The sequence below is a fragment of the Pseudomonas saponiphila genome (assembly GCF_900105185.1).
GTDB classification, from domain to species: domain Bacteria; phylum Pseudomonadota; class Gammaproteobacteria; order Pseudomonadales; family Pseudomonadaceae; genus Aquipseudomonas; species Aquipseudomonas saponiphila.
Genome location: NZ_FNTJ01000002.1, coordinates 908533 through 1369905 on the forward strand (window position 1 = coordinate 908533; position 461373 = coordinate 1369905).

The 461373-nt window shown below is 62.9% G+C and carries 386 protein-coding genes, 7 tRNA genes, 3 rRNA genes, 1 other RNA gene, 13 pseudogenes and 1 riboswitch (2 of these 411 cut by a window edge); of the genes and pseudogenes, 206 read left to right on the forward strand and 204 right to left on the reverse strand.

Annotated elements, in window-relative coordinates; genetic code table 11:
- Positions 1-1359 carry the 3' portion of a bifunctional D-glycero-beta-D-manno-heptose-7-phosphate kinase/D-glycero-beta-D-manno-heptose 1-phosphate adenylyltransferase HldE gene (hldE, locus tag BLV47_RS26025; RefSeq protein WP_092319025.1) on the forward strand. The gene continues 75 nt to the left of window position 1, outside the view, so 1359 of the gene's 1434 nt are visible here — the last part of the coding sequence; its start codon lies beyond the left edge, outside the window; it ends in the stop codon at positions 1357-1359.
- Between the two features lie 48 nt (positions 1360-1407).
- Here hldE and BLV47_RS26030 read toward each other — a convergent pair.
- The 7 genes and pseudogenes from BLV47_RS26030 to BLV47_RS26060 all read right to left on the reverse strand — a co-directional run.
- Positions 1408-1605 (reverse strand): annotated as a pseudogene (locus BLV47_RS26030) (metal ABC transporter ATPase); the annotation flags it as partial.
- 82 nt (positions 1606-1687) lie between these two features.
- Positions 1688-2437, reverse strand: a complete 750-nt coding sequence (gene istB / locus BLV47_RS26035) for an IS21-like element IS1474 family helper ATPase IstB (RefSeq protein ID WP_062838242.1) — start codon at positions 2435-2437, stop codon at positions 1688-1690.
- Positions 2325-4010: an IS21 family transposase gene (istA, locus tag BLV47_RS26040; protein ID WP_062838241.1), complete on the reverse strand. Its 1686-nt coding sequence runs from the start codon at positions 4008-4010 to the stop codon at positions 2325-2327. The genes istB (BLV47_RS26035) and istA (BLV47_RS26040) overlap by 113 nt, the downstream gene beginning before the upstream one ends.
- 215 nt (positions 4011-4225) lie before the next feature.
- A pseudogene (locus BLV47_RS26045) lies at positions 4226-5026 on the reverse strand (metal ABC transporter ATPase); the annotation flags it as partial.
- Positions 5027-5067: 41 nt separating this feature from the next.
- Positions 5068-5880, reverse strand: a complete 813-nt coding sequence (locus tag BLV47_RS26050; protein ID WP_092319027.1) for an aldo/keto reductase — start codon at positions 5878-5880, stop codon at positions 5068-5070.
- Positions 5877-7052 carry an NAD(P)/FAD-dependent oxidoreductase gene (locus tag BLV47_RS26055; RefSeq protein WP_092319029.1) on the reverse strand — a complete coding sequence of 392 codons (1176 nt, stop codon included), beginning with the start codon at positions 7050-7052 and terminating at the stop codon, positions 5877-5879. Before BLV47_RS26055 ends, BLV47_RS26050 begins: the two co-directional genes overlap by 4 nt.
- Positions 7053-7162: 110 nt before the next feature.
- Positions 7163-7495, reverse strand: a complete 333-nt coding sequence (locus BLV47_RS26060; protein ID WP_011058907.1) for a DMT family transporter — start codon at positions 7493-7495, stop codon at positions 7163-7165.
- A 110-nt stretch (positions 7496-7605) separates the two neighbouring features.
- On the opposite strand from BLV47_RS26060, the gene BLV47_RS26065 reads away from it, so the two are divergent.
- Both BLV47_RS26065 and waaA read left to right on the forward strand, forming a co-directional pair.
- Positions 7606-8490, forward strand: a complete 885-nt coding sequence (locus BLV47_RS26065; protein WP_162492853.1) for a LysR family transcriptional regulator — start codon at positions 7606-7608, stop codon at positions 8488-8490.
- A gap of 22 nt (positions 8491-8512) precedes the next feature.
- Positions 8513-9793, forward strand: a complete 1281-nt coding sequence (gene waaA / locus BLV47_RS26070) for a lipid IV(A) 3-deoxy-D-manno-octulosonic acid transferase (RefSeq protein WP_092319031.1) — start codon at positions 8513-8515, stop codon at positions 9791-9793.
- Between the two features lie 117 nt (positions 9794-9910).
- Here waaA and BLV47_RS26075 read toward each other — a convergent pair whose 3' ends face one another.
- On the reverse strand, positions 9911-11341 hold the full coding sequence (locus BLV47_RS26075) for a TolC family outer membrane protein (protein WP_092319033.1): 1431 nt from the start codon (positions 11339-11341) through the stop codon (positions 9911-9913).
- 196 nt (positions 11342-11537) lie between these two features.
- A riboswitch (TPP riboswitch) is annotated at positions 11538-11642 on the forward strand.
- Between the two features lie 164 nt (positions 11643-11806).
- Between BLV47_RS26075 and thiC the strand changes: the two genes are divergently transcribed.
- Complete coding sequence (gene thiC, locus BLV47_RS26080; RefSeq protein ID WP_092319035.1) at positions 11807-13696, forward strand: phosphomethylpyrimidine synthase ThiC; 1890 nt, start codon at positions 11807-11809, stop codon at positions 13694-13696.
- Positions 13697-13811: 115 nt separating this feature from the next.
- Positions 13812-15098, forward strand: coding sequence for a putative hydroxymethylpyrimidine transporter CytX (gene cytX, locus BLV47_RS26085; protein ID WP_092319037.1), 1287 nt, complete (start codon positions 13812-13814; stop codon positions 15096-15098).
- Here cytX and BLV47_RS26090 read toward each other — a convergent pair.
- Positions 15070-15813 carry an RsiV family protein gene (locus tag BLV47_RS26090; RefSeq protein ID WP_092319039.1) on the reverse strand — a complete coding sequence of 248 codons (744 nt, stop codon included), beginning with the start codon at positions 15811-15813 and terminating at the stop codon, positions 15070-15072. The two genes, cytX and BLV47_RS26090, sit on opposite strands and share 29 nt — an antisense overlap.
- Before the next feature lie 224 nt (positions 15814-16037).
- On the opposite strand from BLV47_RS26090, the gene BLV47_RS26095 reads away from it, so the two are divergent.
- The 9 genes from BLV47_RS26095 (at position 16038) to BLV47_RS26135 (ending at position 25291) form a co-directional block, all read left to right on the forward strand.
- Entirely contained in the window at positions 16038-16655 is a 618-nt protein-coding gene (locus BLV47_RS26095) for an NUDIX domain-containing protein (protein WP_092319041.1), read from the forward strand.
- Entirely contained in the window at positions 16646-17098 is a 453-nt protein-coding gene (locus BLV47_RS26100; protein ID WP_016964915.1) for a DUF1249 domain-containing protein, read from the forward strand. The genes BLV47_RS26095 and BLV47_RS26100 overlap by 10 nt, the downstream gene beginning before the upstream one ends.
- Before the next feature lie 99 nt (positions 17099-17197).
- Positions 17198-18013, forward strand: coding sequence for a 3',5'-cyclic-AMP phosphodiesterase (cpdA, locus tag BLV47_RS26105; protein WP_092319043.1), 816 nt, complete (start codon positions 17198-17200; stop codon positions 18011-18013).
- Between the two features lie 67 nt (positions 18014-18080).
- Positions 18081-18689 carry a YqiA/YcfP family alpha/beta fold hydrolase gene (locus BLV47_RS26110; protein ID WP_092319045.1) on the forward strand — a complete coding sequence of 203 codons (609 nt, stop codon included), beginning with the start codon at positions 18081-18083 and terminating at the stop codon, positions 18687-18689.
- A gap of 42 nt (positions 18690-18731) precedes the next feature.
- Positions 18732-20636, forward strand: coding sequence for a DNA topoisomerase IV subunit B (gene parE, locus BLV47_RS26115; protein ID WP_092319047.1), 1905 nt, complete (start codon positions 18732-18734; stop codon positions 20634-20636).
- Positions 20636-21619, forward strand: coding sequence for an esterase-like activity of phytase family protein (locus tag BLV47_RS26120; protein ID WP_092319049.1), 984 nt, complete (start codon positions 20636-20638; stop codon positions 21617-21619). Before parE ends, BLV47_RS26120 begins: the two co-directional genes overlap by 1 nt.
- Entirely contained in the window at positions 21616-22137 is a 522-nt protein-coding gene (locus BLV47_RS26125; RefSeq protein ID WP_092319051.1) for a retropepsin-like aspartic protease family protein, read from the forward strand. The genes BLV47_RS26120 and BLV47_RS26125 overlap by 4 nt, the downstream gene beginning before the upstream one ends.
- 7 nt (positions 22138-22144) lie before the next feature.
- Positions 22145-24403 (forward strand): DNA topoisomerase IV subunit A, encoded by a 2259-nt coding sequence (parC, locus tag BLV47_RS26130; RefSeq protein WP_092319053.1) that lies wholly within the window; start codon positions 22145-22147, stop codon positions 24401-24403.
- Between the two features lie 177 nt (positions 24404-24580).
- Positions 24581-25291 (forward strand): PqiC family protein, encoded by a 711-nt coding sequence (locus BLV47_RS26135; RefSeq protein ID WP_092319055.1) that lies wholly within the window; start codon positions 24581-24583, stop codon positions 25289-25291.
- A 219-nt stretch (positions 25292-25510) separates the two neighbouring features.
- Here the strand turns inward: BLV47_RS26135 and BLV47_RS26140 are convergent, their stop codons facing one another.
- Entirely contained in the window at positions 25511-27037 is a 1527-nt protein-coding gene (locus tag BLV47_RS26140) for an AhpA/YtjB family protein (RefSeq protein ID WP_092319057.1), read from the reverse strand.
- 133 nt (positions 27038-27170) lie between these two features.
- Here BLV47_RS26140 and serB point away from each other — a divergent pair, with 133 nt between their 5' ends.
- Positions 27171-28385, forward strand: coding sequence for a phosphoserine phosphatase SerB (serB, locus tag BLV47_RS26145; protein ID WP_092319059.1), 1215 nt, complete (start codon positions 27171-27173; stop codon positions 28383-28385).
- A gap of 71 nt (positions 28386-28456) precedes the next feature.
- Here serB and asd read toward each other — a convergent pair whose 3' ends face one another.
- The 3 genes from asd to BLV47_RS26160 are packed head-to-tail and all read right to left on the reverse strand — an operon-like array spanning position 28457 to position 31733.
- Positions 28457-29317 carry an archaetidylserine decarboxylase gene (asd, locus tag BLV47_RS26150; protein WP_092319061.1) on the reverse strand — a complete coding sequence of 287 codons (861 nt, stop codon included), beginning with the start codon at positions 29315-29317 and terminating at the stop codon, positions 28457-28459.
- 18 nt (positions 29318-29335) lie between these two features.
- Positions 29336-30151: a thiosulfate sulfurtransferase gene (gene rhdA, locus BLV47_RS26155; RefSeq protein WP_092319063.1), complete on the reverse strand. Its 816-nt coding sequence runs from the start codon at positions 30149-30151 to the stop codon at positions 29336-29338.
- Positions 30152-30194: 43 nt separating this feature from the next.
- Positions 30195-31733 (reverse strand): HDOD domain-containing protein, encoded by a 1539-nt coding sequence (locus BLV47_RS26160; RefSeq protein ID WP_092319065.1) that lies wholly within the window; start codon positions 31731-31733, stop codon positions 30195-30197.
- A gap of 166 nt (positions 31734-31899) precedes the next feature.
- On the opposite strand from BLV47_RS26160, the gene motA reads away from it, so the two are divergent.
- Both motA and motB read left to right on the forward strand, forming a co-directional pair.
- Positions 31900-32751, forward strand: a complete 852-nt coding sequence (gene motA, locus BLV47_RS26165) for a flagellar motor stator protein MotA (RefSeq protein WP_092319067.1) — start codon at positions 31900-31902, stop codon at positions 32749-32751.
- A gap of 3 nt (positions 32752-32754) precedes the next feature.
- Complete coding sequence (motB, locus tag BLV47_RS26170; protein WP_092319069.1) at positions 32755-33852, forward strand: flagellar motor protein MotB; 1098 nt, start codon at positions 32755-32757, stop codon at positions 33850-33852.
- A 52-nt stretch (positions 33853-33904) separates the two neighbouring features.
- Here motB and rsgA read toward each other — a convergent pair whose 3' ends face one another.
- Entirely contained in the window at positions 33905-34936 is a 1032-nt protein-coding gene (gene rsgA / locus BLV47_RS26175; protein ID WP_016965247.1) for a small ribosomal subunit biogenesis GTPase RsgA, read from the reverse strand.
- Between the two features lie 108 nt (positions 34937-35044).
- Here rsgA and orn point away from each other — a divergent pair, with 108 nt between their 5' ends.
- Together orn and BLV47_RS26185 are read left to right on the forward strand one after the other, a co-directional pair.
- Positions 35045-35587 carry an oligoribonuclease gene (gene orn, locus BLV47_RS26180; protein ID WP_092319071.1) on the forward strand — a complete coding sequence of 181 codons (543 nt, stop codon included), beginning with the start codon at positions 35045-35047 and terminating at the stop codon, positions 35585-35587.
- Between the two features lie 117 nt (positions 35588-35704).
- A complete protein-coding gene (locus tag BLV47_RS26185; RefSeq protein WP_177431252.1) occupies positions 35705-36319 on the forward strand; it encodes a trimeric intracellular cation channel family protein in 615 nt (204 codons plus the stop codon).
- On the opposite strand, the gene queG is transcribed toward BLV47_RS26185, so the two are convergent.
- Positions 36301-37380, reverse strand: coding sequence for a tRNA epoxyqueuosine(34) reductase QueG (queG, locus tag BLV47_RS26190; RefSeq protein ID WP_092319075.1), 1080 nt, complete (start codon positions 37378-37380; stop codon positions 36301-36303). The genes BLV47_RS26185 and queG overlap by 19 nt on opposite strands.
- 63 nt (positions 37381-37443) lie before the next feature.
- Between queG and BLV47_RS26195 the strand changes: the two genes are divergently transcribed.
- From BLV47_RS26195 to BLV47_RS26250, 12 genes are all read left to right on the forward strand, one after another.
- Positions 37444-38304 carry an NAD(P)H-hydrate dehydratase gene (locus tag BLV47_RS26195; protein WP_092319077.1) on the forward strand — a complete coding sequence of 287 codons (861 nt, stop codon included), beginning with the start codon at positions 37444-37446 and terminating at the stop codon, positions 38302-38304.
- On the forward strand, positions 38292-38762 hold the full coding sequence (gene tsaE / locus BLV47_RS26200; protein ID WP_092320570.1) for a tRNA (adenosine(37)-N6)-threonylcarbamoyltransferase complex ATPase subunit type 1 TsaE: 471 nt from the start codon (positions 38292-38294) through the stop codon (positions 38760-38762). Before BLV47_RS26195 ends, tsaE begins: the two co-directional genes overlap by 13 nt.
- A 3-nt stretch (positions 38763-38765) precedes the next feature.
- Positions 38766-40193, forward strand: coding sequence for an N-acetylmuramoyl-L-alanine amidase (locus tag BLV47_RS26205; protein WP_208605313.1), 1428 nt, complete (start codon positions 38766-38768; stop codon positions 40191-40193).
- Positions 40190-42100, forward strand: coding sequence for a DNA mismatch repair endonuclease MutL (gene mutL / locus BLV47_RS26210; protein ID WP_092319081.1), 1911 nt, complete (start codon positions 40190-40192; stop codon positions 42098-42100). The genes BLV47_RS26205 and mutL overlap by 4 nt, the downstream gene beginning before the upstream one ends.
- Entirely contained in the window at positions 42100-43071 is a 972-nt protein-coding gene (miaA, locus tag BLV47_RS26215) for a tRNA (adenosine(37)-N6)-dimethylallyltransferase MiaA (RefSeq protein WP_092319083.1), read from the forward strand. The genes mutL and miaA overlap by 1 nt, the downstream gene beginning before the upstream one ends.
- A 92-nt stretch (positions 43072-43163) precedes the next feature.
- On the forward strand, positions 43164-43424 hold the full coding sequence (gene hfq, locus BLV47_RS26220; protein ID WP_007921378.1) for an RNA chaperone Hfq: 261 nt from the start codon (positions 43164-43166) through the stop codon (positions 43422-43424).
- A 12-nt stretch (positions 43425-43436) separates the two neighbouring features.
- Positions 43437-44738, forward strand: coding sequence for a ribosome rescue GTPase HflX (hflX, locus tag BLV47_RS26225; protein ID WP_060842327.1), 1302 nt, complete (start codon positions 43437-43439; stop codon positions 44736-44738).
- Positions 44739-44834: 96 nt separating this feature from the next.
- Positions 44835-46013 (forward strand): FtsH protease activity modulator HflK, encoded by a 1179-nt coding sequence (hflK, locus tag BLV47_RS26230; protein ID WP_047283685.1) that lies wholly within the window; start codon positions 44835-44837, stop codon positions 46011-46013.
- Entirely contained in the window at positions 46013-46882 is an 870-nt protein-coding gene (hflC, locus tag BLV47_RS26235) for a protease modulator HflC (protein WP_016965257.1), read from the forward strand. The genes hflK and hflC overlap by 1 nt, the downstream gene beginning before the upstream one ends.
- 292 nt (positions 46883-47174) lie before the next feature.
- Positions 47175-48362: an ATP phosphoribosyltransferase regulatory subunit gene (locus BLV47_RS26240; RefSeq protein ID WP_092319086.1), complete on the forward strand. Its 1188-nt coding sequence runs from the start codon at positions 47175-47177 to the stop codon at positions 48360-48362.
- Positions 48363-48416: 54 nt separating this feature from the next.
- On the forward strand, positions 48417-49709 hold the full coding sequence (locus BLV47_RS26245; protein WP_047283686.1) for an adenylosuccinate synthase: 1293 nt from the start codon (positions 48417-48419) through the stop codon (positions 49707-49709).
- 139 nt (positions 49710-49848) lie between these two features.
- Positions 49849-51783: a methyl-accepting chemotaxis protein gene (locus tag BLV47_RS26250; RefSeq protein ID WP_092319088.1), complete on the forward strand. Its 1935-nt coding sequence runs from the start codon at positions 49849-49851 to the stop codon at positions 51781-51783.
- Positions 51784-51847: 64 nt separating this feature from the next.
- On the opposite strand, the gene BLV47_RS26255 is transcribed toward BLV47_RS26250, so the two are convergent.
- From BLV47_RS26255 to BLV47_RS26280, 7 genes and pseudogenes are all read right to left on the reverse strand, one after another.
- Positions 51848-53413, reverse strand: coding sequence for an ABC transporter permease (locus BLV47_RS26255; protein WP_092319090.1), 1566 nt, complete (start codon positions 53411-53413; stop codon positions 51848-51850).
- A pseudogene (locus tag BLV47_RS35735) lies at positions 53413-53574 on the reverse strand (iron ABC transporter substrate-binding protein); the annotation flags it as partial. The gene BLV47_RS26255 and the pseudogene BLV47_RS35735, both read right to left, overlap by 1 nt.
- 90 nt (positions 53575-53664) lie before the next feature.
- Positions 53665-54414 (reverse strand): IS21-like element IS1474 family helper ATPase IstB, encoded by a 750-nt coding sequence (istB, locus tag BLV47_RS26260; RefSeq protein WP_062838242.1) that lies wholly within the window; start codon positions 54412-54414, stop codon positions 53665-53667.
- Positions 54302-55987: an IS21 family transposase gene (istA, locus tag BLV47_RS26265; RefSeq protein ID WP_062838241.1), complete on the reverse strand. Its 1686-nt coding sequence runs from the start codon at positions 55985-55987 to the stop codon at positions 54302-54304. The genes istB (BLV47_RS26260) and istA (BLV47_RS26265) overlap by 113 nt, the downstream gene beginning before the upstream one ends.
- 225 nt (positions 55988-56212) lie before the next feature.
- Positions 56213-57085 (reverse strand): annotated as a pseudogene (locus BLV47_RS26270) (extracellular solute-binding protein); the annotation flags it as partial.
- A 186-nt stretch (positions 57086-57271) separates the two neighbouring features.
- Positions 57272-57358, reverse strand: a tRNA-Leu gene (locus BLV47_RS26275).
- A gap of 165 nt (positions 57359-57523) precedes the next feature.
- A tRNA-Leu gene (locus tag BLV47_RS26280) sits at positions 57524-57610 on the reverse strand.
- A gap of 226 nt (positions 57611-57836) precedes the next feature.
- Between BLV47_RS26280 and rnr the strand changes: the two genes are divergently transcribed.
- The 13 genes from rnr to BLV47_RS26345 all read left to right on the forward strand — a co-directional run bounded on the left by rnr (position 57837) and on the right by BLV47_RS26345 (position 76010).
- Complete coding sequence (gene rnr / locus BLV47_RS26285) at positions 57837-60464, forward strand: ribonuclease R (protein ID WP_092319092.1); 2628 nt, start codon at positions 57837-57839, stop codon at positions 60462-60464.
- Positions 60461-61222, forward strand: a complete 762-nt coding sequence (gene rlmB, locus BLV47_RS26290) for a 23S rRNA (guanosine(2251)-2'-O)-methyltransferase RlmB (protein WP_092319094.1) — start codon at positions 60461-60463, stop codon at positions 61220-61222. Before rnr ends, rlmB begins: the two co-directional genes overlap by 4 nt.
- Before the next feature lie 249 nt (positions 61223-61471).
- Positions 61472-61897 (forward strand): 30S ribosomal protein S6, encoded by a 426-nt coding sequence (rpsF, locus tag BLV47_RS26295; protein WP_011058949.1) that lies wholly within the window; start codon positions 61472-61474, stop codon positions 61895-61897.
- Positions 61898-61925: 28 nt separating this feature from the next.
- Positions 61926-62156: a 30S ribosomal protein S18 gene (gene rpsR, locus BLV47_RS26300; RefSeq protein ID WP_002551829.1), complete on the forward strand. Its 231-nt coding sequence runs from the start codon at positions 61926-61928 to the stop codon at positions 62154-62156.
- A 36-nt stretch (positions 62157-62192) separates the two neighbouring features.
- A complete protein-coding gene (locus tag BLV47_RS26305; protein WP_092319096.1) occupies positions 62193-63089 on the forward strand; it encodes a hypothetical protein in 897 nt (298 codons plus the stop codon).
- A 21-nt stretch (positions 63090-63110) separates the two neighbouring features.
- The gene (rplI, locus tag BLV47_RS26310; RefSeq protein WP_007921484.1) at positions 63111-63557 is read left to right on the forward strand and encodes a 50S ribosomal protein L9; all 447 of its coding nucleotides are present in this window, start codon (positions 63111-63113) and stop codon (positions 63555-63557) included.
- A gap of 123 nt (positions 63558-63680) precedes the next feature.
- A complete protein-coding gene (gene dnaB, locus BLV47_RS26315) occupies positions 63681-65078 on the forward strand; it encodes a replicative DNA helicase (protein WP_007921486.1) in 1398 nt (465 codons plus the stop codon).
- A 153-nt stretch (positions 65079-65231) separates the two neighbouring features.
- The gene (locus BLV47_RS26320) at positions 65232-67529 is read left to right on the forward strand and encodes a YgiQ family radical SAM protein (RefSeq protein ID WP_060837271.1); all 2298 of its coding nucleotides are present in this window, start codon (positions 65232-65234) and stop codon (positions 67527-67529) included.
- Positions 67530-67699: 170 nt separating this feature from the next.
- Positions 67700-68641: an Ssp4 family T6SS effector gene (gene ssp4, locus BLV47_RS26325; protein ID WP_092319098.1), complete on the forward strand. Its 942-nt coding sequence runs from the start codon at positions 67700-67702 to the stop codon at positions 68639-68641.
- The gene (locus BLV47_RS26330) at positions 68638-69099 is read left to right on the forward strand and encodes a hypothetical protein (RefSeq protein WP_092319100.1); all 462 of its coding nucleotides are present in this window, start codon (positions 68638-68640) and stop codon (positions 69097-69099) included. Before ssp4 ends, BLV47_RS26330 begins: the two co-directional genes overlap by 4 nt.
- 171 nt (positions 69100-69270) lie before the next feature.
- A complete protein-coding gene (locus tag BLV47_RS26335; protein ID WP_092319102.1) occupies positions 69271-72546 on the forward strand; it encodes a transglutaminase family protein in 3276 nt (1091 codons plus the stop codon).
- Positions 72547-72633: 87 nt separating this feature from the next.
- Complete coding sequence (locus tag BLV47_RS26340; RefSeq protein WP_092319104.1) at positions 72634-75120, forward strand: circularly permuted type 2 ATP-grasp protein; 2487 nt, start codon at positions 72634-72636, stop codon at positions 75118-75120.
- Positions 75120-76010: a transglutaminase family protein gene (locus BLV47_RS26345; protein WP_092319106.1), complete on the forward strand. Its 891-nt coding sequence runs from the start codon at positions 75120-75122 to the stop codon at positions 76008-76010. The genes BLV47_RS26340 and BLV47_RS26345 overlap by 1 nt, the downstream gene beginning before the upstream one ends.
- Before the next feature lie 97 nt (positions 76011-76107).
- Here the strand turns inward: BLV47_RS26345 and BLV47_RS35740 are convergent, their stop codons facing one another.
- Both BLV47_RS35740 and BLV47_RS26350 read right to left on the reverse strand, forming a co-directional pair.
- Complete coding sequence (locus BLV47_RS35740; protein ID WP_143038314.1) at positions 76108-76371, reverse strand: hypothetical protein; 264 nt, start codon at positions 76369-76371, stop codon at positions 76108-76110.
- On the reverse strand, positions 76347-76934 hold the full coding sequence (locus BLV47_RS26350; RefSeq protein ID WP_092319107.1) for an LOG family protein: 588 nt from the start codon (positions 76932-76934) through the stop codon (positions 76347-76349). Before BLV47_RS26350 ends, BLV47_RS35740 begins: the two co-directional genes overlap by 25 nt.
- 351 nt (positions 76935-77285) lie before the next feature.
- Between BLV47_RS26350 and azu the strand changes: the two genes are divergently transcribed.
- Positions 77286-77732, forward strand: a complete 447-nt coding sequence (gene azu / locus BLV47_RS26355; protein WP_047301366.1) for an azurin — start codon at positions 77286-77288, stop codon at positions 77730-77732.
- Positions 77733-77859: 127 nt separating this feature from the next.
- On the opposite strand, the gene nadE is transcribed toward azu, so the two are convergent.
- From nadE to BLV47_RS26370, 3 genes are all read right to left on the reverse strand, one after another.
- Entirely contained in the window at positions 77860-78687 is an 828-nt protein-coding gene (gene nadE / locus BLV47_RS26360; protein WP_092319109.1) for an ammonia-dependent NAD(+) synthetase, read from the reverse strand.
- A 3-nt stretch (positions 78688-78690) separates the two neighbouring features.
- Positions 78691-79905 (reverse strand): nicotinate phosphoribosyltransferase, encoded by a 1215-nt coding sequence (gene pncB, locus BLV47_RS26365; protein WP_092319111.1) that lies wholly within the window; start codon positions 79903-79905, stop codon positions 78691-78693.
- A gap of 202 nt (positions 79906-80107) precedes the next feature.
- Complete coding sequence (locus BLV47_RS26370) at positions 80108-81010, reverse strand: LysR family transcriptional regulator (protein WP_092319113.1); 903 nt, start codon at positions 81008-81010, stop codon at positions 80108-80110.
- Between the two features lie 171 nt (positions 81011-81181).
- Between BLV47_RS26370 and amaB the strand changes: the two genes are divergently transcribed.
- The 9 genes from amaB (at position 81182) to BLV47_RS26420 (ending at position 92307) form a co-directional block, all read left to right on the forward strand.
- Positions 81182-82672: an L-piperidine-6-carboxylate dehydrogenase gene (amaB, locus tag BLV47_RS26375; RefSeq protein ID WP_092319115.1), complete on the forward strand. Its 1491-nt coding sequence runs from the start codon at positions 81182-81184 to the stop codon at positions 82670-82672.
- Positions 82673-82785: 113 nt separating this feature from the next.
- Positions 82786-84069 (forward strand): L-pipecolate oxidase, encoded by a 1284-nt coding sequence (gene amaA / locus BLV47_RS26380; RefSeq protein WP_092319117.1) that lies wholly within the window; start codon positions 82786-82788, stop codon positions 84067-84069.
- A 364-nt stretch (positions 84070-84433) separates the two neighbouring features.
- Positions 84434-85570: a branched-chain amino acid ABC transporter substrate-binding protein gene (locus tag BLV47_RS26385; protein ID WP_092319119.1), complete on the forward strand. Its 1137-nt coding sequence runs from the start codon at positions 84434-84436 to the stop codon at positions 85568-85570.
- 161 nt (positions 85571-85731) lie between these two features.
- On the forward strand, positions 85732-86646 hold the full coding sequence (locus tag BLV47_RS26390) for an ABC transporter permease subunit (protein ID WP_092319121.1): 915 nt from the start codon (positions 85732-85734) through the stop codon (positions 86644-86646).
- 2 nt (positions 86647-86648) lie between these two features.
- Positions 86649-87944, forward strand: coding sequence for a high-affinity branched-chain amino acid ABC transporter permease LivM (gene livM / locus BLV47_RS26395; RefSeq protein ID WP_092319123.1), 1296 nt, complete (start codon positions 86649-86651; stop codon positions 87942-87944).
- On the forward strand, positions 87941-88813 hold the full coding sequence (locus tag BLV47_RS26400; protein WP_016967872.1) for an ATP-binding cassette domain-containing protein: 873 nt from the start codon (positions 87941-87943) through the stop codon (positions 88811-88813). The genes livM and BLV47_RS26400 overlap by 4 nt, the downstream gene beginning before the upstream one ends.
- Positions 88810-89526 carry an ABC transporter ATP-binding protein gene (locus tag BLV47_RS26405; protein ID WP_092319125.1) on the forward strand — a complete coding sequence of 239 codons (717 nt, stop codon included), beginning with the start codon at positions 88810-88812 and terminating at the stop codon, positions 89524-89526. Before BLV47_RS26400 ends, BLV47_RS26405 begins: the two co-directional genes overlap by 4 nt.
- A gap of 877 nt (positions 89527-90403) precedes the next feature.
- The gene (locus BLV47_RS26415) at positions 90404-91165 is read left to right on the forward strand and encodes an SDR family oxidoreductase (RefSeq protein ID WP_092319127.1); all 762 of its coding nucleotides are present in this window, start codon (positions 90404-90406) and stop codon (positions 91163-91165) included.
- A gap of 236 nt (positions 91166-91401) precedes the next feature.
- Entirely contained in the window at positions 91402-92307 is a 906-nt protein-coding gene (locus BLV47_RS26420) for a cation diffusion facilitator family transporter (RefSeq protein ID WP_092319129.1), read from the forward strand.
- A gap of 49 nt (positions 92308-92356) precedes the next feature.
- Here the strand turns inward: BLV47_RS26420 and BLV47_RS26425 are convergent, their stop codons facing one another.
- The 7 genes from BLV47_RS26425 to BLV47_RS26455 form a co-directional block, all read right to left on the reverse strand.
- The gene (locus tag BLV47_RS26425) at positions 92357-93496 is read right to left on the reverse strand and encodes an AGE family epimerase/isomerase (protein ID WP_092319131.1); all 1140 of its coding nucleotides are present in this window, start codon (positions 93494-93496) and stop codon (positions 92357-92359) included.
- 400 nt (positions 93497-93896) lie between these two features.
- A complete protein-coding gene (locus tag BLV47_RS26430) occupies positions 93897-94469 on the reverse strand; it encodes a HupE/UreJ family protein (RefSeq protein ID WP_092319133.1) in 573 nt (190 codons plus the stop codon).
- 36 nt (positions 94470-94505) lie between these two features.
- Positions 94506-95120, reverse strand: a complete 615-nt coding sequence (ureG, locus tag BLV47_RS26435) for an urease accessory protein UreG (protein WP_092319135.1) — start codon at positions 95118-95120, stop codon at positions 94506-94508.
- A 9-nt stretch (positions 95121-95129) separates the two neighbouring features.
- Entirely contained in the window at positions 95130-95804 is a 675-nt protein-coding gene (locus BLV47_RS26440) for an urease accessory protein UreF (RefSeq protein WP_092319137.1), read from the reverse strand.
- Positions 95801-96301, reverse strand: a complete 501-nt coding sequence (gene ureE / locus BLV47_RS26445; RefSeq protein WP_092319139.1) for an urease accessory protein UreE — start codon at positions 96299-96301, stop codon at positions 95801-95803. Before ureE ends, BLV47_RS26440 begins: the two co-directional genes overlap by 4 nt.
- Positions 96302-96583: 282 nt before the next feature.
- Entirely contained in the window at positions 96584-97216 is a 633-nt protein-coding gene (locus BLV47_RS26450) for a TetR family transcriptional regulator (RefSeq protein ID WP_016967858.1), read from the reverse strand.
- A 169-nt stretch (positions 97217-97385) separates the two neighbouring features.
- Complete coding sequence (locus tag BLV47_RS26455) at positions 97386-97853, reverse strand: hypothetical protein (RefSeq protein ID WP_092319141.1); 468 nt, start codon at positions 97851-97853, stop codon at positions 97386-97388.
- Positions 97854-98237: 384 nt separating this feature from the next.
- Between BLV47_RS26455 and BLV47_RS26460 the strand changes: the two genes are divergently transcribed.
- Complete coding sequence (locus BLV47_RS26460) at positions 98238-100313, forward strand: AsmA family protein (protein ID WP_092319143.1); 2076 nt, start codon at positions 98238-98240, stop codon at positions 100311-100313.
- A gap of 66 nt (positions 100314-100379) precedes the next feature.
- Here the strand turns inward: BLV47_RS26460 and BLV47_RS26465 are convergent, their stop codons facing one another.
- Positions 100380-100910, reverse strand: coding sequence for a ferritin-like domain-containing protein (locus tag BLV47_RS26465; RefSeq protein WP_092319145.1), 531 nt, complete (start codon positions 100908-100910; stop codon positions 100380-100382).
- Positions 100911-101022: 112 nt separating this feature from the next.
- Positions 101023-101976 carry a LysR substrate-binding domain-containing protein gene (locus BLV47_RS26470; protein WP_167365713.1) on the reverse strand — a complete coding sequence of 318 codons (954 nt, stop codon included), beginning with the start codon at positions 101974-101976 and terminating at the stop codon, positions 101023-101025.
- Positions 101977-102101: 125 nt separating this feature from the next.
- Here BLV47_RS26470 and BLV47_RS26475 point away from each other — a divergent pair, with 125 nt between their 5' ends.
- The 3 genes from BLV47_RS26475 (at position 102102) to BLV47_RS26485 (ending at position 104065) form a co-directional block, all read left to right on the forward strand.
- Positions 102102-102740 carry an FMN-dependent NADH-azoreductase gene (locus BLV47_RS26475; RefSeq protein ID WP_092319149.1) on the forward strand — a complete coding sequence of 213 codons (639 nt, stop codon included), beginning with the start codon at positions 102102-102104 and terminating at the stop codon, positions 102738-102740.
- Positions 102741-102749: 9 nt separating this feature from the next.
- Positions 102750-103055, forward strand: a complete 306-nt coding sequence (locus BLV47_RS26480; RefSeq protein ID WP_092319151.1) for a DMT family transporter — start codon at positions 102750-102752, stop codon at positions 103053-103055.
- A gap of 119 nt (positions 103056-103174) precedes the next feature.
- Positions 103175-104065: an esterase/lipase family protein gene (locus tag BLV47_RS26485; RefSeq protein WP_092319153.1), complete on the forward strand. Its 891-nt coding sequence runs from the start codon at positions 103175-103177 to the stop codon at positions 104063-104065.
- A gap of 3 nt (positions 104066-104068) precedes the next feature.
- On the opposite strand, the gene BLV47_RS26490 is transcribed toward BLV47_RS26485, so the two are convergent.
- Positions 104069-104974, reverse strand: coding sequence for a DMT family transporter (locus tag BLV47_RS26490; RefSeq protein WP_092319155.1), 906 nt, complete (start codon positions 104972-104974; stop codon positions 104069-104071).
- Positions 104975-105070: 96 nt separating this feature from the next.
- On the opposite strand from BLV47_RS26490, the gene BLV47_RS26495 reads away from it, so the two are divergent.
- The 5 genes from BLV47_RS26495 to BLV47_RS26515 all read left to right on the forward strand — a co-directional run bounded on the left by BLV47_RS26495 (position 105071) and on the right by BLV47_RS26515 (position 108919).
- On the forward strand, positions 105071-105859 hold the full coding sequence (locus BLV47_RS26495; protein ID WP_092319157.1) for an AraC family transcriptional regulator: 789 nt from the start codon (positions 105071-105073) through the stop codon (positions 105857-105859).
- 71 nt (positions 105860-105930) lie between these two features.
- Positions 105931-106230: a PsiF family protein gene (locus BLV47_RS26500; RefSeq protein WP_092319159.1), complete on the forward strand. Its 300-nt coding sequence runs from the start codon at positions 105931-105933 to the stop codon at positions 106228-106230.
- Positions 106231-106428: 198 nt separating this feature from the next.
- A complete protein-coding gene (locus tag BLV47_RS26505) occupies positions 106429-106899 on the forward strand; it encodes a hypothetical protein (protein WP_092319161.1) in 471 nt (156 codons plus the stop codon).
- A gap of 2 nt (positions 106900-106901) precedes the next feature.
- Positions 106902-107783 (forward strand): hypothetical protein, encoded by an 882-nt coding sequence (locus BLV47_RS26510; protein ID WP_092319163.1) that lies wholly within the window; start codon positions 106902-106904, stop codon positions 107781-107783.
- A 125-nt stretch (positions 107784-107908) separates the two neighbouring features.
- Complete coding sequence (locus tag BLV47_RS26515; protein WP_092319165.1) at positions 107909-108919, forward strand: AI-2E family transporter; 1011 nt, start codon at positions 107909-107911, stop codon at positions 108917-108919.
- Positions 108920-109012: 93 nt separating this feature from the next.
- Here the strand turns inward: BLV47_RS26515 and BLV47_RS26520 are convergent, their stop codons facing one another.
- The gene (locus tag BLV47_RS26520) at positions 109013-110278 is read right to left on the reverse strand and encodes an Hsp70 family protein (RefSeq protein ID WP_092319166.1); all 1266 of its coding nucleotides are present in this window, start codon (positions 110276-110278) and stop codon (positions 109013-109015) included.
- 298 nt (positions 110279-110576) lie between these two features.
- Here BLV47_RS26520 and BLV47_RS26525 point away from each other — a divergent pair, with 298 nt between their 5' ends.
- Together BLV47_RS26525 and BLV47_RS26530 are read left to right on the forward strand one after the other, a co-directional pair.
- Complete coding sequence (locus BLV47_RS26525; protein ID WP_060841868.1) at positions 110577-111515, forward strand: DnaJ C-terminal domain-containing protein; 939 nt, start codon at positions 110577-110579, stop codon at positions 111513-111515.
- 20 nt (positions 111516-111535) lie between these two features.
- The gene (locus BLV47_RS26530; RefSeq protein ID WP_173655925.1) at positions 111536-111841 is read left to right on the forward strand and encodes a chaperone modulator CbpM; all 306 of its coding nucleotides are present in this window, start codon (positions 111536-111538) and stop codon (positions 111839-111841) included.
- A 394-nt stretch (positions 111842-112235) separates the two neighbouring features.
- Here the strand turns inward: BLV47_RS26530 and BLV47_RS26535 are convergent, their stop codons facing one another.
- The 27 genes from BLV47_RS26535 to cbiE all read right to left on the reverse strand — a co-directional run bounded on the left by BLV47_RS26535 (position 112236) and on the right by cbiE (position 138740).
- Entirely contained in the window at positions 112236-113369 is a 1134-nt protein-coding gene (locus BLV47_RS26535) for a sensor histidine kinase (RefSeq protein WP_092319168.1), read from the reverse strand.
- A gap of 98 nt (positions 113370-113467) precedes the next feature.
- On the reverse strand, positions 113468-115168 hold the full coding sequence (gene ureC / locus BLV47_RS26540) for an urease subunit alpha (protein WP_092319170.1): 1701 nt from the start codon (positions 115166-115168) through the stop codon (positions 113468-113470).
- Between the two features lie 108 nt (positions 115169-115276).
- Entirely contained in the window at positions 115277-115582 is a 306-nt protein-coding gene (locus BLV47_RS26545; RefSeq protein WP_092319172.1) for an urease subunit beta, read from the reverse strand.
- Positions 115579-116112 (reverse strand): GNAT family N-acetyltransferase, encoded by a 534-nt coding sequence (locus tag BLV47_RS26550; protein ID WP_092319174.1) that lies wholly within the window; start codon positions 116110-116112, stop codon positions 115579-115581. The genes BLV47_RS26545 and BLV47_RS26550 overlap by 4 nt, the downstream gene beginning before the upstream one ends.
- Before the next feature lie 7 nt (positions 116113-116119).
- On the reverse strand, positions 116120-116653 hold the full coding sequence (locus BLV47_RS26555; protein WP_092319176.1) for a GNAT family N-acetyltransferase: 534 nt from the start codon (positions 116651-116653) through the stop codon (positions 116120-116122).
- Positions 116654-116662: 9 nt separating this feature from the next.
- On the reverse strand, positions 116663-116965 hold the full coding sequence (locus BLV47_RS26560; RefSeq protein ID WP_060837311.1) for an urease subunit gamma: 303 nt from the start codon (positions 116963-116965) through the stop codon (positions 116663-116665).
- Between the two features lie 43 nt (positions 116966-117008).
- Positions 117009-117848 (reverse strand): urease accessory protein UreD, encoded by an 840-nt coding sequence (locus tag BLV47_RS26565; protein ID WP_092319178.1) that lies wholly within the window; start codon positions 117846-117848, stop codon positions 117009-117011.
- A 30-nt stretch (positions 117849-117878) separates the two neighbouring features.
- Positions 117879-118577, reverse strand: coding sequence for an urea ABC transporter ATP-binding subunit UrtE (gene urtE, locus BLV47_RS26570; protein ID WP_092319180.1), 699 nt, complete (start codon positions 118575-118577; stop codon positions 117879-117881).
- 125 nt (positions 118578-118702) lie between these two features.
- On the reverse strand, positions 118703-119563 hold the full coding sequence (urtD, locus tag BLV47_RS26575; RefSeq protein WP_092319182.1) for an urea ABC transporter ATP-binding protein UrtD: 861 nt from the start codon (positions 119561-119563) through the stop codon (positions 118703-118705).
- A complete protein-coding gene (gene urtC / locus BLV47_RS26580) occupies positions 119560-120639 on the reverse strand; it encodes an urea ABC transporter permease subunit UrtC (RefSeq protein ID WP_092319184.1) in 1080 nt (359 codons plus the stop codon). The genes urtD and urtC overlap by 4 nt, the downstream gene beginning before the upstream one ends.
- Positions 120639-122141 (reverse strand): urea ABC transporter permease subunit UrtB, encoded by a 1503-nt coding sequence (gene urtB, locus BLV47_RS26585; protein WP_092319186.1) that lies wholly within the window; start codon positions 122139-122141, stop codon positions 120639-120641. The genes urtC and urtB overlap by 1 nt, the downstream gene beginning before the upstream one ends.
- 147 nt (positions 122142-122288) lie before the next feature.
- Complete coding sequence (gene urtA / locus BLV47_RS26590) at positions 122289-123554, reverse strand: urea ABC transporter substrate-binding protein (protein WP_092319188.1); 1266 nt, start codon at positions 123552-123554, stop codon at positions 122289-122291.
- 227 nt (positions 123555-123781) lie between these two features.
- The gene (locus tag BLV47_RS26595; RefSeq protein WP_092319190.1) at positions 123782-124081 is read right to left on the reverse strand and encodes a 7(1) septoil knot domain-containing protein; all 300 of its coding nucleotides are present in this window, start codon (positions 124079-124081) and stop codon (positions 123782-123784) included.
- A gap of 475 nt (positions 124082-124556) precedes the next feature.
- Positions 124557-125567 carry a FecCD family ABC transporter permease gene (locus tag BLV47_RS26600; RefSeq protein ID WP_092319192.1) on the reverse strand — a complete coding sequence of 337 codons (1011 nt, stop codon included), beginning with the start codon at positions 125565-125567 and terminating at the stop codon, positions 124557-124559.
- Positions 125564-126523 carry an ABC transporter substrate-binding protein gene (locus tag BLV47_RS26605; protein WP_092319194.1) on the reverse strand — a complete coding sequence of 320 codons (960 nt, stop codon included), beginning with the start codon at positions 126521-126523 and terminating at the stop codon, positions 125564-125566. The genes BLV47_RS26600 and BLV47_RS26605 overlap by 4 nt, the downstream gene beginning before the upstream one ends.
- A complete protein-coding gene (locus tag BLV47_RS26610; protein WP_092319196.1) occupies positions 126520-127308 on the reverse strand; it encodes an ABC transporter ATP-binding protein in 789 nt (262 codons plus the stop codon). Before BLV47_RS26610 ends, BLV47_RS26605 begins: the two co-directional genes overlap by 4 nt.
- A gap of 29 nt (positions 127309-127337) precedes the next feature.
- On the reverse strand, positions 127338-129473 hold the full coding sequence (locus BLV47_RS26615; protein WP_092319198.1) for a TonB-dependent receptor: 2136 nt from the start codon (positions 129471-129473) through the stop codon (positions 127338-127340).
- A gap of 153 nt (positions 129474-129626) precedes the next feature.
- Positions 129627-131009 carry a PepSY-associated TM helix domain-containing protein gene (locus BLV47_RS26620; RefSeq protein ID WP_092320571.1) on the reverse strand — a complete coding sequence of 461 codons (1383 nt, stop codon included), beginning with the start codon at positions 131007-131009 and terminating at the stop codon, positions 129627-129629.
- 99 nt (positions 131010-131108) lie between these two features.
- The gene (locus tag BLV47_RS26625) at positions 131109-133241 is read right to left on the reverse strand and encodes a TonB-dependent copper receptor (RefSeq protein WP_092319200.1); all 2133 of its coding nucleotides are present in this window, start codon (positions 133239-133241) and stop codon (positions 131109-131111) included.
- An 88-nt stretch (positions 133242-133329) separates the two neighbouring features.
- Entirely contained in the window at positions 133330-133776 is a 447-nt protein-coding gene (locus BLV47_RS26630) for a DUF2946 domain-containing protein (RefSeq protein WP_092319202.1), read from the reverse strand.
- 21 nt (positions 133777-133797) lie between these two features.
- The gene (locus BLV47_RS26635) at positions 133798-134292 is read right to left on the reverse strand and encodes a copper chaperone PCu(A)C (protein ID WP_092319204.1); all 495 of its coding nucleotides are present in this window, start codon (positions 134290-134292) and stop codon (positions 133798-133800) included.
- A gap of 49 nt (positions 134293-134341) precedes the next feature.
- Positions 134342-134740, reverse strand: a complete 399-nt coding sequence (locus BLV47_RS26640; RefSeq protein WP_092319206.1) for a DUF2946 domain-containing protein — start codon at positions 134738-134740, stop codon at positions 134342-134344.
- A 99-nt stretch (positions 134741-134839) separates the two neighbouring features.
- Positions 134840-135130: an addiction module antidote protein gene (locus tag BLV47_RS26645; RefSeq protein WP_092319208.1), complete on the reverse strand. Its 291-nt coding sequence runs from the start codon at positions 135128-135130 to the stop codon at positions 134840-134842.
- A 3-nt stretch (positions 135131-135133) separates the two neighbouring features.
- Complete coding sequence (locus BLV47_RS26650) at positions 135134-135436, reverse strand: type II toxin-antitoxin system RelE/ParE family toxin (protein ID WP_092319210.1); 303 nt, start codon at positions 135434-135436, stop codon at positions 135134-135136.
- Positions 135437-135609: 173 nt separating this feature from the next.
- Positions 135610-136338, reverse strand: coding sequence for a cobalt-precorrin-6A reductase (locus BLV47_RS26655; protein ID WP_092319212.1), 729 nt, complete (start codon positions 136336-136338; stop codon positions 135610-135612).
- Complete coding sequence (locus BLV47_RS26660; RefSeq protein ID WP_092319214.1) at positions 136335-137432, reverse strand: cobalt-precorrin-5B (C(1))-methyltransferase; 1098 nt, start codon at positions 137430-137432, stop codon at positions 136335-136337. Before BLV47_RS26660 ends, BLV47_RS26655 begins: the two co-directional genes overlap by 4 nt.
- A gap of 93 nt (positions 137433-137525) precedes the next feature.
- Positions 137526-138740 carry a precorrin-6y C5,15-methyltransferase (decarboxylating) subunit CbiE gene (gene cbiE, locus BLV47_RS26665; RefSeq protein WP_092319216.1) on the reverse strand — a complete coding sequence of 405 codons (1215 nt, stop codon included), beginning with the start codon at positions 138738-138740 and terminating at the stop codon, positions 137526-137528.
- 132 nt (positions 138741-138872) lie between these two features.
- Here cbiE and cobG point away from each other — a divergent pair, with 132 nt between their 5' ends.
- Genes cobG through cobJ form a run of 4 tightly spaced genes read left to right on the forward strand, consistent with a single transcriptional unit; the run spans position 138873 to position 143257 of the window.
- Positions 138873-140186, forward strand: a complete 1314-nt coding sequence (gene cobG / locus BLV47_RS26670; protein ID WP_092319218.1) for a precorrin-3B synthase — start codon at positions 138873-138875, stop codon at positions 140184-140186.
- Positions 140179-140805, forward strand: a complete 627-nt coding sequence (locus BLV47_RS26675; protein ID WP_092319220.1) for a precorrin-8X methylmutase — start codon at positions 140179-140181, stop codon at positions 140803-140805. The genes cobG and BLV47_RS26675 overlap by 8 nt, the downstream gene beginning before the upstream one ends.
- Positions 140805-141536: a precorrin-2 C(20)-methyltransferase gene (locus tag BLV47_RS26680; RefSeq protein WP_092320572.1), complete on the forward strand. Its 732-nt coding sequence runs from the start codon at positions 140805-140807 to the stop codon at positions 141534-141536. Before BLV47_RS26675 ends, BLV47_RS26680 begins: the two co-directional genes overlap by 1 nt.
- Entirely contained in the window at positions 141536-143257 is a 1722-nt protein-coding gene (cobJ, locus tag BLV47_RS26685) for a precorrin-3B C(17)-methyltransferase (protein ID WP_092319222.1), read from the forward strand. The genes BLV47_RS26680 and cobJ overlap by 1 nt, the downstream gene beginning before the upstream one ends.
- Before the next feature lie 73 nt (positions 143258-143330).
- Here cobJ and BLV47_RS26690 read toward each other — a convergent pair whose 3' ends face one another.
- The 16 genes from BLV47_RS26690 to gcbA form a co-directional block, all read right to left on the reverse strand.
- Positions 143331-143759 carry an SMI1/KNR4 family protein gene (locus tag BLV47_RS26690; protein ID WP_244168956.1) on the reverse strand — a complete coding sequence of 143 codons (429 nt, stop codon included), beginning with the start codon at positions 143757-143759 and terminating at the stop codon, positions 143331-143333.
- An 11-nt stretch (positions 143760-143770) separates the two neighbouring features.
- Positions 143771-144316 (reverse strand): CPCC family cysteine-rich protein, encoded by a 546-nt coding sequence (locus BLV47_RS26695; RefSeq protein ID WP_092319224.1) that lies wholly within the window; start codon positions 144314-144316, stop codon positions 143771-143773.
- Between the two features lie 23 nt (positions 144317-144339).
- On the reverse strand, positions 144340-144792 hold the full coding sequence (locus BLV47_RS26700) for a hypothetical protein (protein WP_092319226.1): 453 nt from the start codon (positions 144790-144792) through the stop codon (positions 144340-144342).
- Between the two features lie 33 nt (positions 144793-144825).
- Positions 144826-145422 carry a MarC family protein gene (locus tag BLV47_RS26705; RefSeq protein ID WP_092319228.1) on the reverse strand — a complete coding sequence of 199 codons (597 nt, stop codon included), beginning with the start codon at positions 145420-145422 and terminating at the stop codon, positions 144826-144828.
- A 63-nt stretch (positions 145423-145485) separates the two neighbouring features.
- Positions 145486-148272 carry a hybrid sensor histidine kinase/response regulator gene (locus tag BLV47_RS26710; RefSeq protein WP_092319230.1) on the reverse strand — a complete coding sequence of 929 codons (2787 nt, stop codon included), beginning with the start codon at positions 148270-148272 and terminating at the stop codon, positions 145486-145488.
- A 99-nt stretch (positions 148273-148371) separates the two neighbouring features.
- Positions 148372-149661 carry a phosphoribosylamine--glycine ligase gene (gene purD, locus BLV47_RS26715; RefSeq protein WP_092319232.1) on the reverse strand — a complete coding sequence of 430 codons (1290 nt, stop codon included), beginning with the start codon at positions 149659-149661 and terminating at the stop codon, positions 148372-148374.
- A 169-nt stretch (positions 149662-149830) separates the two neighbouring features.
- On the reverse strand, positions 149831-151438 hold the full coding sequence (purH, locus tag BLV47_RS26720) for a bifunctional phosphoribosylaminoimidazolecarboxamide formyltransferase/IMP cyclohydrolase (RefSeq protein WP_092319234.1): 1608 nt from the start codon (positions 151436-151438) through the stop codon (positions 149831-149833).
- A gap of 81 nt (positions 151439-151519) precedes the next feature.
- Entirely contained in the window at positions 151520-151840 is a 321-nt protein-coding gene (gene fis / locus BLV47_RS26725) for a DNA-binding transcriptional regulator Fis (RefSeq protein WP_003186237.1), read from the reverse strand.
- Complete coding sequence (gene dusB, locus BLV47_RS26730) at positions 151837-152850, reverse strand: tRNA dihydrouridine synthase DusB (protein WP_092319236.1); 1014 nt, start codon at positions 152848-152850, stop codon at positions 151837-151839. Before dusB ends, fis begins: the two co-directional genes overlap by 4 nt.
- A gap of 196 nt (positions 152851-153046) precedes the next feature.
- Positions 153047-154351, reverse strand: a complete 1305-nt coding sequence (locus tag BLV47_RS26735; protein WP_092319238.1) for a DUF3426 domain-containing protein — start codon at positions 154349-154351, stop codon at positions 153047-153049.
- Positions 154352-154381: 30 nt separating this feature from the next.
- Positions 154382-155260: a 50S ribosomal protein L11 methyltransferase gene (gene prmA / locus BLV47_RS26740; protein WP_092319240.1), complete on the reverse strand. Its 879-nt coding sequence runs from the start codon at positions 155258-155260 to the stop codon at positions 154382-154384.
- Between the two features lie 247 nt (positions 155261-155507).
- Positions 155508-156869 (reverse strand): acetyl-CoA carboxylase biotin carboxylase subunit, encoded by a 1362-nt coding sequence (accC, locus tag BLV47_RS26745; RefSeq protein ID WP_060837343.1) that lies wholly within the window; start codon positions 156867-156869, stop codon positions 155508-155510.
- Between the two features lie 17 nt (positions 156870-156886).
- Positions 156887-157348, reverse strand: a complete 462-nt coding sequence (accB, locus tag BLV47_RS26750; protein WP_060837344.1) for an acetyl-CoA carboxylase biotin carboxyl carrier protein — start codon at positions 157346-157348, stop codon at positions 156887-156889.
- A 48-nt stretch (positions 157349-157396) separates the two neighbouring features.
- On the reverse strand, positions 157397-157849 hold the full coding sequence (gene aroQ / locus BLV47_RS26755) for a type II 3-dehydroquinate dehydratase (RefSeq protein WP_092319242.1): 453 nt from the start codon (positions 157847-157849) through the stop codon (positions 157397-157399).
- A 312-nt stretch (positions 157850-158161) separates the two neighbouring features.
- The gene (locus tag BLV47_RS26760) at positions 158162-160123 is read right to left on the reverse strand and encodes a methyl-accepting chemotaxis protein (protein WP_092319244.1); all 1962 of its coding nucleotides are present in this window, start codon (positions 160121-160123) and stop codon (positions 158162-158164) included.
- A gap of 53 nt (positions 160124-160176) precedes the next feature.
- Complete coding sequence (gcbA, locus tag BLV47_RS26765; RefSeq protein WP_092319246.1) at positions 160177-161847, reverse strand: diguanylate cyclase GcbA; 1671 nt, start codon at positions 161845-161847, stop codon at positions 160177-160179.
- 288 nt (positions 161848-162135) lie between these two features.
- On the opposite strand from gcbA, the gene BLV47_RS26770 reads away from it, so the two are divergent.
- From BLV47_RS26770 to BLV47_RS26790, 5 genes are all read left to right on the forward strand, one after another.
- Entirely contained in the window at positions 162136-163203 is a 1068-nt protein-coding gene (locus tag BLV47_RS26770; RefSeq protein WP_092319248.1) for a DUF2333 family protein, read from the forward strand.
- Between the two features lie 3 nt (positions 163204-163206).
- Positions 163207-163743 (forward strand): NUDIX hydrolase, encoded by a 537-nt coding sequence (locus tag BLV47_RS26775; protein ID WP_092319250.1) that lies wholly within the window; start codon positions 163207-163209, stop codon positions 163741-163743.
- Positions 163744-163941: 198 nt separating this feature from the next.
- Positions 163942-164313 (forward strand): translation initiation factor Sui1, encoded by a 372-nt coding sequence (locus tag BLV47_RS26780; protein WP_015634001.1) that lies wholly within the window; start codon positions 163942-163944, stop codon positions 164311-164313.
- Positions 164314-164536: 223 nt separating this feature from the next.
- Positions 164537-166450, forward strand: a complete 1914-nt coding sequence (gene speA / locus BLV47_RS26785) for an arginine decarboxylase (RefSeq protein ID WP_092319252.1) — start codon at positions 164537-164539, stop codon at positions 166448-166450.
- Positions 166451-166567: 117 nt separating this feature from the next.
- Entirely contained in the window at positions 166568-167437 is an 870-nt protein-coding gene (locus BLV47_RS26790) for an alpha/beta hydrolase (protein ID WP_092319254.1), read from the forward strand.
- Here BLV47_RS26790 and BLV47_RS26795 read toward each other — a convergent pair.
- Entirely contained in the window at positions 167431-168777 is a 1347-nt protein-coding gene (locus tag BLV47_RS26795; protein ID WP_092319256.1) for an MATE family efflux transporter, read from the reverse strand. The genes BLV47_RS26790 and BLV47_RS26795 overlap by 7 nt on opposite strands.
- Before the next feature lie 67 nt (positions 168778-168844).
- A complete protein-coding gene (locus BLV47_RS26800; protein WP_092319258.1) occupies positions 168845-169138 on the reverse strand; it encodes a hypothetical protein in 294 nt (97 codons plus the stop codon).
- Between the two features lie 184 nt (positions 169139-169322).
- On the opposite strand from BLV47_RS26800, the gene BLV47_RS26805 reads away from it, so the two are divergent.
- The 5 genes from BLV47_RS26805 (at position 169323) to BLV47_RS26825 (ending at position 173773) form a co-directional block, all read left to right on the forward strand.
- Positions 169323-169628 (forward strand): MazG-like family protein, encoded by a 306-nt coding sequence (locus tag BLV47_RS26805; RefSeq protein WP_016967051.1) that lies wholly within the window; start codon positions 169323-169325, stop codon positions 169626-169628.
- A complete protein-coding gene (locus BLV47_RS26810) occupies positions 169625-170374 on the forward strand; it encodes a methyltransferase (RefSeq protein WP_092319260.1) in 750 nt (249 codons plus the stop codon). Before BLV47_RS26805 ends, BLV47_RS26810 begins: the two co-directional genes overlap by 4 nt.
- A gap of 11 nt (positions 170375-170385) precedes the next feature.
- Positions 170386-170994: a DUF4136 domain-containing protein gene (locus tag BLV47_RS26815; protein ID WP_092319262.1), complete on the forward strand. Its 609-nt coding sequence runs from the start codon at positions 170386-170388 to the stop codon at positions 170992-170994.
- Positions 170995-171030: 36 nt separating this feature from the next.
- Complete coding sequence (locus tag BLV47_RS26820) at positions 171031-171588, forward strand: DUF4136 domain-containing protein (RefSeq protein WP_092319264.1); 558 nt, start codon at positions 171031-171033, stop codon at positions 171586-171588.
- A 166-nt stretch (positions 171589-171754) separates the two neighbouring features.
- Positions 171755-173773 carry a pilus assembly protein TadG-related protein gene (locus tag BLV47_RS26825; RefSeq protein ID WP_092319266.1) on the forward strand — a complete coding sequence of 673 codons (2019 nt, stop codon included), beginning with the start codon at positions 171755-171757 and terminating at the stop codon, positions 173771-173773.
- On the opposite strand, the gene BLV47_RS26830 is transcribed toward BLV47_RS26825, so the two are convergent.
- Together BLV47_RS26830 and BLV47_RS26835 are read right to left on the reverse strand one after the other, a co-directional pair.
- Positions 173758-176523, reverse strand: a complete 2766-nt coding sequence (locus BLV47_RS26830; RefSeq protein WP_092319268.1) for a PAS domain-containing sensor histidine kinase — start codon at positions 176521-176523, stop codon at positions 173758-173760. The two genes, BLV47_RS26825 and BLV47_RS26830, sit on opposite strands and share 16 nt — an antisense overlap.
- Complete coding sequence (locus tag BLV47_RS26835; RefSeq protein ID WP_092319272.1) at positions 176520-176969, reverse strand: TadE/TadG family type IV pilus assembly protein; 450 nt, start codon at positions 176967-176969, stop codon at positions 176520-176522. Before BLV47_RS26835 ends, BLV47_RS26830 begins: the two co-directional genes overlap by 4 nt.
- Positions 176970-177042: 73 nt before the next feature.
- On the opposite strand from BLV47_RS26835, the gene BLV47_RS26840 reads away from it, so the two are divergent.
- Together BLV47_RS26840 and BLV47_RS26845 are read left to right on the forward strand one after the other, a co-directional pair.
- Entirely contained in the window at positions 177043-177513 is a 471-nt protein-coding gene (locus tag BLV47_RS26840) for an A24 family peptidase (protein WP_092319274.1), read from the forward strand.
- Positions 177514-177638: 125 nt separating this feature from the next.
- Positions 177639-178430, forward strand: a complete 792-nt coding sequence (locus tag BLV47_RS26845; RefSeq protein ID WP_092319276.1) for a response regulator transcription factor — start codon at positions 177639-177641, stop codon at positions 178428-178430.
- 58 nt (positions 178431-178488) lie between these two features.
- Here the strand turns inward: BLV47_RS26845 and BLV47_RS26850 are convergent, their stop codons facing one another.
- Genes BLV47_RS26850 through cpaB form a run of 5 tightly spaced genes read right to left on the reverse strand, consistent with a single transcriptional unit; the run spans position 178489 to position 183709 of the window.
- The gene (locus tag BLV47_RS26850; RefSeq protein ID WP_092319278.1) at positions 178489-179373 is read right to left on the reverse strand and encodes a type II secretion system F family protein; all 885 of its coding nucleotides are present in this window, start codon (positions 179371-179373) and stop codon (positions 178489-178491) included.
- A gap of 1 nt (position 179374) precedes the next feature.
- A complete protein-coding gene (locus BLV47_RS26855) occupies positions 179375-180256 on the reverse strand; it encodes a type II secretion system F family protein (RefSeq protein WP_092319280.1) in 882 nt (293 codons plus the stop codon).
- A gap of 16 nt (positions 180257-180272) precedes the next feature.
- Entirely contained in the window at positions 180273-181547 is a 1275-nt protein-coding gene (locus BLV47_RS26860) for a TadA family conjugal transfer-associated ATPase (RefSeq protein WP_092319282.1), read from the reverse strand.
- Positions 181544-182731: a CpaE/TadZ family protein gene (locus BLV47_RS26865; RefSeq protein ID WP_092319284.1), complete on the reverse strand. Its 1188-nt coding sequence runs from the start codon at positions 182729-182731 to the stop codon at positions 181544-181546. The genes BLV47_RS26860 and BLV47_RS26865 overlap by 4 nt, the downstream gene beginning before the upstream one ends.
- 39 nt (positions 182732-182770) lie before the next feature.
- Positions 182771-183709: a Flp pilus assembly protein CpaB gene (cpaB, locus tag BLV47_RS26870; RefSeq protein WP_092319286.1), complete on the reverse strand. Its 939-nt coding sequence runs from the start codon at positions 183707-183709 to the stop codon at positions 182771-182773.
- Between the two features lie 330 nt (positions 183710-184039).
- On the opposite strand from cpaB, the gene BLV47_RS26875 reads away from it, so the two are divergent.
- From BLV47_RS26875 to BLV47_RS26885, 3 genes are read left to right on the forward strand one after another with little or no spacing between them, the layout of a single operon-like run.
- Positions 184040-184246 (forward strand): Flp family type IVb pilin, encoded by a 207-nt coding sequence (locus BLV47_RS26875; RefSeq protein ID WP_092319288.1) that lies wholly within the window; start codon positions 184040-184042, stop codon positions 184244-184246.
- Between the two features lie 57 nt (positions 184247-184303).
- Positions 184304-184510 (forward strand): Flp family type IVb pilin, encoded by a 207-nt coding sequence (locus tag BLV47_RS26880; protein ID WP_047301497.1) that lies wholly within the window; start codon positions 184304-184306, stop codon positions 184508-184510.
- Positions 184511-184567: 57 nt separating this feature from the next.
- A complete protein-coding gene (locus BLV47_RS26885; RefSeq protein WP_092319290.1) occupies positions 184568-184981 on the forward strand; it encodes a response regulator in 414 nt (137 codons plus the stop codon).
- A gap of 160 nt (positions 184982-185141) precedes the next feature.
- Here BLV47_RS26885 and BLV47_RS26890 read toward each other — a convergent pair whose 3' ends face one another.
- Together BLV47_RS26890 and BLV47_RS26895 are read right to left on the reverse strand one after the other, a co-directional pair.
- Positions 185142-186818, reverse strand: coding sequence for a ShlB/FhaC/HecB family hemolysin secretion/activation protein (locus BLV47_RS26890; RefSeq protein WP_092319292.1), 1677 nt, complete (start codon positions 186816-186818; stop codon positions 185142-185144).
- 190 nt (positions 186819-187008) lie between these two features.
- A complete protein-coding gene (locus BLV47_RS26895; protein ID WP_092319294.1) occupies positions 187009-188580 on the reverse strand; it encodes a beta strand repeat-containing protein in 1572 nt (523 codons plus the stop codon).
- Positions 188581-188994: 414 nt separating this feature from the next.
- Between BLV47_RS26895 and BLV47_RS26900 the strand changes: the two genes are divergently transcribed.
- Positions 188995-189444 carry a DMT family transporter gene (locus BLV47_RS26900; protein ID WP_092319296.1) on the forward strand — a complete coding sequence of 150 codons (450 nt, stop codon included), beginning with the start codon at positions 188995-188997 and terminating at the stop codon, positions 189442-189444.
- Positions 189445-189451: 7 nt separating this feature from the next.
- On the opposite strand, the gene BLV47_RS26905 is transcribed toward BLV47_RS26900, so the two are convergent.
- Both BLV47_RS26905 and BLV47_RS26910 read right to left on the reverse strand, forming a co-directional pair.
- The gene (locus BLV47_RS26905) at positions 189452-190306 is read right to left on the reverse strand and encodes a MaoC family dehydratase (RefSeq protein WP_092319298.1); all 855 of its coding nucleotides are present in this window, start codon (positions 190304-190306) and stop codon (positions 189452-189454) included.
- A 2-nt stretch (positions 190307-190308) separates the two neighbouring features.
- Positions 190309-191661, reverse strand: coding sequence for a 3-oxoacyl-ACP reductase (locus tag BLV47_RS26910; RefSeq protein ID WP_092319300.1), 1353 nt, complete (start codon positions 191659-191661; stop codon positions 190309-190311).
- 133 nt (positions 191662-191794) lie between these two features.
- Between BLV47_RS26910 and BLV47_RS26915 the strand changes: the two genes are divergently transcribed.
- The gene (locus tag BLV47_RS26915) at positions 191795-193072 is read left to right on the forward strand and encodes an acetyl-CoA C-acetyltransferase (protein ID WP_092319302.1); all 1278 of its coding nucleotides are present in this window, start codon (positions 191795-191797) and stop codon (positions 193070-193072) included.
- Between the two features lie 75 nt (positions 193073-193147).
- Here BLV47_RS26915 and BLV47_RS37185 read toward each other — a convergent pair whose 3' ends face one another.
- Both BLV47_RS37185 and BLV47_RS37190 read right to left on the reverse strand, forming a co-directional pair.
- Positions 193148-193915, reverse strand: a complete 768-nt coding sequence (locus BLV47_RS37185) for a methyl-accepting chemotaxis protein (protein WP_425272210.1) — start codon at positions 193913-193915, stop codon at positions 193148-193150.
- Positions 193916-194005: 90 nt separating this feature from the next.
- Positions 194006-195094, reverse strand: a pseudogene (locus BLV47_RS37190) (cache domain-containing protein); the annotation flags it as partial.
- A 432-nt stretch (positions 195095-195526) separates the two neighbouring features.
- On the opposite strand from BLV47_RS37190, the gene BLV47_RS26925 reads away from it, so the two are divergent.
- Complete coding sequence (locus BLV47_RS26925) at positions 195527-196423, forward strand: PA4780 family RIO1-like protein kinase (protein ID WP_092319306.1); 897 nt, start codon at positions 195527-195529, stop codon at positions 196421-196423.
- Between the two features lie 78 nt (positions 196424-196501).
- Here the strand turns inward: BLV47_RS26925 and cueR are convergent, their stop codons facing one another.
- The 3 genes from cueR to BLV47_RS26940 all read right to left on the reverse strand — a co-directional run bounded on the left by cueR (position 196502) and on the right by BLV47_RS26940 (position 199835).
- The gene (cueR, locus tag BLV47_RS26930; protein WP_092319308.1) at positions 196502-196906 is read right to left on the reverse strand and encodes a Cu(I)-responsive transcriptional regulator; all 405 of its coding nucleotides are present in this window, start codon (positions 196904-196906) and stop codon (positions 196502-196504) included.
- Positions 196903-199299, reverse strand: a complete 2397-nt coding sequence (locus tag BLV47_RS26935) for a heavy metal translocating P-type ATPase (protein ID WP_092319310.1) — start codon at positions 199297-199299, stop codon at positions 196903-196905. The genes cueR and BLV47_RS26935 overlap by 4 nt, the downstream gene beginning before the upstream one ends.
- Positions 199300-199451: 152 nt before the next feature.
- Positions 199452-199835 carry a hypothetical protein gene (locus tag BLV47_RS26940; protein WP_016966707.1) on the reverse strand — a complete coding sequence of 128 codons (384 nt, stop codon included), beginning with the start codon at positions 199833-199835 and terminating at the stop codon, positions 199452-199454.
- A 145-nt stretch (positions 199836-199980) separates the two neighbouring features.
- Here BLV47_RS26940 and BLV47_RS26945 point away from each other — a divergent pair, with 145 nt between their 5' ends.
- Entirely contained in the window at positions 199981-200178 is a 198-nt protein-coding gene (locus tag BLV47_RS26945; protein WP_060837380.1) for a heavy-metal-associated domain-containing protein, read from the forward strand.
- A gap of 92 nt (positions 200179-200270) precedes the next feature.
- Positions 200271-201467: a multidrug effflux MFS transporter gene (locus BLV47_RS26950; RefSeq protein WP_092320573.1), complete on the forward strand. Its 1197-nt coding sequence runs from the start codon at positions 200271-200273 to the stop codon at positions 201465-201467.
- A 1-nt stretch (position 201468) separates the two neighbouring features.
- Here the strand turns inward: BLV47_RS26950 and BLV47_RS36270 are convergent, their stop codons facing one another.
- The 3 genes from BLV47_RS36270 to BLV47_RS26960 all read right to left on the reverse strand — a co-directional run bounded on the left by BLV47_RS36270 (position 201469) and on the right by BLV47_RS26960 (position 203127).
- Positions 201469-201645 carry a hypothetical protein gene (locus tag BLV47_RS36270; RefSeq protein WP_164990742.1) on the reverse strand — a complete coding sequence of 59 codons (177 nt, stop codon included), beginning with the start codon at positions 201643-201645 and terminating at the stop codon, positions 201469-201471.
- A gap of 144 nt (positions 201646-201789) precedes the next feature.
- Positions 201790-202803: a zinc-binding alcohol dehydrogenase family protein gene (locus BLV47_RS26955; RefSeq protein WP_092319312.1), complete on the reverse strand. Its 1014-nt coding sequence runs from the start codon at positions 202801-202803 to the stop codon at positions 201790-201792.
- A 30-nt stretch (positions 202804-202833) separates the two neighbouring features.
- Positions 202834-203127 carry a putative quinol monooxygenase gene (locus BLV47_RS26960; RefSeq protein ID WP_092319314.1) on the reverse strand — a complete coding sequence of 98 codons (294 nt, stop codon included), beginning with the start codon at positions 203125-203127 and terminating at the stop codon, positions 202834-202836.
- A 117-nt stretch (positions 203128-203244) separates the two neighbouring features.
- On the opposite strand from BLV47_RS26960, the gene BLV47_RS26965 reads away from it, so the two are divergent.
- Positions 203245-204153: a LysR family transcriptional regulator gene (locus BLV47_RS26965; protein ID WP_092319316.1), complete on the forward strand. Its 909-nt coding sequence runs from the start codon at positions 203245-203247 to the stop codon at positions 204151-204153.
- A 122-nt stretch (positions 204154-204275) separates the two neighbouring features.
- Positions 204276-205652 carry an MFS transporter gene (locus BLV47_RS26970; RefSeq protein WP_092319318.1) on the forward strand — a complete coding sequence of 459 codons (1377 nt, stop codon included), beginning with the start codon at positions 204276-204278 and terminating at the stop codon, positions 205650-205652.
- A 61-nt stretch (positions 205653-205713) separates the two neighbouring features.
- On the opposite strand, the gene BLV47_RS26975 is transcribed toward BLV47_RS26970, so the two are convergent.
- The 3 genes from BLV47_RS26975 to BLV47_RS26985 form a co-directional block, all read right to left on the reverse strand.
- On the reverse strand, positions 205714-206667 hold the full coding sequence (locus BLV47_RS26975) for an adenosine deaminase (RefSeq protein ID WP_092319320.1): 954 nt from the start codon (positions 206665-206667) through the stop codon (positions 205714-205716).
- A 178-nt stretch (positions 206668-206845) separates the two neighbouring features.
- Positions 206846-207811, reverse strand: a complete 966-nt coding sequence (locus tag BLV47_RS26980; protein ID WP_092319322.1) for a 2-oxoglutarate and iron-dependent oxygenase domain-containing protein — start codon at positions 207809-207811, stop codon at positions 206846-206848.
- Between the two features lie 66 nt (positions 207812-207877).
- Positions 207878-208960, reverse strand: a complete 1083-nt coding sequence (locus tag BLV47_RS26985) for a BMP family ABC transporter substrate-binding protein (RefSeq protein WP_092319324.1) — start codon at positions 208958-208960, stop codon at positions 207878-207880.
- 326 nt (positions 208961-209286) lie between these two features.
- Here BLV47_RS26985 and BLV47_RS26995 point away from each other — a divergent pair, with 326 nt between their 5' ends.
- A complete protein-coding gene (locus tag BLV47_RS26995; protein ID WP_092319328.1) occupies positions 209287-210375 on the forward strand; it encodes a calcium:cation antiporter in 1089 nt (362 codons plus the stop codon).
- A gap of 57 nt (positions 210376-210432) precedes the next feature.
- Here the strand turns inward: BLV47_RS26995 and BLV47_RS27000 are convergent, their stop codons facing one another.
- A complete protein-coding gene (locus BLV47_RS27000; protein ID WP_092319330.1) occupies positions 210433-211791 on the reverse strand; it encodes an 8-oxoguanine deaminase in 1359 nt (452 codons plus the stop codon).
- Between the two features lie 188 nt (positions 211792-211979).
- Positions 211980-212663, reverse strand: coding sequence for an SDR family oxidoreductase (locus tag BLV47_RS27005; RefSeq protein ID WP_092319332.1), 684 nt, complete (start codon positions 212661-212663; stop codon positions 211980-211982).
- Positions 212664-212992: 329 nt separating this feature from the next.
- Here BLV47_RS27005 and BLV47_RS27010 point away from each other — a divergent pair, with 329 nt between their 5' ends.
- Positions 212993-213430, forward strand: a complete 438-nt coding sequence (locus tag BLV47_RS27010; RefSeq protein ID WP_092319334.1) for a hypothetical protein — start codon at positions 212993-212995, stop codon at positions 213428-213430.
- Here BLV47_RS27010 and BLV47_RS27015 read toward each other — a convergent pair.
- The 7 genes from BLV47_RS27015 to BLV47_RS27045 all read right to left on the reverse strand — a co-directional run bounded on the left by BLV47_RS27015 (position 213427) and on the right by BLV47_RS27045 (position 221356).
- Complete coding sequence (locus BLV47_RS27015; protein WP_092319336.1) at positions 213427-214353, reverse strand: ABC transporter permease; 927 nt, start codon at positions 214351-214353, stop codon at positions 213427-213429. The two genes, BLV47_RS27010 and BLV47_RS27015, sit on opposite strands and share 4 nt — an antisense overlap.
- On the reverse strand, positions 214353-215459 hold the full coding sequence (locus BLV47_RS27020; RefSeq protein WP_092319338.1) for an ABC transporter permease: 1107 nt from the start codon (positions 215457-215459) through the stop codon (positions 214353-214355). Before BLV47_RS27020 ends, BLV47_RS27015 begins: the two co-directional genes overlap by 1 nt.
- Positions 215460-215470: 11 nt before the next feature.
- Positions 215471-217036, reverse strand: a complete 1566-nt coding sequence (locus BLV47_RS27025; protein ID WP_092319340.1) for an ABC transporter ATP-binding protein — start codon at positions 217034-217036, stop codon at positions 215471-215473.
- 531 nt (positions 217037-217567) lie between these two features.
- Positions 217568-218149: an IMPACT family protein gene (locus tag BLV47_RS27030; protein WP_092319342.1), complete on the reverse strand. Its 582-nt coding sequence runs from the start codon at positions 218147-218149 to the stop codon at positions 217568-217570.
- A gap of 5 nt (positions 218150-218154) precedes the next feature.
- Positions 218155-218823, reverse strand: coding sequence for a TetR/AcrR family transcriptional regulator (locus tag BLV47_RS27035; RefSeq protein WP_092319344.1), 669 nt, complete (start codon positions 218821-218823; stop codon positions 218155-218157).
- Between the two features lie 87 nt (positions 218824-218910).
- Complete coding sequence (locus tag BLV47_RS27040) at positions 218911-220305, reverse strand: nucleobase:cation symporter-2 family protein (protein WP_092319346.1); 1395 nt, start codon at positions 220303-220305, stop codon at positions 218911-218913.
- A gap of 130 nt (positions 220306-220435) precedes the next feature.
- Positions 220436-221356 (reverse strand): LysR family transcriptional regulator, encoded by a 921-nt coding sequence (locus tag BLV47_RS27045; protein WP_092319348.1) that lies wholly within the window; start codon positions 221354-221356, stop codon positions 220436-220438.
- 124 nt (positions 221357-221480) lie between these two features.
- Between BLV47_RS27045 and aptA the strand changes: the two genes are divergently transcribed.
- The 13 genes from aptA (at position 221481) to yfiB (ending at position 242094) form a co-directional block, all read left to right on the forward strand.
- Positions 221481-222830 carry an omega-aminotransferase AptA gene (aptA, locus tag BLV47_RS27050; protein ID WP_060837398.1) on the forward strand — a complete coding sequence of 450 codons (1350 nt, stop codon included), beginning with the start codon at positions 221481-221483 and terminating at the stop codon, positions 222828-222830.
- A gap of 74 nt (positions 222831-222904) precedes the next feature.
- Positions 222905-224398: a CoA-acylating methylmalonate-semialdehyde dehydrogenase gene (locus tag BLV47_RS27055; protein ID WP_092319350.1), complete on the forward strand. Its 1494-nt coding sequence runs from the start codon at positions 222905-222907 to the stop codon at positions 224396-224398.
- A 625-nt stretch (positions 224399-225023) separates the two neighbouring features.
- A 16S ribosomal RNA gene (locus BLV47_RS27065) occupies positions 225024-226562 on the forward strand.
- Positions 226563-226685: 123 nt separating this feature from the next.
- Positions 226686-226762: transfer RNA gene (locus BLV47_RS27070), tRNA-Ile, on the forward strand.
- A gap of 10 nt (positions 226763-226772) precedes the next feature.
- Positions 226773-226848 (forward strand) — tRNA-Ala (locus BLV47_RS27075).
- Positions 226849-227079: 231 nt separating this feature from the next.
- Positions 227080-229971: ribosomal RNA gene (locus BLV47_RS27080) — 23S ribosomal RNA — on the forward strand.
- 153 nt (positions 229972-230124) lie between these two features.
- A 5S ribosomal RNA gene (rrf, locus tag BLV47_RS27085) occupies positions 230125-230240 on the forward strand.
- The 16S, 23S and 5S rRNA genes sit together here with 2 tRNA genes alongside, the layout of an rRNA operon.
- A 165-nt stretch (positions 230241-230405) precedes the next feature.
- Complete coding sequence (gene recC, locus BLV47_RS27090; RefSeq protein ID WP_092319352.1) at positions 230406-233858, forward strand: exodeoxyribonuclease V subunit gamma; 3453 nt, start codon at positions 230406-230408, stop codon at positions 233856-233858.
- Positions 233855-237544, forward strand: a complete 3690-nt coding sequence (recB, locus tag BLV47_RS27095; RefSeq protein ID WP_092319354.1) for an exodeoxyribonuclease V subunit beta — start codon at positions 233855-233857, stop codon at positions 237542-237544. The genes recC and recB overlap by 4 nt, the downstream gene beginning before the upstream one ends.
- Entirely contained in the window at positions 237541-239622 is a 2082-nt protein-coding gene (gene recD / locus BLV47_RS27100) for an exodeoxyribonuclease V subunit alpha (RefSeq protein WP_092319356.1), read from the forward strand. Before recB ends, recD begins: the two co-directional genes overlap by 4 nt.
- A gap of 116 nt (positions 239623-239738) precedes the next feature.
- On the forward strand, positions 239739-240320 hold the full coding sequence (gene yfiR / locus BLV47_RS27105) for a regulatory sequestration protein YfiR (protein ID WP_167365731.1): 582 nt from the start codon (positions 239739-239741) through the stop codon (positions 240318-240320).
- Positions 240317-241585, forward strand: coding sequence for a diguanylate cyclase DgcN/YfiN (gene dgcN, locus BLV47_RS27110; protein ID WP_092319360.1), 1269 nt, complete (start codon positions 240317-240319; stop codon positions 241583-241585). Before yfiR ends, dgcN begins: the two co-directional genes overlap by 4 nt.
- A 14-nt stretch (positions 241586-241599) precedes the next feature.
- Positions 241600-242094 (forward strand): outer membrane lipoprotein YfiB, encoded by a 495-nt coding sequence (yfiB, locus tag BLV47_RS27115; protein ID WP_060841871.1) that lies wholly within the window; start codon positions 241600-241602, stop codon positions 242092-242094.
- Positions 242095-242160: 66 nt separating this feature from the next.
- Here yfiB and BLV47_RS27120 read toward each other — a convergent pair whose 3' ends face one another.
- Positions 242161-243111: a LysR family transcriptional regulator gene (locus tag BLV47_RS27120; RefSeq protein WP_092319362.1), complete on the reverse strand. Its 951-nt coding sequence runs from the start codon at positions 243109-243111 to the stop codon at positions 242161-242163.
- 148 nt (positions 243112-243259) lie between these two features.
- Between BLV47_RS27120 and BLV47_RS27125 the strand changes: the two genes are divergently transcribed.
- Both BLV47_RS27125 and mmsB read left to right on the forward strand, forming a co-directional pair.
- Positions 243260-244786, forward strand: coding sequence for a CoA-acylating methylmalonate-semialdehyde dehydrogenase (locus tag BLV47_RS27125; protein WP_092319364.1), 1527 nt, complete (start codon positions 243260-243262; stop codon positions 244784-244786).
- A 10-nt stretch (positions 244787-244796) separates the two neighbouring features.
- Positions 244797-245684, forward strand: coding sequence for a 3-hydroxyisobutyrate dehydrogenase (gene mmsB / locus BLV47_RS27130; RefSeq protein ID WP_092319366.1), 888 nt, complete (start codon positions 244797-244799; stop codon positions 245682-245684).
- Between the two features lie 100 nt (positions 245685-245784).
- Here the strand turns inward: mmsB and BLV47_RS27135 are convergent, their stop codons facing one another.
- The 3 genes from BLV47_RS27135 to BLV47_RS27145 all read right to left on the reverse strand — a co-directional run bounded on the left by BLV47_RS27135 (position 245785) and on the right by BLV47_RS27145 (position 247254).
- A complete protein-coding gene (locus BLV47_RS27135; protein WP_092319368.1) occupies positions 245785-246303 on the reverse strand; it encodes an RES family NAD+ phosphorylase in 519 nt (172 codons plus the stop codon).
- Positions 246300-246785, reverse strand: a complete 486-nt coding sequence (gene parS, locus BLV47_RS27140) for a type II RES/Xre toxin-antitoxin system antitoxin (RefSeq protein WP_092319370.1) — start codon at positions 246783-246785, stop codon at positions 246300-246302. Before parS ends, BLV47_RS27135 begins: the two co-directional genes overlap by 4 nt.
- Positions 246786-246909: 124 nt before the next feature.
- On the reverse strand, positions 246910-247254 hold the full coding sequence (locus BLV47_RS27145; RefSeq protein ID WP_060837409.1) for a cupin domain-containing protein: 345 nt from the start codon (positions 247252-247254) through the stop codon (positions 246910-246912).
- Positions 247255-247516: 262 nt separating this feature from the next.
- Here BLV47_RS27145 and kynB point away from each other — a divergent pair, with 262 nt between their 5' ends.
- From kynB to pdxR, 3 genes are all read left to right on the forward strand, one after another.
- The gene (gene kynB, locus BLV47_RS27150) at positions 247517-248158 is read left to right on the forward strand and encodes an arylformamidase (RefSeq protein WP_092319372.1); all 642 of its coding nucleotides are present in this window, start codon (positions 247517-247519) and stop codon (positions 248156-248158) included.
- Positions 248159-248264: 106 nt separating this feature from the next.
- The gene (gene kynA, locus BLV47_RS27155; protein ID WP_016965441.1) at positions 248265-249116 is read left to right on the forward strand and encodes a tryptophan 2,3-dioxygenase; all 852 of its coding nucleotides are present in this window, start codon (positions 248265-248267) and stop codon (positions 249114-249116) included.
- Positions 249117-249432: 316 nt separating this feature from the next.
- The gene (gene pdxR / locus BLV47_RS27160) at positions 249433-250932 is read left to right on the forward strand and encodes a MocR-like pyridoxine biosynthesis transcription factor PdxR (RefSeq protein ID WP_092319373.1); all 1500 of its coding nucleotides are present in this window, start codon (positions 249433-249435) and stop codon (positions 250930-250932) included.
- 1 nt (position 250933) lies between these two features.
- On the opposite strand, the gene BLV47_RS27165 is transcribed toward pdxR, so the two are convergent.
- The 5 genes from BLV47_RS27165 to antA all read right to left on the reverse strand — a co-directional run bounded on the left by BLV47_RS27165 (position 250934) and on the right by antA (position 256738).
- Positions 250934-252154 (reverse strand): benzoate/H(+) symporter BenE family transporter, encoded by a 1221-nt coding sequence (locus BLV47_RS27165; protein WP_092319375.1) that lies wholly within the window; start codon positions 252152-252154, stop codon positions 250934-250936.
- Positions 252155-252336: 182 nt separating this feature from the next.
- Positions 252337-253737: an amino acid permease gene (locus tag BLV47_RS27170; RefSeq protein WP_016964421.1), complete on the reverse strand. Its 1401-nt coding sequence runs from the start codon at positions 253735-253737 to the stop codon at positions 252337-252339.
- Between the two features lie 78 nt (positions 253738-253815).
- Positions 253816-254838, reverse strand: coding sequence for an anthranilate 1,2-dioxygenase electron transfer component AntC (gene antC, locus BLV47_RS27175; protein ID WP_092319377.1), 1023 nt, complete (start codon positions 254836-254838; stop codon positions 253816-253818).
- 17 nt (positions 254839-254855) lie between these two features.
- Positions 254856-255347: an anthranilate 1,2-dioxygenase small subunit gene (gene antB, locus BLV47_RS27180; protein WP_092319379.1), complete on the reverse strand. Its 492-nt coding sequence runs from the start codon at positions 255345-255347 to the stop codon at positions 254856-254858.
- Between the two features lie 2 nt (positions 255348-255349).
- Positions 255350-256738, reverse strand: coding sequence for an anthranilate 1,2-dioxygenase large subunit (gene antA, locus BLV47_RS27185; RefSeq protein WP_092319381.1), 1389 nt, complete (start codon positions 256736-256738; stop codon positions 255350-255352).
- A 338-nt stretch (positions 256739-257076) separates the two neighbouring features.
- On the opposite strand from antA, the gene BLV47_RS27190 reads away from it, so the two are divergent.
- Positions 257077-258090 carry an AraC family transcriptional regulator gene (locus tag BLV47_RS27190; protein ID WP_092319383.1) on the forward strand — a complete coding sequence of 338 codons (1014 nt, stop codon included), beginning with the start codon at positions 257077-257079 and terminating at the stop codon, positions 258088-258090.
- Positions 258091-258096: 6 nt separating this feature from the next.
- On the opposite strand, the gene BLV47_RS27195 is transcribed toward BLV47_RS27190, so the two are convergent.
- Positions 258097-258570 (reverse strand): Lrp/AsnC family transcriptional regulator, encoded by a 474-nt coding sequence (locus tag BLV47_RS27195; RefSeq protein WP_092320574.1) that lies wholly within the window; start codon positions 258568-258570, stop codon positions 258097-258099.
- A 187-nt stretch (positions 258571-258757) separates the two neighbouring features.
- Between BLV47_RS27195 and kynU the strand changes: the two genes are divergently transcribed.
- Both kynU and BLV47_RS27205 read left to right on the forward strand, forming a co-directional pair.
- Positions 258758-260008, forward strand: coding sequence for a kynureninase (gene kynU, locus BLV47_RS27200; protein ID WP_092319385.1), 1251 nt, complete (start codon positions 258758-258760; stop codon positions 260006-260008).
- Positions 260009-260118: 110 nt separating this feature from the next.
- Positions 260119-261547, forward strand: a pseudogene (locus BLV47_RS27205) (amino acid permease).
- Here the strand turns inward: BLV47_RS27205 and BLV47_RS27210 are convergent.
- From BLV47_RS27210 to BLV47_RS27220, 3 genes are all read right to left on the reverse strand, one after another.
- Complete coding sequence (locus BLV47_RS27210; protein ID WP_092319389.1) at positions 261544-261915, reverse strand: MerR family transcriptional regulator; 372 nt, start codon at positions 261913-261915, stop codon at positions 261544-261546. The pseudogene BLV47_RS27205 and the gene BLV47_RS27210 sit on opposite strands and share 4 nt — an antisense overlap.
- 64 nt (positions 261916-261979) lie before the next feature.
- Positions 261980-262555: an NAD(P)H-dependent oxidoreductase gene (locus BLV47_RS27215; protein WP_092319391.1), complete on the reverse strand. Its 576-nt coding sequence runs from the start codon at positions 262553-262555 to the stop codon at positions 261980-261982.
- A gap of 57 nt (positions 262556-262612) precedes the next feature.
- Positions 262613-263494, reverse strand: a complete 882-nt coding sequence (locus BLV47_RS27220) for a LysR family transcriptional regulator (RefSeq protein WP_092319393.1) — start codon at positions 263492-263494, stop codon at positions 262613-262615.
- Positions 263495-263709: 215 nt separating this feature from the next.
- Between BLV47_RS27220 and BLV47_RS27225 the strand changes: the two genes are divergently transcribed.
- On the forward strand, positions 263710-264474 hold the full coding sequence (locus BLV47_RS27225) for a sulfite exporter TauE/SafE family protein (protein ID WP_092319395.1): 765 nt from the start codon (positions 263710-263712) through the stop codon (positions 264472-264474).
- Here the strand turns inward: BLV47_RS27225 and BLV47_RS27230 are convergent.
- Positions 264471-264806 (reverse strand): putative quinol monooxygenase, encoded by a 336-nt coding sequence (locus BLV47_RS27230; protein WP_092319397.1) that lies wholly within the window; start codon positions 264804-264806, stop codon positions 264471-264473. The two genes, BLV47_RS27225 and BLV47_RS27230, sit on opposite strands and share 4 nt — an antisense overlap.
- Before the next feature lie 187 nt (positions 264807-264993).
- On the opposite strand from BLV47_RS27230, the gene mdaB reads away from it, so the two are divergent.
- From mdaB to BLV47_RS27270, 8 genes and pseudogenes are all read left to right on the forward strand, one after another.
- A complete protein-coding gene (gene mdaB, locus BLV47_RS27235; RefSeq protein WP_092319399.1) occupies positions 264994-265584 on the forward strand; it encodes an NADPH:quinone oxidoreductase MdaB in 591 nt (196 codons plus the stop codon).
- A gap of 68 nt (positions 265585-265652) precedes the next feature.
- Positions 265653-266564, forward strand: a complete 912-nt coding sequence (locus BLV47_RS27240; protein WP_092319401.1) for a LysR family transcriptional regulator — start codon at positions 265653-265655, stop codon at positions 266562-266564.
- A gap of 340 nt (positions 266565-266904) precedes the next feature.
- Positions 266905-268572, forward strand: a complete 1668-nt coding sequence (ggt, locus tag BLV47_RS27245) for a gamma-glutamyltransferase (RefSeq protein ID WP_092319403.1) — start codon at positions 266905-266907, stop codon at positions 268570-268572.
- A 178-nt stretch (positions 268573-268750) separates the two neighbouring features.
- Positions 268751-268948, forward strand: a pseudogene (locus BLV47_RS27250) (SulP family inorganic anion transporter); the annotation flags it as partial.
- 215 nt (positions 268949-269163) lie between these two features.
- Positions 269164-270513 (forward strand): GntT/GntP/DsdX family permease, encoded by a 1350-nt coding sequence (locus BLV47_RS27255; RefSeq protein ID WP_092319405.1) that lies wholly within the window; start codon positions 269164-269166, stop codon positions 270511-270513.
- Positions 270514-271374, forward strand: coding sequence for a MurR/RpiR family transcriptional regulator (locus BLV47_RS27260; RefSeq protein ID WP_092319407.1), 861 nt, complete (start codon positions 270514-270516; stop codon positions 271372-271374).
- Between the two features lies 1 nt (position 271375).
- Positions 271376-272842 carry an N-acyl-D-amino-acid deacylase family protein gene (locus BLV47_RS27265; protein ID WP_092319409.1) on the forward strand — a complete coding sequence of 489 codons (1467 nt, stop codon included), beginning with the start codon at positions 271376-271378 and terminating at the stop codon, positions 272840-272842.
- A 116-nt stretch (positions 272843-272958) separates the two neighbouring features.
- Positions 272959-273327 carry a glyoxalase superfamily protein gene (locus tag BLV47_RS27270; RefSeq protein ID WP_092319411.1) on the forward strand — a complete coding sequence of 123 codons (369 nt, stop codon included), beginning with the start codon at positions 272959-272961 and terminating at the stop codon, positions 273325-273327.
- A 6-nt stretch (positions 273328-273333) separates the two neighbouring features.
- Here the strand turns inward: BLV47_RS27270 and gliR are convergent, their stop codons facing one another.
- On the reverse strand, positions 273334-274362 hold the full coding sequence (gene gliR, locus BLV47_RS27275; protein ID WP_092319413.1) for an AraC family transcriptional regulator GliR: 1029 nt from the start codon (positions 274360-274362) through the stop codon (positions 273334-273336).
- Between the two features lie 555 nt (positions 274363-274917).
- Here gliR and BLV47_RS27280 point away from each other — a divergent pair.
- A complete protein-coding gene (locus BLV47_RS27280) occupies positions 274918-275310 on the forward strand; it encodes a DUF3077 domain-containing protein (RefSeq protein ID WP_092319415.1) in 393 nt (130 codons plus the stop codon).
- 86 nt (positions 275311-275396) lie between these two features.
- On the opposite strand, the gene BLV47_RS37195 is transcribed toward BLV47_RS27280, so the two are convergent.
- The 3 genes and pseudogenes from BLV47_RS37195 to BLV47_RS35770 form a co-directional block, all read right to left on the reverse strand.
- A complete protein-coding gene (locus tag BLV47_RS37195; protein ID WP_371920251.1) occupies positions 275397-276260 on the reverse strand; it encodes a methyl-accepting chemotaxis protein in 864 nt (287 codons plus the stop codon).
- Positions 276255-277316, reverse strand: a pseudogene (locus BLV47_RS37200) (methyl-accepting chemotaxis protein); the annotation flags it as partial. The gene BLV47_RS37195 and the pseudogene BLV47_RS37200, both read right to left, overlap by 6 nt.
- Complete coding sequence (locus BLV47_RS35770; protein WP_143038316.1) at positions 277313-277498, reverse strand: hypothetical protein; 186 nt, start codon at positions 277496-277498, stop codon at positions 277313-277315. The gene BLV47_RS35770 and the pseudogene BLV47_RS37200, both read right to left, overlap by 4 nt.
- Positions 277499-277675: 177 nt before the next feature.
- Here BLV47_RS35770 and pmrG point away from each other — a divergent pair, with 177 nt between their 5' ends.
- Positions 277676-278353: a lipopolysaccharide core heptose(II)-phosphate phosphatase PmrG gene (gene pmrG, locus BLV47_RS27290; protein WP_092319419.1), complete on the forward strand. Its 678-nt coding sequence runs from the start codon at positions 277676-277678 to the stop codon at positions 278351-278353.
- A gap of 46 nt (positions 278354-278399) precedes the next feature.
- Here the strand turns inward: pmrG and BLV47_RS27295 are convergent, their stop codons facing one another.
- The 5 genes from BLV47_RS27295 to istA (BLV47_RS27315) all read right to left on the reverse strand — a co-directional run bounded on the left by BLV47_RS27295 (position 278400) and on the right by istA (BLV47_RS27315) (position 282567).
- Entirely contained in the window at positions 278400-278972 is a 573-nt protein-coding gene (locus BLV47_RS27295) for a DUF2589 domain-containing protein (protein ID WP_092319421.1), read from the reverse strand.
- Between the two features lie 80 nt (positions 278973-279052).
- Complete coding sequence (locus BLV47_RS27300) at positions 279053-279712, reverse strand: DUF2589 domain-containing protein (protein WP_092319423.1); 660 nt, start codon at positions 279710-279712, stop codon at positions 279053-279055.
- 82 nt (positions 279713-279794) lie between these two features.
- A complete protein-coding gene (locus tag BLV47_RS36600; RefSeq protein ID WP_092320575.1) occupies positions 279795-280148 on the reverse strand; it encodes a transcriptional regulator in 354 nt (117 codons plus the stop codon).
- A gap of 96 nt (positions 280149-280244) precedes the next feature.
- The gene (istB, locus tag BLV47_RS27310) at positions 280245-280994 is read right to left on the reverse strand and encodes an IS21-like element IS1474 family helper ATPase IstB (protein ID WP_062838242.1); all 750 of its coding nucleotides are present in this window, start codon (positions 280992-280994) and stop codon (positions 280245-280247) included.
- A complete protein-coding gene (istA, locus tag BLV47_RS27315) occupies positions 280882-282567 on the reverse strand; it encodes an IS21 family transposase (RefSeq protein ID WP_062838241.1) in 1686 nt (561 codons plus the stop codon). Before istA (BLV47_RS27315) ends, istB (BLV47_RS27310) begins: the two co-directional genes overlap by 113 nt.
- 426 nt (positions 282568-282993) lie before the next feature.
- Between istA (BLV47_RS27315) and BLV47_RS27320 the strand changes: the two genes are divergently transcribed.
- Complete coding sequence (locus tag BLV47_RS27320; protein WP_092319425.1) at positions 282994-283551, forward strand: pesticin C-terminus-like muramidase; 558 nt, start codon at positions 282994-282996, stop codon at positions 283549-283551.
- Positions 283552-283593: 42 nt separating this feature from the next.
- On the opposite strand, the gene BLV47_RS27325 is transcribed toward BLV47_RS27320, so the two are convergent.
- The gene (locus tag BLV47_RS27325; RefSeq protein ID WP_092319427.1) at positions 283594-284052 is read right to left on the reverse strand and encodes a hypothetical protein; all 459 of its coding nucleotides are present in this window, start codon (positions 284050-284052) and stop codon (positions 283594-283596) included.
- A gap of 85 nt (positions 284053-284137) precedes the next feature.
- Entirely contained in the window at positions 284138-284686 is a 549-nt protein-coding gene (locus BLV47_RS36605) for a hypothetical protein (protein WP_244168957.1), read from the reverse strand.
- A 183-nt stretch (positions 284687-284869) separates the two neighbouring features.
- Between BLV47_RS36605 and BLV47_RS27335 the strand changes: the two genes are divergently transcribed.
- Entirely contained in the window at positions 284870-285205 is a 336-nt protein-coding gene (locus BLV47_RS27335; RefSeq protein ID WP_016965014.1) for a hypothetical protein, read from the forward strand.
- 55 nt (positions 285206-285260) lie between these two features.
- Here BLV47_RS27335 and BLV47_RS27340 read toward each other — a convergent pair whose 3' ends face one another.
- Both BLV47_RS27340 and BLV47_RS27345 read right to left on the reverse strand, forming a co-directional pair.
- Entirely contained in the window at positions 285261-286727 is a 1467-nt protein-coding gene (locus tag BLV47_RS27340; protein WP_092319429.1) for an ArnT family glycosyltransferase, read from the reverse strand.
- A 237-nt stretch (positions 286728-286964) separates the two neighbouring features.
- Entirely contained in the window at positions 286965-287318 is a 354-nt protein-coding gene (locus BLV47_RS27345; RefSeq protein ID WP_092319431.1) for a winged helix-turn-helix transcriptional regulator, read from the reverse strand.
- A 106-nt stretch (positions 287319-287424) separates the two neighbouring features.
- Between BLV47_RS27345 and BLV47_RS27350 the strand changes: the two genes are divergently transcribed.
- Positions 287425-288459, forward strand: coding sequence for a zinc-binding alcohol dehydrogenase family protein (locus tag BLV47_RS27350; RefSeq protein WP_092319433.1), 1035 nt, complete (start codon positions 287425-287427; stop codon positions 288457-288459).
- 115 nt (positions 288460-288574) lie between these two features.
- On the opposite strand, the gene BLV47_RS27355 is transcribed toward BLV47_RS27350, so the two are convergent.
- Together BLV47_RS27355 and BLV47_RS27360 are read right to left on the reverse strand one after the other, a co-directional pair.
- Positions 288575-289063: a hypothetical protein gene (locus BLV47_RS27355; protein ID WP_208605317.1), complete on the reverse strand. Its 489-nt coding sequence runs from the start codon at positions 289061-289063 to the stop codon at positions 288575-288577.
- Positions 289064-289151: 88 nt separating this feature from the next.
- A complete protein-coding gene (locus BLV47_RS27360) occupies positions 289152-289622 on the reverse strand; it encodes a hypothetical protein (RefSeq protein WP_092320577.1) in 471 nt (156 codons plus the stop codon).
- Between the two features lie 366 nt (positions 289623-289988).
- On the opposite strand from BLV47_RS27360, the gene BLV47_RS27365 reads away from it, so the two are divergent.
- Positions 289989-290306 (forward strand): hypothetical protein, encoded by a 318-nt coding sequence (locus tag BLV47_RS27365; protein WP_016965022.1) that lies wholly within the window; start codon positions 289989-289991, stop codon positions 290304-290306.
- A 26-nt stretch (positions 290307-290332) separates the two neighbouring features.
- Here BLV47_RS27365 and BLV47_RS27370 read toward each other — a convergent pair whose 3' ends face one another.
- Positions 290333-291115 carry an AraC family transcriptional regulator gene (locus BLV47_RS27370; protein ID WP_092319437.1) on the reverse strand — a complete coding sequence of 261 codons (783 nt, stop codon included), beginning with the start codon at positions 291113-291115 and terminating at the stop codon, positions 290333-290335.
- A gap of 115 nt (positions 291116-291230) precedes the next feature.
- On the opposite strand from BLV47_RS27370, the gene BLV47_RS27375 reads away from it, so the two are divergent.
- The 3 genes from BLV47_RS27375 (at position 291231) to BLV47_RS27385 (ending at position 294523) form a co-directional block, all read left to right on the forward strand.
- The gene (locus BLV47_RS27375) at positions 291231-292115 is read left to right on the forward strand and encodes an EamA family transporter (protein WP_092319439.1); all 885 of its coding nucleotides are present in this window, start codon (positions 291231-291233) and stop codon (positions 292113-292115) included.
- A gap of 236 nt (positions 292116-292351) precedes the next feature.
- Positions 292352-293992: an ArnT family glycosyltransferase gene (locus BLV47_RS27380; protein WP_092319441.1), complete on the forward strand. Its 1641-nt coding sequence runs from the start codon at positions 292352-292354 to the stop codon at positions 293990-293992.
- A 69-nt stretch (positions 293993-294061) separates the two neighbouring features.
- Positions 294062-294523 carry a GNAT family N-acetyltransferase gene (locus BLV47_RS27385; RefSeq protein ID WP_092319443.1) on the forward strand — a complete coding sequence of 154 codons (462 nt, stop codon included), beginning with the start codon at positions 294062-294064 and terminating at the stop codon, positions 294521-294523.
- Between the two features lie 218 nt (positions 294524-294741).
- On the opposite strand, the gene BLV47_RS27390 is transcribed toward BLV47_RS27385, so the two are convergent.
- Entirely contained in the window at positions 294742-296727 is a 1986-nt protein-coding gene (locus BLV47_RS27390) for a sensor histidine kinase (protein ID WP_092319445.1), read from the reverse strand.
- Between the two features lie 179 nt (positions 296728-296906).
- Between BLV47_RS27390 and BLV47_RS27395 the strand changes: the two genes are divergently transcribed.
- Positions 296907-297593, forward strand: a complete 687-nt coding sequence (locus BLV47_RS27395) for a response regulator transcription factor (protein WP_167365714.1) — start codon at positions 296907-296909, stop codon at positions 297591-297593.
- A gap of 6 nt (positions 297594-297599) precedes the next feature.
- Here BLV47_RS27395 and BLV47_RS27400 read toward each other — a convergent pair whose 3' ends face one another.
- From BLV47_RS27400 to BLV47_RS27415, 4 genes are all read right to left on the reverse strand, one after another.
- Positions 297600-298283, reverse strand: coding sequence for a response regulator transcription factor (locus BLV47_RS27400; protein ID WP_092319449.1), 684 nt, complete (start codon positions 298281-298283; stop codon positions 297600-297602).
- Between the two features lie 180 nt (positions 298284-298463).
- The gene (locus tag BLV47_RS27405) at positions 298464-300134 is read right to left on the reverse strand and encodes a ShlB/FhaC/HecB family hemolysin secretion/activation protein (protein ID WP_167365715.1); all 1671 of its coding nucleotides are present in this window, start codon (positions 300132-300134) and stop codon (positions 298464-298466) included.
- On the reverse strand, positions 300121-314208 hold the full coding sequence (locus tag BLV47_RS27410; protein ID WP_167365716.1) for a leukotoxin LktA family filamentous adhesin: 14088 nt from the start codon (positions 314206-314208) through the stop codon (positions 300121-300123). The genes BLV47_RS27405 and BLV47_RS27410 overlap by 14 nt, the downstream gene beginning before the upstream one ends.
- A gap of 291 nt (positions 314209-314499) precedes the next feature.
- Entirely contained in the window at positions 314500-314886 is a 387-nt protein-coding gene (locus BLV47_RS27415) for a DUF6124 family protein (RefSeq protein ID WP_092319454.1), read from the reverse strand.
- Between the two features lie 391 nt (positions 314887-315277).
- Between BLV47_RS27415 and BLV47_RS27420 the strand changes: the two are divergent.
- From BLV47_RS27420 to BLV47_RS27435, 4 genes and pseudogenes are all read left to right on the forward strand, one after another.
- Positions 315278-316275, forward strand: a pseudogene (locus BLV47_RS27420) (Fic family protein).
- Between the two features lie 9 nt (positions 316276-316284).
- Entirely contained in the window at positions 316285-319395 is a 3111-nt protein-coding gene (locus BLV47_RS27425; RefSeq protein ID WP_092319456.1) for a type I restriction endonuclease subunit R, read from the forward strand.
- On the forward strand, positions 319389-321023 hold the full coding sequence (locus BLV47_RS27430) for an HsdM family class I SAM-dependent methyltransferase (protein ID WP_092319458.1): 1635 nt from the start codon (positions 319389-319391) through the stop codon (positions 321021-321023). Before BLV47_RS27425 ends, BLV47_RS27430 begins: the two co-directional genes overlap by 7 nt.
- Entirely contained in the window at positions 321016-322290 is a 1275-nt protein-coding gene (locus BLV47_RS27435; protein WP_092319460.1) for a restriction endonuclease subunit S, read from the forward strand. Before BLV47_RS27430 ends, BLV47_RS27435 begins: the two co-directional genes overlap by 8 nt.
- Positions 322291-322439: 149 nt before the next feature.
- Here the strand turns inward: BLV47_RS27435 and BLV47_RS27440 are convergent, their stop codons facing one another.
- The 13 genes from BLV47_RS27440 to BLV47_RS27510 all read right to left on the reverse strand — a co-directional run bounded on the left by BLV47_RS27440 (position 322440) and on the right by BLV47_RS27510 (position 338338).
- Positions 322440-323375, reverse strand: coding sequence for a restriction endonuclease (locus BLV47_RS27440; RefSeq protein WP_092319462.1), 936 nt, complete (start codon positions 323373-323375; stop codon positions 322440-322442).
- 106 nt (positions 323376-323481) lie between these two features.
- Positions 323482-323748 carry a hypothetical protein gene (locus BLV47_RS27445; RefSeq protein ID WP_092319464.1) on the reverse strand — a complete coding sequence of 89 codons (267 nt, stop codon included), beginning with the start codon at positions 323746-323748 and terminating at the stop codon, positions 323482-323484.
- Positions 323745-324740 carry an integrase domain-containing protein gene (locus BLV47_RS27450; protein WP_425272193.1) on the reverse strand — a complete coding sequence of 332 codons (996 nt, stop codon included), beginning with the start codon at positions 324738-324740 and terminating at the stop codon, positions 323745-323747. Before BLV47_RS27450 ends, BLV47_RS27445 begins: the two co-directional genes overlap by 4 nt.
- Positions 324737-325486 (reverse strand): IS21-like element IS1474 family helper ATPase IstB, encoded by a 750-nt coding sequence (istB, locus tag BLV47_RS27455; protein WP_062838242.1) that lies wholly within the window; start codon positions 325484-325486, stop codon positions 324737-324739. The genes BLV47_RS27450 and istB (BLV47_RS27455) overlap by 4 nt, the downstream gene beginning before the upstream one ends.
- The gene (istA, locus tag BLV47_RS27460; RefSeq protein ID WP_062838241.1) at positions 325374-327059 is read right to left on the reverse strand and encodes an IS21 family transposase; all 1686 of its coding nucleotides are present in this window, start codon (positions 327057-327059) and stop codon (positions 325374-325376) included. Before istA (BLV47_RS27460) ends, istB (BLV47_RS27455) begins: the two co-directional genes overlap by 113 nt.
- Before the next feature lie 1264 nt (positions 327060-328323).
- A complete protein-coding gene (locus BLV47_RS27475) occupies positions 328324-329580 on the reverse strand; it encodes an integrase domain-containing protein (protein WP_092319466.1) in 1257 nt (418 codons plus the stop codon).
- Positions 329581-329768: 188 nt separating this feature from the next.
- Positions 329769-330162, reverse strand: a transfer-messenger RNA (tmRNA) gene (ssrA, locus tag BLV47_RS27480).
- 88 nt (positions 330163-330250) lie between these two features.
- Positions 330251-330538 carry a hypothetical protein gene (locus BLV47_RS27485; RefSeq protein ID WP_016967212.1) on the reverse strand — a complete coding sequence of 96 codons (288 nt, stop codon included), beginning with the start codon at positions 330536-330538 and terminating at the stop codon, positions 330251-330253.
- Between the two features lie 210 nt (positions 330539-330748).
- Entirely contained in the window at positions 330749-333559 is a 2811-nt protein-coding gene (locus BLV47_RS27490) for an FAD-binding and (Fe-S)-binding domain-containing protein (protein WP_092319468.1), read from the reverse strand.
- Entirely contained in the window at positions 333556-334227 is a 672-nt protein-coding gene (locus tag BLV47_RS27495) for a LutC/YkgG family protein (protein ID WP_092319470.1), read from the reverse strand. The genes BLV47_RS27490 and BLV47_RS27495 overlap by 4 nt, the downstream gene beginning before the upstream one ends.
- Positions 334227-335681: a LutB/LldF family L-lactate oxidation iron-sulfur protein gene (locus BLV47_RS27500; RefSeq protein ID WP_092319472.1), complete on the reverse strand. Its 1455-nt coding sequence runs from the start codon at positions 335679-335681 to the stop codon at positions 334227-334229. Before BLV47_RS27500 ends, BLV47_RS27495 begins: the two co-directional genes overlap by 1 nt.
- Positions 335678-336502 (reverse strand): (Fe-S)-binding protein, encoded by an 825-nt coding sequence (locus BLV47_RS27505; protein WP_092319474.1) that lies wholly within the window; start codon positions 336500-336502, stop codon positions 335678-335680. Before BLV47_RS27505 ends, BLV47_RS27500 begins: the two co-directional genes overlap by 4 nt.
- A gap of 141 nt (positions 336503-336643) precedes the next feature.
- Positions 336644-338338 carry a lactate permease LctP family transporter gene (locus BLV47_RS27510; RefSeq protein WP_092319475.1) on the reverse strand — a complete coding sequence of 565 codons (1695 nt, stop codon included), beginning with the start codon at positions 338336-338338 and terminating at the stop codon, positions 336644-336646.
- Between the two features lie 261 nt (positions 338339-338599).
- Between BLV47_RS27510 and BLV47_RS27515 the strand changes: the two genes are divergently transcribed.
- On the forward strand, positions 338600-339367 hold the full coding sequence (locus tag BLV47_RS27515; RefSeq protein ID WP_092319477.1) for a GntR family transcriptional regulator: 768 nt from the start codon (positions 338600-338602) through the stop codon (positions 339365-339367).
- An 81-nt stretch (positions 339368-339448) separates the two neighbouring features.
- Here BLV47_RS27515 and smpB read toward each other — a convergent pair whose 3' ends face one another.
- Positions 339449-339931, reverse strand: coding sequence for an SsrA-binding protein SmpB (gene smpB, locus BLV47_RS27520; protein ID WP_022642145.1), 483 nt, complete (start codon positions 339929-339931; stop codon positions 339449-339451).
- 117 nt (positions 339932-340048) lie between these two features.
- Here smpB and BLV47_RS27525 point away from each other — a divergent pair, with 117 nt between their 5' ends.
- From BLV47_RS27525 to BLV47_RS27535, 3 genes are read left to right on the forward strand one after another with little or no spacing between them, the layout of a single operon-like run.
- On the forward strand, positions 340049-341452 hold the full coding sequence (locus tag BLV47_RS27525; protein WP_092319478.1) for a sodium-dependent transporter: 1404 nt from the start codon (positions 340049-340051) through the stop codon (positions 341450-341452).
- Between the two features lie 7 nt (positions 341453-341459).
- Positions 341460-341894, forward strand: a complete 435-nt coding sequence (locus tag BLV47_RS27530) for a type II toxin-antitoxin system RatA family toxin (RefSeq protein ID WP_092319480.1) — start codon at positions 341460-341462, stop codon at positions 341892-341894.
- The gene (locus tag BLV47_RS27535) at positions 341887-342201 is read left to right on the forward strand and encodes an RnfH family protein (protein WP_092319482.1); all 315 of its coding nucleotides are present in this window, start codon (positions 341887-341889) and stop codon (positions 342199-342201) included. The genes BLV47_RS27530 and BLV47_RS27535 overlap by 8 nt, the downstream gene beginning before the upstream one ends.
- A gap of 54 nt (positions 342202-342255) precedes the next feature.
- On the opposite strand, the gene BLV47_RS27540 is transcribed toward BLV47_RS27535, so the two are convergent.
- Complete coding sequence (locus tag BLV47_RS27540; protein ID WP_060837477.1) at positions 342256-342783, reverse strand: outer membrane protein assembly factor BamE; 528 nt, start codon at positions 342781-342783, stop codon at positions 342256-342258.
- Between the two features lie 98 nt (positions 342784-342881).
- On the opposite strand from BLV47_RS27540, the gene fur reads away from it, so the two are divergent.
- On the forward strand, positions 342882-343286 hold the full coding sequence (fur, locus tag BLV47_RS27545) for a ferric iron uptake transcriptional regulator (RefSeq protein WP_011059185.1): 405 nt from the start codon (positions 342882-342884) through the stop codon (positions 343284-343286).
- A 94-nt stretch (positions 343287-343380) separates the two neighbouring features.
- On the opposite strand, the gene recN is transcribed toward fur, so the two are convergent.
- On the reverse strand, positions 343381-345054 hold the full coding sequence (gene recN, locus BLV47_RS27550; RefSeq protein WP_092319484.1) for a DNA repair protein RecN: 1674 nt from the start codon (positions 345052-345054) through the stop codon (positions 343381-343383).
- A gap of 250 nt (positions 345055-345304) precedes the next feature.
- On the opposite strand from recN, the gene grpE reads away from it, so the two are divergent.
- From grpE to BLV47_RS27590, 8 genes are all read left to right on the forward strand, one after another.
- A complete protein-coding gene (grpE, locus tag BLV47_RS27555) occupies positions 345305-345871 on the forward strand; it encodes a nucleotide exchange factor GrpE (protein ID WP_092319486.1) in 567 nt (188 codons plus the stop codon).
- A 102-nt stretch (positions 345872-345973) separates the two neighbouring features.
- Positions 345974-347890 (forward strand): molecular chaperone DnaK, encoded by a 1917-nt coding sequence (gene dnaK, locus BLV47_RS27560; RefSeq protein ID WP_092319488.1) that lies wholly within the window; start codon positions 345974-345976, stop codon positions 347888-347890.
- Positions 347891-348212: 322 nt separating this feature from the next.
- Complete coding sequence (gene dnaJ, locus BLV47_RS27565) at positions 348213-349337, forward strand: molecular chaperone DnaJ (RefSeq protein WP_016967224.1); 1125 nt, start codon at positions 348213-348215, stop codon at positions 349335-349337.
- Positions 349338-349347: 10 nt separating this feature from the next.
- Positions 349348-350154, forward strand: a complete 807-nt coding sequence (gene dapB, locus BLV47_RS27570) for a 4-hydroxy-tetrahydrodipicolinate reductase (RefSeq protein WP_092319490.1) — start codon at positions 349348-349350, stop codon at positions 350152-350154.
- A gap of 256 nt (positions 350155-350410) precedes the next feature.
- Positions 350411-351547: a glutamine-hydrolyzing carbamoyl-phosphate synthase small subunit gene (gene carA, locus BLV47_RS27575; protein ID WP_047301683.1), complete on the forward strand. Its 1137-nt coding sequence runs from the start codon at positions 350411-350413 to the stop codon at positions 351545-351547.
- A 130-nt stretch (positions 351548-351677) separates the two neighbouring features.
- Complete coding sequence (gene carB / locus BLV47_RS27580; RefSeq protein WP_092319492.1) at positions 351678-354899, forward strand: carbamoyl-phosphate synthase large subunit; 3222 nt, start codon at positions 351678-351680, stop codon at positions 354897-354899.
- Entirely contained in the window at positions 354896-355372 is a 477-nt protein-coding gene (gene greA / locus BLV47_RS27585; RefSeq protein WP_060837484.1) for a transcription elongation factor GreA, read from the forward strand. Before carB ends, greA begins: the two co-directional genes overlap by 4 nt.
- Positions 355373-355400: 28 nt before the next feature.
- A complete protein-coding gene (locus BLV47_RS27590; RefSeq protein ID WP_092319494.1) occupies positions 355401-355805 on the forward strand; it encodes an MFS transporter in 405 nt (134 codons plus the stop codon).
- Between the two features lie 12 nt (positions 355806-355817).
- Here the strand turns inward: BLV47_RS27590 and BLV47_RS27595 are convergent, their stop codons facing one another.
- Positions 355818-356126: a YhbY family RNA-binding protein gene (locus tag BLV47_RS27595; RefSeq protein WP_007920867.1), complete on the reverse strand. Its 309-nt coding sequence runs from the start codon at positions 356124-356126 to the stop codon at positions 355818-355820.
- 105 nt (positions 356127-356231) lie between these two features.
- Here BLV47_RS27595 and rlmE point away from each other — a divergent pair, with 105 nt between their 5' ends.
- The 19 genes from rlmE (at position 356232) to BLV47_RS27685 (ending at position 374147) form a co-directional block, all read left to right on the forward strand.
- On the forward strand, positions 356232-356861 hold the full coding sequence (rlmE, locus tag BLV47_RS27600; protein ID WP_016967229.1) for a 23S rRNA (uridine(2552)-2'-O)-methyltransferase RlmE: 630 nt from the start codon (positions 356232-356234) through the stop codon (positions 356859-356861).
- A 201-nt stretch (positions 356862-357062) separates the two neighbouring features.
- On the forward strand, positions 357063-358967 hold the full coding sequence (gene ftsH, locus BLV47_RS27605) for an ATP-dependent zinc metalloprotease FtsH (RefSeq protein WP_092319496.1): 1905 nt from the start codon (positions 357063-357065) through the stop codon (positions 358965-358967).
- Positions 358968-358975: 8 nt separating this feature from the next.
- Complete coding sequence (gene folP / locus BLV47_RS27610) at positions 358976-359827, forward strand: dihydropteroate synthase (protein ID WP_092319498.1); 852 nt, start codon at positions 358976-358978, stop codon at positions 359825-359827.
- A gap of 16 nt (positions 359828-359843) precedes the next feature.
- Positions 359844-361181, forward strand: coding sequence for a phosphoglucosamine mutase (gene glmM, locus BLV47_RS27615; RefSeq protein ID WP_092319500.1), 1338 nt, complete (start codon positions 359844-359846; stop codon positions 361179-361181).
- A gap of 66 nt (positions 361182-361247) precedes the next feature.
- Positions 361248-362003, forward strand: a complete 756-nt coding sequence (tpiA, locus tag BLV47_RS27620; RefSeq protein WP_011059200.1) for a triose-phosphate isomerase — start codon at positions 361248-361250, stop codon at positions 362001-362003.
- A gap of 4 nt (positions 362004-362007) precedes the next feature.
- Positions 362008-362391, forward strand: a complete 384-nt coding sequence (secG, locus tag BLV47_RS27625) for a preprotein translocase subunit SecG (RefSeq protein ID WP_092319502.1) — start codon at positions 362008-362010, stop codon at positions 362389-362391.
- 29 nt (positions 362392-362420) lie between these two features.
- A tRNA-Leu gene (locus BLV47_RS27630) sits at positions 362421-362506 on the forward strand.
- A gap of 96 nt (positions 362507-362602) precedes the next feature.
- A tRNA-Met gene (locus BLV47_RS27635) sits at positions 362603-362679 on the forward strand.
- Between the two features lie 130 nt (positions 362680-362809).
- The gene (gene rimP / locus BLV47_RS27640) at positions 362810-363268 is read left to right on the forward strand and encodes a ribosome maturation factor RimP (protein WP_041120545.1); all 459 of its coding nucleotides are present in this window, start codon (positions 362810-362812) and stop codon (positions 363266-363268) included.
- A gap of 47 nt (positions 363269-363315) precedes the next feature.
- Entirely contained in the window at positions 363316-364797 is a 1482-nt protein-coding gene (gene nusA / locus BLV47_RS27645; RefSeq protein ID WP_011059201.1) for a transcription termination factor NusA, read from the forward strand.
- Positions 364798-364824: 27 nt separating this feature from the next.
- Positions 364825-367341: a translation initiation factor IF-2 gene (infB, locus tag BLV47_RS27650; RefSeq protein ID WP_060837489.1), complete on the forward strand. Its 2517-nt coding sequence runs from the start codon at positions 364825-364827 to the stop codon at positions 367339-367341.
- Positions 367342-367500: 159 nt separating this feature from the next.
- Positions 367501-367902 (forward strand): 30S ribosome-binding factor RbfA, encoded by a 402-nt coding sequence (gene rbfA / locus BLV47_RS27655; RefSeq protein WP_011059203.1) that lies wholly within the window; start codon positions 367501-367503, stop codon positions 367900-367902.
- 3 nt (positions 367903-367905) lie between these two features.
- Positions 367906-368823: a tRNA pseudouridine(55) synthase TruB gene (gene truB / locus BLV47_RS27660; protein ID WP_016967779.1), complete on the forward strand. Its 918-nt coding sequence runs from the start codon at positions 367906-367908 to the stop codon at positions 368821-368823.
- A 115-nt stretch (positions 368824-368938) separates the two neighbouring features.
- Positions 368939-369208 (forward strand): 30S ribosomal protein S15, encoded by a 270-nt coding sequence (gene rpsO, locus BLV47_RS27665; protein WP_011059205.1) that lies wholly within the window; start codon positions 368939-368941, stop codon positions 369206-369208.
- Between the two features lie 197 nt (positions 369209-369405).
- Positions 369406-371511, forward strand: coding sequence for a polyribonucleotide nucleotidyltransferase (gene pnp, locus BLV47_RS27670; protein WP_016967781.1), 2106 nt, complete (start codon positions 369406-369408; stop codon positions 371509-371511).
- 118 nt (positions 371512-371629) lie between these two features.
- Positions 371630-371705, forward strand: a tRNA-Thr gene (locus tag BLV47_RS27675).
- 166 nt (positions 371706-371871) lie between these two features.
- Positions 371872-373077, forward strand: a complete 1206-nt coding sequence (locus tag BLV47_RS27680) for a tyrosine-type recombinase/integrase (RefSeq protein WP_092319504.1) — start codon at positions 371872-371874, stop codon at positions 373075-373077.
- Positions 373070-373819, forward strand: coding sequence for a hypothetical protein (locus BLV47_RS35775; protein WP_143038317.1), 750 nt, complete (start codon positions 373070-373072; stop codon positions 373817-373819). Before BLV47_RS27680 ends, BLV47_RS35775 begins: the two co-directional genes overlap by 8 nt.
- 118 nt (positions 373820-373937) lie before the next feature.
- Positions 373938-374147 (forward strand): helix-turn-helix transcriptional regulator, encoded by a 210-nt coding sequence (locus BLV47_RS27685; RefSeq protein WP_092319506.1) that lies wholly within the window; start codon positions 373938-373940, stop codon positions 374145-374147.
- Between the two features lie 332 nt (positions 374148-374479).
- On the opposite strand, the gene istB (BLV47_RS27690) is transcribed toward BLV47_RS27685, so the two are convergent.
- Positions 374480-375229, reverse strand: coding sequence for an IS21-like element IS1474 family helper ATPase IstB (gene istB / locus BLV47_RS27690; protein WP_062838242.1), 750 nt, complete (start codon positions 375227-375229; stop codon positions 374480-374482).
- Positions 375117-376802 carry an IS21 family transposase gene (gene istA, locus BLV47_RS27695; RefSeq protein WP_062838241.1) on the reverse strand — a complete coding sequence of 562 codons (1686 nt, stop codon included), beginning with the start codon at positions 376800-376802 and terminating at the stop codon, positions 375117-375119. The genes istB (BLV47_RS27690) and istA (BLV47_RS27695) overlap by 113 nt, the downstream gene beginning before the upstream one ends.
- Positions 376803-377035: 233 nt before the next feature.
- On the opposite strand from istA (BLV47_RS27695), the gene trfA reads away from it, so the two are divergent.
- Positions 377036-377680 carry a plasmid replication initiator TrfA gene (trfA, locus tag BLV47_RS27700; RefSeq protein WP_092319508.1) on the forward strand — a complete coding sequence of 215 codons (645 nt, stop codon included), beginning with the start codon at positions 377036-377038 and terminating at the stop codon, positions 377678-377680.
- 266 nt (positions 377681-377946) lie between these two features.
- Positions 377947-378456: a hypothetical protein gene (locus BLV47_RS27705; RefSeq protein WP_092319510.1), complete on the forward strand. Its 510-nt coding sequence runs from the start codon at positions 377947-377949 to the stop codon at positions 378454-378456.
- Here BLV47_RS27705 and BLV47_RS27710 read toward each other — a convergent pair.
- The 3 genes from BLV47_RS27710 to BLV47_RS27720 are packed head-to-tail and all read right to left on the reverse strand — an operon-like array spanning position 378451 to position 380085.
- Positions 378451-378888, reverse strand: a complete 438-nt coding sequence (locus BLV47_RS27710) for a hypothetical protein (protein ID WP_143038318.1) — start codon at positions 378886-378888, stop codon at positions 378451-378453. The two genes, BLV47_RS27705 and BLV47_RS27710, sit on opposite strands and share 6 nt — an antisense overlap.
- Before the next feature lie 35 nt (positions 378889-378923).
- Positions 378924-379850: a site-specific integrase gene (locus tag BLV47_RS27715; protein WP_167365717.1), complete on the reverse strand. Its 927-nt coding sequence runs from the start codon at positions 379848-379850 to the stop codon at positions 378924-378926.
- Positions 379843-380085, reverse strand: coding sequence for a hypothetical protein (locus BLV47_RS27720; protein WP_092319514.1), 243 nt, complete (start codon positions 380083-380085; stop codon positions 379843-379845). Before BLV47_RS27720 ends, BLV47_RS27715 begins: the two co-directional genes overlap by 8 nt.
- 859 nt (positions 380086-380944) lie before the next feature.
- Here BLV47_RS27720 and istA (BLV47_RS27725) point away from each other — a divergent pair.
- From istA (BLV47_RS27725) to BLV47_RS27755, 6 genes are all read left to right on the forward strand, one after another.
- Positions 380945-382630 (forward strand): IS21 family transposase, encoded by a 1686-nt coding sequence (gene istA, locus BLV47_RS27725; RefSeq protein WP_062838241.1) that lies wholly within the window; start codon positions 380945-380947, stop codon positions 382628-382630.
- The gene (gene istB / locus BLV47_RS27730) at positions 382518-383267 is read left to right on the forward strand and encodes an IS21-like element IS1474 family helper ATPase IstB (protein ID WP_062838242.1); all 750 of its coding nucleotides are present in this window, start codon (positions 382518-382520) and stop codon (positions 383265-383267) included. Before istA (BLV47_RS27725) ends, istB (BLV47_RS27730) begins: the two co-directional genes overlap by 113 nt.
- Before the next feature lie 96 nt (positions 383268-383363).
- Positions 383364-383687, forward strand: coding sequence for a hypothetical protein (locus BLV47_RS27735; RefSeq protein WP_143038319.1), 324 nt, complete (start codon positions 383364-383366; stop codon positions 383685-383687).
- Complete coding sequence (locus tag BLV47_RS27740; RefSeq protein WP_092319518.1) at positions 383687-385546, forward strand: hypothetical protein; 1860 nt, start codon at positions 383687-383689, stop codon at positions 385544-385546. Before BLV47_RS27735 ends, BLV47_RS27740 begins: the two co-directional genes overlap by 1 nt.
- A 639-nt stretch (positions 385547-386185) precedes the next feature.
- On the forward strand, positions 386186-386407 hold the full coding sequence (locus BLV47_RS27750; protein ID WP_092319522.1) for a hypothetical protein: 222 nt from the start codon (positions 386186-386188) through the stop codon (positions 386405-386407).
- Positions 386408-386445: 38 nt separating this feature from the next.
- Entirely contained in the window at positions 386446-386967 is a 522-nt protein-coding gene (locus BLV47_RS27755; RefSeq protein ID WP_244168959.1) for a hypothetical protein, read from the forward strand.
- A 159-nt stretch (positions 386968-387126) separates the two neighbouring features.
- Here BLV47_RS27755 and BLV47_RS27760 read toward each other — a convergent pair whose 3' ends face one another.
- Entirely contained in the window at positions 387127-391230 is a 4104-nt protein-coding gene (locus BLV47_RS27760) for a HigA family addiction module antitoxin (protein WP_092319526.1), read from the reverse strand.
- A gap of 482 nt (positions 391231-391712) precedes the next feature.
- Here BLV47_RS27760 and BLV47_RS27765 point away from each other — a divergent pair, with 482 nt between their 5' ends.
- Complete coding sequence (locus BLV47_RS27765) at positions 391713-392033, forward strand: hypothetical protein (protein WP_208605318.1); 321 nt, start codon at positions 391713-391715, stop codon at positions 392031-392033.
- 145 nt (positions 392034-392178) lie between these two features.
- On the opposite strand, the gene BLV47_RS27770 is transcribed toward BLV47_RS27765, so the two are convergent.
- Positions 392179-393483 (reverse strand): IS1380-like element ISPa33 family transposase, encoded by a 1305-nt coding sequence (locus BLV47_RS27770; protein ID WP_010793081.1) that lies wholly within the window; start codon positions 393481-393483, stop codon positions 392179-392181.
- A gap of 184 nt (positions 393484-393667) precedes the next feature.
- Between BLV47_RS27770 and BLV47_RS36790 the strand changes: the two genes are divergently transcribed.
- Positions 393668-393799, forward strand: coding sequence for a hypothetical protein (locus tag BLV47_RS36790; protein ID WP_279626605.1), 132 nt, complete (start codon positions 393668-393670; stop codon positions 393797-393799).
- Positions 393800-394050: 251 nt separating this feature from the next.
- A complete protein-coding gene (locus BLV47_RS27775) occupies positions 394051-394365 on the forward strand; it encodes a DUF6388 family protein (RefSeq protein ID WP_047301698.1) in 315 nt (104 codons plus the stop codon).
- 40 nt (positions 394366-394405) lie between these two features.
- Here BLV47_RS27775 and nadC read toward each other — a convergent pair whose 3' ends face one another.
- Entirely contained in the window at positions 394406-395254 is an 849-nt protein-coding gene (nadC, locus tag BLV47_RS27780; protein WP_092319528.1) for a carboxylating nicotinate-nucleotide diphosphorylase, read from the reverse strand.
- A gap of 363 nt (positions 395255-395617) precedes the next feature.
- Here nadC and BLV47_RS27785 point away from each other — a divergent pair, with 363 nt between their 5' ends.
- The 6 genes and pseudogenes from BLV47_RS27785 (at position 395618) to BLV47_RS27805 (ending at position 402049) form a co-directional block, all read left to right on the forward strand.
- A complete protein-coding gene (locus BLV47_RS27785) occupies positions 395618-397840 on the forward strand; it encodes a DUF1631 domain-containing protein (RefSeq protein WP_092319530.1) in 2223 nt (740 codons plus the stop codon).
- Positions 397841-397903: 63 nt separating this feature from the next.
- A complete protein-coding gene (gene ampD, locus BLV47_RS27790) occupies positions 397904-398464 on the forward strand; it encodes a 1,6-anhydro-N-acetylmuramyl-L-alanine amidase AmpD (protein WP_092319532.1) in 561 nt (186 codons plus the stop codon).
- Positions 398461-399297 carry a regulatory signaling modulator protein AmpE gene (gene ampE, locus BLV47_RS27795; protein WP_092319534.1) on the forward strand — a complete coding sequence of 279 codons (837 nt, stop codon included), beginning with the start codon at positions 398461-398463 and terminating at the stop codon, positions 399295-399297. Before ampD ends, ampE begins: the two co-directional genes overlap by 4 nt.
- Before the next feature lie 1124 nt (positions 399298-400421).
- Positions 400422-400625 (forward strand): annotated as a pseudogene (locus BLV47_RS37205) (HAMP domain-containing protein); the annotation flags it as partial.
- Between the two features lie 342 nt (positions 400626-400967).
- Positions 400968-401483, forward strand: a pseudogene (locus BLV47_RS37210) (methyl-accepting chemotaxis protein); the annotation flags it as partial.
- Between the two features lie 194 nt (positions 401484-401677).
- Positions 401678-402049, forward strand: coding sequence for a hypothetical protein (locus tag BLV47_RS27805; protein WP_092320580.1), 372 nt, complete (start codon positions 401678-401680; stop codon positions 402047-402049).
- Here BLV47_RS27805 and BLV47_RS27810 read toward each other — a convergent pair.
- Both BLV47_RS27810 and cra read right to left on the reverse strand, forming a co-directional pair.
- Positions 402035-402826, reverse strand: a complete 792-nt coding sequence (locus BLV47_RS27810) for a TatD family hydrolase (protein WP_092319538.1) — start codon at positions 402824-402826, stop codon at positions 402035-402037. The two genes, BLV47_RS27805 and BLV47_RS27810, sit on opposite strands and share 15 nt — an antisense overlap.
- Before the next feature lie 3 nt (positions 402827-402829).
- On the reverse strand, positions 402830-403825 hold the full coding sequence (cra, locus tag BLV47_RS27815; protein ID WP_092319540.1) for a catabolite repressor/activator: 996 nt from the start codon (positions 403823-403825) through the stop codon (positions 402830-402832).
- Positions 403826-404127: 302 nt separating this feature from the next.
- Between cra and ptsP the strand changes: the two genes are divergently transcribed.
- The 5 genes from ptsP to BLV47_RS27840 all read left to right on the forward strand — a co-directional run bounded on the left by ptsP (position 404128) and on the right by BLV47_RS27840 (position 412729).
- Positions 404128-406989 carry a phosphoenolpyruvate--protein phosphotransferase gene (gene ptsP, locus BLV47_RS27820; protein ID WP_092319542.1) on the forward strand — a complete coding sequence of 954 codons (2862 nt, stop codon included), beginning with the start codon at positions 404128-404130 and terminating at the stop codon, positions 406987-406989.
- Positions 406989-407930: a 1-phosphofructokinase gene (gene pfkB / locus BLV47_RS27825; protein WP_092319544.1), complete on the forward strand. Its 942-nt coding sequence runs from the start codon at positions 406989-406991 to the stop codon at positions 407928-407930. The genes ptsP and pfkB overlap by 1 nt, the downstream gene beginning before the upstream one ends.
- An 11-nt stretch (positions 407931-407941) precedes the next feature.
- The gene (locus tag BLV47_RS27830) at positions 407942-409684 is read left to right on the forward strand and encodes a PTS fructose-like transporter subunit IIB (RefSeq protein WP_092319546.1); all 1743 of its coding nucleotides are present in this window, start codon (positions 407942-407944) and stop codon (positions 409682-409684) included.
- Between the two features lie 903 nt (positions 409685-410587).
- A complete protein-coding gene (locus tag BLV47_RS27835; protein ID WP_092319548.1) occupies positions 410588-410968 on the forward strand; it encodes a DUF6124 family protein in 381 nt (126 codons plus the stop codon).
- Positions 410969-411187: 219 nt separating this feature from the next.
- On the forward strand, positions 411188-412729 hold the full coding sequence (locus tag BLV47_RS27840; RefSeq protein ID WP_092319550.1) for an alkaline phosphatase D family protein: 1542 nt from the start codon (positions 411188-411190) through the stop codon (positions 412727-412729).
- A gap of 379 nt (positions 412730-413108) precedes the next feature.
- Here BLV47_RS27840 and BLV47_RS27845 read toward each other — a convergent pair whose 3' ends face one another.
- Positions 413109-415640, reverse strand: a complete 2532-nt coding sequence (locus BLV47_RS27845) for a PepSY domain-containing protein (protein ID WP_092319552.1) — start codon at positions 415638-415640, stop codon at positions 413109-413111.
- Between the two features lie 156 nt (positions 415641-415796).
- Positions 415797-418091 (reverse strand): TonB-dependent receptor, encoded by a 2295-nt coding sequence (locus BLV47_RS27850; protein WP_092319554.1) that lies wholly within the window; start codon positions 418089-418091, stop codon positions 415797-415799.
- Positions 418092-418299: 208 nt separating this feature from the next.
- Between BLV47_RS27850 and BLV47_RS27855 the strand changes: the two genes are divergently transcribed.
- Together BLV47_RS27855 and BLV47_RS27860 are read left to right on the forward strand one after the other, a co-directional pair.
- Positions 418300-418980, forward strand: a complete 681-nt coding sequence (locus tag BLV47_RS27855) for a Fe2+-dependent dioxygenase (protein WP_016967196.1) — start codon at positions 418300-418302, stop codon at positions 418978-418980.
- 3 nt (positions 418981-418983) lie between these two features.
- A complete protein-coding gene (locus BLV47_RS27860; protein WP_092319556.1) occupies positions 418984-419742 on the forward strand; it encodes a tetratricopeptide repeat protein in 759 nt (252 codons plus the stop codon).
- A 168-nt stretch (positions 419743-419910) separates the two neighbouring features.
- On the opposite strand, the gene BLV47_RS27865 is transcribed toward BLV47_RS27860, so the two are convergent.
- A complete protein-coding gene (locus BLV47_RS27865) occupies positions 419911-421074 on the reverse strand; it encodes a type III PLP-dependent enzyme (protein WP_092319559.1) in 1164 nt (387 codons plus the stop codon).
- Positions 421075-421214: 140 nt separating this feature from the next.
- On the opposite strand from BLV47_RS27865, the gene BLV47_RS36275 reads away from it, so the two are divergent.
- Entirely contained in the window at positions 421215-421358 is a 144-nt protein-coding gene (locus BLV47_RS36275) for a hypothetical protein (RefSeq protein WP_167365718.1), read from the forward strand.
- A gap of 348 nt (positions 421359-421706) precedes the next feature.
- On the opposite strand, the gene BLV47_RS27870 is transcribed toward BLV47_RS36275, so the two are convergent.
- The 7 genes and pseudogenes from BLV47_RS27870 to BLV47_RS27900 all read right to left on the reverse strand — a co-directional run bounded on the left by BLV47_RS27870 (position 421707) and on the right by BLV47_RS27900 (position 427814).
- A complete protein-coding gene (locus BLV47_RS27870; protein WP_092319561.1) occupies positions 421707-422864 on the reverse strand; it encodes an osmoprotectant ABC transporter ATP-binding protein OsmV in 1158 nt (385 codons plus the stop codon).
- Positions 422861-423286, reverse strand: a pseudogene (locus BLV47_RS27875) (ABC transporter permease); the annotation flags it as partial. The gene BLV47_RS27870 and the pseudogene BLV47_RS27875, both read right to left, overlap by 4 nt.
- Positions 423287-423382: 96 nt before the next feature.
- Positions 423383-424132: an IS21-like element IS1474 family helper ATPase IstB gene (gene istB / locus BLV47_RS27880; RefSeq protein WP_062838242.1), complete on the reverse strand. Its 750-nt coding sequence runs from the start codon at positions 424130-424132 to the stop codon at positions 423383-423385.
- Positions 424020-425705 carry an IS21 family transposase gene (gene istA / locus BLV47_RS27885; RefSeq protein WP_062838241.1) on the reverse strand — a complete coding sequence of 562 codons (1686 nt, stop codon included), beginning with the start codon at positions 425703-425705 and terminating at the stop codon, positions 424020-424022. The genes istB (BLV47_RS27880) and istA (BLV47_RS27885) overlap by 113 nt, the downstream gene beginning before the upstream one ends.
- Positions 425706-425921: 216 nt before the next feature.
- Positions 425922-426161, reverse strand: a pseudogene (locus BLV47_RS27890) (choline ABC transporter permease); the annotation flags it as partial.
- A 15-nt stretch (positions 426162-426176) separates the two neighbouring features.
- A complete protein-coding gene (locus BLV47_RS27895) occupies positions 426177-427073 on the reverse strand; it encodes a glycine betaine ABC transporter substrate-binding protein (RefSeq protein ID WP_092319563.1) in 897 nt (298 codons plus the stop codon).
- A 24-nt stretch (positions 427074-427097) separates the two neighbouring features.
- Positions 427098-427814, reverse strand: a complete 717-nt coding sequence (locus BLV47_RS27900; protein WP_092319565.1) for an ABC transporter permease — start codon at positions 427812-427814, stop codon at positions 427098-427100.
- A gap of 349 nt (positions 427815-428163) precedes the next feature.
- On the opposite strand from BLV47_RS27900, the gene BLV47_RS27905 reads away from it, so the two are divergent.
- Both BLV47_RS27905 and BLV47_RS27910 read left to right on the forward strand, forming a co-directional pair.
- On the forward strand, positions 428164-429747 hold the full coding sequence (locus BLV47_RS27905) for a peptide chain release factor 3 (RefSeq protein ID WP_092319567.1): 1584 nt from the start codon (positions 428164-428166) through the stop codon (positions 429745-429747).
- A 342-nt stretch (positions 429748-430089) separates the two neighbouring features.
- Positions 430090-430332: a hypothetical protein gene (locus tag BLV47_RS27910; protein WP_177431202.1), complete on the forward strand. Its 243-nt coding sequence runs from the start codon at positions 430090-430092 to the stop codon at positions 430330-430332.
- A 104-nt stretch (positions 430333-430436) separates the two neighbouring features.
- On the opposite strand, the gene BLV47_RS27915 is transcribed toward BLV47_RS27910, so the two are convergent.
- The 10 genes from BLV47_RS27915 to BLV47_RS27965 form a co-directional block, all read right to left on the reverse strand.
- Positions 430437-431408 (reverse strand): peptide ABC transporter ATP-binding protein, encoded by a 972-nt coding sequence (locus tag BLV47_RS27915; RefSeq protein WP_092319571.1) that lies wholly within the window; start codon positions 431406-431408, stop codon positions 430437-430439.
- A complete protein-coding gene (locus BLV47_RS27920) occupies positions 431408-432376 on the reverse strand; it encodes an ABC transporter ATP-binding protein (RefSeq protein ID WP_092319573.1) in 969 nt (322 codons plus the stop codon). The genes BLV47_RS27915 and BLV47_RS27920 overlap by 1 nt, the downstream gene beginning before the upstream one ends.
- Before the next feature lie 10 nt (positions 432377-432386).
- A complete protein-coding gene (locus tag BLV47_RS27925) occupies positions 432387-433298 on the reverse strand; it encodes an ABC transporter permease subunit (protein ID WP_016968408.1) in 912 nt (303 codons plus the stop codon).
- Positions 433299-433309: 11 nt separating this feature from the next.
- Positions 433310-434320, reverse strand: coding sequence for an ABC transporter permease subunit (locus tag BLV47_RS27930; protein WP_092319575.1), 1011 nt, complete (start codon positions 434318-434320; stop codon positions 433310-433312).
- Between the two features lie 73 nt (positions 434321-434393).
- Positions 434394-435989 (reverse strand): ABC transporter substrate-binding protein, encoded by a 1596-nt coding sequence (locus BLV47_RS27935; RefSeq protein WP_092319577.1) that lies wholly within the window; start codon positions 435987-435989, stop codon positions 434394-434396.
- Positions 435990-436066: 77 nt separating this feature from the next.
- Positions 436067-437473, reverse strand: a complete 1407-nt coding sequence (locus BLV47_RS27940) for an OprD family porin (protein WP_092319579.1) — start codon at positions 437471-437473, stop codon at positions 436067-436069.
- Between the two features lie 166 nt (positions 437474-437639).
- Positions 437640-439241, reverse strand: coding sequence for an ABC transporter substrate-binding protein (locus BLV47_RS27945; RefSeq protein ID WP_092319581.1), 1602 nt, complete (start codon positions 439239-439241; stop codon positions 437640-437642).
- A 308-nt stretch (positions 439242-439549) separates the two neighbouring features.
- Complete coding sequence (locus BLV47_RS27950; RefSeq protein ID WP_092319583.1) at positions 439550-441175, reverse strand: ABC transporter substrate-binding protein; 1626 nt, start codon at positions 441173-441175, stop codon at positions 439550-439552.
- 814 nt (positions 441176-441989) lie between these two features.
- Positions 441990-442553 carry a helix-turn-helix domain-containing protein gene (locus tag BLV47_RS27960; protein ID WP_092319587.1) on the reverse strand — a complete coding sequence of 188 codons (564 nt, stop codon included), beginning with the start codon at positions 442551-442553 and terminating at the stop codon, positions 441990-441992.
- Positions 442554-442746: 193 nt separating this feature from the next.
- Entirely contained in the window at positions 442747-443463 is a 717-nt protein-coding gene (locus BLV47_RS27965) for an SIMPL domain-containing protein (RefSeq protein ID WP_092319589.1), read from the reverse strand.
- 230 nt (positions 443464-443693) lie between these two features.
- On the opposite strand from BLV47_RS27965, the gene BLV47_RS27970 reads away from it, so the two are divergent.
- The 3 genes from BLV47_RS27970 (at position 443694) to BLV47_RS27980 (ending at position 447335) form a co-directional block, all read left to right on the forward strand.
- Positions 443694-444956, forward strand: a complete 1263-nt coding sequence (locus BLV47_RS27970) for an ATP-binding protein (RefSeq protein ID WP_092319591.1) — start codon at positions 443694-443696, stop codon at positions 444954-444956.
- Positions 444949-445509 (forward strand): response regulator transcription factor, encoded by a 561-nt coding sequence (locus tag BLV47_RS27975; RefSeq protein ID WP_016968400.1) that lies wholly within the window; start codon positions 444949-444951, stop codon positions 445507-445509. Before BLV47_RS27970 ends, BLV47_RS27975 begins: the two co-directional genes overlap by 8 nt.
- Before the next feature lie 98 nt (positions 445510-445607).
- Positions 445608-447335: an ABC transporter ATP-binding protein/permease gene (locus tag BLV47_RS27980; RefSeq protein WP_092319592.1), complete on the forward strand. Its 1728-nt coding sequence runs from the start codon at positions 445608-445610 to the stop codon at positions 447333-447335.
- A gap of 145 nt (positions 447336-447480) precedes the next feature.
- Here the strand turns inward: BLV47_RS27980 and BLV47_RS27985 are convergent, their stop codons facing one another.
- Positions 447481-447672 (reverse strand): hypothetical protein, encoded by a 192-nt coding sequence (locus BLV47_RS27985; protein ID WP_092319594.1) that lies wholly within the window; start codon positions 447670-447672, stop codon positions 447481-447483.
- 13 nt (positions 447673-447685) lie between these two features.
- Entirely contained in the window at positions 447686-449326 is a 1641-nt protein-coding gene (locus tag BLV47_RS27990; RefSeq protein WP_092319596.1) for a phospholipase, read from the reverse strand.
- A gap of 164 nt (positions 449327-449490) precedes the next feature.
- Here BLV47_RS27990 and BLV47_RS27995 point away from each other — a divergent pair, with 164 nt between their 5' ends.
- On the forward strand, positions 449491-450432 hold the full coding sequence (locus BLV47_RS27995) for an AEC family transporter (RefSeq protein ID WP_092319598.1): 942 nt from the start codon (positions 449491-449493) through the stop codon (positions 450430-450432).
- Between the two features lie 68 nt (positions 450433-450500).
- Here BLV47_RS27995 and BLV47_RS28000 read toward each other — a convergent pair whose 3' ends face one another.
- The 6 genes from BLV47_RS28000 to gatC all read right to left on the reverse strand — a co-directional run bounded on the left by BLV47_RS28000 (position 450501) and on the right by gatC (position 455762).
- Positions 450501-450881, reverse strand: coding sequence for a carboxymuconolactone decarboxylase family protein (locus BLV47_RS28000; protein WP_092319600.1), 381 nt, complete (start codon positions 450879-450881; stop codon positions 450501-450503).
- Positions 450878-451939 carry a calcium/sodium antiporter gene (locus BLV47_RS28005; RefSeq protein ID WP_092319602.1) on the reverse strand — a complete coding sequence of 354 codons (1062 nt, stop codon included), beginning with the start codon at positions 451937-451939 and terminating at the stop codon, positions 450878-450880. The genes BLV47_RS28000 and BLV47_RS28005 overlap by 4 nt, the downstream gene beginning before the upstream one ends.
- 50 nt (positions 451940-451989) lie before the next feature.
- The gene (locus BLV47_RS28010; protein ID WP_092319604.1) at positions 451990-452364 is read right to left on the reverse strand and encodes a septal ring lytic transglycosylase RlpA family protein; all 375 of its coding nucleotides are present in this window, start codon (positions 452362-452364) and stop codon (positions 451990-451992) included.
- Between the two features lie 186 nt (positions 452365-452550).
- The gene (gene gatB / locus BLV47_RS28015) at positions 452551-453996 is read right to left on the reverse strand and encodes an Asp-tRNA(Asn)/Glu-tRNA(Gln) amidotransferase subunit GatB (RefSeq protein ID WP_092319606.1); all 1446 of its coding nucleotides are present in this window, start codon (positions 453994-453996) and stop codon (positions 452551-452553) included.
- 10 nt (positions 453997-454006) lie between these two features.
- Positions 454007-455458, reverse strand: a complete 1452-nt coding sequence (gatA, locus tag BLV47_RS28020; protein ID WP_092319608.1) for an Asp-tRNA(Asn)/Glu-tRNA(Gln) amidotransferase subunit GatA — start codon at positions 455456-455458, stop codon at positions 454007-454009.
- Between the two features lie 16 nt (positions 455459-455474).
- Positions 455475-455762, reverse strand: a complete 288-nt coding sequence (gatC, locus tag BLV47_RS28025; protein ID WP_092319610.1) for an Asp-tRNA(Asn)/Glu-tRNA(Gln) amidotransferase subunit GatC — start codon at positions 455760-455762, stop codon at positions 455475-455477.
- 211 nt (positions 455763-455973) lie between these two features.
- Between gatC and mreB the strand changes: the two genes are divergently transcribed.
- The 6 genes from mreB to BLV47_RS28055 form a co-directional block, all read left to right on the forward strand.
- The gene (gene mreB / locus BLV47_RS28030; RefSeq protein ID WP_002555108.1) at positions 455974-457011 is read left to right on the forward strand and encodes a rod shape-determining protein MreB; all 1038 of its coding nucleotides are present in this window, start codon (positions 455974-455976) and stop codon (positions 457009-457011) included.
- Between the two features lie 142 nt (positions 457012-457153).
- Positions 457154-458227 (forward strand): rod shape-determining protein MreC, encoded by a 1074-nt coding sequence (mreC, locus tag BLV47_RS28035; RefSeq protein ID WP_092319612.1) that lies wholly within the window; start codon positions 457154-457156, stop codon positions 458225-458227.
- Positions 458227-458718, forward strand: a complete 492-nt coding sequence (gene mreD / locus BLV47_RS28040; RefSeq protein WP_016963426.1) for a rod shape-determining protein MreD — start codon at positions 458227-458229, stop codon at positions 458716-458718. Before mreC ends, mreD begins: the two co-directional genes overlap by 1 nt.
- Positions 458719-458761: 43 nt before the next feature.
- On the forward strand, positions 458762-459367 hold the full coding sequence (locus tag BLV47_RS28045; protein WP_092319614.1) for a Maf family protein: 606 nt from the start codon (positions 458762-458764) through the stop codon (positions 459365-459367).
- Positions 459368-459423: 56 nt separating this feature from the next.
- Positions 459424-460881 (forward strand): ribonuclease G, encoded by a 1458-nt coding sequence (gene rng / locus BLV47_RS28050; RefSeq protein ID WP_060837539.1) that lies wholly within the window; start codon positions 459424-459426, stop codon positions 460879-460881.
- Between the two features lie 75 nt (positions 460882-460956).
- On the forward strand, positions 460957-461373 hold the beginning of the coding sequence (locus tag BLV47_RS28055; RefSeq protein ID WP_092319616.1) for a YhdP family protein. 3387 nt of this gene lie beyond the right edge of the window; the window shows 417 of its 3804 coding nt (coding positions 1-417); its start codon is at positions 460957-460959; its stop codon lies off the right edge, out of view.

A 461373-nucleotide genomic window follows, 5' to 3' on the forward strand; every position in this document is an offset into this window, starting at 1 on the left:
CATGGTGGTACCTCACGGATTTCCCCTGAGGCACCGGTGCCGGTGGTCAAGGTCGAGCAAATCGAGGACCGCCCGGGTGGTGCCGCTAACGTTGCCCTGAACATCGCCGCTCTCGGCGCTCCGGCATCCCTGGTGGGGGTGACCGGTGACGATGAGGCTGCCGACAGTCTGGTCAACAGCTTGAAAGGCGCGGGTGTACGGGCGCTGTTTCAGCGTATCGCTCATCAGCCGACCATCGTCAAGCTGCGGGTCATGAGCCGTCACCAGCAGTTGCTGCGTATCGATTTCGAAGAACCCTTCGCCACTGATGCCCTGGCCCTGGCGGCCGAGGTCGACGCCCTGCTCGACGGGATCAAGGTGCTGGTGCTGTCCGACTACGGCAAGGGCGCTCTGCGCAACCATCAGGTGCTGATCGCGGCGGCGCGGGCGCGGGGCATTCCGGTGCTGGCCGATCCCAAGGGCAAGGATTTTTCCATCTACCGTGGCGCCAGCCTGATCACGCCGAATCTCAGCGAGTTCGAAACCATCGTCGGCGGCTGCGCCGATGAGCACGAACTGGTGAGCAAGGGCGCCAAGCTGATGCACGACCTGGAGCTGGGAGCGCTGCTGGTGACCCGTGGCGAGCACGGCATGACCCTGTTGCGCCCGGAGCATCCGCCCCTGCATCTGCCGGCCCGTGCCCGTGAAGTGTTCGATGTCACCGGTGCCGGGGATACGGTGATCTCTACCCTGGCCGCTGCCATTGCTGCCGGTGAGGAACTGCCCCATGCCGTGGGCCTGGCCAATTTGGCGGCGGGCATCGTCGTCGGCAAGCTGGGGACAGCTGCTATCAGCGCACCGGAATTGCGTCGGGCGATCCAGCGCGAGGAAGGTTCCGAGCGTGGGGTCCTGAGCCTCGACCAACTGCTGCTGGCAATTGATGACGCCCGGGCGCACAACGAGAAGATTGTGTTCACCAACGGCTGCTTCGACATTCTCCACGCCGGCCACGTGACCTACCTGGAACAGGCTCGGGCCCAGGGTGACCGGCTGATCGTGGCGATCAACGACGATGCCTCGGTCAGCCGCCTCAAGGGGCCTGGACGTCCGATCAACAGTGTCGACCGGCGCATGGCGGTGCTGGCGGGATTGGGCGCCGTGGACTGGGTGATCAGTTTCCCTGAAGGCACTCCGGAAAACCTGTTGACCCAGGTACGGCCGGATGTGCTGGTCAAGGGCGGGGACTATGGCATCGATCAGGTAGTGGGCGCTGATATCGTCACCGCTTATGGCGGCACGGTGAAGGTGCTGGGGCTGGTCGAGAACAGCTCGACCACCGCCATCGTCGAGAAGATCCGCAAGACCGACAAGGCCGAGTAACGGCCGCAGTGAAAAAAAGGCGCCTACTCCAGGCGCCTTTTTTTTGCCTCAGCCCTGGCGTCCGGCTTTGGCCGGAACCATCTTGCGCAGGATCTGCCGGGCCTTGCCGGTCAGGCGCGAGAGTTTCGAGTCCTTCGCAGGTTCACTCAGGCCTCGTTGCCTGAGCCAGTCCTTCCAGCGAATCCGCTCGTCGCGCACCACCCAGCCTTCCTGCTGGGCGAAGCTTTCTGCCAGGTGCGGATTTCGGTGAACGTGACCGAGCGTTTCGCTAATACGTGACCGGTGCTTCCACCCCGGTTGCGCGGGTTCTGGATTGTAATCGCATCGGTCACGATGCGGCTTGTTCCTCGGCTTTTTTTCGGCGCAGCGACTCGCCTTTCATCGTCAGTCGGTAGGCGTTGTGCACCAGGCGGTCGAGGATGGCATCGGCCAGGGTCGGGTCGTTGATCCAGCCGTGCCAGTGCTCGATGGGCAGTTGGCTCGTCAGGATGGTGGAGCGGCTGCCAGCGCGGTCGTCGATCACCTCCAGCAGGTCATGCCGGGCTCCTTCCTCCAGCGGGGCTAGCGCCCAGTCGTCCAGCACCAGGACGTCGACCTTTGCCAGCTGTTGCAGGGTACGGCCGAAGCTGCCGTCGCCATGAGCGATGCGCAGTTGTTCCAGCAGGCGCGGGGTGCGCAGGTACAGGGTGCTATAGCCCTGGCGGCAGGCCTGGTTGCCCAGGGCGCAGGCCAGCCAGGTTTTGCCGGCACCGGTCGGGCCGGTCAGCAGCAGGTTGTGCTGCTGGCGGATCCAGTCGCCACTGGCCAGGGTGGCGATCAGACGCTCGTCCAGGGCGCGTCCGGTGCGGCGGTCGAGATCTTCCAGGCAGGCGTTGGCGTACTTGAGCTTGGCCTTCTTGCGCAGCCGTACCAGGCGCTGGTTGTCACGCCAGGCCAGTTCGCGGTCGAGCAGTAGGCCGAGGCGTTCATCGAAGCTCAGGCTGTGGCTGGCCGGCAGCGTCCATTGCTCTTCCAGGGCGCGGGCCATGCCGTCCAGGCGTAGCTGGTGCAGTTGATTCAGGGTGTGTTGCGGCATCATCGAACAGCTCCTGTTGCGGGGGTTGGTAGTAGTCGGCGCCACGGACGTTCTCGTGGTCGCCGGGTAAGGTCGTTTCGGCGGCACGCTGGGGCAGCGGCTGTTGATCCAGGCCTTGCTGGAGCAGGTTGCGCACGCTGCGCCCGGTGAAGGCGCGCAGGTGTACGGCACGTTCGGCAGCGGCTTCCAGGCGTGCATTGCCATAGCGCCGGGCCAGCGAGAGCAGGCCGAGGCAGGCGCGGTAGCCCATCTCCGGGTGCGGCTTGTGGGTCAGTTGGTGATCGATCAGTTGGCGCGTGTAGGGGCCGATCCGCGCGCCCCAGTCGAGCAGGCGTTGTGGCGTCCATTCGCGATGCGCCTGGTGCGCCGCGGGCATGTGCTCGCGCTGGGTACTGTAAGCGCCGCGTCGCCCCAGCAGCAGGTGGCTGGCCACCCGCCGGTTGCCATGCAGCACTTCCAGGGTGTGTGCCGTCAGTCGCACGTCCACGTTCTGCCGGGCCAGGGCGGAGGGCACGCTGTAGAAGCTGCCATTGACCTCGATGTGGTAGTCGATGCTGACCTTGCAGCGCTTGAAGGTGGCGACCTCGTAGGGATGCACCGGCAGCGCTCGCAAGGCCGGGCGATCCAGGCGCTCGAACCAGTCGCGCCGGCAGCCATCGAGCCGCTTGAACGGGCGCCGATTCAGATCCTCCAGCAGCTCGGCGATGGCCTGGTTAAGCGCATGCAGGCTGAAGAACTGCCGATGGCGCAGCCGCGCCATGATCCAGCGCTCGACCACCTGCACCGCCACCTCGGCCTTGGCCTTGTCCTGAGGCTTGCGTGGCCGTGCCGGCAGGATCACCGTCTGGTAATGACGCGCGCACTCCAGCGTGGCCCGGTTCAGGCCCGGCTCGTAGCGATCCGGCTGGGCGACCAGGGCGCGCGGATTGTCCGGCACAACCATTTCCGGCACGCCGCCAAAGTAGGTCAGAGCCTGGCCCAGCGAGGTCAGCCAGTCCACCTGGGTTTCGCCTGGCGTCGCGCAGGCATAGGTGTAATTCGAGGCGCCCAGGGCGGCGACGAAGATGTGCGCCCGGCGCACTTCGCCGGTGGCCGGGTCGACCACCGGCAGCGTCGGCCCGGCATAGTCGATGAATAGCTTCTCGCCCGCACGGTGCAGCTGACGCATCGAACGTTTGAGCGTCTGGGCGTAGCGCCGGTAGTGCTCGACGAACTGGGTGTAGCGGTAGGTCGGCTGGCCCGCATGCGCGGCGAGATATTCCTCCCACAGCAGCTGCAAGGTCACGCCCTTGCGTCGCAACTCGCGGTGGATGCTCAGCACATCGGGCAGCACTCGCTCACCGCGCGGCTTGTTCGTCGACGTCGGTGCAAACAAGGCGGCCGCCAGCGCGGCCTCGTCCATGGCCACCAGCGCCGGCCAGTCCAGCCCGGCCACCCGCGCCGCCGCGATGTACTTGCTAACCACGCCCTTGGACAGCTGCAAGGCACGGGCAATCTTCTCGTGGGACAAGCCGGCCTCAAACTTGAGGCGCAGACATTCTTTGATGTTTCGCATGGCTACTCGCGGCGCCGCCATCTTCCTCTCCCGAAATCGGTCGAGGATGGCGGCGCATCAGGTCATGCGCAACGAAGGGGAAGGCTTTCGCTAAGTCGTGACCGGCGATTTCGGTAAGCCGTGACCACCTGTTTCGGAACAGGCGGAAAATCGGTCACGTTGCTACCGAAATGAGCGGTCACGCGTTAGCGAAATGACCGGTCACGATCAACCGAAACGGCCGGTCACGGTGCTCCGAAATCCGCAGCCAGGTACAGGCCACGGGTGCTCGCCGGGTGCAACTGGTCCTTTTTCAGGGTGTAGAGCTCGGCGCAAGGTTCGCCATTCTCCAGGGGCATCAGGTACAGGTCCGGGCGCTTGCGGTCCAGGCGGGCCACCAGTTGATCGCCCTCCAGGCGTTCGTCGACGTGGAACAGGCTCAGGGACTTGGCTTCCCTGGGCACCTCCAGGCGCAGGTCGTAGATCAACTGCAGCGATGCCGTGGGCAGGTGCACATAGGCCTGGGGACGCTCGAGCAATTGCAGGTTGGCGCAACGCACCGGGCGCGCCGCGCCGGACAGCGGCGTCAGGCGAAAGGGCAGGGCTTCGCGGTAGTGCAGGGCGCCAGCATAGGGGGCGGGCAGCCAGGTGTCGTTGAAGCGTCCGCCGAGCCAGCCTTCGGGGGTTTCCAGCAGGCACTCCTCGGCGATTTCCTGGATGGCGGTCAGCAGCGGCAGGTTCAGTTCATGGGCCGGCACGTAGCCGGAGATCAGCTTGAGCACCACGTCGCCGCGATCCTGGCGGCGTTGGCGCACCAGTACCCAGTAATCGCGGTTCTGCCAATGCAGGGTCAGGCGCACCGAGACCCCGAGGTTGGCCAGTTCCAGAGCGAAACGCTGGGTATCGGCCACGGTCACCGGGCGTCGGCGCTGCAGGGTCTGGGCGAAGTTCAGCGGCATGCCGACGCTCTGGTAGCACAGGCCTTCGGGAGTCGCCTCGACGAACAGGGGCAGGGTCTTGAAATTGCTGGGGTTCTTTCTAATCAGCGGTCGCGACATCTCGGCTCCTTCTTGCGTCGGGGTCGGCCGCGTCGGCGGCATCAGTTCTGGCCCAGAACCTGTGCCACGGTCGCCACGTTATGGGCCAGGTGCAGCGGATTGATGGTCCCGACAATAGCACTGGCGACACCGGGCCGGTCAAACAGCAACTCGAAGCTGGCCCGCACCGGATCGGTGCCCGGGCTCAGGCACACGTGGCCGCTGGCCAGGGCCTTTTTCACCAGGATGCCCTTGTGTTGGGCGGCGGCATAATCAATGACCGCCCGCTCCGCCTGTTCGTTCAGATTGTAGGTAACCATGGCGCAATCGCCTTGCTCCAATGCCTTCAAGCCGCCGTCGACGGTCTTGCCGGAGAAGCCGAAGCCGCGGATCTTGCCCTCCTGCTTGAGCTGGGCCAGGGTCTGGTACACCTCGCACTGCTCGAGGATCACCAGGTCGTTGCCGTCGGAATGCACCAGCACCAGGTCGATGAAGTCGGTTTCCAGGCGTTGCAGGCTGCGTTCCACGGACAGACGCGTGTGGGCGGCGCTGAAGTCGTGGCGGGACACACCGTCGGCAAACTCCTCGCCGACCTTGCTGACGATCACCCATTCCTGGCGCTGGCCCCGCAGCAGCGGGCCCAGGCGTTCTTCGCTGCGGCCGTAGGCTGGAGCGGTGTCGATCAGGTTGATGCCCAGGTCGCGGGTCAGCTTGAGCAGCATGCGCGCTTCCTGGTCGTCGGGGATCTGGAAGCCGTTGGGGTATTTCACGCCCTGGTCACGGCCCAGCTTGACCGTGCCCAGGCCCAGGGGCGAAACCATCAGCCCGGTGCTGCCGAAGGGGCGATGCAGGTCGTGCAGGGTTGGCTGGCTCATGGCAGCAGTTGCTCCCAGGCGGTTTGCGCCAGGGGCGGCTTGGGCAGGTCGGGGAGCGCCTGGCTGGGGCTAGGGCGAATGCCATCGCGTTCCAGGGCCTTCAGGACCCGGTCGGCGAAGTCCGGCGCCAGGGCCAGTTTGGTCGGCCAGCCCACCAGCAGGCGGTCTTGTCCGGCGAGGAAGGCGTTGTCCGGGCGGGTCAGGCCTGATTGTGCCGGTTCCGCCCGCTCCACTCGCAAGGTGGCCCATTGCGCCTGGCTCAGGTCGACCCAAGGCAGCAACTGTGCCAGTTCCTTTTGCGCCGCGGCGATCTGCGCTGCCGGTTCCCGGGCCACACCTTCGGCTTCGGCGAGATCGCCCCCCAGGTACCAGACCCACTGGCCATCGGCGGCCGGATGAGTGGTGACGGTGATCCGCGGCTTGGGGCCGCCGCCCAGGCAATGGGCGTACAGCGGTTTCAGGCTTGGCCCCTTCACCAGCACCATGTGCAGCGGGCGTCGCTGCATGGCCGGCTGGCTCAGGCCGAGAGCCTGGAGCAGCTCGGCATTGCCGGCACCGGCACTGAGGACGATGCGCTGCGCGCGAATCTCTCGTTCGTCGATCCGCAGGCCCACCAGCTGACCACTCTCCAGCAGTGGCTCGATCTTCTGCCCGGCCAGCAGGCTATCGCCGCCCAGCTCCGCCAGGCGCTGGATGACGCTGGGCACATCCACCACCAGTTCGGCCAGCCGATAGACCTTGCCCTTGAAGCGCTTGTCCTGCAGGGCTGGAGGCAATTGCTCGCCCTTGACCTGATCGACCCGGCCGCGCACGGCCTTGCTGGCAAAGAAGCTGGTGAGGTTGCCGGCCAGGGTGCCGGGGGACCAGAGATAGTGGGATTCGGACAGCAGGCGCACGCCGGACAGGTCCAGCTCGCCGCTGCCGGCCAGGGCTTCGCGCCAGCGCCGGGGCATGTCGGCGATGGCTTCCGAGGCGCCGGTGAGGGCGCCGTGCAGGGCGTACTTGGCGCCGCCGTGAATGATCCCCTGGGACTTCACGCTCTGTCCGCCACCGAGGCTGGCGCTTTCCACCAGCACAGTGGAAAAGCCCTGGCGCCGCAGGCGGGCGTTGAGCCAGAGACCGGCGACGCCTGCGCCGACAATCAGCACATCGGTGGAAATAGCGGATGGCATGCAGCGACCTCGGTAAACAAAACGAAGGCGCAAGTTTCAAGCCTCAAGCCTCAAGCTGCAAGCATGGCACTCACTCTTGCCGCTTGAAGCTTGTCGCTTGAGGCTGCTTTTTAATGCCCGGCGGTTTTCGAGAACAACTGGATCACCACCACGCCGAGGACGATCAACGCCATGCCCAGCATCGCCGGGATATCCAGTTTCTGGCCGTACAGGAACAGCGCGGCAATGCTGACCATGACGATGCCCATGCCGGCCCATACCGCATAGGCCACGCCCACCGGGACGGTGCGTACCACCAGGGTCAGCATCCAGAAGGCCACGCCGTAACCGACGATGATCAGCGCCAGGGGCAGCGGTGTGCTCAGGCCCTTGACCGCTTTCATTGAAACAGTGGCAATCACTTCCGCGCAGATGGCGATGGCCAGGTAGTAGTAAGCGTTCATGGGAGGGTTCCTCGTGTCTGGGGCTGCTTTCTGAGGTCGGCATTCTAGAGGCTGCTCAGATGGGGTAAAGTCATTACCTATCTGCTATGAAGATAGGTTGCGCTATGAACATGCAATGGAACCTGGAGCAATTGCGACTGTTCGTTAGTGTCGCCGAGCTGCGTTCGTTTTCCGCGGTGGCCCGCCAGCAACGCAAGGCGCAATCGGCCATCAGCAGCGCCATCGCTCTGCTGGAGGAGGATTTGGGGGTCAGCCTGTTCGAGCGCAGCAGCGGGCGCCAGCCCAAGCTCAGCGAGGCCGGCAGCGCCTTGTTGCAGGAGGCGCGGGAGATTCTGCGTCAATGCGATCGTCTCAACGGTCGGGCGCTGGCCCTGATGCGGGGCCAGGAGGCGCGGTTGCGCCTGGCCCAGGACGAGGCGATGCCCTACCAGCCGGTGCTCGACAGCCTGGAAGCCCTGGCCGAGCGCTTTCCCAGTCTGGAGGTGCAGCTGGCCAGCGGCGCCCAAGGCGATGTGGCGCGCAAGCTGGTGGAGCGCCGGGCCGACCTGGGCTTGCTGTTCCACCATGAACAGATGCCCGAAACCCTGGAGCGTCAGGCCCTGGGCAGTGTTGAAATGGTCACTGTGTGTGCCGTGGGGCATCCCCTGGCCCATGAAAAGCGGGTCAATCGCCAGCTCCTGGCCCGGCACCGGCAGTTGCTGATCGCCCCGCAACTCAGTGGTTATCCCGGTGGTGAGCAAGTCAGCCCCCAGGTCTGGCGGGCGGACAGTTTCTATGTGATGGCCGAATGGCTGATGCGTGGCCTTGGCTGGGCCTGGTTGCCGCGGCATGTGGTGCAGTACCCGACCTATCAGCATCAGATGGTGGAACTGGTCAGCGAATGGACACCGCCGGCGCTGGTGGTGGAGCTGGCCTGGCGCCGCGACGAGCCCCTGGGGCCGGCAGCGCGATGGCTGGCGGAACGTTTTGCCGTGCACCTGAAGGCGATCGGCTAAAAAACCGATAAACTCCGCCGCCATGAATAGAACTCTCTATACCGCACTGTTTTACCTGGGGCTGCCATTGGTAGCGATTCGCCTGTGGCTGCGTTCGCGCAAGGCCCCGGCTTATGCCAAGCGCATTGGCGAGCGCTTCTCTCTGGGCTTGCCGGTCATGCAGACCGGCGGTATCTGGGTGCATGCGGTGTCCGTGGGCGAGAGTATTGCCGCCGCGCCAATGATCCGGGCCCTGTTGGCCCGTCATCCGCAACTGCCGATTACCGTGACCTGCATGACCCCCACCGGCTCTGAGCGCATTCAAGCGCTGTTCGCCCATGAGCCGCGCATCCAGCATTGCTATCTGCCTTACGATCTGCCTTGCGCTGCTGCGCGCTTTCTCGATCGGGTGCAGCCCAAGCTGGCGGTGATCATGGAAACCGAACTGTGGCCCAACCACATCGACCAGTGCGCTCGGCGCGGGATTCCGGTGGCCCTGGCCAATGCCCGATTGTCCGCGCGTTCGGCCAAGGGCTATGGGCGCTTTGCCGGGCTGACGGCGCCGATGCTGGCGCAGATGAGCCTGTTCGCGGTGCAGACCGAGGCCGAGGCCCAGCGTTTCCGGGAGCTGGGCGCGCGTCCCGAGACGGTGGAAGTGACAGGCTCGATCAAGTTCGACCTGAGCATTGATCCGCAATTGCTGGTGCGCGCCGCTGAGCTGCGCCAGCAGTGGCAGGCCATGGACCGCCCGGTATGGATCGCCGCCAGTACCCACGAGGGTGAAGACGCCGTGGTGCTCGACGCCCATCGGCAACTGCTGGCCAGTTACCCGAATGCCTTGCTGATTCTGGTGCCACGGCACCCGGAGCGCTTCAACTCGGTGTACGAGCTGTGTCGGCAACAGGGGTTCACGACCATTCGCCGCTCTGCCGGGGAGCCGGTGGACGCTACCACCTCGGTGTTGCTGGGGGACACCATGGGCGAGTTGCTGTTCCTCTATGCCCTGGCCGACAGCGCCTTTGTCGGTGGCAGCCTGGTGGCCAATGGCGGGCATAACCTGCTGGAGCCGGCGGCGCTGGCCAAGCCGGTCATCAGCGGGCCGCACCTGTTCAACTTCCTGGAAATCGCCGCGATGCTGCGCGAGGCCGGGGCCCTGCAGGAGGTGGATGACGCCGAGGGGCTGGCGGTGGCGGTGCAGCGCCTGTTCGAGTTGCCCCGGGATGCTCAGAAGATGGCCGAAGCCGGGCTCAAGGTGCTCAAGGCCAATCAGGGCGCCTTGCAGCGGCTGCTGGATGGTCTTGATCGCCTCTTGAACAGGCCTTGATGGTCTTCCTGCAGCGCCTGCCGCAGGCTGCGCAGCGGCGGCAAAGGGCCCTTGCCACAGCCGTCTCAGCATGAAAAAGGCCACCCGCAAAGGTGGCCTTTTTCATGGCTTCAGGCTTCAGGGGCGAGCCTTGAGCTGCTCCTGTGCGGCCTTGGCCAGGTCCGGCGGGAGGAAGTCGCGGTCCGGGTTGTAGTCGGCCTTGAGGTAGCGCGACAGGTCCTGCAGGTCTCCCGGGTTGAGGGTGCCGGCGGCCTGTTTCAGGCGCAGGTTGTCGAGGATGTAGTCGTAGCGGCTGTTGTTGTAGTTGCGCACCGAGGTGTAGAGCTGGCGCTGGGCGTCGAGCACGTCGACGATATTGCGGGTGCCCACCTGGTAGCCGATTTCCGTGGCTTCCACCGCGCTCTGGTTGGAGATGATCGACTGGCGTCGGGCCTGGACCTGTTCGACATCGGTGTTCACCGCGCGATGCAGGTTGCGGGTGTTCTCCACCACCTGGCGACGTAGGGATTCACGCTGCTGCTCGCTCTGGCTCAGGCGTGAGTAGGACTCGCGGACCTGGGAACTGGTCAGGCCGCCGCTGTAGATCGGGATGTTCAGTTGCAGGCCGATGGAACGCTGCTCGACATCGCTGCCGTAGCGCGTCAACGGGTTGGGGTTGCTGAAACCCAGGGCGTCGTTGTCGCCTTTCTTGTATTGCGCCACGGCGTCCAGGGTCGGCGCGTGCCCGGCCTTGCGCTGCTTGAGGGTTTCCTCGGCGGCGCTGACCGCGTAGTTGCTGGCCAGCAGGTTGAGGTTCTGCTTGGCGGCAGTCTCGACCCAGGCCTTGGCGTCGTTGGGTGTCGGGGCCAGTACCGGCAGGGTGTGGACGATGCCCTGGATCGAGTTGTACTCGCGGTTGGTCAGGGTGATCAGGGCTTCAAAGGCGTCTTCCACCTGGCGCTGGGCAAGGATCCGGTTGGCCCGGGCGGTGTCATAGCTGGCCTGGGATTGCAGCACGTCGGTCTTGTCCGACAGGCCCACGTCGAAGCGCTCGTTGGACTGGTCCAGTTGACGCTTGAAGGCGGCTTCCTCGGCCTTGGTCGAGGCCAGGTTGTCCTGGGCGCGCAGCACCGCGAAGTAGTTTTCCGCGCTTTGCAGGATCAGGTTCTGTTCGGTGGCCGAGAGCTGCAGCGAGGCCTGCTCGTTGATGTCCTTGGCGGCCTGCAACTGGAACCAGCGGTCGGCGCGGAACAGCGGCTGGGCCAGGGTCGCCTGGTAGACGTTGCCGCTGCGGGTCGAGGCCATGGAGGGCTCATCGAACTTGGTGCGGGTGTTATTGATGTCCGCCCCCGCCGAGAGGTTCGGCAGCAGGCCGGCGCGGGCCTGGGGCACCACTTCTTTCTGGGCGCCGTACTGGGCGCGGGCAGCCGCCAGATCGGCGTTGTTGTCCACCGCTTCCTGGTAGACGCTGACCAGGTCGGTCTTGGTGGTCAAAGGCGCTTCTGCTGCCCAGGCCATTCCATTGGACGCACAAGACACGGCAACAGCCAGTGAGAGTTTGCGCAGCATTCGGCGATCCCTAGAGTTGATATTACGGAGATAATCCAGGCGCCAAGGCTAAGGCGCGGTCCATGGAGCGTCAAGATTCGACATAGAGTAGGGAGTGTAGAGCTGCTGACCTACCGCAACAATCCTGCAATTACGCCATTCATCCTGCTTATTGCACCGGTGTTGGCGTTCTGTCCCGGCTTTGTCTAGACTGGCGCGGTTCTTGTCGGGGTGCCTTGCTATGAGGCTGAGATCGGATAATCCGGATCCCGTTGAACCTGATCAGGTTAGCGCCTGCGTAGGGAACAAGATTTCTCGTCACCCGGCGAGTCCTCTTGTGCTTCGTCCGGGATGTTGTTCGACAATCGAACACCCCCTCGAGTACCAAGCACTGCACTCACTAGTTGCCTAGGCAGGGTGCGTCCGTCCGTTACAGGTTCGCTCCGACAACAATCCACTGCCTGGATGCTGTCTGGAGAGCCCGTGATGACTACAACATTAAAAAACGCTAGCAACCTCAGTGAGTCGGCCCAAGTCGACCAACAGTCGGTTCAGCCCTTTACCCGCTCGCAAAAAATCTATGTCCAGGGTTCGCGCCCGGATATCCGCGTGCCCATGCGTGAAATCACCCTGGACGTGACCCCCACCGATTTCGGTGGCGAGATCAACGCCCCGGTGACCGTGTATGACACCTCCGGCCCCTACACCGACCCGAATGTGGTGATCGATGTGCGCAAGGGCCTGGGCGATGTGCGTTCGGCGTGGATCGAAGACCGTGGCGACACTGAGCGCCTACCCGGCCTGAGTTCCAATTTCGGCCAGCAGCGCCTGGCGGACCCGGAACTGACCAAGCTGCGTTTTGCCCACGTCAACAACCCGCGCCGGGCCAAGGCCGGGGCCAACGTCAGCCAGATGCACTACGCCCGTAAAGGCATCATCACCGCCGAGATGGAATACGTCGCCATCCGCGAAAACATGAAGCTGCAGGAAGCCCGCGCCGCCGGCCTGCTGCAGCAGCAACATACTGGCCACAGCTTCGGCGCCAGCATCCCCAAGGAAATCACCCCCGAGTTCGTCCGCGAGGAAATCGCCCGCGGTCGGGCGATCATTCCGGCCAACATCAACCACGTCGAACTGGAGCCGATGATCATCGGCCGCAACTTCCTGGTGAAGATCAACGGCAACATCGGCAACAGCGCCCTAGGTTCCTCCATCGAAGAAGAAGTGGCGAAACTGACCTGGGGCATCCGCTGGGGCTCGGACACGGTGATGGACCTGTCCACCGGCAAGCACATCCATGAAACCCGCGAGTGGATCATCCGCAACTCGCCGGTGCCGATTGGCACCGTACCGATCTACCAGGCCCTGGAAAAGGTCAACGGCGTGGCCGAGGACCTGACCTGGGAGCTGTTCCGCGACACCCTGATCGAGCAGGCCGAGCAGGGCGTGGACTACTTCACCATCCACGCCGGGGTGCTGCTGCGCTATGTGCCGCTGACCGCCAAGCGGGTGACCGGTATCGTGTCACGGGGCGGTTCGATCATGGCCAAGTGGTGCCTGGCGCACCACAAGGAAAACTTCCTCTACACCCACTTCGACGAAATCTGCGAAATCATGAAGGCCTACGACGTCAGCTTCTCCCTGGGAGATGGCCTGCGTCCGGGGTCGATTGCCGACGCCAACGACGAAGCCCAGTTCGGTGAACTGGAAACCCTTGGCGAACTGACCAAGATTGCCTGGAAGCACGACGTGCAGTGCATGATCGAAGGCCCGGGCCACGTGCCGATGCAGTTGATCAAGGAGAACATGGACAAGCAGCTGGAGTGCTGCGACGAGGCGCCGTTCTACACCCTGGGCCCACTGACCACCGACATCGCTCCCGGCTACGACCACATCACCAGCGGCATCGGCGCGGCGATGATCGGCTGGTTCGGTTGCGCCATGCTCTGCTACGTCACGCCCAAGGAGCACCTGGGCCTGCCGAACAAGGATGACGTGAAGACCGGGATCATCACCTACAAGATCGCCGCCCACGCCGCCGACCTGGCCAAAGGTCACCCCGGCGCGCAGATCCGCGACAACGCCCTGTCCAAGGCGCGTTTCGAGTTCCGCTGGGAAGACCAGTTCAACCTCGGCCTGGACCCGGACACTGCCCGTTCGTACCACGATGAAACCCTGCCCAAGGACTCGGCCAAGGTGGCGCATTTCTGCTCCATGTGCGGGCCGAAATTCTGCTCGATGAAAATCACCCAGGAAGTTCGCGAGTACGCGGCCAACCAGCGCATCGACGCGGTGGACGTGGACGTCGCCAAGGGCCTGGCGGAGCAGGCCGAGCGCTTCAAGCAGGAAGGCAGCCAGTTGTACAAGAAAGTCTGACCCCCCCCTCTGTAGGAGCGGGCTTGCCCGCGAACCAGGCGCCACGCTCTCAACGAGGTGGCGCTTTCGCCGGCAAGCCCGCTCCTACAGACCTTATTCCTTCGAGATAACAACCTTGAGCAGTCCAAGTACCTACTCTCCCAATCTTGCGGTGCCGGCCGACAAGCGCGTGTTTGGCGCCCGCGATCTGTTTTCCCTGTGGTTCTCCCTCGGCATCGGTTTGATGGTGCTGCAGACCGGTGCGCTGTTGGCGCCGGGCCTGGGGCTGGCTCATGCGTTGCTGGCGATCTTTCTTGGCACCGCGGTGGGCGTTCTGTTGCTGGCGGCGGTGGGGGTGATCGGCAGCGACACCGGCCTGTCTTCGATGGCTGCGCTCAAGCTCAGCCTGGGCCACCGTGGCGCCAGTCTGCCGGCGTTGCTCAACCTGCTGCAGTTGGTGGGCTGGGGCTCGTTCGAGATCATCGTCATGCGCGATGCCGCCAGCCTCCTGGGCACCCGGGCCTTCAGTGAAGGCAGCCTGCTGGCCAACCCGTTGCTCTGGACCCTGTTTTTCGGTGCCCTGGCGACCTTGCTGGCGGTCAGCGGCCCCTTGACCTTTGTCCGCCGGATCCTGCGCAAGTGGGGCATCTGGCTGTTGCTCGCGGCGTGCCTGTGGCTGACCTGGAACCTGTTTGCCCGGGCCGACCTGGCGGCGCTCCGGGCTCAGGCCGGGGATGGTTCGATGCCGTTTGCCGCAGGCTTCGACATCGCCATTGCCATGCCCCTGTCCTGGCTGCCACTGATCGCCGACTACTCGCGTTTCGGCAAGCGCGCCAAGAGCGTGTTCGGCGGCACGGCCCTGGGCTTTTTCATTGGCAATTTCTGGTTGATGAGCCTGGGCGTCGCCTACACCCTGGCGTTCGCTCCCAGTGGTGAAGTCAATGCCTTGCTGCTGGCGCTGGCCGGGGCCGGGCTGGGGATTCCGCTGCTGCTGATCCTGCTGGACGAGTCGGAGAACGCCTTTGCCGACATTCATTCGGCGGCGGTTTCCAGTGGCATTCTGCTGCGCCTCAAGGTCGAGCACCTGGCCCTGGCCATCGGCGTGCTCTGCACCCTGATCGCCTGCCTGGCGCCGCTGGCCCAGTACCAGAACTTCCTGTTGTTGATCGGCTCGGTGTTCGCGCCCCTGTTTGGCGTGGTGCTGGTGGATCACTTCATCCTGCGTCGACGCTGCGGGCATGATTCGCTGTCAGCCTGGCGCTGGACCGCGCTGCTGGCCTGGCTGGGCGGGGTGAGCACCTATCACCTGCTGGCCAACCTGTATCCGGATGTCGGAGCTACCCTGCCGTCGCTGCTGCTGGCAGGGCTGTTGCAGTGGCTACTGGGCCGGGCGTTCAGTGCCCGGGAAACAGCTCGGGCTTGAGCACGCCCTTGAGGCGGTCATAAGGAATCTGCAGCTCGACTTGGCCCAGGGCCGAAGGCGCGATCGTGGTGAGGTTGTACTTGAGCGTCACGGCGTTGCGGGTCAGTGCCACATTCGGGGTTTTCTGGAAGGGCCAGGTTTTCACGAATTCGGCTTCGCGATCCAGGTGGGTGCTGATCAGCCAGTTGTTGTGGGCGACCCGTGCGGCCTTCCAGAACATCTCTTCCTGGCCAGGCAGCAGCATGTCCGCCAGGTTCAGCGCCCGGTGCTGCTGGCGCGAATAGTTGACGAAGCCACGGCCTGCAGTGCCGTTGGCGGCGCCGGTGTCCAGATAGCTGGCCAGCTCGATGATCACCAGGCCGTCATGCTGCTCGCGTACCTTGGATTGCAGGTACATGCCGTGGCGGTCCGGCGCGCTGCGCAGGAACTGCTCGCGGTAGGCTTCCAGGCTGGGCGGCAGTGCTGCGTCGGGGCTGGTGCTGGTCATTTGCAGCAGGCGTTTTTCGACGATGGCATCCAGCTGCGGCTCGGCGGGAAAGTGCACGGTGTCGAGGTTGACCAGCGGGCAGTCGGCACCGCTGCAGCCGGGCTTGAGTTGCTCGGACTTCTCGCGCTTGGTTTCCAGCGGGGTGTTGTAGCTTGGCTGAAACAGGCTTTGGCAGGCGCCCAGGGTCAGGGCGATACAGGCCACGGAGGCGATTTTGACAAGCGACATGGGCGTCCTTCATAAACCAGGGGGAGGCAAAAGTTACCGGCTTCGACTGTCTGCGAGGCAGTCGGTTCGCCACTAAGCTCAATACAGGCAATTAGATTAGGTTTAGCCCCTCGCCGTCTATCCCGCTGAGGCTAAAGGGGCTGCATCGGCAGCGGCGGGCGCGTTAGGATGGCGCGAAGTCGAGGGGGATCCTCGGGACGAACAGGCTGTACACGAGGATTGCTATGACTGACTTTGCCAACTCCACGCCGAGTGCCGTCGAGATCATCCGGCGCGAGAACTGCTTCCAGGGTTTCTACCGGCTCGACCGCCTGCAACTGCGTCATGAGTTGTTCGCCGGTGGCATGGGGCGGGAAATCAATCGTGAGGTTCTGCTGCGTCACGATGCGGTGTGCGTACTGCCGTACGATCCGCAGCGCGATGAGGTGGTGCTGATCGAACAGTTCCGCATCGGCGCCATGGGCAAGGCCGCCACGCCCTGGCTGGTGGAACTGGTGGCCGGGTTGATCGATAAGGACGAACAGCCGGAAGAAGTGGCGCTTCGTGAGGCCCAGGAGGAAGCTGGCCTGGATATCTCGGCGCTGTGGCCGATGATCGAGTATTTTCCATCGCCAGGGGGCAGCACCGAATTCGTTCATCTGTTCCTGGGGCGATGCGACAGCAGTGCTGCCGGCGGCTTGCACGGGCTGGAGGAAGAGGCGGAAGACATCCGGGTTTCGGTGATGGCTTATGAAGATGCGCAGCAGGCCATGCGCGATGGGCGCATATGCAATGCCGCCAGCATCATTGCCTTGCAGTGGCTGGCGCTCAATCGCGCTGAAGTGAGGGGGTTATGGTCGTAAACAAGGTGCGCGACCGCTATCGGGTGGATCTCGCGGGGCTGCAAGCTTCCTGCGAGGCCAACTACGCCCGACTGATGCGCCTGCTGCCTGACATGCGCAACCAGCCTGTGGCGCGGCGCATCGCCGTGACCCAGGGCGAGCAGATGCTCGGCGTACTGGCCCTGGAAGTGGTGCTGGCCTGCCCTTACACCACCACCTTGCAGGTGCGCCAGGAGCACAGCCTGCCCTGGCTGCCAGTGCCGCAACTGGAGGTGCAGGTGTATCACGACGCGCGCATGGCGGAAGTCATCAGTGCCGAGCATGCCCGGCGCTTTCGCAGCATCTATCCCTATCCGAATGCCTTCATGCACCAGCCGGACGAGAAGGCCCAGTTGAATGTATTTCTGGGTGAGTGGCTGAGCCATTGCCTGGCCTGTGGGCATGAGTTCGAAGCGGTGCGCTAGATGTGAACTGGGTCCGCTTCCCGAGTTTCCTCTTTTTCGCTTCCCCCAGCATAATTGCCGTCTTCATCATGCTGTGTGCCCTTGCACCGGGAGAACGCCGTGCCAAGCGTATCCGCACTGACTGCCGACGACTCGGTGCTGCTGGTGCAACTGTCCGATAGCCACCTGTTTGCCGACACCAACGGTGCGTTGCTGGGCATGAACACCGCCGACAGCCTACAACGGGTCATCGACCTGGTGCTGGCGCAGCAGCCGCGGATCGACCTGATGCTGGCCACCGGCGATCTGTCCCAGGACGGCACGCTGGAGTCCTATCAGCGCTTTCGTCAGTTGACCCGGCAGATTCCGGCACCAGGCCGCTGGTTGCCCGGTAATCATGACGAGCCGCAGGTCATGCAACTGGCGACGCGGGACAGCGATCTACTGGAGCCGGTCATCGATATCGGCAACTGGCGCATCACCCTGCTGGATTCGTCGGTGCCCGGTTCGGTGCCGGGCTATTTGCAGGACGACCAGTTGCAATTGCTGGCCCGCGCCCTGGGCGAGGCGCCTGAACGTCATCACCTGATTTGCCTGCACCACCATCCGGTGTCCATCGATTGCGCCTGGATGGAGCCCATCGGCCTGCGCAATGCAGAGGCGCTGTTCGCCGTGCTCGACCGCTTCCCCCAGGTTCGCGCCTTGCTCTGGGGGCATGTGCATCAGGAGATCGACCGCCTGCGTGGCGACGTGCGGCTGTTGGCCTCACCCTCCACCTGCATCCAGTTCGAACCCGGTAGCGACGATTTCAAGGTCGAAGAGCAGGTGCCCGGCTATCGCTGGCTGCGCCTGCTGCCCGATGGACGGCTGGAAACCGGTGTACAACGGGTCCACGGCTACGCATTTCGCATCGATTACGGCAGCAACGGCTACTGAAGCGGCTTCGTTAGCTGCCGTCATCCCTGTAAACTGCGGCTTTTGCCCAGGTGCACAGGGAGTTCGCATGTCCGGTTCGATCCTTTATATCCACGGCTTCAACAGTGCTCCCGCGTCGACCAAGGCCTCCCAGTTGCGGCGTGTCATGGAGCAGTTGGGGCTGGGCGATCACTTGCGCGTACCGGCCCTGCATCACCATCCACGCCAGGCCATTGGCCAGCTGGAACAGGCGATTGCCGAACTCGGTCGTCCATTGCTGGTCGGCAGCTCGCTCGGCGGCTACTATGCGACTCACCTTGCCGAGCGCTATGGCCTGAAAGCCCTGCTGATCAACCCTGCTGTCAGCCCGCACCGGATGTTCGACGGTTATCTGGGCACGCAGAAGAACCTATACACCGACGAAACCTGGGAACTGACCCACGACCACGTGGCGGCGCTGGCGGCGCTGGAAGTCGCGCCACCCCAGGACCCGCAGCGTTATCAGGTGTGGTTGCAGACCGGGGACGAGACGCTGGACTATCGCAGCGCCGAGCGTTACTACCGCGCCTGCGCCTTGCGCATCCAGGCCGGTGGCGATCATAGTTTCCAAGGTTTTACCGGACAATTGCCGGCGATATTGAATTTTGCCGGCATCACTGCCGATCAGTACCAGGCGATTGACTTCACCGCACTGTGAAGCCTCGCCCCATATTCATTGAACGACTAACGACGAGAACCCATGGCCACTCCCAGCGCTAGCTCTTATAACGCAGACGCCATCGAAGTCCTCTCGGGACTCGACCCGGTGCGCAAACGCCCGGGCATGTACACCGACACCACGCGGCCCAACCACCTGGCCCAGGAAGTCATCGACAACAGCGTCGACGAAGCCCTGGCCGGCCATGCGAAGTCGATACAGGTCATCCTGCACGCCGATCACTCCCTGGAAGTCTCCGACGACGGCCGCGGCATGCCCGTGGACATTCACCCGGAAGAGGGCGTCTCCGGGATCGAGCTGATCCTCACCAAGCTCCACGCCGGTGGCAAGTTCTCCAACAAGAACTACCAGTTCTCCGGCGGCCTGCACGGTGTGGGTATTTCCGTGGTCAACGCCCTGTCGAACCAGGTGCGGGTGCGGGTCAAGCGCGACGGCAACGAATACCAGATGACCTTCGCCGACGGCTACAAGGCCAGCGAGCTGGAAGTGGTCGGCACCGTCGGCAAGCGCAACACCGGCACCAGCGTGTACTTTGCCCCGGACCCGAAGTACTTCGATTCGCCGAAATTCTCCGTCAGCCGCCTCAAGCACGTGCTCAAGGCCAAGGCTGTGCTGTGCCCGGGGCTGCTGGTGAGCTTCGAGGACAAGTCCAGCGGCGAGAAGGTCGAGTGGCATTACGAAGATGGCCTGCGTTCCTACCTGGTGGACGCGGTCAGTGAATTCGAACGCCTGCCCAACGAGCCGTTCTGCGGCAGCCTGGCAGGCAACAAGGAAGCGGTGGACTGGGCCCTGCTGTGGCTGCCCGAAGGCGGCGACAGCGTTCAGGAAAGCTACGTCAACCTGATCCCCACGGCCCAGGGCGGTACCCACGTCAACGGCCTGCGCCAAGGCCTGCTGGATGCTATGCGCGAGTTCTGCGAATTCCGCAACCTGCTGCCCCGCGGCCTGAAGCTGGCTCCTGAAGACGTCTGGGAGCGCATTGCCTTCGTCCTGTCGATGAAGATGCAGGACGCGCAGTTTTCCGGCCAGACCAAGGAGCGGCTGTCGTCCCGCGAGGCGGCGGCATTCGTGTCCGGTGTGGTCAAGGACGCCTTCAGCCTGTGGCTCAACGCCAACCCCGAGCTGGGCATGCAACTGGCGGAACTGGCCATCAGCAACGCTGGCCGCCGCCTGAAGGCCAGCAAGAAGGTCGAGCGCAAGCGCATTACCCAGGGCCCGGCACTGCCCGGCAAGCTGGCTGACTGCGCCGGCCAGGACCCGATGCGTTCCGAACTGTTCCTGGTGGAAGGTGATTCCGCCGGCGGTTCGGCCAAGCAGGCGCGGGACAAGGAATTCCAGGCGATCCTGCCGTTGCGTGGCAAGATCCTCAACACCTGGGAAGTGGACGGCAGCGAAGTGCTGGCCAGCCAGGAAGTGCACAACATCGCCGTGGCCATCGGAGTCGATCCGGGCGCCGAGGACATGAGCCAACTGCGCTACGGCAAGATCTGCATCCTTGCCGACGCCGACTCCGACGGTCTGCACATCGCTACGTTGCTGTGTGCCCTGTTCGTCCAGCATTTCCGTCCGCTGGTGGATGCCGGCCACGTCTATGTAGCCATGCCGCCGCTGTATCGCATCGACCTGGGCAAGGAGATTTTCTACGCCCTGGACGAGGCCGAGCGCGACGGCATTCTCGATCGCCTGGTGGCCGAGAAGAAGCGTGGCAAGCCTCAGGTCACCCGATTCAAGGGGCTGGGTGAAATGAACCCGCCGCAACTGCGTGAAACCACCATGGACCCGAACACCCGGCGCCTGGTGCAGTTGACCCTGGACGACGTTGAAGCCACCGCAGAAGTCATGGACATGCTGCTGGCGAAGAAACGCGCCGGTGATCGCAAGTCCTGGCTGGAGTCCAAGGGCAACCTGGCCGAGGTGCAGGCCTGATGCACAGAGGCTTTGCCCTGGCCCTAGCGCTATTGGCAACCTCGGTGGCGGCCGCGCCTGCGCCCGAACTGACCTTGCTGTCCGAGCATCCTGTGGAAGGCATGCGCGGTGGCAATCTGTCCGGGCTGGCGCTGTGCGGCCAGGAGTTGTGGACGGTTTCCGACCGCGACGACGATCAGATCTACAAGCTCGATACCCGCGACAGCGTCTGGCAGGCCGAGGCCCTCAAGCTGGAAGTGCCGGCGGTGCCGGACACTGACTTGCCCTGGGGCTTGAAGTCGCGGACCTGGGCCGCGTCTTTCGTGCGTGGCGGCGACCTGGATTTCGAAGGCATCTCCTGCGACGCCGCGGGCAACAAATATGTGGTCAGCGAAGCCCATGCCACGGTGCTCAAAGTACCGGCGCAGGGTGCTCCGGCCTGGTTGAAAATTTCGCCGATCATGGTCCGAGAAGCTCGGGCCAGCGGCATGCTCCTGCATTTCAACGCCTTGTTCGAAGGCCTGGCGGTGAACCCCGCCGGGGACCGGATCTGGCTGGCGGCAGAGCGTGAGCGGCGCGGGCTTTTGTTGATCAAGCGCGGGCAGACCACCTGGGACTGTGATGGCGGTTGCGTGCTGCTCAGCGAAGCCGGCTCGGAAATGCAGCCACCGCAGGTGCCCAACGCCAAGGCGGTGTCCCGGGACTTTGCCGACCTGTCGCTGTTCGACGGCAAGCTGTTCACACTGGAGCGCAATGCCTACCAGATCTGCCGTCGGGATGCGCAGAGCGCCAAGGTCGAGCTGTGCTGGTCCTTTGCTGCCGAGGCGCTGCTGGAACACCGGCGTTATCCACAGCCTTACGGTTTGGCGGAGGCTCTGGTGGTGGACGCCAAGGGTGCCTGGATCGGGCTGGACAACAACAACGGCGCTCGCGCCGATGGCGAGTCCCGTCCCATCGTCTGGCGCTTTGCCGCCCCTGAAGGCGGCTGGAGTGCCAAGCCATGAGTCAGCAACCGGGCAAGAGCGCCGGGCGGGTGATGCTGATCATGGCCTGGGCCGCGGCGCTGTTCCTGGCCACGCGGTTCTTCGCCGACTGGGAAGCGCGTCAGGAGAACCCCAACACTGTCGTCAGCTCGCAACAACATGAGGGTTACATCGAAGTGACGCTGGTCGGTAACGGCCAGGGGCATTTCGTCGCCAGCGGCCATATCAATGGGCAGCCGGTGCAATTCATGCTCGATACCGGGGCCACCGAAGTCTCGATTCCTTCCGGGCTGGCCGAGCGCCTGGGCCTGGAGCACGGGGTGCCGGTGACCCTGAGTACCGCCAACGGGCGCAGCACAGGCTATCGGACCCGCATCGAGCGTCTGCAACTGGGGGATATCGTCCTTCAGGACGTCCGGGCCCTGGTGGCCCCGGGGCTCGACGGCGACCAGGTTTTACTGGGCATGAGCGCTTTGAAGAAACTTGAATTTACTCAGCGCGGCGGCACCATGCTGCTGCGCCAGACCACGAACCAATGAGGCCCGCATGAGCGACTCCCTTGATCTCAGCCTGGATGGCGTAGAACGCCGGTCACTGGCTGACTTCACCGAAAGTGCCTACCTCAACTACTCCATGTACGTGATCATGGACCGTGCTCTGCCGCACATCGGCGACGGCCTGAAACCGGTACAGCGGCGTATCGTCTACGCCATGAGTGAGCTGGGGCTGGATGCCGATTCCAAGCACAAGAAATCCGCGCGTACCGTGGGCGACGTGCTCGGCAAGTTCCACCCGCACGGCGACTCCGCCTGCTACGAAGCCATGGTGCTGATGGCCCAGCCGTTCAGCTACCGCTACACGCTGGTGGACGGTCAGGGCAACTGGGGCGCACCGGACGATCCCAAGTCCTTCGCGGCCATGCGTTACACCGAGGCGCGCCTGTCGCGCTATTCCGAAGTGCTGCTCAGCGAGCTGGGCCAGGGCACTGCGGATTGGGGACCGAACTTCGACGGCACCCTGCAGGAGCCGCTGGTATTGCCGGCGCGTTTGCCGAATATCCTGCTCAACGGCACCACCGGTATCGCCGTGGGCATGGCCACCGATGTGCCGCCGCACAACCTGCGGGAAGTGGCTTCGGCCTGCGTGCGCCTGCTGGATGAGCCCAAGGCCACGGTGGAACAGCTCTGCGAGCATATCCAGGGTCCGGACTACCCCACCGAAGCGGAGATCATCACGCCGCGCGCCGATCTGCTGAAGATCTACGAAAGCGGCCGCGGCTCGGTGCGCATGCGCGCCGTGTATCGGATCGAGGATGGCGACATCATTGTCACCGCGCTGCCGCATCAGGTGTCCGGGGCCAAGGTGCTGGAGCAGATCGCCGCGCAGATGCAGGCCAAGAAGCTGCCCATGGTGGCGGACCTGCGAGACGAGTCGGATCATGAGAACCCCTGCCGCATCGTGATCATCCCGCGCTCCAACCGGGTCGATCCCGATGAGCTGATGCAGCACCTGTTCGCCACCACCGAGCTGGAATCGACCTACCGGGTCAACATCAACATCATCGGTCTGGACGGCAAGCCACAGTTGAAGAACCTGCGGGCGCTGCTGGTGGAGTGGCTGGAGTTCCGGGTGGCCACCGTGCGTCGTCGCCTGCAGTTCCGCCTGGACAAGGTCGAACGTCGCCTGCACCTGTTGGACGGCTTGCTGATCGCCTACCTCAACCTGGATGAAGTGATCCACATCATCCGCACCGAGGAGCATCCACGGGCCAAGCTGATCGAGCGTTTTGCCCTCAGCGAAATCCAGGCCGACTACATCCTCGACACCCGTCTGCGGCAACTGGCGCGTCTGGAAGAGATGAAGCTGCGGGCCGAGCAGGACGAGTTGCTCAAGGAGCAGGCCAAGCTGCAAGCCCTGCTCAACAGCGAAACCAAGCTGAAGAAGCTGGTGCGCACCGAATTGCTGCAAGACGCGGAAACCTACGGCGACGATCGTCGTTCGCCGATCGTCGCTCGCGCGGAAGCCAAGGCCCTCTCGGAAAACGAGCTGATGCCCACCGAGCCGGTGACCATCGTTCTGTCGGAAAAAGGCTGGGTCCGTTGCGCCAAGGGGCATGATATTGACGCCACGGGTCTGTCTTACAAGGCCGGTGACGGCTACAAGACCGCCGCTGCCGGGCGCTCCAACCAGTTTGCGGTGTTTATCGATTCCACCGGCCGCAGTTACTCGGTGGCGGCCCACACGCTGCCATCGGCCCGTGGCCAGGGCGAGCCGCTGACCGGTCGCCTGACGCCGCCGCCAGGTGCGACCTTCGAATGCGTGCTGCTGCCGGATGACGAGGCTCTGTATGTGATTGCATCCGACGCGGGCTACGGTTTCGTGGTCAAGGGCGAGGATCTGCAGGCCAAGAACAAGGCGGGCAAGGCGCTGCTGAGTCTGCCGAACAACGCCAAGGTTCTGGCGCCGCGGCCAGTGGCCGATCGCGAGCAGAACTGGCTGGCCTCGGTGACCACCGAGGGGCGTCTGCTCGTGTTCAAGATCAGCGACCTGCCGCAGTTGGGCAAAGGCAAGGGCAACAAGATCATCGGCATTCCCGGTGAGCGGGTGGCCAGCCGTGAAGAGTACGTCACCGATATCGCGGTGTTGCCGGATGGCGCGACCCTGGTGTTGCAGGCGGGCAAGCGCACCTTGTCGCTGAAGGCCGACGACCTTGAGCACTACAAGGGCGAGCGCGGGCGCCGGGGCAACAAACTGCCGCGCGGATTCCAGCGGGTCGACGCGTTGTTGGTAGAGCCTCTCAGTTGAGTGTCGGCCAGAGCGTTTGATCCTGGATTTAAGCAGTGGATCGATGCTGGAACACTGGAGTCAAGGCGCATATTCACGGATGATATGCGCTTTCAAACGCCGGCCTTGCCGGCGTTATTCAATTTTTTTGAGTATTTACACTGTGGCCAGCCTTGTGGCAGCCACCTGGATGGGATGATGACTGCTCTGCGCCTTCCTCTTGTTTTTCTGCTCGCGGGCGTTCTTGGCCTGGCGGGTTGCAGCGTGCACCAGCCGGTGTCGCTGTATCAGCTGGACAGCGGAAGTCCAGCCCAGCCGGCCAGTGCCGGCATGTCGGTATTGTTGGGACCGGTGCTGATCGCCGATTACCTGCAACGCGAAACCCTCCTGCAACGCCAGGACGATGGCAGCCTGCAAGCCTCCACCGATGGTCGTTGGGCGGGCAGCCTGTCTTCGGACATCGACCAGCTGCTGTTGCGCCAGGTGGCCGGCCATCTGGACAGCCAGCGCGTAGTGCTGGCGCCGGCGACCAGCGGCTTCACCCCGGATGTACAGGTTCTGCTGTCGATCACTCGCCTGGATTCGGGCAAGTCGCAGCCGGCGGTGCTGGATGCGCAGTGGCGTCTGATCGATCGGCGCGGTCAGGTGCGGGATAACCGCATCGTGCACCTGCAGGAGCAGCATGCGGGCACCACCGCTTCCCAGGTCCAGGCTCAGGGCGTGTTGTTGCAGCGTCTGGCCGAGCAACTGTCGGTCGCCCTCAAGCCCCTGGCCAACCAGCCGGCCGTGGCGGAAGTGCCGCGCAAGGCGCCGCCGGCACCGGTGGCCAAGCCGGTGGAGCAGGGGAAACAGCCGAAGATTCCGATGGCCACGCCGATCCGCACGGATATGGAAGTGTTCCGGTTCTGACGTAAGTGGCTGCAAGACAAGGCCCGCCCATTGGCGGGCCTTGTCGTTTCTGCAGTGGGGTGGCGAGGCCTGGTGGCATTTTTCGCTGGCAAGCCAGCTCCTACCGGGTTTGCGGGGCTGTTGTAGGAGCTGGCTTGCCAGCGAAGGGCTCCACGTTGCCCGCCCGCCGAACACAAAAAAGCCCGCACTTGGCGGGCTTTTTTGTGTTCGGGGGCTGCCTTACAGCCTGGCCCGCGTCTCATGCATGCGCGCCAGTTGCCGCTCCAGCATGGAGGGGTAGGGCTCCATCAGGCGTTCAACGCAGCAGGCGCCTTCCGGGCTGGCGATAGGACGGATGCGTGCGCGCTGACGGATCAAGGCGTCGTCATTGACCTGGCGTTCCACCAGCAGCAGGTTGCGGCTGTGCTGGGACAGTGCCAAGGCATCCTGGGCGCTTTCGGTCAGCAGCAGGTCGATCTGGCTCAGGCCAAACAGGTCTTCGCCCAGCGTCAGGCCTAGTTGCAATTGCAGGGTGATGCCGCTGTCCGCCACCTCGATCTGCAGGGCATGGCCCAGGGCGCGCAGCAGTTCGCCGCAGCAGATGGCGTTGGTCAGGTAGTCGTCGCCGCTGTCTTCGCTGTGGAACAGCATCAGCGTGCTGCCGTCATTCAGGGTGTGCAGCTCGCTCTGGTAGAGCGAGGCGGCCTGATCCAGGCAGTCACGATAGCGCTCCAGCAATTCCATCAGGCGTGCCCGTGGCAGGCGTCGCAGTTGTTCCTGGGCTCCCAGTTGCACCGCGAGTACCGCGCTGTGCTGAGGCTGGGCGGGCGTTTGCGGTTGCAGCGCCGGTTTGGGCGCGGGTGTCGACGAGTGATCACGCAACTCGGCGAACGGATCTTCCTCGTCCAGTTCGTCCTCCTCGGCGCTGACCAAGTGCCGTGGAGCAGGCTTCAGGCCGGCTACGGGCGCGCTTTGATCAAAGCTCGGATCGCGCAGGTTGCGCACTTCGAACCCGGGCTCGGGGGCCTCGTCGGCCTCGTCTTCCAGCTCAGGTTGAGGCTCTGGCTCGGGCTTTTCCGGCACCAGGCGGGCGTGCAGCTGGCGCGCCAGATCGCCGATCTCGTCCTGGCGCTGAGTGGCCGGTGTGTGTTCATCCAAGTCCCGCAGCCAAACACGCAGTTGCAGCAACGGGGTGGAGATATGGCGACCCAGGCGCAGGCTCAGGGCCAGCGCCAGGGCCAGCAGGATGGCGCTGAGGATGCCCATGCTCTGCAGGCTGATGGTCATTGGCTGCTGGAACTGCGCCATGTCCAGGCTGATCCGCAGGTTGCCGGCGGTCACGTCCTGAAAGGTGATCTTGGTCTGGTACACGCCCTCGGTTTCGCCCAGCAGGCTGCTCTTGGGGCGCTGTCCGGCCTCGGCGAGGATGCGGTTGTCGACGCTGTAGATCGCCGCGTGGGCCACCAGCGGGTTCTTGGTCAGGTTGTTGAGCAGGACGTTGAGGCTGAGGATGTCGTTGGACACCAGCAGCTCGGTGGCCGAGGTGGCGGTCTGGGTGGTCAGGCTCTGACCCAGGGCATCGGCCTGTTCGTGCATGGCTTGCTTGAACTGCAGGCCCATCACGCCGGCATAGATCACCAGGGCCAGGGCGACCAGGATCACGTTATGGCTGGCAATGCGCAATGCAATCGGCACACGACGATGGCGCAGTGCACGGAAGATCAGCAGGAAGAAGTTGTCGGTTTTGACTGGCGTGGGCCGGTTCACTGAGCTCGGCTCTTTTGTCCGTGAATTTGACGCGCAGTATAGCGACAGGCCCTAGACCGGCAAAGCGCTGGCTGTGCCCGATGGTCACCGAAAGTGGGTAGAATGCGCTTTTTTTCCACCTCGGGGGTGCGCCTTGCGCGAAATTGTCCTGATCAACATCACCGGCGAAGATCGTCCCGGTCTGACTGCGGCCATTACCGGCGTTCTGGCCCAGGGCGGTGTGAACATTCTCGACATCGGTCAGGCGGTGATCCACGACACCTTGTCGTTCGGCATCCTGGTTGAAATCCCGAGCAACGAACAGAGCTCCTCGGTGCTCAAGGACATTCTGTTCACCGCCTACAAGCTCGACCAGCAGGTGCGTTTCACGCCGGTGTCCGAAGACGATTACCAGCAGTGGGTCGACGGCCAGGGCAAGCAACGCCATATCGTCACCCTGCTGACCCGCAAGGTCACCGCCGAGCAGTTGCAGCGGGTGAGCTCAATCACTGCCAAGTACGGTCTGAACATCGATCATATCGATCGCCTGTCCGGGCGCATGCCCCTGGATATGCCGGCGGATCAGGGCAAGGGCTGCATCGAGTTCTCGGTGCGTGGCGAGGCCGCTGACCCACAAGCGCTGCGGGCCGAGTTCCTCAGCGTGTCTCAGGAGCTGAACGTCGACATCGCCTTCCAGGAAGATTCGCTGTTCCGCCGCAACCGCCGCCTGGCGGTGTTCGACATGGACTCGACGTTGATCGAAGCCGAGGTCATCGACGAGTTGGCCAAGGCGGCAGGCGTAGGTGATCGGGTGGCGGAAATCACTGAGCGGGCCATGGCCGGTGAGCTGGATTTTCGTGCCAGCTTCAAGGAACGCCTGGCCTTGCTCAAGGGGCTGGATGTCAGCGTGCTGGATTCCATCGGTGCCTCATTGCGCCTGACCGAAGGCGCCGAAACCCTGTTTGCCGAACTCAAGCGTCTGGGCTACAAGACCGCCATTCTTTCCGGCGGCTTCACCTACTTCGCCAAGCAGTTGCAGGCCAAGCTGGGCATCGACTACGTGTTCGCCAACGAGCTGGAAGTGGTGGACGGCAAGGTGACCGGCGTGGCGGTGGAGCCGATTGTCGACGCTCAGCGCAAGGCTGATCTGCTGCGCGAGCTGGCGCACAAGGAAGGCCTGCGCCTGGAGCAGACCATCGCTGTCGGTGATGGCGCCAACGACCTGCCGATGCTGGGTATTGCCGGCCTGGGCGTGGCATTCCGTGCCAAGCCGCTGGTCAAGCAGTCGGCCAAGCAGGCGATCTCCACCCTGGGCCTGGATGGGGTGCTGTATCTGCTGGGCTTCCGCGATCGCGACGGTCAGCTCTGAGCGGTGTGGAAAAGCCCCGTGCATAAAAAACGCCGCTGATCAGCGGCGTTTTTCTTTCCGGTATCTTCGCCTCAGGCCTTGGGCAGGCCCAGGCCCTGGCCCATCCGCACTGGCGAACCGGCGGCCAGTTCTTCTGCCCACTGCACCTGGTCCGGGCCAAACAGCACGATGGCCGTGGAGCCCAGCTTGAAGCGCCCCATTTCGGCGCCTTTTTCCAGATGGATCGGCGCCCGGGCAGCTTCGTCATAGCGCACGGTCTTGAGTTCGCGCTTGGGTGGCGTTACCAGGCCGGCCCAGACGGTTTCGATCGAAGCCACGATCATGGCACCCACCAGTACCAGCGCCATCGGCCCGCGTTCGGTGTCGAAAATGCACACTACGCGCTCGTTGCGGGCGAACAATTCAGGCACGTTCTCGGCAGTGGTCTGGTTCACCGAGAAGATCCGGCCCGGAACATAGACCATTTCTCGCAGGGTGCCGGCCAGCGGCATGTGCACCCGGTGATAGTCCTTGGGCGACAGGTAGATAGTGGCAAAGTCGCCGCCCATGAACGGCTGGGCCAGGGCCGGATCGCCCCCCAGCAGTTCCAGCACGCTGTAGCTGTGGCCCTTGGCCTGGAATACCCGGCCATGTTCGATCGGGCCCAATTGGCTGACAGCGCCGTCGGCAGGGCTGAGCACTGCGCCCGGCGTCGGGTCCAGCGGTCGTGCGCCATCTTTCAGGGCGCGGGTGAAGAAGGCGTTGAAGTGTTCGTAGGCGGTCACGTCCTCGACCTGGGCCTCGGACATGTTCACTTGATACTGCTTGGCGAACCAGCGGGTGAAGGCATTCTTGAACCAGCGCACGCGGCACTCGGCAATGCAGCCGGCCAGGCGCGACAGCAGGTGGTGAGGCAGCAGGTACTGGCTGAGGATGAACAAGCGCTTTTTCATTGGGTGTCCTTAAAAACCTTAAATCTCTACGGGCGTATCGGGATGATTGCCCCATTCGCCCCAGGAGCCGGCGTAGCCCTTGACCCGTGGGTAGCCCAGCGCCTTGGCCACCAGGTAGGTGAAGCCGGAGCGGTGGTGGGTCTGGCAGTGGGTGATGATTTCTTTGTCTTTGCTGATGCCCAGGTCCATGAGGATCTGCGGCATGTCGCGGCGGATGCGCAGGTGGCGTGCCTGATCCATGCCGGCGGTCCACTCGAAGTTCACCGCGCCGGGGATATGTCCGCCCTTGGCAGCCAGGACCTTCTCGCCGGAGTACTCCAGCGGGCCACGAGCGTCCCAGATTGCCAGGTCGGCGGCGCCAAGGCGGCTTTGCAGGTATTCGCGGGTGGCGGTGGGTTCGTCATGCAGGGTCAGCGGCACCGGAGCGCCTGCCGCAGGTGGCACTTCGGTGCTCACGGGCAGGCTTTCTGCCAGCCAGGCCGGCAGGCCGCCATCCAGGTAGTGGTAGCGGCCGTGGCCGATCACGTCCAGAAGCCAGATGAAGCGCCCGGCCCAGCCGCCGCCTTCGTCGTCATAGACCACGTAGACCGCGTCCGGGTTGTGCCCGAGTTCGCCGAACAGCGCTTCAAGGGCGTGCTGCGGCGGTAGCAGTCCGGGGGCGGGGGGCTGGCCGAGCTGAGTGCGCTTGGGGTCGACGAAGCGCGCCCCGGGGATATGCCCGGTGGCATAGCGGGCGGCGCTGGTCAGGTCGACCAGGATCAGTTGGCGGGCGTCGAGGCGGGCGAGCAAGTCGCTCGGCTCGATGACCAGCGGCAAGCCAGAGAAGTCAGACATGTGAGGTCCCCAGGGCACAAAGGGTGGGATTGTAGCGCAAGCGTCATTGGCTGCGGTTGGTAAAGCTGTGCAAGGCTTTTTCGATGCACTGCGCGGTCTTGCCGAATGCCTGGACACTGATTTCCGAGAACGGCACGCCGCCCTGGTCGGCGATCACCAGCATCAGTACCCGACCATTGCAGGACAGCGAACGCAGCAGCAGGTGGTCGCCACGGAACAACTGGCGCAATTGTCCCGGCAGGTGGGAGGAGTACTGTGCATTGTTGGCCGGTGTCAGGCGCACCTGGGCGGATTTTTCCAGCAAGCGCTGCAGCAGCGAACTCTGTTTGGTCTGCAGAGTCAGCCCCACAGCCTCCTTGGGCAAGCCATATAACTGTTGTACTCGCAGATGACTCAGGCTGCGGTCGACCATCAGCAGCAGTACCCGACGCATGCCGCATGCCACCAGCGCGTCTCTGGCAAAGCTGGTGAGATGCACGGCATTGGTAAAGGGGCTTTGTTCGAGCAGCAGCTCGCTGCAGGCCTTGCGCCACTTGGCCAGTTCTTCGGCGGTGGGTGCCGGCGCCGGCTGTTCACCGCTATGCAGGCGGCGCGCGTCCCATGGCCAAAGCAGTGCCTGGGCCGGATGCCAGAGGTCGGGCTGGCTGTCATGGCGGGCGCTGGTCGCGGCCTGCTGGTGCAGCTGTTGCTGGACCTGGGCGATCGGCATCTGCAGGTAGAGCCCGGTGAGGTTCTGCCAGCGTCGACCGTGGGGGTTGTTCCAGGAGTGTTGTGCCGCCAGGGCCAGGCCGTTGGCCAGCAATACGCAGTTGGCCGGCTGGTTCAGCCAGCGCTGCAGGTCCGGATCGGCGTCCAGGCGTTGCTGCTGGCGCAGGGGATGTTCGTTGTCACGGGCGATCAGCATGGCCTTGGCCAGTTGACGTCGCTCCCGGGTCAGCAGGCGGTAACCCTGCTGCACCCAGATCGGCAAGTGCCAGACCTGCACCAGCGCCTGGCACAGTTCCATCAGGCGCACGCCGAACAGCTGCATCTCCACCTTGCGTGCCGATTCATGCTTATAGATGACCCGCAGCTCCCACTCTTCCATGAGCTTGGGATAGACCAGCGCCATGGCCCACAGCGGCGACAGGAACAGCAGGCTACCCCAGTGAATGTCCTGCCACAGCCGCGCCAGGCGCCCGGCAAAAAAGCCGTTGGCTTGCTGAGTGGCGTGCTGGCTGATCAGTTGCAGTTGCCGCAGCTCCTTGGGGATCTTTTCCTCGGGCAGGGTCGGCAGTTGTTCCAGCAGTTCTTCGGTGCGCTTGAGCCCCAGGCGGTTGACCGCGACCTCCAGGTTTTCCGCCGCTTCGCTCATGCTGCCATGGGAATGCCGGTTGGCTTCGCGGATCACGCTCAAGGCCAGCGCCGGACTGTTCTGCATCAGGTCGGCGATATCCCGCAGTGAACTGCGGTTGTTGGCGATGGCTTTGCACACGCGATCATGGTTGGCTTGCGGCACCGGTAGACGCACGCCATTGAGCAGCTTTACCCAGGCGTCGAGAGAGGTGGGCGGGGAATGTGGGACGCTGGTTTCATTAGACATGGTTGGGCGCAATCATCGTCTGCTTTGAACACGCCCAGAGCGGGCCAAACTGGCTTTTCGCCTTAACTGGCTATAGTCTGGCGCAGTTTTGCCGATAAGTAGAAGAAGAGTTTTAAGAACTTCCGAATATGACCTTGAACCCGACTCAATAAGTACTCTCCTACCTATGGCTAAAATTATCGGCATCATCGTCGTATTCGCGAGCGTGCTCGGCGGATACGTGCTCTCTCACGGCAAAATCGCTGCTCTGATCCAGCCCTTCGAGGTCATGATCATCGGTGGCGCCGCCTTCGGTGCATTCCTGCAGGCCAACCCGGGCTACATGACGATGCACGTCGTGAAAAAATCCCTGGGCATGTTCAGCTCGCGTTTTACTCACACTTTCTATCTGGAAGTGCTGGGACTGATCTACGAGATCCTCAACAAGAGTCGTCGCGAAGGCATGATGGCGATCGAGGGTGATATCGAAGATGCCGCGGCCAGTCCGATCTTCGCCAAGTATCCGGCAGTGCTGAAGGATGAACGCATGACGGCGTTCATCTGTGACTACCTGCGCATCATGTCCTCCGGCAACATGGCGCCCCACGAGCTTGAGGGCTTGTTCGACATGGAGCTGTTCAGTCTCAAGGAAGACCTCGAGCATCCATCCCACGCGGTGACCGGGATCGCCGATGCCATGCCGGGCTTCGGTATCGTCGCGGCGGTACTGGGTATCGTGGTGACCATGGCGTCCCTGGGCGATGGCGACCAGAAGTCTATCGGCCTGCACGTAGGTGCGGCGCTGGTGGGTACCTTCTTCGGTATTCTGGCGGCCTATGGTTTCTTCGGCCCTCTGGCGACTTCGCTGTCCCACGACGCCAAGGAAGAACTCAATGTCTACGAAGCCATCAAGGCGTCCCTGGTAGCTTCCGCTTCCGGCGTTCCGCCTTCGCTGGCGGTGGAATTCGGGCGCAAGGTCCTGTATCCGGCCCATCGTCCTAGCTTCGCCGAGCTGGAACAAGCGGTTCGCGGTCGCTAAGTCATGGAAAATAATCAGCCGATTATCATCAAGCGCGTCAAGCGCTTTGCTGGCGGGCATCACGGGGGCGCCTGGAAAATCGCCTTCGCCGACTTCGCCACGGCGATGATGGCGTTCTTCCTGGTGTTGTGGCTGCTGTCCACCGCGACCCCGGAACAGAAGATCGCCATCGCCGGTTACTTCAAGGACCCGATCGGCTTCTCGGAAAGCGGCACGCCGTACATCATCGACCTGGGCGGCTCTCCGCAGCTGGCGCCGGAAAACACCCTCAACCCCGAGGTCAAGTCCCAGCCGCAGCCGGACAAGGTCACGGTGGATGCCGAGCAAGTGGAAGGCATGGCCGAGCAGGTGGAGCGCGAGCGTCTCGAGCTGTTGCTGCAAGAGCTGCAGAACAAGGTCGAAGAGAATCCCCAGTTGCAGAAGTTCAAGGACCAGATTCTTTTCGAGATCACTCCGGACGGCTTGCGGATCCAGATCATGGACGCCGAGAACCGGCCGATGTTCGACTCTGGCAGCGCGCGCCTGAAGCCGTATTTCGAGGACATCCTGCTGGCCATGGCCGACACCATCAAGGCGGTGCCGAACAAGATCAGCATCAGCGGTCACACCGATGCCACGCCTTATGCCGGCAGTGGCGAGTTCGGCAACTGGGAACTGTCCGCCAACCGTGCCAACGCTGCGCGTCGGGCATTGGTGGCCGGTGGTTATCCTGATCCGCAAGTGGCTCGGGTGGTGGGTTTTGCCTCTTCGGCGCTGTTCGATCGCAAGAACCCGCTCAATCCGGTCAACCGGCGGATCGACATTGTGGTACTGACCAAGAAGGCCCAGCGTGCCATCGAGGGTGAACAGGTCGATCCCCAGGCGCCAACGCCGACTCAAGGCAGCGGGGCTCCCGGAGAAGTACCGGCCGACCCCCACGCCTTGCCGCCGGGCAGCGAACCGCTGCCGGCTCACGAGGTGCGCCAGCGTCTGAATATCTTTGAGGACGGAGTGCTGAAGATGGATGAGCAGGGGGCTGCGGGTCAGGCCCCCGCTGGCAAGCCGGCGGCGCCGGCACCTCAGCCAGCGGCACCCCCGGCTTCATCGGGAAGCGCCAAGTAAGTAACGAAAAGGCCGCGATCTTCGCGGCCTTTTCGTGTCTGGAGCAGAGGGTTCAGTAGCTGCTGTCGGGCAGGCTGGCGAGAATCGAGCGGTAGCTGTTCATCCGTTGTTGCTGGATGCGCCCGTCTTCCAGGGCTTTGAGCAAGGCGCAGCCCGGTTCGCGATCATGCTTGCAATCGCGGAAGCGGCAGGTGCCCAGCAGGTCGTTGAACTCGATGAAGCCGGCCTCGACGTCGGCGCGGCTGACATGCCCCAGGCCAAATTCGCGGATACCGGGGGAGTCGATCAGTTCGCCGCCGCCGGGGAAGTGGAACAGGCGCGCGGTGGTGGTGGTATGGGTGCCCTGTCCGGAAAACTCCGACAGCGGCCCGACCCGGGTTTCGACTTCCGGCAGCAGGCTGTTGACCAGGGAGGACTTGCCCACCCCTGACTGGCCTACGAATACACTGATGCGGCCGTCCAGCAAGGCCTGCAGTTGCTCCATGCCGTCGCCGTGGTGCGCCGAAACTTCCAGCAGCGGGTAGCCCAACTGGCGATAGACCGCCAGCAAGGCATTGAGTGCCGGGGCGTTCTGCTCGTCGATCAGGTCGGCCTTGTTCAGGAGCAGCAACGGGCGGATGCCGGCGTGCTCGGCGGCCACCAGGTAGCGATCGATGAGGTTGGCGTGGGGTTCGGGCATGGGCGCGAACACGATCACGATCATGTCGACGTTGGCGGCTACCGGTTTGAGCTGGCCGCGGCTGTCCGGGCGGCACAGCTCGGTGCTGCGCGGCAGTTGCGCGACGATCACGCCGATCCCTTGATTGCCGGCGCGCCAGACTACCTGGTCACCGGTTACCAATGCCGGCAGGTTGGCCCGCAGATAGCAGCGGAACACCTGGCCGGCCAGCTCGCCTTCGCGCGCCTCGACCTCAACCTGTACGCCGAAGTGGGCGATGACCAGGCCGGTCTGTTCCGGGCCCAGGTCGCCACCTTCGAGCGCCTCAACGGCAGAGGACTCGCGTTTGGCGGCGCGGGCAGCGCGCTCACCCTGAATCTTTTCGATGCGCCAGTTTTGGCGACGATTGAGCTGGCGTTTGGCCATTGGTGTTCCGTGTCGATAATTACGGCGGTTGGGTAAAGCGGCGGCGAGTTTAGCACGCCGGGCGGGTCCTCTAGGCTAAACTGCGCAACTACGCCGAGGAGCCCTCCCATGCAAAACCCGCAGAACCTGATTTGGATCGATCTGGAAATGACCGGTCTGAACCCCGACACCGACGTCATCATCGAAATGGCGACCATTGTCACCGACAGCAACCTCAACACCTTGGCTGAAGGGCCAGTCATTGCCATTCACCAGAGCGACGAGATTCTCGCCGGCATGGATGAATGGAACACCCGCCAGCACGGTGGTTCCGGCCTGACCCAACGCGTGCGCGAAAGCCGCATCAGCATGGCCGAAGCCGAGGCCCAGACCATCGCCTTCCTCGAACAGTGGGTGCCCAAGGGCAAGTCGCCGATCTGTGGCAACAGCATCTGCCAGGATCGACGCTTTCTGTATCGCCACATGAAAACCCTGGAAAGCTATTTCCACTACCGCAACCTGGATGTCTCGACCCTGAAAGAGCTGGCCGCGCGCTGGGCTCCGGACGTGCGCGACAGCTTCAAGAAAGGCAGCACCCACCTGGCCCTGGACGACATCCGCGAGTCCATCGCCGAGCTTCAGCACTACCGCAAGCACTTCATCAAGTTCTGAGCGGCAGGAGTCGGCTTGCCGGCAAACGGGCGCGCGATGCCATGCGACGCCCGCCCCCGCCCTCTTTTGGTGCTCGCTTCAACTGAGTAGACTGCGCGCCTTCTTGTAAGGACCGCCATCATGCTGTTGATGCTTTATCTGATCGCCATTACCGCCGAAGCCATGACCGGTGCCCTGTCTGCCGGCCGCCGTGGCATGGACTGGTTCGGCGTAGTGCTGATCGCTTGTGTCACCGCGCTGGGTGGTGGTTCGGTGCGCGACGTGTTGCTCGGCCATTACCCGCTGACCTGGGTCAAGCACCCGGAGTACCTGGTGCTGACCTCGGTGGCGGCCTTGGTGACGATCTTTATCGCGCCCTTGATGCGTCACCTGCGTTCGCTGTTCCTGGTGCTCGACGCCGTGGGCCTGGTGGCCTTTACCCTGATCGGCTGCATGACCGCCCTGGAAATGGGCCACGGCATGCTGGTAGCCGCGGTCAGTGGGGTGATCACCGGGGTCTTTGGCGGCATCCTCCGGGATATCTTCTGCAATGACATTCCGCTGATTTTCCGCCGTGAGTTGTATGCCAGCGTGTCTTTCGCCGCGGCCTGGTGCTACATGCTGTGCATCTATCTGCAGTTGCCCAGCGAGCAGTCGATCCTGATCACCCTGTTCGGCGGCTTTCTATTGCGTCTGCTGGCGATCCGCTTTCACTGGGAGATGCCCAAGTTCGTCTACAACGACGAACACTGACGGTTGGCGTGCTGCGCCAGGGCCCACTGCACGTGTTCACGCACCAGCTCCGAGGGGTAGTCCTGGCGGGCCTTGAGGGCTTCCAGCACGGGAATGCTCGACGGCGCGTTGCCCAGGCCCACGGCCAGGTTGCGTAGCCAGCGCTCGTAACCGGCGCGGCGCAGGGGCGAGCCCTCGGTGCTGCTGAGGAACTTGTCCTCGTCCCACATGAACAGCTCCGCCAGTTCGGCATTGTCCAGGTTATGCCGGGGCTTGAAGTCGCTCTCTGCCGAGGGCCGGGCGAAGCGGTTCCAGGGACAGACGATCTGGCAATCGTCACAGCCGAAGACCCGGTTGCCGATCAGTGGGCGCAGCTCTTCGGGGATGGCGTTTTTCAGTTCGATGGTCAGGTAGGAAATGCAGCGTCGCGCATCCAGCACGTAGGGGCCGACGAATGCGTTGGTCGGGCAGATGTCCAGGCAGGCGGTGCAACGCCCGCAGTGTTCGCTGGCGTGGGGCTCGTCCACCGGTAGCGGCAGGTCGACGAACAGTTCGCTGAGGAAGAAGTAGCTGCCGGCCTTGCGATTGAGCACCAGGGTGTTCTTGCCGATCCAGCCGAGCCCGGCCTGTTCGGCGATGGCTTTTTCCAGGACCGGCGCGCTGTCGACGAAGGCGCGATAGCCGAATGGACCTATGGCTTGCTGGATGCGCTCGGCCAACTGCTGCACGCGCTTGCGGATCAGCTTGTGGTAGTCGCGGCCCAGGGCGTAGCGCGAAACATAGGCCTTGGAGGGCTGGGCCAGGCGCTGGGCCATCTGGGTGTCGCCGGGCAGGTAGTCCATGCGCAGCGAAACCACGCGCAGTGTGCCGGGCACCAGTTGCTCGGGATGGGAGCGCTTGCTGCCATGGGCGCCCATGTAATCCATCTCGCCGTGGTAGCCGGCGGCGAGCCAGCGCTCCAGGTGCTGCTCATGCTCAGCCAGGTCCAGGCCGCTGATGCCGACTTGCTGAAAGCCCAGTTCGCGGCCCCAGTCCTTGATCGATTGGGCGAGAGCGGGAAGATCCTGGGTAATAGCGGGCATGAGGCGAGAGAAACCGGGGCTGAGGTGCGTATAATTCTGCCAGACATCGGAGCCCTGAGACGCATGCCGCAGACAAAACACCCATTTCCTGAGGTTCAATTGCTGACTGGCGGTCATTTGCCGTGCTTGAAGGGCCGGCCTGTGGATGCCCATAAGGGTCAGTTCGGCCATCTGTTGCTGATCGGCGGCGATCGCGGCTTTGCCGGCGCCGCGCTGTTGAGCGCGGAAAGTGCCTTGCGCAGTGGCGCGGGAATGGTTTCCCTGGCGACCCGCAGCGAACACGTGGCGGCTGCACTGGCGCGGCTGCCGGAAGTCATGACCCAAGGCACTGATTCGGCCAACCAACTGATGGGGCTGCTGGCCAAGGCGTCGGTGTTGGTGATTGGCCCAGGCTTGGGGCAGGGGGCGTGGGGACGCAGTCTGTTATCCGCAGCGGCCAATGCACCCTTGCCGCAAGTCTGGGATGCCGATGCGCTGAACCTGTTGGCGCAGGGCAAGCTGCACCTGCCCACTGGCAGTGTGATCACGCCCCATCCTGGAGAGGCGGCCCGTCTGCTGGGCCTGACCTGCGCGGCGGTTCAGGCCGATCGGCCGGCGGCGGCCCGGGCCTTGAGTGCAAAATATGCGGCGGTTGCGGTGCTCAAGGGCGCCGGCAGCCTGATCGCCAGTCCCGATGGGCAACTGGCGCGCTGTGATGCCGGGCACCCGGCAATGGCGACTGCGGGGCTGGGGGATGTGCTCGCGGGGCTGATTGGTGCGTTGCTGGCGCAGGGGTTGCCGGCGTTCGATGCGGCTTGCCTGGGTGTCTGGCTGCATGCCTGCGCCGGTGAGCGACAAGGCAAATTGGGCCGCGGGCTGGCGGCCAGTGATCTTATTCCAGCCATTCGTCAGTTGTTGGAGGAGCAATCACCGTGTCTGAGTTAACCCTTTATCTGGCCGACGAGCAGGCCATGGTGGAATTTGGTGCACGCATTGCTCACGTCACCCAGGGGGTAGGGGTGATTTTTCTCGAGGGCGACCTGGGGGCGGGTAAAACCACCTTGTCCCGAGGGATCATCCGCGGGCTGGGGCATGCAGGGGCGGTGAAGAGCCCGACCTTCACCCTGGTGGAGCCCTACGAGATAGGCGCGGTGAGGGCCTTTCACTTCGATCTGTATCGTTTGGTGGACCCGGAGGAGCTGGAGTTTCTGGGCATTCGCGACTACTTCGAAGGCGATGCGCTGTGCCTCTTGGAGTGGCCCCAGAAGGGTGCAGGCTTTTTGCCAAAGCCTGACCTGACCATTACCATTACCCCGCATAACAATGGGCGTTCTGTGCATCTGTTGTCTCAAGGCTCGCGAGGCGAGTCCTGGTGTGCCGCTTTGGCGTTGGAATTCAAATAATTGATGGGGTTAGGTATGCGCATTCGCGCGTTGGTTGCTGTCGTAGGACTGTTGCTTACGGCATTGGCCGTCGATGCTGTGGCCGCGACACAGGTTCGCAGCGTCCGCTTGTGGCGGGCCCCGGACAACACGCGACTGGTTTTCGACCTGTCCGGTCCGGTTCAGCACAGCGTCTTTACCCTGACGGCCCCGGATCGTCTGGTAATTGATATCAATGGTGCGACCCTCGGCGGCCCGCTGAACGTCGCCACGGCCAACACTCCTATTACTGCCATGCGTTCGGCGCAGCGCACCCCCAGCGATTTGCGGGTGGTCATCGACCTGAAAAAGGCCGTCACGCCGAAAAGCTTCACCCTGGCGCCCAACGCGCAGTACGGCAATCGCCTGGTAGTCGACCTGTTCGACAACCCATCCGACGCGGCGGCGCCTGCGGCTCCGCCACCGACAGTGACGACTGTTCCCGCCGTGCCTGTCACGCCTGCCGAGCCGGCAATCAAGCTGCCTCCGGCGCCAGCTGGCAAGCGCGACATCATTGTGGTGATCGATGCCGGCCACGGCGGTGAAGACCCGGGTGCGTCCGGCTCTCGTGGCCAGCACGAGAAGGATGTGGTGCTGGCCATCGCCCGCGAGTTGCAGCGTCAGATCAATGGCCTCAAGGGTTTCCGCGCCGAGCTGACCCGGACTGGCGACTATTTCATCCCGTTGCGTGGTCGTACCGAGATCGCGCGGAAGAAGGGCGCTGACCTGTTCGTCTCGATTCATGCTGACGCCGCGCCTTCGGCTGCTGCCTTTGGTGCTTCTGTGTTCGCTTTGTCCGAACGCGGCGCCACTTCGGAAACCGCCCGCTGGCTGGCGGACAGTGAAAACCGTTCCGACCTGATCGGCGGGGCTGGCAACGTCAGCCTCGATGACAAGGACCGCATGCTGGCCGGGGTGCTGCTCGACCTGTCGATGACCGCGTCGCTGACTTCGAGTCTGAATGTCGGGCAGAAAGTCCTGAACAACATTGGCCGGGTTACGCCGTTGCACAAGCAGCGGGTGGAGCAGGCGGGGTTCATGGTGCTCAAGTCACCGGATATTCCATCGATCCTGGTGGAAACCGGCTTTATCTCCAACTCCAACGAAGCTTCGAAGCTGGCCACCGCCAGCCATCAGCAGGCCTTGGCACGCTCCATCAGCAGCGGCGTGCGGCAGTTCTTCCAGCAGAATCCGCCACCGGGCACTTACATTGCCTGGCTGCGGGACTCCGGCAAGATCGCCCAGGGGCCTCGTGATCACCGGGTCAGCCCGGGAGAAACCCTGGCCATGATCGCCGTGCGCTATCAGGTGTCGGCGGCCACCCTGCGCAGTGCCAACAATCTGAAAAGCGATGAGTTGAAAGTGGGGCAGGTCTTGACCATCCCCGGTACAGAATTGGCGGCCAAGGAATGAATGATTCGGTAATCAGCGGCGCGCGAATCGAGCTGCTCAGCCCGCGGCTGGCCAACCAGATTGCTGCAGGCGAGGTTGTCGAGCGTCCTGCCTCGGTGATCAAGGAACTCTTGGAAAACAGCCTGGACTCCGGTGCCAAGCGTATCGATGTGGATGTCGAGCAGGCTGGGGTCAAGCTGTTGCGGGTCCGCGACGACGGTAGCGGCATCTCTTCCGACGATTTGCCGTTGGCTCTGGCGCGGCACGCCACCAGCAAGATCCGCGACCTGGAAGACCTGGAGCGGGTGATGAGCCTGGGGTTCCGGGGTGAGGCCCTGGCCTCCATCAGTTCCGTGGCGCGCCTGACCCTGACGTCGCGGACCCGGGATGCCGAGCAGGCGTGGCAAGTGGAAACCGAAGGCCGGGACATGGCGCCGCGAGTTCAGCCGGCGGCCCATCCGGTGGGTACTTCGGTGGAAGTGCGCGACCTGTTCTTCAATACACCGGCCCGGCGCAAGTTCCTCAAGGCCGAAAAAACCGAGTTCGATCACCTGCAGGAAGTGATCAAGCGTCTGGCCCTGGCGCGCTTCGATGTGGCTTTCCACTTGCGCCACAACGGTAAGAGCATCCTCAGCCTGCACGAAGCCAAGGACGACGCGGCCCGCGCCCGGCGTGTGGCGGCGGTTTGCGGTTCGGGCTTCCTGGAGCAGGCGCTGCCCATCGAGGTTGAACGCAATGGCCTGCATCTATGGGGCTGGGTAGGGTTGCCGACGTTCTCCCGCAGTCAGGCGGACTTGCAGTATTTCTACGTCAACGGTCGTGCGGTGCGCGACAAACTGGTGGCCCACGCGGTGCGCCAAGCCTACCGCGATGTGCTGTTCAACGGCCGGCATCCGACGTTTGTGCTGTTTTTCGAGGTCGATCCGTCGGTGGTCGATGTCAACGTGCACCCGACCAAGCACGAAGTGCGCTTTCGTGATGGGCGCATGGTGCATGACTTCCTCTACGGCACTTTGCACCGGGCCCTTGGCGATGTACGCCCTGAAGATCAGTTGGCGGCACCGGCAGCGGTGGCCGGTATCGTCCGGCCGACAGGCCTTGAGGCCGGTGAGTTCGGGCCTCAGGGCGAAATGCGTCTGGCCGCGAACCTCGCTCTGGAGCCGCAGCAATCCCAGCCCGGCCTCAGCGCGCCGGGCACGGGGGCCGGCAGCGGCTATCAGTATCAGTACACCCCGCGTCCCCAGCCGGTATTGCCGGCGGCGGAAGCCCAGGGCGTCTATCGCGAATTCTTTGCCCCGCTGCCCGGTACGTCGGCCACCACCCTGCCGGAAGGGCAGGAGGACATTCCGCCTCTGGGCTACGCCCTGGCCCAGCTCAAGGGCATCTATATTCTTGCGGAGAATGCACTGGGCCTGGTGTTGGTGGATATGCACGCCGCCCATGAGCGGATCATGTACGAGCGCTTGAAAGTGGCCATGGCCAGCGAAGGCCTGAGTGGCCAGCCGCTGTTGGTGCCGGAGTCGATTGCTGTCAGCCAGCGTGAAGCCGATTGCGCGGAAGAACATGCCGCCTGGTTCCAGCGACTGGGCTTCGAGCTGCAGCGTCTGGGGCCTGAGTCCCTGGCCATTCGGCAGATCCCGGCATTGTTGAAGCAGGCGGAAGCCAATCGCCTGGTGCACGACGTGCTGGCGGACCTGATGGAATACGGCACCAGCGACCGGATCCAGGCCCATCTCAATGAGCTGCTCGGCACCATGGCCTGCCATGGCGCGATCCGTGCCAATCGGCGTCTGGCCGTGGCGGAGATGAACGGCTTGCTGCGGGATATGGAAAATACCGAGCGCAGTGGTCAGTGCAATCATGGTCGACCGACCTGGACTCAATTGGGTCTGGACGATTTGGACAAACTCTTTCTGCGCGGCCGTTGATGACTCAGCTTCCTCCAGCGATTTTCCTCATGGGCCCGACCGCTGCGGGCAAGACCGACTTGGCCATCGAGCTGAGCAAGGTGCTGCCTTGCGAGTTGATCAGTGTCGACTCGGCGCTGGTCTATCGCGGCATGGACATCGGCACCGCCAAGCCTTCCAGGGAATTGCTGGCGCAATATCCCCATCGTCTGATCGACATTCTCGATCCCGCAGAAAGCTATTCAGCGGCGGACTTTCGTACCGATGCCCTGGCGGCGATGGCCGATATCACCGCGCGGGGCAAGATTCCGCTGCTGGTGGGTGGCACCATGCTGTACTACAAGGCGCTGCTGGAAGGCCTGGCGGACATGCCGCCGGCGGACTTGCAGGTACGTGCCGAGCTTGAAGAAGAGGCCCAGCGCCTGGGGTGGCAGGCATTGCATGATCAGTTGGCTGCGGTGGATCCGGAGTCGGCCGCGAGGATCCATCCGAATGATCCCCAGCGTCTGACTCGGGCACTGGAAGTCTATCGGGTCAGTGGGCTGACGATGACCGCTCATCGTCAGCGTCAATTGGCGCAAAGTACTGAAGCAGGCGCATCGGGAGGCGGTCAATTGCCCTATACTGTCGCCAATCTGGCCATCGCTCCGGCGAATCGTCAGGTACTGCACCAGCGTATTGCACAAAGATTCACACAAATGTTGGAACAGGGATTCATTGATGAGGTCGTAGCTCTGCGCTCCAGAAGTGACCTGCACGCCGGGTTACCGTCTATACGTGCTGTGGGCTACCGCCAAGTCTGGGATTACCTGGATGGCAAACTGACGTCAGCCGAAATGCAGGAGCGGGGCATCATTGCCACGCGCCAATTGGCGAAGCGGCAGTTCACCTGGTTACGCAGTTGGGCTGACCTGCAATGGTTGGACAGTCTGGATTGCGACAATCTGCCACGCGCCTTGAAATACTTAGGGACGATCTCCATATTGAGCTGAGTCCTTGCAATTGCCGTCTATCCTTGGGGGTGTGACGGTTTTAGCTATCTGTTTTCCGATTTTTATTATTGATCCTTAAAGGAGTGCGGCACATGTCAAAAGGGCATTCGCTACAAGACCCTTACTTGAATACATTGCGTAAAGAGAAAGTTGGGGTATCCATCTATCTGGTTAACGGAATCAAACTGCAAGGCACGATCGAGTCCTTTGACCAGTTCGTCATCCTGCTGAAAAACACCGTCAGCCAAATGGTTTACAAGCACGCTATCTCTACAGTGGTTCCGGTTCGCCCAATTCGTCTGCCTAGCGCATCCGAATCCGAACAGGGTGACGCTGAGCCAGGTAACGCCTGATAGGAGTCTCCTTTGTTCTTTGAGCGCCACGGTGGTGGTGAACGGGCCATTCTCGTTCACTTGGATGGTCAGGACCCTGAGGCGCGCGAAGATCCGCAGGAGTTTCAGGAGCTGGCATTATCGGCCGGCGCCGAGACCGTCGCGTTTGTTAGCGTGCCGCGTCATCGGCCAACCGCCAAATACCTGGTTGGCAGCGGCAAGGTCGAGGAATTGCGCGACCTGGTCAAAGCCGAACAGGTAGACCTGGTGATTTTCAATCACATCCTCACGCCCAGTCAGGAACGTAACCTCGAACGTGTATTCGAGTGTCGCGTGATTGACCGCACGGGTCTGATTCTCGATATCTTCGCTCAGCGTGCGCGCACCCACGAAGGCAAGCTTCAGGTTGAACTGGCCCAGCTTGAGCACATGAGCACGCGGCTGGTCCGTGGCTGGACTCACCTTGAACGGCAGAAGGGCGGTATCGGTCTGCGCGGTCCGGGTGAAACCCAGTTGGAAACCGACCGGCGCCTGCTGCGAGTGCGTCTGCGGCAGATCAAGGCGCGCCTGGAAAAGGTTCGCAGTCAACGTGAACAGGCCCGCCGTGGCCGCAAGCGTGCCGACATTCCTTCGGTGTCGCTGGTGGGCTATACCAACGCTGGCAAGTCTACGTTGTTCAATGCTGTCACCGCCTCCGATGTGTTCGCCGCCGACCAGCTGTTCGCTACCCTCGATCCGACGTTGCGCCGCCTGGAGCTGGATGATCTGGGGCCGATTGTATTGGCCGATACCGTGGGATTCATTCGTCACCTGCCGCATAAGCTGGTGGAGGCATTTCGAGCTACCCTCGAAGAGTCCAGCAACTCCGACCTGCTGCTGCATGTGATCGACGCGCATGAGCCCGAGCGTACTGCCCAGATCGAGCAGGTGATGGTGGTGCTGGGCGAGATCGGGGCTCAAGACTTGCCGATCCTGGAGGTCTATAACAAACTCGATTTGCTCGAGGGTGTGGAGCCGCAGATCCAGCGCGATCCGGACGGCAAGCCGCAGCGAGTCTGGTTGTCGGCCCGTGACGGCCAGGGGCTGGATCTGCTCAAGCAGGCCATCGCGGAACTGCTGGGTGAAGATTTGTTCGTGGGCACCTTGCGCTTGCCTCAACGTTTTGCTCGACTGCGAGCACAGTTTTTCCAGTTGAACGCTGTGCAGAAAGAAGATCACGACGACGAGGGTGTCAGTTTGCTGGCCGTTCGCCTGCCGCGGGCCGAGTTGAACCGGCTGGTCAGTCGCGAAGGTTTGCAGCCGTCGGAATTCATCGAGCAACACACTTTGCAATAAAAGCCTGGGCAAGCGGTTGTGCCGCTGTAGCAGGCATTCTGTAGCATTGGTCGGCGCGCCGTGGGTGCGTCTTTGCTTTATCAGATGGAGAGCGCTATGGCTTGGAATGAGCCGGGTGGCAACTCGAATAATCAGGACCCTTGGGGTGGTAAGCGCCGCAATAATGGCGATCGCAAGGGGCCACCAGATCTCGACGAGGCCTTCCGTAAGCTGCAGGAAAGCCTGAATGGGTTGTTCGGTGGTGGTAAGAAACGTGGTGATGACGGCGGTAGCTCCGGCAAGGGCGGTGGTTTCGGCTTGCTGGGTATTGGTCTTGTCGTGCTGGCGGCCGTGTGGCTGTACAGCGCGGTTTATGTAGTCGATGAGCAGGAGCAGGCCGTGGTGCTGCGCTTCGGCAAATACTACGAAACCGTCGGCCCGGGTCTGAACATCTACTTCCCGCCGATCGATCGCAAGTACATGGAAAACGTCACGCGCGAGCGTGCCTATACCAAGCAGGGGCAGATGCTCACCGAGGACGAGAACATCGTCGAAGTGCCGCTGACCGTGCAGTACAAGATCAGCAATCTGCAGGACTTCGTGCTGAACGTAGATCAGCCGGAAATCAGCCTGCAGCATGCAACCGACAGCGCCCTGCGCCATGTGGTGGGTTCGACCGCCATGGACCAGGTGCTGACGGAAGGCCGTGAATTGATGGCCAGCGAGATCAAGGAGCGTCTGCAACGTTTCCTCGACAACTACCGCACCGGTATCACCGTGACTCAGGTGAACGTACAGAGCGCAGCTGCACCGCGTGAAGTGCAGGAAGCCTTCGACGACGTGATCCGTGCCCGTGAAGATGAACAGCGCTCGCGCAACCAGGCTGAAACCTATGCCAACGGCGTAGTGCCGGAGGCTCGTGGTCAGGCTCAGCGCATTCTCGAGGATGCCAACGGTTATCGCGATGAAGTGGTTTCTCGGGCCAAGGGTGAGGCCGATCGCTTCACCAAGCTGGTTGCCGAATACCGCAAGGCTCCTGAAGTCACACGTCAGCGCCTGTACCTGGACACCATGCAGGAAGTCTTCAGCAACACCAGCAAGGTGTTGGTGACCGGCAGCAAGGGTGGGCAGAACAACCTGCTCTACCTGCCGCTGGACAAGATGATCGACAGTGGTCGTAGCGGCGCTGCTCCGGTAACGGGCTCGGCTTCTGCGGCCAGCAATGAAGCGAACGCGCGCGCTGCGGCTGATCATATGCAGCAACAGCAGCAGACGCGTTCTAGGGAGAGTCGCTGATGAGCAATAAATCGCTGATCGCCCTGATCGTGGGTGTTGTCGTGGCGGTGGTTGCCTGGAACAGCTTCTACATCGTCGCTCAGACCGAGCGTGCGGTGTTGCTGCAGTTCGGTCGTGTGGTCCAGGCCGATGTCCAGCCTGGCCTGCATGTGAAAGTGCCCTATGTGAACCAGGTGCGTAAGTTCGACGCGCGCCTGATGACCCTGGATGCACCGACGCAGCGCTTCCTGACTCTGGAAAAGAAAGCCGTGATGGTGGATGCCTACGCCAAGTGGCGGGTCAAGGATGCCGAGCGCTTCTACACCGCCACATCCGGCCTCAAGCAGATCGCCGACGAGCGTCTTTCTCGTCGTCTGGAATCGGGCCTGCGTGACCAGTTTGGTAAGCGCACCCTGCATGAAGTGGTTTCCGGCGAGCGTGACGCGCTGATGGCGGATATCACCGCTTCGCTGAACAAGATGGCCGAGAAGGAACTGGGTATCGAGGTGGTCGATGTCCGGGTCAAGGCGATCGATCTGCCGAAGGAAGTGAACCGCAGCGTGTTCGAGCGCATGAGCACCGAGCGTGAGCGTGAGGCTCGCGAGCACCGGGCCAAGGGTAACGAGCTGGCGGAAGGCATTCGTGCCGACGCTGATCGTCAGCGGCGTGTGTTGCTGGCTGAAGCCTATCGCGAGTCTGAAGAGGTGCGCGGTGATGGCGATGCCCAGGCGGCGGCGATCTATGCCAAGGCCTACGGTCAGGATCAGGAGTTCTACGCGTTCTATCGTAGCCTGCGTGCCTACCGCGAAAGCTTCGCGAACAAATCCGACGTCATGGTCCTGGACCCAAGCAGCGACTTTTTCCACTATCTGGAAAAGTCCAAGCCTTGATCAGGCCCTGATCCGGGAACACCCCGCCGGGCGGCTAAAATGCCTCGCGGGGTGATCCTTTGGGAAAACGGGTGTATGATGCGGCAGCCGGGAAATTCCCGGCTTTTTTGCGTCTGCATCTTTGATTGGCCGTGGTTCGTTCAAGAGCCCGGTAAGATTTTTCGAGGAAAATGGTCCTTACAGCTGATTTCTGGCTGCCTGTCCGGCTGAGCTCGCGTCGGATGCGACTGTTTTCTGCTTCACTCTAAGGCTGGCCCCAGGCTTGCCGCCCGGACCATAGGGGAATGGCGTAATGGCAACGGTAGACCGCTGGCTGCTGCCAGATGGCATCGAAGAAGTATTGCCGCCGGAAGCGGCGCGCATTGAAGTAGCGCGTCGTCAGGTGTTGGATCTGTTTCAGAGCTGGGGTTACGAGTTCGTCGTTACTCCCCATATCGAATACCTGGAATCCCTGTTGACGGGCGCTGGCCAGGACCTGGATCTGCGCACCTTCAAGGTCATCGACCCACAATCGGGTCGGCAGATGGGGTTCCGTGCCGACATCACGCCACAGGTGGCGCGTATCGATGCTCACACTCTGCGCCGCGAAGGGCCGAGCCGCCTGTGCTACGCCGGCAGCGTGCTGCATGCGCAGCCCCGAGCCTTGTCGTCCTCGCGCAGCCCGATCCAACTGGGCGCCGAGTTGTACGGCGATGCCAGCCCAAGTAGCGACGTCGAGGTCATCAGCCTGATGCTGGCCATGCTGCAACTGGCCGATGTGCCTGATGTGCACATGGATCTGGGGCATGTAGGTATCTACCGTGGCCTGGCTCAGGCTGCCGGTCTGTCCGGTGCCGTAGAGCAGCAATTGTTCGATGCCCTGCAGCGCAAGGCGATTGATGAAGTCATCAGTCTGACCCAGGGCCTGCCGGCCGATCTGGCCGATATGCTGCGTTCCCTGGTGGACCTGTGCGGCAGTCGCGAAGTACTGGGTGATGCACGCCGTCGCCTGGCTGGTGCACCGACTTCGGTGCTGTTGGCGCTGGATGAATTGCTGACCATCGCCGAGCGCCTGTCCGTGCGATTCCCGGACTTGCCGCTGTATTTCGACCTGGGCGAGTTGCGCGGCTACCACTACCACACCGGCGTGGTGTTCGCGGTGTTCGTGCCGGGCGTGGGTCAATCCATTGCCCAGGGCGGTCGTTACGATGACATCGGCGCGGACTTCGGACGTGCCCGTCCGGCGACCGGTTTCTCCACCGATTTGAAGACCCTGGTGACCCTGGGGCGTGCTGAAGTCGAGCTACCGTCTGGCGGTATCTGGATGCCTGACAGCACTGACGCGGCACTCTGGCAGACCGTCTGCCAGTTGCGCAGTGAGGGTCAGCGTGTGGTTCAGGCCTTGCCTGGACAACCTTTGGCCGCCGCCCGTGAAGCGGACTGCGACCGGCAATTGATTCAGCAGAATGGGCTTTGGCAAGTATTGCCGCTGGCTTCTTGAGTTTTCCTGCCGGCGGCTGCCGGCACCAAGTTTGCGCGAATGAGGACAAGTGTTATGGGTAAGAATGTCGTAGTCCTGGGCACCCAGTGGGGTGATGAGGGCAAAGGCAAGATCGTTGATCTGCTGACCGAACATGCCGCCGCCGTAGTGCGCTACCAAGGTGGCCACAACGCTGGCCACACCCTGGTGATCGACGGTGAGAAGACCGTGCTGCACCTGATTCCGTCCGGCGTGCTGCGCGAAGGCGTGCAGTGCCTGATCGGCAACGGCGTGGTGGTAGCACCGGACGCCTTGATGCGTGAAATCGTCAAGCTGGAAGAGAAAGGTGTGCCGGTGCGCGAGCGCCTGCGCATCAGTCCTTCCTGCCCGCTGATCCTGTCCTACCACGTGGCCCTGGACCAGGCTCGCGAGAAGGCTCGTGGCGAGCAGAAGATCGGCACCACCGGTCGCGGCATCGGCCCGGCTTACGAAGACAAGGTTGCCCGTCGCGGGCTGCGCATCGGTGATCTGTTCCACCGCGAGCGTTTCGCCGCCAAGCTGGGCGAGTTGCTGGACTATCACAACTTCGTCCTGGTGAATTACTACAAAGAGCCGGCCATCGACTTCCAGAAGACGCTGGATGAATGCATGGAATACGCCGAGCTGCTCAAGCCGATGATGCTCGACGTTACCGCCGAGTTGCACCAGCTGCGCCGCGCTGGCAAGGACATCATGTTCGAAGGTGCCCAGGGCTCGCTGCTGGACATCGACCACGGTACCTACCCGTACGTCACCAGCTCCAACACCACCGCCGGCGGCATCGCCACCGGTTCGGGCGTGGGCCCGATGTACCTGGACTACATTCTGGGCATCACCAAGGCCTACACCACTCGCGTGGGTTCCGGTCCTTTCCCGACTGAACTTTTCGATGACGTCGGCGCTTTCCTGGCCAAGCGTGGCCACGAGTTCGGCGCTACTACCGGTCGTGCTCGTCGTTGCGGCTGGTTCGACGCCGTGATCCTGCGTCGCGCCATCGACGTCAACAGCATCTCGGGCCTGTGCCTGACCAAGCTGGACGTGCTGGACGGCCTGGAAACCATCAACATTTGTGTCGGCTACAAGAACCAGGATGGTGCAGTCATCGACGCGCCGACCGACGCCGACAGCTACATCGGCCTGGAGCCGGTGTACGAGCAGATGCCGGGCTGGAGCGAATCGACCCTGGGTGCCAAGACCCTGGAAGAGCTGCCTGCCGCCGCCCAGGCCTACATCAAGCGCATCGAAGAGTTGGTCGGCGCGCCGATCGACATTATTTCGACAGGTCCGGACCGCAACGAAACCATCGTTCTGCGCCATCCGTTCGCTTGATAAGTCGTTGATGTGAAAACCAAAGGGCCCTTGATTGGGCCCTTTGTCGTTTCTGCACGCCGCGCGGCACGACCCTTGCTGTGAAATCCACTTCTAGAGTGCCATCAGAATAATGGCGTCAAAAGTAGAGGGATTTCCTGTGTCGGCCGTTCTCTCACTGTTACAAAGCCGTTTACTGCGGCCTGTGTTCGTTACTCTCGGTATCGCCCTTTTGGTGCAGGTAGTGCTCGCTGTTGCCCTGACTCGGAGCACGGTGACTGCCCTGGAGGCCGATCTTGCTTCACGTTTGGGTGTCGATAGCCAGAAGTTGTCTGGCGAACTCGAGCAGGCAGGCAAGGAAGTCACTTCCAGCCTGGAAAGCCTGTCCAGCAATACCCGTCAGCGTCTGACCGCCGGCCTGTCTTCCCGGCTCAAGGAAGAGCAGGTGCAACTGCGTGCGGCCCTGGAAAAGGACCTGAAGGACTCCGCCAATGACATGGCTCAGTTGCTGGCTTCCGTGGCACCGCGTGCCATGTGGGACAGCGATGTGCCGACTTTGTCCGAGTTCGCACGACGTGCTCAGCGTAATCCCAACGTGTTGTTCGTGGTTTATGACGATGCGGCGGGTGAACACCTGACGCGTTACCTGAATCGCGAGAATCCGATCAACAAGGCCCTGCTGGAGAAGGGCAAGGGTGATCGGGCCTTGGACAAGGTGCTGGACGCGGCCAAGAACGATCCTTCGGTCTACTACCTGGAGGCGTCGATCAACCCCAATGGGGTCGAGATCGGCAAGGTTCTGATGGGGGTGTCCACGGCTTCTGTGGAAGCGGATATTGCCGCCCTGGATCAGCGTTTTGGGGCGTTGATTGCCAACAGCGACCAGTTGGTTGGCGACAGTCTCAAAGGCGCCTCTGCCGACAGTTCGGCGGCCATGCGTTCACGCTTGCAGTCGGCCCAGGCCACTGCCGCGCAGATGCAGGCCAATACCGCCAGCACGGTGCAAGAGGCGGCGGCGACGCTGCGCTGGCAGATTGGTGTGGGCCTGGCGCTGGTGGGGCTGGCTCTGCTGCTGTTGCTGGCGGTGGTGCTGGGGCGGCGCGTGGTGAACAAGTTGCATCTGTTGATTTCCGCCCTCGATGACCTGGCAGCAGGTGAGGGGGACCTGACCAAGCGTGTGCCGCTCAACAGCAATGATGAGATCGGTGACATGGCCTCGGCGGTGAATCGCTTTGTGGATAAGTTGCAGCCCATCGTGCGTGAGGCGGGGGATGTGGCGCAGCGTACTGGTGTGGAGATCGGCGCCATGAGCCTGCGCAATGCCGGGGCGGATGCGGCGGCCGAAGCGCAGCGCGACGAGGTGGCGGAAAGCCTGCGGGCGCTGTCGCAGATGGCTGATGAAGCCCAGGCGGAAAGCCAGGCGATGCAGGCGGCGCTGCAGCAGGTGGTGGAGATTCGTCAGGCCACTGACGAGAACACCCGTACCTCGGAGCAGGTCGGTAACCTCATCGAGGCCTTGGCCGGGCAGGTGGATACCGGGGCCAAGGTGATCGAGCGCCTGGCTCAGCAGAGCGAGCAGATCGAGGTGGTGCTGACGGTGATTCATGGCATTGCCGAACAGACCAACCTGCTGGCGCTGAATGCGGCGATCGAAGCGGCCCGCGCCGGTGAAACCGGGCGCGGGTTTGCCGTAGTGGCGGATGAGGTGCGAGCCCTGGCCAGCAAGACCCAGAGTTCCACTGGCGACATCCAGGCTCATATCGGTGCCTTGCAACAGGGTGCGCGGGAGGCGGTGGCGGCCATTGGTCAGGCTGGTCGTCAGGCCAGCGAGGGTTTGCTGGTGCTGCGTGACAGTGTCCGCCTGCAGCAGACGGTGCAGTCTTCGGTCGAGCAGGTGCATGCTGCCATTGGCTTGGCCACCCAGGCCGCGGCTCATCAGGCTCAGGGCGCGCAGGCGGTGCGCGGGCGAGTGGAAACCATCCATGCCCAGGCCGAGCGGGCGGCCCAGGCGGTGGTGGAAACCACGGCCAGTGGCAAGGTACTGGACAGCCTGGCGGCGCAGCTCAAGGCCAGTCTCGGGCAGTTCCGCGCCTGATGTTTTGCTGGCCGGCCGGCTCCTACAGCGTTTCGTAGGAGTCGGCTTGCTAGCGAAACCCTTCTCAGCGACTCAAATACATCCGCGTCGTCAACAGATAGACCGGCAGCCCTGACACCAGAATCAACAGCGCCGCATAGGGTGCCGCCGCCGCAAATTCCACATTCGCCGTATGCGCCCAGACTTCCGTGGCCAGCGTGTTCAAGCCTGTCGGGCTGAGCAGGAGGGTTGCGGTCAGCTCCTTCATTGCATCCAGAAACACCAGGGCGAACGCCGCACCCAGTGCAGGAAAGATGATCGGCAGGGTCACCCGGCAGAAGGCGCTGAACGACGAAGCGCCCAGGGTTCTGGCGGCCTCTTCCAACTGCGGTGCTGCCTTGTTCAGTGCTGTGCGGATCGGCGCCTGGGCCAGGGGCAGGAACAGCAAGGCATAGGCGATCAGCAGCAGCGCCGAGGTTTGATACAGCGCCGGCACATAGTGCAAGGCGAAATACACCAGGGTCAGGGCGATCACCAGTCCTGGCAGGGCGTGCAGCAGGTAGGGCAGGCGTTCGGCCCAGAGCGCCAGCGGTCCCTTGAAGCGCACCACCAGCAGGCCTACTGGCACTGCCAGCATCAGGCACAGACCGGCACCACCCAGCGACAGTGCCAGGGAGGACAGCAGCGCCTCGCTGATGGCGGCAACCGGAAAAGCGGCCGATGAACCCACCGCCAGCCAGTAGGCGAGCATGCCCAGGGGGATGCCGCTGCCGATCACGGTCAGCAGCAGGCAGTAGATTTGTCCCCCGGCGGACCAGCGCCCCAGTCGCACTTGTTCGGCATGTCGTGCTGCGCCCTGGCCGGTGCGCACATGGCGACCCTTGCCGCGGGCCCGCAGTTCCAGGCCCAGCAGAATCAGGCACAGCGCCAGCAGCGCGGCTGAAAGCATGGCGGCGTTGGCGTTGCTGAATTCCAGCTCGAATTGCTGATAGATCGCTGTGGTGAAGGTTTGCAGGCCAATGATCGACAGGGCGCCGAATTCCACCAGCATGTGCAGGGCGATCAGCAGCGATCCGGCCAGCAGTGAGGGCCAGAGCAGGGGCAGGGTGATCTTGCGGAATACACCCCAGCGATTTTGTCCCAGGGTTCGTGCCGATTCCTCAAGGGCCGGGTCGAGATTGCGCAGGGTGGCTGCCACCGGCAGGAACACCAGTGGGTACTTGGACAGTGTCATCACCAGAATCGCGCCGCCCAGTCCTTCGAATCCGGAGCTCAGGGACACCCAGGTAAAGCTGCTGACAAAAGCCGGTACGGCGAAGGGCAGGCACAGCACTACGCCCCAGATTCGTCGCCCCGGCAGGTCACTGCGCTCAAGCAACCACGCCAGGGATAGGCCGATCGCGGCGCAGGCGGCTGTCACTCCGAGCATCAGCAGTAGGGTGTTGCTCAGCAGGCGCAATACGTAGGGGCGCCATAGCAGGTGCAAGGCTTCCGTCCAGCCGGCCTGCCAGGCCTTGAGCCCGACATAGAGCAGCGGTAGCAGGCTCAGGCAGACCAGCAGCAGGACGGGCAGTAGCAACCAGATCGAGGGCCGCTTGCGCCTCGGTACGTAAGGCGCAGGTGAGGCGAGGGAAGACGGCGATGGGTTCATCAATTCAGGCCGACGTCGCGTTCCAGGTCCAGGGCTTGCTCGGCGTTGCCCAGGTCGGCCGGGGTCACCTTGGGTGCCTGCAATTCGCTGAAGGGCTTGAGGCCGCGATCCGATTCCATGCCTTTATGCAGTGGGTATTCGGCGGTGGTCTGGGTGATTGCGGATTTCGGTGAACGTGACCGAGCGTTTCGCTAATACGTGACCGGTGCTTCCACCCCGGTTGCGCGGGTTCTGGATTGTAATCGCATCGGTCACGATGCGGCTTGTTCCTCGGCTTTTTTTCGGCGCAGCGACTCGCCTTTCATCGTCAGTCGGTAGGCGTTGTGCACCAGGCGGTCGAGGATGGCATCGGCCAGGGTCGGGTCGTTGATCCAGCCGTGCCAGTGCTCGATGGGCAGTTGGCTCGTCAGGATGGTGGAGCGGCTGCCAGCGCGGTCGTCGATCACCTCCAGCAGGTCATGCCGGGCTCCTTCCTCCAGCGGGGCTAGCGCCCAGTCGTCCAGCACCAGGACGTCGACCTTTGCCAGCTGTTGCAGGGTACGGCCGAAGCTGCCGTCGCCATGAGCGATGCGCAGTTGTTCCAGCAGGCGCGGGGTGCGCAGGTACAGGGTGCTATAGCCCTGGCGGCAGGCCTGGTTGCCCAGGGCGCAGGCCAGCCAGGTTTTGCCGGCACCGGTCGGGCCGGTCAGCAGCAGGTTGTGCTGCTGGCGGATCCAGTCGCCACTGGCCAGGGTGGCGATCAGACGCTCGTCCAGGGCGCGTCCGGTGCGGCGGTCGAGATCTTCCAGGCAGGCGTTGGCGTACTTGAGCTTGGCCTTCTTGCGCAGCCGTACCAGGCGCTGGTTGTCACGCCAGGCCAGTTCGCGGTCGAGCAGTAGGCCGAGGCGTTCATCGAAGCTCAGGCTGTGGCTGGCCGGCAGCGTCCATTGCTCTTCCAGGGCGCGGGCCATGCCGTCCAGGCGTAGCTGGTGCAGTTGATTCAGGGTGTGTTGCGGCATCATCGAACAGCTCCTGTTGCGGGGGTTGGTAGTAGTCGGCGCCACGGACGTTCTCGTGGTCGCCGGGTAAGGTCGTTTCGGCGGCACGCTGGGGCAGCGGCTGTTGATCCAGGCCTTGCTGGAGCAGGTTGCGCACGCTGCGCCCGGTGAAGGCGCGCAGGTGTACGGCACGTTCGGCAGCGGCTTCCAGGCGTGCATTGCCATAGCGCCGGGCCAGCGAGAGCAGGCCGAGGCAGGCGCGGTAGCCCATCTCCGGGTGCGGCTTGTGGGTCAGTTGGTGATCGATCAGTTGGCGCGTGTAGGGGCCGATCCGCGCGCCCCAGTCGAGCAGGCGTTGTGGCGTCCATTCGCGATGCGCCTGGTGCGCCGCGGGCATGTGCTCGCGCTGGGTACTGTAAGCGCCGCGTCGCCCCAGCAGCAGGTGGCTGGCCACCCGCCGGTTGCCATGCAGCACTTCCAGGGTGTGTGCCGTCAGTCGCACGTCCACGTTCTGCCGGGCCAGGGCGGAGGGCACGCTGTAGAAGCTGCCATTGACCTCGATGTGGTAGTCGATGCTGACCTTGCAGCGCTTGAAGGTGGCGACCTCGTAGGGATGCACCGGCAGCGCTCGCAAGGCCGGGCGATCCAGGCGCTCGAACCAGTCGCGCCGGCAGCCATCGAGCCGCTTGAACGGGCGCCGATTCAGATCCTCCAGCAGCTCGGCGATGGCCTGGTTAAGCGCATGCAGGCTGAAGAACTGCCGATGGCGCAGCCGCGCCATGATCCAGCGCTCGACCACCTGCACCGCCACCTCGGCCTTGGCCTTGTCCTGAGGCTTGCGTGGCCGTGCCGGCAGGATCACCGTCTGGTAATGACGCGCGCACTCCAGCGTGGCCCGGTTCAGGCCCGGCTCGTAGCGATCCGGCTGGGCGACCAGGGCGCGCGGATTGTCCGGCACAACCATTTCCGGCACGCCGCCAAAGTAGGTCAGAGCCTGGCCCAGCGAGGTCAGCCAGTCCACCTGGGTTTCGCCTGGCGTCGCGCAGGCATAGGTGTAATTCGAGGCGCCCAGGGCGGCGACGAAGATGTGCGCCCGGCGCACTTCGCCGGTGGCCGGGTCGACCACCGGCAGCGTCGGCCCGGCATAGTCGATGAATAGCTTCTCGCCCGCACGGTGCAGCTGACGCATCGAACGTTTGAGCGTCTGGGCGTAGCGCCGGTAGTGCTCGACGAACTGGGTGTAGCGGTAGGTCGGCTGGCCCGCATGCGCGGCGAGATATTCCTCCCACAGCAGCTGCAAGGTCACGCCCTTGCGTCGCAACTCGCGGTGGATGCTCAGCACATCGGGCAGCACTCGCTCACCGCGCGGCTTGTTCGTCGACGTCGGTGCAAACAAGGCGGCCGCCAGCGCGGCCTCGTCCATGGCCACCAGCGCCGGCCAGTCCAGCCCGGCCACCCGCGCCGCCGCGATGTACTTGCTAACCACGCCCTTGGACAGCTGCAAGGCACGGGCAATCTTCTCGTGGGACAAGCCGGCCTCAAACTTGAGGCGCAGACATTCTTTGATGTTTCGCATGGCTACTCGCGGCGCCGCCATCTTCCTCTCCCGAAATCGGTCGAGGATGGCGGCGCATCAGGTCATGCGCAACGAAGGGGAAGGCTTTCGCTAAGTCGTGACCGGCGATTTCGGTAAGCCGTGACCACCTGTTTCGGAACAGGCGGAAAATCGGTCACGTTGCTACCGAAATGAGCGGTCACGCGTTAGCGAAATGACCGGTCACGATCAACCGAAACGGCCGGTCACGGTGCTCCGAAATCCGCAGGTGATCACTCGCTGACCTTCTTCGCTGGCCATGTAGGCGAGTAGTTGCTGGGCTTCTTTGGGGTGCTTGCTGGACTTGAGTACTGCGGCGCTGGAGACGGTGATCAGGCCGCCGACGTCGCCGTCGGTGAAGTAGTGCAGTTTGGAGTCCAGCTGGCCTTTTTCCCGCTGTAGGGCGAACCAGTAATAGTTGTTCACCAGGACCGTGGCGACTTCGCCGTTCTCCACGGCTTTCAGTGCCACCATGTTGTTGCTGTAGACCTTGCCGAAGGCTCGCAGCCCGGTCAGCCACTCCTCGGCAGCGTCCATGCCATGCAGCTTGATGATGGCGACGGCCTGTTCCTGGAAGGCGCCGCTGGTCGGTACGAAGCCGACCTTGCCTTGCCATTGCGGTTGGGAGAATTCCAGCACTGATTTGGGCAAGTCTTTCTCGTCGATCAGTTTAGGGTTGAAGGCCACCACTCTTACCCGTGCCGTGACACCGATCCAGGTGCCGTTGCCGGCCACGTATTCCCTGGGCAGCACGGCCAGGGTTGCGGCGTCGGTCTGGGCCAGCAGGCCTTGTTCGCCGAGTTTGTTCAGGGGTGGGGACTCTTCGGTATAGATGACGTCGGCTGGAGAGCGCTCGCCTTCCTCGACGACTTGGCTGGCCAGCTGGTTGCTGCTGCCTTTGCGCACATTGACGTGAATTCCGGTCTTGGCCTCGAAGGCCTTGGCGACGGCGTCGCCGACTTCCTTGTGCTGGCCGTTGTACAGGGTCAGGGAGATTTTATCGGCTGCCTGGGTAAGTGGAGATGCCAGGGTCAGTCCCAGCAAAGTGATGGTCAAGCCACGCAGAAGGGATGTTGAAAGGAGGGTGTTTCTGAACATCATTCGCAGGTTTCCTCACTGTTGTGCCGCAAAAACTTGTAACAATCATAAACGATATTGTTTCTCATGTGCGCTTTGCGGGTTGTGCTGCAGGTGAGGAGGCGGGGGAAATAGCAGGGGGCAGAAACGCAAAAACCCGCTTTCGCGGGTTTTTGTGAGACTTGAAAGCGACGCTCTCAAGTTTTGAATTGGTGCCCAGAAGAAGACTCGAACTTCCACGACCTTGCGGTCACCAGCACCTGAAGCTGGCGTGTCTACCAATTTCACCATCTGGGCAGTATCGACGTCGTCGCCGTGTCGATGGAGCGCACTATACGGATCGTGTTTTGATCTGTAAACCCCTGTTTTGGATTTATTAAATCAAACACTTAGAATGCAAAAACCCGCTTTCGCGGGTTTTTGTTTGAGCCTTGAAACTGATCTAATCTCAAGCTCTTGAATTGGTGCCCAGAAGAAGACTCGAACTTCCACGGCCTTGCGGCCACCAGCACCTGAAGCTGGCGTGTCTACCAATTTCACCATCTGGGCAGTATCGCTGACGTCTCCGTCGTCGATGGCGCGCACTATACGGAGGCTCCTTTGAGCTGTAAACCCCCGATTTCAAAAAAGTTTGAAAAAAGTCTCCGGTGGCATGCATGAGGATGTTTCTGAAGCGAAGAGGCGGATTTTTCCAGCATTGTCTGAGCCTGAAATTTCCCGTTTCAATACGCGTATGCCAAACTAACCCGCATATAGACAAGGTGAAATTTATCTAATGGCCGATTGGCAGTCCCTCGATCCCGAGGCCGCTCGTGAAGCGGAAAAATACGAAAACCCTATTCCTAGCCGCGAACTCATCCTCCAGCACCTTGCTGACCGGGGGTCGCCTGCTAGTCGCGAGCAATTGGTAGAAGAGTTCGGTCTGACCACAGAGGACCAGCTCGAAGCCCTGCGCCGCCGCCTGCGCGCCATGGAGCGCGACGCTCAACTGATCTATACCCGCCGCGGCACTTATGCGCCGGTAGACAAGCTTGACCTGATCCTGGGTCGTATCAGCGGCCACCGCGACGGCTTCGGCTTCCTGGTGCCGGATGACGGCAGTGATGACCTGTTCATGAGTCCGGCGCAAATGCGTCTGGTGTTCGACGGCGACCGCGCCCTGGCCCGGGTTTCCGGCCTGGATCGTCGTGGTCGTCGCGAAGGTGTTATCGTCGAAGTGGTGTCCCGTGCCCATGAAAGCATCGTGGGTCGTTACTTCGAAGAGGGTGGCATCGGCTTCGTGGTGGCGGATAACCCGAAGATCCAGCAGGAAGTGCTGGTCACTCCCGGCCGCAATGCCAATGCCAAGATCGGTCAGTTCGTTGAGGTGAAAATCACGCACTGGCCAACGCCGCGCTTTCAGCCGCAAGGCGACGTGATTGAAGTAGTGGGCAACTACATGGCTCCAGGCATGGAGATCGATGTTGCCCTGCGGACCTACGATATCCCCCATGTCTGGCCCGAAGCCGTGCTCAAGGAAGCCGCAAAGCTCAAGCCGGAAGTGGAAGAGAAGGACAAAGAGAAGCGCATCGACCTGCGTGACCTGCCTTTCGTCACCATCGACGGCGAAGACGCCCGCGACTTCGACGACGCGGTGTTCTGCGAAGCCAAGCCCGGCAAGCTGCGTCTGTTTGGTGGTGGCTGGAAACTGTACGTGGCGATTGCCGACGTCTCCAGCTACGTGAAGATTGGTTCGGCCCTGGACGCCGAAGCCCAGGTGCGTGGCAACTCGGTGTATTTCCCCGAGCGGGTGATCCCGATGTTGCCGGAGCAGTTGTCCAATGGCCTGTGCTCGCTGAACCCGAAAGTCGATCGCCTGGCGATGGTCTGCGAGATGACTATCTCCAAGTCCGGCGAGATGACCGACTACCAGTTCTATGAAGCGGTGATCCACTCCAAGGCGCGTCTGACCTACAACAAGGTCAGCACCATGCTCGAGCAGCCGAAAACCAGCGAAGCCAAGCAGCTGCGCGGCGAATATGGCGATGTACTGCCACACCTCAAGCAGCTGTATGCGCTGTACAAGGTGCTGCTCGGTGCCCGCCATACTCGTGGCGCCATCGACTTCGAAACCCAGGAAACCCGGATCATCTTCGGCTCCGAGCGCAAGATCGCCGAAATTCGGCCGACTACCCGCAACGATGCCCACAAGCTGATCGAGGAGTGCATGCTGGCGGCCAACGTGGCCACTGCCGAGTTCCTCAAGAAGCATGAGATCCCGGCGTTGTACCGGGTGCACGACGGTCCTCCGCCAGAGCGTCTGGAAAAGCTCCGCGCCTTCCTGGGCGAACTGGGCCTGTCCCTGCATAAAGGCAAGGACGGTCCGACGCCCAAGGACTACCAGGCACTGCTGGAAACCATCAAGGATCGTCCGGATTACCACCTGATCCAGACCGTGATGCTGCGCTCCCTGAGCCAGGCGGTGTACAGCGCCGATAACCAGGGTCACTTCGGGCTGAATTATGAAGCCTATACCCACTTCACTTCGCCGATCCGTCGCTACCCTGACCTGCTGACCCATAGGGCCATCCGCAGTGTGATTCACTCCAAGCAAGACACGCCGCACGTGCGTCGAGCTGGAGCGATGACCATTCCCAAGGCGCGTATCTATCCGTACGACGAAGCCACCCTGGAGCAGCTCGGCGAACAGTGCTCGATGAGCGAGCGCCGTGCCGACGAAGCCACTCGCGACGTAGTGAACTGGCTCAAATGCGAGTTCATGAAGGATCGCGTCGGCGAATCCTTCCCGGGTGTGATCACTGCGGTGACTGGTTTCGGACTGTTCGTCGAACTAACCGATATCTACGTCGAAGGCCTGGTGCATGTCACCGCCTTGCCGGGCGACTACTACCATTTCGATCCTGTGCATCACCGCCTGGCAGGCGAGCGCACCGGGCGCAGTTTCCGCCTGGGCGACACCGTGGAAGTGCGGGTCATGCGCGTCGATCTGGACGAGCGCAAGATCGACTTCGAGATGGCCGAAAAAACCATCAATGCGCCGATCGGTCGCAAGAAGCGTGGTGCCGCGGACGTGCCTGCAAGCAAGGCGGTGGAAGAGCCAGAGCCAGCCAAGGCCGGGCGTCGCAGCTCCACCAAGGAGAAGGCGGTCGAGGCTTATCGCCCGAGCGACGCGGCGGCGAAAAACGCCGAAGTACGCAAAAGCCGCGAAATGAAGCGCGCGCTACTGGCTGAAGCCAAAAGCGGTGGTAAAGCGGCGTCTGGGGGAAAGTCCGGTAAATCGGCTCCGGCCAGAGACAGCGACCGTCCAGCCAAGCCGAGCAAACATCGTAAGGGGCCGCCCAAGGCGGGCTCTGCTTCCGGCGCGAAAAGCGGCGGAGCGCGCAAACCTAAGGCCAAGTCATGAGTCAGTTGGAAAAGATCTACGGCGTGCATGCTGTAGAAGCGTTGCTGCGCCACCATCCCAAGCGGGTCAAGCAGATTTGGCTGGCGGAAGGGCGCAGTGATCCACGGGTTCAAGTGTTGGTGGATCTGGCGGCGCAGAACCGCGTCTCGGTCGGCCAGGCCGAGCGTCGTGAAATGGATGCCTGGGTTGAAGGCGTGCACCAGGGCGTGGTGGCTGAAGTCAGCCCGAGCCAGGTGTGGGGCGAGGCGATGCTCGATGAGCTGCTGGACCGTACCGAAGGCGCGCCGCTGTTGCTGGTGCTGGACGGTGTGACCGACCCGCATAACCTTGGCGCCTGCCTGCGCACCGCCGACGCGGCCGGTGCCCTGGCGGTGCTGGTGCCCAAGGACAAGTCGGCAACCCTGACTCCAACCGTGCGCAAAGTGGCTTGCGGCGCTGCGGAAGTGATTCCGCTGGTGGCGGTGACCAATCTGGCCCGCACTCTGGAGAAGCTCCAGCAGCGCGGCCTGTGGATCGTCGGCACTGCCGGCGAGGCCGAACAGGAGCTGTATGACCAGGACCTGACCGGCCCGACCATCATCATCATGGGCGCCGAGGGCAAAGGCATGCGGCGCCTGACCCGCGAGCACTGCGACTACCTGGTGCGCCTGCCGATGGCCGGCAGCGTCAGCAGCCTCAACGTCTCGGTGGCCACCGGCGTCTGCCTGTTCGAAGCCATGCGCCAACGTAGCGTCAAGGCTTCGGCTGCGCGCAAGTAACAAATAAGCTGCAAGCGGCAAGTTACGAGCGGCAAGCGCTTTTGACTTGTCGCTTGAAGCTCGTGGCTTGCAGCTGTTGTTCAAATAATCACCAATTGCCTTGCGCCGCTGTTCCCCCTTCTCTACAATTGCGCCCCTTGCCGTGACGGCAGGCGCATATGTGCCTACTAACAGGCAAGACACACCAGTGTCATTCACTCCTTGTCTGACCGCTTATAGGCGGCAGGCTACAACCCGTAAGGAGCATTCATGCGTCATTACGAAATCATCTTTTTGGTCCACCCGGATCAAAGCGAGCAAGTCGGCGGCATGGTTGAGCGTTACACCAAGCTGATCGAAGAAGACGGCGGCAAAATCCACCGTCTGGAAGACTGGGGCCGTCGTCAACTGGCCTACGCAATCAACAATGTTCACAAGGCTCACTACGTGATGCTGAACGTTGAGTGCACCGGTAAAGCCCTGGCTGAACTGGAAGACAACTTCCGTTACAACGATGCTGTGATCCGTAACCTGGTCATCCGTCGCGAAGAAGCCATCACTGGCCAATCCGAGATGCTCAAGGCTGAAGAAAACCGCAGTGAGCGCCGTGAGCGTCGTGACCGTCCTGAGCATGCTGACAGCGCCGATGGCGATGACAGCGACAACAGCGACGCCAGCGATAACGCTGACGAGTAATCCACGGACCTTTTGAGGAGCCAATTACATGGCACGTTTCTTCCGTCGTCGTAAATTCTGCCGCTTCACCGCTGAAGACGTGAAAGAGATCGATTACAAAGATCTCAACACCCTGAAAGCCTACGTATCCGAGACCGGCAAAATCGTTCCAAGCCGCATCACCGGTACCAAAGCTCGTTATCAGCGTCAGCTGGCCACCGCTATCAAGCGCGCCCGCTTCCTGGCCCTGCTGGCCTACACCGACAGCCACGGCCGCTGAGATCGGGCAGTCGACAAGTAGTAAGGGATTGAATGCATGCGCGCCTTAGCTGAGTTCATCATGCGCGGTCGTGTGCAGGCCACGTTAGTCGTGGCCGGATCTGCGGCATTGCCGCTGTTGTTCTGGTTAAGTGCCGCTGCGGGTTGCCTTGTGCTCCTTCGGCGCGGTTCGGACGCCCTTGGCGTCCTTGGAGTCGGGGTGCTTTCAGCATTGATTTGCTGGCACTTCCAGAAAGACCCCAGCGTACTGCTGGTGCTGCTTGGGTCTTGCGGTCTGGCGCTGGTGTTGCGCGTCGGCCACTCCTGGAACCGTGTGCTGTTGGCGAGCGTGGCGATTGCGCTGTTGTGTGTAGCGATATTGGGGGCGTTTTTCAGTCCCTTTATCGACGCGGTGACGCAGGAACTTGTAAAGGTCCTGCCACTGATGTTGGGTGAGGCCTACCAGCAGCTTTCGGTAGACCAGCGAGCCAACCTCGCTTCACTCATTGCACCTTTGGTGATCGGTTCGATTGCGATGATGTTTCAGGTCTTCAGCGTGCTGTGCCTGATTCTTGGGCGCTACTGGCAAGCGTCGTTGTACAACCCCGGTGGTTTTGGTCGCGAATTTCGCCAGATCAGAATCCCCAAGGGACCCTTGATGTTGCTGTGGGCACTGATGTTTGTGGGGCCGGTTCTGAGCCCGCAAATGTGGATTATGGTGCCGTTTTGCAGCGTAGTTCTGGTCCTTGCCGGGCTAGCCCTGATGCACGGGCTGGTGGCACAGAAAAGACTGGCCAATTTCTGGCTGGTCGGGGTTTACGTCACGCTGTTGCCTTTGATGCACCTGCTCGTCCCGTTGCTCGTGGTCATGGCCACTGTCGACAGTCTGGTTGATTTTCGCGGTCGTTTGGCGCCGAAAGACGCTGATAACGGCCCTGCGAACGGTGAAGGTTAAAAGTTAAGAGGTTATTACCAAATGGAACTGATCCTGCTGGAAAAAATCGCCAACCTGGGCAACCTGGGCGATAAGGTAAACGTTAAGGCTGGTTACGGCCGTAACTACCTGCTGCCTTTCGGCAAAGCCACCGCTGCTACCGCTGCCAACCTGGCTGCGTTCGAAGCGCGTCGTGCCGAGCTGGAAAAACTGGCTGCAGAGAAGAAGGCTTCTGCCGAAACTCGCGCTGCGCAACTGGCTGAGCTGGAAGTGACCATCACTGCCACCGCCGGTGACGAAGGCAAGCTGTTCGGTTCGATCGGCACCCACGACATCGCTGATGCACTGACCGCCTCGGGCGTTGAAGTGGCAAAAAGCGAAGTTCGTCTGCCGAACGGCACCATCCGCAACGTAGGTGAATTCGACGTAGCCGTGCACCTGCACGCTGAAGTTGAAGCAACCGTACGCGTTGTCGTGGTGGCTGCTTAAGCAGTACCAAATCGTCTGGCACCTTGTGTGGCTGACGGTTAACATCGGGCACGATCCTGTTTACAGGTCGTGCCCTTTGTCTTTCTGCTGATCCTGATTTTCACCCCCGAATTCCAAGTGGCCATGAACGATATCTCCGCTCCCGAGCAATACGATCTGCAAACCGCCGCCCTGAAGGTGCCGCCGCATTCCATCGAGGCCGAACAGGCCGTGCTCGGTGGTCTGATGCTGGACAACAACGCCTGGGAACGCGTGTTGGATCAAGTGTCCGACGGCGATTTCTACCGGCATGACCACCGTTTGATCTTCCGCGCCATCGCCAAGCTGGCCGACCAGAACATGCCGATCGACGTGGTCACTCTGTCCGAGCAGCTGGACAAGGAAGGCCAGACTTCGCAGGTCGGCGGCCTGGGCTATCTGGGTGAGCTGGCGAAGAACACCCCGTCGGTGGCCAACATCAAGGCCTATGCGCAGATCGTTCGCCAGCGGGCGACCCTGCGCCAGCTGATCGGCATCAGCACCGAGATCGCCGACAGCGCCTTCAACCCCGAAGGTCGCACCGCCGAGGAGATCCTCGACGAGGCCGAGCGGCAGATCTTCCAGATCGCCGAAGCGCGGCCCAAGACCGGCGGCCCGGTGGGGGTCAACGAACTGCTGACCAAGGCCATCGACCGCATCGATACCCTGTTCAACACCGACAACGCCATCACCGGCCTGTCCACCGGCTACACCGACCTCGACGAGAAGACCAGCGGCCTGCAGCCGGCCGACTTGATCATCGTCGCCGGCCGTCCGTCCATGGGTAAGACCACCTTCGCCATGAACCTGGTGGAAAACGCGGTACTGCGCAGCGACAAGGCGGTGCTGGTGTACTCCCTGGAGATGCCAGGTGAATCGCTGATCATGCGTATGCTGTCTTCCCTGGGCCGCATCGACCAGACCAAGGTCCGTTCAGGCCAGCTGGAAGACGATGACTGGCCGCGCCTGACCTCGGCGGTCAACCTGCTCAACGACCGCAAGCTGTTCATCGATGACACCGCGGGCATCAGCCCCTCGGAAATGCGTGCGCGGACCCGGCGCCTAGTGCGCGAGCACGGCGATATCGCCCTGATCATGATCGACTACCTGCAGCTGATGCAGATCCCGGGGTCCAGCGGTGACAACCGGACCAACGAGATTTCCGAGATCTCCCGCTCCCTCAAGGCCCTGGCCAAGGAATTCAACTGCCCGGTGGTAGCCCTGTCCCAGCTCAACCGCTCCCTGGAACAACGTCCCAACAAGCGCCCGGTGAACTCCGACTTGCGGGAATCCGGAGCGATCGAGCAGGACGCCGACGTGATCATGTTCGTATACCGGGACGAGGTGTATCACCCGGAAACCGAGCACAAGGGCATTGCCGAAATCATCATCGGCAAGCAGCGGAACGGCCCGATCGGTTTTATCCGCCTGGCGTTCATCGGCAAGTACACCCGCTTCGAGAACCTTGCGCCGGGCAGTTACAACTTCGACGACGACGAATAACCCGCCCTGTAGGAGCCGGCTTGCCGGCGAAGCGGGCGGCAGCGAATTCCGACCATAATGGTCGGAATTGGTTATTTTTTGTGCTATATTCCGCGCCCGCGAATTTTCCTGATAGCCATCGCGTCCCTATTCAAGCCAACACCGGTCATCGACATGCAAGCAGCCAAGCCGTTATTTGACTATCCCAAGTACTGGGCCGAATGTTTCGGGCCAGCGCCATTCCTGCCCATGAGCAGGGAGGAGATGGATCAGCTCGGCTGGGATTCCTGCGACATCATCATCGTCACCGGTGATGCCTACGTCGATCACCCGTCATTCGGCATGGCGATCATCGGCCGGCTGCTGGAGTCCCAGGGCTTTCGCGTGGGGATCATTGCCCAGCCCAACTGGCAGTCCAAAGACGACTTCATGAAGCTCGGCGAACCGAACCTGTTCTTCGGTGTCGCCGCCGGCAACATGGACTCGATGATCAACCGCTACACCGCCGACAAGAAAGTCCGCTCCGACGACGCCTATACCCCCGGCGGCCTGGCGGGCAAGCGCCCGGACCGCGCCAGCCTGGTGTACAGCCAGCGTTGCAAGGAAGCCTACAAGCATGTGCCGATCGTCCTCGGCGGCATCGAAGCCTCCCTGCGCCGCATCGCCCACTACGACTACTGGCAGGACCGGGTGCGCAACTCGATCCTGATCGACGCCAGCGCCGACATCCTGCTGTACGGCAACGCTGAGCGGGCCATCGTCGAAGTGGCCCAGCGCCTGTCCTATGGCCACAAGATCGAAGACATCACCGACGTGCGCGGCACCGCCTTCATCCGCCGCGACACGCCCAAGGACTGGTACGAAGTGGACTCCACCCGTATCGACCGCCCGGGCAAGATCGACAAGATCATCAACCCCTACGTCAACACCCAGGACACCGCCGCCTGCGCCATCGAGCAGGAAAAAGGCCCGGCCGAAGATCCCAACGAAGCCAAGGTCGTGCAGATCCTCGCCAGCCCGCGCATGACCCGGGACAAGACCGTGATCCGCCTGCCGTCCATGGAGAAGGTGCGCAACGATCCGGTCCTGTACGCCCACGCCAACCGCGTGCTGCACCTGGAAACCAACCCGGGCAACGCCCGTGCCCTGGTGCAGAAACATGGCGAAGTGGACGTGTGGTTCAACCCGCCGCCCATTCCCATGACCACCGAGGAAATGGACTACGTGTTCGGCATGCCGTATCAGCGCATCCCGCACCCGGCCTATGGCAAGGAAAAGATCCCCGCCTACGAGATGATCCGCTTCTCGGTGAACATCATGCGTGGCTGCTTCGGCGGCTGTACCTTCTGCTCCATCACCGAGCACGAAGGGCGGATCATCCAGAACCGTTCCGAAGAGTCGATCATTCGCGAGATCGAAGAAATTCGCGACAAGGTGCCCGGCTTTACCGGGGTGATTTCCGACCTCGGCGGCCCGACCGCGAACATGTACCGCATCGCCTGCAAGAGCCCGGAAATCGAATCCGCGTGCCGCAAGCCGTCCTGCGTGTTCCCCGGCATCTGCCCGAACCTGAACACCGACCACTCGTCGCTGATCCAGCTGTACCGCAGCGCCCGCGCCCTGCCCGGGGTGAAGAAGATCCTCATCGCCTCCGGCCTGCGTTACGACCTGGCGGTGGAATCGCCGGAGTACGTCAAGGAGCTGGTGACCCACCACGTTGGCGGCTACCTGAAGATCGCCCCGGAACACACCGAGGAAGGCCCGCTCAACCAGATGATGAAGCCGGGCATCGGCACCTATGACCGCTTCAAGCGCATGTTCGAGAAGTACTCCAAGGAAGCGGGCAAGGAGCAGTACCTGATTCCGTACTTCATCGCTGCCCACCCGGGCACCACCGATGAAGACATGATGAACCTGGCTTTGTGGCTCAAGGGCAACGGCTTCCGTGCCGACCAGGTGCAGGCGTTCTACCCGTCGCCGATGGCCACCGCCACGGCCATGTACCACTCGGGCAAGAACCCGCTGCGCAAGGTCACCTACAAGAGCGACGGCGTGACCATCGTCAAGAGCGAGGAGCAGCGCCGCCTGCACAAGGCGTTCCTGCGCTACCACGATCCGAAGGGCTGGCCGATGCTGCGCGAGGCTCTGCTGCGCATGGGCCGTGGCGACCTGATCGGCCCGGGCAAGCACCAGCTGATCCCGGCCCACCAACCGGCCACCGACAGCTACCAGAGCGCGCGGCGCAAGAACTCGACGCCGGCCGGCAGCCACAAGGTGGCCAAGGAAACCCGGATCCTCACCCAGCACACCGGCCTGCCACCGCGTGGCAGCGACGGCGGCAATGCCTGGGACAAGCGCGAACAGGCCAAGGCCGCAGCGTTCGCCCGCAACAAGCAGGCCGCCAAGGAGCGAGCCGACGCTGCCAAGGGCAAAGGCAAGAAGCCGACCCGCAAGCCGGTGGTACCGCGCTAGACCGACAAAACGCCAGCCGCCGAGCTGGCGTTTTGCTTTCTGGGCGATGGTTTTTTTGCCCGTGGGCGCGCAACAAATCGCCAGGGCTTTGTTAAGGTTGCCGGGTTTTTATCGCCGTAATGCCGGGATGGCTTGAGGCCATCAGGCAGCTTCCAATCGCCAGACCAAGGATGAATCCCGTGACCAGCTCGTTAGCCGCCATCGGCATGGACTCCAGCCCTTCGCAGTTTCTTGCCCGCCAACGTATCGAAAGCCAGATCAACCTGCCGCGCCTGTTCGCTGCCATAGACGCCGATCCATCGATTGTCGGCGCCGGGGTGGTGTACATCGATGCCGACTTCAACGTGGTGACCCTGCGCGAATTCAAGCCGATCTGCAGTATCACGCCCAAGCGCATCATCCTGCGGGAGGCGAAGAAGTACATCGCGCCCCAGCAGTTCGTCGATCAAGTGAAGAACAACCCCCGGGAATCCCGCCTGGCCACGGAATCGTTCAACACCACGCTGTCCTGCACCGCCGCGGTCATCGGCTGGCTGGTGGTGTTCAGTGGCAGTATCGCCGTGCCGTTCACCGCCGGCGCCAGCGCCTGGATGGTCGGGCTGGGGGTCACCGTCGCCGCGGCGGGCACCGCCCAGTGCGCCATCGGTGGCGCCCGGGTGATCAATGAGATCCAGGATCCGGCGGCCAACGACCGCATGGACGACGCCGAGTGGTACAACGCCGTGTCGCCGATCCTCGACGGCATCTCGCTGGTGGGCGTCGGCGGTTCGGCGCTGACCACGGTCAAGCTGCTCAAGGCCAGCAAGGCTTCCGGCATCGGCAAAAGCTGGACGCAGTTGCTCAAGGGCCTGAATCGCCAGGAGCGGGCCAAACTGACCAAGGAGTTGCTCAGCCTGCGCGACCCCAGCCTGACGCCCAAATTGCTCAAGTTGCAGCAACGGGCAGGGGGGCTGCCCAAGCGCTACTCGTCGGCGCAGATCAAGCACGCCACCCTGACGCAGATGAAGGATGCCCTGGGCGCCGCCCTGAGCACCGCCGGCAGTTACAGCTCCGGCAACCTCGGCACGGTGAAGACCCTGGCGGTGGGCCTCTACGAGGAGTTCGACCAGTGATTGGCGGCGGCCGGATGGGCGAGTTCCTGGCGCGTTATTTTCCGATTTTCATGCTCACGGTCCTGCTCGGCTGCTTCAGCGCGTCGCTGCTGCTGTCCCTGTGCGGAACCACCTATTGGCGTGGCATGGCGCCGGCGCAGCGCGACGACTACTTGCTGCTGGGCCTGTTGCTGCTGATTCCGCTGCTGGTGCTGGGCAACCTGCTGATCGTGCGCGGAGTGGCCTGGGCGGTGTGGCTGCTGGCCGGCTACTTTCTGGCCTGCCTGCTGCTGGTGGTGCCGATGATCCAGTACCGCCCGCACCAGGGCGTGTACCTGTTCGCCATGCTCGTGCCGCTGCTCGGCCTGCTGTTGCTCAACAGCCGGCGGTACCGGGAGATGCGTGAGCGCCTGCTGCAGATCCGCCACGAGCGTCGACGCCTGCAGGCTGCCGCCAAGCAATCGCGCAAGCGCCGTTGATGTTGACCCGGCCGACCGGTGCATTTTCGTGCAATCCCTTGCACAGGGATGCAACGGTTGCGCGGTTTTGGTGCTGTACTGCCCCGAGTCGTTGAGCAAACCCCGGGATCTGTGCGCTGGCATAAGTCTTGCGCGGGTCCATCCACCGCTCAGGCTCGCAGGAGGCACGCCGTGTCGATCCATGTCGCATTGCACCATGTCACGCACTATCGCTACGACCGCGCCGTCGAACTTGGCCCGCAGATCGTCCGCTTGCGCCCGGCGCCCCACAGCCGCACGCGAATTCTTGCCTATGCCTTGAAGGTTGAGCCCGAGGGGCATTTCATCAACTGGCAACAGGACCCTCAGGGCAATTACCTGGCGCGTCTGGTGTTCCCGGAGAAAACCACCGAGCTGCGCATCGAGGTGGACCTGCTGGCGGAAATGGCGGTGTTCAATCCCTTCGATTTTTTCCTCGAGCCCTACGCGCAGCAGATCCCGTTCAGCTACGCCGCCGATGAGCGGCGGGAGTTGGCGCCCTACCTGGAAACCCTGCCCCTGACCCCGACCTTCCAGGCCTACCTGGAGGCCATCCCGCGCACGCCACTGCCGACCGTGGATTTTCTGGTGGGCCTGAATCAGCGGCTCAGCGACGACATTGCCTATCTGATCCGCATGGAGCCTGGGGTGCAGACCCCGGAGCAGACCCTGGTCAAGGCGTCGGGCTCCTGTCGCGACTCGGCCTGGCTGCTGGTGCAGCTGTTGCGCCACCTGGGGCTGGCGGCGCGGTTCGTCTCCGGCTACCTCATCCAGCTGACCGCGGACGTCAAGGCCCTGGATGGCCCTTCGGGCACCGAAGTGGATTTCACCGACCTGCATGCCTGGTGCGAGGTCTACCTGCCCGGCGCCGGCTGGATCGGCCTGGACGCCACCTCCGGGCTGTTTGCCGGGGAAGGGCATATTCCCCTGGCCTGCAGCCCCGATCCTTCTTCAGCTGCGCCCATCAGCGGCCTGGTGGAGCCCTGCGAGTGCCAGTTCAGTCATGCCATGAGTGTCGAGCGGATCTGGGAAGCGCCGCGGGTGACCAAGCCCTACACCGACGAACAATGGGCGGCGATCCAGGCCCTGGGGCGGCAGATCGACGATGAGCTGCTGGCAGGCGATGTGCGCCTGACCATGGGCGGCGAACCGACCTTCGTGGCCATCGACGATCCCGACGGCGCCGAATGGAACACCGCAGCCCTGGGACCGAACAAGCGCCGCCTGGCCGGCGAGCTGTTCCAGCGCCTGCGCCAGCGCTACGCCCCCCAGGGACTGGTGCACTTCGGTCAGGGCAAGTGGTACCCGGGAGAGCAATTGCCGCGCTGGTCGCTGAACGCCTACTGGCGGCGCGACGGCGTACCGATCTGGCACGACCCTGCCCTGATTGCCGACGAGCACCAGGATTACGCCGCCGATGCGCAGATGGCCGGGCGCTTTCTGGCCACTGTCGCCGAGCGCCTGAAACTGCCGGCACGCTTCGTGTTCCCTGCCTACGAGGACAATTTCTACTACCTGTGGCGCGAAGGCCGCCTGCCGCTGAACGTCAGCGCCGAAGACTCGCGGTTGGAGGACGCCCTGGAGCGCCAGCGGCTGCGCAAGGTGTTCAGCCAGGGCCTGGACAAGGTCATCGGCCAGGTGCTGCCCCTGGCGCGCACGGCCAAGGGCGACCAGTGGCAGAGCGGGCGCTGGTACCTGCGCGACACCCACTGCCGCCTGGTGCCCGGGGATTCGCCCCTGGGCTACCGCTTGCCCCTGGCATCCCAGCCCTGGGTGACGGCGGCGGAGTACCCCTTCATTCACCCCCAGGATCCGAACCAGGACTTCGCGGAACTGCCGGCCCCGTCGCAATTGGCGGATATCGCCGAGGCGGCTGCCGCCCAGGAGCAGGTTCCCGCGATCGACCAATCCGCCGACTGGCTGACCCGCACCGCGTTGTGCGCCGAGGCGCGGGAAGGGCGCCTGTACCTGTTCATGCCGCCGCTGGAGCGACTGGAGGATTACCTGCAACTGGTCAGCGTGATCGAGGCCACCGCCGCCGAGCTGCAGTGTCCGGTGCTGCTGGAGGGCTACGAGCCACCGGCGGACCCACGCCTGGGCAATTTCCGGGTGACCCCGGACCCGGGAGTGATCGAGGTCAACGTGCAGCCTTCGGTGAGTTGGGACGAGCTGGTGGAGCGCACCGAGTTCCTCTACGAGCAGGCGCGGCAGACGCGCCTGACCAGCGAGAAGTTCATGATCGACGGGCGCCACACCGGCACCGGCGGCGGCAACCATTTCGTCCTGGGCGGCGCCACCCCGGGGGACTCGCCGTTTCTGCGCCGCCCCGATCTGCTGCGCAGCCTGATCAGCTACTGGCACAACCACCCATCGCTGTCCTACCTGTTTTCCGGTTTGTTCATCGGCCCCACGTCCCAGGCGCCGAGGGTCGACGAGGCCCGTAACGATGCGCTCTATGAACTGGAAATTGCCTTCGCGCAGATGCCCGCGCCGGGCGAGGAGTGCGCGCCATGGCAGGTGGATCGGCTGTTGCGCAACCTGCTGATCGATGTCACCGGCAATACCCACCGCGCCGAGTTCTGCATCGACAAGCTGTATTCGCCGGATGGCGCCACCGGGCGTCTCGGGCTGTTGGAGTTGCGCGCCTTCGAGATGCCGCCCCATGCGCGCATGAGCCTGGTCCAGCAGTTGCTGCTGCGGGCGCTGGTGGCGCGGTTCTGGCGCGAGCCCTACGCTCCGCCCCGGCTGGCGCGCTGGGGCACGGAGCTGCACGATCGCTTTCTGCTGCCGCATTTCATCGAGCAGGATTTCGCCGATGTGCTGCAGGAGCTCAAGGCCGCGGGCTATCCGTTGCAGGCCGAGTGGTTTGCCGCGCACCGGGAGTTTCGCTTTCCCAAGGTGGGCGACTATGCCGTCGCTGGTATCGAGCTGGAGTTGCGCCAGGCCCTGGAGCCCTGGCATGTGCTGGGAGAAGAGGGGGCGGCCGGGGGCACGGTGCGTTACGTCGACTCCTCGCTGGAGCGCTTGCAGGTCAGGGTCAGCGGGCTGACGCCCGAGCGCCATGTGCTGACCTGCAACGGCGTGCCGGTGCCCTTGCAGCCCACCGGGCGGGTGGGCGAGTTCGTCGTCGGGGTGCGCTTTCGCGCCTGGCAGCCGGCCAACTGCCTGCAGCCGATGATTGCGGTACACGCGCCGTTGGTGTTCGACCTGCTGGATACCTGGATGCAGCGCTCGCTGGGCGGTTGCCAATACCATGTGGCCCATCCCGGAGGACGCAACTACGACAGCCTGCCGGTCAATGCCAATGAGGCGGAGAGCCGGCGCATGGCGCGCTTTTTCCGCCACGGCCACAGCCCCGGCAGCCTCCGGGCTGCGCCGTCGAGCAGCAACCAGGAAATGCCCATGACCCTGGATTTACGACGCTTTTAGTCCCGCTGCGACGCCCGCGATATAGCCATATCCGGGCGTCATGGCTGTGGGTTAATCTGCCTTTCCCTGCCGTCTGCCGAGTGTTCCATGCCTGACTTGCTAGACCGCTACCCGCTGACGGCGGGTACCTACCACGAGCTGCTGGATGACCAGGGTGCGGTGCGGGCGCACTGGCGGCGCCTGCTCGAACAGCTGCAGCGCAGCAGCCCCGCGCAACTGGCTCAGCGCCAGGCGCTGCTGACCCGGCAGATCCACGAGAACGGTGTCACCTACAACGTCTACGCCGACCCCAAGGGCGCCGACCGCCCCTGGGAGCTGGACCTGCTGCCCCATGTGATTCCGCTGGCGGAGTGGCAGCAGCTGTCGGCCGGGATCGCCCAGCGAGCGCGCCTGCTCAATGCCGTGCTGGCGGACCTGTACGGCCCGCAACGCCTGATCAGTGAAGGGCTGTTGCCCGCCGAACTGGTGTTCGGGCACAACAACTTCCTCTGGCCGTGCCAGGGCATCCAGCCGCCCGAGGCGACCTTCCTGCACTTGTACGCGGTGGATCTGGCGCGTACCCCCGATGGTCGCTGGTGGGTCACTGCCGATCGCACCCAGGCGCCGTCGGGGGCCGGTTATGCCCTGGAAAATCGCATGATCGTGTCCCGGGCCTTTCCCGATCTGTACCGCGACCTGCAAGTGCAGCATCTGGCCGGGTTCTTCCGGACCCTTCAGGAAACCCTGGCCCGCCAGGCCCCCCGGGATACCGAGGCGCCGCTGATCGTGCTGCTGACTCCGGGGCGTTTCAACGAAAGTTATTTCGAACACCTGTACCTGGCGCGCCAGCTGGGCTACCCGCTGGTGGAAGGCGGCGACCTGACGGTGCGCGACGCCACGGTCTACCTCAAGACCCTCAGCGGCTTGCGTCGGGTGCACGCCATCATGCGGCGCCTCGACGATGACTTTTGCGATCCTCTGGAGCTGCGCACCGATTCGGCCCTGGGGGTGCCCGGCCTGCTCGACGCGGTGCGCCAGGGCCGGGTGCTGGTGGCCAATGCCCTGGGCAGCGGGGTACTGGAGTCTCCCGGGCTGCTGGGCTTCCTGCCGAAGATCAGTCAGTTCCTGCTGGGCGAGGAACTGCTCCTGCCGTCCATCGCCACCTGGTGGTGCGGTGAGGCGCCCGTGTTGCAACAGGCCCTGGAAAAGCTCCCGGAACTGTTGATCAAGCCGGCGTTTCCGTCACAGAGCTTTGCTCCGGTGCTGGGCCGCGACCTGAGTCCCGAGCAGCGCCAGCGCCTTGCCGAACGCATGCGCGCGCGGCCTTATGCCTATGTCGCCCAGGAGTTGCCGCAACTGTCCCAGGCGCCGGTCTGGCAGGCCGAGGACGGCCGGCTGCAATCCCGGGCAATCGGCATGCGGGTCTACGCGGTGGCCAGTGATGACGGTTACCGGGTCTTGCCCGGCGGCCTGACCCGGGTCGCCGCCGACGCTGACGCCGAAGCGGTGTCGATGCAGCGCGGCGGCGCCAGCAAGGACACCTGGGTGCTAGGGGAGCGAGCCCCCAGCGGCGAGCAGTGGAAGGCCCAGCGCACCATTGGCGTCTACGATCTGGTGCGTCGCGACCCCTACCTGCCATCGCGGGTGGTGGAGAACCTGTACTGGTTCGGTCGTTACTGCGAGCGCTGTGACGACAGCGCGCGGTTGTTGCGCATCATGCTGGCGCGCTACGTCGATGGCGATGATCCGCAAGCCTTGCGCGCCGCGGTGGACCTGGGGGAAAGCCTGATGCTGCTGCCGGAGGAGGGCGAGTTGCCCGAGCGCCTGCTGGCGGCCCTGCTGGGCGAGGACTGGTCGTTCAGCCTGCGTTCCAACCTGCAGCGCCTGCAGTGGGCGGCGTCCCAGGTACGCGGCAAGCTGTCCCGGGAAAACTGGCAGGCCCTGGTGGAGTTGCAGCGCGAGGCCCAGGAGCTGGATACCCAGGAGCCGGACTTTGGTGAACTGCTGGACTTTCTCAATCGGCTGGTGATGTCCCTGGCGGCCCTTTCGGGCTTTGCCCTGGACGACATGACCCGGGATGAAGGCTGGCGTTTCCTGATGATCGGCCGACGTATCGAACGCCTGCAATTTCTCAGCAGCAGCCTGGCGGCCTTCCTGCGGGGCAGCGCGCCTTTTGATCAGGCGGGCCTGGAGTGGCTGCTGGAGTTGGGCAACAGCAGCATCACCTATCGCTCGCGTTACCTGGCCGTGGCGCAGTTGATCCCGGTGCTCGACCTGTTGCTGCTCGACGAGCAGAACCCCCACGCGGTGCTGTTCCAGCTCAAGCTGGTGACTCGCACCCTCAAGCGTCTGAATGACGACTTCGCCGTGCCCCGCGATCTGGCGCTGCCCAAGCTGGTGGAGCGCCTGGCGCATTTCGACCTGGGTTGCCTGGAAAACTCGCTGTTCGGCCAGGCCAGTGTCCGGGCGGCGGTGGAAGGGCTGGCGGATCTATTGCAGGAGATCGCCGAGGTCAGCGGCCAGGTTTCCGATCGCCTGGCCCTGCGGCATTTCGCCCACGTGGATGATGTCAGCCAGCAAACGGTGTCGGTCTGATGAGCGCTCGTTACCAGATATTCCACGACACCCATTATCGCTATGACAGCCCGGTGTCCCTGGCCCAGCAACTGGCGCACTTGTGGCCCAGGGCCTGTGCCTGGCAGCGGTGCAGCGAGCGGCAGTTGCTGATCAGCCCCGAGCCCACCAGCCGCCGCGACGAACAGGATGTGTTCGGCAATCCCCTGACCCGGCTGGCTTTCGAACGGCCCCATGATGAATTGCAGGTCAACGCCCAGCTCAGCGTCGAGGTACTGGACCGGCCGCCGCTGGACTTTGCGCTCTCCGAGGCCTGGGACGCTGCCCGCAGCAGACTGAGCTACAGTGGCGGGCCCCTGTCGCCCCAGGTACTGGAAGCCTGCCGTTATCGCTTCGAGTCGCCTTATGTGCACCTCAAGCAAAGCTTCGTCGAGTTTTCCGCCAGCTGTTTCCCCCCGGGCCGACCCTTGCTGCTGGGCGTCCAGGCGTTGATGGAGAAAATCTTCAGCGAGTTCACCTTCGATGCCGAGGCGACCCAGGTGGCGACGCCCCTGGTGGAGGTGCTGGAGCGCCGCCGCGGGGTGTGCCAGGACTTTGCGCACCTGATGCTCGCCTGCCTGCGTTCGCGGGGGCTGGCTGCGCGCTACATCAGCGGCTACCTGCTGACCCAGCCGCCGCCGGGGCAGCCGCGGCTGATTGGCGCCGATGCTTCCCATGCTTGGGTTTCAGTGTTTTGCCCGGTGCTGGGCTGGGTGGATTTCGACCCGACCAACAATGTGCAGCCGGCGTTGGAACATATCACCTTGGCCTGGGGCCGGGATTTTTCCGATGTGTCGCCGTTGCGTGGGGTGATTCTGGGAGGGGGCAGCCATGACCCTGATGTCCGGGTCACCGTCATGCCCCTGGCATGACACGGCTGATTCCGACCTTGTAGGAGCCGGCTTGCCGGCGAAGACGGCGTAGGGCTGGAAGGCGCTTTCGCTGGCAAGCCAGCTCCTACGGGGCAGGTCAGGCCTGAGGGGCCTCGGGTTCGGCGTCGTCGATGCTCACTTCAGGATCCGCATCCGCTGCGTTGCTTTCTTCGGCGGCGGCTTTCTTGCGTTGCAGCTTTTCCTCTTTCTTCTGTTCCTTGGCCAAGTCACGTTGACGTTTGGCGAAGGAGTAATTGGGTTTGGCCATGGGCGATCCTCTGGGGTCGAAGGTGAGGTTGAGCGGCGCGTATTCTGCCTGTAATCGGGCGTTGACCGTTAACTGGGTTTGCTGTCGGCCCATTTGTCCGCCACCGACGGTTTCCAGGCGTCCAGGGCGTCCAGCAGGCTGGCGGGCGAGTCGCTGATTTGCAGCATGTCACGGTGCGGGGCGCGGACGAAGCCTTCGCCGACGATATGGTCGAGAAATCCGCTGAGTTTTTCGTAGAAGCCGCTCACTTCCAGCAGGCCCAGGGGCTTGTGGTGATAGCCGAGCTGGCCCCAGGTCCAGACTTCGAACAATTCTTCCAGGGTGCCCAGGCCCCCGGGCAGGGCGATGAAGGCATCACTGAGTTCGGCCATGCGCGCCTTGCGCGCGTGCATGCCGTCCACCACTTCCAGGCGGGTCAGGCCGTTGTGGCCGATTTCCTTGTCTTTCAGGCTTTGCGGAATGATCCCGATGACCTCGCCGCCGGCCGCCAGGGCCGCATCGGCGACGATGCCCATCAGGCCCACCGCGCCGCCGCCGTAGACCAGGGTCAGCTTGCGCTCAGCGATGGCCCGGCCCAGGGCCTGGGCGGCTTCACGATAGAGGGGATTGGTGCCGGTGCTGGCGCCACAGAACACACAGACAGAACTTAACGACATGCCTTACTCCGAGGTCATTGAGGGCCTCAGAGTAAAGGCAGGCCAGCGTGGCTCCAAGCATTAAACCTCGCGTTGCGGGGTTTCATGGGTGCCGCTGGCACCACAGGCGTAGGCGGCGAGCAAGCTGCGAAGCAGACTGTTTATGGGCATGACCAAGGCTCCGGAAAGTGCAGGTGGGCGAAGTTTAGGCAGCCCTGGCGAAGCTGGCTGTTCAATTGTCTCGATCGGCCTGATAGCAGAGAGTTGTATACAATTTTTTGATGCACATCATAGGAACTTGGGAGAAATTCAGGCAGTCTTCGGTCCCATGGATTCAGATGGATTTTGTTAACCCTGCCTTGGAGATTCACCATGTTTGCCAAACTCGTTGCGGTATCCCTGTTGACACTGGCCAGCAGCCAACTGATGGCTGCCGAATGCAAGGTCGATGTCGACTCTACCGACCAGATGTCCTTCAACACTAAGGAAATCACCATCGACAAGAGCTGCAAGACCTTCACCGTGAACCTGACTCACTCCGGCAGCCTGCCGAAGAACGTCATGGGCCATAACTGGGTCCTGAGCAAAACCGCAGACATGGCCGGCATCGCCACCGACGGCATGGCCGCCGGCATCGACAAGAGCTACCTGAAGGAAGGCGACACCCGCGTCATCGCCCACACCAAGATCATCGGTGCCGGCGAGAAAGACTCGGTGACCTTCGACGTATCGAAGCTGACCGCTGGCGAAAGCTACCAGTTCTTCTGCTCGTTCCCAGGCCACAACTCGATGATGAAAGGCGCTGTGATCCTGAAGTAAGCATCAGGCCCAGCTGCAAAAAAAAGCGCCCCTCGGGGCGCTTTTTTGTGGGTGCATCTTGTAGGAGCGGGCTTGCCCGCGAAGACGCCCTTTCGCCGGCAAGCCGGCTCCTACGGAACGTGGGAGGTCATGGGGCGAAGGGCATGACCCGCTTGTGCTGGGTCTTGCGGTAGGTGTCGCAGATGATCTTGAAGGCTTCCTCGCGCACCGGCTGGCCGTGCAGGAAGGCGTCGATCTCGGCGTAGGTGACGCCATGGGACGCTTCGTCCGGCTTGCCCGGCGACAGGTCTTCGAGGTCGGCGGTGGGCACTTTTTCCACCAGCGATTCCGGGGCCCCGAAGTAGCGGGCGATGGCCCGCACCTGGTTCTTCACCAGGCCGCTCAGGGGCGCGAGATCGCAGGCGCCGTCACCGAACTTGGTAAAGAAACCCATCACCGCTTCGGCGGCGTGGTCGGTGCCGATCACCAGGCCATGGGCGGCGCCGGCGATGGTGTACTGGGCGACCATGCGCATCCGCGCCTTGGTGTTGCCAAGGACGAAGTCCCGGGACACCGCGTGCTGCCCTTCGAAGGCCGCCACTTCACTGGCCAGGGCCTTGACCGCCGGGCCGATGTTCACCGTGTGGCGTTCGTCGGGGTTGATGAAATCCACCGAAGCCTGGGCGTCGTGTTCGTCGAACTGGGTTTCATAGGGCAGGCGCACCGCGATAAAGCGGTAGCGGTCGTCACCGCTGCGCTCGCGCAGTTCGCGCATTGCCCGTTGGGCCAGCAGGCCGGCGGTCAGCGAATCGACGCCGCCGCTGATGCCCAGCACCAGGGACTTGAGCCCGGAATTGACCAGGCAATCCTGGATAAAGCCAATGCGTCGGGCGACTTCCGCCTCCAGGGCGGCGTGGTCGGAAAAAGGCGCTTGGACCTTGAGCTGCTGCGCAATCTCACGCTGTACGGCTTGCATGATTCACTCCTTGCCAGGTTGGGCAGGTACTTGGAAAACGTGGCGCAAGTAAGCGACGAAGTTGGGATCCTTGCAATGGGTCTTGCCCGCTTCATCGGAGATCTTGGCCACGGGCTGGCCATTGCAGGCGGCCATTTTAAGCACGATGCTCATCGGCTCGACACCGGGAATGTCGCAGGTCAGGTTGGTGCCGATACCGAAACTGACGTTGATCCGGCCGCGCAGCGCGCGGAATATTTCCAGGGAGCGCGGCAGGCTCAGGCTGTCGGAGAACACCAGGGTCTTGCTCATCGGCTCGATGCCCAGCTTGTGGTAGTGGGCGATGGCCTTTTCCGCCCAGAGAATCGGGTCCCCGGAGTCGTGGCGCAAGCCGTCGAACAGCTTGGCGAAGAACAGGTCGAAGTCGCCGAGGAAGGCATCGGTGGTGATGCAGTCGGTCAGGGCGATGCCCAGCAGGCCGCGGTATTCGCGGACCCAGCAGTCGAGGGCGGCGATCTGGCTGTCGATCAAGCGCGGTCCCAGTTGCTGGTGGGCCATGATCCATTCGTGGGCCATGGTGCCCAGGGGCTTCATGTTCAGCTCACGGGACAGGTGGACGTTGCTGGTGCCGACAAAACGCCCGGGGAAATCGTGCTTGAGCACGTTCACCACTTCTTCCTGGACTCGGTAGGAAAAGCGTCGACGAGTGCCGAAATCCGCCACTTGCAGCTCGGACAATTCCTCGCTGCTGGCGTTGGCGGTCAGCCAGTCGAACTTGCGGTACAGCTGCTCCCGGGCCTGCACCAGCTGGATCTCGCGGTAACGGTAGCGGTTGCGTACTTCGCTGATGATGGCCAGCATCGGCACTTCGAACAGGATCACGTGCAGCCAGGGGCCGCGCAGGCGGATGAACAGCTCGCCGTCCTCGATGCCGGTGTGCACGTAGCGCAGGTTGAAGCGAAACAGCCCGAGAAAGCGCAGGAAGTCTGGCTTGAGAAAGCTGATGCGTTCGAGAAAGCCCAGCTGGTCGGCGCTCAGGCTCAGGTCCGCCAGGCGTTCGAACTGGTAGCGGATCTCGGCCAGGTAGGGCCGCAGGTCCTCGCTGTTACGGCAACGAAACTCCCATTCCACTTCCACGTTGGGGTAGTTGTGCAGCACCGCCTGCATCATGGTCAGTTTGTAGAAGTCGGTGTCGAGCAGGTTCTGCACGATGCGATCGGCAAACACACTCTCGCTCATAACGGCAATCTCCATGCTGGCCGCGACGCACAGCGGCGGCTTCAGCTCTTTCAATGAAGGCGCTAGTGGCGCATAGACGCCCGGCGCTTTGCCAGTGTTTTTTCACGGCGGGTGAGGGGCCGGCCGCAGGAGCTGGCTCGCCAGCGAATGAATCTGCAGCCTTGTTCAGGGCTCAAGGGCCTGTTCGCCGGCAAGCCGGCGCCTACGCTAGGGGAGCGTCGTTGTGTTCGAGCATCCAGCGCACGAAGTCGCGGACCTTGGGCACTTCCGCCGAGTGCTCGGGGTAGGCCAGGTAGTAGGCGTCCTGGCTGGGCATGGCGTATTTCCAGGCGATCACCAGCTTGCCCTCGGCCAACTCCTCTTCCACCAGGAAACGCGGCAGCAGGGCCACGCCACAGCCGACCTGGGCGGCACGGATGCACATGTAGAAGGTTTCGAAGCGCGGGCCGTGATAGCTGTGCTCGGTCTGGTAGCCCTGCTGTTCGAACCATTCGTGCCAGCCCTGGGGCCGCGAGGCGTTCTGCAGCAGGACCAGCTCGGTCAGTTGCCGAGGGTCGCTCAAGGGTTCGGCGGGCAGGCTGTCCGGGGCGCAGACCGCCACCAGCTCCTCGCTGAACAGCTTCAGGCTTTCGGTGCCAGGGCGCGCGCCCTGGCCGAAGTAGAACGCCAGGTCGGCGTGGCCCTGGAGCAGTTCATCCGGCTCCTGCTCGTTGCACAGGTCCAGGTGGATGTGCGGGTGGCGCAGGCGCCAGCCCTTGAGGCGCGGCACCAGCCAGCGGGCGCCGAAGGTGTAGGGCGTGGACACCCGCAGCACTTCGGTTTCGCCGCCATAGGAGCGCAGGTAGTGGGTGGACATCTCCACCTGGGTGAGGATCTTGCGCACTTCCACTAGGTACAGGTCGCCGGCCGGGGTCAGTTGCAGGCGCCGCCGCACCCGGCGGAACAGCAGGTGCTGCAGTAGCTCTTCCAGTTGCGCCACCTGTTTGCTCACCGCGCTCTGGGTCAGGTTGAGTTCCTCGGCGGCGCGGGTGAAGCTCAGGTGCCGGGTCACGGCCTCGAAACACTGCAGGGCAGTGATCGATGGCAGGTAGCGTTTGTTCAGCATGGGGTGGTCCTTGTTCTTATCGGTGCTGGATACCGGCTCAGCATGAATAAACGGAATGATATCTCGCTTAAAGGTCGTTTGTTGGCAAGTCTCGGGCCAGCTACAACTACAGGCCTTGATGGCCGTCGCAGCGGTCGGGATTTTTCGCTTTCATCTGTAAGGAGTAACCCCATGGTTGCCGCATTGCTTGATCGTCTGGGTGTGAACCCGGCCCTGTACCAGTCGGGCTCCCAGCCTGTGCATTCGCCCATCGACGGCAGCAAGATCGCCGCGGTGAACTGGCAGGGCGCCGCCGAGGTGGAGCAGCAGGTCAGTCGCGCAGAGCATGCATTCGCTCTGTGGCGCAACGTACCGGCCCCGCGTCGTGGCGAGTTGGTGCGGCAATTCGGTGAGGTGCTGCGCGAGCACAAGGCGGACCTTGGGGAGCTGGTGTCCTGGGAAGCCGGCAAGATCACCCAGGAAGGCCTGGGGGAAGTACAGGAAATGATCGATATCTGCGACTTCGCCGTCGGCCTGTCGCGCCAGCTCTACGGCCTGACCATCGCCTCCGAGCGCCCGGGCCACCACATGCGCGAGACCTGGCATCCCCTGGGTGTGGTCGGGGTGATCAGCGCCTTCAACTTCCCGGTGGCGGTCTGGGCCTGGAACACCGCCCTGGCGCTGGTCTGCGGCAACTCGGTGATCTGGAAGCCTTCGGAGAAGACTCCACTCACCGCCCTGGCCTGCCAGGCCCTGCTGGAGCGCGTGCTGAAGAACTTCCAGGATGCTCCCGCGTACCTGAGCCAGGTGATCATCGGCGGGCGTGACGCCGGCGCCGCCCTGGTGGACGATCCGCGCGTGGCCCTGATCAGCGCCACCGGCAGCACCCGCATGGGCCGCGAAGTGGCGCCCAAGGTCGCCGCGCGCTTTGCCCGCAGCATTCTCGAACTGGGGGGCAACAACGCCATGATCCTCGGCCCGAGCGCCGACCTGGACATGGCCGTGCGTGCCATTCTGTTCAGCGCCGTCGGCACCGCCGGCCAGCGCTGCACCACCTTGCGCCGGCTGATCGCCCATGAGTCGGTGAAGGAAGAAATCATCAGCCGCCTCAAGACCGCCTATTCCAAGGTGCGCATCGGCCACCCGCTGCAAGGCAACCTGATCGGCCCGCTGATCGACAAACACAGCTTCGACGCCATGCAGGACGCCCTGGAGCAGGCCCTGAGCGAAGGCGGCCGGGTCTTCGGTGGCCAGCGCCAGTTGCAGGACACCTTCCCCAACGCCTACTACGTGTCGCCGGCCATCGTCGAAATGCCCGAGCAGAGCGACGTCGTGTGCAGCGAAACCTTCGCCCCGATCCTTTACGTGATCGGCTACAACGACTTCGAAGAGGCCCTGCGCCTGAACAACGCCGTGCCCCAGGGCCTGTCTTCCTGCATCTTCACCACCGACGTGCGTGAAGCCGAGCAGTTCATGTCGGCGGTGGGCAGCGACTGCGGCATCGCCAACGTCAACATCGGTCCTAGTGGTGCGGAAATCGGCGGCGCCTTCGGTGGCGAGAAGGAAACCGGCGGCGGTCGCGAATCCGGCTCCGACGCCTGGCGCGGCTACATGCGGCGCCAGACCAACACTGTCAACTATTCCCGGGAGTTGCCGCTGGCACAGGGCATTACCTTCGATTGAGTATTTTCGCCAGCAAGCTGGCTCCTACGGGGAGGTTTGTAGGAGCCAGCTTGCTGGCGAACAGCGGTCAATGCGTTTCAGCGTCTGTGGTGGGTTGATTTCGGAGTCTGGCAATGGCGCTACAAGAACAATGTCTATGGGAAAAACTGACCCCGCAGCGGCCTGACAACGCCCCACTCAAGGGCGAGCTGACGGCGGATGTGTGCATCATCGGCGCCGGTTTCACCGGCCTGTCGGCGGCGGTGCATTTGCTGGAGCAGGGCAAGCGGGTCTGTGTGGTCGAGGCCCATCGCGCGGGGCAGGGCGGTTCGGGGCGCAACGTCGGGCTGGTCAACGCCGGCCTGTGGATCCCCCCGGACGAGATCGAGGCCGGTTTCGGCGAGCAGGTGGGCAGCCAGCTCAACCGCATGCTCGGCGCCGCGCCGTCCCTGGTGTTCAGCCTGGTGGACAAGTACCAGATCGATTGCCAGTTGCGCCGCGAAGGCACCTTGCACATGGCCCACAACGCCCGGGGCGAGGCTGATCTGCGCAGCCGCGAGGAACAATGGAAGCGCCGTGGCGCCCCGGTGGAACTGTTGACCGGCGCGGCCTGTGAACAGGCCACCGGCACCCGCAAGATCGCCGCGGCGCTGCTCGACCGGCGCGCCGGCACCCTCAATCCGATGGCCTACACCACCGGGCTGGCCAAGGCCGCGATCAAGCTGGGCGGCCAGCTGTTCGACCATTCCCCGGTCACCCGCCTGGAGCGCCAGGGCCAGCGCTGGTCGGTGCAGACCGACCAGGGCTCGGTGCTGGCCGAGCAAGTGGTGATCGCCTCCAACGCCTACACCGAAGGCGACTGGACCGAGCTGCGACGCAACTTCTTCCCTGGTTACTACTACCAGGTGGCTTCCGCGCCGCTCACCGAAGAGGCGGCCCGGCAGATCCTCCCCGGTGGCCAGGGCTCTTGGGATACCCGGCAGGTGCTGAGCAGTATCCGCCGGGATGCCGACGGGCGCCTGTTGCTCGGCAGCCTGGGCAACGGCAACCGGAAGCCGCTGTGGTTCCTCAAGGCCTGGGCCGATCGGGTGCAGCAGCACTACTTTCCCTACCTCAAACCGGTGCAGTGGGAATGCACCTGGACCGGCTGCATCGCCTTCACCCCCGATCACCTGATGCGCCTGTTCGAGCCGGCGCCCGGCCTGGTGGCCGTCACCGGTTACAACGGTCGTGGGGTAACCACCGGAACCGTGGTCGGCAAGGCCTTCGCCGACTACCTGTGCAACGGCGATCCCCAGGCATTGCCGATTCCCTTCGCACCCATGCAGCCCCTGGCCGGTGTGGGGTTGCGCAGTTGCCTGTACGAGGCGGGATTTTCTCTCTATCACGCGGGCCAGTGCCTGCGGATCGTGATCTGAACAAGGAAATAAACGGCCGGAGACGACGCTTTTCGATGCAACGACTAGCCTGTAATGGTGCGGCTCGTAGCAGTCCCGCACCAGCAGTGTGCAGTTCGGTGACGCGGGCTGTTACAGCAAGGTTGCACGTTGAATTGTGTCGCGGTTGCAATGATGGCACGCATGGGTTGCGCCCATTAAAAAGCAGGGTTTCACCTTCCGCGGTTTAGACGGTTGCACGCCCAATAAAAAAGGGCTCGAAACAGTCGAAATAACAATAAGGCAGCGACTTTTTTCAGAATAAAAAACCACTGGCACGGCGCTTGCTCTGAGCAATCCTAGTGAAGTCGCAGTGCCAACTAAAAAAACCTTGGAGCACCACCTCATGTCCCAGACGTTTTACAAGAAAGGCTTTCTGGCCCTCGCAGTGGCAACTGCGCTGGGTGTTTCTGCGTTTGCTCAAGCCGACCTGAAGATCGGCGTAGCGGGTCCCATGACAGGCGCCAATGCGGCATTTGGCGAGCAGTACATGAAGGGGGCACAGGCAGCGGCTGACGAGATCAACGCCAAGGGCGGGGTCAACGGCGAGAAGATCGTTCTGGTCAAGGGCGACGATGCCTGCGAACCGAAGCAGGCGGTGGCCGTGGCCAACCGCCTGGTGGACCAGGACAAGGTGGCTGGCGTGGTCGGGCACTTCTGCTCTTCGTCGACCATTCCGGCTTCCGAGGTGTACAGCGATGCGGGCGTGATTGCCATCACCCCGGGCTCTACCAACCCCCAGGTCACCGAGCGCGGCCTGTCCGCGATGTTCCGCATGTGCGGGCGTGACGACCAACAGGGCATCGTCGCCGGCGACTACATCGTCGACGTGCTCAAGGGCAAGAAAGTCGTGGTGCTGCACGACAAGGACACCTACGGCCAGGGCCTGGCGGATGCCACCAAGGCGCAGTTGACCAAGCGCGGCGTGACCCCGGTGCTGTACGAAGGCCTGACCCGTGGCGAGAAGGACTTCAGCGCCGTGGTGACCAAGATCCGCGCCGCCGGTGCCGACGTGGTGTACTTCGGCGGCCTGCACCCGGAAGCCGGTCCGCTGGTACGCCAACTGCGCGAGCAGGGCCTGAAGGACGTCAAGTTCATGTCCGACGACGGTATCGTGACCGACGAGCTGGTGACCACCGCCGGTGGCCCGCAATACGTCGACGGCGTGTACATGACCTTCGGCGCCGATCCACGCCTGCTGCCCGACAGCAAGGCCGTGGTGGATGCGTTCCGCAAGGCCGGCACCGAGCCTGAAGGCTACACCCTGTACGCCTACGCCTCGGTCCAGGCACTGGCCGCCGGCTTCAACGGCGCCAAATCCAACAAGGGCGAAGACGCCGCCAAATGGCTCAAGGCCAATCCGGTGAAAACCGTGATGGGCGAGAAGGCCTGGGACGCCAAGGGCGACCTGAAGATCTCCGACTACGTGGTCTATCAGTGGGACAAGGACGGCAAGTACCACCAGCTGGAAAAACAGAAGTGACCTGAGTCCGAACGAACCGGTACCACCCCCTGGTGCCGGTTCGTATTCGTGCAGTACTTGCCTTTTCTCGTAGAGCTGCACAACGGACGTGTTGCGCGGGCCGGTGATCCCTGCCCGTCGCTGACGCCCTGTGCCGTCTCTCAAGTCCGTGAGATTGCGTTATGGATGGTATTTTCCTGCAGCAACTGATCAATGGACTGACCCTCGGGTCTGTCTATGGTCTGATCGCCATCGGCTACACAATGGTCTATGGCATCATCGGCATGATCAACTTCGCCCACGGCGAGGTTTACATGATTTCCGCTTACCTCGCGGCAATCAGTCTGGCTCTGCTGGCCTACTTCGGCATTGAATCCTTCCCGCTACTCATTCTCGGCACCCTGATCTTCACCGTGGTGGTGACAGGGATCTATGGCTGGGTCATCGAGCGTGTGGCCTACAAACCCCTGCGCAACTCCACCCGCCTGGCACCGCTGATCAGTGCCATCGGTATCTCGCTGATCCTGCAGAACTACGCGCAGATCAGCCAGGGCGCCAAGCAGCAAGGGGTTCCGACCCTGCTGGCCGGGGCCTGGAAAGTCGATATCGGCACCGGCTTCGTGCAGCTCACCTACACCAAGATTTTCATCCTGGTGGCGGCGTTCGCCGGCATGGCGCTGCTGACCTACATCATCAAGTACACCAAGCTGGGGCGCATGTGCCGGGCCACCCAGCAAGACCGCAAGATGGCCTCGATCCTCGGCATCAACACCGACCGGGTGATCTCCTATGTGTTCATCATCGGGGCAGCCATGGCGGCCCTGGCCGGGGTGCTGATCACCATGAACTACGGCACCTTCGACTTCTATGCCGGCTTCGTCATCGGCATCAAGGCGTTCACCGCGGCGGTGCTCGGCGGCATCGGCTCGCTGCCCGGAGCGATGCTCGGCGGGATCATCCTCGGGATCTCCGAGTCGCTGTTCTCCGGCTTGATCAACTCCGACTACAAAGACGTGTTCAGTTTCTCGCTGCTGGTGCTGATCCTGATCTTCCGTCCCCAAGGCCTGCTGGGTCGCCCACTCGTGGCGAAGGTATAAGTATGTCTGCTGCCAATAAACCGATTGATATCAAAAAGAGCGTCATCGACGCCGTGCTCGCCGGGCTGATCTCGCTGATCGTGTTCGGCCCCATCGTGGGCGTGGTGCTCGATGGCTACAGCTTCAACCTGCAACCGACCCGCGTGGCGTGGCTGGTGGCGATTGTCATGGCCGGCCGCCTGGCCCTGAGCCTGTTCCTGCAAACCCCCAAGGGCCTGAAGATTCTCCAGGGCTTCGAAACCACAGGTTCCGGGGTGCATGTGCTGGCACCGGACTACAAGTCGCGGCTGCGCTGGATCATCCCGGCGCTGATCGTGATCGCCATCGTGTTCCCGTTCTTCGCCAACAAGTACCTGCTGACCGTGGTCATCCTCGGGCTGATCTACGTGCTACTGGGCCTGGGGCTGAACATCGTGGTGGGCCTGGCGGGGCTGCTGGACCTGGGTTACGTGGCGTTCTACGCCATCGGCGCCTACGGCCTGGCCCTGGGCTACCAGTACCTGGGCCTGGGCTTCTGGACCGTGCTGCCCCTGGCGGCGATTGCCGCGGCGCTGGCGGGATGCATATTGGGCTTCCCGGTGCTACGGATGCACGGCGACTACCTGGCCATCGTGACCCTGGGGTTTGGCGAGATCATCCGCCTGATCCTCAACAACTGGCTGTCCTTCACTGGTGGTCCCAACGGCATGCCGGTGCCATCGCCGACCATCTTCGGCCTGGAGTTCGGGCGCAAGGCCAAGGACGGCGGGGTGCCGTTCCACGAGTTCTTCGGCCTGGAATACAACCCCAACCTGAAGTTCCTGTTCATCTACATCGTGCTGTTCATCGTTGTGCTGCTGGTGCTCTACATCAAGCACCGGCTGACCCGCATGCCGGTGGGCCGGGCCTGGGAAGCCCTGCGTGAAGACGAGATCGCCTGCCGCGCCATGGGCCTGAACCATGTGCTGGTGAAACTCTCGGCCTTCACCCTCGGCGCGTCCACCGCCGGCCTGGCCGGGGTGTTCTTCGCCAGCTACCAGGGCTTCGTCAATCCGTCTTCGTTCACCTTCTTCGAGTCGGCGCTGATCCTCGCCATCGTGGTATTGGGGGGCATGGGCTCCACGGTGGGCGTGGTGATCGCGGCCTTCGTCCTGACCGTGGCCCCGGAGCTGCTGCGCAGCTTCTCCGAATACCGGGTGCTGCTGTTCGGCATCCTCATGGTGTTGATGATGATCTGGCGACCGCGAGGGCTGATCCGCATCAGCCGTACCGGGGTCACTCCACGCAAAGGTGCTCTGACTGAGGGGAACGCGCCATGAGCGAATACATTCTTTCGGTCGAAAACCTGATGATGCACTTCGGTGGCATCAAGGCCCTCAGCGACGTCAGCCTGAAGGTCAAGCGCAACTCGATCTTCGCCCTGATCGGCCCCAACGGCGCCGGCAAGACCACGGTGTTCAACTGCCTGACCGGCTTCTACAAGGCCTCCGGCGGGCGCATCGAGCTCAATACCCGGGGCCAGCAGACCAACGTCATCAAGTTGTTGGGCGAGCCGTTTCGCGCCAGCGACTTCGTGTCGCCGAAAAGCTTCGCCAGCCGCCTGTACTACAAGATGTTCGGCGGCACCCACCTGGTGAACCGGGCCGGGCTGGCGCGGACCTTCCAGAACATTCGCCTGTTCAAGGAAATGTCCGTGGTGGAGAACCTGCTGGTGGCCCAGCACATGTGGGTCAACCGCAACCTGCTGTCGGGCATCCTCAACACCAAGGGTTACCGCAAGGCGGAAAGCGCAGCCCTGGACCACGCCTTCTACTGGCTGGAAGTGGTGGACCTGGTGGACTGCGCCAACCGACTGGCCGGCGAGCTGTCCTACGGCCAGCAACGGCGCCTGGAGATCGCCCGGGCCATGTGCACCCGGCCGCAGATCATCTGCCTCGACGAACCGGCCGCCGGCCTCAACCCTCAGGAAACCGAAGCGCTGAGCGCGATGATCCGGCTGCTGCGCGACGAGCACGATCTGACCGTGGTGCTGATTGAACACGACATGGGCATGGTGATGAGTATTTCCGACCACATCGTGGTGCTGGACCACGGCAACGTGATCGCCGAAGGCGGGCCGGAGGCGATCCGCAACGACCCGAAAGTGATCGCCGCCTACCTGGGTGCCGACGAAGAGGAGCTGGTATGAGTCAACCTATCCTCGAACTCAAGGACCTGGACGTGTACTACGGCCCGATCCAGGCCCTGAAGAAAGTCTCGCTGCACATCAACGAAGGGGAAACCGTGAGCCTGATCGGCTCCAACGGCGCCGGTAAATCGACCCTGCTGATGTCGATCTTCGGCCAGCCCCGGGCCGAGTCCGGGCAGATCCTCTATCGCGGTGTGGACATCACCCACAAGTCGTCCCACTACATCGCTTCCAACGGCATCGCCCAGTCTCCGGAAGGGCGCCGGGTGTTCCCCGACATGACCGTGGAGGAAAACCTGCTGATGGGCACCATCCCGATTGGCGACCAGTACGCCAGTGAAGACATGCAGCGCATGTTCGAACTGTTTCCACGGCTCAAGGAGCGGCGTACCCAGCGGGCCATGACCATGTCCGGCGGTGAACAGCAGATGCTGGCCATTGCCCGGGCGCTGATGAGCCGGCCCAAGTTGCTGCTGCTGGATGAACCGAGCCTGGGCCTGGCGCCGATCGTGGTGAAGCAGATCTTCGCCACCCTGCGAGAACTGGCGGCCACCGGCATGACCATCTTCCTCGTGGAACAGAACGCCAACCATGCGCTGAAGCTGTCGGACCGCGCCTACGTGATGGTCAACGGCGAGATCCGCCTGAGCGGCACCGGCAAGGAGCTGCTGGTCAACGAGGAGGTGCGCAACGCTTACCTGGGCGGTCACTGACGGCTCGCTCTGTGGATAAACCGTGCCCCGCCGGCTGCCGCCGCCGGGGCATTTTTATCCACAGTTGCGCCGCCCTGTAGGAGCCGGCCAGCGCAATGGCCTGCCCGATGGTTGAGTCATTCAGATGCTGTTGTGCGTTCGGGATTCGCCGGCAAGCCGGCTCCTACGGACTCGGCGCGCACATGGCCAGGGCTGCTCGCTCACGTCGGACAATTGTGGACAACCTTGTTCGCAAGCTGCCAAAGCGCGGCATAAAGACGCTGCAAACAGTTGTTTTTCCACCGTTTTGACTTGTCCCCGTTTGCTGTGGAGCGGGCTGTGGGTAACGTGGGAGTAGCTGGCTGAAGGCCTTTATTTACGTGGCCTGCAGGCGATTGTGTGTTTTTTGATCAGGGCTTTTGCAGCGGCTCGTGGACGCAATTGTCAACCTTTTTATTGTCGCAGCCGGACCCTGCCAAAGGCTTGGATAAGCCTGTGGATAAGTCTGTGACTAAACTCTGGAAAGACCGCGCTGAGCAGCGTGGTTGCTGGCCTCTGGCCTTATGCACGTTGACCGCGCGGTCATCTTCGCCGGCGGCGGCTGCATGGACAGTCGCTGCGGGTCAAGCAAAAAACTTCTCGTGATCGGCTGCAAGCCTTGTGCACAGTGGCTTTGCGGGATGTGCACTTGCCCCCAGAGACTGTGGACCGGCCTGTGGATAAGGTGCGCGCAGCTGGCTGCAGGCCACGTCAGCCGTGCCTTTCGGCTCAGTGAGCGTTTTTTGTACAGACGCCAGGGGTATCCGGTGCTTCTGTTGCCGCCCAGAGCCGGGCCGGGCATGCTGCGAAGCGCTTTTTTTCATGAAACGGCGGCTCGCCACCCAGCAAGGAGAACACCATGACTTCCACACTGTTCATTACGGGCGCGACGTCCGGTTTTGGCGAAGCCTGCGCCCGGCGTTTTGCTGCGGCCGGTTGGTCGCTGGTGCTCACCGGCCGTCGCCAAGAGCGCCTCGACGCGCTGTGCGCCGAGCTTTCCAAGCAGACCGAAGTGCACGGCCTGGTGCTCGACGTGCGCGACCGCAAGGCCATGGAAGCCGCCATCGCCAATCTGCCGGCGTCCTTCGGCAAGCTGCGCGGCCTGATCAACAACGCCGGCCTGGCCCTGGGCGTGGACCCGGCGCCCAAGTGCGACCTGGATGACTGGGACACCATGGTCGACACCAATATCAAGGGCCTGATGTACAGCACCCGCCTGCTGCTGCCGCGGCTGATCGCCCATGGCCGTGGCGCCGGGATCGTCAACCTGGGCTCCATCGCCGGCAACTACCCGTACCCAGGCAGCCACGTCTATGGCGCGAGCAAGGCCTTCGTCAAACAGTTCTCCCTGAACCTGCGCTGCGACCTGCAGGGCACTGGCGTGCGAGTGACCAACATCGAGCCGGGCCTGTGCGAAAGCGAGTTCTCCCTGGTGCGTTTCGCCGGTGACCAGGCGCGTTATGACGCCACCTATGCCGGCGCCGAGCCGATCCAGCCCGAGGACATCGCCGACACCATCTTCTGGGTGCTCAACACGCCGGCCCACGTCAACATCAACAGTCTGGAGCTGATGCCGGTAAGCCAGACCTGGGCCGGTTTTGCCATCGAGCGCAAGGCGTAGCCGCTGGCGCAGGCTGCGACAGGGCCGCCAGGCTCTCCCGCGGTCGCTGGAACCCGCCCTTGCGGCGCAGGCGCTCGCCGCCTTGCCGTGGCTCGGCGGCGGCCGTTGTTGTACTCGGAAACACTTAAGCTGATTCGTTTCAGCTTGAGCTCGACCCTGGCAAGGTAGAATTTCGCCCCGAAATTTCGCTGCCGTCTCATGCGAGGCGGTGTTTTTGAAGTTCGACAGGAGGAATCGTGAGTAACCGAGGTGAGCAGTCTCTGCTCAAGCAATCGACCATATTGATGTTCGCCGTGGCGATCGCCGGTATCGTCACGGGTTTTGTTTCTGGCGCCCAATCCATTTTGTTCGATGGATTCTTTTCCCTGATCGCGACCTTCATCAAGGTCCTGATGCTGATCACCGCCCGGTTGATCGCCAAGGAAAGCAACCACCGCTTCCAGTTCGGCTTCTGGCATCTGGAGCCCATGGTGCTGCTGATCGAAGGCAGTTTCCTGATGCTGATCGCCATCTATGCCTTCCTCAACGGTGTGTTCGGCATCATCAACGGTGGCCGTGAAGTCGAGCTGGGGTTGGTGATCTTTTATGCCGCGTTCTTCGCCGTGGCGGAATTCGCCTACTTCTTCTATGTGCGCCATCGCAACCGCAAGCTCAAGTCGTCGCTGATCCAGTTCGACAACATCAGCTGGCTGGTAGACGCGATGCTCTCGGTGGGGCTGCTGGTGAGCTTTGTCACGGCCTTGCTGCTCAAGCAGTACGGGCATGACCGCTGGGCGGTGTATGTCGACCCGGCGATCCTGATCCTGCTGGCCATCAGCATGCTGCCACCGGCGCTGAAGATCCTGCGGCCGGCGTTGCGCGATGTGCTGGGTATCGCTCCGGACCAGCTGGATGACAGGGTGCGCAGCGTGATGGAGGAGGCCATGGTTGCCCATGGCTTCCAGGAATACATGTCCTACGTGCAGAAGCACGGCCGGGCGCGTTTTATCGAGATCCATATCGTGCTGCCGGCGGACTATCCGCTGCAGAACGTGGCAGCGCTGGATCAGTTGCGCGAGGAGATCTCCGACCAGCTGGGCGAAGCCGATGCCGCGCGTTGGCTGACCATCAGCTTTACCGGGGATCGCAAGTGGATCGTCTGATCGGCGTTGCCTGCTTCGCGGGCAAGCCCGCTCCTACAGGCGCAACGCGTCAGGCGAAATAGTCCGCCAGCCCGCGATAGCAGGTGGCCAGGTGGTAAGGCGTGGTGGACGGCATGTCCCGCCGGCTGACCGCGCCCTGGCTATCGAGGCACTCATTCCAGCCCCGGGCATGCAGGAAATGCGCTTGCAGCGCCTGGAGCTGGCGTAGCAGGGTGGCCTGGCTGTCCGGACGCAAGGTCAGGGCGCGAAGGTATTCGGCCTGGGCCCAGATGCGCTGGGTGGCGTCCTTGACGCTGGCCAGGGGCTGCAGTTCGAGCATGGCGCAGACGGCGCCGCTGTCCGGCGCTACGCCAAGCTGCTCGGTGAAGGCGAAAGCCCGCTCCAGCGACTGGTGCAGCGCGCTGCCACGCAGCAGGGGGGACGAGGCGAGGAGGAAGTACCACTCGAACTGGTGCCCGGGCTCGAACCAGTTATCCACAGCCCCTAGCGGTTTTTCCAGCATCACCCCCTGCTGCGGCTCGATGAAGTGCTGCTGCATGGCCTGGCACAGGTTCAGCAGCGCATCTTGCACCGCCTGGTCCTCGCGCACCTCAAGGGTGGCGAGGAAGGCTTCGGCCAGGTGCATCAGCGGATTCTGCAGCGGGCCACAGCCCAGCAGCGACCAGTCCTGGTCGAGGCTGGCTTCGTAGAGGCCGTCGCCCCGGGCAAAGCGCTGGGCCACTACTTCCAGGGCGGCGTTGAGCACCGACTCCACCAGCGGTTCGCGGACCTTGGCCCAGTAGTGGGCACAGGCGAAGAGGATGAACGCGTGGGTGTAGAGGTCCTTGCGCCGATCCAGCGGCGCGCCGTCGGCATCGATGCTGTAGAACCAGCCACCGTGCTCGGCATCGTGGAAGTGCCGCTGCAACGAGCGGAACAGCGCGGCGGCACGCTCCTCGGCAAAGGGCGCGGCGGCATCGCCGATCAATTGGGAGAACAGATACAACTGGCGGGCGCAGGCCATGGCCCGGTAGCGCTGCGGCGGCAGCGGCCGCTGCTCGGCATCCAGCGCCTCGAACGGCAGGGCCAGTTGCGGATTCCAGCCCGGGCCTTGCCACAGCGGCACTATCACCTGGTGGAAATGCTGCTGTACGGCTTTGAACAGCGCGTGCGATTCAGGCGAGGAGGCGGAGCGGGATACATCGGGCATTGGCTGGCGTCGTCACGGCAGATTTGAGTGCGCGACATGTTACCAGAGAAGCCCCGCAAGGCGGCTCGCCCGCCGAGCACGACAGCCTGGAAGGCGCTGGCTTGCCAGCGAAGGCATCCAAAAGATCACCTCAGCCCTGTAGGAGCTGGCTTGCCAGCGAAGGCATCCAAAAGATCACCTCAGCCTTGTAGGAGCTGGCTTGCCAGCGAAGGCATCCGAAAGATCACCTCAGCCCTGTAGGAGCTGGCTTGCCAGCGAAGGCATCCAAAAGATCACCACAGCCTCGTAGGAGCTGGCTTGCCAGCGAAGGCGTCCGCAAGATCACCTCAGCCTTGTAGGAGCTGGCTTGCCAGCGAACGAACCCCGCAAGACCGCCTTCACCGGCAGCAGAGCGCCTAGCTCAGCCCGCCAGCAACCACACCCCTGTGGCGGCCGAGGCCGCACCGGCCACGCGCACCAGCGGCGCCGCCGCCTGCGGCAGTACCCGCACCACGGCATAACCGGCGGCATGCAGGGCCGCGGTGGCCGCGACAAAACCGGCGGCGTAGGTCCAGGGGCTGGACATGTCCGGCAGCTCCAGGCCGTGGGCCACGCCGTGGAACAGGGCAAACAGCGCGGTGGCGGCGAGCGCCAGGCTCAGCGGCGGGCGCACGGCCAGGGCCACGGCCAGGCCCAGGGCCAGGACCGACGCGGCGATGCCGTTCTCCAGGGCCGGCAGGTTCAAGCCTTCAAAACCCAGCAGGCCACCCATGAGCATGGTGCCGACGAAGGTGCAGGGCAGCGCCCAGCGCGCCGCGCCTTGCTGCTGGGCCGCCCATAGGCCGACGGCGACCATGGCCAGCAGGTGGTCGAGGCCGCCGATGGGGTGGCTGATGCCGGCCAGCAGGCCGTTGTCGCCGTGGCCCGGATGGGCGAAGGCCAGGGCCGGGGTCAGCAGCAGGGCCAGGGCCCCGAGGATGGATTTTAAGGTCATGGGTGGCTTCCTTGTTCAGCGGGTTGGAATAGGGGATCAGGCCGCGGTCAGCAGGCCCTGGCGTTCGATGAAGGCGATGATGTCCTGCAGGCCCTGGCCGGTTTTCTGGTTGCTGAAGACGAACGGCTTGCCGCCGCGCATGCGCTGGGTGTCGCTGTTCATCATCTCCAGGGAGGCGCCCACCAGTGGCGCCAGGTCGATCTTGTTGATCACCAGCAGGTCGGACTTGCAGATCCCCGGACCGCCCTTGCGCGGCAGCTTGTCGCCAGCGGAAACGTCGATCACGTAGATGGTCAGGTCCGACAGTTCAGGGCTGAAGGTGGCCGAGAGGTTGTCGCCGCCGGATTCCACCAGGATCAGGTCGAGCCCGGGAAAGCGCCGGTTCAACTGGTCCACCGCTTCCAGGTTGATCGAGGCGTCTTCGCGAATCGCGGTGTGCGGGCAGCCGCCGGTTTCCACACCGATGATCCGCTCCGGGGCCAGGGCCTGGTTGCGCACCAGGAAGTCGGCGTCTTCGCGGGTGTAGATGTCGTTGGTCACCACCGCCAGGTTGTAGCGTTCGCGCAGGGCCAGGCACAGGGCCAGGGTCAGGGCGGTTTTGCCGGAGCCCACCGGGCCGCCGATGCCGACACGCAGAGGTTGTGCGTTCATGAGTTTCTCCTAGGAACGGAACAGGCGGCTGTATTGGCGCTCGTGGGCCATGCTCGCCAGGGACAGGCCGAAAGCGGCACTGCCATGTTGGTTGGGGTCAAGGTTCGCGGCGTGATGCTGGGCCTGTTGCAACAACGGCAGCAGTTCGCTGGTCAGGCGTTGGGCGGCTTGCTGGCCCAGGGGCAGGGTCTTCATCAGCACCGCCAGCTGATTTTCCAGCCAGCTCCAGAGCCAGGCGGCCAGGGCATCGGCGGGGCTGATGTTCCAGGCGCGGGCGGCCAGGGCCCAGCCCAGGGCCAGGTGCGGTTCTTCCTGGTGTGCCAGCAGCTCCCGGGCGCCAGCGTCGAGTTCCGGCAGGCCTTCCAGCAGTTGCTTGAGGGAATAGCCCATCTGCCGGCTTTCCTGGTACAGCTCGCGGGTTTCGCGGCTGGCCCGGTGTGCTTCGCACAGTTGCTGCAAGCGGCTCCAGTCCTGCTCGGCGGCGGCTTGGCAGTGGGCCAGCAACAGCGGTGCTTCGAAACGCGCCAGGTTCAGCAGCAGTTGGTCGCCGATCCAGCGGCGGGCGCTGTCCGGGTCATGCACGCGCTGCTGTTCCACGGCCATCTCCAGGCCCTGGGAATAGCTGTAGCCGCCAATCGGCAACTGCGGGCTGGCCAGGCGCAACAGGGCCCAGGCCGGGTTCATGGACGGACGCCGAACTGGTGCAGGCGTGGTGGATAGTTGAAGTCTTCATCGCCATGGCGCGAATGATGGTGGCCGCCGCCATAGGCGCCGTGCTCGGGCTGGAACGGTGCCTCGATGGTGGCGGTGCTGGCTCCCAGCTGTTCGAGCATGGCCTTGAGCACGTAGTCATCGAGCAGGCGCAGCCAGCCGTCGCCTACTTGCAGGGCCACGTGGCGGTTGCCCAGGTGATAGGCGGCGCGGGTCAGTTCGAAGGCATTGCGGCAGGTGACGTGCAGCAGGGTTTCCGGGCGGGCGCAGACTTTGACGATGCGCCCGTCCTCGGCTTCCAGGAACTCGCCGTCGTGCAGCGGCGGCTGGCCACGCTCGAGAAACAGGCCGACGTCTTCGCCCTCGGCACTGAAACAGCGCAGGCGGCTTTTGCTGCGGGCCTCGTAAGTCAGGTGCAGCTCGGCGGACCAGGCGTTTTGGGGGGCGGTTCTGCGGTGGATCACCAGCATCGGGAGAGCTTCCAGCTATGAGCGATGCACAAGCCAGAGCAAGGGCCTTGCCAATCGCTCGGAGGAGAGGAAAACCCCTTTGTCGACACCGGAACTGCGCCTGAAAAAGGGGCAAAACCTTGTTTTATCTTGTTACAAAATGGCGCGCTGTGCTGATTTATAGCACCGAGTTGGTGCGCCTGGAATATTTTTGCTGCAATCCGGTGCCGGTCGGACGAGCAGGCGCAAACGCGCGATCCAGAGCGTGGCACGCCTATTGAGAGAGGAGCAGGGGAAGGTTTGTTACTCGGTGCTGCCCAGGCCTTGCCAGTGTTTCAGGCCGATGAAGATGAAGCGCAGTTGCTGGGTGATCTTGGCCTGGGGCGTGAGGTGCTCGGGCAGGGCCTGAGCCGGCGGATCGATGATGTCCGGCAGGGTGGCGAATACGCTCTTGACGATCAGGTCGGCCATCACCCCGAGATCGGCGGCATTGAGGTGCTGCAGCTTGGGCATCAGGGTCAGGTCGGCCGCCAGGTCGGAGCTGATGTTCTCCCGCAGGCTGGCAATGGCCTGGCGTACCGGCAGCGAGCCGCCGTATTGCTCGCGGGCGAGAAACAGGAACTGCGCGCGCTTGGCTTCCACCACATCGAGGAAGATCCGCACCGAGGCGTCGATGATCCCGCCCATGACAAATTCGTTGTGGCGCACCAGGCGGATGGTTTCGCGAAAGGTCTGGCCGACCTCGCTGACCAGTTCCAGGCCCAGTTGGTCCATGTCGCTGAAGTGCCGGTAGAAACCGGTGGGTACGATACCGGCGGCTTTCGCCACTTCCCGCAGGCTCAGGCTGCCGAAACCACGACCACACTCCATCAGATGCCGGGCGGCATCCATCAAGGCATTACGGGTCTGTTGCTTCTGTTCGGCGCGGGGCAGCATCGGCAGGTTATTTCTTCGCTCAAGAGGAGCGGCGCACTCTAGCAAATCAACTTTGCCGGCGTCGAACCTGCGTCAGGCGAGGGCAGGGCAGGCAGGGGGTGACAACGGGATTCCATAAAAGCCAAAGCCCGATCCAGGGATCGGGCTTTTTTCGAGGGCCAGCATGGCCTCAGCTCGCTGCTTGATGACGTTCGGCCAGGCGATCGGCACCGCCTTCGGCAACGGTCTGGCCTTGAGGGGTGCGGCTGTAGCCGTCTTGCACCAGACCTTTCTCTTCCAGGCGATCACGGCCGCCTTCGGCAACGGTTTGACCTTGTGGGGTGCGATCGTAGCCATCTTCAGCGACGTTCTGACCTTGTGGAGTACGGTTGTAACCATCTTCGGCAACGTTCTGGCCCTGAGGGGTGCGATCATAGCCGTCTTCGGCGACGCTCTGGCCTTGTGGAGTGCGCTCATAACCGTCGGCAGCGACTTTGTTGCGTTCGATCAGGCGATCCGAACCGCCTTCAGCCAGGGTTTGGCTGAACACGCTGTGGCTGGCCTTGACCTGCGGAGTGGCTTGTTCGGCGGCAGGCAGGGCGAAGGCGTTGGCGGCCAGGATGGACAGGGTCAGGCTCAGTAAGATGTGGCGTTTCATGATGGGTTGCTCCTTGGCAGGGCGATAAATTGGGTACGGAGCTAATGTTACCGCCGCTATTTCGATATAAAAGTTCATAACCACAATGGTAATAATCAACGAAATTGATTGTTTGCCCGCGAGGCTCTAGCCCGGGCCTTTGCGCCTATGGCGTTTGCACCGGCGTGGGTATTTTCGACTCACTCATGCATCGCGGCAGGGCAGGGCGAGGTAACACCTTGCTGTCCGATCGATCAGGAAATCGGTTTTTTTTGCCTGGCCCGGCGCCCGGATTAAACCTGTGTGGGCTTTATCAGTCGTAGTTTTCATGGCCGGGGATTCTCCTCCGGCATTTCACCGATGCGTCGTGATTTGGCGCTCAGCTGTTTTCAGGAGCCTCGTGCAATGCCGCGCACTCGTAAAATTCTCGCCTGGACCGTCTGTGGTCTGATCCTGCTACTGGCCGTGCTGGTGCTGGTGATTGCCTGCTTCGACTGGAACCGGATCAAGCCCACCCTCAACGCCAAGGTGTCCGAGGAGTTGCACCGGCCGTTCGCGATCAATGGCGACTTGTCGGTGGCCTGGCACCGGGAACCTGAGGAAGGCGGCTGGCGCGCCTGGGTGCCCTGGCCCCACGTGGTGGCCCAGGACCTGACCCTGGGCAATCCGGACTGGTCCAAGGCGCCGCAGATGGTCGGCCTCAAACAGGTCGAGCTGCGCATATCGCCCCTGGCCCTGCTGGCGCGGCGGCTCAGCATCCCGCGTATCGATCTCACCGAGCCCGACGCGGCCCTGCAGCGGCTGGCGGACGGTCGCGCCAACTGGACCTTCAAGTTCGACCCCAAAGACCCTGAGGCCGAGCCTTCCAGCTGGACGCTGGATATCGGCGCCATCGGTTTCGACAAGGGCCACGTGACTCTGGACGACCAGACCTTGAACACCCAGCTCGACCTGCAAGTGGAGCTGCTCGGCAAGCCCATTCCGTTCAGCGATATCGTCGGTGAAAGCGAGGCGCAGAAGGTCACTGCCAAAGGCGCCGAGCCTCAGGCCTACGCGTTCGCCCTCAAGGTCAAGGGCCAGTACCACGGACAGAAGCTCGCCGGCACCGGCAAGATCGGCGGGCTGCTGGCCCTGCAGGACGGCCGCAAGCCGTTTCCGTTGCAGGCCCAGGCGCAGATCGGCGCGACCCAGGTGGAGTTGCGCGGCAGTCTCACCGATCCGCTGAACCTTGGCGCCCTGGACCTGCGCCTGAAACTGGCGGGCACCAGCCTGGGCAACCTCTATCCGCTGACCGGCGTGACCCTGCCGGATTCGCCGCCCTATGCCACCGATGGCCGCCTGACTGCCAAACTGCGCGACCCGGCAGGCGCGACCTTCAGTTACCAGGACTTCAACGGCGAGATCGGCGACAGCGATATCCATGGCAACCTGACCTACGTGGCCAGTCAGCCGCGGCCCAAGCTCAGCGGGGCGCTGGTTTCCAACCAGTTGCTGATGAGCGACCTGGCGCCGCTGATCGGTGCCGATTCCAACTCCGCGCAGAAGGCCCGGGGCGGCGAAAGCAAGCAGCCGGCGGACAAGGTGCTGCCGGTGGAGGAGTTTCGCACCGAGCGTTGGGGCGATATGGACGCCGATGTGGAGTTCACCGGCAAGCGCATCGTCCACAGCGCCGATCTGCCGTTCACCGATCTCTACACCCACCTGGTGCTCAATGACGGCCAACTGAGCCTGGAGCCTCTGCGCTTTGGCGTGGCCGGCGGCCGGCTGGATGCTCAGGTGCGCCTCAACGGGCATGCCACGCCGCTGGAAGGCCGGGCCAAGCTGACCGCGCGCAACTTCAAGCTCAAGCAACTGTTCCCAGGGTTCGAACCGATGAAGACCAGTTTCGGCGAGCTCAACGGCGATGCCGACATCGCCGGCCGCGGCAACTCGGTGGCGGCCTTGCTGGGCAGCGCCAACGGTGACCTGAAGATGCTGATCAACGACGGCGCCATCAGCCGCAGCCTGATGGAAATCGCCGGACTCAACGTGGGCAACTACGTCGTCGGCAAGATGTTTGGCGACAAGGAAGTGAAGATCAATTGCGCCGCCGCCGACTTCGGCATCAAGAGCGGGCTGGCCAGTTCCCGGCTGTTCGTCTTCGACACCGAGAACGCCATCATCTACATCGACGGCACCGCCAACCTGGCCAGCGAGCAACTGGACCTGACCATCACCCCGCAATCCAAGGGGCTGCGCCTGTTCTCCCTGCGTTCACCGCTGTATGTGCAGGGCAAGTTCAGCAAGCCCAGCGCCGGGGTCAAGGCCGTGCCGTTGGCGCTGCGCGGGGCCGGGATGGTGGCGCTGGGGGTGATCGCCGGGCCGGCGGCGGGGCTGCTGGCGCTGGTGGCGCCCAGCGGCGACGAGCCCAATCAGTGCGCGCCGTTGCTGCAGCAGATGCGCTCGGGCAAGGCGCCGGTGACGGTGAAGCCGAGCAAGTAAGCGGCAGGGGAACTTTGCGGGCGAGCCCGCTCCTACCGGAGGTAGAGGCGGGCCGAGAGGGTGGCGCTACAGGTCGTTGAGGATGTCGGCCATGTCGTCGGCGTGTTCTTCTTCCTGGGCCAGGATCTCTTCGAACAGGCGGCGGGTGGTGGGATCCTTGTCGCCGATGTACTGGATGATCTCGCGGTAGCTGTCGATGGCGATCCGCTCGGCCACCAGATCCTCGTAGACCATTTCCTTCAGGTTGTTGCCGGCCACGTACTGGGCGTGGGAGTGCTTGGACAGCAGGTCCGGATTGAACTCCGGTTCGCCGCCGAGCTGGACGATGCGCTCGGCCAGTCTGTCGGCGTGTTCGGCTTCCTGGGTTGCATGTTCGAGAAACTCCTCGGCCGCCACGCTGGCCTTGAGGCCGGTGGCCATGAAGTAGTGGCGCTTGTAGCGCAGGACGCACACCAGTTCGGTGGCCAGCGACTCGTTGAGCAGGCGCAGCACCTGCTCGCGGTCGGCGTTGTAGCCTTCGGTCACGGCGCCGTTTTCCACGTGTTGGCGGGCCCGCTGCCGCAGGCTTTGCACATCGGATAAATGCTTGTCGCTCATGTCGATCTCCTGGGGGGCTAATCCGTTTGGCGTCAGGCTCTGCTGACCTGATCGCTACAGGGTGTGTGAGTCCCGGGGGCGGCAAAAAGTTTTATCGGATATGCCCGCGCCTTCAGTCCGCGCTGGGTGAGCGGCCGGGTGCGCCGCCGCGCGCCAGGGGCGGATGCCCGTCCCGCAGCGATTCCTCTTGCAGCCACTGGAGGAAGGCTTTCACCGGCGGGTGGCGTTCACGGCCCGGCACGCACAGGGCGCTGTAGCCGGCACCGTCCACCTGGACTTGCGGGCGATAGGGTTGCAGCAGGCCGCTGGCCACGCTCTGGGACACCAGGATGTTGCTCGCCAGCACCAGGCCCTGGCCGGCGATGGCGGCTTGCAGGGCGTATTGCTCTTCGTCGTAGGAGCGGATCAGCGCCGGGTCGTCGAGCCATTGTTCGCCGGCCAGGGTGCACCAGGCCTGCCAGCCGTCGGCGTAAAGCCGCGAGTTGCGCCAATGCACGCTGATCAGCGGCGGTCGCTGCTGGTGCGCGAGGGCCACTTGCCGGGGCGCGCCATAGACCGCGAAACGCTCATCGAACAGGCACAGGCCATGGAGGTTCGGGTAGTCACCCTGGCTATAGCGGATCGCCACGTCGATGCTGGCGTCCTGCTGCAGGTCTACCACTTCGCTGCGGGTATCCAGGCGCAGGTTGATGCGCGGGTGCCGGGTGTAAAAACGCCCCAGGCGCGGCACCAGCCACAGGGCGGCGAAGGCGGCGGTGGTGGAAACCGTCAACTGGGTGGCGCTGGAGCTGGGGCGCAGGCTATCGACACTCTGAGTCACCTCCAGCAGGGCGCCATGCAGGCTGTGGAACAGCCGTTCGCCGGCTTCGGTCAAGCGCACCTGGCGCGGCAGGCGCTGGAACAGCGGCACTCCCAGCCAGTGCTCCAGGCTGCGGATCTGGTGGGACACCGCGGTGGGCGTCACCGACAGGTCCTCGGCGGCGGCCTTGAAGCTCAGCAGGCGCGCGGCGGATTCGAAGGTACGCAGGGCGGTGAGGGGCAGATGGGCGAACATGTCTGGCTCCATGGGTGAGCTGGATTCATCCGAGAGAACTTTTGCTCATTTGTGCTGAAAACCCGGTGATTCTAGATTTGCTGCGGAGTAATCGGCCATTAAAGGCCATTGCAATCAATCCGCAGGAGAGTATCAGGATGAGTTCAATTCTTGTCATTCACGGTAGCCCACGGGGCGAGCGTTCCCATAGCCGGCGTTTGGCCGAAGAGTTTCTTCAGGCCTGGCAAGGGGCCAATCCCCTGGGCAGGCTTGTGCGCCGGGAAGTCGGGCGCGGTTCCCTGCCCCACGTCAGCGAGGCCTTTATCGCCGCGGCGTTTTATCCACAGCCCGAGGCGCGGCCGCTGTCGATGCAGGCCGACCTGGCCTTGAGCGACGAACTGGTGGGGGAGTTGCTGGAGCATCGGCGCCTGGTGATCTCCGCGCCCATGTACAACTTCAGCGTGCCCAGCGGGATCAAGGCCTGGGTCGATCACATCGTGCGCCTGGGGCTGACCTTCAACACCCTGCTGGACAACGGTGTGGCCCAGTACCAGCCCCTGGTGCAGGGCAAGAAGGTACTGATCGTCACCAGCCGTGGCGGTGGCGGCTTCGGTCCCGGGGGCGAGCACGAAGCGCTGAACCACGCCGACCGCTGGTTGCGCACGGCCTTGGGATTCATCGGTATCGAGGATGTGACCGTGGTCGCGGCAGAAGGCGAGGAGTCGGTGCCCGAGCGTTTCCAGCAGTCCTGTGCCGAGGCCCAGCAGCACCTGCAGGCTCTGGCACGCACGTTCTGAGGTGGCGCCATGGCCTGGATATTCCTGCTGCTGGCGGCGGCCTTCGAGGTCACGTTCGCCATGGCCATGAAGTATGCCGAAGGCTTTACCCGGCCCTGGCCATCGCTGCTGACGGTGGTCGCGGCGGTGGGTGGCATCTACTTTCTGACCCTGGCCATGCGCGAGTTGCCAGTGAGCGTGGCCTACCCGATCTGGACCGCCATCGGTTCCCTGGGCACGGTGTTGCTGGGTTGCCTGCTGCTGGGAGAAAGCCTGACCGCGGTCAAGCTGGTGTCGGTGGGGCTGCTCGTGGCGGGAGTGATCGGGCTCAAGTAGCCGGACGGGGGCAAGGGCTGTCATCAGCTTGTCGCCAAAGCGTCATGGAGGCTGCGATGGCCCGGGTTATGGTCTAGTTTTCAGCCAGTCCCGCCGCCTTTGCACAAGGATGTCGCCGCATGTCCCAAGAGCTTGCCACGCGTTACCCCCTGGTACTGGTCCCCGGCATGCTCGGTTTTGTCCGCCTGCTGCTGTACCCCTACTGGTACGGGATCATCCCGGCCCTGCGCCGGGGCGGGGCCCGGGTATATGCGGTGCAAGTGTCGCCGCTCAACTCCAGCGAGGTGCGCGGCGAACAACTGCTGACCCAGGTCCAGCGGATCATGGCCGAAACCGGCGCCGCCCGGGTTAACCTGATCGGCCACAGCCAGGGCGCGCTCACCGCGCGCTACGCCGCCGCCAAGCGCCCGGACTGGGTGGCTTCGGTGACTTCGGTGGCAGGGCCCAACCACGGTTCCGAACTGGCGGACTACCTGGCACGGCATTCCCCGGCCCACAGCTTCAAGGGGCGCATTCTGAGTGCGTTGTTACGGGGTATCGCGGCCCTGATGACGCTGCTGGAAACCGGCTATCGCGGGCCGAAGCTGCCGGTGGATATTCACGCCTCGCACCAGTCGCTGACCACCGCGGGCGTGGCCCTGTTCAACCGCCAATATCCCCAGGGGCTACCGACGACCTGGGGTGGCCAGGGTCCGGGCCAGGTCGACGGCGTGCGCTACTACTCCTGGTCCGGCACCTTGCAGCCGGGCAAGACCAATCGCGGACGCAATCTGTTCGACGGCACCAGCCGCAGCTGCCGTCTGTTCGCCCGGACCTTCGTCCGCGAAGCCGGCCAGTGCGACGGCATGGTGGGGCGCTACAGCTCGCACCTGGGGCAGGTCATCGGCGACGACTACCCCCTGGATCACTTCGATATCGTCAACCAGTCCCTGGGCCTGGTGGGCAAGGGCGCGGAGCCGATCCGCCTGTTCGTCGAACACGCCCAGCGCCTCAAGGCCGCCGGCCTCTGACCTTCAGCCTTGCCCCGTAGGAGCCGGCTTGCCGGCGAACGGCCGCAGCACGGTGGTCCAGCGCTCCGACAGCACTACCCCGGCCAAGGTCAGTACGCCACCCACCAGATGAAACCAGGCCAGTTGTTCATGCAGCACCACTGCGGCGATCAGCGCCGTGATCAACGGCAAGAGGTTGAAGAACAGCGTGGTCCGGCTCGGCCCCAGGCGCACCACCGCCTGCATCCAGGCCAGGGGCGCGAGCATCGAGGCCAGCAGGCAGGCATAGAGCACCAGGGGAATGTTCTGCAGGGTCGGCCCGACTTTTGGCGAAGCCAGGAACAACGGCAGCAATACCACCACCGCCACCAGCACTTGCAGGTACAGCAGCACCAGCGGCGGCAGGCGCAGCTGCCATTTCTTCAGCAGGGTGCTGTAAACCGCGTAGGCCAGGGTGGCCACCAGCATCATCGCGTCACCCAGGTTGACCCCGTGCTGCAGCAGCGCCGCCAGGCTGCCGGAGGACACCACCATCAGCACCCCGGCAAACGACAGCACCGCGCCCACCAGGGCCCCGGCGGTCAGCCGCTGGCCCAGGGCGGCGATGGCCATGGCCAGGGACATCAGCGGCATCAGCGACAGAATGATGCCCATGTTGGTGGCCGAGGTCAGGCTGGCGGCGAAGTAGGCCAGGCTCTGATACACCGCCATGCCCAGGATGCCGAGAATGGCGATGCGCCACAGGTTGGGACGGATCACCGGCCAGTGCTCGATCACCGGCTTGAGCATGAACGGAGTGAACAGCAGGCCGGCCAGCAGCCAGCGATAGAAACCGATCTCCGCGGGGAAGATCGCGCCCACGGCGAGTTTGTTGACCACGGTGTTGCCGGCCCAGATAAAGATGGCCAGCAGGGGATAAGCGTATTGCATGCAAACAACCAGAAAATGTGTGAGGGCCGATTATCCGCCTGTCCGGATCAACGCCTATACTGCGAACCGGACAACCCGCCCCGACTTCCGGACAGCATGAGCAAAAAACACATCGACCTTCTGGATTTCCACGGGCTCCCCGCGCCGGTGTACTTTCGCTATGCCGACTTCGCCGCCCACAGCCACGCCCTGGAGCACCGCCATTCCTGGGGCTGCCTGGAGTATTCGGCCCACGGCGTGATGCACATGGAGATCGCTGGCCAGCGCTTCATGTCGCCACCGCAATACGCGGTCTGGGTGCCGCCGCAGACGCCCCACAGCTTCTACACTTCCCAGCCGATCAACTACCGCGCGGTGCTGCTGGCGCCGGAACTGTGCACGGACCTGCCACGGCAGGGCAGCACCCTGGCCATCAGCGAGATTCTCAAGGCAATCCTCAAGGACTTCGCCGCCCGGGACGTGCAGATCCCCGAGGGCGAAGCCGACCAGCGCCTGGCCCAGGTGGCGCTGGACCAACTGCGCCAGGCCCCGGTGCATAACTGTTACCTGCCCTATGCCCGCCACCCCGAGCTGCTGCGAGTGCTCCAGGCCCTGCAGGCCGATCCGGGCAACCACCAGCCCCTGGCCCACTGGGCGCAGCAGGCCCATGTCAGCGAACGGACCCTGGCCCGGCAGTTCGTTCGCGAGCTGGGCATGAGCTTTGGCGAATGGCGCCAGCGCCAGCGTTTCCTGGCGTCCATCGAGGCCCTGGACAGCTCGCGCAGCATCCAGGAAATCGCCTTCGACATGGGCTACAGCAGCGCCTCGGCGTTTATCGCGATGTTCCAGCGCCAGGCCGGTTGCACCCCCGAGCAATACCGCCGGGCCGGCCTGCAGAACAGATGAAGGTGTAACAGGCTTTGTCTACACTGCGCAGGAGGCCGTGCCCGTCGGCGCGGTGACAAGGAGAAAACTCCATGAAGATGTTGCGTATTCCGTTGTTGATGGTGGGCCTGCTGCTGTGCTCCCAGGGGTTTGCCGCCACCGCCCAGCAGAACAAGATGACCAGCTGTAACGCCGAAGCCACCGCCAAGAGCCTCAAGGGCGATGAGCGCAAAGCCTTCATGAGCACCTGCCTCAAGGCCGCCCCGGCTGCCGCCACTACCCCTTCCACACCTCAGGAAAGAATGAAGACCTGTAACGCCGACGCCACTGCCAAGGCCCTCAAGGGCGATGCGCGCAAGGCGTTCATGAGTGATTGTCTGAAGAAGAAATAGGCCTCTGTCGACACCCTCACTGCGCCTCCCCGTTTTGCCTTGGGGAGGCTCACTTGCCGCGCGTCTCGTTGTTCATGGCTGTTTTTCTCAGCCCTATTTCGTTGTTGCGTTTATGATTCCGTGCGCCTGCGGTGAGGCCGTATGCGTTTTGCGCATGAACGGTCACTGCATGGCGCTGGCCAGCAATCGCATAGGGAAATGTTCGTGAAAAAGGTGCTTTGGATTGCGCTGTGTTGTGCTCTGTGGGGATGTGCTTCCGCTCCCCGTCAAAAAAGCCAGGAGGATGTTTTCTCTGACGTGGCTTCAGTCGTGCAGCAGGGCGGCGATGGCTCCCTGCAATTCCAGGAGGCGTTGCCGCTCATCTTTACCCGGATCAACAGTCACGGGGTGCTGCCTGATCGTTTGGTGATTGTGGCTGGGGGCGGCATGGAGCGCTTCGGCATGCGTGACATGTTCCGCGCGGTGTCGGCAGAACTGAACAGAAAGTTGGTGATATTCGGAGCCAACCCGGCACTGGACAAGGCGATTGTCGGCGGTGCGCTGAGTGACCAGCAGTTTCCTCGAGTCTGGGTGTTCTTTGTCGGCGAGCCTGCGCAGGAGCAGGAAATGAAGGGCATCGTCGAAGCGGCGGGGAGCAAGTATTCGTTTATCAGCAAATACCAGGAATGAGCATGTTCAGGAAGGCAAGGAGCATTCTCTGGGGGATCGAGATCGTCCTGATCGCCGCGCTGGTGGTGGGCGTCAGTGGCTGCATGGCGCCCCCCCTGGTCTATGAAAATGAGCGCTCCGACGTTCGCCTGTTATGCCAGGAGGCCACGCAGCGGGTCACCTTGATGCAACGTTACTCCTTCGATTTGCCCGAGCCTTATCGGCAAGCGAAGTGCGGAACCGTCACCCCAGGGTTTTATTATGAAAAAGGCCCCGATGCTCTGTCTGTTGGAACCTCGGGATCGTTTTCCTACGGCAATACCCAGGTGACGGCGTCCGGGCTCTATATGCGGGTCAACAGCTTTCTCGATGGTCAAGGCGTGGGGCTGCTCTATCCGAAGCAGGCATTTCTTGATGACTTGCTGGCCAGGCAGGCATTGCCTTCCTATCACGGCGTCCAGCCCAGCAGTATCGACTGGGTGAGCATGCAGGGGCACCAATGTCTACGCATCTACGAGCGTTGGGAAGGTACAGCGGTTGGCATCTTCGAGGATGAGGTCAAGTACTGGTGCTGGGAACAGGAAAGCGGCCTGCAACAGCCTTTCTATGTCCATGCCGGCCAGCGCCTGCCCCTGGGGAGCAAGGGCTATGACCTGGATCAGGTGTTCATCGTGCCGTTCTTCCAGAGTCTGAAGATCAACCCCTTGCCGGCGCCGGTGCTGGCCAAGGCTCGAGCCGATATTCAAAAGGCTTGTGCCCACATCAAGTCGCGCTATGACCAGAACCTGAGATGGGGCGATGACTACCCGGACAAGCGCCTGACGTTGACCCGCCTGCACTACTGCGGCTACGACGTGCCGCTGCCCGATCTTTCAGCCCCGGTGCCTCAGGCCAAAACCGACTGAACCTTCGTCCGTCACAACACTCAAGTAGCCTGTAGGCCCGCATCCTTACGGCGCCTGCCACTATTCCTCAGGGGTGAAGGCTGGCAGACTGCCGGTCTTTTCCCCGCTGTCTGTCTTGAGGCTGTATGCCAACGTTTTCACAGCGTCATCTGTTGTTCATCAGTTGGATCATCATCTTCGGTGGCCTGTTGCTGGCCTTGCCCCTGCGTCTGTTGCCCAGCCTGCTGGCCGGTCTCTTGGTGTTCGAGCTGGTCAACATGCTCACTCCGCAATTGCAGCGGCTGATCGAGGGCCGGCGCGCGCGCTGGCTGGCGGTGGCGCTGCTGGGCACCCTGGTGGTCAGCCTGCTGACCCTGCTGTTCGCCGGGGCCATCAGTTTCCTGTTGCATGAAGCCGAGAACCCCGGCGCTTCGCTGGGCAAGTTCATGGTGGTGGTGGACAAGGCCCGGGGCCAGTTGCCGCCGTTCCTCGATTCCTACCTGCCGGCCAGCGCTGCCGAGTTCCAGGCCGCCATCGGCGCTTGGGCCAGCAAGCACCTGAGCGAGCTGCAACTGGTGGGCAAGGACGCGGCGCACATGTTCGTGACCTTGCTGATCGGCATGGTCCTGGGGGCGATCATCGCCTTGCAGCGCATCCCCGACCTGACCAAGCGCAAACCCCTGGCGGCGGCGCTGTTCGATCGCCTGCACCTGCTGGTCCAGGCGTTTCGCAACATCGTCTTCGCGCAGATCAAGATCTCCCTGCTCAACACCTTCTTCACCGGGATCTTCCTGGCCCTGATCCTGCCGCTGTTCGGGGTCAAGCTGCCGTTGACCAAGACCCTGATCGTGCTGACCTTCCTGCTCGGCCTGCTGCCGGTGATCGGCAACCTGATCTCCAACACCCTGATCACCATCGTCGGTTTGTCGCTGTCGATCTGGGTGGCGGTGGCGGCGCTGGGCTACCTGATCTTTATCCACAAGCTGGAATACTTCCTCAACGCGCGGATCGTCGGCGGGCAGATCAGTGCCAAGTCCTGGGAACTGCTCCTGGCGATGCTGGTGTTCGAGGCCGCCTTCGGCCTGCCCGGAGTGGTGGCGGGGCCGATTTATTATGCGTACCTGAAGAGCGAACTGAAGCTGGCAGGCTTGGTCTAGGAGCAGCTACAAGCGGCAAGCCACAAGCTGCAAGAGAGCCGAACACCGCTCTGCCTTGACTTGCAGCTTGCCGCTTGAAGCTTACCGCTGCCTTTATCCGTAACGCTTCTTGGCCTCGATCGCCAGGCCGCTGCCGATGCTGCCGAAGATGTTGCCTTCCACGTGATGGGCATTGGGCAGCATGGCCGCCACGCTCTGGCGCAGCGCCGGAATGCCGCTGGAGCCGCCGGTGAAGAACACCGTATCGACCTGACCCACGCCGACATCGGCGTCACTCAGCAACTGGGTGACGCTGGTGCGGATGCGTTCCAGCAGGCCGTCGATCGACGATTCGAACAGCGCCCGGCTCAGGTCGACGCAGAGGTCGCGCTCGATGCGGTCCAGGGCCACCAGGCGGTTCTCGGCGTGGGTCAGCTGGATCTTGGTTTCTTCCACTTCCATGGCCAGCCAGTGCCCGGCGCGTTGCTCGATCAGCTTGAACAGGCGGTCGATGCCGCCGGTGTCCTCGATGTCGTAGCGCATGCTGCCCAGGGCCAGCTGGGACTTTTGCGAGTACACCGAGTTGATGGTGTGCCAGGTCGCCAGGTTCATGTGGTGGCTGGTGGGCATGTAGGCGCCGCTCTTCATCCGGCTGCCGTAGCCGAACAGCGGCATCACGCCCTGCAGGCTCAACTGCTTGTCGAAGTCGGTGCCGCCGACGTGCACGCCGCCGGTGGCGAGGATGTCGTCGTGACGGTTGTCGACGCCACGGCGTTCGGGGGACAGGCGCACCAGGGAGAAGTCCGAAGTACCGCCGCCGATGTCGACGATCAGCACCAGCTCTTCGCGCTCAATGGTGGACTCGTAGTCGAAGGCCGCGGCGATCGGTTCGTACTGGAAGGACACGTCCTTGAAGCCGATCTTGCGCGCCACTTCCACCAGGGTGTCTTCGGCTTCCTGGTCGGCGGCGGCGTCGTCATCGACGAAGAACACCGGGCGGCCCAGTACCACTTGCTCGAATTCCCGACCGGCGGCGGCTTCGGCGCGGCTTTTCAGCTGGCCGATGAACAGCCCCAAGAGGTCCTTGAAGGGCATGGCGGTGCCCAGCACGCTGGTGTCGTGCTTGATCAGCTTGGAGCCCAGCAGGCTTTTCAGCGAGCGCATCAGCCGGCCTTCGTAGCCTTCCAGGTATTCGTGCAGTGCCAGGCGGCCGTACACCGGACGGCGCTCCTCGATATTGAAGAACACCACCGAAGGCAGGGTGATCTTGTCGTCCTCCAGGGCGATCAGCGTTTCCTCGCCGGGGCGCAGCCAGCCGACGGTGGAGTTGGAGGTACCGAAGTCAATGCCGCAGGCCCGGGCCGGGGTGGCGTTGTTCATGTCTTTGGATCCGGTGAAAAAAACGGCCGCGCAGCGTACGCCAGTCGTCGCGCGTTGCAAAGGCCGACTATGTGCTAAATCGCAACCCGTGGTGCCTTGAAAGACTATCCTTGACCCCCAAACTTGCAGGCATGGGCCGAGCAGTCGTCCAGGGATCACAAGATCCGCCCGCGGCTGCCGATAAACTTCTGATGCGCCGTTCAGTCAGAGGATTGAGATTGATCAATTCTCATGCTGCCAGACCGAGCATGCTGTGCTGTACGCCGCGCGACTTTGATAACGGATGGTGACTCCCTCGATGGACTTCAAAGACTATTACAAGATTCTCGGCGTGGAGCCGACAGCGGACGACAAGGCGATCAAGGCCGCCTATCGCAAGCTGGCGCGCAAGTACCACCCCGACGTCAGTAAGGAAAAGGATGCCGAGGCCAAGTTCAAGGATGCCTCGGAAGCCTACGAGGCGCTGAAAAGCGCCGACAAGCGCGCCGAATACGACGACCTGCGCAAGTACGGCCAGCATGGCCAGCCCTTCCAGGGGCCGCCGGGCTGGCAGAGCCGTGGCGGCTTTGGCGGTGGCGATGGTGGTGACTTCTCGGACTTCTTCAGTTCGATCTTTGGTAACCGGGGGCCAGGATTCGGCGGCCCGGAACAGCGCCGCAGCAGCGGTCGTCGTGGACAGGATGTGGAAATGGAACTGCCGATCTTTCTTGAGGAAACCCTGTCGACCGAGTCGAAGAAGATCAGCTTCCAGGTGCCGCAGTACAACGCCGCCGGCCAGCATGTGAGCAATACCAGCAAGAGCCTGAACGTGAAGATTCCGGCCGGGGTCACCGACGGCGAGCGCATCCGCCTCAAGGGCCAGGGCGCGCCTGGCGTGGGCGGCGGAGCCAATGGCGACCTGTACCTGACCATTCGCTTCGCGCCGCATCCGAAGTTCGATGTCGAAGGCGAGAACCTGATCATCACACTGCCGCTGGCCCCCTGGGAGCTGGCGCTGGGGACCGAGGTGGCGGTGCCGACCCTGACCGGCAAGATCAACCTCAAGGTTCCGGCCGGCAGCCAGAACGGCCAGCGCATGCGCGCCAAGGGCCACGGCCTGCTGAACAAGGCCGGCCAGCGTGGCTACCTGTTCGTCCAGCTCAAGGCGGTGATGCCCAAGCACACCGGCGACGACGTCAAGGCCTTGTGGCAGGAACTGGCGAAGAAGGCGGCGTTCGACCCTCGGGAAAATTTCTGATTCGACACTAGGAGGCGCCGATCATGAGCACACTGATCGTTCAGCTGGACATGGAAGAATTCTGTGAAGTGGCCGACCTGTCGGCGGCCTACGTGATCGAAATCGTCGAGCACGGCATCCTCGAACCTCAGGGGACGGCGCCCCAGAATTGGCGTTTCAGTGACGTCGAGCTGTCCCTGGCCAAGCGCGCGGCCAAGCTGCGCCGCGACCTTGATCTGGAGTGGGAGGGGGTCGCCCTGGCCCTGGACCTGCTGGACGAAGTGCGGCAACTGCGGGCGGAGAACCAGATGCTCAGGCAGCGCCTGGGGCGCCTGCTGCTGGATTGATCTCCCTCATCGCGTAGGAGCCGGCTTGCCGGCGAAGGGGCCCTTGAGCCTTGCGCAATCCGGGCCGACGCCTTCGCTGGCAAGCCAGCTCCTACGGTTTGCCACCCGCCCGCTGTAGGAGCCGGCTTGCCGGCGAAGGGACCCTTGGGCCTTGCGCAATCCAGCCTGACGCCTTCGCTGGCCAGCCAGCTCCTACGGTTTGCCGCCCGCCCGCTGTAGGAGCCGGCTTGCCGGCGAAGGGGCCCTTGAGCCCTGCGCAATCCAGGCCGACGCCTTCGCTGGCAAGCCAGCTCCTACGGTTTGCCACCCGCTCGCTGTAGGAGCCGGCTTGCCGGCGAAGGGGCCCCTGAGCCTTGCGCAATCCAGCCTGACGCCTTCGCTGGCCAGCCAGCTCCTACGAGGTGGCGCGGGAGACCCTTGGCAGGGTGATGGTGAAGGTGGTGCCGTCGCTCTGGCTGGAACTGACTTCGATGCTGCCCTGGTGCGCCGTCACCACTTCCTTGACGATGAACAGGCCCAGGCCAAGGCTGGTGCTGGTACTGCCCAGTTCCTCGTCGGCGCTGCGCACCAGCGGGTCAAACAGGGTGGCCAGGGCTTCCTGGGGGATGGGGGCGCCGTAGTTGTGAACGGTCAGCAGCACTTGCTCGGCGCCGCCGGTGAGGGTCACGGTGACGGTGCGGCGGTTGCTGCCGTGCTGCAAGGCATTGCCGATCAGGTTCTGCAGCATCTGCTCGATGCGGGCGCGGTCCCAGATGCCGTGGCTGTCCCCTTCAAAGCTCAACAGCGGCATGCAGTCGGGCTGGCCCGCGCAGGCTTCGTCCATGGCCGCCCTGGCCGCGCTGGCCAGGTCCATGGGCGCGGGGTCGATGGGCAGGCCGTTGCCCAGCCGACTGCGGACGAACTCCAGCAAATCGCTGACCATGGCGCCCATGTGTCGGGTGCCGGTCTTGATGCGTGAGACAAAGGCCTGGGCGTCCTCATCCAGCGGCACTTTGCGCGCCAGCATCTCGGTGGACATGCTCACCGCTTGCAGCGGCGCCCGCAGATCGTGGCCCAGAATCGCCAGGAAGATGTCCCGTGAACGGCTGACCTGCTCGGCATAGGCGGTGGTGGATTCGGCCAGGGCTTCGTCGATCGCCTCGTTGAAGCGGATCATGTCCTGCAGCTGTTCCAGGTCCGGGGTTGCCAGGCTGGCGACCCACAAGCGGATCACACAGGCCCGCAAGTGGCGGAACTCCGACGTCATTTGCACCAGGTCGAAACCTACGTGATGGCGCAGTTCGCCATGGCTGGCGGCGGCCGCATCCAGGCTCGGTGACTTGTCCGGGCCTTCGCCCCTGGCCTTGGCCAATTGCTCCCCCGGGCTCTGGCTGGTGCGCATGTCCCGGGCGGCGGCCAGCAGAATCGATCGCGAGTGATCCCGCAGGTCGCTGCGGGTCAGGCAGCCAGGGGCCAGGGTCCTGGCAAATTGTTCCCATTCATCAACGATTTGCTCAACGTGCTGGACGATGAAATCGGACAGGCGCATAGCCGGGCACCTTAGTGGGCAGAGAGTGGAAAGCGAGACGCATCTTAGCGCCATATCCATCGCTTCAACACCGTCCCTGCCCAGCGGCCGGTTGGGGTTCAGAAGAGGAAATAGCGCTGGGCCATGGGCAGCACATCCGCCGGTTCGCACCACAGCAAAACGCCATCGGCCTTGACCTGATAGGTCTGCGGGTCGACCTCGATGTTCGGCAGGTAGTCGTTATGGATCAGGTCGCTCTTTTGCACCGTGCGACAGCCCTTGACCACGGCGATGCGTTTCTTCAGGCCCAGTTGTTCCGGCACTCCGGCATCCATTGCCGCCTGGCTGATGAAGATCAGGCTGGTGGCGTGGCGGCTGCCGCCGTAACTGGCGAACATCGGCCGGTAGTGCACCGGCTGCGGGGTCGGGATCGAGGCGTTGGCATCGCCCATCAGGCTCGCGGCAATCGCCCCGCCCTTGAGGATCAGGGTCGGCTTGACTCCGAAAAACGCCGGGCGCCAGAGCACCAGGTCAGCCCACTTGCCGACTTCGATGGAGCCCACTTCATGGCTGATGCCATGGGTGATCGCCGGGTTGATGGTGTACTTGGCGATGTAGCGCTTGACCCGGAAGTTGCTGTTGCCCGGGCCGTCGCCCGGCAGCGGGCCGCGCTGGCGGTGCATCTTGTCGGCGGTCTGCCAGGTGCGGGTCACCACCTCGCCGACCCGGCCCATGGCCTGGCTGTCGGAGCTGATCATCGAGAACGCCCCCAGGTCGTGGAGGATGTCCTCGGCGGCGATGGTCTCGCGGCGGATGCGGCTTTCGGCGAAGGCCACGTCTTCGGCGATGCTCGGGTCCAGGTGATGGCAGACCATCAGCATGTCCAGGTGTTCGTCGATGGTGTTGCGAGTGAAGGGCCTGGTCGGGTTGGTGGAGCTGGGCAACACGTTGGCAAAGCCGCAGGCCTTGATGATGTCCGGGGCGTGGCCGCCGCCGGCGCCTTCGGTGTGGTAGGTGTGGATGGTGCGCCCCTTGAAGGCGCCCAGGGTGGTTTCGACGAAGCCGGACTCGTTGAGGGTGTCGGTGTGGATCGCCACCTGCACGTCGTACGCATCGGCCACGCTCAGGCAATTGTCGATGCTGGCCGGGGTGCTGCCCCAGTCCTCGTGCAACTTGAGGCCGATGGCCCCGGCCTTGACTTGCTCGATCAAGGGCTCCGGCAGGCTGGCGTTGCCCTTGCCGGTAAAACCGATGTTCATCGGGAAGGCGTCCGCGGCCTGGAGCATGCGCGCCATGTGCCAGGGGCCCGAGGTGCAGGTGGTGGCGTTGGTTCCGGTGGCCGGTCCGGTGCCGCCGCCGATCATGGTGGTGACGCCGCTCATCAGCGCTTCTTCGATCTGCTGCGGGCAGATGAAGTGGATGTGGGTGTCGATGCCGCCGGCGGTGAGGATCATGCCCTCGCCGGCGATCACCTCGGTGCTGGCGCCGATGGCGATGGTCACGTCGGGCTGGATATCCGGATTGCCAGCCTTGCCGATGGCGGCGATGCGTCCGTCCTTGAGGCCGACATCGGCCTTGACGATGCCCCAGTGATCGATGATCAGCGCGTTGGTGATCAGGGTATCCACCACATCGCACGCCAGCAGTTGGCTCTGGCCCATGCCATCGCGGATCACCTTGCCGCCGCCGAACTTCACTTCTTCACCGTAGGTGGTGAAGTCCTTTTCCACTTCGATCCACAACTCGGTGTCGGCCAGGCGTACCTTGTCACCCACGGTGGGGCCGAACATGTCGGCGTAGGCCTCACGGGAAATCTTCATCGCAGCTCCTTACAGAAACAGGTCTTGTAGGAGCCGGCTTGCCGGCGAATGAGCCCGAAAGAGCGCATTCGCCAGCAAGCTGGCTCCTACGTGCGTAGGGTCGAGGGTTCAGAGCTCACCCATGATGCGTCCGGCAAAGCCGAACACCCGGCGCTTGCCGGCCAGCTCCACCAGTTCCACTTCCCGGGTCTGGCCCGGTTCGAAGCGCACCGCGGTGCCGGCGGCGATGTTCAGGCGCATGCCGCGGCTGGCGGCGCGGTCGAAGGTCAGGGCGTCGTTGGTTTCGAAAAAGTGATAGTGCGAGCCGACCTGGATCGGCCGGTCGCCGCTGTTGGACACCTTCAGGCTCAAGGTGCGGCGCCCGACGTTGAGTTCGATCTCGCCGGGCTGGATCTGGTATTGGCCAGGAATCATAGCGGTTGTCCCAGGGTCTTGTAGTAGATGGCGGTAGGGGTGTAGGTGCCGTCCGGGCTCTGGCAGTAGTTGGGCAGTTCGCCGACCCGGGTGTACCCCAGGGCACGGTAGAACTCCTCCGCCGCCGAGCCGGCCTCGGTGTCCAGGTACAGCAGCCCGCGTCGGTGCTGGCGGGCGACCTGTTCCAGGGCGTTCATCAGTTGCTGGCCCAGGCCGCGCCGCCGGGCGCTGTGCAGCACCATGAGCTTTTGCACTTCGGCGCGGTTGCGCCCGTTGGCCTTCATGCACAGCGCCAATTGCACGCTGGCCAGGACCCTCTCGTCATGCACCACCACCCACAGCAGCAGGCTGCCGTCCTCGACCCCGGCCTGCACGCTGCTGAGGTAGGCCCGGGCCTGGCTGTCATCCAGGTCGGCCATGAAGCCGACGGACGCGCCGTGTTGCACCGAGTCCAGCAGCAGGTCGATAAGGCCCTGACGGTAATGGGCAAAGCTTTCTCCATGGACTCGGCGCAGTTGGGCGGCGTTCATCGAGAGGTCACTCCTGGTGAGGGGCGGGCGGCAGTGCCCCGGGGTTGAGAGTCAGTTGCATGAAGGTCAGGTCCAGCCAGCGCCCGAACTTGGTGCCCACCTGGGGCATCTGCCCGGTAATGATGAAACCGAGGCGCTCATGCAGACGGATCGAGGCGCTGTTGGCGCTCTCGATGGCGGCCACCATCACGTGCTTGTCACAGCCACGGGCGCGCTCCAGCAGCACCGCCATCAGTTGTGGACCCAGGCCATTGCCGCGCTGGTCGCGACGCACGTAGACCGAGTGTTCCACGGTGTGGCGAAAGCCGTCGAAGGGCCGCCAGTCGCCGAAGGAAGCGTAGCCGAGCACCTGCTCCTCGGCGTTGACAATCACCAGGATCGGATAGCCCTGGCCCTGGCGCGCGCTGAACCAGGCCTGGCGGTTGCCCAGGTCCACCGGGGTGTCGTTCCAGATCGCCGTGGTATTGAGCACGGCGTCGTTGTAGATGTCGCGGATCGCCGGCAGGTCGGCGTGCAGCGCATCACGGATGCGATAGGTCATGACGCGGCCTCAGGCGATGGGTTGGTGGACAGTGACCAGCTTGGTGCCGTCGGGGAAGGTGGCCTCCACCTGGATCTCCGGGATCATCTCCGGGATGCCTTCCATTACCTGTTCGCGGCTGAGCAGGGTGGTGCCGTAGTGCATGAGGTCGGCCACGCTCTGGCCGTCCCGGGCGCCTTCGAGCAGCGCGGCGGAGATGTAGGCCATGGCTTCCGGGTAGTTGAGCTTGAGGCCGCGGGCCAGTCGCCGCTCGGCCACCAGGCCGGCGGTGAAGATCAGCAGCTTGTCTTTTTCGCGTGGGGTCAGGTCCATCGTGATCGATCCGTCGTTGGGCAGTTTTAAAAGGGCAGGTGTTTCATGTGTTCCAGATCCTCGGCGGTACGGCTTCGCGGCCCAGCAGGGCCGGGCGCAGCAGGCGCCACAGGTCGATGAGCCAGGCGCGGGCCAGCAGCGCCTCGCTGGCCAGGCAGCGGGCCACCAGCAGCCCCGGCAGCTGGCTCAGGTCGCCGCGTACCGGATGCTGCAGAGAGCGACAGCGCTCCAGCAGTGGGCTGTCGAGGTCGCCGGTCACCAGCAAGGTGGCGAACACCGGCTGGCCGTCCAGGCCGATGGGCGAATCCAGCAGGCCGTCGTCGCCGCTGATGCGCTGGCGCTCATGCCACAGCGGCCGGCCGTCGCGGCGGATATCCAGGTGGGCCTGGAAATGTCCGTGCTCGAAGCGCTCGCCGCTGGCCGGGCGGCCGAGGGCGACGATGTCCCAATAGAACAGCCGGGCATCGCCTTGCAGGTCGATCCGGGTCGTCAGTTCGGCCTGGGCGGCGCTGAAGACGATGGTTTCCTGGGGCAGCCATTCCAGGGTCGCCCCCGGCGCTACTTGCAGGTCCAGGGTCTGCCCGGCCGGGCTGTTGGCGCGATACCACTTGGCGGCGCCAGGGCTGGTCAACTGGGCCCAGGCGTCGCGCTCGACCCGGGCACTGATGGCCAGCCGGTCGCCGCCGGCGATGCCTCCGGGCGGGTGGACGATGATGTGCTGGCAGACCTCGGGGCCTTCGGCATACAGGTGCTTCTGCACCCGCAGCGGGCCCAGGTGGCGGCGCAGGACCGGGCGCGTGCCGGCGCCGAAGCGGGCGTAGGCCAGTTCCAGCTCGGCGTGCCAGCTGGGGGTGAACAGGGCGGTGGCGGCAGGTGAGTTCATGCTGTGTGATTATCGTTAGGAGGCTACAGATTAGATCGTAACCAGGCCGCGTACACCGTCGGCCTGCATATTTTCCCCACGACCCTGCTGGATGATTTCCCCCCGGGACATCACCAGGTACTGGTCGGCCAGTTCGGCGGCAAAGTCGTAGAACTGCTCCACCAGCACAATCGCCATGTCGCCCCGGGCCGCGAGTTGCTTGATCACCGCGCCGATCTCCTTGATCACCGAGGGCTGGATGCCTTCGGTGGGCTCATCGAGGATCAGCAGCCGGGGCCGACTGGCCAGGGCTCGGCCGATGGCCAGCTGTTGCTGCTGGCCGCCGGAGAGGTCGCCGCCGCGGCGCTGCTTCATCTGCAACAGCACCGGGAACAGCTCGTAGATGAAGGCCGGGACGGCCTTGGCTTCTTGCGCGCCGAAGCGCGAAAGCCCCATCAGCAGGTTTTCCTCCACGGTCAGGCGAGCAAAAATCTCCCGCCCCTGGGGCACGTAGGCGATGCCGGCCTGGACCCGTTGGTGTGGCTTGTAGCCGGTGATGGCCCGGCCCTCCCAGTGGACCGCGCCCTCCCTGGCCGGCAGCAGGCCCATCAGGCACTTGAGCAGGGTGGTCTTGCCCACGCCGTTGCGCCCGAGCAGGCAGGTCACTTCGCCGATCCGGGCCTCGAAGCTCAGGCCCCGGAGGATGTGGCTACCGCCATAAAACTGATGAAGCTGTTGGACCTGTAGCATGGGCACTCTCCGGGAAATGGCAGAAAAACAGTGATTAGTTGCAAGCTTCAAGCTGCAAGTAAGGGCGGGACCGATGCGCTTGGGCTTCTTGCTTGCCGCTTGAAGCTTGCAACTTGCCGCTGCTCCTATCGTCCGAGGTACACCTCGATCACTCGCTCGTTTTCCTGCACCTGATCCAGCGATCCTTCGGCCAGCACGCTGCCCTGATGCAGCACGGTGACGTGGTCGGCAATCGAGCCGACAAAGCCCATGTCATGCTCCACCACCATCAGCGAGTGCCGGCCGGCCAGGCTCTTGAACAGCTCGGCGGTGAACTCGGTTTCGGCATCGGTCATGCCCGCCACCGGCTCGTCCAGCAACAGCAATTGCGGGTCCTGCATCAGCAGCATGCCGATCTCCAGGAACTGCTTCTGGCCGTGGGACAGCAGGCCGGCCTGGCGCCGGGCCGAGGGGCTCAGGCGAATCGTCTCCAGTACCTGGGCGATACGGTCCTGCTGTTCGCCACTCAGGCGCGCGCCGAGGCTGGCCCACACCGATTTATCGGTCTTCTGCGCCAGTTCCAGGTTTTCGAACACGCTCAGGGCCTCGAACACCGTGGGCTTCTGGAACTTGCGGCCGATCCCTGCTTGGGCGATCTGCACTTCGCTCATCCGGGTCAGGTCCAGGGTTTCGCCGAACCAGGCCTTGCCCCGGGTCGGCCGGGTCTTGCCGGTGATCACGTCCATCAGGGTGGTCTTGCCCGCGCCGTTGGGGCCGATGATGCAGCGCAGCTCGCCAACGCCGATGTACAGGTTGAGGTTGTTGAGGGCCTTGAAGCCATCGAAGCTGACGCTGATGTCCTCCAGGGTCAGGAGGGTGCCGTGACGGGTGTTCAGGCCCTTGCCGGCGGCCTGGCCGAGGCCGATGGCGTCGCGGCTGCTGCCCTGGTCCTTGTTGGGTTCGAGTATGGGGTCGAGCATGAAGTCCGCCGTGGCCGTGACTCTCATTGTGCACCTCGTTTGTTCAGCAGGCCGATCACGCCCTTGGGCAGGTACAGGGTCACCACGATGAACAGGGCGCCGAGGAAGAACAGCCAGTATTCGGGAAAGGCCACGGTGAACCAGCTCTTCATGCCGTTCACCAGCCCGGCGCCCAGCAGCGGGCCGATCAGCGTGCCGCGCCCGCCCAGGGCCACCCACACCGCGGCCTCGATGGAGTTGGTGGGGGACATTTCGCTGGGGTTGATGATGCCCACCTGGGGTACGTACAAGGCTCCGGCCAGGCCACAGAGCACCGCGCTCAGGACCCAGACGAACAGCTTGAAGCCGCGCGGGTCGTAGCCGCAGAACATCAGGCGGTTCTCGGCGTCGCGCAGGGCGGTCAGCACTCGCCCGAACTTGCTCCGGGCCAGGCGCCAGCCCAGGTACAGGCTGGCCACCAGCAACAGCACCGTGGCCAGGAACAGCACCGCCCGGGTGCCGGGCTCGGTGATGCCGAAGCCCAGGATGCTGCGGAAGTTGGTGAAACCGTTGTTGCCGCCAAAGCCCGTCTCGTTGCGGAAGAACAGCAGCATCCCGGCGAAGGTCAGGGCCTGGGTCATGATCGAGAAGTACACGCCCTTGATCCGCGAGCGGAAGGCGAAGAAGCCGAACACCAGGGCCAGCAGACCCGGGGCCAACACCACCAGGCACAGGGCCCAGAGGAAGTGGCTGGTGCCGGTCCAGTACCAGGGCAGCTCGGTCCACGAGAGAAAGGTCATGAATGCCGGCAGGCCGTCTCCGGCGGCCTGGCGCATCAGGTACATGCCCATGGCGTAGCCGCCCAGGGCGAAGAACAGCCCGTGCCCCAGGGATAGCAACCCGGCGTAGCCCCAGACCAGGTCCAGGGCCAGGGCGACGATGGCGTAGCAGAGGATCTTGCCCACCAGGGTCAGGGTGTAGGCCGAGACGTGCAGCGGGTGGTCGGCTGCCAGCAGCGACAACAGTGGCAACGCCAGCAACACCAGGAGCAGCAGTGCGCCGACGCCGAGCGTGACCCTGGGCCCGACTTTCTGGCTGGCGGTAATCAGCAGTGGTTGGTTCATCAGTCGATCACCCGTCCTTTCAATGCAAAGAGTCCCTGCGGGCGTTTCTGGATAAACAGAATGATCAGCGCGAGGATCAGGATCTTGCCCAGCACGGCGCCGATCTGCGGTTCGAGGATCTTGTTGGCGATCCCCAGACCAAAGGCCGCCAGCACGCTGCCGGCCAACTGGCCGACGCCGCCGAGCACTACCACCAGGAACGAGTCGATGATGTAGCTCTGGCCCAGGTCCGGGCCAACGTTGCCGATCTGGCTCAGGGCCACGCCGCCCAGGCCGGCGATCCCCGAGCCGAGGCCGAAGGCGAGCATGTCCACCCGGCCGGTGGGCACGCCGCAGCAGGCGGCCATGTTGCGGTTCTGGGTCACCGCGCGCACGTTCAGGCCCAGGCGGGTCCTGTTCAGCAGCAGCCAGGTGAGCAGCACCACAAACAGGGCGAAGGCGATGATCACGATGCGGTTGTAGGGCAGCACCAGATTGGGCAGGACCTGGATGCCGCCCGACAGCCAGGCCGGATTGGCCACCTCGACGTTCTGCGCGCCGAACAGCAGGCGCACCAATTGGATCAGCATCAGGCTGATGCCCCAGGTGGCCAGCAGGGTTTCCAGTGGGCGGCCGTAGAGATGGCGGATCACCGTGCGCTCCAGGGCCATGCCGATGGCGGCGGTGACAAAAAACGCCACCGGCAGGGCCAGCAATGGGTAGAACTCGATGGCCTGCGGGGCAAAACGCTGGAACAGCCACTGCACCACGTAGGTGGAGTAGGCGCCGAGCATCAGCATCTCGCCGTGGGCCATGTTGATCACCCCCAGCAGGCCGAAGGTGATGGCCAGCCCCAGGGCCGCCAGCAGCAGGATCGAACCCAGGGACAGGCCGCTGAAGGCCTGTCCCAGTACCTCGCCCAGCAGCAACTGGCGTTTGACCTGGGCCAGGCTGGTCTGCGCCGCGGTGCGTACCGCGGCATCGGCTTCGACGCCCGGCTCCAGCAAGCCTTCAAGGCGGGTGCGGGCCAGCGGGTCGCCGGTTTCCCCCAGCAGGCGCACGGCGGCCAGGCGCACCGCCGGATCGCTGTCTACCAGCTGCAGGTTGGCCAGGGCCAGGCTCAGGGCGGCGTGCACGCCTGGGTCCTGCTCGGTGGCGAGCCGGGCATCGAGGAATTTCAGTTGCGCCGGCTTGGCGCTTTTCTGCAGCTGCCGGGCGGCGTCGAGCCGGGTGCTGGCCTCGGCGGCGAGCAATTGATGACTGGCCAGCGTGGTGTCGATCAGGCCCCGCAGGCGGTTGTTCAGGCGCAGGGTCTTGTTTTCACCGGCGATGCTCAACTGGCCTTGTTGCAGGGCCTTGAGCAGTTCCAGGCGCGCCGGATCGGGCTGCGCGGCCCAGGTTTCCAGTAGCTGCGCCTGTTGGTTGGAGTTGGCCGCGACAAAGTCTTCGGCTTCACCGGCCTGGGCCACCCAGGGCAGCAATAGCAGGCAGGCGAGGATGAAACGGTAAAGGGCAGTGGGCATATCGATGTCCTTGAAAGCGCCCGGAGAACCCGTAGGAGCGAGCTGGCTCGCGATCCGTGCAGCGGCCAGCCGCGCGGTTTTCGTTGCAGGTCCTGTGGACCTCATCGCGAGCAAGCTCGCTCCTACAGGGAAGGCGTCAGGTTCGGATCAGTTGCTCTTGACCGCGTAGTCAGGCTTCTTGTCGTTGCCCGGAATGAACGGGCTCCAGGGCTGGGCACGGATCGGCCCTTCGGTCTGCCACACCACGTTGAACTGACCGTCCGGCTGGATCTCGCCGATCATCACCGGCTTGTGCAGGTGGTGGTTGGTCTTGTCCATGGTCAGGGTGTAGCCCGACGGCGCGGCGAAGGTCTGCCCGGCCAGGGCCTCACGGACCTTGTCGACCTCGATGGACTTGGCTTTCTCCACTGCCTGGGCCCACATGTGGATGCCGACGTAGGTGGCTTCCATCGGGTCGTTGGTCACCGCCTTGTCCGCGCCCGGCAGGTTCTTGGCCTTGGCGTAGGCCTTCCAGGCGGCGACGAACTTCTGGTTCACCGGGTTATCCACCGACTCGAAGTAGTTCCACGCCGCGAGGTTGCCCACCAGCGGCTTGGTGTCGATGCCGCGCAGTTCTTCCTCGCCCACCGAGAACGCCACCACCGGCACCTCGGTGGCTTTCAGGCCCTGGTTGGCCAGTTCCTTGTAGAAAGGCACGTTGGAGTCGCCGTTGACCGTGGAGATCACCGCGGTCTTGCCGCCGGCGGAGAACTTCTTGATGTTGGCGACGATGGTTTGATAGTCGCTGTGGCCGAACGGGGTATAGACCTCTTCGATGTCCTTGTCGGCCACGCCCTTGGAATGCAGGAACGAGCGCAGGATCTTGTTGGTGGTGCGCGGGTAGACGTAGTCGGTGCCCAGCAGGAAGAAGCGCTTGGCGCTGCCGCCGTCTTCGCTCATCAGGTATTCCACGGCCGGGATCGCCTGCTGGTTCGGCGCGGCGCCGGTGTAGAAGACGTTGGGCGACATTTCTTCGCCTTCGTACTGCACCGGGTAGAACAGCAGGCCGTTGAGTTCCTCGAACACCGGCAGCACCGATTTGCGCGACACCGAAGTCCAGCAGCCGAACACCACCGCCACCTTGTCCTGGGTCAGCAACTGGCGGCCCTTCTCGGCGAACAGTGGCCAGTTGGACGCCGGGTCCACCACCACCGGTTCCAGCAGCTTGCCGTTGACTCCGCCCTTGGCGTTGATCTCGTCGATGGTCATCAGCGCCATGTCTTTGAGCGAGGTTTCCGAGATCGCCATGGTCCCCGACAGCGAATGCAGGATCCCGACCTTGATGGTCTCGGCGGCCTGGACGGTCCAGGTCAGGCCCATCGCGGCAATGCTTGCCGTGAGGGTGAAAGCCTTGAGCAAACTACGACGCTTCATTGTGCGATCTCCATGAACTTTTGATTTTTTTTCAGGTGGTAGATGCGGACTGCTGAAGGCTGTTTTGCAAGGGGTGTGCCGAGTCGGCGCGAGGCATGAAAACGTCGCTTTAACTGCAATGGCGGGAGAGGCAATGCCCCAAGAGGAGGCCTGGATCAGAGGATGGTGCGCAGGGATGCGTCATTGTGGTGCTGGCGCAGCGCGCCAGCACAGGCCAGCGAGTGGCTTCAATTCACGCCGGGAAAGGAGTCGACGTATTTGATGGTGAAATCGGGAAAGGAGTCGACGATCTGGATCTTGTAGTCGGGAAAGCTGTTGACGATTTTCCACTTGCCCGGCGAGTCGGCAAAGGAGTTGACCTGCTTGACCTTCAGGTCGGGAAACGAGTTCACCACCTTGACCTTGTAGTCGGGGAAGCTGTTGACGATCTGGATGTTGCCGTAGATTTTCGAGACGTCGACCGAAGTGCCGGCCTGGGCGCCAAGGGCGGTGCCGAGCAGCACGGCCAAGAGTGCGGTTCTGAACATGAGACTCATCCTGAGAGATCCAAGCGCGCGATCTTAAAGCACCGACGACGATTGTAGGAGCTGGCTTGCCAGCGAAGAGCCCCGCGAACCGGGCACAAGGCTCACGGGCGCCTTCGCCGGCAAGCCGGCTCCTACATCGGGTGCACCTGTTCCTGTCATGCCGTAGGAGCTGGCTTGCCAGCGAAGAGGCCCGCGAACCGGGCACAAGGCTCACGGGCGCCTTCGCCGGCAAGCCGGCTCCTACACCGGGTGCACCTGTTCCTGTCATGCCGAAGGAGCTGGCTTGCCAGCGAAGAGCCCCGCGAACCGGGCGCAAGGCCCACGGGCGCCTTCGCCGGCAAGCCGGTTCCTACAGCGGGTGCACCTGTTCCTGTCATGCCGTGGGAGCTGGCTTGCCAGCGAAGAGGCCCGCGAACCGGGCACAAGGCTCATGGGCGCCTTCGCCGGCAAGCCGGCTCCTACAGCGGCGGGTGGTTCAGCGGCGACGCATCAGGCCGATGAAGAACAGCCCGCCAATGGCCGCCGTGGCCACGCCGATCGGCAGGTCCTCGGGGGCGATCAGGGTGCGGGCGGCGACGTCGACCCAGACCAGGAACAGGCTGCCCAGCAGCACGCACACTGGCAGCAAGCGGCGATGTTCGGCGCCCACCAGACGCCGGGCGATGTGCGGCACCATCAGCCCGACAAAGCCGATGGAGCCGCTGATGGACACCAGCACTCCGGTCATCAGCGAGGCGATCAGGAACACTTTCAGGCGCACGTTGCGCGCGTTCAGGCCCAGGGTCACGGCGGTCTGTTCGCCGGCCATCAGGGCATTCAGCGGCCGCGCCATGCCCAGTAGCAATCCCAGCCCCAGCAGCACGCTGGCGGCGGGCACCGCCAGCAGTTCCCAGCGCGCCAGGCCCAGGCCGCCGAGCATCCAGAACATCACCGCCGAGCTGGCCCGATGATCGCCCATGAACAGCAGCAGGTTGGCCACCGCCATCATCACGAAGGACACCGCCACCCCGCACAGCAGCAGGCGGTCGCTGTCCAGGCGACCGTTGCGCGCGGCGATGCCCAGCACCAGGAGCATGCTCGCCAGGGCGCCGATAAAGGCCGCCAGCGGTAGGGTCAAGAGGCCGATGACCTGCCCCAGGTGCAGCACCACGATCACCGCGCCGAGGGTGGCGCCGGAGGTCACTCCCAGCAGGTGCGGGTCGGCCAGGGGATTGCGGGTCACCGCCTGCAGCACCGCGCCGATCAGCGCCAGCCCGGCGCCGACCAGCGCGCCGAGGAGCATGCGCGGCACGCGGATCAGCCAGACGATATGCTCCTGGCCAGGGCTCCAGTCCACCGTGCCCAGGCCCAGAACCTTGTGCAGGAGAATCCGCCCGACCACCTCCACCGGCACCCGCGCCGGGCCAAATCCCAGGGACAGTACGCAGGACACCAGCAGCAGGGCGCCGAGGGTCAACAACAGCCAGGCATAACGACCCTTGATCATTCGCCGTGGAAACCCTTGGCCAGGGTTTCCACCGCCAGTACGTTGTCGATCCCCGGGGTGGCTTGCACGTAGGGAATGACGATGAAGCGCTGGTTCTTGATCGCATCGACCCCTTGCAGGGCCTGATTGTTCAGCAGGAACTGCTGCTTCTGCTCGGCGCTGACTTCGCTGTAGTCGACGATGACGATCACCTGCGGGTTGCGCTCGACCACGGTTTCCCAGTTGATCCGGGTCCAGCTGGCCTCGACGTCATCGAGAATGTTGCGCCCGCCGGCGGCATCGATCAGGGCCTGGGGCATGCCCAGGCGACCCGAGGTCATGGCCCGGTCTTCCCCGCTGTCGTAGAGGAACACCCGGGGCTTGTCCTTGGGCAGGTCCTTCTGGACCTCGGCGACCTGCTCCTGCATCTGCGCGATCAGCGCGTTGGCCCGGTCCTGCACGTCGAAGATCCGCCCCAGGTTGCGCAGGTCGTTGTAGGTGTCCTCGAGGCTGGCCGCCGGGCGCTTCATCACGAAGGCGCAGGACTCGGTCAGCTCGTAGACGTTGATCCCCAGTGGCGCCAGGGTCTGCGGCGTGAGGTCGCCGCCGATGCGCATGCCGTAGTCCCAGCCGGCGAACAGGAAATCGACGTTGGCGTTGAGCAGGGTTTCCACCGAAGGGTACTTGGCCGCCAGCTCCGGCAGACCGTCGAGCAGGCTGCTCATCTCTGGGGTCACGGCCTTCCAGCCGCTGACCCCGCTGTAGCCCACCATGCGCGGCTTGAGCCCGAGGGCGAGCATCATCTGGGTCATGTTGATGTCGTGGCTGAGGGCGTGTTGCGGCGCCTGCTTGAAGGTCACTTGGCGGTCGCAGCTGTTGATCGTCAGCGGGTAGTGGGTGGCTGCGGCGAAGGCCTGGGCGGTGCCCAGTGACAGGGCCAGAAACAGACTGCGGCGGAGCAGGGAGCGCAAGGTCATGGTTGGGTGATCCAGGTGATTCGTGGGTAGCCGGACAGGGGATGGGCGTCGATCAGCGCCTCGACGCCGAACACCTTGCGCAGCAGCTCGACGGTGAGCACTTCGCTGGGCGTGCCGCTGGCGACGATGCGCCCGTGGTCGAGGACATACAGGCGGTCGCAGAACGCTGCGGCCAGGTTCAGGTCATGGATGCTCGCCAGGGTGCCGATGCCCAGGCGCTTGACCCGTTGCAATAGCTCCAGCTGGTAGCGCGGGTCGAGGTGGTTGGTCGGTTCATCGAGGATCAGCAGTTGCGGGCGCTGGGCCAGGGCCCGGGCCAGGATCACCCGCTGTTTTTCCCCGCCGGACAGGGTGGCGAAGGCGTGATCCTCGAAGCCCAGCAGGCCCACCGATTCCAGGGCCTCGCGGGCGATGCGCCGGTCTTCCTCGGTATCACCGTCGAACAGGCCCTTGTGCGGCGTGCGGCCCATGGCGACCACTTCTGCCACGCTCAGGCCGAAGGCATCGGGAAACTCCTGGAGCACCACGGCAATGCGCTGCGCGCACCAGCGTGGCGATTGTTTCCAGACGTTGTGCTGGGCCAGTTGCACCTCGCCCTGCTGCGGCTTGCTGAAGCGGTAGGCGCAGCGCAGCAGGCTGGTCTTGCCGCTGCCGTTGGGGCCGATCAGGCCGACGAATTCGCCGGCCGCCACGTGCAGGCTGGCCTCACGCAGTTGGAACTGGTGATGGCAGTGGCCCTGGCCCAGGGGTGTCCAGGCCAGGTGGGTGAGGTTCAGCGAGGTCATGCGGTGTCCGTAGGGGCCAGCCGGGGCGGTTAAAAGGTGTAGTCAGCGGTGACGAACAACGAGCGCGGCTCGCCGAGTATCCATTGCTGGCCGTCATTGTATTGGCTTTGTGCGTACTGGCGGTCAAACAGGTTGTTCAATTGCAGGCCCAGGGTGGTATTGGGCAGGGCTTTCCACGCCAGGTTGGCATCGACCACGGTGTAGCTGGGCAGCTCGTTGCGGTTGGCCAGGTCGGCGTAGCGCGCATCCACGTAGCGCACCCCGGCACCGGCCCGCAGGTCATCGTTGAGGGCCTTGCTCAGCCACAGGTTGGCCGTGCGCCGAGGCACGTCCACCGGGCGCTTGCCGTCGTAGGATACCTGCACACCGTCGACGTCCCGCTTGAAGTCGTCGTACTGGGCGCGAACGATGGCGGCGTTGGCCTGCAGTTGCCAGGCGTGGGGCAGTTGCAGGTCGAGGCTGGCTTCCAGGCCGTTGGACGATTGCTGGCCCACTTGCTGTTTGCGGTTCGGTTCGCCGGGCACATCGGTCAGCAGCTTGTTCTTGACGATGTGGTAGGCGGCCAGGGTCCACTCGCCACGCTGGTCCCAGAACGCCTGCTTGAGGCCGATCTCGGTCTGCCTGGCGCGGGACAGGTCGAATTGCTGCTGGCTCTTGCTCAGGGAGATCAGCCCGCCGACGCCGTCGGTACTGGTGGAGTACTGGCCGTACACGGACGTATCCGCAGTAACGGCGAACACCAGCCCGGCTTTCCAGTTGTTGCCGGTCAGGGTCTTGTCGCTGCGGCTGTCGTCGTTCAAGTCATCGCGATCGATATGCGCGTAGTCGCGGCGCACACCGGTCACCAGGGACCAGCGTTCGCTGAGTTGCAGGCGGTTTTCGGCGAACAGCGACATCTGCCGGGTGGTGGTCTTGAACTGGTCGCGGTAAGGGCTGGTGCTGGCGAACTCGCCCGGAGCCGGGTGGTACGGATCTACCACTTGGCCATTGGCCAAGGCGTCGGTGAAGGGTGAATTGCTTTTCAGGTGGAAGCGGATGCGGTTGTAGTCCATGCCGGCCAGGGTCTGGCTGTCGAGGCCGAACAAGCTGTGCTTGAAGGTGAAGGTCTGGCGGTCGCCGAGCTGTTCCTGCTGGTGGCCGATACCATAGTAACCGCTGCGGCTCAGTTGGCCGGTGGCCGGGTTGAAGTTGTAGTTCTCGGCGTTCTGCCAACGGCGTTGGGCCTTGAGGTAATACAGCTCGTTGCTGGCACTGACCTGATCGGAAATCTGCCATTCGCTGGTCAGGCGGGTCCACTGGTCGTTGTAGTGCTGCTGGTCATTGCCGACGTTGTAGTTCTTGTCCCGCAGGCGTTGGTGGAAACGTCCGTCGATCAACGGCGTGCCGAAATAGTTCATCGGCTGCTGGTCGCCGTAGTCGTGGGCCAGGGTGAAGGCCAGGTCGTCATGGGCTTGCCAGCGCAGGGCGGCGCTGACGAAGTCGGCGGACGAGTCGCCGCGGTCGATCCAGCCATTGCTGCGCTCGCGATTGAGGTTGAGCCGGTAGCTCAGGCTGTCGCTCAGCGAGCCGCCGCTGTCCAGTGCCTGCTGCTGGCGATCGAAGGAGCCATAGCCAAGGCGCAGGTGGTTTTCGATGGCGCCACTGAAGGGCTTTTTCGGCAGCGTGTTGATCACCGCGCCGGTGGCGCCTTCGCCATACAGCACCGAGGCCGGACCGCGCAGCACGTCGACCCGCTCCACTGCCCAGGTGTCCACCGGGAAGGTCACGGTGCCCATGCCGGTGTACAGGCGGTTGCCGTCATACAGTTGCATCACCGAGTTCTGCCCGGTAAAGCCCCGTGCCGACAGCGAGGTGCCGCCGTCACCCGGGGTGCCGGTGCGGCTGATGCCGGCACTGCGCGATACCGCGTCCTGAATGCTGCGCTCGCCCCGGGCGCGGATCCGTTCGCCGCTCAGGCTGTCGGTGCTGGCCGGGGTGTCGAGGGCGCTCAGGCCCAGGCGCGAACCGGCGCTGGTGGGGGTGTTCAGGCTGACGCTGTCGTCGGCCTCGCTGGTCGGAGCCGAAATGGTGCCGGTGGGCAGGGTCAGGGTCGAGGCAGATGGGGCCGCCTGGGCCAGGCAGGGCAAGGCAATCAGGCAAAGGCTGGGCAGCAGGTAGTTGTTCATCGGCGGCGGTGAATCACTTCTTCGAGGGGTGCCCGCAGCGGGGGACTGCGGGCAAGGATCTTACACTTTGATGTTATAAAGTAACATTATTGGTGTGCAAGCTTGAAGCCTCGAAATTCTACAGAACGCTCTGCAACAAGCATCTCGGCTGATTCATGTTGAAGATGAAGCCGATTCAGGGCCGCGATTGAAGCGTGAAAGCAGCAGCCGATCCAGCAGCCACACGGCAATCAGCGAGGCGCCGACCAATGGGAAGGCCAGGGCCAGCAACGCCATGATCAGGGTCGCGGTTTTCCATCTCGGCAGGTCGTGGCGCAGCGGCGGGACGCCGAGTCGACCCTGGGGACGACGCTTCCACCAGATGACGATGCCACTCACAGCGCTGAGCAGGATCATCAGGCACACCACCAGTACCAGGATCTGGTTGACGCGGCCGAACATCTTGCCCTCGTGCAGCATCACCCCCAGCTCGGTGGCCCGGGCCACGTTGCTGTAATGCTGCCAACGCACATCGGCCAGGACCTTGCCGCTGTATTGGTCGACATGCAGGGTGGCGTCGTGGCGCGGGTCGTCGGCGAACACCGAGATGGTGAACACCCCGGTGGCGCTCTTGGGCAGGGTGATGCTGTAGCCCGGCGCCACCTGGCGTTGGCGAGCGATGTCCTGCACCGCTTGCAGGCTGACGGTAGGGGCCGCGGGAGCGCTGTCGGCCCGGTCATGGGCCATGTGTTCGGCGTGGTCGCCGGACATCGGCAGCGGCGTGTTTTCCAGCGCCCAGGGCACGGTCTGGCGCGTGGCGCTGTTGAGTTCCCGGGCCTGTTGGTCGGAGGTCGGTACGTCGTTCCACATGGCCGCCGGGAAGCGGTTCCACAGGTCGGCGTACTGTTTGCCCCAGAAGCCGGTCCAGGTCATGCCGCTGAGCAGCATCAGCAGCAGGAAGGCCGCGCCCCAGAAGCCCAGCACGCCGTGCAGGTCGCGCCAGAACAGGCGGCCGCGGGCACTGAAGCGCGGCCAAAGCACGCCTGCCGACGACTTGCCCCGGGGCCACCACAGGTACAGGCCGGAAACCACCAGGACGATGCCCCAGCCGGCGGCCAGTTCCACCAGGCGGTCGCCGACGGTGCCGATCATCAGTTCGCCGTGAATGGCCCGGGCCACGGCTTGCAGGTTGCGCTTGGCATCCTGCTCGCCGAGCACGTCGCCGTGGTAGGGGTCGATGAAGACATTCAGCTCCTGCCCCTGGTCCTGCACCACGAACTGCGCGCTGCGCTCGGCATCGATGGGTGGCAGGTACTGCTTGATATGGCCCCGGGGGTAGGCCGATTGCACCCGTTGCAGCAATTCGTCGGCGCTCAACTGGTGATGACCGGCGGGCACCTTGAGCAGGCTGGGGTACATCAGCGGGTCCAGTTGTGGCTTGAACAGGTAGATGATGCCGGTCAGGGCCAGCATCACCATGAATGGAGCCACGAACAGCCCGGCGTAGAAATGCCAGCGCCAGGCCAGGTTGTAGAAAGACACTTTGGGTCGGTTCATCGGGGAACGCTCCGCAGGGCGGTGGATCATTTTTTATTGGGTCTGTTCGCCGGCAGGCCGGCTCCTGCAAGGAGGAGCTGGCCTGCTGGTAAAGGGCTGTCAGAAACTCAGGTCGACCTTGGTCCAGAGGGTGCGCCCTGGCTCCTTGATTGCCTGGGGATCATTGGCCGGGTAGCCGAAACCGGCGTTGCCCGCCAGGTTCAGGTGTTCGGCGTAGGCCTTGCCGAACAGGTTGTCGACCCCGGTGCTGAGCTTGAGGTTCTTGGTCACCCGGTAGGCGCCGTTGAGGGAGAACACGCCGAAGCCGCCGCTCTTGCCGAAGTCCTTGCCGACCACGTTGCCCTTGTTCAGGTCGACGCGATTCTGCGCCGCCACCACCCGCCACAAGGCCCCGGCGCTCCAGTCGTCCTCGCTGTAGGTCAGGCCGAAGCGCGCATCCAGCGGCGGCATCTGCGGCAGGGCCTTGCCATCGCTGCTGTTCTTGCCCCAGGCGTAGGCCAGGGTTGCATCGGCTTTCCAGTTGGAGGTCAGCTTGTAGGCCGCGCCCAGTTCGCCGCCCATGATCCGCGCGTCAATGTTGTCGGCCTGCGAGGTGCTCATGCCCATCATGCGGGTGTTGTAGTCGAAGAGAATGTAGTCGCGCACCTGGCCGATGTAGCCCGAGGCCCAGGCTTCCAGGTCTTCGCTCTGGTATTGCAGGCCGAAGTCCAACTGGGTGGTTTTTTCCGGCTTGATCGAATCGAAGGCGTTCACTGAACCGGCCGGGCCCATTTTCGGCGAGAACAGTTCCCAGTAGTCGGGGAAACGCTGGGTGTGGCCCAGGCCGACGTAGAGCGTGGTCGGGCTGTCCGCCAGGTCGTGCTCGTAGCGCACGAAGCCGCTGGGCAGGGTGTCGGCGCGGGTGTCGCCGGCCGTGGGGTTGGCGCGGCTCATCATGCCCGAGCCGATGCGCTCGCGATAATCCTTGGCCGAGGCACGGTCCAGGCGTGCACCAGTGATCAGGCGATCACGCTCGGCGGCGTACCAGGTCAGCTCGCCGAAGGCGCCGTAGTTGTGGAAGTCGGCGTCCTTGGTGCGGGGCAGTTGCTTGTAGGTGTCGATGCCGCTGCTGGCCCGGGCGCGATGCTCGTTGGTCTGGGCATCCAGGCCGCCGATCAGTTGCAGGTCGGCCCAGCGCCAGGTGGCCTTGATCCGTGCGCCGAGGGTGCGGCGGTCGACGTTGGAGGCCATGGGACCGGCCATCATCCCGGTGCCGGACGGGGTCCGCAGGCTGTAGTTGTCCATCACGTGGTCGGCGTAGTTGTAGTAGACCTGGGCCTCGACCTTGTCCAGCACCTCGCCGATGTTGGATTTTTCGAAACGCAGACCCAGGCTTTCGCGCTTGAACTGCGAGCCGTCCATGCCGCGCCCGGCGTAGCGGGCTTCACCGTCGCCCTTGCCGGCGGTGAGTTCCAGCAGGGTGTCGGCGTCCGGGGTCCAGCCCAGGGCCACGTCACCGTTCCACTTGTCGTAGCGCGAGGCCACGGTGTCGTTGTTGCCGTCCTTGTAGTCGTCGGAATGGGCGGTGTTGCCGATCACCCGCAGGTAGCCCAGGGGGCCGCCGGCGGCGGCGTCCAGGGTTTTGTCGAAACGGCCGTTGGAACCGGCCAGCAGGCTGGCGTTGACCCGGGTGCCGAGCTCGCCGAAATGTTCCGGTTCGCGCTCGAACAGCACGGTGCCGGCCGAGGCGCCCGGGCCCCAGAGCACGGTTTGCGGGCCCTTGATCACGGTCAGGCGGTCGTAGGTTTCCGGGGAAATGTAGGAGGTCGGTGCATCCATGCGCCCGGGGCAGGCGCCGAGCATCATGCCGCCGTTGGTGAGGATGTTCAGCCGCGAGCCGAACATGCCGCGCAGCACCGGGTCGCCGTTGGTGCCACCGTTGCGCACCAGGGCGAAGCCGGGAATGGTCTTCAGGTAGTCGCCGCCGTCACTGGCCGGGACCGGCTGGCGTGGGTCCTTGGGGTTGGTGACCACGGTCAGCGGCGAGCTCGGGGCGACGGCGGTGATCACCGTGGGGCTCAGTTCGGTGCTGTGCTGGGCGTGCTCCGTTGGTGCATCGTCGGCCAGTGCCAGGGGCGTCAGCAGGGCGCCGCAGAGTACTGCCAGAGCACGGTTGAAATGTTGGCGGGCAGGGCTCAAGGCAAAGCGCTTGAATGGCTGGGCAACGCCCAGGCGAGAGTCAGCAGAAAACATAGATGTTCCATCGATCAGTCTTGAATGACACGGCCGCGGGTACGCGTCTGTCGCGCTGACAGCCGGCCGTGTGAGATGAGCAGGGGACTCAGGCGAGGATCGGTGGGGCGCGGGTCAGGGCGCCGGGGAACACGGTCTGCCGGGCGTGGCCCAGGCGCGTGGCGGGGATCAGGAAATCAGTTGTGGGCGTGGTCGCCAGTGCGGCGAACGACAGGCCTGAAGGCAGCGCCGGGCAGTTGAACAGCAGGCTGCAATAGCCGCACTTCTCCCAGAGCACATGCTGTTCGCCCTGGGACTTACCTTGTTGCGCGTGATGCGGGCTTTCACCGTGACAGCCGGGCGCGCCGTTGCCCATGTCCATGGCGGAGGACATGTTCATCGGCGTGGTGTGATCCATCGGCATCGACTGGGAAATCAGCGGGCCGATAAAGATCATCAACATGGCGAACAGGCTGATCCAGCTGCCGCGTCGAACTCGCTGGGAGTTGCGACGCGGCGCGGACCGCCCGCGGCCAGGCGCGTGCGGGGCGTTCACGGTCGAAGGGCCGGTCAGGGCTTACTGGTCGTGCATATGCCCTTGCATGGCGTCGGGAGCCTGCTTCTGCACGGCAACCTCGACGGTGACATTGCCGGACTTCTCGAAGTGCAGGGTCAGCGGGAAGCGCTTGCCGTCGCTGAGCAGGCTGCGATCCTTGAGCTCCATCAGCATCACGTGGTAGCCCATGGGCGCGAAGGCCACCTCGCCACCGGCGGGCACCGCGACCTTGGGCACTGGCTGCATCTTCATCATGTCGCCCTGCTTGACGTGCTCATGCAGCTCGGCCCGACCGGCGATCGGCGAGTCGACACTGAGCAGGGTGTCGGCGCTCTTGCCCGGGTTGTGCAGCACGAAGTAGGCGGCCACGGTCGGTGCGTTCGGTGGCAGCTCCTGTGACCAGGGATGGGCGATTTGCAGCTCGCCGGCCTTGTAGTCGTGGGCGGTGGCGAAGCAGGCGGGCAGCAGCAGAGCGGCCAGGAGCAGGGATTGCTTGACCAGGGATGGTGTAGACATGACGGTTCTCCAGAACGATTCAAAGACGCAGATCACTTGCGAAAGGGAATCATGCCAGAGGCGGTGCACCGGGGTTCAGGCTGGGCCATTGCTGGCGCAGGGAGAGCATTTCAATCTGCGGTTGCGGCGCGCCCGGCCGGGCGGCGAAGCGGGTGAAGTACAGCTGGGGAACGTGCCCGGGCAGGGCCACCAGTGGTGGCGAGCCGGAGCAGCACCAACAGTGCTGCATGGTCGAATGATCGTCGTTCTGCGGGGCCTTCTGGTCGAGCTTGCCCAGGGAGATGGCCACCAGCTTGGTGCCGGTGGACGAGCAGAAACTGCCCCATAGCAGTTGTTCGTTCAGCCCCGGATCGCTGCGCTGCATGGCCCCGGAAAGCGGCATGGCAAGCATGTTGAACAGCACTGCGAAGCAGGCGATCCAGGCAAATGCGAGCCGTTGTCGGGACATGGGGACGATCCGTCGGTTGAGCGATCAGGCGGGTATTTAGCCTGATCGCCGTGGATAAGTAAAAAAGCAGCGTATGCGGTGTGGTGTCGCAGTGCCAGTTCAGGCTGGGCTGACGTGGAGCTTGAGCCCGAGCGCTTTCATGACCTTGATGATGGTCGCGAACTCGGGATTGCCCTGGCTGCCCAGGGCCTTGTACAGGCTCTCGCGGCCCAGGCCGGTATCGCGGGCGATCTGGGTCATGCCGCGGGCGCGAGCGATATCGTTGAGGGCAGCGCGGATCAGCTTGCCGTCGCCGGTGTCTTCCTCGAAGCAGGCGTCGAGGTAGGCGACCATGTCTTCAGGGGACTTGAGGTACTCCGCCGCGTCGAAGCGGGTGACTGGGGTGTGCATGTTTCAACCCTCGCTCTTGAGGTCGTGGGCCAGTTGCCTGGCGCGTTGGATATCGCGTCTCTGGGTGCTCTTGTCACCGCCGATCAACAACAGGTAGATCACTGTGCCCCGGCGCGAGAAGTACACCCGGTAGCCGGGGCCACGGTGGATGCGCATCTCGTAGACGCCTCCACCCAGCGGTTCGCAGTCGCCGAAACGGCCCAGCTGGGCGGCGCGGATCCTGGCCAGTACACGGGTTTTGCCCTGCGGGTCCTTCAGGTGCAGGAGCCAGCGGCTGAACTCCAGGGTCTGCTCGAAGACGTACATGGCGAATGTATTCCTTGGGATACGGCGTGGCAACCCATTTGCCCGCGTGCAGCTCAATCAGGCGACGAGCGGAGCCGGCGCCATTGAGGCTGTCCAAGGAGGCTAAAGCATGGGGTTGGCAGCGCGCTGCCAGGGGCTTCCCAAGTGTTTGTGGGGCGCGGCGGTTTTGCCTGTCAGGTTTTTTCCGGCGAGCTCAGGGCCAGCAGCAACTCGGCCACGCTGGCAAAGTGGCGGTCGGCTTCGGGCAGTTCGGGGCGCTTGAGCACCAGCACCGGTATGCCCCGCTCACGTGCCACCTCCAGCTTGGGCTCGGTGGCGCTGCTGCCGCTGTTCTTGCTGATCAGCACGTCGATGTGCCGACGTGCGAACAGTTGGCGCTCGTCTTCGATCAGGAAGGGCCCTCGGGCGCCAATCACTTCGCAACGCTCATTGCCGGGGCAGGATTCCAGGGCGCGCAGGGTCCAGAACTGCCCCGGAGGAATTTCATCCAGATGCTGCAACGGCTCGCGGCCCAGGGTGAACAGCGGGCGCTTGAACGGTTCCAGGGCTTCCATCAGTTGCTCCCAACCGGCGATCTCCCGCCAGTCATCGCCCGGTTGCGGCTGCCAGGCCGGGCGGCGCAAGGCCCAGCAAGGCACGGCTGCGTGCTTTGCCGCGGCCACGGCATTGGCGCTGATCTGCGCAGCGTAGGGGTGGGTGGCATCCAGCAGGAGGCCAATGCGTTGTTCACGGATAAAGCGCGCCAGGCCCTCGGCGCCGCCGTAGCCGCCCACCCGGACCTGGCACTTCAGGTCCGTGGGCACCCGGCCGACCCCGGCCAGGCTGTAGATATGTTCCAGGCCCAGGGTACGGGCGATGGCCAGGGCCTCGGTGACCCCGCCCAGCAGCAGGATGCGGCTCATGACAAGACTCCGGCATGGCCAACGATGCCGCCCTGGCGGTCGATGGCGAAGACTTCCACCTGGACTTGGGCCGGCACCACGCTGCGGGCGAAGTCCAGGGCGTGCTGGCACACCGCGTCGCCCAGGGCGATTCCGGCGGCGCTGGCCATGGCCAGTGCCTGCTGGCTGGTATTGGCTTCGCGGATGGCCTGTTGCAGGTCCGCTCCGGCGCCCACCGCGGCGGCCCATTGCGCCAGTTGCGGCAGGTCGATGCTGGAATGGCGGCTGTGCAGGTCCATGTGTCCGGCGGCCAGCTTGCTGATCTTGCCGAAGCCACCGCACAGGCTGAGTTTATCCACAGGCACTTTGCGCAGGTGCTTGAGCACCGCGCCGACGAAGTCGCCCATTTCGATCAGGGCGATTTCCGGCAGGTTGTAGACCCGGCGCATGGTGTCTTCGCTGGCGTTGCCGGTGCAGGCGGCAATGTGCAGGTAGCCGTTGGTCCTGGCCACGTCGATGCCCTGGTGGATCGAGGCGATATAGGCCGCACAGGAGAAGGGCCGGACAATGCCGCTGGTGCCCAGGATCGACAGTCCGCCGAGAATCCCCAGGCGCGGGTTCATGGTTTTCAGGGCCAGCTCGGCGCCGCCCTCGACATTCACCGTGACTTCGAAACCGCCGGTGTAGGCGTGCTCCTCGGCAAGCCGTTGTAGGTGCTCGCTGATCATCCGGCGTGGCACGGGATTGATCGCCGGCTCGCCCACTGCCAGCACCAGGCCGGGTCGGGTCACGGTGCCCACGCCCTGGCCGGCGATGAAGCGGATTCCCGGCTCGCGGGTCAGGCGCACCTGGGTGTAGAGCAGGGCGCCGTGGGTCACGTCCGGGTCGTCGCCGGCATCCTTGAGGGTCCCGGCCTCGGCGCCCTCGGCGGTGCGTCGGCAGAACTCCAGGCGCATCTGCACCTGCTTGCCCTTGGGCAGGACGATCTGCACTGCGTCGGCGTTGATGCCCCCCAGCAACAGGCGCGCGGCGGCCAGGCTGGTGGCGGTGGCGCAGCTGCCAGTGGTCAGGCCACTGCGCAGGGGCGCGGGCTGTTCGGCCGTCTCCTCACGCATGCCCTGGCCCCCGTAGGAGCGAGCTTGCTCGCGAAGGGCGCACGGCGGTGTTTGGGGCGGACGCTTTCGCGGGCAAGCCCGCTCCTGCAAGGTTCATGGCCGGTCCAGGGGTTTGTGCAGGTCCAGCAGGGTGATCGGCAGGGCCTGGCGCCAGGTATCGAATTCCCCCAGGGGCTGGGCCTGGGCGATATGGATGCGGGTCAGCTCGCCGCCATGGGCTTGGCGCCAGTGCATCAGGGTCATTTCACTTTGCAGGGTCACCGCGTTGGCCACCAGGCGTCCGCCGGGCTTGAGCCGTTCCCAGCAGGTGTGCAGCACGCCCTCGCGGGTTACCCCGCCGCCGATGAACACCGCATCGGGGCGCTCCAGCCCGGCCAGGGCCTGGGGCGCGCTGCCGCGAATCAGTTGCAGCCCGGGCACGCCGAGCACGTCACGGTTGTATTCGATCAACTGCTGGCGGCCGTCGTCGGCTTCGATGGCCAGGGCCCGGCAGCTGGGGTGTGCGCGCATCCATTCGATGCCGATGGAGCCGCTGCCGGCGCCCACATCCCAGAGCAGTTGGCCGGGCACCGGGGCCAGGCGGGCCAGGGTGATGGCGCGCACGTCACGCTTGGTCAGCTGGCCGTCGTGGCGGAAGGCCGAGTCCGGCAGGCCGGCCAATCGGGACAGTTGCGGCGTATCGGCTGCCGCCCGGCATTCGATTGCCAGCAGATTGAGGTCGGCCAGCGCCGGATCGCTCCAGTCATCGGCGCTGCTGTCCAGGCGCCGTTCCAGAGGGCCACCCAGGTGCTCCAGCACCGTCAGGCGGCTCGGGCCGAAACCGCGTTCACGCAGCAGGCCGGCAATCGCCGCCGGGCTGTGGCGGTCATTGCTCAGCACCAGCAGGCGCACGCCGCTGGACAGCTGGGCATTGAGCGCGGCAATCGGCCGGGCCACCACCGACAGCGTGACCACGTCCTGCAGCGCCCAGCCCAGGCGAGCAGCGGCCAGGGAATAGGAAGAGGGGAAAGACACTACCTGCAACTCGTCGGCCGGCAGTTGCCGGGCCAGGCTGGCACCGACGCCGAACAGCATCGGATCGCCGCTGGCCAGCACACAGACTGGCGTCCCGCGTTGGCTCAGCACCGGCTCCAGCGAGAACGGACTGGGCCACAACTGGCGTTCGCCGCGGATGCAGGCCGGCAGCAGATCCAGCTGACGCTGGGCGCCGATGATCCGCGAAGCGCCCAGCAGGGCGTGGCGGGCATTCCTGCCCAGCCCCTTGAAGCCGTCTTCACCGATTCCCACTACTGTCAGCCAGGGCGACATCTATCTTCCTCAAACCTAAGGTTCCGACCGGCAGGCATTTTCATGCCTTCGGACAAAGCAGGCATAATACCGCGCCTTCGTTGACGAAGCGCTTTTCCCACACTGCCGGTTGCCCCTTTGAACGAACGCCCTATGTCCACCGCCATCCGCCCCTCGGCCTGCCCGGGATTGCTGCGCATCGTCCCGGCGCTGGACGGCGGCATCTGCCGGATCAAGCTGGCGGGCGGGGTCATCAGTGCCGCCCAGGCCAGGGCGGTGGCCGAGGCGGCGCAGGCCTATGCCGGCGGTGTGATCGAGGCCACCAACCGCGCCAACCTGCAGATTCGCGGGATCGGTGTCGAGCATCAGGCCCTGATCGATGCACTCCTGGCGGCGGGCCTGGGGCCGACCACCGCCGCCGGTGACGATGTGCGCAACCTGATGCTCAGCCCCAGCGCCGGCATCGACCGGCAAATGCTGATGGACACCCGTGCCCTGGCCGGGCAGATCCTGGCGACCTTGCAGAGTCACCCGCGCTTTCATGAACTGTCGGCCAAGTTCGCCGTGCAGCTCGATGGCGGCGAAGCCCTGGCCATGCTCGAACATCACCACGATCTGTGGCTGGCGGCGGTTATGCATGAAGGGCAGTTGCTGCTGGCCTTCGGCCTGGCCGGCAGCCCTGTGGATAAACCCCTGGCGGCGGTGCCCGAGGCACAGGGGCATGAGCTGCTGGTGGCCGTGCTGGAGCTGTTTCTCGAGCTGGCCACCCCCGAGCAGACGCGGATGCGGCATTTGCTGGAGCGAGTGCCGGTAGCGGATTTCCTGGCCCGACTGAACCTGCGCCTGAGCCGCCCCTTGCTGAGCATTGACCACTGGCAGCGCCCGGCCGCGGTGGCAGGCTTGCACCTGGGAACTTATCCACAGCGTGAACGCGACCGGGTCTATGTCGGTGCGGTCGCGCCCCTGGGGCGCCTGGACCCTGCCATGCTGCGCGGCGCCGCCCAACTGGCCGAGCAATACGGCGACGCCAGCCTGCGTTTCACGCCCTGGCAGAGCCTGTTGCTGCCGGGCGTTGCCCCGGCGGAGGCCGCCACAGTCACCGCCCGCCTGGAGCAATTGGGACTGTTGTGCCGTGCTCGACAATCCCTGGCCCACCTGATTGCCTGCACCGGCTCCAGTGGCTGTGGCAAGGCCCTGGCCGATACCAAGGGCGACGCGCTTGAGCTGGCGCAGCTGCTGCAGCGTCACGGCCGGCAGGCGGCCGTGCACCTGTCGGGTTGCCCGCGTTCCTGCGCTGCCGCCCACGTGGCGCCGGCCACGCTGCTGGCGCAGGCCCCAGGGCGCTACGACTTGTATTTACGCGACGCTGCGCAGCCGGGTTTCGGCACGCTGCACGCACGCAACCTTTCTATTGCAGCGGCAGAGGCCCTGCTTGATGCCCGCCTACGGAGCTCCCTAGATGATTGATTACATCCGCGACGGTCAGGAGATCTATCGCAACTCCTTCGCGATCATTCGCGAAGAAGCCAAGCTGGATCGCATTCCGGCCGACCTGGAAAAACTCGCGGTTCGGGTGATCCACGCCTGCGGCATGGTGGAGGCCATCGACGGCCTGCAGTTCTCGGCGGGCGCAGGCAAGGCCGGGCGTGAGGCCCTGGCCGCCGGGGCGCCGATTCTCTGCGATGCGCACATGGTGTCCGAAGGCATCACCCGGGCGCGCCTGCCGGCCAACAACCCGGTGATCTGCACCCTGCGCGACGAGCGCGTGCCGGAGCTGGCCCGGGAGCTGGGCAACACCCGCTCGGCAGCGGCCCTGGAGCTCTGGCGCCCGCACCTGGAGGGCAGCGTGGTGGTGATCGGCAATGCCCCTACCGCACTCTTCTACCTGCTGGAAATGCTCGACGCCGGCGCGCCGAAGCCGGCGCTGATCCTTGGCTTCCCGGTGGGCTTCGTCGGGGCGGCCGAGTCCAAGGCGATGCTCGCTGCCGACAGCCGTGGCGTGCCGTTCGTGATCATGCAGGGGCGCCTGGGCGGTAGCGCCATGGCCGCCGCCGCCGTCAATGCCCTGGCCACGGAGGTCGAATGATGCAGCAACCTGGACGTTTGATCGGCCTTGGCGTGGGCCCCGGTGATCCGGAACTGATTACCCTCAAGGCCTTGCGCCTGCTGCGCGAATCGCCGGTGGTGGCGTACTTCGTGGCCAAGGGCAAGAAAGGCAACGCCTTCGGCATCATCGAGGCGCATTTGCAGGACGCCCAGACCCTGCTGCCTCTGGTCTATCCGGTGACCACCGAGGTGCTGCCGGCGCCGCTGTCCTACGAGCAAGTGATCAGCGACTTCTACGACGGCGCCAGCCAGGAGCTGGCGCTGCACCTGGATGCCGGCCGCGACGTGGCGGTGATCTGCGAAGGCGACCCGTTCTTCTACGGCTCCTACATGTACCTGCACGATCGCCTGGCCGAGCGTTACCAGGCCGAAGTGGTGCCGGGTGTGTGTTCGATGCTGGGCGGCGCCTCGGTGCTGGGTGCGCCCCTGGTGTATCGCAACCAGAGCCTGTCGGTGCTCTCGGGCGTGCTGCCCCATGACGAACTCAAGCGCCGCCTGGCAGACGCCGATGCGGCGGTGGTGATGAAGCTGGGGCGCAACTTCCCCAAGGTGCGTCAGGTCCTGGAAGAACTGGGACTGGCGCAGCGGGCGCTGTATGTCGAGCGCGCCACCATGGCCAACCAGAAGATCGTGCCGCTGGATGAAGTGGAGCCGATGTCCTCGCCGTACTTCTCGCTGATCATCGTGCCTGGCGAAAGGTGGCAAGGCTGATGGCCCGTTCAACTCCGGCCATCGTCATCCTGGGCCAAGGCAGCCTCGACACCGCGCGGCAGATCCAGCGCCTGTACCCCGACTCGTTGATCCACGGTCTGGCGGAACGGGTCGAAGGCGCCGACCGGATCTATCACGAATTCGGCGCGACGTTGCGCCAGTTGTATCAACAGGACACGCCGATCATCGCCCTGTGCGCGGCCGGCATCGTCATCCGCACCCTGGCCCCGCTGCTGCTGGAAAAGGGCGCCGAGCCGCCGGTGCTGGCCGTTGCCGAAGACGGCAGCGCCGTGGTGCCGTTGCTGGGTGGCCTGGGCGGGGTCAACGTCATGGCCCGGGAAATCGCCGCCGGCCTTGGCGTGGCCGCGGCCATAACCACCAGCGGTGAGCTGCGCTTTGGCACCTGCCTGCTGAACCCGCCCAGCGGTTATGCCCTGGGCGACCTGGAACTGGGCAAGCGTTTTGTCTCCGATCTGCTGGGTGGCGAGAGCGTGCGCATCGAAGGCGCCGCGCCCTGGCTGGCGGCGGCCAAGCTGCCCGAGAGCGATCAGGCCCGCCTGACCATTCGCGTCGGTTCCGCCGAACGCGAACCGGCGGCCAACGAACTGCTGATCTACCCCCGCAGCGTCCTGGTTGCCTGCCGTAGGAGCCAGCTGGCTGGCGACAGCGATATCGGCCTTGCCACGCAAATCCGCGAGGCCCTGCATCAGGCGCGGATCGCCGTGCAGTCCGTAGCCTGCCTGCTGGCCGCCGACAGCGACATGGCCGAGCGCAGCCTGCACCAGGCGGCTGCCGAACTGGGGGTGCCGCTGCGCTTTCTGCCGGCCACTGGCAGTGTCGCCGAACTGGCACAACAGGCGGTGCCGCAATTGCTGCCGCCGCTGAAGATGGGTGAGGACATCGCCATCGCCGTGGCCAACCAGCCCCTGGACCCCGAACAGATCGGCCGACCCCGCGGGCGCCTGGCGGTGATCGGCCTTGGCCCTGGTGCCGCCGAACTCATGGTGCCGGCGGTAAAAGCCGAACTGGCTCGGGCCAACGACATCCTGGGTTATGAAACCTACGTGCGCATGGCCGGTCCGTTCCGCGCCGATCAGGTCATGCACTGCACCGACAACCGTGAAGAAATGCAGCGTGCCCGGCACGCCTTCGAGCTGGCGGCCCAGGGCCGTTCGGTGGTGGTGGTGTCGTCTGGCGATCCTGGCGTGTTCGCCATGGCCGCGGCGGTGCTCGAAGCCCTGCACGAATCCAGCGACCCGGCCTGGCACCGGGTCGAGCTGGAGATTCTCCCCGGGGTTTCCGCATCCCTGGCGACTGCCGCCCAGGCCGGTGCGCCGCTGGGCCATGACTTCTGCGTGCTGTCGCTGTCGGACAACCTCAAGCCCTGGGAGATCATCGAGAAGCGCCTGGACCTCGCCTCCCAGGCCGATCTGGCCCTGGCTTTCTACAACCCGATTTCCCGCTCGCGGCCCTGGCAACTGGGTCGGGCCCTGGAGATCGTGCGCCAGCACCGCACGCCGCACACCCCGGTGGTGCTGGGGCGGGATATCGGTCGTCCGGGGCAGACCTTGCGGGTCATCACCCTGGGCGAGCTGACCCCGGAGCAGGTGGACATGCGCACCATGGTGCTGGTGGGTTCTTCCACCACCTGCGTGTTCCCCCGCGCCGAGGGCGGCGAGTGGGTGTATACCCCGCGCTGGTACGGCGAAAAACCACTGTAGGAGCCGGCTTGCCGGCGAAGAGGCCCACGTGTCGTGCATGCCCGGTTGGACGCCTTCGCCGGCAAGCCGGCTCCTACGGGTCGCAGGGGGCGGCGGTCAGCAGCCAGTGGATGAATTCGAAGAAGCTGGCCCAGCGGGCGGGGAGGCGGCCGGCGACGAAAGCTTCCCAGTCGCCCAGGTCGAAATCCCAGACGCCGCCGCTGATCTTGTCCAGCAAGTAGCCGCCTTGACCTTGCAATGAGGTGAAGGCGACGAAGTTCTCTGGCAACTCCCAGACTTCATGAATGAACTCGGTGCCCATCAGGATCTCCTCGGTGGGCTCGGCGATATCCATCAGCACTTCGTAGCTCCCCCGGCTTTCGAAATCGGCGGGGTGATAGGCCAGGTAGATCTGCGCGAACTCGCTGTCCAGGGCGATCCCCAGGTTGTTCAGCGCGCGGGTGACCTCGGCGGTGTCGGGGCGCGGGCGGAAGCTGGGCTGGGATTCGATCAGGGTGACCAACTGCTAGGGAATCATGGGCTGTCCTTGCTGATGTGTGGCCATTTGTCCAAGGGCAGGCGGCCCAGCTGCTGGGTAAAGTGTTCCCGGGCCTGGCCCAGGGTTTTGTGGTTGGGTCCGCTCAGCACGTCCAGCGCCTGACTGCCGTCGTCTTCCCAATGGCACAGGTCGCAGATCTGGTATTCGCCCCGCGCCGACAGGGTTCGATAGCCGCAGCAGGGGCAGGCCTCCAGGTACTCGGTGTCCGCGCTGACGGCGTAGTCGCCGAGGCCGGCTTCGCGCAGGCTGCGCCTCAGGTAGCCGTGGGTCACGCCGCGGTATTCGGCGCGCAGGGCGATCAGCAGCAGGGCGTCGTAGCGCGGGTCCTGCACCTCTTCCGGGGGCTCCGGCTGCGCCCTGATCTGTTGCTGCAGGCTGGGTGACAGTGCGGCGAACTCAAGGTCGTCGCTGTCTATTCCCCACCAGTTCAGGAGGTGGGAGGCGCGGGCGGCGGGGTCGAGGCCGGGCAACCGCTGGCGGCTCAGCAGGTCGATGGCGGCGTTGGCGGTCAGTCTTTTCATCGGGCTCGGTGTGGGTGGGCGGTTCATGGCCAGGTCAGGATCAGCTGATCCGGGCGCTGCAGAGGGATCCGCACGCTGACACCGCAGGTCGACTCGGCATAAAGGTGCCGGTCCTGGATCTCGACCCGGTTGAAGGGATGGGTGTCCCTCAGGACCAGCAGCCAGATCAGGGCCTCAGAATCCTTCTCCTGCAATGCCAGGAAACCATCCCCGCCGTGGGCGGCACACTCGCCGGCTCGGGCCTGCAAAGCTCCGTCGCCGGCGGCGCACAACGCCAGGGTCGCGAGGCCCTCGCCGTCCTGCTGAGCGCTGTAGTCCGAGGCCGGCATCCAGACCTTGTTGATCAGTCGGGGATGTTCGTGGGGCAGCTCGAACAGGCAGTAGAAGCCCGAGCCCAGGGCGAGGGAGTTGTCCCTGGGATAGCGTTCGTCCTGCCATCTTTGCTGGATGAGCTGGCGATCTTCATGGCTGGGCATGTGACATTCCTTGTCCGCTGGGTCGAGCCGCTGCTAGGGCACCAGATAGCCTTTGACCCCGGTGAAGATGATCTGCGCCGCCAGGGCACAGACGAACAGCCCCATCAGCCGGCTGACGATCTGCAGGCCCTGGTCGCCGAGGATGCGCTCGATGCGGTTGGACAGGTACAGCACCACGCCCACGGTGAGGCTGGCCAGGGCGATGCTGAGGATGGCGGTGAGCTTGTCGTCCCAGTGCGGCTGGCTGACTCCCATCACCAGCAGGGCGCCGATGGTGCCCGGGCCCACGGTCAGGGGGATGGTCAGCGGGACTATGGTCACGTCCTGCTGCACGTTGTCGCTCTGCACCGCCGACTTGCCCTGGGCCATGCCGAGGGCGGAGATGAACAGCACGCTGCCGGCACCGATGCGGAAGGCGTCCACGGTAATGCCGAACACGCTGAAGATCACTCGACCGAACAGGTACAGCAAGACGCTGGACACCAGGGTGGCGAGGGCGACTTTCCAGGCCAGGCGCCGGCGCTCCTTGGAGGAGTAGCCGCGGGTCAGGCTGATGAAGCACGAGAGGACGAAGAATGGGCTATAGAGCACCAGCATCTTCAGGTAAACGCTGAACAGCACGTGGAGCATGGTGGAAGCTCACGACTAGGGAGGGCGAGCGAGAGTTTAACAGGCGCCGCAGAGGCTGTCGGCTCAACTGGTGTGGGCGGCGCTGCGTTCGCGCAGATCGCGCTGGGTGACCCAGTGCTCCACCAGCTCGCGCAGTTGCGAGAGTTCCACCGGCTTGGCCATGTGCCCGTCCATGCCGGCCTGGCGCGCGCGCTCCTTGTGCTCGGCGAGGATGTGCGCGGTCAGCGCCACCACCGGGGTGCGCACCCGCTGGTTGCCCACTTCCCAGGCACGCAGTTGCTGGGTGGCGGAGAAACCATCGAGCACTGGCATCTCGCAGTCCATCAGCACCAGGTCGTAGCGCTTGGCCTTCATCGCCTGCAGCGCTTCCTCGCCGTTGCTGGCGGTGTCGGGCTGCAGGTTGAGCTTGCCCAGCATGCCGCGGATGACCTTGGTGGAGATGCTGTTGTCCTCGGCCACCAGGATGCTGAAGTCGCTGGGAACCGTGACCTGCTCAGGCCCCGGGGCCGGGGTCAGGGGCATGTTGTAGGGCGCGGCAGGGGCCTTGTCGCGCTGATTGAGCTCGTCGGCCAGGGTAGTCTTGAGGGTGTAGCCGGCCACCGGCTTGGCGAGGATGCGCTTGATCCCGGCATTGCGCGCAATCACCTTGCTCGGCGCGTTGCTGATGCCGGTGAGCATGATCAGCAGGATGTCGTGGTTCAGGCTCGGGTCTTCCTTGATCTTGGCCGCCAGTTGCATGCCGGTCATGCCGGGCATGTTCTGGTCCAGCAGCACCACATCGAAATAGTCCCGCAGGTGCGCCTTGGTCCGCAGCAGGGCCAGGGCTTCCTTGCCCGAAGGCACGGCGCTGACGTTCAGGCCCCAGGCGCTGCATTGCTGCACCAGGACCTTGCGGCAGGTGTCGTTGTCGTCCACAACCAGCACTCGCGCGCCCTGCAGCGGGCCATCGAGGTCGGCGGTCGGGTGTTCCAGGCGCTCGGCGTCCAGGGGCAGGGTCAGCCACAGGGTGCTGCCCTGGTTGGTGCCGCTCTTGATGCCGAATTCGCCGTGCATCAGCAGGATCAGCTGACGGGCGATAACCAGGCCCAGGTTGCCCCCCAGGCGGGTGGTGGCGAGGAAGTTCTTGCTGTGCAGCTCGGTGTGCAGCAGCGCTTCGCGCTCTTCGGCGTCCATGGGCTGGCCGCTGTCCTGCACGGCGATGCGCAGGCGCGGTTTGCTGCTGCGCTCGTCGATGGCGACGACGATCAGCACTTCGCCTTCGTCGGTCTTCTTCAGGGCATTTTCCAGCAGGCTCAGCAGCGCCTGGCGCAGGCGCGTCGGGTCACCGCTGATGACTCGCGGCACCTGAGGCTGGATAAAGCTGATCAGCTCGACGTTCTGCTGTTCGGCCTTGGCCCGGAAGATGCTCAGGCAATCCTCGATCAGGGCATTGAGGTCGAACTGCACATCGTCCAGCTCGATCTGCCCGGACTCCAGCTTGGAGATGTCGAGGATCTCGTTGATCAGGGTCAGCAGCTCGTTGCCGGCGCTGTGGATGGTTTGCACGTAGTCGCGCTGCTTGACCGACAGGGGGGTGCCCAGCAGCAGCTCGGTCATGCCCAGCACGCCGTTCATCGGGGTGCGGATCTCGTGGCTGATCTTGGCCAGGAACTCGGCCTTGGCGTTGACCTCGGCGGTGCTGGCAGCCAGGTCGCGGCTGACGCTGAAGCGGTTCTCGGTGATGTCGCGCTGGCGTTCGCCCAGGGCAATGCTCATCAACAGGCCGGCGACGCAGACCACGCTGAGCAGGGTGACGATCAGCCCTTGCGGGGCCACCAGGGTCAGGCCCAGCAGGGCCGGGAGAATCACCAGGGTGCCGAGGTTGAAGATCACCATGGCGGTGACGAACAGCCGTGCCGGGCGGTAGCCCTTGTGCCAGTGATAGGCGCCGACGAACAACATGCTCAGGCCGGCCAGGGCCACCAGGCTGTAGGTGATGATGTTCAGCGGCAGGGTGTTGACGAACAGCAGCAACAGGCCGAACAGGCTGATCAGCAGGATGTTGCCCAGCAGCAACCGGTTCAGCGGGTGCGGGCCCAGCGGGGCGAAGAAACGGTAGGCGAACATCATCCCGCAGGGCGCAGTCAGTAGCAGCGCCAGGTAGGCGCCCGGGGTCTGCAAGGCTTGCCAGTCCGGCAGCCACGGGCCGAACAGGTTCAGCAGCATCAGCAGGCTGAGGGTCAACAGTCCCTCACAGGCCGCCAGCCACAGGCTGCTGCGTGAGCGGGTGTAGGCGAAGCGGGTGAGGTTATGCAGGATCAGCATCGCCAGGCAGCCGAACAACAGGCCGTAGATCAGGGTCTGGCTCTGGTCGGCGGCGCTCATCACCGCCGATTGCAGGGTGATGTAGGGGCGCAGTTCGTGTTCGGACACCAGCCGCAGGTAGACCTCCAGCGGCTTGGCGCTTTGCGGCAGCGGCAGCATGAAGTCGCTGCTGGGCAGGGGCTTTTCCGTTTGTGGCTGGCTGGAGCCGGTGTTCACTTGCTCGATCAGCTTGTCGCCGTCGAGCACGTAGAGATTCAGGTGGGACAGGTCGGGGGCGAAGATCCGCAGGATCTGTTCGTGGGGCCCGGGTTGCAGCTTGAAGCGCAGCCACAGCGCGCCATCGGGTTCGGCTGCGGTCAGCTTGTCCAGCTCGATGGGGCTGAACTGGTTGGTGTAGCGCGGGGAGCGGATGTCACTGAGCTGCAGATCGGCCTGTTCGTCGAGCAACACCGCCCAGCCACTGCCTTGAGCGGCCAGGGCCGGATTCAAGCAGAGCAGGGTCAGCAATGTGACGGTGAAGCCTAAGGCGATCCTGAGCCAGCGCACGGCGAAATCCCTTCATTGGTTGATGCCTGATTATAACTATGCGCGGCGTAATGACCGCACGGCAAGGGCGCCAGGCCCTTGCCGGGGACAGGGGCGGCTTTACTCCTGACCGCGCTCGCGGGCAATGGCTCGGTAGCCGATGTCCTTGCGGTAGAAGCAGCCTTGCCAGTCGATCTTGGCCGCCAGGCGGTAGGCTTGCTGCTGGGCCGCGTCGACGCTGTCGCCCATGGCGGTGGCGCAGAGTACCCGGCCGCCGGAGGTCACGATCTGACCGTCCTTGAGCGCGGTGCCGGCGTGGAAGACCTTGCCTTCCAGGGCCGCCGCCGCGTCCAGGCCGCTGATGGCCGCACCCTTGGCGTAGTCACCAGGATAGCCGCCGGCTGCCAGGACGATGCCCAGGCTCGGGCGTGGATCCCACTGCGCTTCGACCTTGTCCAGGGCCTGGGCCAGGGCGGCTTCGACCAGCAGCACCAGGCTCGACTGCAGGCGCAGCATCACCGGCTGGGTTTCCGGATCGCCGAAGCGGCAGTTGAACTCGATGACTTTCGGGTTGCCGGCCTTGTCGATCATCAAGCCGGCATAGAGGAAGCCAGTGTAGACATTGCCTTCCTCGGCCATGCCGCGCACGGTGGGCCAGATCACCTGATCCATCACCCGCTGGTGCACTTCGGCGGTGACCACCGGTGCTGGCGAGTAGGCGCCCATGCCACCGGTATTGGGGCCAGTGTCGCCGTCGCCGACGCGCTTGTGGTCCTGGCTGGTGGCCATCGGCAGCACGTTCTTGCCGTCGACCATGACGATGAAGCTGGCTTCCTCGCCGTCGAGGAATTCCTCGATGACCACGCGGGAACCGGCTTCGCCGAAGGCATTGCCGGCGAGCATGTCGCGCACGGCCTCTTCGGCTTCGGCCAGGGTCATGGCGACGATCACGCCCTTGCCGGCGGCCAGGCCGTCGGCCTTGATCACGATCGGCGCACCCTTTTCCTGCAAGTAGGCCAGGGCCGGCTCGATTTCGGTGAAGTTCTGGTAGTCGGCGGTCGGGATCTTGTGACGCGCGAGGAAATCCTTGGTGAAGGCTTTCGAGCCTTCCAGCTGCGCGGCGCCGGCGGTCGGACCGAAGCAGTCCAGGCCACGGGAGCGGAACAGATCCACCACGCCGGCTACCAGCGGCACTTCCGGACCGACGATGGTCAGGGACACATTCTTCTCGGCGAAATCGGCCAGCTGTTCCAGGGCCAGGACGTCGATGGCGACGTTCTCGCACTTGGCTTCGATGGCGGTGCCGGCGTTGCCGGGGGCGACGAATACTTTTTCGACCCGTGGGTCCTGAGCGACTTTCCAGGCCAGGGCGTGTTCGCGACCGCCGCTACCAATGATCAAAACGTTCAAGTCAGACTCCTTCGGAGGAAGCTACAAGCCGCAAGCTGCAAGTGAAGAGCAATCTGGGTCGCTCTGAAGTGCGGCGTGCGGCTTTGAATGAGAAAGGCTGCAAGTGCAAGCAAGGGCGATTGCGATCGGCTCTGGCTTGTCGCTTGCAGCTTGATGCTTGTGGCTGCTGTTAGTGACGGAAGTGGCGCATGCCGGTGAAGACCATGGCAATGCCGGCTTCGTCGGCAGCGGCAATCACTTCTGCATCACGCATCGAACCGCCGGGCTGGATCACCGCGGTGATGCCGACCTTGGCGGCGTTGTCCAGGCCGTCGCGGAACGGGAAGAACGCGTCGGAGGCCATCACCGAACCCGCGACCTGCAAACCGGCGTGTTCGGCTTTGATCGCAGCGATCCGCGCCGAGTTCACACGGCTCATCTGGCCGGCGCCGACGCCGATGGTCTGGCGGTTCTTGGCGTAGACGATGGCGTTGGATTTAACGTACTTGGCGACTTTCCAGGCGAAGATCAGGTCGTTGATCTCCTGCTCGGTGGGGGCGCGCTTGGTCACGACTTTCAGGTCATCGGCGCTGATCATGCCGATATCACGGCTCTGCACCAGCAGGCCGCCGTTGACGCGCTTGTAGTCCCAGGCCGGAACCCGGTCGGCCGACCACTGGCCGCAGGCCAGCAGGCGCACATTGGCCTTGGCGGCGACAATGGCGCGGGCTTCTTCGCTCACCGACGGGGCGATGATCACTTCGACGAACTGCCGCTCGACGATGGCCTTGGCGGTGTCGGCGTCCAGTTCGCGGTTGAAGGCGATGATGCCGCCGAAGGCCGACTCGGTGTCGGTGGCGTAGGCCAGCTCATAGGCCTGGCGAATGCCGCCTTCGGCGTCCGGGCTGACCGCCACGCCGCACGGGTTGGCGTGCTTGACGATGACGCAGGCCGGCTTGACGAAGCTCTTCACGCATTCCAGGGCGGCGTCGGTGTCGGCTACGTTGTTGTAGGACAGCTCCTTGCCTTGCAACTGGGTGGCGGTGGCAATGCCGACTTCGGCAGGCTTGGCTTCCACGTAGAACGCCGCGCTCTGGTGCGGGTTCTCGCCATAGCGCATTTCCTGGGCCTTGATGAACTGGCTGTTGAAGGTCCGCGGGAATTCGCTGCGGCCTTCTGTGCTCAGGGTTTGCGCGGCCTGGTTCACGGTGCCCATGTAGTTGGCGATCATGCCGTCGTAGGCGGCGGTGTGTTCGAAGGCCTTGAGCATCAGGTCGAAGCGCTGGGCGTAGGTCAGGCCACCGGCCTTGAGGCTTTCCAGGACGCCGGCGTAGTCGCTGGCATTGACCACGATGGCCACGTCCTTATGGTTCTTGGCCGCTGAGCGGACCATGGTCGGGCCGCCGATGTCGATGTTCTCGATGGCGGTCGGCAGGTCGCAGCCCGGCTTGGAAATGGTGGCTTCGAAGGGGTAGAGGTTGACCGCCACCAGATCGATCGGCTTGATCCCGTGCTCGTTCATGATGGCGTCGTCGATGCCGCGACGACCGAGGATACCGCCGTGGATTTTCGGGTGCAGGGTCTTGACCCGGCCATCCATCATTTCCGCGAAACCGGTGTAGTCCGCCACTTCCACTGCGGACACGCCGTTGTCCTGCAGCAGCTTGAAGGTCCCGCCGGTGGAGAGGATCTCCACGCCAAGGGCTTCCAGTTCCTTGGCGAATTCGAGGATCCCGGTCTTGTCGGAAACGCTGATCAAGGCGCGGCGGATCGGCAGGCGGGTAGTCTGGTCGGTCATCTCAATTTCCATCAAAAGCAAAGGAGTCAGCAAAAAAGGCGACCGTTTTTACGCGGGCGCCTTTCTGGTTTGATTGAATGCTTACAACAAATCGTACTGCTTGAGTTTCTTGCGCAGGGTGCCGCGGTTCAGGCCCAGGAGTTCGCTGGCCTTGGTCTGATTGCCCTTGACGTAGTTCATCACGCTTTCGAGCAACGGAGCCTCGACTTCGGAGAGCACCAGGTTGTACACGTCCGTGACGGCAGCGCCCTCAAGGTGGGCGAAATAATTGTGCAGCGCCTTCTCGACACTCCCGCGAAGGGTCTGGCCTTCTTCGCTGGGGGTATTGAGGTGCTGTTTCAAATTCACGTTGTCGCTCACGGGTGTTGTTCCACTCACTAAAGTCTCGGTCATCATCGTCATGCGGCCACCCCTTCTCCGTCCCCTGTTTCCAGGCTCTTGTAACGTCCGGCAAAGAACTCACGAACGTTGGCGCATTGTGCTTCCGTATCTTCCAAACGATTGAAGTGGGCGCGAAACTCCCTGGCGCCCGGCAGGGTTGCGAGATACCAGCCCACATGCTTGCGTGCGATGCGGACGCCCATGACCTCCCCATAGAAGGCATGCAGCGCGGCCAGGTGCTCTAGCAGAATACGTTCCACTTCGAACAGCTCCGGTGCCGGAAGGCTCTCACCGGTGCGCAGGAAGTGCTCGATCTCACGAAAAATCCACGGCCGCCCCTGAGCGGCCCGGCCAATCAACAGCCCGTCGGCGCCGGTGGCATGCAAGACCTGCCGGGCTTTTTCGGGTGAGTCGATATCGCCGTTGGCAAAGACCGGGATCGACACCGCCTGCTTGATCGCGGCAATGGTGTCGTACTCGGCTTCACCGGTGTACAGGTCGGCCCGGGTCCGACCATGGACCGCCAGCGCCGTGATGCCTGCCTGTTCGGCGATCTTCGCCACCGTCAGGCCGTTCTTGTTCTGCCGGTCCCAGCCGGTGCGGATCTTCAGGGTGACCGGTACATCCACCGCGGCCACCACCGCCTGGAGAATCTCGTTGACCAGGGCTTCGTCTTTCAGCAACGCGGAGCCGGCGGCCTTGTTGCAGACCTTCTTCGCCGGACAACCCATGTTGATATCAATAATCTGTGCGCCCAGCTCGACGTTGGCGCGGGCGGCGTCTGCCAGCATCTGTGCATCGCCACCGGCAATCTGTACCGAGCGTGGCTCGGGATCGCCTTCGTGGATCATGCGCAACCGCGATTTGCGGCTGTTCCACAAGCTCATGTCGCTGGTGACCATTTCCGAGACTACAAGGCCCGCGCCCAACTGCTTGCAAAGCTGACGAAAGGGCTGGTCGGTGACCCCCGCCATCGGGGCGAGAATCAAGCCGTTGTGCAATGTATATGGGCCGATGCGTACCGCCGACATAGGACTTCCCTGTTGTGGGGCCGGATCATGGGAGTTCGAAAAAGGGTTGGCATGATACCCGCTCTCGATGACCGGATAAAGGCTGAATTGGATAAAATCTGAACAGTTATTCCGTTATCGCTCCGGGATCAATCTGAGCGATGCAGTCATAAATCTGTCTTCAATTCAGAGTTGTTCGCCAGCTCGTTCAGCCGATTCACTCGGGCGAGTGGAAACTGAGACTGTAGTTCACGGCTTTCGGTCCGGGGTCAAGAATGTCCAGGGCGATGTGAATTGGCGTCTGCGGCGGCATTTCCGCCACATCCTGCATCTCACCGCCCAGGTACTCCCCGGGTTTGAAGCTGCGGCTGGCGATCAGGTGGCCGTTGAGGTCGGCGAAGCGCAGTTCCAGCAGCGGGAAGGGTTGGGAGAACGGCGCACGGTTGTAGATGATGGCGTCCACCACCAGCGCCCCACTGAATTCCGGATGGCTGCGCACTACCAGGTTGCTGCTCTTGATCCGGGCGATGTCCACCCGGGATGGCACCGTGCAGCCGAACTCCGGGCACAGTTGCTGGAACCAGGGGCGGTACTGGTCCTGGCGCGCCAGTTCGTCGAAATGGTAGGCGATGTACTGGCCCGCCAGGCCGCCAGCGGCCAGCAGGATCAACAGCAGCCAGAGCAGGCGCCGGCCCCAGGGCGAGCGGCGTTTCTGCCAGTCGAGGTGTATGGGGTCATCCACCAGGTCCAGGAGGACGTCTTCCGCCACGGCGGGTTCACTGCGTTCACGGCGCTTCTTGCCATGGGGGGCGTCCGCTTCGTCGTCCTGCTCGGCGCCGTCTGCCGAGATCCGGGCGTCGAACGGCTCCAGGTCGTCATCCAGGCGCAGCTTGGGGGCTTTCGGTTCGTCTTCCAGGTCCGCCAGGTTGAAGGACAGCGACGGTTCGGTACGGCTGTGCCGGGGCGGCTCGGGGGCGGGCTCGTCCGGCTGTGCCTGGACCTTGAGGGCGACAGGTTGCGGCTCGTCGTGTTCAGCGGCGCTGCCAAACAGGCCGTCGGGCCAGTGGGCATCATCGGCGTCCTGCGGGTCGCGGCGGGCGCTGAGGCTGCCTTCCTTGTGTTCCCGCTCCTGGCCAAAGGCCTTGGCCGGCTGGATCTCGCGCTGTTCGAGCTTGGCCAGTTCCTCGTCGAGGTCCAGGTGATCCAGGTCCATTTCGGCAGCCGACCATTGTTTCTGGCTGATGGCGCGCTGCATGGCGGGCGCCGCTGGCGTGGGGCTGGCGGCGGGCTCGGCTGGTGGCTCGACGGGAGGCGCTGCCGCAGGCGCGGGCGCCGCTTTCGCCACCGGCCTGGACGCTGCGCTTTCCTTCGCGGCGCGCTGCTCCAGCAATTGCCGCGCGGCGTTGAACACCTGCAGGCAGGAGCCACAGCGCACCACCCCGCGGGCCACGCTCAGTTGAGCGTGGCTGACGCGGAACCTGGTTTGGCAATGTGGGCATTGGGTGACGAAACTGTCGGTCATGCGGCCATCCGGATTATGCAGGCGGCCATTCTAGCGCCGACGGCCGGTGATGCGCACCCAGCCATCGAGGGTGGCGATCGGATCCAGATCGAAGTCCTGGGCATAGGCCGCGGCGACCTCTTCGCCTTGCTCGGCGAGGATGCCGGAGAGCGCCAGGCGTCCGCCGGACTTGACCAGGCCCGACAGTTGCGGAGCCAGGGCCACCAGCGGGCCGGCCAGGATGTTGGCCACCAGCACGTCGGCCTGGACCTGCGGCAGTTGCTCGGGCAGGTACAGCGGGAACAGCTCGTCGGCGATGCCGTTGCGCCCGGCGTTGTCCCGGGAGGCTTCCAGGGCCTGTATGTCGATGTCGGTGCCGACCGCGTGGCGGGCGCCCAGCAACAGCGCGGCGATGGCCAGGATTCCCGAGCCGCAGCCGAAGTCCAGTACGTTGCAGTCCTTGAGGTCCTGGCTATCCAGCCATTGCAGGCACAGGGCGGTGGTCGGGTGGGTACCGGTGCCGAACGCCAGGCCCGGGTCCAGCAGAAGGTTGACCGCATCCGGCTCCGGCGCGGCGTGCCAGCTGGGGACGATCCACAGGCGCTGGCCGAAGCGCATCGGCTGGAAGTTGTCCATCCAACTGCGCTCCCAGTCCTGGTCTTCGATGACTTCGCTGTGGTGCTCGGGCAGTGGAGCGCCGGTCAGCAGTTCCAGGTGGGCGAGCACGCTGGCGGCCTCGGTGCCGCCTTCGAACAGGGCCAGCAGGTGGGTGTGGGACCACAGCGGGGTGGTGTTCAGTTCGGGTTCGAAGATCGGCTGATCCTCGGCGTCCATGAAGGTGACCGAAACGGCACCGACTTCAAGAAAAGCGTCTTCATAGGTTTCGGCTTGTTCTGGGCTGATGGCGAGACGGACTTGCAGCCAAGGCATGGCGGGCACCTTTGAAAATATGTGATGTGCAGCCTAGCGGGCCGCGAGAAGCGCGCAAGTTTACGCGAGACGCCCCGTGGGAGCGAGGGGGGATGCCGAGTGCTGGGTTGCGGTGGCGGTTGATTGGGGGGATGCACGCAATGGTCGCTGGGTGGTTCGCGAGCAAGCTCGCTCCTACGGAGGAAGGGGGAATGGCGGATACGACAAGGCCGCTCGAAAGCGGCCTTGTCGGTGTGGCGGATGCCGATCAGTGTTGCTCGGCCAGCTTGTGCTCGAGGTAGTGAATGTTCACCCCCCCTTTGCAGAAGCCTTCGTCACGGGTCAGGTCGCGGTGCAGCGGGATGTTGGTCTTGATCCCGTCGACGACGATTTCGTCCAGCGCATTGCGCATGCGCGCCATGGCTTCGTCACGGCTGCTGCCGTAAGTGATCAGCTTGCCGATCAACGAATCGTAGTTCGGTGGAACCGCGTAGCCGCTGTACAGGTGCGAGTCGACGCGCACGCCGTTGCCGCCCGGGGCATGGAAATGCTTGACCGTGCCTGGGCTTGGCATGAAGGTTTTCGGGTCTTCGGCGTTGATCCGGCATTCCAGCGCGTGACCGCGGATGACCACGTCATCCTGGGTGAACGACAGCTTGTTGCCGGCGGCGATGCTGAGCATCTCCTTGACGATGTCGATGCCGGTGACCATTTCCGATACCGGGTGCTCCACCTGCACACGAGTGTTCATCTCGATGAAGTAGAAGCGGCCGTTCTCGTACAGGAACTCGAACGTACCGGCACCGCGATAGCCGATGTCGATACAGGCCTTGACGCAACGGGCAAAGACTTCCTGGCGCGCAGTCTCGTCGATGTCCGGTGCCGGAGCTTCTTCGAGGACCTTCTGGTGACGGCGCTGCAGCGAGCAGTCGCGATCGCCCAGGTGGACGGCATTGCCCTGGCCGTCGGACAGCACCTGAACTTCCACGTGACGTGGGTTGGTCAGGAACTTTTCCAGGTAGACCATCGGGTTGCCAAACGCCGCGCCGGCTTCGGAGCGGGTCAGCTTCGCCGAGGCGATCAGGTCTTCTTCCTTGTGCACCACGCGCATGCCGCGACCACCGCCGCCGCCAGCGGCCTTGATGATCACTGGATAGCCGACTTCACGGCCAATGCGCAGTGCGGTTTCCTCGTCTTCCGGCAGCGGGCCGTCGGAACCTGGAACCGTAGGAACGCCGGCCGCGATCATCGCGTGCTTGGCGGAAACCTTGTCGCCCATCAGGCGGATGGTTTCAGCTTTCGGGCCGATGAAGGCGAAGCCGGAGTTTTCCACCTGTTCGGCGAAGTCGGCGTTTTCCGCCAGGAAGCCGTAGCCAGGGTGGATCGCCGTAGCGCCAGTGACTTCAGCGGCCGCGATGATGGCCGGGATGTGCAGGTAGGACTGCGCGGCTTGCGCAGGCCCGATGCAAACGGATTCGTCCGCCAGGCCCAGGTGCATCAGCTCCTTGTCGGCCTTGGAGTAGACGGCGACGGTCTTGATCCCCATTTCCTTGCAGGCACGCAGGATCCGCAGGGCGATTTCGCCGCGGTTGGCGATCAGGACTTTTTCCAACTTCGCAGGCTTCAACATCAAAGACTCTCCGCGGTTCAAACGATGGTGAACAGCGGTTGGTCGTACTCAACCGGCTGGCCGTCTTCGACAAGAATGGATTCGATCACACCGCTGGTTTCAGCTTCGATGTGGTTCATCATCTTCATCGCTTCGACGATGCACAGGGTGTCGCCTTTCTTCACGCTCTGGCCGACTTCAACGAAGGCTGGCGAGGTAGGCGAAGACTTGCGGTAGAACGTACCGACCATTGGCGAACGGGCCACGGTGCCGTTCAGTGCAGGTGCAGCCGGGGCGGCAGGAGCAGCAGCGGCCGGGGCGGCGGCAGCGGCAGGCGCAGCAGCGGGAGCGGCCACTGGGGCTGGAGCGTAGTACTGCTGGGCTGGAGTCTTGCTGTGACGGCTGATGCGTACGGACTCTTCGCCTTCCTTGATTTCCAACTCGTCGATGCCGGACTCTTCCAGCAGCTCGATCAGTTTCTTAACTTTACGGATATCCATGAATCATCAACTCCCAAGGGTCGGTCAGGGGCGTTTATTGCCTGTCGTTCAAGCACTTGCCTGTCGTTCAAGCTGTTCTAGGGCGGCCTCCAGGGCCAGTCGGTAACCGCTGGCGCCAAGGCCGCAGATCACTCCCACCGCAACATCGGAGAAGTAGGAGTGATGGCGGAAAGCTTCGCGTTTGTGCACGTTGGATAGATGCACTTCGATGAATGGGATGCTCACCGCCAGCAGCGCGTCACGTAATGCGACGCTTGTATGCGTAAAAGCTGCTGGATTGATCAAAATGAAGTCCACGCCTTCATCGCGGGCGGCATGGATGCGCTCGATCAATTCGTACTCGGCATTGCTCTGCAGGTACTGCAGATGGTGCCCGGCATCACGGGCCCGCTGCTCCAGATCCTGATTGATCTGGGCCAGGGTGGTTGCACCGTAGACCCCCGGTTCACGGGTGCCGAGCAGGTTCAGGTTGGGGCCGTGAAGCACCAGTAGGGTGGCCATCGGTCGTTCCTTGTTGTCGGGGGCTGTTGTCAGAACCCGGCGACTATGCCGGAAAGACTTTATGACTGTCCAGTTCTCGGCAATAGCCAGCACGATGAGCGATGTTTGCGCAAAATATGTGACTGACTGATGAAATCCGGTCACTTGCCTGCAAGAAGGGAGCACTACAGTGCCTGGCGTCGATTTCGCCGATGTTGGGCTGAGAAGGGGGGGCGGCCGTTGTGATCTTGCGCCATGAGCCGCAATGTCCCCCAGCGCAGAAGGCCGGCGGGACCTGGTCCGGTTGGCAGCGACGCGGGGCGCGAAACCGGCTCAGACGCGGAAGGCTTGCACCGCAGTGTGCAGTTGACCACCCAGGTCCAGCAGGTTCTCGCCCTGGGCCCGGCCTTCGCCGATACGCAGCAGGTTGTCGCCGCCCAGTTGATGGATGCGTTCGCTGTGGTCGCGGATCTCGCTGACCGCGCCGCTTTGCTGGGCGGTGACATCGGCGATGCGCACTGCCGTGTCGGCGATGGTCTGGATCGCTCCGACGATTTCATCCAGCGCGCCGTCGGCGGCCTGGGCCTGGCTGGCGGTGGCTTCGGCGTGTTCCACCTGGGCACGCATGCCTTGCACCGATTGCTGCGCGGCGCTTTGCAGGCCGGCGATCAGGGTCTGGATCTCTGCCGTGGCACCGGCGGTGCGCTGGGCCAGGGAGCGCACCTCTTCGGCGACCACGGCGAAGCCGCGGCCCATCTCTCCGGCGCGGGCAGCTTCGATGGCGGCGTTGAGGGCCAGCAGGTTGGTCTGTTCGGCGATGGAGCGGATCACCGTCAGTACGCCGCCGATGGTGGCCGATTCCTGGGCCAGATGCTCGATCATCTGCGCGTTGCCCTGGACTTCCCCTACAAGGGCATGCAGGCCGGTGAGGCTCAGGCCGATGACTTTCTGTCCCTGTTGCACCGCGAGGCCGGCGCTGCGGCTGGCATCGGCGGCCTGGCTGGCGTCGCCGGCGACCTGCTGGATGGTGGCTTCCAGCTCCCCCAGGGCATCGCGGATCTGCGCGGTGTCGCCGGCCTGGCGCTCGGCCCCGCTGTGCAGGCCGCTGCTGAGGTCGGCCAGGGCGCGGCTGCTGCCGGCCACTTGCTCGGCGTTCTGGCGGATGGTGCCCACCAGGTCGACCAGGTAGGCGCGTAGACGGTTCAGGGACTCTTCGATGGCGTGCAGTTCGCGGTTGGTCTTGCCCAGTTGGATCGGTCGGCTGAAGTCGCCTTCGGCCCAGGTCGACAGTGCCGGGGCCAGGTTGGTCAGGACCCTGGCGAGCTTGCGCTGCAAGGTGTCGATGACCAGGGCGATCAGCAGGATCAGGGCGATCATCAGCCCCTGCATCAAGCGCACTTCGCCCTGGATCTGCCCGTGCTGGGCCCGTACCGCTGGCTCCAGCTCGGCAATGGCCTGGCGCACGGCGGTGATTTTCAGCAGGGTGGCGGCGGCGAGCTCGGCGCGTTTCTGGATCTGTTCGCGGGTGCGCTCAAGTTCTGCCGGGTAGCGGTTGAGCAGGCTGTTGAGCTCGCGTTTGAGGCTGATGCCGGCGTCTTCGGCGGCGGCTTTCTGGGTGTTTTCCAGGCCCATCATGGCGGCGAAATCATCGGTGCCGGAGTCACTACTGGCAGCCACGCCCAATAAAGGCAGGGCTTCAAGCCGGTCGGCCTGGGCACGGATGCTGTTGAGTTCGCGTTCGACATCGGCGGCCAGTTCGCTGCGGCCGCTGCTCACCAGCTTGTCGCGGGCCAGGGAGAGTTTGCCCAGATGCTGTGAGGCGCTGAGCAATAACGGCAGGTAATGGGCCGCGTCCGGGCTCTTGGCTCCGCTGGCGTACTGGCTGAGCTGCTCCAGGTTGGCCCCCAGTTCGCGCTCGGCCTGCAACAGCAGCGCCTGAGGATCGCCTGCCAGTTTGCCGGCCGCCAGCAGGTCGCTCTTGCTGAAGGTGTCGAGGCTGGCCAGGCTCGGGCGCAGGCTCTGCGCCAGCGGCGCTGGCAGTTCGCCAAGCTCGCCCTGCAGGGATTCCAGGGCCTGGGTCGCGCCGCTCAGGCGCAGGGCATCGCCGCTGGCCAGGTAGTCTTCGATATTGCGTGCCACTTGATTCTGAAACTGCTGGGACAGCCCCAGGTAACGCTCCATCAATAGATAGGGGCGTTCCAGGGCCCGTTGCGACCACCACAGCGTTGCCCCCAGGGCAAGGCAAACGGCAACGAGCAACAGGGTATTGAGATTGGTCAGCAGCTTCAGGCGCATCGGGGCTCTACCAACGGCGAAAATGGTAAGCGCCTGAATTTATTGCGTTTGTATTACAAGGTTATGACCGAATCAGTGGATTCGGATGAAAAGGTGGCACTTTGACTTGATTGCCGCGCGGCCTGTACCCGGTTGCGGCCACCGTGCTTGGCGCGGTACAGGGCTTCGTCGGCCTGGCTGGCCATCATCAGGCTGTCGGAGTCTTCCTGCATCTCCACCACCCCCGCGCTGAAGGTGCACCACAGGTCCTGGGGTTGGGCCGGGTAGTGGATCTCGGCAAAGCGCTGGCGGATTTCATCGAGCACCTTGCAGGCGGCTTCCTGATCGGTATCGGGCATGACGATGGCGAATTCCTCGCCGCCGTAGCGGCCGATGAAATCGGTCTTGCGCAGGCGCTGCTTGAGGAACAGCGCCAGGCTCTTGATCACCCGGTCGCCCATGGGATGGCCGTGGCTGTCGTTGACCCGCTTGAAGTGGTCGATATCGAGCATGGCGAAGCTCAGCGGCTTGTTCTCGCGGCGGGCGCGGAAGCTGCAGTCTTCCAGCAGTTGCAGGATATGGGTGTGGTTGTACAGGCCGGTGAGGCTGTCGCGGACCATCCGCGCCTTGAGGTTGCGCGCCCGGGCCGCGCGGTTGCGCACGGTGGTGATCAGGTGCCGCGGCTTGATCGGCTTGGTCAGGAAGTCGTCGCCGCCTTCGCTCATGGCGTCCAGTTGCTTGTCCAGGTCGTCTTCGGCGGACAGGTAGATGATCGGCACGCTGACGTAGCGGTCGTTGTGGCGGATCACCTTGGCCAGTTCGGTGCCGGTGCAGGCCGGCATGTACATGTCGAGGATGATCAGGTCCGGCTGGAAGTCCGCCAGCTCGGCCATGGCCTGGATCGGCTCGATCAGGGTGCGGGTGACGATCCCGGCGCTGTTGAGCAGGCGTTCGGTGTGCAGCGCCTGGGCCCGGGAGTCATCGATGATCAGCACTTTATAGGGTTCGTACTGGGCCACGCAGGTCAGTACTTCGATCTTCTCCAGCAGGCTGGAGGCTTCCAGGGTGCCGGTGAGGAACTCCTGGCCACCGGCGCGCACGGCGGCCAGGCGGGTCGGGGTATCGGTTTCATGCAGGCTGAAGAACAGCAGCGGCAGTTTCTGCTCCAGGCCGACCTGGGCCTCGGCCGCCAGGGTCAGGCCCATGCCGGGGCCGCAAAAGTCGACATCGATGACGATCGCGGCCGGCAGGCGTTCGACCATGGATGAGCGAAAGGCCGCAATGCTGTCCAGGGACTGGGCGCTGAGGCCGAAGAATTCCAGCTGCTTGGCCAGGCGTTCGGCGCGGTCGTGGTCCTGCAGCATGACGTAGATCGGCTTGCGCAAAGGCGGCAGGAAGGTCTGTTCCAGCTGGTCGCCGTGTCGCAGGCCGGTGCGCGACAGGCGCTGCATCAGGCGGTTGAGATCGGTGATCAGGGTGCTGCTCAGGCGGCCGCGATTGGCATCCACCGCCTCAAGAGACTGGCTGATGCTGCGGGCCAGTTGAGTGTGTTCGGGCTGCTCGAAACGTTCGGCGAAGCGCAGCAGGCGCAGGTTGGCCTCGCACAGTTCGGACATGTCGCTGGTGGACCATTCACTGCGTTGCAGACGCTGCCATATCTCAAGAATCTGACGTGCCTGATGAATTACCCGCTGGGCAAAGTGGTGCTTGAGGCGCTCACGGCTGGGGTCTTCTGGCTCGGTCATATCCTGACTACTAGTTAGGGTGCATGCTGAGATCGACTGGTGGCTCTATGCTAGCACCACTTTTGCGTCCCATGAGTGTCGTGCGTCAATAATGTGCGAGGCGCGGCCATTCAGTTCCTGACCGTCTGGTCGCATAGGCTCGGGACTGTGCTTCATTTATAGTGATCGCCTGATTCGCAATCATTGCGCGGCGCGCATTTGCCGGAAGATTTATCCCGTCAAGGCAAGGCACGATGGAGTAGGGTTGTGGTCGAACCGATGAACCCAAGTGATTGAAAGGACATAGCCATGCTGGATTGGAAGAATCGCGCAGGCAGCGCGCCGGAGCGTGCTGCCGAACCCAAGTCGGCGACACGCAGCTATTTTGGTGGCCTGCTGTTCAGTCGCGCCCTGGCCACCTTGCTGGGCCTGTATCTGTTGGTGACCGGTGGCCTGGGTTGGTACTGGAGCCAGGAGCCGGCGCTGTTTCCGGTCCAGCAGAATGCCCAGATTGCCGCCGAGAAGGCCGGCCGGCAGATGGTGGTGGGCTACACCACCGTGGAAACCCTCAAGACCGTGGCCGGCACCTTGCTCGACAAACCGGGTGGCTACATCTCCAACGACCGTTTTCCGCCGGGCTTGTGGATGGACAACATGCCGAGCTGGGAATACGGCGTGCTGGTCCAGGTTCGCGACCTGACCCGCGCCCTGCGCAAGGACTTCGCCCGCTCCCAGTCCCAGTCCGCCGAGGATGCCGACCTGGCCAAGGCCGAGCCGCGCTTCAACTTCGACAACAAGAGCTGGGTGCTGCCGTCCAGCGAGTCGGAATATCAGGATGGCATCAACTCCCTGAGCCGCTATCAGGCGCGCCTGTCCGATCCGAACCAGAAGACCGCGCAGTTCTATGCCCGTGCCGACAACCTGAACAACTGGCTGGGTGACGTGGGGACGCGCCTGGGTTCGCTGTCTCAGCGCCTGTCGGCCAGTGTTGGTCGCGTCAAGCTCAACACTGCCCTGAAAACCGAAGTGGTCGCTCCCGGCCAGGTTCCTCAGGTCGATGAAGAGCTTGAGGAAACCCCATGGATGCAGATCGACAACGTGTTCTACGAAGCCCGTGGCCAGGCCTGGGCCCTGTCCCATCTGCTGCGCGCCATCGAAGTGGACTTTGCCGACGTGCTGGCGAAGAAGAACGCTACCGTCAGCGTGCGCCAGATCATCCGTGAACTGGAGGCCTCCCAGGAGCCGGTCTGGAGCCCGATGATCCTCAATGGCAGCGGCTTCGGCGTGTTGGCCAACCACTCGCTGGTGATGGCCAACTATATTTCCCGGGCCAACGCGGCGGTCATCGACTTGCGCCAACTGCTCAATCAAGGCTGATCCATGGTTGCGACCACCAATGAGGCGGCCCATCGCGCCGCCTCCGATGCTGAAGAGATTGCCTGGGTCGATGGCGAAGACCAGCTGCTGGGTGCCATGGTCCGTTCCGAGCTGCGCGAGCGCGGCCTGATTGGCCGTGGCACCTACATCATGCTGTTCAATTCCGCCGGTGAGCTGTGCGTGCATCGGCGCACCCTGAGCAAGGCCATCTACCCGGGCTACTGGGATGTCGCCGCCGGCGGCATGGTCCTGGCGACGGAAAGCTATGCCGAGTCCGCCGCTCGGGAGCTGGAAGAGGAACTGGGGGTAAGCGGAGTCGAGTTGACCGCCCACGATCACTTTTTCTTCGAGGACACCGGCAATCGTCTCTGGTGTTCGGCGTTCTCTGCCGTGTGGGACGGTCCGCTGCGCCTGCAGCCGGAAGAAGTCCTCGAAGCGCACTTCATTCCCCTGGACCAGGTGCTGCGGGAAATCCATGAAAAGCCCTATTGCCCGGACTCCCTGGCCGCCTTGCAACGCTATCTGGCGCGCCGTCGTTAAAGTTGCATAAATTGACGCTGATTGGCTCTTAGCAACCGGGCTTTTTGCCGTTACACTGCGCGCCTTTTCAAGCTGAACCGGAGGCGCTTGTTGCAAGCGCGCCGACTCAGTAGCGCTGCCCCTGCCTGAGTGGGGCTTCGCGGTCGATGGCACCGCCATGTGCTTCGACCAGTCTTTGTCCTCCCAAGAGGATTGCCGGTGGCCAAAAAAGCCGCATCCTTCGCCGCCCTTGGTGGCCTGGTGTTTTCCACCGACGCAGGTCGACATTGCCCGGACTGTAGCCAGCCGGTGGCCGCCTGTATCTGCAAACAAACCGTTATTCCGGCCGGCGACGGCATTGCTCGCGTGCGTCGCGAAAGCAAGGGCCGTGGCGGCAAGACGGTGACCACCATCACCGGCGTGCCCCTGGCCGAAGACGCCCTCAAGGAACTGGCGACCACCTTGAAGAAGCGCTGTGGCACCGGTGGCGCGCTGAAAGACGGCGTCATTGAAATCCAGGGCGACCATGTCGAGCTACTCTTGGCCGAACTGGTCAAGCACGGTTTCAAGGCGAAGAAGTCCGGCGGCTAGCAGCCTCTGTGAAAACCACCTCTGACTGGACCCGGTCTTGATTCGCTCAGGACGCTGGCGTCGTCTCCCATGGTTTTCACAGAGCCTGTTCATGAACGGTTTCTAAACTCGGCACGGCAGGCGCGGTCTATTGCGCTTGCAGGCTAATCGTCATTTTCATTCTTTAGACTGCGCCGACCCCGGATTGGGGCGGCGCTCTATGACTTCTTTATAGGGGACTTCGATGTCCGTACGACGCACACGTAAAGACGATGGCAGCCAATGGACAGTTGCGGACAGCCGCAGTGTCTACGGGATTCGCCATTGGGGGGCCGGGTATTTCGCGATCAATGACGCCGGTCGCGTCGAAGTTCGCCCGAACGGCCCGAGCAGCTTGCCCATCGATCTGTTCGAGCAGGTCGACGAACTGCGCAAGAGCGGTTTGTCCCTGCCGTTGCTGGTGCGTTTTCCGGACATTCTCCAGGACCGCGTGCGTCAGCTGACCGGCGCCTTCGACGCCAACATCGCGCGCCTGGAATACCAGAGCAAGTACACCGCGCTGTACCCGATCAAGGTCAACCAGCAGGAAGCGGTGATCGAGAACATCATCGCCACCCAGAACGTCTCCATTGGCCTGGAAGCCGGTTCCAAGCCGGAGCTGCTGGCGGTCCTGGCCCTGGCGCCGAAAGGCGGCACCATCGTCTGCAACGGCTACAAGGATCGCGAGTTCATCCGCCTGGCGCTGATGGGCCAGAAGCTCGGCCACAACGTGTTCATCGTCATCGAGAAAGAGTCCGAAGTGGGCCTGGTGATCGAGGAAGCCGCCTCGCTCAAGGTCAAGCCACAGGTGGGCCTGCGGGTGCGCCTGTCGTCCCTGGCGTCGAGCAAGTGGGCCGACACCGGCGGCGAGAAATCCAAGTTCGGCCTGTCGGCAGCACAGTTGCTGTCGGTGGTGGAGCGCTTCCGCGCCGCCGGCCTGGACCAGGGCATCCGCCTGCTGCACTTCCACATGGGCTCGCAGATCGCCAACCTGGCGGACTACCAGCACGGTTTCAAGGAAGCCATCCGCTACTACGGCGAACTGCGCAACCTCGGCTTGCCGGTGGATCACATCGACGTCGGCGGCGGCCTGGGCGTGGACTACGACGGCACCCACTCGCGCAACGCCAGTTCGATCAACTACGACATGGACGACTACGCCGGCGTGGTGGTGGGCATGCTCAAGGAATTCTGCGACGCGCAGAGCCTGCCGCACCCGCACATCTTCTCCGAGAGCGGCCGTTCCCTGACCGCCCACCACGCCATGCTGGTGGTGCAGGTGACCGACGTCGAGAAGCACAACGACGACGTGCCGAAGATCGACAACAAGGAAGAGCTGCCGGAAACCGTGCAATGGCTGGTTGACCTGCTGGGTCCGACCGACATCGAGATGGTCACCGAAACCTACTGGCGCGCCACGCACTACATGAGCGACGTCGCCGCCCAGTACGCCGATGGCAAGCTGACCCTGGCCGAGAAAGCCCTGGCCGAGCAGTGCTACTTCGCCGTGTGCCGTCGCCTGCACAACTCGTTGAAGGCGCGTCAGCGTTCCCACCGCCAGGTGCTGGACGAACTCAACGACAAGCTGGCGGACAAGTACATCTGCAACTTCTCGGTATTCCAGAGCCTGCCGGACACCTGGGCCATCGGCCAGGTGCTGCCGATCCTGCCGCTGCACCGTCTGGATGAAGAGCCGCTGCGTCGCGCGGTGCTGCAAGACCTGACCTGCGACTCCGACGGAAAGATCAAGCAATACGTCGACGAGCAGAGCATCGAGACCAGCCTGCCGGTGCACGGCCTCAACGAGGGCGAGGACTACCTGCTGGGGATCTTCCTGGTGGGTGCCTACCAGGAAATCCTCGGCGACATGCACAACCTGTTCGGCGACACCGACTCGGTGAACATCTACCAGCGGGCCAACGGCAGCGTGTACCACGCCGGGATCGAGACTCACGACACCATCGAGGACATGCTGCGCTACGTGCACTTGTCGCCAGAGGAGTTGATGACTCACTACCGCGACAAAGTGGCCAGCGCCAAGATCAGCACCGCCGAGCGCACCCAGTTCCTCGACGCACTGCGCCTGGGCCTGACCCGCTCGTCCTACCTGTCGTCCTGAGGCTCAGCGCCACCCCTGAAAACCCACCGCATGCGGTGGGTTTTTTTTGCCTGCGATTCAACCTTTGCAGCTAGCCTGAACACAGTTGTCCGTGGTGGCCGAGACAAAGGGGGAGCGATGAGCGATACAACCCATGGCACGTGGCGCCTGTTGTGTGGCGCCCTGGTGCTGAGCCTGCTGGCGGCCTGTTCGCCGCTCAAGCTGCTCAACTCCCTGACTCCCGGCAGCACCTTCATCAAGACCCGGGACATTGCCTACGGCAGCGATCCGCGGCAGAAGCTGGATGTCTATCAGCCTCGGCAGGCGGCTCCTGGGGCGCCGGTGGTGGTGTTCTTCCACGGTGGCAGCTGGAACAGCGGCTCACGTTCGGACTACGACTTTGTCGGCGAGGCCCTGGCCTCCCGGGGCATGGTGGCGGTGCTGGCGGACTACCGGCTGTATCCGCAGGTGCGTTACCCGGCCTTTCTCGAAGACGCGGCCCGCGCCGTGGCCTGGACTCATGAACATATCGGCGAGTTTGGCGCCGACCCGCGGCGGCTGTATCTGATGGGGCACAGTTCCGGTGCCTACAACGCGGCCATGCTCGCCCTGGACTCGCGCTTGCTGGGGCAAGTCGGGCTGACGCCACAGATCATCAAGGGCTGGATCGGCCTGGCCGGGCCCTATGACTTTCTACCCATTCGCAACCTGGAGGTGCGCCCGGTGTTTTTCTACCCCGATTCGCCACCGGACTCGCAACCGATCAATCACGTCAGCCAGGGCGCGCCGCCGGCACTGTTGATTGCTTCCAACGAGGATTCCCTGGTCAACCCGCAGCGCAATACCGGAGGCCTGGCCAACAAACTGCGAGCGGCGGGGGTGCCGGTGCAGGAGTTCTATTTCTCCCGCACCAATCACGCCACCCTGGTGGCCGCCTTGTCCCGCCCTTTGCGCGGACTGGCCCCGGTGCTGGAGCGGGTCAGCGGTTTTGTCGAAGCCACTCAGTGAGCCCCGGCGAACCAGCCGTCGCGTCGCTCCAGCTGCCAGGCGAAGGCGCCCAGGGTCAGGCTGCGCAGGAGCATGAACAGCAGGAAGCTCAGCCACAGGCCGTGGTTGCCCAGGCCTTGCAGGGCCCAGGCAAAGGGCAGCAGCAGGAGCACGGTGAGGAGCATGCCGTTGCGCATTTCCCGGGCCCGGGTGGCGCCGATGAACAGGCCATCGAGCAAGTAGCTCCAGACCGCGATCAAGGGCAGCACGGCGAGGTAGGGCAGGTAGGTGAAAGCGGTCTGGCGCACGTCGGCGATGTCGGTCTGCATTTCGATGAACAGGTGGCCACCGAGCAGGAACAGCGTGGCAAAACCCAGGCTGGCCAGCAGCGACCAGCCCCCGGCCACCACCAGCGAGCGGCGCAGGGCCTGGCGGTCATGGGCGCCGATGGCGTGGCCGCACAGGGCTTCCACCGCGTGGGCCAGGCCGTCCAGGGCGTGGGCAGTGAGCAACAGACCATTGAGCAGCAGGGCATTGGCCGCCACCGTGGCATCGCCCAGGCGCGCGCCCTGGACGGTGATCAGGAAAAACACCGATTGCAGGGCCAGGCTGCGGATGAAGATGTCGCGATTCACCGCCAGCAGCGGGCGCCAGCTCTGCCAGCGGCGCAGGGCGGCCCAGGCGATCTGTCCCGGGTAGGCGCGCAGGGCCGGCCGGGTCATGGCCAGGCCGATCAGTGCGCCGGTCCATTCGGCCACCACCGAGGCCCGCGCCGAACCCACCACGCCCCAGTCCAGTCCGAGGACGAACCACAGGTTGAGGGCGATGTTCACCAGGTTGGTGCTGAGCAGGATGCTCAGCGGTGCCCGGGCGTTCTGCGTACCGAGGAACCAGCCCACCAGGGCGAAGCTGGCCAGGGCCGCGGGCAGGCCCAGCAGGCGGGTGTGGAAAAATGCCCGGGTCATCTGGTCCAGGTCCGCCGAGGGTTGCATCAGGTGCAGGGCCGCGCCGCTCAGCGGCACGCCAATCGCCCCCAGCAGCAGTGCCAGGCCCAGGGCCAGCAGCAGGCCCTGGAGCAGGATCTGGCGCAGCGCCGCACCGTCGCCGCGTCCGGCGGCCTGGGCGGCGAAACCGGTGGCGCCCATGCGCAGGAAGCCCATGGCCCAGGCCAGAAAGGTATAGAGGCTGGCGCCGACTGCCACCGCACCCAGTTGATGGGCGTGGGGCAAGTGGCCGATGACGGTGCTGTCCACCAGGGCCACCAGTGGCACGGAAATGTTCGACAGGATCATCGGCGCGGCCAGGGCCCAGACGCGGCGATGGGTGGGGCGATGACGCCAATCGGTGATCAGGGGGGACATGCGGGCTCCTTGCGAGAGCCGGCATTGTAGCCCCGGCGCCGGGATGCGCCGAGGGTTTAGCGCCGCGTCAGTGGATGATCCAGCTCAGCAGCCAGAGGCCCAGCACCAGCCAGATGATGCCGAGGATGATCGAGGCGCGCATGAAGGCGCGGATCGCCCAGTAGAGGAACATCAGGCCGATGATCAGGCCGATGATGCTGACGATCGAAGTATCCATGCCCAGGGCCCGGGCCAGCCCATCGACGAAGTTGCCGCCAGCGTGGGTCAGGCTGCTGAACAACCCGCTGAGCAGGTCGACGATGAAACGGATGACCGAACCGATGGCCTGGCCAAGCCATTCGAAGAAGCTTTCTACCTGCATGGATGCGTCCTGATCAAAGATGGGGCCTGAGCTGAGCCTTGGGCCATGGATGCCCGTGGCGAGTTCCCTGCCAAGCATAGAAGCTGCTAGGGCGGGCACATTCTGTAGGAGCCGGCTTGCCGGCGAAAGCGCTCTTGCGTCCCACGCCCATCCCCCGGAAGCTATACCCCTTCAGGAGACCCCGATGAACCTAGAGCAACTGACCCAACGCCTGCATGCCATCCGTGACCGCAACGACTGGCGGCAATTTCACAGCCCGAAGAACCTGGCCATGGCCGCCAGCGTCGAGATGGCCGAACTGGTGGAAATCTTCCAGTGGCTGACCGAGGACCAGTCCCGGCAACTGCCGGCTGACAAGCTGGCCCATGCCGGCCAGGAAGTGGGCGACATCGTCCTCTACCTGCTGTTGCTGTGCAGCGAATTGGGGCTGGACATGGACCAGGTGGTGCGCAGCAAGCTGGCGGACAGCGAACGGCGGTTCTGCTCATGAGCGATCGGCATTTCGACCAGTTGGCGACCCGTTTCGCCGAGAAGATCTATGGCGGCGCCAAGGGCGCGATCCGTCTCGCGGTGCTGCAGGCCGACCTCAAGGAAAGCCTGCCCGAGCGACCGTTGCGGGTACTGGATATCGGCGCGGGGCTGGGGCACATGTCCCTGTGGCTGGCCGAACACGGGCACCAGGTGACCCTGGCCGAACCCGCCGCGCCGATGCTTGAAGGCGCCCGCCAGCGCTTTGCCGAGGCCGGGCAACAGGCGACCTTCATCCAGGCGCCCTGGCAGGAACTGCTGGGGCAACTGACCGAGCCCTACGACCTGGTGCTCTGCCATGCAGTGCTGGAATGGCTGGCCGAGCCCCACGCAATCCTGCCGGTGCTGCACCAGTTGACCCGCGTCGATGGCTGGCTGTCCCTGGCCTTCTACAACCGCGATGCGCTGGTCTACCGCAACCTGCTCAAGGGTCACTTCCGCAAGATGCGCAAGAACCACATGGCCGGTGAAAAGCAGAGCCTGACTCCGCAACAACCGCTTGATCCGCGCGAGCTGGCGGCGCAACTTGATGGCCTGTGGCGAGTCGAAACCCGGAGCGGAGTGCGGGTTTTCCACGATTACATGCCGGTGGAGTTCCAGGCTCGGGCCGAGCTGACGGATCTGCTGGAAATGGAACTGGCTCACCGCCGACACCCAAGTTTCGCCGGCCTTGGGCGTTATCTGCATTGGCTGTGCCGGCCGGTCTAACGGAGTGCGCAATGAAACGCCGCCTGGGTCTGATCTTCCTGTGTTCGGGGCTTGCCGCCTGTCAGGGCAGCAACCCCTACGTCGCCAGTAGCAAACCGCTGCCGCCGGCGCCGCCGCAAGCGGCCAATACCTTCGATCGCAGCGCCTACCCGGCGGCGCCGCGCGATTATGGACGCTACCGCAACTGGGCCTGGCTCAATGGGCGCCTGCCCAACGGCTCGGCCTGGGCCGATTCGGCGCAGATTGCCGAGGCGGTGAGCAACGCGCTGGACCAGCAGGGATTGCGTCCGGTGCATGACAAGCGGCCGGCGGACCTGTGGGTCAGTGCCGACCTGCACCTGGAGAAGCGCTTGCGCCAGGTCCAGGACGACTACGGCTATGGCGGCTACGGCGGTTATAACCGTTATGGCCCGGGCTACGGCATGTACGGCAGCGTGCCGGTGGTGCGCACCTACGAGGTCGAAGTGGTGGTGGTTCGGGTCAATCTGTATGACGGCGCCAGCGGCCAGCCGGTATGGAGCGCCAGCGCCGAAACCAGCAGCCGTGGCAGCCTCAGCGAGCGAGCCGATGCCTTGCGTGAGGCGGTGCAAAAGGCAATGGCGGCCTATCCTCCCAGTTAGGGCCATCGGTGGTTGTTCTTGAATCGGAGAAACAGCATGTTCCATCGAATCGCGTTACTGGTCTGTGCCGCCTTGCTCAGCGCCTGTGCCGCCAACCAGGTCAATCATGATTTCGACGCCAGCCGGGACTTTGGCGCCTACCGCAGCTGGAGCTGGAAAGAACCCGCCCTGCAATACCGCCCCGATGATCCGCGGATCAAGAGCGACCTGACCGAGCAGCGCATCCGCCAGGCCGTGGCCGAGCAACTGGACCAGCGTGGCCTGCGCCCGGTGCAGGGCGCAGCCCGGGCCGATCTCAAGGTCCAGGCCTACCTGATCGTCGAGGACCGTCAGCAGCAGGTCACCACCAACTACGGTGGCGGTTGGGGCGGCCCGTGGAATGGCTACTGGGGCGGGCCGATGTACAACGAGACGCGCAACATCACCTACAAGGTGGCGACCATCCAGATCGACCTGCTGGACGGCCAGGACGGCAAGCTGGTCTGGCGCGGCAGCGACGAGCAGTTGCTCAGCAGCTCGCCGAGCCCGGTGGATCGCAGCGCCGCGGTGCGTAATACGGTGATGCGTATCCTGCAGAACTACCCGCCGCACTAGGGGCTTGAGCCCAGCGCGATTCACGCCTCGACAGTGACTGACGGCACAGCCCTGTGCCGCCAGTCAGGCGAGCTGGCACCTTGCCAGCGACGGTCCGGCCTTTGACTACACTGCTGTGCATCGATGGAGTGCGCGCTCGGCTGCGAACCGGGAAAGGAGTGCCCCGATGTCTTCCCTGAAGCGTTTTACCGGCCCGCGTCGCCAGCGCGGAGCCATTGGTCTGATGGCTGCCGTGACCCTGGGACTGGCGCTGTTGCTGATGCTCGTGGTGGTGGACAGCGGCCGGCTGTACATGGAACAGCGCAAGTTGCAGCGAGTCGCCGACAACGCCGCCCTGGAGGCGGTGAGCCGGGGCGGCAACTGCCAGGCCGGCCTCAGCGCCGCGACCTATGCTGGACAGAGCGCGACCCGCAATGGTTTTACCGTCGACGCCGGCAGTACCCTGACCACCGCGTGCGGCTCCCTGACCACCGAGGCCAACAGCCTGCGTACATTCAATGCCGACCCGACGCAATCGGCGGCGGTGCGGGTCGTGGCGACTCACACGGTGCCCATCAGCGTGGCGTCGGGAATCGGGGCGCTGTTCACCCCGGGGCCGATCAACCTCAACACCCAGCTCAGCGCCACGGCGGTTGCCGCCGCGCCCACTCCGCCGCGGGCGCAACTGAGCATTCGCAGCACGCTGGTCACCGTCAACAGCGCCAACTCGCCACTGCTCAATGCCCTGGTGGGCAACATGCTGGGCGGCAGCCTCAACATCAGCGCCGTGGGCTGGAATGGCCTGCTCAACAGCGACATCAACCTGCTGCGCTACCTCGACCAGTTGGCCATCGATCTGGGGGTTGCCGCGGGCAACTACAGCGAGCTGCTCAACACTCAGGCCAGCCTGACCCGGCTGATCCAGACCGCCGCCACGGTGGTCCAGGCCAATGGCGCGACGGCCGATGTGCTGGCGGCCCTGGGGGCCTTGCAAGTGGCGGTGAGCAGCCAGATACCGCAGCTCAAGCTGGGGGACATCCTCAAGCTGCAGAGCGGTGCGGCGAGCACCGCCCTGGACGCCAATCTGCAACTCTTTCAGTTGATGCAAGCGATGATCCAGCTGGCCAACAGCAAGAGCGCGGTGGCGGCGGTGGTGCCGGCCAACCTGCTGGGCCTGGCCAATGTCACCATCAAGGTCAAGGTCATAGAGCCGCCGCAGTTCTCGGCGGTCGGCGACCCCCGGCTGGCGATCCTCGAACCGAAGGGTGCCAACGGTATCTATGTACAAACGGCCCAGGTGCGCACCCTGGTGTCGGTCAACCTGAGCGGATTGTCCGGGATCACCGGCATGACCAACGCCCTGTTGGGCCTGGTGAGTTCGCTGACGCCGACCCTCAACAGTGTCCTGAGCCTGGACCTGGCGGCCACCATCAACTCCGTCGGTTGCCTGCTGGGCGCCGGCTGCCAGCAGGTCGATCCCGAGGTGCTGCCCACGGCGCGCATCGACATCAACCTGGAGCTGGGGGGCGCCAAGGCCTACGTCACCAACTACAGCTGCCCGACGGACAATGCCGGCAGCAAAAGCCTCACGGTGCACAGCGAGTCGTCACTGGCCGATATCAAGATAGGGCAGATCGATCCCAGTACCGTCTTCTCCTCGTCGACGGAACCGGTGGTGACGCCGGTGCCGATCGTCGACCTGGGCATCTGGACCTGCCACAAGATCCTCGGCATCGGCAGTTGCGGACCGGCGCGGACGGCGTTCGCCGCCGGCGGCATCGGGCTCAAGGTCGACAGTGCGCTGGGGCGCAGCCAGACCGGGCCCAATGTCGGGCGCGACCTACTGTACGCCAGCAGCACGCCGCCGTTTCCCACGCCGCCCAACGTCAATCAGGCGCCGAGCTACCAGAACGCGGCACCGACCAACAATCTGGTCAATAGCCTGTCGGGCGCTATTGCCGGGATCAGCCTGGAGGTTTACCAGCCGGTCAATGCCAATCTGCTGGGCTCGCTGGTGGCGGGGGCAGGTGGCCTGATCAATGGGGTGACCAGCCTGATCATGCCGCTGATCAGCAACCTCTTGAGCCCCTTGCTCGATCCGCTGCTCAACAGCCTGCTGGCGACCCTCGGCATCAACCTGATGGACGTCGAGGTCGGCGCCAACCTGACCTGCGGCCAGACCGGCCGGGCCTACCTGGTGATCTGATCCGCGTGGGCAATCGGCAGTTCGATGCAGAAGCGCGCGCCGTCCGCGCCGTTGCTGACGCTCAGGCGGCCGCCCATGTTCTCGACGATGCCGTAGCTCACCGAAAGCCCGAGCCCGGTGCCGACCCCCGCCGGCTTGGTGGTGAAGAAGGGTTCGAAGATCCGCTCCAGCAGGCGCGGGTCGATACCGCCGCCATTGTCCTCGACCCACAGGCGTACCCGCTGTTCGTCGCGCTGGCCATGCACGGCAATCCAGGGCTTGAAGTCAGGCCGCTGCGCTTGGCCCAGCAGCGCGTCCCGGGCATTGACCATGAGGTTGATCAGCACCTGCTCCAACTGGTCGACGAAGCCCAGCACCTGCACCTCGAACCCCAGCTCGCTGATGCGCAGTTCGATCCCTTTGCCGCGCATGCCTTCGGCCAGCAGGGACAGGGTGCCCTCGATGGCCTGGGCCGGGTTGAAGGGCTGCTGCTCCACCTCCGAACGTCGGCCGAACACCCGCATGTGATCCACCACCCGGGCGGCCCGCTGCACCTGGGTGTCGATGCGATGCAGTTTGTCAGTGAGGTAGTCGACCTGGACTTCGCCGCTGTTCAGGCGCTTGAGCACATTGACGATGGCCATGCGCATCACGTTGAGCGGCTGATTGATTTCGTGGGCCAGGCCGGTGGCCATTTCCCCCAGGGTGGCCATTTTCGCGCTTTGCATGAGCTGCAACTGGGCACGCCGGACTTCGGTGTTGTCGCGGCCCACGGCCTGGATCTCCAGCAACTGTCCCTGCTCATCGAAGACCCCGCGGTCGGACCAGACCCACCAGGCGTGTTCACGCCCCGGCAACTGCAGGCAGATCTCGGCGGTGCTGAGGGGAAACTCCGGGCTCAGTCGTTGGATCCGCCGCTCGAAACCCTCGCGCTGTTCGGCGGACAGCCATTGCCCAAGATTGCTCCCCGGCAGCTCTTCGGCGGTGCATTCCAGGTAAGCCGCCAGCGGCCGGTTGCCGAAGGTCAGGGTCAGGTCCGGGCGGTAGCGGCAAATCATCGCCGGTGAGTCTTCCACCAGGATCCGGTAGCGTTCCTCGCTCTGGCGCATCTGTTCGGCGGCCAGGGTCGCCTCGGTGACGTCCAGCCACAGGCCGACGGCTTCCACCGGCAGCCCCAGGTCGTCGCGCAGCAGCTTGGCTTCATCCATGACCCAATGGAAAACCCCATGGCGGTCGCGCAGGCGGTAGCGGGCGTGGACGCTGCCTTCGCGCAACAACTGGCGGCAGCGCTGGAAATACAGGTCCTGGTCCTCGGGGTGCACCCAGTCCGCCAGGCTGGCTGCGGAGCAGTCTTCCAGGCTCCAGCCCAGCAGCGGTTGCAGGCTGGCGCTGAAAAAGCTCGGTTGCAGAGCGCCTTCCACGTAGCGCTGGACGTAGATCACCGCCGGTGAGCTGGCAATCAGATTGTCCAGGCGCGCATGGGCCGCAGCCGCCTGTTGCTGCTGGTTCTTGATATCGCTGATGTCCAGCATGAAGCCCAGGAACCGCTGTTGTTCCCCTCGTCCCAGGGACTGGCCCTGCAAGCGGTACCAGCGTGGTGGCAGGCTCGGGTCAGGCCCGGGCAGGCGCACGCAGAGCAGCAGCGGCTTGCCCAGGGTCAGGGCGTGCAGGCGGCTGGCCAGTTCGCTGCGGTCGGCAGGGTGAATCAGCTCCAGCCAGTCCTGGACCGGCAGCCTGCTGTGGGAGTCGGGCAACTGCAGACTGGCGACCAACTGACTGGCCAGCTGGATTTCGGCAGTCTCCGGGCACAACTCCCACCAGCCGGCGCCCAGCAAGCCCTGCAGTGCCTCCAGGCGTTCCAGATGCAGGTGGTTGTGTTGTTCGCGCAAGCGGCCGAGCAAGGGCTCGGCCAGGGCGGCAGTGAGCATCAGCCAGTCGCGTTCCAGCAGGTGCGGCGCCTGCTGCTGCACCGCGTAGCAGCCGCACAGCAACCAGGCGGCGACACCGTGAGCGTCCCGATAGGGCACCAGGAAGCCTTCGCGATGACCGAAGATCCCCTGCAGGCGCGGGTGTTCATTCAGGCCCTGGATGTGATTCAGGTGCAGCGGGGCATTGCCGCTCAGGCTGTCCAGGCCGTTGCCCAGGACCTGGCCGTCTTGCCACAGCCGGGGGGCATCGTGGGCGTGGTAGCCGCTGTGCAGCACCCAGGTTTGTTCCTCGTCGTCGAGCAAGGCCAGGCCCACGCAAGGGATGTGGCTGTAGCGGGCCAGGTCGGCGAGTTGATCGTGCAGCACGTCCGGCAGCCGGCTCAGGGTGCACAGGCGGATCTGCTCGTTGATCTGCGTGGCGAAGATCTGCCATTGCTCCCGGCTCAGGGCCTGCTGGCGCTGTTGGACCAGGTCGCCGATATCCAGCAGTTGCAGCAGCCACTGGCTGCCACAGCTCTGGACCCAGCCGCGCAGGTGCAGGGTCTTGCCACCCAGTCCGCGCAGGTCCAGATCCAGCACCTGTGCGCTCCAGTCGGCGGGGTGCCCCTCCAGGGCCAGGGCGCAGCCGGGCAGGGCGTAGTCCAGCAGGTGGTGGGGCTGGTCCGAGGGCGGCAACTGTGCCAGGGCATGGCGCAGCGGTCCGCTGCTGGTGAGGATCCGGCCCTTGGGGTCGAGCACCAGTTGCAGGCCGACCGCCTGGGCCGGCAGCTGGGCCTGGGGTTCGTCGGCGGGCTCTGGCTGGCGGCCCAGCAGGCGCCCGAGCAGCTTGTCGCTGGAGTTCAAAATTGCACGCTCGAGAGGGCGGACAGGGTCGTGGGCAAGTTGGGGACCGGGCCTACCACCGGCAACACCAGGCGCGGTAGCACCTGGGTGAGCTTCGCGGTGGGGTAGTCGATCCGCACGGTGAGCACGCCATTGGTGTACACCGCGCTGTAGTCGGTGGCGGCGAAGTTGAAGAGGGACGGAATCCACAGGGTCTGGGCCTGCACCACGCTGTTGGCCAGGTTCTGCACCGTGGTGGCGTAGTTGGCGCTGTTGGGGTCGACTGCCATGGCGCGGCGCACGGCCTCGGCGGTGGCCTGGTTGAAGGACTGCATCATCAACAGCGGCAGGCTGTAGCTGACCAGACCGTAGAAAACCGCGAAGAAGATCACGAACACCGCCGCGAACTCGATTGCTGCAGCGCCCTTTTGCTTGCTGGGGTGCTTGCTGGGGAGGCCCGGTTTCATGAGTGCGTCTACCCTGACAGTCACTGTGTCCAATGAGCATAGAATCAATCCGCTAAAAGGAGCTTTGCAGCTGATGCATTTCTGGCTTTTGTGGATCTGGCTGGCGCTCTGCGCGGTACAGGATCTGCGTCAACGGCATATCGCCAACACCTTGACATTGGGCGCCGCGCTGCTGGCCAGCGGCTACTTGCTGTGGACTGGCAGCACCTGGTTGGGCGCTGCGGCTGCCCAGGGCGGCTGGGCCTTGTTGCTGGCCCTGCTGCTCACCCTGCCGGGGTATGCCATGGGGCGGATGGGGGCGGGGGACGTCAAATTGATGGCCGCCCTGGGATTGGCCAGCGATCCCGAGCATCTGCTGGGGGCCTTTATTGGCGCCGGGTTCTGCAGCCTGCTGTGGCTGCTGATTGTTCCCAGGCTCCGCGCCGCGCCAGAACAAGGGCTTGAACCGCAAGGGGAGACATCCGTCACGGGGCTGTCAAAAAAATACCCATTCGCGCCCTTTGTCCTGGCTGGAATGGTCTTAACTGTGAGCGTGATCCACTAGTCGCCTGGCCGATTAATGCTATGTACATAGTCGGAAAGTAGGTCTAGGTTTTATGTCGTGGCTGCCCGGATCCTGCGGGCAGGACAGGAGTGGTCAATCGGCGATTGGCCCGCACGGAGTCGCACGTGAACAAACTTACCTCCCAGATGAAAGTGCTCGTGGTTGATGATCAGCCGCTTATTGTCGAAGAGCTTTGCGAGTTTCTCGAAAACAGCGGTTACCGTTGTGTTCCTTGCGAGTCCGCCCGCCAGGCGGTGGACTGCTTCAACAGGGACCCGGACATTTCCCTGGTGCTCTGCGACCTGCACATGCCCGATATGGACGGGATCCAACTGGTGCAGGAACTGCAGCGCCTCGCCGGCAGGCAGCGGGTGTTCGAAGCCATCATGCTCACCGGGCAGTCCGACAAGCAGGACGTGATCAAGGCCATGCGTGCCGGCATCGCCGATTACTACCAGAAACCCATCGACCTGGATGAGCTCCTCGAAGGCCTGCAACGTCAGGAAGTCGCCTTGCAGGAGCGGCAGAAGAACCTGCATCTGGGGCATCTGAACCAGAAGCTGCAGTTTCTTTCCGAATCCATCGACGACCTGTACCAGGATCTGGACAAGGTCCGGCGCAAGCCAGCCGCCAGCCGCGCCGAGGAGTCCCTGGACGAGGGTAGTAGCGACGCGGACCCGATCGAGGTGCCGGCGATCTTCAACCAGCTGTCGCCACGCCAGCTGGATGTGGCGCGACTGGTAGGCAAGGGGCAGACCAACTACCAGATCGCCTGTGAACTGGGGATCACCGAAAACACCGTCAAGCTCTATGTTTCCCAGGTCCTGCGGCTGACCCACATGCACAACCGCACGCAACTGGCCCTGGCTTTGTCGCCGAGCAACTCGGGACTGCGCCAGCGAGTCACCGCCCACTGAAGTTGTCGGCATTGCGGCGGCGAGCCACTCGCCGCCGGCGGTGGTACTCCTTCCCTGTTCAGTAGGCAAACGCCCGGGCAATGGCGGTGAAGCCGGGCCCGGCGAGCACGATCAACAGGGCGGGAAACAGAAACAGCATCATCACCACCGACATCTTGGCCGACATTTTCGAGATGTATTCCTGCAAGCGGGTCAGGCGCCGGTCGTCGAGCAACTGCTTGAGCGCCTGCAGGGATTTCATCGCCCCGCCGCCCTGCAGGATCAGTTGCTGGAGAATCACACAGGTGTCGGTGAACTCGTCCACCGCCAGCAGGGTCGCGGTCTGATTGAGTTCCTGACCCAGTTCCAGGCCTGAATCCACCCGTGCCAGGATCAGGCGCAGTTCGTGGGTCAGCTCCGGCAGCAGTTTCCCGGCTTCGTTGCTCAGGACCCGCAGCGCCTGCTCCACCGCCATGCCCGACTCGAACAGGATGCGCAGCAAGGGAATGAAGGTGGAGATCTCCAGGGCGATATGTTTTTGCCGGCGTTGGGCGGCGTAGGCCAAGACCCGCTTGGGCAGCAGGTAGCCGGCGCCGGCCGCGAGCATCGGTGTCAGCCAGTGGCTCTGGGCTTCGGGAAACGCCACCTCTTGAATGAAGAGCACCAGGCACACCGCCAGCAGCGGAGTGCCGATCTGGCAGGCCGCAAACAGCGAACGCTGCGCGGCGCGACGCCAGCCCAGGCGATTGAGCAGGGTCTGGGTTTCGCTGTCCATGTTCACCGCGCGTTGGCCGAAACGACTGTCGCCCAGCAGTCGCAGCCAACTGCCCAGGCGATTGTCGCGGCTCATGTGGCCCTGCAGCCGCTGGGCTATCTGGCGCTCACGTCGACGTTGCGTCAGCAGACCGTTGCTGAGCAGTAGCAATGCCCCGAGAAACAGCAGCGCAGCAGCCAGCAGAAGCATTTCAGATACTCCTCAACATGCGCCACAGGGCCAGGCACCCGAAGATCTGCAGGCACACCGCGGTGATCAGCATGGCCTGGCCGGAAGGGTCGTGCCACATGCCCAGCATGTAGCCCGGATTGGTGAGCATGAAGTAGCTCACCAGCAGCAGCGGCAGGCTGCCCAGGACCCAGGCCGTCATGCGGGTTTCCCCGGTCATTGCGCGTAACTGCCGGGCCCCTTGTTCGCGCTCGCGAATCAGCTTGATCAGGTTTTCCAGCAACTCGCTGGCGTTGCCGCCGTAGCGGTGATTGACCTTCAGGCCCAGGGCGAACATGCGCAGCTCATCCTGTTCGTAGAACTCGGCGAAATCACTGACCGCGTCCGGCAGGTTGACCCCCAACTGCACGTTGCGCTGGATGCGTCCCATGGCTTGCTTGAGCGGATCGTTGCTGGCCTCGATGGCGCCCAGCACCGCATCCGCCAGGGTGCGTCCGGACTTCAGGCTGCGCACGCTGTGGTCCAGCAGCGCGGGCAGTTGTTCGATCATGCGCTTGAGCCGGCGCTGATACAGCCAGGCCACGGACAGGCGCAGCAACAGCGGCGGCACCAGCACGCAAGCCAGCAAGCCAAACCAGTCTCCCAACAGGTAACCCAGCAATGCCAGTACCGCCCAGATGGCCAGCCACAGGCCCAGGCGCTCAGTGGGCTGGCCCAGGCCGGCGCGGGCGAAGGCCTGCTCCAGGCCGGTCCATGAACGGCGCTGCGGGTTGCGCTCGGGTTGTCCCTGAGCCAGGCGGTTGAGCACCCGCTCGCGCTCGGTCTTGCGCACGCCGTGGTAGAACAGCCACCCGGAAAGCCCCAGTAGCAACAGGCAGATCAAGGTCAGCAGCAGGCCGATCATGGGCCACCTCGACGGTTCAGTTGATGCCCAGTCCGCTTTCGCGGCGCAGTTTGTCGCCCGCCGGGTTCAGCGCCTCGCGCTCGAAGCCCAGGCCGTTGCGGCGGTTCAGGCGAAACAGGGTATTGGTGACGTAGATGTCATCGCGGATGCCCACCACCTCCACCACTTCACTGACGCAGCGGCGGCCGTCGGGCAGGCGGGTCAGTTGGATCACAACGTCCAGGGCCGCGCAGATCATCTGCCGCAGGGTGCGTTCGGCCACCTGGCGCCCGGTCAGGCCCACCAGGGTTTCCAGGCGCAGCAGGGCGTCCTGAGCGTTGTTGGCGTGCACCGTACTCATGGAGCCGTCGTGGCCGGTGTTCATGGCCGTCAGGACATCCAGCACTTCGACGCCGCGGATCTCGCCGAGGATGATCCGGTCCGGGCGCATTCGCAGGGCGTTGCGGATCAGGTCGCTGGCCTTGACCTCTCCGTGTCCTTCGGCATTGGGCGGACGGGTTTCCAGGCGCACCACGTGGGGATGTCCCAACTGCAGCTCGGCCACGTCTTCGATGGTGACCAGGCGCTCATAGGGGTTGATCAACTGGCTGAGAATGTTCAGCAGGGTGGTCTTGCCGGTGCCGGTGCCGCCGCTGATGAGAATGTTGCAACGCTTGCCCACGGCGTCCTGAAGGAATTCGAAGATCGCCAGGTCGATGGTCTGCGTGGCGATCAGGTCGCTGCTCTTGAGCATGTCTTTGCGGAACTTGCGAATGGACAGGCAGGGGCCGTCCAGGGCGATGGGGGGAATGATCGCGTTGACCCGGCTGCCGTCGGGCAGGCGCGCATCGACCATGGGCGAGGATTCGTCGAGGCGTCGGCCCAGGGGCGCGAGAATCCGTTGCATGACCCGCTCCACGTGGTGTGCGTCGATAAAACGCAAGTCGCTCTGGTGCAGCACCCCTTCGCGTTCGACGAACACCCGGTGCGGGCCGTTGACCAGAATTTCGGTGACGGCCTGATCGCGCAACAAGACTTCCAGGGGGCCGAAGCCGGTGAGCTCATCGACGATTTCCTCGGCCAGCCGCTCCATTTCATAGCGGGAGATCGCCAGGTGCATGCGTGCGATGTACTCCGCCACCTTGTCGGTGACGAACTGCGAGAGGTTCTGCCGGGAACTCTCCAGCAGGTTTCTGCCCGACTCTTCGATGGCATCGATGATGTAGCGATGCAGCACCAGTTTCAGGCCTTCGTGGTCGCTGTTGCCCGTCACCGTGCGGTTCGAGGCGCCGAAGAGTTTTTCTCCGCTCATTTGCCCCCCATGATTCGATTGAGCCAGCCGCCCTTGGGCTGAGGCAGGCCCTGGGAACGCTTGGCCAGCCGCTCGCCCAGGGTTTTCAGGCTTTGCGTCAGGGCTTCGCGGGGGGCCATTTCAAACAGGGTCACGCCCTGGTTCTTGGCATTCAGGCGCACTTCCGGGCTGTAGGCCAGCACTGCGATCACTTCCAGGCCGAAGGTCTTGCCCAGGGTTTCCGAGTCCGGCGCGACGGCTTTCAGGTAGCGGTCCACCAGCAGGCGTGCGTGATCGAGTTTCAGGCCCTTTTCGCGCCAGTGGTTGAGCACCGCGAGGTTGCGCCGACAGTCGAGGACGTTCTGGTCGGTGCACCAGATCAGCTTGTCGCAATGGCTGACAAAGGTGCGCAGCGCCTCGCTGTCCGGCTGCCCCACCAGGTTCACCACGATGTGCTGGAAGTGCTGGCGCAGGGCACTGAGCAACATGTACAGCTCGGCGGCGCTGGTGTGCTCCAGAGGCTCGTCGTGGGGAGCGTAGGCGAGAATCCGCAAGCCGGCCTCGGCACTGGTGAAGGCGCTGTCGATCAGGGTCGCATCCAGACGCCGCAGGTGACGCAGGGCATCGCCGAAGTGGAAGGAACTCTCCAGTCCCAGCAAGGCCAGGCTGTCGCCCCGAGGCAGGCCGAGGTCCAGCAGCAGGGTCTGCTGGCCACTCTTTTGCACCACCAGGGCCATGTGTCCGGCCAGCAGGGCGCCGTCACCGTCGGCCTGGACCCCGTAGAGCACGGTCAGGCCCCCCAGCTGGGTATTGGGGGTGACCGCCGGCAGGCGTTTGCTCAAGCGCCGCACCAGCCCGGCGACTTCGCTGGAGCGTGAGCCGTAGGCGACGAAATCCCGGGCTCCGGCGCGCATCGCGTTGAGTACCAGCTGATTGTCCATGCCGTCGCCGAGGGCAACGATCGCCAGCATCGGCTTGGCTTCCAGGGCGCCTTCGATCAGCGCGGCCTGGGCCACCACGTGCTCGCGGTCGAGGCCGACGAACACCAGGTTGGCGAAGGTCACGTCCACCAGCGCCAGCAGTTCGTCGAGACTGCCGTCGGCGCCCACCACCTGGCCCAGGGGGGCGAGGGCGCCTTGCAGCCACTCGAGGTCGGTGCTGTTGCGGGTAATGGCAAGAAAGGTCTGATTCAGGCTTTGACTCATGGTGATAGCCCGCTGCGCATGTCGAGAATCCTCGCCTGATCAGGGCGTTTGTTGAGTGATCTGGTTGCCGCGAATCACCTCCACCGCCGACCGTGGTGCGCCGTTTTGCTGGGCAACCTGACTGCGGGGGGCGTTGCCGAGCGCCAACTGGGTGAACTGGAACAAATTGCTGTTGGCCGCATTGAGATGGCTGACCGCGCTCTGGTCGCCAGCCCAGTATTGGGCCAGGCGCTGTTCCTCACTGCTGCGAACCGCCAGGCGCAGCACACCGACCTGGGTCGCGAGCATCAGGCGGCTCAAGAGTTGTTCGGGGACGGCCAGAACCACGGTGCGAGCGGCGATCCGGCGTTGATCCTGCTTGAGTTTTTCTTCGTTGTTCAGTGCCGGGGTGGCGGGCTGTCCGTCGTTGGTCAGCCCCAGTTGTTCGCCCACCGCCAGCACCCGCATCGCGGGGACTGCGATCTGCGCCGATTGCTGCAGATTGGTGGTGTCCTGGCGCAGGAACAGCAGCACGTCGACATAGTCTCCCGGGCTCAGTTGCCCGGCGGCGCCGATCACTTCGTCCACCGCCACGGCCAGCGCTCGCTCGTCGCGGCGAATCATCCGGGCCAGGGCCCCACCGCTGTCGAAACTCTGGGCATTGAGCCAGGTCCCGGCACTCAACTGCCGCCAGGGCGTGCGCCCCACCGCCTGGTCGATCGCGCTGAGGCTACCGGCGGGTGCGGTGCGCAGTTTTTCCAGCGCCAGATCGGCGGCGGTGAGGGGAACGAAAGGCGGTACATCGCGCACCACGACCACCACCGGCTGGCGGGTCTGGTCTTCGGCGCTGACGGTGGTTTTTTCAACCATGCTCGGGGCTGCCGGTGCTGGCGCAGTGGCGGGCGCAGGCTGGCGGCTGAGTACCAGCCCCCAGTAACCGAAAAACACCGCACCCAGCAGAAAAAGCCCAGCCAGACCCATGGTGACGCGACTGTTCATAAAGGCTCTCCCTATCCTGCTGCATTACCAGTCGGCGCTTGCAAACGAGTCAACTTCGCAACCAGGCAGCTATGAACATGCAACTATTTCGCTATGTGAAGGTAGTAGAGCTAGGACGAAATGCCATTAACTCGTGGAAAAATTGCACACAAAAGCAGGTGGCTCTCAATTGGAGGAGAGTTTTTGGCGTCAGGCTTTCAATTAATACTTAGTCATTAATCCGTTCTTACAGTTGCTGGTCGCCACTTTGTTGACAATGCTCAAGTTGCACCGGGGATTTGTGTTCCGGTGCGCTTGCATCGGCGCCGTCTGGCGCATAGGAGAACTGGGATGATCCTTCAATATTTGTGGCTCAGGGCGCGCCTGTTTCTTGACCGTACCGATGGCGCTTCGGCGATCGAGTACGCGATCGTGGTGGCCATGGTCGCCGTGATCGTGGTGGCATTCGTGACCCCCCTGGGTAATCGGGTGCTGGCCATCTTCAACAACGTTCTGGTTGCCCTGGGAGGAGCCACGGTCACTCGTCCAGTACCTTGAGTCGACGCATGAGTGTTTCGCCTGCCATGGCTGCGATCGATAAATCGGAGGTGCTTCATGCTGCTCGACTACCTGTTGCTTCGCGCGCGTCTGTTCCTGGCCAGAACCCACGGCGCCTCGGCGATCGAGTACGCGATCGTGGTGGCCATGGTTGCCGTGGTCGTGGTGGTGTTCGTGACACCGATGGGTGATCGGGTCCTGGCCATCTTCAACAACATCCTCGTTGCCATGGGAGGGGCCACGGTGACCCGGCCCGTGCCTTGAGATCGGCGATTGCTCCTGCTGTGAAGGCCGTCGGACAGTCAGTTCAAGGTAATGCCGATGAATAATGCTTCCCCCCAACGCCAGCAACTGCTTCTGGTCGACGATGAAGAAGACGCGCTGCTGGAACTCACTGAACTGCTGGAAGGTGAGGGCTTCTGTTGCTTCACCGCAACATCGGTGAAGCTGGCGCTGGAGCACCTCACCCGCCATCCGGACATTGCGCTGGTCATCACCGACCTGCGTATGCCGGAAGAGAGCGGTCTGTCGTTGATCAAGCGCCTGCGTGAACACACCTCGCGACAGCACCTGCCGGTCATCGTCATGTCCGGTCATGCCGATATGGACGACGTCAGCGACCTGCTGCGCCTGCAGGTACTCGACCTGTTTCGCAAGCCGATCTATCACGTGCGCCTGCTGGAAACCCTGAACAATCTGTTTCCCCAACCCCGGTTGCATATCGTCGGCCCCTGAACGCCAACGGCTGCCAGGTTTCAAGCCTTTTGGGCTTGCCGGTGCGCCAGCGGCTCCTGTTTCAAACACCACTCAAACACCTGCTCGCCGAGGCCCGTGGCCCAAGCTTCCTGCGGACACACAACAGGCCTGCAATGGCAGGCCTGGGTGCTGGGTCGGCTCAGAGTTGGTAGCTGAAGCTTAGGGTATAGCGCGGTCGGCGGTTGTAGGTGTCCAGGGCTTCGTCGGACATCGGCTTGGCCGCCTCCAGGGCGATGTTGTAGTGCTTGGCATCGCCGAAGCGTAACCCCACCGCAGCCGACGACAGATTGCTGCCCTTGGCCTGCAACTGGTTGAACCAGGTCTTCGAGCGGTCCAGCACCACGTAGGGCTGCAGCACCCGCACCCAGGGCCCTTCGCGGTTGAAGCTGTAGTTCACCTCGTAGGCGACGCCCCAGCCCTTGTCGCCGGTGGCCTGGTCATCGGGGTAACCGCGAGCAAAGTTCTGGCCGCCGAAGCTGGCTCGTTCGCTGTCGGGCAGGTTGTCCTTGCTCCAGTACAGGGCGCCGGAAAGCACTCCTTGCCAGTTGTCGAAGAAGCGGTCGCTCTGTACTCCTGCCAGGCGCAGGCGGAAGAAGTCCAGGTCATAGAGTTCGTTGTTGGTTTTGGCCCCCATGCTGTCCAGGCCACGGTACAGGCCGGCGCTGAGAATCCGCAGTTGCCGTGGATCGGATTTGCTCCAATCGCCTTCCAGTGCCAGGGCGCGGATATCGGTTTTCTCTTCCAGGGTCAGAGGGCTGTTGCTGACCCGGTAGCGGGTCTTGTCGTTCACCGCATACAGGCGTGTCCCTACGCTGAGCATTTGATTGGGCGAGGCAATGAAGGGGTGGCTGAGGCCGATGGAAAAACGGTCGTTCTCGCGATGAGGCTCAAGTTCCAGGCCGTTGCTCAATTGCACATTGCTTCGCGGATCACTGCGGTAGCGTGCGCCGTAGAGATTCAGTTGCGTGCCTTCCGAGCCCAGCAACTGGCTGTAGTCCAGGCGGTAGTAGTGCTCCTTGTCCTTGCCGGGGGGGAACAGGCCGCTGAGGCTGAGCTGTTCGCCCCAGGCGGTTTGCGAATTGCTGATGATGCCTACCAGGGCCTGCAGGCCGTTGCGGTTGTCATCGGTGCTGTTCAGCGTGGTGGTGATGGATTTGCGACTGGCCACCGCCACCAGCCGGGTTGCGCCGTCAGTGGTCCCGGGCGGCGGCACCACCGCTTGTAGCGTCACCCCGGGTACCCGGCTCATCAGGGTGGTGTAGCGCTCGAAGGTCTTGCGCGTCAGTGGGCGCTCGGCCTTGAGCTTGCTCACCAGTTTGTCCAGGTAGGCCGATACCGGACCGATATCGCCCTGCAACTGGTAGTCCTTGATATAGCCTTCGACCAGTACCACCCGCAGCACGCCGTGATCGAAGCTCTGTTGCGGCATGAAGGCGTAGGACAGCAGGTAGCCGTCATTCTGGTAGCGCCGGGTAATGTCGCGGGTGGCCTCGATCAATTGACTGAAGCTGGTTTCGTGACCGATCAGCGGCTGGTAGATGGCCGCCAGTTGCTCCAGGGGATAGACGCTGCCGCCTTCGATCTGCACCTGGTGCACCGTGACCTTGGTCCCCATCATCAGGGGCTGTTGCCCCTGGGGGGCGGCGGGTTGCTCGGGCATCTGCAACTGCGGAGCAGCTGGACGATAGGCGTCCACTGGCAAGTTGGGCTGGGGCAGGTTGTTGATGCTGTCGTTGCTGTTGAGAAAGCGGGGAAGGGTGTCGGCGTAAGCGGAGGTGCAGCATCCAATCAACAACAAACTGGCCAATGTGCGCATAGGACACTCCATGGTCAAACTGCGGTGGCGCCAATAGTCCTCGTACCCGGCATTGCTCAAGATCTGGGTCTTGAATCGGACGTCGGGATGCCATGCTCTGGATAAAAAAAGCGAGAGATTCTTCTGAATCCCTCGCTCTCAACCAAGCGTAGGCGCTGTAGGTAAGGCCGTCGAATCGGCCAGGTGCAATTTATTTAGGGGTACCGCCCAGGGCCCCGGTCAGGCCGCCCAGTACGCCACCCAGGCCACCATTGACGCTGGTTCCGGTTGATGCGCTGCCGCTTGCGCTGGCTCCGACATTCAACCCACCGGTCAATCCGCCGGTCAGGCCGCCAGTCAGTCCGCCGCTGGTGGCTGTGCCGCCGTTGACCAGGCCACCGACCGAGGCCACGGTTCCGCCCAGGGCACCGAGGGTGCCACCCAGGGCCGTGCCAACCTGATTGCCGCTGCTATTGCCTGCAAGGGTGCTGCCCACATTGCCGACCGCGCCTCCCACTTGACCCAGCAGGCTGCCGGCCTGAGCGCCTATCCCGGTGGCTGCGCCCACTTGCTGAGTCAGGCCGGTGACCGAACTGGTGACCGGGTTCAGCGCCGAGCCCAGGCTCACCCCGACACTGGCCAGGGGGGCGGTGACCACCAGATTGGGGGTGCCGCTGCCGCCCAGAGCACCGCCTACCGAGGCGATCAGGCCGCCAACTGCGTTGCCGGTGACGCCGCCCGCACTGACTGTACCGTTACTGTTTCCTGTATTTATTCCGTTGCTCAGGTTGGCCACGGCACCGCCGACGGTTTCCAGCAGACCGTTGTTGCCGACAGTTCCTCCGCTACCGGAACCACTTCCCGACCCGCCCACATAGCCACCGGCGCTGCCCACGGCCTTGCTGGTATTGCTCAGGGCATTGCCCAGCAGGTCGGTCACTGGGTTGCCGTCGCCGGAGTTGTTGACGGCGTTGCCGGAGCTGTCCACCGCTTGGGCCACGCCGTTGAGCAGGCCCTTGACCGGTGCGCCGAGCCCTGTCGCGCTGCCGGCTTGACCAGTCGCCCCTTCCGCCAGGCTAACCACGGGCACCAGCACGTTGTCGCCCACGCCATCGGTCAGGGTGCCCACCGGGCCGTTGCTGGTGAGCGTGCTCAAGGTATTGCCGAGCATGGTCACTCGGGCGCCGACGCCACCGACCACCGGTGCCACCCGAGTCACCACGCCTCCGACCAGTGGAACACTCTGGGTCGTGGCGGCCAGTTTGCCGCTGAGGTCGGTGACCCCGGTGCCGACATCGCCGACGACATTGCCCACGGTGGCGGTGGTTTTACTCAGGGCCTTGGGATCGCTGCCCAGCTGGCCGAGGCCGCCGGTCAAACCCTGGCCCACGGTATCCACCACGTTGCCCGCGGTGCTGACCGCGCTTTGTGCAACGCCACCGACCAAGGGAACGGCTGCCAGCGAGGTCCCAAGAGTGCTGACACCCGTACCGACGCCACTGACGGTGGTGCCCAGGTCGGAGACAAGGCTGCTGGTCGTCAGGGGCCCGGTAGTGCCGCCGGTGCCACCTGTACCACCTGTGCCGCCTGTGCCTCCAGTGCCACCGGTTCCGCCTCCAGTGCCGCCGCCAGTGCCACCACCGCTACTGCCGCTGGTGCTGCTGGGAGATGAGCTGCTACTACCTCCGCTCTTGTGACCGCCACCGCCGCTGCAGCCGGTCAGGCCGAGAGTCAGGACCAAGGCCAGTGCGGTACATGCTTTCCATCCAATCTGAGTGTTCATGATAGTTATCCCTGCACCTGTTACAACGTTCGTTGTCTTCGATAGTTCTCCAGTTCTTGTGCTGGAGATACTTTCGTCCGTTGCGTACATAAGAGGCGCAAGAAGGAACTTGAACAATTATGAACTTGGTATTAATGACTTGTGTTTCGCGGTTTTTCTCCTGATAAGTAGTTAGTCTGAAAGTATGGGGTGCAGGGATTTATTGTTTGAAAAAATGTTTTTAATCAATGATTTGTAATTTTTGGTAGAGCGTTTTTGTCGAGCGTTAAACTAAGGTTATATATATACAATTAATGGGTTTTATTTGGGCGGGCGGCCAGGGTTATGCAGCTTTTTCGGTGCTTAGTTGGTTTCGCAGACTTCCAGTTTGAGCCTGGCCTATAATGCGCGCCCGACATTCCTTTGGAGTCTGTGATGCTTAGCCCAGTCTGGTGGCTGCTGTGCCTGCCGTTCTTCGCCGGGGCCTTTCTGGCCCTGCAAGCCGGTATCAACGGTCAGTTGGCCAAGCAGGTCGGCGGGGTGCTGGCCGCTGCATTGATTTCATTTTTCGTCGGCACCGTGGCCTTGTTGATCCTGGTGCTGGCGCAGCGCGAGATGCCCTCGCTGAGCGCCCTCAGGGGCCTGACCTGGTGGCACTGGTGCGGCGGTTTGCTGGGGGTGTTTTTCATCACCACCGCCGCATTTGCCGGGCCACGGATCGGTGCCTTGCTGTTCATGGCTCTGGTGCTGGCCGGCCAGTTGAGCATGGCCCTGGCCCTGGATCACTTTGGCTGGGTGGGGTTTCGCGAGGCACCGGTCAGCCTCGGCAAGATCGCCGGACTGCTGCTGATCGTCGCTGGCGTGGTGCTGATTCGTCGGGGCTGAGCGTGCGTCAGGCGATCGGTTGCCAGCCACCCTGCATGTGCAGCAGATCACCGTCGCCCAGTAATTGCAGCTCACCGCTAGACCCCGCCGCGCTGGCCAGCAAGCGCACTTCACCTGGCAGCAGCAGCGGTTTGATGAATTGCACCGTCACCTCGATATTCCCGGCCGGCAAGGTGTCGCTCAGGGCCGCCAGGGTTCGTGCCTTGTTCCACAGACCGTGAGCGATGGCTCTGGGGAAGCCGAACAGGCGGGCGCTCCAGGTACTGAGATGAATCGGGTTGTAGTCGCCGGAAACCCGGGCGTAACGCCGGCCGATATCGCTCCGGGCCTGCCAGCGGCTGACTTCGTTCAAGCCCAGCCCCGCAATCGACGACAGGACGCCGGGCTCGCCCGGCACTTGCACGCCCCGACAGAGCATGCGGCTTTCGGCCTCCCACAGTGGCCCCAGCAGATCCTCGACCGTGGTCAGCAGATCGAACATTGCGCCCTTGGCGTGAGGTTGCAGGTTGCCCACCCGGACGGCGACTCGCACGCGGCTGACATTGCCCATGGGCCGCAGAATGCGGATCCGGTTGGCCAGGTGAATCAGCCCCAGGAGGGGGAAAGGAAAGGCCGGGGCGGTGAGCAACTGCATCTGTAACGGGAAGGCCAGCACATGGGGATAGGTGGCGGGCAGCAGGCCGTTGTCGAGGTAACCGCAGACTTGGCGGTAGGCCTCCAGCCGGCGTGGCTCAACGCTGATCCAGCAGCGCAGGCCCTGCTCCGGCAACGGCGTGTTCTTGATCCCGCGCCGCAGAGCGGCCTTGAGAAACAGCGGCGGCAGGGAGGCGGGCCGGTGCAGATCGTGCCAGTGGTTGCTCATCTTCAGGCTCCCAGCACGCTCTGGCCGCAGACCCGCAAGGCTTGTCCGCTGATTGCGCCACTGCCCGGCTGGGCGAGCCAGGCCACCGCCTCGGCGACATCCTGGGGCAGGCCGCCCTGGCCCAGGGAACTCATGCGTCGCCCGGCCTCGCGCAGGGCGAAGGGCACCTTGGCGGTCATCTGCGTCTCGATGAAGCCCGGGGCCACGGCATTGATGCTGATGTCCCGCGGTTGCAGCGCTGGCGCCCAGGACTGGGCCAGGCCGATCAGTCCGGCCTTGCTGGCGGCGTAGTTGGTCTGCCCGCGGTTGCCGGCAATGCCGCTGATGGAGGCCAGCAGAATCACTCGGCCGTGGTCATGCAGGCGCCCGCTGTCGAGCAGGGCCTGGGTCAGCACCTGCGGGGCGTTGAGATTCACCGCCAGCACCGCATCCCAGAACTCCGCGGTCATGTTGGCCAGGGTCTTGTCCCGGGTGATGCCGGCGTTGTGTACCAGGATGTCGAGTCCCTCCGGCAGTTGCTCAAGCAACTGGGGGGCGGCGTCCGCGGCACAGATATCCAGGGTGATGGCCTGCCCGCCGAGGCGCGCGGCCAGGGTTTCCAGGTCGACCTTGGCCTGGGGCACATCCAGCAACAGCACCTGGGCGCCATCACGGGCCAGGGTTTCGGCGATGGCCGCACCGATGCCCCGGGCCGCGCCGGTGACCAGGGCCTTGCGCCCGGCCAGCGGACGGCTCCAGTCCTGGACCTGGACGGCGCAGGGCTGCAAGCGCAGGACCTGTCCGGAAATGAAAGCGCTCTTGGGCGACAGCAAGAAGCGCAGCGCACCCTCCAGCTGTTCCTCGGCACCCTGGCCGACATACAGCAACTGCAAGGTGGCGCCGTTGCGCAGTTCCTTGGCCAGGGAGCGGCTGAAACCTTCCAGGGCCCGCTGGGTGCTGGCGGCGAAGGGCGTATCGAGGGTTTCCGGGGCTCGTCCGAGCAGCAGCAGGTGGGCGCAAGGCTCAAGGCTGCGCAACAGTGGCTGGAAGAACTCCCGCAGTTGCTTGAGCTGATCGCTGTGGCGCAATTCGCTGGCATCGAACACCACCGCCTTGAGCCTGGGGCCATGCCCGGGAATCCACGGCGTGGCCAGGGCCGGATCGCAGCCGTAGCTGTAGATCGAGTCGGTCAGGCGCGGGGCCAGGCTGCTCACCTGCTGGGCCAGAGCACCGCCGCCCACCAGCAAGGCACCCTCGATGGGCCGCAGGCGTCCGGCCTGCCAGCGTTCCAGGCGCACCGGCGACGGCAGGCCAAGGGCGCCCACCAGGCGTTGGCCGATGGATGAATTGGCGAAGTCGATATAACGGTCGGACATGGAACGCACTCCAGTGGCTGGGGTTCAAAGTGTGGACCATGAATGGCTCCGAGTCGTTCGATCAGCCAGAAGCCTCCTACGCTAGAGGGGGACCTACTCACCGCAGTCGCACTCACAGAACAGGGAGCTTTCCATGACACAGCTGCGTCGCGTGGCGATTATCGGCGGTAACCGCATCCCCTTTGCCCGCTCCAACGGGCCCTATGCCACGGCCAGCAACCAGGCCATGCTCACCGCCGCCCTCGAAGGCCTGATCGAGCGCTACAACCTGCACGGCCTGCGTATCGGCGAGGTGGCGGCCGGGGCCGTGCTCAAGCACTCCCGGGACTTCAACCTGACCCGCGAATGCGTGCTGGGCTCGCGGCTGGCGCCCACCACCCCGGCCTATGACATCCAGCAAGCCTGCGGCACCGGCCTGGAAGCGGCATTGCTGGTGGCCAACAAGATCGCCCTGGGGCAGATCGACTGCGGCATCGCCGGCGGCGTCGACACCACGTCGGACGCGCCGATCGGGGTCAACGAAGGGCTGCGCCAGATCCTGCTGCAGGCCAATCGGGCCAGGAGCCTCGGCGACAAGCTCAAGCTCCTCCTGCAACTGCGGCCCCATCACCTCAAGCCGCAACTGCCGCGCAATGGCGAGCCGCGCACCGGCTTGTCGATGGGCGAGCATTGCGAGCAGATGGCCAAGACCTGGAGCATCGGCCGCGGCGAACAGGACCAGCTGGCCCTGGAAAGCCACCAGAAAATGGCTGCGGCCTATGCCGAAGGCTGGCATGACGATCTGCTCAGCCCCTTTCTCGGCCTGACCCGGGACAACAACCTGCGCCCGGACCTGAGCCTGGAAAAACTCGCCAGCCTCAAGCCGGCCTTCGACCACAGCGGCCAGGGCACCCTCAGCGCCGGCAACTCCACACCGCTGACCGATGGCGCCTCCCTGGTGCTGCTGGGCAGTGAGCAATGGGCCAGGGAGCGTGGCCTGCCGATCCTGGCCTACCTGCGTGACGGCGAGGCGGCGGCGGTGGACTTCGTCAAGGGGGCCGAAGGGCTGTTGATGGCGCCGGTGTACGCCGTACCGCGCTTGCTGGCGCGCAATGGCCTGAGCCTGCAGGACTTCGACTACTACGAAATCCACGAAGCCTTCGCCGCCCAGGTGCTGTGCACCCTCAAGGCCTGGGAAGACCCGCAGTACTGCAAGACCCGCCTGGGCCTCGATGCGCCCCTGGGCCCCATCGATCGCGCGCGGCTCAACGTCAAAGGCAGCTCCCTGGCGGCGGGGCATCCGTTTGCCGCCACTGGCGGGCGCATCGTTGCCAACCTGGCGAAGTTGCTCAGTGTGGCGGGGCAGGGCCGCGGCTTGATTTCCATCTGCGCGGCGGGCGGGCAGGGCGTGACGGCGATCATCGAACGCTGAGGTTCGCCGGCAAGCCGGCTCCTACACAGATATGCCGCCCATCCGTAGGAGCCCGGCTTGCCGGCGAAAGGGCCCTCAAGTCTTGAAGCGTCGCACCAGGGCGTCCAGCTCATTGGACAACCCCGTCAGGCTCTGGGAGTCCAGGCGCGCCGAGTTGGCCAATTCGGCCACCAACTGCGCATCGCCATGGATCTGGCTGATGTGCCGGTTGATGTCTTCTGCCACTTGATGCTGCTCTTCGGCGGCAGTGGCGATCTGGGTGTTCATGTCGCGGATCACGTCCACCGATTCGCGGATCTGCCCGAAGCTGTTGCGTGCCAGGCCGATGCGGTTCACCGACTGCTGGGACACTTCCAGGCTGGCGTGCATCTGCTGGGTCACGGCGCTGGTGCGCTTGGCCAGGTTGCCCAGCAGCCCGTCGATCTCGGCGGTGGAGTCGGCGGTACGCTTGGCCAGGGCCCGCACTTCATCGGCCACCACGGCAAAGCCGCGGCCCTGTTCACCGGCCCGGGCAGCCTCGATGGCGGCGTTGAGGGCCAGCAGGTTGGTCTGTTCGGCGATCGAGCGGATGGTGCCGAGGATCGACTGGATATCGGTGCTGTCGCGTTCCAGCTGTTGCATCGATTGCGCCGACTGCTCGATTTCCTGGCTCAGGCGGTCGACGCTGTGCACCGCGTCGTCGATCTGCTGCTGGCCTTCCCGGGCCTGGCGTTGGCCACTGTCCGCCGACTCGGCGGCCTGGCTGCAGGAACGGGCCACTTCGTTGGCCGTGGCGACCATTTCGTGGAACGCGGTGGACACCATGTCCACCGCCTCGCGCTGGCGCCCGGCGGCTTCAGCCATGTCGCTGGACACCTGGGTCGAGGACTGGGAGGTGGCGAGAATCTTCTGCGCCGCCTGGCCGATGTGCTGGATCAGGCTGCGGATCGCCGACAGGAACTGGTTGAACCAGTTGGCCAGCTGCGCGGTTTCGTCGTTGCCGCGAATGTTCAGGTTCTGGGTCAGGTCGCCTTCGCCCTGGGCAATGCCTTCCAGGCCGCTGGCCACGCCGCGGATCGGGCGCACGATGAGGCTGGCGAAGCTGGCGCCGAACACCGCGAACAGCAGCGCCAGGACCCCGGCGATCACGGCGATGATCCAGGTCAGCTGGGTCGCCGAGCCCATGACTTCGCTCTGCTTGATCAGGCCGATGAAGGTCCAGCCCAGTTGCTCGGAAGGCCAGACGTTGGCCATGTAGTGCTCGCCGCCCAGCTCCACTTGCACCAGGCCCTTGCCGGTCTTGGCCAGTTGCTCGTATCCGCCGCCGAGGCTGGCCAGGGCCTTGAAGTTGTGCTCCGGCTGCTTGGGATCGACCAGCACCGTGCCGTTGTTTTCCATCAGCATCAGGTAGCCGGATTCGCCCAGCTTGATCTGCTTGACGATTTCGGTGAGCTGCTTGAGCGAAACGTCGACCGCGACCACGCCGCCCTGTGGGCCCAACTGGTTGGCCAGGGAACGCACGGTACTGACCAGCACCGCATCGTCCGGGGCCCAGTAGTAGGCATCGGTGCGCAGGGTCTTGCCCGGGCTGGCCAGGGCGGTCTTGTACCAGGGGCGCACGCGCGGGTCGTAGTTGGCCAGCTTCAGGTCGGCGGGCCAGGAGACGTAGCCGCCGTTGCTCACGCCATAGGACACATAGGCATAGGCCGGGTGGCTGGCGGCCATGGCGGCGAACAGGTCGAAGATGCGTTTGTCCTGCTCGCCTTCCGGAACCTTGGCGGCATCGGCGCTCATCCAGGTCTTGAGGTCGCCGCCGGCCTGGGTGAGCAAGGGGTGCGCCGCCAGGTAATCGATGTTCTGGCCGATGCCTTCGAAGAACAGCTGCATGGCGTTGGCCACTTGGCGGATCTCGCGGCCGCTGCCGTCGACAAAGGTGTTTTGCGCTTCGCTGCGCAGGTTGATCACCACCAGCGTGGCCACCAGCACCACGGGCAGGCAGGCAATGACGGCGAAGGCCCAGGTCAGTTTCTGTTTGATATTCATCCGCGCTCCAGTTTTTTGTATGACCACGAAGTGCAGGCGACTCGCGGATTATTGGCAGATTGTGAGGTGGCGCTGATTGTCGTCCCTGTGGCTGAAGTCGAACCGCGGGCGGTCGAACCTTGGCCGGCGGCTGACGTCTTTATTGGATTGTCGGACAAACTCCCTGTCTCTTTGAGGGCTTCGGCTGGCGCCGGGCAATATTGAGCCGGCGACGGAAAAAAACTTGTCGCCGGGCACCGGCGGCGAGGGCGTGCAAAGACGTTGGCCGCTGCAGTCTTGGCTATGATCGTCGGCGGCGTCGATGGATTGATCTGGCACATTGAGTGCATTGCTGTCGCTCGGGGCTCGGCGGGCCTTTCCCGTGGTGGGAGGATTGCCGTATAACGAGTGACTTTCGCGTGTTTGGTAACAAGGGACCCACAATAAAAGCTGATGAAGACTCCAAAACGCATTGAACCGCTGATCGAAGACGGTCTGGTAGACGAGGTGCTGCGCCCACTCATGAGTGGTAAAGAGGCAGCTGTGTATGTGGTGCGCTGCGGCAACGAGCTACGTTGCGCCAAGGTCTACAAGGAGGCGAACAAACGCAGTTTCCGTCAGGCGGCGGAGTATCAGGAAGGGCGCAAGGTCCGTAACAGCCGTCAGGCGCGAGCCATGGCCAAGGGCTCGAAGTTCGGCCGCAAGGAAACCGAGGATGCCTGGCAGAACGCCGAAGTGGCGGCCTTGTTCCGCCTGGCCAACGCCGGGGTGCGGGTGCCCAAGCCGTTCGACTTCCTCGAAGGCGTGCTGCTGATGGAGCTGGTGGCCGACGAATACGGCGATGCGGCGCCACGGCTCAACGATGTGGTGCTGGAACCGGACCAGGCCCGTGAATATCACGCCTTCCTGATTTCCCAGATCGTGCTGATGCTGTGTACCGGACTGGTGCACGGTGACCTCTCCGAGTTCAACGTGCTGCTGACGCCGGACGGTCCGGTGATCATCGACCTGCCCCAGGCAGTGGATGCGGCGGGCAACAACCACGCGTTCAGCATGCTGGAGCGGGACGTGGGCAACATGGCGTCCTACTTCGGACGTTTCGCTCCGGAGCTCAAGCGCACCCGTTATGCCAAGGAAATGTGGGCCCTGTACGAGGCCGGCACCTTGCATCCGGGCAGTGTGCTGACCGGCGAGTTCGACGATCCCGAGGAACTGGCGGATGTCGGCAGCGTGATCCGCGAGATTGAAGCCGCGCGTCTTGATGATGAACGGCGTCGGGCCTTGCGTGCTGCGGACGAGGCTCCGGTGGGGAAAGCCGAAGAGCCGCCGCCTCCGCCCTGGATGCAGTGATGGACTAAAAAAATCCGGCCATGGCCGGATTTTTTATTCGCGCAAACCAGCCGGCAGCTTGTCGTCGCTGCCGCAGGTTCAGGACTCGCAGCAACTGCCGGACGCCAGCTCCTTGAGAATCGGGCAGTCCGGACGATGGTCGCCGTGACAGTGCTCCACCAGGTCTTGCAGGGTGTCGCGCAGCCCCGCCAGTTCACGGATCTTCTGGTTCAGCTCGTCGATGTGCTGGCGCGCCAGGGCCTTCACATCGGCGCTGGCTCGCTGCCGGTCCTGCCACAGGGTCAGCAGCTTGCCGACTTCTTCCAGGGAAAAGCCCAGGTCCCGGGAGCGCTTGATGAAGGCCAGGCTGTGCAGGTCTTCGTCGCCGTACAGGCGATAGCCGCTGTCACTGCGATGGGCCGGCCTGAGCAGGCCGATGGACTCGTAGTAACGGATCATCTTGGCGCTCAGGCCGCTCTTTCGGGCTGCTTGGCCGATGTTCATTCGGCGTTCTCCAGGTCTTTGGGTTTCCAGGTTTTCAACAGTAGCGCATTGCTCACCACGCTGACGCTGGACAGCGCCATGGCCGCGCCGGCCAGCACCGGGTTGAGCAGGCCGAAGGCCGCCAGCGGGATGCCGATCAGGTTGTAGACGAAGGCCCAGAACAGGTTCTGGCGGATCTTCGCGTAGGTCTTGCGGCTGATTTCCAGGGCTGCCGGGATCAGCCGTGGATCGCCGCGCATCAGGGTAATGCCGGCCGCGTGCATGGCCACGTCAGTACCGCCGCCCATGGCAATGCCGATGTCTGCCGCCGCCAGGGCCGGGGCGTCGTTGATGCCGTCGCCGACCATGGCCACCACCCCGGTCTTTTTCAGCGCCGTCACCGTGGCGGCCTTGTCCGCCGGCAGCACTTCGGCGTGCACGTCGTCGATGCCCAGGGCATCGGCCACCACCTTGGCGCTGCCACGATTGTCGCCGGTCAGCAGGTGGCTGCTGATCTGCCGCGCGCGCAATTGCTGCACCGCCTGCAAGGCGCCGGGCTTGAGGGTGTCGCCAAAGGCGAACAGGCCCAGCACCCGGGCTTGCGGGTTTTGTTCGATCAGCCAGGACAGGGTCCGGCCTTCGTGCTCCCAGTCCTTGGCCACTTGGGCCAGGCTGCCCGGGTTCAGGCCGGATTCCTCCAGCAGACGGCGATTGCCCAGGGCCAGTTGGCGGCCGTCCAGGGTGCCGGCGATGCCGCGTCCGGTGAGGGACTGGCTGGCGCTGACATCGGCCACTGGCAGGTGACGCTCCTGGCACAGGTCCAGCACCGCCTTGGCCAGGGGGTGTTCGCTGCCGCGCTGGAGCGCGCCGGCCAGTTGCAGCACGCTGTTTTCATCACCTTCCACGGCCTGCATATGGGCGATACGCGGCGTGCCGGAAGTCAGGGTGCCGGTCTTGTCGAAGACCACCGAGCTGACTTCGTGGGCCCGCTCCAGGGCTTCGGCGTCCTTGATCAGGATGCCGTGGCGGGCGGCCACGCCGGTGCCGGCCATGATCGCGGTGGGTGTTGCCAGGCCCAGGGCGCAAGGGCAGGCGATCACCAGCACCGCCACCGCATTGATCACTGCGGTTTCCAGGGGCGCGCCATACAGCCACCAGCCCACCAGGGTGATCAGCGCCAGCAGCAGGACGGTGGGCACGAATACCTGGCTGACCTTGTCCACCAGCTTTTGGATCGGCGCCTTGCCGGCCTGGGCGTCTTCCACCAGGCGAATGATCCGCGCCAGTACGGTTTCCGCTCCCAGGGCCAGGGTACGCACCAGCAGGCGGCCCTCGCCGTTGATGGCGCCGCCGGTGACCTTGTCCCCGGGCTGCTTGGGCACCGGCAGGCTTTCACCGCTGATCAGCGCTTCATCGGCGTGGCTCTGGCCTTCGATGACTGCGCCGTCCACCGGGAAGCGCTCGCCGGGCTTGACCAGCACCAGGTCGTTCAGGCGCAGAGCGCTGATGGCGACTTCCTGCTCGCGCCCATCGATGACCTGGATCGCCCGTTCCGGGCGCAGGGCTTCGAGGGCGCGTATGGCGCTGGCGGTCTGGCGCTTGGCGCGGCTTTCCAGGTACTTGCCCAGCAGCACCAGGGCGATCACCACCGCCGAGGCTTCGAAGTACAGGTGCGGCATGCTGCCGGCGGCGGCCGTGGCCCATTCGTACAGGCTCAGGCCATAACCGGCACTGGTGCCCAGGGCTACCAGCAGGTCCATGTTGCCGCTGCCGGCGCGCACGGCTTTCCAGGCGGCGACATAAAAGCGTGCGCCGAAGATGAACTGTACCGGGGTGGCCAGGGCGAACTGGGCCCAGGCCGGGAGCATCCAGTGCAGGCCGAAGGGCTGCACCAGCATCGGCAGCACCAGGGGCAGGGCCAGGAGAATCGCCAGCACCAGGCTCCAGCGTTCGCGGCGCAGGTGCTGCTGTTGCTCGTCGCCCTGTTTCTGCTCGGCTTGCCACAGGCTGGCGGAGTAGCCGGCCTGGGTCACGGCGTTGATCAACTGCGTCGGGTCGGCCTGGCCCAACAGCTCGACGTGGGCGCGCTCGGTGGCCAGGTTGACGCTGGCATTGCGTACCCCGGCAACCTTGTTCAAGGCGCGTTCGACGCGACCGGCGCAGGTCGCACAGGTCATGCCGCCGATGGTCAATTCGACGGACTGCACCGGCACGCTGTAACCGGCATTTTCCACCGCTTGCAACAGCGCCGGCAGGCTGTCCCCGGGGGCCTCGACCCGGGCCTGTTCCGTGGCCAGGTTGACGCTCACCGCACGGATACCGGCGACCTTGCCCAGGGCTCGCTCGACACGACCGGCGCAGCTGGCGCAGGTCATGCCGGCAATCGGCAGATCGAAGGTGGTTGATTCAGGCATGGCTGACACTCCCTGTAAATGATGCCCACAGGATCAACCTTGCCATGCAGGCAAGGTCAAGCGGGCATTGCCAGGGTGCTTCATTTTGTCCCAGGGGGGCGTTGGAGCGCGCCTTGCGCGGTCCGACGCAAGGCGTGTGGGGAGGCGGGGCTTCAGTATTCCAGGGCGGCGGGCTTGAGGTACATGCCCGAGGCGTTGCTGGCGATGCGGAACTTCAGCACGTCGCCGGCCCGCAGGCTGATGTCCTGGGAACCCGGGGCAAGCATGCCGGGGTTGCAGCCCGGCGCCTGGCCCGGCAGCAGTTTCAGGCGCACGGACACCTTGCCCGGCGGCAGGTTGAAGGAGGCGCTCTGCTCCTGGAACAGCCGGCCGGCGAGCTGGTCCTGAAGGTACAGACCGATCTCGCAGGAGGTGGCGACTTCCAGCCGCTCCCGGGAAATGATCAGGACGCCGTAGTCTTCTCCGGCGGCCAGGGCCGGCGGCGCTGCCGCGAACAGACCAAGGAGGCCGACGAGGCTGAAAGTGGACCAGCGCATGGCTGAATCTCCTGCTGTGATGTCATAAGACGTGCAGCTTGGCGGAGCGCGGCGCCGATTTCCAGCCCGGCAGATCAATCCGCAACTTGACCTTGCCACGGTGGCAAGGACAAGACTGCGTGCATCCCAATAAAGGAGAAGCGTGATGCAAGTATTCAACGTTCAAGGCATGTCCTGCGGCCACTGCGTGCGGGCCATCACTCAGGCTTTGCAAAGCAAGGATCCGGCGGCCACGGTGCGGGTCGATCTGGCGGCCAAGGAAGTGGGGGTCGAGAGTCGCCTGTCCAACGAAGAGGTGATCAGCCTGATCAGCGAGGAAGGCTATGCGGTCAAGGTGGCCTGAGTCTTTTTAATAGTTAGCGACCTATCGGAATGTTCAAGGCGTCCAAGCGCGGCTAGACTGTGCGCCCGCTGACCCACGCTCGCCTGGATGCCATGAACCTGCGCACAATCCTGATTCTCGGTGCCTTGAGTGCCTTCGGCCCTTTGGCCATCGACTTCTATCTGCCGGCCTTTCCATCGATGGCCCTGGCTTTCGGCACCGATGAAAAACACGTCCAACTGACCCTGGCGGCCTATTTCCTCGGCCTGTCCATCGGTCAACTGGCCTATGGCCCGGTGGCCGATCGTTTCGGCCGGCGCCTGCCCTTGCTGGCCGGAGTGGGGCTGTTCACCCTGGCCTCCCTGGCTTGCGCCTATGCCCCCAATCTGCAGTGGCTGATCGGCGCGCGTTTTGTCCAGGCCCTGGGCGGTTGCGCCGGCATGGTGATTTCCCGCGCGGTGGTCAGCGACAAGTGCGACGCCGTGGGTTCGGCCAAGGTCTTCTCCCAGTTGATGCTGGTGATGGGCCTGGCGCCGATCCTGGCGCCGATGCTCGGTGGCCTGCTGGTCAACCTGTATGGCTGGCAGTCGATCTTCATCATGCTCACGGTCTTCAGCGCCCTGTCCGGATTGGCGGTGGCCCTGGGCCTGCCGGAAAGCATGCCGGCCACGCGCCCGCGCCTGCCTTTGTCCGGAGCGTTGCGCCAGTACGGCCTGCTGCTGGCGGACCGGGTCTTTCTTGGTCACGCCTTGACCGGCGGCATCGCCATCGCCGGGATGTTTTCCTACATCGCCGGATCGCCCTTTGTCTTCATCAAGCTCTACGGCGTGCCGGCTGAGCACTTTGGCTGGTTCTTCGGGATCAACGCGGGGGGCTTCATCCTGGTGGCTCAGGTCAATGCGCGCCTGCTGGCCAAGCGCGGGCCGGCCTTTCTGCTGGCCCGCACGGTGTGGATCTACCTGGCCGCGGGCCTGACCCTGCTGGCAATCAGCGCCCTGCACACCAGCGCGCTCTGGCCGCTGCTACTGCCGTTGTTCGTGTGCATCGCCAGCCTGGGCTGCATCATTCCCAACGCCGCGGCCTGTGCCATGAACGGCCAGGGCGCGCGGGCCGGCAGCGCTTCGGCGATGCTCGGTTGCCTGCAGTTCAGCGTGGCGGCGGCTGCCGCCTACCTGGTGGGGGTATTGCACGATGGCAGTGCCATGCCGATGGCCATGGTCATCTGCCTGTGCGGTGTTCTGGCGGTGAGCATGGCGGTCGTGACCCGGCGTTTGCAGAATGCCCGGGCCTTGCAAGCCGCCGAGCATTGAGTCAGCCGACGGCGCGCTGAACCTGGGGAATCTGGTGGGGAGCTTGCAAGCGTGCCTGCAGGGTCTGGGTGAACGCCCGGGCCTCGGCCTCGCTGCGGAAAGTCACCGCGTGCTGGTCGAGACGGACCTGCCACTGGGAGCCTTGAGGGTGTGCCAGTTCTTTTATCAGGATCTTCATTGCTGACCTCCTAACGCTAAAAGAGAACGGTGCAAGGGCTGCCAGTGTAGACCCGAATACGGTCAGGAATATGACCGAAATCAACTCTCGGACTGACGGCGACCAGCGGGCTTTTCTGCACGATGGCCACCGCCCGCCAGGGCCTTAGAACCCTTCCAGGACGATCTTGCCCTTGGCCGTGCCGCTCTCCAGCAAGGCATGGGCGCGACGCAGGTTGGCCGCGTTGATCTGGCCGAAGTGCTCGCCCAGGGTGGTCTTCAGGGTGCCGGCGTCGATCAGTTCGGCGACCTTGTTGAGCAGTACATGCTGCTCTTGCATGTCGGCGGTTTCGAACAGCGAGCGGGTGTACATGAACTCCCAATGCAGCGACAGGCTCTTGCGCTTGAGCTTGGTCACGTCGAGGCTTTTCGGGTCGTCGATCAAGGCCAGCTTGCCCTGGGGCGCCAGGGCTTCCACCAGCTCATCGAGGTGGGCGTCGGTCTGGGTCAGGCTGGCCACATGGGTCACCTGATTGATGCCAATGCGCTTGAGTTCGGCGCTCAGTGGCTGGCGGTGATCCACCACGTGGTGGGCGCCCAGCTCGCGGACCCAGGCCTGGGTCTGTTCGCGGGAGGCACTGCCGATCACCTTGAGGCCGGTCAGTTGCCGGGCCAGTTGGGTGAGGATCGAACCGACCCCGCCAGCGGCGCCAACAATCAGCAGGCTCTGGCCCTGATCGTTGCGCTCCTGGCTGATTTGCAGGCGTTCGAACAGCAGCTCCCAGGCGGTGATCGCGGTCAGCGGCAAGGCCGCGGCTGCGGCAAAGTCCAGGCTCTTGGGCATATGGCCGACGATCCGTTCATCCACGGTGTGCAGCTCGCTGTTGCCCCCGGCCCGGGCGATGGAGCCGGCGTAGAACACCCGGTCGCCGACCTTGAACAGGCTGACCTCACTGCCCACGGCCTTGACCACCCCGGCCACGTCCCAGCCCAGCACCTTGGCCGCGCCGCCTTCGGGCTGGACGTTCTGGCGGACCTTGGTGTCCACCGGGTTGACCGAGATGGCCTTGACCTCCACCAGCAGGTCGCGGGGGCCGGCGACCGGTTCGGGCAGTTCGATGTCCTGCAGGGACTTGGGGTCGTCGATCGGCAGGGATGCGTAGTAGGCGATGGCTTTCATGCTGAATTCCTGTTGAGTGCAGAGTGAGGGTCAGACGATCAGTTGCAGGCGCTTGAGTTCGAAGTGCTCGATCGCCTCGCGGGTCTGGGCGATGAAGTTCTGAAAGTGCGCCGTGTTGTTGTGAAACTCCAGGGCGGCTTCATCGTCCCAGCGTTCCAGTACGTAGAAGGTGCCCGGCTGCGCGGCGTCTTCATGCAGTTGGTAGTACTGGCAGCCGGCTTCCTCGCGGCTGGGCGCGACCAGGGCGCTGAGTTCGCGCTTGAGGACGGCTTGCTGCTGGGGCTTGGCGATCAGGGTCGCAATCGCGGTAAAGGCTTGGGACATGGGATGTTCCTCTGGTGCTGGGCGATGGAGCGGATGATTGGCTATTTCTCATGAAGATAAAACCCGCTAAAAGAGCAGTCTCTTTCAATATTTTTTTGATAATCCGGACATACACCCATGCTGCGATTCGATGACCTGCAATTGTTCGTCTGGGCCGCGGACCTGGGCAGCCTGTCGGCGGCGGCCCGGGTCATGGACCTGTCGCCGGCGTTGGCCAGCGCCGCCCTCAAGCGCATCGAAGAACACCTGGGTGCGCGCCTGCTGGCCCGCTCGACCCGCAGCCTGCGCCTGACCGCCGAGGGCGAGGGCTTTCTGGAATACGCCCGCGCGGCCTTGAGCAATCTGGATGAAGGGCGGCGCCTGTTGGCCAGCGGGCAGGATCAGGTCAGTGGCGTGTTGCAGCTGTCCGCACCTTCTGACTTCGGCCGCAACCTGCTGCTGCCCTGGCTCGACGAATTCCAGCGCGAGCACCCCAGGCTCAGCGTGCGCCTGCTGCTGGGGGACCGCATCGCCGACCTGTTCCGCCAGCCGGTGGACATCGCCCTGCGCTACGGCGAGCCGGAGGATTCCAGCCTGGTGGCCTTGCCGATCGCCCCGGACAATCGCCGGGTGCTGTGCGCCGCTCCCAGCTACCTGGCCCGGCACGGCGAGCCGCGTCAGCTGGAGCAACTGGCCCAGCACAACTGCCTGCTGTACATGCTCGACAGCCGGGCCCATGACCTCTGGAGTTTTCATGACGGCAAGCGCGAGGTGAGCCTGACCGTCAGCGGCAACCGCTTGAGCGACGATGCCGATGTGGTGCGGCGCTGGGCCGTGGCCGGCGAGGGGATTGCCTACAAGTCCTGGCTGGACGTGGCCGGCGATGTGCTTGCCGGTCGCCTGCAGATCCTGCTGCCGGAGCTGCGCTGCGAAGGCGCCTCGCTGAACCTTTTGTGCACCCATCGCGCGCACTTGAGCAAACCGGTCAAGCTGCTGCGGGACATGCTCCAGGAGCGCTGCGCCCAGATCAGCGCACGCCGCCCGTAGGAGCCGGCTTGCCGGCGAACCCCCCGCGTCGCTGGCGGACGCGAACAGGTCGCCCTCGGCAATCAGTCCCGGCCTCGATCCCGCACACTCGAGCGGTCCAGCATTCAACCGGGGGAACGGGCATGGCCATACAGGGATACAGCGCCGCCGAGCGCTTGGAACGCTTGCCCATCAGCGGTTATCACCGAGTGATTTTCATCATCATCGCCCTGGCGTTTTTCTTCGACTCCATGGACCTGGCGATGATGACCTTCCTCCTCGGCTCGATCAAAACCGAGTTCGGCCTGAGCTCGGCCCAGGCCGGTCTATTGGCCAGCTCCTGCTTCTTCGGCATGGTGCTCGGCGCCTCGCTGTCGGGCCTGCTCGCCGACCGCTTCGGGCGCAAGCCGGTGTTCCAATGGAGCATCGTGCTCTGGGGCCTGGCCAGCTACCTGTGTTCCACCGCCCAGAGCGTGGACAGCCTGACCCTGTTCCGGGTGCTGTTGGGGATCGGCATGGGCATGGAGTTTCCCATCGCCCAATCGATGCTTTCGGAGATGATCCCGGCGCAGCGCCGCGGACGCTACATCGCCTTGATGGACGGTTTCTGGCCCCTGGGTTTCGTGGCCTCCGGGGTGCTGTCGTACTTTCTGTTGCCGCTGATCGGCTGGCGCGAGATCTTCCTGGTGCTGGCGATTCCGGCAGTGTTCGTGCTGGTGATCCGCTTCTTCATTCCCGAGTCGCCGCGCTGGCTGGAGCAGGCCGGGCGGCATGCCGATGCGGACCGCGTGCTGTGCGCCATCGAGAACAAGGTACGGGCTTCCCTGGGCACGGCGCAGTTGCCGGAGCCGGTGCGCCTGCCACGCATCGACAGTGCGCCGGGGCACTTTTTCTCCGCGCTGAAACAGATCTGGTCGCCCCTGTACCGGCAACGCACGATGATGATCTGGAGCCTGTGGTTCTTCGCCTTGCTGGGTTTCTACGGGCTGACGTCCTGGCTCAGCGCCTTGCTGCAGACATCCGGTTTTGCCGTGACCCAGTCGGTGTACTACACGGTGCTGATTTCCCTGGGCGGGATTCCCGGCTTTCTCATGGCTGCCTGGCTGGTGGAGCGCTGGGGGCGCAAGCCGGTGTGCATCGTGACCTTGCTCGGTGGTGGGGTGATGGCGTTCTTCTACGGACAGAGCGCGGTGTTTGGCGGCAACGTCGGCTTGTTGATCGGCACCGGGCTGCTGATGCAGTTCTTCCTGTTCGGCATGTGGGCGGTGCTCTACACCTATACGCCCGAGCTGTACCCGACGTCGGCCCGGGCTACGGGGTCGGGCTTTGCTTCGGCCGTTGGCCGGATCGGTTCGCTGCTGGGCCCCTTGGTGACCGGGCTGGTATTTCCCATCACTGGGCAGGGCGGGGTGTTTGCCCTGGGGGCGGCGTGTTTTGTGATCGCGGCGGGAGTGGTCTGGCTGTTCGGGATGGAAACCCGGGGCAAGACGCTGGAGGCGTTGAGCGAGGCGGGACTTTGAGGTTCGCTGGCAAGCCAGCTCCTACCGGTTGGTGTAGGAGCCGGCTTGCCGGCGAAGGCCGCTACGGCTTGACCAGTCGCGCATCCAGGCTGTTCTGCGCCAGGCGCCGGGCCTGCTCCTGGGTCATCCCCAGGTCGGTGTACAGGGCGTGGAAGTTCTCGGTGACGTAGCCGCCGAAGTACGCCGGGTCATCGGAGTTGACCGTGACCTTCACCCCGCGCTCAAGCATTTGCAGGATGTTGTGCTGGGACATGTGGTCGAACACGCAGAGCTTGGTGTTGGACAGCGGGCACACGGTCAGCGGGATCTGCTCGTCGATGATGCGCTGCATCAGTCGCTCGTCCTCGAAAGCGCGCACGCCGTGGTCGATGCGCTGGATCTTCAACAGGTCCAGGGCTTCCCAGATGTACTCCGGCGGGCCTTCCTCGCCGGCGTGGGCCACGGTCAGGAAGCCTTCGCTGCGCGCGCGGTCGAACACCCGCTGGAACTTGCTCGGCGGGTGGCCCATTTCCGAGCTGTCCAGGCCCACGGCGACAAAGGCATCGCGAAACGGCAGCGCCTGGTCGAGGGTTTTCTGCGCTTCTTCTTCGCTCAAGTGGCGCAGGAAGCTGAGGATCAGGCCGCTAGTGATGCCCAGTTGCTGCTCGCCGTCTTTCAGCGCGGCGGCGATGCCGTTGAGCACCACTTCGAACGGGATGCCGCGGTCGGTGTGGGTCTGCGGATCGAAGAACGGCTCGGTGTGGATCACGTTCTGCTCTTTGCAGCGCAGCAGGTAGGCCCAGGTCAGGTCGTAGAAATCCTGGGAGGTGCGCAGCACGTCGGCGCCCTGGTAGTACAGGTCGAGGAACTCTTGCAGGTTGTTGAAGGCGTAGGCCTTGCGCAGGGTTTCGACGTCGCTCCAGGGCAGGGCGATCTTGTTGCGTTCGGCCAGGGCGAACAGCAGTTCCGGTTCCAGGGAACCTTCCAGGTGCAGGTGCAACTCGGCCTTGGGCAAGGCGTTCAGCCAGTCATACATGGTGTGGTCTCATCAGGTGCAGGCGGGCGCTGCGAGAGTGATGCGCTGCCGGGGCCGTGCCCTTCTCGGGGGAACGGGCCGCGGTTGCGGCTATCGCCAGGTTTTCACCGGGCCCGAAAAAGCCGCCATTCTACATCTGGCGGCGCCATTGTTCGGCAAAACCTGACCGAATGGGCGATCAGGCCTGCTCCAGCTCGCGGCGATAGGCGTAGGTATCGGCAAAGCGCGACAGCAGGAATTCGGCGCAGGTGGTCACCGGGTACTTGGCCGGGTGCTCTGCGTCCTGGCAGCCGGGCAGGCATTCGATGCGGGTGTCCGGGTGCGGTTCGGCGAAGAACGGCATCGAGTAGCGGTCCACCCCCTGTGGGCTGATGACCCGGTGCGGCGTCGACAGGTAACGGTCGTTGCTCCAGCGCGCCATCATGTCGCCGAGGTTGACCACGAAGCTGCCTTCAATGGGCGGCGCGTCGATCCACTGGCCCTGGACGTTGCGCACCTGCAGGCCGCCGGCCGCGTCCTGGTAGAGCAGGGTGATGCAGCCATAGTCGGTGTGGGCGCCGGCGCCTTGCTGCTCTTCGCTGCTGGCGGTGTGGCGTGGCGGGTAGTGGATCAGCCGCAGCACGCTGACCGGGTCCTGGAAGCGGCGGTCGAAGAAGTCGCGCTCGATGCCCAGGGCCAGGGTCATGGCTCGCAGCAGGGTCTGGGCCAGGGCCTGCATGTCCTGGTAGTGCTGCTCCATCAGGGCCTGCCAGCCGGGTAGGTGCGGGTGGCGATTGGGCCCGCGCAAGGGCTTGTTCGCCAGTACCTCGGGATGCTCGGCCGGCAGGTGCAGGCCCATGTCGAAGGTTTCCTTGAGGTCGCTGGGCTTGCTCGGGTCCAGCTGCTCGGTGGCGATGGCGCCATAGCCGCGATGGTGGCGGCTCTGGGTGATGTCGATCTTGAGTTTCTCGGCGCTGGGCAGGGCGAAGAAGTGCTTGGCCATGGCCAGCAATTGTTCGATGCGTTGTGCTCTGATCGGGTGGCCCTTGATGTAGAAGAAGCCCCACTCGCGGCAGGCGCGGTCGATCTGATTGGCGACACGCTCCCAGCCTGGCTGGGCATCCTGATACAGCGGGCTGATATCGATGATCGGCAGTTGACTCATGAAATAGACTCCCATCCGGTTGGCGGTCCGCCGTCGCTGCCGGATGCTCCGGCAGCGACGACCAGCTTAGTTGGGGAGATCCGCCCGCAGGCCTTCGACGTAGTAGTTCATCGAGGCCAGTTCTGCATTGCTGGCGCTGACTCCCGCGGCGATTTTTTCAACCCCGGCCTGGTCCTTGATCGGGCCGGTAAACGGGTGGAACTCGCCGCTCTTGATGCGGGCGATGATCTGCTCGGCTTCGGCTTTCACCGGGGCCGGCAGCAGGTCGCTGAGGGGCAGCTCAACCGTACCCTCTTTCAGGCCGCCCCAGTAGTCCTGGGATTTCCAGCTGTGGTCGAGCACCCCTTGGGTGGCCTGGAGGTAGTGCGGGGCCCAGTTGTTGACGATGGACGTCAGCACCGCCTTGGGGCCGAAGTGGGCCATGTCCGAGGCGTAGCCCACCGCGTATACGCCACGGCGTTCCGCGGCCTGGATCGGCGCCGGGCTGTCGGTGTGCTGGAAGATCACGTCGGCGCCCTGGTCGATCAGGGCGTTGGCGGCGTCGGCTTCCTTGCCCGGGTCGAACCAGGAGTTGACCCACACCACCTTGATCTCGGTGCCCGGGTTGTACTTGTTCAGGGCCAGCTGGATGGCGTTGATGTCGCGGATCACCTCCGGGATCGGGAACGAGGCGACGTAGCCGATCTTCTTGCTCCTGGTCATCTTCGCCGCGAGGAAACCGCCGACATAACGCCCCTCGTAAGTGCGCGCCAGGTAGGTGCCGAGGTTCTTGTCCTGCTTGTAGCCGGTGGCGTGTTCGAAGGTCACCTTGGGGAACTGCCTGGCGACTTTCAGGGTGGGGTTCATGTAGCCGAAGGAGGTGGTGAAGATCAGATCGTAGTTGTCCTTGGCCATGTTGCGGATCACTCGCTCGGCATCGGCGCCTTCGGCCACGTTCTCGATGTAGTTGGTCTTGATCTGCGCGCCGAATTTCTCCGCCAGGGCCTTGCGTCCCTGCTCATGCTGATAGGTCCAGCCGTGGTCGCCGATGGGGCCGATGTAGACGAAGCCGACCTTCAGCGGATCGGCGGCACTGGCGGTGAGGCTGGCGCTCAGGCCGACGGCGGCGGCCAGGGCGCAGAGCAGCTTGTGCAACGGGCGTGTATGCATGAATTGAAGCTCCATCTTGTTGTGAAGGGGGGCTGGGTCGGCAAGCGCAGGAGGGCAATGCAAATAGCTGACCAAGAGGACAACAAAGATGGCGGTTGCGCCGGCGAGGAGGTTTCTACGGGGGCTTTGGCGCGCGTTTTTCGCTGGCAAGCCAGTGCCTACAGGCACGGGTGTAGGAGCCGGCTTGCCGGCGAAGGACTGTGCAAGATCCATCCCGGTGCGCAGCGCCTGAGGCTGGTGCACTAACATGTAACGAAACGTTAGTGACCTGAAGCGGTCTTTCACTCATCTCCTGTACTCGTTTTTATTCCCGTCAAAGGACTGCAATGTTCACTTCCCTCAAGCAAGAACAGTTTCTGCTGCTTGCGCTGCTGGCGGCCGTGGCCGCCTATCCCCTGGAACACCTGTTGCTCAATAGCGGCCAAGGCATCGCCCTGATGGCCGGGTTGCTGCTGATCGGCTTTATCGTCATCGCCTCGATGCGCGTAGCCCATCACGCCGAACTGCTGGCGGAAAAGGTTGGCGACCCCTACGGCACCATGATCCTGACCCTGGCCGCGGTGCTGGTGGAGGTGGTGATCCTGGCCATCATGATGAGCAACGAAGCCTCGCCGACCCTGGTGCGCGACACCATCTATTCGGCGGTGATGCTGGACATCAACGGCATCCTCGGCCTGGCGGCCCTGATGGGTGGCATCAAGCACGGCGAGCAGCCCTACAACGACGATTCGGCGCGCACCTACAGCGTGATGATCCTCACCGCCATGGGCGTGTCGATGGTGGTGCCGGAGTTCATTCCCGAAGCCGACTGGAAGGTCTACTCGGCCTTTACCATCGGCGCGATGGTGGTGCTCTACACCCTGTTCCTGCGCATGCAGGTCGGGCCGCACAGTTACTTCTTCAGCTACAGCTACCCGGAAAAACGCCGTGGTAAAGAGGCCCAGGAACAACCCCACGCCGTCAATCTGGCCTGGAGCGTCGGCATCCTGGTGTTCGGCGTGGTGGTGATCGGCGCCCTGGCCGAGGTGATGTCCAAGACCCTGGACCTGGGCCTGGAAGGTACGGGCGCACCGCCGGTGATCACGGCGATCCTGGTGGCGGCGATTTCCGCCGCGCCGGAGATTCTCACCGCCCTGCGCGCGGCCCTGGCCAACCGCATGCAGTCGGTGGTTAACGTGGCCCTGGGCGCGTCTCTGTCGACGGTGATCCTCACGGTGCCGGTGATGGAAGCCATGGCCCTGTACACCGGCCAGCCGTTCCAGATGGCCATGACCCCGGTGCAGACGGTGATGGTGTTCATCACCCTGATCGTCAGTGCGATCAACCTCAATGACGGTGAAACCAACGCCATCGAGGGCATGACTCACTTCGTGCTGTTTGCGACCTTCATCATGCTGTCGCTGCTGGGCCTCTAAAGAGCTTCGCCGGCCAGCCAGCGCCTACGAAACTGAGTGGCCGGCGAAGGCGGTTGATCAGCCGCCGCTGATCAACTGCCGGGCCGCCTGGCTGTGATCGGCGATCAGGTTTTTCAGGTCCAGCCCTTCGATCTGGCCATCCATCACCCGCCACTTTCCGCTGATCATGACCCGGTCCGCCCGATCCGCGCCGCACAACAGCAGCGCCGACACCGGGTCGTGGCTACCCGAGAAACGCAATTCATCGAGCTTGAACAACGCCAGGTCCGCCTGCTTGCCCACTGCCAGCTCGCCGATGTCGCTGCGCCCCAGCAGGCTCGCCGAACCCCGGGTGGCCCAGCCCAGCACCCGCTCCGGGGTGATTTTCTCGGCGCCGTAACGCAGGCGCTGAATGTACAGCGCCTGCCGCGCTTCGAGGATCATGTTCGACGCATCGTTGGACGCCGAACCGTCCACGCCCAACCCCAGGGGCGCGCCGGCGTCGGTCAGCTCGATGCTGGGGCAGATACCGGAGGCCAGGCGCATGTTCGAACTCGGGCAATGGCAGATGCCGGTGCCGGCGGCCCCCAGGCGGGCGATTTCATCCGGGTTGAAGTGGATGCCATGGGCCAGCCAGGTACGCGGGCCGAGCCAGCCGACGCTGTCCAGGTAATCCACGGTGCGCAGGCCGAAACGCTGCAGGCAGAAGTCTTCTTCGTCGAGGGTTTCGGCGAGGTGAGTGTGCAGGCGCACATCGAGGGTGTTGGCCAGTTCGGCGCTGGCCGACATGATTTCCGGGGTCACCGAGAAGGGTGAACAGGGCGCCAGGGCAATCTGGATCTGCGCGCCGTCGCCACGCTCGTGGTATTGGCGAATCAGGCGCTGACTGTCGTCGAGAATCACCTGGCCCTCTTGCACGGTCTGTTGCGGCGGCAGGCCGCCGTCCTTCTCCCCCAGGCTCATGGAGCCGCGGGTGAGCATGGCGCGCATGCCCAGTTCACGCGCGCTTTCGACTTGCACGTCGATGGCGTTTTCCAGGCCGTCGGGGAACAGGTAGTGATGGTCTGCGGCGGTGGTGCAACCGGAGAGCAGCAGTTCGGCCAGCGCCACTTTGGTCGCCAGGGCGAGTTTTTCCGGGGTCAGCCTGGCCCAGACCGGATACAGGGTCTTGAGCCAGGGGAACAGCGGCTGGTTGACCACCGGCGCCCAGGCGCGGGTCAGGGTTTGGTAGAAGTGATGGTGGGTGTTGATCAGGCCCGGCAGCATGACGTGCTCGCGGGCATCAAAGACCTGCTGGCAGGGGCTTGCAGGCTGCTGGCCGAGGCCCAGGACTTCAACGATCAGACCGTCTTGCACCACCAGGCCGCCACGGGCGTCGAGGGCATTGCCGGTGAAGATGGCCAGGGGATTTTTTAACCAGGTACGGGTCGCAGGCATGGTGGCCGGCTCCTCTGAAAGTGGGTTCAGGTTAGCCAGCTCAGTGTTGCCCTGTCTGCTGATCCAGGGTCGCCGCAAGGGGCGAGGTGCGCAGTCTAGCGAAAGATCGGCCGGGGGACAAAACGTGCATGTTGCCCCCCGTTCCAGAGCCTTGGCCGCGCTCTACAAGCCGACCTGGGGTACTGGTTTTACCAGGGGATGGTTTCGCCCTTGTAGTTGACGAAGTGATGCCCGCCCTTGCCGGTGTAGGCGTTGACCTGGGCGATCAGCCCGCGGGTGCTGGTTTGCACGTCGATGTCGGCGCCTTCGCCACCCATGTCGGTCTTCACCCAGCCCGGGTGCAGCGAGAGCACGGTGAGCTTCTGTTGCAGCTGGCTGACGAAGCTGTTGGTCATGGAGTTCAGCGCCGCCTTGCTGGCCTTGTACAGCGCCAGCTCCGGAGCATCCGGCATGGTCACGCTGCCCAGCACCGAACTCATGAACGCCAGCACGCCGCTGTCCTGGCGGATCTGCCCGACAAAGCGCTGGGCCAGGTTGATCGGCGCCACGGCGTTGGTGAAGAACAGCTGGCCGACTTCGGCCAGGGTCGCGTGCCCCGGCAACTGGTTGTCCGGGCCCTTGACCCCGGCATTGACGAACAGCAGGTCGAACACCTGATCCTTGAGCTTGTGGCTGAGGGCGATCACGGCTTGCTGATCGTCCATGTCCAGCTGTTCGATCTGCACCTTGCCCAAAGCTTGCAGGGCCTCGGCCTTGTGCGGGTTGCGCACGGTGGCAGTGACCTGCCAGCCGTCTTCGAGCAGGCGCTGGACCAGGCCGAGGCCCAGGCCCCGGGAAGCGCCGATGATCAGAGCGGTTTTTGCCTTGGACATGAGGAGGCTCCTTGAGAAATGAGGATCACGGATTCAGTGGACAGGCTTGGCCGAGCCGCAGTTGCCGCTTCTGGCGCAAGTGTCCCGGTTCGCTTGTACGGTCTTGATGCAGAGCCGCAATGGCAGCCTCTCGGGCGGTTAGTCGCGACAACCTTTGGCGCTGGGACGCGATCGGTCCGCGCCGCGGGCGGAAGCCGAGGGTGTCGCGGCTGACGGCGCCGGCTGCGGCCAGTTCTGCGATGCGCATGCATGGGGCTCGAAAGGGCTTGACCCTGGAGCATACTCCAGGCTTTAGCCTGCGCGCTCCTTGAATCGATGGAGCGACATCTATGTGGACGACCGAGCAGTATCGGACCTTGGTCCGGGCCAGCGGCTGGTATGACTTGCTGGTGACCCTGGCCTTTGTCACCCCCTGGAGTTTCATGGCCCTGCACGGGCTGCTGCAGGACACGGCCCAGGCCTTGCACCTGGCGGGCAGCCTGCCGCCTTTCGAACCGACACACCTGTTGATGGCCAACCTGATGGGCTCGATTGTCTGTGTGTGGGCGGTGCTGCGGATTCGCGATCCGCAGCAGGCGTTTGGCCGTTATGACGCGGTGGGACGCATCCTTTTCGCCAGCTGGCAGGTGTATGCCCTGATGCACGGCGCCACGGCGTTGATCTGGGGGATCCTGTTGGTTGAACTGGCCTGGTGCGTGGCGCAGTTGCTGCCGGTCAAAGGCTGCGTTGGCAAGCCGGCTCCCGTGGGGCGTGCGTCGGTCATTTAATGCCCCGCCTGCCATGGCTGGCCCAGGGACACCGGTGCGTACAGGCGGGTGCGCACGGCGTCCCGGGACAGCAGCACCAGCACCAGGATGGTCGCGGCATAGGGCAGCATCGCCAGCAGGTTGGACGGTATCGCCAGCCCCAGGCCCTGGGCCACCAGATGCAGGATGCTGGCCAGGCCGAACAGGTAGGCGCCGAGCAACAGGCGCCACACGCGCCAGCTGGCGAACACCACCAGGGCCAGGGCGATCCAGCCGCGACCGGCGCTCATGTTCTCGGCCCACATCGGCGTGTAGGCCAGGGACAGGTAGGCCCCGGCCAGCCCGGCCATGGCGCCGCCGAACAGCACCGCGAGGGTGCGCACCCGCAGCACCGGCAGGCCCATGGCGCTGGCGGCGTCGGGGTTTTCGCCGACGGCCTGGATGATCAGGCCGATCCGGCTCTTGAGGATGACCCAGGCCACCAGGGCGAACAGGACGAAGGACAGGTACACCAGCGGGTCCTGGGCGAACAGCATGCGGCCGATCAGCGGGATGTCGCTGAGCCACGGCAGTGCCAGGGGCTCGAACCCGGCCAGGGGCTTGCCGACCCAGGCCGCGCCGACGAAGCTCGACAGGCCGACGCCGAAAATGCTCAGGGCCAGTCCGCTGGCCACCTGATTGGCGTTGAACACCAGGGCCACCAGGGCGAACAGCGCCGACAGCAGCATGCCCGCCGCCATCGCCAGCAGCACTCCGAGCCACAGCTGCCCGCTGTTGAGGGCGACGATAAACCCCACCACCGCGCCAAACAGCATCATGCCTTCCTGGCCGAGGTTGAGAACCCCGCTTTTTTCACAGATCAGCTCGCCCAGGGCCACCAACAGCAAGGGCGTGCCGCAGCGGACCATGGCGTAGAAGATATTGCTCAGCAGATCGATGTCCATCACAGGGCTCCGGCGGTTGCGCTGAGGGACGTGTCGCGGCGTGCCCAGCGCAGGTTCAGGCGTGGCCGGTAGAGGATCAGTACGTCGCAGGCCAGGAGGAAGAACAGCATCATTCCCTGGAACAGCTGGGTGATGGCCTGGGGCAGGTTGAGGCTCATCTGCGCGCTTTCGCCACCGATGTACAGCAGCGCCATGAGCAGGCTTGAGAACAGGATGCCGATCGGGTTCAGGCGCCCGAGAAAGGCCACGGTGATCGCTGCATAGCCGTAGCCGGGGGAGACTTGCGGCACCAGTTGGCCGATGGGGCCGCTGACTTCGCAGACTCCGGCCAGGCCCGCCAGGGCGCCGCTGATCAACAGCGCCAGCCAGATCAGGCGCTTCTGGCGAAAGCCGACGAAACCGGCGGCGCGCGGGTCCAGGCCCAGCACCTTGATCTGGAAGCCGACAAAGCTCTTCTGCAGCAACACCCAGACCGCCACCAGGGCCAGCAGGGCGAAATACACCCCGGCGTGAACCCGGCCGTCCTCCATCAACAGCGGCAGGCGGCTGAAGTCGCCGAACATCGCCGACTCGGGAAAGTTGAACCCGGCGGGGTCCTTCAAGGGACCGTGCACGCCATACAGCAACAGGTTCAGGGCGATGTAGTTGAGCATGATGCTGGTGAGGATTTCATTGGCGTTGAAGCGCGTGCGCAACCAGGCGGTGAGCCCGGCCCAGGCGGCCCCGGCCAGGGTTCCGGTGAGCAGGATCAGCACCAGCGCCCAGCGGCTTTGCAGCTCGATGAGGTTGACCGCCAGGGCACTGCCGGCCAGGGCCCCGAGCAGCAGTTGGCCTTCGGCGCCGATGTTCCAGATGCGGGCCCGGTAGGCCACCGCCAGGCCCAGGGCGCACAGCAGGATCGGCAGCGCCTTGACCAGCAGTTCACAGACGCCATACAGGTCGCTGACCGGAGCGATCAGCAAGGTGTGCAAGGTCAGTATCGGGTCCTGTCCCAGGGCGATGAACAACAGAGCGCCGCAGCCCAGGGTCAGCACCGCGGCCAGCAGGGGCGAGCAGCCGAGCATCAGGCGTGATTGCCGTCCGCGGGGTTCGAGTGAAAGCAGCATGGGCGACTCCGTTACGCCGCAGAGGCGGGGGCTGAAGGGGATGGGGTGAAATCGCCGGCCATCCAGCCGCCGATTTCCACCAGGGAGGTGTCGGCGCAGTCCTTCAGCGCCGACAGGCGACCGCTGCACAGGGCGCCGATGCGATCGCTGATCTGCAGCAGTTCATCCAGGTCTTCGGAGATCACCAGGATCGCCGCACCGGCGTCGCGCAGGGCAATCAGCGCCTGGTGAATGCTGGCCGCGGCGCCCACGTCCACGCCCCAGGTCGGGTGCGCGGCGATCAGCAAGCGTGGCTGCTGGAGGATTTCGCGCCCGAGGATGAATTTCTGCAGGTTGCCGCCGGACAGGCTGCGGGCCGGGCTTTGGGCGTCGCCGGTCTTGACCCCGAAGCGCTGGATGATGTTCTCGGCCAGGGCCCGGACCCGGGATCGTCGAATCAGGCCGTGGCGCACCAGTCCCTGCCCAAAGGCGCTGAGCAGGGCGTTGTCTTCCAGGCTCAGCTCCGGCACGGCGCCGTGCCCCAGGCGTTCGGCGGGGACAAAGGCCAGGCCATTGCGGCGCCGCGCATCGGGGTACAGGTGACCCACGGCCTGGCCGGCAAAGCAGATGCGTCGGGCTTCGTCGGCTGCCAGGCGCTGCTCGCCGCTGAGCAGGGCCAGCAGCTCGTCCTGGCCGTTGCCGGCGACCCCGGCGATGCCGACGATCTCGCCGCTGCGCAGGGTCAGGTCGATAGCCTTGAGGGAGCAGCCGAAGGGATCGGGGCTGTGCCAGCTCAGTTGGTCGATGCGCAGGAACTCATGGCTGCCCTGGGCTTTGGGGTGATCGCTGATCATCGCCGCGGCGTCGCCCACCATCAGCCGCGCCAGCTCCGGGTCCGAGCACTGCGCAGGAATGCAGTGCCCGGCCACTCGGCCCGCGCGTAGCACGGTGGCGCTGTGGCACAGGGCGCGCACCTCGGCGAGCTTGTGGCTGATGAACAGGATGCTGCAGCCTTCGTCGGCCAGCCGGCGCAGGGTCGTGAACAGATCGTCGACCTCCCGGGGCGTCAGGACCGAGGTCGGTTCGTCGAGGATCAGCAGCCGGATGTCCTGCATCAGGCAGCGCACGATCTCCACCCGCTGGCGCTCGCCGATGGACAGGCTGTGCACCAGGCGCTGGGGCTCCAGGGGCATGCCGTAGCGCTGGGAAACCTCGCGGATCCTGCCTTCCAGCTGGCTTGGCGTGCCCTCGCCACGGCCCAGGGCCAGGGCGATGTTCTGCGCCACGCTGAGGGTTTCGAACAACGAGAAATGCTGGAACACCATGCCGATGCCCAGGCTCCGGGCCTGGGCCGGATGAGCGATGGACTGACGGCGCCCTTGCCAGAGCAGGTCCCCGGAATCGGCCTGGATCACCCCGTAGATGATCTTCATCAAGGTGCTCTTGCCGGCGCCGTTTTCCCCCAGCAAGGCATGGATTTCCCCGGGAGCGATGCGCAGGTCGATGGCGTCGTTGGCCAGGCAGCCGGGGTAGCGTTTGCTGATCTGGCGCAGTTGCAGGCGCGGCGTGGGGGCAATGGGCAGGGCGGAATTGGGCATGGCTGGCTCGACGGCTTGGCGGTGTGCCTGTGGATAAAGCAATTTCCTGGCCAGGGGGTCAGAAAAACCTGGAGCCCGCTCTGGCATGCACCTTGAGCGATTAGCCAAGACCCGGGGCGAGCACCAGTTAGGGGCAAAGTGCTTGAAACGGCGCCTTTTTTGTCCGCTGGCGGATGAGCGAAAAATGATCAGTTGCCTGCAGGCCCTGCGGCGTCAGGGGCTGGAGCAGCCTTGCACGGGTTATCCACAGCTTGCTCCACAGTAATTGTGTGCAAGCCGCCGGCTTGGGCATAAGCCCGGGGCGGTTGTTTCCGAACCGCGATAAACCGTCCTAAGCTGCTGTTTTCCAGTACAAAAAGCCTGGCTCTGGGGTTTTTGGACAAAAACTGAGCAACGCCCGCAAAGCCACGTTGCAGAAGGGTTACAGCGCTATGTGCTCAGGTTATCCACAGTCGGGTGCACAGCCGATGTGGGCAACTGCGCCCGGGGCGTCGAGGTTATGCACAAGGTGGCTGGGCCGGCTTGGTGCGTTCAGCGCTGCAAGAGGATGCGTCCGCGACTGAGGTCGGCCAGTTGCTGTTGCAGGGTATCGATCAAGGCTTCCCCCAGGGCCAGTTGCAGCTCCACGCCGTTGGCGGTGAAGGCTTCATCCAGCAGTAATCCGCCCAGTTCGGCGATGCGCAGTTTGACCAGGGCCAGCTCGCTGAAACTGCAGGCGCAGCGCAGTGGCACACGCTTGACCAGGGCAATGCGCTCGGCGCCCTGCAGGCATTTGTTGGCACCGCCGCCGTAGGCTCGGGCCAGGCCGCCGGTGCCCAACTGAATACCGCCGTACCAGCGGATCACCAGCACCGCGACCTGATCGCAGTCTTGGGCTTCGATGGCCGCGAGGATCGGTCTGCCGGCGGTGCCGCCGGGTTCGCCGTCGTCATTGCTGCGGTACTGGTCGCCGAGTTTCCACGCCCAGCAGTTATGCGAGGCGTTGAGGTCACTGTGCTGCTGGATGAAGGCTTGGGCCTCGGCCGCGCTGCTGATGGGCGCGGCGAAGGTGATGAAGCGGCTTTTGCGAATCTCCTCGCGGTATTCGCAAAGGCCGGCCAGGGTAAAGGGCATGGGCGTCAGTCTTTCTGGGCGGGAGTCAGGCCACAGCCTTTGAGAATGATGCGGATCAGGTTGTTGCCGGCCGCTTCGAAGTCCTGCTTGGTCAGGCGGCTGCGGCCGGTGACGCGGCAGATCTGGGTGGCGAAGTCGGCGTAGTGCTGGGTGCTGCCCCAGAGCAGGAAGATCAGGTGCACCGGATCGACCGGGTCCATCTTGCCGGCGTCGATCCAGGCCTGGAACACCGCGGCGCGGCCCTGGAACCAGGCGCGGTAGTCCTGGCTGAAGTACTCGCTGAGGCATTCGCCGCCGCTGATGATTTCCATGGCGAAGATCCGCGAGGCCTGGGGCTGGCGACGGGAAAACTCCATCTTGGCGCGAATGTAGCGGGTCAGGGCCTCGGCCGGGTCGTCCTCGGCGGTGAGGGTGTTGAAGGTGCTGTCCCAGAGTTCGAGGATGTTGCTCAGCACCGCGATGTACAGCCCCAGCTTGTTGGTGAAGTAGTAGTGCAGGTTGGCCTTGGGCAGCCCGGCGTTCTGCGCAATGGTGTTCATGCTGGTGCCTTTGAAGCCGTGACGGGCGAACTCGTCCTCGGCGGCCTGGATGATGGCCTCTTCATTCTTCTGCCGAATGCGGCTGGCGGGTTTGCCTGGGTGAGGAGCGCTGTGGGCGGGGACTTCAAAGGTCATGGAGGTTTCCGAGCAAGTCTGTGGGTGCAACCTGTGCGTTGATAGCGCACCCACGTGGATCAGACAAGCCTTGGTGCGACAAAAGCTTCAGCGGGCGTTCAGACCGGGTTTTTCCGGCGCCGGATTTATGTCGTTCGGCAGGCTTTTGCCCTCCGGCAGCAGCAGGCACATGAGCAGTGCGGTGAGGCCGCCGCTGGTGATCGCCGAGTCGAACAGGGTCTGCACTACCTGAGGCAGCAGGTGCAGCAGGTTTGGTTGTGCGGCGATGCCCAGGCCGACGCCGAAGGAGGTGGCGATGATCAGCATGCTGCGCCGGTCCAGGGGCGCCTGGGCGAGAATGCGTACCCCGGCGGCGGCGACGCTGCCGAACATCACCAGGGTGGCGCCACCGAGTACCGGCTTGGGGATCTGTTGCAGCAACGCGCCGATCAGCGGGAACAGACCCAGGCAGAACAGGATCAGGCCGATGTACAGACCGACGAAGCGGCTGGCCACGCCGGTCAACTGAATCACCCCGTTGTTCTGGGCGAAGGTGGTGTTGGGAAAGGCACTGAAGGTGGCGGCGATCAGGCAACTGACGCCGTCCCCCAGGACCCCGCCCTTGAGCCGGCTTATATAGGAAGGGCCGCTGATGGGCTGGCGCGCCAGCATGCAGTTGGCGGTGAGGTCGCCGACGGTTTCCAGGGTGCTGATCAGGTAGATCAGGGCGACGGGGACAAAGGCGCTCCAGTCGAAACTGAAACCGTACTTGAAGGGTTGCGGCAGGCTGATCAACGGCAGGTCGGGCAGGGGCTGGGGCACCAGCTTGCCGCTGAACCAGGCCGCCAGGCTGCCCAGGGCCAGGCCGATGATGATGGCGCTGAGGCGAATCCACGGGGTCTCGCTGCGGTTGAGCACAATGATGGTCAGCAGCACCAGCAGGCCCAGGCCGAGATTGCCCGGTGCGCCGAAGTCCGGGGCATTGAAGCCGCCTCCCAGATCGGTGATGCCGACCTTGATCAGGCTGATGCCGATCAGGGTGATGACGATGCCGGTGACCAGCGGGGTGATGACCCTGCGCAGTTGCCCGATAAAGCGGCTGAGGACGATCTGTACCAGGGCGCCGAAGAAGCACACACCAAAGATCATCGCCAGGATGTCTTCCGGGCTGCCGCCTCTGTGCTTGACCAGGAAACCCGCCGCCAGCACTGCACCCAGGAAGGCGAAACTGGTGCCTTGCAGGCAGATCATTCCGGCGCCGATGCCCCACGGGCGGCGTGCCTGGATAAAGGTGCCAACCCCGGACACCATCAGCGCCATGCTGATCAGGTAGGGCAGGTGGGTCGACAGGCCCAGGGCCGAGCCTATGACCAGTGGCGGGGTAATGATGCCGACAAAGCTGGCCAGTACATGCTGCAGGGCGGCCAGCAGCGCGGCGAGGGCGCGCGGGCGATCGTTGAGGCCGTAGATCAGTTCAGTGGGGCGGGAAGGGGCGGACGACATGGCATGCAACTCGGGCTGAGGATTCTGGATGCCCAGGCCTGTGCAAAAAGCTGTCCAAGTGATCAGTTTATTGTCGGAAATATCGCCCCGGGCCTTTGACTGCGCGGCTTTGCCGGGGGCTGGCGGATACTCAGCGGGTTGCCGCCAGGCTCTCCAGAAAGCTCTCCAGCACCAAGTGGGGGCGTCGTCCCTTGCGTGTGACCGAAGACAGGCTCAGGTCATAGAAGCGCGACTTGGGCTTGAGGGCGCGCAAGCGGCCTTGCTGGACCCAGAGAGCGGCGTAGTGGTCGGGCAGGTAGCCGATGTAGCGTCCGGTGAGGATCAGGAAGGCCATGCCTTCGCGATCGGATGCACTGGCGGTGCAGTTCAGCGCCTGGTAATGGGCCTGGATCTCCGCCGGCAGGCGGAAGGTCGGGGCAATGGCGTCCTGGTCGTTGAGACGCCGATCGTCCAGTTGCCTGTCGTCGACATAGAACAGTGGGTGGCCCACCGCGCAGTACAGCAATGAGCGTTCGTCATACAGCGGCTGGTACTCCAGCCCGGACAGGGCGCTGGCCTGGGGCACGACGCCGACGTGCAGGCGGCCGTCGAGGACCCCTTGCTCGACTTCGCTGGGGGCGATCATGCGGATCTGGATCTGCACATCCGGCCCGCGTTCCTTCAGTTGCGCCAGGGCGTGGGTGATGCGCATGTGGGGCAGGGTCACCAGGTTGTCGGTGAGGCCGATGATCAACTCGCCCCGCAGATGGTGGTGCAGGCCGTTGACCTCGGTGCGAAAGCTTTCCAGGGCGCTGAGCAGTTGCAGGGTCGATTGATAGACCTCGCGGCCTTCTTCGGTCAGGGAAAAGCCGGCGCGTCCGCGTTGGCACAGGCGCAGGCCGACGCGTTGCTCAAGGTCGCTCATCTGCTGGCTGATGGCCGAGCGGCCGATGCCAAGTACGGTTTCTGCGGCCGAGAAGCCGCCGCACTCCACCACGCTGCGAAAGATCCGCAGCAGGCGGATATCAAAGTCGCTGACTTGCGCCAGCGGATCGGTTCGACGGTTGCTCATTGTTTAGTAGAAGTCGGACTGAAGGTTATTAAAGTTGGATTTCACCGACTTTATAGCCGTGGCAACTTAGTCGCAACAACGCTTTTGTTCCTATGCCGCTTCATTGCCTTGCGAGGTTTTGCTCATGAACATGCCGGAAACCGCTCCTCAGTCCCTGGCCAGTCAGCTCAAGCTTGATGCTCACTGGATGCCCTACACCGCCAACCGCAACTTCCAGCGTGACCCGCGGCTGATCGTCGGCGCCGAAGGCAGCTGGCTGGTGGATGACAAGGGACGCAAGGTCTATGACTCGCTGTCCGGTCTGTGGACCTGCGGCGCCGGTCACTCGCGCAAGGAGATTCAGGAAGCGGTATCCAAGCAACTGGGCACCCTGGATTATTCGCCAGGCTTCCAGTTCGGCCATCCGCTGTCGTTCCAGCTGGCGGAGAAGATCACTGACCTGACCCCGGGCAACCTGAACCATGTGTTCTTCACCGATTCCGGCTCCGAGTGCGCCGATACCGCAGTGAAGATGGTGCGCGCCTACTGGCGCCTGAAAGGCCAGTCGACCAAGACCAAGATGATTGGCCGTGCCCGTGGCTACCACGGGGTGAACATCGCCGGCACCAGCCTGGGCGGCGTCAACGGCAACCGTAAGTTGTTCGGTCAGGCGATGATGGATGTCGACCATCTACCGCACACCCTGTTGGCCAGTAACGCGTTTTCCCGGGGTATGCCAGAGCAGGGCGGCATTGCCCTGGCCGATGAGCTGCTGAAACTGATCGAGTTGCACGACGCTTCCAACATTGCAGCGGTCTTCGTCGAGCCTATGGCCGGTTCCGCTGGGGTACTGGTGCCTCCGCAGGGCTACCTCAAGCGTCTGCGGGAAATCTGCGACCAGCACAATATCCTGCTGGTGTTCGACGAAGTGATCACCGGCTTTGGCCGCACCGGTTCGATGTTCGGTGCCGACAGCTTCGGCGTGACCCCGGACCTGATGTGCGTGGCCAAGCAAGTCACCAACGGCGCCATTCCCATGGGCGCGGTGATTGCCAGCTCCGAGATCTATCAGACCTTCATGAACCAGGCGACTCCCGAGTACGCAGTGGAATTCCCTCACGGCTACACCTACTCGGCGCACCCGGTGGCCTGTGCGGCGGGCCTGGCGGCACTGGATCTTTTGCAGAAGGAAAACCTGGTGCAGAGCGTGGCTGAAGTCGCTCCGCATTTCGAGAATGCGCTGCACGGCATCAAGGGCGCGAAGAACGTCATCGATATCCGTAACTTCGGCCTGGCCGGTGCGATCCAGATCGCGGCCCGTGACGGCGATGCGATCGTGCGTCCGTTCGAGGCCGGCATGGCCCTGTGGAAAGCCGGTTTCTATGTGCGCTTCGGCGGCGACACCCTGCAGTTCGGCCCAACCTTCAATAGCAAGCCGCAAGACCTCGATCGTCTGTTCGACGCGGTTGGCGAAGTGCTGAACAAGCTCGACTGATTCGATCCTTCTTATATAGAAGCAGGCATGAAGCGTTTCGTGCCTGCGCCTTCCCCCCTTTCAGGAGTCCCCGCATGAGTCTGATTCAACACCTGATCCACGGCGAACTGGTCAGCGACAACGGCCGTAGCAGTGACGTGTTCAACCCGTCCACCGGCAAGGCGATTCATAAAGTGCCGTTGGCCAGTCGTGAAACCATCCAGCAAGCCATCGACTCGGCCAAATCCGCATTCCCGGCCTGGCGCAATACGCCACCGGCCAAGCGTGCCCAGGTGATGTTCCGCTTCAAGCAACTGCTGGAGCAGAACGAGGCACGCATTGCCCAGCTGATCAGTGAGGAACATGGCAAGACGCTGGAGGATGCGGCGGGTGAATTGAAACGCGGTATCGAGAACGTCGAATATGCCTGTGCCGCGCCGGAAGTCCTTAAAGGCGAGTACAGCCGTAACGTGGGGCCGAACATCGATGCCTGGTCCGATTTCCAGCCACTGGGCGTGGTGGCCGGCATCACGCCGTTCAACTTCCCGGCCATGGTTCCGCTGTGGATGTACCCGCTGGCGATCGTTTGCGGTAACTGTTTCATCCTCAAACCGTCCGAGCGCGATCCAAGCTCCACCCTGTTGATCGCCGAGCTGCTGCATGAAGCCGGTCTGCCCAAGGGCGTGCTGAACGTGGTGCATGGTGACAAGGCGGCGGTGGATGCGCTGATCGAGGCGCCGGAAGTCAAGGCGCTGAGTTTTGTAGGGTCGACGCCGATTGCCGAATACATCTACGCCGAAGGCACCAAGCGCGGCAAGCGCGTCCAGGCACTGGGCGGGGCGAAGAACCACGCGGTACTGATGCCCGATGCCGATCTGGATAACGCCGTCAGTGCTCTGATGGGCGCAGCCTATGGTTCCTGCGGTGAGCGTTGCATGGCGATTTCGGTGGCCGTGTGTGTAGGGGATCAAGTGGCCGATGCCCTGGTTGCCAAGCTGGTGCCTCAGATCAAGGCGCTGAAGATTGGTGCCGGCACTTCCTGTGGTCTGGACATGGGGCCGCTGGTTACCGCGCAGGCGCGTGACAAGGTCAGTGGCTATGTAGAGGACGGCGTTGCCGCGGGCGCGCAACTGGTGGTGGACGGTCGTGGCCTGAGCGTGGCCGGTCACGAAGACGGTTTCTTCCTCGGTGGCTGCCTGTTCGACCGTGTCACTCCAGAGATGCGCATCTATAAGGAAGAGATCTTTGGACCGGTGCTGTGCATCGTCCGGGTCAACAGCCTGGAAGAAGCCATGCAGCTGATCAACGATCACGAGTACGGCAACGGCACTTGCATCTTTACTCGTGACGGTGAGGCGGCGCGTCTGTTCTGCGACGAGATCGAAGTGGGCATGGTGGGCGTCAACGTACCGCTGCCGGTGCCGGTGGCTTATCACAGCTTCGGTGGTTGGAAGCGCTCGCTGTTTGGTGACCTGCATGCTTATGGTCCTGATGGCGTGCGTTTCTACACGCGCCGCAAGGCCATCACTCAGCGTTGGCCGCAACGTGCCAGCCATGAAGCGTCGCAGTTCGCCTTCCCTAGCTTGTAAGTAGTGAGGCAACAAAGGCCGGCCCTGATGGGCCGGCCTTTGCTTTTATGGGCTTTGCGACCGATATGACAGATTTATGAAAATAGATGTTGACGGCAGATTCTACAGGTCTATAATTCGCCCCACTTCCGGCGCAGTCGAAACGGAAAACTCCTTGAGATTCAACGAGTTACGCGGTTTTCGGCAGCGGTTACGCTTCAGTTCATCGAAGCCAGAAGCAGTTGGCAAGGCAGTGTTTTTCGCCTTGTTAACGATTCGATCCTCTCGGTCGAAAGCGGTTGAAAAGAGGTGTTGACAGCAGCGTGTAACGCTGTAGAATTCGCCTCCCGCTAACGAGAGATCGAAAGCGCAAGTGGTTGAAGTTGTTGAGGAAATCTTCAAAAGCTTCTTAAAAAATCGCTTGACAGTAAATGAGGCTGCTGTAGAATGCGCGCCTCGGTTGAGACGAAAGATCTTAACCAACCGCTCTTTAACAACTGAATCAAGCAATTCGTGTGGGTGCTTGTGGAGTCAGACTGATAGTCAAAAAGATTATCAGCATCACAAGTTACTCCGCGAGAAATCAAAGATGTAACCAACGATTGCTGAGCCAAGTTTAGGGTTTTCTCAAAACCCAAAGATGTTTGAACTGAAGAGTTTGATCATGGCTCAGATTGAACGCTGGCGGCAGGCCTAACACATGCAAGTCGAGCGGCAGCACGGGTACTTGTACCTGGTGGCGAGCGGCGGACGGGTGAGTAATGCCTAGGAATCTGCCTAGTAGTGGGGGATAACGTCCGGAAACGGGCGCTAATACCGCATACGTCCTACGGGAGAAAGTGGGGGATCTTCGGACCTCACGCTATTAGATGAGCCTAGGTCGGATTAGCTAGTTGGTGAGGTAATGGCTCACCAAGGCGACGATCCGTAACTGGTCTGAGAGGATGATCAGTCACACTGGAACTGAGACACGGTCCAGACTCCTACGGGAGGCAGCAGTGGGGAATATTGGACAATGGGCGAAAGCCTGATCCAGCCATGCCGCGTGTGTGAAGAAGGTCTTCGGATTGTAAAGCACTTTAAGTTGGGAGGAAGGGTACTTACCTAATACGTGAGTATTTTGACGTTACCGACAGAATAAGCACCGGCTAACTCTGTGCCAGCAGCCGCGGTAATACAGAGGGTGCAAGCGTTAATCGGAATTACTGGGCGTAAAGCGCGCGTAGGTGGTTTGTTAAGTTGGATGTGAAAGCCCCGGGCTCAACCTGGGAACTGCATCCAAAACTGGCAAGCTAGAGTATGGTAGAGGGTGGTGGAATTTCCTGTGTAGCGGTGAAATGCGTAGATATAGGAAGGAACACCAGTGGCGAAGGCGACCACCTGGACTGATACTGACACTGAGGTGCGAAAGCGTGGGGAGCAAACAGGATTAGATACCCTGGTAGTCCACGCCGTAAACGATGTCAACTAGCCGTTGGGAGCCTTGAGCTCTTAGTGGCGCAGCTAACGCATTAAGTTGACCGCCTGGGGAGTACGGCCGCAAGGTTAAAACTCAAATGAATTGACGGGGGCCCGCACAAGCGGTGGAGCATGTGGTTTAATTCGAAGCAACGCGAAGAACCTTACCAGGCCTTGACATCCAATGAACTTTCCAGAGATGGATTGGTGCCTTCGGGAACATTGAGACAGGTGCTGCATGGCTGTCGTCAGCTCGTGTCGTGAGATGTTGGGTTAAGTCCCGTAACGAGCGCAACCCTTGTCCTTAGTTACCAGCACGTTATGGTGGGCACTCTAAGGAGACTGCCGGTGACAAACCGGAGGAAGGTGGGGATGACGTCAAGTCATCATGGCCCTTACGGCCTGGGCTACACACGTGCTACAATGGTCGGTACAAAGGGTTGCCAAGCCGCGAGGTGGAGCTAATCCCATAAAACCGATCGTAGTCCGGATCGCAGTCTGCAACTCGACTGCGTGAAGTCGGAATCGCTAGTAATCGCGAATCAGAATGTCGCGGTGAATACGTTCCCGGGCCTTGTACACACCGCCCGTCACACCATGGGAGTGGGTTGCACCAGAAGTAGCTAGTCTAACCTTCGGGGGGACGGTTACCACGGTGTGATTCATGACTGGGGTGAAGTCGTAACAAGGTAGCCGTAGGGGAACCTGCGGCTGGATCACCTCCTTAATCGACGACATCAGCTGCTTCATAAGCTCCCACACGAATTGCTTGATTCATTGAAGAAGACGATAGAAGCAGCTTTAAGCTCCAAGCTGATAGCTCCAAGCTAACAGTTACAAGCTCGAAATTGGGTCTGTAGCTCAGTTGGTTAGAGCGCACCCCTGATAAGGGTGAGGTCGGCAGTTCGAATCTGCCCAGACCCACCAATTTTGTTATGGGGCCATAGCTCAGCTGGGAGAGCGCCTGCCTTGCACGCAGGAGGTCAGCGGTTCGATCCCGCTTGGCTCCACCATAAACTGCTTCTGAAAGCTTAGAAATGAGCATTCACATTGAATGTTGATTTCTAGTCTTTTGATTAGATCGTTCTTTAAAAATTTGGGTATGTGATAGAAAGATAGACTGAACGTTACTTTCACTGGTAACGGATCAGGCTAAGGTAAAATTTGTGAGTAACTCTTAAGAGTTTTGCGAATTTTCGGCGAATGTCGTCTTCATAGTATAACCAGATTGCTTGGGGTTATATGGTCAAGTGAAGAAGCGCATACGGTGGATGCCTTGGCAGTCAGAGGCGATGAAAGACGTGGTAGCCTGCGATAAGCTTCGGGGAGTCGGCAAACAGACTTTGATCCGGAGATCTCTGAATGGGGGAACCCAGCCATCATAAGATGGTTATCTTGTACTGAATACATAGGTGCAAGAGGCGAACCAGGGGAACTGAAACATCTAAGTACCCTGAGGAAAAGAAATCAACCGAGATTCCCTTAGTAGTGGCGAGCGAACGGGGACTAGCCCTTAAGTGGCTTTGAGATTAGCGGAACGCTCTGGAAAGTGCGGCCATAGTGGGTGATAGCCCTGTACGCGAAAATCTCTTAGTCATGAAATCGAGTAGGACGGGGCACGAGAAACCTTGTCTGAATATGGGGGGACCATCCTCCAAGGCTAAATACTACTGACTGACCGATAGTGAACTAGTACCGTGAGGGAAAGGCGAAAAGAACCCCGGAGAGGGGAGTGAAATAGATCCTGAAACCGTATGCGTACAAGCAGTGGGAGCAGACTTTGTTCTGTGACTGCGTACCTTTTGTATAATGGGTCAGCGACTTATTTTCAGTGGCGAGCTTAACCGAATAGGGGAGGCGTAGCGAAAGCGAGTCTTAATAGGGCGTCTAGTCGCTGGGAATAGACCCGAAACCGGGCGATCTATCCATGGGCAGGTTGAAGGTTAGGTAACACTGACTGGAGGACCGAACCGACTACCGTTGAAAAGTTAGCGGATGACCTGTGGATCGGAGTGAAAGGCTAATCAAGCTCGGAGATAGCTGGTTCTCCTCGAAAGCTATTTAGGTAGCGCCTCATGTATCACTGTAGGGGGTAGAGCACTGTTTCGGCTAGGGGGTCATCCCGACTTACCAAACCGATGCAAACTCCGAATACCTACAAGTGCCGAGCATGGGAGACACACGGCGGGTGCTAACGTCCGTCGTGAAAAGGGAAACAACCCAGACCGTCAGCTAAGGTCCCAAAGTTATGGTTAAGTGGGAAACGATGTGGGAAGGCTTAGACAGCTAGGAGGTTGGCTTAGAAGCAGCCACCCTTTAAAGAAAGCGTAATAGCTCACTAGTCGAGTCGGCCTGCGCGGAAGATGTAACGGGGCTCAAACCATACACCGAAGCTACGGGTATCACGTAAGTGATGCGGTAGAGGAGCGTTCTGTAAGCCTGTGAAGGTGAGTTGAGAAGCTTGCTGGAGGTATCAGAAGTGCGAATGCTGACATGAGTAACGACAATGGGTGTGAAAAACACCCACGCCGAAAGACCAAGGTTTCCTGCGCAACGTTAATCGACGCAGGGTTAGTCGGTCCCTAAGGCGAGGCTGAAAAGCGTAGTCGATGGAAAACAGGTTAATATTCCTGTACTTCTAGTTATTGCGATGGAGGGACGGAGAAGGCTAGGCCAGCTTGGCGTTGGTTGTCCAAGTTTAAGGTGGTAGGCTGAAATCTTAGGTAAATCCGGGGTTTCAAGGCCGAGAGCTGATGACGAGTTACCTTTTAGGTGACGAAGTGGTTGATGCCATGCTTCCAAGAAAAGCTTCTAAGCTTCAGATAACTAGGAACCGTACCCCAAACCGACACAGGTGGTTGGGTAGAGAATACCAAGGCGCTTGAGAGAACTCGGGTGAAGGAACTAGGCAAAATGGCACCGTAACTTCGGGAGAAGGTGCGCCGGTGAGGGTGAAGGACTTGCTCCGTAAGCTCATGCCGGTCGAAGATACCAGGCCGCTGCGACTGTTTATTAAAAACACAGCACTCTGCAAACACGAAAGTGGACGTATAGGGTGTGACGCCTGCCCGGTGCCGGAAGGTTAATTGATGGGGTTAGCTAACGCGAAGCTCTTGATCGAAGCCCCGGTAAACGGCGGCCGTAACTATAACGGTCCTAAGGTAGCGAAATTCCTTGTCGGGTAAGTTCCGACCTGCACGAATGGCGTAACGATGGCGGCGCTGTCTCCACCCGAGACTCAGTGAAATTGAAATCGCTGTGAAGATGCAGTGTATCCGCGGCTAGACGGAAAGACCCCGTGAACCTTTACTATAGCTTTGCACTGGACTTTGAATTTGCTTGTGTAGGATAGGTGGGAGGCTTTGAAGCGTGGACGCCAGTCTGCGTGGAGCCATCCTTGAAATACCACCCTGGCAACTTTGAGGTTCTAACTCAGGTCCGTTATCCGGATCGAGGACAGTGTATGGTGGGTAGTTTGACTGGGGCGGTCTCCTCCTAAAGAGTAACGGAGGAGTACGAAGGTGCGCTCAGACCGGTCGGAAATCGGTCGTAGAGTATAAAGGCAAAAGCGCGCTTGACTGCGAGACAGACACGTCGAGCAGGTACGAAAGTAGGTCTTAGTGATCCGGTGGTTCTGTATGGAAGGGCCATCGCTCAACGGATAAAAGGTACTCCGGGGATAACAGGCTGATACCGCCCAAGAGTTCATATCGACGGCGGTGTTTGGCACCTCGATGTCGGCTCATCACATCCTGGGGCTGAAGCCGGTCCCAAGGGTATGGCTGTTCGCCATTTAAAGTGGTACGCGAGCTGGGTTTAGAACGTCGTGAGACAGTTCGGTCCCTATCTGCCGTGGACGTTTGAGATTTGAGAGGGGCTGCTCCTAGTACGAGAGGACCGGAGTGGACGAACCTCTGGTGTTCCGGTTGTCACGCCAGTGGCATTGCCGGGTAGCTATGTTCGGAAAAGATAACCGCTGAAAGCATCTAAGCGGGAAACTTGCCTCAAGATGAGATCTCACTGGGATCTTGAATCCCCTAAAGGGCCGTCGAAGACTACGACGTTGATAGGTTGGGTGTGTAAGCGCTGTGAGGCGTTGAGCTAACCAATACTAATTGCCCGTGAGGCTTGACCATATAACACCCAAGCAATTTGCGAACTCGAAAGAGGCCAGATTGCGGTGTGTGAAGACGAAACAAACCGAAAGTTTGCAGGCTCACAAAACACCAACTCTATTACATACCCATTCGCTGGCACGTTGCACAAGCAACGGACTGGCTACCGAATTTCTTGACGACCATAGAGCGTTGGAACCACCTGATCCCATCCCGAACTCAGAAGTGAAACGATGCATCGCCGATGGTAGTGTGGGGTTTCCCCATGTGAGAGTAGGTCATCGTCAAGATTAAATTCCGAAACCCCAATTGCGAAAGCAGTTGGGGTTTTGTTTTTGCGCGGCGGAAAAGTTGCGCTGCTGGGGCTGGCCACGCTCGTGTGCTTACGGCTGCCAGCGCACCGCGACAGTGCTAAGGTTCCGGCCTAGCTTTTTGCATTCTCCAAGGAAGCCTTTATGCCGGACGCCTCGTCCCTCACCCCCGGTTTTATGGTGGTTCACGGTAACCGCCTGGACGAGTTGCGCAGTCTGGTGGTCAGCTGGATGCGGCGTTACCCACTGGCTCCCCTGGAAAATGAAATCGCCCTGGTACAGAGCAATGGCATCGCCCAATGGCTGAAGCTGGCCCTGGCCGAAGACCCCGAGGACGATGACTCCGGCGGCTGCGGCATTGCTGCGGCGATCGATGTGCAATTGCCTGGGAGCTTCATGTGGCAGCTCTACCGCCAGGTCCTGGGTCGAGACGAAATCCCGCCAAAATCCTTACTGGATAAAGCCCCGCTGACCTGGCGTCTGATGCGCCTGCTGCCAGAGCTGATCGACGAGCCCCACTTCGAGCCCCTGCAACGTTTCCTGACCCACGACAGCGATCTGCGTAAACGCTACCAACTGGCCGAGCGCCTGGCGGACCTGTTCGACCAATATCAGGTCTATCGAGCCGACTGGCTGGAAGACTGGTCAGCAGGCCGCCATCAATTGCGCAACGTTCGCGGCGAAGCCAAGGCCCTGACTCCAGCCAACTGCTGGCAAGCCGAACTGTGGCGAGCCCTGCTGGTGGATGTCGGCACCGAGGGCATGGCCCAGAGTCGAGCCGGAGTCCACCAACGCTTTATCGAGCGGATCAACAGCCTGGAGCAGGCCCCCGCGGGCTTGCCATCCCGGGTGATCGTTTTCGGCATTTCCTCGTTGCCGGCCCAAGCCCTCGAAGCCTTGGCCGGACTGGCGCGTTTCAGCCAGGTCCTGCTCTGTGTGCACAACCCCTGCCGTCACCATTGGGCGGATATCGTCGCCGACAAGGATCTGCTGCGCCATCAATACAAACGTCAGGCGCGCAAAGCCGGCATGCCCCTGGCCCTGGATCCGCAAACCCTGCACCAGCACGCCCATCCGCTGCTGGCTGCCTGGGGCAAACAGGGCCGGGACTACATCAACCTCCTGGACAGCTACGACGATCCCAACAGCTATCGCGCAGCGTTTCGCGACGGTCGCATCGACCTGTTCAGCGAGAGCGAGCCGCGCACCATGCTCCAGCAGTTGCAGGACGACATCCTCGAACTGCGCCCCCTCGAGGAAACCCGCGAACGCTGGCCCGCCGTCGATTTGCAGCAGGATCAGTCGATCCGTTTTCACATTGCCCACAGCGCGCAACGGGAAGTGGAAATCCTCCACGACCAGCTATTGGCGCGCTTCAGTGCCGAACCCGACCTGCGCCCCCGGGACGTAATCGTCATGGTGCCGGACATCGACAGCTACGCCCCGCACATCCGCGCGGTGTTCGGCCAGTTGGAACGAGATGACCGCCGCTTCATCCCCTTCACCCTCACCGACCAGGGCCAGCGTGGCCGCGACCCGCTGCTGATTGCCGTCGAGCACCTGCTGAAACTGCCGGACAGCCGCTTTCCGGTCAGCGAGATCCTCGACCTGCTTGATGTGCCTGCGTTGCGCGCCCGTTTTGGTGTCGACGAAGCCGACCTGCCGACCTTGCATCGCTGGATCGAGGGGGCCGGTATTCGCTGGGGCATGAACGCCGAGCAACGGGCGGAACTGGGGCTACCCCAGGAGCTTGAGCAAAACAGCTGGCGCTTCGGTCTGCGGCGCATGCTCCTGGGGTACGCCGTCGGTCGCTCCGCAGCCTGCGACGGCATCGAGCCCTATGACGAGATTGGCGGCCTGGATGCGGCGCTGATCGGTCCCTTGGTGGCTCTGCTGGATGCCTTGCAGATGGCCTACCAGCAGCTCATCGAACCGGCGGTACCCGCGCAATGGGGCGAGCGCCTGCAGCAGTTGCTGGAGCTGTTCTTCCTGGCCGCAACCGAGCACGACGACTACCTATTGGGCCAGCTTGAGGACCTGCGGGAAACCTGGCTGGAAACCTGCGAATCCGTCGGCCTGCAAGATCAGTTGCCCCTGACCGTAGTGCGCGAAGCCTGGCTGGCCGGCCTGGATCAGGGTCGCCTGTCCCAGCGCTTTCTCGCCGGCGCGGTGAACTTCTGCACCCTGATGCCGATGCGTGCCATCCCCTTCAAGCTGGTGTGCCTTTTGGGCATGAACGACGGCGATTACCCGCGTGCCCAGCCGCCACTGGACTTCGACCTGATGGGCAGCGACTACCGCCCCGGCGACCGTTCACGGCGTGAGGATGACCGCTACCTGCTGCTCGAAGCCCTGCTCTCGGCCCGGGACCAGCTGTACATCAGTTGGGTCGGCCGCAGTATTCGCGACAACAGCGAACGTCCCGCCTCGGTGCTGATCGGCCAACTGCGCGATCACCTGGCCGGCGGCTGGCGGCTGGTGGACGAACAGGCATCGCTGCTCGAAGCCCTCACCCAGGAGCACCCGCTGCAGCCCTTCAGTGCCCGCTACTTCCACGACAGCGACACACTGTTCAGCTATGCCCGGGAATGGCAGGTCCTGCACCAGGCACACGAGCCCGCCGTGCCCGTCCAGCCCCTTGAGCCCTATATCCAGGATGAACCCCTGAGCCTGGCGCAGTTGCAGGATTTTCTGCGGCACCCGGTACGGCACTTTTTCAGCCAGCGGCTCAAGGTGTTCTTCGAGGCCATGGATGCGCCCCTGGCGGACGAGGAGCCCTTCGTCCTCGACGCCCTGCAACGCTACAACCTCAGTGACAGTCTGCTGGAAGCGGCACTGAGCGATGCCGCCCATCCGGAGCAGGCCCTGCAGGCCCAGGCACAGCGGCTGCAAGCCAGTGGCCTGCTGCCCATGGCCGGTTTTGGCGAGTGCCTGCAACGCGAGCTGATGGAGCCGTTGCCGGACCTGTTGCAGCGCTACCGGCAACTGCTGGACCTGTGGCCGACACCGCTGACCAGCGCCTTGCCGGTCAGCCTGGAGCTCCAGGGCGTGCGTGTGGAGGGCTGGTTGAGCAGCCTGCATCAGCGGGCAGATGGCGGGCTGTTGGCGGTGACCACCATTGCCAACGGTATCGGCTCGATCAAGACCCGCAAATGGCACCGGCTGATCAAACCCTGGATCAATCACCTGCTGGCCTGCGCCAGCGGCTACTCCCTGACCACTGCGCTGGTGGCCAGTGATGACAGCCTGTTGCTTTCGCCGCTTGAGCTGCAACAGGCTCGGACGATTCTCGGCAATCTGCTGCTGGCCTGGCAGGCGGGCATGCGCCAGCCGCTGCCGGTGGCGGTCAAGACCGCCTTTGCCTGGCTCGGGCAGAGCGATCCGGACAAAGCCGGCGCCGCCGCCCGCAAGACTTATGATGGTGACGGCCAGAACAGCGAGGGCGAGCGCCGGGAGACTCCGGCCCTGGCCCGGCAATTTGCCGATTACAACGCGCTGATCGCCGATGAGACGTTCAGCGGCTGGGCCGAAACGCTCTATCGTCCCCTGCTGGACGCTCCCTGGCGTTCCGCCCTCGGCGAGGAGGCTGTGCAATGAGTCAACAAGCCCCTCTGGCCCTGGCCTTTCCCCTGCGCGGCAGCCAACTGATCGAAGCCAGCGCCGGCACCGGCAAGACCTTCACCATCTCCGCGCTGTACCTGCGCCTGGTGCTGGGCCACGGCGGCGAGTCCGCAGGTTTTGGCCGCGAACTGCTGCCGCCGCAGATTCTGGTGGTGACCTTCACCGACGCTGCGACCAAGGAACTGCGCGAGCGCATCCGTACCCGCCTGGCGGAGGCCGCGCGATTCTTTCGCGACGAAATCAGTGCCCCCGACAGCCTGATCGTCGAGCTGCGCGAGCAATACCCCGCCGAACAGTGGGCCGCCTGCGCCAATCGCCTGGACATCGCCGCGCAATGGATGGACGAGGCCGCCGTCTCTACCATCCACAGCTGGTGTCAACGCATGCTCCGCGAGCACGCCTTCGACAGCGGCAGCCTGTTCACCCAGACCCTGGAAACCGACCACAGCGATCTGTTGGGGCAGGTACTGCGCGATTACTGGCGGCTGTTCTGCTACCCGATGCAGGGCGATGCGCTGAACTGGGTGCGCGCCCACTGGGTTGGCCCGGCCCAACTGCTGCCGCGGGTCCGCGCGCTGTTTGGCAGCGAGCATCGCGAGCCCTCGGCCCAGACGCCCGGCGAGTTGATCGAGGCCTGCCTGCAGGAACGCCGGGAAGCCCTGGTGCAACTCAAGGCACCCTGGCGGCTGTGGGCGGGGGAGTTGCGGGATATCTGCCTGCAAGGCGTGGCCAGCAAGAGCGTCGATGGCCGCAAACTGCAGGCGCGTTTCTTCGAACCCTGGTTTGAAAAGATCAGCGCCTGGGCCGAAGACGAGTCCGTTGAGCAGTTGGACATCGGCACCGGCTTCACCCGCCTGACCCCGGACGGCATGAGCGAGGCCTGGAAGGGAGAGGCGCCACAGCACCCGGCGCTTGAGGCCATGGCCGGGCTCAAGGCCAGCCTCGAGGCGTTGCCCAGCCCCGACGCCGCGGTCCTGCAGCACGCCGCGCAGTGGGTCGGTGAGCGCTTTGAAGAAGAGAAGCGCCGCCGTGCCGAGATGGGCTTCGACGACATGCTGCTGCGTCTGGACAGCGCCCTGCACAGCGATGGCGGCGAGCGCCTGGCGACCCTGATCCGCGAGCAGTTCCCAGTGGCCCTGATTGACGAATTCCAGGACACCGACCCGGTGCAGTACCGGATCTTCGAAAGCATCTACCGCATCGAGGCCAACGATCCCGAGACCGGATTGTTTCTGATCGGCGACCCCAAGCAGGCGATCTACGCCTTCCGTGGCGCCGATATCTACACCTACCTGCGGGCCCGCCAGGCCACCACCGGGCGCCTGCACACGTTGGGCACCAACTTCCGTTCCAGCCAGGCCATGGTCAGCGCGGTCAACCATGTGTTCCAGCAGGCCGAACAGCGTCCGCAGGGGCGCGGGGCCTTTCTGTTTCGCGAAGACGACGGCCAGAACCCGGTGCCGTTCCTGGCGGTGGCGGCCCAGGGGCGCAAGGAGCATCTGCAGGTCGACGGTCAAGCGCTGCCGGCGCTGAACTTCTGGCATCTGCCTGCCGAGCAGCCACTGTCCGGGGCCCAGTATCGTCAGCAGCAGGCGGCGGCGTGTGCCAGTGCGATCGTCGAGCTGCTCAATGGCGGCCAGCAGGGCCGCAGCGGTTTTGTCCGCGAGCAGCAACCCCTCAAGGGGCTGTTGCCGGCGGATATCGCCATCCTGGTCCGCGACGGCAAGGAGGCCCAGGCGATCCGCGCTGAACTGGCCGCCCGCGGGGTGCGCAGCGTGTACCTGTCGGACAAGGATTCGGTGTTCGCCGCCCAGGAAGCCCGGGACCTGCTGGTGTGGCTCAAGGCCTGTGCCGAGCCGGATGTGGAGCGTCCGCTGCGGGCCGCCCTGGCCTCCTTGACCCTGAACCTGTCCCTGGTGGAACTGGAGCGCCTGAACCAGGACGAGCTGGCTTGGGAAGCCCGGGTCATGCAGTTTCGCGGATACCGGGCGATCTGGCGCAGCCAGGGCGTGCTGCCGATGCTGCGCCGCCTGCTTCACGACTTCCAGCTGCCCCAGGCGCTGATGGCCCGCAGCGATGGCGAGCGAGTGCTGACCAACCTGTTGCACCTGTCCGAGCTGTTGCAACAGAACGCCGCGGAACTGGACGGCGAGCAAGCCCTGATCCGCCATCTGGCCGAGCATCTGGCGCTGTCCGGGCAGGCCGCGGAGGAGCAGATCCTGCGCCTGGAAAGCGACGAGCAACTGGTCAAGGTGGTGACCATCCACAAGTCCAAGGGCCTGGAGTATCCCTTGGTGTTCCTGCCCTTTATCTGCTCCACCAAACCGGTGGATGGCAGCCGCCTGCCCCTGCATTACCACGATGGCGCAGGCAAGCCTCAAGTCAGCCTGCGACCGACCCCGGAGCTGATCGCGCAAGCGGACGAAGAGCGCCTGGCAGAGGACCTGCGGCTGCTCTACGTAGCCCTGACCCGAGCCCAGCATGCCTGCTGGCTGGGTGTGGCCGACCTCAAGCGCGGCAATCACAACAGCTCGGTGCTGCACCTCTCGGCCCTGGGCTACCTGCTGGGCGGTGGTGCCCGGCTTGACGAGTCCAAGGGGCTGCTGCGCTGGTTGCTGGATGTGCAGCAAGGCTGTGATGCCATCGGCGTTGGCGAGCTGCCGGCCGCCGACGAGCAGCGTTTTCATCCGCCACGCAATGACGCCGCGCTCCTGGAACCGCTGATCCCGGTTCGTCGTGTGGCGGAGAACTGGTGGATCGCTTCCTACAGCGCCCTGCGCATCAGCGACACCCTGGGCGGCGGCAGCGAAGCCCCGGAAAACCCTCAGGCGCAGAAACTCTTCGATGATGAGCGGCTGGACCCCGAAGCCCCGCGTGAAGTCGCCGCCAGTGGTGGCGATATCCATCGTTTTCCCCGGGGCCCGAACCCCGGCACCTTCCTCCATGGTCTGCTGGAGTGGGCCGGAGAGGAGGGCTTTGCCGCAACCCCGGAGCAGATCGCGGACGCCATCGCCCGCCGTTGCAATCGCCGCGGCTGGCAGGGCTGGATCCCGACCCTCAGCGACTGGCTGCAGCACCTGCTGCAAGCCCCCTTGCCGGTGGGGCTCGGACAGCCGCCGGTGGTGCTGGGACAACTCACCCAGTACCGGGTCGAAATGGAGTTCTGGTTCGCCAGCCACAAGGTCGACGTCCTCAAGCTGGACCAGCAGGTGCGTGAGCTGACCCACCAGGGCGCGGCGCGGGTCACCGCCGAGCCGGTGCTGCTCAACGGCATGTTCAAGGGCTTTATCGACCTGACGTTCGAACATCAGGGCCGCTATTACGTGGCTGACTACAAATCCAACTGGCTGGGCGTGGACGACGCCGCCTACACCGAGCAGGCCATGGAACAATCGATTCTCGACAACCGCTACGACCTGCAATACGTGCTGTACCTGCTGGCCCTGCACCGCCAGCTCAAGGCCCGGCTGGCGGACTACGACTACGACCGGCACATCGGCGGTGCCCTGTACCTGTTCCTGCGCGGCAGTCGCTCGGCGAGCCAGGGCGCGTATTTCGCCCGGCCGCCACGGCAATTGATCGAACGTCTGGACCGCATGTTCCAGGGCCAGCCCGAGCCGCCCAAGGCCGAGCCCGCCTGGGAGCAGGGGGTGCTGCTATGACCCCGGATCTGTTCGCCCCCTCGACCGAGGCGCCGGATGCGCCGTTCGACCTGGCCCCCCTGACCCGTGCCCAGGACCTGCTGCTGTTGCTTGAGCGCTGGGTTGAGCGCGGCTGGCTGCGTTCCCTGGACAAGGCCTTTGTCGGCTTTCTCCATGAGCTGGACCCGGGCTGCGATCCGCTGGTGCTGATGGCCGCGGCCCTGACCAGTCACCAGCTGGGGCATGGGCATGTCTGCCTGGACCTGTTCGAAACCCTCAAGGAGCCGGATTTCGCCCTGTCCCTGCCCCCGGAAGGGGATTCGCAAAGCGGGGCCCCGGTGCTGCCCTCCCAGGTCCTGGCGGGGTTGGAAGGCGCCCAGTGGTGCAAAGTCCTGGCCGGCAGCCGGCTGGTGGCCCTGGCGGCGGATCAGGGGGATGCGTCCCGCCAGCGGCCGTTGGTGCTGTCCGGCAAGCGCCTGTACCTGCGGCGCTACTGGGCCTATGAACGGCGTATCGACAACGCCCTGCGCCAACGCCTGGCGTTGACCGAAGCCACCCCGGACAACCTCGCGGCGCGCCTCGACGGCTTGTTTGGTCCGGCCAAGGCGGCGGGGCCCATCGACTGGCAGAAACTGGCGTGCGCCCTGGCCACCCGCGGCGCCTTCAGCATCATCACCGGCGGCCCCGGCACCGGCAAGACCACCACGGTGGTGCGCTTGCTGGCCCTGCTCCAGGGCCCGGCGGTGGAGGCCCGCAAACCGCTGCGCATTCGTCTGGCGGCGCCCACCGGCAAGGCCGCGGCGCGCCTGACCGAATCCATCAGCCTGCAGGTGCGCTCCCTGTCGGTGGCCGACGAAGTGCGCGAGAAGATCCCCAGCGAGGTGACCACGGTGCACCGTTTGCTGGGCAATCGTCCGGGCACCCGGCATTTCCGCCATCACGCCGGCAACCGCCTGCCTCTGGATGTGCTGGTGGTGGACGAAGCCTCGATGATCGACCTGGAAATGATGGCCAACCTGCTGGACGCCTTGCCTATCCACGCGCGTCTGGTGCTGCTGGGGGACAAGGACCAGTTGGCCTCGGTGGAGGCGGGGGCCGTGCTCGGGGACCTGTGCCGCGATGCCGAGGCCGGCTGGTACAACCCGCAGACGCGCGCCTGGCTGGAAGCGGTCAGCGGTGAACAGCTCGGAGCCAGCGGCTTGCAGGAAGACACCGGGCACCAGCATCCCCTGGCGCAGCAGGTGGTGATGCTGCGTCACTCCCGGCGTTTCGGCGAAGGCAGCGGCATTGGCCAGCTGGCGCGTTGGGTCAATCAGCAACAGGCCGACGAGGCCCGGCGCCTGCTGGCGGCCCGCAGCCATGCCGACCTGTATGGCCTGAGCCTCAAGGGCGAGCAGGATCGGGCGCTGGAGCGTCTGCTGCTGGAGGGCCATGGCGAGGGACCGCAAGGCTACCGGCATTACCTGAATGTGCTGCGCAGTCAGCGTCCCGCCGCCGACACGCCGCTGGAAGACCGGCGCTGGACCGAATGGGCGCGCAATGTGCTGCTGGCCTTTGATCGTTTTCAGTTGCTCTGCGCGGTGCGCAAGGGGCCCTGGGGTGTCGAAGGCCTGAACCTGCGTATCACCCAGGCGCTGTTCAAGGCCCGGCTGATCGACAGCGACCAGCAGTGGTACGAAGGCCGTCCGGTGCTGATGACCCGCAACGACTATGGCCTGGGGCTGATGAACGGCGATATCGGCATCGCCCTGAAACTGCCGGAAGCGCAGGGCCAGGAGCCGGGGCGCCAGGTGCTGCGGGTCGCCTTCCCGCGCAACGATGGCCAGGGCGGTGTGCGTCTGGTACTGCCGAGCCGGCTCAACGACGTGGAGACGGTCTATGCCATGACGGTGCACAAGTCCCAGGGCTCGGAGTTCGCCCATACGGCGCTGATCTTGCCCGATGCCCTGAACCCGGTGCTGACCAAGGAGCTGATCTACACCGGCATCACTCGGGCCAAGGACTGGTTCAGCCTGATCGAGCCCCGCGCCGGGGTCTTCGAAGAGGCGGTGCGGCGCAAGGTCAAGCGCCTCAGCGGGTTGATGCTGGAGCTGGACTGACGCGGATGTCTCAGTCTGGTAGCCGGCACCGTTCCGGGGCGCCGGCCTCGCGGCATTTTCCCGCGCTGTGCTATCGTTGCGGCATCATTTCCGTGAAATTCAACGAGAATCCCTGCATGGACGTGGCTGTCTTGAGGACAGAGCGCAGTTTGCGGTGGAGACAGTTTGTACTGTCGACCCTTCTTTGCCTGTTCAGTCTGTGCGCCGTGGCGCAGTCAGAGCCTTCAACCCCGACCAGCCTGGCCGAGCAGCGGGCCAAGGCGGTGACGCAAGTGGTACTGGGTATCCTCAGCTACGCGCGGTGGCCGGTGGAGCCCGCGCAGCTGCGCTTGTGCGTGGTGGGGCCCACCGAATACACCGATGACCTGCTCAAGGGCACGACACAGGCCACCGGCCGCCCGGTGCTGGTGCGCCGGTTGCTGGCCAGCAGTCCGGCCCTGGCCAGCGAGTGCGACTCGGTGTACGTCGGCAAATTGAGCGTTGAAGCGCGCAACCGGTTGTTCAACTCGCTGATCGGCCAGCCCGTGCTGAGCATCAGCGAGGGTGGCGACCAGTGCACCGTGGGCAGCCTGTTCTGCCTGCGGGTCAGCGACGATCAAGTGTCGTTCGAGGTCAATCTGGACTCAGTGGCCCGCAGTGGGGTGAAGATTCATCCCAGCGTGCTGCAATTGTCTCGTCGTCGTCCGGCGGCCCCATGAAAGGGTTCAAGTCCAAGGCCCGCCCCACACTGCGGTCGGTCATCGGTCGCGGCCACCTGATCGTCGCCCTGTTGGCGATCTGCATGGCCAGCCTGTCCCTGACCTTTCTCGGGGTCCTGGCGTTGCGGGTCTATGCCGATCACAACCTGCACCTGATCGCCCGGTCCATCAGCTACACCGTGGAAGCCGCGGTGGTGTTCAACGACAGTGTGGTGGCCACCGAGGCCCTGGCCCTGATCGCCTCCACCGAAGAGGTGGCCGATGCCAAGGTCTACGACACCCAGGGCCGCCTGCTGGCCAGTTGGCAACGTCCGGAGAGCGGCCTGCTGACCAATCTGGAAATGCACGTCGCCAGCGCGTTCCTGGAAAAGCCCATCAGCTTGCCGATCCTGCATCAGAACCGTGAAGTCGGCACGGTCAATGTCACCGGCCATGGCGGCAGCCTGTTGCGCTTCCTGTTCAGCGGCCTGGTGGGCATCGTGCTGTGCACCGCACTGAGTGCCTGGGTATCGCTGTACCTGGCGCGCCGACAACTGCGGGGCATCACCGGCCCCTTGCGCAGCCTGGCGGAAGTGGCCCACGCGGCCCGGCGCGAGCGAGCGTTCGATCAGCGGGTGCCGCCTGCGCAAATCGCCGAGCTGGACAACCTGGGCAATGACTTCAATGCCCTGCTCGATGAGCTGGAAGCCTGGCAGACCCACCTGCAAAGCGAGAATGAAACCCTGGCGCACCAGGCCAGTCACGACAGCCTGACCGGCCTGCCCAACCGGGCGTTTTTCGAGGGCCGGCTGATCCGCGCGCTGCGCAGCGCCAGCAAGCTCAACGAGCGCATGGCGGTACTGTTTCTCGACAGCGACCGCTTCAAGGAGATCAACGACAACTTCGGCCACGCCGCCGGCGATGCGGTGCTGGTGGCGGTGGCCACGCGGATTCGCGCGCAACTGCGTGAGGAAGATCTGGTCGCGCGCCTGGGCGGGGATGAATTCGCCGTGCTGCTGACACCCCTGCACCGGGTCGAAGACGCCCAGCGCATTGCTGACAAAATCATCAATAGCATGGAAATGCCGATCCAACTGCCCGGCAATCTGTCGATCATGACGTCGCTGAGCATCGGCATAGCCGTGTACCCGGATCATGGCCTGACCCCCGGCAGCCTGTTGAATGCTGCCGATGAGGCCATGTACCAAGCCAAGCGTGGTTCGCGAGGCGGGCAACACACCGTGGGGGCGGAGCCCCCAATCGTTCAGGTTCAAAACAGGAGCTAATACCCTTGTTCTCAATGACGCAACGTTCGGTTCGACTGTTCAGCACCCTGGTATTCATGGCTCTGCTGGCCCTGGCTGGCTGCCAGAGCGTGCCGCCCAAGGGGCTGACCCCGAAACAGATCGCGGTACTGAAACAGGAGGGCTTCGAACTGACGGATGAAGGCTGGGCCTTCGGCCTGTCGGGCAAGGTGCTGTTTGGCAGCGATGTGGAAACCCTGAACCAGGCCAGCACCGAGATCGTCCAGCGCATCGGCAAGGCCTTGCTCAGCGTCGATATCCAGAAGGTCCGGGTCGACGGCCACACCGATGCTTCGGGCAAGGAAGCCTATAACGTTCAGCTGTCCGTGCGCCGGGCCAAGAGCGTGGTCAAGGTGCTGACCCAGGTCGGCATGCGTGAAGAAAACATCCAGCTGCGCGGCCTGGGCAGCAGCGAGCCGGTGGCCTCCAACAGCACCGCGGCCGGACGCACCGAAAACCGCCGGGTGTCGATCGTGGTGATCGCCGACTGATCGGCGACCTGCGTCCTTGCGGCCGCGAGGGACCCGGGGCGGTTTGGCCTTCGGGTCCGATGAGGGCTAGGGCGCGGCGAACAGCATGCTGCGACTGTCTCCCATGAGCAGCGGCTGATTCTGTTCGGTCACCTCGCGGATGTAGTCCCACAACAGAGTGATCCGCTTCAACTTTCTCAGATCCTCCCGGCAGTACATCCAGAACTGCCGGGTCAGGTTGATCTCCTTGGGCAATACCGGCAGCAGCCGCGGGTCCTGGGCTGCCAGGAAGCACGGCAGGATCGCCAGGGAGCGACCTTGCTGCGCCGCCACGTACTGGGCAATGACGCTGGTGCTGCGCAGGTTGGCGCTGGCCCCGGGCACCACATTGGCCAGGTACAGCAGCTCGGAACTGAAGGCCAGGTCATCCACGTAGCTGATGAATTGATGCTCACCCAGATCGCTGGGGCGGCGGATCGGCGGGTGACGGTCGAGGTATTCCTGGGTGGCGTACAGCTGCAGGCGGTAGTCGCACAGCTTGCAGCACACGTAGGGGCCGTGCTCCGGGCGCTCCAGGGCGATGACGATGTCCGCCTCGCGCTTGGACAGGCTGATGAAGTGCGGCAGCGGCAGGATATCCACCGAGATCGCCGGGTAGGCGTCGAGGAAATGGCTCAACTGCGGGGTGATGAAGAAGCTGCCGAAGCCTTCGGTGCAGCCCATGCGCACATGCCCGGACAACGCCACCCCGGAGCCCGAGACCTGCTCGCAGGCCATGTGCAGGGTGCTCTCGATCGACTCCGCATAGCCCAGCAGGCGCTGCCCTTCAGCGGTGAGGACGAAGCCGTTGGTGCGGGATTTTTCGAACAGCAGGGTGCCCAGGGCGGTTTCCAGCGAACCGATGCGCCGCGACACCGTGGTGTAGTCCACCGCCAGGCGCTTGGCCGCGCTGCTGGCCTTGCGGGTGCGCGCCACTTCGAGAAAAAACTTCAGGTCGTCCCAGTTCAGGGTGCTTAGCGAGGTGATGTTTTTTTGCATGATGGACCGGTTTTTATGTGCGTTCTTATTAGGTATTTGCACATCTATACTCCAAAAACCGTCCGACACCAACTCGCGACAGCCCCTCTTTCAAGGCGCTTGCCCGCCTTGGTTCCCTGCATAAGAACTCAAGAAGTCAGGAGACCCCATGAACGCATCCCTCAAGCCCGACGGCACCACCCTGCAACAGGTCAAACTGCTGATCGACGGTGAATGGGTCCAGTCCCAGAGCCAGGAATGGCATGACATCGTCAACCCGGCGACCCAGGAAGTGCTGGCCAAGGTGCCCTTTGCCACCGCCGCTGAAGTCGACGCCGCGATTGCCGCTGCCCAGCGCGCCTTCCAGACCTGGAAACTGACCCCGATCGGCGCGCGGATGCGCATCATGCTCAAGCTCCAGGCCTTGATCCGTGAACATTCCAAGCGCATTGCCGCCGTCCTCAGCGCCGAACAGGGCAAGACCCTCGCCGACGCCGAGGGCGATATCTTCCGTGGTCTGGAAGTGGTGGAACATGCCTGCTCCATCGGCACCCTGCAAATGGGCGAGTTCGCCGAAAACGTGGCCGGCGGCGTGGACACCTACACCCTGCGCCAGCCGATCGGCGTATGCGCCGGGATCACCCCGTTCAACTTCCCGGCGATGATTCCGCTGTGGATGTTCCCGATGGCCATCGCCTGCGGCAACACCTTCGTCCTCAAGCCTTCCGAGCAGGACCCGCTGTCCACCATGCTGCTGGTGGAGCTGGCGGTGGAAGCCGGGGTGCCGGCCGGCGTGCTCAACGTGGTGCACGGTGGCAAGGAGGTGGTGGATGCGCTGTGCACCCACAAGGACATCAAGGCGGTGTCCTTCGTCGGTTCGACCGCGGTCGGCACTCACGTCTATGACCTGGCGGGCAAGCACGGCAAACGCGTGCAATCGATGATGGGCGCCAAGAACCACGCCGTGGTGCTGCCCGACGCCAACCGCGAACAGACCCTCAATGCCCTGGTGGGCGCCGGTTTCGGCGCGGCGGGTCAGCGGTGCATGGCCACCTCGGTGGTGGTGCTGGTGGGCGCCTCGAAACAATGGCTGCCAGACCTCAAGGCGCTGGCGCAGAAGCTCAAGGTCAACGCCGGCAGCGAGCCGGGCACCGATGTCGGCCCGGTCGTATCCAAGCGCGCCAAGGCGCGGATTCTGGAGCTGATCGAAAGCGGCGTGAAAGAAGGCGCCAAGCTGGAGCTCGATGGCCGCAACATCCAGGTCCCAGGCTACGAGCAGGGCAACTTCATCGGCCCGACCCTGTTCTCCGGGGTGACCACCGATATGCAGATCTACACCCAGGAAATCTTCGGCCCGGTGCTGGTGGTGCTGGAGGTCGACACCCTGGATCAGGCCATCGCCCTGGTCAACGCCAACCCCTTCGGTAACGGCACCGGCCTGTTCACCCAGAGCGGCGCGGCGGCGCGCAAGTTCCAGAGCGAAATCGACGTCGGCCAGGTCGGCATCAACATCCCGATTCCGGTGCCGGTGCCGTTCTTCAGCTTCACCGGTTCCCGCGGTTCCAAGCTCGGCGACCTGGGCCCTTACGGCAAGCAAGTGGTGCAGTTCTACACTCAGACCAAGACCGTCACCGCCCGCTGGTTCGACGACGACAGCGTCAACGACGGTGTGAACACCACCATCAGCCTGCGTTGAGGAGCCTGACATGAACATCGCATTTATCGGCCTGGGCAACATGGGCGCGCCCATGGCCCGCAACCTGATCAAGGCCGGGCATCAGTTGAACCTGTTCGACCTCAACCAGAGCGTGCTGGCGGAGCTGGCGCAACTGGGCGGGCGCATCAGTACCTCGCCCAAGGCCGCCGCCGAAGGCGCCGAGCTGGTGATCACCATGCTTCCCGCCGCGGCTCATGTACGCAGTGTGTGGCTGGGTGAAGATGGGGTGCTGGCGGGGATCGCCGGCGGCGTACCGGCAGTGGATTGCAGCACCATCGATCCGCAGACCGCCCGCGAGGTGGCCGCCGCTGCCGCCAGGCAAGGCGTGGCCATGGCCGATGCGCCGGTGTCGGGTGGTACTGGCGGCGCTCAGGCCGGGACCCTGACGTTCATGGTCGGCGCCAGCGCCGAGCTGTTCGCCACCCTGCAACCGGTGCTGGCGCAGATGGGCCGCAACATCGTGCATTGCGGCGAAGTGGGCACCGGGCAGATCGCCAAGATCTGCAACAACCTGCTGCTGGGCATCTCGATGATCGGCGTCAGCGAAGCCATGGCCCTGGGCGATGCCCTGGGCATCGACACCCTGGTGCTGGCGGGGATCATCAACAGCTCCACCGGCCGTTGCTGGAGTTCCGATACCTACAACCCGTGGCCGGGGGTGATTGAAACCGCTCCGGCATCCCGCGGCTACACCGGCGGCTTTGGTGCCGAGCTGATGCTCAAGGACCTGGGGCTCGCCACCGAAGCCGCGCGCCAGGCGCATCAGCCGGTGGTGCTCGGCGCCGTGGCCCAGCAGCTGTACCAGGCCATGAGCTTGCGCGGGGAGGGCGGCAAGGACTTCTCGGCCATCGTCAACAGCTACCGCAAACCGCAATGATGCAGCGCCTCCGGGCCGCTCCATCCCATTGAACGCAGCCCCTTCAGCCGGGGCATTTGCGGGAACCTGCGTCGGGCCGGTTCCCGCTTTTTTTATCGGCTCAGTTCGGGCGGCCGGACACGCTGCGCGGGGGAGGGTTGAGGCGTGTGTCGAGGCCGAAGCGCTCCTGGATCACCACCTGGTACAACCCTTTGGCCAGCAACGGATTGATCAGGATGTTCCAGCTGTGGCGCGACACCGATGAGGGCACCAGCACGAACGGATGCTCGGCCAGCAACTGGTCGGCAAACTTCTGCTGACCCGCGCTGGGAATGCCCGGTACCAGCCAGTTGGGGTTGGGAATGCTGTGTTCATCGATCCGGTAGATGGCCGACGGGTCCTGGATCAGGGCGCCGGTGAGCACATGGGGCACGCTGTCCAGGGCGGCAAAGCCCTTGTGCACCGCCACTTCGAGAATCGCCGTGGCGGGGTCTGCGCTGCCGTACACGGCCTTGACCCCTTTGGAGTTCCAGCGACCACCGCACAGCTCGGCGCCGATGCCACTGTCCCAGCTGTCGGCGTGGCGGGCGGCGTCCAGTCGCCAGAAGTGAATCGCGCTGCTGCCGGGGGCACTGATCACTGATAGACCCCGTATTCCAGGCGGGCGAGGAACTCGTCCACCAGTTCGAAGCCGATGGGGTTGGTCAGCAGGTCCACCGGTTTGTGGCCATCGAGGCCCATTACCGGCTTGGCCATCCAGTCCTGTGCCTCTTCGCTGCTGCCGAAGATCTCCTGGGCCTTGGCCAGCACCTGGGCAAAGCGCACCGCACGGGCGCTCTGCTCCGGATTCAGGGGCTCGTCCGGGGTTTTCAGGCGGCGGTGCAGGGTGCGTTCGGAGAGGCCGATGATCTTGGCCAGGACCTGTTCGTCCTTGAGCATGGGCACCGAGGAGACGAACTTGATGATCGCCGTCAGCGGGATGCCTTCCTCGGTCAGCCGATAGATCGAGATGCGGTCGTCAAAGCGTGCCCGGCCACCCAGGAGGATGTCCGAAGACTGTTCTTTCAATACCAGCTTGCCCCGCCGCTTGGGGGTGAGGCCGGTGTCTGTCAGCGCAACCATGGGTCTACTCCTGCCATTGCCATTTGGCAGGGATTATATAGACATTTGGCAAGGAGCGTTGAGTTGAATGGCCGCCATGCCAGAGGAGCCCGGATTGCGCGGGCTCCCGGCGGGTGTTCAGGGGTCAGGCGAACACGAAGTACTTGCGCACGGTTTCCAGCACTTCCCAGGTGCCTTTCATCCCCGGTTCCACCACGAAGATATCGCCGGCACGCAGGTGGATGGGATCGTGGCCGTCCGGGGTGATCACGCAGTAGCCTTCCTGGAAGTGGCAGTACTCCCACTTTTCGTAGGCCACCCGCCACTTGCCCGGGGTGCAGATCCAGGTGCCCATGATCTTGCTGCCGTCCTCGCTGGTGTAGGCGTTGAGGTTGACGGTGTGTGGGTCGCCGGCGAGCTTTTCCCACTTGCAGGCATCGAGAACGGGCAGCGGATGGGTATCGCGCAGAACGGTAATGGGTTGCGACATGCTGTGCTCCTAGCGGGCAGAGAACTGAAGACGCACCCTATAGCGCCCGGCATGGCGGGGGATGTCTGTTCTCGACCTCGGGGTATCCAGAAGCGCTGCCGGGGCGGCCCGAAAGGGGCTGAAGGGGTTGCAAGATTCGGTTGGCGAAGCTCGCTTTATTAGCAGGATTTGCGAAATATCTGACAAGTACCGAGTTATTTCGCAAGAATCTTCAGCGGTATCGCTCGTATCATTCAGTCCGGAGTGACCGAGAGCCGCACGAATGGAAAAGACACCACGTTGGTGGGACATCAGCCCGCCCTTGAGTACCGCGACCCCGACCTGGCCGGGAGATACACCGTTCCAGGAGGAGCGCGTCTGGCAGTTCGGGCCCGAGTGCCCGGTGAATGTCGGGCGGGTGACCCTGTCGCCCCACACCGGCGCCCATGTCGACGCGCCCCTGCATTACCGGCCGGATGGCCTGCCCATCGGCGAGGTGCCGCTGGATGTCTACATGGGTCCGTGCCGGGTCCTGCATTGCCTGGACAGCGGCGCCCTGGTGCAGCCCGAAGCCTTGCTCGGGCGCCTGGACAACCTGCCAGCGCGAGTCTTGCTGCGCACCTATCCACAGGCGCCGCTGAGCACCTGGGACCCGGACTTCACCGCCGTCGCTCCGGCCACCGTCGAGCTGCTCGCCAGCCTCGGCGTGCGCCTGATCGGCATCGACACCCCGTCCCTCGACCCCCAGCAGTCCAAGACCATGGAGGCCCACAACGCCGTGGCTCGCCACGGCATGGCGATCCTTGAGGGGATCGTCCTGGATGCGGTGGCCGAAGGTGACTACGAACTGATTGCCCTGCCACTGCGCTTCGCTCACCTGGACGCCAGTCCGGTGCGGGCGATCCTGCGCCCCCTGGCTGATTGATTCCTACAATAAATACACAGCTGGCCGTCCGCGCCGTTGTGCTCCCCGAGTCCGGGTTGCGCAGCCTGCGGGTGGCAACCGCTGCCTGAGGCGAGGAGCCCACGCCATGAGCCAATGTCCTTTTTCAAGCAACCCACCGGATGAATGGCATAACGCCGAGCTGAATTTCTCCGACTCCATGAGCTACGGCGACTACCTGGACCTGGGGCGCATCCTCAGCGCCCAGCACCCGCTGTCGCCGGACCACAACGAGATGCTGTTCATCATCCAGCACCAGACCTCGGAGCTGTGGATGAAGCTGATGCTGCATGAGCTCAAGGCCGCCCGCGAGCAGGTGCGCCAGGGCCAGTTGCCTCCGGCGTTCAAGATGCTGGCGCGGGTGTCGCGGATCTTCGACCAGCTGGTGCACGCCTGGGCGGTGCTGGCGACCATGACGCCCTCCGAGTACAAGTCGATCCGCCCCTACCTGGGCCAGTCCTCCGGTTTCCAGTCGTTCCAGTACCGGGAAATCGAATTCATCCTCGGCAACAAGAGTGCGGCCCTGCTGCGGCCCCATGCTCACCGCCCGGAGCTGCTGCAGTCTTTGGAAGAGTCGATAGCCACCCCGTCCATGTATGACGAAGCGATTGCCCTGATGGCCCGCAGTGGCTTGAGTATCGATCCTGCGCGCCTGGCGTTGCAGAGCACCACCACGACCCAGCATGACCCGTCGGTGGAGGCGGCCTGGCGCGAGGTGTACGCCAACCCTTCGGCCTATTGGGACCTGTATCAGCTGGCGGAAAAATTCATCGACCTGGAAGACTCGTTCCGCCAGTGGCGCTTCCGCCACGTGACCACCGTTGAACGCATCATCGGCTTCCAGCCCGGCACCGGCGGCACCGAAGGCGTCGGCTACCTGCGCAAGATGCTCGACACCGTGCTGTTCCCCGAACTGTGGCGGGTTCGCTCCTCGCTTTGATCGCCCTGTTCACTTGACAAAAAACGGCGCGTCCTCGTCTTGGGGCCGCGCCGTTTTCATTGGGCTTGTCCATTGCCCTGTGGCGAGGGAGCTTGCTCCCGCTGGGGTGCGCAGCGCCCCCAACTACGGTCTGTGAGGTTCTTCAGGCAACCGCGCCAGCAGGCTTTGCGATTGCTGCGCAATCGAACGGGAGCAAGCTCCCTCGCCACATTCTCCATTCGCCGGCCGCGAAGGTTGCAGCAGCTGACGCAAGGGCCGCTGTGCAGCTAAAGTGGTCGCCCCTTGTGCGCCACTTTCATTTGAGCAGGCAGACCACATGTCCCGGACCTTCGAGCTTGAAACCCTCAACATGCGCCTCAACGATCCGCAGTTCGCGCCCCTGGACCTGCACCAGCGCATCCAGCGGGCCTTGCGCGGGCTGATCCTCGATGGTGCTCTGGGGCCAGGGGTGAAACTGCCAGCGACCCGTGGCCTGGCCAAGTCGCTCGCGGTGTCCCGGGATACGGTGGAGAACGCCTATGTGCAGTTGCAGCGCGACGGTTTCATCGTGCGTCGCGAAGGTTCGGGGAGCTACGTCTGTGAAAACATCGGCGCCCAGTTGCGCGGTGCCGCCCGGCGTCGCCTGCGTTTGCAGGAGCAGCCCCCCAGCGCCCGGGAACCGGGCTCGGGCCTGAGCCGGCGGGGCCGGCTGCTGGTCAAGCGCGGTGGCGTCACCGACCAGCAAGCGGTGAGCGCATTTGCCACAGGCTTGCCGGAAACCCGCAGTTTTCCCCTGGATGTCTGGGAGCGCCTGCAACGCCAGGTGCTCAAGGAGTACCGCGGCAACGTGCTGCTGCATGGTGACCCGCAAGGCGCCGAGCCGCTGCGCCAGGCCATCGCCGCCTACCTGAACCTGGAGCGTGGGGCCAAGGTGCGTGCCGAGCAGATCCTGGTGCTGAGCAGTACCCGGCAGGCGCTGTACCTCTGTGCCCAGCTGCTGGTGGATGCCGGCAAGCCGATCCTGATGGAGAACCCCGGCTACTTCGGCGCTCGCAAGGCCTTCGAGGCCGCCGAGGCCTGGATCAATCCCATCGATGTCGACGACCAGGGCATTCGCACCGACCTGCTGCGGGCCGACCGCAGTGGCGGCCAATGCGTCTATGTAACGCCCTCGCACCAGTACCCCAGCGGCGTCACCCTGTCCCTGGAGCGGCGCCTGGAGCTGACCCGCTGGGCCGCCGAGCACGGCAAGTGGATCATCGAGGACGACTACGACAGCGAGTTCCATTACGACGGCCTGCCCACCGCCTGTGTCCAGGGCCTGGACCCCTATCAGCGCACGCTCTACGTCGGCACCTTCAGCAAGACCCTCTACCCCGGCCTGCGCATGGGCTACATGGCCCTGCCCGATGAGCTGGTGGGCGCCTTCAGTGCGGCCCGCAGCATCATGGATGGCCACACGCCGCAGATCCTCCAGTTGACCCTGGCGCGGTTCATGGAGGAGGGCCACTACAACGCCCATGTGCGGGCCATGCGCAAGCTCTACGCCGGGCGCCGGCAAGTCATGCTCGATGCCATCGGGCGGCATTTGCAGGGCATTGCCGTGGCCTTGCCGCCACCGGGTGGGTTGCAGATTCCTTGCCTGCTGGAGCCCGGCTGGAGCGAGGAACTGACCCAGCAACGGGCCGCCCGGGCGGGCATCCAGTTGCCCGGGCTCAGCCGGCTCTATGCCAGCGAGCCGAAACGGCAGGGCTGGTTGCTGGGCTACGCCTCGCTGAGCGCTCATGAAATCGAAACCACCATGGCGCGCCTGTCCGTGGCCCTGCGCAAGACTTAGCTCAACGCTGGCTTTCAGGGGTAGCGGCGCGGCCAGCGAGGGGATGGGCCCGGCCGTGAATCAGCAGGTGCGCAGTCAAGCCGGCCACCAGCCCCCAGAAGGCGCCGCCGACTCCGAGCAGGGTGACGTTGGCCGCCGTGGCGAGGAAGGTGATCAGCGCGGTTTCCCGGGTGGCCGCGTCGGCCATCGCATTGGCCAGGCTGCCGCCGATGGCCCCCAATAGCGCCAGGCCCGCCAGGGTGCTGACAAAGGTCTTGGGCAGCACCATGAACAGGCTGGCCAGGGTCACGCCGAAGGTGCCCACCAGGAGGTAGAACAGCCCGCAGGCGACACCGGCGATGTAGCGTTTTTTCGGGTCCGGGTGGGCGTCCTTGCCGGTGCAGATCGCCGCGGTAATCGCCGCCACGTTGAAGGCGTGGGCGCCGAAGGGGGCCATCAGCAGCGAACCCAGGCCGGTGACCGTGAGCAGCGGGTTGGCGCTGGTAGCGTAGCCGTCATTGCGCAGCACCAGCATGCCGGGCATGTACTGGCCGGTGAGGGTGATGACGAACAGCGGCAAGGCCACCCCCAGCAAGGCCTGCAGGGAGAACTGCGGCGCCGTGAAGAGGGGTACGGCCAGGCTCAGGTGCACGGCTGAAAAGTCGATCCGCTGCTGTGCGATGAGCAGCCCCAGGCCTATCACCAGGATGCCCACCACGGCAAAGCGCGAGGTGAAACGCCGCAGCAGGGCGTAGGACACCAGCAGCACGATCACCAGCAGCGGGTCGGCGCTGGCGCCGCCAAAGGCGTTGATCCCGAATTGCAACAGAATGCCCGCCAGCAGGCCGGCGGCAATGCCCTTGGGGATCATCCGTACCAGCCTGTCGAAGGCCCCGGTGGCCCCCAGCAGCATGAAGCCCAGGGCCGAGATCAGATAGGCACCGATCACCTCGGCGTAGGGCGTGGAGGGCATCACCGTGGCCAGGAAGGCCGCGCCGGGGGTGGACCAGGCGGTGATGATCGGTGCTCTGTACCGCAGGCTCAGCCACAGCCCGGAAAGCCCCACGCCCACCGACACCGCCCAGACCCAGGACGCGGTCTGGGCCGTTGACAGCCGTGCCAGTTCGGCGGCCTGGAACACCAGGACAAAGGTTCCGCCGTAGTTCACCAGCACTGAAATCAGCGCCGCCACGCTGGGCGAGAAAACATCGTTCCAGCGCAGGCTTGTCGTCGTTCTGTTCATCAGCCGCTCTCCATCCAGAAACAGGCTCCCAGGCTCGGGTGCCGGGAGGACGTCGATTCTAGGGATTGGGTGGACTGTTGCTTCAGGCCGCATTTGCCGTTATCGGCAGACCGCTTTTGCGCCGCCGATAAAAAAGCCCGGCCTTGAGCAGGCCGGGCTTGCGGGTGTTGCCTGCGTGAGGCTTAGTGCAGCGCAGGTTGCCCGGCCTTGCGCGCATGGCTCAGGCGGTAGAAACCCCAGATCACCAGGACCCACACCGGAATCGCATACACCGAGGCGCGGATGCCCGGAATCATCCACATCACGCCAACGATCATCAGCATGAAGGCCAGGCACAGGTAGTTGCTCAATGGCGACCAGAACGCCTTGAACGACGGCACCACGTTCTGCTCGGCCATGGCCTTGCGAAAGCGCAGGTGGGTCAGGCTGATCAGTGCCCAGTTGATCATCAGCGCGGCCACCACCAGGGCGAACAGCAACTCCAGCGCTTCGTGGGGCGCCAGGTAGTTGACCAGTACGCAGAGCAGGGTGATCAGGGCGGAGATGCCCAGGGCCAGGATCGGCACGCCTTGCTTGTTGAGCTTCATCAGCGCCTTGGGTGCGTCGCCCTGTTCGGCCAGGCCGAAGAGCATGCGGCTGTTGCAGTACACGCCGCTGTTGTACACCGACAGCGCCGCGGTCAGGACCACGAAGTTGAGGATCTGCGCCGCCGCGTCACTGCCGATCAGCGAGAAGATCTTCACGAAGGGGCTGCTGCTGTAGGCGTCGCCGCCGGCATTCAGGCTCACCAGCAGTTCGTCCCACGGGTACAGCGACAGCAGCACCGCCAGGGCGCCGACGTAGAAGATCAGCACCCGGTACACCACCTGATTGATGGCCTTGGGGATCACCTTGCGCGGCTCGGCGGCTTCGGCGGCGGTGATGCCCACCAGCTCCAGGCCGCCGAAGGAGAACATGATGAAGGCCATGGCCATCAGCAGGCCGGTGCCGCCGTTGGGGAAGAAACCGCCGTGGGACCAGAGGTTGCTCACCGAGGCCTGGCTACCGCCGCTACCGCTGAACAGCATGTAGCAACCGAGGACGATCATGCCGACGATGGCCACCACCTTGATGATGGCGAACCAGAACTCGGCTTCACCGAAGAACTTCACGTTCATCATGTTGATCAGGTTGACCAGCACGAAGAACACCGCCGCGCTGACCCAGGTGGGGATTTCCGGCCACCAGAACTGCACGTACTTGCCCACTGCGGTGAGCTCGGCCATGCCCACCAGGACATACAGCACCCAGTAGTTCCAGCCCGCGAGAAAGCCAAAATAACCACCCCAGTACTTGTGGGCGAAGTGGCTGAAGGAACCGGCCACCGGCTCCTCGACGATCATTTCTCCCAACTGGCGCATGATCAGGAAGGCAATGAAGCCGGCAATCGCATAGCCGAGGATCATCGAGGGGCCGGCGGACTTGAGTACCCCGGCCGAACCGAGGAAGAGTCCGGTGCCGATCGCCCCGCCCAGGGCGATCAACTGAATATGGCGATTCTTCAAGCCACGCTTGAGTTCACCTTGTTGCAAGGTTTGATCCACTAATGTGCGCTCTCTTCTAGTTGTTATCAGGACAGATCCCAGGGTGAATGGGACCGATCGCGGCTAAATGCTGACGGATCAGATATTACTCTCGGTAAACCGCTCGTAATACAGCTGGACGCGGTTAAGTTGCTGTTCTTGCAGCCAGATTCGGATCGAATCGACCATCGGTGGCGGTCCGCACACGTACAGGTCGCTGTCGCTGTCGCGCAGCTCGCTGCTGTCCAGGTGCTCGGTGATGTAGCCGCGCTTGCCCGGCCAATCCGGGTCGGCGTCGCTGATCACCGGGGTGAAGCGGAATGCCGGCAGGCGCTCGCCCAGGGCCCGGATGCGCGCCAGTTCGCACAGATCGGCACTCTGGCGCACGCCGTAGTACAGGTGCACCGGTTGCTGGCAGCCCTGCTCGACGATCTGTTCGAGCATCGCCAGCAGCGCAGACAGCCCGGTGCCGCCGGCCACCAGCAGCAGTGGCCGGCTGATCTGGCGCAGGTAGAACGCCCCCAGCGGCGCCTCCAGCTCGATGCTGTCGCCCACCAGGCAGCGCTGGCGAATGTAGTTGCTCATCACCCCGTCGGGCAGCAGGCGGATCAGGAACTGCAACTGGTTGTCCGCCCCCGGCCGGTTGGCGAAGGAGTAGGCCCGGCTGCTGTCGGTGCCTGGAATCCGCAGGCGCGCGTACTGGCCGGGGAGAAACTCCAGCGGCGCCTCGCTGCAGCCCAGGTCCAGGTGCAGGATCGCGGTGCTGTCCGACACCTGGCGCACGTCGATCACCGAGCCTGTGCGCCGCAGCGGGTCGGCGCTGTGGCACAGGCTGGAATCGAAATCGAAGTAGAACGCCGCATCCGACTGCACCCGGGTCTGGCAGGTGAGCATCTTGCGCTGCTCCAGGTCCTGGGGCGAGAGGGCCTCCTCGTCCACGTAGTCCTGGCTGTACAGGCCCGACTCGCAACGGCCCTGGCAGGTGCCGCAAACCCCTTCGCGGCAGTCCAGGGGGATCTTGATGCCGTTGCGCAGGGCGGCGTCGAGCAGTATTTCATTGGCCTGGACCGGGAAGAACAGGGTCTTGCCGTCGGCAAAGCTGAACGCGACCTTGTGCGTCATGGGAGAACTTCCGTGGGTCAGAGGTGATAGAAATCGAGCACCGAGTTGATCGTGTCGTTGAGCAGCAGCACGTGCTTGCGCTGGATCAGCCAGCTGTCGCCGTCGGGCTTGAGGTCATAGGTGGCGTGACCGTAGAAGTCCTCGGAGGTGGCCAGGCGATAGAACAGCGTGTGCCAGTTCAGGCGCACCTGCAGATGGCCGTTGTCGCCCTCGGCGATGCGCAGGTTGCTGACCAGGTGCAGGGTGCGCGGCATGGGAATGGTCGAGGCCGCCTTGCCGGTACGCAGGCGGAACACCCGGTCTTCGAGCCCCGAACGGTTGGCGTAGTAGATCAGCGACATCTCGCGTTTCGGGTCCCGGGTGTAGACGTGTTCCGAGTCCCACTGCGGCAGGTGGAACTCGCTGTCCACGGCGAACAGCTGCAGGTAGGCGTCCCAGTCCTGGGCGTCGCACAGTTCGCACTTGCGATAGAAGAATTGCTCGATCTGGTACTGCAGTTGCGCATTCATGTTCATACCTCACGCAGTTTCAGGGGCTGGCGCTGCAAGCCGTCGAGGAGGAATTTCTGCCAGTTGCGGTGCTGGTTGACGTACAGCCCCTCGTGGGTGATCTCGGTGCCGGTCATGGCCGGCTGGATGCCCAGGTTCTCGCTGTTGGCGGTGGGGCCGGTGGCCCAGCGGTGATGGCCGCGGGAGACATCGCTCCAACGCTCCAGGCGCCCCTGGAAGCCGCGTTGGGCCTCGCGAAATTCCACCAGGTCGTCCGGCGTGCCCATGCCCGAGACGTTGAAGAAGTCCTCGAACTGGCGGATGCGGTTTTCCCGGTCGGCGTCGCTCTCGCCCTTGACCCCGATGCATTGGCTGATGATCTCGGTCTTGTTCCAGGCGATGGGGCGGATGATCCGCAGCTGCGAGCTGATCTGGTCGAGAAAGAACAGGCTGGGGTAGATGTTCAGGTTGCGCAGGCGGTGCATCATCCACTCGGCCTTGGCCTGGCCATGTTCGGCCACCAGGCGCGGCATGATGCTGGCGTAGCCGGAACGCACCGCCGGGTTGGGCATCTCGCTGAACAGCACGCTGTGGCCGTTGTTGAAGGCGAACCAGCCGTCGTCGGTGCTGGCGTCGCCGGCGCCGAGCTTGCTGTAGTCCAGGGTGGCGCTGCTGCCGCTGCCATTGTCGCGGTTGACCTGCTGGCGGTGCTGCACCGTGGCCACGTAGTTGTAGTGCACGGTGCTGACGTGATAACCGTCCAGGCCGTTTTCGTTCTGCAGCTTCCAGTTGCCGTCGTAGGTGTAGGCGGACTTGCCCGGCAGCACCTCCAGTTCACCGTTGGGGGACTGGGCGACCATCATGTCGAAGAAAATCCGCGCATCACCGAGGAAGTCTTCCAGGCTGTTGTCGGCGGCCACGTCCAGGCTGATGAAGACAAAACCCTTGTAGCTGTCGATGCGGGCCTTCTTCAGGCCGCGGGTGGCCTTGTCGAAGCCTTCGTCGTATTCCCCCGGGGCCTTGACCTTCACCAGGCGCCCGTCGCTCTTGTAGCACCAGGCGTGGAACGGGCAGGTGAAGGTCGACTGGTTGCCCTTGCCGACCCGGGTCAGGGTGGTGCCGCGGTGCTGGCAGGCATTGATCAGGGCGTTGAGCCGGCCCTCGCCGTCGCGGGTGATGATCATCGGCTGGCGCCCGGCGCGCATCGTGATGAAGTCGTGGTTGTTGGGCAGTTCGCTTTCGTGACAGGCGTAGATCCAGTTCTTCTCGAAGATCAGCTCCATCTCCAGATCGAACAGCTCGGGCTCGGTGAACATCTCCCGGGCGATACGGAACACGCCGTCCGCGGGGCGAAAATCCAGGCAGCCGTGGATGAAGTCCTGCCACTGTTCGACGCTTCTTGCACCACTCATGAGTCGGTACCTTTTTTATTCAGGTCAATCGGGTGCCGTCATTAGAGAGAGTGCGGGGCGCCGGTGGCTATCCGCTTAGTCGGCCAAGGCCATCCATAAAATTGCCTGGGTAGCCTCTACCCACAATCGGGCGGATAAGCGATCGACGGCTGCATCGCGGGGCACCGATCGGCTACTGTGAGCCCAGCCAGATGAGGACGATGGGGGCGGGTTATCCACTTAGTGGGCGATTGCTATCCACTGGGTTGGCAGCGTTGCCGACTGGCGCAAAACTTGCCCTGTCACACAAGACGCGCCGTCAGAGCGCGCTGAATAAAAATTGCCGTGGGTGCGCCGTGATGAATAGCAAGGCTGATGGGCTGTTTCGCGAGATTCGTATCGATCGCTATGACCTCGAAGGGGCCAGGAGCTGGATGTCGGGCATCTGTGGTCCGCATCGCCTGGTAACCGCGACCCCGGAACGGATCCGTTTTCACCACAGTGCCAACGTGCTCAGGTCACGCTCCACGACCCTGGGCATCATCGAGTACGGCACCGATGTGACCGTCGATATCGAAGACACCGAGCGCTTCAGCAGCTACAGCCTGAGCCTGCCCCTGTGCGGCGAGCAGGAGCTGAGCAAGGACGGTCGGCTGCTGCATTCGGACCCTGACCAGGGAGTGATCATCGCCCCCAACGAAAGCCAGGTGCTGGCCATTTCCGGCGACTGCCGCAAGCTGCAGGTGGTGATTTCCCGACCGGCCATGAGCGAAGCCCTGGAGGCCCTGCTGCAACGCCCGGTGGAGCAGCCGCTGCGCTTCGAAGCGGCGATGGACGCGCGGCAGGGGGCCACCGCGGCCTGGTGGCGCATGGCACAGCACTTCATCGGCGAACTGACCCAGGGCAACGAGCTCTATGAACAGCTGGCCTTCACCCGGGAAATCGAAAGCTCCCTGATCAAGGGCCTGATCCTGGCCCAGCCCAACAACTATTCCAGCGAGCTACGGGCCATGCTCGGGGTCAAGCTGCCGCATTACCTGGTGCGAGCTCGCCAGTACCTGCATGAGCATGCCCGTGAAGCGGTGCACCTGGAGGACCTGGAGGCCGCCGCCGGTGTCTCGCGCTTCAAGCTGTTCGAGGCCTTTCGCAAGTACTTCGCCCTGTCGCCCATGGCCTACCTCAAGCGCCATCGGCTCAACGGCGTGCGCCAGGAAATCCTTGAACACGGCGCGGCGCGCAATATTTCCGAGATCGCCCTGGGCTGGGGGTTCACGCACCTGGGGCGGTTTTCCGCGGAGTACCGCAAGCTGTTCGACGAGGCGCCCAGCGCCACCGCGCAGCGCCACCCGGCACGGCGCCCGGCAGGTTTCTAGGCCGGGTTACTTGCGCAGCACCAGATCCAGCAGGCCATCCTGCTCCTTGATCTTCTGCAGGACGATTTCCGAGCGGATGTCGGTGACCCCCGATGCGCGGTTCAGGTGATTGACGATGAAATCCGAGAAGTGCTTGAGGTTGCGCGCCCGCACCCGCAGCACGTAGTTGCTGGCGCCGGTGATCACGTAGGCGGCCACCACTTCCGGCCATTGCTGGACCTTGCCGATGAACGTCTCGTGCCAGCCCTCCACGTCCTGGCGCAGGGACACGTGGACTATGGCTTCCAGCTCGATCCCCAGGCGCTCGGCATTGAGCTGGGCGCGGTAGCCGCTGATGATCCCGTCGCCTTCGAGCATGCGCAGGCGGCGCAGGCAGGCGGAGGGTGAAAGGGCGACTTTCTCCGCCAGTTCCTGGTTGCTGATACGTCCATCCTGTTGCAGGAAGTAGAGGATGCGCAGGTCGGTGGAGTCGAGGGTCATGGCTGGCATAAATCCGCGTTTTTTATTGGAGGATTAGAATTTTATTCGAGAGTAGTACGGTAACGCGCTGCACTTTGCACGAAAATTCTAGCGGGCTTCGTCCATTATTTCCTGAGTTTGCGGGTCGCCCAGACCCCGTGCCCGGCCCGCGCTGGCGGGCATGACCTTGACCAAGACAGGACTTCCAATGATCGATAAAAACCACTGCCTGCGTCTCGATGAACAGGACCCACTGGCGCCGCTGCGCCAACAGTTCGCCCTGCCCGAGGGGGTGATCTACCTCGATGGCAACTCCCTGGGTGCCCGCCCCGTGGCGTCCCTGGAGCGGGCCCGGCAAGTGATCGAGCAGGAGTGGGGCAATGGCCTGATCCGCAGCTGGAACAGCGCCGGCTGGCGTGACCTGCCCCAGCGCCTGGGTGATCGCCTGGCCCCGCTGATCGGCGCCAACAGCGGTGAAGTGGTGATCACCGACACCACCTCCATCAACCTGTTCAAGGTGCTCAGCGCGGCCCTGCAGGTCCAGGCCGAACGCGCCCCTGAGCGGCGGGTGATCGTCTCCGAAAGCAGCAACTTTCCCACCGACCTGTACATTGCCGAAGGCCTGACCCGGATGCTTGAACAGGGCTATTCCCTGCGCCTGGTGGACAGCCCAGACCAACTACCGGCGGCCATCGACCAGGACACGGCGGTGGTGATGCTGACCCACGTCAACTACAAGACCGGCTACATGCACGACATGCAGGCCGTGACCTCGCTGATCCACGAGGCCGGCGCCCTGAGCCTCTGGGACCTGGCCCATTCGGCCGGCGCGGTGCCGGTGGAGTTGAATCGCAGCGGCGCCGATTACGCCATCGGCTGCACCTACAAATACCTCAATGGCGGCCCCGGCTCGCAAGCCTTCGCCTGGGTCGCGCCGAACCTGTGCGATCTGGTGACCCAGCCACTGTCCGGCTGGTTCGGCCATGCCCGGCAGTTCGACATGGCCACCCAGTACGAGCCCGCCAGCGGCATCGCGCGCTACCTGTGCGGCACCCAGCCGATCACCTCCCTGGCCATGGTCGAGTGCGGCCTGGAAGTCTTCGAACAGACCGACATGCAGAGCCTGCGGCGCAAGTCCCTGGCCCTCACCGACCTGTTTATCGAGCTGGTAGAGCAGCGCTGCGCCGGCCATGACCTGAAGCTGGTGACTCCGCGCGATCACGCCAAGCGCGGCAGCCACGTGAGCTTCGAGCACCCCGAAGGCTACGCGGTGATCCAGGCCCTGATCGCCCGTGGCGTAATCGGTGACTACCGCGAGCCGCGGATCATGCGTTTCGGCTTCACCCCGCTGTACACCCGCTTCAGCGAAGTCTGGGACGCGGTGCAGATCCTCGGTGAAATCCTTGATGAAAAAACCTGGGCCCAGGCGCAGTTTCAGGTGCGTCACAGCGTGACCTGAGTCGGCTTCACTCCCTGATCGCCGCCACTTGCGGCGATCAGGGCCAGCGGCACAAGGACGGGCCGTCACACTGATTCATACGTGCACACAACAATAAAGAGGCACTCAAAGTGACCACCTCCAACAAGGGTTTCGAAGCGATTTCCAATCGCGAGCACGGCCTGCGGCGCCAGCTGACCGCCGGCCAGATGAGCATGATCGCCATCGGCGGGGCCATTGGCACCGGGCTGTTCATGGGCAGCGCCTATGCCATCGGTTATGCCGGCCCCAGCGTGCTGCTGAGCTACGCCATCGGGGCGTTGATCACCCTGATCCTGATGGGCTGCCTGGCGGAAATGACCGTGGCCCATTCCACCTCCGGCTCCTTCGGCGCCTATGCCGAGTTCTACGTCAGCCCGCTGGCCGGGTTCCTGGTGCGCTACGCCTATTGGGCGGCCATCGTCCTGGCGGTGGGCGCCGAGGTCACGGCCATTGCCATGTACATGAAGTACTGGTTCGCCAACGTTCCGGAATGGGTGTGGATCATCTCCTTCTCCAGCGTGCTGATCCTGCTCAACGCCATCAGCGTGAAGACCTTCGGCAACTTCGAATACTGGTTCTCCACCATCAAGATCGCCGCCATCGTCGGCTTCATCATTCTTGCGGTGTACGTGGTGTTCGGCTCCGGCAACCCCGAGTACGGGCTACACAACTACAGCGCCCACGGCGGCTTTTTCCCCAACGGTTTCGAGGGCATGTGGATCGCGGTGATCGTGTCGATCTTCAGCTACCTGAGCGTGGAAATGATCGCCGTGGCGGCGGGGGAGGCCAAGGACCCGCAGCGCGCGGTGAAGCAGGCCTTTCGCGCGACTATCGTGCGCCTGGTGGTGTTCTACCTGCTGACCCTGGCGCTGATGCTGGCCATCGTGCCCTGGGTCCAGGCTGGCAAGGCCCAGAGCCCATTCGTCACGGTGATGCAGACCATCGGCATTCCCGGGGCCACCGGGGTGATGAACTTCGTGATCCTGATCGCCGCGCTGTCGGCGATGAACAGCCAGCTGTACATCACCACACGGATGATGTTCAGCCTGTCCCGCGCCGGTTACGCGCCCAAGTCCATGGGAGCCTTGAGCAAGAGCGGGATTCCGCTCAATGCCCTGCTGCTGTCCAGCTCCGGCATCGCCCTGGCGACCCTGGTCAACGTGCTGTACCCGGAAAGCTCGTTCACCCTGATGATGGCGATCTCGATGTTCGGCGCGATCTTCACCTGGTTCATGATCTTCCTCACCCACTACTGCTTCCGCCGCTATCACCAGCGCCACGGCGAGCAGCAGCTGTCGTTCCGCATGCGCCTGTTTCCCTATAGCACCCTGCTGGGGCTGGTGCTGATGGCGGCGGTGATGATCACCACCTTCTTCACCGAGGCCTTCAAGATGACCCTGGTGTTCGGGGTGCCGTTCCTGCTGTTGCTGACCCTGGTCTACTACCTGTGCTTTCGTAAGCCGAGGACGGTCGCCGGATTGTCCGAGGTCTGAGGCCACGCCTGCCTGGGCGCCCTAGAGGCCGCCCAGGGGGCACTCCTCGCGGGCCTGTTGCAGGCTGGTTTCGAAGACTTCGAGCCGGCCCTGCAACTGCTGCAAGTCATCGATCTGTTGTTGCAGCTCGCGCCTCTTTTGCGCCAGGGCGGCCTGGGCGCGGTCCCAGGGAAAGGCCTGGCCTTTGTGCGTGGCGAACACCTGCTGCAATTCCTTGAGCTTGAAACCCAGCTGCTGCGCGCACTTGATGAACATCAGCTGCTCGACGCTCTGCGTGTCATAGAGGCGGTAGCGACCCTGGCGCGGAGCTTCGGGCAACAGGCCGATGGCTTCGTAATGACGGATGCTCTTGACCGTGGTTCCGGACAGTTGCGCGGCTTGGCCGATGTACATGAAGGCTCCTTTTCCAGTACCGGGCCGTCCGGCGGTGGACGGCGTTGCGCATTATCCGGCGCTTTCACTGCCTGGCAAGGCACTGCGCCTGCGTCAGCCAATCCGCCTTGCGCGCTTCGCTGGCGTCCAGCACCGGGCCAAAGGTCAGGGTGCGCAAGGGCTTGATGCCGCAGAAGTCCAGGGTGGTGCGGCGCATCTGCTGCAGGCCGGGCATGCGGTAGAACCAGCGGAAATACCAGGGCGGGGTGTCCATGGTCACCATCAGGTGGGCGGTGCGGCCCTTGAGCAGTTGCTCGGGAAAGGCCTTGCCGGGGCGGTACTTGAAGGCGAAGCCCGGCAGCAGCACGCGGTCGATAAAACCTTTCATCAGCGCCGGAATCCCGCCCCACCAGATGGGAAAGACCCAGGTCAGGTGCTCGGCCCAGAGGATGTCGGCCTGGGCCTGGCGCAAGTCTTCTTCCAGGGGCTGGATCTGCCGGTAGCCTTCATGCAGCACCGGGTCGAAGTGCAGGTCGCCGAGCCTGAGCTGGCGCACCTCATGCCCGGCCTCCTGCGCCGCCTTCACGTAGCGCTCGCTCAATGCCGCGCACAGGCTGTGGCCGGAGGGGTGACCGAGAATCACCAGGATGCGTTTGCTCATTTGTCGTGGTCCTTGAGGAATAAACCCCAAGGCTAAAGTCTGCCCCTAAGGGGAGAGTCAAGGTTCCAGCAGCGCGCGACACAAGCCCTGTGCATACAGCGGCAGGGCCTCGAAATCACGGGCGCACAGCAATAGCCGGCGTCGGGCCCAGGCCTCGTCCAGGGGACGGCTGTGCAGTGGCAGATGATGGTTGCGCTGCAGGGCGGCCAGGGGCACCAACGCCAGCCCGGCGCCACGGGCGACCATGCGCAGCTGCGCGTCGAAACCCTCGGCGCGGATGCGCAATTGCATGCGCCGGCCCAGGTGCAGCGCTTGCTCCTCCAGGTACACCGCCAGGGCGCTGTGGCTGGCCAGGCCGACGTAGTCGTGGGCCAGGCTGTCGCTGAAGCTGGGGGCCGGCCGGGTGCTCAAGGGGTGGTCCGCAGGCATCACCAGCACCAGTGGATCGTCGCGAAATGCCCGGGTCATCAGGCCCTGGGTGTCCACCGCGTCGGAGACGATCCCCAGGTCCGCCGCGCCCTGGCGCAGGGCATGGGTGATGCGCTGGCTGGGCAGTTCCTGCAGCTCGATATCGACCTGCGGATGGCTGCGCAGGAAGTCCGCCAGCAGCTCCGGCAGGTACTCGCTGAGGGCGGTGGTGTTGCACAACAGGCGGACCTGGCCCTTGACCCCCCTGGCGTATTCGCCGAGGTCCTGTTGCAGGTGCTCGGCGTACAACAGCAGCGTCCGCGCGTGCTGGGCCAGGGCCTTGCCGGCGGCTGTCGGGCTGATGCCTCGCCGCCCGCGCTCAAGCAACTCGATGCCCAGCGAGGCTTCCATGGCGCGGATCCGAGCGCTGGCGGCGGCCAGCGACAAGTGGCTGCGAGCGGCCCCGGCGGTGATATTGCCGGCCTCCAGAATATTCAGGTACAGGCGCAGGTCGATCAGGTCGAAGTGCATGGGGCATTCCTCGGCGAACATCATCTTTGTAGGAGCCGGCTTGCCGGCGAAGAGGCCTCAGGATTTTGCCTCGGGCCTGAGCGCGCCTTCGCTGGCAAGCCAGCTCCTACGGCATCGGCGGGCGATAGGTTGTTGCATGTGCCTATTGCTGGGCAAGAGGCTGGCTCAATATATGGCAGATTTTCAGCGCGACGTGCAGGGCGCAGGATAGGCCCATGAACAGCTCACTCGCGTTTTACCAGAATCTCGGAATGGCCCTTTCTTTGCTGGTCATCGGCACGTTTTTGCTGGCCGGCATGGTCAAGGGCGTGATCGGCCTCGGCCTGCCCACCATTGCCATGGGTTTATTGGGGCTGGCTATGGCTCCGGCGCAGGCTGCGGCCTTGCTGATCATTCCGTCGACCCTGACCAACCTCTGGCAACTGGCCTTTGGCGGGCACCTGCGCGCCTTGCTCAAGCGTCTGTGGCCGATGCTGCTGGCGATCTTCGTCGGCACTGGCGCCGGTGCCCTGTGGCTGGGCATCGAGGGCGGGCATTGGGTGGTGCGGGGGGTGGGCGCGGCGTTGCTGCTGTATGCCCTGAGCGGCCTGCTGCTGCCGACCCTGCGGGTGTCGCCGGCCCAGGAGCGCTGGCTGGCGCCGTTGTGCGGGCTGGTCACCGGGGTGATCACCTCGGCCACCGGGGTGTTCGTGATTCCGGCGGTGCCCTATCTGCAGGCCCTGGGTTTGAACAAGGAGCAGTTGGTGCAGGCCCTGGGCCTGTCGTTCAGCGTGTCGACCCTGGCCCTGGCCGCCGGCCTGCTGTGGCGTGGCACCCTGGGCGGGGCCGAACTGGGGGCTTCAGTGCTGACCCTGGCCCCGGCGCTGCTGGGCATGTGGCTGGGGCAATGGTTGCGCCAGCGCATCAGTGCCTTGCTGTTCAAGCGAGGGTTCTTTATCGGCCTGGGCCTGTTGGGCGGGCATCTGCTGATCAGTGGCTAGATCTTGTGCTCGGGGCCTGCCGCGGCCGGGCTGAGCATGTCGATGGCGCGGATCTCGAAGTCGCGCTCCAGGTAATCCATGCGGGCCTCAAGGAACTGCTGCATGTGCGGCAGGCTGGAGTGGGTGTCCAGCGCCGCCTGGGAGGCCCAGACCTCGTAGAAGATGAACAGGCTCGGGTCTTCCCGGTCCCGCAGCATGTGGTACTCGATGCAGCCGGGTTCGGCGCGGCTGGCGGCGACATGGCTGAGGAAGAACGCCTGGAAGGCGTCGGCGCGTTCGGGGCGGGTCTTGGCGTGGAGGATAAAGGCCTGGGGCATGTGCAAAGCACTCATTGACGGGGAGGTGGCGCAAATCCTAGGGCAAATATCTGCTGGTGATTCGTGCGTTTTGGTCAAATGTATTTTGAGCAACCCGGGCTTATTCTCCGCTCCCTGGCTGATTAACCTGCCGCCATCGTTTGCAACCTTCACAGCCCGCCGCTGCCAATGCGCGATGGGTTGTCCCCGATGAGGCCGGATCATGAAAAAAGTACTGCTGCTCAATGGCGCCAAGCAATTTGCCCACTCCGATGGCCGCTACAACGCCACCCTGCACGACACGGCGCTGGCGGTGTTCGACCGTGGCGGGGTCGAGGTCAAGGTCACCCAGATCGACGAGGGCTATGACATCCAGGAAGAAGTGGCGAAGTTTCTCTGGGCCGACGTGATCATCTACCAGATGCCCGGCTGGTGGATGGGCGCGCCGTGGATCGTCAAGAAGTACATCGACGAAGTCTTTACCCAAGGCCACGGCAGCCTCTACGCCAGCGATGGCCGGACCCGTTCCGACGCCTCGCAGAAATACGGCAGCGGCGGCCTGATCCAGGGCAAGCAGTACATGCTCTCGCTGACCTGGAATGCACCGCAGCAAGCCTTCGACGACCCGAGCGACTTCTTCGAAGCCAAGGGCGTGGACGCGGTCTACTTCCCGTTCCACAAGGCCAACCAGTTCCTTGGCATGAGCGGTTTACCGACCTTCCTCTGCGTCGATGTGATGAAGCGCCCGAACATCGAAGGCGATGTGCAGCGTTATGCGCAGCACCTCAAGGCGGTGTTCAATCTCCCAGGCTGAATCCGGCTACTATTGAGTGCCTTGAAATTCAGCGGGGCGTTCTGCCCCCGCGCCGCCTGAGGACTCCTGTGAAAGCCCGATCCGACGAGTTGCAAGTCTTCGTCTGCGTCATCGAGTGCGGCTCGATTTCCGCTGCTGCCGAACAGTTGGCCCAGACCCCTTCGGCAGTCAGCCGCAGCTTGTCGCGGCTGGAGGCCAAGCTCGACACCACGTTGATCAACCGCACCACCCGGCGCATGGACCTGACCGAAGAGGGGCGCTACTTCTTCGAGCAGGCCAAGCGCATTCTCGATCAGATGGACGAGCTCGAAGAACGCCTGTCCTCGCGCCAGCGCACTCCGTCCGGGCGTTTGCGAATCAACGCCGCCTCGCCCTTCATGCTCCACGCCATCGTTCCCCACGTGGCCGAGTTCCGCCGGCTGTACCCGGATATCCAGCTGGAGCTCAACAGCAACGACCTGATCATCGACTTGCTGGAACAAAGCACCGACATCGCCATCCGCATCGGCGTGCTGGCGGATTCGACCTTGCATGCCCGCTCCCTGGGCTGCAGTCCGTTGCATATTCTGGCCAGCCCGGATTACCTGGCCCGCCACGGCACGCCGCAGAGCGTGGCGGAACTGGCCGGACACACCCTGCTCGGTTTCACCCAGACCGAAACCCTCAACCACTGGCCGTTGCGCCATGGGCACGGCGACCGCTGGCCGATCCAGCCAGGCATCAGTGCCTCCAGCGGCGAAACCTTGCGCCACCTGGCACTGGAAGGGCAGGGCATTGCCTGCCTGTCGCATTTCATGACCATCGACGACATCCGCGCCGGGCGCCTGCAACCGCTGCTGGCCTCGTTCAACAGCGGCTATCGCCAGCCGATCAACGCGGTGTACTACCGCAACTCGCAACTGGCCCTGCGCATCCAGTGCTTCCTGGACTTCATCCAGGGCAAGCTGGCGGACTACGCCAACCCCGAGTTCCAGGGCTGAAAGCTTCGTTCCCCGCCTATCACCCGGAGCCGGCTTGCTGGCGAAGGGGGCCTGCGTATTTGGCGCCATTCCCGAGATCGCTTTCGCTGGCAAGCCAGCTCCTACGGTGGCTGTGTTTATCGGCTCTTCCCGGCAATCGATCCCTTGTAGGAGCCGGCTTGCCGGCGAAGGGGGCCTGCGTATTTGGCGCCAGTCCCGAGATCGCCTTCGCTGGCAAGCCAGCTCCTACGGTTATCCATGGCTCAGGCTTGGGACGTTCGTGCCACGATTGTCGATTGCTCAAACCCGCGTCTCGGGCCTAAGGTTCTTGCCGTTCAATAACAAGAAAAGGAAGGACCTCATGCGCATTCTGTTGTTCAAGACCCTGACCCTTGCAGCCGCCATCGCCGCCAGCGGTTCGGCCTTTGCCGCGGCCCTGGAAGGCGGCGCGGTGGCGGCGCCCAACCAGTACGGCGCCGATGTTGCGGCGCAGATCCTGAAGAAGGGCGGCAACGCGGTGGATGCGGCGGTGGCCACCGCGTTCACCCTGGCGGTGACCTACCCCGAAGCCGGCAACATCGGTGGCGGCGGGTTCATGACGATGTTCATCGACGGCAAACCCTACTTCCTCGACTACCGGGAAACCGCGCCCAAGGCCGCGACCCGGGACATGTACCTGAACGAAAAGGGTGAGGTGATCGAGAACCTGAGCCTGGTGGGCGCCCGCGCCGCCGGGGTGCCGGGCACCGTGATGGGGCTGTGGGAGGCGCATCAGAAGTTCGGCAAGTTGCCGTGGAGCGAGTTGATCACGCCGGCCGTGGGTTATGCGAAGAACGGTTTCAAGGTGGCGGACAAGCAGTACCAGTACCGCGAGGATGCGTTGAAGCTGTTCAATGGCAGCACCAACTTCGGCGACTACTTCGGCAGCATGAAGCCGGGTGAAACCTTCCGTCAGCCGGAGCTGGCCGCGACCCTGGAACGCATTGCCGACCAGGGCGCCAAGGAGTTCTACAGCGGCAAGACCGCCGACTTGCTGGTGGCCCAGATGCAGGCCGACAAGGGCCTGATCACCAAGCAGGACCTGCAGGACTACAAGGTCCAGTGGCGCCAGCCGCTGCAGGTCAACTTCCGAGGCAACACCCTGTACACCGCGCCGCCACCCAGCTCCGGCGGTGTGGCCCTGGCGCAGCTGATCAGCATCAAGGAAGAACGCGCCGCGGACTTCAAGGGCGTCGAGCTGAACTCGGCCAAGTACATCCACTTGCTGGCGGAAATCGAAAAACGCGTGTTCGCCGACCGCGCCGACTACCTGGGCGACCCGGCGTTTTCCGAAGTACCGGTCAAGCAACTGACCGACCCGGCCTACCTGAAAAAACGCGCCGCCGAGGTCAACCCCAATGCCATCTCGGCCACCGAGAAGGTGCGTCCCGGGCTTGAGCGGCACCAGACCACCCACTTCTCCATCGTCGATGCCCAGGGCAACGCGGTGAGCAACACCTACACCCTGAACTGGGACTACGGCAGTGGCGTGGTGGTCAAGGGCGCGGGCTTTTTGCTCAACGACGAAATGGACGACTTCAGCGCCAAGCCTGGCGTGGCCAACGCCTTCGGCGTGGTCGGCGGCGATGCCAACGCCATTGCTCCCGGCAAGCGCATGCTGTCGTCCATGAGCCCGAGCCTGGTGACCCGCGATGGCAAGGTCACCCTGGTACTGGGCACCCCCGGTGGTTCGCGGATCTTCACCTCGATCTTCCAGGTGCTGAATAACCTCTATGACTACCACCTGCCGCTGGAGAAAGCCGTGGCCGCCCAGCGCGTGCATCACCAACTGCTGCCCAAGGACACGATCTACTACGACGCCTATGCGCCGCTGACCGGCAAGGTCGCCGATGAGCTGAAAAGCATGGGCTACACCCTGGAAGACCAGGGCTGGGAGATGGGCGATATCCAGGCAATCCGGGTCAACGGCAGCGCGCTTGAAACCGCCTCCGACCCCCGCGGCCGTGGTGTCGGCAAAGTCGTCCAATAACCGCTGTCCCCTGTAGGAGCCGGCTTGCCGGCGAAGAGGCCTCCGGGTCTTGCGCAAACCGCGAAATCGTCTTCGCTGGCAAGCCAGCTCCTACGGTGGCTGCAGGCATCGGTTCATGCTGGCTCTGGCTTCCTTGCCGGCGAAAGGCCCCGCCAGCCAGGCGCCCTCAACTTCGCCTGGCAGCAAGCGCTATCAGTTGCACGGCACTTTGTTCTTCGCCTTCACCGCAGGTCGCCACCTGAGCTTCGTTGCTTACTCGGCCATCGCCGCCCTGGAAACCCTGCGCGAGTGTGATGCCAAGGCCGGCAAGCAGCTGCTGCATCTGTCGGACCCTTGCAGGAGGCTGCTGAAACGAGCTTGGACACAACCCGAATGAAGCCCTCGGGCGAGTCGTTTCACACGCCGGTTTTTCAGGGCTGGGTGGTGAAAATATCCACTGCCGATTTTCATCGGGCGGCGTTTTGCTTAGCTGTTCGCGACAAAGCCTGCCTCTTTACGAAAATTAGTTTCATTGGGTTTGAAACCCGCCTCCTTAAGTGATTAAAGCGTTTCACAACCATTCGAAGTGACGCTGTCTTCAAGGAGGGTCCCATGGCTCCCGCATCGGGTTTCTGGCTGCTGGGCTACGCCGCAGTCGCCATCATTGCGTTGATCGTGCTGATCGCCCGCTACCGACTCAACCCCTTTATCGTCATCACCCTGGTGTCCGTCGGCCTGGCGCTGATGGCCGGCATGCCGCCGTCCGGCGTGGTGAGCGCCTATGAAGCCGGGGTCGGCAAGACCCTGGGCCACATTGCCCTGGTGGTGGCCCTGGGCACCATGCTCGGCAAGTTGATGGCCGAATCCGGCGGTGCCGAACAAGTGGCACGGACCTTGATCGATCGTTTCGGCGAGCGCAACGCGCACTGGGCCATGGTCTGCATTGCCTTCCTGGTGGGCCTGCCGCTGTTTTTCGAAGTGGGCTTTGTGCTGCTGATCCCCATCGCCTTCACCGTGGCGCGGCGGGTTGGGGTATCGCTGTTGATGGTGGGCCTGCCCATGGTCGCTGGGCTGTCGGTGGTCCACGCCCTGGTACCGCCGCATCCGGGGGCGATGCTGGCGGTGCAGGCCTATCAGGCTTCGGTGGGGCAGACCCTGCTGTACGCGATTCTGATCGGTGTGCCCACGGCCATCATCGCCGGTCCGGTGTATGCCCGGTTCATCGTGCCGCACATCCACCTGCCCGCAGAGAACCCCCTGGAGCGTCAGTTCATCGCCCGCGAGCCGCGCCCGCGCCTGCCGAGCTTCGGCCTGACCATGGCCACCATCCTGCTGCCGGTGGTGCTGATGCTGATCGGCGGCTGGGCCAACTTGCTGGCCGAGCCGGGCACCGGGCTCAATCAGTTCCTGCTGTTCATCGGCAACTCGGTGATCGCCCTGCTGGTGGCGACCCTGGTGAGTTTCTGGACCCTGGGGCTGGCCCAGGGCATCAATCGCGAGTCGATCCTCAAGTTCACCAACGAATGCCTGGCGCCCACGGCTGGCATCACCCTGCTGGTGGGGGCCGGGGGCGGCCTGAATCGGATTCTGATCGACTCCGGGGTCACCGAGCAGATCGTCGGCCTGGCCCATGAATTCCAGCTGTCGCCGCTGTGGATGGGCTGGCTGTTCGCGGTGCTGATGCGGGTCGCCACCGGCTCCGCCACCGTGGCCCTGACCACCGCCTCGGGAGTGGTGGCGCCGGTGGCCGTTGGCCTTGGCTACCCGCACCCGGAATTGCTGGTGATCGCCACCGGCGCCGGCTCGGTGATCCTGTCCCACGTCAACGACGGTGGCTTCTGGCTGGTGAAGGAATACTTCAATATGACCGTCACTCAAACCTTCAAGACCTGGACCGTGCTGGAGACGCTGATTTCGCTGATCGCCTTCGGCCTGACCCTGGGACTCGCGGAGCTGCTGTAGATGGACATTCTTTACAAGATCCGTGCGGGGCTGAATGACTTCAGCGCCGGGGAGCAGCGGGTCGCCCGTCTGCTGCTGGACGACGTCGGCTTTGGCGCCTCGGCCAGCCTCGACCAACTGGCCCAGCGCGCCGAAGTCAGCGCCGCCACCCTGTCGCGGTTTGCCCGCAGCGTCGGCTGCCGCGATCTGCGTCAACTGCGCCTGCAACTGGCCCAGGCCAGCGGCGTCGGCAGTCGCTTTCTCGACCCGGGCAGTGCGCCCGAACAGTCCGGTTTCTACCGGCAGATCGTCGGCGACATCGAGTCCGTGCTGCATCGGCACCTGGCTGGTTTCACCCAGGCGCAGTTCGCCGACGCGGTGCGCTTGCTGGGGCGGGCGCGGATGATTCACGCCTTCGGCAGCGGCGGCTGCTCGACCCTGTGCAGCGGTGAACTGCAGGTGCGCCTGGTGCGCCTGGGCTACCCCATCGCTGCCTGTCACGACCCGGTGATGATGCGGGTCACCGCCGCCGCCCTGGGGCCGCAAAACGCAGTGATCGCCTGTTCCCTGACCGGCATCACCCCCGAGTTGCTGGAGGCGGTGACCCTGGCGCGCACTTATGGCGCGGGTATCCTGGCCATCACCTTGCCCGACTCGCCCCTGGCGCAACTGGCGGATGTGCTGCTGCCCCTGCACAGCGCCGAAACCCCGTTCATCTATAAACCCACCGCCGCCCGCTACGGCATGCTGCTGGCCATCGACGTGCTGGCCACCGAGTTGGCCCTGGCCCAGCCGGACGACAACCAGGAGCGCCTGCGGCGGATCAAGCTGGCCCTGGACCATTACCGTGGCGGCGAAGACTGCCTGCCCCTGGGAGACTGACATGCGCTACGACACGCTGATCCGCAACGCCCTGATCATCGACGGCAGCGACCGCCCGGGTTACCCCGCCGACCTGGCGGTCCTCGACGGCCGCATCGCCTGCATCGGCGATCTGTCCGCGGCCACTGCCGAGGTCGATATCGATGCCGCCGGGCGGGTGCTGGCCCCGGGGTTCATCGACGTGCACACCCACGACGACACGGTGGTGATCCGTCAGCCGCAGATGTTGCCCAAGCTCAGTCAGGGCGTGACCACGGTGATCGTCGGCAACTGCGGAATCAGCGCCGCGCCGGTGAGCCTCAAGGGCGACCCGCCGGACCCGATGAACCTGCTGGGCGAGCGCGGCATGTTTGTCTATCCGCGTTTTCGCGACTACCGCGCGGCGGTGGATGAGGCGCACCCGGCGGTCAACGTCGCCGCCCTGGTGGGGCACACGGCGCTGCGCAGCAATCAGCTGGCGGACCTGCATCGCACCGCCAGTACCGCCGAGATCGCGGCCATGCGCGAGCAACTGCGCGACAGCCTGGAAGACGGCGCCCTCGGCCTGTCCAGCGGGCTGGCCTACGCCAGTGCGTTTAGCGCCGACACCGACGAAGTGCTGCAACTGGCCCAGGAACTGACGGCATTCGGCGCGGTGTACGCCACCCACCTGCGCAGTGAGTTCGAGCCGGTGCTGGAGGCCATGGACGAGGCCTTCCTGATCGGTCGCGCGGCCCGGGCCCCGGTGATCGTCTCCCATCTCAAATGCGCCGGGGCCGGCAACTGGGGGCGCAGCCCGCAACTGCTGGCGGCCCTGGAACAGGCGGCCGAGGATCATCCGGTGGGCTGCGACTGCTACCCCTACGCCGCCAGTTCCTCGACCCTGGACCTCAAGCAGGTCACCGATGCCTACCCCATCACCATCACCTGGTCGACGCCGCATCCGGAACAGGGCGGGCGTGACCTGAGCGAAATTGCCAGCGAGTGGGGTGTCAGCCTGCTGGCCGCCGCCGAGCGCCTGCAACCGGCGGGGGCGGTGTACTACGGCATGGATGAAAGCGATGTGCGGCGCATCCTCGCCCATCCACTGTCGATGATCGGCTCCGATGGCCTGCCGGAAGACCCGTTCCCCCACCCGCGCCTGTGGGGCGCCTTTCCCCGGGTGCTGGGCCACTTTAGTCGCGACCTGGGGCTGTTCCCGCTGCACACCGCGGTGCACAAGATGACCGGGCTTTCCGCCGCGCGTTTCGGCCTGCAGCAGCGCGGCGAGATTCGCCAAGGGCATTGGGCCGATCTGGTGCTGTTCGACCCGGCGCGAGTCCGCGACGTGGCTGATTTCAAGCAGCCGCAGCAAGCGGCGCAAGGTATCGATGGGGTGTGGGTCAACGGGGTGTGCAGTTATGCCCAGGGCCGGGCCAACGGTCAGCGCGCCGGGCGCTTCCTGCCACGGGAGGGGGATTTGCGCCAGGGCTTCAGTCGCGCGGGCTGATTCTTTGATCTTCGTCACAGTGATGGCGCGGTGCTATTAAAGAATCCCGGGGTGGCGCCGAAGTGCTGGGAAGCACCGCCGGTACAGGCGGCTTAATTCGGTCAGGGAGTCGCGCAATGAGCTTTGGCAAAACCACCCCCATCCTGCGGATCTTCGATGAAGCCAAGGCCCGGGAGTTTTACCTCGACTTCCTGGGGTTCAACCTGGATTGGCAGCATCGCTTCGAGGATGGCTTTCCGCTGTACATGCAGGTGTCCCGGGGCGAATGCGTGCTGCATCTGTCCGAGCATCACGGCGATTGCAGCCCGGGTGCGGCGCTGCGGATCGAAACCGACGAGCTGGAAGCCTTCCAGCAGCAATTGCTGGCCAAGGACTACCGTTTCTCCCATCCGCAGATCCAGGCCATGCCCTGGGGCAGCCAGGACATGAGCGTCAGCGATCCATTCGGCAATCGACTGGTGTTCACCAACGCCATTTGCGTCTGAGGGCGCTCAGGCCTTGCCGGTGTTCAGCGTGGCCTGACGGAATTGCCCCGGGGTCAGCCCGGTGCGGTTCTTGAAGCTGCGGTGAAAGGAGCGGGATTCGCTGTAGCCCAGGCAATCGGCGATGGCCTGGATCGACAGGGCGCTGTGGCGCAGGTGGTGCTCGGCCAACTCCTGGCGCAAGTCATCGAGAATCTGCTGGTAGGAGGTGCCGGCCTGTTGCAGCTGGCGCTGCAGGGTGCGTTCCGACATCTGCAACTGCTCCGCCACCTGCTCCTTGCGCGGCAGGCCGTCCTTGAGCAACTGGCGCAACAGGTTCTGCACCTGCAACGCCAGGGGCGCATCCCCCAGGGACGCCATCATCGCCTGGGCATGTTCCTCCAGGGTCTTGAGCAGCCGCGCATCGGCCTGGCGCAAGGGCAGTTGCAGGTAGTGCAACGGTGCCACCAGGGCCGAGCAGGCTTGCCCGAACAGCACCGGGCAGCCGAACAGGGCCTCGTACTGCGCCACCTCGGCTTGATCCGGCAGGGCGTGCTCGAACCACACCGCGCTGGGCGACAACTGCGAATCGGCGATCCAGCGCGCGTACAGCAGCCAGGAAGCCAGGACGTTTTCCACCAGGTGCCGGCGAATGTCCGGGCGCTGATGGCGGCAGTTCCAGATCAGCCGCACCTGATCGCCCGCCACCTCGGCCCGGCTGGTGCCCATGTCGCCCACCAGCTTCTCGAACGGCATGATGCGGCCCATGGCTTCGCCCAGGGTCGCGCAGTTCATGGTGATGTAGCCCAGCACGTTCCAGGAGCTGGGTTTGACGAAGCGTGCCGAATTCAGCCCGAACAGCGGATCGCCGGAGTGCTGGCAGAAGTAGTCCAGCAGCCGCTCATGCACCTCCAGCGGCAGGCGCAGGCTGGTGTCGTTCAACTGCGCGGCCGTAAGCCCGGCCGCTGCCAGTGCCGGCTCGCTGGCAATACCCAACTGCTCGGCATAGAGCAGGTATTTGAGCAGGGGTGGGACCGAGGTAAAACCGAGGCTGGGCATCGAGGTATTCCTGGTGACTGATCCTTCGGACAGCAGGACGAAGACCGGGAAAGGTAAGGGCAAACCCTGACGGGTGTAAATGCTCGGCGCCAGGGATTGGCGCCTTTTGCCGGTCAAGCCGGCTCCAGAGTGGCTGAACACCGCTCTGTAGGAGCTGGCTTGCCAGCGAAGGGCGCGCCGCCTATTCCCCTAACCACCGCGCGATAAGGTTCGCCACTGATGGCGGATTTTCGCTTTGATTTGTAGGGCATTTCCGCGAGAATCCCCCCGTTACATTTCGACTGTTTGCATGGCTTGTGCCTATCGAATGTCCAGGGCTAGTCTTCGGCCGTCGCTGCATTTCAGCGATCGGGTTTGGTAGCCCGCATCACTTCAGGCGCAAGCGCCGCTGACTTTCGACAGGCCTTAATCTGTCGACGTGTTATGGCGGCTGTGCGCAGGGCACCTTGTGTGCGCTGGGTTTCCTGGAGTCCCGGTCTACCAACCTGCGTATAGCCGCCACCTTGATCGTTTGGTAGCGACGCGTGGCGGTTCAACTTCTCCAGGAGTTTTGCCGTGAAGAAGATCGTTCCCGATCCACCCGTTCTGCAACCCAGTCGTGAGTTGATCACTGCGCTGGAAGAGCCCAACAAGACCTTGCTACAGGCGCTGCAAAACACCGCGCTTTCGCCCCCCTTGCATGAGCGTTTCACCGCCACTGGCAGCACCAGCTTTGGTTGCCGGGATGGCCATGGCCGTCCGCTGTTCGCGGTGCGCGAAGGCGTGAGTGCCGAAGAGGCGCTGCTGCACGTTTCATTGCTGCTCAAGTGCGCCGAAGAAACCGCCGACGAAATCACCAGCGCCAGCGGCATCGAGCGTGGGCTGATCTGGTCGATGATTCATTCGGTGGAGATGGCGCGGGCGGTGGTGGATGCGCTGTTGGATGGCGCTAGTCAAGCGGCGGGGTAGGGCGACCGCGTTGCGCCTTTCGCTGGCAAGCCAGCTCCTACAACGGTCTGTAGGAGCCGGCTTGCCGGCGAAGGGGACGCCGCGAATCAGACGCGGAAGTGGCTGACCATCATCTGCAACTGGCCGCCCAGGCGCGCCAGTTCGACGCTGGAGGCCGCCGTTTCATCGCTGGCGGCGGCGGTCTGTTCGGACACGTCGCGCACGTTGATGATGCTGCGGCTGATCTCTTCGGCCACGGCGCTCTGCTGTTCGGCGGCCGCGGCGATCTGCTGGTTCATCGACTGGATGTTGGACACGGTGCGGGTGATGCTTTCCAGCGAGGCGCCGGCCTTGCGGGTCAGCTCGACGCTGCTGTCGGTCAGGCTGCGGCTGTTGTTCATCACCGTGGCTACTTGCTGGGTGCCGTTCTGCAGGCCGGCCACCAGTTCCTCGATCTCTTCGGTGGACTTCTGGGTGCGCTGGGCCAGGGCCCGCACTTCGTCGGCGACCACGGCAAAACCACGTCCGGCCTCACCGGCACGGGCGGCTTCGATGGCGGCGTTGAGCGCCAGCAGGTTGGTCTGTTCGGCCACGGCCTTGATCACATCCATGACGCTACCGATCTTGTCGCTTTCCTGTTGCAGCACGGTCATGGCGTCGGTGGAGCGCACCACTTCGCTGGCCAGGCGCTCGATCTGCTCGATGGCCTGGGCCACTACCTTGTCGCCCTGGCGGGCTTCGCCGTCAGCGGCGGCTGCGGCCTGGGAGGCCTCTTCGGCATTGCGCGCGACTTCCTGCACGGTGGCGGTCATCTCGTGCATGGCGGTGGCCACCTGGTCGGTTTCGACCTTCTGGCTGTTGACCCCGGCGCTGGTTTCCTCGGTCACGGCCGACAGTTCCTCGGCGGCGCTGGCGATCTGGGTTACGCCGTCGCGGATGCCGCCGATCAGCTCGCGCAGGGTCACGCCCATGCGCGCGATGCCCTGTTGCAGCACGCCCAGTTCGTCGCGCCGGGTGACCCGCAGGTTCTCGGTCAGGTCGCCGGAGGCAATGCGCTCGACCACGGCCAGGGTTTCCTGCAGGGGACGGGTGATCTGCCGGGTGATGATCACGGCGGCCAGTACGCCGACCAGCAGCGCCAGCAGGGTGCTGATCAATTGCAGGCTGCGGGCCTGGGCGCTTTCGATGTCGCGGCGGTCCAGCTGGATCTGGTACAGGGCGTCGCTGCGGCTGACGATGTCGGCGCCCTGGTCGGTCATTTCCTTGCGCGCCTGCACGGCATCGCTGAAGGCTAGCTTGAAGGCCTGCAGCGAACTGCGGTAGCCGCTCAGGGCGCTTTCCAGCTGTTGCAGGGCTTCGCGCTGGGTGCTGCCGAAGTGCGCATTGAGCTGGCCGAGTTCGGTAATCGCCGCATTGAGCTGGGTAAAGGCCTTCTGTTCGGTGTCCGGGTTGTTGGTGGTGACGTAGCCACGCACTTCATAGCGGGCCAGCTGGAAGGCTTCCTTGGCCTGGGTGATGGCCTGGAACTGTTCGAAGCGCTCGTCGCTCAGCGGGCGCTGCTTGACCCAGGTGTAGATCCCGTTGATCAGGTCATTGGCGCGTTCGGCGTTCTGGTTCATTGCCAGGCGCGCGGCGTCGCCGGTGCGGTAGGCGTTGCGCATCTTGTTCAGCGAATCCTGGTAGGCGCTGATGGTCGCGCCCAGGCCTTGCAGGAGCTGGATGTTGTCCGGGCTCTGGAACGAGGCCAGGAGCTTTTTCTGCTGTGCGCTGAAATCGTCGAGGGTGTTCTGCACGCCCTGGGCGGCGGTTTCGTCGCCGTTGGCCAGCATGTACTGCAGGCGGGTGACGCGCAATTTGGTCAGGCCGCTGTTGAGCTGGGTGATGTCGCTCATCCAGTTGCTGCGGTCGATCAGGCTGCCCAGGCTGGTCCAGCCGGTCAGTGCAAGGACGGTGGTCAGGGCCAGGACCAGGCCGAAACCCAGGCCCAGCTTAAGGTTGACGCTGATGTTGGCAAACCAACTACTCATTGAATTCCTCCAGGAACGTAGCTCTTCTTGATCTTGAGTTGGCTGGAAGATTGTTGTTGTTGGTGACCAGCAAGGTGTTTTGTAGGGGGTGTATCGGCGGAACGGCCCATAGCTGAAACGATTTCGTCGGTATTGTCCCAGGACAATGCTTGATGCGATGGACGGTCATTTTGCGGGATCACCGCCGGTCCGTTGAGCTTTTTTTCACATTCATTTCACTCGCGACCCACGCTTGCCGCCCTAGAGTCCGACGAGTCGATGCCGCCGGTATTCGACGGCGCTCGATTGTCATCAGCACGCGCTAGCCTGATGGCGAGTTGCTCAACACATCGAATCATTCTCAGAGGGGCGGTTGGACAGTGGCCACAAGACTCGCTTTGCCGCCGGTCAAACGCTCATTCACGGTGAGCGGCCTGACGCGCTACAAGAACCGCCTGGTCCTGCTGCTGGCGATTCTGTTGCTGCTTGCGCTGTGCCTGTTCTGGTGGCGTCCGGCGGCGGTGCCCGACCTGGCGCATGACAACGTGGCCGGGGTCCGGGCCATGACCAGCAGCTGGGCCAAGGGCGACACCATTGTCCTGGTGCGGCATGTAGAGCGCTGCGACCGTTCCAGCGCCCCTTGCCTGGGGCCCGCCGATGGCATTACCGATCGTGCCCGGGAAGTGGCGGTGGCCATCGGCGCGCGATTCGAGCACTTGGGCCTGGAACGCACCGACATCTACAACAGCCCCATGACCCGCACCGCGCAGACCGCGGGGTACATGTTCAGCAAGGTCAGCAGTGGCGATGGCTGGCTGTACAACTGCAAGGGCAATCTGTTGCGCGACGTGCTGGCGCACAAGGTGCCCGGGCGCAATCTTGTGCTGGTGACCCACAGTGAATGCATGGATGAACTGGAAACGGAGCTGAATCTGGCGACCCCGACCCTGGGCTACGGCGCTTCCCTGTTCATCACCACCGATACCCTCAATGGCGCGCCGAAGATGCTTGGCATGATCGAGGCCAGCGACTGGCGTTCGGTGAACCTCAAGCCTTGAGGCGCCTTCGGGCTGACCGCCGCGGTCAGCCGGGCGGGCCCCGGGCTCAAGGGGCCAGCAAGTCCGGGTCGGCGGGCGCACTGCCAGCGGCGGCTGCCGGGCCTTCATTGATGCGTTGCGGGCTGATCAGGTTGGTGAACTCTTCGATCAGGCGCTGGATCGCTTCCGGCGGCTGGCAGTCGCGAAACTCCATGCTGATCTGCACTTCGTCCGGGTCGCGTTCCTGGCCATCACGCTTGCCGCTGCCGAAGGTGACGAAAAACTTCTCGCTTTGCAGCTCGCCATTCTCCAGGTCGTGGCTGGCCTTCTGCAGCTCGGTGGCCTGCATGCGCACCGACAGGTCGACGGTCATCTTGTGCAGGGCCAGGCCCTTGGGTGAAACCAGGGCAATCAGCGGCACGTTGATGACGTGGTCATCGTTGAGCGCCACCTCGACCATCTTGGCCTTCATCGGCGTGCCCAGGTCGTTGACGTTGTAATCGAAGAACTGGTCGAACAGCTTGATGTACTGCTGGGCGATCAGGTTGTGAGTGGCGGCGGCGGCCTGGTGCATGCCGCGGGTGATGTGGCTCAGGTCGCTGGCCGACATGGGCTCCTTGCTGCGGGAAAAAAACGCCATGGATCACGCTCCTTGTTCGGTGGCTGAAGTGCCCCGCCGTGAAGGCGGGGCGGGTTGCTGGGGCGAAGGTGCCGCGTGGATCAACCGCCGGTGCCGGTTTTCTTCTCGGCCGGGGCGTCCGGCGATGCCAGCGTATTAGCGGTTGGCAGCTTGTCCGGGTCGGTCGGTTGAGTGCTCGGCAGCCGCACGGGCTTGGTGGCCGCGTCGGTGAGGAAGTCGATGACGCGCATCAGGGCTTCCGGCGGGTCCTGGCGGACGATCTTGGTGCTGATGGCGTAGCGCGCGCGGGTGTCGGTCTTGCGGGTCTGGGTGGATTTGTGGCTCGCCGCGCCCTTGACCGAAACACTGAACGGGCCCCAGCCCAGCTTCGCCTCGAAACTGCCGGAGGCTTCGGTGCTGCTGGTGTCCTCGGCCATCTGGCTGATGGTCAGCTCGAACTCGATGGAGCCTTCCTCGATGGTGATGTTGGGGTGACTGATGGCCGCCAGCAGCGGAATGCGCATCGATTTCTTCACCGTGCCCTTGTAGACGCCCTGCTCATCCACCAGGGTTTCGTCGTAGTCGAACTGCACCGATACCGCCTGGCCGTCCTTGATGCACACGCCCATGAGGAAGTCCGCATAGGCTTTGCTCGCGGCGACTTGCGCCTGGATCATTGCCATCAGCGGACCGGTGATCATCTTGTCCAGGGGCAGCGCGGCAATCACGCCGCCGATCAAGCCCTTATCAATATCTGCCATGGTCTAGCTCCTTGTTCTGGGATGCGCGGGATGCGCCCCTGCACCTTAAGAAAGCCGTGGCGGCTCATTCAGCGGGAAGCGATTACCGGTGTGTGTTGGCCTCCAGGCGACGGATATTGCCGATCTGCCGCAAGCTCAGGCCGTACTTGTCCGCCAGCACACTGCGGGAAATGCCGCCGAGACTCTCCAGCTGGATGTGCTGGTTGCGGATCTGCCGGCAGAAGTGATCGGCCTTGGGGATTTCCAGGGCCAGCCCGGCGAAGCGTTCGATCAGGGCGTTGAGGGCGTCGGGGGGCAGGATCAGGGCCAGCGAGGTGCGTTCGGCGTGCTTGGGAATGTACTTGGGGCGGCCGCCGTATTCCCGGGTCAGGCGGTAGGCGTTCTCCAGGCCGATGCAATCGATGAGGGCCTGGAGCGAGTGGGGGAGTTGGCGAATATCTGCGGATTTCGGTGAACGTGACCGAGCGTTTCGCTAATACGTGACCGGTGCTTCCACCCCGGTTGCGCGGGTTCTGGATTGTAATCGCATCGGTCACGATGCGGCTTGTTCCTCGGCTTTTTTTCGGCGCAGCGACTCGCCTTTCATCGTCAGTCGGTAGGCGTTGTGCACCAGGCGGTCGAGGATGGCATCGGCCAGGGTCGGGTCGTTGATCCAGCCGTGCCAGTGCTCGATGGGCAGTTGGCTCGTCAGGATGGTGGAGCGGCTGCCAGCGCGGTCGTCGATCACCTCCAGCAGGTCATGCCGGGCTCCTTCCTCCAGCGGGGCTAGCGCCCAGTCGTCCAGCACCAGGACGTCGACCTTTGCCAGCTGTTGCAGGGTACGGCCGAAGCTGCCGTCGCCATGAGCGATGCGCAGTTGTTCCAGCAGGCGCGGGGTGCGCAGGTACAGGGTGCTATAGCCCTGGCGGCAGGCCTGGTTGCCCAGGGCGCAGGCCAGCCAGGTTTTGCCGGCACCGGTCGGGCCGGTCAGCAGCAGGTTGTGCTGCTGGCGGATCCAGTCGCCACTGGCCAGGGTGGCGATCAGACGCTCGTCCAGGGCGCGTCCGGTGCGGCGGTCGAGATCTTCCAGGCAGGCGTTGGCGTACTTGAGCTTGGCCTTCTTGCGCAGCCGTACCAGGCGCTGGTTGTCACGCCAGGCCAGTTCGCGGTCGAGCAGTAGGCCGAGGCGTTCATCGAAGCTCAGGCTGTGGCTGGCCGGCAGCGTCCATTGCTCTTCCAGGGCGCGGGCCATGCCGTCCAGGCGTAGCTGGTGCAGTTGATTCAGGGTGTGTTGCGGCATCATCGAACAGCTCCTGTTGCGGGGGTTGGTAGTAGTCGGCGCCACGGACGTTCTCGTGGTCGCCGGGTAAGGTCGTTTCGGCGGCACGCTGGGGCAGCGGCTGTTGATCCAGGCCTTGCTGGAGCAGGTTGCGCACGCTGCGCCCGGTGAAGGCGCGCAGGTGTACGGCACGTTCGGCAGCGGCTTCCAGGCGTGCATTGCCATAGCGCCGGGCCAGCGAGAGCAGGCCGAGGCAGGCGCGGTAGCCCATCTCCGGGTGCGGCTTGTGGGTCAGTTGGTGATCGATCAGTTGGCGCGTGTAGGGGCCGATCCGCGCGCCCCAGTCGAGCAGGCGTTGTGGCGTCCATTCGCGATGCGCCTGGTGCGCCGCGGGCATGTGCTCGCGCTGGGTACTGTAAGCGCCGCGTCGCCCCAGCAGCAGGTGGCTGGCCACCCGCCGGTTGCCATGCAGCACTTCCAGGGTGTGTGCCGTCAGTCGCACGTCCACGTTCTGCCGGGCCAGGGCGGAGGGCACGCTGTAGAAGCTGCCATTGACCTCGATGTGGTAGTCGATGCTGACCTTGCAGCGCTTGAAGGTGGCGACCTCGTAGGGATGCACCGGCAGCGCTCGCAAGGCCGGGCGATCCAGGCGCTCGAACCAGTCGCGCCGGCAGCCATCGAGCCGCTTGAACGGGCGCCGATTCAGATCCTCCAGCAGCTCGGCGATGGCCTGGTTAAGCGCATGCAGGCTGAAGAACTGCCGATGGCGCAGCCGCGCCATGATCCAGCGCTCGACCACCTGCACCGCCACCTCGGCCTTGGCCTTGTCCTGAGGCTTGCGTGGCCGTGCCGGCAGGATCACCGTCTGGTAATGACGCGCGCACTCCAGCGTGGCCCGGTTCAGGCCCGGCTCGTAGCGATCCGGCTGGGCGACCAGGGCGCGCGGATTGTCCGGCACAACCATTTCCGGCACGCCGCCAAAGTAGGTCAGAGCCTGGCCCAGCGAGGTCAGCCAGTCCACCTGGGTTTCGCCTGGCGTCGCGCAGGCATAGGTGTAATTCGAGGCGCCCAGGGCGGCGACGAAGATGTGCGCCCGGCGCACTTCGCCGGTGGCCGGGTCGACCACCGGCAGCGTCGGCCCGGCATAGTCGATGAATAGCTTCTCGCCCGCACGGTGCAGCTGACGCATCGAACGTTTGAGCGTCTGGGCGTAGCGCCGGTAGTGCTCGACGAACTGGGTGTAGCGGTAGGTCGGCTGGCCCGCATGCGCGGCGAGATATTCCTCCCACAGCAGCTGCAAGGTCACGCCCTTGCGTCGCAACTCGCGGTGGATGCTCAGCACATCGGGCAGCACTCGCTCACCGCGCGGCTTGTTCGTCGACGTCGGTGCAAACAAGGCGGCCGCCAGCGCGGCCTCGTCCATGGCCACCAGCGCCGGCCAGTCCAGCCCGGCCACCCGCGCCGCCGCGATGTACTTGCTAACCACGCCCTTGGACAGCTGCAAGGCACGGGCAATCTTCTCGTGGGACAAGCCGGCCTCAAACTTGAGGCGCAGACATTCTTTGATGTTTCGCATGGCTACTCGCGGCGCCGCCATCTTCCTCTCCCGAAATCGGTCGAGGATGGCGGCGCATCAGGTCATGCGCAACGAAGGGGAAGGCTTTCGCTAAGTCGTGACCGGCGATTTCGGTAAGCCGTGACCACCTGTTTCGGAACAGGCGGAAAATCGGTCACGTTGCTACCGAAATGAGCGGTCACGCGTTAGCGAAATGACCGGTCACGATCAACCGAAACGGCCGGTCACGGTGCTCCGAAATCCGCAAATATCAATGAGACTGAGGTCTTTCACGTCCATTTGGTACCTCCTTGGAATTATGGATAACGCTGGCTTGATCCTAAGGAGGTGCCTCGTCCGTTGTTCAGTGGGAAATTTCCCCCCTATGAAGAGGAACTATTACATCCTGATGTTGTATCGGTCGCGGGTGGTGCACTGGATTTTCTTCAACTGGTGGAGGAAATATCCATGTCACGTTATGCGATTGATTTCAGTTTCATCGCCGCCCTCGAAGGCGGGGCCATGACCCGTGGTTACGTGCCCGATGCAGCCAACAGCAAGAGCGGGGTCACGGTGGGCACCGGGTTCGACCTGGGCCAGCGCGGGGTTCAGGACTTGCAGGCGCTGAACCTGCCGGCGGATCTGGTGCGGCGGTTGACGCCCTACCTGGGGCTGACGGGGCTCAAGGCCAAGCAGTTTCTCGATGGCCAACCCCTGAGCATCAGCAGCGACGAGGCCGAGCTGATCGACGAGGCCTACAAGGCGCCCTTCGTCGATCGGCTGGCAGCGGCCTACACCCAGGCCAGCGGGTTGGATTTTGCCCAGTTGCCGGCGCCGATGCAGACGGTGATCGCCTCGGTGGCCTTTCAGTACGGCAACCTGGCCAGCCGCACGCCGAAGTTCTGGGCCCAGGTGGTGGCCCGCGACTGGAAGAGTGCCCTGGCCAACCTGCGCAACTTTGGCGACAGCTATGGCACTCGCCGGCGCAAGGAGGCCGATCTGCTGAACTCGCAGCTGGGTTCATGAGTGGTTGCCGCCCAGGTCCCGGACCTGGGCGGCTGGCCGGGATCAGGGGCAGGGGTAGGTTTGCAGCAGGCTCGCATTGCCCATGTGGCTGGTGTCCTCGGGGCGCGTGCCGCTGGGTAGTGAACGCCAGTCCACCAGCAGGCAGATGGCATTCAGGGACTTGCCCCGGGCCTGGCCGATGGCCGTGGAGAATTCATAGCGGTACAGCGCCTGGGTAGTGTTTTGCGCGGTCACGCTGGTGGCATTGCTCAGGGTGCTGCGCGCCATGTCCGGCAGTTTGTCCTGGGACACGGTAAAGCGCGGCTGCTCCCCCTGGGCATTGAACGCGCCCTGGTCCCTGGAGCGCTTCCACAGTTGTTGCCACTGGCTGCTGCCGGCGACGCTACTCAGGGTGGCGGCGTAGGCCTTGAGGGTGGCGGGCGGCAGACCGGTGGTTTCCAGGGCGTGGGCGGCGCTGGCCAGCAGGCTCAGGGCGATGATCAGTGAACGCAGAATCAACATGGGGCAACTCCTTTTCCAGGCCGCACAGGCCTGAGACGAACACAGGGAAATCCTCCGGCGACGGGGCGCCGCCGGAGGGCAAGGCTTAGCGGGCGTCGAGGTAGTCCCAGCGCAGGCCTTCCTTGTTGTTTTTTGCCGTCAGCTCCTTGGCCACGGTGTTTTCGATGGCGTTGACGTTGATGTTTTCCACTTCGAGGATGTTCTTGTTCGCCAGTTGCTTGCGGAACTCGGCCTTGTTGGTGAGGAACTGGCAGGCGTGTCCCAGTTCATGCATCAGCACCAAGGCCGGGGACAGCCGCTCGACCCGGTCGCTGCTGAACAGCGCGAGGAATTTCTGGAAATTGCTCAGGTCTGGCTGTTTGTATTTTTTCTCGATGGCGTACACCTGGGACTTGAGGTTCCACACCACGCGCCCGGCGGAGGTGGTGGAGCTGGTGGCTGGGGGAATCCAGCGATCGGTCTTGTCTGATGCCGACGAGTTGGTGACTTCCACGATCAGCTCTTCCTTGACGGCAATCAGTTCGTCGATCAGGAAGTTGGCCAGGTCGGATTGGCGCAGATAGCGGCAGGCATCGTCGAAGCGCTTCTGGGCGACGGCCTGGTCCAGGGTGGTGCTGGTAACGGTGATGGTCATGACTGACTCCTTTTGGGAAATGCCCGTCAATGGGCAGGAGTCATGGTTTCAAGGGCGGTGAGCGGGTATCAGCGGGAAAGGATTCAAGGGGAGCCTGTCTCGGGATGGGCATTTTCCCCCCTCGCGGGTAAAGTGCCGCGCCCGGGAAATGAATCCCGGATGTTTTTTTCATGGAGTTAAGCCTTGAAACACATCAGCAAAGTCGTTGCCTCTGCCTGTCTCGGTCTGGTTCTTGCGGGCTGCACCGGCACCCCGATGAAAACCCAGCAGTTGGACAGCAGCCAGTACACCGTCATCGGTCACAGTGAAGCGACCGCCACCGGCATCATGTTGTTCGGAGTGATCCCGATCCAGCAGAACAGCCGTTTCGTCCGCGCGCAGACCGCGGCGATCAAGGCCAAGGGCGGCGATGCGCTGATCAATACCCAAATCCAGGAAAACTGGTTCTGGGCCTGGGTCCTGAGCGGCTACACCACCAAGGTTTCCGGCGATGTGGTCAAGCTGAAGAACCCTCAGTAAGCCTCGCCCGGATAGACAAACGGCACCTGATTCAGGTGCCGTTTTCATTGGTGGGTCACTGGCCCGGCGCGAGGTTGACGAAGTGGTAGGCCTGGCGGCTGACCATGATGGTCTTGAGGATCTGCAACGGTGGCTTGGGCGTCTGGTCGCCGCCGATGAGGGCCACATGCTGCGGCGATTCGGCAAGAAAGGCCTGCAACTGCGCTTCGGTCTGCAGGTCCTTGAGCAGGCTCTGGGTGTAGAACACGCTGGCCCCGGCAATGCGCTCGTTGGCCTGATACAGCGCCAGCTGATGCCCGCTGGCCTGCAGCGCCATGATCTGGTCGGTCACCGGGACGAAGGACAGTTCACGGTCGGCCCGGGGCGCTGCCCATTGGGCGTTCGCCAGGTAGGCGCAGACCATCAGGCTCATGATGGCGATGGCCAGGGCCCGACGCCGGCGCCCCACCACACTCCAGAACCCCGCTCCCTGGGCCCGCTGCGCGAGGCGCTGGTACAGCACCGCTCCGTACTCGGCCGCCAGCACCGCCGCCGCCGGGGTCAGGGACATCAGGTACACCGTGCGCTTGCTGGAGGCCAGGCACAGCAGGGTGAACTGCGCCAGCAACCAGAGGCTGAAGAACAGCAGGTAGCGGTTCTGCACCAGGGTCTTGCGAAAGTGCCACAGGCCCAGGTAGACCAGGATGTTCCACGGCAGGAAGGCCTGGGGCAGCTTGGCCAGGTAGTAATAGAAGGGCTCGTAGTGCCCGGCCTCGACAAAGGAGCCGTCGAAGCGCCCGACGCTGTTGGTCCACAGCACTTCGCCCAGGGCTTGCAGGCCGCCGCGCTGGTAGAGCATGTACAGCCAGATCATCAGCGGCACCAGGCCCAGCAGGGTCAGCAATCCGGGGCGCAGCCACTGGCTGAAGCTGAAGCGTTTTTCGATCAGGCTGTCGGCCAGCAGGTAGGCGAAGATCACCACCCCCGGCATGGCCAGGCCCAGCACCCCCTTGCTCAGGGTGGCGATGGCGATACCCACGGCGAAGGCCAGCCAGGCCAGCAGCGCCGGTTGCTGTTCGGCCTGACGGCGCTGGGCCTGAAAGAACGCCAGCAGCGCCAGGGTCACCCCGAGGCTGAGCAGGGCATCCTCACCCACGCCGCGCACGTTGCTCCAGTAACTGGCCATGGTCGCCAGCATCAAGCCAGCCACCGCCGCCAGGGTGGCCGGGCGGCCAAAACGGCGCAGCATGGCGTACAGCAGCATCACGCTGAACAGCCCGGCAAAGGCCGAGGCCAGGCGCACCGCCAGGGGCGTGCCGCCGAAGGCGCGGATGGCACTGGCGTCGAGCCACAGGCTCAGCGGTGGTTTCTCCAGGAACGGCGTGCCGAACAGGCGCGGCGTGACCCAGTCGTCATCCAGGTGCATTTCCATGGCGATCCCGGCTACCCGGGCTTCGGTGGAGCCCTGCAACTGGTGATTGCCCAGGGCGAAGAAGAACAGCAGGCAGGCCAGCAGGAACAGCAGTGGAGCGGGTCGGGACATGAGTTGTGCGCCGGCAGATCAAGAGGAGCAGCCGGAAGGCTGCGGGCAAGCGGCAAAGTATACGGAGGCAAGTCTTAACAAATTGTGAACATGTAGGAGGAAATAGTCGGTTTTTGTGAGCGCGGCCCAGTCATCCCGGGGCGTTCAGGTAGGCGGCCACGGCGTGCGGGAACAGCTGCTCGTAGAGGGGGTAGCCAATGCCCTGCACGCTGATCTCGATGGCCACTTCAATGAGGGCTACAGGAGGGCGGCTTCCTGCCGGCGGCGCTGGATGCGCCCATGGCCCCAGGCGGACAGCGCCTCGATCACCGGTTGCAGCGAGCGGCCTTCCTCGCTCAGGCGGTATTCGACCCGTGGCGGCACTTCGGCGTACACCGTGCGCAAGACCAGGCCGGCGCCTTCCAGGTCGCGCAGTTGCTTGGTCAGCAGGCGCTGGGAGATCCCCGGCAGGCGACGTTGCAGCTCGTTGAAACGGAGGAATTCGTTGGCCAGCAACTGATGCAGGATCACGCCTTTCCAGCGGCCGTCGATCAGGTCCAGGGTGACCTCCACCGGGCAGCCCGGAATGTCCTGGTAGTGTTTGTTTTTCATCGCCTGACGGTCCTTTTGCGTAGCAGGTACGCAAAAGTACCCTACTTGTGCGAGCAGGGCATGAGGGATTTAAGTGGGCGCTTTCCAACGCCAAGGAAGCTCTGCAATGAAGGCCATCGCCTACCTCAAAGGCTCGTCGCTGTCCGATCCCCAAGCCCTTTACGACCTGGACCAGGCCGAACCCGTACTCGAACCCCATGACCTGCTGGTGGCGGTCGAGGCGGTGTCGGTCAACCCGCTGGACACCAAGGTCCGCGCCGGCATGGTCAGGGTGCCCGAGCACGTGCGGACTTTGGGCTGGGACGCCAGTGGCGTGGTCCGCGCCGTGGGCAGCGCGGTGACCCTGTTCGCTCCCGGGGATGCGGTGTTCTACGCCGGCACCTTCACCCGCGATGGCGCCAATGCCGAGCTGCACCGGGTCGATGAGCGCCTGGTGGGGCACAAGCCCGAGCGTTTGTCCTTTGCCCAGGCGGCGGCCATGCCGTTGACCGGGCTGACGGCATGGCAGTTGCTCTTCGAGCGCCTGGGTCGGGTGCCCGGCGACCTGTCTCGGCAGGGTACGTTGCTGATTGTCGGTGGCGCCGGCGGCGTGGGCTCGGTGCTGATCCAGCTGGCGCGCCAGCTGACCGGGATGACGGTGATTGCCACCGCCTCGCGGCCGGACAGCCGCCAATGGTGCCTGGACCTGGGAGCCCATCAGGTGCTGGATCATTCTCGCTCGCTGGTGCCGCAAGTGGCCGCCCTCGACCTGCCGCCGCTGAGCCATATCGCCGCCCTGACCCACACGGCACGGCACTATGCCGAGCTGAGCGAAATCATCGCGCCCCACGGCCATCTCGCGCTGATCGATGATCACGACTTCTTCGATGCGCTGCCGCTCAAGGCCAAGAGCGTGTCCCTGCACTGGGAGATGGTGTTCACCCGGGCGTTGTTTCAGACCCCGGACATGATCGAGCAGCACCACATCCTCAACCGACTGGCGCAGTTGCTGGACCAGGGCGTGATTCGCAGCACCCTGAATGAAGTCATCAGCCCCTTCAACGCCGACAGTCTGCGCCGGGCCCATGCCCGTGTGGAGCAGGGCGGCCTGTCGGGCAAGGTGGTAGTGGCCCGTGAGGCCCAGCCCAGCGCCTCGTTGTAGACGCCGGCTGGGGCGGTGCTGGCTTGGGAGCAGGCGTGATCAAGGCTGGCGAAGGACTGGAGCGCCTATTCGCCGGCAAGCCGGCGCCCACGGGAATGGGGTGCAGGGGCGCTGATCAGCGCAGGTGACGGCCGCTGCGCCACCAGAAAACCAGCCCCAGAAAGGCTCCCGAGCAGCCTAACAGCGGCGCCAGCGGCAGGTAGCGCTGCAGGCCGTCGGGTATGGGCTCCTCCTCGGCCGGGTCGGAATAGAAGCTGGAGGGCGCCAGGCTGGCGACCACGGGGATGGTCGGCATGGCGGCCAGGGCGCCGCTGAACAGGTAGATCAGCACGTTGCGCCAGACAAAGCGTTGGGCCAGCCAGAAGAACAGTGCGCAGGGCAGCGCCGTGAGAATGCCGATCAGCACGCCACTGACGACCAGGGTCACCAGGCCCATGAGCAGCGTCTGCAGAATGATGTCGCCGTTCAACGAGCCGGCGCTGGTCAGCATCAGCAGCATCAGCAGCAAGGCCAGCACCGTGGCCAGGGCGGTGGCGCCGATGAAGTAGGCGGCGAACCAGTCTTCCGGTTGCACGCTGCGATGGGATGGGGATTTTCTGGGCATGGCAAGGATCGCTATATGGGTGGCTGCTTTGGCTTTGGCCAGGGGAGGCATTCCCTGGCGCCGGGCCGGTGGTGAATAAAGGCTTGGTTCAGCGCAAGTGACGCCCGCTGCGCCACCAGAACAGGCCCCCCAGAAACACCCCGCAGCCGCCGAACATCGAGGCCTGCTGTAAGTAGTGCTGCACAGGGCTGACGCCGTACGGCAGGTTGAAGAGTTCGGGGAGCAGCTTGGTCATCACGGGAATGGCCAACTGCGCCGCCAGGGCTCCGCTCACCAGGTAGATCCACAGCTGACGCCAGGAATAGCGCTGGGCCAGCCAGAAGAACAGGATGCACGGCAAGGCGGCGATCAGGGTAATCAGCACCAGGCCCACCAGCAGCACCGCCACGCTGAACGACAGGGAGTCGAGCAGCATTTGCCACGGATTCTGGCTGCTGCTCAGCAGCATCAGGTTGAGCACCAGCATCAGGGCCAGGGCCAGCCCGGTGACGCCGATGAAGTAGGTGGCGATCCAGTGACCGCGGTTCAGGGTGCGAACGGATTGGCGCGCTTGGGACATGCTGGGCTCGGGCTTCAGGCTGAGGATGACTGGACTCAGGCTATCGGCAGGCAGGCCTTTTGATTGTGGAGTTTGCGTGGTTTTTTCGCGGTCAACGCCCGTGGCGGATGACGCCGGGGGCGCAAATCCCTTATACAGGCAGCGGCCCGTCGACGGTTCACGGGCCTGGTTTGCCTCACCCACCCAGAAGGAGATGGACATGTTCAAGTTCCTGACTATGACCGAGTTGCCCCGTACCCCTGCGCATCGAGATACAGGCTCCGTCAGCGGAGCGATCAATGCCTGGGAGCTGAAAAATCGGGCTCTCAATACCAAGGGGTTTGTTACATGTCCAAAGAATTACTCGGAGTTTCTGCTGTAGGGCTGATGGTGCTGGGCGAGTTCTGCGCCATCTACAGTGAGGTGGTGGTGGCGCGGCTGGCCCATTCCGGCAACACCTCCGGTGCCGAACTGGCGTTGCCGGTACTGATCATGTGCCTGGGCGGTATCTGCCTGCTGGCGGCCTACTGGCTGGGTTATGTGGCGGTGGGCGATATCTGGATCATCACCGTGGTGTCGGTGACGTCACTGCTGCTCCTTGAGCCATTGGTGATCTGGGCACTGTTCCAGCAGGCCCCCGGGCGTGGTGCCTTGATCGGCTGCTGCCTTGGGGCGCTGGGGATGTTGTCCGCCGTGTTCCTGTAGCGCGGCGTCGCTCAGGCTCGGGTCATTCAGACCCGGGCCCGGGCAAAGTAGCGGCTGGGCGCCTCGCCCAGGACCTTGCGAAATACACTGCTGAAGGCACTCGGGCTGCTGTAGCCCAGGTCGCTGGCAACCCGGGTTACCGCCTCGCCCTGGCCCAGGCGCACCACGGCCGCCAACAGGCAGGCCTGCTGGCGCCATTCGACGAAACTGATGCCGGTGTGCTGGCGAAACAGCCGGGTGAAGGTGCGCCGGCTCATTGCCGCGCGCTCGGCGATGGCATCGATCCCCAATTCCAGCGACGGCTGTTCCAGCAGCTCGCGACAGACCCTGGCCAACCGCGGCTCGTTCGGCAGCGGGGCGTTGAGGGTCAAGGCCGGCATGCTGGCAACTTCATGCAGCAGCAGGTTCATCAACTGCCCCTGCACGCCATCCCTGGCGTACAGCGCGGGCAGGTGCATGGCCCGCAGCAGCAGTTGGCGCAGCAACTCGGACACTTCCCGTACCTGGCACTGCTCCGGCAAGCCCAGGCGCTTTGCCGCCCGGGCACGCACATAGGTGTTGAGCATGGTCACCGGGCCGCTCATGTGCATGGCGTGAGTCACCCCGGCCGGCACCCAGATCGCCCGTTGTGGCGGCACCACCCAGTTGCCCTGCGCGGTAAAGACGCTGATCACGCCGGTGGCGGCATAGGCGAACTGCCCGCGGCGGTGTTGGTGCTCGGCGAAGTACAGGCCGTCGGGGTAGTCGATGGCACTGACCACCACATCCCGCGGGGTATTGTCGTAAGGGTCGATAGCGATAGGCTGCATGGCCCGAATCTACTGATAGTTGACCTGATACTGCAAGCGGGCCATGACGGGCTGCGGCGATAGTTCGGCCCCGGCCGGGGATTTGCTCGCGGCCGCCTTTCCTGGACCGCACGACATGCAGAAAAAACACCTGTTCCTTGCCCTTCTGGTAACGGCCTTGTGGGGCCTGAACTTCCCCATAACCAAGCTAGGGCTGGCGACTATCGATCCGTTGCTGCTCACCGCCCTGCGTTTCACCCTCGCGGCGTTGCCCTGGGTATTCCTGGTGCCGCGCCCGCAAGTGGGGTTTGGCTGGCTGGCGGCCTACGGGCTGATTTTCGGCGTGGCCATGTGGGCCCTGATCAACCTGGGAATCGATCAGGGCGTTGCGCCGGGCACGGCTTCGCTGTTGATCCAGTTCAGCGCCTTTTTCTCCCTGGGCTGGGGCGTGTTGCTGTTCGGCGAGCGCCTGCGCTGGCAGCAGGTTCTGGCCACGGCCATTGCGCTGTGGGGGTTGTTGCGGATCATCGGCGCTAGCCCCGGGCACGCCACCAGCCTGGGTCATGCCTTGCTGCTGGTGAGCGCCTTCAGCTGGAGTGTGGGCAACGTCATCATCAAGCGCTGCGGGGTGCGGGAGGTGTTCGCCTTCGTGGTCTGGGCCAGCCTGTTCGCGCCGTTGCCCCTGCTGGCACTGACCTGGTTGAGCCATGGACGTGCGCCGTTTCTGCAACTGGCCGGGCAGGTGTCCGTCGGCGCGCTGCTGTCGCTGATGTTCCAGGTCTATGTGGCAACGCACTTCTGTTACTGGGGCTGGAACCTGTTGCTGCGCGAGTATCCGGTCTCGCGGGTGGCGCCCCTGTCGTTGCTGATTCCGGTGTTCGGCATGGCCGGGTCGGTGCTGATCCTGGAGCAGCCAGTGGGCATCGATGACGGGATCTCCATGGGCCTGATCCTGTTGGCGCTGGCTGTGGGGCAGTTCGACTGGCGCCGGTTTTCGAGCTTGGAACGTCGCTCCCTGTAGCCGCTGCCGCAGGCTGCGCATCAGGCGCAGGGGGCTTGCGGTCATCAGAGGTTTGCCTGGAAACCGTCAGGCAAGGCACCGCTGGCCTTTTCGCCGCCTCGTGGGCTCGGCAGCGGCGACAGTCGGCGGCGCAGGCGGTTTTTTTATTCTCGTTCAGTCACCGTTCAGTGGGTGCGCGCGCACCATGTCCAGCCTTACGCCGGGCCCATGGCACGGCACTTTCTGACGGGGCGAAGATGGTTCGAGAAACGCGTTTCGGGATTGAGTCCTGGGGTATCTACCTGGCGGCCCTGCTGCTGTTCACCTTTGGCATCTGGGACCAGCAGCCCCAGGGTTTCGACGGGCGCTGGGCGCTGTTCCTGCAGGAAATGTTCCGCCACGGGCCGAGCCTGTTCCCCACCACTTACGGCCAGCCGTATCCGGATTACCCGGGCACAGCGACCTATTTCAGCTACCTGTTCGCCCAGCTCTTCGGCGCCCCCAATCACCTGGCCAATATCCTGCCCACCGCCTTGGCTTCGGCCGGGGTCCTGGCGCTGCTGTACCGCCTGCTGGCGCCCATGGGCCGCACCTGGGCGCTGCTGGCGGTGCTGCTGACGGCGCTGACCAGCCAGCTGTTGGACAAGTCCCGCTCGGTGTGCCTGGACCAGATGATCTCGCTGCTGTGCCTGGGAGCCTTCTACCTGCTGCACAGCGGCGAACAGCGCGGCTCGCGGCTGCGGCCATTGCTGGTGCTGCCGTTGTTCGCCCTGGCCTTCGCCATTCGCGGGCCCCTGGGGCTGGTGGAGGTCTGTGGCGTGGTCTGCACCTACTGGCTGCTGGGCGACAGCCGCACCCAGGAGGCGCGCCGCACCTTGTTCAAACGCGTGCTCGGCTACGGCTGCGGCGGCCTGCTGGTACTGGCCGGCTGTTGGTGGCTGCTGATGCAACTGGCCCATGTCAGCGGCGGCGAGGCCTTTGTCCATCAGGTCTACAACATGCAGGTGAGCGGGCGCCTGGATGAAAGTGGCGAGCCGTTCTACTTCTACTTCCAACTGGCGCTGTACCGCTATTTCCCGGTGGTGCCCCTGGCCCTGGTAACCCTGTGGATGCTGCGCAGCCAAGTGTTCCGGCGCCATGTCGACCCGCAACTGCGCCTGGTACTGCGGCTCGGCGCTTGCGGCCTGATGATCCTGCTGGGGCTGTCGGTGCCGCACTTCAAGCGCGCCTACTACATCCTGCCCATGGTGCCGATGTTCGCCGCGGTGGCCGCCTACGGCCTGCTCATGGTCCGGGGCAGAATGAGCAAGGTGCGCAGCGCCTACCTGTGGCTGGTGGGTGTGCTGCCGGGGCTGTGCATCCTGGTGCTGTTCGTGCTCAAACACAGCTGGCACAAGCACGGCTACTGGCCGCCGGTGTCGATGCCGCTGCTGATCTGCATTTTCGTCGTGCTGCAACTGCTGGCGCTGTACTGCTGGCGCCACACCCGCGGCAGCTTCGGGCGGCGCCTGGTGCTGCTCAGCGCCCTGGCCCTGGCGGCGCAATGGACGCTACTGGTAGCGGTGGTGGACCCGGCCAAGGACCGGCAATTCGACACCCAGGGTTTTGTCCATGATGTGGAGCAACTGCGCGCGGCCGAACACGGGCCCCTGGTGTTCTTCAACCTGGGCCAGGACACCTGGGCCGTGCGCTACATGATGAACCTGGACTACGACGAGCAGCCGCTGTTCGTTCGCGGCGACGCCCCCGGAGAGCTGGATGCACTGCCCCACGGTTCCTGGGTGATCGTGGCGCGCAAGGATCGAGAGAAGCTCCGGGGCACCTCGCTGGAAAACCAGCAGACGGTGTATGAAGGACGGTTGAATGACAATCCCTGCCTGGTGTTTCAGTTGCGGTAAAGGCTTGGCAGCTGGTGGGGCGCGCCGTATTTTCGCCAGGACCGTCAGTGCTGAAACCAGGGAGTGGTCATGGAGTGTCACGTTCGTCCGGCCTTGCAGGCCGATGCCGCGCAAATCAGCCGGGTGATCCTGGCGGCCTTGCTCACCAGCAATGCCCAGGACTATCCCGCCAGTGTCATCGAGCGGGTGCAAGACAGCTTTACCCCGGACGCCGTCCTGCAACTGATGCGGCGTCGGCAAATGTTCGTCGCCCTGGTGGACGGGAAACTGCTGGGCACCGCCAGCCTCGACGGGCGCGCGGTGCGTTCAGTGTTCGTCGATCCGGCGTACCACGGCCATGGCCTGGGCCGGCAACTGATGGCCGCAGTCGAGCAGGCGGCGTTGCAGGCGGGGCTGGCCTCGCTGGTGGTGCCCTCGTCGGTCACTGCCGAAGGCTTCTATGCACGCTTGGGGTATGTCCGGGTACGTGAGCACTACGAGGGCGAGGAGCTGACGCTGATCATGGAGCGGGCCCTGTCCGGGCCGGCTTGACCTTTGCCGCCATGAGCCTTGTAGGAGCGAGCTTGCTCGCGATGGACGTCAAGGATAACGCGCGCTCGCTGGGGGAATGCGGCGCTCTTGGGAGCTTCGCGAGCAAGCTCGCTCCTACAGGGCTGGGGTGAGTTCAAGGCACCTGGATACTTCCCGGGTGCCAGAGCTATCAAGTGCTTATGGTCGAGCCATCTCTACCAAGTGCATCAGGATCCTGATCAGGCCGGTTCCGGCAGGTGTAGATGGAAACAGATGGGGCTTTCGTGCCCACGGCTTTCCAGCACCAGGGTGCCGCCGTGCAATTCGCTGATGCGCTTGACCAGATAGAGGCCGAGCCCGGCGCCCGGCGAGTGCTGGGACTGGGTGCCGCGGAAGTATTTCTGGAACAGCAGCGGTGCCTGGTCGGCGGGAATCTCGGCCCCGGCGTTGAGTACTCGAAGCTGAATGCCTCGGGGGCCGTCGTCGACTTCTACCTGCACCGCGGTGTCGGCGGGGGCATGGCGGTCGGCGTTGGCCAGCAGGTTGCGCAAGGCCACGCGCAGCAAGCCAAAGTCGCAACTGATGTGGCTTCGCCCTGCCCGGTAGTGGAGTTGGATGCGCTCGGGCGGGAATTCGCCCATGCAGCCCTGGAGCAACGCCATCAGGTCATGTTCAGTGCGCCGCAACTCAATGGCGCCGTCCGTCATGCGGTCATGGTTGAGGTAGTCGTCCACCAGGGTCATCAGGCGCTTGGAGGCTTCGTGGATGTTCTGGCAGCGTCGTTCATTGCGTTCCGGTGGCCCCGCCAGGTTGCGGATCATCTGTTGCGCCGAGGTGCCGATGATCGCCAGCGGCGTGCGGAATTCGTGGGAAACCATGGCCACGAAGTCCCGTTGCTCCTCGCGGATCTGCTTTTCGTGGCGCAGCGACTCGCGCAGCTCTTGCTCCAGCAGTACGCGCTGGCGGATCTCGTTGCGCAGTTCGCGGGTGCGCAGAGCGATCCGCGATTCCAGATCGGCATTCTGATTCTGGATCAGCTGGGTGAAGGCATCTTCGGCGCGGCGGGTCTTTTCCTTGAGCCATCGGTAGTGAAGGATGATGCGCATGCTCATCAGCAGCATGTGCATCAGGGCCCCGATGGCCACGGCGTTATCGGTGAAGAAGGTGGCGGGCAGGTAACCCAGGTTGCGCAGGAAGCTGATGCCGATGCCCGCGTAGTAGATGCCGAACAGCAGCAGGAAGTAGCGCGCGGGCCGGTGGCCGGTGAACGTCAGCCACAGGGCAAAGCCGATGAAGAACGGGATGCTCAGCAACACGGTGATCTGGTGCAGGGGGGCGCCGATCTGATAGTGCCCGCTCAGCACCGCCAGGGCCGAGAGCAGGCCAATGACCAGGCTGCCCACGGTCAATATCCGCTGAAGTCTGCGATAGCCTTCGAGGCGCAGTTGGCGCATCGCGAAGATCACGCCCACCGGCAGGCTCAAGCCCAGCGCGCACCCCAGCAGCGTGTCGCTCAGCTCCATGGGCAGGCTCAATACCTGTTGCGGCAGACCCAGGGTCAGGCTTTCGATCCAGATGCAGAAACTGACGTATGCCAAGTACCAGCCACTTTCCGGAGCCCGGGTCATGCGCCAGAAAAAGCCGTGGAACAGGATCAGCACCAGATAGATACCGAAGTACAGGCCGTAGCCCAGGTACTCCATGGTGGTGGTTTCGGCGAACCGGTCCTGGGGCATCAGGCGCACGCCCACCGACATGGCGTTCTTGCTCTTGAGGCGCAGCAACAGGACGTGCGGTTGCTGGTCGGTCAGGGTCAGCGCGAACACCGGCGAGCGATAGTCTACCGGCCAGTTTTCGCGGCCCATGGCTTCGCCGCTGCGCATCTCCCTGGGTGTGCCGCTCATGTCGTACAGGGTGGCTTCGTCCAGCAGGGAGTTGCTGAGCATCAGCATCCAGTGCACCGGTGAGCTTGCGCCGGCTTGCACGTGCATGCGCAGCCAGACCACACCGGGAACGAAGCCCGCGCTGAGTGAGCCGGGCAGCGCGCGCCAGTCTGTCGAGGCCCGGGCGGCCTCGGCATCCAGCTGGCCTTGCGGATCGTCCAGGCGTTCAAGGAAACCGCGGGCGCTCAGGCTGCTGCTTTCCAGCATGAGGGGGGCGGCGGGGGCGGGGGCAGGGAATGCCGTTAGCAACAGACACAGCAGCAACAGGAGCGAATAGGGCATCAGTGGTGATCATGAGCAATGGACGGGAGTGGTTCTTCTGGCAGCCGAACTCCTTGCTCAGATTTGCTCAGTTCCGTTCTGGGCTATTTGCGTAGCATCGTGCTCATTGGTCTGACCTTGACGACTGCGCCGGCATGATAATCCCTAACGCATTTCCTTTCCCTCCTCTTGTATGCGCCATGCGCTTGATGGTCATTGAAGCGACGCCAGGAAGCCTCGGCAGCGCCGGCTCGGCCTGCTACTCGACGGCTCATCGGCTGTTCATGATCGACCGCTTGCACCTGCAGGATGTGGACATCGCGCTGTTCGCGCCGCACATCATCCTGCTGCAGGTGCTTGTGGAAGATGGCCTGGAGTTGGCCCTGATCAGGCGTATCCGCCGATTGTGGCCGGACATCGGGCTGATCCTGGTCACCGAGCCCACGCCTCTCAAGCAACACCTGCAGGGGTATGCGCTGGGCGCTGACTATTGTCTGGCAAGCCCGATCGTGGACGTTGAGCTCAAGGCGGTCAGCGGTGCCTTGATGCGGCGAGTGTCCATGCATATCGGCCCTGACGGCGATTGCTGGGTACTGGACGTACAGGACCGGCGACTGATTGCGCCAGACGGCAGGCAAGTGGAGCTCAGCCGCACCGAGTGCCGGGTGCTGCAATGCATGCAGCAGGCGCCGAAGAGCATCGCCAGCCGGCGCCAATTGGTGGAAGTCCTTGGCGAGGATTACCTGAGCTACGACGAACGCCGGCTGGAAGCCATCTTCAGTCGGTTGCGGCGCAAGATTAGCCTGTCCACCGGATTGCCGGCCCCCATCCTGTCGTTGCGCAATCAGGGCTACGCCTTCAGCGCCTCGCTGCTGCAGCACCGTTGAGCGCGTTCAGTCGATGATCGTCACGCGCTCGTAGAAACAGTAGCCACTGTTGCGCAGGGTCTTGATTGGCAGTTCCAGGTCGGTGGCCTGTTCGACCTTGCGCCGTAGCCGGCGCATCTGGGTATCGAGGCGGCGCTGATCGTAGCCGAGCCAGTCTTCGCCCAGCGCCTCGACGATCTGGCGCCGGCTGACATTGCTCCCGGCGCCGTTCATCAACGCTTGCAACACCAGGGTGTCCTGGTTGGACAGGCGCAACATCCGCTGGTTGGGGGCCCACAGCTCGCGTGGCCCGGTCGCCAGGCGCCAGGGTTGCGCCTCGCCTTGCAGGCCCAGGCGCCGCACCAGGGCGTTGATCACCGCCGCCAGTTCATCCAGGTCGCAGCCCTTGGTCAGGTAGTGATCGGCGCCGATGCGCAGCCCCAGCACTTTCTGCTCAATGGCTGCGCGCGCGGTGAAGGCGACAATGCCCAGGGTGCCGCCCTGTTGGCGCAATCCGAGGATCAGCTCCAGGCCATCGCCATCGGGGAGTCCGAGGTCGATCACCGCCAGGCTGTGGCGCTTTGCATCGAAGGTCCGGGTGAAGGCGGCGATATCGCCGACCAGGGTCACCCGATAGCCGCAATCGCCGAGAAACTCGGCCAGCTCCTCGGCAATCACGGGTTCGTCTTCGAGTAGGATCAGTTCAAGCATCGATTGGGCGCTGTGGTGGAAACGACAGGAAGATAAACACCACTCAAACCGCAAGAAAAAAGCCAGGAGAGGAGGGCGTGAAACGCCGGGCATTGTAGCGAAAAGGCTGCGCGGTTAGAACGACCGCCCCCCGGGGAGGGCGATCGGACAGGCGTTGCAAACCAGGTGCCCACGCTCATCTCAGAGGATCTTGTACACCAGTTGCAGGTTGATGTAGGACGAGTCCTGGTCGTTGCGGACCTTGGTCAACGGCACGCCCACCGTCAGCTCGCCACTGAGCCGCGAAGTGGCCTGCCAGTTGATGCCGGTGCCGACGCTGTCGAGCTTCTCGGGCTGACGGAACGACGAGTCGATGCGCCCGTAGTCGTAGAAGCCGAAGCCGGTCAGGGCCTGGGTGATGCGGTAGTTCGCCTGCAGGTTGGAGTACAGGCCGCCGTCGCCGGCCAACTCGCCCTGGCGGTAACCGCGCACGGTGGAAGCGCCGCCGATCTGGAACAGCTGGCTGGAAGGCACTCCTTCGCGTTTCGAGTACTGCCAGGCGCCGTTGGCATTGAGGAACCAGTCCGGGCCGAGCGCCTGATAGAGCTGCCAGTAGCCGACCCAGAGGCCGAAGTGGTCGCGGATCGGCGTGCCCTCGACTTCGCTGCGCGCATCCTGATAACCCAGGCTCACCCGCACCGAGCGGCCGGGTGCCAGGTACAGCGTGGTCAGGTCGGCCTGGGTGCTCTTGACCCGGTTTTCGTTGAGGAAGACATCGGAAATGTAGTTGCGGGTGCTCTGCTCGCTGTAGGTCAGTTGGCCGGTGAGCAGCCAGCTCTGGTTGCTCCACAGCGGGTGATTGATGAACAGCGAACCGTTCTTCGAGTCGCTGCGCGAATCCAGGCTGCTGAACGGTCCATAGATGACCTTCGCCCGGCTCTTGCCGATGCGCCCGCCGATGCGTCCGCCCAGGCTGTTGAAGGGCGCGTCGTAGGACAGCATGCCCATGCCCGAGCCTCGGGCGCCGGTGAGGAAGGCCGAGAACACGTCGTCACCGCCCAGGGCGCCGTAATGGCGGTACATCATGCCGCCGGTTTCTTCCCCGGTGGATTCATAGCCATTGTTGTTGGCGAACAATTCGAGGCTGTTCTGCGGCGGCTCGTTGACGTTCACATAGACATCGGTCAGGCCATAGCCCTTGCCGGGCTGCAACGAAGCCGAGAGGTTGCCCGAGCTCAGGCGGTTGAAGCGCGACAGCTCGGCTTCCAGGCGCTTGGGGTCGACCAGCTCGCCGGGCTTGATGTCCAGGCGCTGGCGCACGAAGTCCTGTTTCATGTAGCCGTTGCCTTCCAGGACCAGCTCGCCTACCCGGCCCTCCACCAGTTGAATGCGCACGCGACCGCCTTCGATGCGTTGCGCCGGCAGGATGGCCCGCGCGGTGGCGTAGCCCTTCTGGTCATAGAGCCGGTTCACCGCCGAAATCAGCTGCTGCAGCTCGCTGAAGCCGACCTTGTGCCCCAGGTACGGCTGGACCAGTGCCTGCAGCTGGGCGCTGTCGAGAATCGCCGTTTCACTGAACACCACGGTGACGAGCTCGAAGTTGAGGCTGGCGTTCTCCGGCAGTTTCTGGTCGCCCACCAAGGGCACGGTCAGTGCCGGAGTGTTGTCTTGCGGCGCAGTGTCCTGGCGCTCCAGGGCCCGTTGTGGCTGGCGCAGCAGTTCGGAGCTGATGGCGCCCGGCAAGGCGCCGGACGGCAGTGATTCAGCGTTGGCCAAGAGCGAGAACATCAGGCCGGCGGTGCCGAGCAGAAATGGCAGCCTGAAGGCGGTGGCGCTCAGGCCACCGCGCTGCTGAAGGTTAGATCGAGTCATCGTTGCTCTGATTGCTGAGGTTGACCGCCCGTGGGGCGATGGAAAGTTCTTGGGCCGGTTGCAGCACCGGGTACACCGGATGCGCCGCCGAGAAGGCCGGCATGGTTTGCCCGCCATGGCTGTTGCGCCAGTCGGCGCTGAAGTGCGGACGAGCCAGGTCGAAGGCGGCGTAGCCGTTGGTGACCAGGTTGCGGGTGAACACGCCACGGGCCGAGTCGAACCACATCGGTGCGCGGGAGCCGGTGGCGCCGCGGGTTTCCAGGTCGAGGCTGAAGCCCTTCCAGGGGATGTAGTACTGGAAGTCGCTGGCATAGCGCAGCGCCGGGGTGGTGTTGTCCATCAGCGCGGTCACATAGCCGGTGCTCAGTTTCATTTCCTCACCGATGTAGCCGTTGAGGATGTTGAAGCGCTCGGCATTGGAGCGGATGTTGGCCACCCGCGCCGCCAGTTGCTCGGCGCGTACATACGGGGCATTGCTGATGCCCAGGTCGATGCGGTCGGCGACCCCGCCTTGCAGGTTGCTGGCCCACAGGCGCAACGGCGTGGCCTGGACGGTCTGGGTGACCTGGCCGCGAATGCTCTGGGCCCGCAGTTCCAGATCGCGGGCGACACGCACGTCGGCCAGGTCCAGATCGGTGGTGCCGAGCACGCCGTCGCCGTCGCCAATTACCCGGACCGAGCCGGTCAGGGCATGCACCTGGTCGGCATGGGCCTCGCGCAGCAGGTGCAGGTTGACGTCGCCCACCGGGGTCCGGGCGTTGAAGCGGCCGGTGTCCAGGCGCACGGCCGTCGCCGCCTCGCCCACGCCGGTCGCCGCCACCAGGTCGACCTGGCCGTCGGCCTCGTCGGTGGTGCGGATCAGCGAGTCCTTGTCGTCCATGCGGATCGCGCCGGCAGCGGCGGTCAGGCCCACGCGGCCGTCGAGCACGCTGTTGCTCATCACCAGGTCTTTCTGGGTGGCGAGGATGTTCGCGCCCAGGCCGAACAGCCCCAGCGCGCCTTGCTGCTGCACCACCTGGAACGGATTGGCGGCGGTGCCGATGTAGCCCGAGGTCTTGCCGTTGGCGTCCACCGCGCGCAGGTTGACCAGGCCACCGTCGAAGGTGGCGTGGTCGCCCAGGGAGCTGAAGTTGCCGTGGTTGGCCACCAGGTTGGTTTCGCCCTTCACGTCGATCTTGCCCACCACCACGTTGCCGTTGAGCACCACCACGTTGGCGGTGCCCGGGGCCACCAGGCGGTACACGGTGACCGGGTCGTTGCCGCGGTTGGTGACCTGGATCGGGTTGTCCGGCGAGCCGATGTTGCGCCCGGCGTCGATGTACAGGCCGCCGGTGACCGCACCGGCCACGCCCGTGGCGGTCTGGTTGATCACGTCACGGCCGGCGTAGACGTACAGGGTGCCACCGACGGTGATGTCCTTGAGGATCACGTCCTGGGAGGTGCCGACGTGGTAGTCGCCCTTGGCGTCGATCACCACCGGGTCCTTGGCTTCCACCACCAGGTCATAGCGCGGACGCAGGGTCACGCGCACCGTGTCGCCGTCCACCTGCTCGGCCTGCAGGGTGCCGGGCTTGGCTTCGGCCAGCAGGGCCATCAGCTGGCTGGAGTTGTAGCTGTTGCCCTGTGACGAGGACAGTTGGGTGACGACGGGCAGGTAGCCGTCGGTGCGCTTGAGGGTGAACACCAGGGTCTCCGGGTCCGGCAACGGCTGGGTCGGGTCGTTGTTCAGGCGGATCGAGCCTTGGGTGGCGGCGACGTTGGGTAGCGCACCGGTTGAAGGCCGCTCCCCGGCCACGGCACCGGCGTTGATCACCGTGCCCAGCATGCTCTTGTCCCATACCGCGCCATGGGTCATCTGCGTATAGAGCGCGGACTGGCTGTCCAGGGTGTACTGGAAGTTGCTGTCGCGGGTTTTCAGCAGCCCCTGGTCGAAGCCCGGCGTGCCGGCCAGGAAGCTCTTGGCTTCCTGGTAGCGGGCCTTGATCGCCGTGTTGATCTCGGCGTCGGTCGGGGCGCGGCCGAGGCTTGCGGCCACCTGCTCGCGATACAGGCCCAGGCCCTTCTGGCTCAGGCTGAAGGCGCTGTCGGGCTGGTTGGCCAGATCGCGGATCGACCAGTAGTCGCCGTAGTAGCGCACCACCAGATTCTGGTAGCCGTTGATGGTGCTCTTGGCGTTGTCGGCGTTGGTCAGGCCCAAGGCCTCCCACTCCTTGATCTTCTCTTGCAGCTTGGCGTCCTGGGTTTCGCCCTTGGGCGCGGCGCCGATGATCTGGCCACTTGGGGTGTTGAGCTCGACATTGCCGAACAGCGACTCGATGAAGCCGACCTTCATGTGGCCGCTGGCCTGGGTCAGGGTCACGCTGCCGGGGGCCGAGGCGTTGATCTCGTTGCTCTGGGTCACCAGCGGCCGGTTGACCCCGCCGATGGAACTGCCCGAGCCCGAATGCAGGTTGAGCACGTCGCCGGCGATGGCCACGCCATTGCTGTCGGCATGCTGGTAGATGCCGCCCACGGCGTTGATGGTGACATCGCCGGTGGTCTGGATCGACTTGGCGTAGACGTCGCCGCTGCTGTTGAGGAACACATCGCCCTGGCTGCGGGCGCTGACCGAGGCGCCGGCCACGCGGGAGTCGATGATGTTCAGGCCCTGGGTGGCGCTGCCGATGCCCTGGGAAGCGTTGAGCTGCAGATCCTTGCCCTGCAGCGAACCGCCGGCCTGCAGCAGCGAGCCGCCCTTGACGTCGAAGGTGCTGGTGCCGACGTTGTTGCGGATATCGCCGCCGAGCATGACGTTGGAGGTGGAGTCCACCCGCAGCCGCGACTCGCTGTTGCCGACGAAGCGGATCGGGATGGCGTAGTCGGCCTTCACGCTGTTGGTCAGGTCCAGCTTGATGTCGGTGGCCAGGTTGAACTCGGTGCCGTTGACGAAGCCGCCCCAGTCGTTGTTGCCATCGCTGGTGACGGTGACCTTGGTGTAGCCGATCTTGCCATCGGCCCACTGCATGAAGGCTTTGTCGTCGCCCGTGGCGTCGCGCACTACCACCTTGCCGTCGCCCACGTGGTAGGAGGAGCCGTCGGAGTTGGAGATGGTGCTCACCCACTGGCCGAGCTTCTCGTCCATGTCGGTGGTGTCGCCGGACACCGAGGTGGCGCCGCTGTAATCGCGGGTCAGGTGGTACTCGTGGGTCCACTCGTAGCGCGCGCCGGTCTGTGGCTTGTAGCTGAATTCGCGGCCGATGGTGCTGTCGAGCAGGGCGCTGCCCAGGCCACTGGCGCCGTTGGCGTCGTTGTAGACCGCAACGCTGTTCTGCCCCGCCTGGTTCACGTACCACCAGGTCTGCGCACGGCCGTCGCCCCAGGACTTCAGGGTGTCGGTGATGCGCACCACGCTCTGCCCGCCATTGCCCAGGTCGATGTCGGTGAGGCGCAGGTCGTAGCCAGTGCTGTTGTTGATCTGCACGTCGCCGTAGCCTGAGTTGACGCGGATGTTGCCCAGCACGTTGGTGTTGATGATGTTGCCGGTCAGCGATACCGAGCCGCCGCCGGCGGCGTCGATGCGCTGCACCTGGATGCGGTGGTTGTTGGAGTCCCAATAGACCATTGGCACCTCGTCGCTGCCGTCGATGGCCGCGACGCTGTTCAGGCGCACCAGGCCGTTGCCCGAGGCGATGCTGCCGATTTCGTTGGCCACCGCGCCGTTGAGGTTCAGCGACCAGTCGGTGCGGCTGCCGACTTCGATTCCGGCGTTGATGTTGATGTTCTTGGCGTTGATCGCCAGGGCTCCGCCCACGCGCATCGCGCTTTGCGACGAACCGCCGGTGTCGGACTGGCTCAGCGCCGCGTTGTTGCGCGTGGCCAGGGTGTTGAGGCCGACGTAGGTCCAGTCCCACACGCCGGTCGTGCAGCTCCAGAGCACACACGACAGGTCGTCCGCGTCCTGGTTGCCGGTATAGACGAACTTGCCGTCCTTGAGGCTCACCCGGTCAGCGGTGTTGGTGTTGTCGTTCTCCCAGTAGTCCCGCACGATGCCGCCGACGATGACCTGCTGGTCCTTGCCGTCGCCACGGCCGAACTTGCGGATCAGGAAATCGGTGAATTCCTTCTGGTCGCTGTACTTGCGCGAGCCGTCCGGATTGGTGTTGTAGACCGCGTTGGCGGTGTACTCGGCGATGGCATCGGGAATCGAGCGGCCGTTGAGCAGCCCGAGCACTTCCGGCGACAGGCCCTTGATGATGTTGGCCCACTCGGCCTGCACCGAGGCCAGGTTCCAGTTGCGCCCTGGCAGGTTCACGAACAGGTCGCCGTTGGGCACGTTCATGCTCAGCTGGTAGCTCTCGATGGTGGCGAACTGCGAGACGTTGCCCGAGGTGTTGCTCAGCGCGGTGTTGCCCTTGAGGTTCTGGATATCCCCCAGCACCAGGATCCCCGGCGCCGGGCTGGTGTTGCCCGCCAACTGGGTGTCGTAGGTGTTCTGAATGACGATCGAAGGCACGCTCGGGCGCTGGTTGGCGTCATAGAAGTCGGACTGCGAGCGGCCCACTTCGGTCAAGCGGGCACCGCTGGCGTTGAGCTTGGCCGCGCCAGTGGAGGTGATGCTGCCGGTGCCGGCCGCGGACACCAGGATGCCGTTGGTCACCAGGTAGTCGTCCGAGCTGTTGTGGATCACCACCGTGGGCGCGCCGTAGGCGGTCAGTTCGGCTCCGGATTGCTGGATGCGGTCGGCGCCGACGCGGATGTCGCCGGCCCCGGCGATCAGGTCGTTGACGATCAGGCTGTCCACCGTGGTGTTGCCGTCGGCGCCGGCCCCCAGGGACTTGGCGGTGCTGGCGCGCATCTGGGTGTAGAGGGCGATCTGTTCGCTGAGCCGCGCGTGGTCGCTGGAGCCAGGAGTCAGCCCGGCCAGTTGCTGGTTGAGCTGGGCCAGGGTGGCGTCGATCTGCGCCAGCGGACGGAACGCATTGGCGCTGCCGGCCTTGGACACGCTGTAGGTCAGGTCGCCCAGGGAGGACACCACGCGGGCGGCCTGGCCGTCCCAGTAGAGTTCCTGGCGGTTACCGACACCGGCGATGACCTCGGTGTCGGCCAGGTTCAGGTTGGCCAGCTGGTTGACCTTGTTGGAGCGCACTGTCTGCTCGCTGGAGAACAGCGACAGGTACGGGTTCTTGCCGGTGCCGCTGCCATCGGCGCTGACCTTGCCGTTGGTGGCGGTGAGGTCGACGTTGCGCACCGAGCGCAAGCGGTCGTTGCGGCCGAAGATCAGGTCGTTGGTGGTGCTGGCGGTGGCGTCCACCCCGAGCTTGGCGGTGATCGGTATCAGGGTGTTGTTCACCACCAGGGTACTGGCCTTGGCGCGGATGTCGTTGGACTGGTTGCCGTCGGCGCTCTGGCCCGCGCGCAGGCCGAGGTTGCCATAGCCCAGCAGGTCGGCATTGGCGCCGAAGCGGATCATCTGCGCGGCGTTCAGGTCGATCTTCGAGTTGCCGCCGCCGGCGCCCACCAGGCCGAACACGTCCACGCGAGCGTCGGTGCTGGCGCGGGTGTCGCTGTAGGCGCCGACCTGGAGCAGGCCGCTGCTGCGCAGGTTGGCGTCGTCGCCCACCAGCACCTGGTTGTTCACCGTGACCTTCATGTCGGTGCCGGCGTAGGGCGCGGCGATGGCGCCACCGGCCTTGAGCTTGCCGACGTCGGCCACGCGCATGGTGTTGTGCGCGTTCATGCGCAGGTGGCCCTTCTCCACGTCCAGCACGCTGCCGTTGGTGGCCAGGCCGACGTTGTTGCCCAGCAGGATGCGGCTGCTGTCGCTGATGCTGTTGTCCACCAGCACCGCGCTGCCGGTGAGCACGCCGCCGGAACCGGAATAGGCGTTGGCGCCGCCCTGGGTGATGTTGTGGGCCTCGACATCGAGGCCGTCACGGGCGGCCAGGCGCGCGCCGTCGCCGAACTGCACCTGGGTGTCGGCGCCCAGGGAAAGGTCGATGAAGGTGCCGGAGGCGCCCACCGCCGCTGCTTGCAGCGAGTCGCTGTCGGCGTCGTAGTCGAGTTGGTGTTCGGCCTTGACGTTGGCCTTGGCGCTTTGCAGGCGGGTGCTGCCGAGCACGTCCACCGCGGTGTGGCTGGCGGCGTTCAGGTCGAGGGTAGAGGCGCTGCCGGCAATCAAGCCGCCGCTGCCGGCCACGGCATCGCCGGTGATGCCGTTGCTGCCGGTGGCGGACAGGTCGAGGGTGCCGCCCACCTGACCGCTGGCGCCGAAGCGCACGCGCTGGGTGGCGTCGATGTCGGCCTTGCCGATGTTGGCCCCCATGGCCAGGGCTCCGCCCACGGCGATGCCGGTGGAGTCGGTCTTGACCCGGGTGGTGTCGCTGGCTTTCACCGCCGCATCGCCGGTGATCGTCAACTGGCTGCCTGCGCCGACCTGGGCCAGGACGTCGGTGTTCAGGTCGGAGGTGGCCACGGTGGCGTTGATTCCGACCAGGGCACCACCGGTGGCGCCGGTGGCCTTGGCTTCGGCGCTCTGGTCGCGGCTGCGCTGAGCGTTGGCGTTCACCTCCAGCGAGCCGGCGCCGATGTTCACGGCGCCGGTGCCGGCTTCGATCGTGTTGTTGACCTTGGCGGTGGCGACACTGGCGCCGATGGCGCCGCTGCCGATGCTCGCGCCAAAGGCCAGGGCGCGGGTCATCGGGTCGGTGCTGGCACGGATGCCGACGCCATTGCGGGCCAGCAGCAGGCTGCCGTCGCCAGCCCAGGCGCGGGCCTTGGTGGTATCGCTGGCGGTGGCGACCACCGCGTTGCCGGCGAGGATGCCGCCACTGGCGCCTATCGCCTCGGCGTTGTTGGTGGAGCGCGCGGTGGCGTCGACGGCCACGCTGCCCGCGTTCACCTGAACGTTCTTGCCCAGCAGGGCCTGGGCCTGGCCGGAGCTGCTGGTGGTGGCGATGCTGGCGCCGACCGCTGCGCCGCCGACGGCGACGCCAACGGTCTCGGACTTCAACGCATGATCGAGCCGCGCGCCGACCTGCAGCGCGCCACCGCTGGTGATCTTCGCTCCGTCGAGTACCTGGGCGGTGGTGCTGCTGGTCTTCTCGCTGACCGCCACGGCGGCCCCGAGCCCGACCAGGCCACCGCCGCCGGCCTGGGCCTTGGCTTGGGTGGTGCCGCCCTGGCCGTCCTCGGCCTGGATGCTGAGGTTGCCACCGGCCTTGGCCACGCCGCCCAACTCGGCCAGGCTGCGGTCGCCGACGTTGATCACCGCCACCCCGGCCCCGGCCCCGACGGCACCGGCGGCCACCCCGGCGGCCTCGCTGGCGGCATCGGTGGTGTTGCGGGCGCTGACGCTGAGGTTGCGGCCGGCGTCGAGGGTGGCATTGCCCACCCGTGCCGCCGCGGAGTACTGGGTGGTGTCGGGGCTGGCGAGGAAGGTGTCGTTGGGGTTGACGCCCTGCTGCCGCGCATTGAGGTCAGACTGCAATTGCGAGGCGCCGGAGAAGTTATTGCCCATCTGCCCGTTGAGGCCGGAATTGCGCCCGACCTGCTGGGCATTGGCCAGGCTGCTGTCCAGGCTGCCGGTGGCGTTGGCGGAGGCTCCCGCGGCGACGCTGACCACCGAGACCCCAGCGCCGGCGCCAACGTAACCGCCTCCAGCGGCGGCGATGGAGGTGGAGTCGATGTCGCGCTTGTTCTCGGCGCTGACGCTGAGGTCGCGGTCGGCGTTGACCACCGCGCCGTCGCCGATGCTGGCCACGGCGCCGCTGCGCACCACTTGCACGTCGGCGCCAGCGCCCACTCCGGCGACCCCGCCGGCGGCCAGGGTGCCCAGGGTACTGGTGGTGTCGAGGCTGTCCCGGGCATGGACGCGCACGTCCTGCTGGGCGCCATCCTGGCGGGTGTTGACCTGGGAACCGGCGCCGATGCCGGCCAGGGTGTGGCCGGTGGAGGTGAGCACGTTGACCGTGCCGGCTACGCCGGCGGTGCCGCCACCAGCCCCGGTGAAGGCCACCACGTCGATGTCCTGGGCGGCCTGGGCGTCGACCTGGGTCAGGCCGGCGGCGTCCAGGCGGGTGTTGCCGCTGGTGCCGGCTTCGGTGCGCTGCTTGAGGTCGGTGACCACCACGGTGGCCCCCACCCCGGCCACGCCACCGCCGGCCACGCCGCCGGCGATGATGTTCAGGTCGTTGTTGGCGTCGGCGCTGATCGCGATGCCGGCGCCCTGGCTGTGCAGACTTGCGCCCTGGACGCTGCTGCGCACGGCACCGTCCAGGGTGGTGACGGCCACCGAGCCGTTGACCCCGGCGCTGCCGCCGATGGCGGCGCCGACCACCACGGCATCCAGGTCGTGGGTGGCGCGGGCGTTGACGCCGATGTCGCCCTGGGCGGTCAGGTTGGCGGCGCTGACGCGAGCCTGGGTGTCGTGATCGAGGGTGTTGGTGGTCACCGAGGCGCCTACACCGGCAGAACCGCCGCCCGCGCCCGCACCATTGCCGGTGGTGACGCGGGTGTGGTGATAGGCGCCGACCTGGGTGGCGGCCTGGCTGGTCACACTGGCGTCGTCGATGGCGGCGAGGGTGGCGCCGCCGGCATGGTTGACGGTGACCGCGCCGGAGACGCCAACGTTGGAGCCGCCGCCGACGCTGGCGGCCACGGTGTTGATTTCGTCGGTGCTGCTGGCGACCACGCCAACGCCGTTCAGCGCGCTCTGCTGGGTACGGTCGCGCAGGTCATGGCTGGTGTTGCTGTCGAGCTGGCCGTTGTCCACTTGTACGGCAGCGCCCTGGCCCTTGGGTGAGAGCTGGGTGCCTGTGCCGCTGACGCGGGCAGTGGTGGTGCCGTCGAGCTGGTTGACCGCCACGGCGCCGGCCAGGCCCACGCCACCCATGCCCACGCCCAGGGCGCCGGCCACGGTTTCGATGTCGCTGTCGGAGCGGGCGCTGAGCAACAGGCTGCCGTCGGTGCTGGCCTTCACGCCGCCAGCCAGCTCGGCCAGGGTGCTGCCACCGGCCATGTTGACCGCGACCGAGCCGGCCACGCCGCTGCTGCTGCCGCTGACGCCGGCCCCGGCGGCCAGGGTCTGCAGTTGCTGGTTGCGCAGGGCGCTGACCCGCAGCAGTTCGCCGGCCTGCAGGACGCCACCGTTGGCGCCGGCATAGACCCCGCCGAGGATCTTGTTGTACGAGCCGGCCAGGCCGATGCCTGCCCCTTGGCCACCGTAGGCCAGGGCGCCGGTGAGGCTGCGGATGCGCGAAGCATCCTGGGCGTCGATGGACAGCGCGCCACGGCTGACCAGGGTGCTGTCCTGGCTGCGCGCGCGGGTCTGGTTGTCGATGGTGTTGATGGCCACCGAGCCGGCCACGGCGTTGGACTGTGCCGCCACCGCGCCGCCGGCCACCAGGGCATTGATGTCGCCGTCCTGGCGCGCCTTGAGCTGGGCGCTGGCGGCCTGCACGTTGCTGTTGAGCAGTTCGGCGGTGACCCGGTCGCTGATGGTGTTGTAGCCGAAGCTGGCACCGATGGCGCCGCCACGGCCGATGGCCGCCGAGCCGCTGGCGTTCCAGATGGTGCTGGCGTTGTGGGCGTCGAGGTTGAGGCCGCCGCCGAGCACCAGGCCCTGGCTGCCGCTGATGGCGGCGCGTGTGTCGTGGTCCAGCTCGTTGATGGAGACGGCGCCATCGAAGGCGTACTTGTTGGAGTAGCCCATGGCTGCCGCCACCGACACCAGGTCGGAAGTGTTGCTGGCGCTGACGTCCAGGCCACCGTTGCTGTGCAGGCCGCGCAGGTTCTCCACCTCGGCCTCGGTGCTGCCCTTGATGTGGTTGATCGACAGGCCCGCGCCGACCCCGGCCTTGCCGCCGTAGGTCACGGCGCCGGCCACGGCGTGCAGGGTGGAGTCGTCGCTGGCGTGGACGCTGACGCCGTCGGTGGCGCTGATGTCGCCATCGGCCAGGCGTGCGTGGGTGGTGGCATCGATGCTGTTGACGCTGACCGAGCCGGCCACCTGGTAGCTGGAGGCCGCGGCGCTGGCGGCGACCCCGGCGGAAATCGACAGTGCGCTGCTGTCGTTCTCGGCGCCGACGTCGAGGCGGCGGCTGGTGACGTGGCCCGTGGCGGCCAGTTCGGCCTTGATGCGCGAGTCCACGGTGTTCTGGGTATAGGCGCCGGCCAGGCCGACGCCGTTGCCGGTGTTGCGCGAAACGGCAGCGCCACCGGCGATGGCGTGCATCGCGGTGGCGTCGCCGGCCTGTACGTTGACGGCGCCGGCCGTCAGGTCCAGGTCGTCGGTGATCCGGGCGCTGACGAGGTTGTCGACGTTATTGACCGCCGCGGAGCCGGAGATATTGACGCCGAACGCGCCGCTGCCGTCGCGGGCCTGGGGCTGGCCAGGCTTGGCTGGGGCGGGTGGGGCGGTGAGGGCCACGGACAGGGCGTAGTTGCCAATGCGCCCGTCGGCATTGGCCTTGACGTTGAGGTCGCCGTCGGCGCGGGTGCTGCCGGTGGCCAGGTGGGTGTCGCGGCTGCCCAGCCAGGCCTCGGTGGTGCGATCGATGTCGTGCACGCCGGTGGCGACGCCCGCGGCACGGGTGGTGGAACTGACCACGCCACCGGTGATGGTCAGGGCGTCGGTTTCGTCATGGGCGCTGATGTCGATATTGCCGTTGCCGCCGTTGGCACGGGTCAGGTCGAGGTGCGCGCCGTCGTCGATGCCGGCGCGGGTGGTGTTGTTCATCCCGGTCACCGACACCGAGCCGCTGAGGGCGTTGGAGCCGTTGCTGGTGCCGGCGACCGCATAGTTGATCAGGTCGATGTTGTTGACGGCCTGGACCTTGAGGTCATTGGCGTGCAGGTCCACGGCGCCGACGGTGGCTTCGGCGGTGTGGGTGTAGTGGCCGACGATCACGCCCGCGCCAAGGCCGTTCTTGGCGCCGGAACTGTTGAACACCGCCGGGTCGGCGGCGACGTTGACCATCTGCGATTCGCTGCGGGCCTGGATGTCGACGTTTTGCTGCTGGCCGCGGTAGGCGGCGTCCTGGTTGATGCGCACGCCGTCGGCGACATTGACCTTGGCGGACAGGCCGACATCGTTGATGTCGACCATGCCGCTCAGGGCATTGCCGCTGTCCTGGGCCTTTTCGCCGGAGACGGCGGCGGTGGCGTTGACCCAGGTGCTGAACAGTTGGTTGCCCGAGCCTACGGTACGCACGAAGTCGTCGATATTGTCGCTGCCAAAGCCTTTGATCAGGTTGGACAGCTGGCTCTGGTCGAGCCACGGCAGGCTGGCCTTGGAGCTCAGGGTCAGGGCCTTGAGCGCGTCCAGTTCAGCGCCCGGGCGCACGTTGAGCACGGCGGTGTTGTTCTGGGTGCTGATCAGGATGGCCACCGAGGCGGCGTTTTCCTTGCCGGTGCTTTCGGTGTCGAAGCTGAAGGGCTTGGACGCCGCCTTCTTGTCGGAAATGGTGGTGGCGACGCTGGAGTTCAGGGCATCGGTCACCTGGGCGCTGAGGGTGGCGTCGGCGCCGGCCTTGACCTTGGCCTGGCTGCCCACGTCGAGGCTGGCGTTGTTGTCGTGGTCGATGTAGGCCACGGCACCGGCCACGCCGAGTTTCTTGAGGAAGCCTTCGGTGTTCTCGTCCTTGTTCTGTTCGCCGGCCTTGTCGGTGGTCTTGCCGATGAAGGACTTCATGCCGTCCACCAGCTTGCCCACCGCGTCGCTCTGCATCTTGGCGACGCGGGTGCCGAGGGTGTCGCCGAGCAACACGCTGGCGCTGTGCTGGTTCTGCTGGGTGTTGAGGGTGGCCGAGAGCGTGGCGTTCTTGCCGGCCTCCAGGGTGCCGTTGAAGGTGTTGCGCGCGTCCAGGTCGGAGAGGGCCACCAGTACCGCGATGCCCACCGCGCCTTCGCTGTCGCCGGCAATCGCGGCAACTTTGTAGGACTTGTTCTGCTCGGCCTGCACGCTGGCGTTGCCCGCGGCCTTGATCAGGCTGCCGGCACCGACCCGGGTATCGGCCGTGCCATCGGCGTAGGACACGTTGGCGGTGAGGGTCACGGGCAGCTTGGAGGACACCTTCATCGCCTTGACGCTGGTGTCGACGGTGGTGTCGGACTGGCTCTTGAGGCTGACGTTGCCGGTCTGGGATTCGATGTGGGCGCCCTGGCCGACGTTCAGCGCGGCGTCGGTGCTGGTGACCGCCACCACGGCGCCGACGTGCAGCCCCCGGACCTGGGCCGTGGCGTTGGTGGCGGCGTGAGCGGCAATGTTCACGTCGCCGCTGCCGATGATCTGCGCCTGATCGCCGATGCTCACCTTGGACTGGGCGTCCAGCACCTGCACGCCCGCCAGCAGGCCATTGCTCACCAGGGTGTTGATCAGCCCTTCGAAGAAGCCTTTTTGCCCCGCAGCGGCCTGGTCCGGGGTGATTGCCCCGGACTTGAGCAGCGCCTCGCGCTGGGTCGCCATCTGCTGGTCGGTGAGCACCTGGGCGATCGGGTTGCCGTCGGCGTCGTAGGCGTTGTAGAGACCTTTCTCGGAGAGGCTGTCGGTCAGCGCGGTGGAGGATTCGGCGCTGATGCTGACTTTGCGGCCCCGCACCTCGACGCCCTTGCCCAGGGTGATTTCGGTCTTGTTGCTGCCGACCCCGACCTGGATCCCCGGGGTGATCAGCGCGCCTTCGGTGGCGCTGGCCTTGAGGCTGATGTCGCCCGCCTGATAGGCGCTGGTGTTGGTCTGGGCATACAGCTTGGCGTTGTCGCCCAGGACAATGCTTGGCGCTTCGAGGCTGATGTTGCCGGAGTTGCCGATGGAGACGGCATCACGGTGCTCGTCCTGGCTGGCGTTCTGATAGTTGGCGATGTTGCGGGTCGAGACCATCACGCCGTTGGCCAGGTTGATCTGCTTCGAGGCTTGCAGGGTGTAGTTGGCCCCGCCCAGGCGCTGGTCCTGGGTGACGTTGATTTCTTCCGGATCGATCAGCACCTGGCCGGCCTTGCCGCCCTGGCCCGCGCTGGCTTCCAGGCTACCGGCCCAGGTCACGCGCTTGTCCGCCGAAAGCTCCACCGAGCCGCCGTCGCCGCTGCGACCGGCGTTGGCGGCGACGGTTGCGCCCTTGGCCAGGGTGGTTTGCTCCTTGGCCTTGACCTGCACCTTGCCGCCATCGGAATGCTCGCCCTGGCCGGACGCCGAGATGCGTGCGCCCTGGCCGATGACGATGTCGCGACCGGCGTGGATTTCCACCTCGCCGGCCTTGTGACCACTGCTGCCGTCGGCGATCACCCGGCCGTCCACCTTGACGTCCTGGGCCGCGACGATACGGATCTCGCCCTGGACCTCGACCATGGCGGCGCCGCTGTCCAGGCCACCGATGTTCACCAGTTGCTCGATGCGTGGCGTGGCCGGTTGCGCGCTGTTGAGGCTGGCCCCGGCGGCAATCTCGACATCATGGCCCTGCAGCTTGATGGCGCCGCGGGCATTGACCTGCCCGCGTACGGACACCAGGCCGCTTTCGGACAATGGCAGGTTCCCCGCCTTGAGCTGCGCCACGGCCTGCTCGTCGATCCGCCCATCAGCCCCCAGCAGGCGCTCCAGCGCCGCGTTGTTGGGCGTGCTGACGTTGAGGGAGCCAACGTTGATCGCGCCCTTCTCGCCGACCACCATGCCGTGGGGGTTGGCGAAGTAGATATCGCCACCGATCTGACCGTTCTTGTAGCCGTTGAGGATGCCGTTGATTTCAGTGCGCTGGTCGCGAACGATGTTGATCAGCGCGTTGGCCGAATCGGGCACATAGAGGTTGGCGGTTTCGCCACTGCCCACGTTGAAGCGAGAGAAAGAGTTGAAACCGTTGCCGCCCTGGATGGTGCTGGTGCGGATGTCCGTCACCTGGCCGTTCTGCACCACGCTGGTCGCCGTCCTGCCATCCGTGACAATGTCCTGGGCATAGACCCCGGGACTGCTCAGGATCGCCCCCAGGGCCAGCAAGCCGGCACTGCTGGCGGTCTTGCTGGACTTGGTCTTGCCTTGGCTGGTGGTGTGTTCACCGACGACTTGCCAGACACCTTTGGCGTGGTTCCAGATGGTGCGATAAACGTGATTCATCCGCGCAGTCCTTGGGGGCATGGGCGTCCTGGCGTCCGAGCACGAAAAGGCGTACTGGAGACCCACGGGGCCAGCTAGAGGTAAAGGTTTGGCGCGAGTATAGGGACGGGAAAAAAGTCAGAACTGAGCAATGCTGACAATTGGCCATTACTTGGTTTTGTCACAATGGCGCCTTTGTTTGCGGCGCCTGGCGGGGGTAAACGCGCTGCTGAGAACGGTGTAGTGGCGAGTGGAATATTGAGGGAAGGACGCGGCGGACCGAGCCGCCGCGCCGTGTGTTCGCGGTGCGTGCTACTTCAGCGACGGCCTGTGGCGACTGCCATCGAGCAAGGCATCCACCACCGCCCTGGCCATCTCCACCGAATGCACCAGGGACCAGATTAGACCGCGTTCGATGCCGCTGCCGCGCTCGGTGATTTCATCGGAGACTTCTTCGGCGCTTTTGAGCAGCAGGGAGACGTGGAGCAGGGCTTCTTCGGCGTTGATGCCTTCTCGGATGGCAAACAATGAATTGTTACCCACCGGGATGCCTGAAGTGTGCTTGATGGATTTGGCCAGGGATGTACCGGTAGGCCGAAGAGCCAGTTTCTGAAGCAACTCTTTATTGGCTTGGTCTAGTTCAGGGCTTCTGCCGTTGCGGACGGGTGTTTTGGACTGATCGGGAACGAGCTTTTTCATGGCGTAACTCCAAGCGCCTAGTCAACATCGAGCTGCTAAACCCGGCCATCGAATGTTCGGTGACAGGTCGAGGCTAGTCAGCAGGAATTCTCGAAACAAGGGGCTAGGTGCAACTAGGACGTTTCGCACAATAGAAAGAGACTTAACGCGGCTTCGGGGGAACGAAGGTTTGGTCTGTGAGTGCGGGGAGGGGAAGGTTGGCAATGGTGGCCGAGCGCTGAGCCCAGAAACAACAAAGCCCGCACAAGGCGGGCTTTGTTGGTGCTTCGTTTGGGCCGGGGTAATCTGAATTAGATTGTTAACATATTGTTTTTTATATAAAAATCCGATCCAACTGATAGGTTGGAATGCCAACTGGAATGCTGCAGTGCTACCATTTCTCCTCAGTGGGATGATTGAGTGCTCAGGTTTGGTGGCAGTAACAGAGGATCAGGGCAAGCAACAGTTATGCGTCGCAGTCCCCTGAAACCCTCAAGGGCCTGCGCCAGATCGCATTGGTCGAGTTCAGCAAGCCATCCAATCGATTGGTAGGTGTTATTGTCGCGTCCTCACGACTAAAGTCTCTGGATCCGCAATGCAGCCCCGAAGAGTCGCTCCGAACAGCATATTGCCGGCTACCGCGATGTCCTGGCGTTGATCCACGAATCGGCCGCACACATGACCGTCAAAGAAGGCGCGGCGCTGCAACTGCACAGCATGATTTATCGGTACATTCCGCTGCCCAGCGGACGCTGGAAAGCCGCCAAAAAATGATATCATCGAACACCTTCCGGACGGCACTTCACTGCCGCGCGTCCAGCCAAAAGCCGCTCATTTGACGCCGATGGCCGTGGCCGACTTGACACTACTCCACCGCACTGGATCAGCACCTGGCCGACCCACTGGGGCTAATACCGCTGGCGATACTTGACCTACTATGTATTTACACCTTCCAAGCCGGCAATGGCCGCATGTCTCGCATGCTGAGTCTGTGCTGATCTAACGCTTCGACTACGCCGTGGGTCGCTATATCAGCCTAGAGCGCATCTTCGAGGACACCAAGGAAGGCTATACGAGACGCTGGAAGTCAGCTCACAGGGCTGGCATCAAGGGCGACACGACGTCAAACTCTGGCTCGACTACTTCTGGCGAGCTTTGCTGCGGGCCTATCGTGAGTTTGAAGAGCGTGTCGGCACCATTGAGCGCTTTCGAGGCAGCAAAGGCCACCGGGCTCGCACGGGAATCCTGGATCGAGCCCTGCCGTTTTCTATTTCGAAGATCGAGGAAACCTGCCCAGGCGTCAGCCGGGACATGGTGCGGCTGGGGCTGCCGGCAATGAAATCGGAGGAGTTGATCGAATCGACCGGCAAAGGGCGTGGGGCGAAGTGGCGTCGCACGGCGCAAAAATAAGGGAATCGAATGAAGTTCAATGAAGACACCCGAGTGAAAATCCCAGTCATCCTCCATCTGATGCGGCTGGGCTATCAGTACCTGTCACTCAAGGATCAAACCTGGGATCAGAATACCAATATCTTCCCAGCGCTTTTTGTTGCCGCCATAAGCAAAATCAACCCAGGCATCGAACCGGAAGATGTGCATCGCCTGCTGGAAGACACCAAACTGCTGTTGGATAACGAAGATCTGGGCCGTGCGTTCTTTGACCGCCTGAGCGCCCGCTCCAATACCCGGCTGATTGACTTCGAGAATTTCAACAACAACAGCTTCCATGTCGTCACGGAACTGACCTGCCAGAATGGCGATGAAGAATTTCGCCCAGACATCACGCTATTGATCAACGGTATGCCGCTGGTCTTTATTGAGGTGAAAAAGCCCAACAACCGGGAAGGCATTCTGGCCGAGCGCGACCGCATCAACAAGCGCTTTCAAAATCCCAAATTCAGGCGCTTTGCCAACATCACCCAGTTCGCGATTTTCTCCAACAACATGGAGTACGACGACGGCGATCCGGAGCCTGTTCAAGGTGCTTTCTATGCCAGCAGCTCCTACCATAAGCCGGTCTTCAACTATTTCCGCGAAGAAGAAGTACTGGACCTAACGCTCCTGCTCAAGCCGATGCCGGAAGCGGAAGAAATCAGGGTGTTGAAAGACAACAACCTTGAAGTAATCCGTAACAATCCCGAGTTCCAGATCAACAAAGACCCTAATCGGCCGACCAACCGTATCTGCACCTCATTGCTTAGCAAAGAGCGGCTGGCATTTATCCTGCGTTACGCGCTCGCATATGTGTCGGAAGCTGACGGGATACACAAGCACATCATGCGTTACCCGCAGCTCTTCGCCACCAAGGCCATCGAAAGAACGCTCGATAAAGGCATCAAGAAGGGGATTATCTGGCATACCCAGGGCAGCGGCAAAACCGCACTGACTTTCTACAACGTCCACTTTCTGACCGACCATTTTCAGAAGCGGCAAATCGTTCCCAAGTTCTACTTCATCGTTGACCGGCTTGATCTACTGCAACAGGCACAGCGAGAATTCATCGCGCGCGGCCTGACGGTTCACACCATCGATTCGCGCGAAGCCTTTACCCGTGCCATCAAGGCTACACAGGTGATTCACAACCATTCGGGCAAACCGGAAATCACCGTGGTCAACATCCAGAAATTCAAGGACGACCCGGATGTCGTCTCGATCAATGACTACGACGTCGCCATCCAGCGAGTGTACTTTCTCGATGAAGTGCACCGCAGCTACAACCCCAAGGGCAGTTTCCTTGCCAATCTGAGTCAATCGGACACCAACGCCATCAAGATCGGTCTTACCGGCACGCCACTCCTGGGCGACGATTATAACTCGCGGCTGCTGTTTGGAGACTACATCCATAAATACTATTACAACGCATCTATTGCCGACGGTTACACGCTACGCCTGATCCGGGAAGAAATCGCCACCAACTACAAAATGGTGCTGCAACAGGCGCTGGAAGACGTGGAAGTCAAAGTGGGCGACATAGACCGCAAGCTCATCTACGCCCATGCAAGTTTTGTCGAGCCAATGCTTGACTACATCGTCAGCGACTTTGAAAAAAGCCGGGGTACGCTTAACGATGCGAGCATTGGTGGCTTGGTGATCTGTGACAGCTCGGAACAAGCCAAGCAGATGTTCGACATCTTCAATGCGGTCTATGCACAAACTTCCAGCGCACCTTATGAAGTCAAGGACTCCGCTCAAACCCTGATTGCTGCAGCTAAACCAGGCAGCTATGCCGCCAGAGTCAGGCTGGATAACAAGGTCAAAAGTGCAGCGCTGATCCTGCACGACATCGGCACCAAGGAAGACCGCAAAGGCTGGGTGGAGGACTTCAAGGCGGGAAAAATAGACCTACTGTTCGTCTACAACATGCTCCTCACCGGCTTTGATGCGAAACGCCTGAAAAAGCTTTATCTGGGCCGGGTGATCCGCAAACACAATCTGTTGCAAGCTTTAACCCGAGTCAATCGCACTTACAAGGATTTCCGTTATGGCTACGTGGTGGACTTTGCCGATATTAGCAAGGAATTTGACGCCACTAACAAAGCCTATTTTGATGAGTTGCAAGCGGAACTCGGCGATGAAATGGAGCACTACTCTAAGCTGTTCAAATCCCGCGAAGAGATTCAGCAGGAAATCGAGCAAATCAAGGACGTGCTGTTCCGCTTCGATGTTGAAAACGCCGAAGTTTTTGCCGACCAGATCAGCCAGATACAAGACCGGCATACCATCCTGGCGCTGAAAAGGGCACTGGAAAATACCAGAAGCCTCTACAATCTGATCCGCCTTCAAGGCGAGTACGGCGCTCTTGATGAGCTGGATTTCGCCAAGCTGAACATTCTGTATCGGGAAACCTGCAACTATCTGGACCTGCTTAACCTCAAGGAAAGCATCGAGCAAGGCGCGGACACCACTAATTTGCTCAATGTCGCCCTTGAGGATGTTGTCTTCAAATTTATCAAGATCGGCGAAGAAGAATTGGTACTGGCCGACCGATTGAAAAACACCCTGCGCCAAACCCGCGAGGCGTTGGCCAGCAACTTTGACCAGCAGGACCCGCAGTTCATCACTCTCAAGGAAGAGCTGGAGCGCTTGTTCAAGAAGAAGAACCTCAGCGAAGTCACCCAGGATGAAATGATTGCCAATATCGGGGCGCTGGAAAAAATAAATGAGCGTGTCAAAGAGCTCAATCGCCAGAATAACCAACTTCGGCAGAAGTATCTGGGCGATGCTAAATACACCCGCATCCATAAGCGCTTGCATGAGCGCCAACACAGCAATAACGACATAAGTGAATCAGAGCGCAAAATATTCGCTGCACTCACCGGGGTGAAGCAGGATGCCGACGAACAGGCGTTGAATAACCATCAAATATTGCTCAATGAAAACTATTTTGAGCGACAAATGATGCCGCGAGTTATCGTCCGCTTTATGGATGAGCAGCAGATACAACTTGACCCCGACACCTCAGATTACATCAATCATTTGGTCGTCACCGAATACCTTAATGAATACAACAGTGGAGCACGTTCGTGGTAGAGCTTGAGTTTCAACAGAAAGCCAAGGCATTGATCGACAGCCTTAAAAGCATTTGTGCTAACTATGGTTTGGGCAATGATGGCAACGAATTCAAGATCATCACCCAAGCGTTCCTGTACAAATTTCTAAACGACAAATTCGCCTACGAGGCGAAACGAATTAAACCTATCTTGGTTGCCGAAGCCAGCTTGGAAGACGCACTGGCAAAGATGCCAAAAGACGAACTGGAAATGCTGCAGCGGCGGATGGGCGGTGACACGGCTCGGCTGAAACCAGTGCACTTCATCGGTTACCTCTACAATAGGCAGGCCACTGCTGATTTCGCCAAGCTATTTGACGATACCCTGCTGGATATAGCCATCAGCAACAACGACGTGTTCGCAGTAAAAACCGATCGCGGGACAAAAGTTGTGCTGTTTGACCGTCTGAGCCAGTACATTGCCGACGAATCCAAGCGTGATGATTTTTGCCGGGCCATTATCAATAAGCTGGTGGACTTTAGCTTCGAGCGTATTTTTACTCAGAAATTTGACTTCTATGCCACCCTGTTTGAATACCTGATCAAGGATTACAACAGCAACTCAGGTGGCAAATACGCCGAATACTTCACCCCCCATGCGGTAGCGCGCATCATGGCGGAAATCTTGGTGCCGGAGGGCACCCGCAGCGACGTACGCAACGTCAGCGTATACGACCCCTCCGCAGGTTCCGGTACCTTGCTGATGAACGTCGCACATGCCATCGGTGAAAATCGTTGCAGCATTTACACCCAGGATATTTCGCAAAAATCCTCCAGCCTGCTGCGGTTGAACTTGATTCTGAACAACCTGGTGCACTCCATCCCCAATGTGATTCAGGGCAACACCGTCTTACACCCCTATCACCGTGATGGCAAAGACCTGAAAAAATTTGATTACATCGTCTCCAATCCTCCTTTTAAATTGGACTTCAGCGATTTTCGCGATGCGTTGGACAGCAAGGAAAACAAGCCACGCTTCTTTGCCGGTATTCCCAAGGTAAAACCGAAAGCAACGGACAAAATGGAAATCTACCAGTTGTTCTTGCAGCACATCATCTATTCGCTCAAGCCCGGTGGAAAGGCTGCCGTGGTAGTGCCCACCGGCTTTATCTCCGCGAAATCAGGTATCGACAAGGGCATCCTACAATACCTTGTTGAACACAAGATGCTGGCCGGTGTGGTATCCATGCCCTCCAATATTTTTGCCACCACCGGCACAAACGTCTCCATTTTGTTTATAGATGCCAGCAGCAAAGACAAGGTAGTGCTGATTGACGCGTCTAATCTCGGCGGAAAAATAAAGGACGGTAAAAATCAGAGGACCGTCCTCAGTCTGAAGGAAGAGCAGTGCATTATCGATACCTTTAATTCCAGAGAGGCCGTAGAAGATTTTTCCGTGACTGTAAGTTATGAGCAGATCGAAGCTAAAAACTACAGTCTGAGTGCCGGTCAGTATTTCGATGTTAAAATTGAATATATTGATATTACGCCAGATCAATTCGCCGACAAGATGAAGAGCTTTACCGTAAATCTAGAAGGCCTATTTGGGAAGTCGCACCAACTGGAGGCTGAAATAAAGAAACAACTGGCGGGGTTGAAGTATGAATAACAGTCATGCAGTATCGTCGTACTTAAAAGGTTTTTCAGGAAAAACCATTCCGTTAGATGATCTGTGTACTTCAATTACGGACTGCCCTCACTCAACCCCTAAGTGGGCTGATGAGGGTGTGGTCGTCCTAAGAAGCTCTAATATAAAGGGCGGTGAGCTTGATCTGTCCTCGCCGTCCTTTACAGACCACATTTCATTTAAAGAGAGGGTTAAAAGAGCCGCGCCAGAGTCAGGCGACATAGTTATAACTAGAGAAGCCCCAATGGGAGAGGTTTGCTTGATTCCAGCTGGTCTAGAATGCTGCCTTGGCCAACGCATGGTGTTACTTAAAGTCAATCAAAAGAAAATATCGAGCCAATATTTGCTCTTTGCGCTACAGTCTGAGTTTGTGCAAAAACAAATTAGGAAGAGTGACAGAACCGGCTCGACTGTTAGCAATTTGTGTCTGCCGGATCTGAGGGCGCTAGAAATACCTATTCTAGAAAATACTAGCAATGTTGCGGCAGCACTAAAAGCAATTACTGACAAGATAAAGACGAACAATCGCATTAATTCCGAGCTGGAAGCTGTTGCCAAAACCCTTTACGACTACTGGTTTGTACAGTTCGACTTCCCTGACACTAATGGCAAACCGTACAAAACCTCTGGCGGTAAAATGGCCTACAACCAAACTCTGAAGCGGGAAATTCCGGAGGGATGGGGTGCCACACCTTTGTCGAAAATCACTCCAGTTAGCAGTCAGTCAGTAAGTCCAGCGGACTATCCCGATAAGGTATTTAGGCACTTTAGTATTCCAGTATATGATGCCACTAATAACTTTGGTCTTGAGGCTGGCAAAACCATTGGGAGTAACAAATTCACTGTCAAAGATAGTGATGTTTTGGTCTCAAAGCTGAATCCGTGGTTCAGTCGAGTTATTTATGCCATGGAAGAAGCTGACTTGATTTGTTCCACGGAGTTTGTCGTATGGCGAACGCCAAGTAATAATATCAAGAACTTCTTGTACATGGTGGCCACATCACCACAATTTATAGCGCACTGTACACAATCAGCAACGGGTACCTCCAACAGCCATAAGCGCGTAACTCCAGGTGTCATGATGCGCTTTCAAGTTCCGTTCAATCTCGAAGTGGCTAAGGCTCTTGGCGAAAAATTAGACTCCATGATTAAAGCGATTATAATCAATCAAAGAGAGAATGCTGGATTGGCAAGACTTCGCGACTGGCTTCTCCCTATGCTAATGAATGGCCAGATCAAAGTGGCATGACGGAACAAAAATGGGAGAGATTTATTTGCTCTGCGCTTGATGATGAGCAATAAATCTTGCCCCCTTTTTGTTCAAGTTGCCCCTTTTGATTTTTCATGTAACTGGGTCTATGAATTGCTTACAATGGATTTGGGCTGTCGAGCCTCGGCTTAGCCGAGCGATTCGTCGAAGTAATCGCTATCGAGCCTGGGCACTTTGCAAAGCTGCGAGTTGACTCCCACCTCGTGGTCGAGCATCAAGTTTACCAAGCGTTTACCGTCGACCAATACCAGCCCCTCGACCGAGTGTGCGAAGTCAACGGCCTGGGCGGTGAAGCCAGAGGTGGTAATGAATACACCGCGTTTGGCTTTCTGCCCGGCCAGGGCGCCATAAAACGCTTGCAGGTCGGGGCGCCCGACAGTGTTCTGCCAGCGCTTGGCCTGCACGTAAACCTTTTCCAGCCCCAGTGCGTCCAGCGAGATGACGCCGTCGATGCCGCCGTCGCCACTGCCGCCGACTTGTTGCAGAGCCTGCCGGTTCGCGCCATAGCCCAGACTGTGCAGCACGTCGAGTACGATGTGCTCGAAGCGCGTAGGGCTGGCTTGCAGCAAATTGTCCAGCAGGTCTCCCGCGACGCTGGTGCGCAGCTCGAGGATGGCTTGGTTTAGGCGCTCCTGCGGGCTGCTAGTGGCGAGTCCGGCCTTAGCAATAGGCTCTGAAGTGTCACTGCTTTCATCCAGCGAAGCGGCGTCCGGTGATGTCTTCAGCTTCACACTCATGAAGTTCACGGCTAGGTGCTCGACTTGCTCTGGGCTCAACGGGCTCGGGTTTGCCTGGGCGAATGCGCGGCCGGTGTCGGTCAGCTGCCAGTAGCCACGCTTGGCGCTGCTGGAGTAGCCAGCTCGCTTTAGCCGATCATGCGCCCAGCCTGATCGATTCTTGTAGGTGGCCTGGCCACTTGCGATGGTCTCCTGCCGCTGTGACTCGCTCAGGCCAAGAGACATGGCAGCGGCTTCGTGAGCCTCGCTCGCGGTGGAACCGTCAGGATGTGTGGCGAGAAAACGTAGGATGGGCTCTATGAACTGGTCGTAGGTCGGGACTGACATGGCTCTTTCTATTCCTGATGAGAGGCTTAGTCCAACGTAGCAGCTCAGCTACTGCGCTTTGTTTTAGTGAGCCAAATTGCTGATCTCAACGCGCTGCCTACCATATTCACACCCATGACTTTTCTAAGCGACGAGTGAGCAGTCGCAGGGTTAGGAGGTAGTAATACCGCGTAGCCTTGCTGCGCCGGGCTAGATGCTTTTCGAGGAACCAAATCACATGCTTCCGCTGCCAAGTCCAAGGCGTTTCTCGCTGCCAGCGCTCTGCAATCTCAGCTTGAATGATTTTCGCCTGTCGTACATGGCGTTGTCGAGTTGCGTGCGAGCCCGTCAACACCGCAGACAAAAACAGCTCCATGTTGAATGACTTTTTCATGCGCGCCCTCCAATGTAGGCAGCGACCACATCGATCCGCCCATGCCCCAGCTCATAGCTGATTTGTCGCCGGGCCTCTCGATCAAGGCTCCTGTCTACCTGGCAAAATTGGCCGCCGTTGATAGGCGCACGGTGCTGGGTGATTTGCTCGTAGCGCTCACATGCGTACGCTGCTCGAAGTTCATGAAAACCTTTGAGGTTGTGTGCATGGAGGATGTCCCGCGCAGGGCGGATGGTTTCTTGCAGTACACGAAGGTAGCTTTCGTGTTGAGCGATCAGGTTGCGGCTACCCACAGGCGACACCTGTTGTGCAAACCCAAGCGCCTCTCGAATATGGTCGTCCGCCGCAATCCAGCGGGGTGCGGAGGCACCGGCGCGGCCACCTTTGGTGCCGTCCTGAATATTGATCCTGCCTAGATCGATAGCCTCACGGCTTAGCCGTGATAAGTCGGCCAAGATGGCCTCACGCAAGCGCTTGCCGGTGGCTCGCGCCAGCAGGACGATAGCTGCGACCCGTCTCTGGTCGCGGCTGCAAAGTGCATCGACGATCTGTTTAACCTGTTCGCGGTCTTGGCCCTGTGGCACCGAGTGTCGAACTCCGCTGCGCTGCATACCCAGCGCCTTGTACGGACTTGGCAGTTTCACATGCTGATCACCACGAAGCGCTGCCATGGTCCTGTTCACGCTGGATAGTCGGTTTTGCGCGGTGCTGACGGCGAGGTCACCTCGCCCAACCACGTCGCGCAGATACGCCGCATAGTCGGCCAACACCTTCCGATCAATCTGTCGCGCATCATTGATACCGGGCCCCTGTTCGGAGCGGCACCACTTCACGAATGCCTGCCACCGATCACAGTGCGCTTTGACCGTTCCGTAATGGCCATCGCCGAACATGTTGCGGATTTCGGTGAACGTGACCGAGCGTTTCGCTAATACGTGACCGGTGCTTCCACCCCGGTTGCGCGGGTTCTGGATTGTAATCGCATCGGTCACGATGCGGCTTGTTCCTCGGCTTTTTTTCGGCGCAGCGACTCGCCTTTCATCGTCAGTCGGTAGGCGTTGTGCACCAGGCGGTCGAGGATGGCATCGGCCAGGGTCGGGTCGTTGATCCAGCCGTGCCAGTGCTCGATGGGCAGTTGGCTCGTCAGGATGGTGGAGCGGCTGCCAGCGCGGTCGTCGATCACCTCCAGCAGGTCATGCCGGGCTCCTTCCTCCAGCGGGGCTAGCGCCCAGTCGTCCAGCACCAGGACGTCGACCTTTGCCAGCTGTTGCAGGGTACGGCCGAAGCTGCCGTCGCCATGAGCGATGCGCAGTTGTTCCAGCAGGCGCGGGGTGCGCAGGTACAGGGTGCTATAGCCCTGGCGGCAGGCCTGGTTGCCCAGGGCGCAGGCCAGCCAGGTTTTGCCGGCACCGGTCGGGCCGGTCAGCAGCAGGTTGTGCTGCTGGCGGATCCAGTCGCCACTGGCCAGGGTGGCGATCAGACGCTCGTCCAGGGCGCGTCCGGTGCGGCGGTCGAGATCTTCCAGGCAGGCGTTGGCGTACTTGAGCTTGGCCTTCTTGCGCAGCCGTACCAGGCGCTGGTTGTCACGCCAGGCCAGTTCGCGGTCGAGCAGTAGGCCGAGGCGTTCATCGAAGCTCAGGCTGTGGCTGGCCGGCAGCGTCCATTGCTCTTCCAGGGCGCGGGCCATGCCGTCCAGGCGTAGCTGGTGCAGTTGATTCAGGGTGTGTTGCGGCATCATCGAACAGCTCCTGTTGCGGGGGTTGGTAGTAGTCGGCGCCACGGACGTTCTCGTGGTCGCCGGGTAAGGTCGTTTCGGCGGCACGCTGGGGCAGCGGCTGTTGATCCAGGCCTTGCTGGAGCAGGTTGCGCACGCTGCGCCCGGTGAAGGCGCGCAGGTGTACGGCACGTTCGGCAGCGGCTTCCAGGCGTGCATTGCCATAGCGCCGGGCCAGCGAGAGCAGGCCGAGGCAGGCGCGGTAGCCCATCTCCGGGTGCGGCTTGTGGGTCAGTTGGTGATCGATCAGTTGGCGCGTGTAGGGGCCGATCCGCGCGCCCCAGTCGAGCAGGCGTTGTGGCGTCCATTCGCGATGCGCCTGGTGCGCCGCGGGCATGTGCTCGCGCTGGGTACTGTAAGCGCCGCGTCGCCCCAGCAGCAGGTGGCTGGCCACCCGCCGGTTGCCATGCAGCACTTCCAGGGTGTGTGCCGTCAGTCGCACGTCCACGTTCTGCCGGGCCAGGGCGGAGGGCACGCTGTAGAAGCTGCCATTGACCTCGATGTGGTAGTCGATGCTGACCTTGCAGCGCTTGAAGGTGGCGACCTCGTAGGGATGCACCGGCAGCGCTCGCAAGGCCGGGCGATCCAGGCGCTCGAACCAGTCGCGCCGGCAGCCATCGAGCCGCTTGAACGGGCGCCGATTCAGATCCTCCAGCAGCTCGGCGATGGCCTGGTTAAGCGCATGCAGGCTGAAGAACTGCCGATGGCGCAGCCGCGCCATGATCCAGCGCTCGACCACCTGCACCGCCACCTCGGCCTTGGCCTTGTCCTGAGGCTTGCGTGGCCGTGCCGGCAGGATCACCGTCTGGTAATGACGCGCGCACTCCAGCGTGGCCCGGTTCAGGCCCGGCTCGTAGCGATCCGGCTGGGCGACCAGGGCGCGCGGATTGTCCGGCACAACCATTTCCGGCACGCCGCCAAAGTAGGTCAGAGCCTGGCCCAGCGAGGTCAGCCAGTCCACCTGGGTTTCGCCTGGCGTCGCGCAGGCATAGGTGTAATTCGAGGCGCCCAGGGCGGCGACGAAGATGTGCGCCCGGCGCACTTCGCCGGTGGCCGGGTCGACCACCGGCAGCGTCGGCCCGGCATAGTCGATGAATAGCTTCTCGCCCGCACGGTGCAGCTGACGCATCGAACGTTTGAGCGTCTGGGCGTAGCGCCGGTAGTGCTCGACGAACTGGGTGTAGCGGTAGGTCGGCTGGCCCGCATGCGCGGCGAGATATTCCTCCCACAGCAGCTGCAAGGTCACGCCCTTGCGTCGCAACTCGCGGTGGATGCTCAGCACATCGGGCAGCACTCGCTCACCGCGCGGCTTGTTCGTCGACGTCGGTGCAAACAAGGCGGCCGCCAGCGCGGCCTCGTCCATGGCCACCAGCGCCGGCCAGTCCAGCCCGGCCACCCGCGCCGCCGCGATGTACTTGCTAACCACGCCCTTGGACAGCTGCAAGGCACGGGCAATCTTCTCGTGGGACAAGCCGGCCTCAAACTTGAGGCGCAGACATTCTTTGATGTTTCGCATGGCTACTCGCGGCGCCGCCATCTTCCTCTCCCGAAATCGGTCGAGGATGGCGGCGCATCAGGTCATGCGCAACGAAGGGGAAGGCTTTCGCTAAGTCGTGACCGGCGATTTCGGTAAGCCGTGACCACCTGTTTCGGAACAGGCGGAAAATCGGTCACGTTGCTACCGAAATGAGCGGTCACGCGTTAGCGAAATGACCGGTCACGATCAACCGAAACGGCCGGTCACGGTGCTCCGAAATCCGCAACATGTCTTTCAGTGCCTGCGGTCCTGCATAGCTCAATTGCCTGCCGTAGCCGAAATTGCGGCCATCGCGTCTACCTACCAATGCCATGTCGAATCACCTCATTGCCTGTTCTCCGATCCACGCTCCACGTCATCCCGCCAAGAATGTTGAGTGTTATCAGGGATCAAGGCCCCTGCGACCTGTGGGGAATGTCCTCTACGCGGGACTGGCGGCTCCTTACGACCGGGAGCAAGGGCATCTCATGATCTGGCCTCCTGAGCACCGTTACCGGTGGGCGGGTGGAGGCTGCATTGGCTGACGAGACCAGTGCCGCGAGATACTGAGCCAGGTAAACGCAGCAATGCGATGACCGGGGCATGCCTGACTGTCAGTCAGGTGCAGTCCATTCCTTGGTCTGCGGCACCATCATCTACATGGCTGTTGCTGGTGACATCGGCGTTTGTCACGCCGATTGTCACGATGAGGATTGCCGCAAAGCCAAGTGCGATGAGGGCTGCAGCAGCGTTAGAAGCGCCCGTCTCTTTCCAGGAGAAAGAGACGGGCGCAGGTTGGCGCAAGATTCGGCCAAGCGGATAGGTTGCTGCAGGGCAGCGCAATAGGAAGTGTCGTCTGGCGCACGAGGGCCATGAAATGTAGTTGGCACCCATCACCTGGGAGGTGACCGGGCGAGCTGCCGGATGCGAATCGCCCTTGGGGAGAACCACCGCGGGAGCGGCGTGACCTTTAAGGTTCGGGTCACCTGGGGGGCTGTCATCGACAGCGCTTGCACGGCCAGTTCTACGCCTGTGGATAAACCCGGTCAAGGGCCGAGATTCAGCGCTCTTAAGGACGTGAAAAGCGGTTAGCCATCGGTGGAATTCCGTGGTAAATCCCGGACAGCGTCGTGGCTTTTAGCTCTACAAAGTGAGGTCCATACAAACAGGGCGGCTTTGCAGCCCTGTTTGTATGGACCCGCTCTTGGAAGCGGATGAGCGAAGCTGCTTGCCCAGAATCTTGAGCGCTCAGTTGTTGTTGCTGCCGTTCTTACACCATACAGCGCTAGCGGATCGGCACCACGGTCCTGGCTCTGACTTGGCCGTATGCAGAGGCGAGCAGGCTGCCGGTGGCGGCTTTCTGGATGTACTCACTCCACCAGGCCATCATCGGGCGCCGGCGCTCGATGTAGTCGGCTCGGTTGTAGGCGCTCCGCACCTCATCCTTGTCGACGTGCGCCAGGGCCACCTCGATGAGCTCTGGGTCCCACCCATGCTCATTCAAGATGGTGCTGGCCATCGAGCGCATGCCGTGGCTGACCAACCGATCCTGGAACCCCATGCGTTTCAACGCCATGTTAGCGGTCTGGCTATTGGCGTGGGTGCGCGGATTTCTGTCTGCCGGGAAGACGTATTCGCGATGACCGCTATGAGTCTTGAGTGACTCAAGTAGTGCGACAGCGTGATCACTCAACGGGATGCTGTGCGGGCGGCGTTTCTTCATCCGCTCCGCTGGGATAGTCCAGACACGCCTTTCAAAGTCGATGTCTGCCCAGCGAGTGGTCGCCGCCTCGGCTGGCCGAGTCATAGTGTGCAACTGCCATTCGATCAGGCAGCGAGTGGTGCGTTTGATGCTGGCATTCGCGATCTCCAGCATGAGCTCGGGGAGCTCTTCGGGGGGAAGGGCAGCCATGTTTTCTTTCTTCGGTTTTTTGAACACCGCTCGAATCCCGCTGAGTGGGTTCGCGAAGATCATTCCCGAATTGACCCCGTAGGTCATGATCTCATTGAGGCGCTGGCTAACCCGTTTCACGGTTTCCAAACTGCCTTTGGCTTCGATGGGGTGAAGGATCCTAATCACCATCGGCGCGCTGACTTCCGAAATCGGAGTCGATTTCATGCTCGGAAAAACGTGCAGGATGAGTGAGCGCCAGATGTCCTCTGCATAGGCCGGCGTGACCGAGTCCTTTTTCAGCTCGAACCAGGCGGTAGCTACTTTCTCGAACGTGTGTTCAGTCTCGGCTAGCTTGGCCTGCGCGACATCGTTGCGGCGAGCTTTAGGATCGATCCCTTGCGCGAGTATTTCTCTGGCCTCAACCGCCTTCCGCCGAGCTTGCGCCAAAGAGACCTCAGGGTATGAGCCGATCGCCATGTTGATTCGATTCTTGGTAATCGGATGCCTGTAGTTGAAATTCCACTGCATCGAGCGGTTGACCCGGACGCGGAGCTGGAGGCCGTCGCCATCCGTGAGGACATAGTCCTTGTCTGAGGGCTTGATCGCCTTGAGCTGGCGGTCGGAGAGGCGAGCTGTTTGAGCGCACATGGGATGAGCTCCAAGACACCATTTGGTATTCCCAAGATTAGCCCTAGGTAGGCGGGAATACCACCGGGAATACCGGGATGGCTGGAACTCAAAAAACCATTGTGGTCCTTAAAAGAGCTGCAACCCCTTGATTTCAATGGATTAGAGGCACAAAAAAAGACGTCCGTGGACGTCTTTGTTTGATCATTTGGTGGAGCCGGGGGGATTTGAACCCCCGTCCGCCAGTACTCCGCTGTCGGTACTACATGCTTAGCCGTGTCTATTGAGTTAACCCTCAGCGACCCGACGGGCAGGGTGCTTTGGGCGAGTTGTGTAAGTTTTAGCCGCTTCGTCCACAACGTACTGCACGGCGATTCTGTTCTATATGACAATCATTTTGGGTTTACAGACATCCCCTGATGATTGCTGGACCCGAAGGTACCAGGGGGGAAGGGCTAACGCCGCTTACGCAGCGAGAGCGTAATCCCCGTAGGTTTCGTCATTGGCAACTATAGGAAGTTGCAACAGTGGATTTACGAGTTCTGTTACCAACTCGGCATGCACCTAAAGTTTCGCAACCGGCGTCGAATCCTAAACGGCCCCGAACCTGTTGTGCATTACCAACAGGTGGGCGGATTCTACGCTAACCGAGGCCAGAAGGCCAACCCGAAGGTTGGCCCCATGCATCGGCCTACTGATCGCCCTTGGTGTTGTTCTGCAAGCGCTGTAGCGCCTGGGTGGTCAGGGAGATGCAGTTTTTGGTGCCTTGCTCGGTGCCTTTGGCGTGCTCGGCGGTGGCTTGCTGCACCGTGGCGTCGATGTCGCTGCTCAGGTCCGAGCTCATGGCTTCGGTGCTGACCTTGGCGTCTCTGATTTTTTGCAGGTTGATCTGGCACAGGTCCTCTTGCCCGGCGGCAAACACCGGGGAGGCCAGCATCGCGGCGGTAATGAACAGTCCAGCCAGTGCGGAACGCTTCATGGTGATCTCCTTGATTGCAGGGGCTCGGTGCTGCCGGTCAACAGGACGGGCGGCCGAGTGGGGCTAAGCCCTTTTTGTACGGGCCTGGAAAATGGACCCTGGCTGCGTGCCGGGGTTCGGTTTTTTTTGCGATGAACGCAGCCGCCGTTATCGCGTTCAAGCAGGCACAAAAAAGGGGCGAAACCGCCCCTTGTTAAGCCGTCCCTTAGGTCAGACTGTCTTGGCCCGGGTCACCCGGTCCACCAGGTACACCAGCCCGTGATAGTCGATCCCGCCGTGCTGGCTGAGGCCGATTTCACAGGTGCGGCTGGTGGAGATGCCTTCGCTGCAATATTGCACCGCGTCCTTGAGGCTGCGCAGGGAGTGGGCATTGAGCTCGGGCGTGGTGAAGCCCTTGTCGCCGGCGAAACCGCAGCAGTGGATGCCTTCGGGGATCACCACGTTGTTGCTGCAACGCCGGGCCAGGTCGATCAGCGCCTGGCTTTCGCCCAGGTGCTGGGTGCTGCAGGTGACGTGCACCGCGATCGGTGCTTCCTGAGGGGTGAATTCCAGGCGCTCCAGTAGGTGGGTGCGGATGAAGCGCACCGGGTCGTAGAGGTCCAGGCGCACGTCCCCCAGGTCCTGCACCAGGCGCAGGGTGCAGGGGCTGGTGTCGCAGTAGATCGGATCGAGGCCGCCACGGCTGGCGTGGAGCAGGGCGCCGATCAGTTCCTGGCGCTTGTCTTCGGCCTGGGTGGTGTAGCCCTTGGAGGCGAAGGGCTGGCCGCAGCAGAGGTTGTCCAGATTGTCCGGCAGCACCACTTGGTAGCCGGCCTTTTCCAGCAGGCCGAGGGTTTTTTCGTAGAGCGAGCTTTGTTCCTTGTCGCCTGCCGCTGGCCCCATCACTCGGGACACGCAGGCCGCTAGGTACACCACTCGCGGGCGCGCGTCGCTGACGCTTGGGCTAAAGCGAATGGCCTTTTCCGGTTGCGGCATGGCGTTGTTCCACTGCGGCACCCGGCCCTTGGACAGGCGCGTCAGGCTCGCCGACAGCTTGCTCAGTCGCGGTGCCCCCAGAAGCATGCGCGCACCGTTGGCCACATGCAGGGTGAAGCGCGCGCCCTGCAAGGTGCTGGCGAAGTGCGAGCTGAGCCAGTCGGCGGTGCCGCTGTGAGTGGCGTGCTCGCTGCGCAGTTTTTTCACCAGCTCGCCGGTGTTGATGCCCACCGGGCAGCGCTGGGCGCACAGGCCAGTGGCGGCGCAGGTGTCGACACCCTGGTACTGATAGGCCGCTTCCAGCTCGGAGGTGTCGATGCCGGCGCGTTTGCGCGCCTGAATATCGCGCCAGATGACGATGCGCTGGCGCGGGCTCAGGGTCAGTCCCTTGGACGGACACACCGGCTCGCAGAAGCCGCACTCGATGCACTTATCCACAATCTCGTCGGCCGCCGGCAGCGGCTTGAGATTTTTCAGGTGGATCTGCGGATCTTCACTGAGCACCACATCCGGATTGAGAATGCCGTTGGGGTCCAGCAGGCGCTTGAGCTGCCACATCAGATGGTAGGCATCGCTGCCCCATTCCAGCTCGACGAAGGGCGCCATGTTGCGTCCGGTGCCGTGCTCGGCCTTCAGCGAGCCGCCGAATTCCACCGCCACCAGTTGCGCCACGTCGTCCATGAACGCCTGGTAGCGGTTCACTTCATCGCTGCTGTTGAAGCCCTGGGTGAAGACGAAGTGCAGGTTGCCCTCCAGGGCGTGGCCGAACAGGATCGCTTCGTCGTAGTGGTGCTTGTCGAACAGCTCGATCAGGCGGTTGACGCCGATGGCCAGCTGTTCCACGGGAAAGGTCACGTCTTCGATGATCACCGTGGTGCCGGTCTTGCGCACCGCGCCCACCGCCGGGAAGGTGTCCTTGCGGATCGCCCAGAGCTTGGCGTTTTCCTGTGGGTCTTCGGTGAAGTCCACCTGTTTTTCCACCGGGAAGGCGGCCAGGGCATTCATGATCTGCGCCAGTTGCTCGTGCAGCAGCGACGAGGACGCAGCGCGGGACTCGATCAGCAGCGCACAGGCGTTGGCCGAGAGCTGCTGGACGAAGGCCGGCATGCCGGGCTTGTCCTGCACCGAACGCAGGCTGCGGCGGTCCAGCAACTCCACCGCCGACACCGGCTGGCTCTTGAGCACGGTCACCGCGTTGCAGCAGGTTTCCACATCGGGGAAGACGATCAGCGCCGAGGCCTTGTGCGGGTGGTCGACCACCGTGTCGTAGGTCACCGCGCTGATAAAGCCCAGGGTGCCCTCGGAACCCACCAGCAGGTGGCTGAGGATCTCCAGCGGCTCGTCGAAATCCACCAGGGCATTGAGTGACAGGCCCGTGGTGTTTTTCAGCCGGTATTTGTGGCGGATCTTCGCCGCCAGTTCGCTGTTGGCGCGGGTGCTGCGGCCCAGTTCCGCCAGGCGCTCCAGCAGCGGGCCATGGCTGGCGCGGAAGGCCGCGACGCTGGCGGCGTCCTCGGTGTCCAGCCGGGTGCCATCGGCCAGTACCAGGCGGATGCCGGCCAGGGTGTGATAGGTGTTCTGCGCGGTGCCGCAGCACATGCCGCTGGCGTTGTTGGCGACGATGCCGCCGATCTTGCAGGCGTTGATCGAGGCCGGGTCGGGGCCGATCTTGCGCCCGAAGGGGGCCAGCCAGGCATTGGCCTGGGCGCCGATCACCCCGGGTTGCAGGCGGATCTGCGAACCCTGCTGGCGAATTTCCTTGCCGTTCCAGTTATCCCCCAGAACGATCAGCACCGAGTCGCTGATGGCCTGCCCGGACAGGCTGGTGCCGGCGGCGCGGAAGGTCACCGGCACCCGGTCGCGCTGGGCCAGTTGGAGCAGGGCCACCACTTCATCTTCGGACTCGACGCGGATCACCAGCTTGGGGATCAGTCGGTAGAAGCTGGCGTCGGTGCCGAAGGCCAGGGTCGAGAGCGGATCGTCGAAGCGCCGCTCTTGGGGAATCAGTTGCTGGGCATCACGCAGAAAAGCGGCTGGCAGGCTCATTGGTCCTCCAGGATCAGCACCACCAGGTCTTTCGGGCCGTGGGCGCCGTAAGCCAGGACTTGTTCGATATCAGCGGTCTTCGACGGGCCGGATACCAGCAGCGCGTTGGTCGGCATGCCGGCGGCCCAGTTCATCTGTTGCTGCACCTGATAGAAGTTGTCGCGGATCTCACTGGCCTTGAGCAGGGCGAAATGCACCGGCGGCACCAGGCTCATCAGCCGCGGTTCTTCCCGGGTCGGCCAGAGGATCAGGCTGCCGGTGGCGGCGATCGCGCCCAGGGTGCCGGTGAGGCTGGCCGGGGTGTCGTTGAACAGCTCGGCTTTCCACTCTTCCACCGGCCGGTCGTAGGCCTTGAGCGCCGGCAGTTGCGGGTGCTCGGCCCAGTGCTGGGTGACCCGCTGGCCGTGGGGCGTGCCGGGGGCGATCAGCAGGCTGGGCAATTGGCGCTCCTGCAGCAGGCGGGCCAGCAGCTCAGGCCAGCCTGCGGCAGTGCTCAGGTGGATTTCGGTGTGCACCGCTTCCATCTGTTTGCGCAGCTGCGGGATGCGTTGTTCGGCGCTGTAGGTGTAAGGCTCGGTGACCAGCGTTTCGTCGAAGTTATCCACAATGGGCGTGGTGCCGGCGAGGCTGTTGCGCAGCTTGGCGAGGATCTTGTGTTTGGCGCTCATCAGCGGTCTCCCTGCTTGTCCAGGTGCTCACGGGCCAGGTCATGCAGCGACCGGGCGGCGGGTTTTGGCGCACTGTGGTTCTGCGTCCAGGGGCCGACCTTGCTCGGGGTGAGCGCCCGCAGGCGGGTGGCGGCCAGGGTGAACAGGCGGTACAGGGCTGGTGAGCTGTTGAGGCGGGCCCAGGCGTTCCAGATCAAACGCTCCTTGCGCGAGTACTTGCTGCCCTGGCCGCGCATCACTTGATGGGGGCTGTCCGGGGCCTTGACGTTCTCTTCCCGCAGGCGCCGCAGCAATGCCGGGATCGGGATCTTCACCGGGCAGACTTCGCCACAGGCACCGCACAGCGATGAGGCGCTAGGGTGATCCGGGACCTTGGCCAGGCCGACCATGTGCGGGGTGATGATCTTGCCGATCGGTCCCGGGTAGACCTCGCCGTAGGTGTGGCCGCCGACCCGGGTGTAGACCGGGCAGTGGTTCATGCAGGCGCCGCAGCGGATGCAGTTCAGGGTTTGGCGCAGTTCACTGTCGGCAAAGGCCTGGCTGCGGCCATTATCCAGCAGCACCAGGTGCACTTCCTGGGGGCCGTCCAGCTCATGCGCTTTGCGCGGGCCGGAGATCATGTTGACGTAGGTGGTGATGGGCTGGCCCAGGGCCGAACGGGTCAGCAGCGACAGCAGCGGCACCACGTCGCGCAGGTTCTCGACGACTTTCTCGATCCCGGTGACGGCGATATGCACCGGCGGCACGGTGGTGGACATGCGCCCGTTGCCTTCGTTTTCCACCAGCAGCAGGGTGCCGGTTTCGGCCACGGCGAAGTTGACGCCGGAGACGCCGATATCGGCTTCGAAGAATTTCTGCCGCAAGACCTTGCGACCGATCTGAATGAGTTGGTCAACGTCCTTGGTGTACTCCACGCCGAGTTTGTCGTGGAACAAGGACGCGACCTGACCGGCATTCTTGTGGATCGCCGGCATAATGATGTGTGAAGGCTTCTCGTGGTCGAGCTGGACGATGAACTCGCCCATGTCCGACTCAAGGCATTCAATGCCTTGTTCAGCGAGGACATGGTTCATTTCCATCTCTTCGCTGACCATCGATTTGCCCTTGATCACTTGCCGCGCCTCGTGAGCGCGGATGATCGAGAGGACGATGCCATTGGCTTCGTCCACCGTTTCCGCCCAGTGCACAGTCACACCGTTGCGGGTCAGGTTCTGTTCCAGGCGCTCGAGCAGGTCGGGCAGCTTGGACAACGCCCGGGCGCGAATCGCGTTGCCCAGGGCGCGCAGGTGTTCTCTTTCGTGGGCATCGCTGAACGAGGCCGCACGCTTGGCCATGAGTGAATCCATGGCACTGCGAAAGTTGTTTCGCAGTTGCTTGTCACCCAGGGCTTGGTGGGCCCGGGTGCGAAAATCGTCCGCCACCGTGGTGGTCGGAATCAGCTCGGGGGTGCTCATCGCGCACCTCCGGTACGTTGCCAGAGGAAGCTCGCCAGGTGCTGGCCGCGCAAGGCCTCTTGCTGCTTTTCCAGGGCGCCGTTGATGTTCATCAGGCAGCCGCAGTCGGCACTCAGTACCTGGTGCGCGCCGGATTCCTTCAGCGCGCGGGTCTTGTCCGCGACCATGGCGCCGGAGATGTCCGGCATTCGGACGCTGAAAGTCCCGCCAAAGCCACAGCATTCGCTTTCGTGGCTGTGTTCTACCCGTTCCACATTGCTCAGCTGTGACAGCAACTCACGGCCGTGCAGGTGGGTGTTCATTTCCCGGCGGGCCGAGCAGGAGGTGTGCAGCGCCACCTTGACCGGCGCACCGCTGTCCTTGAGTTGCACCTTGCACACGTGCAGCAGGAACTCGGCCAGTTCAAAGGTGCGGGCGGCCAGCGCCTGCACCTGTTTCAGGGTTTCGGGCTCGTCCTTGAACAAGTCCGCGTAGTGCTCGCGGATCATGCCCGCGCAGGAGCCTGACGGCACCACCACCGGATAGTCGCCGGCAAACAGCGCCAGTTGCGAGCGGGCCACGGTGCGCGCCTGCTCGGTGTACCCCGAGGTGTAGGCCGGTTGTCCGCAGCAGCTTTGCCCTTGCGGGTAGTCCACGCGAATGCCTTCGCGCTCCAGCAGGTGAATCGCATCCATCCCGGCTTCGGGATAGAACAGGTCGACCACACAGGTGCCGAACAGGTAGACCCGCGCAGGTTTCGCGCTGGGGTACTGCCGGGGTTCGGCCAGCGGCGGTGCGACGCGGGTCGCATTGGGCACGGCGTTGTAGAAAAGCTCGCTCATCAGGCGTGTCTCCGGGTGGTCCCGGTTATTCGTCCGTTGCGGCGGCTGAAAGATAAACCAGCAAGCTTTCAGCAGCCTTGCAGACCGGGTGGTGAATGCGGACGCCGCGGGTCAGGGCGGCGTCGGTTCTTTCGGTGTCGCTTAGTGCACCAGCATGCCGGTGAACCAGTAGGCCTGGGCCAGGGTGATCAGGCCGACAATAGTGGCAAAGAACAGGCTGTGCTTGAGGGTGAAGCGGAACAGGTCCGATTCCTTGCCCACCAGGCCGGTGGCGGCGCAGGCCACGGCGATCGATTGTGGCGAGATCATCTTGCCGGTCACGCCGCCGCTGGTGTTGGCCGCCACCAGCAGGGTGTCATTGACCCCGATCTGGTGCGCGGTGGTGGCCTGCAGCGAGCTGAACAGGGCGTTGGACGAGGTATCAGAACCTGTGAGGAACACCCCGAGCCAGCCCAGGAACGGCGAGAAGAACGGGAATGCCGCACCGGTGGCCGCCAGGACCAGGGCCATGGTCGAGGACATGCCCGAGTAGTTGGTGACGAAGGCGAACGCCAGCACCATGCCGATGGACAGGATCGGCCAGCGCAGTTCGTAGAAGGTTTCTTTTAAAGTGGTCAGACCAGTTTTGACGTCGATCTTCAGCACCAGCATGGAGATCAGCGCGGAGAAGAAGATCGCCGTGCCGGTGGCGGAGATCGGGTCGAGCTTGAACACCGCCGGAATGGCGGTCGGCGTGGTCACGATCGGCGCCATCTTGATCACCAGCTGATCCAGGTGCGGGATGGCGAAGTTGAATACCCAGCCGTACATCGAGCCGCCGGCGGCGAACATCGCCTTGAAGGGCTTGAGGGTCCAGATGGTCACCAGCACGGTGAGAATCAGGAACGGCGACCAGGCCTTGAAGATTTGCCCCAGGCTGTAGGGCGAAGCGACGGTGCTGCGGGGCTGACCGAAGCCGCCGGCGCTGGCGGTCACGGCCGCGCTGGAGGTGGCACCGGCGATCTGCGCGCCAGCAGTGCGCTTGGGCTGCCAGATCTTCAGGAACAGGGTCAGGGAGATCAGGCTGGCCAGGGCCGAGGTGATGTCCGGCAGTTCCGGGCCGATGAAGTTCGAGGTGAAGTACTGGGTCACGGCAAAGCTCAGGCCGGCGACCAGGGCGGCGGGCCAGGTTTCCTTGACGCCGCGCAGGCCGTCCATCATGAACACCAGCCAGAACGGCACGAACAGCGACAGCAGCGGCAGTTGGCGGCCGGTCATGGCGCCGATCTTGAAGGCGTCGATGCCGGTCACCTGGCCGGCGACGATGATCGGAATCCCCAGGGCGCCGAAGGCCACGGGCGCGGTGTTGGCGATCAGGCACAGGCCGGCGGCGTACAGCGGGTTGAAGCCCAGGCCCACCAGCAGGGCGGCGGTGATTGCCACGGGTGCGCCGAAGCCGGCCGCGCCTTCGAGGAAGGCGCCGAAGCAGAAGCCGATCAGCAGCACCTGCAGGCGCTGGTCGTCGGTGATCGACAGCACCGAGCTGCGGATGATTTCAAACTGGCCGCTCTTCACGGTCAGCTTGTAGAGGAACACGGCGGCGACAATGATCCAGGCGATGGGCCACAGACCGTAGGCAAATCCATAGCCAGCGGCAGCGAAGGCCATGTCGGCGGGCATCTTGAAGGCGAAGATCGCCACCAGGATCGACAAGGCCAGGGTGATACTCCCGGCGACGTGTCCTTTGAGACGGAACACGGCCAGAGCCAGGAAGAAGAACACGATCGGGATAACGGCGGCGAGGGCGGACAGGCCGAGGCTGCCAAGCGGGCTATAGAGCTGTTGCCAGGTTTGCATAATGGGGTGGCCCCTAATTGTTGTTGGTCAGGCACTGCTAGCGTCTTGGTTAATTGGTAAGACCAATTTACAATCGCTGTTGGCTAGGGTAAAAGCCTTGTGCACGGTGTGTCAATTTGCCGCCCTGAAACTTTTGTCGAATGCGCTATATGGCGGCCATCTGATGGGTACAAATGGCTGCGTTCTGCCAGGTGTTGGCACGCTGTGAATAGGCCAGAATAGAGCCCCCCGGCGAAGGGTCGGGAGGGTGGAGAGTGAGTTATGGGGTTTGATCAGATACGCCAGCGCCGTTTGTCCGACGATATTGTCGAGCGCCTGGAAGGGATGATTCTCGAAGGCACCTTGAAGGCCGGTGAGCGGCTGCCGGCCGAGCGTGCACTGGCGGAGCAGTTTGGTGTGTCCCGCCCATCACTGCGCGAGGCGATCCAGAAGCTCACGGCCAAGGGCTTGCTGATCAGCCGTCAGGGCGGTGGCAACTATGTGGTGGAATCGCTGGGCTCGACCTTCAGCGACCCGCTGCTGCACCTGCTGGAAAACAACACGGATGCTCAGCGCGACCTGCTGGAATTTCGCCACACCCTGGAAGCGTCCTGCGCTTATTACGCGGCGTTGCGGGCGACGGCGGTGGATCGCGAGCGGCTGACTCAAGCCTTCGAGGAGCTGCAGGATTGCTACTCCCGGGCCGATGATGTCAGCCGTACCGAGGAAGGCGCGGCCGATGCCAAGTTCCACCTGGCGATTGCCGAGGCCAGCCATAACGCGGTGTTGCTGCACACCATTCGCGGCTTGTTCGACCTGCTCAAGCGCAACGTGGTGACCAACATCGGTGGCATGTACAAACAGCGCACGGAAACCCGCGACATGCTGATCAGTCAGCATCGCGACCTGTACCTGGCGATTATCGAAGGGCGTGCCGAAGAGGCGCGGGAAATTTCCAGCCGGCACATTCTCTATGTGCAGGAAGTGCTCGAGGAAGTGCGTCAGGAAGTGCAGCGAGTGGCCCGGGCCGAACGACGCAAGGGCATGTAATGCAAATCGCCGGCAAGCCGGCTCCTACCTGGGTGTTGTAGGAGCCGGCTTGCCGGCGAAAGCGACTTCAAGGCAGGAAGATTAGTCTTCCTTGCCCTTGGTCCGCACCGCACGCTGCAATTCACGATCGGAATCGCGCTCGCGTTCGGTATGACGCTTGTCGTATTCCTTCTTGCCCTTGCCCAGTGCAATTTCACACTTGACCAGGTGCTTGCTCCAGTAGAGCGAAAGGCAGACGCAGGCGTAACCCTTCTGCTGCACAGCGGCGAACAGCTTCTCCAGCTCGCGCTGGTTGAGCAGCAGCTTGCGCGTGCGGGTCGGGTCGGCAATGACGTGGGTGCTGGCGGTGGTCAGCGGGGTGAAATGGCTGCCGAACAGCCAGGCCTCGCCATCCTTGAGCAGCACGTAGCTGTCCACCAGTTGCGCCTTGCCCGCCCGCAGACTCTTTACTTCCCAGCCGGCCAGGACCAGTCCAGCCTCGAACCGATGTTCGATGAAGTAATCGTGACGCGCCTTTTTGTTTTGCGCGATGGTCCCTGTTGGGTGTTTCTTCTGTTTAGCCATAGGGGCGGCATTATAGGGAGTTGCGCGCGCCTCGGCTACGGTGACGCAGCGTGCTTGAGCAGGTTGATTGAATCCCGGACAATGCGCGCTCTTTTTTTTCGGTTGGGCGCGTTAACGATGTCGACAGACAGGGTCTCTGTCCACGGCGGCTGGGCAAGCCGCTGGGTCTTTATACTCGCTGCAACTGGTTCGGCCGTGGGCCTGGGGAGCATCTGGAAATTCCCCTACATGGTCGGCGTCTATGGTGGTGGTGCCTTTGTCCTGGTGTTTCTGGCGTGCATTGCGCTGATCGGGTTGCCGGTGATGCTGGCGGAAACCCTGATTGGCCGCCGCGCCCGTCAAAGCCCGGCGAATGCCCTGAAGGTGCTGGCCCTGGAGGCTGGGCATTCGGCCAGGTGGTCTTGGGGCGCTTTCGCCGGAATGATTACGGCGCTGCTGATTCTTTCCTTTTATAGCGTGGTGGGTGGTTGGTCCCTGGACTACATCATCGACATGGGGCGAGGGGATTTCCAAGGTGTGACGGCGGGCCAGGTCGGGGCGTATTTCTCTGCCGTGACGTCCGACCCTTGGCGCCTGACCTTCTGGCACACGCTGTTCATGCTGCTATCGGCCTGGGTGATTGCCAAGGGGGTAGTGGCGGGGCTGGAGCGCAGTTTGCGGGTCATGATGCCGCTGCTGTTCGTGATGTTGCTGGTGCTGCTGGGTTACAGCATGACCACCGGGCACTTCATGCAGGGCCTGCATTTCATGTTCGACTTCAGCCTGGACCGACTACTGGATGGGCTGTTGCCGGCCATGGGGCATGCGTTCTTTTCCCTCAGTGTTGGTGTCGGCTCGATCATGATCTACGGCGCCTATATGCCGAAGCATTCGTCGCTGTCCGGCACTGTGGTGGGGGTGGCGCTGCTGGACACCTTTGTTTCCCTGGTGGCGGGAATGGCCTTGTTCCCCATTGTGTTCGCTGCCGGGCTGAACCCCAGTGAGGGGCCAGGCTTGATGTTCATCAGCTTGCCGTTCGCCTTCGGCAATGTGGCGTTCGGCCAGCTTATGGGCGTAGTGTTCTTTATCCTGGTGGCGATTGCTGCTTGGAGCTCGGCCATTTCCTTGTTGGAACCGATGGTGGCTTATCTCGTCGAGAGGACTAAAATCCGCCGCGGCTGGGTGACATTCTGGCTGGCGTTCAGCTGCTGGTTCGTGGGATTGGGGACGGTGTTCTCCTTCAATATCTGGCAGCAGGCCAAGTTTTTCGTGAACGAAGGCGGCGTTTTTCATCTCTATCGATGGGGCGCGGCCGGCGGTCTGGATTTCTTTGGTGTGATCGACTTTTTCACCTCGCGGATCATGTTGCCTCTTGGCGGTTTGTGCTTCGTGGTGTTTGCAGGTTGGGTGATGGGCCGTGAGGCTGTTCGTGATGAGTTGTCGTTGCGCAGTCCGTTGTTGTTCACCTTGGCCTTGTTTTTGATGCGCTATGTGGCGCCCGTCGGCATTCTTGTGGTGTTTGCCGCCCAGTTGTGGAAATGAAGCTCACATGACGACCCATATTCAACGTTCGGCCCTTTTGCCTTATCCGGCGCAATTCCTTTATGACCTGGTCAATGATGTGGCCCGTTACCCGGAGTTTCTGCCCTGGTGTTCTTCGGCCGAGGTGCTGGAAAACAGCGAGGAGCGGATGCGTGCCAGTCTGGCGGTGGCCAAGGGCGGCATGAGTCAGCGTTTTGTGACCTGTAATAACCTGGTGCCGGGACAGTCGATCGAGATGAACCTGGAGGAGGGGCCGTTCAATCAATTACATGGTCTGTGGGTGTTCAAGCCGTTGGGAGAGAAGGCCTGCAAGATCAGTCTCGATCTGTCTTTCGATTATGCGGGGCCTTTGGTGCGGGCTACATTAGGACCGCTGTTCAACCAGGCGGCCAATACCCTGGTGGATGCATTCTGCCAGCGGGCCAAACAACTGCATGGCTGAGTCCCTGATCTCGGTCGAGGTGGTTTATGCCGCAGTCGATCGTCAGTTGCTGATCACTGTATGGGTGCCCCAGGGCTCGACGTTGCGCGGTGCGCTACTGGCTTCTTCCATAGGTGAGCATTTTGCCGAGTTGGATCTGGCGAACTGTCCAGTGGGTATCTTCGGCAAGCAGGTCATGAACCCTGAGCAGCAATTGGTTCAGGCCGGGGACCGAATCGAAATCTATCGTCCGCTGCTGGCGGACCCGAAAGAGGTTCGGCGTTTGCGTGCCGCCAAGGCCGCTCAGGCGCGTAAGCGCGGACAGTGAACCCTCAGGTAATAAAAAGCCCGGGCATGCCCGGGCTTTTTCATTCGCCACAAATTATTGCGGAGAGGTATCCAGTGGTTCAGGAATAGGCACTGGTACGGTTTTGACGCCATCCACGTCTTTCTGGATCTGGTCCAGCAGCGAGCCCGGTTTGACCGGCTTCTCGGCTTTGGGCTTCTCGGCGTTCTCGGCAGGTGCGGTGACGGTGTTGCCGCTCTCTTTACCAAGCAGGGCTTCGTCGCGGCTCACGCCGGGCATGAAGTCGCCGGCCAAGCTGACCAGTTGGTCGTTGCCATTGAAGATCAGGCTGACGCGTTCCTGTTGGCGTTCACCGCCGCCAGGTTGCAGGCTGTAGAGATAATCCCAGCGATCGGCATGGAACGTGTCGGTCAACAGAGGGTTGCCCATGATAAACCTTACTTGCCGTCGGGTCATTCCCGGGCGCAACTGGTCTATCATGTCCTGCGTCACGACATTGCCCTGCTGGATGTCGATTTTGTAAACCCCGGGGAATGAACAACCGGCGAGTGCGAGCAGTCCCACGAATGTGAAACTGGTTAGCAAGAGCTTGGTGTTTTGCATCGGTGGGCGACTTCCACTATCTTGGCTGGGACAACGTAAACCCCGATCATACCCGCATTAAGAGAAGCTGCGAAGCAGCATCGGCGAGAAAGCTGACCATGGTTGAAAATAGCGAACTACGTAAAGCCGGCCTCAAAGTGACTCTGCCGCGAGTCAAAATTCTACAAATGCTCGATTCCACCGAGCAGCGGCACATGAGCGCTGAGGATGTCTACAAGGCGCTGATGGAAGCTGGCGAGGATGTGGGCCTGGCCACGGTTTACCGTGTACTGACTCAATTCGAAGCAGCCGGACTGGTGGTGCGCCACAATTTTGATGGCGGTCACGCTGTATTCGAGCTGGCGGATGGCGGTCACCACGACCATATGGTCAACGTGGAGTCTGGTGAAGTGATCGAATTCTTCGACGAGGAAATCGAAAAGCTTCAGAAGGCGATTGTCGAAAAGCACGGTTTCGAGTTGGTGGATCACAATCTTGTGCTGTATGTGCGCAAGAAGAAGTAAGCCGCTCACGCGACTGGCATAGTCGTGAAACGATCGAAGGCGACCTCAGGGTCGCCTTCGTGTTTTGTACCTATATAAAGGAAGCGTTCCAGCCTCAGGCCTTGGTTGTTACCACCATTTTCTTGGCGTGGGCCAGGGACTCCTTGGTCAAATCGATACCGCCCAGCATTCGTGCAATTTCCTCGACTCTTTCGTTCTTGCCCAATTTGGAAACCGCAGTATGAGTTGCGTTGTTGCCACGTACCTTGTGCACGAACAGATGTTGATGCCCCTGGGCGGCAACCTGTGGCAAGTGAGTGACGGTCAACACCTGGCCGCGCTCGCCGAGGCGCCGCAGCAACTGGCCGACGATCTCGGCAGTCGGGCCGCCGATTCCTACGTCGACTTCGTCGAACACCAGGGTAGGAACTCTTGAGGTTTGTGCCGTGATCACCTGGATCGCCAGGCTGATACGTGACAGTTCGCCGCCCGAGGCGACTTTGGCTAACGCCTTGAGCGGTTGTCCCGGGTTGGCACTGACCAGGAGTTCGACCTGTTCCAGGCCATTGGGCAGCAGCTCATCGCTGGTGTTGGCTCGCAGCTCGATCGTGAAGCGTCCGCCGGGCATGCCCAGGCGCTGAATTTCCAGTTCTACCGCGCTGGCCAGCCCGGTGGCCGCCTGCTCCCGCAAACGACTCAGTTCCTGGGCTTTCTCCTGATAGTGACGGGCGAAGGACTGCAGCTCCTCGCCGAGGCGCTCGATACTCTCGTCGTTGGCGTCCAGTGTTTCGATTTCATCCAGTAGGGTTTGCTGCATGGCCGCCAGCTCGAAGGGTTGGATGCGATGCTTGCGTGCCAGGGTATAGATGGAGTCCAGGCGTTCCTCCAGCTGTTGCAGGCGTGCCGGGTCGGCATCGAAGTGATCGAGGAAGCGATTCAGTTCGCCCACGGCCTCTTCCACCTGGATCTGGGCGCTGGCCAGCAGATTGGTGGCCTCGCCTAATGACCCTGTCGAGTTGCCGATGCTGGACAGGCGGTTGAGGCTGACGGTCAAGGCGTTGAGGACATTGCCGGAGTCACTTTCGCTGCACTGTTCGACCACTTGGCGGCAGATGCCCAGTAGGGTTTCGGCGTTGGTCAGGTTCTTGTGCTCCTGCTCCAGTTCTTCGAGTTCGTTTTCTCCCAGGCCGAGATTCTCCAGCTCTTCAAGCTGATAGCTCAGCAGTTGATGGCGGGCGCGCTGCTCATCGCCGGAATTGGATAGACGCTCCAGTTCCTGGCGGGTCTGGCGCCAGCGTTGGGCTGCCAGTTGTACCTGGCGGGCAAGATCGGTAGCGCCGGCATATTCATCCAGCAGGCGTCGATGGGTATCGGTTTTGAGCAGTGACTGGTGTTCGTGCTGGCTGTGGATGTCTATCAGCAATTCGCCCAGTGCCTTGAGGTCGCCAAGCGGGCAGGGCGTGCCATTGATATAGCCGCGTGAACGCCCTTCGGCGGTGATGACCCGACGCAGGATGCAGGGGCCGTCGTTGTCCAGGTCGCGCTCGGCCAGCCAGGTGCGGGCCTCGGGGATGTCCGCCAAGTCGAAGGTCGCGAGGATGTCAGCCTTGTCGGCTCCTGGTCGTACCACGCCGCTATCGGCCCGGTCGCCCAGGGTCAGGCCGAGTGCGTCGAGCATGATCGACTTGCCGGCGCCGGTTTCGCCGGTGATGACGCTCATCCCGCGATCCAGCTCCAGATCCAGGTGTTCGACGATGGCGTAATTGTGTACGGACAGGTGCACCAGCATGAAGGCCGCTCCCAAGCTAAATGTCTGGTTATTTATACAGTGTTTTGTTTTGGGCTGACAATGCTTTCCCTTAGCTTGATTAGCTTGGATGACTCACCTTTTTAGCGCGTTGGGTAATCACTGTTACTGGGATTTCCTGACGGCTGATGACTTTTGCTGGGGTGGCGGGCTTGAACCCTGAAAATGCGACCCCATATAGCAGGGCAGAAGAGTGGGCCTGGCTCACTGAAGATATTGAAAGGAGAATTTCATGGCTGACGAACAGACTCTGGATACGCAAAATCTAGACGCCAATCAGGCTCCCGAGGCTTCGGGTGAAGACCTGGCGGCTCGTGTACAAGTGCTCGAAGAGCAACTGGCTGGTGCGCAGGATCAGGCATCGCGTGTTGCAGCTGATCTGCAGAACGTCCGCCGCCGCGCCGAGCAGGACGTGGAAAAAGCTCATAAATTCGCTCTGGAAAAATTTGCCGGCGACCTGCTACCGGTGATCGACAGTCTGGAGCGCGGCCTGGAGCTGTCCAATCCGGACGACGAGAGCATCCGCCCGATGCGCGAAGGCATTGAGCTGACCTTGAAGATGTTCCACGACACCCTCAAGCGTTATCAGTTGGAAGCCATCGACCCGCACGGCGAGCCGTTCAACGCTGAACAGCACCAGGCCATGGCCATGCAGGAAAGCGCGGACGTCGAGCCCAACAGTGTTCTCAAGGTGTTCCAGAAGGGCTATCAGCTCAATGGTCGCCTGCTGCGCCCGGCCATGGTCGTGGTCAGCAAGGTTCCTGCACCGGTTTCGCCTTCGATTGACGAAAAGGCTTGAAAACGGCTGTAGAGCCCCCATTTATCAGTCAAGCGTTTAAGTGCTACCGCAGTTTGCCACCACGGCTGCGGCATCCAAATCCAAAGTTTCGGGAGAGTTAACATGGGCAAAATTATCGGTATTGACTTGGGGACCACCAACTCGTGCGTCTCCATTCTTGAAAACGGCAACGTAAAAGTTATCGAAAACGCCGAAGGCGCGCGTACTACGCCGTCGATCATCGCGTACGCCAACGATGGCGAGATTCTGGTAGGTCAGTCGGCCAAGCGTCAGGCTGTGACCAACCCGCACAACACCCTGTACGCAGTAAAGCGTCTGATCGGTCGTCGTTTTGACGAAGAAGTTGTGCAGAAAGATATCCAGATGGTCCCTTACAAGATCGTCAAGGCTGACAACAGCGACGCTTGGGTCGAAGTGAACGGCCAGAAAATGGCGCCGCCACAGATCTCGGCTGAAATCCTCAAGAAAATGAAGAAGACCGCCGAAGACTACCTCGGCGAAGCCGTGACCGAAGCGGTCATCACCGTTCCGGCCTACTTCAACGACAGCCAGCGTCAAGCCACCAAGGACGCCGGCCGGATCGCTGGTCTGGACGTCAAGCGCATCATCAACGAACCAACCGCAGCCGCGCTGGCCTACGGCATGGACAAGGCCAAGGGCGATCACACCGTGATCGTTTACGACCTGGGTGGCGGTACTTTCGACGTTTCCGTGATCGAGATCGCTGAAGTTGATGGCGAGCACCAGTTCGAAGTGCTGGCTACCAACGGTGACACTTTCCTCGGTGGTGAAGACTTCGACATCCGCCTGATCGACTACCTGGTTGATGAGTTCAAGAAAGAAAGCGGCATGAACCTCAAGGGTGACCCGCTGGCCATGCAGCGCCTGAAAGAAGCTGCCGAAAAAGCCAAGATCGAGCTGTCCTCGAGCCAGCAGACCGACGTGAACCTGCCGTACATCACTGCAGATGCCACCGGTCCTAAGCACCTGAACGTGAAGATCTCCCGCGCCAAGCTGGAGTCGCTGGTTGAAGACCTGGTTCAGCGCACCATCGAGCCTTGCCGTATTGCTCTGAAGGACGCCGGTATCGACGTTGGCTCGATCAACGACGTGATCCTGGTGGGCGGCCAGACCCGTATGCCGCTGGTGCAGAAAGCCGTAACCGACTTCTTCGGTAAGGAAGCTCGCAAGGACGTCAACCCGGACGAAGCGGTTGCCATGGGTGCTGCCATCCAGGGTGCGGTACTGGCTGGTGACGTGAAAGACGTACTGCTGCTGGACGTTAGCCCGCTGACCCTGGGTATCGAAACCATGGGTGGCGTGATGACCGCGCTGATCGAGAAGAACACCACGATTCCTACCAAGAAATCGCAAGTGTTCTCGACTGCCGACGACAACCAGGGCGCCGTGACCATTCATGTACTGCAGGGCGAGCGCAAGCAAGCCGCGCAGAACAAGTCCCTGGGCAAGTTCGACCTGACCGACATTCCACCTGCTCCACGTGGCGTGCCGCAGATCGAAGTGACCTTCGACATCGACGCCAACGGCATTCTGCACGTAGGTGCGAAGGACAAGGCTACCGGCAAGACTCAGTCGATCGTGATCAAGGCCAACTCCGGTCTGTCGGATGAAGAAATCCAGCAGATGATCCGTGATGCTGAAGCCAACTCGGAAGAGGATCGCAAGTTCGAAGAGCTGGCCACTGCCCGTAACCAGGGTGATGCGCTGGTGCACTCGACTCGCAAGATGGTAGCTGACGCAGGCGATAAGGTGACTGCGGAAGAGAAGACTGCAATTGAAGCCGCCGTGGTGGCTCTGGAAGCCGCCGTCAAAGGCGACGACAAGGCTGCCATCGAAGCCAAGGTCGAAGAGCTGTCGAAAGTCTCGGCTCCGGTTGCTCAGAAGATGTACGCCGAACAGGCTCAGCCTGCAGAGGGCGCGGCAGCACACGCCGAATCCGCTGAAAAAGCCGATGACGTTGTCGACGCCGAGTTCGAAGAAGTTAAAGAGCACAAGTAATAGCTTGTTGGTCGGCCGGTTGACTGCCTTTGGGCAGTGACTGGTAGGATGTCGCCGCGCGGGAGCTTGCTCCCGCGTTGGCGTGTCTGGAGTCAGTGAATTTTTGACGGCGTACAACCTCCGTTTGTGCGCTGGCGGTCGGGTCGGAGAAGCTCCTGCTTTCCGGTTGCGACGACCGCAGTCGTCGACCTGCAATCGGGTCGTCTATCCAAGACCAGGATCGTTGAATTGACGTGAGTTGGGTCCGGGCCTGTATTGGGGCTCAGCGAGTTTGGCAGAGCTCAGGAGGGTTTGCCGGACGTCCTTAAGAGTGCAAAGACTTATGGCAAAGCGTGACTATTACGAAGTGTTGGGTGTGGAGCGCGGCTCCAGCGAAGCGGAGCTGAAAAAGGCTTACCGCCGCCTGGCGATGAAGCATCACCCGGATCGTAATCCCGGCGACAAAGCGTCGGAGGACATGTTCAAGGAGGCCAACGAGGCCTACGAAGTGCTGTCCGATTCCAGTAAGCGTGCAGCGTATGACCAGTACGGTCATGCCGGTGTCGACCCGAGCATGGGCGGCGGCGGTGCCGGTTTCGGTGGTCAGAATTTCTCCGATATCTTCGGTGATGTGTTCAGTGATTTCTTCGGTGGTGGTCGCGGTGGTTCCCGCGGCGGCGCGCAGCGCGGCAGCGATCTGCGTTACACCCTGGAACTGAATCTGGAAGAGGCGGTGCGTGGCACCACGGTCAATATCCGTGTGCCGACGCTGGTCAATTGCAAGCCTTGCGATGGTTCGGGAGCCAAGAAAGGCTCGTCACCTGTGACTTGCCCGACTTGCGGCGGCATTGGCCAGGTGCGCATGCAGCAGGGCTTCTTCTCGGTGCAGCAGACCTGCCCGCGTTGCCATGGCCAGGGCAAGATCATTTCCGATCCGTGCGATTCGTGCCGCGGCGAGGGTCGTGTCGAAGAGTACAAGACGCTGTCGGTCAAAGTGCCGGCCGGTGTCGATACCGGGGATCGTATTCGTCTTTCCGGTGAGGGTGAGGCGGGAACCCAGGGTGGTCCGACCGGCGACCTCTATGTGGTGATCAATGTGCGTGAGCACGCGATCTTCCAGCGCGACGGCAAGCATCTGTTCTGTGAGGTGCCCATCAGTTTCGTCGATGCGGCGTTGGGCGGTGAGCTGGAGATTCCGACCCTGGATGGTCGGGTCAAGCTGAAGATTCCCGAGGGGACTCAGACTGGCAAGCAGTTCCGGATTCGCGGCAAGGGCGTTGCTCCTGTGCGTGGTGGCGGTGCTGGCGACCTGATGTGTCGGGTAGCGGTAGAGACGCCGGTGAATCTGAGTCGTCGTCAGCGGGAGTTGCTGGAAGAGCTGCGTGGTTCGCTGGATGGTGATAACTCTCACTCGCCGAAAACCACTGGCTGGTTCGAGGGCGTCAAGCGCTTCTTCGGCGACCTGTAAGGAGTAGGGCATGCGACGTATAGCAGTGATGGGGGCCGCAGGGCGCATGGGCAAGACTTTGGTCGAGGCCGTGCAGCTGCGCTCTCCGCTCTCCGGTCTGACGGCGGCGATCGTTCGCCCGGGCAGTTCGCTGGTCGGTGCGGATGTGGGTGAGCTGGCGTCTCTTGGGCGTCTTGGCGTGCCAATGTCCGACAGCCTGGAAAAAGTCGTTGATGAGTTTGATGTGCTGATCGACTTTACCTTGCCGGAGGTGATGCTCAAGAACCTGGCGTTCTGCCGCAAGGCGGGCAAGGCCATGGTGATTGGCACCACCGGTCTTGGGGGTAAGGAAAAGCAGTTACTGGTCGAGGCGAGCAAGGATATTCCCATCGTCTTCGCCGCCAACTTCAGCGTTGGGGTCAACCTGTCGCTGAAGCTGCTGGATATGGCGGCGCGGGTCCTGGGTGATGACGCGGACATCGAAATCATCGAAGCCCATCATCGACACAAGATCGATGCACCGTCGGGCACGGCTCTGCGCATGGGTGAAGTGATCGCCAATGCCTTGGGGCGCGATCTGCAGCAAGTGGCGGTTTATGGTCGTGAAGGTCATACCGGTGCACGTGAGCGTGAAACCATTGGCTTTGCCACTGTGCGCGGCGGCGATGTGGTAGGGGATCACACCGTGTTGTTCGCCACCGAGGGTGAGCGCCTGGAGATTACTCACAAGGCTTCCAGTCGCATGACGTTCGCCAAGGGGGCGGTACGCGCTGCCCTGTGGCTGGATGGTCGTGAGGCGGGTCTTTACGACATGCAGGATGTGCTGGATCTGCGTTGAGAAGCATCTGAAGTGGGGTTGAGGTTGTCCTTCAACCCCGCTTCGCACCGCTAGGCGATGTTCTGTCGCATTCCTCTGCCTTTAGGGCTCATTAGCGGTGGACCGAAAAAGCCTTTTTCTGTAAGCTACAGCTTTAGTGTGTCCACTAAAAGCGCGCAGATAATTCGACGAAGAAGCGGGGTGACGTGTCTATACGTCATTCCGCTTTTTTGCAACCTGCGATCGCCCTTTCAGGCTCTATTTACGGGAGGTCTTCTTGACTAAGCCAGCCATACTCGCCCTTGCTGATGGCAGCATTTTTCGTGGCGAAGCCATTGGAGCCGACGGTCAAACCGTTGGTGAGGTGGTGTTCAACACCGCAATGACCGGCTATCAGGAAATCCTTACCGATCCTTCCTACGCCCAGCAAATCGTTACCCTGACTTATCCCCACATCGGCAACACCGGCACCACGCCGGAAGATGCCGAGTCCGACCGCGTCTGGTCGGCTGGCCTGGTCATTCGTGATCTGCCGCTGGTGGCCAGCAACTGGCGTAACACCCTGTCCCTGTCCGATTACCTGAAAGCCAACAATGTGGTGGCGATCGCTGGTATCGATACCCGTCGCCTGACGCGCATCCTGCGTGAGAAAGGCGCGCAGAACGGCTGCATCATGGCCGGTGACAACATTTCCGAAGAAGCGGCGATTGCAGCAGCCCGTGGATTCCCGGGCCTGAAAGGCATGGACCTGGCGAAAGTCGTCAGCACCAAGCAAAGCTATGAGTGGCGTTCGACTGTCTGGGATCTGAAGACCGACAGCCACGCAACCATCGAAGCCGCTGATCTGCCGTACCACGTGGTTGCCTACGACTACGGCGTCAAGCTGAACATTCTGCGCATGTTGGTCGAGCGTGGCTGCCGCGTGACCGTGGTGCCTGCCCAGACGCCGGCGAGCGACGTCCTGGCTCTCAATCCAGATGGCGTGTTCCTGTCCAACGGCCCTGGCGATCCCGAGCCTTGCGACTACGCAATCAAGGCGATCAAGGAAATCCTCGAGACCGAGATTCCGGTATTCGGCATCTGCCTGGGGCACCAACTTCTGGCCCTGGCCTCCGGCGCCAAGACCCTGAAGATGGGGCATGGCCACCACGGCGCCAACCACCCGGTCCAGGACCTGGATACCGGCGTGGTCATGATCACCAGCCAGAACCACGGCTTTGCCGTGGATGAAGCCACGCTGCCGGGTAACGTCCGGGCGATCCACAAGTCGCTGTTCGACGGCACCTTGCAGGGTATCGAGCGTACCGACAAGAGCGCGTTCAGCTTCCAGGGCCACCCTGAAGCCAGCCCGGGCCCGAACGATGTAGCGCCGCTGTTCGACCGCTTCATCAACGAGATGGCCAAGCGACGCTAAGCGTTCGCCTTGAAAGTGTAGCGAGCAGCGCTTGAGGGTGGCCCCGGCGAGTCCGGCGGAATCCCCTCAGGCGCCTCAGAGAATGTTCAAGACGGCTTGCCGACTGACCTGCGGATTTGAGTGACAACCCATGCCAAAACGTACAGACATTAAAAGCATCCTGATTCTTGGCGCTGGCCCGATCGTGATCGGCCAGGCCTGCGAATTCGATTACTCCGGCGCCCAGGCCTGCAAGGCCCTGCGCGAAGAGGGTTACCGGGTCATTCTGGTGAACTCCAACCCGGCCACCATCATGACCGACCCGGCCATGGCCGACGCCACCTACATCGAGCCGATCAAGTGGCAGACCGTTGCCAAGATCATCGAAAAAGAGCGTCCTGACGCGCTGCTGCCAACCATGGGTGGCCAGACGGCGCTGAACTGCGCTCTGGACCTGGAGCGCGAAGGCGTTCTGGAAAAATTCGGCGTGGAGATGATCGGTGCCAACGCCGATACCATCGACAAGGCCGAAGACCGTTCGCGCTTCGACGCCGCCATGAAGTCCATTGGTTTGGCCTGCCCGCGCTCCGGTATCGCTCACAGCATGGAAGAGGCCAATGCGGTCCTCGACAAGCTGGGCTTCCCTTGCATCATCCGTCCGTCCTTCACCATGGGCGGCACCGGCGGCGGTATTGCCTACAACCGTGAAGAGTTCGAAGAAATCTGCGCCCGTGGTCTGGACCTGTCGCCGACCAAGGAGCTGCTGATCGACGAATCGCTGATCGGCTGGAAAGAGTACGAGATGGAAGTGGTCCGCGATAAGAAGGACAACTGCATCATCGTCTGCTCCATCGAAAACTTCGACCCGATGGGCGTGCACACCGGTGACTCGATCACCGTGGCTCCAGCGCAGACCCTGACCGACAAGGAATACCAGATCCTGCGTAACGCCTCCCTGGCGGTCCTGCGCGAGATCGGCGTGGAAACCGGCGGCTCCAACGTTCAGTTCGGCATCTGCCCGAACACTGGTCGCATGGTCGTTATCGAGATGAACCCGCGGGTGTCCCGTTCTTCGGCGCTGGCCTCGAAAGCTACTGGCTTCCCGATCGCCAAGGTGGCGGCCAAGCTGGCAGTGGGTTACACCCTGGATGAGCTGTCCAACGACATCACCGGCGGCAAGACTCCGGCGTCCTTCGAGCCGTCCATCGACTACGTCGTGACCAAGCTGCCACGCTTCGCCTTCGAGAAGTTCTCCAAGGCCGACGCACGCCTGACTACTCAGATGAAATCTGTTGGTGAAGTCATGGCTATCGGTCGGACCTTCCAGGAATCCCTGCAGAAGGCCCTGCGTGGCCTGGAAGTAGGCGTTTGCGGCCTGGATCCGAAGCTCGACCTGAGCAATCCGGAAAGCATGAACGTGCTCAAGCGCGAACTGACCGTGCCGGGCGCCGAGCGTATCTGGTACGTGGCTGATGCCTTCCGTGCCGGCATGACCGTCGAGCAGATCTTCGGCATGAACATGATCGACCCTTGGTTCCTGGTGCAGATTGAAGACCTGATCAAGGAAGAAGAGAAGGTCAAGACTCTGGGGCTGTCGGCCATCGATCGCGATCTGATGTTCCGCCTCAAGCGCAAAGGCTTCTCTGATCAGCGTCTGGCCAAGCTGCTGGGTGTGACCGAGAAAAACCTGCGTACTCACCGTCAGAAGTTAGAAGTGTTCCCGGTCTACAAGCGCGTCGACACCTGCGCTGCCGAGTTCGCCACTGACACCGCATATCTGTACTCGACTTATGAAGAAGAGTGCGAGGCTGCGCCGTCGACTCGCGACAAGATCATGATCCTGGGTGGCGGTCCAAACCGTATCGGCCAGGGTATCGAGTTCGACTACTGCTGCGTGCACGCTGCACTGGCGCTGCGCGATGACGGTTACGAAACCATCATGGTCAACTGCAACCCGGAAACCGTTTCCACTGACTACGACACCTCTGATCGCCTGTACTTCGAGCCGGTAACCCTGGAAGACGTGCTGGAAATCGTCCGTGTCGAGAAGCCAAAAGGCGTCATCGTTCAGTACGGCGGCCAAACCCCGTTGAAACTGGCTCGCGCCCTGGAAGCTGCGGGCGTGCCGATCATCGGCACCAGTCCTGACGCCATCGACCGTGCCGAAGACCGTGAGCGTTTCCAGCAAATGGTTGAGCGCCTGAATCTGCGTCAGCCACCGAACGCCACGGTGCGCAGCGAAGACGAAGCTATTCGTGCCGCGACCAAGATCGGTTATCCGTTGGTGGTGCGTCCGTCCTATGTTCTGGGCGGTCGGGCAATGGAAATTGTCTACGAGGAAGAAGAACTCAAGCGCTATCTGCGTGAAGCAGTGCAAGTGTCCAACGACAGCCCGGTGCTGCTGGATCACTTCCTCAACTGCGCCATCGAGATGGACGTTGATGCGGTCTGCGACGGCACCGATGTGGTGATCGGCGCGATCATGCAGCACATCGAGCAGGCCGGCGTTCACTCCGGTGACTCCGCGTGCTCGCTGCCCCCATACTCGCTGCCGGCACACATCCAGGACGAGATGCGTGAGCAGGTCAAGAAAATGGCCCTGGAACTGGGTGTGGTCGGTTTGATGAACGTTCAGCTGGCCCTGCAGGGTGAGCAGATCTACGTGATCGAGGTGAACCCGCGTGCCTCCCGTACCGTGCCTTTCGTATCCAAGTGCATCGGTGTCTCGCTGGCAATGATCGCTGCCCGTGTGATGGCCGGTAAGACGCTGAAAGAACTGGGTTTCACCAAGGAGATCATCCCGAACTTCTATAGCGTCAAGGAAGCGGTGTTCCCCTTTGCCAAGTTCCCGGGTGTTGACCCGATCCTCGGCCCAGAGATGAAATCCACCGGTGAAGTGATGGGTGTCGGCGATACCTTCGGCGAAGCCTTCGCCAAGGCTCAAATGGGCGCTAGCGAAGTATTGCCAACTGGCGGTACCGCATTCATCAGCGTGCGTAATGATGACAAACCTCTGGTTGCAGGTGTGGCTCGTGATCTGATCAACTTGGGCTTCGAAGTGGTTGCGACTGCAGGCACCGCCAAGGTGATCGAGGCGGCTGGCCTGAAAGTGCGTCGCGTGAACAAGGTGACTGAAGGTCGTCCGCATGTGGTCGATATGATCAAGAACGACGAAGTCACCCTGATCATCAACACCACCGAAGGTCGTCAGTCTATCGCTGACTCATATTCCATTCGTCGTAACGCCTTGCAGCACAAGATCTACTGCACTACCACCATTGCTGCTGGCGAAGCTATCTGCGAAGCGTTGAAGTTCGGTCCGGAAAAGACCGTGCGTCGCTTGCAGGATCTACACGCAGGATTGAAGGCATGAATAAATACCCAATGACCGTCCAGGGCGCTCGCGCCTTGGAAGAAGAGCATGCTCACCTGACCAAGGTCGTGCGTCCGAAGCTCAGCCAGGACATCGGTACGGCCCGTGAGTTGGGTGATTTGAAAGAAAACGCCGAATACCATGCTGCTCGTGAGCAGCAGGGTATGGTCGAGGCGCGGATCCGTGATATCGAAGGCCGCTTGCAGAACTCGGTGGTCATTGATGTCACGACCATCCCTCATAGCGGCAAGGTGATCTTTGGTACCACGGTGGAGATCGCCAACGTCGAAACCGACGAAAGTGTCACCTACCAGATCGTTGGTGAGGACGAGGCTGATATCAAGCTCGGTAAAATCTCCGTCGGTTCGCCTATCGCTCGCGCCTTGATTGCCAAGGAAGAGGGTGATGTGGTGGCGGTCAAAACGCCTGGCGGCGTTATCGAGTATGAGATTGTCGAAGTCCGTCACATCTGAAAGAAGGCGCCCGCTACAAGCGGGCGCCATGCTTTGGCAGCTGACCCAGATGTTGTGGGTTGGCGGCTTATGGTTGTTGCACCTCGGCTTGCTTCCCGCTCTGGGGCAGATTGGGCTTGCCCCTTTGCTGATCGAAGAAGTTTCCACCTTGCTCAGTGCGCTGTTGGTGGGTTTTTCGGCGGCATGCCTGATTCTGCAGGCGGCAGTGCTGGTTCAGTCCGAAGGGCTGAAAAGTCTTTGGCGGGATATTCGGGGGCAACTGCTGCTGATGGCGATGTATGCGTGCGGGATGTATTTCACTGTACGCACTCTGCTGCCGGAGGCTCAGCGCTGGCAGTTGTTCAGTTATCTGGTTCTGGGGTTTTCCGGCCTGGTCTTGGTGTTGCAGCCAGTGCCGGGATGGAGTGCAAGGGTGCGCCAGGCACACCCCTGACCCTTGTCGACGTCAGTGGAAACGATGGACGTTCGACAATTGCTTGTTTACCTTGGCGTTCTTGCGGTAGATCAACGCCATCTTGCCGATGACTTGCACCAGATCCGCTTTGCCGGCCTTGCACAGTTCGGCAATGGCTTCCAGGCGCGACTCGCGCTCGAGGATATTGAGCTTGATCTTGATCAGCTCGTGATCGCTCAAGGCGCGTTCAAGTTCGGCTAGCACACCTTCGGTCAAACCGTTGTCAGCCACAGTCAATACTGGTTTCAGATGGTGGCCAATGGATTTGTACTGTTTCTTCTGCTCTTGAGTGAGCGGCATAATCTGACCCCTGCGTCTGATCTTGTAAAAAGCGGCGGCCAGTTTACCCGAGCGAGTCCGGGACCGCCCAGTTAATCACGACCCGTTTTATTTTTGAGGTGGCCCGTGGCCCGTTCCAAGACAAGCCATAACTGGCTGAAAGAGCACTTCAACGACCCATTCGTCAAAATGGCGCAAAAAGATGGGTATCGTTCTCGTGCCAGCTACAAGCTGCTGGAGATTCAGGAGAAGGACCGCCTTATCCGTCCTGGTATGAGTGTTATCGACCTGGGAGCTGCACCGGGTGGCTGGTCGCAAGTGACCAGTCGTCTGATTGGTGGTCAGGGACGACTGATTGCTTCCGATATCCTGGAGATGGACAGCATTCCCGATGTGACCTTTATTCAAGGGGACTTCACCGAGGATGCGGTGCTGGCACAGATTCTCGAGGCTGTTGGAAATTCGGAAGTCGACCTTGTGATTTCCGATATGGCCCCCAATATGAGTGGGTTAGCGGCTGTGGATATGCCGCGTGCGATGTTTTTGTGCGAACTGGCGCTAGATCTTGCTAGCCGTGTACTACGTCCAGGTGGTGATTTTCTGATCAAAATCTTCCAGGGTGAAGGCTTTGACGAGTACCACAAGAGCGTTCGGCAGATGTTCGAGAAAGTGCAGATGCGTAAGCCGACGTCTTCCCGTGACCGTTCCCGAGAGCAGTATCTGCTTGGGCGCGGCTTCCGGGGTCGCAGTGAGTAAGTAAGGTTTTTGACCGGGGTGATAGGATTTTCGTATTTCGCCCCGTCAGATTAAGCGCATATTGTGTAGTCTAAGTTTCACATAGGGTTACAGACAGCGCCTGCCAGAGCTGTAGGTAATGTAGTAAGTTAGGCCGGTGAATATCATGCGAAGCGCGCGCCAGTAGCGGAGCTTGCTTCAGAGGGTAGTTAATTGAACGACATGGCAAAGAATCTGATCCTGTGGTTGATCATCGCTGCCGTCCTGGTGACGGTGATGAACAACTTCTCCAGCCCTAACGAGCCGCAGACCCTCAACTATTCCGACTTCATCCAGCAAGTTAAGGATGGCAAGGTCGAGCGCGTAGCGGTTGATGGCTACGTGATTACCGGCAAGCGTAATGATGGTGACAGCTTCAAGACCATCCGTCCTGCAATCCAGGACAATGGTCTGATCGGCGATCTGGTGGATAACCACGTGGTAGTCGAGGGCAAGCAGCCAGAGCAACAAAGTATCTGGACTCAACTGCTGGTCGCCAGCTTCCCTATCCTGGTGATCATTGCAGTGTTCATGTTCTTCATGCGCCAGATGCAGGGTGGTGCTGGAGGCAAGGGCGGGCCGATGAGCTTCGGCAAGAGCAAGGCACGCCTGCTGTCCGAAGATCAGGTCAAGACCACTTTGGCTGACGTCGCTGGTTGCGACGAGGCGAAAGAAGAAGTGGGTGAGTTGGTTGAGTTCCTTCGCGACCCAGGCAAGTTCCAGCGTCTGGGTGGTCGTATTCCTCGCGGTGTGCTGATGGTGGGGCCGCCAGGTACCGGTAAGACTTTGCTGGCCAAGGCCATTGCTGGCGAGGCCAAGGTTCCGTTCTTCACTATTTCCGGTTCCGACTTCGTCGAGATGTTTGTTGGTGTGGGTGCTAGCCGCGTTCGCGATATGTTCGAACAGGCAAAGAAACATGCGCCTTGCATCATCTTTATCGACGAGATTGATGCGGTCGGTCGTCATCGTGGTGCTGGCATGGGCGGCGGTCATGATGAGCGTGAGCAGACTCTCAACCAATTGCTGGTTGAGATGGACGGCTTTGAAATGAACGATGGCATCATTGTGATCGCTGCTACCAACCGTCCTGATGTACTGGACCCGGCACTGCTGCGTCCAGGTCGTTTCGACCGGCAAGTGGTGGTTGGTCTGCCGGACATTCGTGGTCGCGAACAGATCCTCAAAGTGCATATGCGCAAAGTGCCAATGGGTGAAGATGTCGCACCCGCGGTGATCGCTCGTGGCACCCCGGGTTTCTCCGGTGCCGACTTGGCCAACCTGGTCAACGAAGCCTCGCTGTTTGCTGCACGTGCCGGCAAGCGCATCGTTGAAATGAAAGAGTTTGAACTGGCCAAGGACAAGATCATGATGGGCGCTGAGCGCAAATCCATGGTCATGTCCGAGAAAGAAAAGCAGAACACCGCTTATCACGAAGCAGGTCACGCCATTGTCGGTCGAGTCGTACCTGAGCATGATCCGGTCTACAAAGTCTCGATCATTCCTCGCGGCCGTGCGTTGGGTGTCACCATGTTCCTGCCGGAAGAAGACCGTTACAGCCTGTCCAAGCGGGCCCTGATCAGTCAGATCTGCTCGCTCTATGGTGGCCGTATCGCAGAAGAGATGACTCTTGGTTTTGACGGTGTAACCACCGGGGCATCCAACGACATCATGCGTGCGAGCCAGATCGCTCGGAACATGGTTACCAAATGGGGTCTATCCGAAAAGCTCGGTCCGTTGATGTACGCGGAAGAAGAGGGCGAAGTGTTCCTGGGGCGCAGTGCAGGCAGTCAGCACGCCAGCCTGTCCGCTGAAACGGCGAAACTGATCGACTCTGAAGTGCGCAGCATCATTGATCAGTGCTACGGCACTGCCAAGCAGATCCTGACCGACAACCGCGACAAGCTGGACGCCATGGCGGATGCCTTGATGAAGTACGAAACCATCGATGCTGACCAGATTGACGACATCATGGCCGGGCGCGCTCCACGTGAACCTCGTGATTGGGAGGGCGGTTCGGGCACTACTCCTCCAGTGGTGCAAAACGAACGTCCGGAAACACCCATCGGCGGTCCTGCTGCCGACCACTAAGGTTCTAAATGACTTCTGTCCCATCCTCTACCCGGTTGCCTTGCGGCAACCGGGTTCTTGATTTGGCCCGTGTGCATGTCATGGGCATTCTCAATGTAACCCCTGATTCCTTCTCCGATGGCGGTCGCTTCAGTCAGCTGGATGTCGCCTTGCGGCACGCCGAGGCCATGGTCCTGGCGGGTGCTACGCTCATCGATATTGGTGGCGAGTCGACGCGGCCGGGCGCCCGTGCGGTTTCGCCACTGGAAGAGTTGGAGCGTGTGGCACCGGTTGTGGAGCGAATTAATCGCGAGTTGGATGTGGTTATTTCCGTTGATACCTCGACGCCGGCGGTCATGCGTGAAACGGCTCGCCTGGGAGCAGGGTTGATCAATGATGTGCGCGCATTGCGCCGTGATGGTGCCCTGGATGCGGCGGCTGCTACTGGTTTGCCTGTATGCCTGATGCATATGCTCGGTGAGCCTGGCGATATGCAGGACAGCCCGCATTACCAGGACGTCACTCGGGAGGTGAGTGAGTTTTTGATTGAGCGGATGGCAGTGTGTGCGTCGGCGGGAATCGAGGCTGAGCGGATTGTCCTTGATCCGGGCTTTGGTTTTGCCAAGACCCTGCAGCACAACTTGAGTCTGTTCAAACATATGGAGGCCTTGCATGCCCTTGGGCGCCCCCTGCTGGTTGGGGTGTCGCGCAAGAGCATGATTGGTCAGTCCCTGAATCGACCTGTAGCCGAGCGATTACACGGCAGTCTGGCACTTGCAGCACTGGCGGTGACCAAGGGCGCGAAGATTATCCGCGTCCATGATGTTGCTGAAACGGTGGATGTGGTGCGAATGATTGCGGTAGTGGAATCCGCCGAATAAGAATGATGGAGTACTTATGACGAAGAAATACTTTGGCACCGACGGCATTCGTGGTCGTGTGGGCGAATACCCCATTACTCCAGACTTCATGCTCAAGCTCGGCTGGGCGGCAGGCATGGCTTTCCGCAGCATGGGTGCTTGCCGTGTACTGGTGGGCAAGGACACGCGTATCTCTGGCTATATGTTCGAGTCGGCCCTGGAGGCTGGATTGTCCGCCGCCGGCGCGGATGTGATGTTGTTGGGGCCGATGCCAACGCCGGCGATCGCTTATCTGACGCGCACCTTTCACGCCGAAGCGGGCATTGTCATCAGTGCTTCGCACAACCCTCACGATGACAACGGCATCAAATTCTTTTCGGGCGAAGGCACCAAGCTGCCCGATGAAGTGGAACTGATGATCGAAGAGTTGCTGGACGCTCCAATGACTGTTGTGGAGTCAAGCAAGCTCGGCAAAGTGTCGCGAATCAATGATGCCTCGGGGCGGTACATCGAGTTCTGCAAGAGCAGCGTGCCTTCCAGCACCAGCTTTGCTGGCTTGAAGATCGTGCTGGACTGCGCCCATGGTGCTACCTACAAGGTTGCGCCCAGCGTGTTCCGTGAGTTGGGTGCGCAAGTAACGGTGCTTAGCGCGCAACCTAACGGCTTGAACATCAACGAGAACTGCGGTTCGACTCACATGGCGCAATTGCAGGCTGCGGTTCTCGCTGAGCATGCGGATCTGGGTATCGCCTTCGACGGTGATGGTGACCGGGTGCTGATGGTCGATCAGACCGGTGCGATCGTTGATGGTGACGAGTTGTTGTTCATCATCGCTCGTGATCTGCATGAGCGTGACAAGTTGCAGGGCGGCGTGGTCGGTACTCTCATGAGTAACCTCGGTCTTGAGTTGGCGTTGGCGGATCTGGGTATTCCCTTTGTGCGAGCCAATGTTGGCGACCGTTATGTGATTGCTGAACTGCTTGAGCGTAACTGGTTGGTGGGTGGAGAGAATTCCGGCCATATCGTTTGCTTTCGTCACGCGACCACCGGTGATGCGATCATCGCCGCGCTGCAGGTGCTGATGGCGCTCAAGGCGCGTGGTGAAAGCCTGGCGCAATCACGACAAGGGCTGCGCAAATGCCCGCAAGTGCTGGTCAATGTCCGTTTTGGTGGCGGCGACAGTCCGGTTGAGCATCCTGCTGTGAAAGAGGCTTGCGAGCGCGTCACGAGCGCCATGGCGGGGCGTGGCCGGGTTTTGCTGCGCAAGTCCGGTACTGAGCCGTTGGTGCGTGTCATGGTCGAAGGTGACGATGAAGCGCAGGTTCGAGCCTACGCCGACGAGCTGGCAAAGCTTGTTGCTGAAGTTTCTGCCTGATTTCGGCTTGCCAGTGTTGTTTTGGTTGGGTAACATCTGCGCCCACTTTGACCGACGAGGTACAGCATGCGTCGCCCTATGGTAGCTGGTAACTGGAAGATGCACGGTACCCGCGCCAGCGTCGCTGAGCTGATCAATGGCCTTCGTCATCTGGCCTTGCCAAGCGGTGTTGATGTCGCGGTATTCCCGCCTTGCTTGTATATCAATCAAGTGATTGATGGCTTGAAAGGCAAGTCGATTCAGGTCGGCGCGCAGAACTCTGCGGTGGAATCCATGCAAGGTGCGTTGACAGGCGAAATCGCCCCGAGTCAATTAGTGGATGCAGGTTGCTCCCTGGTGCTGGTTGGGCACTCCGAGCGCCGCCTGATCATGGGCGAGCGTGACGCGACGCTCAATCGCAAGTTCGCAGCAGCGCAGGCCTGTGGTTTGAAGCCGGTTCTGTGTGTAGGGGAAACCCTTGAGCAGCGCGAGGCTGGTAAGACTCTGGAGGTTGTCGGGCGTCAGCTGGGCAGCATCATCGAAGAGTTGGGTGTTGGTGCTTTCGCCAATGCAGTTATCGCCTACGAGCCGGTCTGGGCCATTGGTACCGGGCTGACTGCAACACCGCAACAAGCGCAGGATGTGCACGCAGCCATTCGCGCGCAGTTGGCGGCAGAGAATTCTGAAGTGGCACGAGGAGTGCGGCTTCTATACGGCGGCAGCGTGAAGGCGGCCAATGCGGTCGAACTGTTCGGCATGCCGGATATCGATGGGGGGCTCATTGGTGGAGCGTCCCTGAATGCAGATGAGTTCGGTGCGATCTGTCGCGCCGCGGGAAACTGAAAAAATGCTGGAAACAGTCGTAGTCGTTTTTCATCTGCTGGGTGCCCTGGGCGTAGTTGCTCTGGTTTTGCTGCAGCAGGGTAAAGGTGCCGATGCTGGCGCGTCTTTCGGTGCAGGTGCTTCAAATACTGTGTTCGGAAGCCAAGGAACCTCTACCTTTCTTAGTAAGTTTACTGCTATACTTGCCGCCGGTTTCTTCATAACCAGCTTGGGGTTAGGTTACTTTGCTAAAGAGAAAGCTCATCAGCTGACTCAAGTAGGTTTGCCAGATCCAGCAGTACTTGAAGTACCAAAGCAAAAACCGGCTTCTGATGATGTCCCGGTGCTCCAAGAGCAAAAGTCGGCCAACAGTGCGACTGACGTACCTCCAGCTCCAGAGCAGAAGTAAGAAGAGTTTCACGCAGTAACGTAGTCTATGCCGAGGTGGTGGAATTGGTAGACACGCAACCTTGAGGTGGTTGTGCCCATAGGGTGTAGGGGTTCGAGTCCCCTTCTCGGTACCAATTGTCAGGAGAGCCCGCTGTTGCGGGCTTTCTTGTAGGTGGAAGGTTACATTGACCCAAAAAGGGATCGGTCGTATACTTCCGCCCCAGCTTTGTCGCGGGGTGGAGCAGTCTGGTAGCTCGTCGGGCTCATAACCCGAAGGTCGTCGGTTCAAATCCGGCCCCCGCAACCAGTTTTAGCGGAGCCCCTTTTCAGGGGCTTTTTGTTAGCTGGACACTTTACAACGCCGCTATTCAACGGCGTTTCCGGGATGGGCGCTTCGCCCATTTTTTATTTGCACAAGCATGCACGAGGGGGTTCAGGTGTCGAGCAAGCTAGAACAGTTGCAGGCCTTGTTGGCCCCGGTGGTCGTGGCCCTTGGCTATGAATGCTGGGGTATTGAGTTTTCGGCTCAGGGTCGCCACTCATTGTTGCGCGTTTATATCGATAAAGAAGGCGGCGTGTTGGTGGACGATTGCGCCATCGTCAGCCGTCAGATCAGTGGTGTTCTCGACGTGGAAGACCCGATCTCCGTTGAATACACCCTTGAAGTTTCCTCTCCTGGCATGGAACGCCCGCTGTTCACCCTTGAACAGTTTGCCAAGTATGTCGGTGAGCAAGTGAAGATCAAGCTGCGCTCGCCCTTCGAAGGTCGGCGTAATTTTCAGGGCCTTCTCCGCGGGGTGGAGGAGCAGGACGTCGTGGTGCAGGTAGATGATCACGAGTTTCTGTTGCCGATCGATATGATCGACAAGGCCAACATTATTCCCAGTTTTGACTGAGACGCGGATCCCGCGGATCCAATGGCTTGCGAAAGGCGAGGCGTACGATGAGCAAAGAAGTACTGCTGGTTGTTGAGTCGGTATCCAATGAAAAGGGTGTACCGGCAAGCGTGATTTTTGAAGCGCTGGAGCTGGCTCTGGCCACTGCTACCAAAAAGCGTTTTGAGGACGAAGTGGACCTGCGTGTGGAAATCAATCGCCACACTGGTTCCTACGAGACTTTCCGTCGCTGGACGGTGGTCGAAGAGGCCGATCTGGATGATCCTGCGGTCGAAACCTGGTTGAGCAAGGCTCGTGAAACCCATCCCGACGCCAAAGTCGGTGATGTGATCGAAGAGAAAATCGAATCCATCGAGTTCGGCCGCATCGCTGCCCAGACCGCCAAGCAGGTCATTGTGCAGAAGGTTCGCGAAGCCGAGCGCGCACAGGTAGTTGATGCCTATCGCGAGCGCCTGGGTGAAATCATCTCCGGCACCGTGAAAAAAGTGACACGTGACAACGTGATCGTCGACCTGGGCAACAACGCCGAAGCGTTGCTGGCCCGTGAAGACATCATCTCCCGTGAGACTTTCCGGGTTGGCGTGCGTCTGCGCGCGCTGCTCAAGGAAATCCGCACCGAGAACCGCGGCCCGCAGCTGATCCTGTCGCGTACCGCGCCGGAAATGCTGATCGAGCTGTTCCGTATCGAAGTGCCGGAAATTGCCGAAGGCCTGATCGAAGTAATGGCCGCCTCCCGTGATCCGGGTTCGCGGGCCAAGATCGCAGTCCGCTCCAAAGACAAGCGCATCGACCCGCAGGGCGCGTGCATTGGCATGCGCGGTTCGCGCGTCCAGGCCGTTTCCGGCGAGTTGGGCGGCGAGCGTGTGGACATCGTCCTGTGGGACGAGAACCCGGCGCAGTTCGTGATCAATGCCATGTCGCCGGCTGAGGTCGCGGCAATTATCGTTGACGAAGATGCCCATGCCATGGACATCGCCGTTGGCGCAGACAACCTGGCTCAGGCCATTGGTCGCGGTGGTCAGAACGTGCGTCTGGCCAGCCAATTGACTGGCTGGACCCTGAACGTGATGACCGAATCGGACATCCAGGCCAAGCAGCAAGCAGAAACCGGCGACATCCTGCGCAATTTCATCGACGAGTTGGAAGTCGATGAAGAACTGGCACAGGTTCTGGTTGATGAAGGCTTCACCAGCCTGGAAGAGATTGCCTACGTACCGCTGGAAGAAATGCTCAACATCGACGGCTTTGACGAAGACATCGTCAACGAGCTTCGCGCTCGGGCCAAGGATCGCTTGTTGACTAAAGCCATCGCTACTGAGGAAAAGCTGGCAGACGCCCATCCGGCCGAAGACCTGCTCTCGCTTGAGGGTATGGACAAGGATTTGGCGATGGAACTGGCGGTGCGCGGCGTAATTACCCGCGAAGACCTGGCCGAGCAGTCTATTGACGACCTGCTCGACATCGACGGCATTGACGATGATCGTGCCGGCAAGTTGATCATGGCCGCCCGAGCCCACTGGTTCGAGTAATTAGGCGCGGCCTGAGGAGAGAAGTGCATGACGCAAGTCACGGTGAAACAACTGGCCGATGAGGTCAAAACACCGGTAGAGCGCCTGCTGCAGCAGATGCGTGAGGCAGGTCTGCCGCACACCGCCGCCGAGGAACATGTGAGCGACAGTGAGAAGCAATCGTTGCTGACTCATCTGAAAAGCAGCCACAAGGCGAAGGTGGAAGAACCACGCAAGATCACTTTGCAGCGCAAGACCACCAGCACCCTGCGTGTGGCTGGCAGCAAGAGCATCAGCGTTGAAGTGCGCAAGAAGAAAGTCTTCGTGCAGCGCAGCCCGGAAGAAATCGAAGCCGAGCGTCAACGCGAACTGGAAGAACGTCGTGCAGTAGAAAATGCTGCTCGTCAAAAGGCTGAAGAAGAAGCCAAGCGTCGCGCCGAAGAAGAAGCGCGTCGCCAGCCTGCTCCGGTTGCCGAGCCTGTTGCTGCGCAAGCCGCTGCAGCCCCAGCACCTGCGCCTGTGGTCGAAACTGTGCAAGAAGCACCGGTGGCCGCTCCGGCACCCGTGGCCGAGCGCAAGAAAGACGAGCAGCGCCGTCCGGACAAGTCCCGCAACGACGACAACCGTCGCAGCGGCGATGGCGAGCGCAAAAACGCTCCTCATCGTGCTTCGGTCAAGGAAAAGGCCCCGGCACCGCGTGTTGCTCCACGTACCACCGACGAAGAAAGCGATGGCTTCCGTCGTGGTGGTCGCGGCAAGGCCAAGCTGAAGAAACGCAATGCTCACGGTTTCCAGAGCCCGACCGGGCCAGTGGTACGTGACGTGCAGATCGGCGAGACCATCACCGTGGGCGAGTTGGCCCAGCAGATGTCGGTCAAGGCCGCCGAAGTCATCAAGTTCATGTTCAAGCTGGGTACTCCAGCCACCATCAACCAGGTTCTGGACCAGGAAACTGCCCAGCTGGTTGCTGAAGAACTGGGCCACAAAGTGACCCTGGTCAGCGATACCGCCCTGGAAGATTCCCTGGCCGAGTCCCTGAAATTCGAAGGTGAAGCGGTTGCCCGTGCGCCGGTCGTGACCGTAATGGGCCACGTTGACCACGGTAAGACCTCGTTGCTGGACTACATCCGTCGCGCCAAAGTGGCCGCGGGCGAAGCCGGTGGCATTACCCAGCACATCGGTGCCTACCACGTAGAAACCGAGCGCGGCATGGTCACCTTCCTCGACACCCCTGGTCACGCCGCGTTTACCGCCATGCGTGCCCGTGGTGCCAAGGCCACCGACATCGTGATCCTGGTGGTTGCAGCGGACGACGGCGTGATGCCGCAGACCGTTGAAGCTGTTCAGCACGCACAAGCTGCCGGCGTTCCGCTGGTGGTGGCGGTGAACAAGATCGACAAGCCGGGCGCCGATCTGGACCGTATCCGCAGTGAACTCTCGGTTCACGGCGTGACCTCGGAAGATTGGGGTGGTGATACGCCGTTCGTACCGGTCTCCGCGAAAATGGGTACCGGCGTCGACGACCTGCTGGAAGCAGTTCTGCTGCAAGCCGAAGTACTGGAACTCAAGGCGACTCCTTCGGCTCCTGGCCGTGGTGTCGTGGTTGAATCCCGTCTCGACAAGGGCCGTGGCCCGGTAGCCACCGTGCTGGTTCAGGACGGTACGCTGCGTCAAGGCGACATGGTGCTGGTCGGCTCGAACTACGGCCGCGTGCGCGCCATGCTCGACGAGAACGGCAAGCCAATCAAGGAAGCCGGTCCTTCCATTCCGGTCGAGATCCTCGGCCTGGACGGTACCCCGGATGCTGGCGACGAGATGAGCGTAGTGGCCGACGAGAAGAAAGCCCGTGAAGTGGCTCTGTTCCGTCAAGGCAAGTTCCGCGAGGTCAAACTGGCCCGTGCTCACGCCGGCAAGCTGGAAAACATCTTCGAAAGCATGGGCCAGGAAGAGAAGAAGACGCTCAACATCGTCCTCAAATCCGACGTCCGTGGTTCGCTGGAAGCTCTGCAAGGCGCTCTGAACGGCCTGGGCAACGACGAAGTGCAAGTGCGCGTAGTGGGCGGCGGCGTCGGTGGTATCACCGAGAGCGATGCCAACCTGGCACTGGCCTCCAACGCTGTACTGTTCGGCTTCAACGTGCGTGCCGATGCCGGTGCTCGGAAGATCGTCGAGCAGGAAGGTCTGGATATGCGTTACTACAACGTGATCTACGACATCATCGAAGACGTCAAGAAAGCCCTGACCGGTATGTTGGGCAGCGACGTTCGGGAGAACATCCTGGGTGTTGCCGAAGTTCGCGACGTGTTCCGCTCGCCGAAGTTTGGTGCGATCGCCGGTTGCATGGTCATCGAAGGTGTCGTGCACCGTAACCGTCCAATCCGCGTACTGCGTGAAGACATCGTTATCTTCGAAGGCGAGCTGGAATCCCTGCGCCGCTTCAAGGATGACGCGTCCGAAGTGCGTGCCGGCATGGAATGCGGTATCGGCGTGAAGAGCTACAACGACGTCAAAGTCGGCGACAAGATCGAAGTCTTCGAGAAGGTCCAGGTTGCTCGCAGCCTCTAACTCGCGCACTTCAAGAGCCCTGGTGGCCCGCCGCATGCAAGTGCGCGGCGCTTCCAGCGGCCTCTAAACGCAACGCCCGGTCTGGCTCCTGCCAGGCCGGGCGTTTGCCGCTTTCAGACCACACGGGTTTCACCGTGAGGCAGTAACAGGTAACAAGACATGGCAAAAGAATACAGCCGTACCCAACGCATCGGTGATCAGATGCAGCGCGAACTGGCGCAATTGATCCGTCGCGAAGTCAAGGATCCACGCGTCGGCCTGGTGACTATCACCGCCGTGGAAGTCAGCCGTGATGTCGGTCACGCGAAGATTTTCATCACCGTGATGGGCCAGGAAAACGCCGAACAAATTGCCCAGAGCATCAAGGTGCTGAACTCGGCGGCAGGCTTCCTGCGCATGCAACTGGCCAAGGAAATGAAGCTGCGCAGCGTGCCGCAACTGCACTTCCATTACGACGAAAGCGTGGCCCGCGGGGCACACCTGTCGGCCCTGATCGAGCGTGCCGTGGCTGAAGACAGCCAGCATGGCGACGCGCCTGCCCCTGAAGACGCCAAGGAGTAAGCGGTGGCTCAGGTCAAGCGTATCCGTCGTAACGTCAGCGGCATCATCCTTCTGGACAAGCCCCTGGGTTTCACCTCCAACGCGGCGCTGCAGAAAGTCCGCTGGCTGCTCAATGCCGAGAAAGCCGGTCATACCGGCAGCCTCGACCCCCTGGCCACCGGTGTTTTGCCGCTGTGCTTTGGCGAGGCCACCAAGTTCTCGCAATACCTGCTCGATTCCGACAAGGGTTACGAAACCCTGATGCAATTGGGCAAGACCACCACCACGGCGGACGCTGAAGGCGAAGTTTTGCAGACCCGTGAAGTGACCGTTGGTCGTGCCGATATCGAAGCGGTATTGCCGGAATTTCGCGGCGAAATCAAACAGATACCGCCGATGTACTCAGCCTTGAAGCGTGATGGCCAGCCACTCTACAAACTGGCTCGTGCAGGGGAAGTGGTGGAGCGTGAACCGCGTTCTGTTACTATTGCGCGCTTGGAATTACTCGCCTTCGAAGGCGACACTGCGCGCCTGGCGGTGGACTGCAGCAAAGGCACCTATATCCGCACCCTGGTGGAAGATATCGGTGAAAAACTTGGCTGCGGTGCTTACGTTGCAGAACTGCGACGGACCCAGGCTGGACCTTTCAGCCTGGCCCAGACGGTCACCCTGGAAGAGCTTGAAGCAGTGCACGCCGAGGGCGGCAATGAAGCGGTAGATCGCTTCCTGATGCCATCGGACAGCGGCCTGCTGGATTGGCCGCTGCTGCAGTTCTCGGAGCACAGCGCATTCTACTGGCTCAATGGCCAGCCGGTACGTGCCCCGGATGCACCGAAGTTCGGCATGGTGCGGGTACAGGATCACAACGGTCGCTTCATCGGTATCGGTGAAGTGAGCGAAGACGGGCGCATCGCGCCGCGTCGACTGATTCGGTCAGAATGACCGGACGAGGGTGGCTGTTAACAGGCACGGTCACTACTCATTTATAGATACAGGGATTTGTCCCTGGCCTGTTGAAACTGTTCTTGAACAGTTTCCTGATATAAGGATTGCCCACATGGCACTCAGCGTTGAAGAAAAAGCTCAGATCGTAACCGACTACCAGCAAGCTGTTGGTGACACTGGTTCGCCAGAAGTGCAAGTTGCACTGCTGACCGCCAACATCAACAAACTGCAAGGTCACTTCAAAGCCAACGGTAAAGACCACCACTCCCGTCGTGGCCTGATCCGCATGGTAAACCAGCGTCGTAAGCTGCTGGACTACCTGAAAGGCAAGGACCTGAGCCGTTACAGCACCCTGATCGGTCGTCTGGGTCTGCGTCGCTAATCAGCGATTGCGCTATGAGGTTGGTTGTTTGCCATGCGTCAGCGGTTTTTCCGCCGGCGTATGGCAGGCTCCCAGCCTCAAGTTTTATCTGCTGCACCGTTTTACCTGGACAATAAAGGCTGGGCCGATTCCCCGCATTGCCCAAGAATTTCGCAAGAAGCAAGTTTCCCCAAGAGCCACAAAGAAGGTAGGACACCGTGAACCCGGTAATCAAAAAATTCCAGTTCGGTCAGTCGACCGTAACCCTCGAGACTGGCCGTATCGCCCGTCAAGCTTCCGGCGCAGTACTGGTCACCGTTGACGACGACGTCAGCGTATTGGTGACCGTGGTGGGCGCCAAGCAAGCGGATCCAGGCAAGGGCTTCTTCCCTCTGTCCGTGCACTACCAGGAAAAGACTTACGCTGCCGGTAAGATCCCTGGCGGTTTCTTCAAGCGCGAAGGCCGTCCTTCCGAGAAAGAAACCCTGACCTCGCGTCTGATCGACCGTCCGATCCGCCCTCTGTTCCCAGAAGGCTTCATGAACGAAGTGCAGGTTGTCTGCACCGTGGTTTCCACCAGCAAGAAGACCGATCCGGACATCGCTGCGATGATCGGTACCTCGGCTGCCCTGGCAATCTCCGGCATTCCTTTCGACGGCCCGATCGGCGCCGCTCGCGTGGCTTTCCACGAAAGCACCGGCTACCTGCTGAACCCGACCTACGAGCAACTGGCTGCTTCGAGCCTGGACATGGTCGTGGCCGGTACTGAAGAAGCCGTGCTGATGGTTGAATCGGAAGCCAAAGAGCTGACCGAAGACCAGATGCTGGGCGCGGTACTGTTCGCCCACGACGAATTCCAGTCGGTGATCAAGGCTGTCAAAGAGCTGGCCGCCGAAGCTGCCAAACCTACCTGGGACTGGGCTGCAGCCCCAGAAGCCACCGAACTGCTGGGCGCTATCCGTGCCGAGTTCGGCGAAGCCATCTCCCAGGCATACACCATCACCGTCAAGGCCGATCGTTACGCACGTCTGGGCGAGCTGAAGGACCAAGTGGTCGCCAAGCTGTCCGGTGAAGAAGGCCAGCCTTCGGCTGCCGAAGTCAAAGCCGCTTTCGGCGAGATCGAATACCGCACCGTTCGCGAAAACATCGTCAACGGCAAGCCGCGTATCGACGGTCGTGACACCCGCACCGTGCGTCCTTTGAACATCGAAGTTGGCGTACTTCCGAAGACTCACGGTTCGGCCCTGTTCACCCGTGGCGAAACCCAGGCCCTGGTGGTTGCGACCCTGGGTACTGCCCGTGACGCACAGCTGCTGGACACCTTGGAAGGCGAGAAAAAAGACCCCTTCATGCTGCACTACAACTTCCCTCCGTTCTCGGTGGGCGAGTGTGGTCGCATGGGCGGCGCGGGTCGTCGTGAAATCGGTCACGGCCGCCTGGCCCGTCGTTCGGTACAGGCCATGCTGCCAGCCGCCGACGTGTTCCCTTACACCATCCGCGTAGTCTCGGAAATCACCGAATCCAACGGTTCCAGCTCCATGGCTTCCGTGTGCGGCGCTTCCCTGGCACTGATGGACGCCGGTGTACCGATGAAGGCACCGGTTGCCGGTATCGCCATGGGCCTGGTTAAAGAAGGCGAGAAGTTCGCCGTCCTGACCGACATCCTGGGTGACGAAGACCACCTGGGCGACATGGACTTCAAGGTAGCCGGTACCGCCAAAGGCGTCACCGCGCTGCAGATGGACATCAAGATCAAGGGCATCACCGAAGAAATCATGGAGATCGCCCTGGGCCAGGCCCTGGAAGCTCGCCTGAACATCCTCGGCCAGATGAACCAGATCATCGGTCAGTCCCGTAGCGAACTGTCGGCCAACGCACCGACCATGATCGCGATGAAGATCGACACCGACAAGATCCGTGACGTCATCGGTAAAGGCGGCGCCACCATTCGCGCGATCTGCGAAGAAACCAAGGCTTCGATCGACATCGAAGACGACGGTTCGATCAAGATCTTCGGCGAAACCAAGGAAGCTGCAGAAGCCGCGCGTCAGCGCGTTCTGGGCATCACCGCGGAAGCCGAGATCGGCAAGATCTACCTCGGCAAGGTTGAGCGCATCGTCGACTTCGGCGCTTTCGTCAACATCCTGCCGGGCAAGGACGGTCTGGTGCACATCTCCATGCTGAGCGACGCTCGCGTTGAGAAAGTCACCGACATCCTGAAAGAAGGTCAGGAAGTGGAAGTGCTGGTACTGGACGTGGACAACCGCGGCCGTATCAAACTGTCCATCAAAGACGTGGCAGCGGCCAAGGCATCGGGCGTTTAATCGTCCCTTAGCTTCACGCTGAACAAGCAAACGCCCCGACTGGTTCGGGGCGTTTTGCTATCTGCGGTAAGGCTTCTTGGTTGCTGGTCCAGGGTACGGGTGCTAGTTTTTAGCCCACGCCGGTGTAGCTCAGTCGGTAGAGCAGCGCACTCGTAACGCGAAGGTCGCAGGTTCGATTCCTGTCTCCGGCACCAGTCAATAGATTCATGCAGTGCCAAGCAGTCGCATGAAACCCCTTATAATCCAGCCTAGTGCGGGCGTCTTGCTTCATGCAGTGCCATCCAGTTTCATCCAAGCGCTTGTCTTATGAGTACCTATCCGAGTACCTTGTATTAGTTCAATAATCTATGGGTACTCAGCATGCCTTTGACGGCTTTGCAGGTTAAGAATGCTGCACCACGCGAGAGGGACTATGGCCTTGCGGATGGTGGTGGTCTTTTCCTCTGGATTCGCGCGGCAGGCGGCAAGTCCTGGCGCTTTCGCTTCCGTCTGGATGGCAAGCAATCTCACATTTCCCTTGGCACAGTCGACAAGGTAACCCTCGCACAGGCGCGGCAGCTTGCTTCCGAGTCTCGCCAGCTTGTGGCGCAGGGGCGGCATCCTGGGCTTGAACGGAAGGTTGCGCGAGCGCAGGCGGCAATCTCTCGTGCCAACACGTTCAAAAGCCTTGCGCTGGAGTGGCATCAACACAAATCGCAGCGCTGGTCGGTAGGTTATGCCAATGATGTGATGGAAGCGTTCGAGCTGGACATCTTCCCCCTGCTGGGAAGTCTCCCCCTAACCGACATAAAGCCTATGCAGTGGCTACAGGTTTTTCGTCGCATAGAGTCGCGGGGTGCTCTGGAGAAGCTGCGCAAGGTCAGACAACGCTGCCAGGAGGTCTATCGTTTCGCGATCGCCACTGGCCGTGCTGAGTACAACCCTATCTCTGATATTGGTGGAGCACTTCAGACGCCTACCTCTCGGCACTATCCCTTCCTGCCTATTGCAGAGCTTCCGGAACTGATACGCAGTTTTCAGGCGTGTCCAGGGCACGACGTGGTGAAAATCGCTACTCGCCTGCTGATCCTGACGGGGGTGCGCACAGCTGAACTGAGGGGAGCGCTTTGGTCGGAGTTTGACCTCAAGGACGCTCTCTGGCAGATCCCAGCTTCACGTATGAAAATGCGTCGCGCACATTTGGTCCCTCTTTCAAGGCAGGCGGTGGCTGCATTGAATGAGCTGGAAGGTATTACAGGTGGCTACACGCTCGCTTTTCCTGGCCGCAACGATCCGGCCAAGCCGATGAGTGAGGCCGCTATCAACCAGCTGCTTAAGCGTTCTGGATATGATGGCCGGGCTACGGGCCATGGATTCCGTCACACGATGTCCACCACTCTACATGAGCAGGGGTATCGTAGTGAGTGGGTCGAGACCCAGCTTGCGCACGTTGATAAGAATAGTATTCGCGGCACTTATAACCATGCCCAGTATCTTGAGGGGCGCCGGAAGATGCTTCAGTGGTATGCGGAGCATTTAGAAGCCTTATCGCGTCCGAGAGCAATGGAGGGTAAGTCGCATGAGTGATGATGCCGTTCGCCTATCCGAATTGGTTCCGGAATACTCTCATTACTATAAGGTCACGCCCAAAGAAGCTGCATATGCCCTGCATGAACTGATTGATGATCTATATTTAGAGTATGGTGAAAGGCGTGGAAATAGGCTTTCTATTAATGAGGTTCTCTGGGTGGGTAGGTCTGAGTCCCCAGGGAGAACATCCAGGAAGTATAACTTTCACTTTCAGTTGGTGAATCAGTATTTTGAGGGTTTTTTTGCTTCGGAATCCGAGGCGACCCCTGTTTGCATCAGCTGCTATTCTGAGTCTGATCAGAGGTTTAAAGATATTCCTGTGAGCCTGGTGTGGATGTCCCGGCGCAAGTTCTCAGAGTGGGCTTTGGAGGCAGGAATTGATCCGCCAGAATCTATATCCAAGGCAAGTGTAGCTAGAAAATCTTTAGCTGAGGCAACTGATAGCACCCTAAAAACCTTGGAACTGGAAAGTATTAGGAAGATAATGGTTGGCCTAGTTAGGCTGATTAAAGAGGTTGACAGAGCCCACAGCGAGCAGCCAATTAATTATGATGAAAAGAGGCGCTCGGATAGGATTAAGCTTCGTGCTTCCAGGCTTAACAATCCACCACGAAAGAACTCGGATCTGTATAGAGAACTAATAGAATTTGCAGAAGATGCTGGATTTGAATTGGTCAAGGATCGCCAGACCCTTAGAAGATATATGCACGGCGAATCCAAAACCAGTAGCGGGGAATAAGCTTTCTTAGTAATGATTTTGGGATTCTCCCTGAAAACTCGGGGATTCCCATGCTTCTTCGTTCGATGTGCCATTGAATACCTAGCCATCTAACCCGGTCCCAAGGAGACCCGTCCCGATGGCTAGTCAACCTATCTCACCTCTATTGCTCCGCTTGCCTGGTGTCTGTGCTTTGGTAGGGCTTAGCAAATCTCAGATCTATCGCCTGATCCGGGCTGGAGAGTTTCCTGCTGGTATTTCCCTTGGCGCGAACTCTGTAGCTTGGCCCACCGAGCAGGTGCGTGCCTGGGTGGCCGCGAAGATCAGCGCATCCACTCCTCAACAATGACCGAAAATATGTCAGTTCCTAGCCGGTTGGCCCAGCTAAAGGAAAACTGGAAACGGTCTATCGCGAAGCCTAAAGAGGGTAAGGCCGAAGACGAGGACGAGGTTGTTACACTGCCGAACTGGCCCGAATCGGTACGTCGTGTTCCCAACATCGCTCTTCGCTCAGCACTCTTTGGCGCAATCGGAAAGGGGGGGCGGCCATATGTTGAACAAGTCGAAATTAACTCCTTGGGTGGTATCTGCGGATTTCGGTGAACGTGACCGAGCGTTTCGCTAATACGTGACCGGTGCTTCCACCCCGGTTGCGCGGGTTCTGGATTGTAATCGCATCGGTCACGATGCGGCTTGTTCCTCGGCTTTTTTTCGGCGCAGCGACTCGCCTTTCATCGTCAGTCGGTAGGCGTTGTGCACCAGGCGGTCGAGGATGGCATCGGCCAGGGTCGGGTCGTTGATCCAGCCGTGCCAGTGCTCGATGGGCAGTTGGCTCGTCAGGATGGTGGAGCGGCTGCCAGCGCGGTCGTCGATCACCTCCAGCAGGTCATGCCGGGCTCCTTCCTCCAGCGGGGCTAGCGCCCAGTCGTCCAGCACCAGGACGTCGACCTTTGCCAGCTGTTGCAGGGTACGGCCGAAGCTGCCGTCGCCATGAGCGATGCGCAGTTGTTCCAGCAGGCGCGGGGTGCGCAGGTACAGGGTGCTATAGCCCTGGCGGCAGGCCTGGTTGCCCAGGGCGCAGGCCAGCCAGGTTTTGCCGGCACCGGTCGGGCCGGTCAGCAGCAGGTTGTGCTGCTGGCGGATCCAGTCGCCACTGGCCAGGGTGGCGATCAGACGCTCGTCCAGGGCGCGTCCGGTGCGGCGGTCGAGATCTTCCAGGCAGGCGTTGGCGTACTTGAGCTTGGCCTTCTTGCGCAGCCGTACCAGGCGCTGGTTGTCACGCCAGGCCAGTTCGCGGTCGAGCAGTAGGCCGAGGCGTTCATCGAAGCTCAGGCTGTGGCTGGCCGGCAGCGTCCATTGCTCTTCCAGGGCGCGGGCCATGCCGTCCAGGCGTAGCTGGTGCAGTTGATTCAGGGTGTGTTGCGGCATCATCGAACAGCTCCTGTTGCGGGGGTTGGTAGTAGTCGGCGCCACGGACGTTCTCGTGGTCGCCGGGTAAGGTCGTTTCGGCGGCACGCTGGGGCAGCGGCTGTTGATCCAGGCCTTGCTGGAGCAGGTTGCGCACGCTGCGCCCGGTGAAGGCGCGCAGGTGTACGGCACGTTCGGCAGCGGCTTCCAGGCGTGCATTGCCATAGCGCCGGGCCAGCGAGAGCAGGCCGAGGCAGGCGCGGTAGCCCATCTCCGGGTGCGGCTTGTGGGTCAGTTGGTGATCGATCAGTTGGCGCGTGTAGGGGCCGATCCGCGCGCCCCAGTCGAGCAGGCGTTGTGGCGTCCATTCGCGATGCGCCTGGTGCGCCGCGGGCATGTGCTCGCGCTGGGTACTGTAAGCGCCGCGTCGCCCCAGCAGCAGGTGGCTGGCCACCCGCCGGTTGCCATGCAGCACTTCCAGGGTGTGTGCCGTCAGTCGCACGTCCACGTTCTGCCGGGCCAGGGCGGAGGGCACGCTGTAGAAGCTGCCATTGACCTCGATGTGGTAGTCGATGCTGACCTTGCAGCGCTTGAAGGTGGCGACCTCGTAGGGATGCACCGGCAGCGCTCGCAAGGCCGGGCGATCCAGGCGCTCGAACCAGTCGCGCCGGCAGCCATCGAGCCGCTTGAACGGGCGCCGATTCAGATCCTCCAGCAGCTCGGCGATGGCCTGGTTAAGCGCATGCAGGCTGAAGAACTGCCGATGGCGCAGCCGCGCCATGATCCAGCGCTCGACCACCTGCACCGCCACCTCGGCCTTGGCCTTGTCCTGAGGCTTGCGTGGCCGTGCCGGCAGGATCACCGTCTGGTAATGACGCGCGCACTCCAGCGTGGCCCGGTTCAGGCCCGGCTCGTAGCGATCCGGCTGGGCGACCAGGGCGCGCGGATTGTCCGGCACAACCATTTCCGGCACGCCGCCAAAGTAGGTCAGAGCCTGGCCCAGCGAGGTCAGCCAGTCCACCTGGGTTTCGCCTGGCGTCGCGCAGGCATAGGTGTAATTCGAGGCGCCCAGGGCGGCGACGAAGATGTGCGCCCGGCGCACTTCGCCGGTGGCCGGGTCGACCACCGGCAGCGTCGGCCCGGCATAGTCGATGAATAGCTTCTCGCCCGCACGGTGCAGCTGACGCATCGAACGTTTGAGCGTCTGGGCGTAGCGCCGGTAGTGCTCGACGAACTGGGTGTAGCGGTAGGTCGGCTGGCCCGCATGCGCGGCGAGATATTCCTCCCACAGCAGCTGCAAGGTCACGCCCTTGCGTCGCAACTCGCGGTGGATGCTCAGCACATCGGGCAGCACTCGCTCACCGCGCGGCTTGTTCGTCGACGTCGGTGCAAACAAGGCGGCCGCCAGCGCGGCCTCGTCCATGGCCACCAGCGCCGGCCAGTCCAGCCCGGCCACCCGCGCCGCCGCGATGTACTTGCTAACCACGCCCTTGGACAGCTGCAAGGCACGGGCAATCTTCTCGTGGGACAAGCCGGCCTCAAACTTGAGGCGCAGACATTCTTTGATGTTTCGCATGGCTACTCGCGGCGCCGCCATCTTCCTCTCCCGAAATCGGTCGAGGATGGCGGCGCATCAGGTCATGCGCAACGAAGGGGAAGGCTTTCGCTAAGTCGTGACCGGCGATTTCGGTAAGCCGTGACCACCTGTTTCGGAACAGGCGGAAAATCGGTCACGTTGCTACCGAAATGAGCGGTCACGCGTTAGCGAAATGACCGGTCACGATCAACCGAAACGGCCGGTCACGGTGCTCCGAAATCCGCAGTATCAGTATTTATTATACAGGTGTGCTACTTGATCAAGGTGATCTGGATGTTTGGGAAACGGTGTTGCACCTAGCGAGAATGCAAGAGTTGGGTTCGGAGTGCAGGGTGACAGCGTATAGACTTCTGAAAGTTCTGGGTAAAACAGATACGGGGAAAAATAGAAAAATTTTAGATAAGCATATTAGTAGGCTTAAGGCTACCGCCTTGCAGATTAAAGTGGGAAGGTTTTCATATGAGGGGAGTTTTATAAATGAGGTATATCGTGCCCAGGATGAACGGAGCGAACGTATATACGTCATTCGGTTGAATCCTAAACTTCATGTGCTGTTTAATGGGGATCAGTACACCAATGTGAACTGGTCTATTCGCCAAGCGCTACATGGAAAGCCACTTGCTCAATGGGTGCACGGTTTTTATTCGACGCATGCTAGGTCCTATGATTACAAGGTTGAGACTTTACATCAGCTATGCGGGAGTCGTGCGAGCTCTTTATCTGACTTCAAAAAAGATTTGCGGCGGTCTCTTGAAGCTGTAGTGCGTGCGAGCACCGCAGAAGGACAGCCGTTTAGTTATCTTTTGGAAGGGAATCTAGTGAAAGTTAAAACTAGCCCAAGCGCTTCTCAGCTGCGTCATTTGGCCAAAAAGCGCTAATGTTAATACCGTTCCAGCCCCCCTATTTTGCCGTTCCAGCGCCCCTGAACTTACCGTTCCAGCACCCTAGGCTACCGTTCTAAGACCCCGACAATACCGTTCCAGCACCCATGATGTACCGTTCTAGCACTCCTTGAGTTTGACTGTGAAATAGCCCTCAAGCCCAATAAGAATCAGTGGTGCAGCGATTTTTACGGTGTGCACTAATCTGTTATTAATCAATTCTAATCACTTCCATTTCGGCTAAGCCCGTGAGGTTCTCAAGGATGGATCACGAACCATTGCCTAGTACTTGGGTTATTGAGGAAGCGCGAACGTTTATCAGAGCTGCTCAGATCCTGGAGCAAAGGGCTATTGATGACCACGATCTGAATCTGTTCTGGCCAGCTGTGATGAATTCGGCGCTTGCTTGTGAGCTGCTCCTGAAATCGTGCTTGGTGGAGGCTGATCCCTGCTATCCGAGGACTGAACATGACCCTGAGGGGCATTTGCGGTTGGGTGTGAGGATACCTGGGAATGGTCACGGCTTGATCGATCTGTACCACGCCATTTCGCCCAAACTAGCCAATCAACTACGCGAAATTTCAGAGCGTCTGGCACCGGACTTCCCCCTGGAAAAATGGATCAGGGCATCCTCGAAGTTATTCGTTGGAACTCGATATCCGTACGAAGCTAACTCCGTCCAAAGTGTAGATCTGGAGGTGCTGAAGCTTGCTCCGCACCTGGATCGGGTGTTGGAGGAAATGACGCGATGGGCCCATGACCAGGGCCTATGAGAGGGCATAAAAAGCGCGAGAGTGCTCGGCTTTGAGGGCATGCCTAACGGCAGAAGCTGTTTCATCGCTACCAGACGCCCAGGAATCCATCAGCGCAGAGACTCGGTCGAGCCGGTCCTGTATCAATCGGACGTGTTCTTGGTCTCTGTAGGCAGCTTTCAATGCCACGTCGCGGTCTTGGTCAGAAATGGCAAGAATGTCCCTCAGGCTTTCGATTTCTTGATTGTGCCGCTTTGTAATTTCAGAAACATGGTCGAGGTGCCGGTGCTCGATGTCTTTGAGTTCGTCGCTGTGTTTCTGGAGCAGAGCTTTCTGCCGCTCGACACTGGCATCAAGGATGGCTTTGATTCGTGCTCTAGATTTTTTGCTTTCCAAGAGCAACACTGCCAAGACACCAATCACGATCACTGATGTGCCGATCACGAAGAGCAAGCTGCTGCTGATCCAGGTAGGGTCGATGTTTATTCTCAACGCAGATAGACCTCTGTAATTTCTGGCCGGAAGTGGCCCATTTCCTGTGAAACCACCGCCAGAGCCTGTTTTCGCGTTAAGTGGCGTTGCAATGTCGCCATGCGCTCCTGGGCGTAGGTATGCCGCAGTCCATGTGCGCCGTTCGACCAGCCGAGCGCTCCTTTGGAAGCTGCACTAACACTTTTGCTCCACGGCTGACCGCCGCCAATCCCGTAAAACTGTTGGTAGTTGATTCCTCGATCTTTAACGATTCGTGGCTCTGCCAACCGTGTTCTTTCCAGCCGTTGGGCTAGGGGAATCGGAATACGTACTTCGCGGATTAGCCCACCCTTGCCGTGGACGGTGTAGCTGATAGTCATCTCGCGAATTCCTGAAAACTTCATTCCGTGCGCCGGACGTTGATCCGGCACGCGTTGGTGCGTTCTGCGAAGGCCGAGTAACTCATGAGCACGAAGGCCGGCGGCGTGCGCAATCTCTGTCGCCAGTGCGTTATGCGGAGCTTGGCGAGCTGCAATCAATGTCATTTGCTCGCGGTTGTATGCTCTTGCCTGATCAGCAAGCCTGCGACCCAAAGTGGGATGGTTTGTCGTTCCCATGCGACTTGTCGCGGTGCTCCTGATTACCTCCAGGGTTTGTCCTGGCGGTAGCTGATGAGTGACATGCTGCATCATGGCTTGGAGGGCTTGGCGCTCCATGTCCAAGGTTTTCTGGCCAACGAACGTTGCACGTTGCTGGAGGTATTCAAGAGCACGGGCAGGTGTCACTTCACGGAGGCTGCCTAGTCGATGCTCTTGAAGGTAAGTGGTAATGCGCACCAAACATTGCTCATAGTTGCGAACGGTGCCGACTGAGCGGATGTGGGTGCCTTGGAGGCTTTTCATCACGGACGCGGCTTGTTTCGCAGGCTTGGCAAACTTAGCCACTCAGGCGATTCCGATGTAGCCATCGGTGCACTGTTGAGCGTTGGATCTTGATGCCTTTCTCTGCTATCCAGCGTTGCAGTTCGCTGCCATTGCAACCTGCTGAATCAAGCTGCAACAGCTCGCACTTGTAGTTATCCAGCAATGAGCGACGTTGGGCATAGGTTCGGGGTTTTCTCCGAATCCTAGATTCGGCCTTGAGGCGTGCAGTAATGCTATGCGCATCGAATTCGCTCATGGGATTCTCTCTATCAGATGTAAGAACTCCTGACCGTTACCGATTCAGCGACACACCATCCGTAGATGGTTCGTTGTGTGCCTGTTCGCCCCCCTTTGCATCAGATGCAGGCGGGGACTGTTCACGCCTACTCGGAGTCTCCGAGTGAGTTCCTGAATGTCCGCTCAGGTTCGGTTGCCATTGGGTCTGGCTGACCATGCTGGGTTGTCTTCTCTCCTTAAGTGATTGGTCGTTGATGGTCCCGACACATAGTCGGCGTTAGGGAGGGCACACGCGCGATGACGCAGGTGTGGCCGATGGGCTACTGCCCGCGATGACGCAGGCCGAGCCCCCTGCCACTGTCCCAACCCATGAATCACACGGGTAACGAGACTGCCGGGCAGTGCGGTTTGGTTCCTGATCAGCTTACGAAAATGGGGATGGGCAGACAACGCAATGTCGCTGCGTTGTATTTGTTGCGTCAAATCGGAATGGTCGAGTGTGCCCGCTATGTAGAGCGCCATCTAGGCGCGTTACATAGCGGGCGCATAGGTGCTGAAAAGTGAGACGGTAGTAACTGTATCGAGTTGAGTGGAGACGCAAGAAGGGTGGCGATAGGCTGGAAGTCGTTCAGCTTAACTTGCGGAGAAATGTGTGCGGATTTCGGAGCACCGTGACCGGCCGTTTCGGTTGATCGTGACCGGTCATTTCGCTAACGCGTGACCGCTCATTTCGGTAGCAACGTGACCGATTTTCCGCCTGTTCCGAAACAGGTGGTCACGGCTTACCGAAATCGCCGGTCACGACTTAGCGAAAGCCTTCCCCTTCGTTGCGCATGACCTGATGCGCCGCCATCCTCGACCGATTTCGGGAGAGGAAGATGGCGGCGCCGCGAGTAGCCATGCGAAACATCAAAGAATGTCTGCGCCTCAAGTTTGAGGCCGGCTTGTCCCACGAGAAGATTGCCCGTGCCTTGCAGCTGTCCAAGGGCGTGGTTAGCAAGTACATCGCGGCGGCGCGGGTGGCCGGGCTGGACTGGCCGGCGCTGGTGGCCATGGACGAGGCCGCGCTGGCGGCCGCCTTGTTTGCACCGACGTCGACGAACAAGCCGCGCGGTGAGCGAGTGCTGCCCGATGTGCTGAGCATCCACCGCGAGTTGCGACGCAAGGGCGTGACCTTGCAGCTGCTGTGGGAGGAATATCTCGCCGCGCATGCGGGCCAGCCGACCTACCGCTACACCCAGTTCGTCGAGCACTACCGGCGCTACGCCCAGACGCTCAAACGTTCGATGCGTCAGCTGCACCGTGCGGGCGAGAAGCTATTCATCGACTATGCCGGGCCGACGCTGCCGGTGGTCGACCCGGCCACCGGCGAAGTGCGCCGGGCGCACATCTTCGTCGCCGCCCTGGGCGCCTCGAATTACACCTATGCCTGCGCGACGCCAGGCGAAACCCAGGTGGACTGGCTGACCTCGCTGGGCCAGGCTCTGACCTACTTTGGCGGCGTGCCGGAAATGGTTGTGCCGGACAATCCGCGCGCCCTGGTCGCCCAGCCGGATCGCTACGAGCCGGGCCTGAACCGGGCCACGCTGGAGTGCGCGCGTCATTACCAGACGGTGATCCTGCCGGCACGGCCACGCAAGCCTCAGGACAAGGCCAAGGCCGAGGTGGCGGTGCAGGTGGTCGAGCGCTGGATCATGGCGCGGCTGCGCCATCGGCAGTTCTTCAGCCTGCATGCGCTTAACCAGGCCATCGCCGAGCTGCTGGAGGATCTGAATCGGCGCCCGTTCAAGCGGCTCGATGGCTGCCGGCGCGACTGGTTCGAGCGCCTGGATCGCCCGGCCTTGCGAGCGCTGCCGGTGCATCCCTACGAGGTCGCCACCTTCAAGCGCTGCAAGGTCAGCATCGACTACCACATCGAGGTCAATGGCAGCTTCTACAGCGTGCCCTCCGCCCTGGCCCGGCAGAACGTGGACGTGCGACTGACGGCACACACCCTGGAAGTGCTGCATGGCAACCGGCGGGTGGCCAGCCACCTGCTGCTGGGGCGACGCGGCGCTTACAGTACCCAGCGCGAGCACATGCCCGCGGCGCACCAGGCGCATCGCGAATGGACGCCACAACGCCTGCTCGACTGGGGCGCGCGGATCGGCCCCTACACGCGCCAACTGATCGATCACCAACTGACCCACAAGCCGCACCCGGAGATGGGCTACCGCGCCTGCCTCGGCCTGCTCTCGCTGGCCCGGCGCTATGGCAATGCACGCCTGGAAGCCGCTGCCGAACGTGCCGTACACCTGCGCGCCTTCACCGGGCGCAGCGTGCGCAACCTGCTCCAGCAAGGCCTGGATCAACAGCCGCTGCCCCAGCGTGCCGCCGAAACGACCTTACCCGGCGACCACGAGAACGTCCGTGGCGCCGACTACTACCAACCCCCGCAACAGGAGCTGTTCGATGATGCCGCAACACACCCTGAATCAACTGCACCAGCTACGCCTGGACGGCATGGCCCGCGCCCTGGAAGAGCAATGGACGCTGCCGGCCAGCCACAGCCTGAGCTTCGATGAACGCCTCGGCCTACTGCTCGACCGCGAACTGGCCTGGCGTGACAACCAGCGCCTGGTACGGCTGCGCAAGAAGGCCAAGCTCAAGTACGCCAACGCCTGCCTGGAAGATCTCGACCGCCGCACCGGACGCGCCCTGGACGAGCGTCTGATCGCCACCCTGGCCAGTGGCGACTGGATCCGCCAGCAGCACAACCTGCTGCTGACCGGCCCGACCGGTGCCGGCAAAACCTGGCTGGCCTGCGCCCTGGGCAACCAGGCCTGCCGCCAGGGCTATAGCACCCTGTACCTGCGCACCCCGCGCCTGCTGGAACAACTGCGCATCGCTCATGGCGACGGCAGCTTCGGCCGTACCCTGCAACAGCTGGCAAAGGTCGACGTCCTGGTGCTGGACGACTGGGCGCTAGCCCCGCTGGAGGAAGGAGCCCGGCATGACCTGCTGGAGGTGATCGACGACCGCGCTGGCAGCCGCTCCACCATCCTGACGAGCCAACTGCCCATCGAGCACTGGCACGGCTGGATCAACGACCCGACCCTGGCCGATGCCATCCTCGACCGCCTGGTGCACAACGCCTACCGACTGACGATGAAAGGCGAGTCGCTGCGCCGAAAAAAAGCCGAGGAACAAGCCGCATCGTGACCGATGCGATTACAATCCAGAACCCGCGCAACCGGGGTGGAAGCACCGGTCACGTATTAGCGAAACGCTCGGTCACGTTCACCGAAATCCGCAAATGTGAGCATGAAACTGAGGGATTTTCTGGATTCAACGCACCTGCGGATGCCTTTTGCCACTAAGTGGGTAGGCCGGACGGGCATTGTCCTTGGGCCAATCCTTGGCCTGCTGCACCTGCTCGCTGCAGCAGTTATGCGGCCATATGGTCAGCATGTGGTGGAGCAGTACGATGCCGTTCAAAGCATGGGCAATTTGTTAGCTGCACCTGCAACCCAGTATTTCATCCTGTTCGGTTTTTCACTGTGTCTGCTCTGGTTTGGTTTGTGGGCTGCCAGGATTGGTTTGGCCATTCGTAGCTGGATAATTCGGCGGCGGGCAGTGTAATGGGTGTCGCGTCGGCTGAGGATTTTGCCGGGTTCAACTGGGTATTCGGTCTATGGGAAAACGTCGCGTTGACGATCATGACCGCTACCGAACCACTGTTCGTTGCGCTCAATGAGACGACTACTGAACTGATAGTGGTCGTGGGGTTTGGCTGGCTACTGCTGGTTATCCTGCGTTTAGGTGAAGGTGCAGGCCGTACGTTTTTTGCCGGTATCCTAATTTTCCTGCTTTTGGCGTACGGGATGAGACCGGCTACCGTGACGCTTCCTAGTGGTGCGTCAGTGCGGATGGTCGAGGTCCAAGCGGTTCCGCTTAAAATTGTCATGGCGATACACGTGATGTACCGGCAGGCATTTGACCAGGTTTTGAGCGACCAGACTGTGGCCGGCACAATCGTCCCTGCGCAGGCGGCAATCGACAATATGGTTGGGCGCTCAGCGGATGTGTTTGCGGGTAGCGATCTCGCCCGGCTGATCAGGGATTACAACGCCAGTTGTGCCCCAGCACCAGCTGAGCTGGCAGGGCCTGAGCATGCAGCCAAAGTGGAGGCGTTGCATGCCATTGGCCTATTGGGCGGCGGCGGGCTTGGTATTCCGGATAAAGAAGTTGGCCTCATTGCGCAGGCGCGTACCGGCCTTGGAGGTGCATGGACATACGTTTTTGGCTCCGCTGAAGAAAATGGCGGTTGGGGAGCCTACTTGCTGGGAGGAGGAGCTGCTCGTACAGGCTTGGAGCATGTGCTCGATCAGAGAGCTATCCAATCACGCCGAGAAGCGGGTACACGAGCTTTAGAATCGGCAGGCCCCTTCATGGGGAGCAGCTATGCGTTGCCAACTCAGGCACATTGGGCTGCAAGGCTTGCAGGTCAAGATGATGCGACGCCGTCCTATTTGCCAATCAGCAAAATGCCTAATCAGAAATCGACAATCGTCGGGGATGATCAGGGAATCATGTTTCGGCCATCCAGCTGTGTAGAGGCGTACCAGATCGCGCAGATGGGAGCAGAGCAGGCCTACCAAGCGCTGCGCGACTCAGGTCAGGTCATTGCGGGTGGGCAGCGAGTCAGCGCAGAGGTCGGAGCGGTCAGTACCGCCGTGGCGTGGCAACGATTCATGGCTCGTTCTCTAGAGAGAACGACGGGCATGTCGGCTGGGGGCACCGAGGTCGCCGGTGGAATCTTGGCCGCTGCGCAGATGTTCAAAAACTTCAGTAGCTGGCTGGATCTGCAAACGCTGTTGCCGGGATATGTCATCATATCGGCTTGGTTGTTCTGGATTGTCTTGATCCTTGCCCCGCTTTTCCTGCTGCTCGCGCCGCTGCGGGGCGCTACGATACTCGTTAATTGGCTATCTCTGCTCCTTCTTCCGGTCATCGCGGTTATGACAGCCCAGATGATCACCGTCGCGATCTCACAAACTATGGCTGCTGTAGCCGTAGCGCAGGCGGGAGCTGCAAGTGGATGGACTGGAGTAGGGGCTGATTACGATGGTCTTCGTGGATTGATGTCAGCCGTAGCTGCCGTATCGCTTGGCCTTTCCACTTGGATCACTTCGAGTATGCTAGGTGTTTCGCTGGGAGGCCTAGCGGGCAGCCTTTCAGGCGCCGTGGCTACAGCTAGCGATGCGGGTCGCTTCGCTATGAAAGCGGTTGGCGTCGCCATGTTGGGGGCTAGACTGGTCGGGATAGGTGCTGCGGCTTCATCACGAGGTGGGGGTGGTTCGAGTCCTCAGAACGGTGCTGGAGTGTCTCCATCGGTCCCACGGCCTCCCAATCCGGTGGGGCCTAGCTCAATTCCACCACCTCGGCCAAGTAGTCAAGGTGCGGGGCGGTCGCTAAACCCCCCGAAACCTAACAAGTAGAGTTTGGGCAGGAGGGGCGGCGTTGACCGCCCTGGTGCAGATGATGACGCCACGTTCAGTGGGGCGCGTCTGCACAAGCCCCCCATTTCGCAGGAGCTCTCGTGCTGCTGCATGTCTCCGACAGAAATCTCAAGTTTCGTCCCGCCCCGGTATTAGGCTGCACCGCTTCACCATCGGCACGCCAGTGAGTCACATCTAGGCTGCCCGTCAATGATCCCCTCGAAACTTAGCGCTACCATCGACATGTATTCATGCCAACTAATGGCGCCACTGCCGCACCAGTGACATGCCGTTAGGATTCATCTTCATACCCTGTGACATCTTGTTATCTCCCTGGCGCACCTCGCGGCCTCTCAAGAAATCGTTACGGCATCCTCAAATCCCATTGGGGGAACTCAGCATTTTTTCTAGAGCGCAATGACACACCCTGAGATGGAGGTAACTTCAGCTTCAAATGAGGCTGGAGGTCGGTATGAAGCAGTTTTGGGTCACAGTTGTGTGTGCTGGCTCCGGTTTTTGGCTAGGGGCTTACCGTTTGGTTCCCCTATGGTTGATCGTCGTTCTGGCGGTACTAGGCGCGGGGCTGTGGGGAGTGGTCGAGTGGATTGAGCGCCGAGAAGCGAATGGCGAGGGCAAACCATGATGCGAGCCGATCTGCAGGAGCTTTTGGTGCTCTCTGTGATGTTCCCCACCTGGTCGTGGAGGCAGACGGCGGCGCGTCGGGTCATCGTGGCCACGGAGGGCTCCGTCATCCGCCTGTACTGGATGCCGGCGCTTTTATGTCTGGACGAATTACGCTGCCAACTGTTTGTGCAGCAGCTCAATGCTGTGGGCGTATGCCGTAGCTTTGGCGAGAGGTAAATGGAACAATGGCACATTGTCATCAAGGAGCGTGCTGGGTGAAGAAATGGAAGTTAGCGTTACTGGCTATGGTATCTGTGTCTGTAGCTGGATGTTGGCAGGGCGACTATGCATTCGAGGGAAAGTATTTCGCCGCAGAAGGTGAGGACTGCACAACGCCATCCAGCGCCACGGACCGAGAGCAATACTTTTTGGAGATAACCAAGCAGGTACACAACGGCACTGCACTTTACTCGGCTAAATTTCCAATCGCGGCGCGGGCAGGAGCCCCGATTGTCGCCGCTCAAAGCGTCTCGGCAACAGACGATGATGAGCTTACCTTCAACTTCACCAAGCCAGAGGTGTCGGGAACGTTTTCAGGTAGCCCGGCAGTCGATATTGTCATCACCGTCATTCCGAACAAGAGTAAGGATGGTCATCTTTGGCTCAAAAAGGCAGAGCTCACAAGCGTGAGGAATGGAAAGGTCAGCGAAGCTGATCTTCTTAAAAACTTACGGCAAGCTATTCAAATAGGAAGGGTGGGAGCTTGTCTAAAAAAATCTACGGCATCAGCTTTATGATCGGTGACTCTCGCTACCTTGGGCAGTAAAGCTTTATCTTTGATGACGCGTCAGAAACCTGCTAAAGCGGCGCCGACTTTCTAAACCTTCAAAGGCTCAGCTGGCTGGTAGTCGGCCGCCGCGAATAGCGGGCAATGGATATGGGCGAGTTAGGCGCGCTTAATGTCTGAGGCGTCGCCGAATGCCTGCCTCCGTATCCTGCCGCTCCGCCTCATGTTCGTAGGTCTCCACCATTGATGTTAAAAGTGATGAAGATACGAACGGATGGGAAAAGTTTAGAGCCTCGGCCCATCTGTGATACTTCGCAGCTAGCTCTCTCTCCTGGCCTCCTCCCTCGCCACGCCAATGTGCGCCTCGGGAGTTGTAGAGCCCGGTATGAGCTCCTTGCGAAATCTCTTCGGAACCCAGCTCCTCCATGACATCGCGAACAACTTCATTTGGCCACACCCCATCCTTCCCCACAGGGGCATGCGATAGAAGCTTACCAAGGCAAATATCGGCTATTTCACTTCGGTCGAGTTCGAAGCATCTTTGGCGGACTGTCGCTATCCATTCAGATAGCTTTTCACGGGCGAGTTCCTCTATGGCTTCATCCTCGCCAGGTATCCGCTCCAAGGCTGTAAGCAAGCGATATCCTTGTTTAGCCAAGCGCTGCCTTCCTTCTTCGGTGCTTGACTCTGAAGGATCACTCCCAGGAGTACTGCGCTTGTACGTCCAAGTTATAGCCTGGACGAATATTTCAGGATGGTCCTCGACATAGCGTTCTAGATTAGGAATTTGATGTCCATCACCACCTCGAAGCGAGGAAGCCAATACATCAATAAACATAAACTCAAGACCGGCTTTTTCCTCAATTGGCACATCGGGGTTTCGATCTAAGAGTTTAAAGGCTTGTTGGACCTCATAGCTTTGAAGCTGGTATTCACCGCCTTTATCGTTGCTTTCTTTTGAGATCCCGGAAAGCATCTTAACCAGTAGCTCTGGACGTACTTCATCAAGCTTGAAGTGAACTGAGGAGAAAGCTGCGCGAGGTCTTCCCGCACTAAGAAGATTCATGATGCCTTCGTTGTTCTGGTCTGGCGCATCAAGCACAAACTCCGGAACTACATCGCGCCAGTAACGACCCTGAGCATTAGATGAGAGTTGATCTAAGAGAGACCAAGTTTCTCTGCAATAACGTGAAAGAAGTAACATCTGCAGGGCGTCATTTTCAGAAATCTCATTGAGTAAATTCATGAAAAGAGTGGTGTGCTGTTCTTGATCAAGTCCCCTCAAAACGCCACTTGCGATGGAGTAATAGCTAGGGTTTTCATTCCCCTTGCCTATGCACTGTAGTACTAGTTCCCCAATCTGCTCAGCCTGCAAGATTCCGCGCGTTAGATACCAGCCGATTTGCCGGTGAGAATTGCCCTTAGCAGCAAGATCAAAAACTCCATTTAAACCATTAGTGGAGACAATCTCGCTCAAGGCTTCAAGGCGAAGTTTTTCGATGCGACGTTCGCGAGCCTCAAAATCAAGCTCCTCGCTAGAGAGTTCATCTGCTGACTCATCTACCCAGCCCTGCCTGAACAGCCATTCGTGCTTATTGACGACGTCAGTTGGCTCCATCGAGGCGTAAACATCCTTCGCGATTTTTGTAAGCATTGCCTGAGCAACTTCGTCACGAGCGGTCTTCCGTCTGCGTCTTGACAGCACCGTCACGCGGATTTTTTCACGTACGCGGGCGATATCGGCATCTGTAGCTCCAGCTATTCGCCATTCGCCAATTAGTTTCCAGACCTTCTCTTGGTCCTCGACCGATAGCGCGTGAAGCCTCGCGATGAGGTCACAGATCATGTCTACTGTGTAGGACGGCCTGCTCAGCGCTATATTGACCATTTCGCGGACAAAATTATTGATAGGCTCCCAGGTGCTGAATGGCTCACCGAAGCCATATCCATCTGGCCTCCATTTGGGTTTGTGGGTGTAGTCTCCAACCCGACTACCGAAATCACCGAACTGCTGGAGGCAGATTTCCCAGCCTACTGAAGGGTGTTTCTCCATCAGCATATGCATGGCCTTCAACCGCAAGGCGTGATCAGCTGCTGTCTGCGGCATCCATGCTCTAAATATCGACCCCAGCGAACTGATTGGCTTATTCCCCCAATTATCATGAATTTTGATCTCGGCGAGCCGCCCTAAAATTTTGACTGCTCTAGGAAAGGTTGCAGGATTCCAAGCCAGCCCCTCAAGCGCCCAAAGAAGACCTGTGCGTTTAGGTGATGCAAAGGGGTCTGGTGCGACAGGGTGTAGCAAGTCCATTGTGCAGGGCATATCTGATCTGAGGTCGCGCTCTATAATGCTCAAGAATTCCTTGGGGGCCGCTTCTGCATAGAGTGGGAGATCGCGATCATTCGCTTCTAATTTACGGGTTTCAAGCGGCTCAAGAAGTTCCGACACCAGTCTGGCGGCCGCTACTTCCCCATCAAAACCGAGGCGTTGCCCAAATAGGTGCTTTCCATTCACAGCGAGCAAAACTAAGGTTTCAGAAATGCCGTTGCGCAGAGCTGAGGAGAACTCTCGTTTCTTTCCATGAATTGCCGCCGCCCAGCGATCTTTCTCTGGGAGGTCAAGGGCAGGGTCGTCTTCACCTAAAACGATTTTCGCGATTTCGAAAAAGTGATTGAGGTCACCAAGGGTTACCGACCCGGAAATCGCAAATAGTGAGTCAATTTTTGAAATGACGCCGCGATAGTTTCCTAAGGACCACATGGGTGAATCGTTAAGCAGAAGTAGTTCCTGCACGCGTCTTTCCAGTGCGTCAAAGGAGAGGTCATTCGCTAGCAGTGATAGAGCTGTATGGTCTGCATCATTGCGCGTATCCCAAGTTCCTAAGAGCACGAGCGGGACGAGGTCAGAGGCGGTCTGATGATTGACTGCCCAAGTAGGAGTCTTTATCGCTGGGATTGTAGAAAGTACCCGTCGCAGCACAGTCAACGAGCGGCCAGAAGCGTTGGTGAATCTATTGATGTCGTCGCGTCCTTTGTTCATCGCCTCAAGAGCTTTGTTGAAGGCCTCATAACCTAATGGCTCTAGGATGATATTCGGGTTAGCATTCGCAGCGTTGCGCGGGTACACCACGATAGTACGCAGGGACCCACTATAAGGCCCGAATTCCCGCTCGACGTTTCGAGTATGGGCAACGGCAATGAAATTAGTCGTGCTCTGTGCAAGATGTGGTAGCACTCCACATTCGTCAAAAACAAGTACTTGGTCTTTGTGAGTGTGGAACTCCGGCTCGCTGAACATCTGGCTCAAGAATGCAATTGCCTCTTCAACCGAGTCGGCCGTTATAATGAGTGGCTCTGAGTCGCACTTCGAAAGAAATGATTTTATACGGCTGCGCCAGACATCAATCGGGGTGCTGAAGAGTGACGGGTGAAGGGGGGGGGTTGCGACATTGGCCCAATCGGTCCAACACTTCTCGAGAGTGCGAACGCCTTTCGAGGGGCGTTCAGTTTGATTGGCAAACCATGTTTGTGCCGCAATCGATGTTTCCATCCATTGCTCTAAGTCGCTGACGTCGTAGGCTCGGACGTCCTTCCAAAGCCCCTTTGCCTGCATGGCAGTAACCCATGCTGTCTTTCCAGGCCATCGCCGCGGTGTGACAAACACAAATGTTGTATTTTCTCGATCCGCTTTCTCAATCGCCTTTACGCTCTTCGAAAAATCGCCGTCAGCTTTTCCTTTGATGTCAACATTGACCCCGAACTCCCACCCTGACACTCCTTCAGGAATCCAAGGCGTACCTGAAGAGGCTTTGATGAAGCCATCCCATCCTGGGCGTTCCGCATCATCATTACCGGGGAAGTCAACCTTCTCCAAGTTATCGCCAGTCGAATTGACAAGCGTGCGAAGCAGAACCGAAAGCTGTGTGCGGGCCGCGATTGTTTTTGAAAACCAATCGCTTATGTCATTGCCCGTAATACTGAGAAAAGGTGCTACATAGGCGCGCGCGCTCGCAGTTGCAGCACCTGTCTTCGCGGCGTGTGAGTCAAAAGAATTCTGTAGGTTAAGGATATCTGTGGCTGGTACACCAAAAACTCGCTCCAACCGGGCGGCCATATCAGGTGTCGCTGACACCTTCGCGTTGAGGAAGTTTGACACTCCGGGACGGCTGATGCCGATGAGTTTGGCTGCTTCGGTCACCGTCAGCTTTCGAGGTTTGAGGATATTATCTCGGACCCAGTGACCCGGGTGCGGGGAGGTATCTTTCTTTTCCATGGCCTGGCTCCGACATTTGTAAAGTGTAAGGTTACACCTTACGATTATCGCTGGCGGTTAAGCAAGACCTGTCTGTATCAATTGCGCGCAGGGGAAAAGCAGCTGAGTACCTAAACGAGTACCCTTTCGTCGTCTTAAACAGAGGTATCTACTAAAATTAAAGGGTTTTGGTGGGTAGGTTTCGTTCCTGTCTCCGCACCAGAATCGAGTTTGGAGTGGTTGTCGAATACGGACCCTCCAGCAACGCCCGTCTAGCGCTGAATGAGCGCCCTCGAAAGATACTTCTCCGAGAAACGCCGGCAGGCAGGTTTAACCTGTATTGAGTTCGTGGTTAGTGTCCATGAGTCATTATTGATAGTTGTCAGGGTTTGCTCTGCAAGTTTCAGGAGCAGCTGTTCTATTCAGTTGGGCGGTGCTGTGGTTTTTTTGTTGAGTGAGCGATGTTGCCCATAATGGCGCCCGGTAATGGCGGAGTATTCAGCGTGAAGAAGTGGAAGTTGGCGTTAATCGGTGCAGTGTCGCTGGTCCTGGCAGCCTGTGAGAAAGCCCCTTCGTATGAGTTTGAGGGGCAGTATTTTGTAACTGAGGGTGAAGAATGCACGACCCCAGAAAACACGAAAGATCGTGAACAATATTATTTGGAGATAACCAAAGAAGTTCGGGGTGGAAGCGTATCGTTCTCGGCCAACTTTCCAACGGCTTCGAAAACTGGATTGCCTGTTGTCAGTGCGCAAAGCGCCTCACCCGATGATGATAACCAGCTGACTTTTAATTTTTATGCGCCTAACCCGGATTTCTCATGAGGCCGGCAGGCGTGGCCGGTGAAGCCTCGGTGTATCAACAACCTGCCTTCCACCGCTAAAAATTGATCGTTTTTTATTCAATTCCCGCGTATGGGGCGCACTGCCCCCTTTCCCCCATTGAGCCGGGCCGGGGGCGCCCGCCTGTTCAGGTCGGCTTGAGGCGGGCAACCAGCCCCGCAAAGAGTTCCTGATGCGGATAGGCCTCGCTGATCAGCACGCGGATGCGCCGGCTGTTGCGAATGATCACCGCACCGATCTTGAGCAGTTTCAAGCGCAGGTTATGGATGCTCATGCGCGCCAATGCGGTGCCCTGGAGATGATCGCGTAGCCGTTCGAACAGCACATAGGCAAAGGCCGACAGCATCAGCCGCCACTGGTTGGTCCACCAGCGTGGGCTGGAGGTGCGGTCGGCGAACAGATCCAACTGTTGGTCCTTGATCCGATTCTCCATGTCGCCACGGCCGCAGTAGTCTTCGTAGTACTGCTGGGCAGCATCCTCGGCAAAGCGGGACACGACGATGAAGCGTGGATTGGCACCCTGCTCGCCATGTTCCAGGCGCGACACGACCAGGCGGCGCCTACGCCAACTACCGGCCTGATAGAGGAAGCGATACACGCCGGACATCTTCTGCCCGGTTTCTTGGTAGGCCTCGGCGACAGCTTGCATGGCCGGCGCCGCCATCCGCTGCAGGCGGGTGTTGCGGGCCAGACCCACCACATAATCCACCTGCTTGCGGTCACACCAGTCGAGCATGCGATGTCGGCAAAAACCGCCGTCACCGCGGAACACGATGCGGGTCTCTGGCCAGAAGCGGCGAATGAACTTGACCAGCAGTGCCAGGATGGCCCAACTGTGTCGGGCGCCATCGATGTTGCTCGGGCGCAAATAGCTCACCAGCAGATGGCGACCACAGAACACATAGAGCGGCAGGAAGCAGTAATGGTCGTAATAGCCATGGAAGAAGCGCCCTTCCTGATCACCATGCACCGGCACATCGGTCGCATCGAAGTCGAGCACGATCTCAGCCGGCGCCTGGTCATGCTGGGCGATGAAGTGCTCCCACAGCAGGCGATGGGCTTGCACCACCGTTTCGCGATCGGCTTGCTGTTCCAGGCGCCCCAGAGTGGATTTGCCGGCCAGCGGTTGCAGGCGGTTGACCGCAGTCTGCAGCGCGTAGTCATGGCGCAGGCCGTCATGATCGTTGAGATCCTCGTAGCCGGCGGCCAGTGCATAGATACGCTGGGCGAGCAGTGTCTGCAGTCCATGCTGGACACGCCCAGGATCACGCCGATCGGGAACGATTTTGGCCAGGCGGCGGGTCAAGCCATGTTGCCGGTCGACCTCGCGCAGCAGCAACAAGCCCGCATCCGAGGTGATGTGACCACCGGTGAAAGAGGCCTCGACGAGGCGGCGAGAGAGGGGTGAAAAGTGGAGTTTTTCTGGTAGCATTTTGTGCGCGGCTGAAGACTTATGGGGCTTTGTTTGGCGACAAGAATCATAAGGCTTTCAGCCGTTTTTGTTTATGCGGTCATGAGAAATCCGGGCTAAGGAATCAGCGACACCTCCTGAGGCTGCAAAATTTAATATCGTACTTTCCGTTATTCCTAATCAAAGCAAGGAAGGACACTTGTGGGTGACCAAGGATGAAATGAATATTGCCCGCGATGGAGCCGTTCAGAAGTACGACATCCTGGAAAATCTCAGAAGATTTTTCGAACTCGGCAAGGCAGGACTCTGCTTGAGAAAAGGCACGACGACCGGCTGAGCAACCGTGTTTCCTGAGGTTTCTGGCGAGGCTGTATGTGGTGATGGCCCGCAAATCCGCCGGTTTTTCTCTCGTGGGTGCATCAGGTCATATAAATCGTCGCTCAAAGGTCCTATATTCGGTTGCTGTCTGAGTACCAGCATGCTGTTTTCAGATGATCCCGAATGGTTCTGAAGGCCAGATAAATCGCCGTTTACGACGATTTTTTGCGGCAGAGAGATCCCAACGATCCAGATCCATCTTCCATTCCCATGATCAGAGAGAACGAGATGATTCCTAAAGAGGCAAGAATCGACGTAGCGCTTGAACGGTACCTGGCTGCCACGCCTTCCTTGCAAGAGGAAATCAGTGCCCTGAGCCCCGAAGAACAGAAGCAGCAAGCGCAATGGGCGTTTGAGGACGAGGCAGAGTCTCGCGGCATCGAGCCGTGGGAACTGGTGCTCGATCTGGTGGCCGAGACACCGGAGGAACTGAAGGCCATGCGCCTGGAGGTGCATCAGGAGGTTGCTGAAGCGCTGGGCATGGACCTTGAGGACTATCTGCAGCTCAACGAAATCGACGATTGAGCCCAACGCCAGCCTGATCCAGGCTGGCGTTTTTCATTCATCACAGGCTCAGGCGCATGGACAGGTCCACAGCCTTCACGTCCTTGGTCATGGCGCCGATGGAAATGTAGTCCACCCCGGTTTCGGCAATCGGCCGCAGGGTGCTTTCATTGATCCCGCCACTGGCTTCCAGCTTGGCCTTGCCGGCATTCAGGCGCACGGCCTCGCGCATATCGTCCAGGCTCAGTTCGTCGAGCATGATGATGTCGGCTCCGGCTGCCAGCGCTTCCTTCAACTCCTCAAGGCTTTCCACTTCCACTTCCACCGGCTTGCCCGGGGCGATCTTGTGGGCGGCGCTGATCGCCTGGGCGATGCCCCCGCAGGCAGCGATATGGTTTTCCTTGATCAGGAAGGCGTCATACAGGCCGATGCGGTGGTTATGGCAGCCGCCACAGGTGACCGCGTACTTCTGCGCCAGGCGCAAGCCAGGCAGCGTCTTGCGGGTATCCAGCAGCTTGACCTGGGTATCGGCGACAAAGTCGGCCAGATAGCGGGCGCGGGTGGCCACGCCGGACAGCAGTTGCAGGAAGTTCAGCGCGCTGCGTTCGCCAGTGAGCAGCGACCGGGCCGGTCCTTCGAGGTGAAACAACGCCTGATTGGGTGCCACTCGCTCGCCGTCAGCCACTTGCCAGTGCACGGCGACCCGTGGATCCAGTTGGCGGAACACCGCGTCGACCCAGGTTGTGCCGGCGATCACCGCGGCTTCGCGGGTAATGATGGTGGCCTTGGCCAGACGTTCGGCCGGGATCAATTGCGCGGTAATGTCGCCGCTGCCGATGTCTTCCAGCAACGCGCGGCGCACGTTGGCTTCGATTTCGGCGGTCAGGTCGGCGAGGCGTAGATTCGGCATAACGGGCTCCACAATCAAGGTGCGCCGATTATAGGGGCATGGGATCAGCGAACCCAAGGCGGCAAGTGCCGGTGAAGCTCTGGTGAACCGCTCTTTCGTCGTTTTGTCTGATGGAATTACGTGAACTTTCTTGGCGGGATCGAGGTTATTTCCGGAGAGGTGGCAGAGTCTGCTGGCGCAGGAGGGGAGTTTTACAAGATAATATGACTTGTAATTGACGTCATAGCTTTGACGTATCTTTGGCTCCCTCTTAAACGAAGTGCTGTGGAGTGCACCTGCCTCCGCTGAGAACCGACTGTGAGCGCCGTCGGCTTGACTGAATCTTGATCTCGAACCGAAGAAACACCTTTCCAGGAGGCTTGGATGCACAACGACGGGAATGTAGTGCCTTTGCACAAGGTAGCTACAGATCAGGCGAACGCTTCGCCGCTTGCCCGCCTGCCGGTGATTCTGCTTCAGGTTCGTGACAAAGCCGCCCAGCAACTGCGTCACGGTTTGCAGGAGCTGTTCGATAACGCCGACGACACCCTGTTCGAAATGGCCGACCGCGCCCAGAACAATGTCGAGCAGAACACCCTGTTCGAAGCCATGCGCGACCTGCGCCTGAAGCGCAAGAGCATCGAGCGCGCGTTCCTGGAGAAGTTTTTCGAAGCCTTCGCCAGCCTGGTGCAATACGACCCGGCCCTGGTCATTCCCCACGCGGTGGCATATGACCCGTCCCTTGACCCCTCCCGGGATGACCTGGAAAAGAACGTCGCGGTGCAGGCCATGGTGGCCAAGGTCCTCAACCGCGACGGCTTCGCCCTCGGGCAACTGACGGCGCGCCTGAGTGTGCTGCTGGGCCGACGCCTGCTGGATGCAGAGAATCCCCTGGGGCCGGCTCTGCTTTGCGAGTACTTCCTGCAGGCCGGACGCAGCCTGGGGGTGGAAATCAAGGTCAAGCTGATCATCCTCAAGCTGTTCGAGCGTTACGTGCTCAGCGATGCCGAGCTGCTTTATGGCGAAGCCAACCAGTTGTTGATCGCCACCGGCATTCTGCCGGAACTGATGCCGGCACCGGCGCGTCGAGCCTCGGACCGAGCCCGGGTCGAAGCCCAGGCACAGGCCGGCGAAGGCACCAAGCCCAGCCAATGCCAGCTTGACGAGAGCGTGCAGGAAGTTTTCGCGGCCTTGCAGACCTTGTTGCTGCAGGTGCGTGGCAGCGTGGCGCCGACCCTGGAAGCCAGCGCCGAGACGCAGCCGATTTCCACCCGCGACCTGATGCGCATGCTCTCGCACTTGCAGCAATACGTGCCGCCGCCCAGCGCCCAGGAAGATTTCGACCTGCGCAACCAGCTGGAGCAACTGCTCACCCGGGTCAGCGTCAAGAGCGGCAAGTCGCGGGTGGTGGACGTGGCTGACGAGGACGTGATCAACCTGATCGCCATGCTCTTCGAGTGCATCCTCGATGACCGCAACCTGCCAGATTCCCTCAAGGCGCTGATCGGGCGCCTGCAGATTCCCATGCTCAAGGTGGCGGTGCTGGACAAGAGCTTCTTCAGTCGCGGCAGCCACCCGGCCCGGCGCCTGCTCAATGAAATCGCCGCGGCGGCGATGGGCTGGGGCGGTTGCGATGACCACCAGCGCGACAGCCTGTACCTGCGCATCGAGCAAGTGGTGCAGCGCCTGCTGAGCGAGTTCAGCGACGACCCGGCGATCTTCTCCGAACTGCTGGCCGACTTTCTCGCCTTTACCGCCGACGAACGACGTCGTGCCGAGTTGCTGGAGCAGCGCACCCGGGACGCCGAGGAAGGGCGAGCCAAGGCGGAACTGGCCCGGCGCCGGGTCGAGCAGGCACTTAATGAGGCGCTGCTGGGCAAGGTACTGCCGCACAAGGTGGTGGATTTTGTTCGCGATGCCTGGAGCCAGGTGTTGCTGCTCAATTGCCTCCGACACGGCGAGGGCTCGGTCGAATGGCAGACCGCCGAGCGCACCCTGCATGACTTGATCTGGAGTGTGCAGCCCCAGCAGCAAGCGGACACCGCCACGCGCTTGCTGGAGCGGGTGCCGGGGCTGCTCAAGGGCCTGCGTGACGGCTTGAGCGGTGCGGCGTTCGATCCCTTTGCCACCAGTGAATTCTTCAGCCAGCTGGAGGCCCTGCACCTCCAGGCATTCGAGCGCCAAGCCCTGGCGCCACCGCTGCGCGGCAGCGCTTCGCTGGCCGAGCCTGCGCAAATGATCGTGGTCGCCCAGGAGATTGTCCTGCCTTCTGCCGAAGAAGGACCGCTGGAGGCTGCACCCCTGGCCCTGCCGGCCAATGACCCCAGCGTGCTGCTGGTCGATCAATTGCGGCTGGGAGCCTGGGTCGAGTTCCAGGAAGAGGAGGACACCACCTTGCGCTGCAAACTGGCGGCGATTGTCCCCCATCCTGTGGCCAAGTACGTGTTCGTCAACCGCACCGGGATGAAGGTCCTGGAGCGCACGCGCATGGGCCTGGCCCTGGAGTTCCAGCGCGGCGCGGTGCGGGCTCTGGACGACACCCTGCTGTTCGACCGGGCCCTGGAATCGGTGATTGGCAATCTGCAGCGACTCAATCACGGCAAGTGATCGCAACCTGAGGGGGTAACGCGGCATACTGGGCCACTCAAGGCTCTAGTTGAAGGAATCGGTATGCGGCTGGACCCTGCCACGGGTTGGTGTCACGGCGTGCGGCACTGCCCGTCAGTCAATTTCAATGAACGTCCCGCGGGGGAAATCTCCCTGCTGGTGATTCATAACATCAGCCTGCCGCCGGGGCAGTTCGGCACCGGCAAGGTCCAGGAGTTCTTCCAGAATCGCCTTGATGTCACAGAGCACCCCTATTTTGCCGGGATTGCCGATCTGCGCGTGTCGGCGCATTTCCTGATCGAACGTGACGGCGCGGTCACCCAGTTTGTCTCTTGTCTGGACCGGGCCTGGCACGCGGGGGTGTCGAGCTTCGAGGGGCGTGATACCTGCAACGACTTTTCCCTCGGCATCGAACTGGAAGGCACCGACGAGCTACCGTTCACCGAGGCCCAGTACCGCTCCTTGAATGCCCTGACCGAACAATTACAGGCTGTATACAGCGCCATCACCACACAACGGATCTGTGGCCATAGCGACATTGCGCCCGGGCGCAAGACCGACCCGGGTCCGGCTTTCGACTGGGCACGCTATCGTGCCGCCTTGGAAAAGGGGGAAGGACAATGAGTTTTCTGGTGTTGCTGCTGGCGGTGTGGGTCGAGAAATTCTCGGCCTTGCGGCAGCGGGTGCAGCGTGACGGCTGGTGGCTGAAGAAGCTGGCGCAGCTGGAGTCCAGCCCGCGTCTGGCTGCGCACCCCTGGTGGCTGTTGCTGATACTGGTGCTGCTGCCGGTGGCCTTGCTCGGTCTGCTGTTGCTGGTGCTGCAACCGCTTGCCTACGGCTTGCTGGTGTTGCCGCTGCATCTGCTGGTGGTGATCTACGCCCTGGGGCGCGGTGATCTGCTCGGGGGCCTCGGGCCGTTTCGCGACGCCTGGCGGCGCGAGGACCTGCAAGCGGCAGTGCATGTCGCCAAGCGTGACCTGGACATTGGCGCCGACAGCGGCGAGCAACTGCTGGAGCGGGTGCAGGGCTATCTGCTGTGGCAGGCCTTCCAGAGCTTCTTCGTGGTGATCTTCTGGTACTTCCTGCTGGGGCCGGTGGCGGCCTTGAGCTACCGCCTGCTGGCCCTGGCTGCCGAGCACGGCAAGCATCCGCCTCTGGTGGAACGGGCGGCGCAACTGCGCCATGCCTTCGACTGGTTGCCCGTGCGCCTGCTGGCGGCGAGCTTCGCCCTGGTGGGCAACTTCGTGGCCGTGAGCCGGGTGATGCTCCACGAGTTGCTCAACTGGCACATCAGCGCGGCGCAACTGGTGGAGCGGGTCGGCCTGGTGGCCGCCGAAATTCCGCCGCCCCTGACCGGCCCCGAAGGCATCAACAGCCTGGACCGCATCTGGGAACTGCTGCTACGGGCCGCCGTGCTCTGGTACGCCGGTTTTGCCCTGTGGACCGTCCTGGCCTGAACGAATGAGGGAGCATGCTCCCTCATCCGCAGCGGTTAACTTTAAGTTACAAAACCTCCCCCGAAATTGAGCTATACAGACGGAGCGCCGAATAGTGGCTATCTGCTGCCTTCGCCTGCCTGCCAATAAAAATAAAAGAAAAGGGAGACTTCTTTGTGAAGAGCTTGCTCTATCCCGCTGTCGCGCTGATGAACCGCCTGAGCTTCGGCATGAAGTTCAGCCTGATCAGCGTGCTGTTCTTTGTGCCCATGCTGGTGACCAACTTCTACCTGGTGCGCGATTCCTACCGCGAGTTCCAGGGCACCCGGGTCGAGCTGCAAAGCCTCGACCTGCTGGGCAGCAGTTTGAGCCTGCGCCGGGATCTGGAGACGCTCAACAACCTGGTGCAGATCAACGCCAGTCTCGGACAATCGGGCAAGGCGGGGGACCTGGAAAGCAAGATCCAGGCCCTGGAAAAGTCCGTGCTGGAGCGCCTGCAGGCCCTGCAGGCGGTCACCGTCGATCCACAGCAAGTCGAGGTGTTCAACGCCAAGCGCGATGAGCTGGTGGCGGCCTTCAAGGCCCAGCAGACGGAAAGCTCGCTGCTGAACAAGAGCGGGTTGATCGGCAAGCTCCTGGGCAGCGCGCAGTTGTTCAGCCAGATCATCGCCAGCCAGTCGGGCCTGAGCCGCGATGGCCAGGGCGACATCCGCCAGCTCAGCGAGCTGATCACCAGCGTCACCCCGCAAGTCACCCAGACCCTCGGGGAAGGCCGGGCCATGGGCGCCTATTCCCTGGGCCAGGGCTTTCTCAACTCGTCATCCAGCACCCGCTTCGACGAACTGCTGGTGCAGATCGAAAAGCTCCAGGCCGAGTACGGACTCAAGCTGCAGGACGCCCTGGGTTCGAGCCGTGCTGCCCACGACGCCCTGGACAGCCTGGCCAGCGCCAGCAAGAGCAGCCTCAAGCAGGCCAGTGAACTGTTCGAGGAACAGGTGGTGATGGCCGATACCCTGGATGCCCCCTGGCAGGGCTTCTACGACCAGATCAGCGGCCTGATGGCCCAGACCTATCAACTCAACGAAGGCACCCTGAAATTCCTCGATGTCGAGCTGCAAAAGCGCCTGGCGCAGAACCGCAGCCACATGGTGCTGCTGGTGGCCGCCCTGGCCCTGGTGTTCCTCTCGATCGTCTATCTGTACGGCGGCTTCTACGCCTCGACCCGCACCACCTTGCGGCGCCTGGGGGCGATGATGGACAAGGTGGCGGCGGGGGACATGACCGTGACCTTCACTGCCCACAGTCGTGATGAACTGGGCGAGCTGGGCAGTGTGTTCAATGGCACGGTGCGCAAGATCCACGACCTGATCGAACGGGTCGGCGATACCGTCAGCGAAGTCGAACGTCAGGCCGGGCAAGTGGAAAGCGTCTCGGCCCAGAGCAACCAGGCAGTGGCCGGCCAGCGCAGTCAGATCGAACAAGTGGCCACGGCCATGAACCAGATGTCCGCCACCTCCCAGGAAGTGGCCCGCAGCGCGGCGGCGGCGGTCAGCAGCGCCCACAGCGTCAACGACGAAACCATCAGCGGCCGTGGCCTGGTGGAGTCGCAGCAGGGCAGCATCGCTCGCCTGGCCAGCGAGATCGATCAGTCGGTGCGGGTGATCAACCAGTTGGCCAGCGACAGCCAGTCCATCAGCCGGGTGCTGGAAGTGATCAAGAGCATTGCCGAGCAGACCAACCTGCTGGCGCTCAATGCGGCCATCGAGGCCGCGCGTGCCGGCGAGCAGGGCCGGGGCTTTGCCGTGGTGGCCGATGAAGTGCGGACCCTGGCCAAGCGCACCCAGCAGTCCACCGAGGAAATCGAGGAGATGATCGGCAAGCTGCACGGCGGTGTCGGCGCGGCGGTCAAGGCCATGGGCAGCAGCCACGCCATGGCTAACGGAACGGTCGATCAGTCGGAAAAGGTCCAGCAGGCCCTGGAAAACATCCTCGGCGCGGTGGGCATGATCGTCGACCAGAACCAGCAGATTGCCGCCGCCGTTGAGCAGCAGACGTCGGTGGCCCACGACATCGACCAGAACATCGTCGAGATCAACCGCGCTGGCGAACGTACCGCCGAGGGCGCGCACCAGACCGAGGACGCCAGCCGTCAGCTCTCGGCCCAAGTGATGCAGCTCAAGCAACTGATCGGCGCCTTCCGGGTCTAGAGGCGGCCGGTGACGAACGTCGGCGGGGCGCCTTGTGCAAGGGTGCTCCGCCGTCCTGCATACAAACTGTAGTAATTAAAGTCTTTGTCTTGGGCGGATTTGCTGTTTTCCTGCGCGTCGGTTTTTTTGAGCGTCCCACGTCGGGCGACTCGCCCGTCGGCCATGACCCTCCCATGGCCCTGAGGAATGTGCTGATGACTGCAACTTCTGGAATCCGCGGCCGCTGCGCCCATTGCCAGGCCCTGCTCGATCTTGAGCCCTGGCAACTCAACGCCATGGCATTGCAGGAGCCGTTCAACTGCAACCATTGCCACAAACCCCTGAAGCTCAGTTGCCCCGCGCAGATCAAGCGCCTCAAACGCTTCGGCGGCCTGGCCGGGTTGCGGGCGCTGATGCTCGTGCTGTGCGCCACGCTGCTGTTGGTGACCCTGGTGCTGGAGTGGCTGGGACTGGTCAGTCTGGCCCAGCAATTGAGCCTTTCGGCGCTGATGCTGCTGGGCTACCTGCTGGTGATGGGCATTGCTCGGCGGCGATTGCGCCGGCCCTTGCAGCTACAGGCCGGCTGAAGGCCAGCCGAACACTTCACAGGCATTGCGGGTACTGGCGCTGGCCAGTTGCTCGGGAGCAATGCCGATGATCTGCGCCAGGGCGGCGCAAATGGCGGGTAAATGCTGCGGGCTGTTGCGCTGGCCGGGAAACATGGCCGGGGCCATGTCCGGCGAGTCGGTTTCCAGCACCACGGACTCCAGGGGCAACTCGGCGATCACCTTGCGCAAGCGCAGGGCCTGGGGCCAGGTGGCTGCGCCGCCCAGGCCCAGCTTGAAACCCAGCTTGAGGTATTCCCGGGCTTCCTCGCGGCTGCCGGCAAAGGCGTGGATGATGCCGCCGCGCTTGAGCTTGAAGCGCTTCAGGGTGGCGATCACCGCGGCGTGACTACGACGCACGTGCAGCAGGGCGGGCAAGTGAAAGTCCGCCGCCAGCTGCAACTGGGTCTCGAACAGCGATTGCTGGCGCTCGCGGTCCAGTTGTTCAAGAAAATAATCCAGGCCGATCTCGCCCACTGCGCATAGCTGCGGATGCCCCGCCAGCCGCGCCAGCCAGTCTTGCAATTGCTGGAGATGCTGCGGCTGGTGATCCTCCAGGTACACCGGGTGCAGGCCAAAGGCCGCGTACAACTGCGAATCGCTTTGCACCAGGTCCCAGAGCCGCTGCCAATTGGCCTGATAGACCCCCAGCACCACCATGCGCGAGACGCCCCGGACGCGGCTGTCGGCCAGCAGCGCCTCACGGTCGTCGTCGAAATCCGGAAAATCCAGATGGGTGTGGCTGTCGATCAGTTCCACGCTTCAGCCCTGTTGGATGCGCCGTTTGAAGGTCCGGGCGATGGCCTGGACGCCGGGTTGGTAATGCCCCTCTTCAATCGCTGCCAGGGCCAGATGCAGGGCTTTTTCGGCAATCAGTTGATGCTGCTGGGCCATGGCGTTGACTGGCAGCGGCAGGAAATCGAGCAACTGGGTATCGCCGAAGGTGCCCAGGCGTAGCGGTCGGGACTTGAGCGGGAAGTCATGCAGGGCATCGAACACCCCCTGCAACAGCACATAGGAAGTGGTCACCAGGGCGTCCGGCAAATGACCCAGGCGCTGCAGCAGTTCTTCCATCAGTTGGCGACCGCAATCGCGGCTGAAGGCTTCGCCGTGCTCGATCAGCACCGCGCCGCCGAAGCCCTCCAGCGCCTGGCGAAAACCGGCGGCGCGCTCCTGGCTGATGCTCAGCTCCGGTCGAGCGCCAATCAGCACGATCTGTTTGGGCTCGGGCTCAAGCAGGCTTTGGGTCAACTGCAGGCTGGCCTGCAGGTCGTCGCTGATCACCGAGCAGAACAGCTCGGGCGGCATCACCCGGTCGATGGCGATAATCGGCAGGCCCTGGGCCTGCAACTGCTGGTAGCTGTCGTCTTCCGGTGGCAGGCAACTGGCGACGAACAGCGCATCGCAACGCCGCGCGCGAAACAGCTGGAGCAACTGCCGCTCGCTGTCTGGCGCGTCGTCGGAGCTGGCGATCAGCAATTGATAACCCCGGGCCCGGGCGCCTTGTTCCAGCAGCTTGGCAATGCGCGCGTAGCTGGGGTTTTCCAGGTCCGGAAGAATGAACCCCAAGGTCCGGGTGTGCCGGCTGCGCAGGCCGGCAGCCTGGGGATTGGGGGTGAAGCCGTGTTCTTCCACCACCGCGCGCACCCGTTCCACGGTGGCGTTGCTGATGCGTTGTTGTTCGGCCTTGCCGTTGATGACGTAACTGGCGGTGGTGACGGACACACCGGCCAGGCGAGCGATATCACTGAGTTTCAACCCGGGATTTCCTTGTTTTTGGTGCTTGCCCCGACATTTTCGCCAATCCTACCTGATCTGGGCAGGCGACCAACGTCGGAACCGGCCATCGAGCGGAAGGACTTCAAGGCGACGAGATTATCGAGTAACTTAGCAAACTTGCTAGATTAAACGTTTCAGCAGGCGTATTTTCTAGGCTAGATCACAAACGAAAAAACACCTCTGCCAGGTAACAAGTCCCGTTTGTGGCCATAAAGACGCCTACGCTGCTTACTTAAAACAATACCTAGCGCCGCCACCTGCCGCGCTAAATAGGAGAAGCCATGCTCGAGCTCACTGTTGAGCAGATATCCATGGGCCAAACGGCTGTGGATAAGTCCGCGGCGCTGCATTTGCTGGCCGATAAACTGGTGGCTGACGGCCTGGTGGCCGAGGGCTACCTGGCTGGCCTCAAGGCCCGCGAAGCCCAGGGCTCGACCTTTCTCGGCCAAGGCATCGCCATTCCCCACGGCACTCCGGAAACCCGCGACCAGGTGTTTGCCACCGGCGTGCGCCTGCTGCAGTTTCCCGACGGCGTGGATTGGGGCGACGGGCAGATCGTCTACCTGGCCATCGGCATTGCGGCCAAATCCGATGAGCATTTGCGACTCCTGCAACTGTTGACCCGCGCCCTGGGGGAAACCGACCTGGGCCAGGCCCTGCGTCGCGCCAGTTCCCCGGAGGCCCTGCTCAAGCTGTTGCAGGGGGCGCCCCAGGAGCTGGCGCTGGACGCGCAGATGATCGGCCTTGGAGTGGCGGCGGAAGATTTCGAAGAACTGGTCTGGCGCGGTGCCCGCCTGCTGCGCCAGGCCGAATGCGTGAGCAACGGCTTTGCCGCGGTGCTGCAACAGGTGGATGCGCTGCCCCTGGGCGACGGTCTTTGGTGGTTGCACAGCGAGCAGACCGTGTTGCGCCCAGGGCTGGCGTTCGTCACCCCGGACAAACCCATCCGCTACCTGGGCCAGCCTCTGAGCGGCCTGTTTTGCCTGGCCAGCCTGGGGGAAGCCCACCAGGCCCTGCTGGAGCGCCTGTGCGCGCTGCTGATCGAAGGCCGTGGCCAGGAATTGGGCCGCGCCACCAGCAGCCGCGCGGTGCTGGAAGTGCTCGGCGGTGAGTTGCCGGCGGACTGGCCCAGCGCCCGTATCGCCCTGGCCAACGCTCACGGCCTGCATGCCCGCCCGGCCAAGGAGCTGGCGCAGTTGGCGAAGAACTTCGAAGGCGAAATCCGCATCCGCATCGCCGATGGCAAAGACGCCGCCGTGTCGGTGAAAAGCCTGAGCAAGCTGCTGAGCCTCGGCGCGCGGCGCGGTCAGGTGCTGGAACTGATCGCCGAACCGAGCATTGCCGCCGATGCCTTGCCCGCATTGCTGGCGGCCATCGAGCAAGGCCTGGGCGAAGCCGTCGAGCCATTGCCGGCGGTCAGCGCCCCCCGGGAAGAGCCGCAGGACGTCGTGGTGCCGATCAGCGCCCCGGCTTCCGGCAGCCTGATCCAGGCCATTGCCGCCGCCCCCGGCATCGCCATCGGCCCGGCCCACATCCAGGTCCAGCAAGCCATCGACTACCCGCTGCGGGGCGAGTCCACCGCCCGCGAGCGCCAGCGCCTGCAGCAGGCCCTGGCCGACGTGCGCCAGGACATCGACGGACTGGTCCAGCGCAGCCAGGCCAAGGCCATTCGCGAAATCTTCATCACCCACCAGGAAATGCTCGACGACCCCGAGCTCACCGACGAAGTGGACACCCGCCTCAAGCAGGGCGAAAGCGCTGAAGCGGCGTGGATGACCGTGATCGAAAGCGCCGCCAAGCAACAGGAAGCGCTGCAGGATGCCTTGCTCGCCGAACGCGCCGCCGACCTGCGGGACATTGGCCGCCGGGTGCTGGCGCAACTGTGCGGCATCGAAACCCCGGCCGAGCCGGACCAGCCCTACATCCTGGTGATGGACGAAGTCGGCCCCTCTGACGTCGCGCGCCTGGATCCGACCCGGGTCGCCGGCATTCTCACCGCCCGCGGCGGCGCCACCGCCCACAGCGCCATCGTCGCCCGGGCCCTGGGGATTCCGGCCCTGGTGGGCGCGGGCGCCAGCGTGCTGCTGATCAAGTCCGGCACGCCCCTGCTGCTGGACGGCCAGCGCGGCCGCCTGCATGTCGACGCCGATAGCCACACCCTGCAGCGGGCCGCCGAAGAGCGTGACACTCGCGAGCAACGGCTCAAGGCTGCCGCCGAGCAACGCCATCAACAGGCCCATACTACGGACGGTCACGCCGTCGAGGTGTTCGCCAACATCGGTGAAAGCGCCGGTGTCGCCGCCGCCGTGGAACACGGCGCCGAAGGCATTGGCCTGCTGCGCACCGAACTGATCTTCATGGCCCATCCCCAGGCCCCGGACGAAGCCACCCAGGAAGCCGAATACCGCCGCGTGCTCGACGGTCTCGCCGGACGGCCGCTGGTGGTGCGCACCCTGGATGTGGGCGGCGACAAACCACTGCCTTACTGGCCGATCGCCAAGGAAGAAAACCCCTTCCTCGGCGTGCGCGGCATCCGCCTGACCCTGCAACGGCCGCTCATCATGGAGGCGCAGCTGCGCGCCCTGCTGCGCTCGGCGGACAACCGCCCGCTGCGGATCATGTTCCCCATGGTCGGCAGCGTCGAAGAATGGCGCCAAGCCCGGGACATGACCGAACGCCTGCGCCGGGAAATCCCGGTGGCCGACCTGCAACTGGGGATCATGATCGAAGTGCCGTCCGCCGCCTTGCTGGCGCCGGTGCTGGCCAAGGAAGTGGACTTCTTCAGCGTCGGCACCAACGACCTGACCCAATACACCCTGGCCATCGACCGTGGCCATCCGACCTTGTCGGCCCAGGCCGACGGCCTGCACCCGGCGGTGCTGCAACTGATCGACATCACCGTGCGCGCCGCCCATGCCCACGGCAAATGGGTCGGGGTCTGCGGCGAGCTGGCGGCCGACCCGCTGGCGGTGCCGGTGCTGGTAGGCCTGGGGGTGGATGAACTGAGCGTCTCCGGCCGCAGCATCGCCGAGGTCAAGGCGCGGATTCGCGAGCTCAGCCTGACCCAGGCGCAAACCCTTGCTCAACAGGCTTTGGCCGTCGGCAGCGCTCACGAAGTGCGTGCCCTTGTGGAGGCCATGTAATGGCAAAGATTCTCACCCTGACCCTCAACCCGGCACTGGACCTGACGGTGCAGCTGGCCCGCCTGGAGGTCGGGGAAGTCAACCGCAGCAATGCCCTGCACAGCCACGCAGCGGGCAAGGGCCTGAACGTGGCCCAGGTGTTGGCCGACCTCGGCCATCAACTGACCGTCAGTGGCTTTCTCGGGGAAAACAATCCACAGGCGTTTGACGCGTTGTTCGCCCAGCGCGGCTTTGTCGACGCCTTTATTCGTGTGCCCGGCGACACCCGCAGCAACATCAAGCTGGCCGAAGACGACGGGCGCATCACCGATATCAATGGCCTTGGGCCCGAAGTCAGCGAGGCGGCGCAACAGGCCCTGCTTGAGCGTCTGGAACAGATCGCTCCGGGGCATGAGGCGGTGGTAGTGGCCGGTAGCCTGCCGCGAGGGATCAGCCCCGAATGGTTCCAGGCGCTGTTGCTGCGCCTGAAAAGCCTGGGCCTGAAGGTCGCCCTCGACACCAGTGGCGCCGCCTTGCGCGCCGGTCTGGCGGCGGGGCCCTGGCTGATCAAGCCCAACACCGAGGAACTGGCGGACGTCCTCGGCAGCCCGGTGCTTGGCGTGGCGGTGCAGGCCGAGGCGGCGCGTCTTCTGCTGGCCCAAGGCGTCGAGCACGTGGTGATCTCCCACGGCGCCGAGGGCGTCAACTGGTTCAGCGCCGCACCGCCCCTGCAGGCCCTGCCGCCCAAGGTCAGCGTGGTCAGCACCGTGGGCGCCGGCGACTCGCTGCTGGCGGGCATGCTCCATGGCCTGCTCGGCGCCCAGCCGTTCGAACAGACCCTGCGCACCGCCACGGCGATTGCCGCCATGGCCGTGACCCAGATCGGTTTCGGCATCCGCGACAGGGCCCAACTGGCCCGGCTGGAGCAGGGGGTGCGCGTGCACCCCCTCATAGAACAATAAGAGGGTTGCGTATGAAGTTAGCCATTATTACCGCCTGCCCCAACGGCATGGTCACCAGCGTACTCTGCGCCCGCCTGCTGGACGCCGCGGCCCAGCGCCAGGGCTGGAGCACCAGCGTGGAAGTGCACGATGACGCGCACCCGGAACGCCAACTCTCGGCCACTACCATCGAAGCCGCCGAGTGGGTACTGGTGGTCAGCACCGGGCCTGTGGACCTGTCGCGTTTTGTCGGCAAGCGGGTGTACCGCAGCACCCCGTCCCAGGCCCTGCAGGACGTCGATGCCGTGCTGCGTCGTGGCGCCGAAGAGGCCCAGATCCATGTCGCCGCCCAAGCCAGTGCCGAGCCGCTGATCGAGGCCGGCAAACGTGCGCCGCGCCTGGTGGCGATCACCGCGTGCCCGACCGGCGTGGCGCACACCTTCATGGCCGCCGAGGCCTTGCAGCAGACCGCCAAGCGCCTGGGCTACGACCTGCAAGTGGAAACCCAGGGCTCGGTGGGCGCGCGTAATCCGCTGAGCGCCGAAGCCATCGCCGCCGCCGACGTGGTGCTGCTGGCGGCGGACATCGAAGTGGCCACCGAGCGTTTTGCCGGCAAGCGCATCTACCGCTGCGGCACCGGCGTGGCCCTGAAACAAGCCGAGGCGACCCTGAACAAGGCCCTGGCCGAAGGCCAGCTGGAGACCGCCGCTCCCGGCGCCCAGGCACCGGCCAAGCAGGAAAAGACCGGGGTCTACAAACACCTGCTGACCGGGGTGTCGTTCATGCTGCCGATGGTGGTGGCGGGCGGCCTGATGATTGCCCTGTCCTTCGTCTTCGGCATCACCGCCTTCAAGGAGCAAGGCACCCTGGCCGCGGCCCTGATGCAGATCGGCGGCGAGACCGCCTTCAAGTTGATGGTGCCGCTGCTGGCCGGATACATCGCCTACTCCATCGCCGACCGACCGGGGCTGGCGCCGGGGATGATCGGCGGCATGCTCGCCAGCACCCTGGGCGCGGGCTTCATCGGCGGCATCGTCGCCGGCTTCCTTGCCGGTTATGCGGCCAAGGCGATCAACAAATATGCGCGCTTGCCACAAAGCCTGGAGGCGCTGAAACCGATCCTGATCATCCCGCTGCTGGCCAGCCTGTTCACCGGGCTGGTGATGATCTACGTGGTGGGCAAACCGGTGGCGGGCATGCTCGAAGCCCTGACCCATTTCCTCGACAGCATGGGCACCACCAACGCCATTCTGCTGGGGGTATTGCTGGGCGCGATGATGTGCGTCGACCTGGGTGGGCCGATCAACAAGGCGGCCTACGCGTTCTCGGTAGGGCTGCTGGCGTCCCAGAGTTATGCACCGATGGCCGCGACCATGGCCGCGGGCATGGTGCCGCCGATTGGCTTAGGCATTGCCACCTTCATCGCCCGGCGCAAGTTTGCCCAGACCGAACGTGAGGCCGGCAAGGCGGCGTTGGTGCTGGGGTTGTGCTTTATCTCCGAGGGGGCGATTCCGTTCGCCGCCAAGGACCCGTTGCGGGTGATTCCGGCGAGCATTGCCGGCGGCGCCCTGACCGGGGCTTTGTCGATGTACTTCGGCTGCAAGCTGATGGCGCCCCACGGTGGCCTGTTCGTCATGCTGATCCCGAATGCCATCAACCATGCGCTGCTGTACCTGCTGGCGATTGTCGCGGGCAGCCTGCTCACTGCGCTGGTGTATGCGGTGGTGAAACGGCCCGAGGCGGTGGAGCTGGCCCTGCAACCCGCCTCTTCGTAGGAGCCGGCTTGCCGGCGAATAGGCCCTTGAGCCTCGCGCCGTTCCGGCCGACGCCTTCGCTGGCAAGCCAGCTCCTACGGAGAAGGGCGCGCCACCGCAGTTCCGTAGGAGCCGGCTTGCCGGCGAATGGGCCCTTGAGCCTTGCGCCGTTCCGGCCGACGCCTTCGCTGGCAAGCCAGCTCCCACGGAGAAGGGTGCGCCACCGCAGTTCCGGAGGAGCCGGCTTGCCGGCGAATGGGCCCTTGAGCCTTGCGCCGTTCCGGCCGACGCCTTCGCTGGCAAGCCAGCTCCCACGGAGAAGGGTGCGCCACCGCAGTTCCGTAGGAGCCGGCTTGCCGGCGAATGGGCCCTTGAGCCTTGCGCCGTTCCGGCCGACGCCTTCGCTGGCAAGCCAGCTCCTACAGAGAAGGGCGCGCCACCGCAGTTCCGTAGGAGCCGGCTTGCCGGCGAATAGGCCCGCAAGCCTTGCACCGTTCTGGCTGGCGAAGACATCCTCAAGCCGGGCTCGGCCTTTTTCCTCGCCGCTCAACCTCGGCGCACCTGCTATTGCAGGCTGCGCCCAGGGCTTATTGCGGCTTTCTCCAGCGGCCACCGTCGGCCAAGTCTCTTTCTTTTGTAAGGCGTTTCCGAGACACTCCTTGGCGCTTGCGGCTGGGTACTCGGCTCACTAGGCTCGGGGTGTCACTGAATGTTCAGTGATCGGGTTTAGCAGCCTGATTCCAAGACACGCAAGTATTGCCCCTGTCCCGGTTGGCTTTTGGCCTGCCGAGTTCTGTCATGGCGGCTGTGCGTGGGGCGCCCTTGGGTGCGCCGGATTCCTTGGACCGGTCTGCTAACCCGCGTACAGCTGCCACCTTACGTTTAGCAGCGTCAGGTGGTGGCTCCACCCCAAGGAGCTACACCATGAAAAAGATCGTCCCCGATCCACCTGTTTTCCATCCTTCTTCCCGTCGTAATCCCGACCACGATCTGGCCAACGAAGTCATTCGCCATGCACTGGCCAACACCCGCATAAACGGCTCGTTGATCGCGGCTCTCCACCCCACCGCTGCGGGTCCTGCGGGCACCGACTCGCCCTTCACCGTCCGCCCCGGCATCAGCGCCGAAGAAGCCTTGCTCCACGTGTCCATGCTGCTCAAGGCGGCCGAAGAGGTGTCCGACGAGATCACCGAGCAGGCCAGCGGCGTCGAGCGTGGCCTGATCTGGTCCCTGGTGCATTCGGTGGAAATGGCCCGTGGCGTGGTCGATGCCTTGCTTGATGGCAATCGCCACGCTCCCGGTTGAGCGCGTAGCTAGCCGCTTGTTGTGGCGAGGGAGCTTGCTCCCGCTGGCGTGCGCAGCGCGCCCATGGCCAGCCACCGCCGTCTGTCAGGCATTTCCTGCATTCAGGAGTTACGGCCGCTGCGCAGCCGAGCGGGAGCAAGCTCCCTCGCCACTGTGCTGTCACACCCCCTTCATCCCCCCTGACTAAGGTTGCCTTTTGACCATTGTCAGGGAGTCACCATGAGCGAGTTCAACCTCGGCCGTCGTCGGATCATGCAAATCGCCGGGGCGGGGCTGTTGCTGCCGAGTCTGGCACCGGCGGTGATTGCATCGGTCAAGGATCGGCCGCAGCTCACCGATGGGGTGCAGTCCGGGGATCTGCTGGGGGACAAGGCGATGATCTGGAGCCGCACCGATCGCCCGGCGCGGATGGTGGTGGAGTGGGACACGCGAAGCATGTTCAGTAACCCTCGGCGTTTCATCTCGCCCCTGGCCGATGCGCGCACGGATTTCACGGCGCGGGTGGAGTTGACCGGGTTGCCGGCCGATCAGGCGATCTTCTATCGGGTGAGGTTCGAGGACGCGCAATCCGGTGCGGCCAGTGAGCCGTGGTTCGGCCATTTGCGCAGTGCGCCGTCGCAACGCCGGGACATCCGCTTTGTCTGGAGCGGCGACACGGTGGGCCAGGGCTTCGGCATCAACCCGGACATTGGCGGCATGCGTATCTATGAGGCCATGCGCCTGCGCCTGCCGGACTTTTTTATCCACAGCGGCGACACCATCTACGCCGACGGCCCGGTGCCGGCGCAGTTGACCGTGGAGGATGGGCGTATCTGGCGCAATATCACCACCGAGGCCAAGAGCAAGGTGGCCGAAACCCTGGACGAGTATCGGGGCAATTACCGCTACAACCTGATGGACGACAACCTGCGGCGCTTCAATGTCGAGGTGCCGCAGATCTGGCAGTGGGACGACCATGAGGTGGTCAACAACTGGTCGCCCGGCAAGCAGTTGGACGAGCGCTATGTGGTCAAGGACATCCAGACCCTGGTGGGCCGCGCGCGTCAGGCGTGGCTGGAGTATGCGCCGATGCGCCGGCAGAGCGCCGATGGTGGTGGGCGGATTTACCGCAAGCTCAGTTATGGACCTTTGCTGGATGTGTTCGTGCTGGACATGCGCAGTTATCGCGGCGCCAACGATGACAACCTCGGGGGTGAGAAGCCCTTCCTGGGCTGTGAGCAGTTGGACTGGCTCAAGCGTGAACTCAAGGATTCCCTGGCCCAGTGGAAAGTGGTGGCAGCGGACATGCCGATTGGCCTGGGTGTGCCGGATGGCGAGGTCAGCCCGGGAGTGGCGCGCTGGGAAGCGATTGCCAACGGCGACCCAGGACCGGCCCAGGGGCGTGAGCTGGAGATTGCCGAATTGCTGGCGCACCTGCGCAAGCATCAGGTGCGCAACCATGTGTGGCTGACGGCGGATGTGCATTACTGCGCGGCCCACCATTACCACCCGGATCGCGCGGCGTTCCAGGATTTCGAGCCGTTCTGGGAGTTTGTCGCCGGCCCCCTGAATGCCGGGAGTTTCGGGCCCAATGTGCTGGACAAGACCTTCGGCCCGGAAGTGGTATTTCAGAAGGCGCCACCCGCGCAGAACACCTCGCCCTTTGCCGGCTTTCAATTCTTTGGCGAGGTGCAGATCGACGGGCAGAGCGCCGAGTTGAGCGTGATCCTGCGGGACCTGGATGGCCTGGCGGTGTACGAGCAAAAACTGCAGCTGGTGTAAGCCTCCCCGACCACACCACGCCCCGTAGGAGCCGGCTTGCCGGCGAATGGGCCCTTGAGCCTTGCGCTATCGGGGCGGGCGCTTTCGCTGGCAAGCCAGCTCCTACGGAGGTGGGGGGGCCGCGCGGTCGGGGTAGGAGCCGGCTTGCCGGCGAACGGGCCCTTGAGCCTTGCGCTATCGGGGCGGGCGCTTTCGCTGGCAAGCCAGCTCCTACGGAGGTTGGGGGGACGCGCGGTCGGTGTAGGAGCCGGCTTGCCGGCGAATGGGCCCTTGAGCCTTGCGCTATCCGGGCGGGCGCTTTCGCTGGCAAGCCAGCTCCTACGGAGGTGGGGGGACGCACGGTCGGGGTAGGAGCCGGCTTGCCGGCGAAGCGTTCGGCTCAGTAAACGTCGCGGCGGTAGCGTCCCTGTTCGATCAGGCGTTCGACCTGGTCGGCGCCCAGCACCTCGTCGAGCACCTGGTCTACCCCCGAAGCCATGCCCTGCAAGCTGCCGCAGATGTAGATCGCGGCGCCATCGGCCAGCCATTTCTTCAGTTCGTCGGCCGCTTGGCGCAGGCGATCCTGGACGTAGACCTTCTCGGCCTGATCCCGCGAGAAGGCCAGGTCCAGGCGGCTCAGGTCGCCACGGGTGCGCCATTCCTGCAGTTCGTCCTTGAAGTAGAAATCATGCTCGGCGTTGCGCTCGCCAAAGATCAGCCAGTTGCGTTGCTGGCCGTCGGCGATGCGTGCCTTGAGCAAGCTGCGCAGGCCCGCTAACCCGGTGCCGTTGCCCAGCAGAATCAGTGGGCGAGGTTCGGCCGGCAGGTGGAAGCCGCTGTTGCGCCGCACCCGCAGGCTGATGCTCGAACCCACCGCGACATGTTCGGTGAGCCAGCCGGAACCAATGCCCAGGCTGCCGTCAGGGTGGCATTCCTGACGTACCAGCAACTCCAGGCAACCATCGGCGGCAATCGAGGCGATGGAGTATTCGCGCATGTTCAAGGGCACCAGGGCGTCCACCAGGGCCTGGGCGTGCAGGCCGATCAAATGAGCGCGGTTTTCCGGGAGCTGGCGGCTGCCCAGGGCCTGTTCGAGGCTTTCCTGCAGGCCATCCAGTTGCACCGGGGTGCTGCCGGAAAGGCCCAGGCCCGCGAGGAAATCCGCCACCGCGCCACGGCTGTTGCGCGGCATCACTTCCACCAGATCCCCGGCCAGCCAGCCGCTGGCGCTAGGGGCCTGCAGTTGCAGCAGGTAGACCCCGGAGCCGCTGCTCTCGGGGTTGAGCAGGCGGCGGCTGGTCAAGGTCCAGTTGTCGAAGGCCGGGGCCTGCCACAGGTCCACCGGTGCATGGCCGGTGAGTTGCCCCAGTTGCTGCTGCCAATGACGCAGGGCGTAGCTGTCGCCGCTGTCCACTTCGATGGGGGCGAACAGGGTGCTGGCGCCCTGGTTCGCCAGCCAGTCGTGCAGGCGCCGGGCAAAACCGCAGAAGTGCGGGTACTGGCGGTCGCCCAGGCCGAGCACGGCGTATTCCAGGCTCGGCAGCGACAGCTCGCGGCCCAGCAGTTTGCGCTCGAAGCCGCGGGCACTGTCCGGGGCTTCGCCGTCGCCAAAGGTGCTGACCACGAACAGCGCACGCTGGGCACCACGCAAGTCCTGTTCACCGAAGTTGCCCAGGGGCAGGACGCGGGCGGCGATCCCCGCGCTGTGCAGTTGCCCGGCGGTCTGCCAGGCCAGTTGTTCGGCAAAACCGCTCTGGCTGGCGAAGCCGATCAGCCACGCCGAACCGTCGTTGGCGGCACTTTCCAGGCCCTGGCGTGCGTCCTTGATCTGGCGCTTCTTGCGCCGGCGATCCAGGTACAGCAGCCAGCCGGTGATGAAGAACAGCGGCATGCTCAGTGAGGCCAGGGTCAGGACGATGCGCCCGATCAGGCCGAAGTAGCTGCCCACGTGCAGGGCGTAGACGCTGGTGAGCAGTTGCGCCTTGAGGCTCTGCTCGGCATAGCGCTCATGACGGCTGATAACCCCGGTGACGGGGTCCAGGGTCAGCTGGTTCAGGGCGCGATCGTGGGGCGAACCTTTGAGCAGGTAGAACACCGTCGCTGGCTGCCCGGCCACCGGCGGCATGCGGATGTTGTAGGCGCTGAGGTCCTTGCCGGCGGCGCTGTAGATGCTGCTCCACAAGGCGTTGTAGTCCGCCACCGGGGCCGGACCCTTGGGCGGCGGGCCACCGCGCCCACCGCGCTGGCGTTCACTGTGTGGCGAGTCGGAGAGCAGCTTGGTCAGGCCTTCCCGATACCAGTCGTAGGACCAGTACAGGCCGGTGAGGGCGAACAGCAGGTAGAACAGCAGGCACCAGGTGCCGAACACCGCGTGCAGGTCCCAGTTGAAGCCGCGGCCTTTCTTGGCCCAGTCCAGGGTCAGCCATACCCGCCAGTTGCCAACCTGGCGCGGCCAACGCAGGTACAGCCCGGACAGGCAGAAGAAGATCAGGATCAGGGTGCAGGCACCGGTGATCTGCCGGCCGGTGTCGCCGATGGCCAGGAAGCGGTGCAGTTGCAGCATGAAGCCGAAGAAGTCCTGGCCGACCGCGTCACCCAGGAGCTCGCCGGTGTAGGGATCGAAGTAGCGCATCTGGCCGCGACGCTCCCCCGGCGGCGGGGTGAAGAATACCCGCGCAGCGTTGTCGCTGTCGGTTTCCACCCACAGCATGGACACGTTCTTGCCTGCGGCGGCCTGGATTTTGTCCACCAGTTCGGCGGGCGGCAGCACCCCGGCCGGGAGCGGGTCGACTTGCAGCGCCGAAGGATTGAGGGCGCGCAGGATCTCGTCCTGGAACGACACTGTCGCCCCGGTGATGCCCATCAGGGCCAGGACCAGCCCCGCGCTGATGCCGAAGAACCAGTGCAGCTGGAACAGGGTTTTCTTCAACACGTCACTCGCCTTGTTCGTCCAGAGAGAGAAAACACGGCGCGCATTATGCCGTGCGTTGTCGAGAAGCATTCGTTTTTACACGCAAAAGCCCCAGGCACTCGAATGCGTGGGGCTTTTGCGCCCGTGGCCGGGGCCACAGGTGGGTGTTGTGCGGGATCAGAAGTGGAAGTTGGCACTCATCAGCGCGGTACGGCCGGCGGCCTGGTTGGCGAAGTGCGCCGAGTAGGCCTTGTCGTAGTAGGTCTTGTCGGTCAGGTTCTGCACGTTCAACTGCAGGTCGACGTTCTTGGTCAGCTTGTAGCTGGCCATGGCGTCGTAGCGGGTGTAGGACGGTACGTACACGGTGTTGCCAGTGTCGCCGTAGACCTCGTCGACATAGAACGCACCGCCACCAACGGTGAATTTCGGGGTGATGGCGTAGGTGCTCCACAGGCTGAAACTGTTCTTCGGCGTGTTGGGCATTTCATTGCCTTTGGCCGAGGCGGCACCGGCGGTGATCACCCCGTTGCGACCGGTCAAGCCTGGGTCCACCAGTTCGCTCTTGAGGTAGCTGTAGCCAGCGAAGACTTGCCACTTGTCGGTGATCTTGCCGCTGGCGCCCAGTTCCAGGCCATCGACGCGGGATTCACCGGCGTTCTGGTAGGTCAGTGCGTCGACCAGGACCCGGGTGTTTTTCTTCTCGGTGCGAAATACCGCCGCGGTGAGGGACAGGCGGTCGTTGAGCACGTTCCACTTGGTGCCCAGCTCGTAGTTGACCGTTTCTTCAGGCTGCAGATCGCTGGTGCTGGCGCCGGCGGCCAGGGGGTTGCCCTCTGCGCCTTCACCCACCAGGGCGCCGGGCGGGGTGGCCGAGGTGGCGTAGGAGGCATAGACGCTGCCGTTTTCCATCGGCTTCCAGACCAGGCCGGCCTGCCAGTTCCAGAACTGGCTGTCGTTCTTGAGCTTGGTGCGGCCCGTGGCGGCGTTGGTGTTGGCCACGGTGTCGAAAGTGTCGTAGCGCAGGCCCAGGTTCAACAGCCATTGCGGGTCCAGCTCGATGGTGTCGAAGACGTAGGCGGCGCGGCTGGTGGCCTTGGTGTTGGTGCCGTAGTAGTTGCGGGCAACGCTGCCGGTCCAGGCATCATCCGGGTTCGGATTGCCCAGGGAGGTGCAACTGCCACCGCTGTTGCCGACCTTGTTCGGGGTGCAGGTCGGGTTGCTGTTAGGCGTGACGGTGTAGCTGCTGACCCGGGTTTCTTCCCCGGTGAACTCAAGCCCGGTGGAGTAGCTGTGCTTGAAACCCAGCGCCTGGAACTCGCCAAACAGATCGGTCTGGTTGGTGGTGGTCTCGGTTGTGGAGACTCGCGAGTTGGCCCGGCGCCATACGGTGCCGAACTGGTTGACGTTGTGTTGGCTGTCGTCCGGTTGGGTGAGGATGTAGTCCTGGCCGGTGCTGCCATGACGCAGGGTATTTTTCAGCGTCATGTTGTCATTCAGGTCGTGTTCGATGGAGAAGGTGCTGATGTCCGCACGGGTCTTGCGGAAGTCACGGTCCTTCAGGCCGTAGAAGTTGCTGCTATCGCCGCCATCGGTGGGTTTGTCGTGGATGTGCGCGGCCTTGGGGGCTTTTGAGCTGTAGCCATAGGGAATGCCCGAATCCGGCAGGTCATCGCTTTCCATGTGGTAGTAGCTGACGTTGACCCGGGTCGGGGTGCCCAGGCCGAAGGTCAGCGAGGGGGCCACGCCCCAACGGTCGTAATTGACGGCGTCGCGGCCTGCCACATTCTGTTCGTGGCTCATCAGGTTCAGACGGAACGCGGCACCCTCGAGGAACTGCCGGTTGACGTCCAGGGTGTAGCGTCGGGTCTGGTCGGAACCGTAGGTGAAACCGCCATTGAGGAAGTCTTGCTGCTTGGGCATCTTGCTGGTCAGGTTCAGGCTGCCACCGGCCGAGCCACGCCCACCGAAGGCGGAGTTCGGGCCTTTGCTCACTTCAATGGTTTCGATGTCGAAGATCTCACGGCTCTGGCCGCCAGTGTCACGCACACCGTCTAGATAGGTATCGCCCTGGGCGTCGAAACCACGAATGAACGGACGGTCACCTTGAGGGTTGCCACCTTCACCGGCACCAAAGGTGATGCCGGGTACTGTGCGCAGCGCATCTTGCAGGGAGGTGGCAGCGGTGTCCTTGAGGACTTGCTGAGGAACCACCGTGACCGAACGCGGTGTATCCACCAGCGGGGCGGTGTATTTCTGCGAGGACGCTTTTTCGACCTGGTAGGAGGTGTTGTCCTGGGCCTCACCGCTAATGCTGGTGGCATCCAGGGCAATGGCCTTGCCCGCGGTCTTTTGCTGGGTGTCTTCAGCAGCCTGGACCATATGGCCCGCAGAGCCGGCGCTGAGCGCTACGCCAATGGCGGAGGCCAGCAGGCGCGGTGAGCTGACAGCGGATGGTGGTTGTTGGCGTGACATGGTGGTTCCCCTCCCCAAGGATTTGAGGTCGCGGAATATAGGGGAAAGAAACAATCGTTATCAATTGCGAAACGTTACTATTCGCAATGAATTTACAATCTTTACAATTTATCCTTACGGTTTTTTCGCGCTCATTCGTCATCGGGTTTTACACAGTCAATAAGAATCAATATCATTGGCGACCTTTTCGCTGCTCAGGTATCTGGCCATGTTGCTGCACATCCCCGGCGTGTTCACCCGTGATGAAGTGGGGCGCATCCGTGAAGCCCTGGAACAGGCGGACTGGGCGGATGGCAAGATCACCGCCGGTTACCAGTCGGCCAAGGCCAAGCACAACCTGCAGTTGCCCGAGGGCCACCCGCTGGCTCAGGAAATCGGTGCGGCGATGCTCGAACGCTTGTGGCAGAACCCGCTGTTCATGTCCGCCGCCCTGCCGCACAAGGTGTTCCCGCCGCTGATCAACTGCTACACCGCCGGCGGCAGTTTCGACTTCCATATCGACAACGCCGTGCGTCAGCCCAAGGGCAGCCCGGAGCGGGTGCGCACCGATCTGTCGTCGACCCTGTTCTTCAGCGACCCCGAGGACTATGACGGCGGCGAGCTGGAGATTCAGGACACCTATGGCCTGCAGCGGGTCAAGCTGCCGGCGGGGGATCTGGTGCTGTACCCCGGCACCAGCCTGCACAAGGTCAACCCGGTGACCCGCGGCGCCCGCTACGCCTCGTTCTTCTGGACCCAGAGCCTGGTGCGCGAGGACAGCCAGCGCGCCTTGCTGTTCGAGATGGACGGAGCGATCCAGGAACTGACCCGGGATGTGCCCGACCATCCTTCGCTGATCCGCCTGACCGGCACTTATCACAACCTGTTGCGGCGTTGGGTCGAGGTGTAGGCGGTGACTGTTCAACTTCGCCGCAAGGAAGTCCTCGATGGCGCGCAACTAAGCGCCATGCTCCAGCAGAGCCCGGCCCGCGCGGCCCAGGCGATCCTGGTGGCCGCTGGCGAGGGCCTGGTGGAAGCCCAGGCGCTGCTGGGGCAGATCCTCCTCGACGGCCATGGCATCCAGCAGGACCAGGCCCTGGCCTTGCGCTGGTTCGAGATCGCCGCCCAAGGCGGTCACCTGATGGCCCGCAACATGCTTGGGCGCTGCCATGAACACGGCTGGGGCTGCCCGGCGGATGCCGCCCGCGCTGCCGGGCACTATCGATTGGCCGCCGAAGCGGGGCTGGATTGGGGCCTGTACAACTACGCCAACCTGTTGGCCACCGGCCGTGGCGTGGTGCAGAACCATGCCTTGGCCCTGGCCTGCTACCGCCGCGCGGCGGACCTTGGCCATGCCAAATCGATGAACCTGCTGGGGCGTTACCTGGAAGAAGGGCTGGTGTGCCCGGCCGACCCCGAAGCCGCGCGGGACTGGTATCGGCGTTCAGCCGAGGGCGGAGATTTCCGTGGGCAGTTCAGCTATGCCGCGGTACTGGCCGATGCCGGGCGGATCGACGAAGCGGTGGATTGGCTGAAACAGGCCCTGGCGGGCGGCAATCTGAATTTCCTGCGAGTGGCTTGCGCCGCCTTGCTCAATGCCACGCACCCAAGGATTCGCGAACTGGCCCTGGCCTATCAGCGGCGTGCGGTGGAGCTGGACGATGCACCGTGACCTGTAGGAGCTGGCTTGCCGGCGAAGGGCTCAGACCCAGGCAATGGGGCGTCTGCATTTCGCGAGCAAGCTCGCTCCTACGGGCGGATGTGTATTCGGATACAGAAAAGCCCATGACAGGTCATGGGCTTTTTCTTGCCGCTTGCCGCTAGCAGCTAGGCACTGCCGTTAAACGTAGAAGGCCTTCAGCGGCGGGAAGCCGTTGAATTCCACCGCGCTGTAGCTGGTGGTGTAGGCGCCGGTGGACAGCCAGTACAGGCGGTCGCCGATGGCCAGGTTCAGCGGCAGGCCGTACTTGTAGTTTTCGTACATGATGTCGGCGCTGTCGCAGGTCGGGCCGGCGATCACCACTTCTTCCACTTCACCTTTCTTCTCGGTCCAGATCGGGAACTTGATCGACTCGTCCATGGTTTCGATCAGGCCGGAGAATTTGCCCACGTCGGTGTAGACCCAGCGCTCCACGGCGGTGCGGGATTTGCGTGCCACCAGCACCACTTCGCTGACCAGGATGCCGGCGTTGGCGATCAGCGAACGGCCCGGCTCCAGGATGATTTCCGGCAGGTCGTCGCCGAAGTCTTCCTTGAGGAAGCGGATGATCTCCTCGGCGTAGGTTTCCAGGCTGTTGGTGCGGGTGATGTAGTTGGCCGGGAAGCCGCCGCCCATGTTGATCAGCTTGAGTTCGATGCCGTCTTCTTCCTTCAGGCGTTCGAAGATCACCTTGACCTTGGCGATCGCCGCGTCCCAGACGCTGATGTCGCGCTGTTGCGAACCGACGTGGAAGGACACGCCATAAGGCACCAGGCCCAGGTCGCGGGCGAGGATCAGCAGGTCCATGGCCATGTCGGTCTGGCAGCCGAATTTGCGCGACAGCGGCCAGTCGGCGGTGGTGGAACCTTCGGTGAGGATGCGCACGTAGACTTTCGAGCCCGGGGCGGCCTTGGCGATGTTGCGCAGGTCGGCTTCGGAGTCGGTGGCATACAGACGCACGCCCTTCTCATAGAAGTAGCGGATGTCCTTGGACTTCTTGATGGTGTTGCCGTAGCTGATGTTGGCCGGGTTGACGCCGCGGCTCAGCACTTTGTCCAGCTCGTAGATCGAGGCGATGTCGAAGCTGGAGCCTTTTTCGTGCAGCAGGTCGATGATCTCGACGGCCGGGTTGGCCTTGACCGCGTAGTAGACCTTGGCGAATTCGAAACCGGCGCGCAGGTCATCGTAGGCCTGGGCGATCATCTGGGTGTCGATGACCACGAATGGGGTTTCTTGCTTGTCGGCGAACGCCTTCATTTTCTGAAAGGTGTCGCGCGCAAAATAGTCTTCGACGTTAATCGACATGCGTTGGGAGCTCCTGATGGCAAACGTTGCTAATCAATGGGTGTAAGGCTGTGCCGTGAGGCGCAGCCTTGTGAACGTCCTCCGTATCCCCACTTTGGTTCGCCTACTTCCCAAGGCATGTCGCCGAAAGCAAAAAGGCCATGGGCTATCTGCCCTTGGCCTTGCTGTCTCGTCGTCAGTACTTGAGCCGGATGGATCGTTTCCAGCATGGACGTTCGGCGCGAACTTTAGGCGGTGAGGGGCCTGAGATCAACAAAAAATGTCGCGTTTTTGCACTTGTCTGACGTGCGTTAACGACACCTCTCTTTGTAGCCGACACAGATGACGGGCAGATGTTCCCGAAGAATTGGCCAGTGTTAAAAATACCTGCACGTTCGCCGCCTTTGCCTGCTTGATCGCGGTAAACAACGAAGGCATCAACATCGGCGATGTTGCCTGCGAAACGCTTCGTCAGAGGGCTTTTTTGACCATTACGGCCCCTCCTTGAAGAGGTTGCGACAGGGCCGAGTGTTCATATTTCTTGCCGCCCTCTGTAGGAGCCGGCTTGCCGGCGAAGACGCCCTTGAATCTTGTGCAGTTCTGGCGGGCGTTTTCGCGGGCAAGCCCGCTCCTACGGGGGAGGGCTGAACCTGTCAGGCAGGCGCCGTCTCCGCCGGGGAAACGATGCTGGTCTTGGCCCCGCGCGAGCGACCCGAACTCAGGTAAGCGGCAATCGATTCTTGTGTCACCTCGCCCAGGAATACCCGTTCGGCATCCAGCACCGGCAGCCACGAACGGTTGAACTCGTACATGCGCGACAGCAGGATCCGCAGGTGTTCGTCGTAGGCGGCCGTGGCGTTGAACTCGCGCAGGAACTGGGCGCAGGTGCCGGTCTGACGGTACAGGTCGCGACGACGTACATAGCCCAGGGCCTTGTTCTCGGCGCAGGTCACCACCACATGGCGGCGGTCGTGTTCGTCCATCAGGTCCAGGGCTTCGGCCACCGGGGTTTCCGGGCTCACCGACGGGGCGTTGTCCGCCGCGTCTTCGGCCTTCACCAGCAACAGGCGCTTGAGGGTGCTGTCCTGGCCGACGAAGTTGCTGACGAAATCGTCTGCCGGGTGCGCCAGCAGGGTGTCCGGGTGGTCGATCTGTAGCAGCTTGCCGGCGCGGAAGATGGCGATCTTGTCCCCCAGCTTGATGGCTTCGTCGATGTCGTGGCTGACCATGATCACGGTCTTGTTCAGCGCCCGCTGCATCTCGAAGAACTCGTTCTGGATCATCTCGCGGTTGATCGGGTCCACCGCGCCGAAGGGCTCGTCCATCAGCAGCAGCGGGGCGTCCGCCGCCAGGGCGCGGATCACCCCGATACGCTGCTGCTGGCCGCCGGACAGCTCCCGCGGATAGCGGTGCAGGTACTGCTTGGGTTCGAGCTTGATCATGCTCATCAGCTCGCGGGCGCGGTCGTGGCATTGCTGCTTGTCCCAGCCCAGCAGCTTGGGGACCACCACGATGTTTTCCTCGATGGTCATGTTGGGGAACAGGCCGATCTGCTGGATCACGTAGCCGATGTTGCGGCGCAGGGTCACTTCATCCAGATCGGTGGTGTCTTCGCCATTGATCAGCACCTTGCCCGAGGTGGGCATGATCAGGCGGTTGATCATTTTCAGCGTGGTGCTTTTGCCGCAGCCAGATGGCCCGAGGAACACGCAGATCTCGCCTTCATTGACGGTCAGGCTTACGGAGTCAACGGCGGTGATGGTCTTGCCGTTGCTTTGGAAGGTCTTGGTCAGGTTTTGAAGTTCGATCATTTCTGGAGTCCTTTTGGAGTCAGCGAGCGTTGCAGCCATTGCAGAAGCAGGTCGGCGAAGATGGCCAGGAGACTGACCAGCACCGCGCCGACAATCAGCATCGACATGTCGCTGCGGCTGATGGAAGCAAGAATGAGTACGCCCAGGCCGCCGGCGCCGATGGTGGCGGCGATGGTCATGACGCCGATGTTCATCACCACGGCGGTGCGCACCCCGGCGAGGATCACGGGCACCGCGATCGGCAGCTCGACCATGCGCAGGCGCTGGCCGAAGGTCATGCCGATGCCGCGGGCGGCTTCGCGGATACCCGGCTCGACACCGGTCAGCGCCAGGTAGGTGTTGCGCATGATCGGCAGCAGGGAATAGAGGAACACCGCGGTGATGGCCGGCAGCGGTCCCAGGCCCTGGCCGAACTTGGAGTAGAATGCGGATTTCGGTGAACGTGACCGAGCGTTTCGCTAATACGTGACCGGTGCTTCCACCCCGGTTGCGCGGGTTCTGGATTGTAATCGCATCGGTCACGATGCGGCTTGTTCCTCGGCTTTTTTTCGGCGCAGCGACTCGCCTTTCATCGTCAGTCGGTAGGCGTTGTGCACCAGGCGGTCGAGGATGGCATCGGCCAGGGTCGGGTCGTTGATCCAGCCGTGCCAGTGCTCGATGGGCAGTTGGCTCGTCAGGATGGTGGAGCGGCTGCCAGCGCGGTCGTCGATCACCTCCAGCAGGTCATGCCGGGCTCCTTCCTCCAGCGGGGCTAGCGCCCAGTCGTCCAGCACCAGGACGTCGACCTTTGCCAGCTGTTGCAGGGTACGGCCGAAGCTGCCGTCGCCATGAGCGATGCGCAGTTGTTCCAGCAGGCGCGGGGTGCGCAGGTACAGGGTGCTATAGCCCTGGCGGCAGGCCTGGTTGCCCAGGGCGCAGGCCAGCCAGGTTTTGCCGGCACCGGTCGGGCCGGTCAGCAGCAGGTTGTGCTGCTGGCGGATCCAGTCGCCACTGGCCAGGGTGGCGATCAGACGCTCGTCCAGGGCGCGTCCGGTGCGGCGGTCGAGATCTTCCAGGCAGGCGTTGGCGTACTTGAGCTTGGCCTTCTTGCGCAGCCGTACCAGGCGCTGGTTGTCACGCCAGGCCAGTTCGCGGTCGAGCAGTAGGCCGAGGCGTTCATCGAAGCTCAGGCTGTGGCTGGCCGGCAGCGTCCATTGCTCTTCCAGGGCGCGGGCCATGCCGTCCAGGCGTAGCTGGTGCAGTTGATTCAGGGTGTGTTGCGGCATCATCGAACAGCTCCTGTTGCGGGGGTTGGTAGTAGTCGGCGCCACGGACGTTCTCGTGGTCGCCGGGTAAGGTCGTTTCGGCGGCACGCTGGGGCAGCGGCTGTTGATCCAGGCCTTGCTGGAGCAGGTTGCGCACGCTGCGCCCGGTGAAGGCGCGCAGGTGTACGGCACGTTCGGCAGCGGCTTCCAGGCGTGCATTGCCATAGCGCCGGGCCAGCGAGAGCAGGCCGAGGCAGGCGCGGTAGCCCATCTCCGGGTGCGGCTTGTGGGTCAGTTGGTGATCGATCAGTTGGCGCGTGTAGGGGCCGATCCGCGCGCCCCAGTCGAGCAGGCGTTGTGGCGTCCATTCGCGATGCGCCTGGTGCGCCGCGGGCATGTGCTCGCGCTGGGTACTGTAAGCGCCGCGTCGCCCCAGCAGCAGGTGGCTGGCCACCCGCCGGTTGCCATGCAGCACTTCCAGGGTGTGTGCCGTCAGTCGCACGTCCACGTTCTGCCGGGCCAGGGCGGAGGGCACGCTGTAGAAGCTGCCATTGACCTCGATGTGGTAGTCGATGCTGACCTTGCAGCGCTTGAAGGTGGCGACCTCGTAGGGATGCACCGGCAGCGCTCGCAAGGCCGGGCGATCCAGGCGCTCGAACCAGTCGCGCCGGCAGCCATCGAGCCGCTTGAACGGGCGCCGATTCAGATCCTCCAGCAGCTCGGCGATGGCCTGGTTAAGCGCATGCAGGCTGAAGAACTGCCGATGGCGCAGCCGCGCCATGATCCAGCGCTCGACCACCTGCACCGCCACCTCGGCCTTGGCCTTGTCCTGAGGCTTGCGTGGCCGTGCCGGCAGGATCACCGTCTGGTAATGACGCGCGCACTCCAGCGTGGCCCGGTTCAGGCCCGGCTCGTAGCGATCCGGCTGGGCGACCAGGGCGCGCGGATTGTCCGGCACAACCATTTCCGGCACGCCGCCAAAGTAGGTCAGAGCCTGGCCCAGCGAGGTCAGCCAGTCCACCTGGGTTTCGCCTGGCGTCGCGCAGGCATAGGTGTAATTCGAGGCGCCCAGGGCGGCGACGAAGATGTGCGCCCGGCGCACTTCGCCGGTGGCCGGGTCGACCACCGGCAGCGTCGGCCCGGCATAGTCGATGAATAGCTTCTCGCCCGCACGGTGCAGCTGACGCATCGAACGTTTGAGCGTCTGGGCGTAGCGCCGGTAGTGCTCGACGAACTGGGTGTAGCGGTAGGTCGGCTGGCCCGCATGCGCGGCGAGATATTCCTCCCACAGCAGCTGCAAGGTCACGCCCTTGCGTCGCAACTCGCGGTGGATGCTCAGCACATCGGGCAGCACTCGCTCACCGCGCGGCTTGTTCGTCGACGTCGGTGCAAACAAGGCGGCCGCCAGCGCGGCCTCGTCCATGGCCACCAGCGCCGGCCAGTCCAGCCCGGCCACCCGCGCCGCCGCGATGTACTTGCTAACCACGCCCTTGGACAGCTGCAAGGCACGGGCAATCTTCTCGTGGGACAAGCCGGCCTCAAACTTGAGGCGCAGACATTCTTTGATGTTTCGCATGGCTACTCGCGGCGCCGCCATCTTCCTCTCCCGAAATCGGTCGAGGATGGCGGCGCATCAGGTCATGCGCAACGAAGGGGAAGGCTTTCGCTAAGTCGTGACCGGCGATTTCGGTAAGCCGTGACCACCTGTTTCGGAACAGGCGGAAAATCGGTCACGTTGCTACCGAAATGAGCGGTCACGCGTTAGCGAAATGACCGGTCACGATCAACCGAAACGGCCGGTCACGGTGCTCCGAAATCCGCAGTAGAACGGCAGCAGCAGGCCGAACAGGGCGATGGACGGAATGGTCAGCAGCACGGTGGCGCTGGCCTGCAACGGGCCGGCCAGGGTCGGGAAGCGGGTCATCAGGATGCCCAGGGGCACGCCGATGACTATGGCCAGGGTCACGGCGATGCCCACCAGGGTGATGTGCTGCCAGGTCAGGTGCAGGACCTGGGCCCAATCGAGATGGGAAAAGGCGTTCAAGAATTCCATGTCTTCTCCTCTCTATCAGTGGTTGAGCGGATGCTGGCGCAGGAAATCTGCAGCCACGGCGGCGGGGCTTTCGTGATCGACGTCGACCCGTGCATTCAGCTGGCGCATGGTTTCGTCATCGAACAGCGCCGCCAGCGGCTTGAGGTCTGCGGCCAGTTGCGGGTGGGCGTCGAGGTATGCCTGGCGCACCACGGGGGCTGCGGTGTAGTCCGGGAAGTAGTGCTTGTCGTCCTCCAGCAGCTTGAGCTTGAAGGCGTTGAGCCGACCGTCGGTGGTATAGACCAGGCCGGCAAACACCTGGCCGTTGCGCAGGGCGGTGTAGACCAGGCCGGCATCCATCTGCCGGGTGTTCTGGCGGGTCAGGTTCATGTCGTACAGCTTGACCATGCCGGCCAGGCCGTCGGAGCGGTTGGCGAACTCGGTGTCCAGGGCCACCAGGCGGTTTTCCCTGGAGTCTGCGGCCAGGGCTCGGGTCAGGTCGCTGATGCTGTTGATCTCGGGGTGGGCCTTGGCCACGTTCTGCGGCAGGGCCAGGGCGTAGGTGTTGCTGAACTTGGACGGCGCCAACCAGACCAGGCCTTTTTTTGCGTCGAGCTCTTTGACTCGGGCGTAGGACTGCTGGCTGTCGAGTTTCTCGTCGATGTGGTTGTAGGCCACCAGCGACACCCCGGTGTATTCCCAGATCAGGTCCAGTTGCCCGCTTTCCTGGGCGCTGCGGGCCAGGTTGCTGCCCAGGCCACCGGTGACGCGGGTGTCGTAACCCTTGCTGCGCAGGTATTGGGAGGTGATTTCCGCCAGCAGGGTCTGTTCGGTGAAGACCCGGGCACCGATGCGGATCAGTGGTTTTTCCGCGGCTTGCACCCACCCGGCGAAAAGCAGGAGGCAGCCGAGTATCAGGCTTGTTTTTTTCATGTTCATTCCTTGGCGCTTACGGACTTAGGACGGGCGCAGACCACGTTCCAGCCAGAGGCGGCTGGCCAGGGTGACCAGACCGTCGAGGAGCAAGGCCAGCAGCGCGGTACAGGCGGCGCCGAGCAGCAATTGCGGCTGATTGTTCAGGGCGATGCCGGGGAAGATCAGGCTGCCCAGGCTGTTGGCGCCGATCAGGAAGGCCAGGGGCGCGGTGCCGACGTTGATCGCCAGGGCTACCCGCACGCCACCGATGATGATCGGCACGGCATTGGGCAATTCGACTTTCCACAGCACCTGGCGCGGGGTCATGCCGATGCCGACCGCAGCTTCCTTGAGGGAACCCTGGACGTTTTTCAGGCCTTCGTAGGTGTTGCGCACGATGGGCAGCAGGGAGGCGAGGAACAGAGCGAAGATGGCCGGGCCGCTGCCGATGCCGAAAATCCCCAGGGCGATGGCCAGGACGGCCAGAGGGGGGACGGTGTTACCGATGTTGAACACTTGCATGAAGCGTTCGGCGCGTCCGACCATGCTCGGGCGGCTGAGGAGGATGCCGGCGGGGATACCCACTAGCAGTGCGGCGAGCATGGACGCCAGGACCAGGAACAGATGAGCTTGCAGGTAGAACAGTAGATCGTCGCGGTAGTGTTCGATCGTCGTGATGCCGATCCAGTGGACCAGCAGGGCCAGGAGGGCGATCACCGCAACCCCTCCTATCAGCCCTTTGCCATAGCGAATAGCCACAGGCGGACTCCTTTTGTCGGTCGGCGGGCACTTTCCCGTGTGGCAGGGCCATTCCTGGCTGCCGGGACAGTGCGCGCGAAAAGCAGCTCGTCGAGCGCCGGCAAAGCAGCGGGTGAACGAGCCATGAGCGCAGCTTCGTCAAGCTAACTTGCTGATATTTCAGCCCCTGACGACAGTGCGTGACAGGGGAGTGGACGTCTCCGGGTTTTAAAAGGTTCCATAATTGGCAGCATATAGCCACCGTTCATCTGCCGCGCGGTGGCGTCGGCGACGGGGGCAGCGGTGGCCCGCAAGGCTTTGTCTGGGCTATAATCTGCGCCCTTTTTTGATCACCGCCAGGCGATTTCCCATGACCCAACAGGCCGCCGAAGTCGCGAAACGCCGCACTTTCGCCATTATATCCCACCCGGATGCGGGTAAGACCACCATCACCGAGAAGCTGTTGCTGATGGGCAAGGCCATTGCGGTGGCGGGTACGGTCAAATCGCGTAAGTCCGACCGCCATGCCACTTCCGACTGGATGGAAATGGAGAAGCAGCGGGGTATCTCCATCACCACGTCGGTCATGCAGTTCCCCTATCGCGATCACATGATCAACCTGCTGGACACCCCGGGCCACGAAGACTTCTCGGAAGACACCTACCGCACCCTGACCGCGGTGGACTCGGCATTGATGGTGCTCGACGGCGGTAAGGGCGTTGAGCCCCGGACCATCGCCCTGATGGACGTCTGCCGCCTGCGCGACACGCCCATCGTCAGCTTCATCAACAAACTCGACCGCGACATTCGCGACCCGATCGAGCTGCTGGATGAAATCGAAGCGGTGCTGAAGATCAAGGCCGCGCCGATCACCTGGCCGATTGGCTGCTACCGCGACTTCAAGGGCGTGTACCACCTGGCGGGCGACTACATCATTGTCTACACCCCCGGCCACGGTCATGAACGCACCGAAACCAAGATCATCGAGAAGCTCGATTCCGATGAAGCCCGTGCCCACCTGGGTGACGAGTACGAGCGTTTCATCGAGCAGCTGGAACTGGTGCAGGGCGCCTGCCACGAGTTCAACCAGCAGGAGTTCCTCGACGGTCAGCTGACCCCGGTGTTCTTCGGTACCGCCCTGGGCAACTTCGGGGTCGATCACGTGCTTGACGCCGTGGTGGACTGGGCGCCGTTGCCGCTGCCCCGTGCAGCCAACGAGCGCAGCGTGGCGCCCCAGGAAGAAAAGTTCAGCGGTTTCGTGTTCAAGATCCAGGCGAACATGGACCCCAAGCACCGCGACCGTATTGCCTTCATGCGCATCTGCTCGGGCAAGTACGAGAAGGGCATGAAGATGCGCCACGTGCGCACCGGCAAGGACGTGCGCATCGGCGACGCCCTGACCTTCTTCTCTTCCGAGCGTGAGCAACTGGAAGAAGCCTACGCCGGCGACATCATCGGTCTGCACAACCACGGCACCATCCAGATCGGCGACACCTTCACCGAAGGCGAGGCCCTGGGTTTCACTGGTATCCCGCACTTCGCCCCGGAGCTGTTCCGCCGCGTGCGCCTGAAGGACCCGCTCAAGTCCAAGCAGTTGCGCCAGGGCCTGCAACAGCTGGCCGAAGAGGGTGCTACCCAGGTGTTCTTCCCCGAGCGCAGCAACGACATCATTCTCGGCGCCGTCGGTGTGCTGCAGTTCGATGTGGTGGCCAGCCGCCTGAAGGAAGAATACAAGGTCGAATGCGCCTACGAACCGATCACCGTGTGGTCGGCTCGTTGGATCAGCTGCGACGACAAGAAGAAGCTGGAGGAGTTTTCCAACAAGGCGGTGGAAAACCTAGCCCTGGACGGCGGTGGTCACCTGACCTACCTGGCGCCGACCCGGGTCAACCTGGCGCTGATGGAAGAGCGCTGGCCGGACGTGAAATTCCGCGCCACCCGCGAACACCACTAAAGTTCGCCGGCAAGTCCCCAAGCCCCGCTGTGCAGACAGCGGGGCTTTTTGTTGCGCGCAGGATTGGCCCGCTGCCGCCCCGTAGGAGCTGGCTTGCCAGCGAAGGCGGCAGACGCTGTGGTGCATGGCTTGCGGGCCTCTTCGCCGGCAAGCCGGCTCCTACGGGGGGTGGTGTATTTCAGGGCGCGCCGTTAGTCGGAAGGGCTTGGACGGCTCGGCTATCGATAGCGGGGTGTCTGGAAAAGCCGGGGGATCGCGACTAGGTTTCAGACAGTGCTGTGGTCACTGTAAGGCAGGGCTCGCAGCCTTCGAAGATTCACCTATGAAGGGATGGAATCGACCATGAGAATTGTCCAACGCGTTGTGCTGTTGATCAAAGTGCTGGTGATGCTGTCGCTCGGAACCTCGGCGGCCTGGGCCCACAACCTGATGCAGGTGAAAGAGCCGGGCTATCAGTCGAGCCATAGCGCACCGGTGCAGATGCTTGCCAAGTCCGACTCGGAGCCGGGCGATCAAGGCCAGGGTGGCAGTTCCGGCGATGACGACCAGACCACCGATGACGGTGAAGGCGACAGCCAGGGTTAAAAGAAACCCCCAGCGACGGACTGATGCGCAATCCGTCGCCAGGGGCGGGTCGAACAAGGTTCAGGCGCTCTCGGAGATATTCGGGAGCGCCTTTTTCATGGCCGCTACAGCACGAATTGCTCGGCGTAGTGGCAAGCCACTTGCCGGTTGTCCAGCGGGCGCAGGGCCGGCTCTTGGGTGCTGCAAAGCTCGGTGGCGTAGGGGCAGCGTTTGTGGAAGGCGCAGCCGGGCGGCGGGTTCAGCGGGTTGGGCAATTCACCGACGATCTTGATCTTCGGCTTGTCCGGGTCCGGATGAATGGTCGGGGTCGCCGACAGCAGCGCCTGGGTGTAGGGGTGCAGCGGCCTCGTGTAGATATCCTCCTTGGGGCCCATTTCCACGGGGCGGCCGAGGTACATCACCAGCACCTGGTCGGCGACGTGACGCACCACTGCCAGGTTGTGGGAGATGAATACGTAGGCGGTGTTGAACTCCTGTTGCAGGTCCATGAACAGGTTCAGTACCTGGGCCTGGATCGACACGTCCAGGGCCGAGGTCGGTTCGTCCGCCACCAGCACCTTGGGTTGCAGCATCATCGCCCGGGCCAGGGCGATGCGCTGACGCTGGCCGCCGGAGAACATGTGCGGGTAGCGCTGGTAGTGCTCGGGGCGCAGGCCCACCTGTTTCATCATCGCCTGGACTTTCTCCCGGCGTTCGGCGGCCGACAGCTTGGTGTTGATCAACAGCGGCTCGGCCAGTTGGTCGCCGATCTTCTGCCGCGGGTTGAGCGAGGCATAAGGGCTCTGGAACACCATCTGCACGTCTTTGCGCAGTTGCTTGCGCTGGGCCTTGTCGGCGCCGGCGACTTCCTGGCCGGCGATTTTCAGCGAGCCGGAAGACGGCTCTTCGATCAGGGTCAGGGCCCGGGCCAGGGTGGACTTGCCGCAGCCGGACTCGCCGACCACGGCCAGGGTCTTGCCGGCTTCCAGCTCAAAGGACACACCATTGAGGGCGCGCACGGTGGCATGGCCCTTGAACAGGCCTCGGGACACTTCGTAGTGACGGGTCAGGTCGCGGGCGGTAAGAACGACGGCCATTACGCCACCTCCTGATTCAGCGGGTAGAAGCAGCGCACCAGGCTGGCGGCTTGCGGATCAAGGCTTGGACGCTGCTGGCGGCAGTTGTCCTGGGCGTAGGGGCAGCGTGGCGACAAGAGGCAGCCTTGGGGCCGGTCGTAGCGTCCGGGGACGATGCCCGGCAGGGTCGACAGGCGAGTGGCGCCCAGGCTGTGCTCGGGAATCGCCGCCAGCAGCGCTTCGCTGTAGGGGTGGGCGGGGATGTCGAACAGTTGCGGCACCTGGCCGACTTCCACGGCTTGCCCGGCGTACATCACACAGACACGCTGGGCGGTTTCGGCCACCACGGCCAGGTCGTGGGTGATCAGTACCAGGCCCATGTTCTGCTCTTGTTGCAGGTTGAGCAGCAGGTCCATGATCTGCGCCTGGATGGTCACGTCCAGGGCGGTGGTGGGTTCGTCGGCAATCAGCAGCTTGGGTTCGCCGGCAATCGCCATGGCGATCGCCACCCGCTGGCTCATGCCGCCGGACAGCTGGTGCGGGTAGGCGTCCATGCGGCTGGCGGCGCCGGGAATCTCGACTTTTTCCAGTAGTTCGATCGCACGCTTGCGCGCGGCCTTGGCGGACATCTTCAGGTGCAGGCGCAGCACTTCCTCGATCTGGAAGCCCACGGTGTAGCTGGGGTTCAGCGCGGTCATCGGGTCCTGGAAGACCATGGCCAGGTCCTTGCCGACTATCTGCCGGCGCTGGCGGGCGCTGAGCTTGAGCATGTCGCGACCGTCGAAGCTCAAGGCATCGGCGGTGACGATGCCGGGGTGCTCGATCAGGCCCATCAGGGCCATCATGGTCACCGATTTGCCGGAGCCGGACTCGCCAACGATGGCCAGTACTTCGCCCTTGTCGACCTTGAGGTCGAGGCCGTCGACCACCGGTACTGCCTTGGCGTCGCCAAAACGGACATTGAGATTCTTGATTTCGAGCAATGACATGGGAATCTCCTCAGGCGGCGTTCTTGAGTTTCGGGTCCAGCGCATCGCGCAGGCCGTCGCCCATCAGGTTGATTGCCAGCACGCTGAGCAAAATGGTCAGGCCCGGCAGGCTCACTACCCACCAGGCGCGTTCGATGTAGTCGCGAGCCGAGGCCAGCATGGTGCCCCACTCCGGAGTCGGCGGTTGCACGCCGAGGCCGAGGAAGCCCAGGGCGGCGGCGTCGAGGATCGCCGAGGAGAAGCTCAGGGTGGCCTGGACGATCAGCGGCGCCATGCAGTTGGGCAGCACGGTGATGAACATCAGGCGCGGCAGGCCGGCACCGGCCAGGCGCGCGGCAGTCACGTAGTCGCGGTTGATCTCGCCCATCACCGCGGCGCGGGTCAGGCGCACATAGGAGGGCAGGGACACCACGGCAATGGCGATCACGGTGTTGATCAGGCCCGGGCCGAGGATGGCGACAATCGCCACGGCCAGCAGCAGCGAGGGCAGGGCCAGCATGATGTCCATCAGGCGCATGATGGTTGGGCCCAGCAAACGCGGGAAGAACCCGGCGAACAGCCCCAGGAGGATCCCCGGGATCAGCGACATCACCACCGACGACAGGCCGATCAGCAGCGACAGGCGCGAGCCCTGGATCAGGCGCGACAGCAGATCGCGGCCCAGTTCATCGGTGCCCAGCAAGAATTGCATCTGCCCGCCTTCGAGCCAGGCCGGTGGGGTCAGCAGGAAGTCGCGGTATTGCTCGCTGGGGTTGTGCGGCGCCACCCAGGGGGCGAACAGCGCGCAGAAGACGATCAGCAACATGAACAGCAGGCCGGCCACCGCGCCCTTGTTGCGGGAGAAGTGCTGCCAGAATTCTTTGTACACGGACGGGTAGAGCAGGCTTTGATCGACTGCTACTGAGGAAGTTGGAGTGCTCATGGGTCTTGATCTCAGCGCTGATGACGGATGCGTGGGTTGGCAAAGCCGTAGAGGATGTCCACCACGAAGTTGACCATGATCACCAGGCAGGCGATCAGCAGGATGCCGTTCTGCACCACGGGATAGTCGCGGGCGCCGATGGCTTCGATCAGCCACTTGCCGATGCCCGGCCAGGAAAAGATGGTTTCGGTCAGGACCGCACCGGCCAGCAGGGTGCCGACTTGCAGGCCGACCACGGTCAGGACCGGAATCAGTGCGTTGCGCAGGCCGTGGACGAACACCACCCGCGCCGGCGACAGGCCCTTGGCCTTGGCGGTACGGATGTAGTCCTCGCGCAGTACTTCGAGCATCGAGGAACGGGTCATCCGCGCGATCACCGCCAGGGGAATGGTGCCCAGTACGATGGCGGGCAGGATCAGGTGCTGCAGGGCGTCGAAGAAGGCGCTGGTGTCTTTGGCCAGCAGGGTGTCGATGAGCATGAAGCCGGTTCTGGGCTCGATGTCGTAGAGCAGGTCGATGCGCCCGGACACCGGGGTCCAGCCCAGGCTCACCGAGAAGAGCATGATCAGGATCAGGCCCCACCAGAAGATCGGCATCGAATAGCCCGCCAGCGAGATGCCCATTACCCCGTGGTCGAACAATGACCCTCGCTTCAAGGCGGCGATCACCCCGGCCAGCAGCCCGATGATGCCGGCGAACAGCAGGGCGGCCATGGACAGTTCCAGGGTCGCGGGGAACAGCGAGGTGAACTCGCTCCACACGCTGGTACGGGTGCGCAGGGATTCACCCAGGTCACCGTGGGCCAGCTTGCCGATGTAGTCCAGGTACTGGGCGTACAGCGGCTTGTTCAATCCAAGGCGTTCCATTGCCTGGGCATGCATCTCGGGGTCGACCCGACGCTCGCCCATCATGACTTCCACGGGGTCGCCGGGAATCATGCGTATCAAGGCGAAGGTCAGCAAGGTGATGCCGAAGAAGGTGGGGATCAACAACCCCACACGGCGGGCAATAAAACTAAACATCTTCTGAAGTACCTCAATCAGCCGGTTAGGCGTACCCGCCACCCTTGGGGTCAAGGGCGGCGGGCGTTTCTTATCACTTCACTTGGGTGGTCGCGAAGTTGTTGGTGGTCAGGGGGCTCTGGTGGTAACCCTCGACGTTCTTGCGCATGGCGGTGAACATTTTTGGATAAGCCATGGGAATCCAGGGTTGGTCCTGTTGGAAAACCAGCAGCGCCTTTTCATAGAGCGCGGCGCGCTTGGCAGGTTCAGCGTCGGCGCGGGCCTGGTCGATCAGCTCCTGGAACTCCTTGTTGCACCAGCGGGCGTAGTTTTCGCCGTTTTTCGCCGCGTCACAACTCAGGTTCGGAGTCAGGAAGTTGTCCGGGTCGCCGTTGTCCCCCGCCCAGCCGGCCGACACCATATCGTGTTCGCCGTTTTTCGCCCGCTTGAGCATCTCGCCCCATTCCATGACGCGGATCTCGAGCTTGAGGCCGATCTTGGCCAGGTCGGCCTGCATCATCTGCGCACCCAGCAGGGGATTGGGGTTGGTCGGGCCACCGCCGTTGCGGGTGAACAGGGTGATCACCGTGCCGTCCGGCACCCCGGCGTCCTTGAGCAGGGCGCGGGCCTTGTCCAGATCCCGGGGCGGATTCTTCAGGCTGTTGTTGAAGCCCAGCAGGGTCGGCGGATAAGGGCCGGTGCCGATCAGCGCATTGCCTTTGCCGTACAGGCTGTTGACGTAGGCTTCCTTGTCGAAGGCGATGTCGATGGCTTTGCGTACCCGCACGTCGCTCATGTATTTGCGGGAGGTGTTCATGGCGATGTAGCCGGTGGTCATGGCCGCCAGTTCATCGACCTTGAGGTTGGCGTCGGCCTTGATGCTGGGGATGTCATCGGGCTTGGGGTACAGGGCAACCTGGCACTCGTTGGCCTTGAGCTTCTGCAGGCGCACGTTGTTGTCGGTGGTGATCGCCAGCACCAGCGGGTCGGCCGGTGGCTTGCCGCGGAAGTAGTCCGGGTTGGCCTTGAAGCGTACCTGGGCGTCCTTGGCATAGCGGTTGAAAATGAACGGGCCAGTGCCGATGGGCTTGCTGTTGAGCTCAGAGGTCTTGCCTTCCTTGAGCAGCTTGTCGGCGTATTCCGCCGGGTAGATCGATGAGAAGGCCATGGCGATGTCGGCCAGGAACGGCGCTTCACGGCGGGTCAGGGTGAAGACCACGGTGTGCTCGTCAGTCTTCTCGACGCTTTTGAGCAGCTCCTTGAAGCCCATGCTTTCGAAGTAGGGGAAGCCCACGCTGGACTTGTCATGCCAGGGGTGCTTCGGGTCCATCTGGCGTTGGAAGCTCCAGAGTACGTCGTCGGCGTTCATGTCGCGGGTCGGGGTGAAGTAGTCGGTGCTGTGGAACTTGACGCCCTTGCGCAGGTGGAAGGTGTATTGCAGGCCATCCGGGCTGATGTCCCAGGATTCGGCCAGGGCCGGTTCGATGTCAGTGGTGCCGGGCTTGAAGTCGACCAAACGGTTGAAGATGGTTTCCGCCACTGCGTCGGCCGTGACTGCAGTCGTGTACTGGACCATATCGAAGCCTTCCGGGCTGGCTTCGGTACAGACCACCAAGGGTTTGGCTGTGGCGCCGAGGGCGGCGCTCAGCAAGGCGGCGCCAATGGCCGCTTTCAGGGGAAGCATGTTCATCAGGAACCCTCTGCAATCATTGAACCAGATTAGCTTGATTGGCGGACTCGTCATGAATCCGCCCTTCAACTGGTGGGTTAGAGAATGTTGAACGGGATGGTGGTAACCAGACGGAATTCGTTGATGTTGCCGTCTGCCTGGTTCTTGCTGGCGCGGTGCGTGGTGTAGGTAGCACGGATCGCGGTGGCTTTGAGTGGTCCGCTCTGCACCGCGTAGGAGGCGCCGATGCCGTATTCGTAGTGGGTTTCGCCATCCATGGTCCTTACGCCGTAGAGTTTGCCTTCGGAGTTGATGCCGCCGTAGGCGCTGCCGGTGTAGTGGGTACCGTCGATGCCCCAGCCGCGAGCCTGGTAGACGTTGAACTTGAGGCCGGGCACGCCGTATTCGGCCATGTTCAGGCCGTAGGCGATCTGGAAGGATTTCTCGTTCGGGCCGTTGAAGTCCGAGAGCAGGGAGTTGGCCAGGTAGATGCCGTTGGTTTCGTGCAGGTAGTCGAAGTACTCGTTGCCGCTGACTTCCTGGTACGAGAAGGTCAGGCTGTGGGCCTGGTGGGTCAGTCCCATCGACAGGGAGTAGGTATCGTTGTCGATCTCGCCCATCTCTTTCTTGCCGGTGTCGACGGTCTTGTAGTAGTTCAGGCCGGTGGTCAGGCTCAGCACCGAGCTGTCGCCCAGCTCATGGGTGGCGCCGAAGTAGTACTGGTTCCAGAAATCTTCCACCTTGGAGGCGTAGAGGCTGGTCTTCAGGCTTTTCAGCGGCTGGTAGTTGAGGCCGACGATGCTCACGCGGTCGGTTTCGGCGGTGTTGCTGGTGTACTCGGAGCGGAATTTCGACAGGCTCTGCTCGGTCCGTGGCGATACCCGGTCAAAGGTGCCGGCATCGAACGACAGGTTGTTGAACTCTTCGCTGTGGATGCTCACCCCTTCAAAGCTCGAAGGCAGCGCACGGTTGCCGATGACGTCGACGATCGGCGTGCTGAAGTTCTGCCGGCCGGCGGTCAGGGTGGTGTTGGATACGCGGAACTTGACGTTGGCCAGGCCGAGCTTGCTCCACTGGCCTACGGCGTCGCCGTCGGAATGGGTCAGGGTGCGGTTGTTCTTGCCGGCGATGTCCTTGCGGTCGCGATCCAGGGCAATGGCGTTGTAGGCCGCCACTTCGGTGCTGACCCCCACGGTGCCTTCGGTGAAGCCGGAGCTGTAGTTGAGGATGGTGCCCTGGACCCAGTTGATCCGGCGTGGAGTCGAGGTATCCACGCCATTGTGGTTGTACGAAAAACGATCATTGCGACGTTTCAGCTCGTTGGCGTACCAGTTGCGAGTGGTGCCCGACAGGCTCTGCCCTTCGATGAAACCCTTGGCTTCAGCCTGGGCATTGGTGCTGTTCTGTACAGTCGGGACGAAGTCCTGGCTGACGTTCTCCGCATAGGCCGTGGCGGTGATGCTACTGATAGCCAAGGCTAACAATGCGCTGCTGCTCAGTTTCATGGGTGAAGCTCCTTTGTTTTCTTTTTTAGATGCCGGTTTTTTTCGGCCGGCTGGTTTTGGGAACTCATTCACTGCATCGCAAACGTTTGCACTGGGCTTGATCGCCTAATTCAGGCAAAGCGCCTGCATGGGGGCGAATAATGCCCCCAGGGTTTTTGCTCATCGGTTATGGGACCAGGCTGACACCCGAGAAGGTGTTGCGGCCGAAAGGACTGACCTTGAAACCCTCGACTTTCGCGCTCAATGGCTGATTGATCGTCGAGTGGGCCACCGGCGTGATCGGCACCTGTTGCTTGAGTAACTGCTGGGCCTGTTTGTAGAGCTCGGTGCGTTGCTGACGGTCGGTCACTAGCTTGGCTTGCTTGATCAGCTTGTCGTACTGCGGGTCGCACCACATGGAGTAGTTGTTGCCGCCGATGGCGTCACAGCTGTACAGGGTGCCCAGCCAGTTGTCCGGGTCACCGTTGTCTCCGGTCCAGCCGATCAGGCTGATGTCGTGCTCGCCATTCTTGGTGCGCTTGATGTACTCGCCCCATTCGTAGCTGACGATCTTCACCTTGAGGCCGATCTTCGCCCAATCGGCCTGCAGCATTTCGGCCATCAGCTTGGCGTTGGGGTTGTACGGACGCTGCACGGGCATGGCCCAGAGGGTGATTTCCGTGCCTTCCTTGACCCCGGCGGCCTTGAGCAGTTCGCGGGCCTTTTCCGGGTTGTAGGCCGCGTCCTTGATGGTTTCGTCGTAGGACCACTGGGTCGGTGGCATGGCGTTGACCGCCAGCTGGCCGGCACCCTGGTACACGGCGTTGAGAATGCTCTGCTTGTTCACCGCCATGTCCAGTGCCTGGCGCACTTCGAGGCGGTCGAAGGGTTTGTGCTGCACGTTGTAGGCGATGTAGCCGAGGTTGAAGCCGGGCTTCTCGATGACTTGCAGTTTCGGATCGTTTTTCAGCGCATCGATATCCGCGGGACGCGGATGCAGGGTCACCTGGCATTCGCCGGCCCGCAGTTTCTGCACCCGTACCGAGGCATCGGTGTTGATGGCGAAGATCAACCGGTCGAGTTTGACCTGACTCGGGTCCCAGTAGTGCGGGTTGGCGGCGTAGCGGATCTGTGAATCTTTCTGGTAGCGCTGGAACACGAACGGCCCGGTGCCGATGGGCTGCTGGTTGATCTGGCTAGGGGTGCCGGCCTTGAGCAGTTGCTCAGCGTATTCGGCGGAGAGGATCGCGGCGAAGCTCATGGCCAGGTTCTGGATGAACGCCGCGTCCACGGTATTGAGGGTCATGACCACGGTCAGCGGGTCGGTTTTCTCGACCTTGGCGATGTTCTTGTCCAGGCTCATGCCGTTGAAGTAGGGAAACTCCGTCGGGTAGGCCTTACGGAACGGATGTCCGGCGTCGAGCATGCGATTGAAGGTGAACAGCACGTCATCGGCGTTGAGATCCCGGGTTGGCTTGAAGTAGGGCGTATTGTGGAACTTCACCCCTTCGCGCAGATGAAAGCGGTAGGTGAGGCCGTCTTCGGATATGTCCCAGCTTTTGGCCAGGGCGGGCAGCACGTTGGTGGCGCCTTTTTCGAACTCCACCAGGCGGTTGTACAGCGGCTCGGCGGCGTCGTTGTCGGTGGCGGTGGTGTACTGCGCGGTGTCGAATCCCGCCGGGCTGCCTTCGGAACAGAACACCAGGCTGCGATCGGCGGCGCCGCAGATAGCGCTGGCGGCCAGCAGGCTGCCGCCTATCAGGGCCGAGAAAATCAGGGAATGCCGCATAACCGTCCATCTCCATTTTTTGTTGTGATGATCAATGGACCATGGCTCCTTCCTGGAGCCTGTACAGGCCATTGATGCCAAACCATGGCTGTAGCAAATGCCCGCTGACAGACGCAGTCTTGCCTCGCCTCGACGTTAAGGGTCGAAGGCCGGGGCGTATATCCGCTGTGCCTGAAAGCCCTGTAAGAATCGGCTCTAAATTCGAGGGACCGCTCTTTGTCGAGGCGGTGTGTCGAAGATGGGCCGGGTGCTTACTGCGTGGGCCGGTAAAGCAACGGCGACGTCAGGGACGCCGCCGTTGCCAGACTTCATTTGCCGATGCTGACGCCGTAGAAGGAGTTCAAGCCGAAGGGGCTGATCTTGAAGTCCTGCACGTTGGCGCGCATGGGTTGGAACACCGTCGAGTGTGCGATAGGTGTCATCGGAACGGCGTCTTTGAGGATGTGTTGCGCCTGCTTGTACAGCTCGGTGCGTTTGGCCACATCCGACGTGGCCTTGGCTTGCTTGATCAGCGCGTCGTAAGGCTTGTCGCACCATTTCGAGAAGTTGTTGCCGTTCAGCGCATCGCAACCGAACAGGGTGCCGAGCCAGTTGTCGGGGTCACCGTTGTCACCGCTCCAGCCGATGATCATGGCCTGGTTCTCGCCGCCTTTGGAACGTTTGATGTACTCGCCCCATTCGTAGCTGACGATGTTGACCTTGAGGCCGATCTTGGCCCAGTCGGACTGCAGCATTTCAGCCATCAGCTTGGCGTTGGGGTTGTAGGGACGCTGTACCGGCATGGCCCACAGGGTGATCTGGGTGCCTTCCTTGATGCCGGCTTCCTTGAGCAACTGCTTGGCTTTCTCGGGGTCGTACTTGGCGTCCTTGATGCTGGTGTCGTAGGACCACTGGGTCGGCGGCATGGCGTTGACCGCCAGTTGGCCGGCGCCCTGGTACACCGAGTCGATGATCTGCGGCTTGTTGACGGCCATGTCCAGCGCCTGGCGAACCTTGAGGTCGGCCAGCGGGTTGGCGTCGGTACGGCCCTTGAGCACCGGCATCACGTTGTAGGCGATGTAGCCGAGGTTGAAGCCTGCCTGTTCAGGCATCTTCAGGTCCTTGTCTTCCTTGAGGGCCTTGAGGTCGGCCGGACGCGGGAACAGGGTCACCTGGCATTCGTTCTTCTTCAGCTTCTGAATACGTACCGACGGGTCGGTGGTGATGGCGAAGATCAGGTTGTCGATCTTCACGTCTTCAGGCTTCCAGTAGTCCTTGTTGCCGGTGTAGCGGATGTTGGAGTCTTTCTGGTAGCTCTTGAACACGAACGGGCCGGTGCCGATCGGCTTCTGGTTGATGTCGCTGGTCTTGCCTTCCTTGAGCAGCTTGTCGGCGTACTCGGCGGACTGGATGGAGGCGAAGCTCATGGCCAGGTTCTGGATGAACGCGGCGTCCACGGTCTTGAGGGTGAACTTGACGGTCTTGTCGTCGATTTTCTCGACCTTGGTGATGTTGGTGTCCATCCCCATGTCGGTGAAATACGGGAATTCGGTGGGGTAGGCCTTACGGAACGGCATGTCCTTGTCGAGCATGCGGTTGAAGGTGAACAGCACGTCGTCGGCGTTGAAGGTGCGGGTCGGGGTGAAGTACGGCGTGGTGTGGAACTTGACGCCTTCACGCAGATGGAAGGTGTAGGTCAGGCCGTCGTCCGAGATGTCCCAACTGGTGGCCAGGCCCGGGATGACGGCGGTGCCGCCACGCTCGAACTGGCTGAGGCGGTTGTACAGGGTTTCGGCTGAGGCGTCGAAGTCGGTTCCGGTGGTGTACTGGCCAGGGTCGAAACCGGCCGGGCTCCCTTCAGAGCAGAACACCAGGTTAGTTGCCGCCTGGGCGAAGGGGGCGCTGGCAAGCAAGCCGGCGCTGACTAAAAACGGAAGGACTGCTTTCTTGAACATGGTGGCCTCATGATTTGTTGTCATTTTTGGTGTTGAGGGCGACCTTGTGAGTCGACCCGCCGATACTTATGCAGGCCCCGTACCCAATGCAAGATGCGGGGCTGTCACAAGTCTCAAAGAGTGGAACGAACGTACACGAATGACGCATTTGTATAAAACTTGACGCATTTGACCGTTTGCGTGGGTTGTTTCTGGTGCATGCGTTGCCTTTTTCTTGGGCGGGCAGGGCGGGCCGTGCCTCCAATGGGTGCTTCGCTGGCGCCGACGCCGAGGGGCTTGTGCCGCAGCCGCCGGGCCTTGGCTGGCGCACACGGGGGCTCGGCGCATTCGCTTGGGCGGATGACGGCGTTTGCCTGGTTGGGGGAGGCCGTGGGAGACGGATGCCCGGGACCTTGCAGGCGATGGCGGGGGAACAGCGCATCGTCGGCAGTGTGGGAGTCTTGGCTCGCAGTGAGGTGGTCACTGTGGAGTTTGCTGGAGGCGTTCGACCGGCCGCGGGGGTGGGTCAGCCTCGTTGTTCGCCAAACCTGAAGCGCAAAGGTCTTACACATGCAAACCTCATTTTTTCTTCTTCTAGGGCAGATCTGAGGATTGGCCTTGTGGGCCGTGGCAATTCGCCTTGCTATGGGGCGTTGATCCAGCCCCATGGACCCTGTGTGGCGACGGCGATCGCTTGTTATGTGATTGATTGTCGATTCGCCGATGCCGAAATTAAGTCATGCTGAAATCGTGGTCAACGAAAATTAAGCCTGACTAACATTTCTCTGCGGCACAGGGCCGCTTGTGCGGTTCCATGGGGGGCTGTGGAGTTGGCTCAGGCCGCTGAATGATCGTCGAACAGGCCCATGGTGGTGACGGTCAGCACTTCCGCCGGGCCATGGCCGGCATTGGCCAGGAAATGGCTCTTGGTCGCGTCGAAGTGCACCGAGTCTCCGGGACTGAGTGGGTATTGCTGACCTTCGATGGTGTAGACGATCTGCCCGGAAAGCACATAGGAAAACTCCGAGCCGTCATGGGAGATCAGCTCCGACTGATAGCCCACCGGTATGTTCATCTTCACCGCGTTGATCAGGTTGCCGGGAAAGGAGCTGGACAGCCGCTCGTAGGCGAGCGGCTGCCCCTCGATGGTGTAGCGCACCCGCTTGCCGTCGTGGGAGTCGGGTTGCGCCTGAATCGGCTGGTCGAACAGGGCGTTCAGGGGGACGTTCAGCGACTTGGCAATGTTGACCAGGGAAGAGATGGAAACCCCGGTGAGGTTACGTTCTGCCTGGGAGAGGAAACTGGCGGTCAGTCCCGATTCACTGGCGATCTGACGCAAGGTTTTCTTGGCGGCGCGGCGATAGCGACGCAGGCGTTCGCCGATGCGATCTGCGGTCATTGACGAGACTCTTATAGGAAAGGCGCAGTATACCCGGCGGACATCAGTAACATCTGACTTGCCCCATGCCGGGGCCACAACTCTAACATCTGCGAACCGAGTTCCCCGGGTCCGGATTGAAATAGTTGGTAATGAAAAACGGCGATAACCTTTCTGCAGAAGGTTATCGCCGCTGGAAGAGGCGGGGAAAAGGTTACGGCATCAGCACTTCGATGGCGCCATCGGCGGTCATGCTGACCTGGCTGGTGCCGGCTTCCACTTCCGGAGTGACCGGTGCCGAGTCCATGCTGGCGGCCTTCATCATCATCGGCGCGCGCATGTAGGGCTGTGGATAACCGTTGCTGTTGAGGTTCAGGTTGACGATCTTGTAGCCCTTGCCACCCAGGGCATCGGTGGCCAGTTGTGCGCGGGCCTTGAATGCCTTGACCGCGTCCTTGAGCAAGGCATCTTCGCTGGCCTTGCGGGTCGGATCGGCGATGGCGAAGTCCATGCCGCCCATTTTCAGGTCGCCCAGCAGCTCACCGGTGAGCTTGGACAGCGCGGCGAAGTCGGAGCTTTCCAGGCGCAGTTCGGCGCGCTCACGCCAGCCGGTGATCTTCTGGCCCTTGCCGTCGTAGATCGGGTAGCTGTTGCGGCTGCCCTGGCGCAGGGTCACGTCCTTGACCTGGCGGGCCTGCTCCAGGGCCTTGTTCATGGTGGTGGTGATTTCCGTGGCGAGCTTGGCCGGGTCGCTGTTCTGCGATTCGCTGTAGAGGGTCACGATCATCAGGTCGCGGGCCACTTCCTGGCTGACTTCGGCGCGCAGGGAAATCTGGTTGTAGTGCAGTTCATCGGCGGCCAGGGCGGGCAGGCTGGTGAGCGTGCCGGCACTGAGGGCCAGAAGGGCGAGGCTGCGACTGGAATGCTGCATGGAAACTCCTTGAGTGCGGTCCGCAGGGTTGATCCCGACCTGCGCGAAACCTTCAGACATGTAAGGCAGTGGCAAGTTTCAAGCCGCAAGCGGCAAGCCACTACGCTTGTAGCTGAAAGTCCGCAGCTTGCCACTGTTTTTCTGTGACGCTTTGCCGCAGTTTTGCCTGGGTCGGGGGCTGCTTGGTTATACTCCCGCCGATTGCCCTGGAGCGCTCATCAGGAGAGCTCATGCTCGCCCCCTTAAAATTGCTGTCCGCCACCCGTCAGAATCTCTGGCGGCTGACCTTCATCCGCACCCTGGTGCTGGCCGCTCAGGCAGGTTCGGTAGGGCTCGCCTACTGGTTCGACCTGTTGCCCCTGCCCTGGCTGCAGCTGGGTGTCACTCTGATGTTTTCCATGGTGCTCTGTGCCTTCACGGCCATCCGCCTGCGCACCTCGTGGCCGGTGACGGAGCTGGAATATGCCCTGCAACTGGCCTGTGACCTGTTTATCCACAGCGTGCTGCTGTACTTCTCCGGGGGCTCAACCAACCCCTTCGTCTCCTATTACCTGGTGCCCCTGACGATCGCCGCAGTGACCCTGCCCTGGCGCTATTCGGTGGTGCTGTCGGGCATTGCGCTGACGCTCTACACCTTGCTGCTGGCCCGCTTCTATCCCTTGCAGACCTTCCCCATCGCCCGGGAAAACCTGCAGGTCTATGGCATGTGGCTGAGTTTTGCCCTGGCGGCAGCAGTGATCACTTTTTTCGCCGCGCGGATGGCCGAAGAGCTGCGCCGCCAGGAAGAGCTGCGGGCGATCCGCCGCGAAGAGGGATTGCGGGATCAGCAATTGCTGGCCGTTGCGACCCAGGCCGCCGGCGCCGCCCATGAGCTGGGTACGCCGCTGGCGACCATGAGCGTATTGCTCAAGGAGATGCGCCAGGACCATCCCGACCCGCTGTTGCAGGATGATCTCAGCGTGCTCCAGGACCAGGTCAAGCTGTGCAAGGAAACCCTGCAGCAGTTGGTGCGCGCCGCCGAGGCCAATCGCCGTCTGGCGGTGGAGATGCAGGAAGTCACCCAGTGGCTGGACGAAGCCCTGAATCGCTGGCACCTGATGCGCCCTGAGGCCAGCTACCGCTTTCATCTGCTGGGAGAGGGGCCGGTGCCGCGCCTGGCGCCGCCGCCGGACCTGACCCAGGCCTTGCTCAATCTGTTGAACAATGCAGCCGATGCCTGTGCCGAAGGCCTGGAAGTGCGCCTGGACTGGGATGCGGAAAACCTCACCATCAGTATTCGCGACCACGGCGCCGGAGTACCCTTGGCCATCGCCGAGCAGATCGGCAAGCCGTTTTTTACCACCAAGGGCAAAGGCTTCGGCCTGGGCCTGTTTTTGAGCAAGGCCAGCGTGACCCGTGCTGGCGGCTCAGTGAAACTCTACAGTCACGAGGAAGGCGGAACGCTCACTGAGCTGCGCCTGCCTCGTGCCGCCCGAGGAGACGACCATGAGTGAAGAGATCCAAGTCGAAGGCGAAGAACTGCCGCACCTGTTGCTGGTGGACGATGACGCCACCTTTACCCGGGTCATGGCCCGGGCCATGAGCCGGCGGGGTTTTCGCGTCAGTACCGCGGGTTCTGCCGAGGAGGGCCTGAGCATCGCCCAGCAGGATCTGCCGGACTACGCCGCGCTGGACCTGAAGATGGACGGCGACTCCGGTTTGGTGCTGTTGCCCAAGCTGCTGGAGCTGGATCCGGAAATGCGCGTGCTGATCCTCACCGGCTACTCGAGCATTGCGACAGCGGTGGAGGCGATCAAGCGTGGCGCCTGCAATTATCTGTGCAAGCCGGCGGACGCCGACGATGTGCTGGCTGCACTGCTCTCCGAACACGCCGACCTGGACACCCTGGTGCCGGAAAACCCGATGTCCGTGGACCGCCTGCAATGGGAGCACATTCAGCGTGTACTGACCGAGCACGAAGGCAATATCTCCGCCACGGCCCGCGCGCTGGGCATGCATCGTCGTACCTTGCAGCGCAAACTGCAGAAACGCCCCGTCCGTCGCTGAACCGCGACTGAACGAATGTCCGCCGGACATCGTGAAAAAGCGAGCCGATCTACTAAGATCGGCTCAATGCTTGTCCTCCTTCCAATCGAGCCTCAACGATGAATCAGAACGCTGAATACTCTGCGGTCAACGACGCTGTGCGCGGTCAATTCTTCCGACGGGTCTGGGCCATGATCACGCCTTACTGGCGCAGTGAGGAAAAGGGCAAGGCCTGGTTGCTGCTGATTGCCGTGATTGGCTTGTCGCTGTTCAGCGTGGCCATCTCGGTGTGGATCAACAGTTGGTACAAGGACTTCTACAACGCCTTGCAGAAGAAGGATGAGGCGGCTTTCTGGAGCCTGATCCTGTATTTCTGCGGGATCGCCGCGGTGGCCATTCTGGGGGCGGTCTATCGTCTCTACCTGACCCAGATGCTGACCATCCGCTGGCGGGCCTGGCTGACCGAAAGGCACTTTGCCCGTTGGCTTGGCAACAAGAACTACTACCGGCTGGAGCAGGGCGGCTACACCGACAACCCGGACCAGCGGATTTCCGAAGACCTCAACAGCTTCACCAGCAATACCTTGTCCCTGGGCCTGGGGCTGATTCGCAACGTGGTCAGCCTGGTGTCGTTCTCGATCATTCTGTGGGGCGTGTCCGGCAGCATCGAGGTGTTCGGCTACACCATTCCCGGTTACATGTTCTGGTGTGCGCTGGTGTATGCCGCCGTCGGCAGCTGGCTGACCCACTTGATCGGACGTCGCTTGATCGGCCTCAACAACCAGCAACAGCGTTTTGAAGCCGATCTGCGTTTCTCCATGGTGCGGGTCCGGGAGAACGCCGAGAGCATTGCCCTGTATGACGGTGAGAAAAACGAAAACCAGCGCCTGAGCAGCCGCTTCGGCAAGGTCTGGCACAACTTCTGGGACATCATGAAGGTGTCCAAGCGCCTGACCTTCTTTACCGCCGGTTACGGTCAGATCGCGATCATCTTCCCGTTCATCGTGGCCGCGCCGCGCTATTTCGCCGGCAAGATCGAGCTGGGCGAGCTGATGCAGATCAACTCGGCCTTCGGCAACGTCCAGGAGAACTTCAGCTGGTTCATCAGCGCCTATTCGGACCTGGCCGCCTGGCGCGCCACCTGTGATCGTCTGCTGAGCTTTCGTCAGGCCATGAGCGAAAACGAAGAGTGTCCGCCGGCGATTGACGTGCAGCATCAGGGCGAGCAATTGCAAGTGCGTGACCTGAGCCTGGACCTGGCAGACGGCCGGCATCTGCTGGCCGGAGCCCAGATGACCGTGAATCCCGGCGAGCGGTTGATGCTCAGTGGCCGCTCCGGCAGTGGCAAGAGCACCCTGCTGCGCGCCATGGGACGCTTATGGCCGGCGGGGCATGGCAGCATTCTGCTGCCCAATCAGCGTTACCTGTTCCTGCCGCAGAAACCTTACCTGCCCATTGGCAGCCTGCGCGACGCCTTGAGTTATCCACAAGCCGGCGACAGCTATGCCCAGGAGCGTTATGCACAGGTCCTGGAGACTTGCCGCTTGCCGCATCTGGTGGCGCGCCTGGACGAAAGCAATCACTGGCAACGCATGTTGTCCCCGGGCGAACAACAACGTCTGGCCTTTGCCCGGGCGCTGCTCTATGCGCCGCAATGGCTGTACATGGACGAGGCGACTTCGGCCATGGATGAGGAAGACGAGGCCAGCCTGTACCAGGCACTGATCGATCAGTTGCCGGGCTTGAGCATTGTCAGTGTCGGTCACCGCAGCAGTCTCAAGCGCTTCCACCCGCGGCATGTGCGCATCGAGCAGGGGCATCTGCGGGAGCAGGCTGTCACCGCTTGAGGGCGCTGCCGGCGAGGCGGCAGCGGCTCCCTGCTGCTCGAATCCCGTCGCACGCCGCCTGCCAGGGCGGCGCAGGCCCCAGGCTCATGGCGTAGCCGTGGCGCTGAGGCCGTTTCGCGGGCAAGCCCGCTCCTACAGGGGGCGATCAGGTCTGGGGCAGGATCGAGCGGTCTACACGCACGGCCAGTTGGCCAGTTCCCGGTTTGGCGTTGAAGGTCACGTTGCCGCGTTCATCCACGCGCGCTCGGGCTATGGGCGCGCCGTTGAGCAACAGCTCCAGTGGTGCATCCTTCAGGGATTGGCCAGAGGCCAGTTGCAGGTTCAGGTTGATAGTCATGGTGATGTCCTTATCAGGCGTTGCGATCGATGAAGCGGCTGGTGTTCTTGTCGATGGAGCCGATCAGCTCCGGTGAGCCTCCGCGGAACTGACGGAATACATTGCGTCCTGTGGCGCCGCTGTTGCTGGTGCCGGGTGGGATGCCCAGGGTGGGCTGGAAGCTGTCGCTCAGTTCGACATAGGCCGACCAGGGGCCGATGTAGGACTCGTTCAAGCCGTTGGTTTCGCTGAGGGCATAGCGCACTGCCTGGCCTGGCAGCCAGTTGGGCTCACTGGGGCTGTGGCTCTGCCAGCCGTCGGCGAGGATCGACGGCACCGCACTTGGGGTGTCCAGATAACCCGCCGGTTTGTTCGGGCTGTAGTTCTTCAGCAGCAGGTAGGTGCTCCAGCCCCACCAGTTGTCGATGGTTTTGCTGTCGTTGAGGTTGTTGACGTCGCTGCGGCGCAGCACTTTGTCCCCGCTCATCACGAACAGTGGCGAGAAATTGCCGGTTTTCGCCGCGTTCAGATCCGGCAGCACCTGAAGCGCCCCATAGCTGCCGGCAGCCGGCACGTTGCCGCTCAGGTAGCAGGCGAAGATCTCATCCGCCGAACGCTGTACTGCCTGTTTCACTTGCTGGCGATTGCGGTGATCGACACTGTCGAAGTAGCGCTTGTCGCCGTAGGCATGCCAGCGTTCGCCCAGGGCGTTGCTGACATTGAGGCCGAACTTGCTGTCTTCGTCGTGCATGAAGCGGGTGATCAACGAGCCCAGGTCGCTGGGGGTGACTACCGCGGCCAGTTGCTTGCGTGGTACTCGGACATGGCCGGCGGAAAACAGGTCGGTGAGGAAGTGGTCGGCGAAGGCGTTCATCGCGTAGGCCAGTTCCAGTTGCTTGTCGTCCGCGGTTTTGCCCGCCAGAGCCGCCTGTTGCAGGGCAGCGGTATGCCCGGCGACATAGGCCGCCAGGGCCCACTCGCCAAAGTGGTCGGCGTTGTTGGCCGCAAGCTTCAGATAGCGGCCCAGGGGGAACAGCGCGGATACCACGCTGCCGCCGCCGGTAATCCGGTTCCACTCTTCGGACAAGGTATCGCCCAGGGCGTCATAGGCTTCATGGGGCTGTTTGCCATCGCGGATCGCCTGATTGGCGGCGAGAACTTCCTTCTGCATCACGGCCAGGATCTGTCGGGCTTCGTCCTTGGACGCCGGCAGCACCGCGAGGGAATTGAAGGCGGCGTTGAAGCGCTGCACTCGCTCGGCGGCGGTGGCGCCTTCGCAGATGGGGCGCTCGGGAATGCCGTAGAAGTCGCCTCCCAGGGCCACCACCTGGCCGTAGGTCAGGGCCAGGCCGTTGGGCAGGTGCAGCTCCACCTGCCAGGCGGGAATGGTCGGGCCATCCTTGACGAAGCGCAGCAGAGTGCTGTCACCGATGGCGGTGTGTTCGCCTCCCTCGAAACGCAATTGCGGCAATGCCTTGCGGGCGTTGCGCGCTGGTTGGGGAAGGTCTTGCGGGCGGTGGTACTTGACGGTGTGGTGGCCGTCGGCGGTCAGCATCAGGGTGTCGCCATCGCCAGTGATGGCGATGCCCTGTTCACTGAACAGGCGATCCAGGTCGGCAATGATCTGGCCCGCCGGTTGTGACTGTTGCTGCATCTGTGCAGAGATTCCTGACATTTCTAGCTCCTTGATATGTCATGTTTATGCCTGGTTTTACTGTATGTATATACAGTTATTTTCAGCATAATTGAAAATCACCGGGCGTCAAGCAGCCCACTGCGACGGCGTTGCTCGATTGGATTATCATTAGCGCCCTAACGACAGGCTCAAGGCCCCCGTGCATGCTGGCAATCTTCTTCGAAACCCTGAGCATCACCGCGCCGGTCTTTGCCATGTTGTTTCTTGGGCTGGTGCTCAAGCGCGTTGGCTGGATCAACGACAACTTCATCCATACCGCGTCGGCCCTGGTGTTCAACGTCACCATGCCGGCGCTGTTGTTTCTCGGCATCGTCCACGCCGATCTGCATGCCTCGCTAAAACCCGGGGTGCTGATCTACTTCTCCGTGGCCACCCTGGCCTGTTTCGCCCTGGCCTGGTGCTGGGCGATCTGGCGCTGTCCCAAGGAGGATCGGGGGATCTATACCCAGGGGGCATTTCGCGGCAACAACGCGATCATCGGTCTGGCCCTGGCGGCCAGCATGTACGGGGATTACGGGATTTCCCTGGGGGCGTTGCTCGCGGCGCTGGTGATTCTGTTCTACAACACCCTGTCGACCGTTGTCCTGGCGGTCTACAGCCCGGTGATCAAGTCTGATCCCTGGAGCATCTGCAAGAGCGTATTCAGCAATCCGTTGATCGTCAGCGTGCTGGTGGCGGCGCCGTTCGCCTATTGGCAGATCGGTCTGCCCGGCTGGCTGGAAACCTCGGGCCGCTATCTGGCGCAGATGTCCCTGCCTCTGGCGTTGATCTGCATTGGCGGCACGCTGTCTCTGGCGGCCTTGCGCAACAGCGGGCGGATGGCCATGAGTTCGAGCCTGCTGAAGATGGTGAGCTTGCCGACGCTGGCGACCTTCGGCGCCTGGCTATGCGGCTTTCGTGGTGCGGAGCTGGGGATTTTGTTTCTGTATTTTGGCAGCCCCACCGCGGCGGCGAGCTTTGTCATGGCCAGGGCGGCCAATGGCAATCATGAGCTGGCGGCGGCCATTATCGTCATCACCACGGTGATGGCGGCGGTGACCACCAATATCGGGATCTTTGTCTTGCAGTGGGGCGGTTGGATCTGAGGCTGTTTGCCGGCAAGTCGGCTCCTACAGGGCGAGGGTAGGAGCCGGCGTGTTGGCAAATGACGGATTCACTGCGCTTGCTGATAGGTCTCTATCACTTCCTGGGCCGCGCGAAATGCATCGATGGCCGCCGGCACTCCGGCATACACCGCGCAATGCAGCAAGGCTTCACGTATCTCTTCCACGGTGCAGCCATTGTTCAGGGCGCCGCGCACGTGGCCTTTGAGCTCCTGCGGGCATTTCAAGGCGGTCAGGGTGGCCAGGGTGATCAGGCTGCGGGTTTTCAACGGCAGCCCTTCACGATTCCATACCCCGCCCCAGGCGTGCTCGTTGACGAAGTCCTGCAGCGGTTGGGTGAAGTCGGTGGCATTGCCCAGGGCGCGATCGACGAAAGCATCGCCCATCACCTGGCGACGCATCTGCAGTCCGCTTTTCTTGTTCTCGCTCATGGCGTTTCTCTCTTGTGTTGGCGGCGCCAGGCCCGTAGCGAACTGAACAGCAGAAACGCTACCAAGGCTGGCAGGACGAAAAACAGCATCAAGTGTTCCAGCTTGCCGGCCAGCGGCATGCCGGTGGTGAAGGACACCACGTGCAGCCCGTAGGCGAGGTACAGCCCGAGAAACAGCAGGCCTTCGGCGCGGGTTATGCGATACCCCGAATAGAACACCGGCAGGCACAGCAGGGCCACGCTGAGCAGTACCGGCAGGTCGAAGTCCAGGGCATTGGGCGAAACCGAGAGCGGACTCGGCGCGACCAGCGCCGTGAAGCCCAATACGCCCAGCAGATTGAACAGGTTGCTGCCGATCACGTTGCCCACGGCAATGTCCCTCTGGCCCCGCAGGGCGGCGAGCAGCGAGGTGGCCAGTTGCGGCAGTGAGGTACTGATTGCGATCACTGTCAGTCCCATGACCCGTTCCGACAAGCCAAGGTCGTCGGCGACGGTGACCGCCGCTCCGAGCAGCAGGTGACCGGCGAACACCAGCAGCCCCAGACCGAGAAGCACCAGCAACATGCTGCTCAGGCGCGGGGCGCTGCCGCGGCGGCCGGTGGCGCAAGGCTGCGGCCGCGCCGGGTGCCTGGATTGGCGCAGCAGCAGAACCAGATAGAGCACCAGGGCCGCCAGCAGGATCAGGCCGTCTGAGGGGGTGAGGCGTTCGTTATAGGCCAGGACAAACACCAGCACACTGGCGCCGATCATCAGCGGGATATCCAGGCGCACCAGCTGTCGCGACACCCGCAGGGGAATGATCAAGGCCGAGAGGCCAAGGATCACCAGGATGTTGAAGATGCTGCTGCCGATCACGCTGCCCACGGCAATGTCGGTGTTGTCGGCCAGGGTCGCCTGCAGGCTGATGGCCATCTGCGGCGCGCTGCTGCCGAAGGCGACGATGCTCAGGCCCATGATCAGTGGACGCACCCGCAGGCGCGCCGACAAGCGCACGGCCGCGCGCACCAGCAGTTCGGCACCGGCGATCAGCATCACCAGGCCGCTGATTAGCTGGATCACGCTGAGCAGGGGCAGTTCGGCAAAGGCGGTAATGGCTTGGGCTCCGTCGGTCAGTCGCTGAGGGCCTGGACCCGTACTTTGGCGGTACCGCTGCGCAGCATGTCCAGCTGTTGCGCGGCGCCGCGGGATAGGTCGATCAGGCGGCCGCGGGTGTGCGGGCCACGATCATTGATACGGACCACGACGCTCTTGTCGTTGCCCAGGTTGGTGACTTGGACCCGGGTGCCGAAGGGCAGCTCGCGGTGGGCGGCGGTCAGGCCGTTCTGGTCGAAGGGTTCGCCGCTGGCGGTGCGATTGCCGTGGTGGCGAGCGCCGTAATAGGAGGCCGTGCCGGTTTCGTCATAGCCCCGAGGGTCGATGACGTGGCTGGTGGCGCAGCCGGTGAGCAGAGCGAGCAGGGCGCTAGTGGCAACCAGACGCTTCATTCGGGGGCTCCGATGGTTGATGTGGCGAGGGAGCGAGCTCCCGCCGGTCTGTCTGGCAGACCGCAAGCCGGCGGCGATGTTCCTTGGGGAATGGTGCCGGCCGGTATGCCGTTGCTGCGCGACCGAACGGGAGCCCGCTCCCTCGTCACACGCAAGCGGCCCGGGCCGCTTGCGGTTAAACCGCGATCAGCCTTCGAGCTTGCTTTTCAGCAGTTCGTTGACCTGTTGCGGGTTGGCCTTGCCTTTGGAGGCTTTCATCGCCTGGCCGACGAAGAAGCCGAACATCTTGCCGCGCTTGGCCTCATCGGCAGCACGGTATTGTTCGACCTGTTCGGCGTTGGCCGCGAGCATCTCGTCCAGCACGGCGGAGATCGCGCCGGTGTCGGTGACCTGCTTGAGGCCGCGCTTGTCGATGATCTCGTCCGCCGTGCCCTCGCCATTGGCCATGGCTTCGAACACGGTCTTGGCGATCTTGCCGGAGATGGTGTTGTCCTTGATCCGCAGCAGCATCCCGCCCAGCTGTTCGGCGGAAACCGGGGCTTCGTCGATTTCCAGGCCCTGCTTGTTCAACAGGCTGCCGAGCTCAACCATGACCCAGTTGGCGGCGAGCTTGGCGTCACCGGCGATGCTCGCGACTTTCTCGAAGTAGTCCGCTTGTTCGCGGCTGGTGGCCAGGACGCTGGCATCGTAGGCCGAGAGGCCGAACTGCTCCTGGAAGCGCTCGCGTTTCTGCGGTGGCAGCTCGGGCAGGGTGGCGCGCACCTGGTCGAGGAAGGAGTCCTCGATGACCACCGGCAGCAGATCCGGATCGGGGAAGTAACGGTAGTCGTTGGCTTCTTCCTTGCTGCGCATCGGACGGGTTTCGTCCTTGTTCGGGTCGTACAGGCGGGTCTGCTGGATCACCTTGCCGCCGTCTTCGATCAGCTCGATCTGGCGACGGATCTCGGTGTTGATGGCCTTTTCGATAAAGCGGAACGAGTTGACGTTCTTGATCTCGCAGCGGGTGCCGAACTCGACCTGGCCTTTGGGCCGGACCGAAACGTTGCAGTCGCAACGCAGCGAGCCTTCGGCCATGTTGCCGTCGCAGATGCCCAGGTAGCGCACCAGGGCGTGGATCGCCTTGACGTAGGCCACGGCTTCCTTGGCGCTGCGCATGTCCGGCTCGGAGACGATTTCCAGCAGTGGCGTGCCGGCGCGGTTCAGGTCGATGCCGGTAGAACCGTTGAATTCTTCATGCAGGCTCTTGCCGGCATCTTCTTCCAGGTGCGCGCGCGTGATGCCGACGCGTTTCATGGTGCCGTCTTCCAGAGGGATGTCCAGGTGGCCCTTGCCGACGATTGGCAGGTCCATCTGGCTGATCTGGTAGCCCTTGGGCAGGTCCGGGTAGAAGTAGTTCTTGCGGGCGAACACGTTGTGCTGGCCGATCTCGGCGTCTACCGCCAGGCCGAACATCACCGCCATGCGCACCGCTTCCTGGTTCAGCACCGGCAGCACGCCGGGCATGCCCAGGTCGACCAGGCTGGCCTGGGTGTTGGGCTCGGCACCGAAGGCGGTGGAGCTACCGGAGAAAATCTTCGATTGAGTGGTGAGCTGGGTATGAATCTCCAGCCCGATCACGACTTCCCATTGCATGTGTGTCTCCTCAGAAGCCGGTTGGGGTGCGGGTGTGCCAGTCAGTGTTCAACTGATACTGGTGCGCAACGTTGAGCAAGCGGCCTTCCTGGAAATACGGGGCGAGCAGTTGCACGCCGACCGGCAAGCCGTCGACGAAACCGGCCGGCATCGACAGGCCCGGCAGGCCGGCGAGGTTGGCGGTGATGGTGTAGACGTCTTCCAGGTACTCAGCGACCGGGTCGCTGCTCTTGGCGCCGAGCTTCCAGGCCGGGTTGGGCGTGGTCGGGCCGAGGATGATGTCGACCTCTTTGAACGCGGCCATGAAGTCGTTCTTCACCAGGCGACGGATTTTCTGCGCCTTGAGGTAGTAGGCGTCGTAGTAGCCGGCGGACAGGGCATAGGCACCGACCATGATCCGGCGCTGTACCTCGCTGCCGAAGCCTTCGCCGCGGGAGCGCTTGTACATGTCTTCGAGATTGGCCGGGTTCTCGCAGCGGTAGCCGAAACGCACGCCGTCGAAACGCGACAGGTTGGAGGAGGCTTCCGCCGGGGCGATCACGTAGTACGCAGGAATCGCGTGCTGCATGTTCGGCAGGCTGATTTCCTTGATCACCGCGCCGAGCTTTTCCAGCTCCTTGACGCTGGTGTGGATCAGCTCGGCGATGCGCGGGTCGAGACCGGCGCTGAAGTACTCCTTCGGCACGCCGATGCGCAGGCCCTGCAGCGAACCGTTGAGGTCGGCGCTGTAGTCCGGCACCGGTTCATCGATGCTGGTGGAGTCGTTCGGGTCGAAGCCGGCCATGCCTTGCAGCAGGATTGCGCAGTCTTCGGCGGTGCGTGCCAGCGGGCCACCCTGATCGAGGCTGGAAGCGTAGGCGATCATGCCCCAGCGGGAAACGCGACCGTAGGTCGGCTTCAGGCCGGTGAGGTTGGTGAAGGCGGCCGGTTGGCGGATCGAGCCGCCGGTGTCGGTGGCGGTGGCGGCTGGCAGCAGGCGCGCAGCAACCGCTGCGGCGGAACCGCCTGACGAACCACCCGGTACGTGTTCCAGGTTCCACGGGTTTTTCACCGCGCCGTACCAGCTCGACTCGTTGGCCGAGCCCATGGCGAATTCGTCCATGTTGGTCTTGCCCAGGGTCACGGTCCCGGCGGCGGCCAGCTTGGCGACCACGGTGGCGTCGTAGGGCGCCTTGAAATTGTCGAGCATCTTCGAGCCGCAACTGGTGCGGATGCCCTGGGTGCAGAACAGATCCTTGTGGGCGATCGGCGCGCCGAGCAGGACACCGCTCTCACCGTTGGCGCGACGGGTGTCGGCGGCCTGGGCCTGGCTCAGGGCCAGGTCCTGGGTGAGGCTGATGAAGCTGTTGATCTGCGGATCCAGCTGGGCGATACGCGCCAGCAGGGTCTGGGTCAGTTCTACGGAAGAGAATTTCTTGTCGGCGAGGCCGCGGGCGATCTCGGCCAGAGTCATGTGGTGCATTGCAGGCTCTTTCCCTTTAGTCGATGACTTTCGGAACCAGATACAGGCCGCTTTCGACCGCTGGTGCGATGGACTGATAAGCCTCGCGATGATTGGACTCGGTCACAACGTCTGCGCGCAGGCGCTGGTTGGCTTCCAGAGGGTGAGCCAGGGGCTCGATACCGTCGGTATCGACTGCCTGCATTTCATCCACCAGCCCGAGAATGCTGTTCAGGGCGGAGGTGATGTGTGGAAGATCGCCTTCATTGAGCTTGATGCTGGCCAAATGAGCGATTTTTTCCACGTCGGAGCGTTCAAGCGCCATGGGATTCTCCAGTGGAAAACAAAAACGGATTTCGTCCGCGTGTTAGATTGTCGGAACACTACCGCATTTCTACGGTCTTATGGCCGCGATTGTGGGGTTTGGTGCACAGAAAAGCGGCCAATTTAACATATTGGCGCCTTGCCCAAAATCCCTGTCGTTGTTAGAGTTTGCCGCACTTTTTTACCCACGCGTTGCCTAGGGTCCCTTTCCCATGTTCAAGAAACTGCGTGGCATGTTTTCCAGCGATCTTTCCATTGACCTGGGCACTGCCAACACCCTTATTTACGTGCGCGAGCGCGGTATTGTCCTGAATGAACCATCGGTTGTGGCCATTCGGACCCACGGTAATCAGAAAAGTGTTGTCGCGGTTGGTACTGAGGCCAAGCGCATGCTCGGTCGTACTCCGGGCAACATTGCCGCCATTCGTCCGATGAAGGACGGCGTGATCGCCGACTTCAGCGTCTGCGAAAAGATGCTGCAGTACTTCATCAACAAGGTTCATGAAAACAGCTTTCTGCAGCCCAGCCCTCGCGTGCTGATCTGCGTTCCATGCAAGTCCACCCAGGTTGAACGTCGCGCCATCCGTGAATCGGCCCTTGGTGCCGGTGCCCGTGAAGTGTTCCTGATCGAAGAGCCTATGGCCGCCGCCATCGGTGCCGGCCTGCCGGTTGAAGAAGCTCGCGGTTCGATGGTCGTGGACATCGGTGGTGGTACCACTGAAATCGCCCTGATCTCCCTGAACGGCGTGGTCTACGCCGAATCCGTGCGGGTTGGCGGCGACCGTTTCGACGAAGCGATCATCACCTACGTGCGTCGCAACTACGGCAGCCTGATCGGCGAATCCACCGCCGAGCGCATCAAGCAGGAAATCGGCACCGCCTACCCGGGCGGCGAAGTGCGCGAAGTCGACGTGCGCGGCCGTAACCTGGCCGAAGGCGTGCCACGTGCCTTCACCCTGAACTCCAACGAAGTGCTGGAAGCTCTGCAAGAGTCCCTGGCAACCATCGTTCAGGCAGTGAAAAGCGCCCTGGAGCAATCGCCGCCGGAACTGGCTTCGGACATCGCCGAGCGTGGCCTGGTGCTGACCGGTGGTGGTGCCCTGCTGCGTGATCTGGACAAGCTGCTGGCCCAGGAAACCGGCCTACCGGTGATCGTCGCCGAAGACCCGCTGACCTGTGTCGCTCGCGGCGGTGGCCGTGCATTGGAAATGATGGACAAACACACCATGGACCTGCTCTCCAGCGAATAACGTCGCGGCGGGCATCTATGCTGTTGCGCTCACAGGCAGCACTTTGCAGTGCTGCCTGTGGCGTTTATCTTCTGTCAATCTGCATCCAGGCCGGTTTGATGCCGTATGAATAAACACAACATTTGCCTGGGAGGAGCGGCTTATTAAACCGCTTTTCGCCAAAGGCCCCTCATTAGGCGTGCGCCTCCTGGTGCTGGTCGTGCTGTCGGTCGCACTGATGGTGGTCGATGCTCGCTTCACACTGCTCAAGCCGGTGCGTAGCCAGATGTCGCTGGTGCTGATGCAGTCCTACTGGATCACCGACCTGCCGCAGCGGCTATGGCAGGGCGTGGCCAGTCAGTTCGGCAGTCGTACCGAACTGGTCGCTGAAAACGAAAAACTCAAGACCGAGAACCTGCTGCTGCAGGGGCGCATGCAAAAACTAGCGGCCCTGACCGAGCAGAACGTGCGTCTGCGCGAGTTGCTCAATTCCTCGGCGCTGGTCAACGAGAAGGTCGAAGTGGCCGAGTTGATCGGTATGGACCCGAACCCCTTCACCCACCGCATCATCATCAATAAAGGTGAGCGCGACGGTGTCTTTCTCGGTCAGCCGGTGCTCGATGCCCGTGGCCTGATGGGGCAGGTGGTGGAGTTGATGCCCTACACGTCCCGCGTCCTGCTGCTCACCGACACCACCCACAGCATTCCGGTACAGGTCAATCGCAACGGCCTGCGCGCAATCGCTAGCGGCACCGGCAACCCGGAGCGCCTGGAGTTGCGGCATGTGGCCGACACGGCGGATATAAAGGAAGGCGACCTGCTGGTCAGCTCCGGCCTCGGGCAGCGTTTCCCGGCTGGCTATCCGGTGGCCACGGTCAAGGAAGTGATCCACGACTCCGGCCAGCCGTTCGCCATCGTGCGGGCGGTACCCACTGCCGCGTTGAACCGCAGCCGCTACCTGCTGCTGGTGTTCAGCGATCCGCGCACTGCCGAGGAGCGAGCCAACGACGCGGCCCAGGCTCAGGAAGCCCAGGATCAGCAAGGTGGTAGCGTGGCGCCGGTGGTGCCGGCCACGGTGCCCAAGCCGGCGGCGAACGCTGCTGCACCCGCCAGCGCGGCTCCTGCTGCGCCGGCGACTCCGACCAAGCCTGCGGCCCGTGCTCCGGCCAAACCGGTCCATAAACCTGTGGTGAAGCCTGCGGCGGCGGCACCGGCCACCACCGGAGGGAGAGAATAATGGCGGGCACCCCCTATTCACAAAACGGCTGGATCGTCTGGCTGACGTTCCTGATCGGCATGTTGCTCAGCGTGTCGCCACTGCCTCAGTTCATGGAAGTCCTGCGCCCGTTGTGGCTGGCCCTGTTGCTGGCTTTCTGGGCCCTGGCCCTGCCGCACAAGGTCGGCATGGTGACGGCCTGGTGCCTGGGGCTCGCGGAAGACGTGCTCTACGGCACCCTGCTGGGACAGAACGCACTGATTCTGACCCTGATCACATTCCTCGTGCTGTCCTTGCAGCAGCGCCTGCGGATGTTCCCGATGTGGCAGCAAAGCCTGGTGATTCTGGTGATCTTCGGTCTGGCGCAGTTGGTCCAGCTCTGGCTCAGTGCCCTGACCGGCAATCGCCAGCCAACCCTGGCCCTGGTGCTGCCAGCCCTGGTCAGCGCCTTGTTGTGGCCGTGGGTCAGTTTTGGCCTGCGTGGCTTGCGTCGACGTTTCAAAATCAATTAATTCGGTCAGGCATTGGCCCGCACCTCGACAGGGAGATGTCTTGATGAATCCGCTTTACCTCGCCTCCGGTTCGCCCCGCCGACGTGAGCTGCTCGCCCAGATCGGCGTGCCGTTCACCGCCATCAGCGCTGACATCGATGAAACGCCGCTGGCCGACGAATCTGCGGCCGCCTATGTCGAGCGCCTCGCTCGGGGCAAGGCGGCTGCCGGCCGTGCCCTGATCACCAGCAGCGAGTCCCAGGCTCCGGCCTGTGTGCTGGGAGCCGACACCGCCGTGGTGCTCGATGGACGGATCCTGGGCAAGCCGCGGGACCAGGCCGACGCCCAGGAAATGCTCATGGCGTTGTCCGGCCGCGAGCATGAAGTGTTGACCGCCATAGCCCTGCTCGACGGCTCGCGCTGCGAGTCGCGAGTGGTGCGCAGCCTGGTGCGTTTTCGTCCCATCTCGGCAGCCGAAGCGGCGCTCTACTGGGCCAGCGGCGAACCCCGGGACAAAGCCGGTGGTTATGCGATCCAGGGACTTGCAGCGGTGTTTGTCGCAGGGCTCAATGGCAGTTATTCCGCCGTGGTCGGCTTGCCGGTATGCGAAACCGCAGAATTGCTCGGCCATTTCGGCATACCCTGTTGGCAAAACCTTCCAGTGCGCTAAAGCGCCGTGTAAGACAGCTACGGCCTTCTATGAACACGCCTGAACGAGACACTGCCATGAGTGAAGAGATTCTGATCAACATCACGCCGATGGAATCGCGGGTGGCGGTGGTCGAAAACGGAGTGCTGCAAGAGGTTCACGTCGAGCGCACCCAGCGCCGTGGCATTGTCGGCAACATTTACAAAGGCAAGGTGGTACGGGTTCTGCCCGGCATGCAGGCGGCCTTCGTCGACATTGGCCTGGATCGCGCGGCATTCATCCATGCCTCGGAAATCTCCACCCGCGAAGGCACGGCGGTGGAAAGCATCAGCGCCCTGGTCCATGAAGGGCAGAGCCTGGTGGTGCAGGTCACCAAGGATCCCATCGGCACCAAGGGCGCGCGCCTGACCACCCAGTTGTCGATTCCCTCGCGCTATCTGGTGTACATGCCCCGCACCGCGCATGTCGGCATCTCGCTGAAGATCGAGGACGAGGCCGAGCGCGAGCGCCTGAAACAGGTGGTCAGCGACTGCGTGGCCCAGGAGGGCATCAAGGAAGCGGGCGGCTTCATTCTGCGCACCGCCGCCGAGGGGGCCGGTGCCGACGAGATCCTCATGGACATCCGCTACCTGCGCCGGTTGTGGGATCAGATCGGTGCGCAGATCAAGACCATCGGCGCGCCCAATGTGATCTATGAAGACCTGGGCCTGGCCTTGCGTACCCTGCGCGACCTGGTGAACCCGAAGATCGAGAAGATCCGCATCGACTCCCGGGAAACCTTCCAGAAGACCACGCAATTCGTGGCCGAACTGATGCCGGAAATTGCCGACCGCCTGGAACACTATCCCGGCGAGCGGCCGATTTTCGACCTGTACGGAGTCGAGGACGAAGTGCAAAGGGCGCTCGAACGCAAGGTGCCGCTCAAGTCCGGTGGCTATCTGGTGGTGGACCCGGCAGAAGCCATGACCACCATCGACGTCAACACTGGCGCCTTTGTCGGCCATCGCAATCTTGAGGAAACCATCTTCAAGACCAACCTCGAGGCCGCCACCGCCATTGCCCGGCAACTGCGCCTGCGCAACCTGGGCGGGATCATCATCATCGACTTCATCGACATGGAAGACGAAGAGCACCAGCGCCAGGTACTGCGCACCCTGGAAAAACAGCTGGAGCGCGATCACGCCAAGACCAACATCATCGGCATCACCGAGCTGGGGCTGGTGCAGATGACCCGCAAGCGTACCCGGGAAAGTCTGGAGCAAGTACTCTGCGAGCCCTGCAGCAGTTGTCAGGGGCGGGGCAAGCTGAAGACCCCGGAAACCATCTGTTACGAAATATTCCGCGAAATTCTCCGCGAGGCCCGGGCTTATCAGGCAGAAGGATACCGAGTGCTGGCCAATCAGAAAGTGGTGGATCGTCTGCTGGACGAAGAGTCGGGCAACGTTGCGGAGTTGGAAGGTTTTATCGGCCGGACCATCAGGTTCCAGGTCGAAACCATGTATTCCCAGGAACAATACGACGTGGTGCTGCTCTGATTCCCCGTGTCTTACCTCAGTGGAAACGGCTGGCTTCAGCTTTTTGGATGACTTTTGCCGTGGGAGCCAACTGAAATGGAGCGGCTGATCCGTCTGTTCGCCACGCTGACTCGCTGGGGCCTGGGCCTCTGCGCGTTGCTGTTGGTGGTGATTGCCCTGTACGTCAGTCTGGGTCGGGAGCTGACGCCGTTGGTGGCCGAATACCAGGCCGAGGTCGAAGCCAAGGTGCAAAAGGCCGTGGGCTTGCCGGTGCAGATCGGCAGCCTGGAGGGGCGTTGGAGCGGCTTGTCACCGATCCTGCTGGCCCACGATGTGACGGTGGGCGACGGGGCCAATGCCCTGCGCCTGGACCAGGTCAGCGTGGCCCCTGACATGCTCGGCAGTCTGTTGGCCCGGGACCTGCGCATCGGGCGCCTGGAACTCAGTGGCCTGAGCCTGAGCCTCAAGGAAGGCGTGGACGGCCAGTGGCAATTGCAAGGCCTGCCGATGCAG

Excerpts from the sequence above, each read along its gene's own strand:
- ampE (WP_092319534.1), top strand. The coding sequence starts at position 398,461 with ATGAGTTTTCTGGTGTTGCTGCTGGCGGTGTGGGTCGAGAAATTCTCG.
- mmsB (WP_092319366.1), top strand. The coding sequence starts at position 244,797 with ATGAACATCGCATTTATCGGCCTGGGCAACATGGGCGCGCCCATGGCC.
- istA (WP_062838241.1), top strand. The coding sequence starts at position 380,945 with ATGGCGGCGCCGCGAGTAGCCATGCGAAACATCAAAGAATGTCTGCGC.
- BLV47_RS27515 (WP_092319477.1), top strand. The coding sequence starts at position 338,600 with ATGGGGTTTGATCAGATACGCCAGCGCCGTTTGTCCGACGATATTGTC.
- BLV47_RS27770 (WP_010793081.1), bottom strand. The coding sequence starts at position 393,483 with ATGCTACCAGAAAAACTCCACTTTTCACCCCTCTCTCGCCGCCTCGTC.
- BLV47_RS27840 (WP_092319550.1), top strand. The coding sequence starts at position 411,188 with ATGAGCGAGTTCAACCTCGGCCGTCGTCGGATCATGCAAATCGCCGGG.
- BLV47_RS26065 (WP_162492853.1), top strand. The coding sequence starts at position 7,606 with ATGCAATGGAACCTGGAGCAATTGCGACTGTTCGTTAGTGTCGCCGAG.
- BLV47_RS27360 (WP_092320577.1), bottom strand. The coding sequence starts at position 289,622 with ATGTCCCAAGCGCGCCAATCCGTTCGCACCCTGAACCGCGGTCACTGG.
- BLV47_RS26605 (WP_092319194.1), bottom strand. The coding sequence starts at position 126,523 with ATGACCTTGCGCTCCCTGCTCCGCCGCAGTCTGTTTCTGGCCCTGTCA.
- BLV47_RS26655 (WP_092319212.1), bottom strand. The coding sequence starts at position 136,338 with ATGAGCCGCATCCTGCTGCTGGGCGGGGTCACCGAGGCCCTGGCCATC.
- BLV47_RS27525 (WP_092319478.1), top strand. The coding sequence starts at position 340,049 with ATGTCGACAGACAGGGTCTCTGTCCACGGCGGCTGGGCAAGCCGCTGG.
- BLV47_RS27970 (WP_092319591.1), top strand. The coding sequence starts at position 443,694 with ATGCTCGCCCCCTTAAAATTGCTGTCCGCCACCCGTCAGAATCTCTGG.
- istB (WP_062838242.1), bottom strand. The coding sequence starts at position 2,437 with ATGATGCCGCAACACACCCTGAATCAACTGCACCAGCTACGCCTGGAC.
- BLV47_RS26675 (WP_092319220.1), top strand. The coding sequence starts at position 140,179 with ATGATTGATTACATCCGCGACGGTCAGGAGATCTATCGCAACTCCTTC.
- BLV47_RS27020 (WP_092319338.1), bottom strand. The coding sequence starts at position 215,459 with ATGCTGCTTTCACTCGAACCCCGCGGACGGCAATCACGCCTGATGCTC.
- BLV47_RS27975 (WP_016968400.1), top strand. The coding sequence starts at position 444,949 with ATGAGTGAAGAGATCCAAGTCGAAGGCGAAGAACTGCCGCACCTGTTG.
- recC (WP_092319352.1), top strand. The coding sequence starts at position 230,406 with ATGCCGGACGCCTCGTCCCTCACCCCCGGTTTTATGGTGGTTCACGGT.
- BLV47_RS27855 (WP_016967196.1), top strand. The coding sequence starts at position 418,300 with ATGTTGCTGCACATCCCCGGCGTGTTCACCCGTGATGAAGTGGGGCGC.
- BLV47_RS27950 (WP_092319583.1), bottom strand. The coding sequence starts at position 441,175 with ATGTTCAAGAAAGCAGTCCTTCCGTTTTTAGTCAGCGCCGGCTTGCTT.
- BLV47_RS36605 (WP_244168957.1), bottom strand. The coding sequence starts at position 284,686 with ATGACCATCACCGTTACCAGCACCACCCTGGACCAGGCCGTCGCCCAG.
- BLV47_RS27895 (WP_092319563.1), bottom strand. The coding sequence starts at position 427,073 with ATGAAAAAAACAAGCCTGATACTCGGCTGCCTCCTGCTTTTCGCCGGG.
- antA (WP_092319381.1), bottom strand. The coding sequence starts at position 256,738 with ATGAGTGGTGCAAGAAGCGTCGAACAGTGGCAGGACTTCATCCACGGC.
- istB (WP_062838242.1), top strand. The coding sequence starts at position 382,518 with ATGATGCCGCAACACACCCTGAATCAACTGCACCAGCTACGCCTGGAC.
- BLV47_RS26640 (WP_092319206.1), bottom strand. The coding sequence starts at position 134,740 with ATGTCCCGACAACGGCTCGCATTTGCCTGGATCGCCTGCTTCGCAGTG.
- BLV47_RS27705 (WP_092319510.1), top strand. The coding sequence starts at position 377,947 with ATGGATCACGAACCATTGCCTAGTACTTGGGTTATTGAGGAAGCGCGA.
- BLV47_RS36270 (WP_164990742.1), bottom strand. The coding sequence starts at position 201,645 with ATGAAGATCCTGATAAAAGAACTGGCACACCCTCAAGGCTCCCAGTGG.
- nadC (WP_092319528.1), bottom strand. The coding sequence starts at position 395,254 with ATGCCGAATCTACGCCTCGCCGACCTGACCGCCGAAATCGAAGCCAAC.
- BLV47_RS26775 (WP_092319250.1), top strand. The coding sequence starts at position 163,207 with ATGGTTGCGACCACCAATGAGGCGGCCCATCGCGCCGCCTCCGATGCT.
- BLV47_RS27805 (WP_092320580.1), top strand. The coding sequence starts at position 401,678 with ATGACTGCAACTTCTGGAATCCGCGGCCGCTGCGCCCATTGCCAGGCC.
- dnaB (WP_007921486.1), top strand. The coding sequence starts at position 63,681 with ATGAACGATATCTCCGCTCCCGAGCAATACGATCTGCAAACCGCCGCC.
- glmM (WP_092319500.1), top strand. The coding sequence starts at position 359,844 with ATGACGAAGAAATACTTTGGCACCGACGGCATTCGTGGTCGTGTGGGC.
- mutL (WP_092319081.1), top strand. The coding sequence starts at position 40,190 with ATGAATGATTCGGTAATCAGCGGCGCGCGAATCGAGCTGCTCAGCCCG.
- BLV47_RS26490 (WP_092319155.1), bottom strand. The coding sequence starts at position 104,974 with ATGCAATACGCTTATCCCCTGCTGGCCATCTTTATCTGGGCCGGCAAC.
- BLV47_RS27260 (WP_092319407.1), top strand. The coding sequence starts at position 270,514 with ATGGACATTCTTTACAAGATCCGTGCGGGGCTGAATGACTTCAGCGCC.
- BLV47_RS27005 (WP_092319332.1), bottom strand. The coding sequence starts at position 212,663 with ATGTCCAAGGCAAAAACCGCTCTGATCATCGGCGCTTCCCGGGGCCTG.
- BLV47_RS26695 (WP_092319224.1), bottom strand. The coding sequence starts at position 144,316 with ATGAAAAGACTGACCGCCAACGCCGCCATCGACCTGCTGAGCCGCCAG.
- BLV47_RS27350 (WP_092319433.1), top strand. The coding sequence starts at position 287,425 with ATGAAGGCCATCGCCTACCTCAAAGGCTCGTCGCTGTCCGATCCCCAA.
- BLV47_RS27000 (WP_092319330.1), bottom strand. The coding sequence starts at position 211,791 with ATGCCTGCGACCCGTACCTGGTTAAAAAATCCCCTGGCCATCTTCACC.
- BLV47_RS26595 (WP_092319190.1), bottom strand. The coding sequence starts at position 124,081 with ATGTTCAGAACCGCACTCTTGGCCGTGCTGCTCGGCACCGCCCTTGGC.
- gatC (WP_092319610.1), bottom strand. The coding sequence starts at position 455,762 with ATGGCGCTTGAACGCTCCGACGTGGAAAAAATCGCTCATTTGGCCAGC.
- BLV47_RS26385 (WP_092319119.1), top strand. The coding sequence starts at position 84,434 with ATGTCCCAGACGTTTTACAAGAAAGGCTTTCTGGCCCTCGCAGTGGCA.
- BLV47_RS27920 (WP_092319573.1), bottom strand. The coding sequence starts at position 432,376 with ATGTCATTGCTCGAAATCAAGAATCTCAATGTCCGTTTTGGCGACGCC.
- secG (WP_092319502.1), top strand. The coding sequence starts at position 362,008 with ATGCTGGAAACAGTCGTAGTCGTTTTTCATCTGCTGGGTGCCCTGGGC.
- recN (WP_092319484.1), bottom strand. The coding sequence starts at position 345,054 with ATGCTGGTGCACCTGTCCGTACACAATTACGCCATCGTCGAACACCTG.
- BLV47_RS26255 (WP_092319090.1), bottom strand. The coding sequence starts at position 53,413 with ATGAACCCATCGCCGTCTTCCCTCGCCTCACCTGCGCCTTACGTACCG.
- BLV47_RS26320 (WP_060837271.1), top strand. The coding sequence starts at position 65,232 with ATGCAAGCAGCCAAGCCGTTATTTGACTATCCCAAGTACTGGGCCGAA.
- BLV47_RS27685 (WP_092319506.1), top strand. The coding sequence starts at position 373,938 with ATGGCTAGTCAACCTATCTCACCTCTATTGCTCCGCTTGCCTGGTGTC.
- BLV47_RS27540 (WP_060837477.1), bottom strand. The coding sequence starts at position 342,783 with ATGCAAAACACCAAGCTCTTGCTAACCAGTTTCACATTCGTGGGACTG.
- BLV47_RS26510 (WP_092319163.1), top strand. The coding sequence starts at position 106,902 with ATGTTCAGGAAGGCAAGGAGCATTCTCTGGGGGATCGAGATCGTCCTG.
- BLV47_RS26110 (WP_092319045.1), top strand. The coding sequence starts at position 18,081 with ATGTCCGGTTCGATCCTTTATATCCACGGCTTCAACAGTGCTCCCGCG.
- urtC (WP_092319184.1), bottom strand. The coding sequence starts at position 120,639 with ATGAACCAACCACTGCTGATTACCGCCAGCCAGAAAGTCGGGCCCAGG.
- ggt (WP_092319403.1), top strand. The coding sequence starts at position 266,905 with ATGCGCATTCTGTTGTTCAAGACCCTGACCCTTGCAGCCGCCATCGCC.
- ssp4 (WP_092319098.1), top strand. The coding sequence starts at position 67,700 with ATGAATCCCGTGACCAGCTCGTTAGCCGCCATCGGCATGGACTCCAGC.
- BLV47_RS26430 (WP_092319133.1), bottom strand. The coding sequence starts at position 94,469 with ATGACCTTAAAATCCATCCTCGGGGCCCTGGCCCTGCTGCTGACCCCG.
- BLV47_RS26965 (WP_092319316.1), top strand. The coding sequence starts at position 203,245 with ATGCTGCGATTCGATGACCTGCAATTGTTCGTCTGGGCCGCGGACCTG.
- BLV47_RS27785 (WP_092319530.1), top strand. The coding sequence starts at position 395,618 with ATGCACAACGACGGGAATGTAGTGCCTTTGCACAAGGTAGCTACAGAT.
- BLV47_RS26660 (WP_092319214.1), bottom strand. The coding sequence starts at position 137,432 with ATGCGTGAGGAGACGGCCGAACAGCCCGCGCCCCTGCGCAGTGGCCTG.
- BLV47_RS26345 (WP_092319106.1), top strand. The coding sequence starts at position 75,120 with ATGAGCGCTCGTTACCAGATATTCCACGACACCCATTATCGCTATGAC.
- BLV47_RS26790 (WP_092319254.1), top strand. The coding sequence starts at position 166,568 with ATGAGCGATACAACCCATGGCACGTGGCGCCTGTTGTGTGGCGCCCTG.
- hflC (WP_016965257.1), top strand. The coding sequence starts at position 46,013 with ATGAGCAATAAATCGCTGATCGCCCTGATCGTGGGTGTTGTCGTGGCG.
- BLV47_RS36275 (WP_167365718.1), top strand. The coding sequence starts at position 421,215 with ATGGGCTATCTGCCCTTGGCCTTGCTGTCTCGTCGTCAGTACTTGAGC.
- BLV47_RS27490 (WP_092319468.1), bottom strand. The coding sequence starts at position 333,559 with ATGAGCCTGCCAGCCGCTTTTCTGCGTGATGCCCAGCAACTGATTCCC.
- BLV47_RS27935 (WP_092319577.1), bottom strand. The coding sequence starts at position 435,989 with ATGAACATGCTTCCCCTGAAAGCGGCCATTGGCGCCGCCTTGCTGAGC.
- dusB (WP_092319236.1), bottom strand. The coding sequence starts at position 152,850 with ATGTCGGCGGTACGCATCGGCCCATATACATTGCACAACGGCTTGATT.
- BLV47_RS27055 (WP_092319350.1), top strand. The coding sequence starts at position 222,905 with ATGAGTCTGATTCAACACCTGATCCACGGCGAACTGGTCAGCGACAAC.
- BLV47_RS26535 (WP_092319168.1), bottom strand. The coding sequence starts at position 113,369 with ATGCGCCTGTCCGATTTCATCGTCCAGCACGTTGAGCAAATCGTTGAT.
- BLV47_RS26075 (WP_092319033.1), bottom strand. The coding sequence starts at position 11,341 with ATGCTGCGCAAACTCTCACTGGCTGTTGCCGTGTCTTGTGCGTCCAAT.
- BLV47_RS26520 (WP_092319166.1), bottom strand. The coding sequence starts at position 110,278 with ATGAACAACGCCACCCCGGCCCGGGCCTGCGGCATTGACTTCGGTACC.
- BLV47_RS27225 (WP_092319395.1), top strand. The coding sequence starts at position 263,710 with ATGAACAGCTCACTCGCGTTTTACCAGAATCTCGGAATGGCCCTTTCT.
- kynA (WP_016965441.1), top strand. The coding sequence starts at position 248,265 with ATGAGCCAATGTCCTTTTTCAAGCAACCCACCGGATGAATGGCATAAC.
- kynU (WP_092319385.1), top strand. The coding sequence starts at position 258,758 with ATGATCGATAAAAACCACTGCCTGCGTCTCGATGAACAGGACCCACTG.
- istA (WP_062838241.1), bottom strand. The coding sequence starts at position 282,567 with ATGGCGGCGCCGCGAGTAGCCATGCGAAACATCAAAGAATGTCTGCGC.
- BLV47_RS26895 (WP_092319294.1), bottom strand. The coding sequence starts at position 188,580 with ATGAACACTCAGATTGGATGGAAAGCATGTACCGCACTGGCCTTGGTC.
- parC (WP_092319053.1), top strand. The coding sequence starts at position 22,145 with ATGAGCGACTCCCTTGATCTCAGCCTGGATGGCGTAGAACGCCGGTCA.
- BLV47_RS27345 (WP_092319431.1), bottom strand. The coding sequence starts at position 287,318 with ATGAAAAACAAACACTACCAGGACATTCCGGGCTGCCCGGTGGAGGTC.
- BLV47_RS26905 (WP_092319298.1), bottom strand. The coding sequence starts at position 190,306 with ATGAGCAACCACTGGCACGATCTGCACCGGCCCGCCTCCCTGCCGCCG.
- amaA (WP_092319117.1), top strand. The coding sequence starts at position 82,786 with ATGGCGCTACAAGAACAATGTCTATGGGAAAAACTGACCCCGCAGCGG.
- BLV47_RS27025 (WP_092319340.1), bottom strand. The coding sequence starts at position 217,036 with ATGCCCAATTCCGCCCTGCCCATTGCCCCCACGCCGCGCCTGCAACTG.
- aptA (WP_060837398.1), top strand. The coding sequence starts at position 221,481 with ATGAACATGCCGGAAACCGCTCCTCAGTCCCTGGCCAGTCAGCTCAAG.
- istA (WP_062838241.1), bottom strand. The coding sequence starts at position 327,059 with ATGGCGGCGCCGCGAGTAGCCATGCGAAACATCAAAGAATGTCTGCGC.
- BLV47_RS27965 (WP_092319589.1), bottom strand. The coding sequence starts at position 443,463 with ATGCAGCATTCCAGTCGCAGCCTCGCCCTTCTGGCCCTCAGTGCCGGC.
- BLV47_RS27830 (WP_092319546.1), top strand. The coding sequence starts at position 407,942 with ATGAAGTTAGCCATTATTACCGCCTGCCCCAACGGCATGGTCACCAGC.
- istB (WP_062838242.1), bottom strand. The coding sequence starts at position 54,414 with ATGATGCCGCAACACACCCTGAATCAACTGCACCAGCTACGCCTGGAC.
- BLV47_RS26405 (WP_092319125.1), top strand. The coding sequence starts at position 88,810 with ATGAGTCAACCTATCCTCGAACTCAAGGACCTGGACGTGTACTACGGC.
- istA (WP_062838241.1), bottom strand. The coding sequence starts at position 55,987 with ATGGCGGCGCCGCGAGTAGCCATGCGAAACATCAAAGAATGTCTGCGC.
- BLV47_RS26805 (WP_016967051.1), top strand. The coding sequence starts at position 169,323 with ATGAACCTAGAGCAACTGACCCAACGCCTGCATGCCATCCGTGACCGC.
- BLV47_RS27415 (WP_092319454.1), bottom strand. The coding sequence starts at position 314,886 with ATGAAAAAGCTCGTTCCCGATCAGTCCAAAACACCCGTCCGCAACGGC.
- BLV47_RS27010 (WP_092319334.1), top strand. The coding sequence starts at position 212,993 with ATGTGGACGACCGAGCAGTATCGGACCTTGGTCCGGGCCAGCGGCTGG.
- BLV47_RS27985 (WP_092319594.1), bottom strand. The coding sequence starts at position 447,672 with ATGACTATCAACCTGAACCTGCAACTGGCCTCTGGCCAATCCCTGAAG.
- livM (WP_092319123.1), top strand. The coding sequence starts at position 86,649 with ATGTCTGCTGCCAATAAACCGATTGATATCAAAAAGAGCGTCATCGAC.
- BLV47_RS26600 (WP_092319192.1), bottom strand. The coding sequence starts at position 125,567 with ATGATCAAGGGTCGTTATGCCTGGCTGTTGTTGACCCTCGGCGCCCTG.
- motB (WP_092319069.1), top strand. The coding sequence starts at position 32,755 with ATGGAAAATAATCAGCCGATTATCATCAAGCGCGTCAAGCGCTTTGCT.
- kynB (WP_092319372.1), top strand. The coding sequence starts at position 247,517 with ATGGAAAAGACACCACGTTGGTGGGACATCAGCCCGCCCTTGAGTACC.
- BLV47_RS26610 (WP_092319196.1), bottom strand. The coding sequence starts at position 127,308 with ATGACCTCGCTGAACCTCACCCACCTGGCCTGGACACCCCTGGGCCAG.
- BLV47_RS27990 (WP_092319596.1), bottom strand. The coding sequence starts at position 449,326 with ATGTCAGGAATCTCTGCACAGATGCAGCAACAGTCACAACCGGCGGGC.
- BLV47_RS27445 (WP_092319464.1), bottom strand. The coding sequence starts at position 323,748 with ATGAAAAAGTCATTCAACATGGAGCTGTTTTTGTCTGCGGTGTTGACG.
- tpiA (WP_011059200.1), top strand. The coding sequence starts at position 361,248 with ATGCGTCGCCCTATGGTAGCTGGTAACTGGAAGATGCACGGTACCCGC.
- rbfA (WP_011059203.1), top strand. The coding sequence starts at position 367,501 with ATGGCAAAAGAATACAGCCGTACCCAACGCATCGGTGATCAGATGCAG.
- BLV47_RS26060 (WP_011058907.1), bottom strand. The coding sequence starts at position 7,495 with ATGAACGCTTACTACTACCTGGCCATCGCCATCTGCGCGGAAGTGATT.
- BLV47_RS26545 (WP_092319172.1), bottom strand. The coding sequence starts at position 115,582 with ATGATTCCTGGCCAATACCAGATCCAGCCCGGCGAGATCGAACTCAAC.
- ureE (WP_092319139.1), bottom strand. The coding sequence starts at position 96,301 with ATGCTGGTGATCCACCGCAGAACCGCCCCCCAAAACGCCTGGTCCGCC.
- BLV47_RS26090 (WP_092319039.1), bottom strand. The coding sequence starts at position 15,813 with ATGTCGCTTGTCAAAATCGCCTCCGTGGCCTGTATCGCCCTGACCCTG.
- BLV47_RS27265 (WP_092319409.1), top strand. The coding sequence starts at position 271,376 with ATGCGCTACGACACGCTGATCCGCAACGCCCTGATCATCGACGGCAGC.
- BLV47_RS26160 (WP_092319065.1), bottom strand. The coding sequence starts at position 31,733 with ATGTCTAATGAAACCAGCGTCCCACATTCCCCGCCCACCTCTCTCGAC.
- BLV47_RS27475 (WP_092319466.1), bottom strand. The coding sequence starts at position 329,580 with ATGTGCGCTCAAACAGCTCGCCTCTCCGACCGCCAGCTCAAGGCGATC.
- BLV47_RS27485 (WP_016967212.1), bottom strand. The coding sequence starts at position 330,538 with ATGAAGCGTTCCGCACTGGCTGGACTGTTCATTACCGCCGCGATGCTG.
- BLV47_RS26700 (WP_092319226.1), bottom strand. The coding sequence starts at position 144,792 with ATGCCCAGCCATGAAGATCGCCAGCTCATCCAGCAAAGATGGCAGGAC.
- BLV47_RS26635 (WP_092319204.1), bottom strand. The coding sequence starts at position 134,292 with ATGTCTACACCATCCCTGGTCAAGCAATCCCTGCTCCTGGCCGCTCTG.
- BLV47_RS27300 (WP_092319423.1), bottom strand. The coding sequence starts at position 279,712 with ATGGCAGATATTGATAAGGGCTTGATCGGCGGCGTGATTGCCGCGCTG.
- BLV47_RS27775 (WP_047301698.1), top strand. The coding sequence starts at position 394,051 with ATGATCAGAGAGAACGAGATGATTCCTAAAGAGGCAAGAATCGACGTA.
- BLV47_RS27930 (WP_092319575.1), bottom strand. The coding sequence starts at position 434,320 with ATGTTTAGTTTTATTGCCCGCCGTGTGGGGTTGTTGATCCCCACCTTC.
- BLV47_RS26935 (WP_092319310.1), bottom strand. The coding sequence starts at position 199,299 with ATGCCTGAATCAACCACCTTCGATCTGCCGATTGCCGGCATGACCTGC.
- BLV47_RS37185 (WP_425272210.1), bottom strand. The coding sequence starts at position 193,915 with ATGGCTGAAGCCGCCGGGCGCCAGCGCGAGGCGGTGGACATGGTGTCC.
- BLV47_RS26705 (WP_092319228.1), bottom strand. The coding sequence starts at position 145,422 with ATGCTCCACGTGCTGTTCAGCGTTTACCTGAAGATGCTGGTGCTCTAT.
- BLV47_RS27355 (WP_208605317.1), bottom strand. The coding sequence starts at position 289,063 with ATGCCCAGAAAATCCCCATCCCATCGCAGCGTGCAACCGGAAGACTGG.
- BLV47_RS27925 (WP_016968408.1), bottom strand. The coding sequence starts at position 433,298 with ATGAGCACTCCAACTTCCTCAGTAGCAGTCGATCAAAGCCTGCTCTAC.
- BLV47_RS26815 (WP_092319262.1), top strand. The coding sequence starts at position 170,386 with ATGAAACGCCGCCTGGGTCTGATCTTCCTGTGTTCGGGGCTTGCCGCC.
- BLV47_RS26555 (WP_092319176.1), bottom strand. The coding sequence starts at position 116,653 with ATGACCTATCGCATCCGTGATGCGCTGCACGCCGACCTGCCGGCGATC.
- mdaB (WP_092319399.1), top strand. The coding sequence starts at position 264,994 with ATGAAAAAAGTACTGCTGCTCAATGGCGCCAAGCAATTTGCCCACTCC.
- gliR (WP_092319413.1), bottom strand. The coding sequence starts at position 274,362 with ATGCCCAGCCTCGGTTTTACCTCGGTCCCACCCCTGCTCAAATACCTG.
- BLV47_RS27435 (WP_092319460.1), top strand. The coding sequence starts at position 321,016 with ATGAATAACAGTCATGCAGTATCGTCGTACTTAAAAGGTTTTTCAGGA.
- BLV47_RS27915 (WP_092319571.1), bottom strand. The coding sequence starts at position 431,408 with ATGGCCGTCGTTCTTACCGCCCGCGACCTGACCCGTCACTACGAAGTG.
- BLV47_RS27370 (WP_092319437.1), bottom strand. The coding sequence starts at position 291,115 with ATGCAGCCTATCGCTATCGACCCTTACGACAATACCCCGCGGGATGTG.
- BLV47_RS27325 (WP_092319427.1), bottom strand. The coding sequence starts at position 284,052 with ATGTTGATTCTGCGTTCACTGATCATCGCCCTGAGCCTGCTGGCCAGC.
- BLV47_RS26100 (WP_016964915.1), top strand. The coding sequence starts at position 16,646 with ATGGTCGTAAACAAGGTGCGCGACCGCTATCGGGTGGATCTCGCGGGG.
- motA (WP_092319067.1), top strand. The coding sequence starts at position 31,900 with ATGGCTAAAATTATCGGCATCATCGTCGTATTCGCGAGCGTGCTCGGC.
- BLV47_RS27740 (WP_092319518.1), top strand. The coding sequence starts at position 383,687 with ATGGGTGTCGCGTCGGCTGAGGATTTTGCCGGGTTCAACTGGGTATTC.
- rng (WP_060837539.1), top strand. The coding sequence starts at position 459,424 with ATGAGTGAAGAGATTCTGATCAACATCACGCCGATGGAATCGCGGGTG.
- BLV47_RS26680 (WP_092320572.1), top strand. The coding sequence starts at position 140,805 with ATGCAGCAACCTGGACGTTTGATCGGCCTTGGCGTGGGCCCCGGTGAT.
- BLV47_RS27320 (WP_092319425.1), top strand. The coding sequence starts at position 282,994 with ATGTCACGTTATGCGATTGATTTCAGTTTCATCGCCGCCCTCGAAGGC.
- BLV47_RS26735 (WP_092319238.1), bottom strand. The coding sequence starts at position 154,351 with ATGACCGACAGTTTCGTCACCCAATGCCCACATTGCCAAACCAGGTTC.
- BLV47_RS27510 (WP_092319475.1), bottom strand. The coding sequence starts at position 338,338 with ATGCAAACCTGGCAACAGCTCTATAGCCCGCTTGGCAGCCTCGGCCTG.
- accB (WP_060837344.1), bottom strand. The coding sequence starts at position 157,348 with ATGGATATCCGTAAAGTTAAGAAACTGATCGAGCTGCTGGAAGAGTCC.
- pncB (WP_092319111.1), bottom strand. The coding sequence starts at position 79,905 with ATGAGCGAGAGTGTGTTTGCCGATCGCATCGTGCAGAACCTGCTCGAC.
- BLV47_RS26825 (WP_092319266.1), top strand. The coding sequence starts at position 171,755 with ATGTCTTCCCTGAAGCGTTTTACCGGCCCGCGTCGCCAGCGCGGAGCC.
- BLV47_RS26475 (WP_092319149.1), top strand. The coding sequence starts at position 102,102 with ATGAGTTCAATTCTTGTCATTCACGGTAGCCCACGGGGCGAGCGTTCC.
- ampD (WP_092319532.1), top strand. The coding sequence starts at position 397,904 with ATGCGGCTGGACCCTGCCACGGGTTGGTGTCACGGCGTGCGGCACTGC.
- BLV47_RS26800 (WP_092319258.1), bottom strand. The coding sequence starts at position 169,138 with ATGCAGGTAGAAAGCTTCTTCGAATGGCTTGGCCAGGCCATCGGTTCG.
- BLV47_RS26760 (WP_092319244.1), bottom strand. The coding sequence starts at position 160,123 with ATGCGCCTGAAGCTGCTGACCAATCTCAATACCCTGTTGCTCGTTGCC.
- BLV47_RS26415 (WP_092319127.1), top strand. The coding sequence starts at position 90,404 with ATGACTTCCACACTGTTCATTACGGGCGCGACGTCCGGTTTTGGCGAA.
- miaA (WP_092319083.1), top strand. The coding sequence starts at position 42,100 with ATGACTCAGCTTCCTCCAGCGATTTTCCTCATGGGCCCGACCGCTGCG.
- BLV47_RS26350 (WP_092319107.1), bottom strand. The coding sequence starts at position 76,934 with ATGTCGTTAAGTTCTGTCTGTGTGTTCTGTGGCGCCAGCACCGGCACC.
- BLV47_RS26245 (WP_047283686.1), top strand. The coding sequence starts at position 48,417 with ATGGGTAAGAATGTCGTAGTCCTGGGCACCCAGTGGGGTGATGAGGGC.
- BLV47_RS26195 (WP_092319077.1), top strand. The coding sequence starts at position 37,444 with ATGCCGCAGACAAAACACCCATTTCCTGAGGTTCAATTGCTGACTGGC.
- BLV47_RS28000 (WP_092319600.1), bottom strand. The coding sequence starts at position 450,881 with ATGAGCGAGAACAAGAAAAGCGGACTGCAGATGCGTCGCCAGGTGATG.
- BLV47_RS26565 (WP_092319178.1), bottom strand. The coding sequence starts at position 117,848 with ATGAACTCACCTGCCGCCACCGCCCTGTTCACCCCCAGCTGGCACGCC.
- BLV47_RS26400 (WP_016967872.1), top strand. The coding sequence starts at position 87,941 with ATGAGCGAATACATTCTTTCGGTCGAAAACCTGATGATGCACTTCGGT.
- dapB (WP_092319490.1), top strand. The coding sequence starts at position 349,348 with ATGCGACGTATAGCAGTGATGGGGGCCGCAGGGCGCATGGGCAAGACT.
- cpaB (WP_092319286.1), bottom strand. The coding sequence starts at position 183,709 with ATGAACAGTCGCGTCACCATGGGTCTGGCTGGGCTTTTTCTGCTGGGT.
- BLV47_RS26560 (WP_060837311.1), bottom strand. The coding sequence starts at position 116,965 with ATGGACCTGACCCCACGCGAAAAAGACAAGCTGCTGATCTTCACCGCC.
- BLV47_RS26910 (WP_092319300.1), bottom strand. The coding sequence starts at position 191,661 with ATGTCCGACCGTTATATCGACTTCGCCAATTCATCCATCGGCCAACGC.
- BLV47_RS27905 (WP_092319567.1), top strand. The coding sequence starts at position 428,164 with ATGACCCAACAGGCCGCCGAAGTCGCGAAACGCCGCACTTTCGCCATT.
- BLV47_RS26440 (WP_092319137.1), bottom strand. The coding sequence starts at position 95,804 with ATGAACCCGGCCTGGGCCCTGTTGCGCCTGGCCAGCCCGCAGTTGCCG.
- smpB (WP_022642145.1), bottom strand. The coding sequence starts at position 339,931 with ATGGCTAAACAGAAGAAACACCCAACAGGGACCATCGCGCAAAACAAA.
- BLV47_RS27505 (WP_092319474.1), bottom strand. The coding sequence starts at position 336,502 with ATGAGCGAGCTTTTCTACAACGCCGTGCCCAATGCGACCCGCGTCGCA.
- waaA (WP_092319031.1), top strand. The coding sequence starts at position 8,513 with ATGAATAGAACTCTCTATACCGCACTGTTTTACCTGGGGCTGCCATTG.
- BLV47_RS27595 (WP_007920867.1), bottom strand. The coding sequence starts at position 356,126 with ATGCCGCTCACTCAAGAGCAGAAGAAACAGTACAAATCCATTGGCCAC.
- parS (WP_092319370.1), bottom strand. The coding sequence starts at position 246,785 with ATGGTTGCGCTGACAGACACCGGCCTCACCCCCAAGCGGCGGGGCAAG.
- istA (WP_062838241.1), bottom strand. The coding sequence starts at position 4,010 with ATGGCGGCGCCGCGAGTAGCCATGCGAAACATCAAAGAATGTCTGCGC.
- BLV47_RS26500 (WP_092319159.1), top strand. The coding sequence starts at position 105,931 with ATGAAGATGTTGCGTATTCCGTTGTTGATGGTGGGCCTGCTGCTGTGC.
- BLV47_RS27425 (WP_092319456.1), top strand. The coding sequence starts at position 316,285 with ATGAAGTTCAATGAAGACACCCGAGTGAAAATCCCAGTCATCCTCCAT.
- BLV47_RS27960 (WP_092319587.1), bottom strand. The coding sequence starts at position 442,553 with ATGACCGCAGATCGCATCGGCGAACGCCTGCGTCGCTATCGCCGCGCC.
- azu (WP_047301366.1), top strand. The coding sequence starts at position 77,286 with ATGTTTGCCAAACTCGTTGCGGTATCCCTGTTGACACTGGCCAGCAGC.
- parE (WP_092319047.1), top strand. The coding sequence starts at position 18,732 with ATGGCCACTCCCAGCGCTAGCTCTTATAACGCAGACGCCATCGAAGTC.
- cueR (WP_092319308.1), bottom strand. The coding sequence starts at position 196,906 with ATGAACATCGGCCAAGCAGCCCGAAAGAGCGGCCTGAGCGCCAAGATG.
- aroQ (WP_092319242.1), bottom strand. The coding sequence starts at position 157,849 with ATGGCCACCCTACTGGTGCTTCACGGCCCCAACCTGAACCTGCTCGGC.
- ureG (WP_092319135.1), bottom strand. The coding sequence starts at position 95,120 with ATGAACGCACAACCTCTGCGTGTCGGCATCGGCGGCCCGGTGGGCTCC.
- gatA (WP_092319608.1), bottom strand. The coding sequence starts at position 455,458 with ATGCACCACATGACTCTGGCCGAGATCGCCCGCGGCCTCGCCGACAAG.
- BLV47_RS26960 (WP_092319314.1), bottom strand. The coding sequence starts at position 203,127 with ATGTCCCAAGCCTTTACCGCGATTGCGACCCTGATCGCCAAGCCCCAG.
- BLV47_RS27400 (WP_092319449.1), bottom strand. The coding sequence starts at position 298,283 with ATGCTTGAACTGATCCTACTCGAAGACGAACCCGTGATTGCCGAGGAG.
- BLV47_RS35775 (WP_143038317.1), top strand. The coding sequence starts at position 373,070 with ATGAGTGATGATGCCGTTCGCCTATCCGAATTGGTTCCGGAATACTCT.
- BLV47_RS26480 (WP_092319151.1), top strand. The coding sequence starts at position 102,750 with ATGGCCTGGATATTCCTGCTGCTGGCGGCGGCCTTCGAGGTCACGTTC.
- BLV47_RS26880 (WP_047301497.1), top strand. The coding sequence starts at position 184,304 with ATGCTGCTCGACTACCTGTTGCTTCGCGCGCGTCTGTTCCTGGCCAGA.
- BLV47_RS27760 (WP_092319526.1), bottom strand. The coding sequence starts at position 391,230 with ATGGAAAAGAAAGATACCTCCCCGCACCCGGGTCACTGGGTCCGAGAT.
- BLV47_RS26650 (WP_092319210.1), bottom strand. The coding sequence starts at position 135,436 with ATGTACGTCTTCGAGCAGACCCTGGAGTTCAGCCGCTGGCTCCTGCAC.
- BLV47_RS27530 (WP_092319480.1), top strand. The coding sequence starts at position 341,460 with ATGACGACCCATATTCAACGTTCGGCCCTTTTGCCTTATCCGGCGCAA.
- BLV47_RS27850 (WP_092319554.1), bottom strand. The coding sequence starts at position 418,091 with ATGTCACGCCAACAACCACCATCCGCTGTCAGCTCACCGCGCCTGCTG.
- orn (WP_092319071.1), top strand. The coding sequence starts at position 35,045 with ATGCAAAACCCGCAGAACCTGATTTGGATCGATCTGGAAATGACCGGT.
- BLV47_RS26810 (WP_092319260.1), top strand. The coding sequence starts at position 169,625 with ATGAGCGATCGGCATTTCGACCAGTTGGCGACCCGTTTCGCCGAGAAG.
- grpE (WP_092319486.1), top strand. The coding sequence starts at position 345,305 with ATGGCTGACGAACAGACTCTGGATACGCAAAATCTAGACGCCAATCAG.
- BLV47_RS27195 (WP_092320574.1), bottom strand. The coding sequence starts at position 258,570 with ATGACCCTCGACTCCACCGACCTGCGCATCCTCTACTTCCTGCAACAG.
- BLV47_RS27910 (WP_177431202.1), top strand. The coding sequence starts at position 430,090 with ATGAGAATTGTCCAACGCGTTGTGCTGTTGATCAAAGTGCTGGTGATG.
- BLV47_RS27535 (WP_092319482.1), top strand. The coding sequence starts at position 341,887 with ATGGCTGAGTCCCTGATCTCGGTCGAGGTGGTTTATGCCGCAGTCGAT.
- BLV47_RS27590 (WP_092319494.1), top strand. The coding sequence starts at position 355,401 with ATGCTTTGGCAGCTGACCCAGATGTTGTGGGTTGGCGGCTTATGGTTG.
- accC (WP_060837343.1), bottom strand. The coding sequence starts at position 156,869 with ATGTTGAAGCCTGCGAAGTTGGAAAAAGTCCTGATCGCCAACCGCGGC.
- asd (WP_092319061.1), bottom strand. The coding sequence starts at position 29,317 with ATGAAAAAGCGCTTGTTCATCCTCAGCCAGTACCTGCTGCCTCACCAC.
- istA (WP_062838241.1), bottom strand. The coding sequence starts at position 425,705 with ATGGCGGCGCCGCGAGTAGCCATGCGAAACATCAAAGAATGTCTGCGC.
- hfq (WP_007921378.1), top strand. The coding sequence starts at position 43,164 with ATGTCAAAAGGGCATTCGCTACAAGACCCTTACTTGAATACATTGCGT.
- BLV47_RS26840 (WP_092319274.1), top strand. The coding sequence starts at position 177,043 with ATGCATTTCTGGCTTTTGTGGATCTGGCTGGCGCTCTGCGCGGTACAG.
- BLV47_RS26340 (WP_092319104.1), top strand. The coding sequence starts at position 72,634 with ATGCCTGACTTGCTAGACCGCTACCCGCTGACGGCGGGTACCTACCAC.
- BLV47_RS27340 (WP_092319429.1), bottom strand. The coding sequence starts at position 286,727 with ATGTCCCGACCCGCTCCACTGCTGTTCCTGCTGGCCTGCCTGCTGTTC.
- BLV47_RS28010 (WP_092319604.1), bottom strand. The coding sequence starts at position 452,364 with ATGAAGCGTCTGGTTGCCACTAGCGCCCTGCTCGCTCTGCTCACCGGC.
- BLV47_RS27045 (WP_092319348.1), bottom strand. The coding sequence starts at position 221,356 with ATGAGCAACCGTCGAACCGATCCGCTGGCGCAAGTCAGCGACTTTGAT.
- BLV47_RS27120 (WP_092319362.1), bottom strand. The coding sequence starts at position 243,111 with ATGCAAAAAAACATCACCTCGCTAAGCACCCTGAACTGGGACGACCTG.
- BLV47_RS27940 (WP_092319579.1), bottom strand. The coding sequence starts at position 437,473 with ATGAAACTGAGCAGCAGCGCATTGTTAGCCTTGGCTATCAGTAGCATC.
- BLV47_RS26885 (WP_092319290.1), top strand. The coding sequence starts at position 184,568 with ATGAATAATGCTTCCCCCCAACGCCAGCAACTGCTTCTGGTCGACGAT.
- BLV47_RS26305 (WP_092319096.1), top strand. The coding sequence starts at position 62,193 with ATGCGCGCCTTAGCTGAGTTCATCATGCGCGGTCGTGTGCAGGCCACG.
- BLV47_RS27500 (WP_092319472.1), bottom strand. The coding sequence starts at position 335,681 with ATGAGCACCCCCGAGCTGATTCCGACCACCACGGTGGCGGACGATTTT.
- istB (WP_062838242.1), bottom strand. The coding sequence starts at position 424,132 with ATGATGCCGCAACACACCCTGAATCAACTGCACCAGCTACGCCTGGAC.
- cobJ (WP_092319222.1), top strand. The coding sequence starts at position 141,536 with ATGGCCCGTTCAACTCCGGCCATCGTCATCCTGGGCCAAGGCAGCCTC.
- BLV47_RS26615 (WP_092319198.1), bottom strand. The coding sequence starts at position 129,473 with ATGAACAACTACCTGCTGCCCAGCCTTTGCCTGATTGCCTTGCCCTGC.
- BLV47_RS27395 (WP_167365714.1), top strand. The coding sequence starts at position 296,907 with ATGCGCTTGATGGTCATTGAAGCGACGCCAGGAAGCCTCGGCAGCGCC.
- ureC (WP_092319170.1), bottom strand. The coding sequence starts at position 115,168 with ATGAAGATTTCCCGTGAGGCCTACGCCGACATGTTCGGCCCCACCGTG.
- greA (WP_060837484.1), top strand. The coding sequence starts at position 354,896 with ATGAATAAATACCCAATGACCGTCCAGGGCGCTCGCGCCTTGGAAGAA.
- BLV47_RS26835 (WP_092319272.1), bottom strand. The coding sequence starts at position 176,969 with ATGAAACCGGGCCTCCCCAGCAAGCACCCCAGCAAGCAAAAGGGCGCT.
- gcbA (WP_092319246.1), bottom strand. The coding sequence starts at position 161,847 with ATGACCGAGCCAGAAGACCCCAGCCGTGAGCGCCTCAAGCACCACTTT.
- cobG (WP_092319218.1), top strand. The coding sequence starts at position 138,873 with ATGTCCACCGCCATCCGCCCCTCGGCCTGCCCGGGATTGCTGCGCATC.
- BLV47_RS26855 (WP_092319280.1), bottom strand. The coding sequence starts at position 180,256 with ATGATCGGCCTGCTGCTGACCTTGATCTGCCTGTTGCTACTGGGGCTT.
- BLV47_RS26850 (WP_092319278.1), bottom strand. The coding sequence starts at position 179,373 with ATGCTTCTGCTGGCTGCTGCGCTGCTGTTTCTCGGGGCATTGCTACTG.
- BLV47_RS37195 (WP_371920251.1), bottom strand. The coding sequence starts at position 276,260 with ATGGGCGTGACCCTGCGCGAGCTGATCGGCGGCATCCGCGACGGCGTA.
- gatB (WP_092319606.1), bottom strand. The coding sequence starts at position 453,996 with ATGCAATGGGAAGTCGTGATCGGGCTGGAGATTCATACCCAGCTCACC.
- antB (WP_092319379.1), bottom strand. The coding sequence starts at position 255,347 with ATGAATGCGCAACTGCAGTACCAGATCGAGCAATTCTTCTATCGCAAG.
- carB (WP_092319492.1), top strand. The coding sequence starts at position 351,678 with ATGCCAAAACGTACAGACATTAAAAGCATCCTGATTCTTGGCGCTGGC.
- mreB (WP_002555108.1), top strand. The coding sequence starts at position 455,974 with ATGTTCAAGAAACTGCGTGGCATGTTTTCCAGCGATCTTTCCATTGAC.
- mreD (WP_016963426.1), top strand. The coding sequence starts at position 458,227 with ATGGCGGGCACCCCCTATTCACAAAACGGCTGGATCGTCTGGCTGACG.
- BLV47_RS26900 (WP_092319296.1), top strand. The coding sequence starts at position 188,995 with ATGCTTAGCCCAGTCTGGTGGCTGCTGTGCCTGCCGTTCTTCGCCGGG.
- istA (WP_062838241.1), bottom strand. The coding sequence starts at position 376,802 with ATGGCGGCGCCGCGAGTAGCCATGCGAAACATCAAAGAATGTCTGCGC.
- BLV47_RS26125 (WP_092319051.1), top strand. The coding sequence starts at position 21,616 with ATGAGTCAGCAACCGGGCAAGAGCGCCGGGCGGGTGATGCTGATCATG.
- BLV47_RS27125 (WP_092319364.1), top strand. The coding sequence starts at position 243,260 with ATGAACGCATCCCTCAAGCCCGACGGCACCACCCTGCAACAGGTCAAA.
- rhdA (WP_092319063.1), bottom strand. The coding sequence starts at position 30,151 with ATGTCTGACTTCTCTGGCTTGCCGCTGGTCATCGAGCCGAGCGACTTG.
- BLV47_RS26980 (WP_092319322.1), bottom strand. The coding sequence starts at position 207,811 with ATGAGTCAACTGCCGATCATCGATATCAGCCCGCTGTATCAGGATGCC.
- BLV47_RS27230 (WP_092319397.1), bottom strand. The coding sequence starts at position 264,806 with ATGAGTGCTTTGCACATGCCCCAGGCCTTTATCCTCCACGCCAAGACC.
- BLV47_RS26865 (WP_092319284.1), bottom strand. The coding sequence starts at position 182,731 with ATGAGTCAAAGCCTGAATCAGACCTTTCTTGCCATTACCCGCAACAGC.
- BLV47_RS27270 (WP_092319411.1), top strand. The coding sequence starts at position 272,959 with ATGAGCTTTGGCAAAACCACCCCCATCCTGCGGATCTTCGATGAAGCC.
- infB (WP_060837489.1), top strand. The coding sequence starts at position 364,825 with ATGACGCAAGTCACGGTGAAACAACTGGCCGATGAGGTCAAAACACCG.
- BLV47_RS26945 (WP_060837380.1), top strand. The coding sequence starts at position 199,981 with ATGCAAGTATTCAACGTTCAAGGCATGTCCTGCGGCCACTGCGTGCGG.
- BLV47_RS27720 (WP_092319514.1), bottom strand. The coding sequence starts at position 380,085 with ATGAGCGAATTCGATGCGCATAGCATTACTGCACGCCTCAAGGCCGAA.
- dgcN (WP_092319360.1), top strand. The coding sequence starts at position 240,317 with ATGAAAGGGTTCAAGTCCAAGGCCCGCCCCACACTGCGGTCGGTCATC.
- nusA (WP_011059201.1), top strand. The coding sequence starts at position 363,316 with ATGAGCAAAGAAGTACTGCTGGTTGTTGAGTCGGTATCCAATGAAAAG.
- BLV47_RS26625 (WP_092319200.1), bottom strand. The coding sequence starts at position 133,241 with ATGTTTTCTGCTGACTCTCGCCTGGGCGTTGCCCAGCCATTCAAGCGC.
- BLV47_RS26135 (WP_092319055.1), top strand. The coding sequence starts at position 24,581 with ATGACTGCTCTGCGCCTTCCTCTTGTTTTTCTGCTCGCGGGCGTTCTT.
- BLV47_RS27945 (WP_092319581.1), bottom strand. The coding sequence starts at position 439,241 with ATGCGGCATTCCCTGATTTTCTCGGCCCTGATAGGCGGCAGCCTGCTG.
- speA (WP_092319252.1), top strand. The coding sequence starts at position 164,537 with ATGTCCGTACGACGCACACGTAAAGACGATGGCAGCCAATGGACAGTT.
- BLV47_RS27375 (WP_092319439.1), top strand. The coding sequence starts at position 291,231 with ATGCAGAAAAAACACCTGTTCCTTGCCCTTCTGGTAACGGCCTTGTGG.
- BLV47_RS27390 (WP_092319445.1), bottom strand. The coding sequence starts at position 296,727 with ATGCCCTATTCGCTCCTGTTGCTGCTGTGTCTGTTGCTAACGGCATTC.
- BLV47_RS35740 (WP_143038314.1), bottom strand. The coding sequence starts at position 76,371 with ATGGGCCGACAGCAAACCCAGTTAACGGTCAACGCCCGATTACAGGCA.
- BLV47_RS26450 (WP_016967858.1), bottom strand. The coding sequence starts at position 97,216 with ATGCTGCCCCGCGCCGAACAGAAGCAACAGACCCGTAATGCCTTGATG.
- BLV47_RS26970 (WP_092319318.1), top strand. The coding sequence starts at position 204,276 with ATGGCCATACAGGGATACAGCGCCGCCGAGCGCTTGGAACGCTTGCCC.
- BLV47_RS26240 (WP_092319086.1), top strand. The coding sequence starts at position 47,175 with ATGGCAACGGTAGACCGCTGGCTGCTGCCAGATGGCATCGAAGAAGTA.
- urtE (WP_092319180.1), bottom strand. The coding sequence starts at position 118,577 with ATGCTACAGGTCCAACAGCTTCATCAGTTTTATGGCGGTAGCCACATC.
- recD (WP_092319356.1), top strand. The coding sequence starts at position 237,541 with ATGACCCCGGATCTGTTCGCCCCCTCGACCGAGGCGCCGGATGCGCCG.
- fis (WP_003186237.1), bottom strand. The coding sequence starts at position 151,840 with ATGACGATGATGACCGAGACTTTAGTGAGTGGAACAACACCCGTGAGC.
- BLV47_RS26390 (WP_092319121.1), top strand. The coding sequence starts at position 85,732 with ATGGATGGTATTTTCCTGCAGCAACTGATCAATGGACTGACCCTCGGG.
- BLV47_RS26795 (WP_092319256.1), bottom strand. The coding sequence starts at position 168,777 with ATGTCCCCCCTGATCACCGATTGGCGTCATCGCCCCACCCATCGCCGC.
- BLV47_RS26495 (WP_092319157.1), top strand. The coding sequence starts at position 105,071 with ATGAGCAAAAAACACATCGACCTTCTGGATTTCCACGGGCTCCCCGCG.
- BLV47_RS26455 (WP_092319141.1), bottom strand. The coding sequence starts at position 97,853 with ATGAAACGCCACATCTTACTGAGCCTGACCCTGTCCATCCTGGCCGCC.
- antC (WP_092319377.1), bottom strand. The coding sequence starts at position 254,838 with ATGACGCACAAGGTCGCGTTCAGCTTTGCCGACGGCAAGACCCTGTTC.
- rsgA (WP_016965247.1), bottom strand. The coding sequence starts at position 34,936 with ATGGCCAAACGCCAGCTCAATCGTCGCCAAAACTGGCGCATCGAAAAG.
- queG (WP_092319075.1), bottom strand. The coding sequence starts at position 37,380 with ATGCCCGCTATTACCCAGGATCTTCCCGCTCTCGCCCAATCGATCAAG.
- BLV47_RS26465 (WP_092319145.1), bottom strand. The coding sequence starts at position 100,910 with ATGAGCGACAAGCATTTATCCGATGTGCAAAGCCTGCGGCAGCGGGCC.
- purH (WP_092319234.1), bottom strand. The coding sequence starts at position 151,438 with ATGACCGACCAGACTACCCGCCTGCCGATCCGCCGCGCCTTGATCAGC.
- amaB (WP_092319115.1), top strand. The coding sequence starts at position 81,182 with ATGGTTGCCGCATTGCTTGATCGTCTGGGTGTGAACCCGGCCCTGTAC.
- BLV47_RS27215 (WP_092319391.1), bottom strand. The coding sequence starts at position 262,555 with ATGAGCAAACGCATCCTGGTGATTCTCGGTCACCCCTCCGGCCACAGC.
- BLV47_RS27365 (WP_016965022.1), top strand. The coding sequence starts at position 289,989 with ATGGTGCTGGGCGAGTTCTGCGCCATCTACAGTGAGGTGGTGGTGGCG.
- folP (WP_092319498.1), top strand. The coding sequence starts at position 358,976 with ATGACTTCTGTCCCATCCTCTACCCGGTTGCCTTGCGGCAACCGGGTT.
- BLV47_RS26875 (WP_092319288.1), top strand. The coding sequence starts at position 184,040 with ATGATCCTTCAATATTTGTGGCTCAGGGCGCGCCTGTTTCTTGACCGT.
- BLV47_RS26620 (WP_092320571.1), bottom strand. The coding sequence starts at position 131,009 with ATGAACCGACCCAAAGTGTCTTTCTACAACCTGGCCTGGCGCTGGCAT.
- BLV47_RS27255 (WP_092319405.1), top strand. The coding sequence starts at position 269,164 with ATGGCTCCCGCATCGGGTTTCTGGCTGCTGGGCTACGCCGCAGTCGCC.
- BLV47_RS27835 (WP_092319548.1), top strand. The coding sequence starts at position 410,588 with ATGAAAAAGATCGTCCCCGATCCACCTGTTTTCCATCCTTCTTCCCGT.
- cbiE (WP_092319216.1), bottom strand. The coding sequence starts at position 138,740 with ATGTCGCCCTGGCTGACAGTAGTGGGAATCGGTGAAGACGGCTTCAAG.
- prmA (WP_092319240.1), bottom strand. The coding sequence starts at position 155,260 with ATGCCTTGGCTGCAAGTCCGTCTCGCCATCAGCCCAGAACAAGCCGAA.
- BLV47_RS26050 (WP_092319027.1), bottom strand. The coding sequence starts at position 5,880 with ATGAGCCAGCCAACCCTGCACGACCTGCATCGCCCCTTCGGCAGCACC.
- rpsR (WP_002551829.1), top strand. The coding sequence starts at position 61,926 with ATGGCACGTTTCTTCCGTCGTCGTAAATTCTGCCGCTTCACCGCTGAA.
- istB (WP_062838242.1), bottom strand. The coding sequence starts at position 375,229 with ATGATGCCGCAACACACCCTGAATCAACTGCACCAGCTACGCCTGGAC.
- BLV47_RS28045 (WP_092319614.1), top strand. The coding sequence starts at position 458,762 with ATGAATCCGCTTTACCTCGCCTCCGGTTCGCCCCGCCGACGTGAGCTG.
- ptsP (WP_092319542.1), top strand. The coding sequence starts at position 404,128 with ATGCTCGAGCTCACTGTTGAGCAGATATCCATGGGCCAAACGGCTGTG.
- BLV47_RS26645 (WP_092319208.1), bottom strand. The coding sequence starts at position 135,130 with ATGCACACCCCAGTCACCCGCTTCGACGCGGCGGAGTACCTCAAGTCC.
- BLV47_RS27220 (WP_092319393.1), bottom strand. The coding sequence starts at position 263,494 with ATGCACTTCGACCTGATCGACCTGCGCCTGTACCTGAATATTCTGGAG.
- pdxR (WP_092319373.1), top strand. The coding sequence starts at position 249,433 with ATGTCCCGGACCTTCGAGCTTGAAACCCTCAACATGCGCCTCAACGAT.
- BLV47_RS26550 (WP_092319174.1), bottom strand. The coding sequence starts at position 116,112 with ATGAACGCCGCCCAACTGCGCCGAGTCCATGGAGAAAGCTTTGCCCAT.
- BLV47_RS26925 (WP_092319306.1), top strand. The coding sequence starts at position 195,527 with ATGAAGACTCCAAAACGCATTGAACCGCTGATCGAAGACGGTCTGGTA.
- BLV47_RS26425 (WP_092319131.1), bottom strand. The coding sequence starts at position 93,496 with ATGCCCGATGTATCCCGCTCCGCCTCCTCGCCTGAATCGCACGCGCTG.
- pfkB (WP_092319544.1), top strand. The coding sequence starts at position 406,989 with ATGGCAAAGATTCTCACCCTGACCCTCAACCCGGCACTGGACCTGACG.
- istB (WP_062838242.1), bottom strand. The coding sequence starts at position 325,486 with ATGATGCCGCAACACACCCTGAATCAACTGCACCAGCTACGCCTGGAC.
- BLV47_RS26975 (WP_092319320.1), bottom strand. The coding sequence starts at position 206,667 with ATGTATGACTGGCTGAACGCCTTGCCCAAGGCCGAGTTGCACCTGCAC.
- BLV47_RS27495 (WP_092319470.1), bottom strand. The coding sequence starts at position 334,227 with ATGAGCGCCAAACACAAGATCCTCGCCAAGCTGCGCAACAGCCTCGCC.
- urtD (WP_092319182.1), bottom strand. The coding sequence starts at position 119,563 with ATGAGAGTCACGGCCACGGCGGACTTCATGCTCGACCCCATACTCGAA.
- BLV47_RS27295 (WP_092319421.1), bottom strand. The coding sequence starts at position 278,972 with ATGGCGTTTTTTTCCCGCAGCAAGGAGCCCATGTCGGCCAGCGACCTG.
- BLV47_RS27190 (WP_092319383.1), top strand. The coding sequence starts at position 257,077 with ATGAATAGCAAGGCTGATGGGCTGTTTCGCGAGATTCGTATCGATCGC.
- BLV47_RS26985 (WP_092319324.1), bottom strand. The coding sequence starts at position 208,960 with ATGCATACACGCCCGTTGCACAAGCTGCTCTGCGCCCTGGCCGCCGCC.
- BLV47_RS27750 (WP_092319522.1), top strand. The coding sequence starts at position 386,186 with ATGATGCGAGCCGATCTGCAGGAGCTTTTGGTGCTCTCTGTGATGTTC.
- BLV47_RS26890 (WP_092319292.1), bottom strand. The coding sequence starts at position 186,818 with ATGCGCACATTGGCCAGTTTGTTGTTGATTGGATGCTGCACCTCCGCT.
- BLV47_RS26505 (WP_092319161.1), top strand. The coding sequence starts at position 106,429 with ATGTTCGTGAAAAAGGTGCTTTGGATTGCGCTGTGTTGTGCTCTGTGG.
- BLV47_RS26095 (WP_092319041.1), top strand. The coding sequence starts at position 16,038 with ATGACTGACTTTGCCAACTCCACGCCGAGTGCCGTCGAGATCATCCGG.
- BLV47_RS26915 (WP_092319302.1), top strand. The coding sequence starts at position 191,795 with ATGACACAGCTGCGTCGCGTGGCGATTATCGGCGGTAACCGCATCCCC.
- BLV47_RS26460 (WP_092319143.1), top strand. The coding sequence starts at position 98,238 with ATGCCGCGCACTCGTAAAATTCTCGCCTGGACCGTCTGTGGTCTGATC.
- BLV47_RS27145 (WP_060837409.1), bottom strand. The coding sequence starts at position 247,254 with ATGTCGCAACCCATTACCGTTCTGCGCGATACCCATCCGCTGCCCGTT.
- BLV47_RS26485 (WP_092319153.1), top strand. The coding sequence starts at position 103,175 with ATGTCCCAAGAGCTTGCCACGCGTTACCCCCTGGTACTGGTCCCCGGC.
- BLV47_RS26525 (WP_060841868.1), top strand. The coding sequence starts at position 110,577 with ATGGACTTCAAAGACTATTACAAGATTCTCGGCGTGGAGCCGACAGCG.
- BLV47_RS26995 (WP_092319328.1), top strand. The coding sequence starts at position 209,287 with ATGTTCACTTCCCTCAAGCAAGAACAGTTTCTGCTGCTTGCGCTGCTG.
- urtB (WP_092319186.1), bottom strand. The coding sequence starts at position 122,141 with ATGCCCACTGCCCTTTACCGTTTCATCCTCGCCTGCCTGCTATTGCTG.
- BLV47_RS26770 (WP_092319248.1), top strand. The coding sequence starts at position 162,136 with ATGCTGGATTGGAAGAATCGCGCAGGCAGCGCGCCGGAGCGTGCTGCC.
- BLV47_RS27210 (WP_092319389.1), bottom strand. The coding sequence starts at position 261,915 with ATGTACATCGGCCAAGCCGCGCAACTGTCCGGAACCACGGTCAAGAGC.
- BLV47_RS27040 (WP_092319346.1), bottom strand. The coding sequence starts at position 220,305 with ATGTCGTCCGCCCCTTCCCGCCCCACTGAACTGATCTACGGCCTCAAC.
- BLV47_RS27865 (WP_092319559.1), bottom strand. The coding sequence starts at position 421,074 with ATGTCGATTAACGTCGAAGACTATTTTGCGCGCGACACCTTTCAGAAA.
- BLV47_RS26205 (WP_208605313.1), top strand. The coding sequence starts at position 38,766 with ATGGGGTTAGGTATGCGCATTCGCGCGTTGGTTGCTGTCGTAGGACTG.
- BLV47_RS27680 (WP_092319504.1), top strand. The coding sequence starts at position 371,872 with ATGCCTTTGACGGCTTTGCAGGTTAAGAATGCTGCACCACGCGAGAGG.
- rplI (WP_007921484.1), top strand. The coding sequence starts at position 63,111 with ATGGAACTGATCCTGCTGGAAAAAATCGCCAACCTGGGCAACCTGGGC.
- BLV47_RS27165 (WP_092319375.1), bottom strand. The coding sequence starts at position 252,154 with ATGAACAGAACGACGACAAGCCTGCGCTGGAACGATGTTTTCTCGCCC.
- rlmB (WP_092319094.1), top strand. The coding sequence starts at position 60,461 with ATGAGTCAGTTGGAAAAGATCTACGGCGTGCATGCTGTAGAAGCGTTG.
- BLV47_RS26055 (WP_092319029.1), bottom strand. The coding sequence starts at position 7,052 with ATGCCATCCGCTATTTCCACCGATGTGCTGATTGTCGGCGCAGGCGTC.
- BLV47_RS26370 (WP_092319113.1), bottom strand. The coding sequence starts at position 81,010 with ATGCTGAACAAACGCTACCTGCCATCGATCACTGCCCTGCAGTGTTTC.
- BLV47_RS26515 (WP_092319165.1), top strand. The coding sequence starts at position 107,909 with ATGCCAACGTTTTCACAGCGTCATCTGTTGTTCATCAGTTGGATCATC.
- ftsH (WP_092319496.1), top strand. The coding sequence starts at position 357,063 with ATGGCAAAGAATCTGATCCTGTGGTTGATCATCGCTGCCGTCCTGGTG.
- BLV47_RS26860 (WP_092319282.1), bottom strand. The coding sequence starts at position 181,547 with ATGAGCGGAGAAAAACTCTTCGGCGCCTCGAACCGCACGGTGACGGGC.
- BLV47_RS26950 (WP_092320573.1), top strand. The coding sequence starts at position 200,271 with ATGAACCTGCGCACAATCCTGATTCTCGGTGCCTTGAGTGCCTTCGGC.
- BLV47_RS27440 (WP_092319462.1), bottom strand. The coding sequence starts at position 323,375 with ATGTCAGTCCCGACCTACGACCAGTTCATAGAGCCCATCCTACGTTTT.
- BLV47_RS26955 (WP_092319312.1), bottom strand. The coding sequence starts at position 202,803 with ATGAAAGCCATCGCCTACTACGCATCCCTGCCGATCGACGACCCCAAG.
- fur (WP_011059185.1), top strand. The coding sequence starts at position 342,882 with ATGGTTGAAAATAGCGAACTACGTAAAGCCGGCCTCAAAGTGACTCTG.
- dnaJ (WP_016967224.1), top strand. The coding sequence starts at position 348,213 with ATGGCAAAGCGTGACTATTACGAAGTGTTGGGTGTGGAGCGCGGCTCC.
- BLV47_RS26940 (WP_016966707.1), bottom strand. The coding sequence starts at position 199,835 with ATGCGCTGGTCCACTTTCAGCCTCGTCGGCCTCCTTGGTCTGTTCGCG.
- rpsO (WP_011059205.1), top strand. The coding sequence starts at position 368,939 with ATGGCACTCAGCGTTGAAGAAAAAGCTCAGATCGTAACCGACTACCAG.
- yfiB (WP_060841871.1), top strand. The coding sequence starts at position 241,600 with ATGACGCAACGTTCGGTTCGACTGTTCAGCACCCTGGTATTCATGGCT.
- BLV47_RS27035 (WP_092319344.1), bottom strand. The coding sequence starts at position 218,823 with ATGACCTTTGAAGTCCCCGCCCACAGCGCTCCTCACCCAGGCAAACCC.
- rpsF (WP_011058949.1), top strand. The coding sequence starts at position 61,472 with ATGCGTCATTACGAAATCATCTTTTTGGTCCACCCGGATCAAAGCGAG.
- BLV47_RS26120 (WP_092319049.1), top strand. The coding sequence starts at position 20,636 with ATGCACAGAGGCTTTGCCCTGGCCCTAGCGCTATTGGCAACCTCGGTG.
- BLV47_RS26820 (WP_092319264.1), top strand. The coding sequence starts at position 171,031 with ATGTTCCATCGAATCGCGTTACTGGTCTGTGCCGCCTTGCTCAGCGCC.
- rnr (WP_092319092.1), top strand. The coding sequence starts at position 57,837 with ATGGCCGATTGGCAGTCCCTCGATCCCGAGGCCGCTCGTGAAGCGGAA.
- BLV47_RS27995 (WP_092319598.1), top strand. The coding sequence starts at position 449,491 with ATGCTGGCAATCTTCTTCGAAACCCTGAGCATCACCGCGCCGGTCTTT.
- hflK (WP_047283685.1), top strand. The coding sequence starts at position 44,835 with ATGGCTTGGAATGAGCCGGGTGGCAACTCGAATAATCAGGACCCTTGG.
- nadE (WP_092319109.1), bottom strand. The coding sequence starts at position 78,687 with ATGCAAGCCGTACAGCGTGAGATTGCGCAGCAGCTCAAGGTCCAAGCG.
- BLV47_RS27385 (WP_092319443.1), top strand. The coding sequence starts at position 294,062 with ATGGAGTGTCACGTTCGTCCGGCCTTGCAGGCCGATGCCGCGCAAATC.
- recB (WP_092319354.1), top strand. The coding sequence starts at position 233,855 with ATGAGTCAACAAGCCCCTCTGGCCCTGGCCTTTCCCCTGCGCGGCAGC.
- BLV47_RS27980 (WP_092319592.1), top strand. The coding sequence starts at position 445,608 with ATGAATCAGAACGCTGAATACTCTGCGGTCAACGACGCTGTGCGCGGT.
- BLV47_RS26470 (WP_167365713.1), bottom strand. The coding sequence starts at position 101,976 with ATGGAGCCAGACATGTTCGCCCATCTGCCCCTCACCGCCCTGCGTACC.
- BLV47_RS27870 (WP_092319561.1), bottom strand. The coding sequence starts at position 422,864 with ATGATCGAACTTCAAAACCTGACCAAGACCTTCCAAAGCAACGGCAAG.
- urtA (WP_092319188.1), bottom strand. The coding sequence starts at position 123,554 with ATGAAGCGTCGTAGTTTGCTCAAGGCTTTCACCCTCACGGCAAGCATT.
- yfiR (WP_167365731.1), top strand. The coding sequence starts at position 239,739 with ATGGACGTGGCTGTCTTGAGGACAGAGCGCAGTTTGCGGTGGAGACAG.
- BLV47_RS27030 (WP_092319342.1), bottom strand. The coding sequence starts at position 218,149 with ATGCCCTTTACCCTGGCCGGCCTTTGCGAATACCGCGAGGAGATTCGC.
- BLV47_RS27015 (WP_092319336.1), bottom strand. The coding sequence starts at position 214,353 with ATGGACATCGATCTGCTGAGCAATATCTTCTACGCCATGGTCCGCTGC.
- istB (WP_062838242.1), bottom strand. The coding sequence starts at position 280,994 with ATGATGCCGCAACACACCCTGAATCAACTGCACCAGCTACGCCTGGAC.
- dnaK (WP_092319488.1), top strand. The coding sequence starts at position 345,974 with ATGGGCAAAATTATCGGTATTGACTTGGGGACCACCAACTCGTGCGTC.
- thiC (WP_092319035.1), top strand. The coding sequence starts at position 11,807 with ATGACTACAACATTAAAAAACGCTAGCAACCTCAGTGAGTCGGCCCAA.
- BLV47_RS27380 (WP_092319441.1), top strand. The coding sequence starts at position 292,352 with ATGGTTCGAGAAACGCGTTTCGGGATTGAGTCCTGGGGTATCTACCTG.
- BLV47_RS27410 (WP_167365716.1), bottom strand. The coding sequence starts at position 314,208 with ATGAATCACGTTTATCGCACCATCTGGAACCACGCCAAAGGTGTCTGG.
- BLV47_RS27405 (WP_167365715.1), bottom strand. The coding sequence starts at position 300,134 with ATGACTCGATCTAACCTTCAGCAGCGCGGTGGCCTGAGCGCCACCGCC.